Consider the following 461373-nt stretch of genomic DNA (forward strand, 5'->3'; position numbering starts at 1 on the left):
GCGGCGCCACGAGCGCGTCCACGGTGCACTCGGTCGGCCCGTAGAAGTTGAAGCACTCGATCCCGTCCACCGACCGCAGCTGTCGCCACAGCGGATCCGGGATCGCCTCGCCGCCGGCCACGACCACCGAGGGGCGCCGGTCCCGATCCTCGAACAGCCCTCTGGAGAGCAGGAGTTGGAGGTAGGACGGCGTCGCGTCGAGGAGGTCGATCCGCCGGTGGACGAGCCAGTCGGCCAGCAGGTCGGGGTCGGACCAGGTCGCCCGGTCGACCACGTGCAGTTCGTGCCCGGCGAGGAGGCACATCAGCTGGTCCAGCGAGGCGTCGAAGGAGACCGACGCCGTCAGGGCGACCCGCAGCCGGCGGTCCGCGGACCAGAGCGTCCTGCGGTGCTGGGTCACCAGGTTCACCACGCCCGCGTGGCTCGCCACCACCCCCTTGGGCCGGCCGGTCGATCCGGAGGTGTAGATCACGTACGCCGGCTGCCGCGGGCTCAGCCGGATGCCGGGGTTCCCCTCCGGAAGGCCATCCGTCGCCCGGACGGTGTCGAGGTCGTCGATCACCAGTACCGGCCGCGCGTCGTCGAGCATGAACTCGATGCGCTCTCGCGGGTAGTCCGGGTCCAGCGGCAGATACGCCGCTCCGGTCTTCAGCACGGCGAGGACCGCCACCACCAGCTCGGCCGAGCGGGGCAGCGCGAGGGCCACCAGCCGCCCTGCCCCCGCGCCGCGTCGGAGCAGCGCATGGGCCAGCCGGTTCGCCCGGGCGTTCAGCTCGCGGTACGTCAGCGCGGTGTCCTCGGACACCACCGCCACCGCGTCCGGGTGGGCCTCGGCCTGGGCCTCGAACAGCTCGGGGATGCCGGTCGCGGGGACCTCGGCCACGGTCGGGCTCTGCCCGGCGGCCACCTCGCGGTGTTCCTCGTCCGACAGCAGGTCGATCCGGCCGATCCGCCGGCCGGGGTCGGCCGCCACGGCCTCCAGCAGCCGCACCCACCGCGCGGCGAGCGCCTCCACCGTGGCCGGGTCGAACAGGTCGGCGCTGTACTCGACGATGCCCTCCAGCCCGTCGGGAGAGCCGTCCGCCGCCCGCCGCTCGGAGAGGCTGAAGGCCAGGTCGCACTTGGCGGTCCCGATCGGCACCCGGACGTCGCTCACCCGCAGGCCCAGCAGGTCGAACTCGGCCGCCGGGGCGTTCTGCAGCACCAGCATGGTCTGGAACAGCGGGTGCCGGGACAGCGATCGGGCCGGGTTCAGCAGCTCGACCAGGTGCTCGAACGGGACGTCCTGGTGCGCGTACGCGGCCAGCGCCGTCTCCCGTACCCGGTCCAGCAGTTCGGTGAAGGAGGGGTCGCCCGAGGTGTCGGTGCGCAGCACCAGGGTGTTGACGAAGAAGCCGACCAGGTCGTCCAGCGCCCGGTCGGTACGCCCGGCAATCGGGCTGCCGACGGGGATGTCACTGCCGGCGCCGAGTCTGGTCAGCAGCGCCGCGAGAGCGGCCTGCACCACCATGAACAGGCTGCTTCCGCTTCCGAGGGCCAGGTCCGACAGGGCTCGATGGGTGTCGCGGTCCAGCCTCAGCGCCACCTGGCCGCCGGTGCCGGACGCCACGGCGGGACGGGGCCGGTCGAAGGGCAGCTCCAGCTGCTCCGGGATCCCGGCCAGCGCCCCGGTCCAGTACGAACTCTGCTGCGAGAAAAGGCTGTCCGGGTCCGCCTCCTCGCCCAGCAGCTCCCGCTGCCACAGGGTGTAGTCGGCGTACTGCGCCGGCAGCGGCGCCCAGCCGGGCTCCCGGCCGCCGCACCGGGCCGCGTAGGCGGCCGCGAGGTCACTCGCCAGCGGGCCCATCGACCAGCCGTCCCCGGCGATGTGATGGACCGTCAGCAGGAGTACGTGTTCTTCGGCCCCGACCTCGAAGAGCCTGGCCCGCAGCGGTGGTTGTGCCGCCAGGTCGAAGGGCAGCCGCGCCGCCGCTACCAGCTCCTCGGTCAGCCGGGACTCCTCGACGGCGGTGGCCTCCAGGCGGGGCCAGGCCTCCCCGGCGTCCAGCACCCGCTGGCACGGCACACCGTCGACCTCGGGGAAGACCGTCCGCAGGCTCTCGTGCCGCTCCACCACGTCCGCCAGCGCCGCCTCCAGTGCGGACCGGTCGAGCCCGCCCGAGAGCCGCAGCGCCAAGGGGATGGTGTAGGTCGCACCCGCCCCTTCCAGGCGGTCCAGGAACCACAGCCGCCGCTGCGCGAACGACAGCGGCACCGTCTGAGGCCGCGGCCGGGCGCGGAGTGCGGGCCGGGCCCGGCCGGCGGTGCCGAGCCGGGCGGCGAGTCCGGCCGGGGTCGGTGCCTCGAACAGTGCCCGCAGCTCGGTCTCGACTCCCAGCACCGACCGCACCCGGGCGATCAGCCGGGTCGCCAGCAGGGAGTGCCCGCCGAGATCGAAGAAGCTGTCGTCGACCCCGATCCCGGACACCCCGAGCACCTCGCCGAACAGCTGGACCAGCAGCTGCTCCTGGGGCGTCCTCGGTGCCCGTCCCGCGTCCGCCGTGCCGGGCTCCGGGGCCGGCAGTGCCCGGCGGTCCAGCTTCCCGTTCGCCGTCAGCGGCAGGGAGTCCAGCATGACGAACCCCGACGGCACCAGGTACTCCGGCAGCCGCTCCCGCAGGTGGCGGCGCAGCTCCTCCGGCTGCGGGGTGCGGCCGGAGGCGGCCACCACATAGCCGATCAGCCGGGTGTCGTCGGCCCGGACCCGCCGCGCGACCACGGCGACCTGCGCGACGTCCGGGTGGGTGGCGAGGACGGCTTCGATCTCGCCCAGCTCGATCCGGAAGCCGCGGACCTTGACCTGCTCGTCGGCCCGGCCGACGAACTCCAGCTCACCGTCGGCCCGGCGGCGCACCACGTCCCCGGTCCGGTACATCCGGGTGCCCGCCGCCCCGTACGGATCGGCGACGAACCGCCCGGCGGTCAGCCCCGGCCGGTTCAGGTACCCGCGTGCCAGCCCGGCACCGGCCACGTGCAGCTCCCCCGCCACCCCCGGCGGCACCGGCCGCAGCGCGGCGTCCAGCACATAGGCGCACAGGTCCGCGATCGGCAGTCCGATGACGCTGGCGGTGGTCCCGGTGGTGCTCCGCCGGTTCAGCTCGACATGGGTGACGTGCACCGTGGTCTCGGTGATGCCGTACATGTTCACCAGGAGCGGCGCGTCGTCCGGGTGCCGCCGGTACCAGTCCGCCAGCCGGGCGGGCTCCAGCGCCTCGCCGCCGAAGACGACGGTGCGCAGCGCCGAGGGCCGTGCCGCCTCGGGGCTCTCCTTGTCGGCCTGCATCAACTGGTAGAAGGCCGAGGGCGTCTGGTTGAGCACGGTGACCCGCTCGCGGGCCAGCAGCTCGTGGAACCGCCGGGGCGAGCGGCTGGTCTCATGGGAGACGACGACCAGGCGTCCGCCGTGCAGCAGCGCGCCCCAGATCTCCCACACGGAGAAGTCGAACGCGTAGGAGTGGAAGAGCGTCCATACGTCCTCGGAGCCGAACCCGAACAGCTCGCGGGTGCTCTCGAAGAGGCGCACGACGTTGCCGTGCGGGATCAGTACGCCCTTCGGCCGGCCGGTCGATCCCGAGGTGTAGATGACGTAGGCGGTGTGCCGAGGATCGACGGCGATGCCGGGATCGGTGGCGGGGCAGGCCGCCACCAGGGCGGCGTGGGCGGGGTCGTCCAGCAGCAGCCGGTCGGTCCCGTCAAGGCCGCCGCACAGGCCCTTTGCGGTCCTGCTGTCGGTCACCAGCAGCGTGGGCCGCGCGTCACCGAGCATGAACTCGATGCGGGCGGCCGGGTAGTCCGGGTCGACCGGCAGATACGCCGCTCCGGTCTTCAGCACGGCGAGGACCGCCACCACCAGTTCGGCCGAGCGGGGCAGGGCGAGGGCCACCAACCGCTCCGGTCCCGCGCCGCGTCGGAGCAGCGCGTGGGCCAGCCGGTTCGCCCGGGCGTTCAGCTCGCGGTACGTCAGCGCGGTGTCCTCGGACACCACCGCCACCGCGTCCGGGTGGGCCTCGGCCTGGGCCTCGAACAGCTCGGGGATGCCGCTCGCGGGGGCCTCGGCCACGGTGTCCCGGTGGCCGGCGAGCAGTTGACGGCGCTCCTCCTTCGACAGCACGTCGATCCGGCCGATCCGCTGCCCCGGATCGGCGGCCACGGCTTCCAGCAGTCGCAGCCAGCGCGCGACGAGCGCCTCCACCGTGGCCGGGTCGAACAGGTCGACGGCGAAGTCGACGGTGCCGGTCAGACCGCCGGGACCGCCGTTCGCATCGCGGTGCTCGGTCAGCGCGAAGAAGAGGTCGAACTTGGCACTGCCCGTGGACACCGGAACGGGTGACACGCTCAGGCCCGGCAGCTCGAAGGCCCCCGTCGGCGCGTTCTGCAGGGCCAGCATCGTCTGGAACAGCGGGTGGTGGGAGAGCGAGCGGGCCGGATTCACCACCTCGACCAGGTGCTCGAACGGAACGTCCTGGTGCGCGTACGCCGTGAGCGCGCCCTCGCGCACCCGGCCCAGCAGTTCGCTGAAGGTGGGATCGCCCGAGGTGTCGGTGCGCAGCACCAGGGTGTTGACGAAGAAGCCGACCAGCTCGTCCATGGCCTCGTCGGTCCGTCCGGCGACCGGTGTCCCCAAGGGGATGTCACTGCCGGCGCCGAGTCTGCTCAGCAGGGCGGCCAGCCCGGCCTGCAGCACCATGAACAGGCTCGCCCCGCCCGCTCGCGCCAGCTCGCGCAGACCGAGGTGCAGTCGGGGGTCCAGTCGCACCGACACCCGTCCGCCGCGGTTGGAGGCCACCAGCGGGCGGGGCCGGTCGAAGGGCAGCTCCAGCTGCTCCGGAAGTCCGGTCAACGCCGAGGTCCAGTGGGCGAGTTGCTCGGCGAACAGGCTGTCCGTCTGGTCCCGGTCGCCGAGCAGCCGGTGCTGCCACAGCGTGTAGTCGGCGTACTGCACCGGCAGCGGCGCCCAGCCGGGCTCCCGGCCCTGGCACCGCGCGGTGTAGGCGGTCGCCAGGTCGCGCGAGAGCGGCCCCGTCGACCAGCCGTCCCCGGCGATGTGATGGACCACCAGCAGCAACACGTGCTCCTGCGGTCCGACCGTGAACAGCTCGGCCCGTACCGGCGGCTGTGCCGCCAGGTCGAAGCGGTGGGCGGCCGCCTCCGCCAGCCGCGCCGGCAGGTCCGGCTCGAGGACCCGGGTCACCCGCAGCCCGAGGCGCGCGGCCTCCGGGTCGAGCACGCGTTGCCGCGGTACCCCGTCGACGGCCGGGAAGACCGTCCGCAGGGCCTCGTGCCTCGCCACCACGTCCGCCAGCGCCGCCTGGAGCGCCGACCGGTCCAGGCCGCCCGAAAGCCGCAGCGCCATCGGGATGTTGTACATCGCACCGGTGGTCTCCATCTGCTGGAGGAACCACAGCCGGCGCTGCGCGAAGGACAACGGCACCACCTGGGGCCGCTGCCCGGCCCGGAGTGCGGGCCGGGCCCGGCCCGCGTCGCCGAGCCGGGCGGCCAGCTCGGCCACCGTCGGGGCCTCGAACAGACCGCGCAGCCCCAGCTCGACGCCGAAGGTGGCCCGCACCCGGGAGATCAGGCGGGTGCCCAGCAGGGAGTGCCCGCCGAGCTCGAAGAAGTCCGCGTCCAGGCCGACCTCGGGCACCCCCAGCACCTCGGCGAACAGCTCGGCGAGCAGGTGCTCCTGCGGCGTCCTCGGTGCCCGGCCGCTCCCGGCGGCGGGCTCGGGGGACGGCAGCGCACCGCGGTCCAGCTTCCCGTTCGGCGTCAGCGGCAGGGCGTCCAGCAGCACGAACGCCGAGGGCACCAGATGGTCCGGCAGCCGCTCCCGCAGGTGGCGGCGGAGCTCCGCGGGCCGTACCGCACCCTCCCCGGCCGGCACCACGTACCCGACCAGCCGGTCACCGCGCGCCAGCACGACGCTCTGCGCCACCCCGGGGTGGTCGGCGAGCGCCGCCTCGACCTCGCCGGGTTCGATCCGGAAGCCGCGGACCTTGATCTGCTGGTCCGACCGGCCCGCGAACTCCAGGCATCCGTCCGCCCTCCAGCACACCACGTCGCCCGTGCGGTACATCCGGGAGCCGGCCGGCCCGTACGGGTCGGCGACGAACCGCTCGGCGGTCAGCCCCGGCCGGTTCAGATAGCCACGGGCCAGACCGGACCCGGCGACGTACAACTCCCCCGCCGCGCCCGGCGGAACCGGCCGCAGCGCCGGATCGAGCACATACACGCGGGCGTTGACGATGGGCCGGCCGATCGGCGGCACCCGGTCCGACGGTGCGAGCGGGTCGCTCATCGTCGCGCACACCGTCGTCTCGGTCGGGCCGTAGGCGTTGATCATCCGCCGGCCCGTGGACCAGCGCGCCACCAGATCCGCCGGACACGCCTCGCCCGCCACGATCACGGTCGACAGGGCGGGCAGGCCGTCCTCGGCCAGGGTCGCCAGCACCGAGGGAGGCAGGGTCACATGGGTCACCCGCGCTGCGCCGTCGGTCAGCGCGGTGAGCGGCGATCCGTCCGTCGCCAGCACCAGGGTCGCGCCGGACAGCAGCGCCGTGCACAGCTCCGAGACGGAGGCGTCGAAGCTCGGCGAGGCGAACTGCAGGACCCTGCTGCCGGGTTCGATCGCGAAGCGCTCGACCTGGGCGGCGACCAGCCCGGCGATGCCGGCGTGGCTCACCACCACCCCCTTGGGCCGCCCGGTCGACCCGGAGGTGTAGATCACGTAGGCCGCTTGCCGCGGACCCGACCCGACCACCGGATCGGGCCGGTGCGGGCCGACCGCCGACCGGACCTTCTCCGGGTCGTCGACCACCAGCACCGGCCGCGCGTCGGTGAGCATGAACTCGACGCGTGAGGGCGGGTAGTCCGGGTCCACCGGCAGATAGGCGGCCCCCGCCTTCAGCACCCCCAGCGCCGCCACGACGAACTCCACCGAACGCGGCAGCACCAGCGCCACCACCTGCTCCGGGCCCACCCCGCGCTCGATCAACGAGTACGCGAACTGGTTCGCCCGGGCGTTCAACTCCCGGTACGTCAGCGACAGTTCACCCGACACCACCGCCACCGCGTCCGGCGTCCCGGCGACCCGTGCTTCGAACAGCTCCGCCACGGTGCCCGCCGGGACCGCCGCCGCCGTGTCGTTGCGGGCAACCAGCACCTCGTGCCGCTCGGCGGCGGACAGCAGGTCGATCCGGCCGAGCCGCAGGTCCCCTCCGGCGGCCGCGATGGTGTCCAGCAGCCGCAGCAGGCGCAGTTGGTGATCGGCCAGGTCGGCGTCGCCGTGGAGCTCCGGGTCCGCCTTGAGCGCGATTCGCGGTCCGGAGCCGTCCCGCCTGTCCCACGCGGTGACCGAGAGACCGGCCACCGCCCCGTGGGAGACGTTGTGCGCGGTGATGCGGTGCCCGGCGAACCGCACGTCGTAGTCGAACGACATGATGTTGACGACGGGAGAGAAGGCGGTGCCGATGGTGCCCGGCAGGCCGAGATCCCGGTGGAGTTCCTCGCTGCGGTACCGCTGGTGCTCCACCGCGTCACCGACCTCCGCGGCGACCTGCGCCACGAGCTCCGCGAGCGTCAGTTCCGGCCGGACCTCCAGCCGTAGCGGCACCACGTTGGACACCGTACCGGGCACGGATCGCAGTAGCGGATCCGGGCGGGCGGCGACCGCCAGGCCGACCACGACGTCGCGCGCACCCGTGAGCCGGTGCACGTAGAGCGCGGTCGCCGCGATCAGCAGCCGGGTCCAGCGCACGCCGAGCCGCCGGGCCGCCGCCTCCAGCGCCCCCGGTGTCGTCGGCGCCATCGGCCCGGTCCTGCGGACGACACCGGTGCACCGCCCGCCCGGCGACGTTCCGGCGAGTGGGGCCGGCTCCGGGCGGTCGGCGAGGCGCGCCATCCAGTAGGAGCGGTCCGCGGCGAACCGCGGTGCGGCGCGGTAGGCCGATTCGCCGTCCAGGAGGTCCTGGAGGGAGCCGAAGGCGGCCGGTCCCGCGGGCCGGCCCTCCACCAGGGCCGTGTAGGTCTCCGCCACCCGCCGCGCGATGAGGGAGTACCCGAACCCGTCCATCACGATGTGGTGGTAGGAGTGGTACCAGAGGAAGTGCTCGGCCCCCAGCCTGACCAGGGCGAACCCGAACAGCAGGTCGTCGCGGAGGTCCATCGGCCTGGCCATGTCCGCCGCGATCCACTCCTCGGCCGCGGCGCGCGGGTCGGGCTCCGCACCGAGGTCGACGAACGGCAGCCGCCAGTCCCTGACCGACCGCACCTGCACCGGACCGTCGCCCTCGTCCTCGAACCGGACGTGCAGCGCCTCGGCCTCGTCGACGACCTGCCGCAGCGCGTTCTCGAACAGCCCGGGATCGACCGGTCCGTGGATCTCCAGGTACTCGCCGATCCGATAGGCCGCACTCGCCGTTCCCGACCGCTGCTCGGCGAGCCAGATCTCGCGCTGGGCAGCGGTCAGGGGAAAGGCGATACCGTCACGACGGGACAACTGAGGACCTCCACGGGAATTGCACGTCAGATTTCGGCGCGGACGGGTGTCTCCCGCCCGGCCGCACGGCTGGGGAATGAGCTATGAGAGCTGTCCGCTCAGCGGATCAGCCGAACCGCCGCTCGGGTGAATGCCGCGGCGACGTGGAGGTGGGCCGGCGCAGCAGATCTCCGCAGCCGTCACTCAGTGCGTCTTGCCGCCGTCCCCGCTGTCGACCTCCACCTTCTCGGGTCTGACCGCCTCGTTGGTGGCCTTTCTGGGCCTCATCTCGGCGGCCGCCTCGGCAGCGATTCCCTGAAGCTCCTGGCGGGTCTCCTTGGCGCACTTCTTCACGTCCATGACCACTTCCACGGATGTCTTGAGCACGCCCCGTGCCAGTGGCCTGACGATTCTTTTCGCCAGTGGGGACACGACCAGTCCGACGAGAAAGGAGGGAACGGCGGGTGGCACGGTCATCGGTACCTCTCAGGAGAACTAGAGCCAACAACAAGTCCGACCGAGAGATTACTGCCTATGCCCTTGTACCGTAGTGGGTCTCTTGCTGGCGATTCCAATCGGCTTGGAATGCTTCACCCGTTTGGTCTCGCTCAGCCAATCCCGAGCTCCCGGTCCACCCTCCTGCGCAGCGCGGGAAAAGGAAGGGCACCGCCGTCCAGCACCGCTTCGTGGAAGGCGCGTACATCGAACCCGGAGTCCGCGTGTGTCTCGGCTCTCGCCCGCAATCCGCTGAATTCCAGGTAACCGGCGCGGTAGGTGAGTGCCTGCCCGGGAAGGTCACTCGAATAGCGCAGCAGATCCGAGGAGATCTGGACATCGGACTCCGTCGAATTGGCGCGCATGAACGCCCGCGCCTGCTCGAACGTCATCGTCCCGAGGTTGAGCCCGGTGTCGACGACCAGCCGCCCCGCGGTGAACCGTTCCTGGGCGAGGCGCCCGTAGGCGTCCCACGGATCGTCGTAGAGGCCCATCTCCCAGCCGAGGCCGGCCGCGTACTCGGCCCAGCCCTCGTTGAACGCGCCGAATTCGACCACCTCCCGCCGCAGGTCCGGGAGGGTCTCGTCCTCGGCCTGGCGGGCCAGGTGGAAGTGGTGTCCGGGCGCCAGTTCGTGGTAGATCAGCGAGGCCGCCCCGAGCAGTGAACGGTGCGACAGGTCCGAGCCGTTGTAGCGGTACCGCCCGACCTGCCGCGCGGCGGTGGGCTGTTCGTAGTAGCCGAACGTCATGCCCGCTTCCAGCGCCGGATCGAGGCGTGCCACACCGTACGGAGCGCGGGGCAGGGTAGCGAACCACCGGGGCAGCAGCGGCGAGAGCCGGTCGAGGTGCTTCCGGTAGCGGGCTTCGACGTCCTCGGGTGTGCGCGCGTGGAGACGGGGATCGTCGGCGATCCGCCGGTGGAACTCGGCCTCGGTCCCGGAAAAGCCGAGCGCGGAGCGGACCTGTCGCATCCGCTCGGCGAGTTCACGGCAGTGTGCCAGGCCGAGTTCGTGGAGCCGCTCGGGTGGAGTGCCGCTCGTGGTCCAGGACCGGACGAAGGACCGGTAGGCCTCTTCGCCGCCCCGGTAGTGGGCCCACCCGACCGTCTCGGGGGCGTGTTCCCGGTAGGCCGGATCCTCGATGACGGCGAGCAGCCGGTCGAAGGCGGGCTCCAGCTCCGTGGCCACCAGGTGCGCGATCCCGGCCTGCAACCGGCCCCGGCCCGCCCGGTCGAGCCCCTCCAGCCGGTCCCCGTCCACCTCCACGCAGCGCGCGAGGGAGGCACGCAGCGCGGTGATCGTGGCGCGGGCACCTGGCAGGGCGGGGGCCGGGATCCGGAAGCCGCGCGCCGCCTGCTCCGCCGTCTTGTCCCCCACGCTGCCGACGGAGACCGCGAGTTCGTGCAGGACCGTCAGGTACCGCTCCACGCCGTCGCGATCGGCGAGGACGAAGGGGCGGAACACCGCGTCGCCGTACTGCGACAGCCGGAACAGCTGGTAGGGCGTGGCGGTCGGGGTCAGCCAGTGGAACCGGCCCGCCTGTACGTCCTGTTCGGCCAGCGCCGCGAGGAAGCCGGCGGTGTCGGCGTCGGCCCCGGGCAGGTCCGCGATCTCCGCTGCTCCGAGGCCCAGTTCACCGATCCGTTCGAGGACGCCTGCCGCGAACCGGGCGCGATCCTCGGCCTCGGTGGCGGACACGCCCGGCAGCGACTCGACCGGCAGCCCCCGCCGCACCCGCAGGAAGGGATCACGGGAGAGCAGGAACTCCCAGTAACGATCGGCCAGTTCGCCGATCTCCCGACTCGCTTCCCCATCACCTGGATCCGACCTCAGCATCGTCATGAGGCAAGTGTGGTCGCCGAACGCACGGCAACCCACCGTCGCGGCAGCGCCGTTGTGCGAACTCCCCCGAAAGGGCGAAACCAGACGCCACGGCTCCGAGCCGGCCGGCTTCCGGTGGCACGATGGCGGCCATGCGCCGTCGAACCGTCCCGATCCGGATGGCAGCCGTGCTCGCCGCCGTCGCCGCTTCGGCCGGGTGCACCGGCAACGCTCCCACGCCGTCGGCGAGTTCCCCGGTCGTGATCGGCGGGACGGTCAAGGTGGCGGTGAACTCCGAGATCACCAGCTTCGACCCCTACTCCGCCTTCGGCACCAGGGTGGCCCGCTACGCCTACGACTCGCTGATCAACGTGTCGGCCGGCGGGAACCTGGTCTCCGGCCTCGCGACCGGCTGGCAGGCCGACGCCACCTCGGCCACCTTCACCCTCCGTCCGGGCGTGACCTGCTCCGACGGTACCGCGCTCAGGGCCTCCGACGTGGCCCGCTCCCTGACCTACGCGGGCGACCCGGAGCACCAGCTGGCCGGCGCCCAGTCGGCGCTGCCCAGCGTCCCGTTCACCACCGGGGCCGACGACACGGCCGGCACGGTGTCGGTGAGGATGGCCGCTCCGTACAGCTTCATCACCCGGACCATCGGCCTGCTCCCCATCGTCTGCCCGGCCGGCCTGCGGAACCCGAAGTCGCTGGAGCGGGCCAGCCAGGGCACCGGCCCTTACGTGCTGAGCGGCTACGCCCCCGGCGGGCCGTACGTGTTCACCGTGCGCCGGGGTTACGCCTGGGGGCCCGACGGGGCGGGGAGCGGGGCCCCCGGCCAGCCCGCGAAGATCGTCTTCTCGGTGGTGCCGCAGGAGTCCACGGCCGCCAACCTGCTGCTCACCGGCGGGGTGAACATCGCCGCGGTCAACGGACCGGACCGCTCCCGGCTGGCCGGCCGCGGTCTGACGGCGGCCGGGGTGCCGACTGTGGTGGGGCTGACCTTCTTCAACGAGCGCGGCGGCCGTCCGCTGGCCGACCCGGCCGTGCGCCGGGCCCTGGTCGCCGCGCTGGACCGCGCGGGGCTCGCCAACGTCGCGGCCGGGGGCACCGGCACGCCCGCCACCCACTTCACGGCGACCGACGCCGTCTGCCACGCGGATCTGGCCTCGACGGCCCTGCCCGCCGTCGACGCCGCACAGGCGCTGCGGTCCGCGGGCTGGACGCGGACGGCGGGCGGCAGGCTGACCAAGGACGGCCGCCCCCTCCACCTCCGCCTGGTCACCAGCCCCGACCTCGGTTCGACTCTGCCCTCGGTCGCGGAGCTGATGGCGCGGACCTGGACCGCGCTCGGCGCGGAGGTCCGGCTCGTCAGCGAGAACCTCAACGCCCTGGTGAACGCCATGTACCAGGAGGCCGACTTCGACGTCGTGGTCGGCACCTCCCCGGGGTTCCTGCTCCCGGCCTCGTTCATCCCGTTCTTCTCCGGCCCGCCCCCGGCCCGGGGACTGAACTTCGCGGGCGTCGACAATCCGGAGTACAGCCGGCTCGTCGCGCAGGCCCTCCGGGAACCGGACACCGCCGGGTGCGCGACCTGGAACGAGGCGGCCGCGGCACTGTTCCGCTCGGCCGACGCCCTGCCGATCGCGGACGGCACCAGCACGGTCTACGGGTACCGCACGACCTTCTCCGCCGGCTTCGGCGGAGAGGTGGTCCCGACCAGCATCCGGCTCCACGGGGGAGCACGATGACCGCCCCCCTCAGCCGCCTCACCGCGATGGCACGGCGTCACCCGTGGACGGCGTTCTGCGGCCGGCGCCTCCTACGGCTGGCCGTCTCCCTGTGCGCCGTGTTCACCGGCTCGTTCGCGATGATCCACCTGATTCCCGGCGACCCGGTCCGCGCCGCGCTGGGCATCGACGCCGCCCCCGCGCTCGTGGCCGCACGCAGACACCAACTCGGCCTCGACCAGCCGCTGGTGGCGCAGTACCGGCACTATCTGTCCGCTCTCGCGCACGGAGACCTGGGTGCGTCGCTGGTGACCGGCACGCCCGTCGCCGAGCTGCTCGAAACCCGCCTGCCGGCCACCCTGGAGATCGCGCTGCCGGCCTTCCTCGCCACGGTCCTCGTCGCCTTCCCGGCCGGACTGCTCGCCGCGATCCACACCCGCGAGGGCCGGCGTCCCCGTGGCGAGCTGGTGTTCACCGCGGTGACGGCCACCCTGACCGGGCTGCCGGACTTCGTGCTCGCCGCGGGTCTGACGGCGGGGCTGGCGGTGGGCCTGGAGCTGTTCCCGATCGCGGGTGCCACCGGTGCGGCCTCGCTCGTCCTCCCCGTACTCGCCCTGGCGCTCGCGCCAACCGCCTTGCTGGCCAGGATCGTTCGGGTCGAGGCACTCAGGGTGCTCGCGGAGGACTACGTCCGCACCGCCCGGGCGAAACGGCTGCCGTCCGCCGCGCTCTATCTGCGCCATGTGGCACCGAACATGCTGACCGCCTCGCTGACGGTCGCGGGCAGCCTGCTGCCGGCGATGATCGCCGGAACGGTGCTCGTCGAGAAGGTGTTCGCCTGGCCCGGCGTCGGTTCGGCACTCGCGCAGTCCGTCGTCGCCCAGGACTACCCGGTGGTGCAGGCGATGGTGCTGGTCCTGGGCACGACGGTGCTCGTCGCGAACTTCCTGGTCGATCTGCTCCTCGGGCTGCTCGACCCCCGATCGACGATCCGGGAGATGTGACGATGACGGCCTCGCTGCTCCCCCGGGCTCCGCGCGCCGGCGCCGGGCGCCGGCCCGGTACCGCCCGGCGCTCGCCGACGTTCGTCCTCGCCGTCGCCATGGCCGGTTCGCTGGCCTTCCTGGCCGCCGCCGGACCGCTCCTGTGGGGAGCGGCGGCCGAACGCCTCGATCTGTCGGCCGTGTTGCAGGGGCCGTCCTCCGCGCACCCGGTCGGCACCGACAGTCTCGGACGCGACCTGCTCGCCCGGGTCCTCACCGCGACCCGGCTGTCCCTGGCACTGGCGCTCGCGGCGACCCTGCTGGGCGCGGCGGCCGGGGTGGCGCTCGGTTCCCTCACCGCCGTCCTGGGCCCCCGAAGCCGTCGGCTGATCGGGTCGCTGATCAACCTCCTGCTGGCCTTCCCCGGGCTGCTGGTGGCGATGTTCTTCGCGGTGATCTTCGGCGCGGGAGCAGCCGGTGCGGTGTTCGCGCTGGCCATCGGCAGCACCCCGGGATTCGCGCGCCTCACCCAGACCCTCTCCGCCCGCGTCGCGGGCATGGACTTCATGGCGGCGGCCCGCGTCCTGGGCCTGCGCCGCCACCGCCTGCTGTGGCGTCATCTCCTGCCCAACATCGCCGAGCCGCTGCTGCTCAACACCACCATCTCGGCGGGCTCCGCCCTGGTCGCACTGTCCGGGCTGAGCTTCCTCGGGCTGGGCGTGCAGGCCCCCGCCTACGACTGGGGGCAGTTGCTCGACCAGGGACTGGACCGCATCTACGCCCAGCCGCTGCCGGCGATCGCGCCGGGCCTGGCCATCGTCTACGCCGGGTTGACCTTCCAACTGCTCGGTGAGGTGCTGGCCCAGGCCGCCGCCCGACGGCACGCCGGCCCGCCGCGCCTGCCCGAGCAGGCGGTGCGCCCCACCCCGTCGGCGGCCCCGGACGGGAACGGCGCCGTCCTGGAAGTCGAGGACCTCACGGTCCGCATCCCCACCCCCGACGGGGTGATCCACCCGGTCCGCGGCATCAGCCTCACGCTGCGGCGCGGCGAGATCGTCGGTCTGGTCGGTGAGTCCGGCTCCGGCAAGTCACTGACGGCGCTGGCGCTCGCCGACCTGCTGCCGGAGCACGCACGGGCGACCTGGCGGACCAACCGCTTCCTGGGCACCGACGCCGGCGCCCTGACACCGAAGGCCCGGGCCCGACAGCTCGCGACCGGCCTGGCGATGGTCTTCCAGAACCCGGCATCGGCCCTCAACCCGTCGCTTCGGATCGGCACGCAGCTGACCGAGGCGGTACGCGCTCATCTCGGCACCAGCCGGGCGGACGCCGACAGACGGGCCCGAACCGCCCTCACCCGGGTCGCACTGCCGTCGGCGGACCGGCTCACCCGCTCCCGGCCCTTCCAGCTCTCGGGCGGGCAGCGCCAGCGCGTGATGATCGCGACGGGCCTGATGACGGCGCCCGAGCTGATCATCGCCGACGAGCCGACGACGGCGCTCGACGTCACGGTGCAGCGCCAGATCGTGGACCTGCTCGACGGCATCCGGCGCGAGGCGGGCACCGCCGTCCTCTTCATCAGCCACGACGTCGCGCTGGTCGCGGAGGTGTGCGACCGGGTCCTGGTCATGTACGGAGGGCTGATCGTCGAGAGCCTCCCGGCGGCGCACCTCGCCACCGGTTCCCGGCACCCCTACACCCGGGCCCTGGTCGAGTCGGTGCCCGACCTGTCCACCGGCCGCGACCGCCCGCTGCGGACCATCGACGGCGCACCGCCCGATCCGCTCTCACCGGGCCCGGGCTGCCCCTTCCAGCCGCGCTGCGCCCACCGGCAGGACAGGTGCGCGATCCAGAACCCGCCCCTGTCCGATCTCGGCACCGGCCATCAGGCGGCCTGCTGGCATCCGCTGCCGCCGTCGGCGCCCCGACCCGGGCCGGTACTGACATGACCGGCCTGACGCTACGTGACATCACGGTCCGGTACCACGGCCCGGGCGGCCCGGTCACGGCGGTGGACCGGGTCTCGCTGGAGGTGCCCGAGGGCAGCACGGTCGGCCTGGTGGGCGAGTCCGGCTCGGGGAAGTCCAGCCTGGCCCGGGCGATCGTGGGCCTCGCGCCCATCTGTGGCGGCGAGATCCTGGTCGGCGGCCGCGCCGCGCTCAGCCGCACGGTCCGCGACCGGCGCCGGCTGGGCCGGCAGGTCCAGATCGTCTTCCAGGACCCGGACACCGCCCTGGATCCACGGATGACCGTCCGCCGGACGCTGACCGAGGCGGCGACCGCCTTCCGCGGGCTCGACCGCCAGGCCCGCGAGCGTCGTGTCGCCGAACTGCTCGACCTGGTCGGCCTCGACCACCTGCTCGCGAACCGGCTGCCGCGGCAGCTGTCCGGCGGCCAGCGCCAGCGCGTCGCCATCGCCCGTGCGCTCGCCGCCGAGCCCGGCATCCTGATCGCCGACGAGATCACCTCGGCTCTCGACGTCTCGGTCCAGGCCTCGGTCCTCAACCTGATCCGCGAACTGCGGCACCGTCTCGGCCTGTCCGTGCTGTTCATCGGGCACAACCTGGCCGCGGTCCGCTACGTCTGCGATGTCATCGCGGTCATGTACCTCGGCCGGATCGTCGAGATCGCCCCGACCGAGGAACTGCTGCTCGACCCGCGGCATCCCTACACCCGCTCGCTCCTCGCCGCCGTACCCAGCCTGCACACCCCGCCACGAAGGACGGACACGCCATGACGACTCCCGAGGCAGCCGGCGCGGACGCGGTGGTGGTGGGAGCCGGGGTGATCGGCGCCGCCGTCGCGTACGAGCTGGCCAGGACCGGTCGCAGCGTCATCGTCCTCGACAAGGCGGGCGGAGCCGGGCACGGGTCGACCAGCGCCTCCAGCGCCATCATCCGGTTCACCTACTCCACCCGGGACGGCGTCGCCACCTCCTGGGAGTCGCAGCACTACTGGTCCCACTGGGCGGCGTACCTGCGCTGCTCCGACCGGCGCCCCCTCGCCAGGTTCCACCGCACCGGGGCCGTCGCGCTCGACGCGCCTTTCCCCCCGGCCTCGGCCTTCGTCGCCCTGTTCGACGAGGTCGGCGTCCCGTACGAGCGCTGGGACGCCGCGACCTTGCGCGACCGGATGCCCGGCATCGACCCGGGACGGTACTGGCCGCCCAGGCCCGTCCATGACGACGCCTTCTTCGCCGGGCCGACCGGTGAACTCGGTGCCCTGTTCATGCCCGAGGCGGGCTTCGTCGACGACCCGCAGCTCGCGGCGCAGAACCTCGCGGACGCCGCGGCCGGCCTCGGAGTGCGGTTCCTGTTCCACCGCAGGGTGGTCGGCGTCGACCGCCGTGCGGACCGGGTGTCGGGCGTCCGGCTCTCCGACGGCACGCTCGTGACGGCACCGGTGGTGGTCAACGCGGCCGGTCCCTGGTCGGGTGCGCTCAACCGACTGGCGGGCGTCGGCGCCGAGTTCACCGTCGGGGTACGGCCGCTGCGCGAAGAGGTGCACCAGGTCGCCGCTCCCGGCGGCTACGGCACCGACGACACCCCCGGGCCGGTCGTCGCCGACCTCGACCTCGGCACCTATCTGCGCCCGGCCACCGGCGGGAACCTGCTGATCGGCGGGACCGACCCGGAGTGCGATCCCCGGGAGTGGATCGACGATCCCGACACCGCGAAGCCGTATCCGACGGTCCGCCGGTTCCAGGCCCAGGTGACCAGGGCGGCGCGCCGCTTCCCCGGGCTCACCGTGCCGAACCGGCCCACCGGCATCGCCGGTGTCTACGACGTCGCGGACGACTGGACGCCGATCTACGACCGCACCGATCTCGGCGGCTACTACGTCGCCATGGGCACCAGCGGCAACCAGTTCAAGAACGCCCCGCTGGCCGGCCGGTTCCTCGCCGCCCTGGTCGACCGGGTCGAGGCCGGTCACGACCACGATCGCGACCCCGTGCGCTACACCTGTGAGCACACCGGAAACGTCATCGACCTGAGCGCCTTCTCCCGCAGGCGTCCCGTCGACACGGACTCCCCCCGGTCCGTCATGGGCTGACGGACCGGGGGGAGCCTCGGCCTCGGTGCTATGCGTACTGCTTCACGCCGGACTGCAGCCGCCACAGGGAGGCGTACAGCCCATCACGTCTGACCAGGTCGGCATGGGTACCCTCCTCCGCGACCCCGCCCTGGTCCATCGCGTAGATCCAGTCGGCGTGGCGGATGGTGGACAGCCGGTGGGCGATCACGATCAGGGTCCGACCGGCCGCGAAGCTCTTGAGGGCGCGCTGGATCGCGGCCTCGGTCTCGTTGTCCACGGCCGAGGTGGCCTCGTCGAGGATGACGATCGGAGAGCCCTTCAGCATGGCCCGGGCCAGCGCGATCCGCTGCCGCTGCCCGCCCGAGAGGGCGGTGCCGCGCTCCCCGACCAGCGTGTCGTACCTCGACGGAAGCGCGCCGATGTAGCCCTCGGCCTCCGCCATGCGCGCCGAGTCCCGCACGCTCTCGGCGGTGGCGTCGAAGCTGCCGTACCTGATGTTCTCGCCGATCGTGCCGTCGAAGAGGTGGGCGTCCTGGGCGACGAAGCCGACCGCCTTCCGCAGGTCCCCCAGGTTCAGCTCCCGGATGTCCTGGCCGTCGAGCAGGACGCGCCCCGAGTCGGGCTCGTGGAAGCGCATCAGCAGCCTGGCGACGGTCGTCTTCCCGGATCCCGTGGCACCGACGATGCCGGTGACCTGCCCGGGCGCGACACGCAGCGACAGCTCCCGCAGGACGGGCGGGCGCCCCGGGTAGGAGAAGGTCACCGCGTCGAGCACGACCTCGCCCTTGACGCCGCTCACGTCCAGCGGCCTCCCCTCCTCCACCGGCTCGACGGGAAGGCTGCGCAGGTGCTGGACGCGGTCGAAGGCGGCCAGCGTCCGCTGGTACTGGTCGGCGGTGCCGCCGAGCCGGGTCAGCTTCCACAGGACCTGCTGGGGAAGGCCGATCAACGGACTGAACACCTCGAAGGGGAGTGTGCCGTTGAGTACCGCGCGGCCGCCCAGCAGGAGCATGCCCGCCATCGAAGCGGTGGTGCACACCCGGACGTTCTCGATGTACCGGACGACACCGCGGTCGGTCTGCCGGTTGCTCTCCAGGCAGGCCTCACTCAGCCGGTCGACGCGTTCGGCCTCGTAGTCCTCGGTGCAGAAGCTCTTGACCGTCGCGCTCGCCTCCAGGTTGTTGATCAACTGGCTCTGGAGCCGGGCCCGGTGCTCTCCGGAGGCCGCGTAGTCGGCGGACGTGCGGTCGTGGTAGTAGAACGACAGCCAGGCGATGAGCGGAACCGGCAGGAAGGCGATCCAGGCGATCTGCGGCGCCATCAGCAGGAACACCGGCACCAGGACGGCGAAGCTGGTGGCCAGCTGGACCACCTCGTGCAGCGAGTGGCCGACGAAGTCGCCCATCTGGCTGATGTCCCCGCCGAGCACCCCGGCGACCCTGGTCGTCCGCTCGCCCTCCAGCTGCGCGAGTTCCAGGCGCTGCACATGCGGGTACGTCTCGCTGCGCCAGTCGTGCTGGATGGTCTGGCCGAGCCTGCGCCAGGTCACACCGGCGGCGTACGAGAGCGCCGCCACGGCACCGCAGACCACCGCGGCCGCACCGGCCAGTGCCCAGAGCTGGGTGGAGGCGCCGACCAGGCCGAGGCGGACGAGAGCGGCGCTCTCGCCCTTGATCAGCACCAGGGCGATCCAGCCGATGAACAGGCCGAGCGTCATCTCCATGAGCTGGGCGGCCGCCGACAGCGCCGAGGCCAGGCCTAGTCGGCGCTTGTGCGGACCGATGATCTGCAGCAGCGGGTGCCGTTGTCGAGTGGCGGATGCCGAGGCGTCCGGCTCACCGCCGGATCTTCGCCAGGCGCGGCGGACGATGACCGCCGTCGCCGTGACCACGGCCCCCAGGCTCACCAGCGGTCGGACCAGGATCTTCCAGCCTCCCAGGGCCAGCGCCACCCCTCCCCCGGCAAGGGCGAGCCGGGCGGGGGTGGGTCCGCGGTCCCCGGCCGGCCGCTCACCGGGTTCGGCAGGGTCCGGACGGACGGCCCCCGTGAGCCGCTCGACCAGCCGGGAGACGGCCTGCCGGAGAATCCGGCCGACCTCCCCCTGGCCCAGCACGGAGCCGTCGTGGAAGATGAGCACCCGCCCGGTGACCGGATTCGCACGCGCCATCGTGATACCCGGTGATCCCCGAAGTGCGGTCTCCAGGATTTCCGCGGCCCGGGGCCTGCCGAGCACCACCGGGACATCCCACCGCTGCCGGCCCGGCAGAACCGACCGCGGCTGCGGATCCGAATCCACGGGACGACGCTCTGCCACCGCATCCACGACAGACGGCACGGATAACCACCACCGGTTTTCGGAGAAGAAGGAGGAATACTTACCGGAACACGATGACCCGGGCAAAGACCGCGGGCGGGACCACTACGTCCTACTTACTGCCGCTGCCGGCCGGCACGGGCGTCGCCGGGCGCGGCTTCGCGCTCCTGATACCGCCGGCCGAATCGGGGGCGAGGTCCGTACCGCCCATCTCCGCGGTCACCTCGGCGGCCAGGTCCTGAAGCCCTTCGCCCGCCTCCTGGGCGACCTTCCTCACCTCGACGACCAACCCGACCGAGGTCTTGACAATTCCCCGGAGCAGCGGCTTCGCAATTCGCTTTGCCAGCGGGGCAACAATAAGTCCGACCAAAAACGGGGGAACAACAGGCGGCATGATCTCACGTCCCTCTCTTGAACGTTCTGCTCCGACGAACCTACCGCAAGATCAACTGTAGACATGGCAACTCCTGGCCCAATTTCCCTAATAGCAACGCCAGATTTCACCCGTTAGAGTGTTTCAGGGCGCGGGCGGCGCAACATTTGCTAATTAGGCTTAACCACTAATCAGCCGGACGGTTCGACTGCGATCGCAGTTCCACGGCCAGCTCCTCCACCAGGGCCCGTACCACCCCGGCCACGAACTCCGGCACCTCGTGAGGGAAGTTGTGACTGGTGCCCTCCGGCGAGTAGATCCGCCGTGCCCTCGTCGAGGTCGCCAGGAACCGGCTCCTGGTGCTGAGGTAGAAGCGGCGCAGCCGGTCGGCCTCGACCGGCTCGCTGACCGCGTTCAGCACCTCCTCGCCACCGGCCAGGTCCCTGGGGGTGACCAGCAGTACGCGCAGGTCCGCCAGATCGCCGTCGTAGACCACGGTCTGCCATCCCGCCCGGGCCATGCCGGTCGGCAGCAGCTCACCGAAGATGGAGGCGGCGGCACAGTCCGACCTGGTCCTGAACGCATCGACCCGCACAGTGCGCTTGGCCGGTGTCTGCGACTGCCCGGCGTCGGCGGGCCTCGCGCTCACACCCCCGTCGCGGTGCACACCGAACAGGTGGCGCAGCGCGGACCACAGGTGACTCCTCCGGGACCGCGTCAGCAGCGGGTTCGGCAGACCGTAGACGACCACGTCGGGAGGGGTCGGATCAAGCAGCACGAGCCCTGCCACCAAGTCCGGTCGGCGCCTGGCCGCGTTGGCGACCAGCAGCCCCCCGAAGGAGTGCCCCACGAGGACGAAAGGTCCGTTGAGGCCGGCGCCTTCCAGAGCCGCGAACAGCTCCAGGGCCTCGGTCTCCGTCGTCCGCGGGAACGGGCCGGCGTCGCTCCACCCCGACCCTGGACGGTCGACCAGCACCGACCGGGTCTCCTCCCGCAGCATCGTGTGCAGCTGGTGGAACTCCTGTCCGGGCGCGTGCCCGCCGGGCACCCACACGACCGTCGGCTTCGTCGCGGACTCGCCCTCGGCCAGGACGTGCATCCGGTATCCGCCCACATCGACCAGCCGGCCCGGCGGCGGGTACTCGGCGCGCACCCGGGCGACGTGTACCAGATGGCGGACGGACCCCAGCGCCAGCAGTACGGCGGCACCGACCACGATCCCGCCGACCACCCGGGCCCAGGTCGCGCCCAGGGCGACACCCGCCGCGCCCAGGGCTCCCAGCACCAGGGCGACCGGCAGCCCCGCCCAGTCGCGGCTGACCCACGCGAGCAGGCCGTTCACAACACGCCCGTCCCGACGCATCGGACCTCCGTCTCAGGCCTCCGCAACCTCGCTGCCGCCGTCAACCCCTATTGGACACAGTCCGAGGCGGGCCAACCCGGGCAGAGGCGCATTCGGGGGAAATCCCGCGCAACCGGCTCCGGTCCGGCAGCGCCACAGGAAGGGTTCCCGGCTCCACCGCAGGGAACCGCCCGGCCGCCCGCCGATGGGCCGGCGGCGGCCGCCGAGGCTGCCTGGCCGATATCTGACGGTCGATCAGGTAGTGCTGTCCGAGGCCGTTCCGGGTTTCGACTGGAGGATCTCGCGGGCCTGGTCCGCGGGGCGGGAGATGCTCTCGGAGACGAAGTCGACGAAGCGGGCGATGTCCTCCAGGCGGGCGGCGGGTGGGGTGCCGGGGTCGAGTCGGCTCGGTGGACCGGGCCGAGCGGGGTGGACCCGCATGGGCCGGGTCAGCTCTTCGACATCGCACCCCGGGGGCAGAGGCTCCCCGTCCCCGAGGTTGCGAAGAGGCTCACCCGTCAAGACCGGCAGGAACGCGCGCCTCGGCCGTGCGCCCGCAAGCCGAACACCCCCACGCACTTCCCGAGTGCGTGAGGGTGAGCTGGGGCGTCCGGGTAACGGCTGCTACTCGGCGGCGACCCTGGCCTTCTTGGACAGGTGACCGGTCAGCTCGTCCACCTCGTCCGTCATCGGGATGTCCCCCGAGTCCGCCGTCGACGGCTCGTCGATGTCCATGTCGTCGGCGGAGCGCTTCGGCGGGCGAGCCGAGGGTTCAGCCGAGGCGACCGGCGCGACCGGGGTGACCGGGGTGACATCGATGTCCATGGCGTCGTCCGAGGACGCTGGGGTGCCGGGGCGGCGCCGGGGGCCCTCCGGATTGAGCATGTCGACGACGTCGTCCGGGAGCGGAGTCGCGTCGGGACGGCCCGTGAACTCTCCGGACGAGGAGACCGGGATCCTGCCGTAGACGGGCGTGGTGGTGTCCTTCGGCCCAGGGACGCCCAGCTGCGTCCTGACGTTCCCCACACCATCTCCGTTGCCGGGCGAGTTGTGCAGGTCCTCGTGGGTCTTGGGCGCCATCATCTCGCGCAGCGCAGTGGGCACGAGCTGCGCGTTCTCCAGGATCGAGAGCCCGGACAGCACCTGCTGGGTGTGGGGCGTGTACAGGACCTCGGGCGGGAGTTGGCCGTGCGCGACCGCCGTGAGCAGCTGCTCGTCGGGGGTGATCTGCGGGTCCAGGAAGTTCTGGATCCACTTGTTGGTGTCCTCGTCACCGAGCCGGAGGTTGTCGGTGCTGTTGGAAAGCATCGTGGTGATCTCGGCGATCCTGTCAGGGACTTCGTCCTTCGGAGCCCTGAGCGCCTCCTCGAACAGGGTGGCCGGGTGGTTCTTCCCCGGGCCCGCGTGGGCGAACGCCCCGCCGTACTGTGCCCCGACGAGGTTCAGGTCAGCCTCGGCCCGGCCCTTGGCGACCGCTTCCCGTCCCTTGGCGGCCGCTTCCTTCCGCGACAGGCCGGTCAGGCCGGCCAACTCGCGGTCGATCCGGTCGAGTGCGTACTTGTTCGGCTCGTAGGCGCTCTTCTTCTCCTTGAGCATCTCCCGAGCCTCCTCCAGCGACTTGGTCGCCTCGTGCGCGTCCTTCTTCGCCTGGGCCAGTTTCTCGTCCGCCTCGGCGGAATCCTTCGCCAAGTCGTCGGCGCGGGGGGCGCCAGCGGCCTTCGCCTTCTCGGCCTGGTCCTTCAGATCGGCGGCCTCCCGGTCAGCCGTCTTCAGGTCGGCGGCGGTCTTCTTGACCGCGTTCTCCGCATCCGTGACGGCGGTTTCGGCGGTCGCCACGGCTTTTTGGCCGCTGGTCACCAGCTTGGACACATTAGCCCGGGTGAACTTCGACGAATATCCCTTGAGTTCCTCGTCGTTCCTGGCCGTGGCATGGTCGATTTCGGCCGTGTGGAGGCCGTCGCGCTTGGCGTCGAGCGTGTCGGCGAGGTGCCGGAGTTCCTCCTCCTTGGGGACTTCCCCCTTGCGCAGCGCCTCGGCGTGCTTGGTCAGCGAAGCGGCGAGCCCGGGGTCATACCCGACCCGGTTGGCCGTGTCCGCGAGAGCGTCGAGCTTGTCGGCGAGGTGCTTGCGGGTTCCCGGATCGCTCAGGTGCCCCGTCTCCACGTTGTGCAGTACGGGGGAGAGATCGTTCAGCTGGTGACGGCCGACGACTCCGTTGACGAGGGCGAGGTCGTCCAGCGCCTTCTCGTTCACCGTCTTCTCCAACTTCCCGAACTCGCCCTGGATGTGGGCGAGTCCGGCGGCATCACCGGGCTTCAGCGCGGCTGTCTTCCCGTCGAGGTCGTCGAGGTGCTGCTTGACCTCTCCCCCGTCGAGTCCTGCCTTGCCAAGGCTCTCCCGCAGCTTTGTCAGCGCCGCCTGAGCCGTCGCCTGGTCGGTCACGCCCTTCGCGCCCTCAAGCTCCTTCGCCAGGTCGGGGGTGCCGTAGAGGGTTTCCAGGTCAGGCTTTCCGGCCTTTAGGCTCTTCAGGTCATGGGATGCCAGGACGTCCAAGCCGTGCCCCTCGACAAGCCGCTTCTGAGCCTCCCGGCCGAGTTTGTCCAGGACACGGTGGCCGTCGGGCGAGACGGCCTCGGTGAACCTGCCGAATGCCTCCGTCGCCTCGCGCTTGCCCACATCATCCAGAGCGCGAGCCTTGAGGACGGCAGACGTCATGTACTTGTGCAGCATGGTATCGGCGACGATGTGGTTACGGTTGACGGACTCGGCTTGCAGCGGCGGCTTGTCTCCGCTCTTCCTGTCCCAGGCCTGCTCCACGTTCTCCGAGTGCGGATCGGTGCGCAGTCGGCCTCCCGGCGAGTCCTTGAAGTTGTCCTCGTAGACCTTGTCGACCTTCTTTTCCCAGTCGGCGGGAATTTTCCGGGCCTTGTCCCTGAGGCTCGACACCGCCTTGAACTTCTGTTCCAGGATGGCGACTTCCTCCGTCTTCTTTCGGAGAGTCGGCTCCAGACTGGGGTCCGCCTCGGCCCGCACCTCCAGGTCGGCCCTGGCACGCTCGGCGTCGTCCAGCTTGGACTTCGTCTCGGCGGCGGCCTTCTCCAGGTTCGAGGCCTCCCGGCTCAGCAGTTTCAGGGTCATTTTCTTGTACCCCTGATGCTGATCGAGCATCGCGTAGGTATCCCTGTCGATGAGATCAGCGCGCTTGTAAGCCTCCAGTTTGGAACGCAGCTCAGTGAACTCGCCCGAGTCGGGGCCCAGGAACTCGTCGATGGCGTTGAGCGCGTGCTCCGCCTTGATGGTGTGCACGTACTCCCCGTTGGCCCTCGCCTCGGCCGGAGTGGTGCCGAAGTGGGGGGCGTCCGGCTCGAACAGGCTGTGGTCGTGGGTGCCGCCGGAGACGGGTTCCTCGTGGGGGCCGGTGGTGGCGGCCCAGACCTTGTCGTCCTTGCCCATGTGGCCGGGGAGTTCGCCGGGCTTGGCCTCCCAGGTGCGGTGGGTGGTGGGGTCGGCCCAGTGGAGCGTGCCGTCCTTGCCGTGGACCAGGGCGAGGGCGTGGCCCTCCTGCGGGGGCTTCCCGGTGAGGACGGTGGAGAAGCTGCCGGGGCCGGCCTTCTTCACCTGCTCGTGGAGGGCGTCGATGCCGTGCTGGCCCTCGCCGAACAGCGCAGGGGCGCCCTGCTGCTTGAGCACCGACCAGCCGGCGTCGTCCTCGGGACGGCCTTCGAGCGGGCGGTCGGCGGGACGCGGCTTGCCGTAGTGGGTGTCGCGCAGCGCGCCGGTGGCCTCCAGGCAGTTGTGCAGGCTGGTGCCGTCCACACTGGTCTCGTGAGGATTGACGTGCTCCAGCAACTCGGTGGTCAGCTCGGGGAAGCGTCCCTCGCCCGTCCCCCGCAGATGCTCCTTCAGCTTCTCGTGCTGTTCGCGGGTGACGCGTTCCACCCCACGGCCCTGGAGGACCGCGTCGGACCGCTCGTACTCCGGGGTCCGCTGCCGCTTCGCGGGCCCGCTACCGTCCTCGTGCTCGTCCGCCGAACGTCCGTGCTTGTCGCCGGCCTTCGGGTCCGGCTCGTGCCCGGCCCCGGTGGCGTGCTCCTTCGCGGACTCGGAGAAGTGGCCGTCCAGGGTCGGCTTTTCGCCGATCCCACGGGCCTTGCGGATCGGGCGCTCCGGCGCGACCGCGCCCTCGTGTTCCCGGTTGGTGGTGTGTTGGGGGTTCTGGGGGTTCTCCTGCTGAGTCCTGTGCTGCGTTTCGTGCTGGTTCTCGTGCTGCGTCCCGTGCGCGGTCGGGAACGCCTCGTCGTGGGAACGCTTGCCGCCCGTGCCGGGGGTCTCACCCCGGGGCGTCGTGGCGGGCCCACGTCCGCTGCCCGCTGTCTCCCCGGTACGGGCCGGACGGACCGGCCCGAACCGCAGCCCGGCACCGGGCGCGGATGCGAAGTCCGAACCACGAACCGGCTTGGCGGAGGGCGCCGATGACGGCATGTGAGTGGGGACGCTCTGGCGCCCACCACCGCCGCCACCACCACCACCGGACGCAACCGGACCGGGCGTGAATCCGCCGGCCGGCAGGGGAGCGGAGGTCGGCGTCTGCGCCGGCCCCGTACCCGTGGTGTTGTCCGCAGGAGGCACCTGCTCGGTGGTGCCGTCAGGGAAGCCGGGCGCGCGGTCCGGGGAGGTACGGGTCGGAGCCGGACCGCTGGCTAGACGGGTCCCGTCGAGATGGGTGCTGCCCGTACCCGAGGTCGGTACCGCTCCGGGCAGATGGGCGCCGAAGGACGCCGCACCACCCGACGAGACATGAGAACTCGTCCCGCCGACACCGTCGGACGGCCCGGGGCCGGCCTCGTACGCCGGGGGTGCGTCGTGGCTGCTGACCGGCTTCTCCGGGGCCGGCTCATACGCCGGGGGCGCGTCATGGCTGACCGGCCGCTCGGGGGTCGGTTCATACGCCGGGGGCACATCGTGGCTAACCGGCTTCCCCGACATGGGCTCGTACGCCGGAGGCGCATCATGGCTCACCGGCCGCTCCGAGGCCGGCTCATACGCCGGGGGCGCGTCATGCCCAACCGACTTCCCACCAACCGGCTCGTACGCCGGAGGCGCGTCATGGCTCACCGGCCGCTCGGGGGTCGGCTCATACGCCGGAGGCGCGTCATGGCTGACCAGCCGATCCGAGGCCGGCTCATACACCGGGGGCACATCGTGGCTGACCGGCTTCCCACCAACCGGCTCATACGCCGAGGGCGCGTCATGACTGACCGGCCGCTCCGACACCGGCTCATACGCCGGAGGCGCGTCATGCCCAACCGACTTCCCATCAACCGGCTCATACGCCGGGGGCACGTCATGACTGACCGGCCGCTCCGAGGCCGGTTCATACGCCGGGGGCACATCGTGGCTAACCGGCTTCCCCGACATGGGCTCGTACGCCGGAGGCGCGTCACGCCCAACCGACTTCCCACCAACCGGCTGATAAGCCGGCGGCGCGTCATGGCCCGCGCCGCCCACCGCCTCGTACGGTCGCGGCGCGTCGGTGGAGTGGGTCTCCAGGGGGGTCGAGGAGGGGCGGTCGGAGCCGAAGGGGACCAGGCCGGTGGGACGGGGAGCAGGTGCGTCGCCGCCGCCGGGTGTCGGGCGGTCGAACTTGGAGCCGCCACTGCCGGCGCTCTCACTGGAGCCGGTGGGTCCGTGGTAACTGTCGACGCCGGTCGGCTTGTTGACGGGACTGAAGGTCGGCGCGTCGATCGACTTGCCGCCCGCGCCGGGGATCTCGCCGGCCGAGGGGATCTTGGGGACTTCGGAGTGCCCCTTCAGGGCGCTCGCACCCGCGTGCACCCCCACGCCCGCACCGCCGCTGAGGCCCGAGCCGAGCAGGGAACTGCTGTCGACCTTGCCGGTGGTCACGAGCTGGGTGATGGCGTCGGTGCCGACACCGACCGCCGCACCGGTGGCCACCTTGCCCACGGTCGAGCCCATGGCACCCTCGAGGCCGGCCTTTTCGCCGGCCTTGCCGATGCCCTTTCCCAGCAGGTTGCCGGTGGCACCGGCCACCGCGCCACCCAGGGCGTTCTGGCCCACCTCCTTCATGTCGATGCTCTTGCGGTGGCCTTCCGCCAACTCGATGGTCTGGGCGATCAGATTGATCGCCGCCATCTGCACCGCCTGCTTCACCGCGTGCTGCAACGCCTCCATCAGCAGTTTCTTCAGCACCTGCTGGACAGTCTCGCGGGAGATGGTGATGAACACCGGGATCTCCGCCATCGAAGCGCCGAACGTCGGCACGGCCTCGGCCTCAGCGGTGGCGATCTCGAAGGCCAGGATTCCGAGTTGGGCGATGATCTGGATCTTCGCGGTCTCGGCGGAGTTCGCCATCGCCTCCAGCATGTCGCCCATGCCGTTCAGGGCATTGATGACGCCGGGCAGGTAGCCCGGTTCGGTTTCGGTACCCTTGCCGACCGAGTACTCGGCCCAGTACTTGGCCAACCCCTCTGCGGCGACGCCCTGTTGGCCTTCCAGCGCGTTCTTCACCGCGGCGTCCGCAGCGTGCGTGGCGTCCAGCAGATTCGTCGCGGTCTTGCGGCAGTGGTCGGCCATGTCCCGCAGCTGGCCCTCGTCCGCCTCCGGCCAACGAGTGCCGGCGAGAAGCAGAAGGACCCACTGCAGAGGCTCCGGAAGTTCGACAGCCATCGAGTCAGGACCTTCCGTCCGTGTTCACGTGCTCGTAGCTGCTGCGGGGCGTGATCGGGATGTGGAGGGGCGGGGTGTAGCGCGGCGACGAAGCCATGCCCGGCTGCTGCCCCTGACCGTCCTGCTCGTTGAAGTCGGAGGTGATCGATTCGTCCGCGCCCTGGTAGCCCTCGGCCATCGCCTTGAGGCCGTCGGCGATGTGCTTCAGGCCGTCCGGCAGGCGCTTGAGCCCCTTCAGGGTGTCGGCGCTGTACTTCAGGTAGCCCTTCTCACCCTCGGCGAACTGCTTGCCCGACTCGTCCTTGCCCCACGGTTCCTGAGCCTCCAGGCCGGGCAGGTACGCGCTCAGACTCGCGGCCAGTGCCGCGACCTGCTCGGCCGCCGCCAGCATCGGGGAGACCGCCGCGCGGTACTGTTCCGGATTCACGCTGAAGCCCTGCCCCGCGCCACCGCCACCCGAGGAGTCCGAGGCACTCGAAGCGGGGGTCCGCGGGCTGGAGGCCGGCGTGGCCCGCAGGATGTTCGACGCCTGCCGGGCCGGAACCACACCGTCTGACAGCGGGGCTCCCACCGACATCCGCTGAGCAGACACCACACCGTCGGACAACGGGACCCCAACCGACATGGGCTGAGCAGACACCACACCGTCGGACAGAGGCTCTCCCCTCTGCATCGGCTGGGCGGGCACCACGTCCTCAGGCAACGCCTCACCCACGTTCTGCCTGGTGGGCATGGTCTGGGCTGGCGTCGCGGTCTCGAACGGCGAGAACTCCCCCACCCGCGTTCCCTGCCGGAACCTCGGTGTCACCGGCGTCTCGGTGGCACGGAACTCCGCCTGCGCGTCTTCGGTCATGGTGTTCCCTCGTCGAGATGGTCATCGGCCGGTCCGGGGACCGGCCGTTCGGGGCTGGCGTGTGGGCCGTCACCGTCAGGCGCCGGGTTGCGTCAAGCCGGGCGGAAGCCGCACGGCGAACCGGGCCGGGCACCTGGCACCCGCTCCTCCGGCCGGGAGAAGTGTCACGATGTCTGGGCTGCGGCCAGCCGGGTGAGGGCCGCGCGGAGGAAGGGACTGGGCACCTGGTACCCGCCCTCCTCCCGGATGGGTGCCGGAGCCGCCGGAACCGCCGGAGCAGCGGAACCGGCCGAGCCGGCCGAACCGGCCGAGGCGGAGCCGGGCACGGCCGCTGTGGCCGCCGTGGCCGCTTCGTCGGGACGGCCCCTGCGGGCGGCCGCCAGGCGCGCACGGTCCAGGTAGGAGTCTTCCGAGGCCGCCGGACTCCCGGCCCCGTCCGAGCTGTCACCCTTGTCGCTCCTGCCCGACCTGACGGACGGCGCGTCGGAGCCGTTGGCGGCCGCTTCGGTCTCGGTGCCGCCGGCCGGTGCTGCCACCGCGTCCGTCCCGAGGATCGCTCCGGCCAGCTGCGTGAGCAGCGTGTTCTCCTTGGCGGACTGCGACTCGGCCGCTGCGGCCTCCTCGTGCGGGGCCACGCTCTGGACACCGGCCTCCGTACGAGCGTCGTCCATCCAACGCCTGCGCGCCTGCTGCCACTTGCGGTCCCCGGTCTCCATCTCCGCCGCCTGGCCGAGGATCCCGGCCTCGCCGCGCGGAAGCTGCTCGTCTTCCTCGTGCTCGCTGCCGAAACGGGTCGGCCGGAGGAACCGGTTGCCGCTCTTCCGCTCCTTGGACCCACCTCGACCGGCAGCACCGACACCCGGCATGTGCCCCATGCTCGCGCCCTGGATCCCGGTCGCAGCCGAGCCGGCCGCTCCTCGGGAACCGCCCGCGAGGCCGGCGCTGCCGACCGACCGACTCCCGGCTGCTGCGGCCGCACCGCCCAGCGCGGCACCGGACCCGGCCGCTCCGCCGGCGAGTCCACTGCCACCGGCCGACAGGCCACCCGCAAGACCACTGCCACCGGCCGCACCGCCCAGCGCGGCGCCGGCACTGGCCGCGCCACCGGCGAGTGCGCCGAGCCCACCGGCACCGAGCCCGCCCAGCCCGGCGCCACCACCGAGACCCAGCGAACCGCCGCCGCCACCGCCACCGAGGCCCAGCGAACCAGCGCCCCCACCGCCACCGAAGGGCGACAGGCTGCCCGAACCGCCCGGCCCCGTACCGGGATCGAAGCCGGGCAGACCCGCCAGGCTCAGTCCGGGACCCGAAGTCGGGTGGACCGGGAGCGGCTTGAAGACCGGGAGCCCGTTCTGGTCGACCGATCCGATGGACGGCACGATCGGCGCCGGCGGCACGAACGGCTGCAGGCACTGGGGCTTCACACCCCCCTGGCCGCCGTGCATCACCGGCACCTCGGGCATCGCAGGCATATCCGGCGCCTTCGGCATCCCGGGCATCACCGGCGTCCCCGATACCCCGGGCATCCCGGGCATCACCGGCGTCCCCGATACGCCAGGCATCCCGGGCATCACCGGCGTCCCCGATACCCCGGGCATCCCCGGCATCACCGGCGTCCCCGATACCCCAGGCATCCCCGGCATCACCGGCATCCCTGGCGTTCCAGGCATTCCAGGTACCGTCGACACCCTCGGCATCGCCGAGACCCCCGGGGTCACCGGCGCTCCCGGCACCGCTGATACTCCCGGCATCCCGGGCATCCCCGGCGCCGTCGGCACTCCAGGCGGCAGCGGCATGCCGTCGGCACCGACGGCACCACCGCCGACACCGACACCGATCCCGGCGCCGACACCGTAGCCCTCGCTGCCCACTCCCGGTACGCGCGGAAGCGCCACGCTGTCCAGCCCCGTACCGGGCGCGGACATCGTCCCCGCACCGCCGCCGACACCGCCGCCACCGGTACCGCCACCACCTGCGCCCCCGCCCGCTCCCGGCAGCGCACAGCTCTTCCCCGCACCCGCCATGTCCTCGATGTGACCGGCGCTCTGCCGCAGCATCGAGTCGACGTTGGAGCCCACCTCACCGATGTAGGTGTGGTACGTCTGCGCGGCCTGCTTGACCCCCGCGGACTGCGCCACGTCGTCGTGCTTGCCGCCCGGGTGGGTGGCCAGGTACTCCTTCGCGTACTCGAGTTCGCGGATCATCTCGCTCTTGGTGCCGGTCACCGCCTCCACGGCACCGTGGAAGGACTGCGCCACCGTGTGGCCCGCCCTCAGTGTCGTCGCGGCGTGCGAGTCGTCGCGCCCCGAGTACTTCTCCAGGTACTGCTGGAACGTGTCGGCCGCCTGGCCCGACATGTTCTCCATCGCCCGCTGGGCGCTCGCGACGATCCCCTGGATGTGGCTGTCCGCGACCGAGTTCCACTTGTCCCAGGCCGCAGCCAGGTCAGCAAGCAGATCCTCGTTGCCGTTGGGGAAGGCGATGTCCCCGCCGTGTTCGTTGCTCTGGACGGTCTTGAGCACCTCGGCGAGGTCGGGCGGCAGCTCGATCATGACAAATCACTTTCTTGGGCGGACTACCCGGGAATCACACAGCGACTGGGACGGAGGACCGGTGACGCGTCAGATCAGGGACGGCTGACGCCCACCGCCGCCGCGCGGCCCCGGCTCCGGCTTCGGCGCGGGCTTGTCGTAGTCCAGCGTGGGGGCCTGCGGGTTGTGGTAGCTCGTCTCGGCGGCCGGAGCCGGTGCGGAGACCGGTGGAGTGGCCGGCTCGGACGGCATCCGCGACGGCTCGGCGGCACCCGACACCGGAGCGATCGGGCCGGCCGGCGGCGCGGCGCTGCCGGGGTGGACCCGGTTCAGATCCGCGGCGTGCAACTCGTCGTTGGCCCGGTGGCTCTGACACATCGTCAGAAGGTTCTGCGCCATCGCCTCAGAGTTCTGCAGGAACGTCCGGATACCCGCCAGCACCTGCTCCTGGTGCTCCGCGAGGCCGCCCACCGACGAGCTTCCGCCCTGGAGCGCCTTGCCGAGCAGATCCGTGCCGTACACGGTGGCCTTGACCTGCTTGGCCACCGCCTCCAGGTGATTGGCCGGTCCGGTCAGTTCTTCCAGCATCCCCCGGATCGACTTCGCCGCCGCCTCGACCTCGTCCAGGTCGATCCAGACCGAATCGCCAGCCATCTGCCCACGCCCCCTCACGTCAACCACCCGGCCCCGGCTCCGTCGCAGCCCGGACCGGCCTGCACACGGTCTGAGGCGCAGGCGCCTCAGGCCGTGGCCGGGCACCTCGCAAGGACACACCCGGACCGGGTCGGTCACGCCGTAAACCCCCGATTACGGAACAGGACCGGCCCCGGACGCTCGCGCGCGCGACGGCTCCCGCACGGACATGCGGGGCCGAAGGCAGAACTTCACGTCTGCCGTACTCGCCCATGCTCCGGGGGCCCGTTTGCATCCCGCATGCGCCTGGCTAACGCTCCACTGACGGACCACCGTCAGCCATTGACAACCGCCGCCAGCCGCCGATACCGGATCCGCGCAGGTCAACGAGGTGTGAGCAGCTCCGCACAGCGCCGGTAGCCGGCGGAGGCGGCCGGCTGCCCGGCCGCCTCCGCCGCTCGGGCCACCGCCAGCAGCACCTCGGCCGCGCCCTCGTCCTGCCCGACGCGCTCGGCCTCCGCGAAGGCCGCCCGCAGCCGGTCCTCCGCCTCGGCCGGGCGCCCCAGGGTGAGGAGCGCCTCGCCGCAGGTGGTGTGCAGCAGCACCCGTCGGACGGCCGGCACCTCGCCGGTGATCAGCTCCAGCCCGTACAGGGCCCGTTCGAGCGCCTCCTCCGGACGGCCGGTGTCGAGCAGGTAGCGGGAGAGGTGCTGGATCGCGAGCGCCGCCGTGTGCCGGTGGTCGGCGGCGAGGGCCAGTTCGAGGGCCTGCGACAGCCCGGCGCCCACCCCCTCGGTGTCACCCATCGCGGCCTGGACCACCGCCAGGTTGATCAGGGCGATGGACTGCCCGGGCGCGCTCCCGGCCCGCAGGGCCAGTTCCGGGGCCGGGGCCACGCACTCCAGTGCCTCCGGCAGGCGGTCCTCGGCGGTCAGCACCCAGCCGAGCAGCGCGCGCACCCGGCTCTCGGCATCCGCGTCACCGACCTCGACGGACGCCCGCAGCGCCTTCTCCAGCTGGGGAACCCAGCCGTCCCTGACCCGGCGCAGAATGAGCGGCCACTGCAACAGGACCAGACGCCACAGGCGTTCGGGCGTCGTGGTCGAGCTCACGGCCGCGAGCGTCTCCCGCCGGCTCGCGAACCAGGACAGCGCGGCCCCGGGATCCGCGAACTCCGCGACCAGCGGCGGACGGTAGCCGTCCATCGGCGGGTCGCAGCAGAGCCGGCTTCCCGGTTCGGCGGCGGCCGCCGCCGCCAGGGCGGTGTGCAGGTAGTGGTCGGTGAGCCGGTCCAGGGCGCGGCGCCGGTCGGCCGGCGCGGCCTGGCCGACCAACTCCCGGGCGTAGAGCCGTACCAGGTCGTGCAGGGTGTAGCAGTCGTCGTCCGTCTCGGTGACGAGGTGGGTCGCCGCGAGCTGTTCCAGCACCTCGGCGGCCGCGTCCGGGTGGATGTCGCCGAGTGCGGCGGCCGCGTACCGGTCCACCCGGGGGCCGGGGTGCAGGCCGAGCAGCCGGAACAGGTCGGCGGCGGGCTCCGGGAGCTGTTCGACGGAGAACCTGAGCGCGGTCGCGACGCTGACCTCCTCGGCCGCGAGCCGGGCCAGCCTCCGCTGGGCGTGCCCGAGTTGCTCCGCCATGGCGCTGATCCGGCGGCGCGGGTCGGAGGCGATCTTCGCTGCGGCGATCCGCAGTGCCAGCGGCAGGCCGTCGCAGAGTGCGGCCACCGCGCGGGCGGCGTCCGGCTCCGCCGCGACCCGGGCCGCACCGAGCACCCGGGCCAGCAGGGCGGTCGCCTCCTCGGTGTCCAGTGCCCTCAGCGGCAACGGCCGGGCGAGGTCCGAGGCGACGAGTCCGAGCAGACGGTTCCTGCTGGTCACCACGGTCACCGAGGCGGTGCCGCCCGGCAGCAGCGGCCTGACCTGTGCGGACTCGCGCACATTGTCCAGGACGACCAGGATCCGGCGGTCGGCGGTGATGCGGCGGAACAGCGCGGAGCGGGCCGCGAGCGGGCCTGGCAGGTCCTCCGGTGCCACACCGAGGGCGAGCAGGAACTCGCCGACCGTCTCGGCGGGTTCACGGCCCGGCTGGTCGCTGAAGCCGCCCAGGTCGGCGAAGAGCAGGCCGTCCGGGAACCGGGCGGTCTGCCGGTGCGCCCAGTGCAGGACCAGCGCCGTCTTCCCCACCCCGGCCGGACCGGTGACCAGGCATATCGCTCCGTCCTGGCCGGGGGCCGTGTCCTCGGCCAGGGCTTCGAGTTCGTCGGCCCGGCCGAAGAACCCCCGGGGTGCCCGGGGCAGCAGGTCCACGATCGGCTCCGCACCGTGCGGACCGCCGGCCCCTGACGCCGCGGAGCCGGCCGTGGGGCTGACGGCGGGCAGGGAAGGGTGGGCTTCGGGTGCGGACGGAGCGGCGGCGGGCTGTCCGCGCTCCGTCGCCTCGTCCTCGCCGCGCAGGATGCTCGCGTACGCCGCGCTCAGCGCCTGGCCGGGATCGACCCCGAGCTGCTCGGCGAGCAGGCGCCGCGTGTGGTGGTACCAGTCCAGCGCGTCGGACTGCCGGCCCGCCCGGAAGAGGGCGAGTACCAGGGCCGCGACCAGCGTCTCGCGCATCGGGTGGGCGACGGCCTCGCCGCGCAGCAGTTCGGCGGCTCGGGTGTGCTCCCCGAGTGCCTGGTAGCGGGAGGCGAGCTCCTCGACGGCGGTCAGCCGGCGCTCCTCCAGGGTCTGCCGCCAGGCCTCCAGCGTCCGGCTGGCGACCGTGCCGGTGAGGGCGGGCCCCCGCCACAGGGCAAGGGCCCGGTGCAGGACGTCGACGGCTTCGGCGGACCGCTCCTCGCGGCGGGCCGCCGTCACCAGTTCCTCGAACAGGTCGGTGTCGAGCAGTCCGTCGGGGACGCGCAGGACGTAGGCGTCGCCCTCGGTGGCGAGCACCACCCCGTACCGGCCCGCACGCACTTCGGTGAGCAGCGCGCGGAGCCGGGAGACATGGCTCTGCACCACCGAACGGGCGTTGGCGGGCGGTTCGTCGGCCCACATCGCCGCGGTCAGCTGGGCCACCGAGACGGCCCGGTCGCGGCGGAGCAGCAGCAGTGCGAGAAGGCTGCGCCGCTTCTCCGGGCCGAGCGGGAGTTCTCCGGCTTCGCCGTCCACCACGACAGCTCCGAGCAGCCGGAATATCACTGGGCCCTCCCCCTGGGTCGCATGCGCATCCAGTGGGCAAGGCTATCGCGGGCGGTCTCCCCGCCGAGCTCCGGGCCTGGCGTCCGACTCGTCCTCCGATTCTTCGATCACGGCTGTGACTTGGGCGTTCACGGAGGCGAAGCGGGCCGTCCGCCGCGCGTGTCGGACGGCCCGCCCGGTCCTCGCGGCATCCGGCCGGATGCCGGCTCAGACCGTGGTGACCCCGCCGGGGCCCACCACCTGGAGTCCGGCTTCGCCGAAGGCGATGGCGAGCGGAGCCTGCTCGAGCGGAGCCTCGTTCAGCAGCTCACCGCTGGCCAGGTGCCACAGCCGGAGCGTGCCCGCGGTGTCCCCGGTCGCGAGCAGCGCCTCGCCGTCGAACTCGCGGCTGACCACCGACCGCACGGGTGCGCTGCCGCCGGTCAGGGTGGTGATCCGGCTGCCGTCGTGGACGTTCCAGACCGCTACCGTTCCGTCGGCGCCGCCGCTTATCACCACGGATCGGCCGGAGAGTTGCGCGAAGGCCAGTGCCTGTGCGGGTGCCGCCAGACCGTCGCACACCGGTCCGGCCTGGCCGCTGCCGCCGTCCCAGAGCCGTACGGTGCGGTCGGCTCCGCCGGTCGCCAGGATCCGGCGGCCGTCGACCTCGCCGAGCGCCAGTGCGGTGACGCCCTGCTGACCGGTCGTCAGCCGGAGCAGCGGTCCGCCGCCGAGTGCGTCCCGCACCCGTACGGTGCCGTCCCGGCCGGCCGAGACGAGTACCGCCGGGTCGTCCGCGAGGAGGCCGGGGCCGAAGGCGAGACCGACCACCGCCGCGGCGTGCGGGGTGGGCACGGCGAACGGCGTTCCGTCGCGCAGTGCGTGGCAGCGCACCGAACCCGTTGCCGTCCCGCAGACCAGGACCGGTCCCTCGGGCCCCTCCCCGGTGACGGAGAGGGAGGAGACCGGCCCGCCCTCCGCCGCCAGCGTGTACAGCTCGGCGCCCACCGCCGCGTCCCACAGGCGCAGCGTGCCGTCACCGTGGCCGGCCGCGATCACCGGCCGCCCGAGGAGTTCGCCCGCCGCGAGCGCGGAGACCGGCGACGCGGTGGAGTCGGCTGCGCCGAAGACGCCGAGGGGTGCGCCGGTGGCGGCGGCCCAGCGGCTGAGCCGCCCGTCCTCCTGACCGGCCACCAGGACCGCGCCGGCCACCGACGGTACCGCGACGAGGCCGGTCAGCCAGCCTTCTCCGGCCGGCCAGCCGTGCAGGGCCTTCCCCTGGTAGACGTCCCAGGTGCGGACGGTGCCGTCGAGGGCGCAGGAGGCCAGGGTCGGCCTGCCGTCCAGGTCGAGGAAGTCGAGGCCGGTGACGGTCCCGGTGTGTCCGTCCAGTTCGCTCACCGGTTGCCCGGTGGCCAGGTCCCAGAGACGGATCCGCCGGTCGGCACCGCCGCTGGCCAGCACGGCCTGATCGCCGAGGCTCAGCACGGCCAGCGCCCGGACCGGTCCCAGGTGGCCCACCAGCAGGTGCAGTTGCTCGCCGGAGGCGACGTCCCACACCCGGACCGTGCCGTCCTCTCCGCCCGCCGCCAGCAGGTCGAGCTCCGCGCAGCGGGCGGCGCACAGGACGGCCGCGCCCCGGCCGCCCACCGGGAGGGCTCCGAGCACCCGGCCGTTGTCGGCGCGCATCGCGCGCAGATCGCCCTCCCGTCCGGCCGAGAAGACCACCGGCACGCCCCGGGTGACGCTCGCGGCCACCGCCTGCGCGCCCTCCCCGCCGGTGGTGCCGTGCAGCACCTCTCCGGTGGTGGCGTCCCAGGCCTGCACCGAGCCGTCCGTCCCGCCGACCGCGAACAGCGAGCGGCCGCCCGCACTGCCGAGTGCGACGGCGGTCGGCAGCAGACCCGCCTCCGCGTCCGAGCCGCCGAGGGACTCGGCGTTGTCGAGTGCGGCGAGTCCGAACGACCCGTTCCGCCTGGCCAGCGCGTAGGCCGGGCGGCCCGCCACGGTGCCGACGGCGGCCACCGTACGGGCGCCGGCCTCGGCCGGGTCGAGGGTCAGCAGCGCTCCCGGCAGGCCGGCGGGTGCGGTGGGGTCGAGGGCCTGCACGGCCAGCGCGTCGAGCAGCCGCGCGGTCTGGGGCACCGGATGCCCGGTGCCGTCGGTCCAGGAGCGGTCGGCGCCGTCCGGCGGGCCGGTGACGGTCAGTCGGCGCGCCGGGTCGGCCTCGTCCCGGGTGGTCACGGGGGTGCCGGTCGGGCCGAGTCCGCCGAGGATCCGCTGGACCAGCGCGGGATCCACCCGTCCGCTGCGGCTGCCGCCCCCGGCGGTGACCCGGAACGCACCGTCGAAGCCCAGCACCAGTTCGCACCGGCCGCCCGGAGTCTGCTCGGTGCCATGGCTGAGCTGGAGACCGTGCTGCGGCACGGCTTCGGCTGATCCCACTGTTTCCGGCATGTGGCCCACTTCCCTTGTCAACAAGCGTGATTGACCGGAGGTCAGCAGAGGTCCTCCGGAACGAGGGTGGCGTACACCGCGTCGTGCAGCTCGTGGGTACGCGAACTCCGGAACAGGCCCGGCCGGTATCCCGCCCGGCGGAACCCGATGTAAGCCCCCGTCACCTGGCTCGGCATGTTCTCGGCCGCAGCGTAGGCGTCGATTCGCCGCAGGTCCAACCACTCGAAGCCGAAACGGCAGATCAGACGCAGCGCGCTGGTCGCGACCCGCAGGCTGCGCGCGGCGGGCAGCAGCCACACCGAGACCTCGGCGCTGCCCTCCTCGGGCCTGAGGTCGACCAGTTCGGCCCACCCTACCGCCGATCCGCCGCCGTCCACCACGGCGAAGTACGCCGCCCGGTTCTCCGTCCAGAGCATGGGCGGGACCTGTTCGATCCACCGCTCGGCGGCGGCCAGGTCCCGGTGCGGGATGACGGCCTGCATGAACTCGCGTACCAGCGGATCCCTGGTCCCAGCCAGCAGAGTGGCCGCGTCCTCGGTGATCGGACGGCGGATCAGTACGTCCCCGTCGGCGAGTCGAGGCTCTCCCTCGATCAGACTGAGCAGGCGCATCGTGCCCTCCTGACGGCGCCGGGCCGGCTCATCTGATCATTTCTGCGGGCGGCCGACAACTCCAGGGCGAAGTGATCGGCACAACACCGCCGACCCGGCCGGGGTTTCGGGCGGCGCGGCACGGCGGCTCCCGTCCGCGTCATCGAGACGTCAGCCGTACGCAGGCCGGACGCAAGCAGGTCCCGGCAGGGCCGTAGGGCACCGGCGGCACCGCCAACACCCCTTCCACTCGCCGCTCGACGGTCCCCGCGTCCAGCCGGGTCGAGGCCTCGATGACGGCACAGGCACGGCATAGGCACGGCGCAGCGCGGACGGTGAAGCCGTACGTCCGTACCGGCGCCCGCCACCGGCGCCCGAGCCGGACCGTGGATCCCGCAATACCACGGATCACCCCGCTGCGCGGAAAGTTCCCCGGGGGACCCACCTCATGAGCGAATCCGGCCTCGGACTCCGGTGGGACAACCCCGGGGCGGGCAAGCCTGGTGCCGACGCCGGGCCCGGCCTGCGGACCAGGGACGTTGTCCGGACACTTACCAACGGCGTCCGGAATACCCGTGACATTCGATCCGAAAATCATCAAGTCAGCGATAAGGAAGCATATTTGACTCTTTGTCAGATAGTTCGTGAAACCGGCTATGCTACTTCCGGCTCAGCCCACCGCATCGCCGTCGCACCAGGTCATGAGGGTCGCCGCAGGCACCGGGCCGTATGCCGAACACTGCCCCACGCCTCCGGAGCCGGCCACCGCCCGTCCGTCCCCCTAAGTCTTTCGATCCTTTGAGGATGCTGATGCTTCGTGCTGGACCGTCACCAGAAAGCCGGCCCTCCGCGCCTGTTCTCGTGTGGCTCCTGCCCTCGGTCGTGACGGCGGCCGCCGCCGTCCTCGCCGCGTCGCTGGTCTCCGCCGACGCCCGCGCGGCAGTCGCCTGCTGCGGGCTGGCGGCCACCGTGGCGGTGGCCGTGGTGGCCGCCGAGGCCGCACGCCGGGGCCGCGCACTGGCGAGCCTGCGCGAGCGGTACGCGCAGCAGGAGAACGAGCTGCGCCGCCGGCTGGCCCGGCAGGCGGTCGAGACGGCCGAGTTGGCGAAGGCCGCGCTGCCCGACGCGATCGCCCGGCTCAAGCACGGCGAGTTCACCGAGGACGTGCTGAAGACCTACGACTCCCATGACCCCACCGTGGGACCGGAGTTCCTGGCCGCCCGGCATTCGGTGCTGCGCGCCGTCCTGGAGGCGGTCGACAACGAGGAGGGCATGCGCGAGTCCACCCAGCGGGCCTTCGTCAACATCGCCCGCCGTGTGCAGGCGATCGTCCACCGGCAGGCGCAGGACCTGCGCGAGATGGAGGACCGGCACGGCAACGACCCGGCCGTCTTCGACGACCTGCTGCTGCTGGACCACGGCAACGCGCTGATCGGCCGCCTCGCGGACAGCATCGCCGTCCTCGGCGGCGCCCGCCCCGGCCGGCAGTGGAGCAGGTCGGTACCGCTGTACAGCGTGCTCCGCGGCGGCATCTCGCGCATCCTGGACTACCAGCGGGTCGACCTGCACCCGGTGTCCCAGGTCGCCGTGATCGGCCCCGCCGTCGAGCCGCTCATCCACGCGGTCGCCGAACTGCTGGACAACGCCACCCGCTACTCGCCGCCGCAGACCAGAGTCCACCTGACCGCCGTCGAGGTGCAGACCGGCATAGCGATCGAGATCGAGGACGGCGGCCTCAGCCTGAGCGAGGAGGGCCGGGAGCGCGCCGAGCGGATGCTCAGGGAGGCGCAGTCCGGCATCGACCTCAACGACCTCGGCGAGACCCCCCGGCTCGGCCTGGCCGTGGTCGGCCGGCTCGCGCGGGCGTACGAGTTCCAGGTCTCGCTGCGCCCCTCCGCCTACGGCGGTGTGCGCGCCGTGCTGATCGTGCCGCAGAAGCTCATCACCACGGCGCCGGCCACCGGCCGGGCCCACGGCATCGGCGTCGCCTCCGGCCCCCGTCCGATCCCGGCCGCCCGTCCTCGGCCGGGGACCGGGCTGCGGTCACGCGGGTCGGCGACGGCATCCGCCTCCTTCAGGGGGTCGTCCTTCGGATCCTCCCTGGGGGCCCTCGCGGGGTCGGACCCGGCGGGCGGCGAGATTCCGGTGGTCAGCGAGCGGACCCCGAACGGCCTGCCACAGCGCCGCCGCCGCGCCCAGGCTTCCTGGAAGGGCACTCCCGAGGCCCCCTCGGTTCCGGAGTCGGCCCAGGAGCCGGTGCAGCCCGGAATGTGGCTGGCCGCGTTCCACGAGGGGGTGAACGGCCATGCGCCATCCACCGGTGCGGCCGACCACACCAGTGAAGAGTCGGCAGGGAAAGGCGAGCAGTGATTCAGCAGCGGACCAACATGGACTGGATGCTCAAGGAGCTGGCGGACGGCGTCCCGTACACCCGTCACATCGTCGTGCTGTCGGCCGACGGCCTGCGGATGGCCCAGTACGGCACCGACCCCGACACCGCCGACCGCCTCGCCGCCGCCTGTGCCGGCCTGCAGAGCCTGGCCACGGCGGTGGGGCACGAGTTCCCGCACGGCGACGGCCGGATGCGCCTGGTCGTGATCGAGGTGAGCGGCGGCTTCTTCTACCTGATGGCGGCCGGCCCCCGGGCCTACCTCGCGGTGCTGGCCGACGAGGGCGTCGACGCGGGGCTGGTGGGCCAGCGGATGCGGGACCTGGTCGCACGGATCGGCGAGCACCTCAGCACGCCTCCGCGCAACGGCGAGCAGGTCGCATGAGCGAGCGCGGCCCGGGGATCCCCCCGGCAGAAGGCCCGGGCAGAGTCGTCGAGACCTGCGCGTTGTGCCGGGCGGCCGCCGAGCGGAGCGGGGCGGGCGCATGAGTGCGGCCGACCAGGACTGGGACGAAGGCGCCCCCGAGCGTCTCTATGTGATCACGCGCGGCCGCAGCGGTCTGGCCGAGCAGACCACCTTCGACCTGGTCACGCTGGTCGTCTCCCGCTCGGAGCCGACGCCCATGATGCAGCCGGAGCACGCGGCGATCCTGCGTATCTGCGGCTCGCCGCTCTCCGTGGCCGAGATCTCCGCCTATCTGCGGCTGCCGGCGAGCGTGGTCGCCGTACTGCTGGCGGACCTCCTCGCCGAGGGACGGATCGAGGCCCGCGCCCCCGTCCCGCAGGCAGTCCTTCCCGACCGAGCCCTGTTGGAGGCAGTGATCCATGGACTTCAGAGGCTCTGAGACCGTGGTGGGGCCGCAGGCCGCGGACCTGCTCCCGGCCTCGGCCGCCGCGGCGGTCAAGGTGGTGATCGTGGGCGGCTTCGGCGTCGGCAAGACGACCCTGGTCGGTTCCGTGAGCGAGATCCGCCCGCTGACCACCGAGGAGACGATGACGCAGGCCGGCGCGGAGGTCGACGACACCGCCGGGGTCGAGCGCAAGACCTCCACCACGGTCGCGATGGACTTCGGCCGGATCAGCATCAGCGACCAACTGGTGCTGTACGTGTTCGGCACGCCCGGGCAGGAGCGGTTCTGGTTCCTCTGGAACGGCCTGTTCGAGGGAGCCCTCGGCGCGGTCGTGCTGGTCGACACCCGCCGGCTCGAAGTCAGCTTCGACGTGATCGGACGGCTGGAGGACCGCGGCGTGCCCTTCGTCGTCGCGACCAACGACTTCCCCGAGTCCCCGGCCTACCCGACCGAGGAGCTGCGGGCCGCCCTGGACCTGCCGCCCGAGGTGCCGATCATCGCGTGCGACGCCCGGACGCGCGAGTCCAGCCGGGACGTCCTGCTGACCCTGATGCGCTATCTGTACCAGCTCTCGGCCCCGCCCGTGGGGTGATCGCCGCCCCTGGCCAACCGCCGCTTGGCCAGGGCGACTTGGCGCCCGTCGCGCTCCACCCGCTGGCGCCCGGCCGGGACCCGGCCGACCACCGCCCGCCGATGGCGACCAGGCGCCGGCCGCACCGACGACGCCTCGCGACCACCTCCACCGCTCCCCCGACGACTGCCCCGCCCCGACCCCGGAGACACCGTGACCACCCCGTTCCCTGACGACGCCTCCCTCACCCCGCCGCCCGGGTGCCCCGCGCACGGGCTCGGCCCCAACGGCCTGCGGCGCCTGTACGGACCGGAGGCCGAGGCCGACCCGGCGGGCCTGTACGAGAAGCTGCGCGCCGAGCACGGCGAGGTGGCGCCCGTGCTGCTGCACGGCGACCTCCCGGCGTGGCTGGTCCTCGGCCACTCGGCGAACCTCGCCGCCATGCGCACGCCCTCCCGGTTCTCCCGGGACTCCCGCCGCTGGACCGCCTTCCAGAACGGCCTGGTCACACCGGACTCCCCGCTGATGCCGGTGATCGCCTGGCAGCCGCTGTGCGTGTTCGCGGACGGTGAGGAGCACAAGCGCCTGCGCGGGGCGGTCACCGACGGTCTGAACCGCTTCGACCGGCGCGGTGTCCGCCGCTACGTCACCCGCTACGCCGACCAGCTGATCCAGGAGTTCGGGCCCACCGGCCAGGCCGACCTGGTGGCCCAGTTCGCCGAACGCCTGCCGATGCTCGTCATGACGCAGCTGCTCGGGATGCCCGAGGACTACGGGCCACGGCTGGTCGACGCCGCCCGGGACCTGATGAAGGGCACCGAGACGGCCATCGCCAGCAACGACTACGTCGTGGCGACGCTGCGCCGGATGATGGAGCGCAAGCGGGAGGAACCGGGCCACGATCTCGTGACCTGGCTGATGCGGCACGACGCCGGGCTCACCGACGACGAGGTGCTGGAACACCTGCGGGTGGTGCTGCTCGCCGCGAACGAGACGACCGTCAACCTGATCGCGGACACCCTGAAGCTCGTCCTCACCGACCGGCGGTTCCGCGCCCACCTGTCCGGCGGCCACATGACCCTGGCCGACGCCCTGGACCAGGTCCTCTGGGACGCCCCGCCGATGTCGCTGGTAGCGGGCCGCTGGGCCACCGGCGACACCGAACTCGGCGGCCGGCGGATCAGGGCCGGCGACATGCTCCTGCTCGGTCTCGCGGCCGGCAACGTCGATCCGGCCGTCCGTCCCGACCCGTCGAAGCCGCTCTTCGGCAACCGCTCGCACCTGTCCTTCGGCAGCGGCCCGCACGAGTGCCCCGGTCAGGACATCGGCCGGGCCATCGCGGAGACCGGCATCGACATCCTGCTGACGCGCCTGCCCGACCTCCAACTCTCGGTTCCCGAGTACGAGTTGACCAGGACCTCGGCCTGGCTGTCCCGGCATCTGGTCGATATCCCGGTGGACTTCACCCCGCGGACGGCCAAGGCGGAGGCGGTGGTCTCCGAACCTGCCGAACCCGCCGATCCCACGACCGAGCCGGCGACGCCGTCCGCGGCGCCCGCTTCCGCAGCGCCTGCCGCCGCAGCACCCACGGCCGCAGCGCCCGTCGCCGAGCCTGCGGCCGCCGAGTCACCCGAGTCGGCCACCGTCGAGGCGCCCGCTTCCGCAGCGCCCGCCACGGAAGCGCCCGCGCCGGAACCCCCCGTCCCACCTGCCGCCGTCCGCCAGGAGCGACGCAGCTGGTGGGACGTCCTGACCGGGGTATTCCGGTCCTGACGAGGGCGGTCTGCCCCGATCCCCGACGCCGTGCCCGGCCGTTCCCGTGCGCTGCCGCTGCCCGGGAACGCTGCCCGGGAACGAGGGGGGCCGGCTCAGGGGGCGATCGGCAGCTGCCGCTTGTGTTCGGTGAGCCGGTAGCGGCGGACGATGACCTCGAAGGCGGCCTCACCGACCGGCTTGCCCTCCAGCAGGTCGTCGATGTCGTCGTAGGTGACGCCGAGCGCGTCCTCGTCGGGCTTGCCCGGGTCCAGTGTCTCCAGGTCCGCGGTCGGGGTCTTCCAGACCAGCTCGGACGGCGCACCCAGAGCCTGTGCCACGGCCCGTACCCGCCGCTTGGTGAGGCCGGTGAGCGGGACCACGTCGGCCGCGCCGTCACCGAACTTGGTGAAGAAGCCGGAGATCGCCTCGGCGGCGTGGTCGGTGCCCACCACCAGGCCTTCGTGCGCGCCCGCCACCGCGTACTGGGCGATCATGCGCTGCCGGGCCTTGATGTTGCCGTGCACGAAGTCCCGGTGGTGCGCGTCACGGAAGACCGTGCCACCGGCCGACACCGCCTCCATCGCGGCGTCGCCGGCGGGCTTCACATCGACGGTCAGGACCCGGTCGGGCCGGATGAACTCCAGGGCCAGCTGCGCATCCTTCTCGTCGGCCTGCACGCCGTACGGCAGCCGCATCGCGAAGAACGTAGCTTCCCGCCCGGCGGCACGGACCCGCTCGACCGCGAGCTGGCACAGCCGGCCGGCGGTCGTGGAGTCCACACCGCCGCTGATGCCCAGCACCAACGAGCGCAGGCCCGTGGAGGTCAACCGGTCGGCGAGGAAGGCCACTCGGCGTTCGATCTCCTGATGTGCGTCGAAGGACGGGCTCACCTGGAGATCCCGGGCGATCTCCTGCTGCAGGGATATGGACGCCGCGTCGGTCACGGTCGCTCCTCGGTCGGGCCCGTGGGCAGACTGGGCACGCGCCGCCGAGCCGGGGCCACAGACGCGCGTACGGGACGGAAGAACTCTAGAGGACGGCCGCGAAGTCCCATTCAGGGCGGGTGCGGGGGCGGCCGTCGGGCCTGCCGTCGCAGCGCTGGTCCACCGGTGGCAGCTGCCGCACCGGCCGCCTTATGGTGAGAGGGCGCCTCCGGCCGGGTCCGCTTCCCGCCGGTCGGCCGGCGCGTCCGCCCCGAGCCGGTGCTTCCGTCCCCGGGCCGGTGCGGAGCGCCCATCGGACAGGTGCCCGTCCCGGCCGCCTCTCCGTGCCCTGCTCACGACGACTGGGGAGGGGTGTCGCCATGGCCGTACTCTCCCGGGAGCCCGTACCGCAGCCGGTGCTGTCCCCGCTGACGGCGGCGGCGATCTTTCTGGTGGTGACGGTCGATCCCGGCGGTGAGCCGGTCGTACGAGGGCTGCTGTCCGATCTCTCCGGGCTGCAGCGGGCCGTCGGCTTCCGGGCGCCGAACGGGATGCTGAGCTGTGTCACCGGCATCGGGTCACAGGTCTGGGGACGGCTGTTCAGCGGGCCGCGCCCGGCCGAGCTGCACCCGTTCCGCGAGCTGGCGGGGCCTGGACACCGCGCCGTTTCGACGCCCGGTGACCTGCTGTTCCACATCCGGGCCGGACGGATGGACCTGTGCTTCGCGCTGGCCTCCCAGCTCATGGACCGTCTCCGCGGCGCTGTCACGGTATGTGACGAGGTGTATGGATTCAGGTACTTCGACGAGCGCGACCTCCTCGGCTTCGTCGACGGGACGGAGAACCCGGTGGGCCGGGCGGCGAGTGCGGCGGTCCTGATCGGCGACGAGGACCCGCGGTTCGCCGGCGGGAGTTATGTGATCGTGCAGAAGTACCTGCACGACCTCCCCGCCTGGGAAGCCCTTCCGACCGAGGCGCAGGAGCTGGTGATCGGACGTCGGAAGGCGACCGACATCGAGCTGGACGACGAGATCAAGCCGCCCGACTCACATGTCGCGCTGAACACGCTCGTCGATCCGGACGGGACGAAACACGAGATCCTGCGCGACAACATGCCCTTCGGCAGGGTGGGTGAGGAAGAGTTCGGCACGTACTTCATCGGGTACTCCCGATCCCCGGCGGTGACCGAGACGATGCTGACGCGTATGTTCCTGGGCGACCCTCCGGCCTCCCACGACCGCATCCTGGACTTCTCCACCGCGGTCACCGGTTCCCTGTTCTTCGTACCCACGGCCGACTTCCTCGACGGCCTTCCCGATCCGCCCGGCGCGAGCCACCGGGAGCCGGAGGCCGACCCGGCACCCGGTGTCCGGTCGCCGGCCGATGAGTCCCTGGGGATCGGCGACATGAAGAGGTCTCGACAATGAACAATCTGCACCGTGAACTGGCGCCCGTCTCCGCCGCCGCCTGGGACGACCTGGAGAACGAGGCGCGACGCACGTTCGAGCGCCATGTGGCCGCCCGCCGGCTCGTGGACGTCTCCACGTCAGGCGGTCTTCACCTGGCCGGGGTGGGCACCGGGCACCTGGAGGCGGCCGACGCCCCGGCCGACGGGATCATCGCCCACACCCGCCACTTCCAGCCGATCGTGGAGCTGCGCGTTCCGTTCACCGTCGACCGCGAGCAGGTCGACGACGTCGCGCGCGGCGCCAAGGACGCGGACTGGCAGCCGGTGATGGACGCCGCACGGCGGATCGCCTTCGCCGAGGACCGCGCGGTGTTCGAGGGCTACCCGGCCGCGGGCATCACGGGGATCCGTGAGAGCTCGTCAAATCCGCCCGTGAGGCTGCCTGTTGAGACACGCGACTACCCGAACAGCATCAGCCGGGCCGTGACCGAACTGCGGCTGGCCGGCGTTGGCGAACCGTACACGCTGGCGCTGAGCGCCGACGCGTACACCGCGGTCAGCGAGACGTCCGACTACGGCTACCCGGTCATCAAGCACCTCGCCCGGCTCCTGGACGGCGAGATCGTCTGGGCGCCCGCCATCGACGGAGCCTTCCTGCTGTCCACCCGGGGCGGCGACTTCGAACTCTGCATCGGCCAGGACGTGTCGATCGGCTACCTGTCGCACGACGAGCGGACCATCCGGCTGTATCTGGAGGAGACGCTGACGTTCCTGGTCCACACCGCCGAGGCCGCGGTGGCCCTTGTGTCGGGAGCACCGGGAACCGCGTGACGACCGGCGGCGACCGGACAGGTCCGGGTCGCACGCCCCGGGTCCGAGGACCTGGCGAGTCGCGGGCCGCGTCGGGTCAACTCCCCGACGCGGCCCGCGACTCGCCCTGAGTACGCCGTCGGTTCACTACCGTGCGCCGGTGATGTCGAACACATGCGCAGCTGAGCGGGCTTGTGCGCTGGTGATCCCGCCCCCTACGGTGACTGCTGCCGTGGTGTTCGGGAAGACCGGTGTCCTGTGCCTTGTCACAGGAAGTCCGGAGCGGCCCTCGCCACTGTGATCGGGGAGTCTCCGTACCGTCCCGCCGCGAGCCGGCGGGTGGTCACTGGGCGCTGTGCGTCCGGGAAGGCCGGGTGCGGAGGCGTTTGACCCGTCAGCCAGGAGACCGGCCACGGCACCGCTTGAGAACTGTCCACGAGGTGCTGGAGAGGCTGCCCGAAATGACCATGCCCAGAACCGTTGCCCCGGCGCCCGCCGCGGCCACCGCCGCCCCGTCACTGCGCTGGGAACGGAAGGACTGGATCCGCACCGGCGGACTGATGGCGGTGATCCTCGCCATGCACGTCACCGCCTTCGGCATCCTGATAGCGATGGTCGCCCCGCACCACTACGCCGTCGGCAACCAGGTCTTCGGCCTCGGCCTCGGCATCACCGCCTACACCCTGGGCATGCGGCACGCCTTCGACGCCGACCACATCGCCGCCATCGACAACACCACCCGCAAGCTGATGGCCGACGGCAAGCGGCCGGTGTCGGTCGGCTTCTGGTTCGCCCTCGGGCACTCCACCATCGTGGTGGTACTGGCCGGCCTGGTCGCCACCGGTGCCCATGTCGTCACCACGCTGACCAGCGACGACTCCAGCACCAAGCAGGTGCTGGGGGTGGTGTCCACCAGCGTCTCCGGCAGCTTCCTCTACCTGATCGCCGCCCTCAACCTGGTCTCCCTGGCCGGGATCTACCGGGTCTTCAAGGCGATGCGGGCCGGCGAGTTCGACGAGCACGAGCTGGAGAAGCACCTGGACAACCGCGGCTTCATGAACCGCATCCTGGGCCGGCTGACCAAGTCGATCAGCCGCCCCGGCCAGATGTACCCGATCGGCCTGCTGTTCGGCGTCGGCTTCGACACCGCGACCGAGGTCTCCCTGATGGTGATGGCCGGCTCGGGTGCCGCCGCCGGGCTGCCCTGGTACGCGATCCTCTGCCTGCCGCTGCTGTTCGCCTCGGGGATGAGCCTGTTCGACACGCTCGACGGCACCTTCATGAACTTCGCCTACCACTGGGCGTTCTCCAACCCGGCCCGCAAGGTCTACTACAACCTCACCATCACCGGCCTGTCGATCGCGGTCGCCTTCCTGATCGGCACCATCGAGCTCGTCGGTGTGCTGCACGACCAGCTGAACCTCACCGATCCGGTGACCGGCTGGATCTCCGGCATCGACCTGAACAACGTCGGGTTCATCATCGTGGGCCTGTTCGTGGTGGTCTGGGCCTGTGCACTGGCGTACTGGCGCCTGGCCAAGGTCGAGAGCCGCTGGCCCAGCCGCTGAGAAGGCCGTCGGGCCCACCCGTGCGCTCGCGCACGGGTGGGCCCTTCGCGTACCCGCTCCCCCGCCGTCACCGCACCTCGTCGCCGGTCGTCGGGCGGACCGGGTACGGGACGAAGGTGCTGGTGTGCTCGTCCACGGTGAGCGGGCGGCCGATCGGCGGAGCGGCCCGCTGCGGGCAGGCGGGGCGTTCGCAGGTCTTGCAGCCGAGGCCGATCGGGGCGGCGGCGCTCTCCTCGGTGAGGTCGAGGCCCGCGGAGTACACCAGCCGTGCGGCGTGGCGCAGTTCGCAGCCCAGGCCGACGGCGAAGGTCTTGCCGGGCCTGCCCCAGCCGCCGGGTGAGCGGGTGACGGCGCGGGCGGTCCACAGATAGCGCTGCCCGTCCGGCATCGCGGCGATCTGGACGTGGACGCGCCCCGGAGCGGAGAACGCCTCGTAGACGTTCCACAGCGGACAGGTGCCGCCGGCGCGGGAGAAGTGGAAGCCGGTCGCGGACTGCCGTTTGGAGACGTTGCCGGCCCGGTCGACCCGGACGAAGGAGAACGGCACCCCGCGCAGGCGGGGCCGTTGCAGGGTGCTGAGGCGGTGGCAGACGGTCTCGTAGCCGACGCCGAAGTGGTCCGCCAGGCGTTCGATGTCGTAGCGCGTCGCCTCGGCCTCGGCATGGAAGACGCGGTACGGCAGCACCAGGGCGGCGGCGAAGTAGTTGGCCAGGCCGATCCGCGTCAGGGACCAGGCGGTCGAGCCGTCCGGGCCGTCCTGGGCGGCGAGTTGGGACAGCAGGCCGTCGTGTTCCAGATAGGCGAGCTGAGTGGCCATCCGGAAGGCCTGCTGGCCCGGTCGCAGCCGGGAGGACAGGTGCAGCACCCGGGCACCGGCGTCGTAGCGGTGCAGCCGGTCGGGTCCGGTGCGGTCGTCATCGGTGGTGGCCAGGCGTACGCCGTGCCGGGTGGCGAGCCGCTCGGCCAGCACGCTGCGCACCTCACCGCGCCGCAGGCCGATGGCTTCGGCCAACTCTTCGGCCACGGTGTCGAGTTCGTGGATGTAGTTCCTCCGCCGGTAGAAGAACTCGCGGACCTCCTCGTGCGGGGTGCGGGTGCCTTCCGTACCCGGGAGGAGTCCGCGGTCGCCGGCCAGGACCGCCAGCTGTTCGGTGGTCTCCTGCTGGCTGCGCCGGAGGTCCAGCAGCACCCGGGCGACCGAGGGCAGGCGGGCGGCGAGGTCGTCCAGGTCACCGGCGGTCAGGCGACCGGCGGCGAGCTCGCCGCCGAGGCCCTCGCGCAGCTCGGCGGTCAGCCGGGCGGTGTCGGGCGGGGCGAAGTACCCGGCGTCGACGCCGAATGCCTCGGTGAGGCGGAGCAGTACCGGGACGGTGAGCGGGCGGGCGTCGTGCTCCAGCTGGTTGAGGTAGCTCGGTGACAGGTCGAGCATCCGCGCGAGCGCCGCCTGGCTGAGTCCGCGGTCCTCGCGCAGCCGGCGGAGCCTGGCACCGGCGAAGGTCTTGCCCATCGAACGGCCTCCGATCACATCCGGCCCGTATCCGGCCCGTCGGGTGGGTCCGGCCTTCGGGCCGTCCGGTCGTCCCGCAGCATAGCCGGACACCGCCGAGCCGATCATTCGCAACCTTCGCGGATTCACAGCGGAAGGTTCGCAGAAGTTGGCACCCGTCCACCGGTGACCGGACGTCAGGAAGCTGCCAGAGTCGGTGACGCGGCCGGGCGGAGCACCTCCGAAAGGGCCGGGCCGCCGGGCCGGTCATCCCCGGCGGCTCGCCGTCCGGGCGATGACGTCCCGCGGTTTCCCCACCGCCGCCCGGCGTACCCGGCCGCGCACCATCCGCGAGGCGAGTGGCATCACATCCTTCGCAACGAGTCAGCGAGACAACGAGTCAACGAGCATCCCCGGGAGCGGATCATGACGCAGTCGGTTCGGCGGCAGCAGGCGGAGCAGGCGGCACGGCTGGCCGCCCGATGGGCCACGGATCCACGGTGGGCCGGTGTGGAGCGCACCTACACCGCGGCGGAGGTGGTCCGGCTCTCCGGCACGGTCCGCGAGGAGCACACCCTGGCCCGGCGCGGTGCCGAGCGGCTGTGGCGGCAACTGCACGAGCAGGACTACATCCACGCGCTCGGCGCGCTGACCGGTGGTCAGGCCGTGCAGATGGTCAAGGCCGGGCTGCAGGCGGTCTACCTGTCGGGCTGGCAGGTCGCGGCCGACGCCAACCAGTCCGGGCAGACCTACCCGGACCAGAGCCTGTACCCGGCCAACTCGGTTCCGCAGGTGGTGCGCCGGATCAACAACGCGCTGCTGCGGGCGGACGAGATCGACGCCATCGAGGGCAATGACGGCCCCGACTGGCTGGTGCCGATCGTCGCGGACGCGGAGGCCGGGTTCGGCGGCCCGCTGAACGCCTTCGAGCTGACCAAGGGCATGATCGCGGCCGGTGCGGCCGGCATCCACTACGAGGACCAGCTCGCCTCCGAGAAGAAGTGCGGCCACCTCGGCGGCAAGGTGCTCGTCCCCACCGCCCAGCACATCCGCACCCTCAATGCCGCCCGGCTGGCCGCCGACATCGCCGACGTGCCGACCGTGATCGTGGCCCGTACCGACGCGCTCGCGGCCAACCTGCTGACCAGCGACGTGGACGAGCGCGACGCCCGGTTCTGCACCGGTGAGCGCACCGCCGAGGGCTTCTACCGGGTCGAGCCCGGCATGGCGCCGGTGATCTCGCGCGGGCTGGCCTTCGCCCCGTACGCGGACCTGCTGTGGGTGGAGACCGGCACCCCGGACCTCGCCCAGGCCCGCGAGTTCGCCGAGGCGGTCAAGGCCGAGTACCCGGACAAGCTGCTCGCCTACAACTGCTCGCCGTCCTTCAACTGGAAGGCCGCCCTCGACGACGACCAGATCGCCAAGTTCCAGCGGGAGCTGGGCGCGATGGGCTACCGCTTCCAGTTCATCACCCTGGCCGGCTTCCACTCCCTGAACCACTCGATGTTCCAGCTCGCGCGCGGCTACGCCGAGCACGGCATGACCGCCTACGTCGACCTGCAGGAGGCCGAGTTCGCGGCCGCCCCGGACGGCTACACCGCCGTGAAGCACCAGCGCGAGGTCGGTACCGGCTACTTCGACCTGGTCTCCACCGCCCTCAACCCGAACGCCGAGACGCTCGCCCTGGCCGGCTCCACCGAGGCCGAGCAGTTCCACTGACCACACCCGGCGGCCGCCCCGTGAAAGGGGAGCTCCACGGCCGCCGCCACCCGCCCGGGGCCTCGTTGAGGGGCGAGGCCCCGGGCCCCACCCCGAAGGACCGTGATGACACCCACCACCGGCCGTGTCCGGATCACCGGCGAACACGAGCCCCGCTTCGAGGAGATCCTCACCCCCGGGGCGCTGGCCTTCCTCGTCCGCCTGGACGACGCCTTCGCCGGGCGACGCACCGAGTTGCTCGCCGAACGCCGGCGACGAGCCGACGCGCTCGCCGCCGGCGGCACCCTGGACTTCCTCCCCCAGACCCGCGCCGTCCGGGAGGACCCCACCTGGCGGGTGGCCGGCGCGGGCCCGGGGCTGGCCGACCGGCGGGTGGAGATCACCGGCCCGCCCGAACGCCGGATGACCGTCAACGCCCTCAACTCCGGTGCGAAGGTGTGGCTCGCCGACTTCGAGGACGCCACCTCGCCCACCTGGCACAACATCGTCTCCGGCCAGCTCAACCTGCTGGACGCGATCGAGCGCCGGATCGACGACACCACCCCGGAGGGCAAGCGCTACCGCGTCGGCGACACCCCGGCCACCATCGTGGTCCGCCCCCGCGGCTGGCACCTGGACGAGCACCACCTGCTCGTCGACGGCCGCCCGGTCGCCGCCGCGCTGGTCGACTTCGGGCTCTACCTCTTCCACTGCGGCGCACGGCAGATCGAGCGCGGCAGCGGTCCGTACTTCTACCTCCCCAAGCTGGAGAACCACCTCGAAGCCCGGCTGTGGAACGACGTCTTCACCTTCGCGCAGGCCGAGTTGGGCATCGCGCACGGCACCGTCCGTGCCACCGTCCTGATCGAGACCGTCACCGCCGCGTTCGAGATGGACGAGATCCTCCACGAGCTGCGCGAGCACGCCGCCGGGCTCAACGCCGGCCGCTGGGACTACCTGTTCAGCCTGATCAAGAACTTCGCCGCACACGGCCGGAGCTTCGTCCTGCCCGACCGCGCACAGGTCACCATGACCCAGCCGTTCCTGCGCGCCTACACCGAACTGCTGGTGCGGACCTGTCACCGCCGCGGTGCCCACGCCATCGGCGGCATGGCCGCGGCCATCCCCCAGCGCGACCCCGACGCCAACGAGGCCGCCCTCGCCAAGGTGCGGCTCGACAAGGAGCGCGAGGCGGGCGACGGCTTCGACGGCTCCTGGGTCGCCCACCCCGGACTGGTCGCCACCTGCCGCAGCGTGTTCGACGGCGTCCTCGGCGACCGGCCCCACCAACTTGACCGCACCCGCGAGGACGTCGAGGTCACCGCGGCCGATCTGCTCGCCGTGCACCGCACCTTCGGCAATCCGACGCCCACCGGGCTGCGTTCGAACATCGCGGTCGCCCTGCGCTACCTGGTCGCCTGGCTGGGCGGCACCGGGGCGGTCGGCGTCTTCGGGCTGATGGAGGACGTGGCGACCGCCGAGATCGCCCGCTGCCAGCTCTGGCAGTGGCTCCACCACCGCTCCCGGCTGGTCGGCGGCGATCACGTCACCCCCGAACTGGTCCGCGCCCTGATCACCTCGGAGAGCGCGATCCTGCGCCGGCAGGGCAACGACCCCGAACTGGTCGACGCCGCCGTCCGCATCCTTCAGGAGACCGCCCTGGGCGAGCGGCTCCCGGCCTTCCTCACCGTCGACGCCTACGCCCGTTACCTGGTCAGGACCACCACACCGGCCGCCTGACCCGACCCACCGTCAGAAGGGCACGTCCTTGAACGACATCCGCCGTGTCGCCGTCGTCGGCGCCGGACAGATGGGCTCCGGCATCGCCGAGGTCTTCGCCCGCGCCGGCCTGGACACCATCGTCTGCGAAGCGGGACCGGACGCCCTGCGCGCCGCCCGCGGCCGGATCGACCGCTCCCTGCACCGCGCGGTCGACCGCGGCCGGCTCAGCGAGCAGGAGCGCACCGACGCCTGGGCGCACCTGCTGTTCGCCGACGACCTCGAAGCCCTCGCCGACCGCCAACTCGTCGTCGAGGCGGTCGTCGAGGACGAACGGGTCAAGACCGAGGTCCTCACCACGCTGGACAAGATCCTGGCCGACGAGCACGCCGTCCTCGCCACCAACACCTCCGCCATCCCCGTCACCCGCCTCGGCATCGCCACCGGCCGTGCCTCCCACGTCCTGGGCCTGCACTTCTTCAACCCCGCGCCCGTCATGCCGCTGGTCGAGCTGGTGTCCTCGCTGCACACCGACCCCGCCGTGCTGAACCGGGTGGAGAGCTTCGCCTCCACCGCCCTCGGCAAGCACGTCATCCGCTCCCGCGACCGGGCCGGCTTCGTCGTCAACGCGCTGCTGGTCCCCTACCTGCTCTCCGCCATCCGGATGGCCGAGGCCGGCCATGCCGGCCCCGAGGACATCGACGCCGGCATGGTCCACGGCTGCGGCCACCCCATGGGCCCGCTCCGGCTCGCCGACCTGATCGGCCTGGACACCGTCGAGGCGATCGCGAACTCCCTCTACGAGGAGTACAAGGAGCCGCTGTACGCCGCTCCCCCGCTGCTGTCCCGGATGGTCGAGGCCGGCCTGCTGGGACGCAAGACCGGCCAGGGGTTCTACGACCACACCGCGAGCGCCTGACCGGCCGGTTCGCCGGTCAGCCTCCGGTGAGCTGCTGGTGGACGCACTGCTGGTACTGATCGGTCCCGCGGTACTGCTCGCAGCTCTCCGCCTTGTGGGCGATCCAGACGGTGAAGACCACGAGCAGGATCGACACCACGATCGCGATGGACGACGTCACCACGCCCGCGATGGCCATGCCCCGGCCGGCGCCGACCCGCCTGGCCTTCGCCAGGGCGACGATGCCCAGGATCAGGCCGATGACGCCGAGCAGGCCGCCGATGAAGACCATCGAGGTGATCAGGCCGATGATGCCCAGCACCATGGCGGCCACGGCCAGGCCGTTGTTGCCGGCCGGGGGCTGCATGCCGTAGCCGGGGCCCTGAGGGTAGGGGGAATGCGGGTAAGCCCCGTAAGGGACGCCGTCGCCGGGCTGCTGCTGTGCATACGGATCTGACATCAGTGGTCGCCTCGTGATGACCGATGGATAATGTTGTGACAGCCCGGCCAGCATATATGATCACCCGTCATCCACAGCCGTGCCCGTTCCGCCGGATCGCCGACTCGTCCACCGCCTGTCCGGGTACGGTCCGTCGACGATCGATGAAGACGGGTACTTCAAAGAGCGTTCGGCAGCACGGTGCGGCCGGTCCTCAAGTCGGCTGTTTTAGCGGCTAGTTGTCGAGCAGGCCATGGACCTTCCCGCTGAACTCACCGGTGGCACAAGGGCGCTGGAGCCGGGGGCCGGCACGGGGCGCATCGCGCTGCCGCTCGCGTGCCAGGGCGTTTCCGGTTTACCGGAAAGCGGCGGCGGACCAGGCAGAATCATCGGTATGCGGCAGATCATCGTCATCGGCATCGGCGCGGGCGACCCCGACCACCTCACCCTGCAGGCGGTCAAGGCCATCGCCCGCACCGACGTCTTCCTCCTCCTCGACAAGAACGAGCAGCGCCAGGACCTCATCCGGCTGCGCCGGAAAATGATCGAGGACCACGCCCGGCCGGGCCACCGGATCGTCCAGGCCCCGGACCCCGAGCGCGACCGCACCACCGAGGCCTACGCGGAGGCGGTGGACGACTGGCGCCACCGCCGGGCCGGCCTGGTGGAGCGCCTGGTCACCGAGCAGGTCGGCCCCGAGGAGACCTGTGCCCTCCTGGTCTGGGGCGATCCGAGCCTGTACGACAGCGTCATCGCCGTCCTGGACCAGGTCCTGGCCGACGGCCGGACCACGTTCGGCTACGAGGTCGTACCGGGCGTCAGCAGCGTGTCGGCCCTCGCCGCACGCCACCGCACCACCCTCACCCGGGTCGGCCGGCCGCTACACATCACCACCGGCCGCCGCCTGGCCGCCGAGGGCTTCCCCGCCGACTCGCAGGACACGGTGGTGATGCTCGACGGGCAGGCGGCCTTCACCGGGCTCGACCCTGAGGGAGTCCACATCCACTACGGCGCCTACCTCGGCACCCCCGACGAGATCCTGGCCGCCGGCCCGCTGGGCGAGACCGCCCCGCGGATCGCGGAGCTCCGGCGGCAGGCCCGCGCCCGCAAGGGCTGGATCATGGACACCTACCTGCTGCGCCGCACGGACGGCTGACCGCTGACGTTCCGGCACGGTCCGCGGGGCCGTGTCGGAACGTCACGGCAGCCGGGTGGGCAGGCCCAGGACGGCGGGGTCCTCGGCGAGCTCCGCCAGCAGGGCGTCCAGCTTCGTCCGGTCGACCGAGGACATCAGGAAGACGTGCACATAGCTGCGGCGGGTGGACTCGTCGCCCGGGACCATCAGCACGTCCTGGGAGGACAGCGACCACTTCGCCACCAGCTCGGGGCTGGGCTTGCGGAACCGCACCGTGATCGCGCCCGGGGTGCGCGCCGGCCAGAGCTCGACGCCCAGCTCCAGCTCCATGGCCCGCAGGCGCCGTTCCAGGTAGTCGGCCAGTTCCTGGGCGCTGCGGATCCGGTCCACCTGGTCCTGGTAGGAGTGCCGCGACAGGTGGTCCCACAGGACCAGCGGGGAGAACCCGTTCCTGGACCCGGCGAAGGTGGTGTCCGGCGCGCCGATGTAGTCCGGCTGGGACGGCGGCGAGATCTGGTACTTGACCTTCGTCATGTAGATGCCGCACGGCCACGGTGCGCCGGGCCACTTGTGGCCGCTCATCGCGATCGAGGAGACCATGTCGAGGTCGCCGAACTCCCGGGTGGGCAGGGTGAGTCCGAAGTCGTACTCCGGCAGCTCCACTTCGGGCCTCCAGCCGTACGCCGGGTCCTGGGAGGCCATCCGCACGAACGGCGCGTACCCGGCGCCGAGGGCGCCGTCCACGTGGATCCAGAAGCCCCGGCGCAGGTCGACCAGCGGCTCACCGGTGTGCGGGTCCGTGCCGTAGACCACCTCGCGCTGGACCAGGCCGTACTTCTCGAAGATCGGCAACAGGCGTTCGCAGACCTTCCGGACGTCGTCGTGGGCGCCCTTGAAGGTGCTGCCGAGGTTGAGGTTGACGAAGACCGGGTGCCCGTTCGCGGCGAAGAACTCGACCAGCACCGCGAGGGCGTCGACGTCGATCTCGCCCGGGCCGTCCCAGGACCGGCCGGAGGGGCCGGGGCGGGAGGGCACCTCGGTGGGCCACTCGCGGCTCCCCGTGGCGGGGTCGACCAGCGGGCACTGGCCCGGGTACTTCTCCTGGCCGACGGCGTGGAAGGTCTCGACGGCCAGCACCCGGACCGCCTTGGCGAAGGAGTAGTGGGTGTCCTCGGAGTAGAACGCCACCGGGCGGTGGGCGTTGGGGTTGCTCCGGTCGGGCGCGGCCTGGACGTACCGCAGGGCGTCGAACGGGGCCGTCGGCGGCTGTATCAGCGCCTTGCCGCTCAGGTAGTCCCGGGCGTTCCAGAGCGCGTACATGTTGCCCTCGGTCGAGCCCATGGACAGCATGTAGCCCCAGTACGACTCGGGGTCGGCCGCGTCGTAGGGCCGCTCGGCGTTCCACAGTGCCGCGTAGTAGTCGAGTACCGCGCGCTCGACGACCTTGGTGTTCGGCTTGTAGCCGCCGCTCTGGAACGGGTCGCCGAGGTTGTTGATGTTGTTCGGCATGAACCGGGCCAGGTCCAGCGCACAGCCTTGCATGTCCTGGGTGGCCTGGTAGCCGACCAGGTGGCGGCGCTTCCTCGTCAGGTACTCGTCCACCGTGTCGAGGACGCGCAGGCGCCGGGCGTCGTCCAGTCCGCTCGCGGGGAGCGCGAAGTCGCGGCCGTCCAGCTCGGGGCCCGGGTCGACGGTGGGCGCGGCGGCGAAGGTGGCGGTCGGACTCATGGGTGCGGTACTCCGGGGTCACTGGTCGGCCGGTCCGCAGAGCGGGGAACGGCGGAGGGGCGTTCGCCGCTCGCGGCCAGGATGGAACTTCTCGACGGTCTGCGGAAGGCCCTCCGAACAGAATTCGGTGCAGCGGCGTTCCGTCTTGCGAATCGACGGCATCGATGAGGATCATGGGGGACGTGCCGAATAATCCGCAGGCCCGCCGGGGGCCGATCGACGACGTGGACCGGGCGATCATCCGCGCCCTCACCGAGAACGCCCGGGTGCCGAACAACGCCCTCGCCGAGGCGGTGGGCATCGCCCCCTCGACCTGTCTGGCCCGGGTGCGCGCGCTGCAGGAGCGCGGGATCATCCGCGGGTTCCGGGCGGAGGTCGACCCCGCCGCGATCGGACTGCCGCTGCAGGCGATGATCTCGGTCCGGCTCCGGGCGCACACCCGTGAGCAGAACGAGAGCTTCCGGAGTACGGCCCCCGACCTGCCCGGCGTCCTGGCGGTGTTCCACATGGCGGGATCCGACGACTACCTGCTCCACGTCGGCGTCGCCGGCCCCGAGGCCCTTCGCGACTTCGTCGTGGACAACCTCACCACCCATCCGGCAGTGGCGCAGACCCGGACCAACCTGATATTCGAGCAGCTGGTCGGCCGCCGGTATCTGGCGCCGGGGCGGTGACCGCGAGGCGGCCGGCGGCGGTCAGACCGGCGGGAAGGCCTTCCGCATGCGCGCGAGAAGGGCACCGGCCGCCGGGGTGACGGGGCCGTTCGCCGGCCAGGCGAGGGCGATCCGGCCGCGCAGGCGGGGGGCGGTGACGGGGAGGGTGCGAAGGCCCAGCGCGGCCGCCGCCTCGGGCGGAACCTCCGGGAGGACGGCCACCCCCAGGCCGCGGGCGGCAAGGCGTGCCAGCAGGGTCGGCGAGGCCCCTTCGAAGGCGATCCGGGGCCGCAACCCCGCCTGCGCGCAGGCGCGTTCGAGCACCCCGCGCAGGCCGGTGCCGCGCGGAAGGCTGATCAGCGGCCGGCCGGCGAGCTCGGCCAGCGGGATCCCGGTCCGGCCGACGGGTGTGAGCAGCGGGTCGTCCGGGGCCATGGCGGCGACCAGCGGAGTGTCGATGACGACCTGGAGGCTGACACCCGGCGGAGGGTCCTCGTCGGTGAGGCCGACCACGGCGAGGTCGAGTTCGCCCCGGCGCAGGGCGGCGAGCATCCGCTCCGAGGTGTCCTCGGTGAGCGCCGTCTCGACCTGAGGGTGGTCGTCGTGGAAGTCGGCCAGCAGGGCGGCCACGTCGAACTCGTCGGTGGCCGCGCCCGAGACGAGGCCGATGGTGACCTGTCCGCGGACCAGCCCGGCGAACTCGTCCACCGTCTGCCGCAGCCCGTCGACGGCCGCGAGTGCCGCCCGCGCGAAGGGGAGGACCGCCTCGCCCACGGCGGTCGTGGTCACCGTCCGGCCGGAGCGGTCCAGCAGAGGAAGCCCGAGCTCCCGCTCCAGCTGCCGGATCTGGGCGCTCACCCCCGGTTGCGCGAGATGGAGACGGGCGGCGGCGCGGGTGAAGTTGGCCTCCTCGACGACGGTGAGGAAGTACTGCAGCTGACGAAGCTCCATAAGCGGTGATTCTAGTTGTGAGAAGTGCCCGCTGTTGGACTTCTGACGGTCGGCCGGACAGGCTTGGATCATGGATAGTGCGACGGTGGATGTGAGTGCGGCCATCGCGGCCGAGCGGCGGGAACTCGCCGATGTCCTGGACAACTTGACAGAGAGTCAGTGGAATTCGCCGTCCCTGTGCGACGGGTGGCGGGTGCGGGAGGTCGCCGCCCACATGAGCACGGGGTTCCGGTACTCCTTCGGGAGGACCGCGCTGGAGCTCGCCCGGGCGGGCGGCAGCCTCCACCGGATGACCGACCGCCTCGCGCGCCGCGACGCCGCCGCCCTGTCCCCGCGCGAACTCGCCGCGGCGCTGCGGGACAACGCCCGTCACCCCTGGACACCGCCGGTCGGCGGGGTGACGGCGGCGCTCGGGCATGACGTGGTCCACGGCCTGGACATCACCGTCGCGCTCGACCTCGGGCGGCAGGTCCCCGAGGAACACCTGCGGATCGTCCTGCAGGCCGTCCGGCCGCGGACGCTTCGCTTCTTCGGGGCGGACCTCGAAGGCGTCGAGTTGCGGGCCACCGATCTGGAGTGGTCGTACGGCACGGGTACCCCGGTGGTCGGCCCCGCTCAGGAACTTCTGCTGCTCGCGTACGGGCGCAAGCCCCGCCGGGGCGCATAGGCAACCGCCTACAAGGCCGATCCGCTCCCCGCCCCGTGCGGTGTGACGCTCGCGCCGTACGCCCGGTCCGGCTGCCCGGTGCCTCGGACGGCGCCGAACCGTATGAGCCGCCCTCGGCGCTCGCGGGACCGGGTGCCGTCAGTCAGGGCGGGTGGGCAAAGTCAGGTCGGGTCGTCGGTCGCGCTCAAGGGAGTCGGGGCACTCTCCGGTACCCGGCCGGCCGGAGAACCGGTCGGCCACCGCCGCGGTACCGGGCCGGCCGCCCACCCAGGACGAGAACGTCGCACCGGTGAATCCCACGGTCACACAGACGAGCGCCGCCAGGGCGGAGAACGGGCTCTCGGCGGCGTCCTCGCCACCGGTGGACAGTACCTGCGCCATGTCGCGGCCGTTGTCGGCCAGCCAGGCCAGCCCCACCGCGGATGCCACCGACATCAGCAGGAGCCCCAGCCTCAGCAGGCCCGGCGGCACGTCCCACGCACGGCGCCCTATCAGCAGGCTGAGTACTCCCAGGCACCAGACGCCGTACACGGTGAACAAGGCGATGTACCCGAGCAGGATCGGCCGACCCGTGCCGTGCACCGTCACCTCGTCCCCGACCCGGGTGACGCCGGCGGCGAGGTAGGCGACGATCTCCAGCACGACCACGACCCCGAGCAGCACGGCCTGGCGCCGTACCGCGGTCCGCGCGCGCCCGGGAGCGTTCAGGCAGTGCGCCATCATCGCCAGCGAGCCCGCCGAGACCAGCTTCAGCTGGTCGCCGATCAGCGTGAGGAGGTCGGGCAGAGGCGGCAGATGACGCACCGCCACCGCCGTCGCCGGAGCGGTGACCGCCATCGCCGTACCTATGCACAGGCCGAAGACATAGGCGAAGCGCACCGCGGGATCGTTTCCGCGGTGGCGGTCGAGCCGGGCCTTCAACCCGGTCCCGGCGATGGCGAGTCCGCAGGTGAGATAGGCGGCCGCGCTCGCCAGCTGATCACCCATGCCGGGCGCCGCCTCGCCGAGGGGAACGGCCGGGCGCCGTCTGCCACTTCCGCGTCCTCGTCGTGTCGGCGGCGATGGACCGACATCGCTTCCAGACCGTCTCGCCCACGTTCCCTCCCCGGCTCTTCGGTCCTGCTCGCGTGATCCTAGAGGCCGGGAAGAAGGGGCGAAACCCCGTCCGCCCCAGGGGCCCGGGCCGGTGATCGCCGCAACCGCCGCGGAGCCGGTCCGCCGGTGGGCGAGCGTCTGTGTCCGCTCACCGCACACCGCCCCCGCGGTGCGGCCGGGCCGCCCCCGCAGCCGCCGTCAGTCCGGGCGGGCGCACCAGCCGAGCCAGCGCCGGACGGTGACCTGGATGACGGTGCCCTCCGGCGGCAGATCCGCGTACTGCGGGTACTTGGCGGTCAACCAGCCGACGGCGGCGGCGTGTTCGGCCGCCGCCGGGTCGGGCAGCAGCCGGGCCTCGCCGTCGGCGCGGGCCCACCACAGGAGCTGCCAGTCCTCGTCCCAGTGCTCCACCAGCAGGCAGACCTCCGGGTTCGCCGCGATGTTCGCCAGCCGCTTCAGCCGCAGGGTGCGTTTGGGCTTGCGGTCGACGGCGGTCACCACCAGGTCGCCGGCGGCGGCGAAGGTCACCGGTACCAGGTGCGGACGGCCGCCCTGGTCCACGGTGGCCAGCACCGCGAACCGGGCGGCCGTGAACCGCCGCCGGGCCTCCGCCGCCGTCAGCTCGGGCACGGGCGGATCAGCGGCGCGCGGCCGCGAGTTCGGCGAACCGGTCGAGCAGCGGCAGGGTCTGGTCCTCGGGCAGAGTCGGGAGCCCGAACAGCAGCCCGGCGACACCGAGTTTCAGGTACTCGTCGACCTGCCTCTCCTCGGGCGGCACCGCGTACACCATCACCTGCTTGTCGGGCCCGGCCACCCTCCGCATCTCCTCGATCCGCTTCGCCAGTTGCCCGGGCGGGAGGCCGACCGCCAGCCAGCCGGTGCCGTACTCGGCGACCCGCCGGAAGGTGTGCGCGCTGTCACCGCCGATCCAGATCGGCGGGTGCGGCCTCTGCACCGGCTTGGGCCAGCAGTACGACGGTTCGATGTGCACCAGCTCGCCGTCGAAGGAGGCGACCTCCTTGGTCCACAACTCCCGCATGGCGCGGATCCGTTCGTCCATCAGCCTGCCGCGGGTGCGCGGATCGGTGCCGTGGTTGCGCATCTCCTCCAGGTTCCAGCCCGCGCCGACGCCGAACTCCGCCCGCCCGCCGGAGATCAGGTCGAGGGTGGCGACCTCCTTGGCGGTGGTGATCGGGTCGCGTTCGATCACCAGGGCGATCCCGGTGCCCAACCGCAGCCTGCTGGTGACGGCCGCGACCGCGGCCAGGGCCAGGAACGGGTCCAGCGTGCGGTAGTAGACCCGCGGCAGGTCCCCGCCCATGGGGTACGGGGTTTCCCGGCTGACCGGGATGTGCGTGTGCTCGGCCAGGAACAGCGAGTCCAGCCCGCGTTCCTCCAGCGCGCGGCCGAGTGCGACCGGTGCGATGCCCTCGTCGGTGACGAAGGTCGAGACCCCGAAGTGCATCGGCGTCATCCTTTCAGGCCTGGTTCCGGCGCCGGCTCCACGGCGGTCGGCGCGCTCGCCTGCCCGCCACCGCCAGTGTCGGCGGGCTCGCCGTCCGCCGCCAGTAGGCACCCGCCCCGTGCGGCCGACCGGGTTAGGCCGTCGCCGTGCTTCGCCACCGCCCGCCTCCGCGCCGAGACCGCCACGGCGGGGCCGGTTCCCGCACTACCGGCCCCGCCACGGTGGTCAGGCCCATCGGGCGCCGACGGCGGGCGTCTGCCCTGCTTCGCCGTCGGCGCCCGCACCATGACGGTCGCGGCCCTGGAGCCACGCCACCGCCGAACCGCCTCCGGCAGGTCCCGCCGGGTCGGAGGGCGTCGAGGGTTCCCGCCGGAGATCCGGTGCACTGCCCGCTCCGTGGCCGGAGTCAGCCGCGCACGGGCCCGGTCACTTGGCGATGTTGTTGCCCCACAGGCTCTTGTCGTCGACGTTGTCCTTGGTGACCAGGGGTGCCGGGAGCTGGTCCTCCAGGCCGTTGGGCAGGGAGATGATGGTGGAGTTGTGGTCGGTGGGCCCGGTGTGGAAGGACTTGTTCTCGGCGGCGGCCTGTGCGTAGTAGATGGCGTACTTGGCGTACAGGTCGGCGGGCTGGGAGACGGTGGCGTCGATGCTGCCCTTGCGGATCGCGTCGAGCTCCTGCGGGATGCCGTCGTTGGAGACGATGGCGATGTGGCCGGACTGCCCGGCGGGCTTGAGCAGTCCCTTCTTCTGCAGGAGATCGAGGGTGGGCTGCAGGAAGACGCCGCCGGCCTGCATGTATATGCCGTTCAGGTCCGGGTTGGCGGCGAGCGTGCTCGCCAGCTTGGTCGCGGCCACGTCGCCCTTCCACTCGGTGGGGAGCTCGATCACCTGGATGCCGGGGTACTTGCTCTTCATGCAGGCGGCGAAGCCCCGGCTCCGTTCGTAGGCGTTGATCGAGGTGAGTGCGCCCTGGAGTTCGGCGACCTTGCCCTTGCCGCCGAGCTGCTTGCCCAGGAACTCGCAGGCCTTGGTGCCGTACGCGACGTTGTCCGCCCGGACGACCATGTACACCTCGCCGTGCTCGGGCTCGGTGTCGACACTGACCGCGTTGATCCTGTGGGCGAAGAGGTCGAAGAAGATCTCCTCGGTGTGCTGCGTCGACTGCGGCGCGAACACCACGGCCTTGGCGTTGGCCTTCTCGAACTCCCTGAGGTTGGCCCTCATCTGGGCGTCGTCGTTGTGGGACTCGGTGACCTTCACGGTGTTCAGCCCCTGGCTGGCGAGGCCCGCCTTCAGGTACGCGGCGTACGACCGCCAGAAGTCGGAGTCGTCACGCGGGAGGTCGATACCGATGGCCGTCTTCGCGTCTCGGGTTCCGGCGCCGGAGGAATCGTCCGTGCAGCCTGTCAGTGTCCCGGCGATCAGGACGGCTCCTGCTGCCGTACCGGTAACCATAGCCCGGGACTTGCCGTGATGCATTGTTGACCCTTCGTCATGGGAGAGGTGGTGTCGCGGGAGAAGCCGTGGAGGTGCTGCGGTCCAGCCACTCCTCCACGGCTGCGACATGGACGGCTGCCGCGGATGCGGCAAGCTGGGCATCGCGGGCGGCGAGCGCACCCAGGATGGCCTGGTGTTCCCGGCACGTCCTGGCACGGGCGGGGGCGTCGCGGGTGCCGCGCACGATGCGCAGGCGCTGGGTGTGGGTGGACAGAATCCCCAGCAGCGTGGACAGCACCGGATTGCCGACGGAGTCCACGATGATGCGGTGGAACTCGATGTCCAGCTCGACGAACCTCTCGACGCTGATGTCCCCCATCGAGCATTCGAGGATCCTTCCGAGATCGGCCAGTTGATCCGAGGTCAGCTGACCCGCCGCCAGGGCTGTCGCCTGCGGTTCCAACAGCCGTCTTACGTGCAGGAGCTGCCGGGCGCTCTCGCCGTCGGAGACGTCGGAGGCGAAGGCCATCGTTTCCATCAGCAGATGGGGCTCCAGACTGGACACGTAGGTGCCGGCTCCCTGCTTCGGGACCAGGATGTGCATGGCGGTCAGCGCTCGGACCGCCTCCCGGAGGGAACTGCGCGACAGGCCCAACTGCTCGGCCAGGACGGACTCGTTCGGCAGCCGGGAGCCGGGAGCGAGCCTACCGGAGACGATCATATTCTTGATCTTTTCGATCGCCAGATCGGTGACCGCGGTCGGGATCGCCTTCCGGGCACCGGGGTTTGGATGTCCGCTCATGGCAGGAGCTCCTCATCGGCGGGGGTCGGACGACGGACGGTACATACAGGTCTGCGGCGCGCCGCCCGTGGCCAGGGCCTGTCCGACGACTCGCGCGCCTGGCGGGAATCGTCGGACAGGCCCCAGGACCTCGGGCGGCGGCGCCGCGCGGCTGGGAGATTCGAACTCTGGCCCTCGGCCGAGACCGCTACTCCTGCTTCTCGCCGGAGGCGAATCGGGAGACGATCAGCGCGAGGATGATGATCACGCCGTTGAGGAACTGGTTCCACAGCGGCGGCACACCGGCCAGCGTCATCACGTTGACCACCAGTTGGAGGGTCAGGACACCGGTGAGCGCACCGAAGAGGGTGCCCCGCCCGCCGTTGAGGCTGACGCCACCGATCACGGTAGCGGCGAAGACCTGGAAGATCCAACCGCTGCCCTGGTCTGCGGAGATGGAACCGTAGTGGCCGGCGTAGAGGATTCCGGCGAAGGCCGCGAGCACGCTGCCGAGGATGAGCACGGCCCAGGTGATCCGGTCCACCCGGATCCCGGCGGCGCGCGCCGCCTCGGCGTTGCCGCCGATCGCGTACAGCGCCCGGCCGTGCCGCAGCCAGGCCAGCGCGGAGCCCCCGAGCAGGAAGAGCACGGCGCAGATCCAGATGGCCGCGGGAGCGCCCAGCCAGGAGGCGCTGCCCAGGTACCTGAACGATCCGGGGAGATTGATGATCGACTGGCCCTGGGAGATGGCGACCTGCAGACCCCGCAGCAGGGTGAGCCCGCCGAGGGTGACGATGAAGCCGTTGAGGCGCAGCTTGAGGATCAAAAAGCCGTTGACGGCGCCGATGAGAGCGCCCGTCAGCAGGCAGAGCGGGATGGCGGCCCATCCGGGGAAGAGCCCGAGTCCGTTGAACCGGGCGCCGTGGTCGGGTAGGACGAGCCAGACCGCGATGACCGGCGCCACGCCGATGGTGGACTCCAGGGAGAGGTCCATCCGGCCGGCGATCAGGATCATCGCCTCGGCGAGGACCAGCAGGCTGAGTTCGGTCGCCTGCTGGCCGACGCCCAGGAGGTTGTCGGCGGTGAGGAAGGCCGGGGAGACGGCGAAGCCGATGATGCCGAGTACCAGGAGGACCGGCAGCAGGGACAGGTCGCGGTAGCGGGCGAGGTCGAACCGGCGGCCGCCCGGCCCCGCGGTGGCGACGGCGCTGTGCTCGCTGAGTTCAGTGGTGGCCATGGCTTTCCTTCGTGTCAGGTACGTCGGCTCCCTCGGGTGCGTCGGCCACGCCTTCCATGGCGGCGACCAACTGTTCGTCGCTCCAGCCGCGGTCGAACTCCGCGACGACCCGGCCGTGGAACATGGCCACGACCCGGTCGCAGACCCGCAGGTCGTCGAGTTCGTCGGAGACGATCAGGGCGGTCTTCCCCTCGTCCGCGACCTGGCGGACGGTGCCGAGCAGGGACTCCTTGGACTTGATGTCGACGCCGTTGGTCGGACGGATGGCGACCAGGACGTGCGGTCGGGTCGCCAGGGCGCGGGCGATGACGACCTTCTGCTGGTTGCCGCCGGACAGCGCCGATACCGGGGTGGCCGGTCCGGGGGTCTTGATGTCGAGGTCGGCGATCACGCGCTGGGCGAAGGCCCGGGTGCGCGAGGGCAGTACCGTGCCGCACGGGCCGAGCTGGCCGGTGACGGTGAGCGTGGCGTTCTCGGCGACGCTGCGCTGCGGGACCAGGCCCTGGATGTGCCGGTCCTCGGGTACGAAGCCGACGCCGGCGGCGAGTGCGGCCGGGACCCTGCCGGTACGGACGGGCCGGCCCGCGACGGTGATCGTGCCGCCGCGCGGGCGGTGCAGGCCGGCGACGGTCTCACCGAGCTGGACGTTGCCGCTGGCGGTGGCCCCGGCGAGGCCGACGACCTCACCGGCCCGGGCGTTCAGCACCACGTCCTGGTAGACGCCGGGCAGGGTCAGGCCGTCGATCTCCAGCAGCCGGGGGGCGTCGGCGGCCACCGGGGCGGTGGCGGCTTCGGCGGCCCCGGCGGTGCCGGCCCGCTCGCCGGTCATCGCCTCGACCAGGGCGTGCTGGTCGAGTTCGGCCACCGGGGCGGTGACGATGTGCCGGGCGTCGCGGTAGACGGTGACCGTGCTGCAGAGGTCGTAGACCTCCTTGAGGTGGTGCGAGATGAACAGGAAGGCGACGCCCTGCTCCTGGAGTTCCCGGAGCTTGGTGAACAGCCGCTCGATGCCCCTGGCGTCGAGTTTGGCGGTGGGCTCGTCCAGGATGATGAACCGGGCGCCGAAGGACAGTGCCCGGGCGATCTCGACGAACTGCCGCTGTTCGACCGTCAGATCCTCGGCGCGCGCGGTCGGATCGACCTCGACGCCGTACTCGGCGAGCAGGTCGCCGGCGCTGCGGCGCAGCCGCCGCCAGCTGATGGGGCGGAGGCTGCCGCCGCTCTGGCGGTCGAGGAAGAGGTTCTCGGCGACGGTCAGCGCGGGGATGATCGTGGAACGCTGGTAGACGCAGGCGACCTTGGCGCGCCAGGCGTCGGTGTCGCCGTGGGCGGGGGCCGGTTCGCCGTCGAACCTCAGGGTGCCGGTGTCGGCGGCCTGCAGGCCGGTGAGGATGGAGACGAGGGTGGACTTGCCCGCGCCGTTGCGGCCGACCAGGGCGTGCGATTCGCCGGGGGCGACGGAGATGCGGGCGTCGCTCAGCGCGACGGTGGCGCCGAAGCGCTTGCTGATCCCATCGGCCTCGACGACAGGGCTCCTGGGGGGACTGGAGTCCGCCATGGCGGGGGTCCTTTCCGCTGGATGGATCGGCGAGCGGCGGTACGGGCCGCGGACGGCGGCCGGCCGGGGCCGCCGTTCACCGGTCGGTCTGAACTACTTGCCGACGTTGTTGCCCCACAGGCTCTTGTCGTCGACGTTGTCCTTGGTGACCAGGGGTGCCGGGAGCTGGTCCTCCAGGCCGTTGGGCAGGGAGATGATGGTCGAGTTGTGGTCGGTGGGGCCGGCCTGGAACGTCTTGCCGTCGGCGGCGGCCTGCGCGTAGTAGAGGGCGTACTTGGCGTACAGGTCGGCGGGCTGGGAGACGGTGGCGTCGATGTCGCCCTTGCGGATCGCGTCGTACTCCTGCGGGATGCCGTCGTTGGAGACGATGGCGATGTGGCCGGGCTCGCCGGCGGGCTTGAGCAGGCCCTTCTGCTGCAGGAGCGCGATGGTGGGCTGGAGGAAGACGCCGCCGGCCTGCATGTAGACGCCGTTCAGGTCCGGGTTGGCGGCGAGTGTGCTCTGGAGCTTGGCCGAGGCCACGTCGCCCTTCCAGTCGGTGGCGAGCTCGATCACCTGGATGTCGGGGAACTCGCTCTTCATGCAGGCGGCGAAGGCCTCGGAGCGGTCACGGCCGTTGATGGAGTCGAGCGCGCCCTGGAGTTCGGCGACCTTGCCCTTGCCGCCGAGCTGCTTGCCCAGGAACTCGCAGGCCTTGGTGCCGTACGCCTTGTTGTCCGCGCGCACCACCATGTAGACCTTGCCGGTGTCGGGGCGGGTGTCGACGCTGACCACGGGGATCTTCTTCGACGCGAGGGAGTCGAGGGTGGAGGCGATGGCACCGGTGTCCTGCGGGGCCATCACCACGGCCTTGGCGCCGGTGTTCTGGAAGACCTGGACGTTGGCGACCAGCTTGGTCACGTCGTTCTGCGAGTTGCTGACCGGGAGGGTGTTGAGGCCCTCCGAGGAGGCGTCCTGCTTCACGTACTGGGCGTAGGAGTTCCAGAAGTCGGAGTCGGCGCGCGGGAGGTCGATACCGATGGCCGGCTTGCCGCCTGAGGCGGCGTCGGACGAGGACCCGCGGTTGCAAGCGGTGGCGAAGCCCGCCAGCAGGACCACCGAGGCGGCCACTGCCACGGTCTGGGAGGTACGAAGCTTCATGGTGGGATCTCCTTGGATGACATGGCCGAGACGCCCGGCGGGGGGCGGGACATAAGCGTTCGGCACTATGGAAGGGGCGCTCAGCCCCGCCGGGAGGTACGCGGATGCCGACCGCCTCCGTGGGCCCTCGTCCCTGGGGAGGCCGGCACCTGCTCGACGGTCCGGGTCGGGGGTCCCGGTCCGCAAGTCCCGGCCCTCTCCGACTCTTCGAGAGTCATCGGATGGGTTGCGGGCACGAGGAGACTACGAGCCCCGCTGATCACTCGACAAGTGCAGACCTCGGATGAATCCAAACCGTGACATTTGGGTTCTCAGTCCCCTAACTATCCGTTAATGTCCGGCACTCACCACCGAGATACACCCTTTCGCTCCGACTTCCAAGAGCTTCGGAGAAACATCGGAGGACTTGTTGCGCTCGACCCCTGCCACTCGTATGGTTCAAGCCACCTTCAAGTCATCCGATGTATGACGCGAGGGGTTCCACTCCCTCCCGACCGAGAGGCATGAGCATGAAGCTGCTGCGTATCGGCGCCGTCGGCGAGGAGGTGCCGGCCGTCCAGGACGAGAACGGCCGGACCTTCGCCATATCCGGCGTCACCGACGACATCGACGGGGCCTTTCTCGCCGGTGGCGGTGTCGAGCGGGTGCGCCGTGCCCTCGCCGAGGGCACGCTGCCCGAGATCGAGGCCGCGGACCGGCGGGTCGGGGCCCCGGTCGCCCGGCCCGGCAAGGTGGTCTGCATCGGTCTGAACTACCGCGACCACGCGGCGGAGACCGGCGCGCCCGTCCCCGAGCGTCCGGTGGTCTTCATGAAGGACCCGTCCACGGTGGTCGGCCCCTACGACGGGGTGCTGATCCCGCGCGGCTCGGTGAAGACCGACTGGGAGGTCGAACTGGCCGTCGTCATCGGCCGCACCGCCCGCTACCTGACCGACCGGGCGCAGGCGGCGGAGTGCATCGCGGGCTACGCGATCAGCAACGACGTCTCGGAGCGCGAGTTCCAGCTGGAGTACTCGGGCCAGTGGGACCTCGGCAAGTCCTGCGAGACCTTCAACCCGCTCGGGCCATGGCTGGTGACGCCGGATGAGGTCGGCGACCCCCAGTCGCTCGGCCTGCGTCTCGACGTCAACGGAGTGCGGCGCCAGAACGGCAGCACCAAGAACATGATCTTCGATGTAGCCTTTCTGATCCAGTACCTGAGCCGGTACATGGTGCTGAACCCGGGCGACGTCATCAACACGGGCACCCCGGCCGGGGTGGCCCTGGGTCTTCCTGACAACCCGTACCTGCGCGCGGGCGACACCGTCGAGTTGTCGATCGATCGCCTCGGTACGCAGCGACAGATCCTCACCAACGCGTGAAAGGCACCGAGTTGTCCGCAGAGACCGCGCGGATCGTCGCCCTGGACACCTACGACATCCGCTTCCCCACCTCGCGCGAGCTGGACGGCTCCGACGCGATGAACCCCGATCCCGACTACTCCGCCGCCTACCTGGTACTGCGTACCTCTCAGGACGGCCTGGAGGGCCACGGGTTCACCTTCACCATCGGCCGCGGCAACGACGTCCAGGTGGCCGCCATCAACGCACTGCGCGACCACGTCGTCGGGCGCTCCGTCGCCGGGCTCTGCGCGGATCCGGCCTCGCTGCACCGCGATCTGGTCGGTGACAGCCAACTGCGCTGGCTCGGCCCGGAGAAGGGCGTGATGCACATGGCGATCGGCGCCGTGGTCAACGCCGTGTGGGACCTCGCGGCCAAGCGCGAGGGCAAGCCGCTGTGGCAGCTGCTCGCCGACGCCGAACCCGAATGGCTGGTCTCCCAGGTCGACTTCCGCTACATCGCCGACGCGCTCAGCCCGGAGGAGGCCCTCAGCCTGCTGCGGCTCGGCAAGGAGGGTTCCGCCGAGCGGACCCTGGAGCTGCGGCGCCGCGGATACCCGGCCTACACCACCTCGCCGGGCTGGCTCGGCTACTCCGACGAGAAGCTCACCCGGCTCGCCCGCGAGGCGGTCGCGGACGGCTTCCGGCAGATCAAGCTGAAGGTCGGGGCCGACCTGGAGGACGACATCCGCCGCTGCCGGGCCGCCCGCGCCGCCATCGGCCCCGACATCCGGCTGGCGATCGACGCCAACCAGCGCTGGAACGTGGCGGAGGCCATCAGCTGGACCAACGCCCTCGCGGAGTTCGAGCCCTACTGGATCGAGGAGCCCACCAGCCCGGACGACGTGCTGGGGCATGCGACGGTCCGCGAGCGGGTCGCCCCGATCCGGGTCGCCACCGGCGAGCACGTGCAGAACCGGATCATCTTCAAGCAGCTGCTGCAGGCCGGCGCCATCGACGTGCTGCAGCTGGACGCGGCACGGGTCGGCGGTGTGAACGAGAACCTCGCCATCCTGCTGCTCGCGGCCAAGTACGACATCCCGGTCTGCCCCCACGCGGGCGGCGTGGGACTGTGCGAACTGGTCCAGCACCTCTCGATGTTCGACTACGTGGCGCTCTCCGGCACCACCGAGGACCGCGTCATCGAGTTCGTCGACCACCTCCACCAGCACTTCGTGGACCCGGTGGTGATCGACGCCGGCCACTACCGGGTCCCCACCGCGCCGGGGTTCTCGGCGGCCATGCACCGTGCTTCCATCGACACCTACCGCTACCCCCATGGACACTTCTGGGCGGCGGACATGGCACAGCGTCAGAACGAACCGGAGGTCATGGCATGACGAACGATCTCGAAGGCCTGGCAGCGCTGGTCACCGGCGGGGCATCCGGCATCGGCCTCGCCACCGCGCGGCTGCTCACGGAGCGCGGCGCCAAGGTCGCCGTGCTCGACCTGGACCCGGGGCAGGTGGACGCGCCGCTGGCCGGTTTCCTCGCCGACGTCGGCGACGACGCCTCGGTCCGCACCGCCGTCGCCGGGGCGGCCGAGGCCCTGGGCGGCATCGACATCCTGGTCAACAACGCGGGTGTGGGCGCCGCCGGGACGGTCGAGGACAACCCGGACGAGCAGTGGCACCGCGTCCTGGACGTCAATGTGCTCGGCATCGTCCGGACCACCCGCGCCGCCCTGCCCCACCTGCGGCGCTCGGCCCACGCCTCGGTGGTCAACACCTGCTCGATCGCCGCCACCGCCGGGCTGCCGCAGCGCGCGCTGTACTCGGCGAGCAAGGGCGCCGTGCTGTCCCTGACCCTCGCCATGGCGGCCGACCACATCCGCGAGGGCATCCGGGTCAACTGCGTCAACCCCGGTACGGTGGACACCCCCTGGGTCGGCCGCCTGCTCGACGCCGCCGAGGACCCGGCGGCCGAACGCGCCGCGCTCAACGCCCGCCAGCCGCACGGCCGCCTGGTGACCGCCGAGGAGGTGGCCGCCGCCATCGCCTACCTGGCCTCGCCCGCCGCGGCCTCGGTCACCGGCACCGCGCTCGCGGTGGACGGCGGCATGGCCGGCCTGCGGCTTCGGCCGCAGGCCCGGTGAGGAGCGCCGTGCACCAGGTCAGGCTCGGCCGCGGCACCGCCGCCGTCACCCGGCTGTCCTTCGGGGCCGCCGGGATCGGCAACCTCTTCACACCGGTGACGGACGAGGCCGCCGCCCAGGCCGTGGACGCCGCCTGGGCGGCCGGCATCCGCTCCTTCGACACCGCACCCCACTACGGCCTCGGTCTCTCCGAGCGCCGCCTGGGCGCCGCCCTGCGCGGCCGCCCCCGCGCCGAGTACACCGTCGCCACCAAGGTCGGCAGGCTGCTCGACCCCCTCCCGCACCCTGCGGGCGACGACCTCGCGAACGGCTTCGCCGTCCCCGCGACCCACCGCCGGCTGTGGGACTTCACCGCCGACGGCGTCCGGCGCAGCCTGGAGGCCAGCCTGGAACGGCTGGGCCTCGACCGGGTGGACATCGTCCATCTGCACGATCCCGACGACCACTTCGCCGAGGCCGTCGGCCAGGCCTACCCGGCCCTGGAACGGCTGCGCGCCGAAGGCGTGGTGGGCGCGATCGGCGTCGGCATGAACCAGGCCGGGATGCTGGCCCGCTTCGTGCGCGACACGGACATCGACGCCGTACTGCTGGCCGGTCGGTACACCCTGCTCGACCAGGGCGCGCTGGCCGAGCTGCTGCCCGAGGCCGCCCGGCGCGGTGTCTCCGTCATCGTCGGCGGTGTCTTCAACTCCGGTGTGCTGGCCGCTCCCAGACCCGGAGCCACCTTCGACTACGCCGCCGCCGCGCCGGAACTCGTGGAGCGGGCCCTGCGGATGCAGGCCGTCTGTGAACGGTACGGCGTGCCGCTGCGTGCCGCCGCGGTCCGCTTCGCCCTGGCCCCGCAGGCCGTCGCGGGCGTCCTGGTCGGAGCCCGCTCGGCCGAGGAGATCACCGACGCCGCCCGGCTGCTGGACCTGGACATCCCGGACGCGCTCTGGCAGCAGCTGGTGCGCGAAGGCCTGCTCCCCGACCACCTGCCCCTTCCGCAGAGAAGCCATCTTCCATGCGAGTAGCGCTCTTCATCACCTGCTTCAACGACACCCTCTTCCCCGGCACCGGCCGGGCCGTCGTCAGCCTGCTGGAACGGCTCGGCCACACCGTGGAGTTCCCGCCGGAGCAGACCTGCTGCGGCCAGATGCACTTCAACACCGGCTACCGCCCGGACGCCGTACCACTGGTCGCCCGCTTCGCCCGGACCTTCCGGGACTACGACGCCGTGGTCACGCCGTCCGCCTCGTGCGCCGGCATGGTGCGGGAGAACCACCCGGTGCTGGCCGAGCAGTACGGCGACGACGGCCTCCGCCGCCAGGTCGCCGGCCTGGTGCCGCGGGTGTACGAGCTCACCGAGTTCCTCACCGACGTCCTGGAGGTGACCGACGTGGGCGCCTGCTTCCCGCACCGCGTCACCTACCATCCGACCTGCCACTCGCTGCGCGGCCTGCGGCTCGGCGACCGGCCGCTGCGACTGCTGCGCGCGGTACGGGGCATCGAGCTGGTCGACCTCCCCGCCGCCGACTCCTGCTGCGGCTTCGGCGGCACCTTCGCGCTCAAGAACGCGGAGACCTCCGGCGCGATGCTCGACGACAAGGCCGACGGCGTCCTCGCCACCGGTGCCGAGGTGCTGTGCGCCGCCGACAACTCCTGTCTGATGCACATCGGCGGCGGCCTGTCCCGCCGGGGCAGCGGGGTGCGGGTCATGCACCTGGCCGAGATCCTCGCCGCCACGGAAGGAGATCCGCGATGAACGCCCCCGAGGACCGCGGCGTGGTGTGGCTGGGCTCACCGTCCTTCCCCGACGCGGCCCGTACGGCCCTGAAGGACACCCAGCTGCGCGGCAACCTGAAGCGGGCCACCACGACGATCCGGGACAAGCGGATCCACGCGGCCGGCGAGCTGGACGACTGGGAGGACCTGCGCGAGGCCGCCGCCGCCGTCAAACGCCGTACCGCCCGCCATCTGGACCGCTACCTCACCGAGCTGGAACGCTCCGTCACCACCGAGGGCGGGACCGTCCACTGGGCGGCGGACGCCGCCGAGGCCAACCGCATCGTCACCGAGCTGGTGCGGGCCACCGGTGAGCGCGAGGTCGTCAAGGTCAAGTCGATGGCCACCCAGGAGATCGGCCTCAACGAGCACCTCGCCGAGGCCGGGATCACCGCCTACGAGACCGACCTGGCCGAGCTCATCGTCCAGCTCGGCGACGACCGCCCCTCCCACATCCTGGTCCCCGCGATCCATCGCAACCGCGCCGAGATCCGCGACATCTTCGCCACCGCCATGGCCCGCTGGGGCCGCCCCGCCCCCGGGGACCTGAGCGACGACCCGCGCGAACTCGCCGAAGCCGCCCGGCTGCACCTGCGGGACAAGTTCCTGACCGCCAGGGTCGCCGTCTCGGGTGCGAACTTCGCCATCGCCGACACCGGCACCGTCGGTGTGGTCGAGTCCGAGGGCAACGGCCGGATGTGCCTGACCCTCCCGCAGACCCTCATCACCGTGATGGGCATCGAGAAGGTCCTGCCCACCTGGTCCGACCTGGAGGTGTTCCTCCAACTGCTGCCCCGCTCCTCCACCGGCGAGCGGATGAACCCCTACACCTCCACCTGGACCGGTACCACCCCCGGTGACGGACCGCAGGAGTTCCACCTCGTCCTGCTCGACAACGGCCGCACCGACACCCTCGCCGACACCGTCGGCCGCGAGGCGCTGGCCTGCATCCGCTGCTCGGCCTGCCTCAACGTGTGCCCGGTGTACGAGCGCACCGGCGGCCACGCCTACGGCTCGGTCTACCCCGGTCCGATCGGCGCCGTGCTGACTCCGCAGCTGGTCGGCGTCGGCGGTGACGCCAAGAGCGCCGCCGCCTCCCTGCCGTTCGCCTCCACCCTGTGCGGCGCCTGCTACGACGCCTGCCCCGTGAAGATCGACATCCCCCGGCTGCTGGCCCACCTGCGGGCCGAGGTCGTCCAGGCCAGGCAGCGCGAAAGCCGGCTCCCCACCCCCGAGGCCCTGGCGATGAAGGCGGCCGCGAAGGTCCTCGACTCACCCGCGCTGCTCAGCGCGGCCCAGAAGACCGCCGCGCTCGGTGCCAGGCCGCTCTCCAGGCACGGCCGGATCGGCCGCCTGCCCGGCCCGCTGCACGGCTGGTCCGACTCCCGGGACACCCCCGCGCCCCCGCCCGAGTCCTTCCGAAGCTGGTGGCGCAAGAACCGGGAGAGTGCCGAATGAGCAGCCGCGACACCGTCCTGCGCCGTATCCGCGCCGCCCTCGCCGACGTCCCCGCGGCCGAGGAACCCGGTGACGTCCCGGTACCCCGCGCCTACCGCCGCAGCCACACCGCGCCCGGTGAGGACCTGGTGGCGCTCTTCGCCGAGCGCGTCGCCGACTACCGCGCGGGCGTCACCCGCACGACCCCGGACGGCCTGCCCGACGCCATCGCCCGCGCGCTGACCGCACGCGGCGCCCGGACCATCGGGCTCCCGGCCGGATTCCCGGCCGGGTACCTGCCCGCCGGCGACTGGCAGTGGCGGCACGACGACCCCGCGCTGGACCTTGCCGCGCTCGACGCCCTGGACGGCGCGCTCACCCTCGCCGCGGTCGGCATCGCCGTCACCGGCACCGTGGTCCTGGACGCCGGGCCCGGACAGGGCAGGCGTGCCCTCACCCTCGTCCCCGACTACCACCTGTGCGTCATCCATGCGGACCGGATCTGCGACGACGTCCCCGAGGCCCTCTCCCGCCTGGACCCGTCCCGCCCGCTGACCTTCGTCTCCGGGCCGTCCGCCACCAGCGACATCGAACTCGACCGCGTCGAGGGCGTGCACGGCCCGCGCACCCTGGACGTCATCATCGTCACCACGGAGGAGCCGTGAAAGTCGCCCTGCACACCCGCGTCCGAGCCGACCGGATCACCGAGTACGAGGCCGCCCATCGCGAGGTCCCCGCCGAGCTGACAGCCGCCATCCGGTCGGCCGGTGTGTCCTCCTGGACCATCTGGCGCAGCGGCACCGAGCTCTTCCACCTGCTGGAGTGCGAGGACTACGCCCGGCTGCTCGCCGAACTGGAGCACCTCCCGGTCAACATCGCCTGGCAGGCCCGGATGGCTCAGCTGCTCGACGTCGTCCACGACTACTCCGCCGAAGGCGCCGCCGCGGGCCTTCCCAAGGTGTGGGAGCTGTGACCGGGCGTGGGATCATCGACGCCCACCACCACGTCTGGGACCTGACGGTCCGCCCGCAGAGCTGGATCACCGGCGAGGCGCTCGCACCGCTCAACCGCTCCTTCTCCCTGGAGGACCTCGCACCACAGGCCCGCGCGGCCAAGGTCACCGCCACCGTGGTGGTGCAGACCGTCTGTGTACCCGAGGAGACCCCGGAGCTGCTGGCCCTCGCGGCCGAAAGTCCCCTGGTCGCCGGAGTGGTCGGCTGGACCGACCTGACCGACCCCGGCATCGCGGACACCCTCGCCGCGCTGCGCGAGGGACCGGGCGGTGACCGGCTGGTGGGCATCCGGCACCAGGTCCAGGACGAGCCCGACCCGAACTGGCTGCTGCGACCGGACGTGCGACGGGGTCTGCTCGCCGTCGCCGAGGCCGGCCTCGCCTACGACCTCGTGGTCAAGCCGCACCAGCTACCCGCGGCCGTCGCCGTGGCCGAGCGGCTCACCGGGCCGACCTTCGTGCTCGATCATCTGGGCAAGCCGCCGATCGCCTCCGGGCTGCTCGGCCCGTGGGCGGCCGAGGTCCGCCGGTTCGCGGCGCTGCCCAACACCGTGTGCAAGCTCTCCGGCATGGTCACCGAGGCGGCGCCCGGTGCCTGGGGGGTCGGGGACCTCCAGCCCTATGCGGACACGGTCCTGGACGCCTTCGGCCCGCAGCGCGTGCTGTTCGGCTCCGACTGGCCGGTGTCGACGCTGGAGACGACCTATCGGACCACCGTCGAGGTGGCCGAGCGGCTCACCGGCTCGCTGAGTGCGGCCGAGAAGGACGCGGTGTTCCGGCGGAACGCGGCCCGCGTGTACCGCCTGGCGGCGTGAGAGCAGGTCGCGCTGCGCGTCGGAACGACCGTCAGCGCGACCGGCCGGGTGTACGGCGGGTGCCAGGCGGAGCCGTCCGGCAGAGCGCCCGTCAGAGCGCCTGACGGAGCCACTCGGCGACACCGGTGATGTGCACCGTCGCCAGGGCACGGGCGGCCTCCACGTCATGGGCGGCCATCGCCTCGACGATCGCCCGGTGCTCCGCGATGGTCCGCCGGACGGCGTCCTCCTGGGTCAGCCCGCGCCAGACCCTGGCGCGGGCGGTCCGGTTGGAGAGGGATTCGATGAGCGAGGCCAGCACGCTGTTGCCCGCCGCCGCCGCGATCCGGCCGTGGAACTCCAGGTCGTTGGCGACCAGGGCCTCCACCGTCGGGTTCTCACCGAGGCGGTCGAGGGTCTCCCGCAGCTCGGCGAGCTGTTCGTCGGTCATCCGCTGGGCGGCGAGCGCGGCGGCGGCCGACTCCAGGATGGTGCGTACCTGGAACAGCTCCAGCACGGACTCGTCGCGGTGCAGGTCCAGGATGAAGGCGAGCGCCTCCAGCAGCAGGGGAGGCTCCAGGCTGCTCACGTAGGTGCCGTCGCCCTGCCGTACGTCGAGCACGTTCAGCAGCGACAGCGCTTTCACCGCCTCGCGCAGCGAGTTGCGCGAGAGCCCCAGCTCCGCCGCCAGATCGGGTTCCTTGGGCAACCGATCCCCGGGCTTGAGGGCACCAGAGAGGATCATCGCTTTGATCTTCTCGATGGCCTCGTCGGTGACAGCCACGCCAGTACCTCCCACTGATCCGATGTTTGACCAGCCAGTATGCACCTGGACGCACCCAAAAACGCCCCAGGTACCGGCAAAGATCGGCATCGGAACCCGGAACGGCGGGAGCGCCGTTCGAGGCCGGATCGTGAAGTCATCCGATGAGTACTGCGTGGAGTCACCTCATGAGTACGGAGAAGTAGCGAGGAGGCCGGACCTTCCCGTCCGACCGGGCGGCACTCCGCTCCGCCGTGCGTACCGGTGTTCCACCGTCAGGGCGCCGGTCCCTCCGGGAAGTTCGCGGGGGGATCCGGGAAGCCGATTCCGTGCCGCCCGGCCGGGCGCCGGCCCGCCCCGCCGACCAGGCACGCCGCCCCTCCACCCGGCCGCCCGTTCACCTCCGACGGCCGCACCGGCACCGCGCTCCCGGACCCGGTGCATCGCGAACCACCGGCGACACGCCGCTGTGACGATCCTCACCGAGGCGGCCGGGGCAACGGCCTCGACGGCCCGCTCGTCGCGCACCGTCCGCCTCGCCGGCTCTGATCTCCGCCGCTCGGCTCCTTCGGGCGCACTCCGCCGATTGGCGGCCCGTCCCGGCAGCCCTGCCCTTCGTGGGGTCAGTGATGGTGTGCGGCACACCGGATCAGGCCGCCGACGGCCGTCCGCCGCTGCCCGCCGGCGTTCCACCGAAGGGCGTCCTCCCCCGCCGACGCCGGGGAGGACGCCGGAGCAGCGGGCTACGCGGGCAGCGTTTCCCAGCGCTGGGTGGGCAGGTCGCCGTTGGGCTGAACCCGCAGGCCGTTGCCCAGGCCGGTGGTCGTGACGACGTCCTCGTGGTCGGCCTCTCGTGCGATGTAGAACTGCCCCTCCCCTGCCGACAGAATCGCCCATTGCTGGAGCGGGTTCTGCGAGTCACAAGGCTGCATGGTGACCACCCGCCAGTTCACGGCCGGAGCCTGCAGGCATTCCTGCTTCGCGTCATCCCTGAACCGGTATCCCTGGGCGGCGGGTTCGATGTTCCACCGCTGGAAGGGGCCTTCGTTGGTGGGGAAGGTGATGGCGTTCGGCCCGCTCCCGTCGGAGTCAAGGTTTCCGCCGACGGCCAGGTTGAAGATCTGATACACGTTTCCTTCCGCCTGGGCCAGCGAGGCCGGCCCGCTCACCAGGGCCGTTGCCAGTGCTCCGACGAGAGCAGCTCTCTTCAGCTGGGACAAGGTCTTCACCCTCTCGTGAATTTCTTTCGATCCGGGAAAATCCCGCGCGTGAATGTACCCGACGCACCGTCAGTGAAAACTCGAAAGAGAGAGGCCTTGAATGTGATATTTTGCCAACAGGCGATATTATGCCGAATTCATTCGGCCCGGCTCCGCGCTTTCGGCTGTTCCGGTGGCGACGCCATGACTTTCCAATTGTGCCCGACGGCCGGATGGCTGACGGCGGTTATGCCGCACTGCGGAGGGGAACACGGGCGCGGGTCGGCCGGGGCGTGACGGTCACCCGGAAGCCGGTGCCCTGGCCTGGTCGCTCTCGCCGTGTCCGCCAGGCGCCGGCGGCGCGAACGGAGCGCCACCGGATGATGGCCGTGGAGCGGCGTGCCTCCGCCTCCGCCCGCCCCGAGCGCGTCTACGGTGACCAGGGCCGGGCACCGCATCCGGGCTCGACGGAGGCGGGGAAGTCCGCGCCGGGGTACCCGAGACAGGATCAGCGAGGAGTGCACCCATGGCCGAACGCGCCGCGTCCCTGCCCGTGGACCTGCCCGCGCTCAAGCAGCGCCTGGGCCGCACGGGAGTGTGGATCCCCCCGTCGTCCGCGGTGACGGCGGACGAGGAGCGGCGTGCGGTGGCCGAGATCGAGGATCTCGGCTACCGGACGCTGTGGTTCGGCGAGACCTCCACCAGCCGGGAGGCGCTGACCCATGCGGCCCTCCTGCTGTCCGCAAGCCGGCATCTGATGATCGCCACCGGGATCGCCAACATCTACGGACGGGACGCGACGGCGGCGGCCAACGGTGCCAACACACTCGCCGAAGCGTGGCAGAGCCGCTTCGTGCTCGGTCTCGGCGTGAGCCACCTGCCGCTGGTGAGCGGTCGCGGGCACGACTACAGCAGGCCGGTGTCCGCCATGCTGGCCTACCTCGACGCCCTGGACGCCACGTCGTTCGCCGCACCGCTGCCCGAGCCGGTGCCACGCGTACTCGCCGCGCTGCGCCCGAAGATGCTGAGGCTGGCCGCGACCCGGGCCCAGGGGGCCCACACCTACTTCGTCACGCCCGAGCACACCCGGATGGCCCGGGAGACCCTGGGCCCCGGCCCCCTCCTCGCCCCCGAGCAGGCCGTGGTGGTGGACACCGACCCCGGGCGGGCGCGAGCCACCGCCCGCAGGTACGCGGCGCTCTATCTGAGGCTGCCCAACTACCTCAACAGCCTGCGTGAACTGGGCTTCTCCGACTCGGACTTCGAGAACGGAGGCAGCGACGCGCTCATCGACGCGATCGTCCCCTGGGGCGACCCCGAGACGCTGGGCGAGCGCGTCCGGGAGCACCACCGGGCCGGTGCCGACCATGTCGCCGTACAGCCCATCACGGCGACCCCGGAGCAGCAGCTCAAGGACCTGCGCCTGCTTGCCCCCGTCCTGAACCACTGATCCGGGAACGACGACGGTCACGGGCTGCTGGGAGACCGAGCCGGTGGCGGCAGATCAGGCCAGGCCCGCCGGCGGCGGACACACCTGGCATCGAACCGGGTTCCCTGCCGTCCGGTCCGGCGACCGCCTCCACACGCGGCGCCTCGACGGACCGCCTCGCCGCCTTCAGCAGACGCGGCGCTTCACCATGCCGTATCCGCCGGGTGGCCCCACTCCTCCACCGGCCTTGCTTCGGCAGCCGCCCCAGGACTGCAATTCGTAAGATGATTGCACAAGTCTGGCGCTGAGTTTGACGGCCCGCCATCATGGCTGTCGCCGCCGAACGCGGCGATCCCCTGGGCGGACCCACTCGGGCCCGTCCGTTGAACCGTGCAACCGGCCGGGCCGCGGAATGCCGGACCCGGCTGCCCCCACCCTCACGCACTTGCACGGAGAGGACCCCCACAGCATGCCGAAGCTTTTCGGTGCCAGATCTTCGCACCCTGCCAAGGCCGCTTCCCTGGCGGTGATTTCGTCCGCTTCCCCGGTCGACGGGGTCTTGGCCGGCAGCGGTCCGGCCCGGGCACAGGTCGCCCCGGACTCGGCGGCCGGCCACGCCGTCCAGTCCGCCTGGGTCGATGACGGCGCCAGCGGCACGGGCGCCCGCGAGGTCTCCCGCCCGATCCAGTAGCGGGGCCGCCCGAGAGCCGGCCACGGATCACCGACGGCGCAGCCCCAGCTCGGTCCCAGCAGCGGTATCCGTCGCCGGGGTCGGCGCCGGCGGGCGCCATCGCCCGGCGAGGAGGACCGCAGACCGAAAGAGGCTCTGCGGGGCCGACAGCCCAGGTCACCGGCCCGTCACGGGCCGGACACCCGAGAACGGAGCGTCGGCATACGGACGATCATTGCCGTTCCATGGTGCCGTCCTGGTCCACACCCGGGCAAGGGTTTACCACCGCCGCGAACAGCTGTCGACATGTCGTGCATTGTTCACCGAAATGCCGATCCGCCCCATTGACTTGATCGAACATCAGCCCGTACGTTCTGGGCCGGGCAGAACCGAAGGCGCCGACAGAAGTGCGCCGAGCAGGCATGTCGCGTCCTCGCGATGCCGGTGCGGGTCGGTACCCATCCTTCGTCAGGGCGTGCCGGTGGCATACCTCGGCACAGTGGCCATAGGGAGGGCAGCGTGGGCGTGGCAGCACAGACCGGACAGACCGGCGGCGCCAGGTTCACCGTGCTCGGCCTGCTGGCCATCGCGGACCGCCGGGAGACGGCGGTGCTCCAGCCCTCCAAGCCGGCCACGCTGCTCGCCGCACTGCTGGTGCGCCCCAACGCCGTGGTGTCCGTGGAGTCGCTCCAGCGCGTGATCTGGGGCGAGGAGATTCCGGCGACGGCCAAGGCGGCCCTGCACTCCTGTGTGCTGCGGCTGCGGCGGCTCTTCGCCAAGTACGGCATCTCCGGCAGCACCATCGAGGCGCTGCCCGGCGGTTACCGGATGGCCGCCGACGCGCTCACCCTCGACCTGCTGGAGTTCCGCGAGTTACTGGCACGGGCCGACCGCACCGCCGACCCGGTGGCCGAACTCGCCTTGCTGCGCGCGGCGTCGGCGCTGTGGCAGCCGCCGGTGCTCGGCAACGTGCACTCCGAGGCCCTGCACCGCGAGGAGGTGCCGCGGCTGGCGGAGGAGTGGCTGAGAACCGTCGAACGCGTCTATGACATAGAACTCGCCCTCGGGCACTGTCGCGAGGTCCTGGCCGAACTCTGGTCGCTGGCCAGATCGCACCCGGTCCACGAGCGGTTTTGGGAGCAGCTCATCGAGGCGCTGTACCGGACCGGCCGGCGCGCCGAGGCCCTCGCCGAGTACCGCAGGGTCCGTGACCATCTGCACGACGAACTCGGGGTCGAGCCGGGGCCGGCCCTGCAGCGCCTCCAACTCGCGGTCCTGCGCGGCGGACCGCTGACACCGGCCGCCGCCTCGTCGCCGGTCCGGCCACCGGCCGCCGCGGCGACCGTCGTACCGGCCCGCGCCGCAGCGCACGGCGAACTCGCCTCCGCCACCGGCTTCGAACCGGATCCCATCCCGGCCGCGGTGGCGGACCCGATGACCGGACCCGCCACCGGGGAGGTCGTGCTCGCGGGCCTGGTGCAGGCCGGGCTGCTGGAGGAGGGCCCGTGCGGCCACTACCGCATACACGAGCTGCTCCGCTCCTTCACCCGTGCGGCGGCGGGCAGTTGGGCCCGCGCCCCGGGAGGGCCGAGCCCGGCGCAGCCCGCCGCCCGCACCGACCCGCTCCCATCCCCGCGGCAGTCAGCCGCCCCGTTGCGTACCACCGAGGTGTGAGGGACATGGCCCCGTACGAGGAGATCGCCGACAGCCGTCCACGGATCCGCCGTGACGTGCTGTACACCCAGACGCCCAGTGGGGTGCTCTTCCACAACGCCCACGGCGGCTTCAGTCTCACGACCAAGAACGCCTACCGCTTCGCCTCGCTGATCGTGCCGCACCTCAACGGGCGGCACAGCGTCGCGGAGATCTGCCAGGGGTTCGGCGAGCAGCACCGCACGATGGTCGTCGAGCTGGTCCGCGCCCTCTACGGCCGGGGCCTGGCCCGCGACGCCGGGCCCGCGCCCGAGGGCCCTTCGGTACTCGCGCCCGAGGTCACCGCCCGGTTCGGTCCGCAGATCGAGTACATCGACCACTACGTGGGCGAGGCCGAGAAACGCTTCCGCCGCTTCCGGGAGATCCGGGTCGCCGTCCTCGGCGACGACGAACTCGCACGGTGGAGCGTGCTCAGCCTGGTGCGCAACGGCTGCGCCACGATCGGTGTGCTGCCGCGCCTGGCCGAGCGGGCCGGCTTCGCCGAGGTCGAGGCCGAGGCGGCCGCGCTCGCCAAGGCCGGCTGCCCGGTGACGGTCACCACCCTGGCGGCCGGCCCCGTGCACGGTGGTGCCGCCCGGCCCGGACCGGACTGGGCGGAGCTCGACGGGTTCGACGTGGTGCTGGTGACCGGCCCGGACGGCTCGCGGCGGACCGTCAGCCTGCTGGAGGCGGGGATCCCGGCGGGCCGCCGGCTGCTGCCGGCCTGGACGGTCGGCGGCAGTGCGGTGATCGGCCCGCTGATGTCCCGTGACCGCACCGGTTGCTGGGTGTGTGCGGCGCTGCGGCTCGGTGCGAGCGCCCTCCCGGGCGACGCGGCCGCCCTGTGGAGCGGCCTCGCGCCGCTCGCGCCGCTGACCCCGGGCGGGCGGGAGCCCGGCGGGCCGCTCGCCGCGATGCTCGGCAACCTGCTCGGCTACGAGGTCTTCCGGCTCACCACCGGTGCGCTGCGGGCCGAGACCGACGGCCGGCTGCTCGTGCAGGACCTGGACTCGCTGGACGTCGTCAACGAGCCGCTGCTGCCCCACCCGCGCTGCCCGCGCTGTGCCGCGCTGCCGGCCGATGCCGCGGAGCGGGAGGCCGCCGCCACCGTCGAGCTCACCGCGGCCGACCTCGCGGCGGCAGAGACCGGCGGCCGGCTGCCGGCCGATGGCGCGGCCGAGGAGGAGGCGGCCAAGGCGGCCCTGGCCGAGCTGGACGCCCGCGCGGTCCTGGTCGGCCCGTACGCCGGGGTGTTCGCCGGCTACTCCGACGACGCCTGGCAGCAGACCCCGCTGAAGCTCGGCACGGTGAGCCTTGACCTCGGCCCCGGCCTGCGGCGGGAGATATCGGCCGCCGACGTGCACCATGTGGCGGGGGCGCGGCTGCGCGCCCTGTACCGGGCGGCCGAGGTCTACGCCGAGCACGTGGTCCCGCCCGCGCCGGCCGGCCACGGCACGGGCCTGCGCAGGGTGCGCCCGGAAACGCTGAGCACCGCCAGCGGCCTGCCGGTCGACGCGGTGCGGGACTGGAGCCCGGCCACCTCGCTGCTGACCGGCGAGCGGGTGCTGGTGCCCACCGCCGCACTGCGCACGTTCGGCGCGCACAACCGGGACCGGGCGTTCGAGGCCACGGCCGCCGGTACCGGCGCCGGCGGTTCGTCCGCCGAGGCGGCCGCGCGCGGGCTGCGCACCGCGCTCGGGTACGACGCGCTGCGCCGGGCGCTGCGCGGGCACTCCGCACCGGCCGCCGTACCGCTGGATCTGTTCGAGCAGGACGTCGAGCTCGTCTTCCTCGCCCGCTCGGCCGAAAACCTCGGCCTGGAGCCGGAGTTGCTGCGGCTCGACGGCGCCGAAGGGCCGCTGCCGGTGGTGCTGGCCCGGGCTGCCGACCCCGCTACGGACCGGTTCCACTGGACGCTCGGCAGCGGCCTGAGCCTGCGGCAGGCCGTACTGGAGGCGCTCCGCGACCTGCTCGGCGCGGTGCAGCTCGACCGCGACCCGGCTGCCGGCACCGGTCCGGACGCGGGTCGGGCTCCGGACGCCGGTCGGGCTCCGGACGCGGGTCAGGGCCTCGGCGCCGCTCGTGTCGACTCGGGCGACCCGCTGATCGGCGAGCTGGATCCGGCCGTGCTGTCGGCCGCGGCCGACGGCGCACCGGCCGCGCCCGGTGCCGACCTCGACTGGCCGCAGGTGCTGGAACGGCTCCGGGCCGACGGGCGCGACGTCCTGCTGGCTCCGTGCGGCCCGGCCGATCTGCGGGCCGGTCAGATCGAGGTGGTCAAGGTCCTGCTCACGGACGGGACTTCGGATGCCTGACGACGTCCTGAGCCGCCCGCTGGACTCCGGGCGCCGCGCCCCGGTACCGGCGGCCGGGTCACGGCCGCCGGGCCGGGCGGGCACGGCGTACACCGGCCCGTGGGGCGAGTTCTTCGCCACGCTGGCAGATGAGTTGACTGAACGTCAGATTCCTTCGGTCGAACTGGCGATGCTCGGCGCGCGCGACGAGCTCTCGGTGGACGAGGGCACCCGGGGTGCGCGGTGGGCGGTGCCCGTGCACCTCTACAGCCACCACGCGATCGTCGGCCCGGACGGCGCGGCCGCCGACGGCTCGCCCGCTCAGGACGGATCGCCCACCGCTGACGGCACGGCACCGCCCTGTCCGCGCTGTCTCGCCCGGGGCTGGCAGGCGGTCCGCTCGGAACCGCTGCGCGACGCGCTCGAACTGGGCTCCGTCACCAGCGCGGCGGGCAGCCCGCCGTGGGCGGTGCCCTTCCTCACCGACGCGCTCGCCGCACTGCTGGCGGCCCGCGCGGAGCGCGGCCGGCGGCCGGCGGGCGACCGCTCCGGTACGGTCCCCCGCCGCGACCGTTCCGGCCCCGGCGGGGAGCGGCTTCCCCTCGTCCACCTGCTCGACCTGGAGACGCTGCGGGTCAGCGGCTTTCCGCTGCTGCCGGACGCGGAGTGCCCGCGGTGCGGCCGCCGTACCGAGGACAGCGCCGAAGCCGCCCGGATCGAGCCGGCGAGCCGGCCGAAGCGCTCGCGCGAGGACTTCCGGCTACGCGCGATCGAGGAGTACCGGCTGCCGCTGGCGGCGTTCGTCAACCCGGTGGCCGGGATGCTCGGCCCCTCGGTGGTCCCCGATCTGGTCTCCGCCTCGACCTCGTCGACGGTCGGCTGCTTCACCATGCGCTCCGGCGACTACCTGCGGGAGTGCTTCTGGGGCGGCCACACCGGCGCGTACCGGACCAGCACCGAGGTCGGCCTGCTGGAGGGCCTGGAACGGTTCGCCGGGATGCGGGCGCGCGGCAAGCGGACCACGGTGGTCGCGGCCCTCGACGAGCTCGGCGACCGGGCGCTGGACCCCCGGGTCTGCGGCCTCTACCCGGAGGAGTTCCACCGGCGCGAGCCGGGCGTGCGGCCGTTCTCGCCGGGCCGGCCGATCCCCTGGGTCTGGGGCTGGTCGCTGCGTGACCAACGGCCCCTGCTGGTCCCCGAGATACTGGCCTACTACCACGCCCCCGGCGGGATCGAGAACCGCTTCGTCCAGGAGAGCTCCAACGGCTGTGCCTCCGGCGGCTGTCTGGAGGAGGCCGTCTACTTCGGGCTGATGGAGGCGATCGAGCGGGACGCCTTCCTGCTCGCCTGGTACGGCCGGCTCGCCCTGCCCGAGCTGGACGCCGGGACCAGCACCAGGCCGCAGACCCGGGCGATGGTGGACCGGTTGGAGATGTACGGCTACCGGGCCCGCTTCTTCGACACCCGGATCGGCTTCCCGGTCCCGGTGGTGACCGCCGTCGCGGAACGGATCGACGGCGGGCTCGGCCGGCTCTGCTTCGGGGCGGGCGCGAGCCTGGACCCGGAGGCGGCACTCTGGGCCGGCCTGTGCGAGATCGCCACCGACGCGGTCAACCTGCGCCGCCGCACCGCGCGCGAGGAGCGCCGACTGCGGGCGATGGCCGAGGACTTCGACCGGGTGCAGGTGCTGCACGACCATCCGCTGCTGTACGGGCTGCCCGAGATGGCCCGGTACGCCGACTTCCTGCTGCGCGACGACGCCCGCCCCGAGCCGCCGGGTACGAGGGCCCGGAGGCGAGCGGGCGACCACGGCGCGCCGGCCCCGCTGGCGAGCCTCGCCGCCGGATCGCTCGGTCCCTCCGACGACCTCCGGGAGGACCTGAGGCGCTGTGTGGAGGCGGTGGCGGCGGCCGGTTTCGACGTCGTGGTGGTCGACCAGACCATGCCCGAGCAGCGCGCTTCGGGTCTGCACACGGTCGCGGTGCTCGTCCCCGGTCTGCTGCCGATCGACTTCGGCTGGCGCCGCCAGCGGGCGCTCACCATGCCCCGGCTGCGGACCGCGCCGCGCGTGGCCGGGCTGCGCGAGCACGACCTTCGGGCGGAGGAGCTCAACCCCGCCCCGCACCCCTTCCCCTGAGCCCCGCCCGGCCCGAGCACGAGACGTGACCGACAGACGGGACGTGCCGGGCACACGAGAGAGGAACGATCATGGGCTACGCCCGCGAGTACGCGTCCGCGGTGCTGTGGCGGGGCCGGGTCCCGATGGAGCCCGCCGACTTCGTGCCCAACTGGGCCGACCGCCCCAGGAAGGACAGGTACTTCCCCGCAGCACCGCACTTCCCGCTGCCGGACTGTCCGCCCGACCCGGCGGCCGCCGTCCGCCGCGGCCTGTTCGGACCGCGCGGTGAGGGCGGGTTCACCCTGCCGCTGCTCGGCGGGATGCTCAGGGACTCCTACGGGCTGACCGGCCGCCGGCTCGCCGTGCAGGCCAACTCGGACCTCGGCACGCTGCCCCTGTACCCGCACGCCAACTTCTCGCGCGGCACCGCCTCGGGCGGCGGCCTGTACCCGATCGGCATCCACTGGGTCTGCGGGGCGGGCGGCCCGCTCACCCCCGGCGTCTACCACTACGCCACGCCGCACCACTCGATGCGGCGGCTGCTGACGGGCGACGTGACGGCCGACGTGCGGGCGGCGCTGGGCGGCTTCGCCGCCGACTGCGACCAGTTCCTGGTGCTCACGGTCAAGTTCTGGCAGAACACCTTCAAGTACAACAGCTTCGCCTACCACGTGGTCACCATGGACATCGGTGCGCTGCTGGAGACCTGGCGGATCTGGGCCGGTGCGCAGGGCCTGCACCTCGGCGCCGCGCTCTGGTTCGACGAGGAGCGGCTCGGCCGGCTGCTCGGCCTGGGGCCGGAGCAGGAGGGCGTGTTCGCCGTCGTCCCGCTGCGCTGGGCACGGCCGCGGGACGGTCGGCTCCCGGCCGGGCCCACCGAGGCGCGGGTCCGGGCGGCCGACCGGGAGCGCTCTCGGACGGTCATCGCCTTCGAGACCGTCCGGCGCATCCACGAGGCGACCCTGGACGGCGCCGCCGACCGCCCGGCGGCCGGGGCCCTGGACGCGGCGCTGGAGGCCGCCTGGGCCGAGGCGTCGGCCGAGCCGCCGGACCAGGCGGCCGGCGCACCGGTCCCGCTGCCCGCTCCGCAGCCGCTGACCCTGAGTGTGCGGGACGCGCTGCGGGCCAGACGCAGCAGCTTCGGTCGGTTCACCGCGCAGCCGCCGATGACCGCCGCGCAGTTGTCGACCGCACTCGCCGCTGCCGCCTCGGCGGGCCGTCTGGCGGGCTGTGCGGAAGGCCCCGGCGAGGCCTCGCTGACCCGGCTCCACGTGTTCGTCAACCACGTCGCCGGCGTGCCCGCCGGAGCCTACGCGTACGAGCCGTCCGACGGCTCGCTGCGGCCGGTGCGGCCCGGTCCGCAGGGCTGGTTCCTGCAGCGGAACTACTTCCTGACCAACTACAACCTGGAGCAGGCCGGCGCGGTGATCGCGGTCACCGCGCCCACCCCGGCCGTGCTGGACGCCGTCGGCGACCGGGGCCTGCGGCTGGTGAACGCCGCCGTCGGCGCCAGTGCGCAGGCCCTCTACACGGCGGCCCCGGCGGCCGGGCTGGCCTGCGGGGTGGCGCTCGGTTTCGACGCCGTCTCCTACACCGAGCGGCTCGGCCTCACGGACGGTGAGCTGCCGCTGCTGATCATGATGGTCGGACAGGAGCACCGCAGCCCGGCCGACTTCGACCACACGATCGCCTGACCGGGCGGAGGAACGTTGACCACCACGGAATCCCCCGTGACCCGAGAGCCCGGTGCGCCGGGCGCCGAGCACACGGCGCCGCCCGGTACACGGAGCGGATCGCACCCTGGTCTCGGACCGCGCTTCATGCTGCGCGTCGCCGGGCTGCCCGTCGAGGCCGTACACGGCCTGCGCTCGGCCGAGGCCTTCGACTGGGCCGAGGAACTGCTGGCCGAGGAGGAACGCCTCGCCGAACTGGGCGCCCGGCTCAGCGAACCGCTCTCGGCCCTCGTCAAGGCCGCCCCCGACGCCGCCCGCCGGCGCCGGCTGCTCGACCTGCGCCGCCGGGTGTTCAACAACCGGCTGCCCGACGGGCCGGCCGACGCCCTCGCCCTGGTTCGCCAACTGGACGCCGCTGCCGGTGAGTTGCTCGCACAGTGGCTGCCCGCCCGACAGCGCCTCGCACAGCTCGGGGACACCGGGGCCGCCACCTTCGAGCGGGAACTCGGGCGCACCCGGGCCGAGTTGCGCCGCCTCGCCGGCCTGGACGAGCTGCGGCTCGGCCTGCTGCTCGCCTCACCCTCCCTGGAGGGGCGCCTAAGCGGGCTCGGTACGCCGGGCGCGGCCCCGGACAAGCGGACCCGCAAGATGGAGCGGTCGCTGCTGTCGTACCTGTACCGGACGGCCTGCAAGACCAGCCCGTTCAGCACCTTCACCCCGGTCGCGGCCGGGGCCTTCCGCACCGGGGAGGGCCGGGCGGAGCTGCGCCTGGGTGCCGAGCGGGGCAGCCACCCGAGGCTGAACGTCGTGGTGCTCGCCCGGCTGGCCGAGCTGATCGCCGCCGACCCGGAGCGCAGGCGTGATCTGCCGCTCGCCCTCGCCTCCGGCTGGGAGCTGACCGAGGACCGGGTCCGCTATGTGCGGCGCTCGGTGACCGCGGGCGACGACAGCGCCCCGGTGAGCTTCGACGCGGCCCGGGACCGGCTGTTCTTCCTGCGCCTGAGCGGAGTACTGGAGCGCCTGCTGGACCTCTTCCGGCAGCGGCCGCTGATCCGCCACGGCGAGCTCGCGGCCGAGCTCGGCGCCGATTCCGGCCCCGAGGACGCCGAGCGCTACCTCTCCGCCCTGCTGGAGATCGGCATCCTGCAGCTGCCCCTGCTCGCCACCGACGTGCACACCGTCGATCCGCTGCGCTCCTTCCAGCTGGCCCTGCGCTCGCTCGACCGCCCGTGGGCCGAGGCGGTCGCCGACCGGCTCGCCGCACCGCTCGCCGCGATCGAGAGCTATCCGGCGGGCGACGTACCGACCCGCCGGGCACTGCTGGCCGAGATCCGCGGCGGTCTCCTCGCCGTCCAGCGCGACCTGGGAGATCAGCACGCGGCCCTCCCGCAGACCCTGCTCTACGAGGACGTCTCCGCGGGGGAGCTGACCGCCGACGCACGGCTCTGGGCGGAGCTGGCGGCCCGGCCGCTGGCGGCGCTCACCCGGATCCTGCCGGTCTTCGACCTCGCACTGGCCCAACGGCTCACCCTGAAGGGGTTCTTCCTCGCCCGCCACGGCCGGGGCGGGCGCTGCGAGGACCTGCTCCAGCTGGTGCACGACTTCCACGAGGACATCTTCAACCAGTACCTGCAGTTCACCTCGGCCAAGCCGGCCGAGACCGAACACGGCGGCTACCCGCCGGAGGAGAACTGGCTCGGCCTGCCGGAACTCACCGCCCTCGACCGCGCCCGCGCCGAACTGGCCAGGCGGATGCGCGGGTTGTGGGAGCGGCTGCCCGAGGATGCCGAGGAGCTGACGCTCGGCGAGGCCGACCTCGCCGCCGTCGCGGCCGAACTCGCCCCACTGGGCGACACCTTCGCGCCGCACAGCCACTTCCTGCAGCTGGCCCACCGCACCGGCGATCCACTGGTGGTGCTCAACCACTCCTACGGCGGCCTCTGCTTCCCCTTCACCCGCTTCACCCACTGCTTCGAAGATGCCGAGGGCGGCGGTCTGCCCGCCGAGCTGCGCGCGACGCTGCGGGAGATCCAGCCGAAGGGCGCGGTCCTCGCCGAGGTCACCGCGGGCTCGGCGACCACCAACCTCAACCTGCACGCCCGTCTGACCGACCACGAGCTCGTCTGCCCCGGTGAGACCAGCACCGCGCCCGCCACCGCCCGGATCCACCTCGACGACCTGTACGTCGAGCACGATCCGGCCGCCGACCGGCTGGTCCTGCGCTCGCGCCGGCTGGACGCCGAGGTGATCCCGGTCTACCTCGGCTACCTGGTCCCGATGGTGCTGCCCGAGATCCCGCGCAGCCTGCTGCTCTTCTCCCCGACCTCGCGGGTGAGCCCCCAGCTGTGGCGCGGGGTGCCCGCCTCCCCCGCGGCCGACGGCGTCTCGCGCCGTCCGAGGGTCCGGTACGGCAGCCTCGTCCTGCACCGGCGCAGCTGGACCGCCGCCCCCTCGGTGCTGCCCCGACTCCCGCCCGGTATACCCGAGTCCGAGCGGTTCCTGGAGTGGCAGCGCTGGCGCCGCCGGCACGCTCTGCCGATCCGGGTCTTCGCCCGGGTGCACCCCGAGGCCCAGGGAGCCGGCGCCCCGCTCGGAGCCGCCACCCCGCTCGGAGCCGCCACCCCGCTCGGAGCCGGCAAACCGCAGTACGTCGACTTCGCCAGCCCGCTCTCGCTCACCGCGCTGGAGGGGCTGCTGGCCGGCGGGCCCGCGCGGCTCGTGCTGGAGGAGATGCTGCCGGACGAGGAGGCCCTGCACGTGCGCTCCGACCACGGGCACCACGTCGCCGAACTGGCCCTGGAGATCATGCCCCGCGCGGAGGCCACCGCGCCCGAGCCGAGGCAGGGAGAGCCGAACCTTGACTGACCAGCGGATGGACCAGAGTGCGCCCGAGGCCGTCCCCGGAGACTGGCTGGCGCTGCACGTCTTCTACGCCGCCAGCCCGCGCCCGCTGCTGCTCCAGTGCGTCCGGCCACTGGTCGCGGAGCTGACGGAACAGGGCCTGCTCGCCGGGTACTTCTTCATCAACTACTGGCTGGAGGGCCCGCATCTGCGCCTGCGGCTGCGGCCCGCCACACCGCAGGCGTCCGAGCAGGTGCGGATGCGCGCGGAGGCGGCCGTCGCGGAGTTCCTGCGCCGTCGCCCCGCCCTCTACGAGGTGAAGGACAGCTTCTTCGCCGAGCTCTACAACACCCTCTTCGAGCTGGAGTACCGCGAGGAGGACCGCGAGCGCCTGCTCGGCCCGGACGGCCGGATGCGGCTGCGCGAGAACAACACCTTCAGTCTGGAGGTGTACGAGCCCGAGCTGGGCAAGTACGGCGGCCCGGCCGGCGTCGCCCTCGCCGAGTGGCACTTCCAGCGCTCCAGCGATCTGGTCATCGAGGCCACCCGGACGATGAACCTGCATCTGCGCACGGTGGTGCTCGGCCTCGCCGCCCAGCTGATGATGACCATGTCCGCCTGCTTCCTGCCGGAGCAGGAGGACCTGTTGGCCTTCCTCGACCGCTACCACGCCTTCTGGGACGGGGCGTTCGAGGGCACCAACTACACCGCCCGGCAGGGCTACGACCGTGCCTACCGAAGCATGGGCGACACCCTGCCGGAACGGTTCGGGGCGATCCGCTCGGCGGTCGCGGACCAGGAACCACAGCGGCTGCCGAGCCTGCTGCGCGGCTGGGCCGAGCACTGCCTGGAGCTGCGCGAGCGGGCCGGCGACCTGGCCCGCCGCGGCGAGCTGGTCTTCCGCTCCTGGGACGGCAACCGCGACCTGACCGTCACCGACCCGGCGCAGGCCCTGCCGATGCTGCTCTTCCCGTACGCGCACATGACCAACAACCGGCTCTCGGTCACGGTGCGCGACGAGGCGTTCCTCTCCTACGTCCTGGGCCGCGCGCTGCGCGAGCCGGCACCCTCGGCGGCGCCGTGAGCGAGCGTCAACTCCTGGCCCTGCGTCCCAAGGTCCGCTCCGGGCTGCGGTTCGGACGGCCGCTGCGGCGCGGCGCCGCCGAGGTCCACCTGCTGCGGGACCCTGCCGGTGACCGCCGGATGGAGATCGGGGCGAAGGAGCACTTCATCATCGCCCGGCTGGACGGCACCCGGTCGCTGGCGGAGATCGGCGAGGAGTACGCCCTGCGGTTCAGGGCCCGGCTCGGCGAACCGCAGTGGCAGCAGCTGCTGGGCCTGCTGCACGCCCGGGGACTGCTCGACGGCGCCCCGCCGCCTGTGCCCCAGGCGCCGCCCGAGCCCGCCCCCTCGACCGTGCTGGCCGGCCGGGTCCGGCTGGTGGCCGACGCGCCCGCCGTGCTGGACCGGCTGCACCGGGCGAGCGGACTCGCCCGCCGGCGCCTGTTCCTGGTACCGCTGTCGGCGCTGGTGGCGGCGCTGCTGGCCGGTGTCGCCGGCCACCTCGGCACCCTCACCGACGAGACCGCCCGACTCACCCGCCAGCCCGTCGCCCTGCTGGCGGTCGGCACCCTGCTGTGGGCGAGCCTCGCACTGCACGAGCTCGCGCACGGGCTGGTCGGGCGGGCGTTCGGCGGGCGGGTCGGCGAGATCGGCCTGCGCTGGCGGCTGCCGGTGACCTACCTGTACTGCGAGGTGGAGGACGTGCGGTTCTTCGCCCGCCGGCGCGAGCAGATCGCCACCGCCATGGCCGGGGCCCTGATGAACCTGGTCTTCCTGCTGCCGTTCTACCCCGTCTGGGCGCTGCTGCCCGCACACGCCCAGGCCAGGCCCTTTCTGGGCGGCCTGCTGCTGCTGGGCACCGCGCTCGCGCTCGCCAACCTCCTCCCGCTGCCCCCGCTGGACGGCTACAAGGCGCTGGGGTACGCCCTGGACTGCCTCCAACTGGCCACCGAGAGCCGCCGGTTCACCGCACTGCTGGCCGTCGCGGCGCTGCGCCGCGACGCCACCGCGCTGCGCGTCTACCCGGTGCGGCTGCGTCTGGTCTACGGCGGCTACGCGCTCGGCTGCGCGCTCCTGGCCGCCGCGGTGCTCGCCGCCCTCGGCCCGCTGGGCGCCCGGCTGCTGCCGGCCCGGTTCGGCCCGGTCGCCGGGTACGCGCCCGCACTGGCCGCCGCGGCGGCGCTGGTGCTGTGGATGGCGGGCCGGGCACTGCGGGCATACCGCAAGCGGCGGGTGAACTGATGTCAGCAACGGAGAGAGAACACCGATGAGTACAGGTGACAGCCGGTCGAACGCCGCTGTGGCGCTGGACGGCGTGCGCAAGCGGTACGGGAAGGTCCAGGCGCTCGACGGAGTGTCGCTGACGGTGGAGCGAGGCGAGTTCTTCGGCATCCTCGGCCCCAACGGCGCGGGCAAGACCACACTGGTCGAGATCGTGGAGGGTCTGCGGACACCGGACGCCGGCAGCGTCAGCGTGCTGGGCGAGAGCCCCTGGCCCAGGAACACCGCCCTGCTGCGGCGCCTCGGCATCCAGACCCAGAGCTCGGCCTTCTTCACCCGGCTGACCGCCCTCGAACACCTCCGGACGGTCGCCGCGCTCTACCGCCTGGAGGCGGCCGCCGCGCGGCGCGCCCTCGATCTGGTGGACCTCGGGGAGCAGGCCGACAGCCGGGTGGACAACCTCTCCGGCGGCCAGCGCCAGCGTCTGGCTCTGGCCACCGCGCTCATCCACGAGCCGGAGCTGATCTTCCTGGACGAGCCGACCGCCGCCCTCGACCCGGCCGCCCGGCGCTCGCTCTGGGAGGTGCTCCGGGCCCTGAAGGGGGACGGCCGGACCATCGTCTACACCACCCACCACCTGGACGAGGCCGAGGCGCTGTGCGACCGGGTGGCGATCATCGCCCGGGGCTCCGTGCTCGCGGTGGACAGCCCCCACAACCTGGTCAGGTCGCTGGCCGCCCCCACCCGGCTGCTGGTCCCGGCCCACCGGATCACGGTCGAGGACGCGCGGCGCCTGGCCGGTGTCGACCAGGTGACCGTCGAGGCGGGTGAGGTGGTGATCTCCACCAGGACCGTCAACCAGGTGCTGGTCGCGCTCGGCGGTCTGGTCGACCTGGAGGAGATCCAGACCCGCACCGCGACCCTTGAGGACGCCTACCTGGAACTGACCGGAACGGAGCACCACTCGTGACCGCCTACACCGCCATGACCAGGGCCAGCTACCTCGCCTACGTCCGCGACCGCACCTCGGTGATCTTCACCTTCGCCTTCCCCCTGGTCTTCCTGGTGGTCTTCGGGCTGATCTTCCAGGGCCAGTCCGTCAACGGCGGTCTGTCGTACATCAACTACATCGCCCCCGGCGTACTCTCCTGGGGCATCGGCAACGCGGCGCTGTTCGGGGTCGCCTTCACCCTGATGCACTGGCGCCGCGACGACCTGCTGCGGCTCATCTGGCGCACCCCCACCCCGCTGCCCACCGTCCTCGGCGCCCGCTACGCGGTGGCCCTGGGCACCGGTCTGATCCAGGCGCTGCTCTTCACCGCCGTCGCCCTGGCCGCCTTCGGCCTGCACCTCTCGGGCTCCTGGCCGCTCGCGCTGCCGGTGCTGGTGTTCGGCATCACCGCCTTCGCCGCGCTCGGCCTGGTGGTCGGCACCCTGGCCAACACGCCCGAGGCGGTGGCCGCGATCGCCAACTGCGTGATGGTCCCGATGGCCTTCCTCTCCGGCGCGTTCTACCCGATCGACCTGATGCCCGGTTGGCTGAAGAGCCTCTCCCGCGCGCTGCCGCTGCGCTACTTCGACGAAGGGGTCACCGACGCCATCGGCGGGCGCGGCGGGATCGGCCTCCCCGCCCTGGACTGCGCCGCACTGGCCGGCTTCACCCTGCTCTTCGCCCTGCTGGCCACCAAGACCTTCCGCTGGAGCAACCGGTCATGACCACTCCCACCACCGCCGAAGCCTCCTTCGGGGCGGCCGGGGAGCGGCTGGAGCGCCGCCTCGCCGAGCGTGCCGCGGCCTGTGCGGAGCCCCCACCCCTGGTAGCCGTCCTCGGCGGCAGGGATCTGCTGCGTCCCGAGCCGGCCGACAGGGCCCGGCACCGCGCCGGGGCCACCGTCCACCTCACCGCGCAGGCGGTCCTGGTCGGTCCCTGGGGCGGCGGCCCCGACGCCCCGCAGGCCTGTGGCACCTGTCTGGCCATGCGCTGGCAGCGCCTGCGCAGCCGCACCGAACGCGAGGCCCTGGAGACCGGCCTGGCGACCACCCTGGTCGGCCCCGAGCTGCCGCCGCTGCCGGACTACGCCGTCGACGCGGTCTGGGCACTGCACCGGCTGGCCGCTTCGGAGGCGAGTGCCCGAAATACCGCACTTCCCCAGGTCTCCCGGCTCGATCTGGAGACGCTCCGGGTGCAGACCGTACCGCTGCTCGCCGAACCGCTCTGCCCGTCCTGCGCGGCCGCGCGCGGCGACGGGCCCGGGGAGGAGCCGGTGCTGCCGCTCGTCCCCCGGCCCAAGCCGGCCCCGGACACCCGCCGGCTGCGCCCGGCGTCCTCCTATCCGCTGCCCGAAGCCGCGCTGGCCAACCCGGTCTGCGGGGTGCTCGGCGCGGGCACCTGGTCCGACGTCGTCTCGCCGACCACCGCGCCCGTGGCCGGCAGTGTCTTCATGCGCGGCTACGCCGGGCTCACCGACGTCACCTGGAGCGGCCAGGCCAACTCCTTCCGCGCCAGCCGTGCGCTGGCCTTCCTGGAGGGCCTGGAGCGTTACGCCGGCACCCACCGCCGCAGCGGCGCACCGATGCTGACCGACTCCTACACCAACCTGGCCGGCGCCGCGCTCGACCCGCGCGAGTGCGGACTGTACGCACCGCGGACCTACCGCGAGGACCCGATGCTCGGCCCCTTCGACCCCGACCGGCCGATCCCGTGGGTCCGGGGCTACTCGCTGCGGGACGAGCGTCCCATCCTGGTCCCCGCCCGGCTCTGCTACTACAGCGCGGGGGTGACGGCCGACAACTTCGTCTTCGAGTGCTCCAACGGCTGCGCCATCGGCAGCTGTCTGGAGGAGGCGGTCCTCTTCGGCCTGCTCGAACTGATCGAGCGGGACGCCTTCCTGCTCGGCTGGTACGGCAACGCGGCGCTGCCCGAGATCGACCTGGCCTCCAGCGCGGGCCCCGCTCTGCGGGCCATGCTGGACCGGGCCGCCCTGCAGGGCTACGACGTCCATGCCTTCGACAACCGGGTGGACCTGGCCGTCCCGGTGGTGACCGCGCTCGCGGTGCGCCGCGACGGCGGCCCCGGCACGCTGGCCTTCGCGGCGGCCGCGGGCTTCGAGCCGGAGGACACCGTCGAGTCGGCCGTCGCCGAGATCCTCACCTACATCCCGCACCTGCCCGGCCAGGTACGCGAGCGGCCGGCCGAACTGGCCGCGATGGCCGAGGACTTCGACCTGGTGCGCCGACTGCCCGACCACGCGGCACTGTTCGGCCTGCCGCGGATGGCCCGCCACGCCCGCAGCTACCTGGAGCCGACCGCACCCGCCCGGCCCGCCGCCGAGCTCTACGCCGACTGGACCGAGCGGCGCCCGCGCACCCTCGACCTGCTCGACGATCTGCTGTTCTGCCGCGACGAGTTGGTCCGGGCCGGGTTCGACGTGATCGTCGTCGACCAGACCTCGCCCGAGCAGCGGCGCCTGGGCCTGCGCACGGTCTGCACGCTGGTGCCCGGCCTGCTGCCGATCGACTTCGGCTGGCCGCGCCAGCGCGCCCTGCGGATGCCCCGGCTGCGCACCGCGCTGCGGCGGGGCGGTCTGCGCGCGAGGGACCTGACCGAGGACGAACTGCGCCTGGTCCCGCACCCGTTCCCGTGACGGCCGGTGGCCCTGCGCCCCGAGGGCGGAGGGCCACCGGTGAACCGCTCGCCGGATCAGGCGGTGCAGCTGGTGGTGCTGGTGGTGCTGGAGCAGGTGCTGGTGCTGGAGCAGCTGGTGGAGGAGCCCAGCATGACCTCGCTGGTGTCCGAGTAGTCGCTGATCTCGAAGGTCTCCGACTCCAGGTTCAGGATCTCCTCGGCGAGCGAGGCAAGGGAGGTGTCAGCCATGGGAATTCCTTCCGGCGCAGGGGACCGGCCCGGCCACGACGGCCAAACCGGCGGAGCGGAGCGGGCGGCGCTCACGCGAACCCCCGCCCTCCGGACACCAGTTCTATCGCGTGCCGCTGGCGGTTCCGGGTGCGCCGTACTGACAACTCACTGACAACCCGACGGATCCCCGAGGAGCCCCGCCCGATGACCTCCCTCGTCCCCACCGCCGCCGACCTGGCCCGGGCCGCCGAGCTCTACCTGGACCTGCACCGCCATCCGGAGCTCTCCGGCGCCGAGGAGCGCACCGCGGGCCGCTTCGCCGACCGGCTGGCCGCCGTCGGCTACCGGGTGACCAGGGGCATCGGCGGCCACGGCGTGGCCGCGGTGCTGCGCAACGGCGACGGACCGGTGGTGCTGCTGCGCGCTGAGCTGGACGCGCTACCGGTGGCGGAGCGCACCGGTCTGCCCTACGCCAGCACCGCGACGGGCAGGACGGCCGACGGCCGGACCGTCCCGGTGATGCACGCCTGCGGCCACGACGTCCACCTGGCCTGCGCCGCCGGGGCCGCGGCCGCGCTGGCCGAGGCCAGGACCCGGTGGCGCGGCACCGTACTGGTGGTCGGCCAGCCGGCCGAGGAGACCCTGACCGGTGCCAGGGCGATGCTGGCGGACGGGCTCTACCGGCGCTTCGATCCGCCCTCGGTGGTCCTCGCCCAGCACACCGCGCCGCTGCCCGCCGGGATGGTCGCCCACGGGCGGGGTCCGGTGACGGCCGGCAGCCGTACCCTGCGGGTGGTGATCCACGGCCGGGGCGGCCACGCCGGGGCGCCCCAGCTGGCGGTGGACCCGGTGGTGGCCGCCGCCTCGGTCGTCCTTCGGCTCCAGTCGATCGTCTCCCAGGAGACCGGCCCGGCCGAGCAGTTGGTGGTCACCGTGGGTTCCCTGGAGGCGGGTGGCCAGGGCAACGTGATCCCCGACCGGGCCACCCTGAGCGTGACCGTGCGGGGCTTCACCGATCAGATCCTGGAGCGGGCCACGGCGGCCGTGCAGAGGATCGTCCGGGGCGAGGCGGCGGCCTCGGGCTGCCCCCGGGAGCCGGAGATCGAGGAGGTCTCCCGTTCGGGCGTCAACACTCCCGACCCCTTGCTCTCCCAGGCCGTGCGTACGGCGCATGAGGAGCTGTTCGGGGCGGAGCGGGTCGCCGACTGGCCGCCGGCCCTGGCCACCGAGGACTTCGCGCTGTTCGGAGCGGCCGGGGAACAGCTGCACGGGGTGGCCGGCATCAGGACGGCGTACTGGATGCTCGGGATGGTGGGCCCCGACCAGTGGGCGGCGGCTCCCGGTACCGGAGCGGCACAGAAGCTGGCCGCGCTGCCCGCCAACCACTCGCCGGAGTTCCGCCCCCATGTCGGTCTCACCCTCAGGACCGGTATCTCCGCGCTGCTCTCGGCGGCCACCGCCTGCCTCGGACGGGGGTAGGCGGAGGGCGGCGGCCCGTAGTCCGGGGAACCCCGCGCCGGCTGTCCGCGACCGCGCACACGCGTCCTCTCCGCGTTCCGGAATACCTGACTCGGCGTCATGTTCCTTGCAGTGCGGTTGAAGGGGTGACAGAGGCAACCTGGTGTGCGCTACATTGGCATGCGCACGAAATGTGAGCTTAACCTGGCACGCAGTGACACCGGCTATCGTCGCCGGTGAGCCGGAACGCCGCAAGCCCGCACCGGCACCTCCCTGCGTCCTCGGGAGCCGTTTCGCAGCTCAGCCGCTCAGCAGCCCAGCCGCTCAGTAGCCCCGCATCTCAGTAGCCCCGCCGCTCAGTAGCCCCGCCGCTCAGCAGTCCGCAGCTCAGCAGCTCCGGAACGCCATGTCCGGAGTACGGATCGTCCTCGCACGTCCTCTGTTGCTCCGCGACCCCCACCGGAGAGTCCATGCGGCCCACCTCTCAACTTGCCGATCTCATCATCGGGATCACCCCGTTCCAGGAGCCGGACGCCCGTCTCGCCGCGGCGGTGTGCCGTGCGGGCGGGACGGGGGTCCTGGATCTCGGCACCGGCGACCGCCGGTCCCGGGAGGAGCTCGCCCGCCTGCGCGAGTGGGCGCCAGGCCCGTTCGGCATCCGGGTGGGCCAGGACTGCCGGATCTCCCCCGAGGAGCTGGATCTCACCTGCGGCGGCCTTCCGCACACCGTCCTGCTGGCCGCCGCACCTCCCGAGTGGCTGTCCGCCGCCCTGCCGGCCCGCGGCCACCGGGTGCTGGTCGAGGTGACCGACCTGGAGCAGGCCCGGGAGGCCGTCCAGGCGGGGGCCTGCGGACTGATCGCCCGAGGCTGTGAAAGCGGCGGCCGGGTCGGCGAGTTGAGTACGTTCGTGCTGCTGCAGCAGCTGCTGGCCGAACCCGGTCTCGAACTGCCGGTGTGGGCCTGCGGCGGTATCGGCGTCCACACCGCGGTGGCGGCGGTGGCCGGCGGTGCGGTCGGCGTGGTCCTGGACAGCCAGCTCGCACTGCTCGAAGAGTCCTCGGTCGGCGAGCAGGCCGCCGCGGCGGTGCGGGGCATGGACGGCTCCGAGACGGTCCTGGTCGACGGGCGCCGCGTCCTGCGCCGAAGGCAGCCGGGCCCGCTCGGTCCGGCTTCGGATCCCACTTATCTGACTGTAGGTCAGGACGGCTTTCTCGCAGCGGAATTCGCCGACCGATGGGGCACCGCAAGACGCGCCGTGGCCGCCGTACGGGACGCGGTACTCGACGGCCTGCGAGCACTGGCGGCACCGGGTGCCACCACGGCACTGCTCGGAGCGGACGCGCCGCTGAGCAGGACTCTCGGCACCGAACTGCCGGTCGCCCAGGGCCCGATGACCCGGGTCAGCGACCAGCCGGGCTTCGCGGCCGCGGTGGCCGGGGCGGGTGCGCTGCCGTTCGTGGCACTGGCCCTGGCCGGCCCGGAGCAGGCCCGCGAACTGCTCGCCGAGACCGCCGGTGCCCTCGGCGAACGCCCGTGGGGGGTCGGGGTGTTGGGCTTCGCCCCGGAGGAGGTGCGAGGCGCCCAGCTGGCCGAGGTGCTGGCGGCACGGCCCAGCCACGCGGTGATCGCCGGCGGACGCCCCTCCCAGGCCCGCACACTGGAGGAGGCGGGTATCCGCACCTTCCTGCACGTCCCCTCCCCCGGCCTCTTGCGCCAGTTCCTGGCGGACGGCGCGCGCCGGTTCGTCTTCGAGGGCGCCGAGTGCGGCGGCCATGTCGGCCCACGGCACAGCTTTCCGCTGTGGGAGGCGCAGCTGGCGGTGCTGACGGAGTTCCTGGACGGCGCGGCTCCCGGTGCCCGGCCGGAGCTCGAGGTGCTCTTCGCCGGCGGCGTGCACGACGAGCGTTCGGCGGCGATGGTGGCGGCGATGGCCGCGCCGCTGGCCGGGCGCGGGGTGGCCGCGGGCGTCCTGATGGGAACGGCCTACCTGTTCACCGAGGAGGCGGTGGACTGCGGGGCGGTGCAACCGCCGTTCCAGCGGCAGGTGTTGGCGGCGCGCGGGACCGAGCTGCTGCAGACCGCGCCCGGCCACGCCACCCGGTGCGTACCGAGCCCGTTCACCGCCGAGTTCGCCCGGGAGCGGGAGCGGCTGCGGGCCCGGGGTGTGCCGGACCGGGAGAGCTGGGAGCGGCTGGAGCGGCTGAACGTCGGGCGGCTGCGGATCGCGGCCAAGGGCGTGGACCGGGTCGCGGGTGATCTGGTCGGGGTGGACGAGCGGGAGCAGCTGGCCCGGGGGATGTTCATGGCCGGCCAGGTGGCCGTACTGCGCTCGGCCACCACGACGCTGGCCGCGCTGCACACCGCGGTGAGCACCGGTGCCGCCGCCTTCCTCGCCGACCGGGCCGAGGAGGTGAGCGGACGGCTCGACCCGCGGCCCCGCCCGGCACAGGAGCCGGAGCCGCTGGACATCGCGGTGATCGGGATGGCCGGGATGTTCCCGCAGGCGCCCGACCTGCCCGCGTTCTGGGCCAACATCCTGGCCGGGGTGGACGCGGTGACCGAGGTACCGGCCGAGCGCTGGGACCCGGCGCTGTACCACTCGCCGGACGGCGCGCCCGGCACCACACCGTCCAAGTGGGGCGGGTTCCTGCCGCCGATCCCCTTCGATGCGCTGAGCTACGGCATCCCGCCGTCCGCGCTCGGCAGCATCGAGCCGGTGCAGCTGCTGGCGCTGGAGGCGGCGCGCCGGGCCCTGACGGACGCCGGGTACGACGCGGGTGCGGGCGGCCGGCCCTTCGACCGGTCCCGGACGGGCGTGGTGTTCGGCGCGGAGGCGGGCAGTGACCTGTCCAACGCCGGGGTGCTCACGACGGTGCTGCCGTCCTACCTCGGCACGGTGCCCGAGGCGCTCGCCGACCAGCTGCCCCGGCTCACCGAGGACTCCTTTCCCGGCATGCTGGCCAACGTCATCTCGGGCCGGATCGCCAACCGGCTCGACCTCGGCGGCGCCAACTTCACCGTGGACGCGGCCTGCGCCTCCTCGCTGGCCGCGCTGGACGTGGCCTGCAAGGAGCTGGTCCAGGGCTCCGCCGACCTGGTCCTGTGCGGCGGCGCCGACCTGCACAACGGGATCAACGACTTCCTGCTCTTCTCCTCGGTGCACGCACTCTCTCCGACCGGCCGGTCCCGCCCCTTCGACGCCTCGGCGGACGGGATCGCGCTCGGCGAGGGCGTGGCCTGCCTGGTGCTGAAGCGGCTGGCGGACGCGGAACGGGACGGCGACCGGATCTACGCCGTGGTCAAGGGCATCGGCAGCGCCAGTGACGGCCGTTCGCTCGGCCTGGTCGCGCCGCGCCCGGAGGGCCAGCGGGCGGCGCTGGAACGCGCGTACCGAGGCGCCGGGGTCAGCCCGGCCGAGGTCGGGCTGCTGGAGGCGCACGGCACCGGCACGGTGGTCGGCGACCGCACCGAACTGACCACCCTGGTCCAGGTGTTCACCGAGGCCGGGGCGGCGCCGGAGAGCTGCGCACTCGGTTCGGTGAAGTCGCAGATCGGACACACCAAGTGCGCCGCCGGACTGGCCGGGCTGATCAAGACCGCGCTGGCTCTGCACACCGGGGTCAGGCCGCCCACCCTGCACCTCACGCGGCCCAACCCCGCCTGGCAGGAGGGGCGGACGCCGTTCGGCTTCCACACCGAGGCCGGCCCGTGGGCCGTGCCGCCGGCCGAACGAGTCGCCGGGGTGAGCGCGTTCGGCTTCGGCGGCACCAACTTCCATGCGGTGCTGAGCGGTTACGGCGGACCACCGCCGGTGCACGGTCTGCAGGAGTGGCCGGCCGAGCTGTTCACCTTCCACGGCGCCGACCGCGAGCGCGCGCTGCGCGGGGTGGGCGAACTGCTCCGGCTGGCCGAGGCCGAGGACGCGCCCTGGCGGCTGCGCGACCTCGCCCTGGCCGCCTCCCGCCGGGCGGAGTCGGCGCACGGGCCGGTGCAGGTGGCGGTGGTCGCCGCGGACCGGGCGGAGCTGGCCGGGCTGCTGCGCCGCGCGCTGGCCGGGGAGCACGATCCGGCGGCCGGGCTGCACCTGGCCGAGCGGGGCGAGGCGGACCCGGGTGCGGTGGCCTTCCTCTTCCCCGGGCAGGGCAGTCAGCGGCCGGGGATGTTCGCGGAGCTGTTCGCGGCCTTCCCGGGTGTGCAGCGCCATCTGCACCGGGACTACGCGCGGGTGCTCTACCCCCCGGCGGCCTTCACCCCCGAGGCGCGGGAGCGGCGGCGCGAGGCCGTCACCGACACCGTGGTCGCCCAGCCGGTGCTGGGCATGGCCGGGCTGGCCGCGTACGAGCTGCTGGGGCTGGCCGGGGTGCGTCCGCAGCTGGCCGGCGGCCACAGCTACGGCGAACTGGTCGCACTGTGCGTGGCGGGGGCGCTGGCGGCCGAGGACCTTCCGGTGCTCAGCGCCGAGCGGGCGCGGGCGATCGTGGACAGCATCGGTGCGGGTGCCGATCCCGGGGCGATGGCCGCGGTCACGGCGGGCGCCGAGGAGGTGGAGCACGTCCTGCGGGCGGCGGGGCTGTCCGGCCGGGTGGTGGCGGCCAACCGCAACGCGCCCCGGCAGACGGTCGTCTCCGGGCCGACCGGGGAACTGCTCGCCGCCGTCGAGGAGTTGCGCGGGGCCGGGTACGGCGCCAAGCGGCTGCCGGTCGCCTGCGCCTTCCACAGCCCGCTGGTGGCGGGGGCCGGAGAGCGGTTCGCCGCGGCACTGGCGCGCCACACCGTGCGGGCACCGGAGTTCCCCGTCTGGTCGAACCGCACGGCGAGCGCCTACCCGGCGGACGCGGCCGCGGTACGGGCCGGGCTCGCCGCGCAGATCGGCGCACCCGTGCGGTTCGCGGAGCAGATCGAGGCGATGTACCGGGCGGGTGCCCGGGTCTTCGTCGAGGCCGGACCGGGGTCGGTGCTGACGGGGCTGGTGACGTCGGTCCTCGGGGACCGGCCGCACCGGGCCGTACCACTCGAGGGCCGCCGCCGGGGACTGCCCGGATTCCTGGACGCCCTGGCCGAGCTGGCCGTCGCGGGCGTGCCGGTGCGGACCGGCCGGCTGCTGCGCGGCCGGGACGCGGTGGACGCGGGCCGGGCACGGGCGCCGCGCCGGCCCGGCTGGACGGTGGACGGGCAGCTGGTGCGGACCGCTGCCGGAGAACTGCTGCCCGGTGCGCTCGCACCGGCCCGACTCGTACCGGAGACCCTCGTGACCACGCAGGTACCGCAGCCCGACGACGCACAAGCGCTCATCGCCGACTTCCTGCGCAGCAGCCGCGAGCTGATCGCGGCCCAGCGGGACGTCCTGCTCAGCTACTTCGGCGGGCCCGGCGCCGCACCGGCCGCGCCCGCGCAGGCACCCCTGCCCGCACCGGCGTACGCACTGCCGGCGGCCGTGACCGCGCCCGAGCCGGCCGACGCCGCCCCGCAGCCCCCGGCGGCCACAGAGCCGGCCGGGCGTGAACCGGTGGACCTCATGGCCGCCGTGGTGTCCGTGATCAGCGAACGCACCGGCTACCCGGCCGACATGATCGAACCCGGCCTCGACCTGGAGGCCGATCTCTCGATCGACTCCATCAAGCGCACCGAGATCATCGGCCGGCTGGCACGCCGGCTCGGCGAGGCGGACGGCGAGCTCGCCGAGCTCACCGACGAGGAACTGGAAGAGCTCTCCCGGGCCCGCACCGCCGCCGCCATCACCGACTGGCTCTCCACCCGGCTCACCGGCCCCGCTCCGACTCCGACTCCGACTCCGGCACCGGCACCGGCACCGGCCGAGGAGGCGCCGCTCACCGCCGTCCCCGGCCACGAGCCGGTCCGGCTGGTCTTCACCACCACCGAGCTGGCGGAGCCTCCCTCCGCACCCGGCACGCTGGCCGGCCGCCGCTTCGCCCTGCTCGGCGAGGACGGCACCGGGGTCCGCGACGCCCTGGCCGCCCGGCTCGCCTCGGCCGGGGCCGAGCCGCTGACCTTCGGCGCCGGACACGAACTGTCCGATGCGGACGGGCCGTTGGACTCAGTCGTGCTGCTCGACCCGCTCTCCCCACACGGTGCTCCGGTGCTGCCCGATCAGGTTCCCGTGCTGCGGGCGGCGCTGGCGACCGCCCCGGCCCGGCTGCTCGCCGCCCGCACCTCGCCCGAGGCCGACACCTCCCGGGCGGCCGGACTGCGCGGGCTCTTCCGCACCCTGGCCCGGGAGTACCCACGCTGCGTCACCCGGCTGGTGGAGCTCGGCGAGGGCCGATCCGCCGAGGAGGCGGCGGACCTGCTGCTCGCCGAGCTGCGGGCGGACGACCCCGAGCCCGTCGTGCTGCGCGCGGCCGGCCGGGCGGCGCCGGCCCTGACGGAGTCCGGCCTCGGCGTGCTGGGCAGCACCGGTGCGGGCCCGGCCGGGGAGGGTGCGGCGGAGGCGGAGGCGCTCGGGCTCGACCGGGACTCCGTGGTGCTGCTGGTCGGCGGCGCGCGGGGCATCGCCGCCCGGTTCGCGGCGACGCTCGCCTCCGCCGCCCGCTGCCGTCTGGAGCTGCTCGGCCGCACCGCGGTGCCCGAGGGCCCGGAGGACCCTGCGACCGCCGCCGCTTCTGACCGGGCGGCGCTGCGCGCCGTGCTGGCCCGGCAGGGCGTACCGCTGTCGCAGGTCGACCGCACCGCCTCCGGCCTGCTCGCCGCACGTGAAGTCGCCTCCACCCTGGAGGAGTTGTCCGCACTCGGCGCCCAGGCCCGGTACCGCTCGGTGGACGCGGCGGAAGGGGCCGCGCTGCGCCAGGCGGTCAAGGAGACCTACACCGAGTACGGCCGGCTGGACGGCGTGGTGTTCGCGGCCGGCGTGATCGAGGACCGGATCCTCGCCGAGAAGGACCCCGAGTCCTTCCGCCGGGTCTTCGCCACCAAGGCCGACGGTGCCCGGGCGCTGCTGGACGCGCTGGCCGACCTGCCCGGCGGGCCCCGGTTCACCGTCCTGTTCGGCAGTATCGCCGCCGCCCTGGGCAACCGTGGGCAGGCGGACTACGCGGCGGCCAACGACGCACTGGAGGAGCTCGGCGCCCGCTGGGCGGACCGTACCGGCCTGCGGGCACTGACCGTGCACTGGGGGCCCTGGGCACCGTCGGGCCCGCACGGCGGGATGGTCTCGCCCGAACTCGCCGAGGACTACGCCAGGCGCGGCGTCAGGCTGATCGACCCGGAGGCCGGCACGCGGGCCCTGCTGCGTGAACTCGCCTGGGGCGAACCGTCGGTGCAGTCCGTGGTCTACACTGCCTCGGGCTGGTGAGGGACGCGATGCGGGTCGACGGACGGCCGCCGGCGGCCGTGGTCGGCATGGCGGTGCTGCTGCCCGGCGCACCCGACCTGGCAGCCTACTGGCGGAACCTGGTCGAGGGGGTGGACGCGATCACGGACGTCCCCGAGGGGCGCTGGGACGCGGACTACTACGATCCGGCGGCGGCCGCCGGACCGGCCTCGGCGGACCGGCTCTACTGCAGGCGCGGCGGCTTCGTGGACGCCCTGGCGGAGGTGCAGCCGACCAGGTTCGGTCTGATGCCCAGCTCGGTGCCGGGCACCGAGCCCGACCAGCTGATCGCGCTGCAGGTCGCCGCCGAGGCGATCGCCGACGCCGGCGGAGCGGACCGGCTGCCCGACCGCGACCGGGTCGGTGTGGTGCTGGGCCGCGGCGGCTATCTCACTCCGGGCCTGGCCCGGCTCGACCAACGGGTGCGCGGCGCGCACCAGTTGGTGCGCACCCTCGGAGAGCTGATCCCGGAACTGACGCCAGGTCAACTCGACCGGGTGCGCGCCGCGTTCACGGAGCGGCTGGGCCCGGTGAGGCCCGAGTCGGCGATCGGCCTGGTCCCCAACCTCGCCGCCTCCCGGCTGGCCAACCGGCTGGACCTGCGCGGCCCCGCGTACACCGTGGACGCCGCCTGTGCCTCCTCGTTGGTCGCGGTGGACCAGGCGGTCGGTGAACTGGCCAGTGGCCGCTGCGATCTGGTGCTGGCCGGCGGCGTGCACCACTGCCACGACGTCACGCTGTGGAGCGTCTTCGCGCAGCTGCGGGCGCTCTCACCGAGCCAGCGGATCCGGCCCTTCCACCGGGGCGCCGACGGCATCCTGATCGGCGAGGGCACCGGCGTGGTGGTGCTCAAACGGCTCGCCGACGCCGAGCGCGACGGCGACCGTATCTACGCGGTGATCCGTGGCACCGGTGTGGCGAGCGACGGCCGCACGGCGGGCCTCGCCGCCCCCGATCCCGGTGGTCAGAGCCGGGCGGTCAGGGCCGCCTGGCAGGCGGCCGGCCTCGATCCGTCAGCGCCCGGGTCGATCGGCCTGTTGGAGGCGCACGGGACCGCCACCCCGGCCGGTGACACGGCCGAACTGGCCACCCTGGCAGAGGTGTTCGGCCCGACCCCGGCGGGCGGCGGGCGGGCGGTGCTCGGCTCGGTCAAGTCGATGATCGGGCACACCATGCCCGCGGCGGGTGTGGCCGGACTGGTCAAGGCAGCGCTGGCGGTCCACCACGGGATGCTGCTGCCCACCCTGCACTGCGAGGACCCGCACCCCGCGCTGGCGGCCACCCGGTTCCGTACCGTGGACACCGCCCGGCCGTGGGAGACCGTGAACCGGCCGCGCCGGGCGGCCGTCAACGCCTTCGGCTTCGGCGGGATCAACGCCCATGTGGTGCTGGAACAGGCGCCCGGCGGCGGTTCGGCCCCGCCTCCGCCGCCGGGGCCCGTCCGGCGGACCTCCGCCTCGGGCGGCCGGGGAGACTCCCAGGGGATCGGGGCTCCGCTTGACCGAAGCGTACGAGGGCATCTGGGTGACCGGCCGTCCGTCCAGGGACAGCCGGCCCCGTCCGGGGATGCCCTCGCCGCTCCCCGAGCCCCTGCCGAAGAACCCGACCGCCCGCAAGGAGCGGGCCCGACAGGATCGGCCGGCCCGACCCCCGCCACCGTCACCGTCACCGAACCCGAGCGGGTGCTGCGGCTGGCCGCCGACGGCCCTGAGCAGCTGGCCGCCCTGCTGACGGAGGACGACCGGGTCGTGCTGGCGGCCGGCCTGCCGGATCGGGCGGTGCCCGCGCCGCGCTGCCGGCTGGCGATCGTGGACCCGACTCCCAAGCGGCTGGCGCTGGCCCGCCGTGCGGTGGCCCGGGGGCGGGCCTGGCGGGGGCGCGGTGACGTCTGGTTCGCACCCGAGCCGCTGCTGGGCGAGGAAGCGAAGGCGCTGGGCCGGGTGGCGTTCCTCTTCCCGGGCCTGGAGAGCGAGTTCGCGCCGCGCGTGGACGATGTCGCCGAACACTTCGCCCTGCCCCTCCCCGACCTGGCGGCCGGCGGCGCCATGGGATCGGACCCGGCGGGCGGTATCGGGCGGCACGGCGTCGGCGTGGTCGGCGTCGGCCGGCTGCTCGACGCCGCGCTGCGCCGCATGGGCATCGGACCGGACGCGGTCGCGGGGCACAGTGTCGGCGAGTGGACCGCCATGATCGCAGGCGGCCTCTTCTCCGGCGCGGAGGTGGACTCCTTCCTCTCCTCCTTCGACCCCGACGCACTGCGCGTTCCCGGTCTCGCCTTCGCCGCGCTCGGCGCCTCGGCGGAGCGGGTGCTCGAGGCGCTGGCGACCGTGGACGGCCTGGCGGAGATCGTGCTGTCGCACGACAACGCGCCGCAGCAGTCGATCGTCTGCGGGCCCGAGGAACCGGTCGGGCGACTGGTCCGGTGGTTCCGGGCGCGCGGTGTGCTCGGCCAGGTACTGCCGTTCCGGTCCGGATTCCACACCCCGATGCTGAGCCCCTACCTGGAGCCGATCCGACAGTCCGCGGAGCGCTTCACCCTGCACCCAGCGGGCATTCCGGTCTGGTCCGGCACCACGGCCGCGCCGTTCCCGGCCGGGCAGGACGGGATCCGGGCGCTGTTCGTCCGCCATCTGCTGGAGACGGTGCGGTTCCGGCCACTGGTGGAGGCGCTGTACGCGGACGGTTTCCGGGCCTTCGTCCAGGTGGGTACCGGGCAGTTGGGCTCGCTGGTCGGCGACACGCTGCACGGCCGGGACCACCTGGTGGTCGCCGCCAACGTGCCGCACCGCCCGGGGATCTCCCAACTGCGCTGTGTGGCCGCGGCGCTGTGGAGCATCGGCGCGGAGCCCGACCCGGCGGTGCTGCGCGCGCAAGCGCGGGCCGGCGCCTCCGCGGCGGCCCGGTCGCACCCCGCGGTCCCGCTGGACCTGAGCGGCGCGCTGGTGTCGCTGGACACGGCCACGCTGGGCTCACTCCGGGCCGAACTCGCCCGGTCCCGCGGGGCCGTCCCGACGCCGGCCGGCCCGCCCGCTCCCCCGGCTGCTCCCATGCCCGCCGGCCCGGCGGCGGACCTCACGGCGCTCGCCGACCGCTTCCCGCTCGCGGGCGAACTCGACGCCCTGCTGCGGGACACCGCGCGGACCGCCGCCGACCTGATCACCGCCGCGCGGCACGCCGGACGGGCCGCGCCACCGCCGCCATCACTCACGTCCGCGCCACCGTTCCGTGCGTCCACGCCACCATCCGGCCTGTCCGCCCCACCGAACCACGCATACGCGTCGCCGCCCGCGCCCGCCCGCCCCGTCGGTGGCCGCCACACCAGTCGGCTGCGCGTCTGCACCCTCACCATGCCCTACCTGCTCGACCACTGCTTCTTCCAGCAGCGCCCCGGCTGGCCCGACGTGGCCGACCGCTGGCCGGTCGTCCCGGCCACCACGATCGTGCAGCACCTGATGGACGCGGCCGAGCGGGCACGGCCGGGGCAGGTGGCCGTCGCCGTCCACGACCTGCGGTTCGGGCAGTGGGTACCGGCCGCGGAACCACTGGACGTGGAGATCACCCTCCAGGAGCTGGGACCCGACCGTCTCACCGGCAACTTCGGCGAATACGCCCAGGGAACAGTGGAATTGACGGACAGTCACAGCGGCTCCCCAGAACCCTGGCCGATCGACCCGGCGGACGAGCGGAGGCCCGAACTGACCGCCGCCGGGCTGTACCAGGAGCGATGGATGTTCCACGGCCCGGCGTTCCAGGGCCTGACCGAACTGACGGCGATCGGCGACACCCACGTCCGAGGGGTGATCACCGCCCCCGCTGCCCCCGGCGCGCTGCTGGACAACGTCGGCCAGCTGCTCGGCTACTGGATCATGGCCACCCGCACCGAGCGCACCGTCGTCTTCCCCGTCGGCATGCGCCGGCTGCGGTGGTACGGACCTCCTCCGCCGCCCGGCACCGAACTGGACTGCCGGATCCGGATCACCGCCCTCAGCGACACCATCCTCGAAGCCGACGCCCAACTGGTCAGCGAAGGCGCGGTCCTGGCGGAGGTGAGCGGCTGGCAGGACCGCCGTTTCGACAGCGACCCCATCACCCGACCGGTGGAACGCCGCCCCGGACACAACACCCTCTCCACCGCACAGCCCGGCGGATGGACACTGCTGCACGAGCACTGGCCCGACCTGGCCTCCCGTGACCTGATCATGCGCAACCACCTGGGCTCCGCCGAACGGGAGCGCTACCACCGCCAGCCGCCGCGCGGCCGGCGCGGCTGGCTGCTGGGCCGGATCGCCGTCAAGGACGCCGTCCGGCGGTGGCTCTGGGACCACGGCGAGGGCCCGGTGTTCCCCGCCGAGATCCAGGTGTGGAACGAGGCGAGCGGCCGTCCCCGCGTCACCGGGGCGCACGGCCGCGCGCTCCCGGCTCTCGACGTCTCGCTCGCCCATAGCGCCGAGGCGGCCGTCGCGCTGGTCCGGGAGGCCGGGGAAGGCTCGGGCGGAGTGGGCATCGACCTGGAGGAGGTCACCGACAGCGCGCCGAGAGATCTGCGGGTCGCACTCGGCCCGGCCGAACTCGACCTGCTCGCCGCCTGCCGCGCGGCCGATCCGGACGCCGGCTCCGAGGCGCTCTGGTTCACCCGGTTCTGGGCCGCCAAGGAGGCGGTGGCCAAGGCCGAGGGCACCGGACTGCGCGGCCGGCCAAGGGAGTTCGCGATCGTCTCCGCCGGGCCCGGCACCCTGCTGGTCCGAGTCGCCGGGCCGGACGGACCGCGCACCCATCGTGTCCACCACGCCGAGACGGGCAACCTTCCCGGCCTGCCCGAACGCCGGTACGTGGTGGCCTGGACCGTAGCCGACACGCCACAACCACCCACGGGAGCGACGAAATGACGATGCATCAGCAGACTGTCGACCGCCGTCCGCCCACCGGCGAGGAGGTCCTTCGCGAGATCACCGGCATGCTGGCCGCCGTGCTCGACGAGTACGGCCTCGCCGACGTCGAGGTCACCATGGCGACCCGGTTCACCGAGGACCTCGAACTGGAGAGCATCGACCTGGTGACCCTCAGCAGCCGGCTCCAGGAACGCTGGGGCGACCACGTCAACTTCGCCGAGTTCATCGCCGGAATGGAGCTGGACGAGATCATCGGTCTGACGGTCGGCCGACTGGTCGAGTACGTGCTGGACCGGCTGCACGGCGCGGCTCCGGAGCAGAGCGCGGCGCGGAGCTGACCGATGGCCTTCCTCGACCTCGGCGGACTGCGCCGGCACGTGCAGCGCCTCGCCCCGCAGGACGGTGGCCCGCCCTCGGCCACCGTGGTGCTGGTGCACGGCCTGCTCACCGACAGCCTCGCCAGCTACTACTTCACCCTGGGCCCCGCGCTGGCCGCCGCCGGACTCGACGTGCTGATGTACGACCAGCGCGGCCACGGCCGGAGCGCGCGGCCGGCCACCGGCTACCACCTGGAGCACTTCGTCGACGACCTCGCGGCGCTGCTGGACGGGCTCGGCCTGACCGGTCCACTGCACCTGGTGGGCAACTCCTTCGGCGGCACGGTGGCCTTCGGCCTGGCCCTCCGCCGTCCCGCACAGGTGGCGAGCATCCTGGCGATCGAGTCCGAACCGGCCTCCCGGGCCTGGGCGGCCAAACTGGACGGCATCCTGCACCGCGCCGAACACGAGCTGGTCCGGGAGACCACGCTGGCCTGGGTCGCCGAGCGGCGCGGTGCGCACACCGCACGGCTGGCCCGGTCGGCCGGCCGACTGCTCGCCCAGACCTCACTCGCCCGGGAGATCCCGGCCAGCCGGCTGCCCGCCGAGGCCGAACTGCGCTCGATCTCCTGCCCGGTGCTCGCCGTCTACGGAACCGACTCGGATCTGGCCGATCAGGCGGCCTGGCTGGACGGCCTGCTGCCCGACTGCCGCAGCGTCTTCGTGCCCGGGCAGGAGCACTCCGTCCTGGTCGAAGCCCCCGAAACCGTAAGGGCGTTGACCCTGGACTGGCTGCACGGGTGCGGCGTCCGCCTCCGCGAGCCGGCCGTCGCCCCGCTGCCCGCCGGGCGGGAGCTGGAGGGCAGCGCCCGGTGAGCCGCTATCTGTTCGTGGTCCCGCCGCTGGTCGGGCACGTCAACCCGGCGGTGGGCGTGGCGGCCGAGCTGGCGGCTCGCGGGCACGCCACGGCCTGGGCCGGACTGCCCGAGCTGATCGGCCGGCTCGCCGGCCCCGAGGCGGAGGTGTTCCCTTGTGCCGTCGCGCTGGACCCTGACGCCGCTCCGCAACGCCCGCCCGAGCTGCGCGGCCCTGCGGCACTGAAGTTCCTCTGGGAGGACTTCCTGATCCCCCTCGCCCACGCGATGGCCCCCGGCGTGGCAGAGGCCGTCGAGCGGTTCCGACCCGATGTGCTGGTGGTGGACCAGCAGGCGGTGGCCGGCGCGCTGGTCGCCGAGCGCATCGGCCTGCCCTGGGCCACCTCGGCGACCACCTCGGCGGAGCTCACGGGGGCCCTGGACGGCATGCCCCTGGTCGAGGCCTGGGTCCGCGACCGGCTCACCGATCTGCGCGGACGCCTCGGCGGCCCGGACGGTCTGCCGCCAGGCGAGCGGGCTGTTAACAGCGACCCACGTTTTTCCCCATATCTTGTACTCGCCTTCACCACACCGGAGTTGGCCCCCACCGCCAGAACGTCCGGCGGACCGGTCCGCTTCATCGGCCCGTCGCTGGCGGCACGCCCGGGCGGCGACGCCGCGTTCCCCTGGGAGTGGCTGGACCCGGACCGCGCGCTGGTCCTGGTCACCCTCGGAACCGCCAACTCGGATGTCGGGCAAGCTTTTCTGACGCTGAGTCATGACGCACTGCGAGCAAGGCCGAAACTCCTTCAGGCGGTGATCGTCGACCCGGCCGGCCTGCTGGGGCGGCCCGCGCCGGACCCGGACCTACTGGTGCTCCCGCACGTTCCGCAACTGGACCTGCTGGCCCGCGCGTCGGCCGTCGTCTGCCACGCCGGGCACAACACCGTCTGCGAAGCGCTGTGGCACGGAGTGCCGCTGGTGGTCGCCCCGATCCGGGACGATCAGCCCGTGGTGGCCGCACAGGTGGTGGCGGCCGGTGCGGGCGTACGGCTGCGGTTCGGCCGGACCACCGCGGAGCGGCTCGGACAGGCGCTGGACGCCGTCCTCGACGACCCCGCGTACCGCGCCGCCGCCCAGCGCGTCGGCGCCTCCTTCCGGGCCGCCGGCGGCGCCGCCGCGGCCGCCGACCACCTCGAACGGCTGGCAGCGGAGCGGCCGTTGACAGAAGGGAGCCGCCAGTGACCACCGCCGCAAGGCCGGCCGCCGCCGAGGCCGCCTCCCGCACCGCCCGGATCGCCGCCCTGCGCCCCGGCTACCAGGCCGACCTCGCGGAGGGCACCGACCGGTTCTTCGGGGTCCGCCGCACCGACTGCCCGTGGTGCGGCGCCACCGGGCTGCGGGGGCGGCTGCACACCTCGGACCTGCTGCAGCACAAGCCGGGACGGTTCGTCCTCGACGAGTGCCGCGACTGCGGGCACATCTTCCAGAACCCGCAACTGACTCCCGCCGGGCTGGAGTTCTACTATCGCGACTTCTACGACGGGCTGGGCGAGCACCGGCTCGGCGGAGTGTTCGGCACCCGGTCCCGGGTCTACCGCCGGCGCGCCGAGTCCGTTCTTCCGTACGCCGCCGGACCGCTCACCCGCTGGCTCGACGTCGGCACCGGCCACGGGCACTTCTGCGAGAGTGCCCGGGAGGTCTTCCCGGATACCGCCTTCGACGGTCTGGACCTCACCGAGGGCGTCGAGTTCGCCCGGCGGGAGGGCCGGGTGGTCCGGGCCTTCCGCGGCTCCTTCCCCGAGCTGGCGCCCGCCCTGGCCGGGCAGTACGACCTGGTGAGCATGTTCCACTACCTGGAGCACAGCACCGATCCGCACCGGGAGCTGGCCGCCGCGCGCCAGGCGCTGGGCCCCGGCGGTCTGCTGCTGATCGAGGTCCCCGACCCGCGGTCGCGCTACGCCCGCCTGCTGGGCCGCTGGTGGCTGCCCTGGCTCCAGCCGCAGCACCTCCACCTGCTGCCCGCGGCCAACCTGCGCCGCCGCCTGTCCGAGCTGGGTTTCACCGTCCTGCTGGAACAGCACGGCGAACCGCACGACCCGGTGGACCTGCTCGCCGCCTGCTGGCTGCTGCTCGACTCGATCGCCCCGCGCGAGGACTCCCCCTGGCTTCCGGGCTCGTCCCCCGGGCGGTGGCGGCGACTCCTGCGCGGCACGCTCTTCCTCGCCGCCGCACCGGTCCTGCTGGCGGCGGCAGCCCTCGACCGCCTGCTCGCCCCCGTCGCGGGCCGCACCCGCCTGGCCAACGCCTACCGTCTGCTCGCCCGCCTCGACGCGCCGGAGCAGGTCACGGGCGGCCCGTCCTGAAGGATCCCGATTGCACACCTGGTGGTACAGCACCGTGATCCGTCCGCCGGTCTCTTCTCCCCGGCTGCGGGCGAATTGACGGAGGAGCGTCACGGCGGCCACCACCGGCCGTTCGATCCGCCGGCCGCCGACAGTCCGACGCTACGCGGCGAATGTGCCGGCCGGCTGAACAGCCGGCGGACGGCGGATCACGGAGGTGTTCACGCGTGGGCGTCCGCGCACTGCGGGTGTCCCCAGCTGCCGCCCACCTTGGTGATCTTGTCGCCCTTGGCGTAGGGGCGGGCGCACGGGCAGGTGCCGGGGAAGCGCGCGGACAGGGTCCGCGAACCGCCCGAGGAGCTGCGCTTCGTCGCGGACGGGGAGGAGGGGCGCTTGCCGCGCGGCGAGGAACTGGAGACCGGTTCGGGTACGGGGAGGTCGGCGGCGGTCCCGCCGGCTCCCTCCTGGGTGCGGGCGGCGTCACTGGCGGCCTTGTCCGCGATGGCGTTCAGCGGATCACCGTCCACCTGGTGGGCGGGAACGTACACGAAGGTGACGTCCCGCCCCTCCAGGAGCCCGTCGATGCTCTGGATCAGCTCGCGGTTGGCCACCGGCTTGCCGGCGGCGGTCTTCCAGCCGTTGCGCTTCCACCCCACCAGCCACTTCGTCACCGCGTCGCGGGTGTACGTGCTGTCGAGGCGGACCTCCAGCGGCGCGGCGGGATCGGTCGCGAGCAGCAGTTGCTGCAGGGCCGTCAGCTCACCCACGTTGTTGGTGCTGTGCCCGAGGGGACCGGCCTGCCAGCGCTGCGGCACCCCGGCGCCGTCCGCGACCACGTAGGCCCAGGCCGCGGGCCCCGGGTTGCCCTTGGCCGCTCCGTCACAAGCTGCGATGAATCGTTCGATCATGCACCGATCATGCCAGGGTACGGGAGGTGCGAGCCAAAACCGCGATGGGCGAACCTTGGGGACGGCACAACGGTCCTACGTACTCGGACAGTTCGGCGGCGGGGTGGCCGGACGCCGATTCGCCGGACGGCCGTTGCCCAAGGCCGGGCATGCTCACACCAGCCCGGCCGGACGGGTGCCATCATGTGCGGGGCTGCGGCAGCGGTCTCGGAATCTATCGTGGGGAGCAGGCGTGAGCGCAGACGGTACGGTGACCGGTTCACCGCACCAGCAGCCGGTGACGATGGCGGATGAGCGGGTCGGCTTCAACGGCGCCTTAGCGGCCGCGCTGACCCGGGTCGTGGGCTCGATGCCCGCCCTGTACGTCACACTGGCCGTCGTCAGCGGGTGGATGGCGCTGGCGACCTGGGGCCCGCTGCGCCGGGTGGACCCCTACCCCTTCGGGTTCCTGCTGTTCCTGGACAACGTGGTCCAGCTCGTCCTCTGCCTGGTGATCCTGGTCGGCCAGCGTGTGCTGGGCATGGCCGCCGACCGCCGGGCGGTCCAGACGTACGAGAGCGCCGAGGCGATCTTCGAGCGGGTCGCGGACCTGCAGGCGCACCTGGACCGGCACGACCGCGCACTCGGCCGCGGGGTCAGTCTGCTGGAGTCGAGTCCGCACCCGTGGATCGAGCGGCACCGGGTGCAGCCGCCGCCCCAGGCCATCGACCAGGTCACGGGTGTCAACGGCCGGATCGCCGCCTGGCTGACGCAGCGGCTGGGCAGCATGTGGGCCTTCTACATCGCCGCCGGGACGCAGGTGGTCTGGATCGGCATGGCGCTGCTGGGCCTGCAGCGGTTCGACCCGTACCCGTTCGCCTTCATGAGCTTCCTGTCCACGCTGGCCCAGCTGATCTTCATGATCGTGATCATGGTCGGACAGGACGTACTGGGCCAGGCCGGCGACCGCCGCTCGGAGCAGACCCTCCTCGACGCCGAGGCCGTTCTCCACGAGTGCCGCCGGATGAAGGCGCGCCTGGTGGCGCAGGACCGGGTCATCGACAGCCTTGCCGACTACACCAGCGCCCAGGTCACCGAGCACCTGGCACGGGCGATCCACCAGAGCAGGCTGGAGGCCGCCGTCGAGGACGGGCGGCCGGCGCCGCCCCCCTGGAACGAGCTGAAGGACGAGCTGAGGGAGGCCGGCCGGCTCAGGGCGCGGCAGCTCGGCGAGCGGCTGGCCGCGATCGGCTGCCTGATGGTCCCGGCCTCCGCTCCGGCGCTGACCGTGACCTTCACCGATGAGGAGGCCCAGGTGCTGGCCCGGCTGGAGCACGAGCACCGGTTGGGCGAGCAGGAGGACCTCGGCACGAGGACGCCCGGGGCGGCGGACCTGCCCGGCCAGCGAGACGGCCTCAAGTCCGGCATGGCGCCCTGGGAGGAGCTCTCCGAGCGGGCCCGGGCACAGGCCGTGGAGTCGGTCCGGCGCCTTCCCGCCGTACTGGGCGACGTGGGCTTCCAGGTCCTGCGCACCGCCCAGGGCGCCGACGGGCCCGGGGAGTTGGACTTCACCCCCGAGGACTGGGCGACGCTGGGGAGGTCCCTGATGGCCTCGGGTGTGCTGGTGTCACTCGCCGAGGGTGTCGCCGATCCCGAGGAGATCTTCGCGCTGGTGAAGCTGCTGCGGGAGGCCGGAGTCACCCATCCCAGGCGGTTCATCCGCGAGCTCGCGGCGGCGTCCACCTTCGACACCGGTCTCCGGCCGAACACCAGGTACGCCGACTACGAGGGGCCCGCACTGCGGACGATCCGTGCGGCCACCGGTATCGTCGCCCGGACCGCGCCGGATGAACTCGCCGATTTCCGCGCCTTCCTGCTGGACATCGCCGCGACCGTCGCCGACGCCAACAACGAGGGCGGCTTCTTCGGCCTGGGCGCCCGGCCCCGCGTACCCAACGAGGCCGCCGCCATGGAGGCCGTCAGGGCGGCGACGGACCTCGATCGGCCGGAGGCCCCGTCCGCCCCGGTACGCCTGAGGAAGAGGTCGTAGCCGCGCGCGGTTCCGGTGTGCCCGCGTGATCCACCGGACTGAGTGCGGGGCTCGGAGCGGGGAACGCCGCCGCGGCCGCAGTGGCCGGAGAGCGGCGTTCCCGTCGTCACCGCCGGGCGTCCCCGTCCGCATATGACGATTGCGTATAAAGGCCTGCTCCCCTCCTCGAAGCCGAATAGCCTGGGTCGCACCGAACGGGGTTGTGAACAGCGGTCCGGGGAGGCCGGTTTGCCGGTGAGCGTGGCACTGTCGGTGGACGACGGCGGGGACATATCGGACCTGGCCGCCTGGCTGGAGGCGGAGGACATCCTGCGCGGGTGTGTCCGGCGTGAGAGCGGGCCGGTACCGAGGGGAGCGCTGGGAGGCGAACTCTCCCAGCTGGCGGTGAGCCTGGGGTCCGGCGGGGCGGCGACTGCCATGGCCAGCGTGATCGTGGCCTGGCTGCGGCGGCGCAAGAGCACGCTGACGCTGCGCGTCTCGCGTCCGGACGGCTCGATGGTCGAGCTGCGCGCCGAGCAGGTGCGCACGCTGGACGCGGCGGGGATCCGGGAACAGGTCGGCCAGTTGGTGACGGTGGCGTGGCCCGACCGTGGTGAGCCGGGCGCGGTGGAGGGCGGGACACCGGATGCCGGAAACCCCGCCGCCGACGCCCCCGCCGCCGCGACACCGGATACCGTCACGGAAGCCTGACGATGTCGCTACCGGAGCCCGATGACGGGTTCGGCCAGCCGGTGGACCCGGTCGCCCTGGCCCGGCCTGGTTCACGGGTCCTGCTGGTCGGGACCGGCCGGCATCCGGCGGGCTCGCCGCTGCCGGCCGTCGAAGCGGTCGAGGCCTCGCTGAACGACCTGGCCGCCGCGCTGCGCGAGCAGGCCGGCGTGCCGGACGGGAACCTGCGGATCCTCCTGGACCCGGCCAGCCCGCTGGAGTTCGGTCGCACCGCGGCGCAGGTCGCGGCGGAAGCGACGGAAACCCTGGTGATCCACTACGTCGGACACGGTCTGGTCGGGCCGGACGGGGAGTTGTACCTGGCGACCCGCGCCACCGACGACCTGGTGGACGGCCTCTCCTACACCGCGCTGCCCTACCCGGCCCTGCGCCAGGTGATCCGGGACTGCCGCGCCCGTACCGTCGTGGTCGTCCTGGACTGCTGCTTCTCCGGACGTGCGGACACACCGTCAGGGCCACCGGTGCTGGATTCGGTCTTCGAGCAGACCATGGTGCGCGGCGGCTTCCTGCTGACGTCCACCGCTCGTGAGGAGCACGGCCTGGCCGCACCGGGGGCGGCGCACACCGCGTTCACCGGGGCTCTGATCAGGCTGCTGCGGGAGGGCGATCCGGCCGGCCCCGAGCAGCTGACGCTGGATCACGTCCACCGGTACCTGTCCCGGGTCCTTCCGCAGGAGGGCGCGCCGCGGCCGCGGCGGCACAGCAGCGATCAGGCCGGGGAGCTGGTACTGGCCCGGAACCCGGCCTACCTTGTCCGTCCGGTGACGTCGCCCGTGACCGGGGGCCTGGACGACGCGGACGCCTCCGGCGAGCGGGGCGGTGTTCAGGCGCCGTGCCCGTTCCGGGGACTCGCCTCCTTCGGGCCCGAGGACGCCCGCTTCTTCTTCGGACGGGCCGGCGTCGTCTCGCAGGTGACCCGGCGCATCGTCGCCGACGGCGGTCTGGTCGCGGTGGTCGGCGCGTCGGGCTGCGGCAAGACCTCGCTGCTGCGGGCCGGTGTGGTCCCGGCGCTGGAGGGCCTGTCGCACGGCTGGCGGGTGGCCTTCATGACGCCGGGATCCAACCCGGTGGAGACCCTCACCGAGCGGGCGGCGGCCCTGGCCGGCCACGAATCCGCGGTCCTGCTGGTCGACCAGTTCGAGGAGCTGTTCACCTCGGGGGCGTCCGAGGACGAGCGCGAGCGGTTCATCCGGGACCTGACCGCACTCGCCGCCGGTCCGGCCGTGGTCGTGGTCGCGGTACGCGCCGACTTCTACGAGGCGTGCACCCGGTACGCGCCGCTGGTGCGCGCACTGGAAGGCCGCCAGGTGGTCGTGGGGCCGATGGGCCCCGATGAGCTGCGGACGGTGATCGAGCAGCCGGCGCGGGCGGCCGGGCTGCGTCTTGAGGAGGGGCTGACCGAGACGCTGCTGCGCGAGGCCCGGGTACGCCACCGCGGGGAGCAGTCCGCCGTGCTGCCGCTGCTCTCCCATGCCCTGCTGGTCACCTGGCAGCAGCGCTCCGGCGACCTGCTGACCCTGGCCGGGTACCGGTCCGCGGGGGGTGTCGACGAGGCCGTGGCCCGTACGGCCGAGCAGGTGTACGCCGAGGTGGCCGTCGGGGACCGGCCGGCCGTACGGGCCCTGCTGCTGCGGCTGGTCCGTCTCGGCGAGGGGGTCGAGGACACCCGCCGCAGGCTTCCGCTGGCCGACCTGGCCGATCCGGGCCACATGGATCCGGCCGGACGCGTACTCGACGCGCTGGCCGCGGCGCGCCTGGTCACGGTGGACGGTGAGGGCGCCGAGATCACCCACGAGGCACTGCTCTACGCCTGGCCGCGCCTTCGGGCCTGGATCGACGAGGACCGTGCGGCCCTGCTGACGGGGCAGCAGCTGGCCGACGCGGCCCGGGCCTGGGACCAGGCCGGGCGCCTGGATGCCGACCTCTACCGCGGTGTGCGGGTGGAGACCGCCGCCCATATGGTGCGGGAACGGCCCCGGATCGCCGAGGCGCTGGGCCCCCTCGCCCGGGAGTTCCTGGACCGGAGCCTGGAACAGCAGCGGGCCGAACAGCGAGCGGCACTCCGCCGGCGCCGCCGAGGCCGCACCGCCCTCGCCCTGGTCTGCGTACTGGCACTGCTGGCCGCCCTGGTCGGGGGCATCGCGGTACAGCAGCGGCGCGACGCAGCGCGGCAGACCGCCATCGTGCACTCCAACGACCTGGCCGCCGACGCGGAGGCCTACCGGACCCTCGATCCGGGCCTGGCCGGCCAGCTGGCGATCGCCGCGTACCGCTACTCCCCCACCCAGGCCGCCACCACCCAGCTGTACGCCACGCCCGAGGCTCCCCTGCTGGACAGCGTCGTCGGCGACACCGGCAGCCAGGTCATGCGCGTCGCCGTCCAGCAGGACGGGCCGCTGGCCGCCGCCAGCAGCGCGGCTACCGGCGGCCCGGAAGGGACGCTGCGGATCTGGGACCTCACCGATCCCCTCTCCCCGGTCCTGGAGGCGACCGTCAAGGCGGCGACGACGGCGATCGCCTTCGCACCGCACCGCCGCCTGCTGGCCGGTGGATGCGCTGCCGTGAAGGGGCTGTGCCTGTGGAACATCGCCGATCCCCGGCGGCCCTCGGTCGCGGCGCAGCTCCCGCTGCCCGGCGACCTGCCGCAGGACAGGCGCTTCACCGCGATGACCGCCAGCCCGGACGGCACGCTGCTGGCCGCCGCGCTCACCGCCGGGTTCACCCTGGTGTGGTCGATCGCCCAGCCTTCGTCCCCACGGCTGCTCGCCGAGCTGCCGAACCCGAGCAGCCGTGGGACGGACACCGCGCTGGCCGGCGTCGCCTTCGCCCCGCGCGGCGACCTGCTCGCCGACACCGTTCTGGGCGGTGCGACCCGGCTGTGGAACGTCACCGATCCGGCGGCCCCGACCCGGGTGGCCATGATCGACACCGGGTACCAGAGCGTGGCGTTCGGCCCTGACGGGAGTGAGCTGGCCGCGGTCGGGGACACCGACATCGGGCTGTGGAACCTCAAGGACGCCGCCCATCCCGCGCAGGTCAGACTCACCACGGGGATCATCGACCCGCTGATGGCGGTGGCCTTCAGTCCGGACGGCAAGCGGCTCGCCTACGGCACCGCCGAGAACGAGAACAACAAGGGCGAACTGTGCGTACAGAGCCTGCCCCCGGCGGACGCCTCGGGGCAGGCGGAACCGGTCTGCTCCACACTGGGCACCTCCATCTACTCGCTGGCCTATACGGCGAGCGGCGCCCTCCTGACCGGCGGGTACGACGGCCTGGTACGGCTGTGGCGCTCACCGCTGACGCAGATCGGCGAAGCAGCGACTTTCGGCCATTCCTCGTGGGATTTCAGCCCGGACGGACACCTGATGGTCGCGCCGATCGACTCCCGGACCTCCGACCTGCCGTCCACCACCGGACTCTGGGACCTCTCCGCACCCGACGGCCCCGGCCTCGTCTCCACGCTGCCGGTCGCGCCGGACCTCGTCGCGTTCCTCAGTCCGACCGCGCTGGTGATCGTCGTACGCGGAGGTGCGGTCCAGCTCTGGAACATCGGCGATCCGCACCACCCCGTCCGGGCCGCCTCGTTGGGCACCGCCGTCTTCCCCACCTCGGTGGACGGGGGGATCATCAGCTACGGGGTCAGCTGGGACCAGGAGGGCGACCTGGTGGCGGTCCTGGGGAGCGACAAGAGGCTTCATCTGTGGCGGGTCGGCAGCTCGCTCGGTGCGACCGAGGTCGGGTCGATACCCCACCCCGATGCCGCCACCGGCTACGCCGGGGTCCTGCCCGACGGACGCACGGCCCTCCTCTTCACCAAGGACGGACTCGACTGGTGGGACACCAGTGACCCGGCGCATCCGGTCCACGGCGTCCTCTGGCCCGCCAAGGGCGCGATCGGGTGCAGTGCCAGGTCCGCCGGCAACCTCTTCGTCATCACGGCCGGCGACCAGTGCGGCCACCTGTACCTGACCGACGTCTCCGCCGGCAGGATGAAATCCCATGTCCGACTGACCGGCTCCCCCGGTGATGTACTGGGCATCAGCGACGACGGCCGTCTGGTAGCCGTCACGGGATCCGGCAACGACACCGTCGCCCTCTGGGACACCGGCGATCCGCAGCACCCGAACCACCGGGCCTCGATGCATACCGTGCAGAACGTCACGGGCATCTCCTTCGACCGGGCCGACCACCTCATGGCCGTCTGGAGCAGCGACACCGTGCAGCTCTGGGACGTCAGCAGGCCATCCGCTCCGGCACTCCTGGTCTCCTTCAGCCTGCCGAACAAGGCCCTGGTGAATGAGACCGTGTTCTCCCCGTCGGGTTCGACGCTCTTCGTCACCGGCGCCGGCGGCGTCTATCTGATCGACACCGACCCCGCCAGGCTCGCCGACCGGCTGTGCTCCTACACCGGCGGCTCCATCACCGCCGAGCAGTGGCAGGACTACGCGCCGGGAATCCCCTTCCGGCATCCGTGCCCGTCCCGGTGACGGGGCCGGGTGACGACCGGCGGAAGGACGATCACGGTGGCCGGCCGCCGACTTCACAACCGAAGGGGCCCCTCCCGCAGTCATCCCCCTTCTGCCGGGAGGGAGTTGAGAACGTCACCGGCCGCCGCCGTCATCGGTGACGGTCCGGTCGAAACTGCCCTCGATCAGGTGAAGCCCCGGCGCGACTCCCGGGGCCGACGCGCCCGGCCCGGTGGCGCTCTCCGGACGCCCGCGTCCGAGGTTGCTGATGCCGCACTCCCCTGCGCTTGGCGACCCGGCCTCAACGGCCAATACGCTTGACTCGTAGGATTTGTGACGTGTCGTCATAGTTTTTGCTTTTCCGATCAAAGGAGTGGACGTGGATGTCCGGCAGGCGTGGGCGGCCGAACTCGACCCGGACGACCGGAGGACGATCGACGAATCCCTCGCCTTCGTACGCGGCGCGGACACCGAGGGCGTGCTGGCGAGCCTGGTTCCCGGACTGACCGAGCGGCAGCGGGCCTCGGTGGCCGCGCACAGCGCGATGGCGCACGCGGCCGCTCTGGTCTTCCCGGCCTCGCTCGACCGGCTGATCGCGGGCTTCCGCTCAGCGGGCTACTCGGTCGACAGGCCGGTGCCGAGCGTGGTGGTCCGGGACCGGCTCAGCCGTCGGTACGGTGTGCCGGCCGCCGCGCTGGACCTTCGGATCGTGCATGTCCGTCTCCCCTCGACCGACCACGGTCCTGGCGTGGTCGAGCTCTTCGTCCTGGAGGTACCACCGGGTTCGGAGTTCTCCGGGATGGCTGCGCGCGAGCGCGCCGAGCGCAACGAGTCCCATCTGGCGCTGGACGTCGGTGCACCGGACGACGTGGTTCTGGCGGGGCTGCGCACCCTGCTGCTCGGGCCGGGTGGCCTGGCGGTCGACGGCGGCGGCTACAACGCCCTGGAGGACTGCACGGTGCTGTACTTCCGCAGCCCCGCAACGGCGCACCAGGGCCCCGACCACTACCGCAGGCTGGAGCTGCGTGCCCGCGGCCACCACCCCGGCGCGCTGGCCGAGCACGGTCCGACCGCGGCGGATGATCCGGCGAAGCGGCTGCTGGAGCTGATGACCGGGGCCTGGACGACACAGGCGATCGCCGTGGCCGCGGACCTGGGACTGGCCGACCACCTGCCCGGCCCGGGCACACCGGCGGTGCCGGAGCCGATCGGGGAGCTGGCCGACCGGCTCGCCGTCGACCCCGACGGCCTCGCCCGCCTGCTGCGCTACCTGAGCACCAAGGAACTGGTCACCCCCGCCGGGGACTCCTACCGGCTCACCGCGCTGGGCGAACCGCTGCGACGGGATGCCCGGCACTCGCTGCGCCCGCTGGCGCAGCTCTACGGCGGACCGTTCTACCGCTCCTTCGGCGCGCTGGCCCACGCCGTACGCACCGGACAGCAGGCGTTCCCGACCGTCTTCGGCCAGGGCCATTTCGACTACTTCGCCGAACACCCGGCCCTGGCCGAGCTGTTCGACGACGCCATGGCCGCCAGCGCGGAGATGTTCGAGCCGGTGCCCGGGCTCGTCGACCTCTCCGACGCCCGCGTCGTCGTGGATGTCGCGGGCGGCAACGGCGAGTTGCTCAGCCGGTTCCTCACCCACACGCCGCACCTGCGCGGCGTCCTCTTCGAACGCGCCCATGTGCTGGAGCGCGCCCGGCAGCGACTGGCCGACGACGGGCACGCCGACCGCTGCGACCTGGTGGCGGGTGACTTCACCCAGGGAGTGCCGACGGGTGGGGACGTCTACCTGCTCTCCCGGGTCCTGCACGACTGGGACGACGAGCAGTGCCTGGCGATCCTGCGCCGATGCGCGGCCGTCGTCCGGGAGGACGCCCGACTGCTGATCGTGGAACGCCTGGTGCCCACCGACGGGACGCCGTCCCTGACGACGGCCTGGGACCTGCACATGCTCTGCAACGTGGGCGGACGGGAGCGGACCGCCGAGCACTACGCCCGGCTGCTGGCGACAGCGGGCTTCGACCTGGTCGCGATCTCCGGCCTGCCACTGGACGGCAGCCTCCTGCACGCCCGCAGGCGCCGCTCGGACCGGCCCGTCCCGGCCTGAGCCGTGACGTTCCGCCAGCCGGGTTCGGGCCTCAGCGCCGGGAACCCGGGCCGTGGCTTGCACGCCCGCCGCTCGATCCCCCGCTTCCCTTCACAGGGCGCCGACTTGAGCGACCGCACCCGGATGGGCCGGCCCTGTCGGAGCCGCGGCCGACAGCGACAGGGAGCGTCGGAACCTGCAGGATGTACGGGTGGACAAGGTGACCATAAGCGAAGAGGACCGCCGGCTCCTCGGCCTCTGGGCCGCCGACTGCGTCGAGCGGGTGCTCCCGCTGTTCGAGGCTCAGGCTCCCTCCGACACCCGCCCTCGCGAGGCGATCGAGGGCATCCGTGCCTTCACCCTCGACGGGAGGCGGACAGGCCGACTCCGCTCCCTCTCCTGGGCGGCTCACGCGGCCGCACGCGAAGTCGGCGATCCGGCTGCCGCAGCCGCCGCCCGCGCCGCGTGCTACGCGGCGGCGGCCCCCTACATCCACCCGTTGGCCACCCCTCACCAGTCGAAGCACGCCCTCGCGCCCGCGGTCTACCAGGCACGCGCCCGCGAGCTGGCGGCGGGCGATGACGCCGGGGCCGGTGACGAGGAGATCCGGTGGGCGATCGAGCACGTCCCGCCCGCAGTACGCGAGCTCGTACGGCGGTTTCCGGCTCGCAGCCCTGGTCGCAGTCGGCTGGAGACGCTCTACCACCAGCTCGACGCGGCCCTCCGCCGCTGACCGGATCCACACCGTTCACATCCGCCGGAAGTGCGGTCAGGCGGGAAGGCCGACCGCGCGTTCACGGTTGCGGCGTTGCTGGATGATGACGGCGGCGACCAGGAGGGCACCCTGGGCGACGTTCTGCCAGAAGGCGTTGATGCCTTGGACGGTGAGGCCGTTCTGCAGTGCGCCGAGGAGCGCGACGGCGAGGAGGGTGCCGCCGATGCTCCCCTTGCCGCCCTTGAGGGCGCAGCCGCCGAGGGCGGCGGCGGTGATGGATTGGAGTTCGAGGCCTTCGCTGCCGGAGACGGGCTGGCCGCTGCCGGTGCGGGCGGTGAGGAGGACGCCGGCGAGGGCGGCGACGGTGCCGGAGAGGGCGTAGGCGGAGATCAGGTACTTGTTGAGGTTGATGCCGGCGAGGCGGGCGGCGGTGTCGTTGCCTCCGATGGCGTAGATGTTGCGGCCGATGTCGGTGTAGGTGAGCAGGGTGTGGACGGCGGCGGCGGTGAGGATGAGGAGCCAGACCATGGTGGGCAGGCCGGCGATCTTGCCCCGGCTGAGGAAGACGAAGACGGGGTCACCCAGGACGTAGCCCTGGGCGCGGCCGTCGGAGACGAGTTGGGCGACGCCCTTGTAGGCCGCGAGTCCGGCGAGGGTGGCGATGGTGGGGTTGACCCGGCCGTAGATGATGACGGTTCCGTTGAGCAGGCCGATGGCGGCGCCGATGGCGAGGGCGGCTGCGATGCCGAGGTAGGGATTGGCGCCGGTGCTGGTGAAGATCATGGCGCTGGTGACGGAGGCCAGTCCGGCCTGGGAGCCGACGGAGATGTCGAGACCGCCGCAGATGATGACGACGGTCTGGACGACGGCGAGCAGGCCGGAGATGGTGGCGGCTTCGGCGATGACCTGGATGTTGTCCCAGCCGAGGAAGTTGGGGTTGAGGGTGCCGAAGAGGGCGGTGACGGCGATGAGCGCGCCGATGAGGCTGAGGTTCTGTCCGCCGATCGCGGCGAGCAGGGCGCGTAGGCCGCTGGGCCGGCCGGGCTGCGGCTTGGTCTTCGGCAGCTGGGGGCTCGGGGAGGTGGTGGTCATCGGGTCTCTCCGGTCATCGGGTCTCCGGTCGGGGCGGTGGTGGTGCCGGTGGCGAGGTCGTCGGCCATGGCGAGAGCGAGGATGGCTTCTTCTGTCGCCTGGTCGCGGGTGAGTTCGCCGGTGGTGTGGCCGTTCTGCATCACCACGATCCGGTCGGCGAGGCCGAGGACTTCGGGTAGTTCGGAGGAGACGACCAGGATGGCGGTGCCTTCGCGGGCGAGGTCGGCGATGATCTGGTAGATCTCGGCCTTGGCGCCGATGTCCACGCCGCGGGTGGGTTCGTCGAGGATCAGCAGGTCGGGCCTGCGGGCGAGCCAGCGGGCGAGGACGACCTTCTGCTGGTTGCCGCCGGACAGGGTACGGACTTCCGTCTCGATGGAGGGGGCGCGTACGCGCAGCCGGTCGGCGTACTCCTGGGCGAGGGCTTTTTCCTGGCGGTGTCTGACCAGGCGCCAGCGGCGCAGTCGGCTCAGGCTGACGAGGGAGGTGTTGTCGCGGATCGTGCGCTGCAGGAACAGGGCCTGGGCCTTGCGCTCCTCGGGGGCCAGGCCGATGCCGGCCCGGATGGCGTCGCGCGGTGTGCGCAGCCGGACTTGGCGGCCGTCGATCCGGACCGTGCCGGAGCGGATGGGGGCGTCACCGGCGAGGGCGAGGGCGAGTTCGGAGCGCCCGGCGCCGATGAGTCCGGCGAGGGCGACGACCTCGCCCGCGTTGACGCGGAGGCTGATGCCGTGCACGTCGTCGGTGGTGAGGTTCTCCACCTCCAGGACGACGCGGTCGGTGGCGGCCTGCTGGCGTACGAAGAGCGAGGACAGGTCCCGGCCGACCATCAGGCGCACGAGTTCGCTCTCGTCGGTGGCGGCGGCCCGGACGACTCCCGCGACCTTGCCGTCGCGCAGTACGGCGATGTGGTCGGCGAGTTGGAAGATCTCCTTCATCCGGTGGGAGACGTAGATGACGGCGATGCCCTCGTCGCGCAGTCGCCGGATCAGGGTGAACAGGGCCTCGACCTCGTGCTCGGAGAGTGAGGAGGTCGGTTCGTCGAAGGCGATCGCGCGGGGTGGGACCTCTCCGGTCAGGGCTCGCAGGATCTCGACCAGCTGGCGTTGGGCGGCGGTGAGTTCGGAGCCGAGCAGGTCGGGGGCGAGGACCTTGTCGAACCCGAGGCGCTGCAGGTCGGCGGTGATGCGGCGGCGCAGTTCGGCGCGGTCCAGACGGCGCAGTCCGGTGCGGGGCAGGGATCCGGCGTAGACGTTCTCGGCGACCGCGACATGGGGGATGATCTCGGGTTCCTGCGGGATGATGCGGATCCCGGCGCGGCGGGCGTCCTGCGGGGAGTCCAGGTCGAGAACCCGGCCGTCCAGCAGGACGCTGCCCTCGGTGGGGCGGTGGTCTCCGGTGAGGATGCGCAGCAGGGTCGACTTGCCGGCGCCGTTCTCACCCATCAGGGCCGTGACCTGGCCGGGCGGGAAGGTGAGGGTGACGTCCTCCAGCGCCTGGACGGTACCGAAGCGCTTGGAGATGCCCTCTGCGCTCAGGCCGGACGAGGTGTCCGGAGAGCTGCCGGGCGGTGACGATGCGTCAGGTTGCGGAGTGGGTGAGGGCTGGGGTGCGGTCATCGGGGCCTCGTTGACGGTGCGTGCGGTGCGTACGGTCTTCGGTGAACGGAGCCGGTGCGGCAGGTCGGTACCGGTGAGCCGCACCGGTTGCCCGGAGCACCGTCAGCTGCAGGACACGCCCGCGGACTGCCAGGTGGCGGCGTCGACCATCTTGGTCGGGGCGAAGGCCTCCTTGGGGAAGTCCTTGCCGCTCTTGAGCCTGTCGTACATGGTCTGCACCGCCAGGGCGCCGACGTCCTTGCCGTTGATGAACAGGGCGGCCTTCATGCCCGAGGGCTTGCCGGAGGCCCAGTCCTTGCACGCCAGGTAGGCGCCCAGGCCGACGCCGTCGATGTCGTTCGGGCTCACTCCGGCGTTCTGCAGGGCGGTGACGGCGCCCTGGACGTTCTCGTCGTTGCAGCCCCATGCCACCCAGTGCCTGACGCCCGGGTTGGCGGTGATGGTGGCGGCGACCTTGTCCTGCGCGCCGGTGGGGGTGTTGTCGGTCGCGACGTCGATGCTCTGCACCCCCGGCACGGCCTGGTCGAAGGCGTCCTTGGCGGCCTTCACCCGGTCGCCGCAGACGGTGACGTCCTGCTTCCAGGCGGAGATGATCCGGGTGTCCGCCGGGTTCCAGCCCGCCTTCTTGAACTCCTGCGCGGCGCGCTGGCCGACCTGCGCACCCATCTGCTGGCCGGAGAAGCCGATCCGGGGCACCAGGTCGGACGCGGCGCACTGCGCCGGGGACGGGCCGCTCGCGCAGACCTGGTCGTCGGAGGTGAGCAGCGCGGTCTTCGCGTCCCGGGCCATCTGGACCACCTGCGGGCCGACCGCCGGGTCGGGCACCACGATGATCAGGCCGTTGCTCTTCTGCGCGATCGCGGACTGCACCTCGCTGACCGTCTTGTTCGCGTCACTGCCGAGGTCCACGACCTTCAGGTCGGCGCCCAGTGCGGCCGCCTTGGCCTTCGCCCCCGCGGCCTCGTCCACGAAGTACTGCTGGTCCCCCTGCTTCTGCAGGTAGGTGATCGAGATCTTGCCGGACACCGGCGCCACCGACGCCTCGGCGCCGGAGGTGGTCTGCCCGGTGGAACAGGCGGTCAGGCCGAGGACGGTGGCCAGGCCCAACGCGGCGGTCTGGGTCAGGCGGCTACGGAGGGAGGGGTGCATGCTGGGGCTCCTGGGGTGTTGGACGATCTATTAGAAGCAACACAACCGATCAGAAAGCATCGCGATCAAACGCAACGAACCAAAAGGAAACGCCCAGTTCAGACCTCAGTCAAGCTTTGAATCCCAACCAAGCCGTTTCGAAACCGTCTCGTTACGCCCAATCAGCACCCGTCACGGGGACGGGAGTCGGCAGACGGGCGCCCGTGCACACTCGCACAGACTTTGCCTGCGGCCGCCTCGCTCAAACCGTCCCTGACCGGGACCTGCCAGAGACCAGGATCCGCCCGGCCAGGACCCGCACAGCGAAGAACCGCCCCGGGATGCCGTGCACCCAGGGGCGGTTCGCCCGTCCGCCGACCGCGTCCGCCGGCCGACCGTGTCCGATGGAGCGACTGCGCGCTCGGCGGACGTCCGCTCAGAGCTCGTGCGCCATGAGGATCTCCTCGACGGCCTCGCGTGCGCGGGCCGCGTCCTCGGGGACGAGGCCGATGCGGGTGCGGCGGTCGAGGATGTCGGCCAGGTCGAGCGCACCCTCATGGGTGATGGCGTATTCGATCTCCGCGCGGGTGACGTCGATTCCCTCGGCGATCGGCTCCAGCGGGCGGTCGACGCTCGCGGCCTCCACGACGCTCCGGGCCGCACCGCCGTGCCGGGCGACCAGGGAGGCGGACAGGCCGGTGGTCGGTGCGCTCTCCCGGTGCGCGGGGGCGCCGACGAGCGGCAGCCGGTCGGTGCGGCACGGCCCGGCGGCCAGGCCGCGGACCCTTACCGCCTTGTCCACGGCGTCCTGGGCCATCCGCCGGTAGGTGGTGAGCTTGCCGCCGACCACGGTGATCACGCCGGACGGCGCCTCGAGTACGGCGTGGCGGCGGGAGATGTCGGCGGTGTTGCCGCCACCGGTGTCGATCAGCGGCCGCAGCCCGGCGAAGGAGCCGCGGACGTCGTCCCGGGTCAGCCCGACCTTCAGGGCGGTGTTGACGGTCTGCAGCAGGAAGTCGATCTCGTCCTCGGTCGGGCGGGGCTCGTCCGGGATCGGGCCGGGCGCCTCCTCGTCCGTCAGACCCAGCACCACCCGGCCCAGCTGCTGCGGCAGCGCGAAGACGAACCGGCTGGTGGAGCCGGGAACCGGCACGGTCAGCGCGGCGGTCGGGTGGCCGAAGGCGGCGGCGTCGAACACCAGGTGGGTGCCACGGCTGGGCCGGAGCCGGATCGAGGAGTCCACCTCGCCGGCCCAGACACCGGTGGCGTTGACCACCGCACGGGCGGAGACGGTGAAGGACTCGCCGCTGAGCGTGTCGGTGAGCCGGGCCGAGGTCCCGGTGACGTCCTCGGCCCGGACCCTGGTGAGCACCCGGGCGCCGTACTGGGCGGCGGTGCGGGCGATGGCGAGCACCAGGCGGGCGTCGTCGATCAGTTGGCCGTCGTGTGCGACCAGCGCGCCGCCGAGGCCCCCGGTGCGTACCGAGGGCACCAGCCGGGCGGTCTCGGCCGCACCGATCCGCCGCACCCTGGGCAGCAGCCGCGCGGGCGTACCGGCACTGAGGCGCAGCGCGTCGCCGGCCAGGAAGCCGACGTGCACCAGCGCGGCCTGGCTCCGGCTCACCGAGGGCAGCAGCGGCACCAGTTGGGGCAGCGCGCGGATCAGGTGCGGTGCGGTGCGGGTCATCAGGATGCCGCGCTCCACGGCGCTCTCCCTGGCCACCCCGACCCGGCCGGAGGCCAGGTAGCGCAGGCCGCCGTGCACCAGCTTGGAGCTCCAGCGGCTGGTGCCGAAGGCGAGGTCGCGCGCCTCGACCAGGACGGCCTTGAGGCCGCGGGAGGCGGCGTCGAGGGCGACGCCCGCGCCGGTGACGCCGCCGCCGATGACGAGGACGTCGATGTCGGCGCTCTCGGCGAGCGCGGCCAGGTCGGCCGCGCGGCGGCGCGCGTCGAGGGTGGTGCTGGGTGCGGTCATGGCGCGAGGTATCCGTTCAGGGCGGTGGCCAGTTCGCGGCGCCAGGCCTGCTCGGGGAGCAGCTGCGCCACCATGCGGTGGGACTGGACGGTGGACTGGGCGATGAGCAGCACCATCGCGGCCAGCTCGGCCGGCTCGCCGGCCCGGATCGAGCCGTGCCGCTGGCCGGCCTCGATCGCGGTGCGCAGGGCGTCGAGCATCCGGTACTGGCTGGTGCCGAGGCGGTCGAAGACGTACTCGAACAGCGTGTCCGAGTCGGAGTGCAGCAACGCCCCGAGCACCGGGTGGTCGCGCAGCCGGACGGCGACCTCGACCACTCCGGCCACGAAGGACTCCCGATCCTCCCCCGCGGGCTCGACGTGCTGGTAGGTCCCGGCGATCTCGCGGGTGAGCAGTGCGCCGATCACCGCGCGTACGTCGGGCCAGCGCCGGTAGACCGTGGGGCGGCTGACTCCGGCGCGGCGGGCGATCTCGGAGAGCTGGGTGCGCTGGACGCCGAGCTGGACGATCAGGTCGGCGGCGGCGTCCAGGATGGCGTCGTCGGTGCTGCGGGGCTCATCGTTACGACTTGACATGATGCGTAATACTGTAACGCATGGCACCTGAAGCACAGTCAAACCCCGCGATCCTGCCGCCTCCCCCGATGAAGTGGGACGCCTGGGGTGACCCGGCCCGCGCCAAGCCGCTCCCGGACGACATCAAGGGGCTGCTGGCCGCCGCGCTCGGCGTCTCGGGCGACGGTCTGGACGAGGTGACGGTCGATCAGATCAGCCTGCGGCCGTCGGCGTTGACCGAGGACGACCGCATGTCCCTGGCCGGGATCGTCGGCACCCGGTGGCTGAGCACGGCGGACGCAGACCGGCTGCCCCGCTCCGGTGGCAAGTCGACCCTTGACCTGCTGCGCCGCAGGAGCCGCGAGGTGCAGAACGCGCCGGACGCCGTGGTGCTGCCCGGCAGCGAGGACGAGATCGCGGCCGTCCTGGCACTCTGCGCCGAACGCCGGATCGCCGTGGTCCCCTTCGGCGGCGGCACCAGCGTGGTCGGCGGCGTCGACCCGGAGCGCGGCGGCTTCAACGCCGTCATCTCGCTCGACCTGCGCCGCTTCGACCGGTTGCACACCCTGGACGAGGTCTCCGGCGAGGCCGTGCTCGGCGCCGGCCTGACCGGCCCGCAGGCCGAGGAGCTGCTCGCCGCCCGCGGCTTCGAACTCGGCCACTACCCGCAGAGCTTCCGGTACGCGACCATCGGCGGCTTCGCCGCCACCCGCTCCTCCGGCCAGGACTCGGCCGGCTACGGCCGGTTCGACGAGATGGTCCGCGGCCTGCGCGTGGTCACCCCGGCGGGCACCCTGGACCTCGGCCGCGCCCCCGCCTCGGCGGCCGGACCCGACCTGCGCGAGCTGTTCCTCGGCTCGGAGGGCGCCTTCGGTGTGATCACCGCCGTCCGCCTGCGCGTCCACCCGCTGCCCGCCGCCAAGGCCCACGAGGCGTGGAGCTTCCCGGACTTCGCCACCGGCGCGGCCGCGCTGCGCGCCGTCGAGCAGCAGGGCACCGGACCGACCGTGATCCGGCTCTCGGACGAGGCCGAGACCTTCGTCAACCTGGCCATGACCGAGAAGATCGGCGGCGGTCAGGTCACCGGCGGCTGCCTGGCCGTCACGGTCTTCGAGGGCACGGCCGCACAGGTCGCCGCCCGGCACGAGGCCACCCGTACCGCACTGCTGGCCGCGGGCGGCACCTCGCTCGGCGCCGAACCCGCCGAGGCGTGGGAGCACGGCCGGTTCGACGCGCCGTACCTGCGCGACTCGTTGCTCGCCGCCGGCGCGCTGTGCGAGACGCTGGAGACGGCGACGGAGTGGGCGGGCCTCGGCCGGCTCAAGGCCGCGGTGACCGAGGCGCTGCAGAGCGCACTGCGGGCGAGCGGCACCGAGTCGATGGTGATGTGCCACATCTCGCACGTCTACCCGACCGGCGCCTCGCTCTACTTCACCGTCGTCGCCGCCCAGCAGGGCGACGCGATCGAGCAGTGGACCGCCGTCAAGCGCGCCGCCTGCGACGCGATCATGGCCAACGGCGGCACCATCACCCACCACCACGCGGTCGGCGCCGACCACCGCCCGTGGCTGGACCAGGAGATCGGCGAGGTGGGCGTCCGCATCCTGCGGGCCGTCAAGGACGCCGTCGACCCGGCCGGGATCCTCAACCCCGGCAAGCTGATTCCATGAACCCGGGCCGGGGGCCCGTGACTTGGGGGGTGCGCATGAGCGAGCGGATCAGTAGCGGGGCCGCCTGGCGGAGCCACCGGCGAGCGAGGCGAGGGGCGGGGGCATGAGCGAGCGTAGCGAGCGAATCAGAAGCAGGGGCGTCTGGCGAAGCCACCGGCGAGCGAAGCGAGGGGCGGGGGCATGAGCGAGCGTAGCGAGCGAATCAAAAGCAGGGGCGTCTGGCGAAGCCACCGGCGAGCGAAGCGAGGGGCGGGGGCATGAGTCGCCAGGTGGTACTGCTGTCCAACCCGGCCGCCGGCGACGGCCATGCCGAACGGGCGGCGGCCAGGGCCGCCGCCCGCCTGCGCGAGCACGGGATCGGGGTGCTCGGCATCACCGGCGCCGACCCGGCCGACGCGCTCCGCCTGGCCCGCGAGGCGGTCGCCTCCGGGGTGGACGCCCTGGTGGCCGTCGGCGGTGACGGCATGATCCACCTGGCGCTGCAGGTGCTTGCCGGAGGCGATGTGCCGCTCGGCATGGTCCCGGCCGGCACCGGCAACGACCAGGCCCGCGAGTACGGCGTGCCGATCGGCGACCCGGAGGCGGCGGCCGACGTCATAGCCGCCGGGCACGTCGCCCCCGTCGATCTGGGTCTGATCTCCGCCGAGGACGGCACCAGCCGCTACTTCGGCTCGGTGCTCGCCACCGGCTTCGACTCGCTGGTCACCGACCGGGCCAACCGGATGAGGTGGCCGCGCGGCCGGATGCGCTACAGCCTGGCCATGGCGGCCGAGTTGGCGAACCTGCGACCGCTGCCGTTCCGGATCACCCTGGACGACGGCACGGTGATCGAGCGTCCGCTCACCCTGGCCGCCGTCGGCAACACCCGTAGCTACGGCGGCGGCATGCTGGTCTGCCCGGGAGCCGACCACGGCGACGGGCTGTTCGACGCCACCCTGGTGGGCAGCATGCCGCGGCTGAAGCTGGTGCGGTTCTTCCCGAGCGTGTTCAAGGGCACCCACATCGGCCACCGGGAGGTGCACACGGTGCGGAGCTCCACCCTGCGGATCGAGTGCCCGGGCATCAGTGCCTACGCCGACGGGGAGTTCATCGCCCGCCTGCCCGTCGAGGTGAGCATCGCCCCGCGCGCGCTCGGGGTCATCGTCCCCGCCTGAGCGGGGCCGCTCCCGAGCCGGCCGTCCGCCGGTCAGCCCACCGAGTTGCGGTACTTGCGTACCGACAGCCAGGAGAACAGCCCGAGGATCAGCAGCGACCACAGCGCGGACGCCGCGACCGGATGCCGCATCGGCCAGGCGGACGCGCCGTCGGCCCCGGGGTTGCCGAACAGGTTCCGGCAGGCCTGCACCGTGGCGCTGAACGGGTTCCAGTAGGCGATCGCCTGCAGCCAGCCCGGCATGGTGTTCACCGGCACGAAGGCGTTGGAGAGGAAGGTGAGCGGGAAGAGCCAGATCAGGCCGCCCGAGGTGGCCGCCTCCGGACTGCGCACCGACAGGCCGATCAGCGCCCCGATCCAGGAGAAGGCGTAGCCCAGCAGAAGCAGCAGCAGGAAGGCCCCCAGCGCCTCGGGCACCCCGTGGTGCACCCTCCAGCCCACGAGCAGCGCCACGACCGCCAGCACCAGCAGGATGAAGGCGCTCTGCACCGCGTCGGCCAGGGTCCGCCCGGCGAGCACCGCCGAGCGCGCCATGGGCAGCGCGCGGAAGCGGTCCACCAGACCCTTGGTCATGTCCTCGGCGATGCCGGCGGAGGCCCCGGCCACCGCGAAGGTGACCGTCTGGGCGAAGATCCCCGCCATCAGGAACTCCCGGTAGCCGCCGCCCGGTACCTTGATCGCGCCACCCATCACGTACGAGAAGAGCAGCACGAACATCACCGGCTGCAGCAGGCCGAAGACCACGATCTCCGGTATCCGGGTCATACGGCGCAGGTTGCGTTTCGCGACCACCCAGGAGTCGCGCACCATCTGGACCACTCCGCCGCGCGGCTGCGGGATCCCGTGTCCCTGTGCCCCGTTGGTGACGATCGCCATGGTCATGCGTCCTTTCCGAATCCGCTCTCCTCGGCCGCGTGGCCGGTGAGGGAGAGGAAGACGTCGTCGAGGGTGGGCCTGCGCAGGCCGATGTCGTCGATGACGATGCCCCGCCCGTCCAGCTCGCGGATGACGTCGGCGAGCACCCGGGCGCCCCCGCTCACCGGCAGGGTGATCCGCCGGGTGTGCCGCTCCACGCTGAGCCGGCCCCTGCCGTAGGGCGTGAGCGCCGCGACGGCCGCACCGATCAGCCCGCGCTCGTGGACCACCACCTCCACCCGCTCGCCGCCGATCCCGGCCTTGAGGTCGTCGGCACAGCCGCGTGCGATCACCCGGCCGTGGTCGACCACGGCGATGTCGTGCGCCAGCCGGTCGGCCTCCTCCAGGTACTGGGTGGTGAGCAGCAGGGTGGTGCCCTGCGTCACCAGCATCTCGATGACCTCCCACAGCGCCAGCCGGTTGCGCGGGTCCAGCCCGGTGGTGGGTTCGTCGAGGAACATCACCGGGGGCCGCACCACCAGTGCGGCCGCCAGGTCGAGTCGGCGGCGCATACCGCCGGAGTAGGTCCTGGCCAGCCGGTCGGCCGCCTCGGCGAGGTTGAACCAGTCCAGCAGCTCCCGGGCGCGCGCCTTGGCGTCCCTGGTCCGCATCTGGTAGAGCTCGCCGACCATCTGGAGGTTCTCCCGGCCGGTGAGGTACTCGTCGACCGCCGCGTACTGGCCGCACAGGCCCATCAGGCTGCGGACCCGGTCGGGGTGCCTGAGCACGTCCACCCCCGCCACCTCGGCGCTGCCCGCGTCGGGCCGCACCAGGGTGGTGAGCACCCGCACCATGGTGCTCTTGCCGGCTCCGTTGGGGCCGAGCAGACCCAGCACCGTCCCCTCCGGCACGTCCAGGTCGACCCCGTCCAGGGCCCGTACGTCGCCGAAGGTCTTCACCAGGCCCTCGGCCCGGATGGCTGCCCTCATGTGCTTCTCCTCCTCCCGGTGGACCACCTGGCGACCGGCACTGACAGGACCTCTCATTCTGCTTTCCGGCGGGGGAACGGCCCGGTAGCCCACGCGCCCCACGGGCCGCCCGCGTCGGATCACGGCCGGTGCGGCCCGAGCGCGGCCGCGCTCCCCGGCACGGTCCGCGCGCGCCGAGCCCCCCGGAGGCGGAGGCTCCCGGGGTCCGCGCCCGCCCGGATGCGAGCCACCCGGGTGTGATGAAAGTCTGGGAGTGGTGCGCCCCGGCCCCGGGCTGAGCCCCGCGCGCCGGCCGACCGGAGGCCACCCCGTCGGCCCGTCCTCCGCACCGTGGTCAACACCGGATGCGTTCCCTGCCGAATCGAGGCGGTAGCAGTGGATCTCAGGATGTCGGTCGAAGACCGGGAGGAGTTCCTCGCGGGCCCGCACGTGGGGATCCTGGGGGTCGACGATCCTCGCGACGGCGCCGGGCCGTTACTGGTCCCGCTCTGGTACTCCTACCGGCCCGGCGGGCTGGTGACGATCCAGACGGGCCGGGAGACGATCAAGGCCCGGCTCATCCGCGACGCGGGCCGGTTCAGCCTCTGCGCGCAGGACGAGTCGGCGCCCTACCGCTACGTCAGCGTGGAGGGGCCGGTGGTGGCCGTGGAGGACCCGCTGCCGCCGGCCGAACGCGAGGAGCTGGCCCACCGGTACCTGGACGCGGACACGGCGGCGGCGTACCTGGCGGCCAACGAACCGCAACTGGCCGACGACGTCCTCATCCGCATGAGGCCCCAGCGATGGCGGACCGCCGACTTCGCCGCCTTCGCCAAGGAGTTCGAGCAGTAGCCTCCCGCGCCACGTGGACCGTGCGCAGCAGAGAGCGGTACATCCCGATGGACACCCGGACAACGACTCATCAGGCGGCGGCCGAGCACGCCGGAACGGTGCGGTATCCACGCGATCGCTGTCTCCACGACCTGTTCGACGCCTGGGCGGCGCGCCGCCCGCAGGCCACCGCCTCCGTCCAGCACGGCCGCGGCATCAGCTACGGCGAGCTCAGGACCCGTTCCGACGCGCTGGCCGCCCGGCTGCACGAGTCCGGTGTGCGCCACGGCGACAGGGTCGGAGTGTGCGGGGCCCGGTCGCCGGAGGCGCTGGCCGCCTTCCTGGGCATCCTGCGGACCGGTGCGGCGTACGTCCCGCTCGACGACACCTCACCGCCCGCGCGTCTGCAGGCGATGGCCGAGGACGCGGGGGTGCACACCGTCGTCACCCTGCCCGGCAGCGCCCGCCGCATCCGGCGCGTGCGTACCCGCATCGACCTGGGCAGCCTGCCGCCCGCCGCACCGGACGCGGTTCCGCGGGTGCGGGTGCTGCCCACGGACTGCGCCTACGTGATGTTCACCTCCGGCTCGAGCGGCCGTCCCAAACCGGTGGCGATCCCGCACCGCGGAATCGTCCGGCTGGCCGCCTCCGACCTGGTCGGCCAGCGGCCGCGGCCCGGTGAGCGGGTGCTGCACGCCTACGGACTCTCCTCGGATGCCTCCACGATCGAGATCTGGCCCGCGCTGCTCGCCGGTGCCTGCATCGTGATCGCCGACCAGGAGGAGCTGCTGTCCCCGGCCGATCTGGAGGCGCTGCTGCTCTCCGAGCGGGTCGGCATCGCCTATCTGACCACCGGGGTGTTCCACCACATCGCGCGCACTAGGCCGTCGGCGCTGCGGTCCCTGCGGTTCGCCTCGGCCGGCGGTGAGGCGATGGACCCGGAGCTGGCCCGCGCGATACAGGCGGCCTGCCCGGACACCACCGTGGTCAACTTCTACGGTCCGACCGAGAACAGCGTGGTCTCCACCGCCCACCTGGTGCACGACCTGCCACCCGGGACGGCGGCCGTGCCGATCGGCCACCCGTTGGAGAACTCCACCTGCCGGGTGCTGCGTGCGGACGGCACGCCCGCCGACGCCGGCGAGGAGGGTGAACTCCTCGTCGGCGGGGACGGGCTCGCGCTGGGGTACCTCGGCGACCCCGAGCTGACCGCCGAGCGCTTCGTCGACGACCCCGCCGAGCCCGGTACGCGCCTCTACCGCACCGGTGACCGGGTGGTCCGGCGCGCGGACGGCCTGCTGGAGTACCGGTCCCGGATGGACCGGCAGATCAAACTCCGCGGGCACCGCATCGAACCGGACGAGGTGGAGACGCGGCTGCGGGCGGACGACGCGGTGGGCGAGGCGGTCGTCGAACGGGACGGCGAAACCCTGATCGGATACCTGACACCGGCCAGCCCCGGTCGGGCGCTGCCCCTGGACCGCATCCGCGGCACTCTGGCCACCTGGCTGCCCGCGGCCGCGGTGCCCGCGCGGCTGGTGGAGGTCCCGCGGTTCCCGGTGACCTCCGGGGGCAAGGTCGACCGCCACCGGCTGCACAGGCTGGCGGCGACCGAAGCGGCCGCCCAAGCGGCGGACCGCCCCGGGCCCGGTCCGCAGGACACCCTGGCGCGGGTCTGGCAGGTGGTGCTGGGTGTGCACCCGGCACCGGACGACAGCTTCTTCGACATCGGCGGCGACTCCCTGCTGGCGGCCGAGGCCGTCACCCGTACGCTGACCGCCTTCGACCTCGACGCCCGGTACGGCCGCACCCTGGTCCACGGTCTGCTGCGCTCCCCCACCCTGGCGGACTTCACCGCCGCCGTCGCCGCCGTGAGGGACCGGCCGGGCGGGGCGAGGGCCGACACCGGCCCGGTGGACTTCGGCGCCGAAGCGCGGCTGGGCTTCACCCTGCCGCCGCAGCGCGGCCCGGAACCGGACTGGCGGCACCCCGGGGAGGTGCTGCTCACCGGCGCTTCCGGCTTCGTCGGCGCGTTCCTGCTGGCCGCGCTGCTGCGCCGCACCGGCGCCCGGGTGCACTGCCCGGTGCGGAGCCGGGACCGCGCCCACGCCCGGCAGAAGGTGATGCGGACCCTGGACCGGTTCGACCTCGCCACCGCCGAGGCCGCCGACCGCGCCGAGTGCTTCCCCGCCGACCTCGCCGAGCCCGGCCTCGGTCTGGAACCGGGCCGCGCCGGGGAGCTCGCCGACACCCTCGACCTGGTGATCCACTCGGCCGCTCAGGTCAACTTCCTCTATCCGTACGACGCGCTGCGCCGCACCAACGTGGAGGGCACCAGGGAGCTCGTACGGCTGGCGGCCGGGCGTGGCGTGCCGGTGCACTTCCTCTCCACCATCGCGGTGCTGGCCGGCTTCGGAACCGCCGGCGTGCGACACGTCGACGAGGACCTGCCGCTCGACCACGCCGACCGGCTCACCATGGGCTACGCCGAGAGCAAGTGGGTCGCCGAGGAGGTGCTGCGCGACGCCGCGGGCCAGGGCCTGCCGGTGGCGGTCTACCGTCCGTACGAGGTCACCGGCGACCGGCACACCGGCGCCTGCAACACCGACACCGCGATCTGCTCGCTGTTCAAGACGATCAGCGAGACCGGGCTGGCCCCCGACATCCCGCTGCCGCTGGACTTCGTCCCGGTGGACTTCCTCTCCGACGCGTTGGTGCACATCGCCACCACGCACCGCGCCACCCACCGGACCTACCACCTGACCAATCCCCGCGCGGCGAGCCTGCGCGACATGCTCGACCGGATGGACGCGGCCGGCCACCGGATCCGCCGGCTGCCCTACGAGGAGTGGGTGGGCGAACTCGTCCGCCATGTCGCGCAGCACCCCACGAGCCCCACCGCCCCGTTCGTCTCACTGTGCGTGGACCGCTGCAAGCAGGCCGACATGTCGGTCAAGGAGATGTACTTCGAGGGCACCTTCCCGACCGTCGGACGGGCCAACGTCGAACGGGACCTGGCCACTTCGGGCCTCGAGTGCCCTCCGGTCGACGCGGAGCTGCTCGACCGCTACCTGGAGTACTTCTATGCCACCGGCTACATCGAGCGCCCGTAGCCGGAGCGACCCGGAAGGGGCGAGCATGACCGCACAGCCACCCGGTGCGCGACGGGAGGGCCCCGAGGCGGACGTCCTGGACTTCCCGCTCCCGCCGCCGGGCACCATGGGGCCGCCCGAGGAGACCGCGCGGCTGCGCGAGAGCTGCCCCCTGGCCAGGGTCAGGATGCCGATGGACGCGACCGCCTGGTACGCCACGCGGTACGAGGACGTCCGGGTGCTGTTCGCGGACCCCCGGCTGATCAGGCCGACCATCAACGACTGGCCGTCCCGGCCCGGGCAGCCCGCGGACGACGGGCCGCGCCTGGTCACGATCGCCGAGCTCGACGGCCCCCGGCACGCGGCCCTGCGCCGGGCCCTGGCCCAGCCGTTCAGCGCCCGGGCCGTACGGGACCGCCTGCCGCACGTCCGCCGGCTCGCCGAGCGACTGCTGCGGGAGTTCCGCGAGGGCGGCCCGCCCGGCGATCTGGTCGCCGGCTTCACCGACCCCTTCCCCCTGCTGGTGCTGTGCGACCTGGTGGGCATCCCCTTCGAGGACCGGGACCGGTTCCTCCCGGTGCTGGAGGCGGCGCTCGGTGGAATGGTGACCTCGCAGGAGGGGCGCCGGGTCACCGGCCTGCTGCGCGGGTACGTGGCCGAACTGATCGTCCGGAAGCGGATGCGGCCCGGCGACGACGTCCTGACCCTGCTGGTCCGCCAGTGCGACGACGGGGCGCTGACCCATGACGAGGTGATGGCCTTCGGCCTGTCGATGCTCACCGTCGGCTTCGGCATCAGCAGCTTCTTCCTGGCCGACTCGGTGCACACCCTGCTTCACCGGCCGGACCTGTGGGCCCGCCTGCGCGACGACCGGGAGCTGATGCCCGCAGCGGTGGAGGAGTTCCTGCGCTACATGCCGGTGATGAACGGCACGGTGATCCTCCTGGCGACCGAGGACATCGACCTGCACGGGCGGACGATCCGCGAGGGCGACGCCGTCATCCCCGTGCCGGCCTCCGCCAACCGCGACGAGCGGGTCTTCGCCGACCCCGACCGGATCGACCTGGGCCGGACCGACGCGGTCACGGGTCACGGTGGGCATCTCGCCTTCGGCCGGGGCACCCACAACTGCCTCGGCGCCCACCTGGCCCGCGCCGAACTGACCGTGGGACTGGAGGCGTTGCTCGACCTCTTCCCACGGCTGCACCCGGCCGAAGGGCAGGAACCCGCCTGGGACGACGAATCCGTGACCAAGTCACCGCTGACCCTCCCGGTCGGCTGGTGAGGCCCACCCGGCCACCTCGCACGCGACCAGGGAGCACTGCCAGTGGACAGCACACCGCCGAAGCCCGCCACCGACCGGCCCGTCATCGATCTGCCCCTCCCGCCACCGGGGACCATGGGGCCGCCCACCCAGTACGGGTGGCTGCGCCGGAGGTGCCCGCTGGCGGAGGTCAGGCTGCCGATCGGCGCCACCGCCTGGTACGCCACCCGGTACGAGGACGTCCGGGACCTGATCGCGGACCCCCGGCTGATCAGGCCGACCATCAACGACTGGCCGCCCCGGCCCGGGGCGGCCGCCGGCGGCGAGCCGGGACTGGTCACGATGATGGAGCTGAACGGCCCCCGGCACGCGGCCCTGCGCCGCGCCCTGGCCGAGCCGTTCAGCGTCCGCTCCATCCGGGGCCGGCTGCCGCTCCTGCGTCGGTCGGCCGACCGGCTGCTGGACGGGTTCACGGCCGGCGGGCAGCCCGGTGACCTGGTCGGCGGCTTCCTGGAGCCCTTTCCGCTGCTGGCCATGTGCGAACTGGTGGGCATCCCCTACGAGGACCGCGGGTACTTCCTGCCCAGGGCGGACGCCGCCCTCGGGGCGATGCTCACCCTGGACGAGGGCCGCCGGGTCACCTCCCAACTGCGCGGCTACATCGCGTCGTTGCTCGACCGCAAGCGGCGCGAGCCTGCCGACGACATCCTCACCGAGCTGGTCCGGGCGTGCGAGCACGGCACCGTGGACGGGGAGAGCGTGGTGAACTTCGGGCTCTCGATGCTGGTCGCCGGCTACCGGACCAGCACCATGTTCCTGGCCGACGCCGTGGTGGCCCTGCTGACCACCCCCGGCCAGTACGCCCGACTGCGCGACGACCGCGGCCTCATGCCCGGCGCGGTGGAGGAACTCCTGCGCTACGTACCGGTCATGAACGGTGTCGTGGTCCTCCAGGCCGTCGAGGACATCGAGTTGCACGACCACAGGATCCACGCCGGGGACGCCGTACTGCCCGTCCTCGCCTCGGCCAACCGCGACGAGCGGGTGTTCGCCTCCGCCGACCGGCTCGACCTGTGCCGGGCCGACAACCCCCACCTCACCTTCGGCCGGGGTGCCCACAACTGCATCGGCGCGCACCTGGCCCGGGCCCAGATGACCGTGGGGCTGGAGGCGCTCCTCGACCGCTTCCCGCACCTGCGCGTGCCCGAGGGCCGCGGCCCCACCTGGGACGACGAATCCCCGAGCAAGTCACCGCTCGCTCTTCCCGTCAGCTGGTGAGGATGACGAGCTGCCGGGTCGCCCTGGTCATCGCGACATAGCGGTCGACCGCTCCTTCGACCCCCTCGCCGAAGGTCTCCGGGTCGATGAGGACGACCAGGTCGAACTCGAGTCCCTTCGACAGCTCCGGAGTCAGCGAGCGGACCCGGGGCTGTGCCCGGAACGTCTCACCCGCGATGTCACCGGCGCTGATGACACAGGCGGTCCCGTCGGCGTGCTCGGCGAGCCAGGTGTCGAGGATCGGGTCCAGCTCCGAGACGGATCCGCAGACGACGGGGACGCCGCTGCTGCGGATGGAGACCGGCACGTTGGCGTCCGGGAGCGCGGCCCGGATGACCGGTTCGGCTTCCGCCATGACCTCCTCCGGCGTCCGGTAGTTGACGCTCAGGCCGGCCACGCTGATCCGGTCGAGGCCGATCCGCCGGAGCCGTTCCTCCCACGACTCGGTGAACCCGTGCCTGGCCTGGGCCCGGTCCCCGACGATGGTGAGGCTCCGGGACGGGCAGCGGAGCAGCAGCATCTGCCACTCGGCGTCGGTCAGTTCCTGCGCCTCGTCCACGACGATGTGCGCGAACGGTCCGGCGAGCCGGTCCGGGTCGACGGCCGGCAGGGCGGTCTCGTCGATCAGGCTGTCCTGCAGGTCCCGTCCGCGCAGCATCGTCACCGCACCTTCACCGTCGTCGTCGGCCTGGAGCAGATGGTCGATGACGTCGGCCATGCGCTCGCGTTCGGCGGCGACGGCGGCCTTGCGCCGGCGCTCCCGTCGTACCGTCTCCGGGTCGCCGAGCCGCCGCCGTGCCGCGTCCAGGAGCGGCAGGTCGGAGACCGTCCAGGCCTGGGCGTCCTCGCGCTGCAGCTTCCGGACCTCCTCGGGGCCGAGCCAGGGTGCGCACATCCGCAGGTAGGCGGGTACCGACCAGAGGTCCGAGACGAGGTCGGCCGCTTCGAGCAGCGGCCACGCGCGGTTGAGGGTCGTGACCAGCTCTCTGTCCCGCGCCAGCGACCTCCGGAACAGCTCGGGCGGGACCTCGCCGTCGTCCTCGTGCTTGTCCGTCAGGATCGTGACCAGTTCCTCCCAGATCTGCTCACGCGCCTCGTTGTGCGGCGTCCCCGGTTCCACCGCGTCGAACGCGTCGGCCCAGTCGTCGGCACTCAGCCAGACGTCGGACCAGTCGGTCGTGACGGTCATCCCCTCACCGGGCGGCTCCTCGTAGATCCTCACGGCCGCCTCGATCGCTTTCACCATGTCCGCGGACGACTTCAACCGGGCCGCGTCGGGGTCGGTCTCGACCCCCGCCGCGGCGCCCTCGGCGACCAGGTCGCGCAGGGTGCAGGTCTGTACGCCCTCCTCGCCGAGGCTGGGGAGGACGTCGGCGACGTAGGCCAGGTAGGGCTGGTGCGGACCGACGAACAGCACGCCGCCGCGCCGCTGACCGAGGCGGGGATCGGAGTACAGGAGGTACGCGGAGCGGTGGAGGGCGACGACGGTCTTCCCGGTACCCGGACCGCCGTCGACCACCAGGGCGCCGCGGGAGCCGGCCCGGATGACGGTGTCCTGGTCGGCCTGGATGGTGGCGAGCACGTCTCGCATCCGGGCCGAACGGTGGCTGCCCAGAGTGGCGATGAAGGCGGACTGGTCGTCGAGCGCGGCGTGCCCCTCGAACCCGTCGGCGGTGAACACCTCGTCCCAGTAGTCGCTGATCCGGCCCCGGGTCCAGCGGTACCTGCGGCGGCTCGCCAGCCCCATCGGGTTGGCGTGGGTCGCCGCGAAGAACGGCTCGGCCGCGGGAGAGCGCCAGTCGACCAGCAGCCGACGACCCGCGCTGTCGGTGAGGCCGAGCCGGCCGATGTACACGGGCTCGGGGTCGTCCGCACCCACGATGTGTCCGAGGCACAGGTCCAGACCGAAGCGACGCAGGGCCCGCAGGCGACCGGTCAGCCGGTGGATCTCCGCGTCCCGGTCCATCGCCTCCCGGCCGGCACCGCCGGGCGCCCTGCGCGCCGCGTCGAGGCGGTCGGACAGTTCGGCGATCGCCTGCCCAAGGCTCTTCTCGATGGCGGTGAAGTGCCGCTCGTCGGCGGCGATCAGCGCCGGGTCAGCCTTGAGGGAGAGGTGGTCGGGGAGGTGGAACGCACCGGCCGTCTGGGAATTCATGTCATCAGCTCCGTTCCGAGATCGCTGCCGCGAAGTCGGGCGGCGGCGCACACCCGCGCCACCGCGCCGGCTGCCCGCGCCCGCGGCGCGAGTCCCGACCACCCGCCGGACGTCACCGCACGACCGGTGAACCGGCAACACCACACGCACTTCGCGAAGCTTTCGTTTCCGCATGTTCTGGCTTCGGCGAGCGATTCTGCGGCATGACCGGGGCCTTGCCGCAAGGCCCCCGGTGCGCTATAAGTTGAGAGTGGCAAGGAGTGGATTCCCTCCTTGCCTTTGTCATTCGCCCTCTTTCGTCCGCGCCTTGGCCGTCCGCCCCTCTGACGTTCACGGTGGGCAGTGCAATCGTCCGGGAGTTCTCAACCGGTGACTCTGAGCGGCGACTTCGCGGAACCGGGCGATCGACGAGGCTCGCGACCACGACCCGGCATGCCCCCCACTCCCGCCCGGATGACAGGTGAGAACCCCCACCTCGCCGCGGTGTGCGCGGTCGCCTGCGACCTGCACGTGGCCCGGTGACGGCCACGACCGCGGGCCGGCCTGTCCTGCGCTCGGCCGGCCCGCTGTCAGGGCTCGATCAGGCGATCGTCGCGCCGCGCTCCTGCGCCAGAGCCTCCAGACCGTACCGGGCCACGTGCTCCGCGTTGCCCAGGTCGATCGTCCGGATACCCTCGGCGGCCAGCCGCTCGTTGATCTCCTCCAGGTGCTGCTGGACGAGCTTCTTCTCGGCGTCGGTGATACGGCCCTTGTGCGGCTTGCCGGCGTGCTCCAGGCTGGCGTAGTTGACCCGCTCCCTGGCACCGGCCGGCACCGCGGACTGGCCCGGGATGCTCCGCGCGACCCGCTTGGCGCCGCGCAGCACCTCGGCCATCGGCGCCGCCGACGCCAGCCGGTCGAACGCCTCGGCCTCCATGACGACCGTCTCCGGCTCATCCGCGTCCGGGCGGTGAAGCTCGATCGTCACCAGGTCCAGCGCCAGATCCTTCACCTCCGTCAGCTCCCCGGCAAGCGCCTCGATCTCGACCGGACCGCCTTCCAGGTCAGGGTGCTGACGGACCACGATGCGCACCAGGTCGCCGTCGTCCTCCGCGTGCTTACCGGTCAGATCCGAGAACCGGATGATCTTCTGGCCCATGTCTTCCTCTCTTGCCCCTAAACGATCAGCCGAGAGCCTACGCGTGAATTGATCTACGGCTGATGCACTGCCACATCGGTCGGCCTGCCGACCCTCACCGATGGTTGCCCAGGTCGGCCCAACCTCTCACCGCCCTAGGCGAGTTCTGGCACACGATCCGCACCGCCCGGGAACTCGGCGTACGCCCCGAACCCGCCGACCTCAAACTCTGCGGCTGCCCGCACATGCTCGACTTCCGAGGCCACTTCTCCACCAAGACCCGCCAGGGCTCCACCACCCTCGCCGACCTACGACAGGCACGGGCCGACTGGCAGCGCGCGCAGGCTCGAGACCGGTGCGGTGGAGCGGGCTTTGCTCGGTGTCCTGCCCGGGTTGGGGTCGGGCATGGCGAGGCGGGTCGCACGCTGGCCCGGCGACGGGGCAGCTACCTTCCTTCCTGCCCACCCCGGCAGGTTCCCGCGCGCAGCGGCGTCATCCACTGCGGGAGCAGCCGCCACGTACCCTCCACCGTGTAGCTCACGTGGAACAGTCGGCCGATCAGCATCCTCACCCGAGCCAGCGTCTATCGTTGGCCCTCCCATCCGTGGACCAACGGGCCGCGCTCCAACTCCCGCACCAGTCTGGCGATCTGCCCCTCGCTGAGCCTCGACCGTCCCGGCGGCCCCTTGGACAGGACCCGGCCTCGCCGCGCTCGCGCCACTGACAGCGCCACTGCTCCACCGACCACTCGCTGACCCGCAAGGCATCAGCGATCTCCCGGTTTCTCTCCCCGCCCTCGAAGCGTTCCACGGCCTGCAGCCGGACCCGCTCCCACGCAGCCGTCCCAACGCCGGTCAACCCGCCGCCCTGTGCGTATCTCACGACCTCAGGGCCACCGGAACGGACCGGACGCTGTCAGACGAACAACTCGGATATCACCCAATCAAGTTCAGTACCTGGCGCTCACTTCGCTGGCCACGATGATCCGGCCGCCGGCCTTCCTGACGGAGCGGCTGACTCGGGCCTTCTCGTCCGGCAGGACGGAAAGCATCTCGCCGGTAGGGACGATGATGGTGTCGGCCTCGCCGTCAAGGAGCATCTGGAGCGCGTAGGCGAGCCCTCGGCGCTGGTCGGGTTCGGTGGCGCCTTCATCGTCGTGGATCACGCCCGCGAGGTGCAGGCCCGACTCACGAGCGATCCGCTCGCACATCGCTCGCCGGGTGACGATGGGCTCGTCCTTGGCGGTGCACAGGTAGACGACGGCGGTGGGCTGCGCTGGCTTGGTCATCTCTTCGATCCATCTCAGTTCGGTGCGACACAGGACCGTTGGTAAAGCTGTGTCGGTCCGTGCCGTTCGTGCGGCTACTGAGATCGTCGGGCGTCGGCGCCGGGTGGCCCAGGAAAGTGCGGGGTCAGTTCGCCCACCACTCGGTATGGATCTGATGCGTAGTGTCTCTACCGGGCTGGTCAGAGTTCGACGGCGAGAAAGTCGGCGAGTTCGACCAGTTGCGGTGACAGGCCGCGCTTGCGTCGGGTGACGAGGGTGGTGGCGATGTCCCGGGCGTATCGCTGGTAGCGCAGCCACTCGGGTGCGGCCTGCTTGATGCCCATCAGGATCTCGGTGGCCGGGGCGTAGTCGCGCTGTTCGGTGTGCGCGGCAGCGAGGTCGAGCAGGTGGCGGTTACGGTTGTTGGAGGTGGAGCGGGCGGGGGCGGTGACCTGTCCGGAGAGCTGGAGGGCCTTGCCGTACTCGCGGAGGACCATGGCGTTCTCGACCTCCTTCATGACCACCGTGTTGGGGCCGAAGGTCGTCCAGTACTCGTGGTAGTCGATCACGTCCCGGCCGACCAGGATGGCGGCGGCCTTGGCCTGCCGGATCATCTCGTCCGCCTCCGCGGTCCGGCTGTTGCGGACAGCCGCAGCCGATCCCCGCAGCAGCAGCCAGCCCCAGGTGCCGAGGTGGCTGGCGGTTGAGTGCCGGAAGGACGGTTCGATGGCGTCCGCCGTGGCGACGGCCACGTCCTCGGCCTCATCGAAGCGGCGCTGGCGAAGCAGCAGCCAGCACAGCGAGACCACGGCCGACGCACCGAGCACCTGGTTTCCGCTCCGCTCGGCCAGGTCGATGGCCCGGCTCAGCGCCTGGTAGGCGAGATCGTCATGGCGAAGGTGGATCAGAGTGGACCCCGCGAGCTGGTACGCCTGCGCCTGCATCTCCAATGCCGCCAACCTGGCTTCGCCATCCACCAGTTCGGCGACCTGGGCGGCCTCGGTCAGCACACTCGGCAGTGCTCCGAGTGTGGCCGCGTAGTCGTCACCCTGGTAAAGGCGGTTGCCTTCGCGTACCGATGCTCGGACCCCGCTGATGGTCGGGGCATCGTGAACGTCATCAGCATGGGCCACCCGGCCCAGGCCCCTGGCGGGTGTGATCACCCGACGGATCGCCAGAATCCCAGCCGGATCCACCTCCGGGGCAACCGGAGCTTCGATCGGACCGGTCTGCATCAGATCCGTCGTCTTCACACCCAACGCCTGGGCAAGCTGGCGCAACGTACCCATCCGGGCGCTCTCGCGGTCGTTGCGCTCCAGCTTCCGGATGGTCGCCACCGACACCCCGGACGCTTCGGCGAGCTGTTCCTGAGTCATGCCCCGGCGTCGGCGCAACCGCCCGATCCGGTCCCCGATGCTCTCCGCCATGGCCACCCCCGCACCTGACTTCGTTCCTCACCAACGGTACGCCGCCCTGCAAAACCCCAGCGTGAACAGCGGGAGACCGTAGCCGACCGGGTGATCGTGCTCGCTGAGCTCCGGTGGGCACGGGCCGACTGGCAGCGCTTGCAGGCGGGACCCTCGGCCACCGGAGCGGACAACACCTCAACGCTCGTCCTCTCCCACTGGGCGTTCTCCGGCATCGGCCTCACTCCGGAACTCGCATGACTGGCTGCTGCCGTGGCACCGCCGATCGAGCGGACGCGGGTGGCTTCCGATGCGCGACGACGAACTCCTGACCGTTCCCGAGGTCATGGCCCGGCTCAAGATCAGCCGCTCCACCGTCTACGACCTCATCCGCACCGGGCGGCTCACCTCAATCACCATCGGCCGCGCCCGCCGTATCCCCGCCCGGACCCTCACCGACTACATCCACCACTTCGAAGAGGCAGCCTGATGACCACGCCACGCCCCATTACCCGCAAGACCCGTGCCAACGGCAACGGCACCATCTACCAGCACAAGGACGGCCTCTGGGAGGCCGCCGGCTACGTCCTCTCGCCCAGGAACACCCGCAAGCGTGTCCGCGTCTACGGTGCCACCGGCGCCGAGGCCGCCGCCAAACTCACCGAGAAGATCTGCCGCCAGCAACCGCTGCGTGCCCGCCCCCTCCGCGCAGGGCACCGTCGGCGCGTACCTGACGTACTGGCTGGAGAATGTCGCCATCCACCGCCTCCGCGAGACCACCCACACCCGCTACACCTCCTGCAACAACCGCTACCTCATCCCCGGCCTCGGCCGGAAGAGGCTCGCCAAGCTCTCAGCCAAGGATGTCCGCACCTGGCCCGACCAACTCTGCACCACCTGCCTGTGCTGCGCCCGTGGCCTCGATGCCGCCCGCGACCGGCCCCAGTGCTGCGCCGTCGGCAGGTGGTGCGGCAAGCGGCTGTCCCCGCTGACCCTGGCCTACGTCCACTCCGTGCTCAAGTCCGCCCTGGAGCACGCCGTCCGCGAGGAAGAGATCCCGCGCAACGTCGCCCGCAACGCCCGCACCGGCAACCCCCCGGCCCCGCCGCTTCGAACCCCTCACCGCCGACGAGGCCCGCACCCTCCTCACCACCGCCCAGGGCCACCGCCTTGGCGAACTCCTCAGCCTTCGCTGGGAAGGTCGACCACGGCAGCGGCACCGCCAGCATCCGCCGCACCCTCCAGCGCACACGCACCGGCGGCCTGACCACCCTCCCCACCAAGACAGTCAGCTCCGAAACGCCGCATCGCCCTCCCGGCGCCCTGCCTGCTGTCGCTCCGCGCCCACCGGACGCAGCAGACATAGGAGAAGGACAAGGCCGGCGCGGGCTGGGTGGACGGCCGCCACGTCCTCACCCGGCCCGATGGTCACCCCATCGAGCCTGCCACGCTCACCCGCCACTTCAACGCACTCCTCCACCGAACCAGGCTCCGCCGCATCCGCTTCCACGACCTCCGTCACTCGGCGGCGACCCTTCTGCTGGAACAGGGCGTCGAACTCGTCGTGTTCAAGGAGCTCCTCGGACACGCCCACATCGGCGTCACCGCAACGGTGTACGCCCGCCTCCGCCTCCAGCGACAGGCCATCGACACCCTCAGCAACAGACCCCCACCCGCACGCACCACCAGGAGCGCCACACCAGCACTTCCGGACTTCCGGCATCAACATCGTCGCGAGCGAGGCGCCCCGGCCTCAAGGCCGTTCGTCCTCGGCTCCGCCTCCGGGCGCTCCGCCTTGACCCACGGGACGCCTCGCTCGCGGTTGTGCCCGCAACCAGCCGGAGCGCCCGGGAAAGCAGCCTGTGGGGACTTGACCGGCCCCGCCCCTTCAGGGATGACGTTGCCGTCAGCGTTGCCGTCAAGACGCTCAGAAGGGCCTCGCCGAAACGTTCGGCGAGGCCCTTCTCTTGTGACTCACCCCAATTCTAGGGTCCGTCAGTCAATCGGGCGAACCTCTGAAGGAGGAGACGCCCGCGCTCGTTAATGAGCTCCACATCGACAATCGGTTTCATGTGGGGGTCGAAATACTCCAGCATGTTCCGTGATTCGATGAACGAGATTCCAAGCTCCTCCTGGAATACTCTGAGAAACTCAAGCGGAGTAAGGGTCCGAGGGCCTCGTTGAGAAAGGAATTCGAGCACCTCCAAAAAAGTTGCCCCCTCAGCCACAAGGTCTAGCAGCACGACTTCGCCATCCAAGACACTCACCTACCCTGCAGGTCGCGAAAATACGGGTTCAACATTGGTGTAGTTGCCGAACTCACCCACGAGCCTGCTTCTGTCAACCGCCACAGCAGTCATTCCATACTTTCCGGCCATGTGACCAGTGAAGGTATTTGCAGCCGCATCCTCGTAGGACATTCCAGCCCTGAGGTTTGCATTGAAGGCATCAAGGTTACTCGGCATTGCGGGAACCCATTTAGCCTGGAACGACGTGACATTTTCGGGGCCAAAATGATTCATGACATCGGCGAACATTTGCCCACCCGAAACGGAGCTCCCACCCCGCTCCACCGCCATGCTCAACGCACCATTGTTCAGGTCTGCAATAACTCCACCGCCTCCCTCATACATCTGCGCAAAGGAGCCACAGTTGGAATTATGCACCAACACCGGCGTGTTACCAGCCAGCACATAGTACGTGTGGCACGGCGGCCTGCCCTACCTGCTTTTTCGCAGGTCAGCGGCGTTTTGACGGTCCGTCGGTGTCCGTGGTTGTGCGCTGGCGTACGTGGTTGTTGCCGTCACTACTGCCGTCAGAGGTGTAGACCACTTGATCTCAATGGCGCCCGCATGCTGCTCTCGGTGAGGTGCTGGCGGTCGGCGGCCTCACTTCCACTCTCCGGGCTCGGCACGGAGGGTGGCGCGGGTGGTCGCTCGTAGGTTGTGTGGCCGGTCTGGGCGCAGTGTGCGGCGATCCAGCGGGTCAGTTCCTCGGGAGTGTGCGTCTGGTCGGAGGCGGCTCCGCAGTCCTGCTCTTCTCCGGTGACGCAGACCGCCTCGAAGGTCGGCAGTGCCATCGGGTCTACGACGGTGGTGACGGTGTATTCGCGGAACCGGTAGCGGGTGGTCGTGCCCATCAGCGCGCTCCCTGCTCGTCAGAGCCGTCGGCCTCGGCGGTGCCCGGCGGGACGGGGATGCGCTGCCCGCGCGAGTCCGCGACCCTGAGCGCGTCCGACAGGGCCTCGGTCAGCCGGCACGCCAGCCACCGGTACTCAGCGTCCGTCAGCGCCCGCGCTCCGGGAGCCAGGACGCCCCGGGCGTAGTCCAGCAGTTCTTGGCCCATGGTGAGCTGGACCACTTCGATGCCGTCGGCGAGCCTCGCCAGGTAGCCACCGCCGTCGGTGCTCAAGTAGCAGGGAAGCCCATCCGGGTTGGCCCACGGCAGCAGACGCAGTTCCTCCACTGCAAGCTCCACCGTGCTCGCGTCGAACAGACGTGTCGCCTCCTCGGCCATGCTGCTGTCCCTTCCTCGGTCCGGCTCTGTCGATTCAGGGTCTCGTTGGCCTGAACATCTCGGAGTAGCCAGCCTGTCAGCCCTGTTGTCTGCCAAGCTGGCCAGGTGGCAAGGGAATCGGTCGGGGAGCTGGTGCGGCGGCTGCGTCAGGCTCGGGGGTGGAGTCAGCAGCGGCTCGCTGACGCGCTGGCCCAGGCCGCTCCCGGGCGTGTCCCGCCGACGCGCAATGACGTGTCCCGCTGGGAGATCGGCACGCGGTCCCCGCGCGAGTGGCTGCCCTTCCTCGCCCAGGTGCTGGAGGTCCCGCGGGAGATGCTGGAGGCCGCCAAGGCCGTCCGCCCTCCCGAGCCCGCGCCTCGGGTGCTTACCGTCGCGGACTTCCTCCTCAAGGACGACCCCCTGGCCCCGCTGAGTGCGCGTACCGGCCGGCGGATCGGCGCCGGGCAGGTCGCCGACCTGGCCCGGCGGGTGCACGGCCTGCGGCTGGCAGACGACGTGGTGTACGGGAAGGACCTGATCGGCCCGGCCCTGCGGGAACTGCGGGCGGCGGTCACGATCTACCGCGAGGGCACCCACAGCGAGCAGGTGGGCCGCGAACTGCTACGGACGATTGGCGAATTGGCGCAGATTGCCGGTTGGGTCGCCTCCGATGCGGGCGAACATGCCGAGGCGGAGCGGATCTACCGGCTCGGGATCAGTGCCGCCCGTGCCGCCGGGGACGGGGTGCTGTCGGGGAACGTGGCGGGCTCGCTGGCCTACCAGTGGAGCAACACCGGACGCCCCCACGACGCCGTCACCCTCGCCACCGCCGCCGTCCAGGAGGCCGGTCCCGCTGCTCCGGCCAAGGCCCGCGCGCTGTACTTGGACCGGGTGGCCTGGGCGCACACCCGCGCCGGCCAGGACCGCCCGGCGATGGCTGCCCTCGGGGAGGCCGGCGAGGCCCTGGCTCAGGACTCGGCCGCTACCGAGTCACCGTCGTACCTGTATTGGATGGACGCCGGGGAACTGCAGGTTATGGAGGCCCGCGTTTACACCGAGCTGCACCGGCCGCTTCGCGCCGTTCCGCTGCTGACGGACGTCCTGGGTCGTTACGACGCCAGTCACGCGAGGGAGTTGGCGCTGTACCTGTCCTGGCTGGCCGTGGCCTACGCCGATGCGAACGAGCCTGAGGCGGCGGCGGGGATGGCTGGCCGGATGCTCGCCCTGGGGCAGAGCGGCAGCGAGCGCACCACGGAGCGCACGCGGATCGTGCTGGACCGGCTGCGGGCGTTCCGCGACGTCCCTGAGGTCGCCGAGCTGCTGGCGTCCTGACCATCGCGCCCGCACGGGGGTCCACCCGAACTGCTGCGGTCGGTGTCTCGGCGCACAGCGCGGCTCGTGCGTGGGCGGGTCGGCGGGTCGGCGGGGAGCCTCGCTCCGTGCCGGAGGTGACGTTGGCCAAGGAGATCCCTCGCAACGTCGCCCGCAACGTCCGCATGGGCACACCCCGACCCCGCCGCTTCGAACCCCTCACCACCGAGGAGGCCCGCGCGTTCCTCGCCGCCACCCACGGCCACCGTCTGCACGCGCTGTTCGAACTCGCGCTGCGCACCGGGCTCCGCAAGGGCGAACTCCTCGGCCTGCGCTGGGAAGACCTCGACCTGGCCGGCGGCACCGCGAGCATCCGCCGCACCCTCCAGCGCACCAACTCCAGCGGCTTGACCGCCCTGCCGACCAAGACCCGGAGCTCCGAGCGGCGCATCGCCCTGCCGACCCCATGCCTGCGCTCGCTCGCACAACACCGCGACCAGCAGCGCCAGGAACGCGAAGCGGCAGGCACCGGGTGGAAGGACAGCGGCTACGTCTTCACCCGCCCGGACGGTGCCCCGATCGAGGGAGCCACCCTCACCCGGCACTTCACCGCTTTGCTCCGCCGGGCCAGGCTCCGCCGCATCCGCTTCCACGACCTCCGGCACTCGGCGGCCACCCTCCTGCTGGAACAGGGCGTCGAACTCGTTGTCATCAAGGAACTCCTTGGCCACGCCCACATCGGAGTCACCGCCACCGTCTACGCTCACGTTCGCCTCCGCCTCCAGCGCGACGCCATCGACCTCCTCGGCAAGGCCCTTCACAACGCCGACGAGACCGCCACCCGACCCAACGACGGCGACGAACCGCCGCTTTGTGCAGCACCCGTCCGCTGACGTTGCCGTCAACTACTGCCGTCAAGACGGCAAAAAGCCCCGCCGGAGTATCCTCCGGCGGGGCTTCTCCTATCTCGCGAGGCGAGATTCCTTAACGATTCGATCCGCTAATTCAAATCACCAAGGATTCCTCCCGGGCCCCCATTCTCGAAGATTCCTTCGAGGGCCAGGGTCATGGCCGGAATTCCCCCGCCGCGCACGATCACCAGATCCGGACATTGGAAATACTGGCCGCTTTTGTTCTCGCCCGTCCCAACCCATCGATCCATGACACGAGCGATCTCGGAGAGCGTCATGAAAGTTGCGCTCCACCGGGTTCCGTCAGACGCGGTGATCTCAGCATCAACGTTCTCCACCGTCTCGACCCGATCGTCGGCGCCGAGCATGAAGACGGCCTCAAACTGGGCCTTCTTGACGACCGGGAAGGGGCTACTGTCCATAGAGCTGCATCAGCCTTCCGATGACCTTGGATTCGTTACCCTTGTCGGACTTGCCTACGATTTGAATGCCGCCGTCGACATTTCGGAAGAAAAGTCGTCCGCCGTTAGCCCCACGCGCATAGGTCACGTCGGTCCCAGCGAGCGCCTTGCTGCCAATTCCCGGATTCATATTCCCCTGAGACAGCTGATTGAAGAGATTATCCAGGTCTCGCTGGACTGCCTGATTCTTCCCTGCCTGCTGTGCCGCCTTGGTCAGCAGGGGGTCATCCCCGATAGCTGACGACATCGTCAGGCAGTTGGAATTGTGCACGAGTACTGGCGTAGTCCCCGCCAGTACATAGTACGTGTGGAGGCCATCGATTGTCAGGTCATACGTAGTCTTCGCTGCCCGGTAGTGCCGGACTTGTCCGACTGTTACTGTTCGACCATCGGCGGTTTGCAACTTGTCACCAGCGCGGATTGATCCTGCGTCAGCCCATGCTGCGGTTGTAATGCTGTAGAACGGATGGTTGCCCGTAGCCGTGATGACCTGCGGGCCGCTTGCGGTTTCCACAGTTATATCGACGAAGCTCTTGTCGTCGACCGTTATATGCCTGGCGTCGACGCGATGCTTTTCGCTCTTGCTGACTGCAGGCTGAGCATTGGATATCTCGTCACCTACCTCAACATCCTGGATCTTCTTAGCCGATCCATCGGCCATGAGGACTAGAGTGTCGGCTTCGAAGCTGTGAGGATGCAAACAGGCTTTTGCGGCTGCACTGAAGATATCATCTTCCAGGATCTTAAAATCCCTTTGCACAACCCCAAGTTCCCACGAGGACAAGGCTAGTCCGACCGTCTGGCAGTCATCGTCGTTCTTTCCGCCAAAGCCACCTCCAGCCGTGCATTTAATGTTCGGAATAATGACAGTGAGGTCGCTCAGGAATTTCAGGACATTCTTGCCGAATTCTTCGGCGTTATCCCACTGGCGCTGAGTGCGGCAGATCGAATTTCCCCTGCCCTTGCAAATGATCCTGGTGTTATATTCGTCCCACTTGTCTTTGAGGTCTTCGATCTGCTTCTCTAGCTTTTTCCTGCTGACGGGGTGGGCGTAGCCGTCGCCGTCGTCGTAGTCGTAGTCGTCGCTGGAGTTGTAGGCAGGTCCGCCGCCACGGCCGTCGTTGGGGCCGGTGCGGATGGGGTCCCCGGGGCCACGGCAGGTGTCGAGGCACATCTTGGCGAGGCCGGTGGGGTCGCTGAAGGTGAGCGGGTTGTTGCCGCTGTAGGTGTAGCCGGCCAGGGACTGCGGGTCGGAAGGGTTGAGGATCGGGTCGACGCTGATGAAACGGGCGGTTTTAGGGTCGTAGTCTCGGGCCCCGAGGTGGATCAGGCCGGTCGGTTCGCTGGTGCCGCCCAGGAAGCTGCGGTTGCCTGCCCAGGTGGAGGGGTTGGCGCCGCGTACATCGCCGAAGGGCGTGGTCCGGCGCTGGTTGACCGTGCCGGTGGCGGCGTCGATGTTGAGTTCGGCGGTCCCGTGGTGGTCGGCGACCTGGAAGGAGACCTTGTTGTCGTCGGTCCGCACCGCGGTGGCGGCGCCGAGGGGGTAGTAGCGGGTGGCGGCGGCCTTGCCGGCTCCCTTGAGGAGCTTGACCTCGGTGTTCCCGAGGTAGAGCGTCCAGTTCTCCGATGATGGGTCGGCGGTGTCGACAGTGTGGGTGGTGAGGCGGTTGCCGTCGGCGTCGTAGAGGTACTCGGTGGTCTTGCTGGTGGTTGTGGTGGTGCCGCCGGCGGTGTTCTTGACAGTCTCAGTGACCTTGGCCAGGTGGTCCTCGGTGTCCCAGGTGAGGATCTGGTCGCTGGACCGGTTCGCCGCGGGGGTGAGGTGGCGGGCCGTCGTGTTGCCGCTGATGTCGTAGCCGTAGGACTCGACGACCGGGGTGCCGAGTGCGCCGGTGACGCGGCTGATGCTGGTCAGGGTGTGCGGGCGGACGGCGGTGGCTGCGGGATAGGTGTAGGTGGTCTTGCTGTCCTGGGCGCTGTTGCCGGTCGGGTCGTGCTGGGTTTCGCTGGCCCGGGTGCCGTTGGTGTTGTAGGTGTAGCTGGTCCAGTACGGGGCGGGTCCGCCCAGGGCGGTGGCGTCAGGTGTGGCGGGGCAGCTGGCTCCTGCGGGGGTGAAGGCCTCGGTGAGGCGGGCGAGGTAGTCGTACTGGAAGCACTGCCGGTCGGTACCCGACCGGGACGTGTCGGTCACCGAGGTGACGTTGCCTGCCTGGTCGTAGGTGTAGGCCACGCCGCGGGCCGGGGTCGGGACACCGTACTGGTCGGTCCTGCTCGTGGCGAGCCTCTGCGTGCCCCACTCGTAGGTGTTGGTGACGTAGACGTCCTTGCCTGCGGTGCCGTTGGACAGGGTGGCCTGCAGGGGCTTGCCGGTGAGGCTGTACTTCTGGTCGGTCAGGTAGGTGACCTGGCCGCTGGCGGTCACAGCGGTGGCGCGGTGGAGACCGTCGTAGGTGAAGGCCACGACCTCGTTGGACAGGCTCCCGGCGGCTGGGTAGCCCATCGTCCGGGGTTGTCCGTCGTACCGGTAGCTGACGCCGCTGATGTAATCGCCTGCCAGGGCCTCCTGTCCGGGGACGGAGGGCACGGTGGTGGTGGTGCGCTCCGGTCGGCCGAGGTCATCGAAGAACGAGTACGTGGTCTTGTACTGGTAGGTGGCGCCGGAGACCGTGACGTATCGCGTGCTCGAGGAGAGCGCGCCCTTGTCGCCGGCGGGGTCCCAGGTGCGGGAGGTCAGAAGGGTGCCGGTCGGCGAGGTGTCCCGGGTCTCGATGACACGTGAGAGGTTGTCGTAGACGGTGGCGATGGTCTTGCCGCGTCCATCGGTCGTGCTGGCGAGTTCACCACGGTCGTTGTAGGTCTTGGTGGCCGTTCCCGAATCCGGGTCGATGGCCGTGACCTGGCGGCCGAGTTGGTCGTACTTCCAGCTCCACTGGGTGCCCGCCGGGTCGGTCAGCGTGGTGAGGTGTCCAGCCGTGTCGTAGCCGTAGGTGGTGGTGTCGTAGCTACTGAGTGTCCTGTCCTTGTACTGACGCAACTCTGTGGTGCGTCCGGCCGCATCGGTGATCGTGGTGGTGGGGGTTGCGCCGCTGGGTGGGATGACTGTGGCCCGGTCGCCGCTGTAGGTGGTGGTTGTGGTTGCCAGCGGGGTTCCGGTGCCATTGCCGGAGAGCTGGGTGCTTTTGATCACCCGGCCGAGGCCGTCGTAGGTGCTGGCGCTCTGCGTTTCGACGCCGGTGGCGTCCTCGACCTTGAGCAGGGTCGTGGACGGAGCGCCGGTGGAGTAGTAGGGGGCGTATGCGAGAGCGGACTGGCCGCGCTCGTCGTAGAACGTGTCAGTGAGGACGCGGCCACCCTTGTCGCCAGGGGCTTGAGTCTGCCGTACCCGGCCAAGGCCGTCGTACAGGGTGTAGGCGGTGTCCTGGGATCCGTCCTCGTTGAGTGTCTTGGTGGCGACTGCCGCAATCTTCTTGTCGTCGAGGAAGTACTGGTACTCGTTGTTGGGGGTGTCGCCGTTGCCCTTGGAGCGGTTGGGAAGCCAGACCTTGAGGGTGCGTCCCAGGCTGTCGTACAGGACGTCGGTGCGCCGTCCGTTGGTGTCGACCGTGGCCGTGGGAAGGCCGCGCAGCAGGTCGAACTCGGTTGTGACGGTCTGTGCTGTGGCTGCATTGCCGACAGTGGCAGGAGGTCCGGTGACGGTCGACTTCGTCGGCCGGCCGGTCGCTGGGGTGAAGGAGGAGGAGGCGATGCGGGGATTGGCAACCGGGGTGGTCACCGGGGCGGTGGCGTCGGTGACGTCGAAGACCGTGGTGGATGCCAGGTCGGTCGTGGCGGTGGGGCGTCCGTACTTGTCGTAGGCGGCAGTGCTGTCGAGGTAGGTGGCGCTGTTGCCTGTCCGCGACTTGAGGATGTGGGTGACCGATGCGTCGCCCTTGGTCGGGGCCGCGCCGTATTCCTGGCCGTCGAACTGGACGCGGACGTCGGACAGCACGGCAGAGGTTCCGTCAGGCCGGGTGTCGCGGTTGACGGTGGCGGTGCACTTCGCCGCGACGGTCTCGGTGTGGATGGCGCCCTTGAGAATCCATGCGGCGGTGTTGTCGGCGTACGTGGTGGCGGTGCAGGTGTCGTCGGTGTCGAGCGAGACGTCTCCCAGGTTCTCGACCTGGGTTGGGCGGCCGTAGCCGTCGAAGGTGGTGTTGGTTCGGGTCTCGCGCCACTTGGCGCCTGCGCCGTCGTCGAGGGAGGTGAAGGAACGAGCCGTGCTGGTACCAGTCAGATTGGCGGTCGTGGTGCCCCAGTCCATGACCCGCTTGGCGGTCTCCTTCTTCCACGGCGTGTGGACGGTCTTGGCGAGGACCTTGCCGCCCGGCTTGTCGAACTCTTCAGTGCGGTACTCGTAGCCGGCCCAGGCCGGGTCGTCGGTGAGGGTGCCGCCTTCGCCGTCGCTGATGTTGTTGACGACGCGCTTCTTCGTCTTGTCAGTCGGGTCCGTGCGGTCACCGTCCATGCCGCGAAGGAAGAAGTGGTCGGTCTGGGTCGACATTCCGCCGGTGCCGCCGCTCTGTACCCGGGTCTGGGCGTAACCGCGCCACTGGGACCAGGTCTTGAGCTTCTCCTGGGTCAGGCCGTTGTCGTCGTCGTAGTGCCAGGCCGCGTCACCGAGGTAGCTGTAGCGGGTGATCATGTTCGGCGCGCCGCCGGTGCGGTCCGTTGTGGTGACGGAGTTGACGACGTACTTGTTGAACCACTCGGTGGTTACCAGGTCCTTGGAGGACGCTTGGTACATCTGCGGAAAGCAGCGGGTGGTGTTGCTCTGCGGAGTGGGCAGGTTGTTCCAGGCGCACGCCGGTTGGCTGTAGCCGACGTCGACCTGTGCGCCGAGTTGGTCGGTGATGGTGCTGAGGCGCTGCTTGATGAACGGGGCGCGTCCGTCCCCGTCTTTGTCGAGGCGGTTGGCGAGCGGGGTGTAGGCGAATGTGGTCTTGGGCAGAGGGATGGCATCAGCGCCGGTGCCGCCGTCGTGCTCGACCGAGTCGAGCAGAAGCTGGTAGTCGAAGTCGGCGGTGCCCCACTTGTGGCTGAGCTTCCAGGTGTCGGTGGTGCGATAGGCCCCGTCGGCCTGGAGCGTACTGACGGCGACACTGGCAAGACGGGTGCGGGTGAAGAACGCCGGGACGTAGACCGTCTCGCAGTCGGTGTTGTCCTTGCAGTTCAGGTCCCATGGAGTGTCGTACCAGTACTGCCGGTTCGCATCGATCTTCGACGGGTCGCAGCGGCCCGTGGTGGTCTCCAGGCACCGTTCGGCGGGGGTGAAGGTGACCTGGGCCATCGGCTTGATGGTGGTCGAGTAGATGTCCGACTGCTGCTGGCCGTAGTCGATGCGCTCCAGGTAGCCGCCGCGTATGTACTGGGTGTGGTCGGATGCCTTGAGGTTGCGGCCGTAGTTGTTGGTCTCGGGGTGGTACCAGTAGGTGATGTCGTTGCCGTTGGCGTCGATCACCAGGTCGAGGTTCCACCGCCAACCCTGCTGGCACCAGGAGGAGGCGAAGTCCGCCTTGTGGCAGGGCTCGCCGTCGTTGTTGCCGTAGACCGGGACCGTGTAGACGGACTTGGTCTCGGGCTTGCCCGAGCTCCAGTTGGGAAGGCGGTTGTAGCCGAAGTAGTAGCGGGTACCGTCCGGGGTGACGGCGCGGAAGTACTCTCCGTCGTCGTCACCGTTGCCTCGGTTGGTGTCGTGCCCGCGGGTGACCTTGGTGTTGTCGTCGCCCTTGATCCGCCATTCATTCGGGCCGACCGGGATCAGCTCGCCCGAGTGCCCGGCGAAGCTGATCGTGGCGTTGTCGTACGCCCAGCACAGGTCTCCGGGGTCCAGGCCGTTGGTCTTGACCCCCTCATCGACGCAGGGCTTGTACGAGCGCTCGACGAAGCCGGGGCTGAGGTCGAAGCCGTCACCGACCCAGGACGCCTGATTGTTACTGTTCGCGGTTCGCCCGTCGACACTGCCCGAGTCGTAGGAGAGGCTGAGCTTGGGGGATAGGCCTCCCGGCATCGCCGGAACCGGCATCTCGTACGACCAGTTGAAGGAACCGCTGTTCAGTGAGGTCGACCACGTGGAAGCCGCCGAGAGAGGGGTTGCTTTGTAATCTCCGGACGGGCCGGCGGAGGACGCGGTGGCCGCAAGCAGCGTCACGCCGGCCCCTGCACCGATCTCCCCGGGTGAGGGTGCCTGCAAGGAAAGCGTGCTGGGAACCTCAACCGCGACAGCATCGGCGGTGACCGTCTGCTCTTCGGTGTTGTTGTTACCCGCGAGCGGTGTCTGCGTGCGGCACTCGGGCTTCTGAGGAGACGTCAGAGCACAGGCCGGGAGCTGGACCAGGTGGAGGCGTGAGCCGAATCCGCCACCGCCTGCCTGCGCGAAGCTGCTGTAGTCCAGTGTGACCTTGGCCTGCCCAGCGGCCGTGGTGCCGGCCAGGGTGAACAGCATTCCGTTGACACCGGCGTTGCGTGCCGCGTTCTGGTCGAGGACCGAGACCTTTGCCTCATGGATGGGATCAGTGGCCGCTTGGGCAGCGACTGCGCTGCGTGTCTTGGGAGTTGAGGGAGCCGACAGTGCGATGGGCAGGTTCCTGGTCGCGGTGGCCTGAGCTCCGGCGGACCCGAGGGAGACGATCGCGCTGCCCGGCTGCGGCCAAGCCGTGCGGGAGGCCGCCGGATCGCTGACCGTGGCGTCGGCCTTGCGCTGCTTGGTCTTCGCCGGCGAGCCCTTCACCGGCTTCTCCTGTGAGGAGACAGCGGGCTTGTGGTACGGGGCCGCCACTGCCGCCGCGACGGAGATGGTCGGTAGGAGCGAGCCGACCAGGGTTGCCGCGACTACGGCAGCCACTCTGGTCCTTGGCCGTCGTTTCCTTGTGATGGATGAACTCAATGTGATTCCTTCGGGTTCCGTCCCACTAGCAGGGACGGGGGTTCGTGCGGCGCCGAATGTCGGCTGCCGAGGGAAACGAAGATCGAAGGCCGATCTGGCGTCGCCAAGCACCGTGTGGGTCGACCAGAGCACGGTCGACCCCCACGGTGCTTGTCAGACGCCGGGTTGGGTGGGAAGCTCCCCGTCCTTGGCCGCGAGGATCGCAATTTGGGAGCCAGTCAGAACGCCTTGGTATGCCCAGACGTCGTCGAGCTCACCGGAGAAGAACTCTCCCCAGGTCCCTGCGGCCGCCCGCCGGCCGAACTGCAGACCGGAGTACGTGTGCGGCGTGACCGCGTACGACTCGAAGGGACGGACAGCAAAGCCGGTGGCCACCCTGTTGGTGCAGGTGGAATCGCCCTCGGCACAGACGAAGTTCTCGACTCGGCCGTTGACGTACAGGGTCGCCCGGGAGGCGAACGCGTCGTAGACCACCGCAAGGTGGGTCCAGCCCCGCGCCGGTGTGCTGGTCACGCTCGACCTGGTGGATGTGCCGCTGTCGCTGTCGGCAAGTTCCACCTGCCAGCGGCCCTTGGCCGTGTTCCAGCGGACTACGACCGCGCTGTTGCCATTAGCCCCCGCGAGGGAGAGGACGGTCATGTCCCGGGTCGGCGTGGCAGCGGGCTGGACCCAGCCGGCGATCGTGAAGCTCTCACCCGTGCGTAGCGGGGTGTTGCGTGCTTCGGCGTATCCGGTGGTGCCATCCAGGTTGAGGGCTCCGCCGAAGATACCGCCGGTCGCGTTGATGGTCGCGCCGCCGCCAAGGGTGGCGCCGGCGGCGAAGGGGCTCTCGTCCGGGGTGGTCTTGGCGGTGGCGGTGTTCAGCTTCCAGCGGCCGGCGAGCTGGGGGCGCTGGCGGACCATGTCCTTGGCCTCGGTGGAGGTGAGGACGCGGTCGAAGATGCGGACGTCGTCGATGTCGCCGCCGAAGTACTCGCCGTTGGCGCCTTCGCGGTTGACGGCGCCGAGTTGGAGGGGGCCGGGCTTGGCCCAGGGGGCGTTCTGGGTGTAGTCGGACTCGCCGACCAGGTAGCCGTTGATGTAGAGACGGAGCTTCCTGGCGGTGGTGTCGTTGACGGCGGCCAGGTGGGTCCACTGGTTGTCGGTGGGGCCCATGCAGGGCACGCCGTTGATCAGGGTGCCGGGGGCGCAGTCGGGCTGCATCACCCGCACGAGGGTGTCGGCGGAGCTGTCCTCCTTGTAGCGGCTGAAGAGCCAGCGCTTGTAGTAGGCGGAGTAGTAGATGGAGAACTCGCTGTTGTGCTCGCCGATCTGGCTGATCGCGATGTGTGCGGAGGTGTCTCCTTCGGCGAGTTTGGGGAGTTTGACCCAGGCGGAGACGGAGAAGCTTCGGGCGCCGTCGATCTGGGGGCGGTCGGTGCGGGCGTAGCCGGTGGTGCCGTCGAGGTGGAGGGCTTGGCCGGTGACGCCGGTGGTGGTGTTGCCGGCTCCGCCGTTCAGGGTGAGGGGTGAGGTCTCGGGTTTGCCGGTGACGGTGTTGCCGGTCTCGTCGAGTTCCCAGACGGCTTTGGCGCCGGTGCCGGTGGTGGGCATGGTGCCGCCGGCCAGGGCGGCCGCCTCTGTGGTGGTCAAGGCGCGGTCGAAGAGTTTGACCTCGTCGATCTGTCCCTTCCAGGGGTCGGTGTAGTCGCCGCGGTAGCGCAGGCGGCCGAGGTCGAAGGTGTTGCGTGCGGACCATGCCGACGGGGCGGCGACCGGTGCGCTCGGTGTGCCGTTGACGTAGAGGGTGATCGTCTTGGCCTTGTTGTCGTAGACGGCGGCCAGGTGGGTCCACTGGTTGAGTGTGACGGGGGCGGTGGAGGTGGCGATCTGCCAGGCGTAGGTGCTGTCGTCGCGGGTGCTGGTCTGCAGGGCCCACTGGCCGCTGCGGGTGCCGAGGCTGAACGCGCCGATGTACTGGCCGCCTTGGCTGACGGCGGAGCGGTTGCGGCTGTTGTCGGTGAGGTTGACCCAGGCCGAGACCGTGTAGCTGTTCGCGGTTTCCAGTACGCCGCCCTGGACCTGTGCGTAGCCGTCGGCGGTGCCGTCGAACTGCAGGGCGTTGCCCTTGTGGCCGGTGGTGCCGCTCTTGGCGCCGGTGCCGAGGGTGGCGTCGAAGCCGCCCGCGCTGCCGGCCAGGGTGGTGGAGCCGGGTCGGTCGTCCATGGTCCATCCCGCGCGCTGGGGCTGGCCGGTGCGGACGGCGAAGTAGTACGTCTCGTCCTGGGATGAGGCGGTGCCGGCCGCGTTGATCGAGCGCAGGGAGAGCCAGTGCACACCGGGCTTGTCGGGCAGGACGTTGATGGTGCGCGCCGCGCCGCCGGTGGTGGCGGTCTCGTTGGCGGCCGACGGGCTGGTGTCCAGTCCCCACTGGTACTTGACGACGTCCTTGGAGGCCGAGGCGATGGTGAAGGCGCCGTACTTGCCGACGCCGTCGGACCAGGCCAGCGAGTTGGACAGATCCTTCGTCACGGGGTAGTCGGAGGCGCTGACGGTGGGCCCGTCGGGCGTGCTGGTGTTGACCAGGAAGTAGCAGCCGGTCGCGTCGCCGGAGGAGGAGGTCGGGCCCCACTGGGCGCCGTCCCACACCCGCATGTCCCAGGCGATCCTGGTGTTCAGCGGGAGTGAGGAGGGCAGGGTGTAGCTGAAGAGCGAGCCCGAGGCCTTGAAGTCCGTGGGCGTCTCGCTGCCGTTGTTGTTGGTCGACCACCAGCGGCGCTTCCAGCCCGCGCCGTCACCGGCGTCCCAGGCCGCGCTGAACTGGACCGCGACCGGATCACCGTCCGGGTCCGAGGCCAGCGCCGTGATCTGCGGCATCTTATTGACCTGCACGGTCGAGTTCTGGCAGACCGAACCCGGCTGCATCGACAGCTCGCTCATAGCGGCCTGACGCGGCGGCAGGTTGTACTGGATGCGCAAGCCCACATTCGCGCTGAACTTCTGCCATCCGTACAGGTCCGACTCGTTCCCGGCCCGAAGCCCCAGGTTCAGGTAGTCCCAGCCGCCATCCGCAGCCTGCTGGACCATGCTCTTCACCGCGGACGCACCGAACTCCACATCCCCGGAACCGCAGCCCGCCCCCTTGGTGGGGTTGACCGTCTGCAGGAGCCGCTCCCAGAAACCCGACCGCTGAGTGTCGTTCCAGTTCGTCCCGCTGTCGAAGCCGCTCGTCCACCACAACTCCACCGGGTGGTGCGGGTCATCGCAGTTGTCGTAGGAGTGCACCTCCTGCGCGAAGAAGGTCGCCGAGAGGATGCGCTTGCCCGCGAACTGCCCCGTCGGCATCCGGTACAGGACCCGCTGGACATCCCGAGGCGCGCAGCGCGAGGTGTCACCGCAGTACCCGACACCGAACTGCCCGACGTAGTCGCTGTTGTAGGAGAAGTGCCAGTACGACTGGGACGAGTAGTACTGCGACACACCCGCCCACTCCGCCGGATGCGGAGTGTCCCAGGACGGATCGATCATCACCGGAAAGACCGTCGACGGATCCTTCAGCAGCGACTGGTTGGGCGTCAGCACGATGGCGTCCTGCGCCGGAGTGACCGCCACTGCCACCTGCGCGGTGCGCCCGGCGACACCGGGCTGGGCGGGGTCGTCGGCAGCTGCGGAGGCAGCGGCGCGCACGGCGGACCGGGATGCGGCACCGGAAGGCTCGGTCCCCTTGGAGGAGTCCCACATCAGCGGCTTCGGGGCCCGGAAGACCGTCCCGCCCGCGCCCTTGTCGACCGCCGAGAGTGATCCGTTCGTCTCGGTCTTGATCGTCAGCCCGTCCCCCTGGAGGCCGAGGCGGAGCTGATCGAGCTCGGGGTTCTTCGCGGCCTCCGCCGTACGGACCACCACGAGCTGAGTGAACCCGGTGGCGGTCGCCGTCAGCTTGAGGTCCACGTCAGGCAGGATCGACCGGTACTCGGCAGTGGCGCCGTCCAGAACGGGCTTCGGCAGCGCCTTGGGCCACGAGAGCTTCAACTCCCGCCCCGCCCGCGCCATCCGCACCAACGGCTGCCCACTACCGCCACCGGAGAACTCGACCTCCGAAGTCGCCGCACCCGGCGCCACCGCACCACTCGGCAAGGCGTGCAGGGTCGGATCGATGTCCACCCAGGCACCGTTCCGACGGGTGCGCTGCGGCTGCAGATACTCGGTGGCGATCAGCTTCCCGTCCGGCTGCGCGACCACATCGGACGTCTCGGTCCGCATCGCCTCGACCGCGACCGGCTTACCCGTCCGCTTCGCCTCCGCGACCGCCGCGCTCTCCGGCGACTGGGCCGACGACTCCACCGGTGGCTGGGTTACCACGCCGCCGTCCGCCGCCGCTTCGAGGGCCGGGGTCTGCGCTGCGACCGGCACCGCCCCCGCTCCGGCAAACGTCCCGGCGGCCAGGACCACCGCCAGCCATCGGCGCGCGGACCACCCCAGCCTCGATCTCACTTTGACCACTGAACACCTGAGCCTTATTCAAACTTTACGAATATGAGAGCGAAGCTTGCCGTATCCGATGACTACTCAAGACTGTTCGCGATCAAAGCGAGACGAGATTGATTGCCGAACGTGTCGCAACGATGGCCATGCGTGGCGAAATCCGGACAATCCGAACCGCGGACAGGGACTCATTGCCGCAGGATGGCGTCCTCGACATGAACACCGTCAACTCGCCAGCCGCCAGCCTCAGGCTGACGGGCACGGTGATCGCCGACGACATCAAGGGACCCAGATGGCCGCCGATCAGCTGCCGGTCGCCGTCACCCTCGATCCAGCACACACCCAGCCCGGCGACCGGTCTCCGGGCGCGCGTTCACACGCCCGAACCCGGCCCGGCGACCGCCATTGCCCGCAGGCGGCCGGAGTCAGTGTCAAATCTTGTCTGTGTCAGGCCAATCGAGCAGGGTTGGGCTGCACTTCACCGACCCTCACGAAGCGGAGACCTGATGTCCGAAGACATCGCGACCACGGCCGACATCCACCGGCTGCACATACGACGTACCAGGCGCATGCTCCATGCGATGACGGCCGTCGCTCTGCTGATCTCGGCGGCCGTGGGCACCGAGGCGACGGCAGTCTCCCCGGCCGATCAGCCGCAGCCGCCGTCAACCGCCCAGCAGGAGAAGGGCATGCACGCCGGCCTGCCCTTCCACGACCCCGTGGACGCCGACGCCGACAGCGCCTCCCAGCCGGACCTGAGCATCACGCTGGACGCCGACCGGACCCGCTTCGACGTGGCCGGGAAGGAGGTCTACGGCGAGTCGTACACCGGCTCGCTCGTCGCCCCGACCATCCGGGTGCGGCCGGGCCAGAGCGTCACCGTCCATCTGGTCAACCACCTGACGGTCGCCACCAACCTGCACTTCCACGGCCTGCACATCTCCCCTGAGGGCCTGTCGGACGACCCGTTCCTGTGCGTGGACCCGGGCGCCTCCACCACCTACCGGTTAGCCATCCCGGCCGACCACCCGCTGGGCACGTTCTGGTACCACAGCCACGCCATGGGCACCGCCTGCCCCGCGCCCGGCTCGGGCGCCACGGCGGACATGGCGGCGATGGACGACAGCGGCTTCATGCCGGGCGACGTGGAGAACCAGATCTTCGCCGGCCTGTCCGGGGTGCTGATCGTCGGTGACGACCGCACCCTGCTGCCGCCCGCACTGCGCCAGATCACCACGCACACCCTCGCGCTGAAGGACGTTCAGCTCGATGCGAGCGGCCACATCGCGCAGAACACCGCCACCACCTCGATCGACTCCGACAACCCGACGGTGCGCCTGGTCAACGGCCAACTGCGGCCGGTACTCACGATGAGGCCCGACGAGACCCAACTGTGGCGACTGGCCAACATCGGGGCCGACATCTTCTACCAACTCCGCCTGGACGGCCACCACTTCACCGTCATCGGAGAGGACGGCTCCCCCGTCGCGCGGACCAGCGACGCCGACACCCTGCTGCTGCCACCGGGCAAGCGCTACGACGTCCTGGTCACCGCCTGCTCCAGCCCCGGGACCACCGTGCTGCGCACCACCGCGTACAGCAACGGACCGCAGGGCGACGCCTACCCCGACACCCCACTGGCCACCATCGACGTCACCGGCGACGAGGCGCCGCGCCTTCCCGGTGTGAGCGGCCCGATGCCGACCGCCCCGGCCGACCTCTCAGCCGTCCCCGTCGCACAGCACCGCACCCTGGTCCTGTCCGAGAACGCCGACGGCACCGTCTTCTACATCAACGGCAGGCGGTTCTCGATGGACTCCTCCGTCTTCGACACCCCCGCCAGGCTCGGCACCGTCGAGGAGTGGACCATCGTCAACCAGTCCGGTGAAGACCACCCCTTCCACCTGCACACCAACGCCTTCCAGGTGACCTCGATCAACGGCGCGGCGCAGCCCTACACCCACCGCCAGGACATCGTCTCGGTGCCGCACGCGGTGAACGGGACCCCCGGCCGGGTGGTGATCCGGGTCGCCTTCACCGACTACCCCGGCAGGTGGATGTTCCACTGCCACATCGCCGCGCACGAGGACAACGGCATGATGAGCTACCTCAACGTCGTGCGGTAGTCCGAGTGGCACCGTGTCCCACCTGCACAAACGCGGGCGGGACACGGGAAGCGGTTGGGTTCGTGGTGTCCGCAGTCGGCTGCCGACACTTCGCATGGCCGGTGGACGTCCTCAAGTCGGCCGACCGGCACGGCCTGACCTCGCCGTTTTCGGGCCACATACGCCCGTACGGCGAAGTCGGCCTCGGCCTCGGCTCAGGGCAGAGGGAAGCGGTGGTGCAGCCATACCGCGTGGGAGATGATCCCCGCCGGGAACCGGAAACCCCTTGTACGACCCCCTCCCCGGCCCCCACAGCCGATCCCTCCCACAACCCCACGAACGATCCAAACGATCATCCCACGAGCTGGCCAGCACCAATCTGACCATGCCTGATACCTTGCCATCGCCGTGGTGTTCGGGAAACCGGTCGGAGTCCGGTGCGGCCCTCGCCACTGTTGCCGCGGAGTACCGCGGCCCTCGCTGACCGGCTTTCCCAGCGGTCAGGGCCACTGGGCGGGCTGGAAGAGCCGCTCGGGAAGGTCGGCCGCGGCGCGTCGATGCGGAAGCCAGGAGACCGGCCACGGCGCGACATGTTCCACGAGGGTTTTGGAGAACACGTGCCCAGCGGTCTGCCGCATCCGTTCCGATCCATACGTTCCGTACGTCCCGCAGGTCCGATACGTGTCGGCCGCGCGGTCGCGGCCTTGCTGTTCATCGGCGCGCTCGGAGCTTGCACGGGCGCCCCCGCGCCCGTCGCGTCCGGCGGGACGACCGGAAGTGCCGAGCCGGTCAGCGTGGCCAATTGCGGGACCACCGTGACGGTCGGCGCGCCGCCCGACCGGCTGGTGACGCTCAACGAGGGTGCCACCGAGGTGGCCCTGGCCCTTGGCCTGCAGTCCCGCATGGCCGGTACCGCCTACCTCGACGATTCCGTCCCGGAGAAGTGGAAGGCGGCCTACGACTCCGTCCCGGTGCTCTCCAAGGACTACCCGACGAAGGAGAAGCTCCTCGCGGCCCGTCCCGACTTCCTGTACGCCTCCTACTCCAGCGCGTTCACCGACAAGGTCGCGGGCACCCGGGAGGAACTGCGTGGCCAGGGCATCCCGTCGTACCTGTCCCCGTTCGGCTGCTCGGACAAGAGCCAGGTGCCGCCGACGACCTGGCAGGCGGTGTGGGGCGAACTGAACGACGTCGCCAAGGTCTTCGGTGTCACGGAGCGGGCCGCCGCGATCCAGCAGCAGCAGGAGCAGAAGCTGGCCCAGTTCACGGCGACGGCCGCGGGCAAGGGCCTGAAGGTCCTGTGGTACGACTCGGACACCAAGACGCCGTTCGTCGGTGCCGGCCACGGCGGACCTCAACTCGTGCTCGATGCCGTGGGCGCCCGCAACGTCTTCGGGGACCTGCCCGGTGGCTGGCAGAACGTGAGCTGGGAGAAGGTCGTCGCGGCGGACCCGGACGCCATCGTGGTCGCGGACGCCGGCTGGGACACGGCCCAGTCCAAGATCGACTACTTGGAGAACGACCCGGTGCTGAGCAAGCTCACCGCCGTGCAGCACAAGGCTTTCGTGGTGGTGCCGTTCTCGGAGTCGACTCCCGGCGTGCTGCTCGCTGACGGTGCCGCCCGGGTGTCCGCGGGACTGAGCCGACTGCACCCGGGTTCATGACCACCGCACCCCACCCCGCCGTGCGGCCCTCTGGTCCGGGCCACGCGACGGCGGCCCTGGCCATCGGTGTGGCCTTGCTACTGACCACCGTGCTCCTCGGCCTGGCCGTGGGCTCACAACACGAGCCGGTCCGGACGGTGATCGATGTCGTGGTGCGCCGTCTCGGGCTGGGCGGCCCGCACGTGACGCTGCTGGACGACCAGATCGTCTGGCAGTTGCGGCTGCCCCGGGTTCTGGGAGCGGCTGCCACCGGCGCCGGCCTCGCGGTCTGCGGTGCGGTGTTGCAGACGCTGACCGGGAACGACCTGGCCGATCCCTTCCTGCTCGGGATCTCGGACGGAGCCGCCGCCGGCGCGGTCACCGTGATCGTCCTCGGCGTCGGCGTGTCCGGCGCCGTGGGCACCGGCGCGGTGGCGACGGCAGCCTTCACCGGTGCCCTGCTGGCCGCTGTCGTCGTCCTGGCACTGGCCGGCGCGCGCACCCGGTCGCTACCGACCGCCCGGACCGTGCTCGCCGGCATCGCGGTGGGACAGATGTGCGGGGCTTACACCTCGTTCGTCGTGCTGGTCCTCGGGGACCGCAACGCGGCGCGCGGTGTCATGGAGTGGACGCTGGGCTCGGTCGCCGGCGTGCGGTGGCCCACCGCCGTCTTCCTGACCGCGGTCGCGCTGGCCGGTGTCACGGTCCTGGCCTCCTCGGCCCGCGACCTGGACGCCTTCGCCTTCGGCGAGACCGCCGCCCGCTCCCTCGGCGTCCACGTCGAGCGCACCCGCTGGGTCCTCGTCGCCACCGCTGCGCTGGTGACCGCGTGCCTGGTCGCCAACACCGGCGTCATCGGGTTCCTCGGCCTGGTCGTACCGCATGTGGTCCGTCTCGTCTGCGGCCCGCGCCACGCCCTCCTGCTGCCCGTGTCGGCACTGGTGGGCGCGTCCCTCCTGGTGGGCAGCGACATCGTGGCACGCACGGTCCTCCCCGACCGGGAGATCCCCGTCGGCGTCATCACGGCCGGGCTCGGAGCGCCCTTCTTCGCCTGGCTGCTGTGGCGCCAGGGGCGGGCCGAGGGGAGGGGGCAGTGACGGTGACGCCTCCCGTCGAACTGCGCGCGGAGAGACTCCGTGTGCGCATCGGCGGAGCCACGCTGCTGGACGCGGTCTCGCTCGCGTTCAGCCCCGGCCGGATCACGGGCCTGCTCGGGCCCAACGGCGCCGGGAAGACCACCTTGCTGCGCGCGGTCGCCGGACTGACCCGGCCGAGCGCGGGGCGGGTCCTCCTGGACGGAGAGGATCTCCACGCGCTCACGGCCCGCCGACGAGCACGACAGGTGGCCTTCATGGAGCAGCAGGCGGACACCCGGCTGTCGCTGCCGGTCCGTCAGGTCATCGAGCTCGGACGCACGCCGCACCGCAGTCGCTGGCCCGTGCCGACGAACTCCGCCGCCGGCGCCCACGAGCGGTCCGTGTTCGCCGATGCCGTTGCCGCGGCCGACGTCGGCCACCTGCTCGACCGGTCCTGGCCGACGCTGTCGGGTGGCGAGCGGCAGCGGGTCCAGCTCGCGCGGGCGCTGGTGCAGGAGCCCGGCGTGCTCCTGCTCGACGAGCCCACCAACCACCTCGACCTACGCCACCAACTCGGCTTCCTCGGCACCGTACGCGGGCTGGGCATCACCACGGTAGCCGCGCTGCACGACCTCGAACTCGCCGCCGCCTACTGCGACGAGGTCGCCGTCCTGCTCGACGGCCGACTGGTCGCCCACGGGCCCAGCTCCGACGTGCTCACCTCACCCTTGATCGCGCACGTCTACGGCGTCGACGTCACCGTGGAACGACACCCCCAGCACGACAGACCGCACATTCGGTGGAACGGACTGCTCCACGAAAGGACAACGCCATGACCTCCCCCGTCCCGGATGCCCTCGCCCGCCGCAGTGCCATGCTCCTGGTCGGCATGTCGATCGGGGAAGCCGTCCGTCGTGACGAACTCCTCCGGACAGCAGCGTCGCACGGGGCCTCGATCGCGTTTCTGCAGCAGGCGGACCCCTCCCTGTCGGCCGAGCTGACCAGGCTGGCCGACGAGGGCACCGAGACCGTGGTCGTGATCGGCGTCCGCCTCGCGGCTTCCGGCCCGGCCCAGTCCTGGCTACGGCGGATCGCGGCGTACTGGTGGCGCGAGCGCGCGGACCACCGCCCCGAACTCCTCGTCGCGACCCGCCTCGCCGACTCGCCGGACGCGGTCGCCGCCGTGGCCGCGGTGACGAGGGCCATCACCGGCGAGGAGCCCGGCCTCACGTCCGCGGCCTGGGAGGAAGTCACCGGCCACCGGCACCAGGTCCTGGTGTGCCGCGGCCCGCGTTGCGCGGCCAAGGGCGCGGAGGAGGGACTACGCGCCCTGATACAAGAACTGACCGAGCAAGGCCTCGGCGACGACGACGTGCTCGTTACCCAGACGGGGTGCCAGTTCCCCTGCAACCAGGCGCCCGTCGCCAGCGTGCAGCCGGACGACATCTGGTACGGGAAGATCGACCCGGCTGTCGCCGGCCGCATCGTCACCGAGCACCTCGCCGGCGGACGACCGGTCGAGTCCCACCGACTCCCACGCCACAAGAGGGAGCAGGCAGACCACCACGACGACTGATCACGACCACCGGCACGGGAGCGGGGTGAACTCCGGATTCAGCAGGAGGCCGGCCAGTGATGCTCAAGCTCATCGCTGCCCTGCGGGCCAGGCTCTGCCCCCGCTGCGGCTGGTACCACGAAGGCACTGCCACCCCGCCGACCGAACGCGTTCCTGATCGACGAGCACACGAAGGACCCGGCCCGGCAAGGTGCTTGCCGGGCCGGGTCGGAGTTCAGGCGGTGGCGGTGCGCCGTTCGAGGCGGGTCCTCCGCGGGGAGACGGTCAGTACCAGAGCTGGTTGGCCTGCCCGGCGCAGGTGGCCAGGGCCACGCGGGAGCCGTCAACGTTGCCGGGAACGGTCAGGCACAGGGTCCAGTTGGTCTTGCTCCGCAGCATGGCCGACGACGAACCCGCGGGGCGGTCGATGTACCACTGCTGGTCGTCATGGCCGTTGCAGTTCCACTGGATCACACTGCCGTCGGGCGCGTAGATGCCCAGGCACTCGCTATGGCCGTTCTGCAGCTGGTAGTAGCCGCCACCGGTACCGGTCAACTGCCAGTTCTGGTCGGCGTTGCCGTTACAGCCCCAGATGACGGCGGCCGTGCCGTCGTAGGGGACGTCCCCGTAGACACCAAGACACTTGTCCGTGGCCACACTGTGCTGCGGTCCGCTCGCGAGGGCCGAGGCGGAAGGTGCGTTGACGAGCGCGGCGCCGGCCGCGAGCATGAGGCCCGCGGCGGTGGCGGCGATCCGAGTCAGAGCCTTGGTCATTTCGGTGAACCCTTCCGCCGATGCCGGGTCTTGCGAGAAGCGGCGACCCGTGAAACCGCTACGAGTGGATCACCTCGATGCCATGAGGCTATCCATGACCGAACGTTTGCTACACCTTTACGAGTGCACGAGTGGAGGCCAGAAGACCATCACCAGTGCACAGTCCTCCCTGCTGACCTGCTGACCTGGCCGCACAGCCTCACACGCCGCCCTCCTGCACGCGACCCAGAGCAGGTTGGACCCATGAAGCTCCGCTGGTGGCATCGACCGGGGTCTTCTGCCCAGGCGCTGGGGCGATGCCTGCTTGGAGGTCAGGTCGGCGATGTCAAAAAGTGGCAAATATCACCCCATAGAATCTAAAAGTAGAAGTATTCGGATTTTTTGGGGCATGAGCAACAAGCTTTGAGTCATGCATTTCCGAATAATTCGGATTCATGCCGATAGGTTCGGTTGCTTTGTGATCTTTTGGCTTCATACTTGCCCCATTGCCGCACATCTGTGGTGGCGGTGTGCTCGACCACTCCAGCAAGAGGGAAGTCCCATGCTCTCCAAGCGTCTTGTCCGTTCCGCTGTCGTCTGCGTGCTCCTGGCGGTCGGGGCCACCGCCTGTGGCGGCAGCAGCAAGGACAAGTCCGCCGCCCCGCCGACCCCCGCCTCCACCTCCGCCAAGCCGTCCACCAGCGCCGTACCCGCGGCCGACGCCGACGCAGAGCAGCTCCTGGAGAAGGCGAAGGCCGCGATGGCCGGGCTGACCGCGCAGACGCTCGACGGCACCGTGGAGAAAGACGGCGCGAAGGTGACCGTGCACCTTGCGATGGACAAGAAGAAGAACTGCACCGGAACTGTCACTGTGCCCCTCGAGGGGGGCTTCGAGATCCTTCGCAACGAAGCCGGGACCTGGATCAAGCCGGACCGCACCTACTGGAAGACCATCGCCACCAAGAACGGCAGTCCGAAGGCCGGTCCGGTGCTGGCCGAGCTCTTCAGGGGCCGTTACCTGGCGGGTGCGCAGGACGACAAGAGCGTCATGGGAGTGACCGATGAGGTGTGCGGCTGGATGGGCATGTTCACCCAGGTCGCCGGCAAGCCGAGCAGGGTCGTCAAGGGCGACGTCACCACCCTCCTCACCCCGGTCAGGAGCGTCCTTCTCGCGGCCAAGGACGAGAGCGGGAGCAGCTCGTTCTACGTCGCCACTGAGGGCGAGCCGTACATGGTCCGGATGGAGCGCAGCTTCGCGGGCCATCACAGCCGCCTGGACTTCAGTGACTTCAACAAGCCGGTCACCGTGACGGCGCCCCGGGCGGACGAGGTCGTCGACTACTCGGAGTTCCAGGCCAAGCTCAAGAACCCCTGATCACCACCTTGACCGGCGCTCGGTGTGAGCCCCGTCGCCGCTCTCCGTCCGGGAGGGGGGCGGGGCTCACCCACTTGGTGGCTCCAGCCGGCTTGGAGATACGTAACCGGCCGACCGCCGAGGTCCTGCCGAGGTGGCGCCTGGTCACGGAAGTCGGTGGCGAGCCGGCGCTTGGAGACGTTGCCGACCCGGGCGCCCCGAACCAAAGGCCGCCCAGCATGGCTCACTCGTCCTCGTGGAACAACCCGACGTACCGTCAACCTCCTGTTCCCATAGGAGCATCCTTACCGCACCTCCGATTGGGGAACTACTTCGCCCTCTACTACGGGCTGGACCAGTGACCGCCGACCGCCCGTACGCCCAGGAGCGCCGAGGTGACGGCGGACGGTCCCGTGGTGGGGTGAACGCCGCGACGATGACCTCCACCCGCCGGCGTCTGGTGCGGACGGCGGCGGGCTGAGGTCGAAGTACCGTGGATCCCAAGGCAGTCAGGGCATGCAGATAATCAACGCCGCAGGTGCCGATAACTCGACTTTCGACGCTTTCGTTGATCGTCATGTTGGTCACTCAGGCGGGTGGTGTGGCGTCATCTCGCCTCGCGGGCCGGAGAGAGCAAAGAAGCATCGGCGGTACTTGCGTCACCTGCTGTGAGGGACCCGCGGATGCGACCGGATCCGACCGTACCCGCTTCCCTGCTCGCCGTGTTGAAGTTCGTGCGGGGTTGCTTCACCGTCGACGTTCCGCACCTTCGCCACCCTGGTCACCGGGCTGATCGCGCGGACCGGCGGGTACACGACTTCGCCGAGGCGCTGCACCCATGACGACTCACCAAGATCATCACACAGGCCGCCAAGAACCTGACCTTACGGAGTGGTGACGTACCGCGCCCGGCCGGGCCGGGCGACTGCCGACGGCCCTAACGTCGGACGCATGCGCATACTCGTCACCGGAGGAGCGGGCTTTATCGGCTCGCACATCGTTTCCGCCCTACTCGCCCGGGGCCACGACCCCGTCGTCCTCGACGTCCTGCTGCCCGCCGCCCACCCGGTGCGGCCTCCCGTGCCCGAGGGCGTGGCCTGGTACGAGGCCGACGTACGCGATCCCGCTGGTGTCGCGCGGGCGCTGCGTGGTGTCGACGCGGTCTGTCATCAGGCGGCGATGGTCGGTCTGGGCAAGGACTTCGCCGATGCTCCGGCCTACGTGAGCTGCAATGACCACGGTACGGCCGTGCTGCTGGCGGCGATGGCCGCGGCGGGGGTGCGCGGTCTCGTCCTGGCCGGGTCCATGGTGGTCTACGGTGAGGGGCGTTACGACTGCGGGGAGCACGGCCCCGTCCGCCCCGGGCCCCGGCTGGCCGGGGACCTCGAAGCGGGCCGCTTCGAGCCCCTGTGCCCGCGCTGCGGCAGGCAGCTCACCCCGGGGCTCGTAGGCGAGGACGCCGCGGCCGACCCGCGCAACGTGTACGCGACGACGAAGCTCGCCCAGGAGCATCTGGCGTCCTCGTGGGCGCGGATGGCGGGCGGCCGTGCCGTGTCGCTGCGCTACCACAACGTTTACGGGCCGGGGATGCCGCGTGACACCCCGTACGCGGGTGTCGCCTCGATCTTCCGCTCGGCCCTCGCGCGGGGTGAGGCGCCGCGCGTCTTCGAGGACGGGGGCCAGCGCAGGGACTTCGTCCATGTCCGCGATGTGGCCATGGCGAACGTCCTCGTGCTGGAGGGGCTCGGTGCCCGTCCCGCCGGAAGCTCGCGGGCATACAACTGTGGAAGCGACACGCCTCGCACGATCGGTGACATGGCCCGTGCCCTGAGCCGGGCCCACGGCGGGCCGGACCCCGTGGTCACCGGCGAGTTCCGACTCGGGGACGTCCGGCACATCACGGCGACCTCGCACCGACTGCGCGAGGAGTTCGGCTGGTGTCCGCGGGTGGGCTTCGCGGAGGGCATGGCGGAGTTCGCGCACGCCCCGCAGCGGCAGCCGGCGAGCGGGTGACTACGGCGCCGCCGGCAGGACGACCTCGAACCGGCAGCCGCCCCGGACGTTGCGGACCGTTGCGCGTCCCGCGTGGGCCTCCACGATGCCGCGCACGATCGCCAGGCCGAGGCCCGCGCCGGCGGGTGGCGTACGAGCCTCGGAGCCCCGCCAGCCCGTGTCGAAGACACGCGGCAGGTCCTCCTCGGGGATGCCACCGCAGGCGTCGGTGACGGACAGGACGACCGTGCCCGTAGCCTCCTCGTACCGTGCGGCGATCGCGACGGTGCCGTCGGCGGGGGTGTGGTGGATGGAGTTGACGAGGAGGTTGCCCAGGACCCGGGTCATCTCCCGGCCGTCGACCTCGACGGGCACGCCGTCCGCCTCTTCCCCGATGTTCTCCCCGACCAGTCTGACGCCGTGTTCGCGGGCCAGCGGCTCGGCCCCGGCGAGCGCGTCTCCCACCAGGTCGTACACGGACATCCGGCTCGGGCTGAGGGAGAGCGTGCCCGCGTGGATGCGTGAGAGTTCGAAGAGGTCACTCACCATCGCGTTGAGCCGGTCGGTCTCCGTGCGGATCTGCCGGTGGTACCGCGCCGGGTCCTCGACGACGCCGTCCTCCAGTGCCTCCGCCATGGCGCGCAACCCTGCCAGCGGCGTGCGCAGGTCGTGCGAGATCCAGGCCACGAGTTCGCGGCGCGAGGCGTCGAGGGCTCGCTCCCGCTCCCGGGACTGCTCCAGTTTGGCGCTGGTGGCGGCCAGTTCCCGCCCGAGCGCGGCCAGTTCGGCGGTGGCGTTGCCGTCCGGGGCCGCGAAGCTGCCGCTGCGGCCGAAGTCCCGCGCGGCCAGGGTCAGGGCCTTGCTGTGGGCCACGACCCAGCGGCCGAGCAGCAGCGCGGTGCCCAGGGAGATCACGGCGGCCATGGCACACACCGTCGTCACGACGGCCAGGTCGTGCGAGGACAGGAACATCGCCCACGCCACGCTCAGCGTCCCGGCCAGCATCGCCGTCACCGAGACGGCGGCCACGACCAGCAGGGACACGGCGACGGAGCGGTGCCGGAGCAGCCGCAGGGCGAGTGCTCCGAACGCCCCTGCCGTGATCGCTCCAGCGAGGGCGTAGAGGGCGATCAGCACGAGGTCACGCATCGGTCCCGGCCTCCCCGCCCCGCGCGGCGCCGGCGGTCCCGGCGGCAGCGTCGAAGCCGCCCTCGCCTCCGGCCTCGGCGCTGGCATCGGCATCGAAGCGGTAGCCGACGCCCCACACCGTCCGGATGAAACGAGGCCGGGCGGGGTCGTCCTCGATCTTGGCGCGCAGCCGGCGGACGTGCACGGTCACGGTGGACAGGTCCCCGAACTCCCAGCCCCACACCTTGTGCATCAGTTCCTCGCGCCCGTAGGCCCGCCCCGGGTGCCTCAGGAGGAAGGCGAGGAGGTCGAACTCACGGAGGGTCAGGGCGAGCGCCGCCCCGTCCTTGGTGGCCTGCCGCGCCACGGAGTCGAGGACGATCCCGGCGGCGCGCAGCGCCGGGACGGGCGTCGGCGTGTCGGCCCGGGACCGGGCGCGGCGCAGCACGGCCTCCGCGCGCAGCACCAGCTCCCGGGGGCTGAAGGGCTTGGTGACGTAGTCGTCGGCGCCGGTCTCCAGCCCGAGGACGCGGTCCTCCTCGTCGCCCCGTGCCGTCAGCATGATCACGGGTACTGGCCCCTCGGCCCGCAGCCTGCGGCAGACTTCCAGGCCGTCCATGCCCGGCAGCATCAGGTCGAGCAGGACGAGGTCGGGGCGCACGGCGGCGGCGAGCTCCAGCGCCGCCGTGCCGCCCGCGGCCCGGTCGACGGCGAAGCCGGCCCTGCCGAGGTAGCCGGACACGACCTCGGCGACGGTCGGGTCGTCGTCGACGACGAGGACCCGGGCAGGAGATTCGTTGTGCATTTCTCCAGCCTCGCACCGGCCGGGAGGCGGCGGAGCCGAGCGTCCCCGTACGCGGAACGGTGTCCTCGTTTCGTAAGAACCCGACATCCGAAATGTCGGAATTCGATCCGTAGGGTGAGCGGCGTGACTCACTCCACCACTCCCACCGCGGACATCGTGCTGCCCTGTCTCGACGAAGCGGCGGCGCTGCCCTGGGTCCTGGCACGGGTGCCCGTCGGCTGGCGGGCCATCGTCGTCGACAACGGCTCCCTGGACGGCTCGGCGGACCTGGCCCGTTCCCTCGGAGCGACCGTCGTCCATGAAGCACGCCGCGGCTTCGGCGCGGCGTGCCACGCCGGGCTGGCCGCCACCGAGGCCGATCTCGTGTGCTTCTGCGACTGCGACGCCTCACTCGACCCCGGGCTGCTGCCGGGCCTCGCGGCGGCGGTCGGCACCGGCGACGCCGATCTGGTGCTCGGCCGCCGCCGCCCGCAGCTGCGCGGGGCATGGCCGCTCCACGCCCGCCTCGGCAACCTGGCCCTGGCCCGGATGCTCCACCGGCGCACCGGGCTGCGGCTGCACGACCTGGGCCCCATGCGCGTCGCGCGCCGGGAGGCCCTGCTGGGCCTCGGCCTGACCGACCGCCGCAGCGGCTACCCCCTGGAGATGGTGGTGCGTGCCGCCGACGCCGGGTGGCGGGTGACGGAGACCGACGTCCCCTACCTGCCCCGCACCGGTCGCTCGAAGGTGACGGGCACCTGGCGCGGCACGTGGCGCGCGGTGCGGGACATGCGGGCCGTGCTGCGGGCGCCCGCCGCGCCACGGGAGGTGACGGCGTCGCCCGCCGCGCCACGGGAGGTGACGGCCGGGTGAGCGCCACCACCGCGTCCAGCCCGGCGCCGGACGGGCCGACGACCCTGCTCGTCATCGCGAAGGAACCGCTGCCCGGGCGGGTCAAGACGCGCCTCACACCGCCGTACGCGCCTGCCGAGGCCGCTGTGCTGGCCGAAGCGGCGCTGGCGGACACCCTGTGGGCCGTGCAGGCCATGCCCGCCCGCCGCCGGGTCCTCGTCCTGGACGGTCAGCCCGGTCCGTGGCTGCCGCCGGGCTTCGAGGTCCTGCCCCAGTGCGCGGGCGGTCTCGACGAACGGCTCGCCGCTGCCTTCGCCGCCTGCACGGGCCCCGCCCTGCTCGTCGGCATGGACACCCCACAGCTCACGGCGGGCCTGCTGGCCCCGGCCCTGGGCCCGGCGGGCTGGCAGGGCTGCGACGCCTGGTTCGGGCACGCCGCCGACGGCGGCTTCTGGGCCCTGGGGCTGGCCGAACCTCAGCCCCATCTCCTGCGGGGCGTCCCGATGTCCACGGCCGGGACCGGCGCCGCGCAGCGCCGCCGCCTCGTGGCGGCCGGGCTCCGCGTCCGCGACCTCCCGGAACTGCTCGACGTCGACACGGCGGCAGACGCCCTGCGCGTCGCCGCGGCGGCACCCGGCAGCCGCTTCGCGGCGGCGGTGGACCGCCTGGGGCGGCGTACGACGGGGCCGGCCGGATGCTCCGCAGCCGCGGTGTCGGCCTGTGCCCGTTCAGGGGAAGTACCGCCGGTGCCTCGGCAGCAGGCCCCTCGGAAACCGGCGTTGCGGGAACCGGCGGCCGCAGCACGGCCCGCCTCCGCTCCCTCCCCCGGCGGAGGTGGCCGGCCGTGCCGACCCGCGAACTGACGTCCCCGGCCCGGATACCGTCCCCCTGGCACAGCGACCCGTACGCGGACGCGGTCAGCGCCGGACGCGGGCCGCTGTTCCTGCGCCGGGCGGACGGCTGGATGCTGCCCCTCGAAGTCGAACGGTGGTGCGCCGCCGCCGACTCGTCCGACCTCACCGTGCTCGACCGGTGCCGGGGACCCGTCATCGACATCGGCTGCGGCCCCGGCAGACTCGTCACCGCGCTGGCCGCCCGCGGCCATCCGGTTCTCGGCGTGGACGTCAGCCCGGCCGCCGTCGACCGCACCCGGCGCGGCGGCGGCACCGCCCTGTGCCGGTCCGTGTTCGCTCCCCTCCCCGGCGAGGGGCGCTGGGGCACGGCGCTGCTGATCGACGGCAACGTCGGCATCGGCGGCGACCCCACCGCGCTGCTCAGCCGTCTGGCCCGTGTCACTGCGCCCGGGGGGCTCCTCCTCGCCGAGGCCGCGGCCACGGACGTCGACGAGCGCGTGAAGGTACATGTCGACGACGGGCGCGGCCGGACCGGCCCGCCCTTCCCGTGGGCCCGCGTCGGAGTGACCGCCCTGACGCGCCACGCAGGCCGGGCCGGGTGGCGCGCAGCGGAACGGTGGACCGTGTCCGGACGCGAGTTCGTGGCCCTGCGCCGCTGAGAGCGGGGACCGGTAGCGGGTGGGGCTCTCCTCCGGACGGAGAGCCCCACCCTGGCATCAGAAGGTCTGCGGCGCGCCCGCCCACCGTCCCGGACTGTGCTGCGGAAGCACCGGGGCCGCCGGCCGGACGGGAAGCGTCCCGACGAGCCCGGCCGACCGACACCCCACCCTCGTGTCACAAGCCCTGCGGCGACTTCCGTCCGTGGTTCCCCTTCCGTGTCCGCGGCCACCGCGCCCATGCCCGTGCAAGGGCGATCACGGTGGTCGCCGCGGCTGTCAACGCCAGCACGAAGAGCCAGTTGCGGACGTAGTCCAGCGGCAGCACCGACGGATTCCGGGGAACACCCGGCCGGAACAGAACCGGATAGGACACCGCCGCGCACCGCACGCCGCGCCCGCAGCCGTGCCACCACGAGCCCCGCCAGGAGCGTCAGCGGGGCGACGACCCCGTCGTGCACGAGCACCCCGGCGACAAGCCACCGCAGGACCGGCCACGGGTCCTGCGGGTCATCTCCGTGCCGCACGACCCACAGGCCCACCCCCATCAAGGCGACTCCGCACGCACCGGCGACCACGCGGATCACCGGCAGTGCCCGGCTCCCGCGCATCACAGCGCCTCCATCCGCGACACCGGGCCTGTTCGGGGCGATGATCCGGGCCGGGTACCCGTGGTCGGGCGGGAGCTCCTCCCCGTTGAGGCGCAGGGCCAGCAGCGTCAGGGGGTCGCGGGCGTACGTGTGCGGCATGACCATCACCCGGTAGGCACCGTGCCGCTCCAGCGACGTGACCCGGATCAGGGCCCCTCCGGGGCGCCCGCACGGTCCATCAGGTCGCACACCCGTACGCCCGACCAGCGCGCCGACCGGCTCCATCCCTCCACACAGGCGACTCGGCACCGTGGCCTACGGCCTAGCGGGCCTCGCGGTGCTCACAGGGTGGCTGGCCCGGCGCCCCCGGGGCCACAGCCGGTCGCGGTCCACCGCCTCGGCCACGAACCGGTGACCCGCGCTGAGGCGCGAACACCTGTGCGACACCGAATTCGGCCAGGCTGCGGGTGAGCGGGTCGTGCGGACCCGACCTGGCCGGCGGGGCGCATCGACACGGTGACGGCTGCCACGCAACAGTCAGTGCTCCGCTCGCGGCGGTGTTGACAGCCGGCCGCGCCCCGGACTCAGCGTCACCACTGCGGCACTGTACGCGCCGAGCGGAAGAACGCATGGTCATCGCTGCCACGTGCGGAACGCGGTCAACAGCCGGTCCTGGGCTTCGTCGGAGAGGCTGTCCGGGGGTAGTTCGCCGAGTTCCTGAACGGTCTGCCGTATCTGGTCGAGATAGCGGTCGCAGCCGTCGCACGCGGCTATGTGCTCGACGAATCGGGCTTCGGTCGCGGGGTCCAGCGCTCCGTCGAGGAAAGCGGTGACCAGCTCAACGAATTCTTCGCACTTCATCCGGATCATCGCCGCCTGCTCTTCTTCGTCGTCGGGGTGTCCGGGGACGAGGAGAAGTACTCCTCCAGCTTGCCCCGGATGGCGGCGCGTCCGCGGTGCAGCAGCACCCGCTGGTTGCCCGGCGAGATGTCCAGCAGTACGCAGACCTCCTCGGATCCGTATCCCTCCACATCGCGCAGGGTCACCACGAGGCGGTGCCGCTGGGGAAGTTCGGCCAGCGCCGCGGCGACGATCCGGCTGACCTCCCCCGCCAGGACGTGTTCTTCGGGCCCTGGCCACGGCTGTGGCTGCCGGCCCGGCGCCCAGTGGCCGGGGTAAGGGTCGTCGGAGGGCCGGAAGCGGGACGGTGCCACGGTCGGCCCGTCGTCCTCGGGCGGCACACTGCCGAACAGCACTGTGCCGCTGTCCTTGGCGACACGGCGCTTCGCCGTGTTCACCAGGATCCGGTACACCCAGGTCTTCAACGAGGATCTTCCCTCATAGCGGCCCAAGGCGCCCAGCACGGCCAGCCAGGTGTCCTGGACGACATCCTCTGCCGTGGCGTTGGTCGGCACGAAGGCGCGGGCCAGGCGGAGCATCCCCGGGCTCCAAGCGCTCATCACCAGGCGAAAGGCATCCTCGTCCTTGTTGAGGAGCCGTTCCACCAGGACATCGTCGGCAGGCAGCCCGCCGTTCGTCGCCATGATGCCCCCGCCGCTCAGTGCCCCCGGGACCCGTGCGGCCGCGTCGGCCACGGATGCCGCATCGTCCCACAGGCACGAGTCCGGGCACCAGGGGCGGTCCGCGGCCGGAAACAGCGGCACACCGTCAGGCCTCGGACTGCATACAGGGCCTGACGGTGCGCTACGGCGTCGGGGTGCGGCTCAGTCCAGGAACGTCCAGAGCTGGTTCGCCCCGCCGTTGTCCGGGTAGACGCCGACCCAGCGGCCGTCGCCGGTCAGGTTGCGCAGCACGTCCAGATCCCACCCGTAGTAGGCGTTCACCAGGCGCACGCTGCCGTTGGTCCCGGTCGCGAACTCCCAGTTCTGGGTGACCTGACCCGCGCAGTCGTACTGGTCGGCCCAGTCACCCGCGGGCGAGTGGACACCGTCGCGGATGTCCAGGCACTTGCCCGACTCCTCGTTGACGACGGTGAAGGTGCCGGGGCCGCTGGAGTCGAGGTGCCAGCGCTGGTTGGCTCCGCCGTTGTCGGTCTGGGTGATCACGTGGGCGTAGTCGTCCTGCGAGGCGCCCTCGACATCGAGCAGCCGGTTGCCGTTGCTGACGCTGGCGATGGCGGACGACTCCCGGGTGGCGATCTCCCACTGCTGGGCCCGCGAGCCGTCACAGGGCAGGATGCCGGGGATCCCGAACTTGTCGGTGAAACCGATGACGTCGAGGCAGCTGGTGGTGTGGCCGCCGTTCACGAGCACGCCCGTGGCCGAGTCGTCGGGGTTCGGGTGGTAGGACCAGTCCTGGGTCGCCTGGCCCGAGCAGGTGGTCCGATCGACCACGTAGAACTCGCCGTTGCCGTTGTGGACGTCGACGCACTTGCCGGTCCTCTGGTTGACCAGCACGAAGGTCGACTTGCCCAGGAAGGGCTCGAGGCGCCACGTCTGCTCAGGGCCCGCGGCGGGAACCGCGGCCGCTCCGCCGGTGCGGCTGGAGGGGGGATAGGTGATCAGGTCGGTCTGGTCGGCGGTCGATCCGCCCGGGACCGCCAGGCGGTTCCGGTCGTTGCCGTCGCCGCGCAGCTCGATCGGCTCGGCGCCGCCGCGCAGCGCGAGGGGCAGCAGGCCGACGGGAGTGTGGTCACTGCTCATCGCGTTCAGCCGCACCCCCTCGTACAGCGCGGCCGCGGTCAGCGGCCTACCAGTGAAGAAGTAGTCCGCCTCGGACGGGTTGTCGGTGTACAGGCCCACGGTGTACTCGGCGCTGCGGTACTGCACGGCTCCGGCCGGCGCCGTGACCGGCCGCACGTCGGGATCGCGGTTCCAGTCGCCCATCGCCAGCCAGTTGGCGTTGGGCGAAGCCGCCTGGATGGCGTTGAGCGTGGACTCCGCGTTGTTCGGCAGCCCGCCGATGGAGTCCGCGTGCGCGGTCCAGTACGACGAGTTGCCGAGCCGGATCCCGAAGGCGGGACGCGACCCGGCGTTCGGGGCGTACAGGATCTGGTTGGTGAACCACGGGGTGACGATGGCCAGGTTGACCCGGTTACCGCCGAAGTCGGTCCGCAGGTAGTAGATGTAGACGATCTCCTGGCGGCCCTGGCTGCCCGCGTTCCACTGGAAGACCTCCACCGGCTGGGGGCCGCCGGTCGCGATGGTCCCCAGCGACGTCCCCGGCACCGCCTGCCCGGGGCCGGCCTCCTGAATCGCGACCATGTTGTAGTGCAGGGCAAGGAGCTGCGGCAGGTCCTTGGTCCACTTGTTGACGTCGTTGCCGCTGCCCGCACCCTGCAGGTTGTAGGTGGCGGCCTGGACGTCCTCCAGGCTGTTCGGCGGAGGGGGCGCCGCCGTCGCCGGCCCGGCCCCCAGGACCGCCAACCCGATGGCGGTCAACACCACCGCCATCACACCCGCCACGAGGCGGGCCAGCCTGGTCCCTGCGCCCCTCCCTCTGAGACGGCTCCCATCAGCGGAAAACCGCATCCCTGGCCTCCGTTCGGCAAGGCCGCCACATCGCGGCCGACAAGGACGCAGAGTCTCCCGACCCGCTGCGCGTTACACCGGCGCGCATGGACCTTGGCGCGACAGCCCGTGACGGGGTTCGAGCTCGCCGCTCCGGCTGGCGGCGGAACCCGGGCCGCAGCCGAGACGGCTGACGACGCAGTCCTGCTCACTGGCAGCGCTCGCACCGGCCGCTGGTACATCAAGGGCGGGCAGAAGACCGTCCCCGGATGGCCCACCGTGCTGCGAGAGTTCGCCACCGAGCATGAAGCCTGCCAGTACCTTTACCGCGAGCTCACCCGGAGCGACCAGCCCCCGATGGCAGCGGAGAAGGCCGCCTGGGCCGGCGAGGCGGCACACCTGCGCGCCGAGGCCGGGCGGCAGCTCGCCACGGCGAGTCGCCTGGCTGCACCCGGTGTCAGTCCGCGGGTCCGTGGATACGCCCGCTGGTTCGGCCCTACCGGAACGGCCAAACAATGCCTACCGCAAAGTGGTCTTTTTCGCAGGTCAGAGCTGGTTTTTGACCAGTTTTCCAGCCGGGGCCCTCTCATACTCCCGCCGCGCGGGAGAACCGGCGCCCCGTACCCGGCGGCCCTGCGGCTGACACAGGGGCTCTTCCAGCGCATCCGGGCGCCGGCCGGGGTGAGGCAAGCAACTCCCGTTCTGACCTGTGTCATGTTCCAGCGGGTTCGCCGGAGTGGGCACTACTCGGGTCGGGCAACAACTCCTCGCGGTACCAGGCCGCATGGGCCGCCAGGCCTGCGGAAAGGCCGCTCCCGGAGGCGCAGCCGCCCACCGTGCCGAGCCGGGTCGCGTCGAACCAGTGGTCCACGCCGAACAGGTCGAGCAGGTGGCTGTCGCACCCGGCGGCCACCAGTTCCTCCCGAGCCCGCTCGAACGGCTGGTCGCCGCCCACGAGTGGGAAGCCGAGGTGTCGGTGCGTCGCCACCACCAGCTCGCGCAGGCTGACCGGCTCGGACGCACAGGCATGGAAGACGCCGCTCGCCCGCTGCGGCGGCGCGGTCACGGCCATGCGCGCGAGGGACCTGGCGAGGCTGCCGACCTCGGTGAGCGAGAGCATTGCGGCACCGCGCTCGGGCAGCCCCGAGCGCAGGGCGCGCAGCATGCGCAGCAGGGCCGGCATCACCCACCGGTCGCCGCTGCCGTAGACGAGGTACGGGCGCAGGACCGCGCCCCCCGCCCCGAGGACGAACCGCTCGGCGGACAGGCGGCTGCGGCTGGTCGGCGAGACGGGACGCGGCTCCACGGCGTCCTCGGACACCTTCCGGAACGGCCCGTTGCCGTACACGGCGGCGGTGCTCAGCTGCACGAACCTGCCCACGCCTGCGCGGCCGGCCTCTTCCACCAGGCGGCGGGTGCCGTCGACGTTCACGGCGGCGCACCGCTCCTCGTCCTTGCCGATGTACGAGGCGAGGTGCAGCACACCGTCCACATCGCGACAGATGCCGCGCAAGGTAGCGGGGTCCGTCAGATCGCCGTCCACGACCTCCACATGCGGACCCGGCGCCACGGAGCGCTGGTGAGCCAGCACGCGCACCTGGACCCCGGCAGACCTCAGGAGCGGTACCACCGCGCTGCCGACGAATCCGGACCCGCCGGTGACGAGGATGCGGGAGCGGTTCACCGGGGACCTCCCGGGGAGGCCGGCGCGCAGTGGACCGTCAGAGCGCACTCGTAGGCGACCACACCGTTCTGTTCGACAGCCACCAGCACCTCGTACGCGTCGGCGCCACGCGGGGAGTCCGACAGCCGCGCCCGGACGAGGCAGGGTGCGTCGAACTCCACGTACCGGTGGAATCGGTTGACCATCGTGGCCGGCAGCACCACACCGGGTCCCGCGAGGCACTGGGCAGCCTGTCTCGCCGCCTCCAGCAGGAGCATCCCGGGCACGTGGTCGGTGGGGTGGTCGAAGAGGGTCGGGTGCGCCCAGTTGACGCGCAGTGGCCAGACCCCCTCGCGCGGATCCGTCGCGCCCGTGCCGTCCAGCGGCCGGCCGAGCACCACGTCGGCCTCGACAGCCCTGCCCACCTCGTGCGGAGGCAGGGGTGCGGGCTGATCGGGCAGGCTGGCGGGTACCTCGGCGTACGCGCCTCGCAGCCGTCGGTAGATGGAGTTGCGCATGCAGCTGAGCGTCATCCGGCCATGCCCCAGGCTCACCGTGCCCCGGGCGAGCCCCACGTGCATGGTCATCCCCGCGAGCCGGTTCCCACGCACCGTCACATCACTGCAGGAGATGGTCAGTTCGACGTTGACCGGCCAATCGTCGAGGCGGAGAGCATGCGAGTCGAGGGCGATGCTCAGCTCGGTCATCAGGGTCGGGTGATCCCGGGGCAGATCGTAGAAGACGTGACTGACCAGAGAAGATGCCTGCCGGATGCTCTCCGCGGCCAGTAGGGGGTTGTGCCAGCGGTCACCGATCGGGCCGTAGAAGCCGTGCCCGCGCGGCCACTGGGCTCCCACCTTGAAGCGGTGCGGACCGAGGCGTAACCAGTCGTCGGTGAGCAGCACTTCACCTATGGCCCTCCGGTGGACCAGGGCGCGTGGTGCCGTCCGCTCGAAGGCGAGGGTATTCAAAGGCTCCTCGGCAGGCGGAGGAGTACCGGCCTCGGCGGCGAGGACGCAAGGAGGGGAAAGATCGACCGACACGTCACGGCTCCTGTCTGCAGTGCTCTCCAAAGGCGGCACTCGGCCGCCACCGGGCACGGCGTACAGTACTTGACGTACGGTTTGGTTTTGAAGCTATCGATCACACTTATCGAACAGAAACGTCCCTGAAACCAGGAGGTAACACGGTGGCCCAACAGGAACGCGGGATCGAAACACGACGAAAGGTGCTGATAGGGGCGGCCGAAGTCTTCGACGAGCGCGGCTATGCGGCCGCGAGCATCAACGAGATCCACGAGCGCAGTGGCATCACCAAGGGGGCCATGTACTTCCACTTCAAGTCCAAGGAGGAGATCGCGAAGGGCGTCATCGCCGCCCAGACCGAGGTCCCGGTCCAGGTGCGCAGCCACTCCGAGTCACCGTTGCAGGAGGTCGTCGACCACACGCACGAGCTGGCCCATCGGCTGATCACCGACGTTCTGTTCCGTGCGAGTATTCGACTCACCGTGGAGCAGGGGACGTTCCAGGTGAACGACTCCGGCATGTACGACTGGTGGCTGCAAGTCTTCGGCCGTGAGCTGGCGCGCGCCCAGGATGCCGGGGAACTCCGCAAGGAACTGGCCCCCGAGGAGGTGGCGGCGAGCGTGGTGGCCTCCTTCACCGGCATCCAGATGCTCTCCCACGTCACCTGCGGGCGCCGTGACCTCCACCAGCGCCTGGCCTTGTGGTGGCAGCAGATACTCCCCGGCATCGCGACTCCACAAGCCGCAGCCAAGGCCCTGCCTGCCGGGTCACCGGAACTCGGCCTGTCCGACACGGTCTGACCCTGGCCGGGCAGGCCACCAGTCCGTCGGGACACCGAGCGCGCCGGGTGAAGATCGCCGAAGGGTTCACGAGCGAGGATGCCGCGCTCGCGCGCGGCGTGTCCGGGAGGGTCGGTACGCGACGGTTCCGGGAACGTGGTGGCATGCCCTCGATCCGGCTCAGCCCTCCCTCGGGAAGGTATCTCTCCTTCACCGAACGGGAGGAGACCGCCCTGCTGGGAGCCCAGGACGCCGGCACACGGGAGATCGCCCCGCAGGCCGGGGCGATCACCGTCGACGATCCCTCGAGAGCTGCGGCGTAACGCGGCCACGCGGGGCGGCCGGCTCGACCATCGTGCCTCGATCGCGCCGTGGAAGGCCGAGTTGACCGCGCGCCAGCCGAGGACGGCGAAGCTCGCGTCCGACGAGCGGCTGCGTGAGTACGTGCGGGACCGGCCCGCCGACGGGCGATGACGGGCCGGGGATCTGACTTTCGACAGGCCTGACAGCCCGTGCCGCCCGGCATCGCGAGCGGTTGCCCGGGCACCGAATACCGGCACGCACATCATGTGACATGGGTCACACATGACACTCTTCCGCCGAAACCGATCCAACGTTAGGGTTTCAAAAAACAAGCCAAACGTTCGGCTTAGTGCGCTTCCATCGTGGCCCGCCCCACAAGGAGAGAAACCGTGCCCTTACCGATCGTGATCGTGAGCGACGCACTGCCCGGCGCCACCGTTGCCGCCCTGGAGGGCACCTGCGATGTGCGGCATGTCGACGGCCGTGACCGCCCGGCGCTGTTCACGGCGCTGCGCGACGCGGAGGCCCTGATCGTCCGCAGTGGTACCCGGGTCGACACCGAGGTGCTCGATCAGGCGCCACGGCTCCGCGTCATCGCACGCGCCGGCGTCGGTCTGGACAACGTGGACACCGCCACGGCCCGGGCACGCGGCATCACCGTGGTCAACGCCCCCGACTCCAACACTGTGAGCGTCGCCGAACTCACTGTGGGCCTCATCGTCGCCTCGATGCGCCACATCGCGCCCGCGGCACGCTCCCTCGCGGAGGGCGAGTGGCGTCGGTCCGACTTCGTCGGCGTCGAGCTGGCCGGCCGAACGCTGGGCATCATCGGCTACGGCCGTGTCGGCAGGCAGGTGGCGCGCAGACTGGCGGCCTTCGACATGCGCATCCTCGTGCACGACCCGTACGCGGACACCCTCGGCGACGACATCCGCGCCACCGGGCTCGACGAACTGCTCGCCGCCAGCGACGTCGTCACCCTCCACCTGCCGAAGACACCCCGCACCGAAGGACTTGTCGGCGCCCGGGAACTGGCCCTGATGAAGCCGACCGCGCACCTGGTCAACACCTCCCGCGGCGGCATCGTCGACGAGGAGGCTCTGGCCCGCGCACTGGGTGAGGGCCGGCTGGCCGGTGCGGCGCTGGACGTCTTCGCGACCGAACCCCCGGGGCCCTCACCGCTGCTGGCCCTGCCGAACGTGCTCGGCATCCCGCACCTCGGAGCCAGTACGCACGACGCCCAGCTCAGGGCCGGGCAGGAGGCTGTCCGCAAGGTTCTCGCGGAACTGGCACCGCTGCTCGCTCCCGCACCCACCGCCGCCTGAGTGACCGCACCCGCTCACCGGAGACACCCATGTCTGCTGCACCGATAGCCGCGACCGTGCACTCACTGATGTCCAGAGCCCGCGACGATCTCGCCGAACTGGTCGCGCTGCGCACCGTCGTCGGAGCCTCGCCCCCGGACCAGTTCCATCGCGCGGCCCGCCGGATCGCCTCGCTGCTCACCGACGCGGGCCTTCCCGAGATCCGTCTGCTCCGTGCCGAGGACGGCCCGGAGACGGTCTACGCCCGCCGCCCCGGACCGCCCGGAGCGCCCAGGGTGGCGCTCTACGCCCACTACGACGTCGTGTCCGCCCAGGACGAGACGGTCTGGAGCACACCCCCGTTCGAGCTGACCGAACGCGACGGACGCTGGTACGGCCGCGGCAGCGCGGACTGCAAGGGCAACGTCGTCATGCACCTCACCGCTCTGCGCGCGCTCTCGAACGCCCTGCCGGGCGAGCCCTGTCCGGACCTCGACGTCATGGTCCTCGTCGACGGATGCGAGGAGCCCGGCGACGCGGCCCTCGAGAAGCTGTTGCGTGCGCACCCCGATCTCCCCGTACCGGACGTCGTCGTCGTCGCGGACACGGGGAACGCCGCCTCGGGCGCCCCGACCGTCACCACCTCGCTGCGCGGCATGGCCGTCGCGGAAGTCACGGTCTCCACCCTGGACAGGGCGCTGCACTCCGGTCAGTTCGGCGGGCCCGCGCCCGATGCGATGACCACTCTGATCCACCTGCTGGCCACGCTGCACGACAGCCAGGGCACACCGTGCGTACCCGGACCGGAGATCGACGGGGCGTCCGCGCACAGGACCTCCGAGGACCCCGCGGAGTACGCCGAGAAGGATTTCCGCGCCGATGCCGGCGTTCTGGACGGCGTCGGACTCCTGGGCGTGGGCACCATCGCCGACCGGCTGTGGCGCCTGCCCTCCATCACCGTGCTCGCCGTGCAGTCGCCGCCGCTGGACGACGCCGTACCTGCGCTCCTGCCGTCGGCGAAGGCACTGGTCAGCGTCCGCACCCCGCCCGGAGCGGACGTCTCCCGAGCCCACGAGGCGCTCGCCGCCCATCTGCGGGCCCGTGTTCCGTGGGGCGCGCGCCTGGACATCCGACGCGTCACCAGCGGCTCGTCCTTCCTGGCGGACACCGGCGGAACCGCCCACGCCGTGATGCGCGAGGCCATGCGGGACGCCTTCGGGGTCCCCCCTCGCGAGGTGGGGGCCGGCGGCTCCATCGCCGTCTGCTCCGCCTTCCGGACGCTCTACCCCGACGCCGAGATCATCCTGTGCGGCGTCGAGGACCCGCCGTCGAACATCCACGGCACCGACGAAAGCGTGAGCCCGCAGCAGATCGCCTCGCTGGCCCACGCCGAGGCTCTCTTCCTGCACCGTCTTGCCGCCGTCCGGACGGACACGCGCGAAACGGGCAGCGACGGTACCACCCGCACTCCGTCAACCGGACAGTAGAGAGGACCGATGATCTATCAACGCGCCTGCGACATCGTCACCGACGAGGTCTTCCTCGAGCTGGACGGCTTTCTACCGGACAGCCAGCTCTTCCTGAAGCTGGAGGGGATGAACCCGGCCGGGTCGGTGAAGCTCAAGTCCGCGCTGGGCATGGTGGAGGACGCGGAACGCAAGGGCAGGCTCCTGCCCGGCGGCCGGATCGTGGAATCCTCCTCCGGCAGCCTCGGCATAGCCCTGGCCGTCATCGCCGCCGCCCGCAGGTACCACTTCACCTGCGTGACCGACCCGAACATCTCCCCCCAGAGCCTGGTCCTCATCCGGTCCCTCGGAGCCGAAGTCGTCCAGGTCACGCGGCGTGACCACAACGGCGGCTTCCTCGGCACCCGGATCGCCCACATCCACGGGATGCTCGACGCGGACCCGGCCCTGGTATGGCTCAACCAGTACGCCAACCCCGCCAACGCCGAAGCGCACGCGCGGCGGACCGCAACCTCGATCCTGAAGAACATCGGAGAGGTCGACGTCCTGCTCGTTGGCGCCGGCACCACCGGCACGCTCATGGGCTGCACACGGCACTTCCGGGCGTTCTCACCCCGGACGAGGATCATCGCGGTGGACACCACCGGATCGGTCACCTTCGGCGGCCCTCCCGCTCCGCGCTACATCCCCGGTCTCGGCACCAGCAGACGACCCGAACTGTGCCGCCCCGACCGGGTGGACGACATCGTCCTCGTCGACGAGCCCGACGCCGTCCGCATGTGCCGGCGCCTGGCCCGGGAACACGGGCTGCCTGCCGGAGGCTCCACCGGCTCCGTTCTCGCGGCGCTGGAAGCGATCGCGGATCAGATCCCCGCGGGCTCGCGCGTCGTGGCGGTCTCCCCGGACATGGGCGACCGCTACGTCCAGACGATCTACGACGACATGTGGGTGGCCGAGACCCTCGGCACCGACGTCCTCGACGGCTCCCGCACACACCCGGTTGCCGTGTGACCAGCCGTCGGCGATCCCGCTCCAACCAGTAACCGAGAGAAGGGAAACCCACATGTTCGACTTCCACGTGGTGGGTGGAACCGCCCTGCGCTCCCTCATCGACGTCTCCCGCCCGGACATCGTCGAGACGGTCCGCTCCGCCTACCTCACCCACGACGCCGGTGACTCGGTCAACCCGAACAGCTACTTCCTGCGCTTCCCCGGGAAGCCGGACGCCCGCATCATCGCGCTGCCCGCCCACCTCGGCGGAGACCACGGCGTCAGTGGCATCAAGTGGATAGCCAGCTATCCCCGCAACATAGAACGGAACATTCCGCGCGCCTCCGCCACGCTGCTCCTCAACGACTACGAGACGGGCTATCCCTTCGCCTGCCTGGAGGCGTCCCAGATCAGCTCGGCCCGCACCGCCGCGTCCGCCGTCCTGGGCGCCCAGGAGATCACCGGCGGACGTGTGGCGGACCGGATCTGCCTGGTGGGTGCGGGAGTCATCGCGCGCAACATCGCCGAGTTCTTCGCCGCGCAGTCATGGTCCGTGGGCCGTTTCGTCGTCCACGACCAGGAAGCGTCCTACGCCGCCGCCCTCACCCGGCGCATCACCGAACTGGGCTACCGGGCCGAGCAGGAGGACTCCTTCGAACGGGCCACGGCCGACAGCGACATCGTCGTCTTCGCCACCACCGCACCCGAACCCTGGGTCACCCGGACCGACGCCTTCGCCCCCGGGCAGACCGTGCTGAACATCTCCTTGCGGGACCTGGGCCCCGAACTCATCGCCGGCGCGCAGAACATCCTCGACGACATCGACCACTGCCTGACCGCCAACACCTCCCCGCACCTGGCCGAACAGCAGCTCGGCCACCGCGACTTCATCGACGGCACTCTCGCACAGGTGGTGCGCGGCAAGGTCACTCCGGCGGCCGACCGGCCGCGGATCTTCTCGCCCTTCGGGCTCGGCATCCTCGATCTCGCGGTGGGACACCGCCTCTACCAGCAGGCCGTAGAGAAGGGGCTCGCCACCTCCGTGCCGGGCTTCTTCGGCGAGACACAGCGCTGGAGCTGACGCACGCGCTCACCCGCCTGCCCGACGAAAGGCACCCGTCATGCCGCACAGCACCGCCACCACCACCCTGGCCCACGCCCCCGCACGCGAAGCGGCTCTCGCCGCCCTCGCCGCCGGCCACGCCCAGCGCTTCCCCTGGTACCGCGACTTGCTCGTGCACCGCGGCGCCCTGGGCTCCGGAGACCTCTCCGACCTCCCTCTCATCGGCACCGACCTGCTCGGCGCGCACTACTACACCGCGGAGCACCCGCATCTGCCGGACGCCTCCGCCTACCTCACCTCGGGAACCTCCGGCGGACGGCGCAAGCGCATCCTCTACTCCCCCTCAGACGACGACGCCTACGTGGCCCAACGTCGCGAGCTGTTCGCGGAGTTCACCAGGACCGTACCGCGTGGCGCGGTCGCGGTCGCCGACCTCGGTACCGGCCACGCCGCGGCCTCGGCGCGACGCGTCTTCGTGCAACTCGGCTTCGAGGCACACGACATCGACTTCACCCGGCCTGTCGACGAGCACGTGGCGAAGCTCAACGCGTGGCGCCCCGAGGTGTTCTTCACGATGCCGATGATCCTCGACCGGTTGCTGCAGGCCCGTCCCGGCCTCGACATCCGGCCGCGAAAGATCATGGTCGTGGGTGATGTCGCGCCCCCGGCCTGGCGCGCCCATGTCGCCGAACGGTTCGGCCTGCTCCCACAGGACGTCCTGGACGTGTTCGGCTCCATCGAGATAGGCGCCATCGCGTACTCGTGCGCGGACACCGGCCTCTACCACTTCCACGACCACATCCTTCCCGAGGTTCTGCCTCCCGGGGACCTGTCCGGTCTCTCCGCGAACGACCGGGTCCCGGCCCGGCAGGAAGGCAGCGGAGCGCTCCTGCTCACCTCTTTCACCCGCGGCTACTTCCCCGCCGTCCGCTACGTGACCGGCGACTCCATCACCGGACTGCGCCGCATCCGGCACGCCGGCCGCGAGGTGTTCGCGTTCGAACGCATCGACGGACGCCTCTCCGGCGACCTCAAGCACGGCGAACGGATCAGCAACCACGACCTCGCCCAGATCATGGCCGAGGTCTTCCCCGGCCACCCCTTCGAAGCGGCCGATGACGAGGGTCTGGTCATCCGGGTCGTCGCGGACGCGGTCGGCGCCGAGCAACTCGCCGCGGTCCGCGCAGCCGTCGACCGGCAGGCCCCGGACGTCGCGCAGATGATCGCGTCGGGCCTGGTCGGCCCGGTCCGCGTCACCGCCGTCCCACCGGACAGGCTGCGGTCCGGCCACGCCAAGCGCCGCCTCGACCTGAAGGAGGGCTGACCCGTGTGCGGAATCGCCGGATCGGTGTCCCTGGGACACGCTCCCGTGCACGCTCCCTACGCGTCGGCCGCCTGCGCTGCCATGGCGCATCGAGGCCCCGACGAGACGGGCTCCTTCGTCACGACCGAGGCGGCCCTGGCGATGTGCCGGCTGAAGGTCATCGGCCTGCATGACGGCTCCCAACCCGTCTTCAGCGACGACCGCAGTGTCGTGTGCGTCCTCAACGGCGAGATATACAACCACCAGGAGCTGCGCGCCTTCCTCGCCGCCCGGGGCCGCCCGGTGCGGGGCGGCAGCGACGCCCAGGTGCTGCCCCACCTCTACCAGGAGCTGGGTGAGCAGTTCGTCGAGCGGCTCCACGGCATGTTCGCCGTGGCCCTCTACGACACCCGCCTGCGCCGGCTCGTCCTGGCCACCGACCGGGTCGGCAAGAAGCCCCTGTTCTACGCGACGCCGGCCGACGGCGGGGTGGCGTTCGCCTCCGAGCTGCCCGCTCTGATGCTGCACCCCGGCATCAGCCGGGACACCGACCCCGTCGCGATCGACCAGTACCTGAGCTACCGGGTGGTCCCCGCGCCGCACACCGTCTACCGGCAGGTGCGCAGACTGGAGCCGGCGACGACGCTCGTCTTCGAGCCGGGCCGCCCCGAACGCCGCCGCACCTACTGGCAGTTCGCCTTCACCGCCGAGCTGGCCGACATGCCGGAGCAGGAGATCGACGACCGGATCGACGCGCTGCTCCAGCAGGCGGTGCACGACCGGCTGGAGTCGGAGGTGCCGCTCGGCGCCATGCTCAGCGGCGGGCTCGACTCCAGCCTGGTGGTCGCCATAGCCACCCGGCAGCTCGGCCGGCCGATCCACACCTTCTCCGTCGGCTTCGAGCACGCCGCGTTCGACGAGTCCGTGCACGCCCGCGCCGTGGCCGAGCACTGCGGCACCCGGCACCACACGTACCGGATCGGTGCCTCGGACGCGAAGGAAGCCGTCGACACCATCCTCACCCACATGGGAGAGCCCTACGCGTTCCCCTCCGCGATCGCGGCGTCCTGCATGTACAAGCTGGCCAGGCAGCACGTCACCGTGGTGCTGACCGGCGACGGATCCGACGAGATCTTCTGCGGGTACGGACGCTACCAGCGCCTGCGCGACCTGCGGGGCGGTGGCGACCTCGCCGACCGCTACGAGCGCGTCCTCGTGGACGGCGTGCCCCAGGCTCTCAAGAACCGGCTGTACACGGCCGGCTTCGCCGACCGGATCCCGGGGCATCCGCACAACTACCTCCGGGCCCGCTTCGATCGCACGGACCCCTCGGTTCCCGACCTGGACCGAGCGATGCAGGTCGACAGCGGATTCTGGCTGTCCGACGCGCAGTTGGTGAAGATCGACAGGATGTCGATGGCACATTCCGTGGAACCCCGCAGCCCACTGCTCGACCACCGGCTCATCGACTACACCGCCCGCATCCCCGCGGCCCGCAAGCTGATCGGTGCCCAGGAGAAGGCCCCGCTCAAGCGTGTGGCAGCCCGCTACCTGCCCCGCCAGATCCTTCAGCGCCGCAAGCAGGAGCTGGCCGTGCCCCTGGAGAGCTGGCTCGGCACCGAGCTGCGGACCACCATCACCGACACGCTGCTGTCCGAAGCCTCCCTGGAACGCGGCTACTTCCACCCGGACGCGCTGCGCTCCGTGGTCCGGACGTTCCGCCCGGAGCACAGCTACGCGCTCTGGACGCTCTACATGCTGGAGCGCTGGCACCACCTCCAGGAGGACAGCGAGGCCCGTGAGACGGCGGCCGTCGCCCACGCCTGATGAAACGTTGACCGTGTCCGCTGCTCAGGCGGCCCCGCGCACCCCCGCACGCTCGCACCGCGACACCCGCGAAGGAGTGTTTTCATGTCATCACCAGCCTTAGTCCTGAACACCCCGCCCATGCCGGCCGAGGCCGTCCGCCTCAAGCCCGTCTTCGACGCCGACCGCCTCCTGCGCGAGCTCACCTCCGTACGTGAGCACACCTGGGACCAGCAGCGCGTCTACACCGAGGACGGCGTCGGCGCCGCCACCGAGGTCGACTGGCGCTGCCTGGCCCTGCGCAGCCCCGGCGGCGACGGAGACCGCACCGACCCGGGCGGCCCCGGCCCGCAGGACTTCGCGGACACCGTGTGGCTCGACCGCATCCCGTACGTCCGTGAGGTGCTGGAGTCCATCCCGGCCCCGCTGCACGCCGTCCGGTTCATGGCCCTCGGCCCCGACACCGTCGGCATCGACCACACCGACCCCAAGTACGGGCCGCGCTGGGGCGTCGCCCGGCTGCACGTGCCGGTCGTGACCAACCCGGACGCCGTGCTCGTCCTCGACGGCGTGGAGCACCGGTGGCAGCCGGGAGAGTTCTGGTTCGGCGACTTCAGCCGCACCCACCGGGTGCAGAACACCGGGACCGACCCCCGCGTGCACCTGGTCGTCGACGTCCTGGTCACTCCCGGCCTCGCGACCCTGTTCCCGCAGGCCTGGCAGGCGTACTTCCGCGATGGCGAGATCCTCTTCAACCGCCAGGAGTGCCCGCAGACCGCCGGCGAACGGCGCCGGTTCGCCACCCGCTTCCCCGTCCCGGCCACGTTCCACCTGTGGGAGGACGACACACCCCTCTTGGCCGACCTGCCCCGGGAGACGGCGACGCTGGCCGAGGACGGCGACCGGATGACGCTCCGGCTGCCCGGTGACCGCGTCTTCGCACTGGTACACCTCGGTGACAACGAGTACCGCCTCGCCGGCTGGAGCGAGGAGCGCACACTCCAGGTCTTCCCCGACGGGCCCGACCCCAGGGTCGTCCTGCGTACCCGTGAGGGCGGCCGGGTCCACGAGCTGACCGTGGTCGCCGAACGCCTCGCCGCCTGAGCCACCGCCGAGCGGGGCGCGGCAGACCCGCGCCCCGCCCCGACCTAGGGAAACCATGACCGCCTTCCGCGCCAGCAGCGCACCACCCGCGACGGACGCCGCCGAAACCGACCGGCCCGCCGTCATCGTCATCACCGACCTGGTCGTCCTCTCCAAACACCTGCGCCTGCTCGACGCGGCCGAACAGCGCTCAGTGGCACCCCTGTTCGTCTTCGGACCCGAGACACCCGCCGACGAGCTGGCCCGGCACCGCCGCGACCCCAAGCACGCGCTGTCCCGGGTCGCCGACGACGACCTCCGGCACATCGCGGACACCTCACTCGACACCCTCCTGCGCACCGTCGCGCCCTGGCTGCGCGACCGCCCGGTACGCGCCGTCCTGAACGTCGGCGAGGTCTTCGTGGACGCTGCCGGAGCCCTCGCCCAGACCCTCGGGCTGCCCGGCCCCGGCACCCACGCCGCGCGTGTCTGCCGCAACAAGCTGCTGCAGCGGCTGGCCGCCCCCGCCCTGGCACCGCGCTGGACCCTCCTGGACCCGACCCGCGTCACCGGGGCGGAGGACTGGGACGTCTTCCCCGCCGTCCTCAAGCCGGCCTCGCGCATGTCCAGTTCGGGCGTGCGCGCGATCACCGGACCGCACGCCATCCCCCCGCTCCTGCCTCAGTACGGTCCCGACGAACTGCTTCTGCTGGAGGAGCGGATCGCCGGCCGGGAGTTCTCCGTGGAGACGCTGGTACGCGACGGAGCCGTGCTCTGGGCAGGCATCACGGCCAAGGACACCAACGAATCCGACACGTCGTTCTTCACCGAGGTCGGCCACACCTCTCCCGCACCGCACCTCACCCCCGAGCAGGAGAAGCTGCTGCTCGACGCCAACACGGAATTCCTCGAAGCCGTGAGGTTCGGCACCGGCATGAGCCACACGGAGTTCCGGCTGACCGCCGAGAACCGGGTGGTGCTGATGGAGGCCGCCGCGCGTCCGCCCGGGGACGCCATCACCCGCCTGTGGCGCCTGGCCACCGGCATGGACCTGGACGCCGCCCTGCTGGACCTGGCGCTCGGCGCCGAGCCGGCCACCACACGGCCACGGCGCCGGGCCCGGCAGATCTACCTCGACCATCCCCAGGGTCTCCTGGCAGATGTGACGGCCGAGAACACACCGGTCCACTGGGTCAGTGAGCAGGGCCGATGGCCGGACCTGCCGCCGGTCGCGGAGGGCGCCCCGCCCCGGGACCACGCGGTCCTGGTGAGCCGGCACCGGGGCGACCTGCTGGGCGCGCAGTCCGACTCCCAGGGCCGCTCGGTCTCCGTCGTCCTGGACGGCCCCCTCGACACCGACCTCGACAGCGCCGCACAGGACGCCGCCCGGCGGGTGACGATCCACACCACCGTGCGGTCCGCGCCCGCGGGAACCGCCGGGGAGGCCGTACGGTGACCGGGCATCCCACCACGGCGCCCGTCACCGACCGCACCGTGCACGACGCGGCGAACGCTCAGGCCCTGGCGCGCCTCGTCGAGGCCCGTCCCGTGCTGGAGACCGTCGCCCCCGCCGGCAGGGTCGTCCCCGGCATGACGGCCCGGACGATCCTCGTCTCCGGGCCGCCGATGCCGTGGGAGCGGTACGAGGGCGGCCAGCGCCGAGCCGTCATCGGCGCCGCCCTCTACGAAGGACTCGCCCGGAACGAGGCCGAGGCCGAGGCACTGCTCGCGGACGGCACGATCGCGGTGCGTCCCTCGCACGACCACGCGACCGTCGGATCACTCACCGGCGTGTGCACTGCGTCGATGCCGGTGGCCGTCGTCCGGGACGAGGCCTCCGGCCGCCGCGCGTTCTGCCGGATGAACGAAGGTCCCGACCGGGCCTCGCTCACCTTCGGGGTCTGGGACGACGGAGTCGGCGCCCGCCTGCGGCACGTCTGTGACGTCGTGTCGCCCGCCCTCGCCGAGGTCCTGGACCACTTGGGCGGAATCCCGCTGGGCCCGCTCATCCGGCGGGCTCTGGCCATGGGCGACGACCTGCACAGCCGGCACAGGGCCGCCGGTGCGATGTTCCGGACCACGGTGCTGAACGCCGTACTGGACATGTCCCGCAGCGGGGTCGCCGAACACCACCGGGCCCTGGCCGCGTATCTGAGCTCGGCCGAGTACCTCTTCCTGCACTTCGTGATGGCGGCGTCCAAGGCGGCCGCCGACAGCGCCTCCGGGATCACCGGCAGCACGCTCGTCACCGCGATGAACCTCAACGAGAAGGAGTTCGGCCTACGGGTCTCCGGTCTCGGCGACCGCTGGTTCACCGCTCCGCTCCCGCCCGTGTCCACGCTGCGCGGCCGGCTGTACGACGGCTGGACCACCGACGACCTGGCGTACGTCGGCGGCGAGAGCCTGATCACGGAGACGGTCGGCCTCGGCGGCATGGCGGCCGCGGCCGCCATGCCGCTGCAGGACCACTCCGCCGGCACGCCGCAGGAGATGATCCGTCTCACCGAGCGCATGTACCGGATCACGCTGGCCGAGCACCCTGAGTACCGCATCCCCTCCCTCGCCTACCGCGGCGTGCCGTGCGGCATCGACGTGATACGCGTCGCCGAGACCGGGATCGTGCCCGCGATCCATCTCGGCGCGACGCTGCGCGACGGCGGGCACGCCGGCGCCGTCCTCTTCCTACCCCCGCAGGCGCCCTTCCAGGAAGCCGCGCGGCTGTTGACCGCGCCGTCGCCTGCCACCACCACCGACACCCCAGCACGACCCGGAGATCCACTGTGACACCCTCGCCCCCCGCCCCTCAGGACACGAACGCGGCGTCCGCGGTCCCCACCGCGGACGGTACCGACCGGCCCGCCGCATCCGTCGCCCACCTCGGCCCGATACGCAGCTGGCTCGCCGTCATCGCCGTCGGCATGGGCGTCTTCGCCTTCACCACCACCGAGATGGTGCCCATCGGGCTGCTCCCCGCGATGAGCCGCGACCTGAGCGTCTCCGAGGGCACCGTCGGCCTGTCGGTGACCCTGTACGGTGCCATCGCGGGCTTCTTCGCCCCGGTGCTGACGGTGGCGACCCGCCGCCTCGACCGCCGCCTGCTCCTGTTGCTGGTGCTCACGGTCTTCGTCGCGGGCAACGCCTTCACCGCACTGTCGTCCTCATACGCCGTCCTCATGGTCTCGCGGCTGCTGACCGGCTTCGCCCACGGCGTGATGTGGTCGATCGCGGCGAGCATCGCCATCCGTCTGGTGCCGCCGACCCAGACCGTCCGGGCCACGGCGGTCGTTTTCAGCGGCATCTCCATCGCCTCCGTGATCGGCGTGCCGTTCGGCACCTTCATCGGCAGCCTGGCCGGCTGGCGTACCGCGTTCTGGGCGATCGCCGGCAGCGGCGTCCTGATCCTCGCCGCGGCGGCCTTCCTGCTGCCTCCCCTCGCGCCCCGCACGGTGGTGCGCCTGGCCGAACTGCCCAGGTTGCTGCGGGATGGCAATCTCCGCATCGCCACACTCGTCACGGCCGCCATGGTGACCGGCCACTTCGCCGCGTACACCTACGTCGCACCGTTCCTCGAACAGAACGCGGGCATCCCGTCCCACTGGGTCAGCGCACTGCTGCTGCTGTACGGCGTGGCCGGTGTCGTCGGCAACTTCGCCGGCGGCGCCGCCGCGGCGCGTGCGCTGCGCGCGACCACGCTCGCCTGCATCCTCCTGCTCGCCGCAGCCGTCAGCCTGCTGGTGGCCAACGGCCGATGGCACGTCGGCACGGTGATTCTGCTGGTGGTGTGGGGCATCGCGTACACGGCGCTGCCCGTGTGCCTGCAGACCCTCGTCTTCGCCAGCGCCCCCCAGGCTCCCGAGGCCGCGACTTCGCTGTACATCTGCGCCTTCAACGTCTCCATCGCGCTGGGTGCGCTGGCCGGCGGCTGGCTCGTGGACGCGTCCGGCCCGTCCGCGGTGATGTTCCTCGGCGCCGGATTCAGCGTGCTCTCCGCCCTGCTGATGACCCGGTACCGCGTCACGCGGTCTCAGTAGCCGCCGCCCCGGCGAGCGCGGACGTCCCCGCTGCCGGTGGCACCCCCCTTCGGAGGCATCCATGACACCACCCCCGGCCGGACCGCCGGTCGACCTGCGGTCCGACACCGTCACCCGTCCCGACGCGCGGATGCGGGAGGCCATGGCCCGCGCCGAGGTCGGCGACGACGTCCTCGACGGCGACCCCACCATGCGGATGCTGGAGGAGAAGGTCGCCCCGCTCCTGGGCACGGAGGATGCCCTGTGGGTACCCAGCGGCTCCATGGGCAATCTGATCGCGCTCTGTGTACATCTCGAACGCGGCGACCGCTTCCTCGCACCGGACCGCGCACACATCCTCGACCTCGAGGCCGGCACAGCCGCCTGGCTGGCCGGAGGCATGCCCCGTGCGCTGCCCTGGACCGCCGGCCCCGGCGTGCCCAGCCCCTCCGACGTGCCCCGGGCGGTCGCCCGCGGCGGACCGTACTTCGCACTGCGGGACCGGCTGCTGTGCCTGGAGAACACACACGGCGCGGCGGGCGGTACGGTCACCAGGCCGCAGGAGCACCGTCAACTGGTCGGCGCCGCCCACGCCGCCGGGCTGCTCGTGCATCTCGACGGCGCCCGCCTCTGGAACGCCGCGGTCGCCCTTGACGTGCCACCAGCGGATCTGGCCGAGGGCGTCGACTCCGTCCAGGTCTGTCTGAGCAAGGGGCTGGGCGCGCCGGTGGGTTCCGTGCTCGCGGGCAGCGCGGAAGTCGTGAAGGAGGGACGCAGGGTCCGCAAGATGCTCGGGGGCGGAGTCCGGCAGGGCGGAGTCCTGGCGGCGGCCGGTCTTGTCGCCCTGGAGCGCATCGACCGGCTCGCCGAGGATCACGAGCACGCCCGGCTGCTCGCCGCCGGGCTCGCCGACCGCGGATGGAAGACGGACGCCCCGCAGACCAACGTCGTCATGCTGCGGGTCGACGACCCGGCGCACACCGTGGCCGCACTCGCCGGGCGCGGCGTGCTCACCGTGCCCACGGACGACGGCGTCCGCATGATGACGCACTGCGACGTGTCGCGCCGCGACATCATCCGGGTCCTGGAAGCCTTCCCGCCGCCCGGCTGAGACCGACCGGCGACGGGAGCGCGGATCAAGAAGGGAGTCCTCCGGCCGGAGGCTGGGGGACGGGCCCCGGCCGGAGGCGGCGAGGAGGGAGAGAGCCATCGGCACGCACGCAGACACCGGCCGCTGGCGCGGCGGGCGCGGGCCCTGTCGCCGGTCGGTCTCAGCCCCGGACGCCGAGAGTTCCGACACGCCGCCGGCCACCGACCGCGAGCCATCCGTCGATCTTCACCACCGGGAGCCTCATGCTGTCGCGTACATCGCGCACTCGGACCCATGACATTGACGCGGCGCCACCATACCGGCCGCACGACGAGCCCGCGCGCCTTCCGGGTTCGGCCCGATCCGGCGCCCTGCCACTGGCAGGCGCCGTCGCCGGGGGCTCGGCGCTTGCTCTGGAGTCCGTGGTCAACGGCAGGCTCGGTGGACACGCCGGGGCCGTGGCCGCGGCCGCCTGGTCGAACACGCTCAGCCTGTGCGTCGCCGCTGCGGCCGCTCTCTTCCTGACAGGACTGCGGCCGGCGTCCACGGCACTGCTCACCGCGGTGCGGTCCCGCAGGCTGCGGCCGTGGCACTGCCTCGGCGGCGCCGCAGGCGGCAGCATGGTCCTGACGCAGGCGCTGACCGCCGCAGCGCTCGGTCCCGCCCCGTACACGCTGGCACTCGTCTCGGGTCAGACCCTGTCCGGAGTGGTGATGGACCATTTCGGCGTGGGTCCAGGCACGCCGCGCCGGGCCACCCGGCGTCGTCTGGCAGGCGGGCTCCTCGCCGTGTGCGCCGTGGCCACGCCGGCACTGACCGCCCCGAACGCGCGCCATACGCTCGTGCTCGCCGTCCTGCCGTTCCTCGCAGGCTGCGCCCTGTCCTGGCAGATGGCGGTGAACGGCAGGGTGGATGAAGCCGCCGGGAACCACCCGTACCCGGCGGTCCTCCTCAGCTTCGCCACCGGCACCGCCCTGATGGCCGCCGCCGTGGCGGCACTGGCGTCGTTCGACCGGCTGCCCCGGCCCCACTCCGGCCCACCCTGGCACTACATCGGTGGCCTGCTCGGCTGTGTGGTCGTACTGTCCGCCGTGCTGACCGTGCGCCGCATCGGTGTCCTGGCCGCGGGGCTCGGGATGATCACCGGTCAGGTGCTCACCTCACTCGTCCTGGGGCCGCTGACCGGGGAACCACTGACTCATCAGGGAACGGCAGCAGTCGGAGCGGCGCTGCTGATCGCCGCCGCCGTGCTGGCGGCTCCGTCCACTGCCTGAATCGGCCCCCTCCCGTCGGGAGGGGGCGAATCACACGCTTGGCAGAAGGGGAAACCGACCTCCTGTGGTATCGCAAGAACGCGCCATTCGCTCACGTCACTCCATCATCCGGGCCGCGGCCCAAGTGGTCGACCGCCACGGTCTGAGGGCCGCGACGCTTTCCAAGGTGAGCGCTGCGGCCGGCCTCTCCACGGGCGCGGTCTACTTCCACTTCGCCGGCAAGGAGGCGCTGGCCTCCGCACTGGAGCAGGAGGCGGGCCAAGCGCTCGACAGGCTGGCCGCCACCCGGGCACACGAGCCCGGGCCGGCACTGACAGCCCTGGTGGACATGACCCGTGAACTGGCCGAGCTGTTCAACCATGACGTGGTGGTACGGGCAGGGTTCCAGGTCAGCTGCGACCGGGCCGAAGGAGGCGTTCCCGTCCTGCGCCGTCGGCTGACCGCCCTCCTCCGGCGGCTGGTGGAGGATGCGCGGCGCGACGGGAGCCTCGCGCCGGACGTCGCCGTCGACGGCGTCGTCGCCAGCGTTCTCGCTGTCACCATCGGCGTCCAGATACTCGCGCGCCAACCGAGCCCATCACAGGAGACGTCCCACGTCCTGGAGCGCTTCTGGCAGGCCACGCTGCCAGGGCTGACTCCCGGTCTGCCGACGACGACACCCCGCAGCCCCCTGGTGGCCGACGACGGAGCGGGCGACTCGGCAGGATGACCGGCAGCCGCCCACGCGCCGCTCGACGGCACGACGCGTGGGAACGCCGAAGGCCCGGTCCGGGCGTACGACGCGGCTGCGCCCGGGGCGTTCCGCCCTGCGACTACGACGGACCGGCTCCCGCGTCGGAGCGGCCGACCCGGTGAAGCACCCGCTCGATCTGGCGGGCCAGACCCTCGGGGTCCTCCGCGTGCGCGAGGTGCCCCTGCCCCGGCATGGTGACGACGCGGGCACGGGGCAGAGCCGCCGCGAAGCCGGCGAACATGTCGCCGTAGGGCGGTACGCCTTCGTTGTCGCCTCCGAGCAGGAGGGTGACGGGCAGGTCGAGGCTCTCGAACGCCGACAGGTCGACAAGGTGGTCGTTGAGGGCCGCCAGCTCCCTCACCAACGGGGCGGCCAGCAGTCTGAGGACCTCCCAAGCGGCGCTCCGGCGCAACCGCGCCACGTACTCCTCGGAGAATCCCGACACGTCCCGGTTCACGATCTCCACGGCGCGATCCAGGTCGCCCGCCGCGGCAGCCTCCCGCAAGGCGTCCAGCGCTCCACGGCCGAAGGGCCGTGCAACGGGTTCGTAGAGAGTGAGAGAGTGGACGGCCCTCGCGCGTCGCGCCGCGGCCTCCAGCGCGACGAGCCCGCCGAGGCTCCAGCCGAACAGGTCCACCCCCTGCTCCGCGCTCTCATCGGCGACGAGCTCGTCGAGGACGCGGACCAAGTCGTCGATCTCCGTGGACATCGAGTAGTCCGGGCCGAGGGGACTGCTGGGCCGCCGACCACGTCGATTCAGTACATAGACCGGTCCGGCCTCGTCCAGCGCGTTCACAACTGGTTGCCACGCGGCGGCATCGGACATGACCCCCGGCACGATCAGCAACGGTCTGCCCGAACCGTCACGCCGGATGAGTGCGAGCCGGACACCTTCGCGTTCCACGAGTTTCAGCACTGTGCGGCACCTCTTGACGAATCTCCCCGCGAACGGGCATGCATGGCTTGGACAACGACATGGCTCAGCGGAGGAAACGGCAGGTTCCGGCCGTCGCTGTCGCGACGGGCGTGGGCAGGCGGTGAGCCACGATCCCGACCACCGGGGCTGACCAGGCCACCGGGCCGGGGGTCACGCTGCTGGTTTTCGCGACAGGAGGACTTGATGACAGGCAACCAAGGCGTCGGCGGCCAGGACTCCACCGATGCCCCGTCGGCAGCGTCCGCCGTGGCCGCGTCCAGCCGGACGGGGCAGCCGACCGTGGCGCAGTACGCAGTACAACGGCTGGCCGCGCTCGGCATCGAGCACGTCTTCGGCGTGCCCGGCGACTACGCGTTCGACTCCGCCGCTGAGGCCGTCAACGGCAGCGGCCAGGTCTCGTAACGCCAAGTCCGTGACACCGTCGCCACGACTGGTACTCAAGGTCCGCCGGATCTCACCGTGAGAGCTCCGCGCGAGCGAGTACGAGGCCATGCGCGCGATCTCAGCCTGGATCCACCGATGAGCAACGCGGTGCCGTGTTCCGCTGGAACGCCTTCGGGTTCAGCTCTTCTGAAGGGATTGTGAGGAGGAGGGCGGGAACCGAGGGGTTGTGGGGAGGCGTCCGTCTCGGCATGCAAGATCGATACCTCTATCTCGCTCGCCACGGTGAGGCCACACCCGACGAGCGAGAGCTCACCGGGGCTGGGCGACGGCAAGCGGAGCTGCTGGGCAAGCGCCTGCACGGCGTACCACTGACGGCCATCCATCACGGTCCGCTGCCCCGCGCAGCGCAGACAGCGCGGCTGGTCGGAGCGCAGTTGGGTGGGGTGCCGCTCCGCGAGTCCGAGGCGGCCGGCGACTACGTTCCGTACATCCCGGAGCGGCACGAGTTCCCACCGGAGGTCGCTGACGCCCTGTCGGCGCGTTTCGCCTCGGTGTCGGCGGAGGAGAGTGCACGCGGTGCGGAGCTGGCCCGTCAGGCGGTCAGGGACTTCACCGGGCCGACTAACCAGGGGGATGCACCTCGTCACGACCTTGTCGTCACCCACGCGTTTCTCATCGCCTGGCTGGTTCGCGCCGCGATGGACGCCCCGGCCTGGCGCTGGATGGGACTCAACCACGGCAACGCGGCACTCACCGTCATCCGCTACTCCCCAGCCCGGCCGGCGACCGTTCTGGTCTACAACGACATGAGCCATCTCCCAGACGACCTGCGTTGGACCGGGTTCCCCTCCCAGCTCCGCATGCCCTGCTGACGCTGAAGCGGCAATGGGTGCGGTTCGTCTCGTCCGTGCTCAAGTGGTGAGGGCGTAGGTGCGCTGGTCGGGCGCGGGGTAGCGGCGTTCGTGCTCGCGGGCGGCATGGAAGCGCCGGTAGGGGGCGAGGTCGCCGTTGGCTGGACACACCCTCTGACGGCTTCGGCTCCGTGAAGGCCCTGGCGGGCGCCGGTGAGGTCAAGGCGGTCGGCGATCAGGTCGAACTGGTGGCGGGCGCCGTCGACGAGGACGAGGACGAGGGCGAGGGCGACCCAGTCGGCCCACCGGTCCAGGACGGTTCCGCCGGCGGCGGCCAGGTCCCAGCCGCGGTGGGCGACGATGTCACATTCTCCAGCCCTGCCTCGTCTACCCGTTGGGTGCGGCCGTTCCGCTTGTGGGGCCGCAGCCGACGAGCGGGACACCGCGGTGCCCACGCGTCGGCTCGTGGCCCGATCCGACCAGCACTGCCCGGGAATCCTGAAGCGAAAGGGGAACGATCATGAAGGTCGTCATCGTGTGCGCCTCCGTGTCTCACGGCAACACGAAGAGGATCGCCGACGTCATGGGGCAGGTCCTGTCGGCCCCGGTCGTCGAGCCTGAACAGGTTGACCTGGCAGAACTCGCCACCTACGACCTCGTGGGATTCGGCTCGGGGATCTTCTCGGGAAAGTTCCACCCGCGGCTGCGCCACTTCGTCCGGTCGGTCCCCGAGGGGGAGCGGCGAAGGGCGTTCGTGTTCGCCACCAGTGGACTGCCGGAACCGCGGTTCCGGCCCTTCACCCGCCCCCTTGCGCGGCTTCTCGAGCAGAAGGGCTTCGAGGTGGTCGACGCCTTCTCGTGCCGCGGGTTCGACACCTGGCTTCCCTTCAGGCTCGTCGGCGGCATCAACAAGGCACGGCCTGACGCCGGCGATCTGGCGGCTGCGCGCGCGTTCGCCGAAGGGCTACGAGCGCGGGCCGGTGCGGTGTCCTGACCTTTTCGGTCAGCTGCGCCAGGTCATGACCGGGGTGTCGGTCACGTGATTCGGTGGTGGTGTCCGTCGGCGCCTGCCGTTTCGCTGAGGTGACACCGTGTCAGGGGCGGTGTCAGTGCGGTGGCTGTCCTGTGTCAGGACGGCAGGGGATCGTCAACGCATCGAAAGCAACGAGCGAGCACAGGAGAGCATCATGCAGAAGTTCGACACCCCCACCCCGATCTCCGCCGTCCTGGCCGTCCCCGCCGGACGCATCCAGTTCATAGCCGCCGACCGCGCCGACACCACGGTCGAGATCCTGCCCGCCGACCCCTCCAAGAGCCGCGACGTCCAGACCGCCGAGCAGACCACCGTCGCCTACACCGACGGCGTCCTGCGGATCCACACCCCCGAACCCAAGAACGCGCTCCTCGGCAACGGATCCGTGGAGGTCACCGTCCAACTGCCCGCCGGCTCCCGCGTCGAGACCAGGGCCGCCGCCTGCGAGCTGCGCGGCGTCGGCCGCCTGGGCGAGGTCGTCTTCGAAGGCGCGTACCGCCGGATCAGGATCGACGAGGCCGCGAGCGTCCGCCTCACGGCGACCGACGGCGACGTCGAGGTCGGCCGCCTCACCGGCCCCGCCCAGATCAGCACGGCACGGGGCGACATCCGGATCACCGAGGCCGTACGCGGCACGGTCCAGCTCCGCACCCAGTCCGGCGACATCACCATCGGCGCCGCCGCCGGAGTCTCGGCCGCCCTGGACGCCGGCACCGCCCACGGCCGCATCAGCAACGCCCTCAGGAACGACGGCACCACCGAACTCGACATCCACGCCACCACCTCCCACGGCGACATCACCGCCCGCAGCCTCTGACCCACTCCCCCAAAGGAACACCCCTTCAACGACCGGCCATCACTCTCCGCCCACCTCGGCTGCCCGGCCGGCGTGGCCCTCGGCTACACCGACGTCACCACCGCCTACGTCGCCCACCGAAGTCGGGGCCCCGTGGAGTCGGTACGCATCACATCCGGTGGTCCGGGTCGGAGAAAGGCAGGCCGCAGGCCGCGAGCGGGCGACGAGCCGGGGCGGGTACGGGCACGGTCTCGCCGGGCGGCTGGCAGAAGGCCGCGCCCTGCTCGACCGGCAGCAGCCGTCGCCCGCCGGGGCGGGCAGGAAGAGGCGGGTCCGTGGCGGACTCGGGGAAGGCGGGCAGCGAGAGGTGCGGCCCCGGGACAGTCACGACAGACTGCTGCGGCCCGCTGTGACGACGATCCGGTCCGAAAATACAAGATGCCCCCCGCCGGCCCGAAGGCTGACGAGGGGCTTTGGGAGGCAGGTGCTACGAGTCCGTGTCCCAGTTGCACTTGGAGGCGAGCATCTTCTTGAGCTTCGTTTCAGCATCCCCGGTGAGTTCAGGGCGCCAGGTCTCCAGATCCCACGTCGGACCACCGAAGTGCCCACCGCCGGGGTTGGGGTAGGAGAACTCCGCGTGGCACAGCAGCTGTTGGTAGGTCGAGTTCTGCTTGGTCTGCGTGGCGCCGGGGAACATGAGCGTGTTGGACCACACCTGCCTCCAGTCGTCATTCACGTCACTGGCGGCGTCATCGTTGCCTGTGACGGTCTTGAACGCGGCGGCCGTCGGGGTGACGTGGACGGACGTCAAGCGGCTGTCGGTCCAATTGACGTAGACCTCGGTCTTCTTCACCCACTTCGTGTTGGTGATGCCGCCGTAGCCGATGCACGCACTCTGGCAGGCCTCGAAGGCGTCGGCCTGACCACCGCTCCACAAGATGTACTTGCCGGACTGGAAGTCCTGGCGAATGCCCTTGTTGTCATCGACGTTGCCGCCGACGTTTTCGGTGTTGTACTCGTCGCTCGTGGGGTAGCCGTACGACCCCTTTTCGTACCCGTACTGTCCCCACCACCATCCGATGTTGCCGTGTACCGCGTGCGCTCCGGTGTTGGGGGACCAGTAGACCGTAGCGTTCTGGAACTGCTGGCGGACGCCGACCCCGTCGGGGTTCTTCAGCTCGTCGGTGAGCGGGTACCCCATGTAGCCGCCCTCCCAGCCGTGCTGACTCCACTCCTGGCCGATGAGACCCCACACGGCGTGCGCCCCGGTGTTCGGGCTCCAGTAGATCGAGCCGTGGTCGAAGACCTGACGGCGGCCGACCCCGTCGGGAAGGCCGAGTTCATCGCTGGTGGGACAGCCGAGGGACTGCTGCACACCGGGCGTCTGGGTGTACTCGGTCCAGATGGCGCCATCGACCGAGTGGGAGCCGCAGAAGGTTTCCGCGGACGCGGGGGTGGCTTGGACGCCCACCAGCTGGGAGGCACTGGCCGCACATGCGGCGAGTGTGGCGAGGAGCCGTGCAGCCGTTGGTCTGTTCATGACCAGCAGTATCCACGGACGCAGATGGCGCCGTACACCCCGCGCATGCGGCACTCCACCGGCGCGCACTGGTCCTCGCACGCCGACCGGGGGCCGCCGCTGTTCGATCACGGAAGGGGCATGCGAAGGCTCTGTAGAGCCTTGATCATCTGACGTCTGGTCCGTCCTTCGACCCTGTTTGAACATGCGTACGTGCGCCCCGCCTATCCATCACGTCGTGGTTCGTAGGTGACGGTGGGTCGGTAGGATCATCGGCGGTCCGTAGCCTTGATCCCGGCTGCTGCGGCCCGAGACCAAGCGAATAGATCCGGCCCGGCGCCTCGGTAAAACAGCAGGTCAGGGGTCCGCTGGCCGCCAGGTACAACGCCCCGACGACCCGCTCCGACTGGGTCGCCCGCAGGGCCGGCACTCGTCGTCGATGTCGGGGGCGGTACCGGGGGTGAGGGGTGAGGAAGTCGGGCAGCAAGCGGCGCAGACCGACCAGCGCCTGCAGCGGTGACACGGCAAACCTGACCGAGGCCAGGGTCCGGCGCGCTCAGACGGAACCTCAACATTCGGCCCATGCTGAATCTCTGGCCAGCAACGGATCGGTCTGGTGGGCTTGCCTGATGGACATCGCCTCCGGCCGGCTGTCGGCCACCTATGACCGCATCGGGATCGACTACAGCCGCATCCGACGCCCCGACCCTCGCCTGCACGCCCTGATCGGCCAGGCGCTGGAAGGCGCCCACATGGTCGTGAACGTCGGTGCCGGCGCGGGCTCCTACGAGCCCGAACGCTCCGAGGTCACCGCCGTCGATCCGTCCCAGGTCATGCTCGACCAGCACCCGGGCGCCACGAAGGTCAAAGCCGGCGCGGAGGCACTCCCATTCCACGACGCATCCTTTGATGCGGCCATGGCCGTCATGACCGTCCACCACTGGCCCGACCTGCTCCGCGGGCTCCGCGAGCTGCGCCGGGTGGCCCGCAGGCAGGTCGTCTTCACATGGGACCCGACCCACCAGCCTGAGTTGTGGCTGCTTGAGGAGTACCTACCGGAGATCCGCGACCTGGAGCACGCCCGTTTCACGCCCCTCGCCACAGTCGTCGACGCGCTCGACGCGCACACCGTCGTACCCTTCCCGATCCCTCACGACTTCACCGACGGCTTCCAGACCGCCTATTGGCGTCGACCCGAGTTCTACCTCGATCCGGTCATTCGACAGGCCAGCTCCACCTTCGCCCAACTGCCGCCCTCCATCGTGGAGCCGGCGATCACCCGGCTCCACGACGACCTCAGGTCGGGTCTCTGGCACCGCCGCCATGCCGACCTGCTCGACCGGACGAGCATGGACTACGGGTATCGCCTGGTCATCGCGGGAGAACCGGCAGATCACCTATGAGAGGGCGGCATATGACGTGATGTCGCATCTGTCGTCACCGGAACGTGTGGGATCGCCGCATCTCCGCTGCCTGGGAGGCACGGGGGTGCTGGAGTGTCACCTGTGAGCGACCGTCATTCCTACAAGAGCGACCTATCCGACGAGCGCTGGGCCCTGATCGAGCCTGTGATCACCTCATGGAAGGCCCGGCACCCCTCCGTCAGCGGCCGCCAGGGCAACTACGACATGCGGGAGATCGTCAATGCCCTGCTCCACCAGTCCCGTACCGGTTGCCAGTGGGACTACCTCCCCCACGACCTGCCGCCCGCCGGGGCGGTGAAGTACTACTTCTACAAGTGGCGCGACGACGGCACCGACCAGACCATCCACGACCTGCTGCGCTGGCAGGTCCGGGAGAAGAAGGGGCGATTAGCCGACCCCAGCCTGGTGGTGCTGGACACCCAGAGCCTGCACGCCGCCGCCGGGGTCCCGGCCGACACCGCCGGGCGCGACGCGAACAAGAAGGTCCCGGGCCGCAAGCGGGGCCTTGCCGTCGATGTCCTGGGCCTGGTGATCGCGGTGGTGGTGCTGGCCGCCTCCGTCCACGACAACGCCTTCGGCACCGCCCTGCTCGACAAGGTCGCAGCCAGCGCCGGCGGCGCCGTGGCGAAGGCCCTGTGGACCGGGAGTTCAAGAAGACCGTCGTGGACCACGGGCAGCAGGTCGGCATCGAGGTCGAAGTCGTCGAGCGCAACCCGGCCGACACCGGATTCGTCCCCCAGCCCAAGCGGTGGATCGTGGAGCAGACGAACGGGATCTTGATGCTGCACCGCAGGCTGGTGCGCGACTACGAGCACCGGACCGCGTCGGCCGAGTCCCGGGTGCACCGGGCGATGAGCGACCGGATGTCGCGGATGCTGACCGGCACCTCCACTCCCGCATGGCGTGGAGCATGACCGGCGGAGAGCTGACGTTGGGGGCGGTACTGGTTCGATTGGAGGAGCGGGAGCGGGAGCTCGTCGCGCAGGCCGAGACAGCCCGGGAGAAGATCGCGGAGCTGACCGCACTGCTGAAGGGGTTCGACACCGCCGCCGAGGAGATCGGATCACCCGCAAGACGCTGCTGGAGCTGGCCGATCGACCACCATCCGAGCCGTCGGCCGCGAGGCTGCCGGACCATCCTGTCTACCAGCAGATCATGGCGGTGTTCGCCGCAACCGCGGCACCGTTGCGGGCGCGGGCGGTGTGCGAGGCGATGGACGTGGAGATCGGTCCGAGCAATATCAACAACGTCCGTCTGTAGCCCAAGCGGCTCGCCGAGCGCGGGTTCCTGGCCGAGACCGAGCAGGGGCTGTTCACCCTGCCACGGCCGTAACCCCCGTCGCAGACACCGGGCATCAGCTCGCGCGTAGCTCCGCGAGTCAACACACGTACCACCTCTTGGGAGCACAGGTTCGCTTTTGGCTACCTGCTGCGATGGCGTTCGCCGGTGACGATCGACACAACGGCAGCCACGATTACCGAACCGCCGATGATGAGGTTCCGGGTGAGAGGCTCGTGGAGGACGAGGGCGCCGAGAATGACTGCAACGACGGGGTTGATGTAGGCGTAGGTCGACACAACCGACAGAGGCGCCGCTTGCAGCAACCACACGTAGCAGGTGAAGGCGCCGAGGGAGCCAAATACGACGAGGTACGCGAGCGCGGCCCAGGAGCGGCCCGAGACGGCGTGCAGGTGAAAGCTTGACGGCTCATCGTGCAGGATCGCAAGAAGCAGACAACCTATGCCGCCTGTCACCATCTCGTAGGCAGTGGCCACGAACACATCGCCAGGCAGCGAAATTCGGGATGAGAGGACGGATCCGAGCGCCCACAGCAGTGTACCGGCGACCATCACGATGACGCCGGTTACCGCTGTCCGACCACTCAGGCCCGGTGCGGTGAGGACAAGCAGCCCCAACACTCCGAGTCCAACGCCGACGAACGCCATGACGCTGGGCCGGTACCCGCTGCCGACCCGCAACAGGATCATCCACACTGGCGTGAGTGCCACCAGCAGCGCAGTCAGGCCGGAGGGCAGCTGGGTCTCCGCAAGGAAAGCCAGGCCGTTACCGCCGGTCAAGAGCAACAGGCCGATGAGTGCCGCAGAAGCGAGCTGACGCGGCGTCACGTAGAGTGCTGCGGTACCCCGTCGCCACGCCAGCACGGCGATGAGCATGGCGCCCGCAGTGATGAAGCGGGCGGCGGCCGACAGCAGCGGAGGCAGGGTTTCGACGGCGATCCGGATGCCCAAGTAGGTGGAACCCCACACGATGTAGACGACTGCGAGCGCGAGCCAAGCCATCCCCGACATCGATTGTGGTCGACGAGCAGGTCGGTCGAGGCTCGCGGAAGCCTTCGGCCCTACCACCCGTCGCCGTGTGCCCAAACGCACCTTCATGCTCCCTTCGGTCTTCTCCTGCACACGGGGAAAATTAGGGGAGTAAGCAGCAAGAAGCCAAGATTCCTGCCCGATATCGGGCAGGAATCCGCAGATTTGGAAGGTGCTGGCACATCGCAGGCACACCAAGCGCAAGTGCCCAGCCGGCCACAGGAATGCTGACGAGACCAAGTTCGGATTGTTCACCCGGCCGGGGCCGTAACCATCCAGCAAGCCCACGACCGGCTCACTTGCCCAACTGCAACGACAAAACAGACATTTGCTCACTAGGCCGGCCTCAGCTCGCGAACACGATCACGCAGGATCGTCAGTCCGCGCTCCCAGCCGATCCGCTCCGCGATCACGGTCACGGTCACCGGCATCGTTGGGGTCTGCTTCAGCAGCTCGCGGACCGCGGGCTCCACCGCGTCCACCGCCGAGCCCTTCGGCGCCCGCCGGTATTGCGGCGGCCAGTCCGAGGCCAGAGCCCCCGCCACCGTGTTCCGGGAGATCCCCAGCTGCCGGGCCACCGCCCGCGCCGACAGCCCCTCGGTCCGGTGCAGCCGGCGGATCTCAGCCCAGTCCTCCACGTGGATCACCCTCGCTTCAACTCGTCATCATCGGGCTCGGATACGTCGGACTACCCCTCGCGCGCGAGGCCGGCAGGGCCGGACGGCAGGTCACTGGCCTCGACCGCGACCCTGATCCTGTTGCAGAACCACCGCGCCTACGGCCGCGTCCCTACGTCGAGCACTGGCTCATCAACAACCGACCCGTGCGTCGCGCCGACGACCTCCAAGCCGGCCTCGCGAGCGCCGACCTTGTGACCCAGCCCAGGGCTGAATCTGGAGACCGTCGGCAGCACTGACAGCTTCCTGCACACGGCGACATCCGCGGCATCCCATAGTGCTTCGATTCCTCGACGGCGCGGGATGACGCCTCGACTGTCCAGCAGCAGTTGGGCGTTGGCCGCTACCTGATGTGTCGGCCACGGCCGCTCCTTCTACTCCTACATGGTGCCGAGGATGGTGTCGCGCTGGTCGATCCAGCGCAGGGAGTCGCGGATGCCGTCCTCGACGGCGAGTTCGGTCTTCCAGCCGAGGAGGTCGAGGGCGCGAGTGCTGCGGGTGTAGGCGCCGACGGCGTCACCGGGCCGCGGGCCGGTTTCCACGGTTCGCAGGGGCCGGCCGGTGACGGTCTCGAAGGCGGCGACGAGTTCACGCACGGTGGTGCCGGTACCGGTGCCCAGGTTGATGACCTGATAGCCGGCGGCGCCGGTGACGGTGTCGAAGGCGGACAGTGCCTCCAGGTGGGCGTGGGCGAGGTCCCAGACGTGGATGTAGTCGCGGATTCCGGATCCGTCCCGGGTGGGGTAGTCAGTGCCGGTGATGGTGAATGCCTCGCCGCTGTGGTGGCAGTCGATCATCTTGCCGAGAGCGTGAGTGGGCTTGCGGATCTGAAGGCCGGTGCGCAGCTTGGGGTCGGCGCCGATGGGGTTGAAGTAGCGCAGGGAGATGATGTTGAGCTGTCCGGCGGTGGCGATGTCGCTGAGGATGGTTTCGAAGATGGCTTTGGTTCGGGCGTAGGGGCTGAGTGGGTCGATGGCGGAGTTCTCGTCGACGGTGAAGTCGGGGCTGGTCTGGTAGATCGAGGCGGAGCTGGAGAACAGCAGCCGGGTGCAGCGGTTGCGGACGAGGTGGCCGATGAACTGGATGCCGTTGGCGATGTTGGCCTGGTAGTAGCCGAGCGGGTCGGCGACGGAGTCGGGGACGACGATGAGGGCGGCGCAGTCGACGACGGCGTGGATGTCGGGGTGGTCGTTGAAGATCCGGTCGATCAGGTCGCCGTCGGCGATGTCACCTTCGTAGAAGGTGCGGCCGGTGGTGAACTCGCGGCGGCCGGTGACGAGGTTGTCCAGGATGACCGGATGGTGCCCTTCGTCGATGAGGAGGGAGGCGATGGTGCTGCCGATGAATCCGGCTCCGCCGGCGATCAGGACCTTCATGGTGTGTTCCTCCCTGTCGGTGGGTGTGCCCGACGGCGCGAGGCGCGCCGGCCGGGCAGCGACCATCCGTGAGCATATCGAAGCGTGTTGAGGGGTCGCCGCCATTGCGATCGCTCAACCGGGTTGCTGCGCTGGCGCGTTGACTACACCGCGGACTTCGCGGGGGCGAGGTCTACGGCGCAGCGGAATCCGGTGGTGAAGTTGCTGTACTGGGGACCTGCGGCGATTCGTTCCACGGCGCGGATCTGGAAGCGGAAGGCCGTCCAGCCACCTCCGCGGAGGATTTTGTAGATACCGAAGAGGTGGTCGTAGAGCTCGCCGCAGGTTCGGGTCGGGTCGTAGGGCTGGTAGGTGCTGGCGGTCCATTTCTGGACGTTGCCGGCCATGTCGGCGGCGCCGCAGCATGACTCGCCTCCGGCCGGGGTGCCGACTGCCGAGGTGCTGGGCAGCTGCGCGGCGGCGTGGTGTTCGGCCCACCAGGTGCGCCATGTCGGCCCGTTGGTGATCGCGCGGCCGGCCCGGTGCTCGGCGCTGGCGGCCCGGTGCGGGTTCCAGTCGTCGCCCCAGGGCCACAGACGCCCGGCAGGGCCGCGGGCGGCGTACTCCCGCCCCGTCCGCCGCTCAGCTGTCAACGCTCCGCGCGGCAAGTCGCGTGACGGTGATCACACTATGTCAGTACAACCCGCTCAGCGGCAGTGGCGTTGACAAGGGGTGCGGTGGCAATCCGGCACCGCGGGAACATGGAGGAACAGCGTGCGACGGACCGAACGAGAGGCACTGTTCGAGGAATTCGTCGTGACGCGCTCCGCGGCGCTGCTGCGCATGTGTCGCCTGCTCACCAACGACCGCGGTCACGCCGAGGACTTGCTGCAGACCGCACTGGCGAACTGCTACCGGCACTGGGACAGGGCCACGTCCGAAGGACGGGAAGAGGCCTACGTGCGCACCGCGATAGTGAACACCCACATCAGTGCGATGCGCCTGCGCAGGTTCCAGGAGTTCTTCACCCTGCACCCGCCGGAGACCGGTCATGGAGGGGGTTCGGATGCGGTCGACGACCGTGATCTGCTGCGACGCGCGCTGGCCGAGCTCGCCCCTCGTACCCGGGCGGCAGTGGTGCTGCGGCACTACGTCGGGCTCACACTCGAGGAGGCGGCCCAGACCCTCGGCTGCTCGGTAGGCAATGTCAAGAGCCTGGCCTCCCGTGGTCTGAACCAACTGCGCGCCGCGCTGGAACGGCAAAGCGCGGCCACGCCGGCCGTGGACGTTGTGCTGCGACTGGGCCGGGAGGCGACCCGATGAGCGACATGTTCGAACAGCGACTGCAAGCGGGTCTGGAGGCGCTCGCCGCCCAGTCGGAGGCGCCCTCGCCCGACTTCTACCATCAGGTTCGAGTCCGTATCGCCGCGCGGCGCGACCGTCGTCGGGCCGTACTCGCCGCGGGCATCGCGACCTGCGCCGCGGGCTTGTTGGCCACCGCCCTGATCACCGTCTCCACCGGCCCAGCCCACGTGACGGCTCCCGCTGCTGATCGGAGGACAGCAGCGGCCCCCAGCGCCACGCCCTGGTGGCAGTCGACCGCCCCGGCCGCCCCCACCGCGCTGACCGCCTTCTGGAACGCCCAGGGGTCAGGACCGCACACCGAGGTCTACCTCCTGCACCAAGGCGCGGTTGGGACCAAGACCGTCTACCTGCTCGCCGGCCGACAGCCGGACGGTGAACAGCGACTGGCCCTCGTATCCGGCTACCCGCCGGACGCCGCGGGCACCTGGTCCTGGGCCGGGCTCCATCTCATCACCGACCAGCCGGCCCCCACCGCGCCAAGGGCACCGATCGCCTTCTCCACCGACGCCGGAATCGGCACGACACCCGCGCGCATCGTGACCGTCATGGCCCCGCCCTGCACCGGAGAGCGACAGCTGAGCCTCGGCCCGTACGGCCAACCGCTCCGCTGGCAGGAACGGCCCCCCGGCGTGCTGCTCATCAACACGCCGCTCGAGGTCACCGATACGGTCACGGTGGGATGCGACGCACCAGACGACAGCACCACCTACCGACTGGCCACAGACGCGACCGACATCACCAACGGAGGACTCGCCTCACTGCTCACCACCGCGCCGAGTCCGCAAGCCGCGCACGCGTCATGATCCTGGCCGCCACTGCCGCAGCCGCGGTAGGGCGGGCCTGCAGCCACGACAGCGGCATTCGCACCGCCACCGATGCGGGCGAGTACCGAACGAGAAGTGACCCTGACCTTCAGGCATCGCCTGAGACCTCGCCACAGGAGGGGCGACACACAGGCCGAGCACGGTGCCGCTGCCAAAACCTCCACCATCTACACCTTCCCTGAAAGGAGCCTGTCTCCGTGGCATCCCACCGCCGCCCCAAGCCCGCAGGCCGCACACGCGTCTCGGTCGTGACCGCCGCTGCCGCAACCGCGGTCGCCCTCTCCTCCCAGACCGGTGCGCACGCCGACCCGAACCCGACCAAGGACGAGGTCAAGATCCAGCTCGACCAGCTCTACCACCAGGCCGAGGCCGCCACCGAGAAGTACAACGCGGCCACCGAGAAGCAGCAGACCCTGCAGAAGCAGGCGAACGACCTGCAGAACCAGATGGCACGCCAGCAGGCGCGGGTGAGCACCGTCCAGAACGGTCTCGCCGAGATCGCGGCCGACCAGTACCGCAACAACGGCATATCCCCCACCGTTCAGTTCATGCTCTCCAGCAACCCGGACTCCTTCCTCTCCAAGGCCGAGTCGGCCCAGGCCGCCGGCCGGACACAAGCCGATGCGCTCAAGGCACTCAGGAGCGAGCAGAGCAGGCTCGACCAGCAAAGGGCCGAAGCACAGCAGAAACTGACGGACCTGGACGCCACCGCCAGGGACCTGAAAGCGGCCAAGGAGGAGGTCCAGGCAAAACTGGCCAAAGCACAAGCCCTGCTCGACTCCCTGACACAGCAGGAGCGCGACCAACTGGCCCAGGCCGACGCCAAAGCCGCCGCCGATGCCAAAACCAAGGCCGCCGCCGACACCGCCTCCCAAACCCGCGCCTCACGCAGCGACAGCCGCACCGGCCCCAACGGCGGCAGCGAGAACTCCAGGACCACCAAAGGCGCCGGCACCGCCACGGGCTCGTACGCGGCAGCCGCGGTCGCCGCCGCTGAGGCCGAAGAAGGCAAACCCTATGAACGGGGCGGCGTCGGCCCGGATTCATTCGACTGCTCAGGTCTGATGGTATGGGCCTACGCCAAAGCCGGCATCGCCCTGCCGCGCACCTCCGAGGAACAGGCCTCGGCCGGCAACAACATCGGAACCGACATCTCCAACGCCCGCCCCGGCGACCTCATCATCTACTTCAACGACCACAGCCACGTCGGCATGTACGTGGGAGGCGGCCAGATCATCCACGCGCCACGTCCCGGCAAATCCGTCCAGTACCTGGGCGCCACCCTCCTGCCAATCGCAGCGATCATCCGTATCTGACAAGGGCACGCTCCACCGACCACCACCCCTCTACAACCCCACAGTCCACGCCATTACAGGACCGGGTAGCGGAGATTGACGCTGCGTCAGCTGACATCGCCCCACCGCTGCCGACGCCGGGATCAGGATGTCACCCGGGTCAGCCGCGCCAGGAAGGACGGTGCGGGAAGGTCCTTCACCAAGGCGATCGGTACTGACGGGGCGTCCGGTCTGCTGCCGGCCTTCACCGTGCCCACTGTGGTTCCGGCTCTCGCTCCGTGCGACAGGGGTGCGCCCTGGTTGCCGAGCGTGATGTCCAGTTGCTGACCGGGAGTCCCGACCGCGTTGAGGTCTTCGGCCGCCGCGACCGGCGTCCGACCGCCCAACCCGTCGTCGATGTAGCCGACGACCTGGCCCTTTCTGATGACGGTGGCTGACGCGAGGGCGTTGCGGACGGCTTCGATGATCTTCTTGCTGTTGTCCTGAACCAGGACCAGGCTGTTGGAACCGTAGGGGTCTGCTCCTTGGACGTGCTGGTCCAGCATGGTGCCGAGGATCAGCTGGTCCTTCCCTCCCACCGTCTTGTAGGCCGCCCAGGAGAGGGCTCCGCCGGCCGCGGTGTTCGAGCCGGTCTTGATCCCCCGCACGCTCAGGCCGGCCAGGAGCAGGCGGTCGTTGTTGTTGTTGATCCGCTGGGGAAGGCCCGGGATGTCGGCGTTGGGCATGGCGACGACCTGGCGGAAGGCGTCGAACTTCATCACCGCCTCGGCGAGCTTCAGCTGGTCGACCGCGGTGCTGACGGTCCCTTCGTCCAGGCCGCTCGGATCGGTGTAGGTCGTGTTTTCCAGTCCCAGCTCCCGCGCGGCGTCGTTCATCTTGGAGACAAAGGCCGCCTCGGAGTCGGATGCGGTGTCCCATCGTGCGATCAGCCGGGCGATGTTGTTGCCCGAGGGAATCATCAGCATCTTGAGCATGTCCTGCTGGCTGAACTGCTGTCCCGCCGTGAGTCCCTCGATGCGCGACTCGTCCTTGAGGGTGCCGTCCTGTACTGCCTTCGCGTCGATGGTGATCTGCGGCCCGCTGTCGTTCCTGTCATTCAGGGGGTGGTCCCGCAGCAGTACGTAGGCCGTCATGATCTTGGCCACGCTGGCGGTGGGCACGGGCTTCTGCTCGCCGAAGACTCCGACCGCGCCGGATCCGGCGACGGTGACCGCGGCCTGTCCGTGGTCCGGCCACGGCGGGGAGAACGTGCCTCCGGGGAAGGAGAACGACGGCTCCGCGTCGCCTCGTACCAAGGTCAGGGCCGGTAGCGGCCGTGTTTCCTGGACGACACCGAAAACGGTACTCAGCGCCACCGCCGGCACGCCCCAGATCGCGGCCTTCCGCACAAGCCCGCGCCGTGTGGTCCGGCGCGTCGTCCACCCGGGACCCGCCCCGTCTGCCGACACGGCAGGCTTCGCCGAGCCGCGGGAACCGAAAAGGTCGTCCATCATCGTCGCTTACTACTCCTCAGTGCCGGGTCTGGCATGGGCGCCACCCACGGCCGTACGCAGACCGGGTCTCATCGACACGGCTCGGCCGGAATCGAGCCGACTGAGCCGTGTCGGCTTCATACGCTCGTGGCGGTGCGGTTCAGGTGAGCGCTGCGACCAGCAGCTTGGTGGCGTCGGCGACCAGAGGGTTGTCCCAGGGGGTGTCGGCGGTGGCGTCGGGCTTGGTCGTGAGGACGGCCAGGGTGATCGGTGAGCCGTCCGCGGTCCAGACGACACCGACATCGTTGGCAGTGCCGTAGTCGCCGGATCCGGTCTTGTCCGCCGTCCGCCAACCCTCGGGGACTCCGGCACGGAAGCGCTCTCCGCTGGTGGTGCTGTCCAGCAGCCATCCGGTCAGCCGCCGGCGGTCCTGGCGGGTGAGCGCGTCACCGAGGACGAGCCGGGTGTACGTCCGTGCGATCCCTCCTGGGCTGGTGGTGTCCTCCACGCGCCAGGACTCCGCGGAGTTCAGTTCCGGCTCCCACCTGTCGAGGCGGGTCGTCGGATCGCCGAGCGAGCGGCAGAACCGGGTGATCGCCGTCGGGCCGCCGAGTTCCCGCAGCAGGAGGTTCCCGGCGGTCCCGTCGCTGTAGCTGACCGCGGCGGCGCACAGCTCCTCGACCGTCATACCGTTCGCAAGGTGCTCGGCCGTACCCGTGATCGGGGCATACTGCCCTGCGACGTCCGCGTCGGTGTATCGGATGCGCTTGGCGAGGAACTCGCCGTCCCGGTCGAGGTCCCGCAGGACGGCCGCGGCGGCGACGCCCTTGAACACCGAGCACATGGGGAAGCGCTCGCCCGCACAGTACCGCACACATCGACCGGTTGCCGCGTTGTGTGCGAAGACCCCCAACCGCGCGGAATGCGCCCGCTCAAGAGCCCGCAACTGCCCGACGATCCCGTCGCCGACCGTGCCCTGCGCGAAGGCTGTTCCTCCGGTGGGGAGAGCAGCGGTCAGAGCCGCCGCGGCGGCTCCGGCGAGAACCCCACGCCGACTCGGCCGTATATCCATTGAGTGTCTTCCTCTGCTCGTGCAGGCCACCGGGCGTAATACTGCCATTTCGGGACATCCATGCTCATCCATCTCTTATGGGGACGCAGCGCCACACGAATCCGTTCCCAACCGCCAGAAGTCGCCCGACCGTGCGGCCCATCCACCCCCTCCGACATCACTGTACGTAGTCATTGCCAGGGAGACGGCCTCGTCTCAAGACCTACTACGCCTGGCGGGCCAGGGCTCGGGGCCGCGCCGAGCGGTCGGCGGCCGAGGCCGCACTCGTGCACGAGATCCTTCACGGCCGTCCCGGCTCGCCGTTCGGTGATGGCCGCGAAGGTGGCGCTGATCACCGCGACCACGACCGTCCTCGGCGTGGCCTTGGCGCTGATCTCCTTCGGTGCGGCCGGTCCTTCAGGCCTGGCGGCGCATCGGCTACAAGCAGGCCACCACGGCGATATGGCCGTGGACGGCGACCGGCGTCTGCACCGCCCTCGCCGCCTGGGCGCCGGTCGCCACCGTGCTGGCCGTCTTCACCTCGGATCACCGGGAGCAGTAGGTGGCACCGCATCCGTCGAACGGGCGTCCCGGTCAGCCTGGCTGTCCGCCCGCAACGGGCAGCCGGTACCGGCACGCGCTTCGAGGTCGGCCCGCAGGGCGGCCAGCTCGGCCATGCGCGCGTCGATGAGCCGGATCTTCTCTTCGAACAGTGCGGACAATGCCCCGGCGCTGTCCGCCGCGTCGCGTAGTTCCTCACCGTGCCGTGCGATCTCGGCCAGCGAGAAACCGAGTGTCCGCGCGGTACGGACGTAGTGAAGCCAGGTCACTGTCTCCGGCGGAAACTCCCGATAGCCGTTCGCCTGCCGTCGGCCTGCCACAAGGCCGATCTTCTCGTAGAACCGGATGGTGTCCCTGCTGACCCCCGCCTGCCCGGCCAGTTCTCCGATGCGCATGGTCCTCCGTCAGGCTGTGGGCTTGACCTTGGACCATACTCCACTGTTTACCGTGAGGCGTCGCTGCCGTGAGACCAGCAGGAGCCTCGCCATGACCCGTTTTCTCGCCCCTTCCCACCGCGCCTACCTTCGCGTCGTACGCGCGAGTGCCTGGTACGACCTGATCGCCACAGCAGGATTCGCGACGCCGTGGACTTACGCGCTGATGCACGACACGCTCTCGTCACTGGGGAACGCGTTCGGGCTGGGCGTGCTGCCACCCCTCGACCCGGTGCAGGGCCTGTACGCGAATCTGATGGGCTCAGTCGTGGTCGTCTGGGCGCTGCTGCGGATCGTCAGGCCGCTGCCGATGCACGGACTGTTCGACGGCGCGGCGCGCACGCTGTTCGCCGCATGGGAAGCATTCGCGATGGCCCATGGCGCTCCCCGCCTGCTGTGGCCCTTCCTCGCCGTGGAGGTGGCGTTCGGCGTTGCTCAGATCCTGCCGTGGTGGAGGACGCGCACCGCAGTCACGGACGGCCCCGCTGACCGTGGCAGCGGCAGCATCGACGTCACCTACCGTGCCGTCACCAGGCCGTGAGCGGCGACCCGTTGCCGGTCGACCGCTTCCGGCTCACCCGCCCACGCGGACGCCCGCACCGCCGGCCGAGCCCCCCGCCACCCGGCGGGGGCGACACCCCGCCGATCGGGGGTGTCATGGACCTGTGGAGGCGTGTGAGGATTTCGTCGCCTACGGGGGGCGGCCAGACCGGCCTGCGCGAAAACTGACGCTGCGTCAGAAATAACCATGCTGTGGACAGATCGCCTCCTCCTGGGGCAATCGGATCATTCATCCAGGAGATGGCAGCAGCATGCACAGGAGAGTTCCACCCCGGCCCGGCCGGGCGCGCAGGAACCTGGCCAGGGCGTTGTCGCTCACCGCGCTGGTGACGGCGACCTCGCTGACCATGTCGGTGGCCCAGGCTGCACCGACAGCACCGTCCGCCAGGCCGGCGGCCGACCCGGCACCGGCGTCCGGCCCGGTCAACGGCGAACTCGCCCACTACGACTTCCAGTGGAGCGAGCAGGACTACACCCCCAACCTGATCGACAACGGCCCGCGCGGCGTGCACCACAACGGCGCGCACCCCAACCAGGCGACCGACAACGGCACGATCTGGGGCATCACCTCGGGCACCCGCCGGCACCTGGTGCTGGACGGCACCAACCAGTTCATGTCCGTCCCGGTGCCGCTGGCGACCAACCAGTCGTTCAGCGTCGCGGCCTGGGTGCAGCCGAAGAGCATCGGCCGCGCCGAGACGGTGATCAGCCAGGACAGCAGCCGGGTCGGCGGCTTCGCGCTGCGCCTGGACGCCTCCGGGAAGCCGCAGTTCGGTATCCCGGCCAGTGACGCGGACCAGGCCGGCTGGGACACCGTGACCGGCTCGGCGGTGCTCCCGCTGGACGGCCAGACCGACAGCGGCTGGACCCACCTGGAGGGCGTCTTCGACGCGACGGCCGGCGAGATCCGGCTGTACGTGAACGGCACCCTGGCGGGCCGTGCCCCGCACACCTCCGCCTGGCATGCCGGCGGCGACGTCGAGGTCGGCCGGAGCATGGCCGCGGGCGCGCCCGCCGAGTACTTCCCGGGCAACATCGCCGAGGTGCGGGTCTGGCAGCGGGCGCAGTCCGACCTGGAGGCGTCGAACACGGCGATCCCCGACGGGACCGTCCGGGAGGACCGCTGCACGGTCGGCAGCTGGCTGCACGCGGGCGGTCCGAAGGTCAAGGCGCTGACCGCCCAGGCCCTGAACGGCACCCCCGCCGACGTCCGCCGCACCGCGAACACCGTGTGGGGCTACGGCCCGCTCAGCATCGCCCGCCGCGAGGACCAGAGCGACGCCCGGACGGTCGACAACGCCCAGAACGCCCGCCCGGCGGCCTGGGCGGCGGTGACCAAGCCGTTCGGCGACGGCACGTTCGGCGACGACTACAACGCCTTCCTGAACGTGCCGAACTACTTCGACCCGATGCAGAAGTTCCTGCTGGACACGGGTGAGAAGAACTTCGACGGCCCGGGCCCGACCACGCCTTCCCAGGCCGCCCTCAACCAGGCGCTGACCATAGCCCACCAGCACCAGGCCACCGAGCAGAGCAGCTGGGCCACGTACCACTGGTACGCCGGCGACGACGTGGTGAAGAAGTGGTCGGCGTACGAGGTCGCGCGGTTCATCCGGTTCGGCGGCTTCCCGACCCAGGCGCCGGCCAAGGACTCGCTGGAGTTCCGCACGGAGGTCGAGGACCTCAAGACCCAGTGGGCCGCCTGTGACGGCGGCGACCCGCAGGACCCGAACCACGTGCTGGACGACGTGGTCGCCACCGCCAGCGCCGAGTGGCAGGCCGAGCAGGCCTCGATGGCCAAGCAGCGCGCCGACATCGTGGCCGCCGACACCCAGGCGAACCAGGACGTCCGCACCGCCGCCGCGGCGATGAACGAGGCCCAGGGGCAGGCGTACATCGTCGGCCGGATGCTGTTCTTCCAGAAGTACTGGCAGGGCCAGCCGAAGAGCAACATCTTCTACCCGAAGCCGGACAGGTTCGCGCAGGCCACCGCGGCGATGGCGACCGCCAAGAAGGCGATCCAGGCTCAGCTGACGATCGCCCAGAAGGCCGCCGCCTCCGCCAAGGCGCAGGCCGACAAGGCGAACGCCGCGCAGGCCGACGCCGGGAAGACCGCGCTGGCCAACGGCACCCCGTACGGCCGCGGGCTGACCTACGCGCTGCAGTCGGCGCAGGTCACCAGCGCCTCGGCGGCGGCCGCGCAGGCGGCCGCCAAGGCGATCGAGACCACGCTGAACACGGTCTCGGCCGGCCAGGCCGACTCCAGGGCGCTGTACGCCCTGATCGACACCCAGAACCACGCCGCGCAGGCGGAGTTCCAGCGGGCCGCCGCCCAGGCCGCCGCCGACCAGGCGCACAACGCCGCCGCCGCGGCCGCCGCGCAGGCCGACCAGGCCGCGCAGAACGCGGCCAGGGCCAAGGCCGACCGGATCACCGCCGAGCAGGCCGAGGCCACCGCCAAGGCCGCCGCCGCGGACGCGGACGCCAAGCGCAAGATCGCCGACCAGGAGCGCGCCAACGCGGCGGCGGACCGCAGCCAGGCCGACGCCAAGCGGGCCGAGGCCCAGGCGGCCGAGGCCAGGGCCAAGGAGCAGCAGGCGGCGGCCGCCACCGCGATGGGCACGGCGCAGACCGCGGAGCAGACGGCGGCCGACAAGGAGAACGCCGCCAAGACCGCCGAGGCGCAGGCCTACCTGGCCCGGGACGCCGCCGTCGCCGCCGAGAACCAGCGGGACTCGCTGCAGGCCCGGCAGAAGGCCCTGGAGGCCGCCGCGGCTGCCGCACAGGGCACCTCGGACGCGCAGGAGAGCCGGCAGGCGGCCAACGACGCCAAGACCGCAGCCGGTCAGGCGACCGACGCGGCCGGCAGCGCCCGGGCCGCGGCGAACCAGGCGGGGCAGGACGCGGTCGGTGCTCGCGCCGCCGCCACCCAGGCCGCCGGTGCCGCCAAGCGGGCCCGTGCGGCCGCGGACGCGGCCCAGGCGGACGCGGCGACCACCAGTGCCGCCGCCGCGACCGCGCACGCCGCGACCGCGGACGCCATCGCGGCGTCCGCGCAGGCGGCGCAGAACGTCAAGAACGCCGACCAGCAGGCCCACGTCGCGGCCGCCAACGCCGTCAAGGCCCGCCAGGACGCCCTCGCCTCGCGGATCGCGGCCGACCACGCCGCGGCCGACAGCGCCCGCACCGCCGGTCAGGCGTACGCGGCCGCGCAGTACGCCGCCGCCGCCCGGGACGCGGCCTCCGGCGCGATCGCCGCCGGCAACACCGCGGTCTCGCTCGGCACGCCGTACCGGGAGACGGACATCTCGGCCGGTCTCGCCGTGCTCGTCGGCGAGGACAGCAAGACCATCGCCCAGCAGCAGGCGGACGTCGCCAAGGCCCGCTCGGACGAGGCGGCGAAGGCCGCCAAGGACGCGCAGGCCCTGGCCGACAAGGCCAACGCCGACGCCAAGGCGGCGGCCCAGCTCGCCGCGAACGCGGCCGCCGACGCCGCGAAGGCCGCCGCGTCCGTGCAGCGGGCCCGCGACTGGGCCGCGCAGGCCGCGGCCGAAGCCGCCGCGGCGAAGACCGCCGAGGCCGCCACCACCGAGTACGACCGCCAGGCCAACGCCGACGCGCTCGCCTCGACGATGGCCGCCCGTGACGCACAGAGCGACGCCGACGCCGCCAACGCCTCGGCGACCGACGCCGAGAAGGACGCGGCGGCGGCCCACCAGGCGGCCACCAGCGCCGAGAACGACGCCGCCACCGCCCGGGGCGCCGCCTCGAACGCCGACCAGGACGCGACCGCCGCCGAACAGGCCGCGGCCAACGCCCAGACCAGCGCCGCGCAGGCGGACCAGGCCGCGGCGGCGGCCGAGGCCCAGGACCGCAAGGACCAGGCGGACGCCGCGGCCGCCAACGCCTCGAGCGCCGGTCAGGACCCGGGCCCGGACCTGGGCGGTGACGACGAGAAGCTGCTGCTCGCCCAGTGCGGCCAGACCTGTGTGGACGAGTTCCGCCGGGACCGCGCGGAGGCCGGGAAGTCCGTCCTGGACTGGGTGGTCGAGAACGGCGGGCAGATCCTGCTCGACGTGCTCGGCGTGACCGACGCGAAGAAGTGCTTCACCGACCCGGACGTCGAGAGCTGCCTGTGGACGGCCCTCAACATCGCCAGCCTGGTGGCGGTCGCGGGCAAGCTGCCCGCGGTCAGCAAGGCCGTCATCCGGATCAGCGAGGGCATCGGGAAGTTCATCGAGGAGTCGGAGATGGCCAAGCGGGCCCTCGACCGACTGCGTGAGATCATCACGGAGGCCAGGCAGGCCGCCAACGAGGCCTGTGACCTCGCCCCCGTGCCTGCCGTCGCCGGCCGCGCGAACCTGCGCGCCGTCCCGGGCGTCGCGGCGGCTCACCCGATGCTGGCGGCCCCGCGGGCCTCGAAGAAGTTCTGCGGCATCAAGTGGGTCTCCCCGAAGGACCCGGACTGGGTCTCGAAGGGGGCGCACATCAACCTCAAGAACGGCCGGGAGGTCCGGATCTTCCCGTCCGCCGACGGCGGCATCGGTGGCGCCGGCATCCTGACCGAGGCCGGGCTGCCCACCCAGGCCGAGATCAACGCGACCGTCGACGCGGTCCGCTCGGACGCGAAGCTGCGGTCGCGGTTCATCACGATCGCGACCGAGGTCATGGAGCAGATGAACATCCCGCCCGGTCAGCCGGGCAGCTGGGGCGCGGAGAAGAATCGTGCCGTGGAGATGAAGTTCCTGATCGATGCCCTGAAGCGGATGGGATGACGTGATGCGCGGACTCGACGTGATCGCCGAGGTCCTGTCCACCGGCAGGTTCCTCGGGCTGGGCCCGGGATCCACCGCCGACGAGGTGACGAGCCGGTTCGGCGACGGGGTGAGCGAGGTCCACGGCACGCAGCCGGGGACGCGCCTGCTCCGGATCGACTACGGGCTGGTGGAGTTCACCTTCGGCGGCGAGCCCGACTGGGCGTGCCGCTGGTACTCGGTGCAGCTGCACCGGCTGGCCTCGTCACCCGGCCTGGCCGGGCGGGTCGAGCAACGGTTCGGGCTGCGGTTCGACGAGGCCGTCCACTGGGCCGACCTGCCGGCCGAGCTGCGCCGGACCGCCCGGGCCGAGGGCCCGGTGGAGCCGGACGACTGGCCGCGCTTCGCCCGCTACCGGATCGAGCCGTCGAAGGCGACCGTTCACACGGCCGCCTTCGACGAGCTGTCGGAGACGATCGAGAAGATCGTGATCGGCGTCTGACGCTCCGGTGACTGACGGCGTGCGGGCCCCGCCTCGGGCGGTGGCCGGCACGCCGTCAGTGCTTTTCCGTGCCCTCGCGGCACGGGCGACACGGGTCGACGATCCGTCAGATATCGGCCTTGAGCGAGAACGTCCCGCCGAACCGGTCGCGGACCTGCACCGCCGGCGGGGTCTCCCGCCCACCCCGGCACACCGCCCGGATGGCCGCTGCGATCTGCGGATCAGGCTGGGGCCGTCGCCCCAGAACACCCCAACTCGGAGTATGCACAAGGAGCTTGGAACCAGCCACCAGGACCGGGCAGGGGCTATGCCAGGCCGAGGTTCTGCAGTGCGGTGGTCCAGTTGGTGGCGATGGCGTTCTGCGCGTCCGCCAGCTGCACCTGGCCGCCGCACACGGCCCGCTTCAGCTTGTTCTCCACCGAGTCCTTGGTGTACGAGGTCCCGCCGCTCGTGTCGGTCGCATAGTGCGGCTCGGGCCACAGGTTGGCGGGGTCGGTCGGCGAACCGCCCAGCTCCAGCGGGATGAAGTGGTCCTCCTCGTAGTCCGACGGGTTGGTGTCGGAGTAGCCGTACTCGGCTATCTGCTGGATCTTCAGCTTGTTGGTGTACGAGGTCGGCGGGCGGACGGTCGCGGTCCAGCCGGAGACGCAGATCGTCGAGTCGATGGTGTCCTGGGTGACGTCCGGATTGACCGCACCCGGGGTGCAGTTGGGGTCGGGCAGCGGCAGGTAGTCCTGCGAGCAGGAGACGGTGTTCGCACTCGCGGCGGGAGCGAGCGGAGCGGCGCCGGCCGAACCGGTACCGAGGGCGAGACCGCCGGCGGTGAGGGCGAGCGCGGCGACGGACGTGACGATTCGTCTGGCGGAGGACATGTGGGGTGAGCTCCAGAAATATCGGCCCGAACATGACAGCCGGGCGGGTATGTTCATCGCATCATCAACCCGGTGGTCCCGACAGGCCTCCGCCATGGAATTCTTGATTACCAGTCAGTTACGTTCGATCAACGCTGGTAGCGTCGAGGCCCCCGGTGATCCGGCGGGCGGTGCACCCCATCCGGACCGTCCGCGAGCCGGATTGTCCGCTGTCCGGTGCAGAGTTGGGCCTGGACGTCCATGGCATCGGTTGGCCATCGATGGAGTGAGCGTCGATGAAGCCAGAAGTCCAAGCACAGCGGCAACAACGGCAACTGCGTCGAGTGCGCGGGTTTGCCCGGCGAGGTTGCGGCTCATGACCGCAAGGGTCCGGAGGGGGCGGCCCTCAGGTACCGCGAAGACGTCTTCGTCCGTTTCATCGCGGCAGGTGCCACCGACACCCTGACGGAAAGCGCCTTCCTGCTGGGCTGACGGAGGCCTCGGACAAGCCTCATCGTCCCGGCTCAGAAGGCACTTTCGCGTTTCCGATCAGGATCCGGACACCGCGGCAAGTGAAACGCCCGGATCAGTGGGTGAAGTCGACCGGTGCCCTCAGGTTCTGGTTGTAGCCGACGCCGTTGTTCCAGACGGTGACGCTCCAGTACGCCGAGACCTCGCTGCCGGAGTTGGTTCGCGTGCTGTCGAAGCAGGCGAGGCTCTGACCCGGGGCGATGTTGTACTGGCCGGCGTTGTTGCAGTCTCCGTATCCCCACTGGTTCCAGTTGAGTTCCGGGGTCACGTGGGCCTGAACGGCTGTGGTCGAACCGCCACCGGTGACGATCAGAATCGACTGCCAGGAGCTGCCCGAGACCTTCATGCAGGGCAGCACATAGAGACCGTTGATGTTGACGGTGCTACCGGCCTGGCCGCAGTCCCAGGAACTGTCCCTCGTGAATCCCTGCCACGTCAGCGGCGTGGCATAGGCCGATCCGGCTGTACTCAGGGCAAGTGCGGTTCCGAGGACGCCGACCGCAACCGCTCTGATCATCTTCGGGCGCTTGATCTGCATGAAGCCCCACAGTCATCAAGAGGGGCGGACTCTCTGCCTCCCCCCGTGGCGCAAGGAGCGTATCGACGGCTCACCTGGCGCCGCAAGGGTGTTCGCGCTGCCCTTGCCGTGCCCGTTCGACGCCCTACAGGCTGTCGTCGCCGACCGAGTAGCAGCAGAAATGGGCCACCGTGCCTCCGACGAAGACGCGGCGGCAAGGCCGGGCGGAGGCGGCCTGGCCTCCTTCTGGGCCGCCCGCACGCCGCACCCACCCAGGCAGCGAAAGGGCCACTGACCAACGATGTCGGCTGGATGAGGCCCCACAAGGACCACCACCAACGACAGTGTGTGGGCGGCGACTTGAATTCATCGGACATGCGAGGAACTCCAATACTCGTACGGGAGAAGGAGAGAGTCGCCGGTCCGCCGACACCGGAACGGCGTCCGTACTACCCGAGGCGGTCGGATCCTCAGGGCTCCGGCAGGCCGACTCGGTGAGATCCGACCGAGCGACGGCGGGCACGCCGACCGACCGGTCGAGGAGGCGCGGAGGGGTCGAAGACACCGCGATCCCGCCGCGCGGGCCTCGGCGTGTCCACGGCCGGCGCGCCTACGGGACGATGACGACCTTGCCTGCGACGGTGCGCGACTCGGCCAGTGCGAGCGCTGCGGCGGCGTCGGCCAGCGGGAACTCCGCGGCGACCTGTGCGGTGAGCACACCGTCGGCCAGCAGCGTCAGCACCTGGGTGAGGTCCTCGCGCAGCCGGCCCCGGAAGGCGTCCGGGCGTCGCTTGCCCGCCCAGAAGTTGTAGAAGTGTGCGGCCTTGCCGTTGGGCAGGAGGTTCCACAACATCAGCCACGCGAACGACTTCAGTACCGGCAGTCGCGCGTTGCCGTCCTCGTTCTTCGTGGCAGCGGTGCCATAGGACACCAGCACCCCGCCCCGGCGTAGAAGCCGCCACGACTCCTGCAGTCCGGCGCCACCGACATGATCGAACACCGCGTCCACGCCGTCCGGCGCGAGCTCCCGGATCCGCCGGTACATGTCCGGGTCGCGGTAGTCGACCGGGATCGCGCCCAGCTCACGCACCGTGTCGTGGTGCCGTGTCGACGCCGTGCCGATCACCGTGATCCCCGCGTGCCGGGCCAGCTGTACGAGCGTCGACCCGACTCCACCGTTGGCGCCGAGCACCACGATCGTCGCGCCGGCGGTCACCCTGGCGGTCCGGTACAGCATCTGCCAGGCCGTGATCCCGTTGACCACGACGGTCTCCGCGGCAGCCGCCGTCACGCCGTCCGGCACGGCCACCAGATCCGCGGCGTCGAGCAGCAGGAAGCTGGCCCAGGCGCCGGTCTTGGTGACAGCGGCGAACCGGCGCCCGATCATCGCGGCGTCCACATCCGGGCCGACAGCGGCCACCGTGCCGACCACGTCGTACCCGGGCACGAAGGGGAAGGGCGGCTGGTCGTAGTACTTGCCGCGACGCATCTGCTGCTCGGCGAAGGACACGCCGGTGGCGTCCATCCTCAACATGACCTGGCCCGCAGCGGGTTGAGGGATGTCGCGGGTGCGGACCTGCAGGCCGCTCGCGTCGACGCTGCCCGGCAGGACGACCTCGGTAGCCAGGGTGACAGCTGTGCCGTTCATTGCGCACTCCATGTCGGATCACTTGTCGGTGATTGTGGGTACGGCCGTAAAGTTACACACGTAATCTTAGATCGCACAAGAGCTTGCACCTGTAAGTTCTCGTATGTAAAGCTCACGCCATGACCAACACGTCGACCGCAGCACCCGCCCGTCCCCGCAACCGCCGCGGGGAGGGCGCCCGCCTGCACGACGAGATCGTGGCCGCGGCGGTCGAACTGCTCGATGAGACCGGCAACGAAGCCGCCATCACGCTGCGGTCCGTCGCCCGCCGCATCGGGATCGCCGCGCCCTCGATCTACCGGCACTTCGCCGATCAACCGGCCATCATGCTGGCCGTGGTGAAGCAGGCTTTCGCCCAGCTGGAGACGGAACTGCGCACTGCCCTGGACGCCGCCGGCAGCGACCCCCGACAGCGGCTGCTCGCCCTCTGCCACGCCTACCTGCGGTTCGCACAGGAGCATCCCGAGCGGTACCGCACCATGTTCGGCGGCCTCTGGATGCCCGCACTGCACGACACCTCCGTGACGGCGGACGACATGGCGAATCTCGGCGAGGGATGCCTGCGACTGCTAAGCGAGGCACTGAACGACTGCGTCACCGCCGGCCAGGCCACCAGCACCGACCTGGACGCGGACACCGTCGCACTCTGGCTGGGCCTGCACGGACTGGCACACCAACGGGCGGTGACCGTCGCCTTCCCATGGCCGCCGGACATCGCCGACCGCATCATCACCGCACTGGCGCACCTCAACACCCACTGAACCGTTCCTCACGCGAAGTCGACGGTCGCCGCGGAGCCGCCCACCACAACGCGCCGACGCCCCCGACTGCCCCATGGCCCGCCGGGCGCACCGCCGAACGGTCCCGAATTCCCCCGTCGCGGGCCGTGCTCAGCGAGGTCCGCATGCCTCGCATGGACTCCCCCATGGAGATCGACCCGGCGGCACACTCCGCGAGTACCGACCTGCCGCTCGACCAGGCCGGATCAATCGGCACCCGCAGACTCCGGTGCACCGGGCCCGGCAGGACTCAGAACGGCGGTGCGGCCGGGGCCGGGCCGAGGGTGGTGGTGCCCGGCGCGGCCTGGTGGCCCAGTCCGCTGCGGTAGGTGTCCAGTGCCTCCTCCAACCGGCCGGTGCGGCGCAGCAGGTCGCCGAGCAGCCGGCACAGGTCGGCCAGGTCGGCCGCCGCGCCGGCGCCGGCCAGCAGGTCGAGGGCGGCCCGGTAGTGGGCCTCGGCCGCGGCCGGGTCGCCGCACTGCTCGGCGATCCGGCCGAGCAGCCGGTGTGCCGCCCCGGCGTGCACCGCGCCGCGGCCCGGGTGCAGCGCGTCGAGCAGGTCGGTGAGCAGTGCCGCGGCCTCCTCGGGGCGGCCCGCGCGGCGCAGCACATCGGCCAGTTCGACGTCGATCTGCTGGGTGTAGAGGGCGGCCTGACCGCGTGTCAGCAGCTCGCGGGCGAGCCGCAGTTCACGCTCGGCGGCGGGCAGGTCCCCGTCCTGGGCCCGCAGGTAGCCGCGCATCCAGTGGCAGTGGGCGAGTTCGGTACCGATCCGCAGCTGCCGGTAGAGCTCCTCGGCCTTGGCCAGCGAGGCCTCCGCCTCGGCCGCCCGGCCCTCGGCCAGCAGGGTGCGGGCCACCCCGCGGTGCAACCGGGCCACCAGTGCCGGGTCGTCGACCCGGGGGGCCAGCGCCAGCGCGAGGTCGGCGGCCTGGGCGGCGCGGCGGTGCGCTCCGAGGTCCATGTAGGGGGCGATCACCGCGGAGTAGAGCAGCAGCAGGGCGTGCGGGTCGGCCAGGCCGCCGGTGTTGAGCTGGTCGATCGCGCTCTCCAGCAGGTAGCAGCAGTAGCGCAGGTCGCCGGCCAGCAGGTGGGCGACGGCCCGGCCGCGCAGGGCCGGCACCCGTTGCGGCAGCGGCGCCTGCCGCAGCAGGTCCTCGGAGCGCTGGAAGGATTCGATGGCCCGGTCCAACTCCCCGAGGTCCAGGGCGCAGTCACCGAGCCCCAGCAGCGCGGCCGCCTGCTGTTCGGCCAGGCCGTGCCGCTCGGCCTCGGCGGCGAGCTCCCGGTACTCCTCCGCCGCCCGGGCCGGTTCGCCGGCGCAGAGCAGTTGGCGAGCCTCGGCCAGCCGCAGCCCCAGCTCGCCGGCCAGCTGCGGGGGCCGCCCGGTGGTCAGCAGCTCGTAGCTCACCTCGAGCCGGTCGGCCAGGTAGCGCAGCGCGGCCTCGGAGGGGCGCACTTTGCCGGCCTCCAGCGTGGAGATGTACGCGGCGGTGTAGTCAGGCTCGGCCAGGGCGCGCTGGGTCAGGCCGCGCTCGGTGCGCAGCCGGAGCACCCGGCGGCCGATGGCCAGCCGATCGGTCGGCTCGTTCACTGGTGTCACATCCGCAGAGGCTAATGCCGCAGGGGCTATTGCCGGACCGCGCCGGCGCCACTAGCTTAACCGCTTATGTAAGTCAGGCACTTAATCTCACTTACATCAGCGGTTAACTCACCGCTCCCCCACCCATGCACCGGAACGGAACCCCCATGCGCATCCGCCAGGCCCTGGTCAGCGGCGCCACCACGCTCGCCGCCACGCTCAGCCTGCTCGCCGCCGCCCCCGCGGCCCCCGCCACGGCCGACGGCCCCGCCCGCGCGGGACGGGCCGCCGCGCCCGCACCGGCCCCGCTCGGGTCACCGCGCGTGGCCGCCGGCAGCGGCCCGATCTGCTGGTTCGGCGCATGCTACGACTACGTGTCCGGACGTCAGATCACCGACACCGCCGGCGCCACGGTCCGGATGCTCCAGGCGGCACCGGCGATCAAGCCCGGCGACACCGAATCGCACTCGCTGCAGGAGCTGGCCCTGCAGTCCGCCGACAAGAAGTCCACCGTGGAGATCGGCTGGACCGTCGACTACGGGCTCAACGGCGACCTGCTGCCGCACCTGTTCGTCTACCACTGGGTGGACGGCGCGGAGAGCTGCTACAACGGCTGCGGCTTCGTCCAGGTCTCGCGCACCGCCAAGGCCGGCATGGCGCTGCGGCCCGGCACGGCCGCCCGCTTCGCGATCCAGAACGTGGCGGGCGACTGGTGGGTGTTCTACAACGAGCAGGCGGTCGGCTACTTCCCCGGCTCCCTCTGGGGCGGCACCTACACCCGGGCCCAGGTGGTCACCGCCTTCGGCGAAGTGGCCCACGCCGCCGGCAGCACCTGCGAGCAGATGGGCGACGGCCGCTTCGGCGCCAAGGGCGGCTCCGGCTGGATATCCGACTACCGCCTGCTCGGCGCCACCGACCGCTCCCACCTCACGGTCACCGCCACCAGCCCCGCCCTCTACGACGCCGGCCACATCACCCCCACCTCCTTCCGCCTCGGCGGCCCCGGCTCCGGGCCCTGCTGAACGGCCTTCGCCCGGCACGGGGAACGGGAGGACGGGCCTGGCCGCTGACGGCCGACGGCGGCTGCCGGCGGTCATGCGCCTCGGCTCCGGTGAAGATCCCATCCAGTGCGTCCGTGGTCAGCGCCTGCGTCACCCCGTCCCTCACCGGCAGCATCACCGACTCCACCCAAGCCAGCGGCGAGGGCGGCCTCTCCCTCCTGATTCCCTCTCACTCGGCCGAACAGGTCGGGTGCGCGAATCAGCGGTCCGCGAATCAGCGGTCCGCGAATCAGCGGTCCACGGGGAGGCCGCCCTGCTGCTTGATCGGCTTCATGATGATCTGGGAGTTGACGGCGGTGGCCCCGGTCAGCGTGGTCAGTCTTTCGATCCACAGCTTCTCGTAGGCCGCCAGGTCGGCGACGGCGACACGCAGCAGGCACCCGGGGCTGCCCATCAGCCGGTACGCCTCCACCACGTCGGGAATTGCCAGCAGTTCGTCCTCGAAGGCGGCGACCGACCTCGTGTCCCGCTCGACCGACACGAGCACCTCGAAGCCCCGGCCGACCGCGTGCGGGTTGACGATCGCGCGGTAGCCCTCGATCACGCCGTCCTGCTCCAACTGCCTCACGCGCCGCATGCAGGGAGATGCCGTGAGGCCCACCCGCTGGGCGAGTTCCTGGTTGGTCAGCCGCCCGTCCTTCTGGAGCTCACGCAAGATAGCCCTGTCAATCTGATCCATACCGCGATTATCTGCCACGGGGGCGCGCTTGACCTGCAGGGATTGGCAACCCGATTGCGGCGGTTTCACCGTAATCTTGCGCGCGGCGCATTCGCCACTCCCCACACCCCCCTTGGAACGGACACCTCCATGCAGCCTGCCCCTGGAACGCCGAACGGCCTCGGGACCCGAACCGAGCACGACCTGCTCGGCGAACGCGACGTACCGGCCGACGCGTACTACGGCATCCACACCCTCCGGGCGGTGGAGAACTTCCCGATCACCGGGACCCAGGTCTGCGTGTACCCGGATCTGGTGGCCGCGCTGGCCTGCGTCAAGCAGGCGGCGGCGATGGCCAACCGCGACCTCGCCCTGCTGGAGGACGGCAAGGCGGAGGCGATCGTGGCGGCCTGCGAGGAAGTCCGCGCCGGACGGTTCCACGACCAGTTCGTCGTCGACGTGATCCAGGGCGGAGCGGGCACGTCCACCAACATGAACGCCAACGAGGTGGTCGCCAACCGCGCCCTGGAGCTCCTCGGACACGCCAAGGGCGAGTACCGGCTGGTCCACCCGCTGGAGGACGTCAACGCGGGGCAGAGCACCAACGACGTGTACCCGACCGCCGTCAAGATCGCCCTCCACTTCGCGGCCCGTGGTCTGCTGGAGGCCATGGCCGAGCTGCGGGACGCCTTCTCCGCCAAGGCGGCGGAGTTCGCGGACGTCCTGAAGATGGGGCGCACCCAGCTCCAGGACGCCGTGCCCATGACGCTCGGTCAGGAGTTCGCCGCGTTCGCGGTCATGCTGGAGGAGGACCGCGGTCGGCTGGCCGAGGCCTGCGAGCTGATCCGCGAGATCAACCTCGGCGGCACCGCCATCGGCACCGGCCTCAACGCACACCCCGCCTACGCGGCCACCGCCTGCGCCCACCTCGGCACCATCACCGGCATACCCCTGGTGGTCGCGGGCGACCTGGTCGAGGCGACCCAGGACGCCGGAGCGTTCGTCCAGTTGTCCGGCGTGCTCAAGCGGATCGCCGTCAAGCTCTCCAAGACCTGCAACGACCTGCGGCTGCTCTCCTCGGGCCCGCGCACCGGTCTCGGGGAGATCAACCTGCCCGCGGTGCAGGCGGGTTCGAGCATCATGCCGGGCAAGGTCAACCCGGTGATCCCCGAGGTGGTGAACCAGATCGCCTTCGAGGTCATCGGGAACGACCTGACCGTCACCTTCGCGGCGGAGGCGGGCCAGCTCCAGCTCAACGCCTTCGAGCCGGTCATCGCCCACAGCCTGCTGAAGAGCCTCACCCACCTGCGGGCCGGCTGCCTGACCCTCGCCGAGCGCTGCGTCACCGGTATCACCGCCAACCGCGAGCACCTCGCCCATCTGGTCGCGCACTCCATCGGCCTGGTCACCGCCCTCAACCCGCACATCGGCTACGAGAACGCCACCAGCATCGCGCAGGAGGCACTGACCACCGGCGCCTCCGTGCACGACCTGGTGCTCCGCAGAGGACTGCTCACCCAGGCGGAGCTCAGCGAGATCCTCCGCCCCGACAGTCTCGCCCGTCCCCACAGCCGCTGACGGATGGGAGCCGGGCGAGCCGGCACCGGCGCGGGCGCACTCGATGTCCGAGGCGGCCCGCGCCTCCAGCCGATCCCCGTGACGGTGCATGAAGACGGCCGGATGGAGGAATGATCGCCCAGGCGAGTCTGCCGTGAGCATGACGATCACAGGGAGGGGGCGGGATGGCGACGGTGGCGGAGTTCACGGCACTGTCCTCCGCTCTGACCGGCTTCACCCCGGCGGAGCTGCGCGGTACGGGCATGGCCGGGGTCTACCGGTCGCTGGTGGTCCAGCGGGCGGGCTCGGAGCTCCTCGACCGGCTCGCAGCCGCGGTGGCCGGGGCCGCGGCTTCCGCGCTCGGTGACGGTCCGGAACGGGAGCTGGCCCGGGCGATCACCCACCTGTGGTACCTCGGCACATGGCCAGGGCTTCGAGGTTCCGCGTTCCCGGAGGAGGACGCCGCGTTCGTGGTCTCCGCTCGCGCCTACACCGAGGGCCTGGTGTGGCGGACGTTCGGCGGGCACGCCCCGAGCACCGGCTCACCGGGGCACGGCAGTTGGTCGCACGCGCCGGCCGTCCCGCGGGACCGTTCGGCGGGCCCGGCATGAGCGCGTCCGGGACTCGGCGCTGGGACGTGGTCGTGGTCGGTGCCGGTTTCACCGGCAGCCTGGTCGCCAGGGTGCTCGGCGACCGCGGCTGGCGCGTTCTGGTCCTGGAAGCCGGATCGGGCTCCACGGCCACCGGGCCCGACCGCCGGCTGGAGGCGTACCGGACGGCGCTGGTCAAGTCACCGAACTCGCCCTACCCGACGAACACCGCCGCACCCTCGCCGGACGTCACCGACCTCACCGGCCGCCCGGACGGCACGTACGAGGCGCAGGGCTACTTCGTGCAACGCGGCCCGCTGCCGTACGCCAGCGGCTACCTGCGGGCCAACGGCGGTACGGGACTCGCCTGGACGGGCCTGGCGCCGCGCATGCACCCCGAGGACTTCCGGGCGGGCGACTTCGGGCACGGCCGCAACTGGCCGATCGGATACGGGGATCTGGAACCGTACTACCGGGCGGCGGAGTCGGAGCTGGGCGTCGCCGCCGACGCGGAGGAGCAGCGCGAGGCCGTCGGGCTCCCGTTCCCGGACGGCTACCGGTTCCCGATGCGGGCGATCCCGCGCAGCCGGCTCGACCGGGCCATGGCCGAGGCACTGGACGGCCGGTCCGTACGGGACTCCGGCGCCCGGGTCGGGCTCCGCGTCACCACGACACCCCATGCCCGCAACGGCGTACCCCATCCCGGGTACGCCGGCGGCGCCGGATACCGGCCGGACGGCGGACTCTGCGTCGGGCACGCCAGTTGCGTGCCCATCTGCCCGTCGGGCGCGAAGTACACCCCGCTCAGGACCCAGGCCCGCTGGGCGCCGTCCGTCACCCTGATCACCGATGCGGTCGTCACCCGTGTCCGGATCGGCGCCGACGGCCGTGCCACCGGCGTCGACTACGTACCCCACGACGGCGGGGCCACCGGCCGTACGCACGCCGTCGACGCCGACCTGGTGGTGCTGGCCGCGCACGCGATCGAGAACGCCAGGCTCCTGCTGCTCTCCGGCGCGGCCGACACCAGCGGCCAGGTCGGGCGCAACCTCATGGACCACCCCGTCCTGCTCACCTGGGGCCTGATGCCGGACCAGGTCGGGCCGTACCGGGGACCGGGATCGACGTCCGGCCTGGAAGGCTTCCGCTTCGGCCCCGCCCGCGCCCACCGCGCACCGTTCCGCGTCGAGATCGGCAACTGGGGCTGGACCTGGGCGCTCGGCCCACCCGATCTGCGGGTCGCCGAGCTCCTGCGCACCGGCGGCCCGGACGGCCGCGGCCTGTTCGGCGCCGAGCTGCGCCGCACGGTCGGCGACCGCGTGGGGCGGGAGTTCGCGTTCCAGTTCGAGATGGAGCAGGACGCCGACCCCGCCAACCGGGTCACCCTCGACCCTCGCCACCGCGACCGGCTCGGCCTGCCCCGCCCGGTCCTCCACTACGACCTGTCCGACTGGGTCAGACGCGGGATCGCCGCCGCCGGGAACGTCTCCGAGCAGCTCATGGCCATGCTCGGCGCCGAGGACCACACCCGCTTCGAACCCGGTCCCGCCTGGCCCGGCTACTTCGAACACGAGGGCCGGCCGTACGCCTACCGGGCCGCCGGCCACGGCGCCGGCACCCACATCATGGGCGACTCCCCCACCACCTCCGTCGTCGACCAGTGGCAGCGCTGCTGGGACCACACCAACCTCTACACGGTCGGCTGCGGCTCCATGCCCACGGTCGCCACCTCGAACCCCTCGCTCACCATGGCGGCCCTCGCCCTGCGCAGCGCCGACCGCATGCACCAGGACCTGCTCACCCGCCACCGGCCGATCCACGTCAAGCGCGCCTTCGAAGGAGCCGACCACCCGTGAACCCGGACCAGCGCCAGCCCCTGCCACCCGTCCCCGCGCCGTACCTGCTCCCCTTCCACTACGGTGCGCTGCACAACATCGGCCTCGACTACCTGGTCGACCCCGGACCGGCCCGCGACCTGCTCGCCGAACGCCACCCCGGCCTCGTGGTCACCGAGTTCGACGGGCAGGCATGCGTCTCGCTCAACTACCAGCTGTACTTCGCGCAGTACCCGAACGGCGGCGGGATCACCCAGGAGATCGAGGTCAACATCATCGCCCACCCCGCCGCCGAGGCCCACCGCCTGCCCGCCCTCGACTACGACCAGTACGCGCGGGGCTTCGACCAGACCAAGCTCCTCGGCATCGCGCGCATCCACGTCCTGTGCGACAACCCGCTGGCCATCGACGCCGGCCGCCGCCTCTACGCCGAACCCAAGTACCCCGGCTGGTTCGAGACCACCATGCCCTCCCTCAACGGCCCCGCCGACCGGAGGACTTGGTCCATCGCCTGCAAGCGGGCCCGGTTCACCCCCGACGGCGCGGGCATCGAACGCGACGAGCGCACCCTGTTCACGCTCCACGCCGACCTGGACGGCCTCACTTCCGAGCCGGTCAACAACACGCCGATCACCGGCTACGGCACCGATCCCGGGGCGGGCCTGCTCGCCGGCCCGATGAACGTCTACCACCCGTACCAGTACCACGGCATCACCGCCGCCACCGCCCACCGCGTCCGGCTCACCGTCACCGACCCGGCCGGCGACGTCGGCCGTCACCTCGACCGGCTCGTCGGCGACACCCCGGCGGCCGGTGTGTGGACCTACCAGTCCGCCCCGGTGGCCGCCCACAACCGGCCCTACTACCTTCCCGCCAAGGCCTGAGGAGAGCGGCTCGGCTCAGCCGCTCGGTGAGCGAAGGCGCAGGTGGGCGGCGTGGACCGTTGCGGCCACCCGGTGGACCAGCTCCGGAAGTGCCGCCAGGACCGGGGCGCTGAGCCCGGGGCCGAGACCGAAGTCCGCGCCCTGGACCGCGTGGACCACGAGTTCGCGGGGCATCCGGTCGAGCGCGGCGGCCAGGGCGACGGTCTCACCGAGGCCCAGGCCGTGGCTGCTGGCCGGGCCGCTCGCGCACCTGGCGGTCGCCTCGGCGTCCAGGGTGTGCAGCCGCCCGGGGCTGCCCGGGTGCGCGTGCACGGTCTCGGCCACGACCACGGTGTCCTGGGCGTCCCAGAGGCCGAGCATCCGGCCGGGCTCGCCGTCGCTGACGGTGAGCAGCGTGTCCTCGGGCACCTGTCCGCGCAGTGCTTCGACGACGGCCGGCCCTGCTCCGTCGTCCCGGCGGTAGGGGTTCCCGACGCCGATCACGACGACCCGGCCCGTCACGCCCGGTCCACGGTCAGGTCGAGGAAGTGGGTGGAGCAGGAGATGCACGGGTCGTGGTTGCGCACGGCCCGTTCGCACAGGGCGGTCAGCTCCGCGTCGGTGGGCGGGTCGCCGGAGTCGTCCAGGCGGGACTGGACCAATCGCCGCAGGTCCTCCTCGATCGCCGCCTGGTTCTGGGCGGTGGGCGGGATGATCCTGGCGAAGGTGAGGGTGCCGTCCGCGTCCATCGCGTAGCGGTGGTAGAGCAGGCCGCGCGGCGCCTCGGTGGCGGCGCAGCCCTCGGCCGCGCGGGGCGGCACGTCGACGTACGGCCGGGGCGGCGGTTCGTAGGCGTCGATGATCCGCAGGGCCTCCTCCACCGCGTGCACCACTTCGACGGCGCGGACGATGATGCTGCGGAACGGGTTCCGGCACACCGCGCCGGCGGCCGGGTCACCGAGTCCGGCCGCCCGGGCGGCTTCGGCGGCGGTCGGGTGCAGCCAGCGGCCGCTGACGGCGTAGCGGGCCAGTGAGCCGGTGAGGTGGCGTCCGCCGTCCAGGCTCGATCTCAGGGCGGTGGAGTGGGGAACGTGTTCCTCGACCACATGCCGTTCGAACTCACCGACAGCGAACTGGTGTTGTGAGGTCGCCTGGCCCGGAGCGGTGCCGTCGGGCGGGCTCAGAACGGTGGGCGTACCGGAGTCGATGGCGTACCGGCCGCTCTCCCGCATGGCCAGCAGTTCGCAGTCGGTCTCCGCGTCGGGGAAGTCGAAGCCGGCCACCCAGCGCACCGCCTCCAGCGCGTCGTCCCGCGCTCGGCTCAACTGTTCGGCCAGAGGTGAGAGTTCACCTCGCGACGGCACCCGGTAGAACCCGCCGAGCCGGACGTTGACCGGGTGGATGGCGCGGCCGCCGAGCAGCTCCATGACGGCGTTGCCGGCCTGTTTGATCCGCAGTCCCCGCTGGACGGGTTCGCGCTGCTCGCGGGCGAGCTCGACGGCGCTGGGGTGGCCGTGGAAGTCGGGGGCGTGCAGGAGGTGGATGTGCAGGGACTGGCTCTCGATCCATTCGCCGTAGTAGAGCAGGCGGCGCAGCTCGGCGAGTTGGCCGTCGACGGATACCCCGCAGGCGGCCTCGATGGCCTGGCAGGCGGTCATCTGGTAGGCGACGGGGCAGATTCCGCAGATCCGAGAGGTGATGTCGGGTGGTTCGGTGTGTCCTCGGCCGATCAGGAAGGCCTCGAAGAAGCGCGGCGGTTCGTAGATCCGCAGGCGGGTGTCGGTGACTTCGCCGCCGCTGATCGCCAGGTGCAGGGCGCCTTCGCCCTCCACTCTGGCGAGTGCGTCCAGGCGCAGGATCCGCTCTCCCCGGTGGCTCATCAGGCCTCCCTGTCGGTGGGGTCGTCCTGGTCGACGAGGCCGGGTAGTTCGGCGTACTCGGGGGAGGCCGCGTTGAAGGTCCGGAAGACCCTGATGACATCCCGTTCGCTCATGCCGTCGTGCTGGAGCCGGCGCACCATCGCCGGCATGTTCAGGGTGTTGGAGGGGCCGAAGCAGCCGTAGCATCCCCGGTCGTAGGCCGGGCAGATGGCGCCGCAGCCCGCGTGGGTGACGGGGCCGAGGCACGGGGTGCCGTGGGCGACGGTGATGCAGGTGGTGCCACGCCTCTTGCACTCGTAGCAGACGCTGTGCGCCGGGATGTTCGGCTTGCGTTCGGCCAGGTAGGCGGTGATCACCTCCAGTAGCTGGCGGCGGTCGATCGGACAGCCGCGCAGCTCGAAGTCGACCGGTACGTGGGCCGAGATAGGGGTGGAGGTGGCCAGCGTGGCGATGTACTCGGGGTGGGCGTAGACGGCGGCGCGGAACTCCGCCACGTCCGCGAAGTTGCGCAGGGCCTGGACGCCGCCGGCGGTGGCGCAGGCTCCGATGGTGACCAGGCGGCGGGAGATCCGCCGGACGCGGTGGATCCGCCGGACGTCCTCGTCCGTGGTGACGGACCCCTCGACCAGGGAGAGGTCGTACGGCCCCACGCCCTCCAGGGTGGCCGGTCCGTCGCCACCTTGGCCCTCGGCGCCGGACATCTCCGAGCTGGACATCTCCAGGCTGGACATCTCCAAGAAGTGCGAGATCCGCACCCGGTCGGCGAGGCCCAGCAGTTCGTCCTCGCAGTCGAGCAGGGTCAGCTGGCAGCCGTCGCAGGAGGCGAACTTCCAGACCGCCAGGGTGGGAGTCCTGTCGTCCATGTCACAGCTCCCGTACGGCGAGGAGCGGCCCGGACCGGGAGTAGTCGATCACCGGTCCGTCCAGGCACAGCAGGAGCGGTCCGAGCTGGCAGTGGCCGCAGTGGCCCGTGCCGCACTTCATGTTCCGCTCCAGCGAGACCTGGATGCGGCGCGCGGGCACACCTCGGGCGAGCAGCGCGTGCGCGGTGTGACGGAGCATCACCTCCGGCCCGCAGAGCAGTGCCCGCATGTCGTCGCCGAACGGTCGGATGCGGTCGAGCAGTGCGGTGACGACGCCGACGGGCCCCTGCCAGCCGGGGGTGGGGCGGTCGACCGTCACCTCCACCCGGGCCGAGGTGCGCCAGGTCTCCAGCTCGTCCCGGTAGAGGAGGTCCTCGGCGGTGCGGGCGCCCACCAGGACGCTGAGAGTGCCGTACCGGTCCGGGCGGTCCAGCACCCGGTGCACCACCGGGCGCAGCGGAGCCAGTCCGATGCCGCCGGCGATCACCAGGAGGTCGTCTCCGGTCGCCGGGTCCAGCTCCCAGGCGGTTCCGTACGGTCCGCGCAGGCCGACGGCATCGCCGGGGCGCAGTCGGCACAGCGCTCCGGAGACGGCGCCGACCGCGCGGACGGTGAACACCAGGGCGCCGTCCCGGTCCCGGATCGCGCTGACCGAGATCGGCACCTCGCCGATGCCGAAGGCGTAGACCATGGCGAACTGCCCCGGCAGGAAGGCGGGCAACGCGGCCTCGACGGGCAGCAGTTCGAGTGACACGGCGTCCGCCGTCTCCGGCCGGAAGGCGGACACCCGGTACGGGAACGGTGGCGCGACGGTGGTCATGGCGCTCCCGTGCCGGGTGCGTAGAGGTCGAGCAGGCGGATCCGGGTGGCCTGGAGCCGTTCGGCGATCACCTCGGCGCAGCGCAGGGTCAGCTGGTGCCCGAGAACCGGGTCCGCCGTGCACAGCGCCCGGACCTGGTCGGCGGGGAACTCCCAGGCGTCCACCGGCCCGATCGCCTGCGCGCCCAGGTGCCAGCGGTACGGCGGGAAGAGCCAGGACCAGCCGAGGAGTTGGCCCGGTCCGATGGTCTCCACGACCGGCGGCGGGCGGCCCGGTGCGTACAGGTCGAGGGCGACCTCTCCGGAGCGGATCAGCCAGAAGCGGTCGGCCGGCCCGCCTTCGTCGAAGAGCCGCCTGGCCGGAGGGAAGGAGCGCTCCAGGGCGAGGGCGAGCAGCCGGTCCCGGTGCGCCTCGGGGAGGGCTCTGAGCAGGGGTGACGACTCGGTCATGCCGGTGCCTCGCCCTCGTCCGCCGGCCGGTTGGCCCAGTCGTGGAGGGCCGCCGCCTCCTCGGTGATGTCGATGGCGACGGGGCACCAGACGATGCACCGGCCGCATCCGACGCACCCCGAGGAGCCGAACTGGTCGTACCAGGTGCCCAGTTTGTGGGTGAGCCACTGCCGGTAGCGGCTGCGCGAGGAGGCGCGCACCGTACCGCCGTGGAGGTAGGAGTGGTCCAGGTCGAAGCAGGAGTCCCACAGCCGCCAGCGTTCGGCGTGGTCGCCCGTCAGGTCGGTGATGTCCTGGGTGGTGGTGCAGAAGCAGGTCGGGCAGACCATGGTGCAGTTGCCGCAGGTCAGGCAGCGGGATGCGACGTCGTCCCAGCGCGGTGCATCCAGCGTGCCCGCCATCAGCTGGTGCAGGTCGGCCTCGGGCATGGTGCGGCCCATCCGCCCGGCGGCCTGCGAGACCCGCTCGTGGGCGGCCTCGCGGGTGGCGTCGTCGGCACTCCTGCCGGGGAGCTCGGCGAGGACCTCGGCGCCCTCCGGGCTGCCGCTGCGGATCCAGAACCGGTGTCCGCCCTCGTCATCGACCAGTTCGGTGAGTACCAGGTCGTAGCCGGGGCCGGCCGCCGGTCCGGTGCCCATCGAGACGCAGAAGCAGGTGCCGCCGGGCTCGGTGCACTCCACCGAGACCAGGAACGCTCCCGAGCGCCGCCCCTGGTAGGTCGGGTCGGCGTGCCGGCCTCCGGTGAGCACCCGGTCCTGGACGGCGATGGCGCGCAGGTCGCACGGGCGGACACCGAGGAAGGCGTAGCGGGGCGGCGGGGTGTCGTCCGCCTCGAACACCGGCTGTCCGTCGATGCGTTCGGCCCGCCACTGGCGGACCCTGGCGGGGTGCAGGAAGGTCTTCCACGACTGCGGGCCGGCCGCGTTGGCGAAGGCCGCCGTGTCCGTCCGTTCCCGCAGCCGGTACCGCCCCGCCTCGTGCTCGACGCCCCAGCCGTAGGGCAGGCTCGCGGCGGACTCCAGCTCGTCGAGCACGATGGCGCCGCCCCGTACGGTCGGGCCGATCACGGTGAAGCCGCGGGCCCGCAGGACGTCGACCAGGGCCGCCAGACCTTCCCGGTCGATCACGGCCTCGTCGGCCGAGGGAGTCGTCGATCCGTTCATCACGGCAGCCTTCCGTCACTCGGGGTCTCCCGTCCGCCCACGGGCGCCGGGGTTCCACCGGCCGGATCCGAGCCGGGCCACTCCATGGCGGTGTACCTCCCTCTCCAGCCGTTTCGGTGCCGTGGACCTCTGCCGCCTTCCCGGCCGCCACCGGCCCATCTGTTGCACAGAACCGCTCGGATGGGCAGGATTTCGGGCCCGACACAGCGCCGATAGGGCCAACCGGGCAGACCGGGCGGCCCGGTCATGGCCCGAGCGGCGTCAAAGGGGCCGACCAGCCGGGTCGCCGCACCCGCCCGGGGCGGCTCAGCCCCGGCCGCGCGCACGGCCGGACCACAGCGGCTCCACCCGCTCCCAGTCCGACTCCCAGCTCTCCCCCGCCCGGTGGTCGAGTCCGCGGCGGCGCACCGTGTAGAGCGCCCCCGCGCTCAGCGACACTCCGGCCAGCGTCATCAGCCCGAGGGAGACCGCGTCCGCCACGATGTCCGCGCTCGGCCGGGGCGGCGCCGCGAGCAGTCCGAGGTCGTCCACCCAGACCGCCACGGTCCCGCCGACCGGGATGTCGTCCGGGACGACCACCAACCCGCGGTGCCGATCGGAGAGCGGGTAGGTCCAGGTGGCCTCCGCCGTCGAGGCGGTCCCGATGGGCAGCGCCGGACCGACGGTGACCGCGGCGACCTGGTGGCGGTGGCGGGCCGTCCGCAGTGCCGTGCTCTGCCCGTGCTGAGCCGCCAGCAGTCCCACCGCCGTTGCGAGGGCCAGCGCTCCGGCGCAGGCGAGCAGCAGCGCCACGACGAGTCGGCTGCGCGCCCGGTCCACTCGTCGGCACAGCGGGCTGGGATCCCTGCCGAGGGCCCGGCGCAGGTGTCGCCGGAGCGTGGCGAGCGCGATCCGGCAGCTGTGGGGAGCACTGACGGCGGACATGGCACGTCTCCTGGACCCGGAGGGCGGAAGTGTCGGCACCGGCGCCCGCTCGGAGCCGCCGGGCTCGTGCCACCCAGTCTGCTCGGCGGCCGTACGGAGTCCACAGGGCCCTTCGGGCCTCCCCGCGCGCCGGGAGGCCCAGCCTGCCGGTCCCCTCCGGGCCCGTGACCCGGGCCGGGCCGGAGGGGCGGTCGGCCCCCGCCCCGTAGCCGGGTGTGCATCTCTCTCCCAGCGCCCCGTTCTCAGTCGGCAGAGCACTCCAGGCGGTTGGTGACCGACACCACGCCGTCCACCGAACGGCACAGGTGCAGCACGATCGGTACCAGGGAGGGTGCCGCGATCGTGCCGCTGAGCGTCACTCTGCCCTGGTCGACCTCGACACCGACCTCCGCCGGGCTGACGCCCGTCACCTGGGCGAGGACGTCCTCCACGATCTCACTGCGGATGGAGTGGTCGTCGCGCAGGAAGACCCGCAGCAGGTCGCTCCGGCTGACCATGCCCACCAGGCGGCCGTCGTCGTCGACCACCGGAAGCCGCTTGACGTGGTGCCTGTTCATCAGCCGGGCGGCGGCCACCACGCTCGTTCCGGGCGAGGTGCAGATGGCCGGGCTGGTCATCAACTCCCCTGCGGTGACGGCCTGCCGTCCATCGCCGGCCGCGGATGCGAAGGCCAGGCCGGCCGGGTCGGCCTGGGCGGCCTGGATCCGCAGCAGGTCGGCCTCCGAGACGATGCCGACCGGGCGGTCGTCGCCGTCGACCACCGGCACGGCGGTGATGTCGAACTCGGTGAGCAGGGCCAGGATCCCCCGGAAGCCCATCCCGGGCGCCACCCGGACGACCTCGTGGGTCATCACGTCCGCAACGCTGCGGTGCTCCATCACTCGTCACCTCTCCTACGGCCTGCCCCGGCACGCTCGCCACAGTGTGTCGCTTCCACGATGCCCCAGGCCGGGGGACGTCACGAGAGGCTCCGGGACCTTCGTCCGAGGGTCCAAGGTCCCATGGCCGTGGCGACACCCTCGTGCCGTGGGCCGGTGCGGACGCGGGGGGGGCGGCCGCAGGAGGGCGGGTGGACCCGCCGGCCGGCCCGCCGCACCCGTGGACCGGTCCCATGACGCCGGCCGCCCCGCAGCGGGTTCACCGGTGCCGGAAGTTCGGCGGCCGCTTCTCGGCGAAGGCCGTCATCCCCTCCTTCTGGTCGGCGGTGGCGAAGGTGGCGTGGAAGAGCCGGCGCTCGAAGCGGACGCCCTCGGCGAGGGTGGTCTCGAAGGCCCGGTTGACGCTCTCCTTCATCATGATCGCCGCCGGGGCGGACATCGCGGCGATCGTGCCGGCCACCGCCAGGGCCTCGTCGAGGAGGTCGGCGGCCAGCACGATCCGGGAGACCAGACCGGCCCGCTCGGCCTCCTCGGCGTCCATCATCCGACCGGTCAGGCAGAGTTCCATCGCCTTGGCCTTGCCGATCGCCCGGGTGAGCCGCTGCGAGCCGCCGATCCCGGGGATCACGCCGAGCTTGATCTCCGGCTGGCCGAACCGCGCGGTGTCGGCGGCCAGCAGCACGTCGCAGAGCATCGCCAGCTCGCAGCCGCCGCCGAGCGCGTAGCCGGCCACGGCCGCGACCACGGGCTTGCGCAGCGCGCCGAAGCGGTCCCAGGCGGCGAACCAGTCACCGAGGTAGGCGTCGACGAAGGTGAGCGACTGCATCTCCTTGATGTCGGCGCCGGCGGCGAAGGCCTTCTCGGAGCCGGTGATCACCATGGCGCCGACGGCCGGATCCCGGTCGAACTCCTGGGCGGCCGCGACCACTTCGTTCATCAGCCGGGTGTTGAGCGCGTTCAGCGCCTTCGGACGGTCCAGGGTGATCAGGCCCACCCGGTCCCGGCGCTCGACCCGGACGGTCTCATAGGTGTCGGTCATGCGCTCTGCTCTCCCAGGGTGGTGATGATGGCCGAGAAGTCCAGCCCGGCGCCCGTGCCCTGGGCGAACGAGGCGTACAACTCGGCGGCCTTCCGGCCGAGTTCGGCCGGGACGGCGGTGGCGGTGGCCGCGTCCACGGCCAGCCCCAGGTCCTTGGCCATCAGGGCGGCCGCGAACCCGGGGCGGTAGTCGCGGTTGGCGGGGCTGGTCGGCACGGGGCCGGGCACCGGGCAGTTGCTGGTGAGGGCCCAGCACTGCCCGGAGGCGGTGGCGGCGACGTCGAACAGCGCCTGGTGGCTCAGCCCGAGGCTCTCCCCGAGCACGAAGGCCTCGCTGACGGCGATCATGGAAATGCCGAGGATCATGTTGTTGCAGATCTTCGCGGCCTGCCCGGCCCCGGACGGCCCGCAGTGCACCACCCTGCGGCCCATCGCCGAGAGCACCGGCTCCACCGCGGTGAAGTCGGCCTCGTCGGCGCCGACCATGAAGGTCAGGCTGGCGGCCTCGGCTCCGGCCACGCCTCCGGAGACCGGGGCGTCGACGGCGCGGTGCCCCGCGACCCGCGCCAGGTCGCCCGCGACCCGGGCGTCACCGACGGCGATGGTGGAGCAGTCGACGAACAGCGCCCCGGCCGCGGCCGCGGTCAACTCCTCGTACGCCTCCAGGACGTGCCGCCCGGTCGGCAGCATGGTGATCACCAGATCGGCTCCGGTGACGGCCTCGGCCGCCGAGGCCGCCGTCGCCACCCCCTGGCCGGCGGCCCGGTCCCGGGCCGGGGCCGAGAGGTCGTAGCCGGTGACCCGGTGTCCGGCCTTCACGAGGTTGGCGGCCATCGGGCCGCCCATGTTGCCCAGTCCGACGAATCCGATCGTGGCGGTCACCAGCGCTCCATGGGTGTCGTGGCGGCGAGGCCGAGCTCCTGCTCGCCCAGCGGGGCGAAGTGCCGCTCGACCTCGCGGTCGGCGACGTCCGCGAGGCCCGCGGGGGCCCAGCGCGGGTTGCGGTCCTTGTCGATCACCTGCGCGCGGATTCCCTCGGCCAGATCGGCCGTGGAGAGGGCGGCGCAGGAGGTGCGGTACTCCTGGTCGAGCACCGCCTCCAGCGGGCCGAGCCTGCGGGCCCGGCGCAGGGCGGCCAGCGTGACCTTCACCGCGGTCGGCGAGTTGGCGGTGATCCGGTCGGCCGCCTCCTTGGCGGCCGGGTCACCGACGGCCAGCAGCCGCTCGACGATCTCCTCGGCGGTGGGCGCGTCGTAGCACGCGTCGATCCAGGCGCGCCGGCCGTCGAGCGGTGCGGGCGGCGGGTCCGCGACGTGCCGGGCGAGCGCGTGGTGGACGCCCAGCTCGGCGAGGTCGTCCAGCAGCGCCTGGATCCGGTCGGCGGGGACGAAGTGGTCTGCCAGGCCGCAGAGCAGGGCGTCACCCGCGCCGACGGATCCGGCGGTGAGGGCGAGGTGGGTGCCGAGTTCGCCGGGCGCCAGGCCGAGCAGGTAGGTGCCGCCGACGTCGGGGACGAAGCCGATGCCGGTCTCCGGCATGGCGATCCTGGTGCGTTCGGTGACGATCCGGACGCTGCCGTGGGCGGAGACGCCCACACCGCCACCCATGACGATGCCGTCCATCACCGCGACGTACGGCTTGGGGTAGCGGGCGATCCGGGCGTTCAGCCGGTACTCGTCACGCCAGAACTCCTCGGCGGCACGGGGGTCCCCGCCGGTGGCGGCCCGGTGGATGGCGACGATGTCGCCGCCCGCGCACAGGCCGCGCTCACCGGCGCCGGTGATCACCACCGTCGCCACACCGTCGTCGTGCTCCCAGGAGTCCAGTGCCTCGGAGATCCGCAGCACCATCGCGTGGGTGAGGGCGTTGAGCGCCTTCGGCCGGTTCAGGACGATCCGGGCCAGCCGGCCGTTCCGTTCGAGGACGACGTCGTCGGTCCCGGTACTCATCAGGCGGCTCCGGTCAGGCCGCGGGCGACGATGACGCGCATGATCTCGTTGGTCCCTTCCAGGATCTGGTGCACCCGCAGGTCGCGGACGATCTTCTCGATGCCGTACTCGGCCAGGTAGCCGTAGCCGCCGTGCAGTTGGAGGGCCTGGTCGGCCACGGCGAAGCCGGTGTCCGTGGCGTAGCGCTTGGCCATGGCGCACAGTTCCGGCGCTCGGGCGTCGCCGCGGTCCAGCGCGGCGGCGGCCCGCCACACCAGGCCTCGGGCCGCCTCCAGCTCGGTGGCCATGTCGGCCAGCCGGAACTGCAGGGCCTGGGCGTTGCTCAACGGGGCGCCGAACGCCTCGCGTTGGGCGAGGTAGGCCGTGGTGCGCTCCAGTGCGCTCTGGGCGCCGCCGAGCGAGCAGGCGGCGATGCCGAGGCGGCCGCCGTTGAGCCCGCCCATGGCGATCCGGAAGCCGTCTCCCTCCGCTCCGAGCAGCCGGTCGGCGGGCAGCCGCACGCCGTCCAGCAGTACCTGCCGGGTGGGTTGGGCGTTCCAGCCCATCTTCCGCTCGTTCGGCCCGAAGGACAGGCCCGCATCGCCGTGCTCCACCACGAAGGCGGAGATCCCCTCCGAGCCGGGGCCGCCGGTGCGCGCCATCACCACGTAGACCTGCGAGGAGCCGGCCCCCGAGATGAACTGCTTGACTCCCCGCAGGACCCAGTGGTCACCGTCGCGTACGGCACGGGTGGTGATCGCGGCGGCGTCGGAGCCGGCACCCGGTTCGGTCAGGCAGTAGCTGCCGAGGTACTCCGCCGAGCAGAGTCGCGGCAGCCACCGCGCACGCTGCCCGTCGGTGCCGTTCCGGTCGATCATCCAGGCGACCATGTTGTGGATGGACAGGTAGGCCGCGATCGACGGGCAGCCGGTGGCGAGCGCCTCGAACGCCACGACGCCGTCCAGGCGGGTGAGTTCGGAGCCGCCGACGCCCTCGCGGACGTACACGCCGCCCAGGCCGACCTCCGCCGCCTTGCGCAGCACGTCGACCGGGAAGTACTTGGACTGGTCCCACTCCACCGCGTGCGGAGCCAGGTACTCGTCGGCGAAGGCCCGCGTGGTCTGTGCGATGGCGAGTTGATCGTTCGTCAGGTCGTGCACGGTGCTCACTCCATCGTGGGGATGGTGAAGCTCGCGCCCTCCTTGACCCCCGAGGGCCAGCGCGAGGTGACGGTCCGGGTGCGGGTGTAGAAGCGGATCGAGTCCGGGCCGTGCTGGTTCAGGTCGCCGAATCCCGAGCGCTTCCAGCCGCCGAAGGTGTGGTAGGCGATCGGCACCGGGATCGGCACGTTCACTCCGACCATGCCGGTGTTCACCCGGCGGGTGAAGTCGCGCGCGGTGTCGCCGTCCCGGGTGAAGATGGCCACACCGTTGCCGAACTCGTGCTCGCTGGGCAGGCGCAGGGCTTCCTCGTAGTCCGCGGCGCGCACCACGCAGAGCACCGGGCCGAAGATCTCCTCGCGGTGGATCCGCATGCCGGGGGTGACCCGGTCGAACAGCGACGCGCCGAGGAAGTAGCCGTCCTCGTGGCCTTCCAGCCGGAAGTCCCGGCCGTCGACCAGGAGTTCGGCGCCCTCCTGGACCCCGAGCTCGATGTGGTCGCGGACCCGGTCCAGTGCCTCCCGGGTGACCAGCGGGCCGAAGTCGGCGGCCGGGTCGTCCGAGCGGCCGACCTTCAGTGCCGCGATCCGCTCGGTCAGTTTCGCCACCAGGGCGTCGGCGGTCTCCTCACCCACCGGGACGGCCACCGAGATCGCCATGCAGCGCTCGCCGGCCGACCCGTACCCGGCGCCGATCAGAGCGTCGGCGGCCTGGTCGAGGTCGGCGTCCGGCATGATGATCATGTGGTTCTTGGCCCCGCCGAAGCACTGCGCGCGCTTGCCGTGCGCGGCCGCGGTGGCGTAGACGTACTGGGCGACCGGGGTGGAGCCGACGAACCCGAGCGCCTGGACCCGCGGATCCTCCAGCAGGGTGTCGACGGCCTCCTTGTCACCGTTGACGACGTTGAGCACCCCCGGCGGCAGCCCGGCCTCCAGGAAGAGCTCGGCCAGCCGCAGCGGCACCGAGGGGTCGCGCTCGGAGGGCTTGAGGATGAAGGCGTTGCCGCAGGCCAGCGCGGGGGCCGCCTTCCAGAGCGGGATCATCGCCGGGAAGTTGAACGGGGTGATGCCCGCGACCACGCCCAGCGGCTGGCGCATCGAGTACACGTCGACGCCGGTACCGGCGTTGTCGCTGAACTCGCCCTTGAGCAGATGCGGGATCCCGGCGGCGAACTCGACCACCTCCAGGCCGCGTTGCAGGTCACCATGGGCGTCGGCGATGGTCTTGCCGTGCTCGGCGGAGAGCAGCCGGGCGATCTCCTCCCTCTGCTCCTCGACCAGTTGCAGGAAGCGCAGCAGCACCCGGGCACGGCGCTGCGGGTTCCAGGCGGCCCAGCCGGGCTGGGCCTGCTCGGCATCGGCGATCGCGGCCTCGACCTCGGCACGGCTCGCGAGCGGCACCCGGGCCTGCACCCGACCGGTGTTGGGGTCGTAGACGTCGCCGAAGCGCCCGGAGGCGCCGGGGATCCGCTTTCCGGCGACGAAGTGGCTCAGTTCTCGGACCATCGGTTCCTTCTCTCGACAGGGGTGGGAGAGGAGGAATGGAGAGCACCGCCGACGGCCCGGCGCACGGTGGTGCGGCCGCGGACCGGCTCGGCGGTTCAGGCTGACATACCCTCAGGAGCGGTGTGCACCAAGGGTTTTCGGCACAGCACAGCCAGGGTCGGCGAACAGCGGGCGGCCCGGAGTCATGCGTGTCGTCTCCATCCTCGTGGAAAACACGAACCATCCGCGGCCGGTATCCTGACTCCCGGATCACCACCCGCCCTCGGGCCTTCCCGGCTGGCTGCCAGTGGCCGTGACTCCTGCGAGGACGAGCTCCCCGGTCACAGTGGCGGGACCGTGCCGGACTCACACCGGCTTCCCTGACACCGCGGACCTGCCACGACCATATAGTTGGACGTCCTAGTAAGTCCAGGGGTGGCGCCGCCCCGCGCGAGCGTTCCCTCACAGACCTGCTCAATTCCCGGGCGCCCGGCGCTCCAGCGCACCGCGCACCTTCCGACACCACCCGGTGCCCATCCCTCGAACGGGCCTAATCGGTCGTACGGACCGCTCTTCGGCGCTCTGTGTCGATAGAACGGAGGGCAGCACCGGGGTGCCGCCGCGCGCCGTCAGAGTCCCTGACCCGCCCGAGGGCACCCAGCAGATCGTCGCCGAAGCCGCCGCGCCGCTGATCGACGACGCGGCCAACCGCGACCCCCGCCGGTACCGCGCCCCCTAGCAGCTCGACCTGGCCCGCTACCGGCCGGGGCGGACTGAGGACCACGTAGGCCGTGGACGTGGTCGATCAGCTCAGGAGACGACCGACGCAGCCCAGCGGCATCGCGCGCCGGCAACTGGGCGCTCCAGGCACGCCACAGGGGACGGCCGGCTTCGGGCACGCCGATCAGTTCGCACACCACGGCCATCGGCAGCGGATAGGCGAAGTGCGCGATGAGGTCGACGGTCCGCGACTCGCCGGCCTGGACGCGAAGATCCTCCAGCAGGCGTTCGGCGATGCCCTCGATACGGGGCCGCAGGCCGTCCACACGCCGCGCGGTGAACGCCCGCGCCACCAGCCCCCGCATGCGAGCGTGCCTGGGCCGATCCATGTCCAGGAGGGTGTCCGAGAAGTACCGGTGGACGCGGGAGGGCAGGCCCATCGCCTCCATACGCGCGGCCTTCAGATCCGGGCCCGAGTAACCGGCGACCGATTCTGGAGAGTTGACGAACCTGGGGTCGCGCAGCAGGTCCCGGACGTCCTGGTGCCGGGTGACGATCCAGACCGTGGAGCCGTCGGGAAGCCTGCCAGGGCGACCGGGCCCTGCTCGCGCACCCGGCCGTACCCGGTGAAGGGATCGGCCAGCAAGTCCGGAGTGGGAAGACACAACTCCGGTGGGGCGTGTGTCATGTGTCCCCTCTCAGGGGCAGGGTCCGTTCCCGCCGACCCCGGCGGTGGTGGTTCAACGGTGCTCAGCCCCGGAGGTCACGACCGGAAGGCCGGTGGTTCACTTGCCGTCGTCTGATGGTCTGTTCTATAAGTAATAGAGCAGATATACCCGGCGGGAGGCCGTGTGATCCTGAGCATCGACCTGAGCAGCGACGTCCCGATCTACCAGCAGATCAGGAACCAGGTCGTCGAGGCCGTCGCCGCCGGGGATCTGGTCGAGGGGAGCGCCCTGCCTTCGACACGGCAGCTGGCAGGCGACCTCGGCATCAACTTCCACACCGTCAACAAGGCGTACGACCTGCTGCGTCAGGAGGGCCTGCTGCGGCTGAACCGCAAGAGCGGTGCGGTCGTGCAGCGCGACGCGGGCTCCGGGCCGCCACCGCCCGGCTTCGTCGAGGAGTGGTCGGCCCGCCTGCGGACGCTGCTCGCCGAGGCCGTCGCGCAGGGGGCGGAGCGGGCGGCCCTACTGGCGGCGTGCGAGCAGACGATCGGGTCGTTCGGCGTGGACCGACAAGGCCAGGGAGGACCGGCATGACGACCGGAGCAGCAGTGGTTCAAGTGGTCATATCCTCCGTCGTCCTGCTGACGGCGTGGCTGATGCCGTCCCTCACCGGGCCGACCCTCCCCTTCGGCGTGCGGACCCCGCCCGACCGGGTGGACGCCCCGGTGGTGGCGGAACAGCGTCGCGCCTACCGCTGGTGGGTGGGCGGGGCCGGCGGGGTTCTGGTCGGGGCCGAAGTGCTGCTCGCGCTCGCCTCTCCGCGCACGCCGCTGTCCGCCCTCGCCTCGCTCGCGGTCCTCGCGGTGGCCGGGGCCGGGTATCTCCGTGCCCGGCGTGCGATCCAGGCCGTCAAGCGGCGCGAGGACTGGTACGCCGGACTGCGCCAGGCCGTGGTCGCGGACACCTCGCTGCGCACCCGCCCGGAGCGGTTCCCGTGGCCGTGGGCCGTCCCGTCGGTGGCCGTCCTCGCGGCCACCGCGGTGGCGGCCGCCGTCCGCTACCCGTCGATGCCCGACCAGTTGCCGATGCACTACGGGGACGGCGGGGCGGTCGACCGGTACGCCGCGAAGTCCGTCGGCACCGCGTTCACGCCCGTCTTCGTGCAACTCGCGCTCACCGCTCTGCTGGTACTGGTGACCTGGCAGGTCTTCCGCTCCCGTGCGGACCTCGACCCGGCCGGGCCGGCCGCGAGCGCGGCCCGGCACCGCCGGTACATCGTGCGTCTCGCGGCGGCGCTGCTGGTACTGACGGCCTGTGCCGACCTGACGGTCCTGCTCGCGGCCTGGCAGGTCTGGGACGGCGACAGGACCTTCGCACCACTGCCCGTGCTGGCGCCGACCGGGGCCGGCCTGGTCGCCGTCCTCGCGGTCGCGATCCGCACCGGCCAGAACGGCAGCCGGCTGCCGGTGCCGGAGGGCGAGCAGGACGCGGAGGATACCGGGACCGGCGTGGTCCACCGGGACGACGACCGGTACTGGCGCTGCGGTGGCCTGGTCTACGTCAACCGCCAGGACCCGGCGGTCTTCGTCGCCAAGCGGTTCGGCATCGGCTGGACCGTCAACTTCGGCAACCCGCGCAGCCTGCTGCCGTTCGGCGTGTTCATCGGGTTCATCCTGGTGATGCAGCTGATCGGCCGTTGACGGCCACGCGAACGCGGATCCGGCCTCTGATCCGAACTCACTCCCAACCCCCGAACCCGAACCCCAACTCCAAGGAGACAGACATGCGTTGGCGCATCCGGGCAACCGCTGCACTGGTGGCCGCGACCGCGGCGGCGGGATTAGCCGCCCCGGCCGCGAGCGCCGCCGGGCAGAACGCGGCGGTGGTCCCCGCAGCCGACCGCGAGGTGCGGTTCACCGTGGACGGCACCACCGCGTACGGCACCGTGCACGTGCCCGCCCACCGGGCCGGCCACCGACTGGCGGCCGCCCTGCTGCTGCCCGGCAGCGGGACCACGGACCGCGACGGCGACCAGCCGCCCTCGATCACACCGGGCACCCTCGCGCTGTTCGCGGACACCCTCGGCGACGACGGCGTCATGACGCTGCGCTTCGACAAGTACTTCACCGGCCGGACCGGCGCCGGTGCCTACCAGGGCGACCCCGGCCGGGTCGACCTGGCGGCCTTCACCCGCCAGGCCGCGGCGGCCTACGCCACCCTGGGCGCGCAGCCGGAAGCGGACCCGCACGCCCTGCTGATCCTGGGTCACAGCGAGGGCGGAATGCAGGCGCTCCTGCTCGCACGCACCGTACGGCCCGCACCCGCCGGACTGGCCCTGGTCGCACCGCAGGACGAACGCTTCCTGGACCTGCTCGGCTTCCAGCTCGATGCCCTGCTCGACGAGGGCGCGGCAGCCGGCCAGTTCACCGAGGCGGTCGCCCAGGCCGACAAGGCAGGCGTCGCCGCCGCGATCGCGGACTTCCGGGCCGGCCGCCCCGCGGACACCAGCAGCCTGCTGCCGCCGCTCGCCACGCTGCTGAACGCGCTGTTCGGCCCGAACAACGCCCGTTTCGTACGCAGCGACGACGCCGTCTACCCGCCCGACGCCGCCCGCGGGCTGCGCCCCGGCACCAGGGTGACCGTCATGTGCGGCACCGCCGACCACAACGTGCCCTGCGCCACCACACCTCCGCTGCTCGCCGCGCTGGACCAGGCGCACACCACCGGTCCCGGGCTGCGCACCCTGGACGGCCTCGACCACTACCTCCACCCGTCCGGCACCCCGGTCAACGACCGGATGCTCGCCCCGGCCGCCGTCGCGGCACTGCACGAGTTCGCCCGGCCCTGGAAGCGTTGACCTCCTCGCCGCCCCGGGGTGTGGCGATACCGGCGCGCGCCGGTGTGCTGCCGACCGGATTGACAACCCTCTAACGCCGACCGCGGCTGCGATACCGAGACGCTCGACGTTCAGCTGTCGAGGGCACTCATCATGCGGTCGGAGGGGGATGGCATGGCACAGGTCGACGAGCAGGTCGTGGCACCTGCGTACACCGAGCGTGCACTGATCCAGGGCACGGCGTGGGTCCTGGTGCTCCTGGCTCTGGGGCTGGACATGGCCCACCAGTCTTGGCGGGTCCTGGCCATCGCCGCCGGTGTGGTCCTCCTGGCCAGCACCGGCCTGGCGATGCGGCTGAAGAACGTCAACCTGGTCGCGTTCCTGGAGAAGACGGCCATCTGGGCCGCTCTGATACTGCTGGTCCTCCTGGCGGAACTGGGCGTCGAAGCCCACTGGGAGATCACCTCGGTGACCGGCAGGGAGGTCACGACGGCCACCGTCCTCGTCCTGGTCGGTGACCTGGTCGCCGAAGTCCGCGACCACCTCAGCGAGCGCGTCGGCCGGCACCAGGCCCGCGACCAGATCCGGGACTCCGTCAACACCGTCGGGCTGGCGATCTCCTGTCTCCGGCGCTGGAGGGACAAGTTCAAGGCACGCCTGGGGTGAGCTCCCCGAGGAGCGGCTCACCCCAGCGGGCCTGACCGAAGTGGGACCGGTCCTGATGCCGTCTCAGCAAGTGGACTGCGGGGATTCGGTGTTCTCCCCGTCGGCGGTTCCGCTCTAAGCTGGTCGGGCAGCTGGTTCGCCCTGCCCGCCAGGTAGGCGCGTCGTAAGAGGGAACCCGGTGGGAATCCGGGACTGCCCCGCAGCGGTGAGTGGGAACGACCGCCGTCATACGCACTGGGCCCATCCGGGTCCGGGAAGCGACGGCCAGTAGGTGACCGCCTTTCCCGGGCGGCCGTGCCCGCGAGTCCGAAGACCTGCCCGCTGCCCGCGCGCGACCGATCGCGGGCGGCTGTCCCGGTGACCACGAGGGCGGGTCGGCGTACATACCAGGCGGGGCCGCGCGCGTGCGGGTGTCCGTCCGGTTCGTCACCCCTTCGCGCTCCCGTGCCGTCGCCGGGCACTTGAGGAGAAAGACTCGCGAAGGAGAGTCCCTTGACAGCGAAGTCCGCAGCCGTGGCCACCCGGGCCACCGCGCACGGCTACCCGCGGCAGGGCCGCAACCGGGAACTGAAGAAGGCCATCGAGGGGTACTGGAAGGGCACCGTCACCTCGGCCGCCCTGCGGGCCACCGCCGCCGACCTGCGCCGGGAGAACTGGGCGCAGCTCGCCGAGGCCGGCGTCCAGGAGGTCCCCACCGGCGACTTCTCGCTCTACGACCACGTGCTCGACACCACCGTCGCCGTCGGCGCGATCCCCGAGCGGCACCGGGCGGCGGTCGACGCCGATCCGCTCGACGGCTACTTCGCCATGGCCCGCGGCACCCAGGACGTCGCGCCGCTGGAGATGACCAAGTGGTTCGACACCAACTACCACTACCTGGTACCCGAACTCGGTCCCGACACCGCCTTCACGGCGGACCCGGGCAAGCAGGTCGGCGAGCTGCGCGAGGCGCTCGCCCTCGGCCACGCCGCCCGCCCGGTACTGGTCGGCCCGGTCAGCTACCTGCTGCTCGCCAAGCCGGCGCCCGGGGTGGCCGCCGACTTCCAGCCACTCACCCTGCTCGACCGGCTGCTCCCGGTCTACGCCGAGCTGATCGCCGCCCTGCGCGCCGCCGGGGCCGAATGGGTGCAGCTCGACGAGCCCGCCCTGGTGCAGGACCGCACCCCGGCCGAGCTGAACGCCGCCGCCCGCGCCTACCGCGAGCTCGGCGCCCTCACCGGCCGGCCGAAGCTGCTCGTCGCAAGCTACTTCGACCGCCTCGGCGAGGCGCTGCCGGTGCTGGCCAAGGCCCCGATCGACGGCCTCGCGCTGGACTTCACCGGCCCCGCCGCCGGCAACCTGGACGACCTCGCCGCGGCCGGCGGGCTGCCCGGCAAGCGCCTGATCGCCGGGGTGATCGACGGCCGCAACATCTGGATCAACAACCTGGAGGCCTCGCTCGCCACCCTGGCGACCCTGCTCGGCCTGGCCGGCCATGTCGACGTCGCGCCGTCCTGCTCGCTGCTGCACGTGCCGCTGGACGCCACCGCCGAGCGCGACCTCGCCCCGCAGATCGCCCGCTGGCTCGCCTTCGCCCGCCAGAAGGCGACGGAGACCGCGCTGCTGGCCCGCGCCCTGCGCGAGGGCACCGGGGCGATCGCCAGCGACCTGGCCGCCAACCGGGCCGACCTGGCCTCCCGCGCCAACTCGCCGATCACCCACGACCCGGCCGTGCGCGCCCGCACCGCCGCCGTCACCGGGGACGACGCCCGCCGCTCCCAGCCCTACGCCGTTCGCACCGAGGCCCAGCGCGCCCGCCTCGGGCTTCCGCTGCTGCCGACCACCACCATCGGCTCCTTCCCGCAGACGACCGAACTCCGGCTCGCGAGGGCAGACCTGACGGCTGGTCGGATCGACCGGACCGCCTACCGGGGGCGGATCGAGGCCGAGGTGCGCGAGGTGATCGCCTTCCAGGAGAAGGCCGGGCTGGACGTGCTGGTGCACGGCGAGCCCGAACGCAACGACATGGTCCAGTACTTCGCCGAGCAGCTGACCGGCTACCTGGCCACCCGGCACGGCTGGGTGCAGTCCTACGGAACCCGCTACGTACGCCCGCCGGTGCTGGCCGGCGACATCTCCCGTCCGCACCCGATGACGGTCGACTGGTTCCGCTACGCGCAGAGCCTGACCGACCGTCCGGTGAAGGGCATGCTCACCGGTCCGGTCACCATGCTCGCCTGGTCATTCGTCCGCGACGACCAGCCGCTCGCCGAGACCGCCCGCCAGGTGGCCCTCGCCCTGCGCGACGAGGTCACCGACCTGGAGGCCGCCGGCGCCGCCGTCATCCAGGTGGACGAGCCGGCCCTGCGCGAGACCCTGCCGCTGCGCGCCGCCGGCCGCCCCGCCTACCTGGCCTGGGCCACCGAGGCGTTCCGGCTCGCCACCTCCGGCGTCCGCGCCGACACCCAGATCCACACCCACATGTGCTACGCCGAGTTCGGCGCGATCATGACGGCGATCGACGAGCTCGACGCGGACGTCATCTCCCTGGAGGCCACCCGCTCGCACATGCAGGTGGCCGGCGAGCTCGCCGGGACCGGGTACCCCCGCGAGGTCGGCCCGGGCGTCTGGGACATCCACTCACCGCGCGTTCCGAGCACGGACGAGGCCGTGGAACTGCTGCGTGCCGGGCTCGCGGCGATCCCGGCCGAGCGCCTGTGGGTCAACCCCGACTGCGGTCTGAAGACCCGCGGCTGGAGTGAGACCCGCGCTTCGCTGGACAGCCTGGTGGGCGCCGCCCGCCGGCTGCGGGAAGAACTCGCGGGCTGATTCGGCGCGCAGGGCCGAGGGGCGGGCACGGGACCAGGTCGGTGCCCGCCCCTCGCACTCGCGTCCTCCCCGCGCGCACCTGCGGATTTCCGACACTCACGGCGCCATATCCGCGAATTCTGCGAATCCGCTTCGGTGGTACCTTCGCAACCATCCGGGGAAGAGAAGAGGGGTGCGTCGCACCATGGCACGTCCCGCCGGGCGCAAGATCTTCGCCCACGCCAAACTGCGCCGGCTGCGCCGCGAGCACGGTATGAACCAGGTCGAGCTGGCGCAGGAGCTGTCCATCTCGACCAGCTATCTCAACCAGATCGAGCACAGTCAGCGCCCGCTCACCGCCGCCGTGCTGCTGCGGATCACCGAAGTGTTCGGTGTGGACCCGGAGTTCTTCTCCGAGGCCGACGAGGAACGGCTCGCCACCGACCTGCGCGCCGCCCTCGCCGACGAGGCATGCGGATCCCCTGTCGCGGCCCAGGAGATCGCGGAGGTGAGCCGCGACCATCCCGACGTCGCCAGGGCGCTGATCACGCTGCACCGCAGCTATCGGGAGGCGGCCGCCAGGGTCGCCGATCTCGGCGCTCCCGGTGGCCACGCGGCACTGGGTACGGCCGAACCCCACGACGAGGTACGGGACTTCTTCTACGCGCACCACAACCACATAGCCGCCCTGGACGAGGAGGCCGAACGCACCGCGTCCTGCCTCGCGGCGACCACGGCCGGCCGCATCGCCGCCGCACTGGTGACCAGACTCGGTGAGCGGCACGGGGTGCGGGTGGTCGATGCCGACCAACAGCGGGCCGAGATGCGGCGGTTCGAGGCGGCGAGCGGCACGCTCCGGCTCTCCCCGTGGCTGACCGACGGCCAGCGGGCGTTCCAGCTCGCCACCCAGCTGGCCCTGCTGGAGCACCGGCCGCTGCTCGACGCGCTGGTCTTCGCGGCCCAGCTCTCTCTCACCTCCCCCCAGGCGGCGGACCTGGCCAGGATCGGCCTCGCGAACTACTTCGCCGGAGCCCTGCTGATGCCCTACACCGCCTTCCACGCCGCCGCCGAGGAGCTGCGCTACGACATCGAACTCCTCCAGGCCCGCTTCGGCGTCGGCTTCGAGACGGTCTGCCACCGGTTGAGCACCCTGCAGCGGACCGGGCACCGTGGCGTGCCGTTCTCCTTCCTGCGCGCCGACCGGGCGGGCAACATCTCCAAACGGCAGTCCGCGACCGACTTCCACTTCTCCCGCCTCGGCGGCACCTGCCCGCTCTGGACGGTCTACGAGGCGTTCTCCGCCCCCGGGCGGATCCTCACCCAGGTCGCCGAGATGCCGGACGGGAAGCGGTACTTCTGGATCGCCCGCACCGTGACGCACGGCGGCTTCGGCCACCGTGCGCCACGCAGCGAGTTCGCCGTCGCGCTCGGCTGCGAGCTCCGCCACGCCCACCGCCTCGTCTACGCCGAGGGCGTCGCCCTCGACGGCCGGCAGGCGGCCACGCCCATCGGCCTGGGCTGCCGGATCTGCGAGCGCACGGACTGCGCCCAGCGAGCGCGCCCACCGGCCGGCGGGCGGCTCGTCGTGAACCCGGACCGCCGCACCAGGGTGCCCTACCCGGTCCTCGTCGACGGGCGCGAGGCCCGACCGGGAAACCCGCGCTGAGCTGCCGGACGGCCCGGTGCCGGTCCTGCTACGGAGAGGCCGGCACCGGCCGCTGCCCCGGGCCGTCGTACGAGGCCATCGGCCGGATCAGCGCGTTGTGGGCGAGTTGCTCGGTGATGTGGGCGGTCCACCCGGTGATCCGGCTCATCACGAAGATCGGGGTGAACACCGGGGTGTCGAAGCCCATCAGGTGGTAGGCCAGGCCGGCCGGGTAGTCCAGGTTGGGATGGATGCCCTTGCGCTCCAGCATGGCCTCGCGCAGCGCCGTGTGCAGGGCGGCCAACCGGGCCGTCCCGGGATCGGCGGCGCGTGCCACCAGTCCGTCGAGGGCGTCCTGCATGATCGGGACGCGGGAGTCGCCGTGCCTGTAGACGCGGTGGCCGAAGCCCATGATCTTCCGCTTGGCGGCCAGCGCCTCGTCGAGCCAGTCCGTGGCCCGGGCGGGGTCGCCGATCTCCTCCAGCATGTGCATCACCGCCTCGTTGGCGCCGCCGTGCAGCGGGCCCTTCAGTGCCCCGATCGCCGCGGTGACCGCGCTGTACAGGTCGGACAGGGTGGAGGTGACCACCCGGGCGGTGAAGGTGGAGGCGTTGAAGCTGTGCTCGGCGTACAGCACCAGGGAGATCTCGAAGCAGCGCACCACCTCGGGAGCGGGCACCGCGCCGAAGCACATGTGGAAGAAGTTCTCGGCGTAGCCGAGCTCCGGGTCCGGCGGAATGGGGGCCAGCCCCCGTCGGCGGCGCTGGTCCGCCGCGACTACGGTGGGCAGTTTCGCCAGCAGGGTCAGGGACTTGGCGAGGTTGGGGGCCGGCCGGCCGTCGTCCTCGGCGGGGTCCTCGGCGCCGAAGAAGCTGACGGCCGTGCGCAGTACGTCCATCGGGTGGCAGGTCTCGGGCAGCTTGGCGAGCAGCTCGGCGGTGGTGCGGTCGAGCGGGCGCAGGGCGCGCTCCGTGGCCCGGAACTCGCGCAGCTCGGCCTCGTTCGGCAGGTCGCCGTGCCACAGCAGGTAGGCGACCTCCTCGAAGGAGCGGTGGGCGGCGAGGTCCTGCACGGGATAGCCGCGGTAGGTGAGGGAGTTGGTCTCCTGGATGACGGTGGAGATCTCGGTGGTGTCGACGACGACACCGGCGAGTCCGCGGTGGATCTCGGGTCCGGTGGTGGACATGGTGGTGCCTCCGGTGCGTCAGGTGCCGGGCGGGAGGGTGAAGTCGAAGACGGCCGTGTCGAAGGACGAGTACTCCTGGTAGCCGAGGAGTTCGTAGAGCCGGGAGCGGGGCTGCATGCGGGGCAGCAGGGCGGCCTGGGTGCCGTCGGCGGCGAGGGTGCGCAGCCCGTCCTCGACGGCTCCCATGGCCAGGCGCAGCAGGGTGACGGGGTAGAGGGCGATGTCGTAGCCGAGGTCCTGCAGGGTGCGGGCGTCCAGCAGGGGCCCCTTGCCGAACTCGGTCATGTTGGCCAGCAGCGGGACGTCGACGGCCTTGCGGAAGGCCTCGAACTCGGCTTCGTCGGCGAGTGCTTCGGGGAAGATCGCGTCGGCGCCGGCGTCCACGTAGGCCTTGGCACGGTCGATGGCCGCGGCCAGGCCCTCGACGCCGCGGGCGTCGGTGCGGGCCATCAGCAGGAAGTCCGGGTCGCGGCGGGCGTCGACCGCGGCGCGCAGCCGGCGGGTCATCTCCTCGCGCGGCACGACCGACTTGCCGTCGAGGTGGCCGCAGCGCTTGGGGTTGACCTGGTCCTCCAGGTGCAGGCCCGCCAGGCCGGCGTCCTCCATCAGCTGGACGGTGCGGGCGGCGTTCATCGGTTCGCCGAAGCCGGTGTCGGCGTCGATCAGGACGGGCAGGTCGGTGACCCGGGTGGTCTGCTGGGCGCGCGCCGCGACCTCGGTCGCGGTGGTCAGCCCGATGTCGGGCAGCCCGAGATCGGCGGCGAGCACCGCCCCGGACAGGTAGGCGGCCTCGAAGCCGAGGTCCTGGATCAGCCGCGCGGAGAGCGGGTTGAGCGCGCCGGGCATAGCCAGCAGGCGCCCGCTGGCGAGCCGTTCACGCAGTGCGCGGCGGCGCTGGGCGGCGGTGGTACGGGTGTGCAGCATCAGAACAGGCCCTTCGGCAGGTTGGCGTCGTACTCCCGCACCAGTCGGGTGTCGGCCTCCGGAAAGAGCCGGTCCAGGTCCTCGGTGCGCAGCCCGGCCAGGCCCTCGGCGGCATCGAGGAACCGGTCCTGCGCGGCCGGGCTGACGGTACGTTCGGCAAGGGTGCGGAACTTGGCGGCGTAGGCGGGGCGGTCGAACGGGCGGGCCCCGGCGGGGTGGGCGTCAGCGACGGTGAGCTCGTCCTCGATCACCGAGCCGTCGTCCAGGGTGATCACAGCGCGCCCGCCGAAGGCCCGGCGGTCCGGGTCCGGGTCGTGGTAGCGGCGGGTCCACTCCGAGTCCTCGACCGTGCTGATCTTCCGCCACAGCTCGACCGTCGCCGGGCGCTGGGCGCGTTCCGGGGCGTAGGACCGCTCGTGGTGCCAGCCGCCGTCCTCCAGCGCGACCGCGAAGATGTACGGCACCGAGTGGTCGAGCGTCTCGCGGCTGGCGTGCGGGTCGTACTTCTGCGGGTCGTTGGCCCCCGAGCCGATGACGTGATGGGTGTGATGGCTGGTGTGCAGGACGATGGAGCGGACCTTCGCCAGCGGCCCGGTCTTCTCGCGCAGCCGGCGGGCCAGGTCGATGACCGCCTGGGCCTGGTACTCGGCGGAGTGCTCCTTGGTGTAGGTGTCCAGGATCGCCCGCCGGGGCTCGTTCCCGTCCGGCAGCAGCACGGTGTAGTCGGACCGCGGTCCGTCGAGCAGCCAGGCGAGGAAGCCGTCCTCGCCCTCGTAGACCGGCGACGGCGAGCTCTCGCCGCGCATGGCGCGGTCGACCGCCTCGATGGCGGCCTTGCCGGCGAAGGCGGGGGCGAACGCCTTCCAGCTGGAGATCTCACCCTTGCGGGACTGCCGGGTCGCCGTCGTGGTGTGCACCGCCTGCTGGACGGCCTGGTACACGGTCTCGGTCGGCAGCCGCAGCAGCGCGCCGAGGCCGCACGCGGTGGCGGCGCTCAGGTGGGCGACGTGGTCGATCCGGTGGGCGTACAGGCAGATGCCCTTGACCAGGGCGATGTGCACCTCGTAGCCGGCGATGATGCCGCGCAGCAGGTCGGCGCCGGTGCGGCCGGTGTGCTGGGCGACGGCCAGCAGCGGCGGGATGTTGTCGCCGGGGTGCGAGTAGTCGGCGGCCAGGTAGGTGTCGTGGAAGTCCAGTTCGCGTACGGCGGTGCCATTGGCCCAGGCCGCCCACTCGGGTGAGACCTGGGCGGTGGCGCCGAACACCGAGGCGCCGGGGGCGGCCGGCGGGTGTGCCAGGGCCTGGGCGCGGGCGACCGCGACCGGGCGGCGCAGCAGCGAGGCGGTGGCGACGGCGGCGTTGTCGATGACCCGGTTGACGGCCATGGCCGCCGCGGCGGGTTCGAGTTCCCCGGTGCCGGTGGCGACCTGGGCGAGTTTCCAGGCGAGTTGTTCCTCGCGCGGAAGCCGGTCGGCGCTCGGATGGACACGGACGTGGTGCTCGATCACGGGACTCCTCTGGAACGTCGGAGGGTGTTCTGGGGCCTTGTGTGATCAAGACTGCCCCTCCGTCGGTGAACGGGCCAGCCTGCCAATCTGCGGAATCCGTACACGGTCGCTCTGCGAACTCGCGGATCCTGCGAAATGGCGACGGAGGCGCGTCTGGTCCGGACATCCGCTCAGATCGGTATGACAGTTCACTTCGTCGACTTGACGGCGGCAGCATCACCGCAATCCCGCGAGTAATCGCACGCCATTTCGCGAACCTGCCCTTGCGTTCGAGCACGGATCGTTGAGCCAAGGGTCATCCGGGGTCAAACTGGCTATTCTGCCACGGGCTTGTGAAAATCCCCTTTAAGATTCGCTGTCAAGGTGGTTCTCCACCAATCTCTGTGTACTCCCTCACGCTGTCGGGCCGCAGGCCCTTCTGAACGATGAGAGCAGGGGATGACAGCTACGAATGAAGAATCGAGCGGCGCCGCGCGCGTGCCGGATCGACGGCGGCCGGGTGTGCTCGGCCGCCGCGGCGTGGGCCTGGCCGCGGCGCTCGCCATGGGGATCGGCAGTTGCTCGCTGGCGGCGGCGCCGGCAGCGTACTCCCAGGCGGGGGACGGATCGGTGACGGTCCGGGTGATCCGGGCCGTGGACGCCAGCGGGGTGTGGACGCCCGCGCTGGAACCCGGCATCGCGGGCGTCAAGGTGACGCTCACCGACGACGCCGGGGTCGGCATCGAAGGGCTCACGGCGGCCGACGGCACGGTGACCCTGGCCCCGGCCACGAGCAAGGCGACCGGCGGCAAGTACCGGGTCCAGGTGGTGAATCCGAAGCCGGGCGTGCTCTTTCCGGCCTTCGCCTCGCGGCAGGGGCTGGACGGCGCGCCCAACCAGCTCAGCAGCAACGAGGAGTTCGTCGACCTCTCCGGCGGGAAGAACGCGGCGTACACCACCGGGCTGTGGAACCCCGGTGACTACTGCCAGAAGAACGCCCCACTGGTGACGACCTGTCAGTCCGCCTCGCGCGAGGGCGGGTCGCAGCGCACGCTGGTGTCCTTCCCGTACAGCGCGCGCGGCCAGGACGGCGTGGACGTCAACGTCACGAACATCGCCACCGACGCGGAGACCGGCACGCTGTTCGGCATCGCCTGGAACAAGGCCGACAGGCGGGTGTTCTCCTCGGCGGCGGCCAAGCGCACCACGGACTACGGCCCCGGCGGCGCCGGGGGCATCTACGTGACCGACCTCGCGCAGAAGAAGACCACACTGTTCACCGTCGTCCCGGACGCCGGGACGACCGCGCACGGGCCGGGCACCGACGACGCCTTCCTCACCGTGCCGGGCAGGGAGAGCCTGGGCGGCATCAAGATCACCGATGACGGCCGGGACCTGTTCGTCGTCAACCTCAACAACCGCAAGCTGTACCGCTACGACGCCACCAAGCCGACCGTCGCGAGGCCGAAGTCCATCCGTTCGATCCCGGACCCGGGCTGTCCGGCGGCCGGGGACTGGCGCCCCTTCGGCCTCGGCCTGCGGGACGGCACCGGTTACCTCGGCGGGGTGTGCTCCGGCGAGTCCACCGGCAAGGTGTCGGACCTGCGTGCGGTGGTCCTGCCCTTCGACCTCCGCACCGGAGCGTTCCAAAAGCCGGTGCTGGACCAGCCGCTGGACTACCCGCGCCAGTCCACCGTCGGCTCGGACCCGTGCGGCGGCGCGGGCTGGTTCCCCTGGACCGACACCTTCCCCACCTCGCAGAACGGCCAGGTCTGCCAGACGTATCTGGCCCAGCCCGAACCGGAGTTGGGCGAGATCGGCTTCGAGACCGACGGCTCCATGCTGCTGGCCTTCCGTGACCGCTTCGCCGACCGCTCCCCGGCCTCCCCCACCCCCGACTCGACTGCCAGAGTCCTGTCGGGCGGCGACCTGAACAAGGCGTGCCTGGCGGGCGGGGTGTACGTGATGGACACCAACACCGGCTGCGGGCTCTCCCCCCGGGGCACCCGCTTCTTCGACACCAGCCGGATGGGCGTCCACCACAACGCGGCCTACGCGGGCATGGCGCTCTCCAGGGTCGAGAACACCATCGCGGTCTCCAGCTTCGACCCGAACAGCACCGCCTTCGGCTACGGCACCGCCTTCGTCCAGCGCGACGGCAAGCAGGACCCGAAGTTCGGCCTGCGCCTCAACCCGCCAGGGGCCATCGCCCCGTTCGGCAAGGGCGCCTCGATGGGCGACCTGGAGGTGCTGTGCGACCAGGCCCCGCTGCAGATCGGCAACCGGGTCTGGTACGACCCCGAGCGCACGGGCATCCAGAACCCGGGCCAGAGCCCGGTCCCGGGCGCTACCGTCAACCTGTACGACGAGTCGGGGAAACTGGTCGGCACGACGAAGACGACGGCCCGTGGTGAGTACTACTTCGACGACTCCGACGTGACCGGCGGCCTCAAGCCGAGGACGAACTACACGATCCGGCTCGACAACCCGGCCGACTACGCCGAAGGCGGCCCGCTGTACGAGTGGGTGCCCACCGACGCGGACGTCGGCGACAACCCCTTCATCAACTCCAAGGGCATCGTCCCGCCCGGCGCCAAGTTCCCCGAGCGGGCACTGACCACCGGCGGACCGGGCGAGAACAACCACACCTACGACTTCGGCTTCCGCCACTGCAAGAAGCATCACAAGGGTGTGCTGCGCGTGGTCAAGCGCGACCCGCACGGCAGGCCGCTGGCGGGGGCGGAGTTCCAGCTGTGGAAGAAGACCGACGGCACCGACGGCTTGCAGACCACCGGGCCGAATCCGGACACGCCGGTCGGCAAGCCCTGCACGACCGGGGACGACGGCGTCTGCGAGCGCACCGGCACACCGGGGACGTACTACTGGCAGGAGATCAGCCCGCCCCCGGGCTACACCGTCCCGGACGGAGGGGTGTTCGGCCCGCTGGTGCTGACCTTCGCCAACCTCCATCGCGGAGTCTGCATCAGGGTGGTCAACTGGCCGTCGCACAGCCACCCGCCGACGCCCACACCGTCGCCGTCCTCGTCGCCACCGGCACCGTCCTCGTCGCCGCCGGCACCGTCATCGTCACCGACGACACCGGCCGCGCCGAGCACTCCGAGCGCGTCGAGCGCACCTGGCCCCGCACCGGCCGCCGCACGCCTGGCGTACACCGGCGGGGGTCAAGCGGTTCCGACGCTCCTGGCCGGCGGCGCCGTACTCACCGCCCTCGGCGCGACGCTGATCACGCTCCTGCGCAGGCGCGGGGCCCGGCAGCGGTAGCCCCTGAGCGGGGCGGCCGGCACCGGTGACCCTCCGGGCCGGATCGGGCGGGTTCGCGGACCATCGGTCCGGGAACCCGCCCTTGTCCGTGACCGACCGACGAGAGAAGGCGACTGCGATGGCCCGGAAGACGAAGACCGACGGCCGTACGCCGCACCGGACCTTCTGGTTCAGGACACTGATCGCGATCGCGGTGTGCGGCACCGCCGCGGGCGGCCTGGCCGTCTACCGGACCGTCTCCGACGACGCCACCGAGCGGCCGGTGACGGTTGACGAGGCGTCACGACTGGCCCTGTCACGGCTGAACCTGTACCAGGCCAGTCCGGTCGCGGTGACCCTCACCACCACCGAGGGCGGCGGTGAGGTGGTGCGGGTCAGCGGGGTCGTGGACTACCGCACCCACCGGGGTGTGGGGAGCTACCAGGTCACCGGGGCGGCTGGGGCCGCCGGGGCGGGAGCCGGGCAGCTCGATCACGGCCTGGTCGTCTGGGACAGCGGCGGTCTGGGCCTGGCCCCCGCACCGGAGGGCGACGCCGGCCCGCCCTGGCAGCAGGCCGAGCACGTCCCCCGGGCGGGCTGGTCCCCGCGCTCCTACACGGCGGATCCGCTGGACGCCGGGCTCCAGCTACTGGTCCAGCTCGGCGCGGACCGCCCCGACAACCCGCTGCTGCTCGCCCAGTCCGGGGCACGCCGGCTCGGCCGGGACCGCATCGACGGCCGCAGCTACGACCGCTTCGCCGGACCGCGCGCCCAGGGCGCCACCCCCGGTCCGGGGCCCGACGGCGGGCGGTCGCCGCTGACGTACTGGGTCGACGGCGACGGCACGCTGCGGAGGGTCACCATGCGAATGGCAGGCCTGGGCACCCCGACCACCGTGGAGTTCTCCGGGCGCGACGGCGATGCGAGGCTCCCCGACGCGCCCTGGATCACCGGCTGACGTCTTCGCGCCAACGCGGCCTCCCGGCTTCCGTTCCCGGCTGTAGCCAATCTCAACTCACTTGTGAATCTGGACGGTTGAAGTGATGTCCGAGCCCACGGAGCGCGGTACTCATCGCGGCTGCGGCACGGCGTCGGCGTCCGCGGGAAGCGGGTACGCGTCCGTGTCGACGGGCCCCGGCAGGTCGGTCGCCGGGCGGCCCGGGGACTTCGGGTCCGGCATGGACTGCTGGGCGGGCGGGGCCGGCACCCGGCTGAACGGGATGCCGGGCGGCGCCTGCACCGGCGTCGTCTGACCGGGGGGCAGCGCGCCGCGGCCGTGGATGCCGCAGCCCGCGAGGCCCTCCAGGCCGTCCGGGCTCTGGGTGGCGGGCTGGTTGCCGGTGAAGCAGTTGCCCGGGTCGGCCGAGGCCAGCACGAGATCGGTGCCGTTGCCCACGGTGCGGTTGCCCTCGACGCTGTTGCCGCTCGCCGGGTGCCCGGGCGGATCGGTGACGACGACCCCCGCCGCCTGGTTGCCCCGGACCAGGTTGCGCTGGACGCGGTTCCCGGTGCCGCCGCCGATCCCGATGCCGATGCCGAAGCCCCCGTCCGCCTGCTCGGGCGTATCGGCGGCGTTGTTGTCGGCGACCACGTTGCCCGCGATCACCGCGCCGTGCTGCGGGGCGAGGGACTCCAGGTCGTTGGAGTTCACCGTGATGCCGACCCGGTTTCCGGCAACTCGGTTGCCCAGCACCGACAGTCCGTCCGAGGCGTTGGTGAGTTCGATGCCGACGGCGTTGCGTTCGATCGTGTTGCCGCGCACCAGGGTGTCGCAGGGCTTGCACTGGCCGACGTAGATGCCGGAGTCGGCCTGCCCGGAGGTGTAGGAGTCCTCGATCACGCCGCCGCGCGCGTCGAAGGCGTAGATGCCGTACAGGCCGTTGTCGTAGGCGGTGACCCGGGTCGCGCGGAAGCCCTGGACGGCCGGGAAGCGGGCGGTGTCCAGCGGGTTGTACGCCGAGCCGCCGGCGCCGTGCTGCTGCAGCTTCTCGTCGGTGACGCCGGTGAACAGCACACCGTTGGCCAGGTAGTCGTGCACGGTGAGGTTCTCCACCACCGAACCGGGCCCGGTGACGGTGACACCGTTGACCAGCCGCAGCCCGCCGTCGAGGACCACCTTGTTGCGGTCCGTTCCGCGCAGCACGACACGTTCCTTGGTGATGTGCACGCTCTCCCGGTAGGTGCCCGGGCCGACCAGCACCGTCTCGCCCTCACGCGCGACGTCCACGGCCTTCTGGATGGTGGGGAAGTCCTCCGGCACCCGCAGCACGCTCCCGGCGGGATGCTTGGCGTCGTCGGACTTCGAACCCGTCGAGGAGCACCCGGTGGCAACCATCGCGAGCGAGACGAGGAGCAGGGGGAGGCACCGCAGCGCCGCCGCCCCGAGCACCGCCGGTTGATGCGTCACACGAGGAGACAGTCCGTCAGAAGGCAGGATTTGCATGAGAGGTGTTCTATCGTCTCCAATAGCGCGCATGCCTACCGAACCGGAAAATCCGCAGAATCCGGCGCGACCTGCCGCGATCGGTCTCGGGCGGCGCAGGGCACTGCTGGCGGCCGGGGCGGTGCTCGCCGCGGGGATCGGCGCGGCGGCCGACGAACTGGCCGGAGGCGACCGGAAGTCCAGCCGTGGCGCCGGCGCCCCGCCGCCCGTGGCCGCGATCCCCTTCCACGGCGTCCGGCAGGCTGGTGTGACGGCGCCTCAGCAACCGGCCACGCACCTGCTCTCCTTCGACCTCCCGCAGACCTCCGCCGCCGCGGACCGGGAGACCCTGCGCAAGGTCCTCGCCGCACTGACCCGCACCCTCTCCGCCGCGGCCGCCGACGCTCCGCCCGATCCGCGCCTGCAGGGCGGCGCCACGACCCGGCTCACCTCCCTGGTCGGGATCGGCCCCGCACTCGCCGCCCGGCTCGGCCTCAACGTCCCCGCCGGGCTGACCGAGTTGCCGTCCTTCCCCGGCGACCGCCTCGACCCGGCGCGCAGCGACGGCGATCTGCTGGTCCAGCTGTGCGCCGTCGACCGCTGGACCCTGACCGTCGTCGCCGAACTCACCGGCACAGCCGTACACGCGGCCGGCGCCGTCCCACGCTGGGGCCAGTCCGGCTTCCTGCCCCACACGGCCCCGGGCACCACCCCGCGCAACCTGTTCGGCTTCAAGGACGGTACCGCCAACCCCGATGACCAGGCCGCCGAGCAGTGGGTCTGGGGCCCGCCGGGAACCCACCGGAACGGCACCGTCCTCGTCTACCGCAGGATCCGGATGGACGTCGCCGGCTTCGCGGCCCTCCCCGGGGACCGGCGCGAGGGGGTGATCGGCCGCCGCGCCGACGACGGCGCCCCGCTCACCGGCACCGCCGAACACGACGACCCCGACATCTACGCCAAGAACCCCGACGGCTCCTACGTCATCCCCGCCACCGCCCACGTCCGCCTCAGCAGCCCCCGCCTCGACGGCGGCGCCCGCATGCTCCGCCGCGGCTACAGCTACGACGACGGCCCGGACGACCGCGGCCTGCTCTTCTGCGCCTTCATGCGCGACGCGGCCCAGTTCAGCCGCGTCCAGAACCGCCTCGCCACCCGCGACGCCCTCACCCCGTTCATCGAACACCAGGCCTCGGCCGTGGCCTACGTCCTGCCCGGGGCCGCACCCGGCGGAACCCTCGGCGAACAGCTCTGGACCTGAGGCCCCTCCCCCGGTAACCGGCCCACGCGGCACGGACGGTGGGCTCAGCCCCGGCCGGCGGCGGTCGCGGCCATGGGGGTGGTGCCCGGCGGTGCGTGGTCCGATTCGGTGATCAGGGCGCGCAGCGCCATGGCCACGGGGCCGGCCGTTCCCGCATGGCGACGTGGCCGGTGCCGGGCAGGGTGAGGAGGCGGGCCGGTTGACCGGCTTCCTCGCTGCGGGGAACCCGGTGCGGGTTCTGCATGGGTACCGGCGCGCTCCCCAGGGGTGGGGCGCGGGTGGTCCGCTCGAACGCTACGCGGACGTCGGGAGGTTGGCGTCGAAGAAGCCGGCCAGCTTCGCGACCGCGGGGGTGACGTACTCGTCCTTGTCGTAGAGGTCGCAGTGCCCCGCGCCGTCGATCCAGAACAGCTCCTTCGGGCCGGTCGCCCTCCGGAACGCCTCCACGCTCATCCAGGAGGTCACCGCCTCACGCCCGACGACCGTCAGCAGCGGGCGCGGGGCGAGCAGGCCGAGGGAGGCGAAGGCCTCGAAGGCCGCGATGCGGTCGACGCTGGACCAGGTCAGCGCCTTGGCCGACCGGGGGTGCCGGGCGCGCGGGGTGCAGTAGTACTCCCAGCCCTCGTAGACGTGCGGACCGCCACGGCGCGCCTCCTCCTCGGTCTCGGGGAAGAGCGGGAAGGTCAGGACGCCCTCACCCCGGGCCTCGGCGGTGCGGGCCGCCGCGGCCGCGTCGAGCATGCCGCGGAGGACGACGGGGTCCTGGGCGCCGTCGGCGCCGTTGCGGAACTGGCGGGAGATGTCGACGGCGCTGACGGTGGCAACGGCCTTGACGCGCTGGTCGGTCGAGGCGGCGGCCAGGGCGTAGCCGCCGGAGGCGCAGATGCCCAGCGCCCCGATCCGGTCGGGGTCGACCTCGTCGCGGGTGGTGAGGAAGGAGACGGCGGCCTTGAGGTCCTCGATCCGGTGGGCAGGGTCTTCCAGGCCGCGCGGCTCACCCTCGCTCTCGCCCTGGAACGCGGCGTCGAAGGCCAGGGTGACGAAGCCCCGCTCGGCCAGGCGCCGCGCATACAGGCCGGACGCCTGCTCCTTCACGCCGCCGCCGGGGTGGCCCACCACGATCGCCGGGCGTCGACCGTCCGGCGCGCCGTCCGGGGTGTACAGGTGGCCGGCGAGCTTGAGGCCGGCACTGGGAAAGGAGACGTCGGTCCGCATGGGATGCTCCGGGTGCATGAGGGGGACGGGCCCGCAGTTGGGGCGGGCTCCGGTGGCCTCCTGGGGTGGGCCAGGCATCCACGGTGGCCCCGCCGTGCGGCGGCGGCCAGGGAGAGCTCTGCCTATGCAAACCGGTACCAGGCACGAGGCCGCGCCCACGAGGACACTGGGAGCATGCGACCCCAGGACACTCCAGCCGACGACAGCGAACTGGGCGCTTTCCTGCGCGCCCGCCGCGCCGCGCTCGACCCCCGCCGGGCCGGCTTCCTCGACGACGGACGGCTTCGGCGGGTGCCGGGTCTGCGCCGCGAGGAGCTGGCCCAACTCGCCCATGTGAGCGTCGACTACATCGTGCGCCTGGAGCAGGGACGCACCCGCCGGGTCTCCCGGCCGGTCCTCGCCGCACTCGCCGACGCGCTGCACCTGGCCCCGGACGAACGCGGCTACCTGTTCACCCTCGCCGACGTCGCTCCGGCACCCGCCACCCCGCGGCCGGGCCGGCCGCACGTCGACGCCCAACTGCGGCAACTCCTGGCGACCATGCACGACATCCCCGCCATGGTCCTCAACCGGCGCATGGACGTCCTGGCCTGGAACCGCGCGGCCACCGCCCTGCTCACCGACTTCGACGCGCTCGCCGCCGAGGAGCGCAACCTGATCCGGCTCACCTTCCTCGATGACGCCTACCGCGCGCTGTACGCAGACTGGCCCCGGGCGGCACGCGAGTGCGTCGCCGTTCTGCGCATGGAGGCCGGCCGCCATCCCGAGGACAGCGAACTCGTGGCGCTGATCGGCGAGTTGAGCACACGCGATCCGGACTTCCGGACCTGGTGGGCCGACCACCGGGTCCGCGGCCCGCGGCAGCTCACCAAGACCTACCTCCACCCCCTCGCCGGCCCCCTCACCCTCGACGTCCAGCAGTTCACCGTCGACACACAGCCCGACCAGCAACTCGTCGCCTACACCGCACCCGCCGACTCCCCCACCCAGGAGGGCCTGCGCTTCCTCCTGCGGTGGGCGTCGACTCCGCACCCCGGCACCGACGAGCACCCGAACCACCGCCCCACCGCACACGACGTCCACGAACCGCACGGCACCGTCCGCGCCCACCGTGACTGAGGGCTGTCCCGTTTTAGACCGACCGGCAATAGGGAGCGTGGGTGAAGAAGGGGGTCCCCCCGGCCGAAGGCTGGGGGAGGGTCGAGAGCCGAGTCTGGGCGTGCATCGTGAGGAGAGCGCAGCGGCGCTGCGCGCGACGAGGGATGTGCGTCCAGGCGAGAGCTATCGGCACGCGACGCCGCGGGCCCTATTGCCGGTCGGTCTTAGATGGGGAACCGGTCCTCGGGGACGTGGAAGCGGTCGCGGAATGCCTGGCGGCCGGGTTCTGTCAGTGCCAGAGCGCGGCCCGTGCCGATCCTGTTGACCCAGCCCGCGTCCAGGGCGTGGGAGCAGATCGCGGCTCCGACAGCGCCGCCGAGGTGGGGGCGGCGCTCGGTCCAGTCCAGGCACGAGCGCACCGGCGGGCGCCGGGTGACGGTGGGTAGTGCGATGCCGAGCTCGGCGAGGCGGGCCGCTCCTGTCGGGGTGAGCCGTGGTTCCGGTTCCCAGGTGATCAGGCCATCCGCGACCATGGCGTCCGTGACGGCCAGGCCGAGGGTGCCCGCGAGGTGGTCATAGCAGAGTCTGGCGCGGGCCAGGGCGCGGGCCCGGCCGGTGGCGCCCAGTGACGTGGGGCGGATGGGGCGGCGCGGGGCGAGTTCGGCCAGGCTCTCGATCAGTGCCGCCACCTTGGGGCCTGCGAGCCGCAGATAGCGGTGACGGCCGTGCCGTTCCTCGGTCAGGAGATCGCCGCTCACCAGCAGGTTCAGGTGCTCGGTGGCCGTCGAGGGTGCCACCCCGGCGTGCCGGGCCAGCTCGCGCGCCGTCCAGGCCCGGCCGTCCAGCAGGGCCAGGCAGATGTCGGCGCGGGTGTCCTCCGCGAGCAGCCGCGCCACTGCGGCGAGGTCAATGCCGACATCGTTGTGTGCCTTGTCCGACCTGCCCGCGCTGTGAGCCGCCATGCCCCAAGTATTCCGGAGCGTCGGTTCGGCCGGAACCGAATCGGCGGCGTTCTACGCTCCCCGTCCCGAATCGCCCCGTACCGCCCTCCGAAGGAGCACGAACGCCCGATGCTGCGACTCATCAAGCAGTACCTGCGGCACTGCACGGTTCCCGGTGCCCACGCCGCCAGTCCGCTGGCCCCGGTTGCGACCGCCGCTCTCGCCATGGCCCGCACGCCCTCGCACGCACCGGATCTGCCGGGCAGGCCCGCGCCGGAACTCGTCCTCACCGATGCGCCCCGCCCTGCTGACACGGCGGTGATCTCGAACGCCCTGGACCGTTTCAACATCGACATCACCGGCATCGACGACCGTCGTCCCCTGGCCGTCCTGGTTCGCGCCCCGGGCACCCGCCGCATCCTCGGCGGCCTGACCGGCCGGACCTCCCTCGGCCTGTTGTTCATCGACCTCTTCCACCTGCCGCCCGAGCTGCGTGGCTCGGGCCTGGGCAGCGAGATCCTGCGCCGGGCTGAGGAGGAGGGGCGGGCGCGAGGCTGCCGGGCTGCCGTCCTGTACACCATCAGCTTCCAGGCGCCCGGGTTCTATGAGCGCAACGGCTGGCGCCGCATGGGGGAGGTGCCGTGCGTGCCGACCGGCACCAGTCGCGTCTTCATGACCAAGGAGCTCTGAGCCCCTCATGCCGCCGGGGCGCGGTGAACTCATGACCGAAGGCAAGCCCTCCGGCCGGTGGGGACGGGTCTTTGGCGGCGGCACGGTAGCGATGACGATCGACCGCCTGGTCTCGCCGAGGACCAGGCGTTCGGCGAGCTCCGCGTTGCTGAGGCCCCTGGTGAGCAGCCTCAGCACGTCCAGCTCGCGCGGCGTGAGTGCGGACAGGTCACGGTGCGGGGCCTGGCCCGGCTCGCTCCGCTCGGCGAAGCGTTCGACCAGGCGGCGGGTGATGCTGGGCGCGAGCAGCGCGTCACGGGCGCGCACCTGGCGTACGGCGTTGACCAGTTGCTCGGGTGAGACGGGCGGCCTGGTGCTGGCGACGGCCGGGGCACTGCTCCCAGCCGGGCGGGCCGCCCGGATGCCGACCGCGGCCGCACTGCGTACCGAGTAGCGACGACGGTGGGACGCGGACCTGTGGCCGCCGTTCCGCCGCGGCTCTCGGCTCAAGGAGGTGAACTGTCGCTGTCCGGCTGTACGTTGGACGAGGTCCGGTCTCTCGGCGCGACCGGTGCCGCCAAGTCATCCGGATCCAGCTGCCACCACCGTGGCAGGCCGCGCGTCGCAACCGGCCGTTTCACAGCCTTGTCGCCGCGGCCGGCCCACCGAAGACCGCCCGTCCCACCTGGGGGAGACCATGTCCACATCCACCCGCATGCCCGCCGATCCGACGTCGAGCTACCGGGCCATCGAGAACCTGATCGCACGCTACGCCGAGCTCGTGGACGACGGCGACTTCGCGGGCCTCGGCGCCCTTCTCGCCGACGCCACCTTCACCGGCAGCGGCGAACCGGTGAGCGGGCGCGACGCGATCGAGAAGATGTTCCAGGACACTCTGATCGTCTACGCCGACGGCACACCGCGAACCCAGCATGTCACCACCAATGTCGCCATCGAGGTCGACGAACAGGCGGGCACGGCGCTCTCGCGTTCATACGTCACCGTGTTGCAGGCTCTGCCCGACCTGCCGCTGCAACCCATCGCCGGCGGCCGGTACCACGACCGCTTCGAACGCGGTGACGGGCAGTGGCGCTTCGTGGAGCGACGGGTCCACATCAACCTGGTCGGCGATGTGAGCCGCCACCTGCGCCGGGCTGCCGCGAAGCGGTAGTCCTCCCGTCGCGGTTCGCATCGCTGGCGTCGGTCAGGTCGCGGCGGGCGTCTCGACGGCGAGCCTGAACCGGCTCTGGTTGAACGGGCCGAGCTTGGCCGTTATCCGGAGTTCGGGGAGTGATCGGCTCGCGGTGAATCCGGTTCGTCCGAGCCCGAGACGGGCCTTCTTCAGGAATTTGCAGCGGAGTTGAAGTGCTCTCCCGGCTGAAGCCGGGAGATTCCTGCTTACCTTGCGGTAGCGGGCTTGACGCGCTTCGCACGCCTGACGACTGCCCTTCCGGCAGCCGGGATGAGCGCGAGGCCCATCCGGGCGGACACTTCTGGTCCGGTTCCTACTTCGCCGGATCGTGCGGCGGGGCACCCCTGACCGTCGTCAAGCAGTACATCGAGAACCAGCAGCGCCCCGTCTGACCGTCACCACGGAGACGCAGAGCCCTCCGGCGCTTCGCGCCTCCGACCCACGGATGGCCTTCACCCCCGCCCTGAAGAGCGGAGCACTGGCCAAGATCAGACCCCCGCGGCGAGGGACAGACCGGTGAACAGCATCGTCACCGCGACCAGGGCGTCCAGAGCGCGCCAGGAGGAGGCGCGGCGGAAGAAGCCGGTGAGCAGGCGGGCGCCGAAGCCGAGCGCGGCGAACCAGCAGAGGCTGGCCAGGGCGGCGCCGAGTGCGAACTGCCAGCGCAGCGCGCCGTAGGTGGCTGCGACGGCGCCGAGCAGGAGAACCGTGTCGAGGTAGACGTGCGGGTTGAGCCAGGTCATCGCGAGACAGGTGAGCACCGCGCGGCGGCGGGAGCGGACGGCCGCTCCGCCGCCGTCCAGGCTGGAGGCCCGGAAGGCGCGGCGCGCGGCGATCACGGCGTAGCAGAGCAGGAAGGCCGCGCCCACCACGCGTATCGCCGTCAGCGCCGTCGGCCACGCCGCGACCAGCACGCCGAGTCCGCCCACGCCGCAGGCGATCAGCGCCGCGTCGGAGGCCGCGCAGATCGCGACCACCGGCAGTACCGCCTCCCGGCGGACGCCCTGGCGCAGGACGAAGGCGTTCTGCGCCCCGATGGCGACGATGAGTGACAGGCCGGTCCCGAAACCGGCCGCGGTGGCGGTGAGCGTGTTTCCCATGGGTGCCACCGTAGGCAGCGGATTTCACATAAGGCCAGCTAAACATTTTTACGTATCATTAGCGCCTGTGAAGAACGACCTGCCCCACGACCTGGTACGGACCCTGCTCGCGGTCGTCGACGAGGGCACCTTCGACGCCGCCGCGGCGGCCCTGCACGTCACGCCCTCCGCCGTGAGCCAGCGGATCAAGGCACTGGAGCAGCGCACCGGGCGGGTACTGCTGACCCGGACCCGGCCGGTCCGGGCGACAGGGTCCGGGCAGATCGTGGTGCGCTTCGGCCGCCAGCTCGCCCGCCTGGAAGGCGACGCGCGTACCGCCCTCGGGATGGCCGAGGGCGGGGAGGGCACCGAGCCGTCGGAGCCCTCCTGGCTGCCGATCGCGGTCAACGCGGACTCGCTGGCGACCTGGTTCGTGCCCGCGCTGGCCTCGCTCGCGCGGGACGCGCGGATCCACGTCGACCTGCGCCGTGAGGACGAGGCGCACACCACCGCCCTGCTGCGTGCGGGCGAGGTGATGGCGGCCGTCACCTCCACGCCCGATCCGGTGGCGGGCTGCTCGGTGCGCCGGCTCGGCGCGATGACCTATCTCTCGGTCGCCGCACCGCAGTTCGCCGCTCGCTGGCTCGACGGCGACACGGCCCTGCTGCTGCCGGCGGCCCCCGTGGTCTGCTTCGACCGCCGAGACGAGCTGCAGGACGCCTTCACCCGTGAGCTGACGGATGGTCAGAGTGCCAGTCCGCTGAGGCACTACGTCCCCTCCAGTGAGGGATTCGCCGACGCGGTGACGGCCGGCCTCGGCTGGGGTCTGGTCCCGCGCAGCCAGGCCGAGCCCCGGCTGCGCACCGGTGCGCTGGTGCGGTTCCTCTCCGACCGCACGGTCGAGGTCCCGCTCTACTGGCAGCAGTGGCGCCTCGACTCCCCCGCGCTGGCAGCCGTCGCCGCGGCGGTGGCAGCGGAGGCGGCAAGAGCACTGCAGTAGGTGCACCACCCCGGCTCGGAGGCCACCACCTCGGCCGTGCGCGGCGCCCTCCACAGAAGGATGGCGAAATCCTGATGTCATTGGGCCGGGCCACCGTAGCCGGCCGACTTGGTGTTGACGAATGACAGCTCGTGGCGGGCATTCACACCGGCCGGCGTTTCCGGAAAATCGGGTGGATCGCAAGCGGGTCGCGCAAACCCCGGAGACGGGAGCGCGCTCATGGGAATATCCCCATTCCAGGTCGAACATGCCGTTTTTCCCGCCGACCTCGCGGGAGAGTTCAACCTGCTCGCCGATCAGCTGGTTCACGGTTCGGACGATTTCGCCGTCGAGGACATTTTCGACGACGAGGATCCGTCATTCCGGCAACGCGACAGTTGAGCGGAATTGAGCGCGGAATCCTCCGGTCTCACCGGAGTGAGCCGGCGCCTCGTCTTCGGGTCGGCGTACGGGGCCCGCCGCTGAAGCCGGCCTGTTCTGCCGACGGCCGGCCGCCCCTCCCTGGCAGGCGGCCGGCCGTCAACGTCGCGCTCTCGCGCCTACCGGATCAGACGCAGTTCATCGGCGATACGACCATGGAGATGTCGGAACCCACCTGTGCGGCGGGCGCGGCCTGGTCCGCGACCACGCAGTTGCCGGCCGGGCGGCTGGCGGCCTGAGCCGGAGCGGCCGACGCCAGGGCGGCGGCGCTGGCCAGGGAACCCGCGGCGCCGAGCGCCATGGAAGCCGCACCGATTCGCTTTGCAGTAATTCGCATTGCTCTTCCTCCCTAATGAGACTGAGATTGACCGTAACTTTTTTGACAGCTGACTGTCAAGCAGTTCCGCTGCCATCTCGGCCACTTGTTCCTTGACAAAGTGTTCACGTACTGGCTGACCTGGGATTCTGTGCGGCCGCTGCCAGTTGATCAACAACCGGACTGCCTCCCGGAAAGTCCGGCGGCGCCCGCCCCCAAGGGAGGAGGACCGCTGTCGTGCATGCGGCCGAGAGGCGACTGCCATCGGTCGGCCCGGTATGTCTGATGTGTGGGACGTGTGCGGATTGGTCGTCAATCCCGGCCCTTCACAGTATGGTTGACCGTCCCCGGACGGGGAAATATCCTCCACCGAGTGAACTCACAACGTAATTCGAAACTGCTCCGGTATGCGCGCGAGCTGGCCACGGAGTTCGGGGCGGACGAGGCTGTGGCCGGGGTCTACATCGGCGGAAGCGTGACCGCTGGTCTTGGGTCGGCGACCAGTGACGCGGACGTCTTCGTCCTGCTCAGGGACGATGCCCCGGAGCGGCCGAAGATGCAGCAGATCGCCAGGGACGGCATGCGTGCCGACGTCGAGTTCGTACGGATGGCACAGGCGAACGCGATGGTCGCCGAGGTCACCGACTGGCACCATGAGAACACGGGGGCCACCGAGGCCTGGGTGCCCTGGACCACGCTCGACTTCGCGGTGCGCCTGTCCTACGCGGAGATCGTCTGTCCCTCCCCGGCTCTCTCGGAGCTCCACCAGACGGTCAAGAGTCGGAGCGACGCGATCCGCCAGTTGGCCATCCTGCGCTGGGCGTTGGAGGCCAACGGCCACTTCGAGGATTTCCGCGGCCTCTACCAGGACGGCGATCTGGACACCGCCGCCCTCGTCGGTGTGAACGTGCTGATGAGCGCGGGCAAAGCCCTGGCTGCCGGTGCGGGCGATGTCTACATGGGCGAAAAGTGGGTCTACCGCCAACTGGCCAGGTCGGTGACGCGTTTCCCGATCGACTACTTCCGGGAGATGGTGTCCGGTCGCTGGACCGAATCGCCCGACGGGTACCAGGACTTCGTCCATCTGGCGCAGACGATGCTGATCGCGGCCGCGTCCACCGGGTGGTCGCAACCCCATGCCGGGCAGTGGCGTGCCTGGGAACCTCCGAGCGGAATGCGGCGGGATCCGTCCGTCATCCCGCTCCGCTTCAGTAACGGCATCGGCCTCAACCACGAACTGGCCAGGCAGTTCCTGGTCAAGCCCTACATAGGTCTGGCCTGGGGGCTCGCCACGGTCGGTGACGAGGCGGACTTCAGGAAGGCGGTCGCGCTGCACTCGCTCGCCAGCACGGAGTACGCCGGCGTGGCGGAAGAACTCTTCGTGGAAGCCCGGAAGCAGCTCATCGAGCACCGTCTGCTCGGGTAGCGGGGCACCGGGCAAGTGCCCTGTGGTCCGTACGGCTTGGTACCCCGGCACGGGTTCCGGGGCGGCGCATCGCCCCGAGCGGATGCCGGGCCCAGGCCGGCCGGCGCCGGCTTCGCACTGTCCTCCGTTGCCCGCCCACCAGCGGATCCGAATGCAGCCTGTCAGCGACGCCGACGGGGCGTTGAGCCGGGCGGCCTGGCGCGTCAGGTGGTCGCGCTCGGCGAGGTCGGGTGCCTTCCGGGCCGCCTCGGCGTACAGCCGTGCTGCCGTCGCCAGGTCGCCGTCGCGCTCGTGGAGGTACGCCGCCACCGCGGTGTGGCGGGGCAGTGAGGCGTCCAGTGCCGCGAGCGCCGCCAGCCCGGCGCGCGGTCCGTCGGCTTCGCCGACGGCGACTGCGCGGTTGAGCCGGACGACCGGGCTGTCGGTCAGGCACGTGAGCTCGTCATACCACTCGACGATCTGCACCCAGTCGGTCTCCTCGGCGGTGGGCGCGTCCGCGTGGAGTGCCGCGATGGCGGCCTGGGCCTGGAACTCGCCCAGCCGGTCACGGGCGAGGGCCGCCTGCAGGATCTCGACGCTATCGGCACGCGACGCCGCGGGCCCTATTGCCGGTCGGTCTAAGCCTGGGTGCGCCGCCTGCCGTGATGCGTGGGCCCGCCCAGCAGCCCTGTTCCGGCCCGTCCCCGCAGGCGGACCAGGACGGCAGCGACCGCTGCCGCCGCGTCATCGGGACGGAGGTCGGCCGACACCTCGTCAGCTGATCCCCACGTCCCCAAGCGCCCGCTGCCGGGCTGGTGCCGACCTGGTGGGCCAGTAGAGGTGACAGACCACCGGGAGGACGACACCGCCGACCGCATCGGCCCCGGGTTGTAAATCCGTGGGCCGATGCCAGCGCGGATGATCAATCGGTGGGTTGATGCCGCACGGGAGGGGCACGTGACAGCGTTCCCCTGTGCCCACGGACTGGCCGTCGCGGCACGACTGACGATCCGTGACCACGGGAGGGACCGTGACCGCCACGCCGTTCATCGGCCGGAAGGCCATGACGCGCCGCCGCATGCTGGGAGCCGCGCTGGCCGCCGGGGCCGCCGTGCCGCTCGCCGCCGTCGCCAGCCCCGCGTGGGCGGACCCGGGCGACCCGGCCGCTCCGGGCGCGCCCGCCCCCGCCCCGACGCGGCTCACGCTGCCCGAGCCCACCGGGCCGCACCCGGTGGGCACGGTCCAGCTGCACCTCGTCGACCGGTCGCGCCCGGACGGCATCGCGGGCCCCGGGCACTTCCGCGAGCTGATGGCCACCGTCTGGTACCCCGCCCGGGACGTCGAGCGGTACCCGGTGGCGCCCTGGATGCCGGCCGGCGCATTGAAGGCGTTCCTCGCCGACGTGGGGTTCAGCGCCGTGGCCGACCTGGCGCCGCTCACCTCCGGCCACGTGGGCGCTCCGGTGCGGCGGTCGGGCCGGCGGCTCCCCGTCCTCGTGTACTCGCACGGTGCGCACAGCCACCAGGGCGACCACACGATCATGGTCCAGGAGCTCGCCAGCCACGGGTACGCGGTCGTGACGATCGCCCACCAGTACGACACGTACACCGAGTTCCCCGACGGCCGGGTCGCCGTCCCGCTCCACGACCCGAAGGCCCCCGCCGCCCCGGGGGACTACGCCGCGGACCTCCGCTTCGTCCTCGACTGCGTCGAACAGCTGGCCGCCGGGTGCAATCCGGACGTCGAGCAGCGGGAGCTGCCGGCCGGGCTGCTCGGCTCCCTCGACCCCCAGCGCATGGGCGCGTTCGGCTGGTCGAAGGGCGGGACGGCCACCGCCTGCGCCACGCTCGCGGACGAGCGCATCCGCGCCGGGCTGAGCCTCGACGGCCCGATGGTGATGCAGCCGGCCCTGGCCGGCGACCTGGACCGGCCGTTCATGATGATGTCCGCCGTGTTCACCCGGGCCACGGATCCCGAAGCCGCCGCGTTCTGGTCGCACCTGCGCGGGTGGCGGCTGAACATCCAGGCCCAGGGCGCCGTCCACGTGTCGTACGGCGACAACGAGGCGCTGTTCCCGCAGGTGGCGAAGCTGTTTGGATGGACCGGGCAGCAGCTCCAGGGCACGATCGGCACCCTCGATCCCGACCAGGCGGTGAAGATCCAGCAGGCATACCCGCTCGCGTTCTTCGACGAGCACCTGCGCCACCATCGGGGGCACCTGCTCGACGGGCCGTCCCCGGCCTTCCCGGCGGTGACATTCCTCCCGTGAGCACCCGGGGCCGCGGCGCCGCCGTCCGTCGACGGCGCTCGCGGGTGGCCGGGATACCACCAGGATCGGGCAGGGTCGTACGGGTCCTGTACAGGGCGTGAGCGCTGACCTCCGATGCAGCCCTGACATCGAGACGTCGATGTGGGTTCCACCGCGTCAGGGCGCTGCCTTCGCGTCCATGAGCCGTTACGGGCTGGTGTGGGACACCGGCTGTGTCCCACACCAGCCCTGATTCGCTAGGCCGAGGCCTTGGGACTGCTGTCAGTCCGGCCGCGACGGCCGAGCACCGTGCCCACCACTGCGCCGGCCAGGCCGAGGACGATGCCCGCGATGCCGAGGCCGCGGGCGGTGGTGTCGCTGCTCTTCACCGCCGAACTCGCCTGGTCCTTCGGCTGGGCCGGGCTCGCGCTCGCCTCGGTGCTCGCCTTGGCACCCGGGTCGCTCTCCGCGGCGGCCGCGGTCAGGTGGAGGACGGGGGCCGGGTGCTCGGGTTCCGGCTGGCCGTCCTTGGGCTCCTCGATCCAGCGGACCACGCTGCCGTCGCTGTAGGTCTGCAGCGCCTTGAAGACCACCTTGTCGGTGCCGTCGGGGAGCGCGCCGAAGTCGACGGTGAAGTCCTGGAAGTGGCCGGGGGCGATCTGGCCGCCGGTCCAGACGATCTGGGAGACGACGTCGGTGATGTCGCCGTCGTCGGTGTGGATCGGGGTGGCGAGCTTGGTGGTCTGGATCTGGTCGGTCCAGCCCGGCACCGGCGCGACCAGCGCGGAGGGGATCGGGTGGTCAGTGGGGAAGTCGATCTCGACCTTCACCGTGTTGGCGTTGTCCTGCTCGTTGGGCACGCGGAACGCGAAGGTCTGGTCGGTCGCGTCCTTGGCCACACTGGACGGCTGCACGGTGACGTGCGCGGACGCGGGGCCGGCGATCAGCAGTACGGCGGCGCCGCCCAGGGCGGTGGCGGCGGCAAGGCGGTTTCTGGGGGACAGTCTCATAGCTGTCTGTTCTCCGTGTGGGAACGTGCACGCACACGCGTCGGCGGGAGGGCCTGCTTCTGGGCAGGGACGACCGTCCGCCGTGGGTTGGATGACGCGTGCTGGTGTGGTCAGGGGCGCAGGGCTGCCACTGGTCCGGAGGGTGGTGGGGTGCGCTCGTCCGTCCGGTCAGGCAGTGGCGGCTGCCGGTGGGCCTCTCCTGATCACGCAGTGCCGGAGCAGTACCGGTGACGGAAGCCGCCAGCGTCCGCTCGTCCTCGTGAACCATGCGAGCAGCGGCCGCCGCCCTCGCCCGATGTCGCCGGACAGCACGGCGTCGAGCCGGGCGACCGCCTCGCGCAGCCGGGCCGCGCACGCGTGCGCTGTGGCCGAGGCCGCCTCGGCCGTGGTGTGGACCAACGTCCACACGGCCGCCTCGCCACGTCGCAGCCACCACCCCGCCAGCACGGTCGCGGCAAGGTGTCCGGCGAACATCGCGGGACTCAACCCGAGCAGGAAGGCGTGGCACCACACCGCGACGTGCGGCGCAGCCGTCGCCGAGGTGTGGGCGCCGAGGCCCGCCGGCCCGGCCAGGTGGGTGGCCACGGCCCGAGAGTGGGCGTCGTCGGCCGTTCCCGTACGCGCCATGCCGGGCATTCCCGGCATGGCGTCCATCCTGTCCCTGCCGCCCGGGTCGTGCATGGCCCGGGCCGGTGCCGGCATCCGCCCGAAGTGGAAGAGGAGGTGCAGACCGAGCTGGCCGAGGGCCAGTCCCCCGGTGATTGCGGACAGCGACCGCTCCCGCCGTGCGCCGAGCACGGCAACGCCGCAGGTCAGGACCCAGGCCAGAAACACCGTGCCGATCGGGATCCCGGCGCCGGCGGCCAGCGCGTGACCGGCTGCGGCCAGCACGACGCAGACCGTCGCGAACGGCACGGCGCGCAGTACGCGAAAGTCGATTGCGGCGAGACGCGCCGGAGCGGGCACGTTCACGGTTCCGGGGACAGACATGGCGGGCACATCATGACATCCGTGCCGGGACTCCGTGCACGGTGCCGCACATTCGTTACGGCTCAGCAGGCGCACAGCGGGTACGGTTCCAACCAAGCGATCGGGCATCCTGGCTTCGACGCCGACTCCCGTCCCTTCGGTAGGCAGGCCCCACCCCATCACCCAGGGGCACGCTGACGGACGGCCTCAGCCCGCGCCGCCCGGACTCTCCGGTACCGCCCGGGAAGCCACCACGTGTCCGGTGAATGAACCCCGGCACGTCACGGCAGCTGCGCTGCGGTGCAGGTGGCTGCCTGTCCGCAGGGTCAGCGGGGTGCACGCCACGAACGCGGCCAGGGGATGTGCTGCCAGTCGAGGAGGTCCTGCGGAGCCGTCAGAGATGTCGGCTCCCAGCGCGAGGTCGTCGCCCTTGGCGTGGAGGTACCACATCGACGCGACATCGGCAGGCCGCCAGGACCGGTAGCGCTCGATCGCCGACGCACTGCGGATCAGGCCGAACTCCTCTGCCCAATGCAGATGCCGCACGGCAACCACCTCCGCGTGGGCGTTGATCCGAGGAGGAGACGGAATATCGAACGTCGCCTCCTGAAGGGCCGGTTGACGACCGCAGTCCAAGGATCCCGGCTCACGCTCGGCCATCAGACATCCACCCCTCGGTCCAGACAGCGCATCGCGACCGAAGCTACCGGCATCCCGCCGGACCGAGCCGGCCTTTACGCCGGGAGTGACTCGATAACGCGCCCACGGCCAAAAGCCCGCCAGAACGGGCCGCCCGCCCGACCGACCGCCGCTGTGTCAACCCTGGCCTGCCAGGGCGAGCCGTACGGCAGCCGCCGGGCTGTCGGCCACGACAAGGCCCGGGACGGCCTCGCCGCGCGCATCGATGATCTGCCAACCACCGAGAACGACGACCGACTTGACGCCTCGGCGCACCGCCATCGCCATCTCGGAGAGCGTCCCCCACGACCCGCCGACGGCGATGACCGCATCCGCGGAACCGACCAGGATGCTGTTACGGGCCTGGCCCATGCCGGTGGCGACGGCAGCAGTCAGGTGGGCCGAAGCCCCGGACCGGTCGGCCCCCGACAGGATGCCGATGACGAGGCCGCCCGCCCCCGCCGCCCCCTCCGCCGCGGCAGCCATGACGCCGCCATATCCCCCGCAGAGCACAACCGCACCCGCTCGCGCCAACAGAGTGCCGACCTCCCGGGCCAGCGCTTCCTCGGCCGCACCGCACCCTGAGGGCCCGCATACCGCTACCTGGATCACCACTGCTCCTTCCGAGGCGGGTTCCGCATAGGTGAATCCCTGGGAATCCTCCCAGAAGATGTCCAAGACGGAACGCTTCGACTCCGGCGGCAAGTTGAGGACGTCGTCGGCGAATTCGGCGACCCGGGCGCCGTCGCGGATCTCGCCGCCCGGCTCGACGGCTGGCTCGACGGCTGGAATTCAGGCCGGGGCCGGGACCTTCAGAACGGCCTGATGGACCTGGTCGGTGATGGTCGTCCCTACTGAGCAGGAAAGCCACCTGCCATACACGGAAAGCCAGTTCACGAACTCGTGCGTGCCGGCGCCGGAGTCCGTTCGGACCAGGGTCCGCCGTCCGCGCCGGTACTTCTTCGGTGACTGGGCCAGGCCAGACGGGCGGCTTCAATGTGGCCGGCGGCGGTGTTGCCGCCTGCTCTTCCCTGCCGGAGCGCCCCGCCAGCGGCTCCCCGGAACCGCAGGCGCCACGGTCAGCGAACGCGAACAGCGGATGGTACCCGAAGGACTTCTCCCGGGCCGGAGCGGCGTCCTGCTTCTCGGAGTACGAACGAGAAACCCTGTCGTCCCAGCTCAACGGCATTCTCTGCTTTTCCGACCACCCGTCGGACGGCTCCGCTCCATGAAAGCGTGAGGTCAGGGTCTGCATCACGAGCCCGGGCCGATTTCGATCTCTCGGCTGGCCGCACCGCCCCCGACGGCTGGACGAGTTGGTGGAGGCCCGGCTGCTGGAGCGCTTCCCGTACCAGGAGGCCGGCCGGCGCACCCGGTTCGGCTACCGGCTGACCCCGCGCGGCACCGAGCTGTACCCGATCCTGCTCTCACTCAAGGAGTGGAGCGACCGCCACCGGGGAGACCCGGCCGGCCCGGCCACCAGGCACCGGCACGCGGACTGCGGCGCGGACGTCCACCTCACCCTGGTCTGCGAGCGCGGACACCCGGTGACGGGCCTGGCCGAGGTGGAACTGATCCACGGCCCCGGCGCCCGCCCGGTGCCCCGGCCGTAGCACCGGGCCGGTCACCGAACCCCTGTGACCAGCTCGTATATGAGACGTAGATCGCGAGCGGTGAGGATAAGGCCTGAGCACACCGTTTGAACCGACCGGGAGTCTCCTCATGAAGCGATCTGCAGTGTTCCGCCGATTCCGTGCGGCGGTACTCGTCCCGGCCACCGTAGCCGCCGTGCTGGCCGCCGCCGGTACGGTCGCTTCCGCTGTCACCCACGAGGTGTCCACCGGTCACGCCGTCGCCAGCGGCGGCTCGGGGCCGCAGCCGCCGAGCGACGTGACCGAGTGGAACTCCAAGGTCTGATCGGGCCGTTCCCGCTCAGGCCGGCGGGATCGGTCCGTCCGTGGCCTGCGCGAGCGTGAGGGAGCGGGCCCGGCCCGCCAGCGCCGCGGCCTCGGCGGCCTCGGGGAGCCCGATGCCGCCGAGCACCAAGTGCGCCTCGGCCGCGTGGGCCAGCCCTTCCTCGACACGGCCGAGGTCCAGCGATACCTGGGCGAGGATCAGCAGTGCGTGGCCCCGGTCGCGCTCGCTGCCGACCGCGGTGCGGTAGTGGGCCAGGGCCCGCTCCGCCTCCCGGTACGCCTCCGGCAGCCGGCCAAGCGCCCGCAGCGTGGCCGCACCGCGGTAGCGGGCCTGGGCCGCCTGGCCGGGGATGTCCGAGCTCGCGCAGACCTCGAGGCACTCCCGGTACCCGGCGAGCGCCTCCGGGTACCGCCGCAGCTCGTGCAGGGCCAGACTCCGCACGCACAGCGCGTGGGCGGTGCCGTGGTGGTCGGCCACCTCGCGCAGCAACGGCAGTGCGCCGTCACAGGCCGCCACGGCCTCGTCGACCCGGCCACTGCGCAGCCTGGCCATGGCCGCGTTCAGCACGGTGACGAGTTCGCCCGAGCGGTGGCCCATCTGCCGGGCCAGGGCCAGCGCCTGGTCGAAGTAGTGAACGGCTTCGTCGTAGCGCTGCTCGAACTGCGCTATCACACCGAGGTCGTTGAAGGTCTGACGCAGGATGACCGTGTCATCGGCACGGCGGCAGGCCTCGGTCGCCAGCCGGATGTGGGCGCTCGCCGCTGCCAGCCGGGTGGTCTGCAGCGCGGCATTGCCACACACGAAGAGAGCCCGGCCCGCGGCGCGGTCGTTGCCGGTGCGGACGGCCTTCTCGGCCACCGCCCCGGCGGCGGAGGCGAGTTGGCTGTAGGGGATGTCCCGGCCGAACGGACTCAGCGCGATGAGCAGGTCGGCCGCGGTGTCCAGCAGCTCCGGTGTCGCGGTGCCACCCTGCACCGCGAGCTGGATGATGTGGACGGCCAGGTCGAACTCCTCGGCCACCCAGGCGCGGGCGTCCGCCAGGCCGGTGAAGCGCGGTCCGCTCGGGTCTCCCGGGGTGAGCGTGGTGTGCACGGGGTCGCCCGGGACCATCTGCTGGAAGGCCGATCCGGCGGCTCCCAGCAGGAAGTTGAGCAGCCGGTGGGCCACCCCCGTGAGCCCGCCGTCCTGTTCCCGGCCCGCCGGCGCGGGCAGCTGCCGGGCGAAGGCCTGGACCAGCTGGTGGTACCGGTAGCGGCCCGACGACGGCGACTCCAGCAGCGCGGTGTCTACCAGCGACTCCAGCAGCGGCTCCGCCTCGTCCTCGGTGAGGCCCAGGGCGGCCGCCGCCGCGCCGAGGCCGATGCTCCCCCCGGTGACGGGCGCGAGCGTCCGGAAGGCGTGGCACTGGGACTCGGTCAGCTGGTGGTAGCCGAGCTCGAACACGGCGGCCACGGCCAGCTCGCCGGCCTGGAGTTCGGTCAGCCTCCGGCGTTCGTCACCGAGCCTGCGCACCAGGTTCGCCACCGTCCAGCCCGGCCGGGCGGCCAGCCGGGCCGCCACGATCCGCACGGCGAGCGGCAGGTTCGCGCAGGAGGTGACCACCTCGACGGCGTCGGCCCGTTCCGCCGCGACGCGTTCGGTGCCGATGACCCGCTGGAGCAGGGCCAGCGCCTCCTCGGTCTCGAACACGCACAGCCGGACGTGGGCGGTGGCGGGCAGCCCGGCGAGGCGGGCCCGGCTGGTGAGCACGACCGCGCAGTCGGCCGAGCCCGGCAGCAGCGGCCTGACCTGGGCGGCGTCCCTGGCGTCGTCGAGCAGCAGCAGGACGCTCCGGCCGTCCAGCACGGTACGGAAGAGCCGGGTCCGGTCCTCCAGGGAACGGGGGATCTCCTGGCCCGGCACTCCCAGCGCAGACAGGAAGCTTCCCAGCACCACACCGGGTTCGGCCGCGTCCGTCCCGGTACCCCGCAGGTCGGCGTAGAGCTGGCCGTCGGGGTAGCGCTCCTTGACCTGGTGCGCCACCCGCAGCGCCAGGGTGCTCTTGCCGATGCCGCCCATCCCGCTGACCGAGGCGACCGTCAGGGCGGTCCGGTCCGCGCCGAGCAGGGCCTCGCGCAGTTCAGCCACCGCTTCCTCGCGGCCACTGAAGTCCGCGGTGTCCGGCGGGAGTTGAGCGGGGCGGGCAAGGGCGGGCGAGGTCAGGGGCAGGGCGGCCGGGGACGCGGCGGGCCCCGCGCCGATCCGTACCGGCGCGGGCGCCCCGGTGTGTGGCGCCAGGTCGTTGGCCAGGATCCGCCGGTGCAGCTCGCGCAGTTCCGGCCCCGGGTCCACACCGAGCTCGTCGGCCAGCAGCTGCCGCGCCCTGGCGAAGACGGCGAGCGCCTCTCCCTGCCGTCCGCAGCGGTACAGGGCCTCCATCAGGAAGCCGTACGGCCGCTCCCGCAGCGGGTGTTCGCCGGTGAAGGCGGTCAGGTCCGGGATGGTGGACGGGTACCGGCCCAGCAATAGGTCGTGATCGAAGCGCTCCTCCAGCAGCATCAGCCGCAGTTCGGCGAGCCTGGAGCGCTGCTGCTCGGCGAAGGGTCCGGGCACCCCGGCCAGCGGCTCGCCCCGCCACAGCGACACCGCCTCGGCGAGCAGCCGGGCGCACTCCTCGTGCCACCTCGCCGCGCGGGCGCGTGCCGCCTCGGCCGCCAGCTCCTCGGCGCGGTGGGCGTCCACGCCGGCCGGCGCCACCGCCAGCCGGTAGCCGGACCCGGCGGAGAGCAGCAACTGCGGGGTGGCGCGCCCCTGTTCCAATCGCTGCCGCAACCGCCAGACGTAGGTGCGCAGACTCGTCACGGCGGAGTCCGGGGCCTCCTCGCCCCAGACCATGCCGACCAGTTCGTGCAGCGAGGCAGCTCGCCCCGAGCGGAGCAGCAACGCGGCGAGCGTGGCCTGCTGCTGTGGTGGCCCGACCGGGACGTCGGCCCCGTCGAGACGGATCTGCATGGCGCCGAGCACATTGAACCGCACCGCCCCCTCCAAGCCACATTCCCTTCCCCGGCGCGACCGGGCCGGCCTCCGGCCGATCGCGCGGCACATCCGTACGGAAACAGTTCGGTCATATTAATGACGGGTGAGCAGGATGCAACGGTTAGGGCGCATACGATCTGAGTGTCGGCGCCCGTCTTCCGGCGCGCCGGGACCGCGCCCGTCGGCGCGGGCCCGCGCGGACCGGGGCGAGCGGTCCGGCTGGACGGCCGGCTGGTATGGGTGGACGCGATGTCCGCCGCGCTTCCCGGCCACGTGACGGGTCCATCGCTTCACCGCGCACCGACCGCCGTGCGCCCGGTCCACGCAAGTCCGGACGCTGGAACCGCTCATGAGAACATCAGCCGGTGCGCAGACTGACGGTACTGGGGACGTGCGGGGCCTGGCCCGAGGCCGGCCAGGCCGCCAGCGGCTACCTGCTGGAGTACGACGGGTTCCGACTGGTGCTGGACCTGGGCTACGCGGCCTTCCCGCGCTTGCTGGAGCACTGCGCGGACGGGCAGTTGGACGCCGTGGTGATCACCCATGAGCACCCCGACCACTGCGCCGACCTCAGCGCCCTGTGCCGCGCGCGCTACTTCGCGACGGAGCGGGGCGCCCGGCTGCCGCTGTACTGCCCTCCCGGGGTGATCGGACGCGTCCAGGCGATGGAACCGACGGAGGATCTGCTCGACGTCTTCGACGTGCACCCACTCCCGTCGAACCACCGGGTGGGACCGCTCCGGCTCGACTCCGCGCCGCTGCCGCACCATGTCCCGCACGCGGGCGTACGATTGACCGCCCCCGGCCTGACCCTCGCCTACAGCGGCGATGCCGGGCCGGACCCGGCCCTGTCCCAACTGGCTGCAGACGCCGACCTTTTCATCGCCGGAGCCACACTCCAGAGCACATCAGCAAAGAGCGGCGACCCCTATCTGATGAGCGCCGTCGATGCCGGAACCTGGGCCACCCGCGCCGGGGCCAAGCGCTTGATGCTCACCCACTTCTGGCCCGGCAGTGACCGCGCTCGTTCGACCGCCGACGCCCGCAGCAGCTTCTCCGGCGAGGTGATCGCGGCGGAGGAGCACATGGCGTTCACCTTCTGATACTCCGGCGTGACTTCGCGATCCATCCGGTCGCGGCTCCGCACCGATAGCAGCGGCCCGATCGGCGACATGCCGGCCCTGTTCGCAGGCATCTGGAAGTCAACGCCGTTGCGTTTGGCTGTTCGGCGGCTGGTCAAGTCCCTGACGACGAGGAACGGGACCTCTGGTGGATCACTTGTGTCGAGCAAGATGATCAAGAACCAGGGGTCCCGCTGCAGGAGAAGTCTGTCATCACCCGGACGATCACGACAGCCCCGGGGGTGTACGCGCCGGGGCACCTGGGCGAGCTGACCCAGATCGTGGACTTCGACCTGGTGGACCTCGTGCCGCAGGAGACCGGCGCTCGTGAGAAGCGGCTGAGATTGCTGCCCGCCCGCGTCGTGGTCCACTTCACCCGCGCACTCGCCCTCTTCGAGCAGGCGGCGGGCGTAGGGAAGTTCAAGGCGACCATGCTCGACGGCCGCGTCCTGCGCTCGCGAAGCGTCCCGGGCCTGGATCAAGAGGTCTACGCGCTTCTGGCGACCTACCAGGCGCTCATCCGCACCGCGGCCGACGCGGTCACCACCCGGCCGGGTCTGGCCATGGAGCGGATCAGCTTCACCGTTCTGCTGCAGGCCGCCACCGATCAGGTCACCACCGCCACCGGCATACACGCCGCCGGACCCGACCCCTTGCTCGGACCGATCGGCCGGATGGTCCTGGACAACCTGCTGCCCACCGCGCGGCGCCAGCGCGTCAAAGCCCAGCAGCCGCAAGAACCCAACGAGCAAGTACGGGCCGAACGCAGGAAAACACCCGCAAACCACCCAGACCTACGCCCTTTCTGTCGAGATCCACGTCATGGAAGACGGACTTGCATCACGCCGCCGCCGGTAAACACAACGGCGTTGAAGTCCTAGTTGTATTCGAACCAGGTCAGGATGGCCTTCACCCGGCGGTTGTCCTCGCCGGAGGGCATGCCGAGTTTCAGGAAGACGTTCCCCACGTGTTTGGCCACGGCGGCGCCCGAGAGGAACAGCTCTGCCGCGATCTCCGCGTTGGAGCGGCCTTCGGCCATGAGAGCGAGCACCTCCTGTTCGCGGGCCGTGAGCCGGGCGAGCGGGCCCCGCGGCGGGTCGGCGCGGGTGACGTGGCGAACCACCTCGGGGTCGATCACCACTCCGCCGCCGGAGACCGTCTCGACGGCCCGCAGGAAGTCCGCCACTCTGCCCACCTTCTCCTTGAGCAGGTAGCCGACTGCCCCGTCGGCGCCCGGGCCGTTCAGGAGTTCGCGCACGTACGGGCCCGTGACGTAGGCGGAGAGGACCAGTACCGGCAGGTCCTGGTGCCGCGACCGAATGTCGATCGCGGCCCGGAGTCCGTCGTCGGTGTTCCCGGGCGGCATGCGGACATCCGTGATCACCAGGTCGGGGGCGGCTCCGGCGGCGGCGAGGTCGTCGACAGCGGCGACCAGTTCGTCGGCGTCCTCGCATTCGCGGATCACGTCGTGGGCACTGGAAACCAGGATCTCCCGGATTCCGGCGCGTATCAGCATACTGTCGTCCGCCAGAATGATTCTCACAATCGATTTCCCATCGCTTTTCCCTGTCGAATTCCGTCACCACGGGGGTTGGGCCGGGGCGGATGCCACGACCTCCGTTCCGCCGCCCGGCGGGCTGATGATTTCGAGGTTCCCACCGACGCTTCGCATCCGCTCACGCAGCCCGGAGAGTCCGGATCCGGTGCTGATCCGCGCGCCGCCGGCGCCGTCGTCGTCCACCCGGACGCGGACGCCGCTCTCGGTGCACCGCATCTCGATCCGGGCGCTCCCGACGCCCGCGTGCTTGGCGATGTTCGTCAGGGCCTCGGAGACCGTGAAGTACACGGCCGTGGCGATCGGCGAGGAGAGCCAGGCGTCCGTACCGGTGCTGGTCAGTTCGACCTGCAACGGTGATCTGGCCACCAGTTCCCGGACGGCGGCGATGAGACCGAGATCGCTCAGTTCGCTGGGGTGGATGTCGCGCACCGTCTCCCTCAGCCGTTCGAGCGCGCGCTCCGCCTGGGCCTGGGCCTGGCGGGCCAGCTGGACGATCCGTTCCTGGTCGGTGGCCGTCGCTGTGGCTTCCAGGATTCCCAGGCGCATGACGAGGGCGACGAGTTCCTGCTGGGCGCCGTCGTGCAGGTCACGCTCGATGCGCCGGCGCTCGTTCTCGAAAGCCGCCGTCAGCGAGGCCCGGCTGGCGCGGAGTTCCTCCAGTTTCGCGAGCAGGTCGGGGTTCCGGCTCCCCGAGAAGGCCCGCAGGAGCAGGTCGCGGAGCAGGGAGATGCCGGCCAGCGCGCCCACGGTGACCGCACAGAGGGCGATTCCCGCGGGCACCGCCACGAGGGTTTCCCACAGGGCGGCCGGGGTGAACGGGCCGACTTTCGCGGCGATGCCGAAACCCCAGAAGACGGGGGAGAAAACCAGCGCCAGAGCGCCGAAGAATCCGAAGAAGCCCACCAACAGCGAGAGCGCGGACAGGAGCGCGGCGGTGACGAACACGGGGAGGTCGGTCCTCCACACCGACCGTGCCCGCAGCCGACCGGCCACCCACTGCGGCCAGCTGCGGTCGGCGGGTCGCAGCGGCATCGTCCGGACTCCGCACCACTGCGCCCTGGAGCGGTCCAGTTCGGCCACCACCGGAACCGAGACCGGCGCAGCGAGAACGGAAATCAGGAGAATCGGAAAGGCGGTCGCTGCGACGAATTCGGTCAGCAGCCTCCGGGCAACACGAATCTGCGCCATGATCAACATTTTCGCACAGTTCGGATCGGTCGGGCGGTAGACCCAAGTCTACCTCCAATAGCAGTGCAGGCACCCGTGCACTGCACTGCCCGGCCCTGCTTTCCTTGATTCATGCCATTTTCCACTACCGCTCCCGTGCCGTGCATTCGTTTGCGCGGCCTTCGGACGGAATTCCCCATTCCCGGCCGCCGGGGCGAGACGACGCGCGTCCTGCACGACATCGACCTGGAGATTCCCGAAGGCCGGCTGACCGCCGTCGTCGGCCCCTCCGGTTCGGGCAAGTCGACGCTCCTGCTCTGCACGGCCGGGCTGGAGCGGGCGACCGCGGGGTCCGTCGAGATCCTCGGGACGGACGTCCGCTCACTCAGCCCCCGCAAGCAGGCCGCGTTCCGCAGCGAGAACATCGGCTTCGTCTTCCAGGAGTACAACCTCGTCAGCTCGCTGACGGTCGAGGACAACATCGCCCTCCCGGCGCGGCTCGCCGGCCGCCGGGTGCCCAGGGCGCGGGTCGAGGACGCCATGGCGCGGCTCGGCATCGCCAAGCACGCGCGGCGACGCCCCGACCGCCTCTCCGGTGGCGAGCGCCAGCGCGTCGCGGTGGCCCGGGTGGTGGCGAACCAGCCGCGGATCGTCTTCGCCGACGAGCCGACGGGTGCGCTCGACCTCAAGTCGGGGCATGTGGTGCTCGACTGGCTGCAGGCGCTTCCCGCGCAGGGGAGCACGGTGCTCATGGTCACCCACGACCCTCATGCGGCCGCGCGGGCCGATCAGGTCGTGGTGATGGGGTCCGGGCGGGTACACGCCGTCATCCCCGGTGGCGACTCCCGCGCGGTGGGCGACGCCGTCCTCGCGGCGCAGTCGGCGGACGAGGCGGGCGGGGAGGAGTCGTGATCCGGCTCGTGCTGTCGGACATCCGCCTGCAGGCGTCGATGTGGTGGTGGACGCTCCTGTGCGCCACGGTCGGCGCGGCGTGCTCGGCGGGCTCGGCCATCGCGATGTTCACCGCCGTCTCGGCGGCGCGGGCGGCGGGTGACGCGCGGATGGTCTCCGCGTCGATCGCCCTCGGCGGCAACATCGTCTTCTTCACCGTGCTCGCCGCCGTGGGCATCGTCGCCTCCGCGGTCGGTCTGACGCTGACGACCCAGCGGCGCGAGCACGCCCTGTGGGTGATCCTCGGGATTCCGCGCCACCGGGTCAGGTTCATCCTGCGGACGGAGCTGGTGGTGCTGGGCGCGGTGGCCGGCGCGCTGGCCGCACCGCTCGCCCTGCTGGTCGCGGGTGTCACCCTCGCGCAGTGGAAGGGGACGGGTCTCGAACTGCACGGGGCCTCGGTCGGGTTCCGGTTCTGGTACGTCGGCGTGAGCGTGCTGTTCGGACTGGTTCCGTGCCTGATCGGGGGCTGGGGCGTCACCCGGCGGGCCGCCAGGACGCCGGAGATGCGCGCCTTCCGGGACTTCTCCGATCCCCCGGCGCGGCCGGGCGTCGCCCGCGGTGGCCTCGCCCTGTGCCTGCTCGCCGGTGTGGTCGGGATGTGGGTCCCCGGCCTGGGCCTCGAACTCAAGGGCGGGCTCGCCCAGCGGACGGCCTTCGCGTTCGCCGGGAACCTCTTCCTCGTCTGCCTGCTGCTGCTGATGGGGCCGTGGGTGCTCACCCCGCTGATGAAGCTCTGGACGGCGCTGGTGCCCTCGCGCGGCGTCGCCTGGCACCTTGCCGTGCAGTCGTGCCGGGCCCGCGCGACGAGGAGCGTCACCACGGTGCTGCCCTTCGCGCTCTCCCTGTCGTTCGTCGGCCTCTTCATGGTGATGGGGAAGGTCATGCCCGGAGGCAGCGCCGGGCTGGACAACATCCTGGTCGTGCTGGGCTGGGTCTTCGTCGTGTCCTGGGTCGGGGGCCTCGCCGTGATCGCCCTCGTCGGGCGGGAGCGCGCCCGTGACTCCGCCGTCGTGACGGTGGCCGGTGCGCGGCCGGGCGTGGTCACCCGGTCGATGGTCTACGAGGGGGCGATCTACGCGGGGACGGCGATCGTCTTCGGCGCGCTGTTCGTCGCCGTGTCGAGTCTCACCATCGCCCTGGGAGCCCGGATCGACGTCGTCCGGGTCCTGGCGGGCCTCCCCTGGGCCACGCTCGGGGCGCTCGCCGCCGGGACGCTGGTCACCACCTGCCTCGCGCTGGTCCTGCAGGCGGCCCGGGTGTCGCGCACGGTCGCAGTCCGGGCGCTGCGCTCGTGAACCGGGGTGCGGGAATCCACACCACCATGTTCGTTGACGAAGGAAGAATTCGATGGAACTGACCACGCGCACGCTTCTGGCCTTCGGCGGAGCCGCGCTCCTCGGCCTCGCCGCCACGGCCTGCACCACGGACGGCGCATCGGCCGACGCGACCGTGGAATCGAAGTCCTTCGACTTCGCCGGCGGCAGCCTGACCGTCAAGTCCGGTTCCGCCGACCTCGCGCTGGTGGCCGCCGACATCGAGGGCGTTCAGGTGGAACGACGGGTCAGCGGCAGGAAGGTTGGCGGGGAGGTGGGGTCCGGCTGGCAGCTCGAAGGGGGCACGCTCACACTCTCGCTGGACTGCACGGGGATCTCGGTGGACTGCAGCGCGAAGTACACCGTGAAGGTGCCGCGCGCGGTCGCCGTCACCGCCGAGAGCGGCAAGGGGCGCATCGAGGCCACCGGCTTCACCGCGGACTTCTCGGCCAGGACCGCCGGCGGCGACGTCCGGTTGTCGGACCTCCACGGAGCCAAGCTGGCCCTGGAAGGCGGCGACGGAAGCATCGAGGGCGACGGGATCTCCGCCCGGTCCGTCAGCGTCACGTCGCGGAACGGCAACGTCGACCTGGGCCTGGCCGCCGTGCCCGACCTGGTCGACGTGCAGAGCAGGGACGGCAACGTCGAGCTGGGCCTGCCGGAATCGAAGTACGCGGTCCGCACGGCCGCGAAGAAGGGCGACGTCACCGTGAACGTCGCGAAGGACGACGCGAGCGGCCATTCCGTGGCCGTCCGGACCCGCAACGGCAGCATCGCCATCGGCAAGGGCGGGCAGTCCTAGCCGCCGCGCAGCAACCAGGCCGGAAGCGTTCGATCGAGCGCGAAAGTCGAACAGGAAAGAACGAATGTCAAGCAACTCCCTCTCCGGAATCAGGACACCTCGGGTACGGCGGCGTACAGCCCTGGCGCTCGCCGCTTCGATGACGGCTGCCGTGGCGATGACGGCGTGCTCCCACAACTCCGCGGACAACTCAGCCTCTCCGGCACCGGGTGCTACACGGGTAAGCGCCGACCTGCAGAAGCTCATGAGTACCGCGCCGTGGTCGTCGGGCCAGTGGGGCCTGCAGGTCGCCGATCTGCAGACGGGGAAGGTCGTCCAATCCAAGGGCGCCGATTCTCAGTTCATGACCGGTTCGACGGCCAAGACCTTCGCGGTCAGTGCCGCGCTCGATGTCCTGGGTGACGACCATCGCTTCCGTACGCCCGTGGTGCATTCGGGTACGGTCTCCGCGGACGGGCGGCTCTCCGGCGATCTCATCCTGGTCGGGAGCGGCGATCTGGCACTCGGTGGGCGGACCACCGCGTCAGGCGGACTGGACGTCCCCGACTTCGACCACTATGACGCCAACGCCGTACCCGGCATGGCGGCCATCACCGAAGAGGATCCGCTGGCGGGTGTCAACGAGCTGGCTCGACAGGTCGCGGCCAGTGGAGTCCGCCATGTCGACGGCGACGTGGTGATCGACAACCGACTCTGGGACCCGGTGTCGATCGGCGGGGTGCCGGTCACTCCGACCATCGTCAACGACAACCTGATCGACGTGCTCATCACGCCGGGCGCACCCGGCGAGCCGGCCAAGGTCGACTGGCGCCCGAAGACGGCCGCCTTCGGCGTCGACGCGCAGGTGACGACCACGCCCGCCGGAAGCAAGCCGACGGTGACGACCGAAAGCGTGAGTCCTGGTCACATTCGGGTGCGAGGTTCCGTGCCCGCGGACGTGAAGGCTCCCTTCGTGACGACCTACCAGGTTCCCGACCCGGCGGCGTTCGCCCGCACCGTCCTCATCGAGGCACTCGCCAGAAACGGCGTCAGCGTATCCGCCCCCTCGCTGGGAGCGAACCCCGACAGCAAGCTTCCTCCGTCGGCGGAAGTGAGCTCGCTGCCCGTATCGGCGACCTACACTTCTCCGCCCTTCAAGGAGTACGCAAAGCTGATCAACAAGGTCAGCCACAATCTCGGGGCGAACCTTCTGCCGCCGCTGATGGCAGCACACAACGGGCAACGAACCTATGCGGACGGCATGAAGATCGAGAAGGAGTTCCTCGCTCACGCAGGTGTGGATCCGAATTCAGTGAGCCTCGTCGATGCCCAGGGCCTCCCCGGCGACAAGGCGACGCCGACTGCCCAGGTGGCGCTGCTGCGGCACCTGGCACGACAGGACGACTTCGACGTCTTCTACGACTCCATGCCGAGCATGGGCGTCGACGGTTCGCTTGCCGACGTCATCGAGCGCACCGATCCCGCCGCAGGACACATCCGTGCGAAGACTGGCACCCTGGTCAGTTCCTACCAGGGCAAGCTGGCTCTCGGCACGAAGGCACTCGCAGGCTATATCGATGCGAAGGACGGCCGCCGCTACGCCTTCGCGATCTACGTGAACAACATTCCGGTGCCCAGTGACTCCGTGAGCGATGCCATCGACCTCGCGCTCAAGGCCAACAAGCAACTGGGAGCGATGGCCGCCACCATCTACAAGTCACCCAAGGCGTGATGGGCAGCCCGAGCAGGTGATCGATTCAGCAGCCGGAGACCAACGCCGTTGCGTTTACCGGCGGCGGCCTGCAGAGGAGCGCACGAGGAACTGTGCGCCGGTCGCGGTCACCTCGCGCAGGAACTCCACCGCATCGAAGGCGGCGTCCCCGAGTAGCGGCATCGAGTCGTTCAGGCAGCTCAGCAGGCGGCGGGCGTAGGGAAGTTCGCCCTCCAGAGGTCCCGTTCCTCGTCGTCAGGGACTTGACCAGCCGCCGAACAGCCAAACGCAACGGCGTTGATCTGGAAGTTCACTGAAAATCACGGGTTCTGGCCCTGCGTCACTCGGCGTGGGGCCAGACTGCTGGTGTGCGGGGACAGTGGGTGGGGAACTGGTCGGGCTGGATGTCTGGGAGACCTGCCGGGAGCTGATCCCGGTGGGGAGCGTGTTCGCGTTCCTGGCCGAGCACCGGGAGACGCTGTTCCCGGGGTCGATGTTCGCGGACATGTACCCGTCGACGAACGGGCGGCCGCAGGCGCAGCGGCAGCGGGTGCGGCAACCGGTTCGGGCGCAGCAGCAACGGGTGCAGCGGCCTCGGCCGCCGCTGCTTCGCGGGCCTTGGCCTTGGCGCGGTCGACCTTGCTGCGGCACGAGCGGGAGCAGTACTGCTTCGGTCGGCCGGTGGGGCCCTTCGGCGCCGGGTACATCGCCCGGCTGATGCCAAGGTCAGCGGCGAGGTCGTGGACCTCTACCTCGCCGCCGCTCTCGTCACACTCCGCATGCTGATCCGACGCTCAAGGTCATCGCGCACCTCCCTGACGAACTCGCCGTTCCGCTCAGAGAGTTGCGCGATGGCTGCCCGATGACCAGGGCTGCTCCAGGATCCCTGCTGCACCACTCCCCCGGACGCCATCCAGACCTACCGTCCGGGCCGACACCCAGCAGCTCGGCAGCGCTCGGGCCCTCGTCAGTCGGCCGCCGCGGCGCCGTCCACCCGGATCAGGCCGAGATCGGCCATGGCCTCCGCAAAAGCCGGGCCGTCCGTCTTGCTCCAGTCGGGGTCGTAGTAGGGGAACCGCTCGGCATCGTACTCGTGGCCAGCCTGCAGGAAGAGGTCGATGTAGTCGTGGGCGGCCCGCCGCTCGACTTCGGTCTCCGGGACCGCGACGTACGACACACTCCACTGCGTCCGGAGCCTTCCGAACAGGGACGCGTGCCAGAGTCGCACGTCGAACACGATGAGGTCGCCCGGACCGCAGTCCAGGCTCGTCCCCGGCCACCAGTCGGCCTCACCGGCTTCGTCCAGGGGGCTGCCCGCCGGCCAAGCCGCCCGGTAGTCGGCGAGCTGGTCGCTGAACTCGTCGCGATGAGAGCCCGGAATCACTTGGAGCGCGCCGGAGTCCGCGGTCAACGGACTGAAATAGGTGATCATCTTCACCGCGCGCAGCACAGGATCAGCGGCGTCCCGATGCCATGGGGAGGCGTCGTTGTAGAGCATCCCCTTGGCCGGCTTGGGCATGACCGGGCCGTCGAGCAGGGCCTTACCGAGCTCGACCAGACGGGGTCCGGCGACAAGACGCCGGCTCGTGGCGCTGCCCTCCCCCATCAACGGCAGGTAGTACCCCATGGAGCCGGTGACCACGTCGGGGATCTCGGTGGGCAGATCGTAGGCACTGGCGAGTTGCGCCGTCACCTCGGCTTCGAGGGAGGCGACGGTTCCGGCGTCGAAGAAGCCTTCCAGTTTGAGGAAGCCGAACTGCCGGTAGGAGGAGAGCTGGCGGGGGGAGAGAACGTGCTGGGTCACGACGACACCTCTGATGTCACGACCGATGCGGCCGACGTGGATGGGGCGGCCGACGTCGCGTCCGGTACAGGCGATTCCGGCTTTCGGTACTCCGGCGTGGACATGCCGCCCAGCCGGTATCTCAGGGTCGGCGTCTCGGTGCATCCGACGGGGATGTCCAGCCGGCGGATCTGTTCCAGCAGGATGTCATCCTCGCCGACCCGCGCCTGTATCTCCGCTTCGCTCCGGGCGCGCCGGAATGTCAGCAGGCGCAACAGATCGCGGCGCAGCAGCCATGCCCCCATGTCGACCATGCCGTTCAGGCCCGCCGCGGGGATCACGGCGCGGTCCCGGACGATCGGGCTGCCGGGTTCCAGCACCCGGACCGCGGACAGCTGCTCGAACAGCTCGGCGGCGGCCTCAGAGGGCGGCAGCCATGGGAAACGGTCCACGGTGGCGGGCGAGCCGGAATGATCGATCAAGGTCCGCCACGAGTGCGCCGCCGGATAGCCCGCGTCGGCGACGGCCAGCAGGCTGGACAAGTGGTCGGGGTCCCATTCGTTGTCGTCGTCGAGGAAGGCGATGAAGTCCCCGGTACACCCGGCGGCCGCCAGCTCCCGGAGGGCCGCGATCCGCGCGAAGGGCTCGTTCGGCAGCATGCCGTCGGCGCCCAGGGTGACCACGGCACAGCCCGTGTCCGCGACGGCCGCCGGGACCCGGTCCGCGTCCACCCACACCGTCAGCCTGACCTCGGCATCGACATCCTGCTTCGCCACGCCGACCAGGGCTGCTTCCAGGGTGTCCCGATCTCCCCTGGTGACCATGACGACCTCGATGGTCGGACGGTCCCGCGGCAGTGCGGGCCGCAGAGCGGCCGGCTCCCGGTCGAGTCCCCGGAGCGTGGCCGCCAGATGGACCAGCCGGGACTCGTCGGCGAGGAAGGCGTGGTGCGGCACCACCACGTATTCGCGGTGCCAGGTCCGGGAGTGGGGCAGCGGTACTTCGGGGGCCCGCAGGGCGGCGTACTGCTTGATGGTCTCCGGCAGGTACAGCGGCCCTTCGACGACCGGCGGGTACACCGAGTCGAGGATCAGGCCGGTCTGCTCCTCCACGGCCGCTATCACCTCGGCCGGACCACCGACACCGGCCGGGACGCGCACCGCGACGCCGTAGAACGCTCCGCCGGCGACGGCGCTCCGGTCGGCGGCCATCGACCACCGGCTCCCGTCGAGGGCCCCGGCCAGGATCGCGGCTCCCTCCGAACGGCGCCGCGCCTGCCGGTCGAACCTGGCCAGCTGGTCGACGAGCAGCGCCGCGGCGAACTCGGGCGGCGAGTGGTTGGCCCCGTGGAGCAGGTGCGCCGGTTCCAGCTCGTTGGCAGAGGTGCGCGACACCGCATCGGTGCGCCGGCGCGAGTCCATGACCAGCGACTCCAGCCGGGCCGCCGTCTCCGGGTCGTCGGTGAGGACCGCGCCGCCCTCGCCGCTGGTGATGATCTTCGTGGCCTGGAGGCTCAGAATGGAGACGTCGCCGAGCGAGCCGATCCTGCGTCCGTCGGCGGTCGCCCCGAACTGGGCGTGCGAAGCGTCCTCGACCACCGGCACCCCGGGGAACCGCGCCCGGGCCGCATCCACGTCGAAGTGCTGCGCGTACAGATGGATGCCGAGGATCGCCGACGGCGTCTCGGCCAGGGTCGCGACGTCGCCGCACGGCGATTCGGGGGTGGCGTCGAAGAACACGGGCGTGGCTCCGACGCGCAACACCGAGGTGGCGCAGCTGACCCACGTGGTCGCGGTCATGGCCACGGTGTCACCGGGCCCGATACCCAGGGCGTGCAGCGCGGTCACGATCGCGCTCGATCCGCTGGTGACCAGGACACAGTGTCGGCGGCCGGACATCCGCGCCACGGTGGCCGCGGCGGCGACGTTCTGCGACTGCCAGATGCTCTTGCTGCCGCTGACGGCCAGCCGCCCGCTCTGCAGTGCCCTGATCACCGCCCGCTCGGTGTCCTCGTCCGCTTCAGGCCAGCGCGGCCAGCAGGAGACCTTCCGCCCGGACGACGGAGATGGTGCATTGTTCATCGGCGTCAGGTCCTATCCATCTGGATGGTGAATACAGCGCAAGACGTCTGCGTGGGGATGACGATGCGCCGGCCATCGGCGAACTGCCGACCTCGTCGACGTCAATATCGCGATTGACAATCTTCTGCTTGAACTGTGCCGCCGGCCTGCGTCGCAGAGAGTGGCTCCGGCTGGACGGAGCCACTACACCAGCCAGGGATCAACGTCAGATCGACAACGTGTACGCAAGCTGTAGATCCGGAATTGATATTCCATCCATCGGCGGCTGATTGGCTACGGGAAAGCCACCTTCACGACAACAACAGCGGGGACGAAGAGGGATGGACGTACGCCGATACGTGATCGACACCACCGTGTCGACGAGGTCGCGGAGGAATACCAGCGCCTCGCTCCCCGGCCCGCACCGCACGACGGCGTGCCGTGGCCGCGCAATTGCGACCGGCGGCCCGGGAGCGGCGTGCGCTGTCCGGCCGATTCCGACGGCGCCCCGGTCGGCATGCAGCTGGCCTCCCGCCGCGGCGCAACCCTCCGCCTCCGCACAGTCGGCTTCGACCACCGGCGGACCGAGGGCACCTACGCCTGTTTCAACCTCCTCCACGAGCCGGTCATCTGGGGCCTGCGCCACGCCGTCACCCGTTCTGCCTTCGGCAACGGGGCCGGAACCGCTGCACACGGCGGTACGCCGGCCCGCCCCGCTGGCAGAGCACTGCCGGCCGGCGCCGGCCGATCGAACCCGAACGTTCCGAGAAGCTTTGGAGTCCTCACGATGAGCACCCAGACCGGCCGACCCCGCATCGCCGTCGTCGGCGGCGGAAGGATCGGTAGCACCCACGCCCGCAATCTCGTCGAGCTCGGAGCCGACGTCACGGTGGTCGAACCCGACCCGGCACGCGCCGCGGCGCTCTCGGCCGCACTCGGCTGCCGCGTCGTCCCGGATGCGGCCGGACTGCCCGATGCGGACGGGGCCGTGGTGTGCACGCCGACCGATACCCATGCGACCGTGGTCGCCGGCCTGCTGCCACTCGGGATCCCGGTGTTGCTGGAGAAGCCGTGCACGGCACAGCCGGAGGCCAGCGCACGCCTCGGCGCGCTCGCCGAAGAGGCCGGGGTGCCCCTGCGGATCGGCTTCCAACGTCGGTTCTCCCCGGAGTACGCCGTACTGCGACGGGAGTACCGCGCCCAGCCCGACCAGTTCGGGTTCGCCGTGTTCACCAGCTTGGACGGGGCCCCGCCGCCCCAGGGGTACCAGGTCGCCGGCGGCAGCCTCGCCTTCGACCTGCAGATCCACGACATCGACCTGGTCCTGTGGCTCTTCGGGTCCGAGGTCGTCGAGGTCTCGGCGTCCCAGAGCGACGCCAGCGGTGCGGCCGACCTCCTGGTGACCACGTTGACGCTGGCCTCCGGGACGGTCTGCTCCGTGGTGAGCAAGCGGGCCAGTCCGGGCGGCTGCCAGGCCTATGCCGAGCTCATCGGCTCCCGCACGCTGCTGGACACCCGGCCGCTCACCGCCCCGGGCCCGCACCCCGATTTCCGGTCCCGGTTCGCCGCGGCGTACCGCGCCGAGATGGCGGCCTTCCTCGCGTTCGTCGAGGGCGGGCCGGACGAGCTGCCGCACTGGCGGGACGCGGTGGCCGCGGAGACGGTCTGCGCCCGGATCGACGAGGCGCTCAGTCCGGCGGGCGCCCACGCCGGGGCATCCGTTGGCTGAGAGCGGGTCGGGTCGGCGCGCGGCCCCCCGCGGGCGTGCGGCCCGGCTCGTGCCGACCGATCCGCTGCACGCCCGCTCGCAGGCCGGCGCGGGTGTCGGATGACAGCACCGGGTATCGCCACGGAATCCCGCGGCTCCGACGCACGACTGGGACGGGACATGTCCAAGGGCCCCTTCACGTTCGACATCATGGGACCGATCCGCACCGCTCTGAACGGCGCCCCGCTCCCCCTGGGCGGCCCGCAGCAGTGCGCGGTCCTCACGCTGCTGCTGATCCGGGCCGGAGAGTCGGTCCCGCTCCACGAGATCAGCGATCTGCTCTGGCAGGACGACCCGCCGGCCACCGCGGCGAACGTCATACACCACCACATCAGTGCGCTGCGACGCATGCTCGAACCGGATCTGGGCCGGCGCGACGCCGGACGCTGGCTGCTGCGCAGCAGCGTCGGCTACCGGCTGGACGTCGATCCGGGCTCCGTCGACCTGCACGTGTTCCGCGGGCTCGTCGAACGCGGCCGCGACCGCGCCGCCCGATCCGACTGGGAGCAGGCGGCGAGTCTGTACCGCGAGGCACTCACGCTGCGGCGGGGCTCCGTAGGCACCGGCAGCCCGCAGAACGTCGTCAGCACCGCCTTGTTCCAGGCCGCCGAGAGCGAGTACGCCAAGGCGGTGGTGGAGGCCGCGCAGATCCACCACTGGATCGGCCACGGGCACTGGATGCTCCCACTGCTCCGGCTGACCGCGGAGCGCTATCCGCTGGACGAACAGCTCCAAGCCGCCCTGGTCCGCGCACTCGGCGCGGCCGGCCGCCAGGTCGAGGCGCTCGACGTCTACCGGCGGATCCGGACCACGCTCTCGGAGGAGCTGGGCATCGAGCCCGGCGACGCGCTGCGCGCCGCCCAGACCGCGGTGTTGCGGCAGAGCGTTCGCACGGACGCCACCGCGGATCCGGAGGACACCACGCCCGCGCCGACCGCCGCGGCCCCGCACTCGCACCCGGCTGCGGCCCTGGCCCCGGCCCCGGCCCCGGCCCAGCTTCCGCCCGGCCTGCCGGTGTTCGTCGGCCGGGACGAGGAGCTGGCCCGGATCCTGGCCCTCGCGGCCGACGCCTCCGGCCAGGTCATCGCGACGATGAACGGTATGGCCGGGATCGGGAAGACCGCGCTGGCCGTGCACGCGGCCCACCTGCTGGCCGAGCGCTTCCCCGACGGGCAGCTCTTCGTGAACCTGCACGGCTTCGACGACTCGGCCGCGGCCCTCGCGCCCGCCGACGCGCTGCGCTGCCTGCTCGAATGCCTCGGCCTGCCGGCCAGGGACCTGCCCTCGACCCTTCCGGGGCTGACCGGCAAATACCGCAGCCTTCTGGCCGACCGCAAGGTCCTGATCGTGCTCGACAACGCCAGGGACGCGCAGCAGGTCCAGCCGTTGCTGCCGTCGGCACCCGGCTGCATGGCCCTCGTCACGAGCCGCAACGTGCTCGAACAGCTGCTGGTCACCCACAACGCCCATCCGGTGTCCGTGCCGCCGTTCAGCGTGGGAGAGGGCCGTGTCGTCCTCGAGCGGCACATCGGGCCGTCCCGGACGGCCGGCCAGGCGCGGGCCCTTGAGGCGATCGTCGAGTCCTGCCGCGGGGTGCCGATCGCCCTGGCGGTCGCGGCCGCACGCGCGTCGTTGAACCCGGGCCGGCCGCTGGAGTCGATCGCGGGAGAGCTGCGGACCGCGGCGAACAGCCTCGACGCCTTCTTCTCCCCGGATCCCGACCTCGACCTGCGCCGCGCCCTGACCTGCTCGTACCGGGTGCTCGACGACGCAACGGCCCGGCTCTTCCGGCGCCTGGGCGAGGGCGCGGACCGCCGTGTCCGGGTCGAGGCCGCAGCCGCGCTCGCCGGGTTGCCGGTGGTGCGCTGCCGGCAGTTGCTGGTCGGCATGGTCGCCGAGTCCCTGATCTCCGAGCCGTCACCGGGCTGCTTCGAGATGCACCGGTTCGTCGCCGACTACGCGCTCGAAGCCGAGCACCGCGTCGAATCGCCTGCGGCACAGGTCGCGCAGGCGGACTGCACGGGCGGCCGCGCCTGGCACCGCGCCGCGCCCGCCCGCCGCCCGGCCCACCGGCTGGCGGCTCCGTCGTCCGGTTGACGCGCTGCGGCAACCGCCTCTCCCGCGCCTGGCGCCGGCCCGAGCCGGCGCCAGGCGCGGCCGCGCGGAGATCCCCGGGCCGCGCCGGAGCGCTGGGCGGACGAAGCACGTCGCACCGGTCCCCTACACGAGCACCGACGCCGCGCGCTGATACGCCGCCACGTCGGCGACGATCGTGGCCAGGTCGTGGCGCGGCCGGTAACCGATCTGCGCGAAGGCCTTGGCGCAGTCGGGCGCGCGGCTGGGCACCTCCTCGAAGCCTGGGCCGTAGGTCTCGTAGGCCTGCTGGTACTCGATATGCACGATCTCGCTCGACGACTGCGTGACGGCGACGACCCGCCGGGCCAGCTCGGCGATGTCCACCTGTTCGAGGCCGCCCAGGTTGAACGTCCCCCCGTGGGCGGTCTCGTCCTCGAGCAGCGCGACGAGCGCCGGGACGATGTCGAGCACGTGGCAGAAGCAGCGCCGCTGCGCCCCGCCTCCGTAGACCGTCAGCGGATCGCCCGCCAGCGCCTGGCCGACGAACCGCGGGACGACCATGCCGTAGCGTCCGGTCTGCCGCGGCCCCACCGTGTTGAACAGCCGCACCGTGACCGCCCGCAGCGCGTGCTTGGCCACGTAGCCGTAGGTCAGCGACTCCGCGACAGCTTTGGCCTGCGCATACGTCCAGCGGCTCAGCTGGGGCGGGCCCAGGATCTGGTCGTCCTGCTCGGTCAGCCGCGGCTTGCTGTTCTTGCCGTACACCTCGCTGCTCGACGCCATCAGGATCGGCACGTCGTGTTCGTGCGCGGCGGCGAGGACGCTCTCGGCGCCGCGGATGTTGGTCCGCAGTCCGCCGAGCGGGTCCTCGAGGATGTTGAACACCCCGACCAGGGCGCCGAGGTGGAACACCCGGTCAACCGTGGCGACCTCGCGCCGCACCAGTGCCTCGTCGCAGACGGAGCCGGTGACGGTGCGCAGGCGCGGGTGCCTGCGCACCGACGCCAGATTGGCCATGCTCCCGGTGGTCAGGTTGTCGAGGACGACGACGTCGTCCCCGGCCGCCAGCAGGTGTTCGGTCAGATGGGAGCCGATGAATCCGGCTCCTCCGGTCACGAGGCTTCTCATCGCGGAACAAGTTCCTCACCCGCGGGCACGCCCACATCGGTCAGTTCGGTCATCGGCCAGGGAATCGGTGTGCAGCGGAACGCCGCCGGTCCGGAGGTGCCGGCCTCGTCCTCGGTCAGGTCGAACTGGTGCAGTTCCCGGCGGAGCGGTGTGGTGAACTCCCAGTACGGGCGGTCGTACGCCGCCAGCGCCTCGCTCAGTTCGGGGTCCGGCGCGGGCACCGGCGCGGTGCTCACGCCGGACAGGACGAACACCTCCCGGCAGACCCGGTCCATCTCGGCCAGCACGCGGCTGAAGGTGCCGTCCGGGAAGTGGCGCCAGTAGTCGGTGATCACGCCGAGCGCGTAGTGCTTCCCGGCACCCGGGAGCCGGGTCCCGAGCAGCCGCAGGCAGCGTCCCGGGCCGTCGGGCAGGTCGGCCGGGTAGCACACGGCGTCCGGGGCGGGCAGGCCCGCCGGCCAGCCCTGCGGCGCGCCGACCAACAGGACGGGGCCGTCCGCGTCCGTGATCCGGCGGGTCAGCCGGTCCAGGGCGGCCAGGCGGCCGCAGTCCGCGGTCGCGGCGTCCAGGCGGTCGGAGAACCGTTCCAGCGCGGGGATCAGGTCGCGGGAGTGGGCGATGTCGTAGCTGCACACCGCCTCGACGTCCAGGCTCGGGTATTCGCGCACGAGGATGTGTTCGTTGCGCCGGTCGCGCACCACCTCGCGGTTCCGGTCGCGCTCGTGCGGCTGGTGCAGGGTGATCGCCGCGGGGGCGAAGACCGTGGGCAGGCCGGCCCGGGCGAGCCGGTAGCCGAGTTCGATGTCCTCGATGCCCTTGACCTCGAACCGCGTGTCGAATCCGCCGACGAGGTCGAAGAACGACTTGGGCACGGCGGCGTTGAGCGTCCAGAAGAACGCCCAGTCGGCCGGGCGGGGCCGGGCCAGCAGCTCGGTGAGGGGATCGTGCAGCGAGGGGGTCCGGGCCAGCCGTGCGAAGACGGCGTCCGGATCGGAGAAGTCCCAGTCCGCTCCGAGCTTCAGTCGCCATGCCGCCGGGGTCAGTTCGCGCCCGGCGCCGTATCCGCAGACAGCGACCGGGCCACCGGCCTGGGCGTCGAGGTGGGCGCGCAGCAGGTCCGGGTGGCACAGGCAGTCGGCGTCGAGCAGGACCAGCAGCCCGCCGCGCGCCGCCGCCGCGCCCGTGTTGCGGGCCGCGCCCGCGCCCCGGGCGCGCTCGTGCCGCAGCAGCCTGATCCGGTCACCGTCGGCGAACTGCGCGACGGTCTCACCAACCGGCTCGTCGGACCCGTCGTCCACCACGATGATCTCGAAAGCACCCGGGTCCAGGGTCTGGCGCCGCAGGCTGGCCAGGCAGTGCCGCAGGGCTCGCGTCCGGTTGTGGGCGGGGATGACGACGGTGATTTCGGGTTCTGCCATGCCTGGGGTTCCTTCCGGTCGGGGCCGTCGGCTCCTCTCGGAGCCGGTCGGCGTCGGCGGCGCGGGCCGGGCCGTGCGTGTCGGACACGACACCGGCCCGGGCTCGGATCAGGTCGATCCCGTCCGATGGCTACAGGACGGTCCGGTGGACTTCGAACGCCTCCGCGTGCCGCACGCCGATCGCGGCACCACGCAGAGTGGCGAGCGCCGCGATCGACTCCTCGCTGCGGATGTGCGGAGCGGGCCGGTGCTGGGACCGGTAGGCCCGCATCGCCGCCAGCTTGGCGTCCAGACGGCCGGTGATGTCGGCGTACGCGGTGGACAGCGGCAGCGGCTCGGACGCCCACTGGATCTTGGACGACTCGTAGCTCATCACATGCGGGACGAGCCACTTGCCGAACTGGGAGCCGATCGGCCGGGCCGCGGCGAAGCCGGCGGCGAAGGTGGCCGCATGGTCCTGGTCGTAGTCCCGGCCGCTGGGCAGCAGCAGCAGGTCCGGGCGGAGCCGGTCCATCTGCTCCTGGAACAGGTCGACCAGTTCCCTGCGGGGAAGCGTGTCGAGCCGCTCGTTGAGCTGCCGGTCGCCGTGGACGACGGTGTAGCCGAAGCCGAGCAGCGCACTGACCTGTTCGATCTCGTCAAGCCGCGCCTGGTAGGTGACCGGCTCGTCCAGCCCGTAGTGCGCCATCCCGTCCACCGACAGGTACACCACGTGCACCTCGCCGCCTGCCGCGGACACCGAGGACAGCAGCCCTCCGCAGCCGAGCACCTCGTCGTCCGCGTGCGGCGAGAGCACCAGCACGCTATCGAAATTCCTCACGGTTCCGGCTCCTTTCCTTGTCGCTGTCGCCCGGCCACGCCCGCGTTCCGGAGGGGTCGCCGTCAGGGCTCCCGGTGCCGTCGGCGGCGTCGGCGAGCAGCGTTCTGATCGATGTGGTCGACACGAACGGGAGGCCGGCCAGGGCGGCGAGGGGCTCGGGCCCCACGGCGGCGAGCGCGGCCAGGTCCTCGAAGGTCGGCGGCGTGTCCGGCTCGTCGGTCAGCGCGTCCCAGGCGCGCAGCCGGCGCCCGAGCTCGACCACCGGCTCCGGGCCGGGGCCCACCGCCGCGACGGCGTGGGCCCGCAGGGCCGCGGGCGTCTCGGGTGTCCCGGTGGAGAGCGCCCCGACGGCGTGCATGTGGTCGAGCACCGCGACCAGCCGCCGCCGTGACTCCTCGTCGACCCGCGCGTCGCGGGGTCGGCCGAGCAGCGCGGCCACGTCGTACGGCACCGGCAGCGCGGCCGGATCCGGGTCCGGCCGGCGCCGCCAGTACGGCGGGGTGAGGTGGTAGAGCTCTGCGAGGTGCCGGCGCAACCGCGGCCAGGGGTACTCGTCGAGCACGCACCGGACCTCGACGGTGTCACCGGGCGGCTCGGGCCGGTACACCTGGACCCCGTCGCGGGCGGCCAGCACCGTCTGGTCGCTCACCGTGCAGCCGTCGCCGGCCGGCACCCACGCCCGGGGCGACGGCGTGTGCCGGTCGGCGGTGACGGTCAGCACGACGTCGGCGGCGAACGCCGCGGCGCGGGTCCACCACTCCGCCGCGTCCAGGCTCGCGTCACCGTGCCGGTACTCGATCGAGTCGCCGGCCCGGCCGACCGACCTGGCGATCTTGAGCGCCGGGTGCTCCAAGCGGCGCTTGAGGTCGTCCCGCAGCTGTCTGATCCGGGTCGCGTCCACCGGCGGCGGCCCGGGCAGCGGCTGGCAGAACCGCGTGCCCCGGTGCGCCTCGGCCCGGATCGAGGTGCCCAGGCGGAAGTGCAGCCACTGCCGGGCCTGGAAGCGGGCCAGGTGGCCGGCGTGCAGGGCGGTGTCGGTGCCGAAGGGGACCCCGACGTGGACGTGGCCACCGGCCCGGACGCTGGTGTAGCCGCCGCAATCGCGGATGATCGCGCACACCGCGACGAGGTCTTCGTACGCCTGCGGGGTGTCCCGCAGGATCGGCGAGACGACTTCGCCGTCCCCCTCGGCCTCCTCCAGCTCGACCCGCCAGGTACGGCGGTCCTCGCTGTAGGGCTCGGCACCGTCGGGCCCTCGGTCGGCGCCGTGCTGCCGCACCCGGGCGTCACGGGCGAGCCCGCGTGCCCGCAGCAGCGCGGCGATCGCGTCGATCTGCGGGGTGCTGAGCAGCGTTCCGTCCGCCGCCCGGGCACCGCGGCCGGCGTGGAACTCGATCTCCACGCCGCGGGTGACCAGCCTCCCGACGCCGCCGAGCAGCCGCCGGTACTCGGTCTCCAGCGGCGGCAGCCCGGCCCGCAGCCGGCGGGCCACCCGGTGCGCCGCCTCGTCGAACAGCCGGTGGTCGCCCAGGTAGGCGGAGGTCGGCCCGGCGGGCAGCAGCCGGCGCAGCTGATCGCGCACCTCTGCCGTCGTCATCATGGCCGACCGGCCGTCGGCCGGCTCCAGATGCGGCGGCAGGCCGCGGGGCAGCAGCCGGTCCTGGTGATCGGCGAACCTGGGGACGGCGCTGGCGTGCGGCGGGTGGGACCGCCACGCGTCGGCCCGTTCGTCGGCGCCGTCCGCCCACTTGAGCCGGACGCCGCGGCGCAGGTCCGCGACGACGTAGCCAGGCGCGGGCACGTGCACGGATTCGCCCAACCGCGCCGCCAGTTCGGCTGCCCACCCCGGCTCCACACCGGAGGCGGCCAGGCACACCTCGAAGCCCGCGTAGCCGTGCTCACGGAGCAGCGCGGCCACCTCGCCCGGTGCCGGAAGCGGTGCGCCGTCCCGCAGGGTGACCAGGCACAGGCCTTCGGGTCCGGTCACGCCGTGCACCTCGATTCCGGGCACCGGGCCGGCCTGCCCCTGCGCCACGGTCACTCCGATCCGCGCAGCACGCCCCAGGTGTGGTGGACACACCTGACTCCGCCGTGGATCCGGACGGTGAACCCGCGCTCCCGGGCCCCCGTGCACAGCAGCCCGTCCCAGCCCATCGTCTCCTCCCAGTCGAACAACACCGGTGTCTGCGAGACGACGGCGTTGGCCCACACGGTGCAGGCGCCGCCGACGCAGCCCACGTCGAGTGGCTCGTCCGGCAGTTCCTCCCACGGGATCGGCGCGCCCCAGCCGCCCTCGGGCCCTGCCTTGCCGCCGCAGACGTAGCGCCCCTCGACCCGGTCCCAGGCCGCAGAGATCGCCGCGAGCGGCGTGCCGCTCGGGCGCGAGTACTCCTCGACGAGCCGGCGCACGGCGTCGGCCGGCGGGTCGATGTCGTCCTCGAGCGTCAGGATCAGGTCCTCCTTGATCCTCGGCAGGACCGAGGCGTAGAGGCGGGCCACGTGCAGATTCCGCTCCCGCTTCAGGTACCACTCGTCCGGCGACGGCTGGTACACGGTGCCGTCGACGGTGAAGTCGAGGTGCTCGAGCCCACGGGCGGCCTGGATCCCGACGCTTGCGGCCCGCAGCCGCTCGGTGAACTCCGGATCGCGGCTGTTGTCCACCACGTAGAGCGAGGTCCGGGCGGGCAGCTCGGTGTTCAGCAGCACCTCCTCCCACCGGGAGAAGGTGCTCTCGCGCCCGGCGTGCAGCGAGACGATGGCAAGGGAGCGCTTCTGCCAGGCGTCAGCCGTGGCGTCGGCCTCGGACCGCGGCAGCAGCGGTGCCGCGAAGCTGACGGAGCGCCAGCCGGCGGCGGTCAGATCCAGGCAGAGCGCGTGGTCGAGCGACGCGGGCCCGTCGCACCGGTTTGGCCACCATCCCACCAGCTCGGCGGCGGCACGCCGCCAGACCGAGGCCGGCTCGATGCCGTCGGCCACGCGCAGCGCCCAGTAGTCCCGCTCACCGTCCTCGCTGCCGGGTGACAGCACCGCGACGTCGGACGGCGCAGAGCACACGGCCTGCTGGGCGGCCGCGAGCAGACCCGCCGGGACGACCGCGTCGACGAACACCGCCCAGCGGGCGTCCGTCGCGGCCCAGCCCGCGGTGCGGGCCTGCGCCCGGCTCGGCCAGTCACCGGCCAGGACCGTCCAACCTTCGGGCGCCTCGAGGGGGGCCTGAGCGCCGAAGCCGAGCAGGATCCGCTCGGTGGGCGCCGGGACCTGGGCGTCGACCGCGGCCAGCACCGCGCCGAGCCCGCCGGTACCACCGGCGTCCGCCGTGACGATGACGGCGATCTCGGGGGCCGTGGTCACGCCGCGCTCACCGCGAGGTCGGAGAGCACCTTGGCCAGGGCGTCGACGCAGTCCTGGATGTCCTCGGGCTCGGCCGCAGGGTGGACGGGCAGGCAGAACGCCGTGTTCGCGCACAGGTCGGAGTTCGGGCAGGTCTCGTTGGAGGGGTTGCCCGCGAAGATGGGCTGGCGGGTGAGCGGGATCGGGTAGCGGCGCTGCGCGGGGATCCCCGCCTGCTGCAACTCGGAGACCAGCGTGACGACGTCGAGGACGGACGGGTCGGTGGTGAGCCGCAGGGTGTACTTCCACGGCGCGGCCACCCCGCCGGGTACGACCTTCGGCAGCGAGAGGCCGGGCAGCTGCACGAGGCCTTCGTCGAGCAGGGCGCCGTTGCGGCGGCGTGCGGCGACGAAATCGTCGAGCCTGCCCAACTGCACCAGGCCGACGGCCGCCTGCGGCGAGGTCAGCCGGTAGTTGTAGCCGACCACGGCGTGATGGAACAGCCCGGGGCCGGCCGGCACCAGGCCGTGGTCCCGCAGCGTGCGCAGCGAGGCGGCCAGGTCCGCGTCCGCCGTCAGCAGGGCTCCGCCCTCGCCTCCGGTCGTCATCGTCTTGTCCTGCCAGAAGCTGAAGCAGCCGACGTCGCCGACCGAGCCGACACGGCGGCCGTCGACCTCGGCGCCGTGGCCTTGGGCGGTGTCCTCGATGAGCTTGATCCCGTGCCGACGCGCCATCTCCGCCAACTGCCCGACCGGCGCCGGGTAGCCGTTGAGGTGCACGGCGATGACGGCCTTGGTGCGCTCACTGATCTTGGCCTCGGCGTCGGCCGGGTCGATGCAGTAGGTGTCCGGGTCGATGTCCACGAAGACGGGGGTGGCGCCGAGGTAGGCAATGGGAGAGGCGGACCCCACGAAGGTGTAGGCCGGCACCAGGACCTCGTCGCCCGGGCCGATGCCCAGCGCCGCGAGCGCGAGGTGGATGGCGCTGGTGCCGTTGTTCACGGCGATCGCGTGCGGCACCGAATGCCACTGCGCGTAAGCCTCTTCGAACTCGGCGACGTGACGGCCGGAGTTCTGTGACAGCTCGTTGGTCAGCAGGACGGCGGCGGCGGCGTCCACCTCCTGCTTGCCCAGCTGAGGCCACGACGGGAAGTTCTTCGTACGTACGGCGGACACGTCTCTCCCAGCGGGTTCGAAGGTGAGAAGGGAACAGTTCACAACCGGCTCCGTCCCGGCCGCTGAGCTTAGGCACGGGCACTGGCGGAGGAATGAACGCCGTCTGTCGGCGGCGTTCAGAGCGCGGTCAGAGCTTGATCACTGGACTTCCCTAACGTTCTCGCCAAACATCCGAGAGATTGGCGGCTTCGTGGAGCAGGGACTTGCGCCGGTGCCGGAGGGCCCGAGGCGGCCTTACCGGGACCAGTGGGAAGCGGCGGTCGCCGAGGCCTACGCGGACGAGCTCGACGTCGCCGACGTCTCGATCGACACCGCGTTCAGCGCATCCGGCGACGACGAAGCGGCCGACCGCATCGCCGACCGGCTGTTCGAGACGACCCGCGCCCGGCTGCCCCGGGCCGAACTCATCGCCCGCGACACCGTCGAACGGGTCGCCGCGTACCTGCGCGAGCGCGCGCCGTCCGACCGCTGCCTCCAACTGCCGGCCGATTTCGATCCACATGCTCCCTCGCTGTTCTACTTCCACTCCGCTTCCGGCACGGCGATGGCCATCAGGACCCTGCGTTCGGTGCTGCCGGTCCAGTCGGTCGGCGTGCGCGCCGCCGGGCTGGAGGGCGAACGCGAGGTGCCCCGCAGCATCGAGGAGTTCGCCTCGATCTACCTGGAGGAGCTGCTGCGGCTGCCGGCGGAGCAGCCGTATCTGCTGTGCGGCTTCTCGACCGGTGGCGCGATCGCCTTCGAGGTCGCCTGCCGGCTGCTGGCGGAGGGTCGGCGCGTCGCGATGCTCGCCCTCATCGACAGCCAGCCGCCGGACCCCTCGCTCGCCGCGGGGGTGTCCTCGGAGGAGGTGCTGATCGGCGGCAGACTGCAGGAGCTGCTCCGCCGGATCGGCGTCGACGTGCCCTACACCATCACGGTCGGGGACGCGGGCGTCGTCAGCAGCCTGAAGGAGGCCCGCGTGCTCGCGGAGACGGTCGGACCGGAGGTCCTGCGGCGCCAGCTGGAGGTCTTCGCCCGCACCCTGCGCGCCGACCGGTTCTACCACCCCGGCTACTACGCCGGAGACCTGCACTACTTCAACGCCCACATCGCCGACGACCTGGTCGGCAACTGGGAGCCCCACGCCCGGCGCGTCATCCGCCACCGCGTCGAGGCCGACCACCACGAGTACTCGATCTTCCCCGACCCGGGATTCCGCACCGAGTTCGTGGACGCGGTCCGCGACGCCTTGCCAGAAAGGCCGTGACAGGCATGATCGAGAGCACTCCGTCCGCACCGCCCGCGCAGCAGCGTCTGAGCAGCCACGTCGAGTGGACCGAGGCCCGCGTCGAGAACCACGAGCTGAACCTCCGTGAGTTCGAGCAGCGGGCAACGCTCCTGCACAGCCTGCCCCGGGTGCTGTTCGTGGAGCTGACCGAGAACTGCAACCTCTCCTGCCCGATGTGCCGCTCGGCCGGCAAGTTCGACCGCTCCCGCAACATGAGTCAGGAGCTGTTCGACCGGATCGCGCGCGAGTTGTTCCCCACCGCCGAGATCGTGGACCTGCGCGGCTGGGGCGAGAGCACGATTCTGAAGAACTTCCCCCGGTTCGTCGACCAGACCCTCGATTACGGCTGCCGGGTCCGCATGGTGACCAACCTGACGGCGTTCCACGAGGCGACGTGGCGCAAGCTCGTGCGTTCCGGCGCCCTGATCTCGGTGTCCTTCGACGCCGGCGAGCGCGAGACGTTCGGGAAGGTCCGCCGCGGCGCCGACATGAACGTGGTGCTGCGCAACCTGGAGGTGCTGGTCGACGAGGCACACGCCAGCGGAGTGGGCACCGGCAACATCCACCTCAACGTGACCGTGCAGCCCGCGGCACTCGACGAGCTGACCACCATCGCCAAGCATGCTGCACGGCTCGGCGTCGGTATGCACCTCAGCCCGATCACCCTCCCGGACGGGCATCCGGACCAGCTGCTGAACCACCGTCCCGACGTGCTCCGCGCGCTCGCCGAACTGGCGGAGGTGACCGAGTCGACCGAGGTGGACGTTCAGCTCAACACCGCGCTGGACGAGCTGTGGGCCGACGACGACACGGCGAACAAGACCTGCACGCATCCGTGGATGTACCTGTACGTCAACTACCGCGGCGGCGTGGGCTTCTGCGACCACCTGATCGGCTCGCCCGCGGAGCACCATCTGGTCGGCGATCTGAACACCTCCGGCGTGCGCGAGATCTGGAACAACGAGCAGTACCTGTCGTTGCGCGCCCAGCACGGCGCCGGCCGCGAGCACATCGACCCGAAGTTCGAGGACTGCCGTTGGTGCTACCGCAACCGCTACCTGGACTTCGACCACGAGTCGTACCAACCGTACGAGAAGCACCGGACGCGGCTGACCCGCTCCCTGTGCGCGTCCTTCGTGCCCGGTCCGGCGATCGCGCCGCCGGGGAGCCGGCTGCTGCCGTTGTCCGTCCACCCGGCGCCCGCTGCCGAGGGGGACCAGTGACGGCGCCGCGACGGCCCGCGTGGCCGGAGACGGACGAGCGCTCCCACCTGCTTCCGCTGGCCGGCTCCGACTGGGCCGTGTGGCGTGACGTCGTGCTGCGCGGCGCCGGCTTCCCGGTGACCGAGGCGCGCCGGCTCTCGGCGCCCGGCCTGGCGCAGGCCGCCGGTCTTCCGGACCAGGAGTTCGACGAGCTGTGGAAGGCGGAGCTCGAACGGCTGGCCAACTCGCTGCGCGAGGTGGCGGCCGACCCGCGGTTCCGCGAGGCCGTCGCCTGGCAGAACCCCGCCGCGGTGCGCAGCGCCGTGGACAAGGTCGGCCGCCCGGCCGAGCCGGGCCGCACCACAGAGCTCAAGCATCTGCAACTCGTCGCCAACTACCTGCAGCGGTACACGGTCAAGAACGACACCATCGGCTTCTTCGGCCCGGCCGCCTGGGGCCGGTTGACCGAGTCCGACCGGCCCATGGACTGTGCCGGCGGGCCCGGCCTGCTCGCCGAGCGCACGGTCTACTTCGAGAACTGGGCGATCGACACGCTCGCCCGGCGACTGTCCGACCAGCCCGGCATGCGTCCATGGCTGCGGCCGGTGCTCTCCGGCGGGGTGTTCGTGGACGACGACCGGCTCCTGCGTCCTTACCGGGAACCCGTCGAGCTGCCGCCCGGCGTCCTGTCCCTGCTCCGGATGTGCGACGGATCGCGAACCCTCGCCGAGCTGGCGGCGCGGCGGGACACCTCGACGGTCGACTCGATCGTCGAGGAGCTGCGGCCGTGGCTGGACGACGGCGTGGTACGGATGGACCTGAGCGGTCCGATCGAGACGCATCCCGAACGGACGCTGCGGGAACGGCTCGCCCTGGTCGGCGACCGAGAGCCGCGCGAGCGCGCGCTCGCCGCGCTCGACGAGCTGGAGCGCGGCCGGGACGCGGTCGCCGCGGCGGCCGGCCGGCCGGACCAGCTGATGGCCGCCACCGCGGCGCTGGACGAGGCGTTCCTGCGGATCACCGGCAGCGACGCCGTACGCAGGCACGGCGAGATGTACGCCGGGCGGACCCTGGTCTACGAGGACACCAGGCGCGACGTGGGTCTGGAGATCGGACGACCGGTGCAGGCGGCGATCGGCGGGCCGCTCGGCCTGGTGGCCGACAGCGCCCGGTGGTTCGCCGACCGCGCCGGCCGCAACTACCTGGACCTGTTCGGTTCCCTGCTCGACCGGCACAGCCGCGCCACCGGCCGCGACCGCCTTCCGTTGTCCCAGCTGCTGGGGATGGCCACCCGGCAGCTGACGGCCCGCGGCGGGCCGCCGGAGCCGGTGGCAGACGCGGTGTCCCGGCTGCAGGCCAAGTGGGCGCGGATCCTCGAGCTACCGCACGGCGTGCGGCGCCACGAACCGACCGTCGAGTCGATCCGGGACGCGGTCCGCCGGGAGTTCCCCGCGACCGCCCCGTTGTGGTCCGCGGCGCGGCACCACTCCCCCGACCTGATGATCGCCGCGGCCGGGCTGGACGCGGTGCGCCTCGGGCGGTTCACGGCGGTGATGGGCGAGCTGCATCTGGCCACGAACACGCTCGAGGCCCGCCCCTTCGTGGAGCGGCACGCGGACGTCGGCCGGCTGCTCGAAGCCGCGGAGCGCGACCACGCCGGCCGCCGCTGGTATTCGGTGCCCAGCAAGGACTCACCGCTGGTCAACTCCCGCAGCTACCCGGCCGCGCTGCTCTCGCCGCACTTCCGGTACTGGTGCCTGCACGACAGCGACACCGGCGCGCCCGGCCCGGTGTTCCCGTCCGCCGCGTTGGAGGTGTGCCGCGAGGACGGGCGCCTGGTGGTGGTCTCGAAGACCGGCGAGGGACCGTGGGACCTGCTGGAGGTGCTCGCCGAGCAGGTCTCCGCCGCGATCGTGGGCGCTTTCCGCCCGCTGGCGCCGGCCCGGCACCTGCCGCGGATCTCGATCGGCCGCCTGGTGGTCCAACGGGAGGCCTGGAGCTTCGAGCCGGCCGAGCTGGAGTGGGCGTTCGCCAAGACCGCGGCCCGGCGGTTCCGGGAGGCGCAGAAGTTCCGGGAGGCGCACGACATGCCGGTGCGGACTTTCTGCCGCGTGCACACGGAGCGCAAGCCGACCCTGACCGACTTCAGCAGCGTCCTGATGCTCGAGCAGACCGCGCGCGCGGTGCGCCGGGCCGCGGCGGACACCGCCGAACGCCGGAGCGTGACGATCTCGGAGATGCTGCCGGACCTCGGCCAGACCTGGCTGACCGACGCCGCCGGCGCGCCGTACACGGCCGAGCTCCGGATGGTGCTCGTCGACCCGCTCGGCAGCGAGGGAGCCCGGCTGTGACCCCTGCGGCCATCGAGGCGTCCGGGCTCGGCCGGTCGTTTACCGTGGCGGAACGGGACGCCGGGCTGCGCTCGGCGGTCGGCGTCCTGGTCCGCCGGCGCAAGCAACAGGTGCACGCTCTGCAGGACGTGGGCATCCGCGTCGAGCCGGGAGAGATCGTCGGCATCCTCGGCGCGAACGGGGCAGGAAAGACCACCCTGCTCAAGCTGCTCTCCGGCCTGCTCCACCCCTCGGCGGGATCGGTGCGCGTACTCGGCCACGATCCGGCCCGGCGCGAGCCGGCCTACCTGCGCCGCATGGCGCTGGTCATGGGCAACCGGTACCAGTTGCAATGGGATCTGCCCGCCGTCGACTCCTTCGAGCTCAACCGGGCGATCTACCGGATCCCCCGCGAGCGTTTCCGGCAGACCAGGGACGAACTGGTCGAACTGCTGGACCTCGGCGACCTGGTGCGCAAGCCGGTACGCAACCTCTCGCTGGGCGAGCGGATGAAGATGGAGCTGGTCGGCTCGCTGCTGCACCGGCCGGAGATGCTGTTCCTGGACGAGCCGACCCTCGGCCTGGATGTCGCCATGCAGCGGCGGATCCGGACGTTCGTCGCCGAATACAACCGGACCCGATCCGCGACCGTGCTGCTGACCAGCCACTACATGGCCGACATCGAAGCGCTCTGCCAACGGGTCGTGGTGGTCCACTGCGGCCGGGTGCTCTACGACGGAGACCTGTCGCGGCTCGGCGAGCGCTTCGCCGCGCACCGCGACATCGAGGTGACGCCGACCGATCCCGGCGTGGACCTGAGCGGGTTCGGCGAGTGCCGGCCCGCTTCCGCCGGGCGGTTGCGGGTCCGGGTCGAGGCGGCACGGGTGCCGGAGGTGACGACCCGGCTGCTGGCCGGGGGTGGGGTCACGGACCTCACGGTGACGCGGCCCGCGATCGAGGACGTCATCGAGCACATCTTCACCTCGGACGCGGTCGACCTGCGGGTCGACGGCGCCGACCCTGCGGGCCGCGGCGCCCCGGCCACGGCGGAGGCTCCATGACGGCCGGGGGCGCGGCGGGCCGCGTGCGGGCGCTGGGCGCCTTCTACGCGGCCGCGGGCCGGCAGTCGATGACCCAGCAGCTGACCTATCGCGCCAGCAGCCTGCTGCTGATGGTCGGCATGCTCACCGAGCCGGTGATCTACCTGGTCGTGTGGTCGGCGATCGCCCGCTCCCAGGGCGGATCCGTCGACGGATACACGCCGGGCACCCTGGCGGCCTACTACATCACCTGGACCCTGGTGCGGAACATGAACGTCGGCTACGCGCCGGCCGGGTTCGAGCACCGGATCACCACCGGCCGGATGTCGGGCCGGATGCTGCTGCCGATCCATCCGATCCACTACGACCTGGCCGGCTTCGGCGGGGCCAAGATCGTCTGGATCGCCCAGTGGCTTCCCGTCGCCGCCGTGCTCGTCCTGCTGTTCCACCCGACGGTGCATCCGACCCCGGCCGGTGTGCTGGTCTTCCTGGTGTCGATCTGGGCGGCGTTCGTCATCCGCTCGCTGTTCCTGTGGCTGATCGGGCTGGTGACGTTCTGGACCACCAGGGCGAGCGCGCTGTTCGAGCTCTACCTCCTGTTCGAGCTGCTGCTGTCCGGACGGCTGGTGCCGCTCACACTGTTGCCGCAGTGGATGCGGAGCGCGGCCGGGTGGTTCCCGTTCGAGTGGACGTTCAGCTTCCCGATCAACGCACTGATCGCCCCCGGCCCGGCCCCGCGGCTCCTGGCAGGGCTGGGCGTCCAGGCGCTGTGGATCGGCGTGGGAGCGCTGCTCGTGGCGGTGGTCTGGCAGCGCGCCGTGCGCCGGTTCACCGGGGCGGGCGCGTGAACATCCGACTGGCCGCGCTGTACCTGCGCCTGCTGCTGCTCAACGAGATGCAGTACCGGGCGAACTTCCTGCTGCGCATCGTCACCTCCGTGCTGTCCCTGGGCACCGCGGTGATCACACTGGCTCTGGTCTTCCGCCAGGTCCAGCGGCTGGACGGCTGGGACCTGGACCAGCTGGTGGTCCTGGCCGGCGTCTACACCACCCTCAGCGGCTTCACCCAGATGCTGGTGATGCCCAACGCACTGGCCTTGTTGACGGACATTCAGGAGGGCACCCTCGACGCGGTGCTGCTCAAGCCCGCCGGTGCCCTGCTGGCCGTCAGCGTGCGCTCTTCGAAGGTGTGGCAGGGGCTGGACGTGGCGATCGGCCTGGCCACGACGGCGACCGGTGCGGTGCTCTCCGGCGGCGTGGACCTGTCGGCGGTCCCGGTCTTCGCCGTCACGCTGCTGTGCGGGGCCGCGCTGATCTACAGCTTCCTGATGTCGATCGCCATCAGCGCGTTCTGGTTCGTGAAGCTGGACAACGTCGCCGAACTGTTCTCGGGCCTGTTCCAGGCGGCACGCTGGCCGGTCGGCCTCTACCCCGGGTGGATGCGGATCGGGCTCACGGTCCTGATCCCGATCGGCCTGGCCGTCACGCTGCCCGCCGAAGTCCTCACCTCCCGGGCGACCGGGGCGGGCCCGGCCGCGTTGGCCGCATTCGCCGCCGCCGGCCTCGCCTTCACCCGGTTCCTGTGGCGGCGCGGTCTGCGGCGCTACTCGGGTGCCTCAGCCTAAAACCTCGTACGGAGATCCTGTGGACATCAGCCTCTTCTACTTCGCCGACGACGCGTCGCGCACCGACCAGGGACGCTACGACCTGCTGCTCGACGGGGCCCGGCTGGCCGACGACGCGGGTCTGCACGCGGTGTGGACACCGGAGCGGCACTTCCATCCCTTCGGGGGTCTCTACGCCAACCCGGCGGTCACCGGCGCGGCGGTCGCGGCCGTCACCCGCCGGGTCGGGGTGCGGGCCGGGAGCGTCGTGCTGCCGCTGCACGATCCGATCCGCGTCGCGGAGGAGTGGGCCATGGTGGACAACCTGTCGAACGGGCGCGCCGCGCTCGCTTTCGCGTCCGGCTGGCATGCGGTGGACTTCGCCCTGACCCCCGAACCCGAGACCGCCTACCGGGAGCGCAAGACCACGCTGGCGCAGCACATCGAGGTGGTGCGCAGGCTGTGGGCCGGCGAGGAGGTCATCCGGCTGGACGGCGGCGGCGAGCGGGTCGGCGTCCGGATCTATCCCGCACCGGTGCAGCCGGACCTGCCGTTCTGGATCACGAGCTCCGGCCGCCCGGACACGTTCCGGCTGGCCGGTGAACTGGGCGGCAATCTGTTGACCCACCTGCTCGGCCAGCGCCCGGACGTGCTGAAGCGGAACATCGCGCTCTACCGGGAGACCCTGGCCGCCCGGCACGGAAGCTCGGCGCGCGGCCGGGTCACGCTGATGCTGCACACCCTGCTCGGCCGCTCCGACGCCGAGGTGCTGGAGCTGATCCGGGAGCCGTTCAGCGGCTACCTGGCCAGCTCTCTGGACCTGACCGGCACGTCCGGGCCGACCGTCGAAGGCATCGACGAGCTGACCGAGGCGGACCGCGAAGCCCTGCTGCGCCGGGCCTTCGACCGTTACTCGCGCGACAGCGGCCTGTTCGGGTCCCCGGACACCGCGCGCCGCACACTCCGGTCCTTCGAGGACATGGGGGTCGACGAGGTGGCCTGCCTGATCGACTTCGGTGTCGAGCCCGAGGCCGTGCTGAGCGGTCTTCACCGGATCGCCGACCTGGCCCGTGAGCACGCCTGAAGTTCCCGAACGAGAAACGAGAAGACCGATGACACTGCACGAACTCGTCGCCGCGGCGGCCCGGCGCGACCCGCAGGCACCGGCGGTGATCACCTCGCACCGCACGCTCAGCTACACCGAGCTGGACGGCCTGGCCGAGGCCGTGGCCGAACGGCTGCGCGGATCGGTGCGCCCCGAAGAACTGGTCGCCGTGGCCCTGGACAAGGGCTGGGAGCAGATCGTCGCGGTACTGGGCGTCCTGAAGGCGGGGGCGGCCTACCTGCCGCTCTCCGCCGACCTGCCCGAGGCCCGGCTCCGGCAGCTGGTCGAGCTCGGCCGCTGCTCCCATGTGCTCACGCAGGCCTCGCTGCTGACGTCCGCGGCCTGGCCCGCGGACGCGGCCGTCTCCACCCTGGAGGGCATCGACCGCGCGCCGGCCGGACCGGCCGCGGGCACCCGGGACAGCCTGGCCTACGTCATGTTCACGTCGGGCTCGACCGGCACGCCCAAGGGCGTGATGGTGGAGCACGGCGGCGTCGCGGACACCGTGCTGGAGATCAACCGGCGCTTCGGCGTCGGGCCGCGGGACCGCTCCCTCGCGCTGACCTCGCTCAGCTTCGACCTGTCGGTCTACGAGATCTTCGGTCCCCTGGCCGCCGGCGGCGCGGTCGTCGTACCGGACCCGGAGCGTGCGGGCGACCCGGCGCACTGGGCCGAGCTCATGGAGCGGCACGGGGTCAGCCTCTGGCACACGGTGCCGGCGCTGCTGGAGATGCTCGTGTCCTGGCTGGGCGAATCAGGCACGCCGGCTCCCGGGCCGCTGCGCCTCGCAGTGCTCAGCGGTGACTGGATCCCGGTGGGCCTGCCGGACCGGGTGCGCGACCGGTACCCCGCGGCCCGCGTGGTGAGCATGGGCGGCGCGACCGAGACGTCGATCAACTCCCTCATCTACGAGATCGGCGACGTCGACCCGTCCTGGACCAGCATCCCCTACGGCGACCCGCTGCCGGGCGAGGGCTGCCTCCTTCTCGACGACTCGCTCGCGCCGGTCCCGGCCGGGACTGCCGGCGAGCTCTGCATCACCGGCACCGGTCTCGCCCGGGGCTACTGGGACGACCCGCGGCAGACCGAGGCCGCCTTCGTCCGGCACTCCGAGCTCGGCGTGCGCATGTACCGCACCGGTGACCGGGCCCGGGTCCGCCCCGACGGCACGCTGGAGTTCCTCGGGCGAAGCGACCTGCAGGTCAAGATCCACGGATTCCGGGTCGAGCTCGGCGAGATCGAGGCCGCGTTGCGCGGCGCCGCAGATGTCGACCAGGCGGTCGCCGTCGCGCTCGGCCCGAAGACGGCGCGCGACCGCGTCGTCGCCTTCGTCACCCCCGGCCCGCACGCCGTGCCCGACGAGGCGGCGATCACCGCCGAGCTCGCCGCACGGCTGCCCGGCCACCTCGTCCCGCAGCGGATCCACGTGGTCGCGGCACTCCCGCTCACCGCGAACGGGAAGGTCGACCGGGCCGCGCTCGCCGCGACGGCCGCGGCGCGGACCGGCCCGGACGCCGAGCCGCCGCGGCCCGGTACCGAACAGCAGCTCGCGGACATCCTCACCGAACTGCTCGGCCGCCCCGTCGCCGACCGCTCGGCCGACTTCTTCGAGCTCGGCGGCAACTCGCTGCTGTCCGTCCAGTTCGTCACCCGGCTGCGTCGGCGGCTCGGGCTCGACATCCCCCTGGGCCTGCCGCTCCGGCGGCGCACGATCGCCGGGATGGCCGAGGCGCTCGCCGGCCTGCCCGCCGTGCGCGAGGCCGCGGAGCCGAGGCTGGCTCCGCGCGCCGACACCGGGCCGGCACCGGTCTCCTTCGGCCAGGAGCAGGTGATGTTCCTCGACCAGCTGGCCGGGGGCGACCGCGCCTACCACTTCCAATGCGTCGTCCGCTTCCGCGGCGAGCTCCGGCCGGACCTCGTCCAGCGGGCCCTGACCGAGGTCACCCGGCGGCACGAGATCCTGCGCACCACCTTCCACCTCACCGAGAGCGGCCCGATCCAGGTGGTGCACGACCCGGCCGAGGTGCCGCTGCACGAACGCGATCTGCGCGGAGCCGCGGACGCCGACCGCGAAGCGGCGCTGACCGCGGCGCTCCGCGCCGAGTTCGACCGCGACTTCGACCTCGCCACCGGCCCGCTGGCCGTGTGGACCCTGATCCGGCTGGCGCAGGACGACTGGGCCCTGGTCGAGACCGAGCACCATCTGGTGCACGACGGCTGGTCGGTCTCGGTGTTCTGGCGGGAGGTCGGCGAGCTCTACTCGGCGTGGGCGGACGGGCGCGAACCCGAGCTCGCCGACCTGCCGGTCCAGTTCGCCGACTACGCCGCCTGGCAGCGGGGGCGCTACGCCGTCCGGCGTGGGCAGGTGCTTCCGTACTGGACGGATCGGCTGGCCGGCGCGGGCACCTTCGACCTGGCCGTGAGCCGACAGCGCCCGCCCAAACAGACCTTCCGCGGCACGGCTATCCGGGTCGCGGTGCCCGACGACCTCTATGCCCGGCTGCGCGAGTGCGGGCGGGACGAGGGCGTGTCGCTGTTCGTCGTCATGTTCGCCGGGTTCGCCGTGCTGATGAACCGTTACAGCGGGGCCCGCGACCTGACCATCGGCTCCTGGCTGGCCAACCGCGACAGCCCGGAGACCGAGAACCTGCTCGGCATGCTGGTCAACATGGTCGGCATGCGGCTGCGGTTGGACAAGGACCTGTCCTTCCAGGAGCTGCTCGGCCAGACCCGCGACGCCGTGCTGGAGGCGCTGGCGCACGGCGAGGCCCCCTTCGAGGACGTCGTGCGCTCGTTGGACCTGCCGCGCGACCCGAGCCGGAACGCGCTGGTGCAGACCTGCTTCAGCTTCCACGACTCGCCGGTGCCGTCGTTCGACTGGCCGGGGGCGCGGGGCACGCTGGTCGAGCACAACAACGGCAGTGCCAAGTTCGACCTCAACGTCGTCGTCATCCCCCGGGCCGAGCAGCTGCGCCGGGCGGGCGACCCGGGCGAGCGGGAGAAGCTCGCCCTGATGTGGGAATTCAACACCGATCTGATCGACCAGGACGCGGCGCAGCGCATGGTCGACCACTACCTGCGGCTGCTGAGCTCGGCGGTGGACGATCCGAGCGGGGCGGTCGACGCCCTGGACATGCTCGTGCCCGAGGACCGCACGGCCATCGCCGCCTCCAGCGGGACGGCGCGGGACTTCCCGGTCGAGGACGACGTCGTCGCGCTCATCGCGCGCCAGGCCGCCGCGCGCCCCGACGCCCCGGCGGTCACGGCGGGCGGGCGGACGCTGACCTACGCCGAACTCCGGGCCCGGGCCGACGGGCTGGCCGGCCGACTGGCCGCGCTCGGCATCGGCCCCGGCCACCGGGTCGGCCTGTGCGTCGACCGCTCCGTCTCCACCGTGGTCGGACTGGTGGGCGTGCTGCTGACCGGCGCCGCCTTCGTGCCGCTGGACCACCGGCACCCCGCGGCTCGGAACGAGTATGTGCTCGACGACGCCGACGTCAAGGTCATCGTGACCACTCCGGAGATCGGCGGCCGGTTCCCCGGCCGTCACAAGGAGTTCGTCAACGGCAAACCCGGGCCGGCTCCCGAGCACGCCGCCGACCCCGGGAGCGAGGCGTACGTGCTCTACACCTCGGGCTCGACCGGTCGGCCCAAGGGCGTGCGAGTGCCGCGGCGCGCGCTGGCCGGGCTCCTGGCCTCGATACGGGCCCGGATCGGCTTCACCGAGGCCGACACGCTGCTGGCCGTGACCACGCTGGCCTTCGACATCTCGCTGCTGGAACTGCTGCTCCCGCTCGTGTCCGGCGGCCAGGTGGTCATCGCCGACGAGAGGTCGGCCTCGGACGGGGAAGCGCTGGTCGGCCTGCTGGCCCGGCACTCGGCGACGGTCATGCAGGCGACACCGTTGACCTGGCGCATGCTCGTGGCCGCGAAGTGGTGGCCGGCCAACCGGTTCACCGCGCTGTGCGGCGGGGAGGCGATGCCCGCAGACCTGGCGGCGGAGCTGGTCGAACGGGCCGCCGTGTGCTGGAACCTGTACGGCCCCACCGAGACCACCATCTGGTCGACGGCGTACCGGCTCCACGGCGGCGAGTCGCCGGTGCCGATCGGCACGCCGCTGGCCAACACCTTGGCCCGGGTCCTCGACGACCGGCTGCGGCCGGTGCCGCCGGGCCTGCCGGGCCAGCTCTACCTGGGCGGTACCGGAGTCGCCGACGGCTACACCGCCGCCGGACTCACCGAGGAGCGCTTCACCACCCTGCCAGGCGAGGACGGCCGGTTCTACCGGACCGGCGACGTGGTGCGGTTGCGGAGCGACGGCGGGCTCGAGTTCCTGAATCGCGCGGACCGGCAGCTGAAGCTGCGGGGCTACCGGATCGAGCCGACCGAGATCGAGCAGGTGCTGCTCGCCCACCCTGCCGTTGCGGACTGCGCCGTCGAGCCGAAGGGCGACCCGGCCAGACTGATCGGCTACGTCGTCAAGGCCGACGCCGCCGTGACCTCCGCCGAACTGACCGAGCACCTCGCGGCCGCGCTGCCCGCCTACATGGTGCCGCAGGCACTCGTCGACCTGGATCGGCTGCCTCTGTCGCCGAGCGGCAAGCTGGACCGGGCGGCGCTGCCGGAGCCCGGCCCGTCGGCCGGGACCGCGGACCCGGCCGACCGCGCCCCGCTGACCGGGCCCGAGCGGGAGGTGGCCACGCTCTGGTCGGAGGTACTCGGCGGTGTCGCCGTGGGGCCCGACGACGACTTCTTCGAGATCGGCGGGCACTCCCTGCTGGCACTGCGCCTCGTGTCCAGGGTCCGGGCGAAGCTGGGCGGCGCGATCAGCGTGGACACGGTGTTCGACTTCCCGACGGTGCGGTCGATGACGGCCGAGCTGGGCCGGACGGGCCGATGAGCACCCGGCAGGCGTTCGCCCCCACACCGGCCGCCGCGGCCTACGTGGGGGAAAGGTTCGGGCTGGCCGGCACCGCGCTCGGCGCGGAGCCGACGGCCCGCGGGCTCTGCGGCCGGATCTGGGAGCTGACGGCCGCCGGCACCCGGCACGCGCTCAAGGAGCTGTTCTGGGACGACGACCAGGACGAGCAGGAGATCCGCGGCCGGGTCCGGTTCGAGACGGCGGCGCGGGCCACCGGGGTCGCGTGCCCGCAGAGCCTGCCCACCGTGGACGGCGACTACCTCTGCCGGCTTCCCCCCGAACTCGGGAACGTCTACGTCCGGCTCTACAGCTGGATCGACGGCAGGCCCCTGACTCCCGCGGACCATGCCGCCGGGCACGCCGCGGACTGGCTCGGCGACTGCCTGGCCCGGCTGCACCGGCTGGCTCTGCGGGACCCGGGCGCCGGTGCGCCGGACAGCAGGTTCGAGCGCGTGCCGACCGCGGATCACTGGCAGGAGCTGCTCGACGCGCTGCGCGCACAGCGCGTCGAGTGGGCCGACGGGCTCGAACGGCTGATGCCCGCGGTCGGGGAGCTGTCCGAGCTCGTCGTCCCCTTGGACCGGGACGCCCTGGTCATGTGCCACCTCGATCTCACGCCCGCGAACGTGATGCGTGAGCGCACCGGCGGGTTCGTGCTCGTCGACTGGGACAACGCCGGACCGGGCTCGGCCGACCACGAGCTCGCCGCGGCCCTGATGGCCTGGCACGCGCCCGACGGCCGGGCGCGGACGGACCGCGTCGCCGCCACGGCGGCCGCGTACGCACGGGCTGGCGGCCCCGGCCGCGTCAGGGACCTGTCGTGCTTCTCCGGGTACCTGGGCACGGTCCTCAACAACCTGTACACGCAGGCGTCGGTCGCGATCGCGGCGGACGCGCACGAAGAACACCGAGAGCTCGCGCGGACCAAGGTCCGGCAGGTGATGGCGAACCTGCCCAGCCGGTCCGTACTCGAACAAGTCGGCCTGAGCGCCGAGAGCCGATGAGAGGGACACAGCGATGACGATGAAGTACGGGAAGATCGCCGGCGTGGACCGCGAGGTCTCGCGCATCACGCTCGGCACGTCCGGCATGCGGACGTACGAGAAGGCCGCACCCCTGCTGGAGCACTTCTTCGGGCAGGGCGGCAATCTCCTGGACACGGCCTTCGCCTACGGCGGCGGCGTGTGCGAGGAGGTCCTCGGCACGTGGCTGGCCCGCAACACGCCGGACGAGCCGCCGGTAATCATCGCCAAGGGGGCGCACCCGCCGAAGTGCGCGCCCGAGACGATCACCGAAGAGCTCTCGATCTCCTTGGAGCGCCTGGGCGTCCAGTGTGTGGACGTGTACCTGCTGCACCGCGACGACGAGCAGGTCCCGGTCGGCGAATGGGTGGACGCGCTGGAGGCCGAGGTCCGCGCCGGCCGGATCGGCGCCTACGGCGGTTCCAACTGGCGACGGGCCCGCGTCGAGGAGGCCACCGCGTACGCGCGTTCCACGGGCGGGCAGGGCTTCGCCGCGGTGAGCAACCACTTCGCGCTGGCGGAGATGGCCGAGCCGCTGTACCCGGGGTGCATCGCCGCCGATGAGGACGACCTCGCCTGGTTCGCCCGGAATGACGTGGCACTGATCCCCTGGTCCAGTCAGGCGCGCGGGTTCTTCTCCAGCGTCGACCCCGGCCTGCTCGACCCGAACATGGTGCGCTGCTGGGACACGCCGGCCAACCGCGGCCGCCGCGAGCGCGCCCAGCGGCTGGCCGCGCGGCTCGGCGTCGAGACGATCAACGTCGCCCTCGCCTACGTGCTGGCGCACCAGGCGGCCTTCCCCATCATCGGGCCCCGCGACCCGGCCGAGGCCGCGATCGCGCTCGGTGCCCTGAACATCGAGCTCGACGCCGCCGCGCTCGCCGAGCTGAACGGCGACGGGCGGCTGGGCTGAGCCCACCGGCCGGACAGGGAGGAATACGATGACGAGTCGGGAAGTACTGCCGAGCCTGGTCGGCGACGTCTCGGACTTCTACGCGAAACACTGGCGCACCGCTCCGGCGGTGTTCAGGCCGCGGGAGCGGGAGCAGGCGCCCGACTCGACGGGCCCGATCGGGTCGCCGAGCCCGATCAGCCTGCGGGAGGTCGACGACGCGATCGATTCGGGACTGCTGCGCGTGCCCTACGTGGAAATGGTGCGCAAGTCCACGACGATCGACGCAGGCGACTACACGAAGGCTCGCACCGTCAACAACGTGCTCGCCGAGGGCTTCGCGGACGCCGAGGGCATCAGGCGCATGATGGACGACGGCGTGACCCTGCTGCTGCGCAATGTGGAGCACTGGCACATGGCCACCCGCGAGGCCGCCACGCTGCTCGAACGGAAGCTCGGGCACCGCGTCGAGGCGTTCCTGTTCGCGACCCCGCCCGGCGAGCAGGGTCTGCCCGTACACCGCGACGACGCCGACGTGCTGCTGGTGCAGATCCAGGGCGGCAAGCGCTGGAAGGTCTACGACGGACCGCGCAACACCGCCTGGTCGCCGGGCCGGGCCGGCAACGTGGGCCCGGCGCTGCTGACGGAGGTCGTGCGCGAGGGCGAGGTGCTCTACATCCCGCGCGGATACGCACACGAGGCGGTCGGAGAGCAGGACGAGCTGTCCGTGCACCTGTCGTTCACGATCCGGGAGGTCGGCCGGTCCGAGCTGTATTCGGCGTTGGAGCGCCTGTTGCTGGACGGGATGCCGCTCAACCACCGCCCCCGCACCGAGCAGGAGCTGCTGGACGACGCCGAGCACCTGCTGGACCGGTTCCGTGCCGGGGCCGCCCGCCTGACCGCCGCCGATGTCCTCGCCGAGGCACGCCGGGCGGAGGCCATCGGCGGTGAACCCGCCCGATCCGCGCTGGCCAGGCGCACAGTGGAGACGCCTTCGTGACGCTGGCACGAACGGGGAGAACCTGCTTCACGATGCCCGTTGTGCTGGTTCAACTATGTCCGACAAGTACCGGAATTCGTACGCCGGCTCCACTGCCGGCATTTCGACGTGCTGGACGCCACTGCATTTCGTAGCATTACGCCGTCGTCACCAAAGGGCCGTATACGACCATCCTTTCGGAATTCGCAGGTACCTCTCGTCAATGGGTTGACAGCACAGAGGCCCTTCCTTTCGAGTGGAGGCAGTCTCTGTAGTCGCCGCACCGGCGGTGGATCGAATGAATATTGTCCAAGCGTCGCTCTGGGGGGTTGTGCGCACAATGAGCTCCCGTACAAATATTGATCTGGTCGTGGTCGGCCTGGGCTATGTGGGCCTACCGCTGGCCCGTGGGGCCGCTCGGGCGGGCCTGCGGGTGGCAGGCTTGGACCTGAGCCGTCCGGTGGCGGACGGGCTCAACGCGGGGCGCTCCCACGTCGATGACATTTCCGACGCCGACGTGGCGGCGATGCTGGACCACGGGTTCAGGGCCACCACCGAGGCCTCGGTGATCGCCAGCGCGAAGGCGGTGGTGATCTGCGTGCCGACGCCGTTGACCGAGCATGGGGCTCCCGACCTGTCCGCGGTGAACAGCGCGGTCGCCATGGTGGCCGATCACCTGCGAGCCGGGACGCTGGTGGTGCTGGAGTCGACGACCTACCCGGGCACGACCGATGACGTCGTCCGGCCGGCGCTGGAGGCCGGCGGACTGCGCGTCGGGATCGACTTCCACCTCGCTTTCTCCCCCGAGCGCATCGACCCGGGAAATCCCGACTTCGGACTTGAGAACACCCCCAAGGTGGTCGGGGGGTGCACTCCGGACTGCACGAAGTCCGCCCGCCGGCTCTACGAGCGTTTCGTCGGGGAGGTGGTGGAGGCCAAGAGCCCGCGGGAAGCAGAGATGGCGAAACTCCTTGAGAACACCTACCGGCACGTCAACATCGCGCTGGTCAACGAGATGGCCATGTTCTGCCGCGAGATCGACGTCGACCTGTGGGACGCCATCCGCTGCGCCTCGACAAAGCCGTTCGGATTCGCCCCGTTCTATCCCGGGCCCGGCGTGGGCGGCCACTGCATTCCCATCGACCCGAATTACCTCTCCTACAAAGTCCGGTCGCTGGGCATTCCGTTCCGGTTCGTCGAGCTGGCGCAGGAGATCAACCGGCGGATGCCGGTGCACGTCGTCCAGCGGTCGGTCGATCTGCTCAACGGCCGGGGCAAGGCGATGAACGGCTCTCGGGTGCTGCTGCTGGGTGTCACCTACAAGCCCGACATCTCCGACCAGCGCGAGACGCCGGCCACCGCGCTCGTGCTCGAACTGCGACGACGCGGGGCGGACGTCCGGTACTACGATCCCAAGGTCGCGACCTGGGGCGTGGCCGGAACACCGGTGGAGCGGGTGACGGACTACCTGGCCGACGCCGAGACGGCCGACCTCACGATCCTGCTACAGCCCCACAGCGACATCGACGTCATCAAGCTCGCCGATCGCGCAGATCTGCTCTTCGACACGCGGGGGAAGACCCTCGGGCACCCGCGAGCGGTGCAGCTGTGACCATCCCACACGACCAGACGTGTCCCACGTGCTCCTGCGGGGCAACGGTGTGGTTGACCGGTCTGCCGAGCGCCGGCAAGTCCACAATAATCGGCCTCGCCGGGCGCCAGGGGTCCCTCGAAGAGTCGGAACGCGCGTTGGAGCTCGCCGTACAAGACCACGCCCGAGCGAAAGACTCGGTACAAGAGCTGCGGCGCGCACTGAGACGACAAGCCGAAGGCGCACCCACGACACAGGAACAGGGGATCGGCCGGCGTGCCGGGACACGGGCGAACCCCCGACCCGACACCCCGAGCACCGCCTGACAACATCTCACCGACCCTGGACGCCGCGCCCCGACAGGCCGATGGTGAACTGACCCCGCAGGCTGGTGCCGCTCGACCGCCTTGGCCTCCCGATGGACGAGCTTGTCGACGTCGGCCCGGCGGCAGTCGACGGACGCCCCGTCGCTCCAAGCCGTTCGCTCCCGCTGCTCCCACCGCTCGTCCGAAGCCGCCCGGCAACCCCCAAGGATCGCCCCGGGCATGGTCGTTGACCATGTTCGTGGGTTCACTGCCGCAGCTGCTTCGACCAGTCACCCCGAGGGCGATAATCACGGCCATCGCCGACCTGCTTCATCCCGCCGGGAACAACGTCCCCATGGTACGGATACTGTTCCGTCACCGCCGCCAGCAGGAACTCCAGGAAGCCGCCCTCGAACAGGTCCCACTCCCGCATCGAGTCGAACTTGGCGGCGACCGGCCACCGGTCCGGGTCCGGGCCCCGCATCAGCCAGAAGAAGTGGTCGGAGCTCCAGTTGTTGCCCCACTTCAGAAGCCCGCCCTCGGCCGGGAACAACGGATACGGGCACTCCTTGTAATCCCCGTCTCGGTAGGCCTGGGCCAGCATGGCGCAGTATCCGTAGGGGTCCGTCGTGTAGTGCAGGAATCCCTCGAAGCCGAGCGGCTGCTCGCTCTTGGGACTAGGCACTGCCGACGGTGTGCAAATGTGCAGCTCGCCCCTGATACTGACCATCCCGTACCGGTCGACGAACGCCCGGTAGTCCGCGGGCAGTTGGAAACCGATCACCTCACGCCCGAGCTCCCACGGAACCGGCACCACTCCGCCCGCAGGCGGCGGCCCGATCACCGCGCCCAGCCGGTCCAGCATCTCCTCGACGTTCATGTCCACTCCCGTCGGCCGCCCGTTCTCGCCGGAGGCTAGTTTCCCAGGTTCACAAGTCCGGTCGGGCCGTAGCTCGCGTTGTCCACGACCGTCCATGCGATGTCCGTGCTCGCCCCGGTGGTGGCATCCCACGCATAGAGCGCCATATCCCATTTGCTCGGAATGGTGCTGCTGGTGTTGTTGTACTGCGGACGCACGCTGTACAGCACGTAGCCCCGCTTCATGCCGCTCTCGGCTCTGCTCTCGAAGGTCCGCATGCTGTTGGTGATGGTGCCGCCGGTTGCCTGGTTGGTGTTGGCCCCCCGCTGGAAACACGGCGTCAGGTTCCGCTCGTCCGCCGTCCCGCCGGCCATGCGCGGCACGGAGTGGCAGCGGGCGAGGTCGAATGTCGAACTGAATCCAAGGGCGACCACCCGCGCCTGAGCGTCGATCCAGCCCCGGATGTTGCCGGCACTGGTCGCGGACTGCCCCCTCTTGGAGCTGGGCTTCCCTTCGAGACATGCCCTGACTCCCCGGTTACGGCCCTGAGCGTCCGACGGCAGGTAGTCGACCCATCCTCCGCGGTTCAGGTCCGTGGCCCCCGAAGGCTTCCGGTCCTTGCAGGTGGGGACGCTGCGGTTGCCGTTCTCCCCGGAGGGCGGGCTGCTGTGTCCCGCAGCGGGGTCCGCGGAGACGGGAGCTTCCTCGACGGTCGTGACCTCGTCGACGGGGAGTTGTTCGCCATTGCGGTGCACGACCAGCCCGCCGGATCCGACGACCGCCGGGGCCGGGGCAGTGGCGGCGGACGGGGCCTGCACCCGTAGCGCCGTGTAGTGGCCGTTGGGCTTGCGGACCAGCCCGTCGTAGCTGATGGCAGGGCTGCCGAGGGTGGCTGCCTGCGCGGCCGGGAGCCGCCGGATTGCGTCGGGCGTCAGGTACGCCGTGCCCGGGCGCGCGTCGACGGTGGTGCCGTGCTGCTTCGCGTACTGCGTCAGCGCAGCGGCCCGGGGCTGCCGGTAGGGGCTGTCGCCAGTGTCCTCGTCCTGGTCGGCGAGCCGGTTGCCGGCTTGCGGAGGCGGAGCGGGCGCGTCGCCGCCCTGGTCCATGGCGGCCGCCGGGTTCGACGGAACGGAGGAGAAGCTCTGGATCACCTGCGCCATCTGCCCGAGCAGTTGCTGGCGCCGGGACTGGAGCTGCTGTTCCTTCGTCTTGAGATCGGAGGCCTTCGAGTCATTGGTCCTGGAGGCGGCGTCGAGCTGGGAGGACCTGGCGTCGACCTGGGAAGCCTCCTGCCCGATCTGGCTCTCCTCGCCCTGGATCTTGTCCTCCACGGCGTTTTCCTGGTCCTTCTCGGCCTCCAGTTGGCGCGCCTCGGCGTCGAAGGCAGCGGCCGCGCCCGCCTCCGCGGGCAGCTGGAACGTGTTCGGCTTGGCGTTGTGGGCGGCGATCTCACCGTCCACGGCCTTCGCGCGCGCGTTGTGGCTGCTGATCTCCTGGTTCACCTCCGCGACCCTGGCGTTGAGCGCCGCCTTGCTGTCGCGGATGGTGGCGGCCTCCTTGGTGATCCGCTCCGCCTCGGCGACCACCTCCTTCTCCTGCCGCACCTGTTCGGCCGCCTGACGGTTCGCCTCATTGATCTCCGCCATCAGGGTCGCCATGGCGGCGTCGAAACCCCCGGGCGCCACCAGCGGAGCGGGGGCGAGCGTTCCGGCCTGCGCTGTCACCGCCACGGCCTCGGTCGCCGCGATCGTCTGCGCGCCCGCGGCGACGATCGGCGCCAGGAGCGCCATCAGCACGAGGTGCAGGATCCAGGGCAGCGTCCGTCGGCGGCGCGCGGCCGCCGAACGTGAGGGCGCGGTCATCCGGTCACCTTGCCGGTGAGCTCGTCGGCGATCAGGAAGGCGGTGGGCTCGCCGTCACCGGCCTGGCAGACGGAGGCCTGTATCAGGCTGGCGCTCTTCACCCTGGCCTGGTGGTAGCAGGCCCAGTTCGCGGTGTCGCCCTGCGTCGCGGTCCACGCCACCGCGTCCTCGGTGGCGGGGTGCGTCGCGTAGGTCCACTTCGAGGTGCGTCCGGCCTGGTCGGTGAGGGTCGAGGACGGGCACTTGGTGAGGCCGTCGGTGAGCGTGCGGAAGGCCGCGGTCGCCTTCTCGCTGTCCGGGAACACGCCGATCACCTGGTTGACGGTGTAGCTGCCCGACCCTGCGGCGTCCTGGTAGGTCGCCGACAGAAACGCCTTCCACGCCTGCCCGTAGACCGACTGCGTCGTCGGTCCGGCAGCGACGGCACACTCTGACGGGGCCGCGGCGAGCGGGGCATGGGGACGGTCCGACTGGGGTCCGGCCACCACCGTCGTTCCGGCCAGTCTGCTGACGTCGTCGGGGCCGAGCAGGTGCGCCTGGACCGTCCCCTCGGCGATGTGCGGAGGGAGGTTCGTCGGCTGTTGCGGCCAGAACCACCACCCGATGCCGGCCAGCAGGAGGCAAGGCACCACTGCGGCCACCAGCAGCCGCCAGTGGCGCAGCATCCCCGCTCCCCGGCGCGCCGACCGCGCGGCGGGCGGCGTCACCGACGCGGCCGGCGGCTGCGCGGCGGGACCGGCGGCAGTCGGTTGCACGGGCACGGACGGTGCCGCGCCGCCGCCGCGGCCGAGCTGGGGCGGCACCGCTCGTGGCGTCTGCTGCCAGGTGGGTGGTGCCGGTGCGGCCGCGTCCTGGTTCCAGTAGTGCTTCGTCATGAGGTCCTCTTGGTCGCGGTGTTGGGGTCAGCGCCGTTCATCGGTTGCACGAGGCGGCGAGGACGAACAGCAGGAACAGCACGGCGAGGATGCCGAGGCAGCTGAGGCAGCCACCACCCTCCGGGTTCTTGGTGTTGGCCTCGACGATTCCGCCGGGGTGCAGGCCGGGGTGGCGGTCGGTGTAGTGCGCGATCTGCGCCCGCTCGCCCTGGGACTCGGTGCCCCAGGAGGTCTTGAAGCCGCACTCGCCGCACCGGTAGCGGTATGCCATGTCGGATCCTTGAACTCGGTGGAATGGTGGATCGGTCGCCGCGCGGCGGGGTCAGCGCCAGCGCCAGCAGACGGTGTAGCCGAGGTCGGGGAACTCGTTGGAGCGCCAGTAGGTAGAGGCGTCCTGGCCGCAGAACGCGGGGTAGTTCGGCGTGCTGGTGCGTCCCGTGACGTAAACGTTGGATCCACGCCAGTTGTCGCATTTCGTGTGGTTCGGCGGTGCTGCGGTAGACAGCAAGGGCCAGCGAGACGGGCTCTTAGCCATAGAACATGGGTTCACTGCGCCCGCTGCCGCGTGGTGCACACATAGGTGATCCAGTGGCCGCCTCCAGCTTGTGCGATGGCGTTGTCCTCCGCCTTCACCGCTGTGGCACCGAACCCGCCCCAGTACATGTTGGTCTGCGGGTTGTACGCGACCGCGCCGCAGCCGTTGACAAAGCGCGCGAGGATCTTGCAGTTGGAGCGAGGACATTCGTCCAGCGCCTTCTGGTCGGCGGCAGCTTGGGAACCGGCGTCCCAGGACCTGCCGTTGCTGCCGTCCTGCGACACGGCTATGGCCCCGTAGTAGTACGTCGGAGGAGGCGGAGGAGGCGGAGGAGGAGGCGGAGGAGGCGGAGGAGGAGGCGGAGGCGGAGGAGGAGGCGGCGGCGGAGGAGGAGGCGGCGGCGGGGGTGGGGGTGGGGGTGGGGGTGGGGGCGGGGGTGGGGGTGGGGGCGGGGGCACCCGTGTGGTCGGGATCGCGGTCGTCGGCTCGGGGAGAGGTGAGTCGGTCGTGGGATCCGGAGCGGGCGTCCAGGTGTCGGACGGGACGACAACTGGGGAGACCGCCGTCTGACCACCGTCGGCGGTTGTGGTGGCGTCGGGCTGTGAGGAGTGCTGGCTGTTGAAGATCACCAGTAGCAGGACCAGGGCTGCGGCGAGTGTGCCGAGGACCTTGGCGGCTTTGGCCGCGGCGGTGCGGGGCGGCTTCTGTGGCCCGGTGATGGTGGGTGGCCAACCGGCGCTGCCCTGCTGGCTGGGGGGTCGCCTGGTCTGCCGGGGGTGCTTCGGTGCGGTGCTGGTGGACGCGCCGACTGCGGCTTTCGGCCCGCCGCCGGGCTTCAACCTGCCGGACGCCGAGGCCAGTTGCTCGGCCCATGCGGCGGGCGTCGGCCGGGCGACCGGGTCGGGGCCGAGCGAGTCACGGGCCAGGTCGCCGAGGGCCTGGTCGATCGCCGCTAGCGCGGTCGGGTCGGTCGTGCTCTGGTTGCGGGCGAAGAGGCGGACGGCGAGCAGGGCGAGCTTGTAGGTGTCGCTGTGCCGTGTTGCCCGCTCCTCGCCCGCGGGGACCTGCCAGTCCGGGGTCTCGGCCTGCGGCAGCACCGTCGCACCGTCGAGGCGGGCCGCGTCACAGTCGATGAGGAAGCACTCGGGCTGCGGTGCAAGGGCGAAGAGCAGGTTCTTCGGCGAGAGGTCGCCGACGGCGACGCCGAAGCGGTGGAGCCGGTCGAGGGTGGTCGCCAGGTCGGCGAGCAGGAGCAGGCGGTCCCGGTCGGTGACGGTCAGTCCGATCCCGGCGACGTAGGCGTCCTCGTTGAGGAGGTACTCCAGGGTGGCGAGCCGGGGCGAGCCCTGGTTGCCGGCCGCCAGGGTCCGGAGCGTGAAGCGGAAGCGGTCGGGGACGGCCCGCATCAGGAACCCGCACGTCCGTCCGCCGCGCCGGACCACGGCGGCCGGCCAGGCGGTCTTCTCGCACAGCCAGCGCCCCTGTTCGCCGGTCAGCCGCCCGGGCAGCGCGACCGCGGCGGCCAGCGCGGCGGCGTCCACCTGCGGCAGCACCGTGGGGGCGTACTCCTTGTAGACGACCTCCCAACCGCCGTCGGCCGCCGACTCGTTGATGCGCTTGTTGCGCACCCGGTGGACCGATCCCTGGCCTCCTCGGCCGAGTTCCCCGTCCAGGGCCAGCGTGGCGAACTCGACCGGGGCGGCCGGCCGCGCGCTCACCTCGCTCCCTCGGCCCGGGGCCAGATCGCCAGCAGGGTACGGTCGTCGTCGAAGGTCTCCCGGGTGAAGTCCAGCACGTGGCCGAGCCACAACGGCGGAGGCGGCGAAGCGAGTTGACGGGCGAACAGCTCCCCGACCCGGCCGTCGCCCTCGCCGAGCGGGTCGCCGAACCCGTCGGTGGCGACCAGCAGCGTCCACGGCTCGGCCAGCCGTCCGACGGCGGTCTCCGGCCGGTCGGGGACCAGGGGAAGCGGGGAGACCTCGTTGCCGACCAGCGGCGTGCCCGGTACGGCCTTGCCGCCGAACAGCGGGTGATAGCCGCCGCCGGCCCGGTCGAGGAGCCACGCCCCGGAGTCGCCGATCCGGAACACTTCGACCTCCAGGGCGTCGCCCGCGGCACGGACCACCCCCGCCACCAGGGTGGTCGCGTACAGCCGGGCCACCTCGGCCGCCTGCGGCGCGGCGACGCCGAGCCGCCACCGCGCCAGTTCGCACAGCCGTTCCGCGGCGTGGGCCGCGACGTCGGCGCCGTCCAGCCGCTCCGCGCCCCGGTCGAGCAGGTGCAGGATGCGTTCGACGGCGGCCCGGCACGCCTCGACGGCGCCCTGGTGGGACTCGGCGGCGCTGGACACGCCGTCGGCGACCGCGAAGACGATGCTGCCGGTGGCCTCGTGCACGGCGGCGCGCGCCGCGTCCTGGCGCGGCTGCCGGTAGTAGCGGTGCTTGGCGCCGCGGACGGAGGCGAACCGCAGGGTGAGCCGGTCGGTCGACCAGCCCTCGCACTCGCTGTCGGGGAAGTCGAAGGCGTACTGGCTGGGCGGCCGGGCCTCGAACTCCAGGCCCGGCACGTCCACGGTGATCCGCTGCCACGGCACCGGGTCCGGCCCGGTCGCCGGGGGCGGCCCGGCGGGCCTTGGGGGCGCCGCCGGCGGCACGGAGTCCGGGTCGCCCCGGCGGGCGGGCGTCACCGGCCGACCTCGTCGATGGCCATGGTGAACTGGTCGGGCCGATTCACCACCAGCTGCGGGTTGGCCGAGTTCAGGGCGTGTCCGGAGGCCACCAGGCTCATGGTGAGCGAGTGGAAGAACTCCGAGATCGCCCGGCCGACGTCGGTTCCGGACTTGGCGAGGAAGGCGAACTCGGGGCGGGTCGCCACGTCGACCATGGTCTGCGCCCGGGCATCGCCGAGACCGCAGGCGATGATGTTCGGCGCGGTCGGCGTGCGGTCCCGGTCGGTCAGCTCCGCGTGCGGCGCGTGCCAGGACGAGCCGTCGGTGGGCTGACCGTCGCTGAGCAGGAAGACCACCGGGCGGTGCACCCGGTAGCCCTCGCCGCGCAACCACTTCACGTCGCCGGGGATCCGCTGCAGCAGGTCCTCGAAGACGGCCCGGTAGTTGGTCACCCCGCGGATCACCAGCCGGGGCACCGCGGTCTCGGTGCGCATGTCCGCCACCGCGAGCCGGACCTGGACGTCGTCGGAAAAGCCCAGCACGGCCAGCCGGAGCTTGGCCGCAACCATCGGCTCCGCCCGCAGCCCCTCGCACAGCGACGCCACCCCGTCCCCCAGCTCACGCTGGTACGGCGCCATCGAGCCCGACTCGTCTGCCACCACGTAGGCCGGCAGCAGGACGCCCCTCGTCTCCGCCATCGCAAACACCGCCTCCCTCAAGTTCACGCAACTGGTGTCGCGGACGGGGCGGCCCGGGCCACGCAACGGGGTGCGCCACGGGGCCGCGGAACCGTTGTCCGCACCGCCGATGCTGGCGTCGCGTCAGGCAAATGCACAGGTCACAGCGCCGGTCATATATGACCGGTCGTCAGCGGTAGGCTGTATTCGGATCCCCGGGGGAAGGGTGGGGCGTGGCGGAGACGCTCGGAGCACTGGTACGCCAGTTACGGAAGCAGGCCGGTCTGACGCAGTTCCAGCTCGCCGAGCGGGCCGGGCTCGGCGAGAGCACCGTCCGCCGGATCGAGACCGACCGATCCTTCGACCACCGGCTCGGCACCATCAACCGCATCGCGGACGCGCTCGACGCCAGCCCCGAGGACCGGCGCCGGCTGAGCGCCCTCGGCGGCGGCACCGGCCCGGCCGCGCCGGAAGCCCCAGCGCCCCCACCGGAACCACCGCCGCCGCCCCGGGACCATGGCCCGCTCGCCGACGCCGCCGAGGAGTTGGCCCGCGAGAGCCGGCAGCGCTGGCGCCGCGAGGAGGCCCAGCACCGGGTGCACCACCCGTTCGCGCTGCCGGTACGCTGGCAGCAGGTGCCGACGGGGGTGGCCGACCAGTCGGCGAACGCCCACCTGCTTGCCCCCGGGGAGGCCCGCACCGAACCGGACCTCAGCGGCGACCTGCGGCGGGTCGCCGAGATCTACCGGCGCGTGCCATCGGGCCGGCTGGTGGTCCTCGGCCGGGCCGGATCGGGCAAGTCGATCCTGGCGGTCCGGTTCGCCCTCGACCTGCTGGACGCCCGCACCCGCAACGAACGCGTGCCGGTGATCTTCAGCCTCGGCGCCTGGGACCCGACCACCGTGGCCCTGCGCGACTGGCTGATCGGCCGACTGCTGCGCGACTACCCGCACCTGGCCCGCCGGGTCCCCAGCGGCAAGACACTGGCCGCGGACCTGCTCGACGACGACCTCGTCCTTCCCGTCCTCGACGGATTCGACGAACTCGCCGAAGGCCTGCGCGCCCCGGCCCTCGAAGCACTCAACCTCACCCGGCTGCCGCTCGTCCTGACCAGCCGGCACGCCGAGTTCACCGCGGCCGTCCGAACGGCCCACGCCCCACTGGCCGCCGCCGTCGTCCTGGAACTGCGCGACCTCGACATCGACGATCTGCGCGGCTACCTGCCCCGGACCGACCCGGCCTTCCCCGGGCCTGCCGACACCGACGGGCAGGACGCGACCTGGGAGGCCGTCCTCGATCCCGCCCGGACGGCGGAGAGCGCCGGCCGCGCCAACCTCGCCGCCGCGTTGAGCACCCCGCTGATGATCGCCCTCGCCCGCACCATGTACAGCGACCACCCCGAACGGCGGCCGGGTGAACTCCTGGACACCGCCCGCTTCCCCGACCCCGAGGCGATCGAGGAGCACCTGCTGGCCGGGTTCGTACCCGCCGTCTACCGCCCCCGTCCCACCGAGCGGCTCGACACCGCCCACCGCCCGCCCGGATCGTGGGACGCGGAACGCGCCGAACGCTGGCTCGGACACCTCGCCGACCACCTGACCCGGCTCGGCCGCGAACGACAGGACCTCACCTGGTGGGAGGTCGGCACCAGTATGTGCCGCACCTCGCGCACCGTGATCATCGCCGTTCTGGCCGGCGTCGCCTTCGGCGTCACCACCGCGATCGGCAACCTCCCCGTCGACCTTGTCGCCACCACGCACAGCTTCCGGTTCGCCGTCGTCCGCGGCCTGCTGGTCGGCGTCCTTCACGGCCTCGCCGCCGGCACGCTCTTCGGGCTCGTCTACTGGCACGCCTCCGCTCGCGCCGCCCTCAGCCCCTCGCCGGTCCGCATGCGACTCAGCACCGGCACCCCGACAACCCGCCGCAACGCCCGCACCCGGTTCCTGATCGGCCTGTGCGGTGGAGCAGCCGGCATGGCGCTGCTCATCCTGGTCGACGAAGGCCTGGTCACCCCGATCGGACTCGCCGACGGACAGGGCGCCGGAGCCGCCGCCGGGTTACTGTTCATTCCGCCGATCGCCCTCGCGACCGGGCTGGTCTTCGGCCTGATCGCCCTGTTCGAGGCCCCGGTCCGCACCGAATCCGTCGTCAGTCCCGCCGACCTGCTGCACATCGACCGCCGCAACGTCGCCTACCACCTGCTCACCTGGGCACTCGTCCTCGGCATCTGCGTCGGCCTGCTCAACGGCATCGTGTACGGGCCGCTGCGCGGCTTCGAGGTCGGCCTGGTGTTCGGGCTGGAGGGCGCGTTCGGCGCCGGGCTCGGCTACGGACTGAGCCTGACCGCCTGGGGCCAGTGGGTGGCACTGGCCCGCATCTGGCTGCCGCTCACGGGCCAACTGCCCTGGGCACTGATCGCCTTCCTGGACGACGCCCACCAGCGCGGCGTGCTCCGCCAGGTCGGCGCGGTCTACCAGTTCCGCCACGCCTGGATCCAGAGCCACCTGAGCCGCAGCCACCAGCAGCGCCACGGCCGCGGACAGCGCCGACGCAACCACTCGACGGAAGGGGCACGATGAGCGCCGAATCCCGTACGCACCGCCCGAGCAGGCGCACCCGGCGGGCGGCCGTTGCCGCAACCGCAACCGCCCTCGTCGGCGCCCTCGCCACCGCCCCCGCGGCCGCCCGGCCCGCCACCCCCACCTTGCACTACACCTGCGTCTTCCCGACCATCGGCGGACAGGCCATCACCGCCAGGATCTCCGCGGACATCCCGGCCACCCTGCCGGCCGGCGAGTCCAGCCCGGCCTTCGCCATCCAGGCGGCCGCCACCGTCGAGGCCCCCTTCACCCTCGGCCTGCGCTACGTCCTCGGGGTACGCACCATCGAAGGCTCGGTCGACGCCGAAACCCGCGTCCTCGCCCCGCAGGACGAGACCGCCGTCCCCGTCCACCTCACCATCACCCGCACCGCCGTCCCCGCCTCAGGCGCCTTCGAAATCCCCGCCACCGGCAACGCGCCCCGGCTCTCCTTCACCCGCCCCGGCACCGGACGCGTGACCGCCGGCAACTTCACCCTCCACCTCGTACCCAAGGACGCCGACGGCAACCTGGCCGGGCCCGGCCGGGTCGACGTCCCCTGCACCCTGAACGCAGGCCAGGACAACACCGTCGCCCCCTTCGAGGTCACCCCCGCGAAAGCCTCTCCCACTCCGTCCCCCACCGCCCCTCCGTCCCCCACTGCCCCTCCGTCCGCCCCGGCCCCATCCTCCGCAAGCCCGGCCACCACCCCGCCGGGAACAGACGCCTCCGCCGTCGCAAGCACCGCCTCAGCCAGCATGACCCCGCCAGCTCCTCCACCGCGAGTGTCCGCCCCCACCACGTCCGCCCCCACCACAACCGACGCCCCGCGGGCGCCAACCGCCCACCTCCAGGGCGCCGGCCTGGTCACCGCCGCGATCGCCGCAGGCATCGCCGCAGCCCTTGCCGCTGCCGCCGTCCTCCACCGGCGCTCCAAACGCCGTGGAGCATCCGAGCCCCCAGCCTGACCGTCCGCGATACTCGGCCGACCCCGGCCCGACGAATGCTGCCGTTGTCGGAGCGCGCCGATTGCCCATGCGGCATCGACAGAATCAGTGCCCATCGGGCGTGGAATCGCGCGTTCCCACAGGACCCAGTGCCCATCGAAGCGCGGGGCCTACAGCCATCCCGCGCCAGGGTGCGCACGACCCGGCCTCCTCCGAGACATGACAGCCACGACCGGCGGCTCCCGCCCGTAATCCGGCGGAATCGACCTACGAGACGAATGGATCCCCGGCGCGATCCACCGCACCTATCTGCGGGAGCCCGACCGACCCTCGGGGGTGTCGTGCTACCTGACCGACGCCAAGTGACTGCTTGTAGGGTCAACGAGTTGAATCGCAACGCTTCCTGGGGAAACTCATGAATCCCCGCCTGACACGCACTCGTTACGTCGGTGCTGAGCGCGCAATCAGGGCTGCTGAAGCGTCAAAGTGCCGCTGTGAGTGAACACCCCACGCGGCACCACCGCCAGTGCGATGTTCGGCAAACGCGCCCTCAAGGCCCACGGCAAGGCCTTCGCCTGCCTCCAGGGCGACCTGCTCACCCTCCGACACCGATGCTGACCTCGCGGCCCACGAAGGCTCGGGTCTCAGGTCGGGGCCACGCGAGGACCGGGAGACGACGACGCCGGGATGCCGAATGGCACCCCGGCGTGATCTCGAGGGCGAGGAAAGCGAAGGGACTAGTTTCAGAGAGGAATGAGAAGGAAGTCCGTTCATGGCCTCGCCGGGGCCAACGGTAGCAGTCAGCCGGGGATCAGGTCGCGCAGATTTTCTGGAGTGATGGTCAGGGAATCCGGGTGCAGTCCGTCCGGGCGGTCCAGGCCGATGTACGTGACCGGGCCGGCCGGGACCGTCTCGCCGTCCCACAGTGTGGTGGCCGTGGCGCGGTCAGCCATCAAGTCGACGAGGTACCTGACCGTGAGGTAGTCGCGCTCGACGATGCCACGCAGCAGCGTGGCGACCGACACACGGTTTCCCTCGACCCGGTTGGCGTCCGGGTTGCCCTGGAGGTACAGGTGCAACCATTTGGCGCGCCAGCTGCCGTCACGCCCGCGCAGGAACGCCAGCGGCAGCGCGACCCGGCCCGGCCCGCGCAGCTCGGACTTCATACGCACCGTGCGCGGCTCGAAGGGGCGGCCCTGCTGCTCGGCGTCGCGCAGCATGAAGCCGAAGAACGACTCCTCGACCTCTTCGAAGCCCTCCCCCGCGTAGATGTTGACCTGCGGGACGATGAAGGTACGGCGCACGGCGCCCAGACGCAGGTTGATGAACTCCGAGGCGCCGTCGGGCGCGTCGGTGATGTCGCCGGAGTGCTCGCCCTCGACCGACGTGAGGGCGGTGTACGACAGCCAGGTGGGGTTCCGGTACGAGGCGTCCAGCATCAGCGCTGACAGGTCGAAATCGGTTCGCTGGCTCGCCTGCTTCCAGTAGACGAAGAACCGCAGCAGTTCGCCGTCGACCGGGGAGAGCGAGCCACGCGGCAGCACGCCGAGGCCGGCGGCCGTGGCCTTGCCGCTGAGCGGGAGCGCGACATCGAGGATGTCCGGGTCGATCAGCAGATGCCCGGGCTGCTCCGGAAGTCGGCGGCGGGTCTCGGCGTCGAGGGCGGCGATCAGGCGCTTGCGCTCGGCGCCCGGCATGGGTGGGCGGGTGTCGGCGGTGACCCAGGCGCGGGCGCGGCGGTTGACGAAGACGCGGCGCGCACCGCGCCCCTGGGTGCGGTTCTGGAGGTGCTCGCGGGCCGACAGCAGTATTCGGCCGGAGATCTGCGGGGCGACCTGCTCGGCAGCGGCCGAGACCGCGTCGCGCTCGTCCTGGGTGCGGCAGGCGCGCAGCAGGCGGTCCAGAGAACGGAACAGCCTGCCCGGGGCCGTGGTCAGCAGCTTCGTGGCCGCCATGACGTCATTCGCGCCGAGTAGTTCCTCGACCTGGCTGTCGAGGGACCGAGCCTTCTTCTCGCCCCGGGCGACGGCGAACACGTCGCAGGCGTGTGGCCAGCGCGGGTACTCGTGCGGGTGCAGGCGCTCGCCGAGGCGCTTGAAGGCCTCACGGTGCGCGGTGACGTCGGCGAGCTTGGCGGGGGCCGCCGCGACCACCGCGTCGAGGCCGGCGAGCAGGGCGCGGCGGACCGGTCGGGGCAGCACCCGGAACCGGGTCGGTGCCGCGAGGGTCACGTCGCCGCCCGACAGTGCGCAGGCCAGGCGGAGCACATCGGTGACGGTGTCCAGCAGCAGGTCCGCGCCGGCGTGGAGGCGGGCAAGGTTGACGATGGCGCGGTTCTCCCGGACGGGGACTGCCTCGGGCTGGGGACCGTCGACGCAGTGCTCGGCGAGGGAGCCGAGGTCGCGCAGGCCCCCCTCCCCCAGCGGGGTGGGGCTGCCCGCCAGGGCCAGGTACAGGGCGGTGATCTCGTTCTCCGGGGTGCCGCCCAGGTGCAGGACCGTCAGGCGGTCGCCGACGGCACCGATCAGTTCGTCGTGCGCGGCGAGCATCTCGGCGTACGTGTGCTGGTAGTCGCCGTACGAGGGGAGGGCCAGCAGGTCGACCACCCCGGTGCGGAGCCGGGCGAGCGTGCCCTCGCGCGAGGCGTCGTCGGCGAGCGCCTCGGCGATGCACTGTGTCCAGAACTCGAACGTGTCCGGCACGTTGAGCGGGAAGTCGATGAAGTAGACGTTGTGCCGGACATGGTCGCCCACCATCTCGCGGACGGTGCCCAGGGTGCGCGCGGCGATGTCGAGCACCGTCTCCTCCGACAGGCTCGGCAGGTGCTCCAGCAGGGCGGTCGACAGCTTGAAGCCTACAGACATCAGTGCGGCGTCGAACTGCCGCGCTGCGACGCCGCCCTGGCCGGCGGGTCCGGAGGGCACAGGGAGGCGGTGAGCGTGCCGGACGACCAGGGATTCCAGATGGTGAGGCATCCAGGCATGATTCCAGAACCGCCCAAGCCGACGCATTCAGGTTTTCGAACGCGACGCGCACCAGCCAGCGGGCCAATGCGTCGCCGCAGCAGCCGGAACACCAACCGTCCGTCGTGGTCCGCGGCCAGTGCGCACCACGACGCGGATTCGCGCAGTCACTGCGCACAGGTTGTCGACATTGCGCATCAACTCGCGGGCCCTGTAATGCTGGATGACCTGCACAGCCACTCTCGTTCTACCACGGGCATACCGACCTGCGTGCTACTGATCCGAAACACCAGGGGGTTCTGGGTCATTGAGCGTCATGTGAGTGAACTGCCAAGGGATGCAGGGCACTTGTCGCCATCCGCGCAGGAAGCGCTGAGATTGCGGGCTTCTCGCGGTCCGGGTTCCTCTCCCCGCACTCGAAGTGCTCCACGGCCCTGCAGCGGACTCCGCTCCCGGGCGACCCTCTCGACGCCGCTCAGCCCGCGGCCCTGCGCCCCCGCTCCAGCGCTGCCGGCTGCCATCGCCGCCGGCGGAGGAGCGTGTCAGTGGTCACTCGGCGGTCACCACTGTGAACACGCTGGCGTTCCCTTCGAACTCATAACACGATCTTGCTGATCGCCGCTGGTGGGCCGTGACCCATGTGCCGGTTCATCCGAATCATCATGCCCGCCGACTCACCGTCCGTCAGGGCGAGCTCTCCACCACGACCAACCGATCCAGCAGGTACCCGTCCAGATCCGGGTGCAGCCACTCCTCCCCCGGCCGGATCCGGTGGAAGCGGAACGTCCCACTGCTGCCACTGACGCTCGCGATGCACCGCAACGCGACCGGCTCCGGCAGCCCCCGGCCCAGGTCACACAGCTCCCACCCCAGGGTTAGCCCCTGCTGCAGCAGTTCGCGCTGGCAGTGGGCGTCGATCGCCGGCTGCCCGTCCGCCACCCGCACCCGCACCGGCACCAGGTCCTCCAGATGGAAGCAGTTGACCCCGCACTCCCACCCCGTGAGGTCGCCCAGTTGCTGCGGCCCTGGCCGTTCCTGTCGGCCGGCGAACATCACGGCGCCTGCTCGTTGGACGATTCCGCGTCGGGCCAACTGCCTCAGCTCTGGCGCCAAGTCCACCCCGAATGGCGGGCGCAACAGCCCCGCCGCGCGGTCGTTCATTCGTACGGTCAGCATGCAGTCGCCCCCCGGTACCTTCGCTTGCTTCCCAATCGGTCGATGTACCACCGGCCATCGCTCTTGATCACGCGTGGCGACGTGGTGTTCGTATCCTCGCAGGTAAGCAGCGCCCGCTCGATCGTCAGCCGCTCGGCCAGCGGCAGCGCGGCAGCCAGTATCCCCTCGGCAACGGGAGAAGTCCTTCGACCGGAAGAAGGACGCGACGGACTTCGCCATCAAAGTCGAGAACGACAAGCGCGAGAACGTCTATGTCGACCCGACCGCCGGCAAGGTGCCGTTGCACCGTTACGCTGCCGAGTGGCTGAACGCGAAGAGCATGTCCGCCGGCACCACAGAGTCCTACGAGCGCACCATGCGCCTGCACGTGGTTCCGCACCTTGGCCGCAAGAGCCTGTCATCACGGTCACCGTGGACCGATACGGCCACCTCACCCGGGACGGCGGCGACCGCTGCCGCCGGTCGTCGGGACGGCGGTCGGCCGACACCTCGTCAGCTGATCCCCACGTCCCTGAGCGCCCGCTGCTGACCTGGTGTCGACCTGGTGGGCCAGTAGACGTAACAGACGCCTCCCGAACCCCCTGCGACCTGCCCGTTCGCGTCGTAGCGCCTGGTGCGGAGCCAGTTGTTCTCGAACTGGCGGCGCCGGTAGACGCGGCGCACCTGGTCGTCACCCGGTGAGGCGGGGTCGTTGGCGATGACGTCGCCGTCCCCGGTGAAGCCGATCACGGCCATCAGATGGCCTTCGGTGTCGTAACCGGCGCCTTCCAGTTCGGACTTGAGGAAGGACTGGGAGGTGATGACCGGGATCCCGGCGTGGATCAGCCGTTCGAGGTCGGTCAGGGAGGCCAGGCGGGTGATGACGGCCTGGAGGTCGTGGTAGGTCGCGGCGTAGGCGGCGTTGAAGGGCCAGTTGCCGCAGCCCCGGTACTGGTTGTCGTAGGTGGCGCGGGCGGCCTGGCAGACCTGGGGGTCGGGGTAGGCGGGGTCGACCCAGGACAGGTCGGCGACGGTGGGGCGGTGGCCCCAGTACTCGATGACCATCTGGGAGGAGGTGGGGCTGCACCAGGCCTCTCCCCCGTTGTTGTACTGCGGGTACTGCCCCTTGTGGATCTCCTGCGAGTAGCGCGGGACGGCCAGTTCGCGGCCCCGGCCGACGCCCGGCACGGAGGCCGGCACCTCGAAGCGGTCGGGCAGGTCCGAGGCCATCGCGCCCAACCGCCGGACGGTGGGCGTGAGTTCACTACCGGGTCGGCGGTAGAGGGTCAGGCGCAGGGTGTAGGAGACCAGGCGCAGACCGCTGTCCGGGGCGTCGATGGCGAAGGTGTCGGTGGAGATGCGGCTCCGGCCGTCCTGCTGGTGGTCCACGGAGGTGCGGCGAACGTCCTGGTCGGAGGCGGCCCAGCGGCCCATGACGTACCAGGGGGTGGTCCCGCCGTCGCTGTAGCCGCCGCGCAGTTCGACGGCGATCCAGGTGCCGACGGGCGTGTGGGCGTTCCAGGCGGCGACCAGCTCGGTGGCGGGAGTGGCCAACTCCCGTACCGGGGAGGTCCAGGTGGCGTACTCCCAGGGGGAGGAGGTGCCGGTGTGCGGGTCCTGGTAGTCGACGGTGCCGACCGGGGTGGTGATGGCCACGCCCGGACGGTCTCCGTCCATCACTCCGACTCCCGGACCGCCGCCCCGGCACCAGTCGGCGGCGGTGGTCCAGGCGTGGTACTCCACCGGGTACCTGGGGCGTTCGGGCTCGGGCATCGGTGAGCGGGTCATGGTCCTGCCGAGTGCGGGGGCGGCGTGGAGCGCTGGTACGACGGTACCGGCCGCCGAGGCGAGCGCGGCCGTGAACAGTGTCCGCCGTGACGTGAAGCCGTGCACAGTGGTCGCCTCCCAGCTCCCGCAGCGGCGCCCGGGTGCGGGCCAGGCGCGGTGCCGCCGCTCGACCGCGCCTGGGCGGTGGGTCAGTCCAGGCCGGCCCGGCGGCGGGCGACCTCGGCGACCGCCGACCAGTCGCGCTCCGCGTCGCCGTGGGCGATGGCGTCCAGGAACGCGTCGCGCAGCACACTCCCGAAGGGCAGCGGGACGTGCTGCCCGGCGCCGGCCTCAAGCGCGAGGTTGACGTCCTTGAGACCGAGGACGAGGCGGAACCCGGCGGGCTCGTAACGGCGTTCGGCGACCATCGAGCCGTAGCCGGAGTAGACCATGCCGGGGAAGGCGGTGTTGGTGATCAGCTCGATCAGGTCGGCCGGCTTGACACCGTTGGCCTCGCCGAGGCTGGTCGCCTCGGCCATGGACTCGATGGCGCAGGCGAGCAGGAAGTTGGTGCTGATCTTGGCGGCGTTGGCCTGGTGCGGCTCACTGCCGAAGCGCCAGGTGCGCTGCCCCATCGCGGCGAACAGCGGCTCGGCCCGCTCGACCAGCTCGTCCGGGCCGGCCACCAGGATGTTGAGCTTGCCGGCCTCGGCCACGTCGGTGCGCCCCAGGACGGGGGCCGCGAGGTAGCCGATCCCGTGCTCTGCGTGCAGTTCGGCGGCGCGGCGGACCAGCGGGAGCGAGACGGTGGCCATGTTGATGTGCAGCCGGGCCCGGGCGCCTCCGAGCAGTCCCGGGTCGAGCAGGTTCGACTCGACCGCCTTGTCGTCGGCGAGCATCGAGATGACGATCTCGTTGTCGAAGACCTCGGCCAGGTCGGCGGCGGCCCGCGCACCCTGCTCGACCATGACCTTCACCGGCTCCGGCGAGCGGTTCCACACCTGCACGGAGAAGCCCGAGCGGATCAGGTTGGCGGCCATACCGCGCCCCATCCCACCGAGCCCGACAAAACCCACCGTGAGTGCCGTCATGGTCCGTCTCCCTGCCGTCAGCGTGATCGGTACGATCCGACTGTACGTCAGCTGCAGTACGGTACCGCCCTTCCGTCTACCGACCGGTACCACTTTCGGCCTCGCCGTCGGCGGGCCGGTCCGGAAGCGGGGCGCTGTCGGGTGCGGTGATGCCGGTACCGCGGGCGCCGGAGGCGGCGGCTTCGGCCGAGCCCGCGTGGGCGCTGGGTGCCGTCAGCGAGGCGACCACCCCGACGGCGAGGGAGGCGACGGCGAGCATGCTGCGCTTCTTCATGCCCTCCCCAACGAGCGGACCGCGCCGGGGTCACGCGGAAATCCGCTCGGACCTGCGGCGGCCCGGGGGCTACCGTGGCGAACGTGACGAACTATCAGCCGCTCCCTCCGGACGTCTCCGCGCTGCCCAGGGCGTACTTCGCCTTCCCCGGCCCGCTCCGCGACCGCCTGGTCGGCGCGATCCTGGACGGTTCGAAGACCTCCACCACGGGTCTGCTGGCCGACTACGAGCACGAGGACGAGCCACTGCCGCAGGCGGGCCGGCGTTTCGCGGTGGTCGACTCCGCCGACCGCCCGGTGGCCGTGATCGAGGTGACGGACGTGCGGGTGGTACCGCTGGCCGAGGTGGACCTGGCGCACGCGGTGGACGAGGGTGAGGGCCACACCACGGTCGCCGAGTGGCGGGCGGCCCACGAGGAGTACTGGCACAGCGCCGAGCTCAGGGCGGCACTGGACGATCCCGGCTTCACGGTGGACGACACCACTGCGGTGGTCCTGGAACGCTTCCGGCTCGTCGACACGCTCTGACCGGGTGCGGAGCCGCCCCTCACCGCCTGGCCGGCGCCCCCGCACCCGTCGCCCCGTCACACGGCGGTGCCCGCCAGGCGGCGGGTGGCCAGATCGGCCAGCAGCGCGGCCTGCCGGAACAGCACACCGTCGTCGAAGGCGGCGGACGGCGCGTGGTTCCCCGGGGCGGTCCGCAGATCGAGGTCGGGGAGGATGGCGCCGAGGAAGAGCATGGCGCCGGGCACCCGCTCCAGCACGAGGGAGAAGTCCTCCGAGCCGCTGATGGGGTTGGGCGCGAGGGACGCCCCTTCCGGACCGAAGAGTTCGCGCGCGACGTCCAGGGCGAAGCCGGTCTCCTCGGGCGTGTTGACGGTCACCGGGTAGAGCACGTCGTACTCCACCTCGGCGTCCAGACCGTGCGCCCGCGCGATGCCCTCGACCAGCGCCGGCAGTCCGGTGCGCAGCAGTTCCCGGTTCTCCTCCGAGTAGCTGCGGACGGTGGCCGCGAACTCGGCGCTCTCCGGGATGATGTTGCTCTTGACGCCAGCGCTCAGCCGGCCGACCGAGACGACCACCGGGTCGAAGATGTCGAAGGTACGGGTCACATGGGCGTGCAGAGCGGTGACCATCTCGCAGACCGCGGGCACCGGGTCCTTGGTGCGGTGCGGCGAGGACCCGTGGCCGCCGAGCCCGTGGACGGTCACCCGCAGCTCGTCGCAGGCGCTCATCATGGCACCCGGGCGGGCGTAGACCAGGCCGCTCGGGAGCAGGCCCGCGGACACGTGGATCGCGTACGCGGCGTCGAGCTCCTTCCCCGCGGCGTCCAGTACGCCCTCCTCGATCATCAGACCGGCGCCGTTGAAGCCCTCCTCCCCCGGCTGGAACATGAACACCACGTCGCCGCTGAGCTGTTCGCGCCGGTCGCACAGCAGCCTGGCCGCGCCCACCAGTCCCGCGGTGTGCAGGTCGTGGCCGCAGGCGTGCATCCGCCCGTCGGTCCGGGAGGCGTAGTCCAGCCCGGTGGTCTCCTGGATCGGCAGCGCGTCCATGTCGCCGCGCAGCAGTACCGCGCCGCCCGGGCCGCCGGTGCCGCGCAGGACGGCCGTGACCGAGCTGAGCGAGCGTCCGGTGCTGATCTCCAGCGGCAGGCCGTCCAGTGCGGCCAGCACCTTCTCCTGGGTGCGCGGCAGGTGCAGCCCGAGCTCGGGCTCGCGGTGCAGTGCGCGACGCAACTCGGTCAGTTCGTCCTGGAGTTCCCGCGCCCGCTCGACTGTCGACATGCTCGTCCTCCGCTTTCGTTCGCACGTCCGTTCATCTCAAGCCCACCGTGGGAAAGTTGCAACACTTCGGGCACGAGAGGCTCCCCCCGGCGGATCTCTTCCAGGACCGCCTCCGCCGGGGGCCCGGACCTCGGCGGCCTCCCGGCTCGCCGGAGACCGGGCGGGGGTCTGGCCGGATTGACGTGATGTCAGCAGTATCGTGCGGGACACCCGCCCACCGACGGAGGCACCGTGACCGCCCTGCCGCCCACCGAGCGCCGCAACCCGGCCACCACCGAGATCGATCTGCTGCCGACCCTCGATCTGCTGCGCGCCGTCAACGCGGCCGACGCCGGGGTTCCGGCCGCCGTCGCCCGAGCCCTGCCGGTGCTGGCCGAGGCGGTGGACGCGGCGGTGACGGCACTGCTCGGCGGCGGCCGGGTGCACTACGTCGGCGCCGGCTCCTCGGGCCGCTACGCCGTGCTGGACGCCGCCGAGCTCGCGCCGACCTACGGGCTCGAACCGGGCCGCTTCACCGCTCATCTCGCGGGCGGCCCGCAGGCCTTGGCCCGGGCGGTGGAGGGTGCGGAGGACAGTGAGACGGACGGGCGGCGCGCGCTGGCCGGGCTGCGGCCGGGCGACGTGGTCCTCGGGCTGGCGGCGAGCGGGCGGACCCCGTACGTGGCGGGCGCGCTCGCGGCCGCGCGGGAGGCCGGGGCGACGGCCGTGCTGGTGAGCTGCAACCCGCAGGCGCCGCTCGCCGACCTGGCCGACCTCCATGTCTGCACCGACACCGGGCCCGAGGTGGTGACCGGTTCGACCCGGATGAAGGCGGGCAGCGCGCAGAAGCTGGTGCTGCACGGCTTCTCCACCGCGGTGATGGTCCGGCTGGGCCGGACCTGGTCGAACCTGATGACGGAGGTGGCCGCGACCAACGCCAAGCTGGTCGGCCGGAAGCTGACCATCCTGGTCCAGGCCACCGGCGCCGACGACGAGACCTGCCGCGCCGCCCTGCGGGCCGCCGACGGCGAGCTGAAGCCGGCGCTGGTCGGGCTGCTCAGCGGCGCCACCCCGGAGGCCGCCCGCGCCGCGCTGGCCGCCGCCGACGGCGTGGTCAGGGCCGCACTCGACCGGCTCGCTCGGTAACAACCGTACCGGTACGGGGAATTGATGCCCGTCCGGGCTGTGCGAGTGTCCGACCCCCGGTGCAGGATGTGCACGATCGTGGTGAATTCGAGCGCACCGTCGGACAGGAGTCGGGGATGGGGATATTCGGGCGCCGGAAGAAGCGCCAGGAGCAGGAGCGCGGAGCCGCCGAGGGGATCGATCTCGGCGGCGGGACGCGACTGGTCCTGGACGCCTCGCCGGCCGAGATCCGGCAGCTGACGCAGCAGTTCCGGGCCGGGGCCGAGGGTGGTGACGCCGGGAGCATGGAGCGCCTCGCCATGTTCCTGGAGTACCAGGGGAACCTGGCCGAGGCGATCGAGTGGCGGGAGCGGGCGGCGGGCCTCGGAGAGGTCGACGCGGCGACCTGGCTGGCCGACCGGCTGCTGAAGCAGAACAAGCACGCCGAGGCGGTGGAGTACCTGCGGATAGCCGCCCGTGGCGGGCACATCTCGTGTGCCTACAACCTCGGCATGATCCTGGCGACGTCCAACCAGCCCGAGGAGGCCGCCAAGTGGCTGCTGCGGGCCGCCGAGGCGGGCCACGAGGGAGCGGGCAAGGCCCTGAACACCGATGCCGGGCGGATCCGTGCGATGCGGGAGGCCGTGGCTCAGGCGGTGGCGCGGGCCGAACAGGGGGATGCCGCGGCCGCGCACGAGGCGGCGATCGGGTACCTCGAACTGCTGGAGGAGGAGCCGGCCGAGCACTGGATGGCCGTCGGCGCCGAGCGCGGGAACGCCGACTGTGCCTGGGAGTTGGCGCTTCGTGAACGTGAGCGCGGAGCGCGCGCCCGCTCCCTCGAGCTGCTGCGGATCGCGGCCGGGGGCGGGCACGCGCGGGCGGCGGCGATCGAGGGGCTGTGGCTGCTGGCGGACGGCGACGAGGAGGGCGCGGAGGCCTCGCTGCGGCCGCTCGCCGACGCCGGCAACTGGGTGGCCCGGTACAACCTGCTGGCGGTGATCCAGCACCGGGCCGGTGTGCAGCCGGGCGCCCCCTCAGGCATGACCGACGAGATGTGGGAGCTGCTCGACCGCGCCTGGGTCGGCGCGCGGCAGGCCGTCGCACCGCTGATCGAGGCCGGCAACTGGGAGGAGGCCGAGTCCCTGCTGCGGATCCCCGCCGAGGGCGGCGACCCGGCCGCGCAGGAGGCCCTGGCCGAGGTCCTGCTGAGTTCCGGGGATCCGCGGCGGGCGCCGGAGGCCGAGGCGCTGCGCCGGCGGGCCCAGGCGCTGCGGGGAGCCCGGCCCGCCGCGAAGCCTTCGGGGCGGGGGGCGTCCGGGCGGGATGCCGCCCTGCCCATGTTCAGCGCGGAGCAGGGCCGGGACTTCCGGGACCTGGTGCGCGAGTCCTTCGCGTCCTACGACGTGACGGTGACGGTACGCGGCGAGGTCGCCACCGACACCCAGGGGCGGCAGTTCGGCCTCTCCGAGCTGGCCCGGGCGTGCGCGGAGCGGCCCGGCGGGCGCGCGGAGTGGCCGGACGAGGTGAACCTGCAGGTCGGTCAGCTGCTGATGGCGTTCAGCGGCCCGCTGGGCGTCGAGCGGCTCAGCCGTGACGAGCTGCTTCCCGCGCTGTACCCGATGCTGGTCGCGGACGAGACCCTGCCGGAGACGTACGAGCGGGCCGGGGAGGGCATCGGCCCCGAGGTGCTGCCGGGTCTGCGGGAGCAGATCGCGCTCAACTCCCGGGAAGGCGTCCACACGCTCTCGGCGGAGGGCATCGCCGGCCTCGGCGAGATCGGCCAAGTGCGGGCCCGGGCCCGGGCGAACCTGGTCGCGTCGATGGGCGTCGACGAGTACGAGGTCCTGCAGCACCCGGGCGGCGGTGTCTTCCACGTGATCACCGGCTCGACGCCGTTCATCGCGAGTCTGGTACTGGTCCTGGAGGATCTGGTACGGGCCACCACCGGCCAGCCGATTCCGCCGGACGGCGCGCTGGTCGCCATGCCGGCCCGGCACCAGCTGCTGTTCCACCCGATCCGGGATGTCACGGTGCTCACCGCGATGGACGGCATCGCCCGCTACGCGGAGGCGACCCACGCGCGGTCGACCGGTGCGCTGAGCCCGGATGTCCACTGGTGGCGCGACGGCCGGCTCACCACGCTGACGGGGCGGGACGGGGACGGCTTCGTGCTCTGGGACGAGGACGGGGAGTTCACGGCCATGCTGGAGCGCCTCGACCAGGTCAACCGGAAGCCGCGCGGCTGACGGAGCCCCGCCCGGCGGCCGGCTCCGGCACCGACCGCGGAGCCGGCCGCCGGACCGTTCGTGCCATGACGGTAGGTCAACCCGCTGTGAACATTCGGTTTCGCGGGTGCCCGCGCCCCGGTTCCGATATTGACGGGGCAGCAGGTCGGGGCTGGGATGGGGTCCCGTGTCCGGCAGACCGTGCCGGGTTGCGTGTCAGGTCCATGGCGGGCGGTCCGAGCGCACCGCCGGTGGCCTCCGGGGGAAGGGCGGACGATGCTGGAGATCGCGGCGCTGGGGATCGGCGGCACGCCGCCCTCCCGGGACCCGGAGCCCCTTGTGGAAGGACGTCCCCGCCGGAGCGGAGCCGCCCGCTCCCGGGAGCCTTCCGGTCCGGCTGCGGCACCGCCCCCGTACCGGCGGACGGACCCGGAGGAACCGCTCGGCCGGGACGAACTGCTCGCCACCGCCGGGGAGCTGCTCCGCGAACCGGGCTCACTGCTGCTGTACGGCCCGGCCGGGATCGGCAAGTCCGCCGTGGCCACGGCCCTTGCCGCCCGGGCGGCGGCCTGCGGTGCCACCGTGCTGCGCTGCACCCCGGCCGTCCAGGAGACCGGGCTGCCGTTCGTCGGACTGATCGATCTGCTCTCCACCGTCCCGGACTCCCGCCTCGACGTCCTTCCCAGCGGGCCCCGCGCCGTCCTGCGGGCCGCACTGCTGCGCGGCGAAGGACCGGCCGACGACCGCGGCCGACTGGCCCTGCGGGTCGCGGTGGCCGAGGTGCTGCGGTCACTGGCCGGGCGCTCCCCCGTGCTGCTCGTGCTCGACGGACTGCAGTGGCTGGACGGGCCGAGCGCCGTGGTGGTCTCCTTCCTCGCCCGCCGCGCCCGCTCGCTGGGGCTGGCCGTGCTCGCCACCGAACGCACACCCGAGGGCGAGCCACCGCGGCTGCGCGAGCTCTGCCCGCCCGGAGCGGCCGAACTGCAGGTCACACCGCTCCCGCCGCTCACCGTCACCGAGTTGCTCACCCGGGGCGCGAGCGGATCGCTGACCGCCGGCCGGCTCCGGGAGATCCGGCAGGCCGCCGCGGGCAACCCGCTCTACGCCCTCGAACTGGCCAGGACCCGGCCCGCCGCCTCGCCGCGACCGCCGTACGCCCTCTCCCCGCCGGAACTGCCCGAGCGACTGCGGGACCTGCTGCTCGCCCCGGTGCGCGGCCTGTCTCCCGAGGCCACCCGGACCTTGCTGCTGGCCGCCGCGTCCACCCGTCCGACGGTCGGTCGACTGCGTGACGCCGGGGCGCCCGATCCGGTGGCGGCACTGACCGAGGCCCGGGCCGCCGCCGTACTGGACACCGACCCCGACGGCACCGTCCGCTTCCGGCACCCGCTGGTGCGGGTCGCCCTGCTCGGCGCAGCCGCCACCCGTGACCGTCTGGCCGCCCACCGCGCCCTGGCCGCCGCCACCACCGACCCGGTCGAGCGGATCCGCCAACTCGCCCTGGCCTGCCCGGACGCTGACGAGCGGCAGGCCGGGCTGCTGCTCGACGCCGCCGCCACCGCCGCCCGCCGGGGAAGTCCCCGGGCCGCGTACGGACTGGCGGCACTCGCGGTCGACCGCACCCCCGCCAGGGCCGTGTGGACCCGACGTGAACGGCTGCTCGCCGCCGGGGAGTTCGCCTGCGGCGCGGGCCTCTGGGAGGAGGCGCGCCTCGCGGTGCTGCCACTGCTGGCCGAGCCCACGGACCAGCCGTGGCACGGCGGTTCGCCCGGCCGCTGCCGGCCGATCGTCGCCGAGGACTCCCCGCGCGGTGCACGGCCCCTGCCCGAGGTCCGCCGGACCGTCCTGCCCCCGCCGGCCGAACGGGCGGATCGATCGCCCTGCCCCACGTCCCGGGTGCGGACCTTCGGCGCCGCCGTCCGCGACCACCTGGAGTGGCCGCTCGGAGCCGGCGCAGCGGAGCCGCCGCGGCCGGCCGAGGCCACCGACCGGCCCCCGTACCGCACTTCGGCGGCGCGGCAGCGGATCCGGGCCCGCCTGGTCCTGCTGCGCTCGGGCGGCCTGGAGCCCGGTGCCGCGGCGGGGCTGGTCGCGGCCGGGCTGGCCGAGGCGGCGGACGATCCGGTGCTGGAGGCGCCGCTGCGCCTCTGGGCCGCGAGGTGCGAGCTGTTGGGCGGCCGTACCGCCGAGGCCGTCCGGCAGGCCCGCTGGGCGGCCGGACTGGCCGTGCGGACGGGCGACGCCGCCACCCGGGCCGCCTGCCTGGTCCTGCTCGCCGAACTCCACACGCTGCGAGGCGAACCCGGCCTTGCCGAGCGCTCGCTGGACCGCGCTCGGAATCCCGCCGTTACCGCCGCACCGGGGCTCCTGCTCCGCCACCGGGCGCTGCTCGACCTGGCGGCCGACCGCCCCGAGCACGCCCGCCGCGCGATCCCCGAGCTGCTGGCCGCGCTCCGCTCGGCTGCCGCGACCGCCCTGGGCACCCGCCGCCCCGACGGCGGCGACCGGCCCCCGGACTGGTCCGACGCCGACGAGGCCCCGGCCGCGCTGCTGACGCTCGTCCGGCTCTGCACCCGGCTCGGGGACTGCGGGCCGGCCCTGACGGCGGCGCGGGAGACAGCCGCGGCCCTGGCCGCCGCGGCCCCCACCGCCCCCGTGCTGACGGCCCTCGCACTGGCCGAACTCGCCGGCGGTGAACTGCCGAACGCCATGGAGCGGGCCCGGGCGGCGGTGCTCGCCGCGACCCGGTCGGGCGACCGGCTCTCCCTGGTGCACGCCCTGGACGTCCTCGGCCGGGTCCGGCTCCTCACCGGCCAACCCGCCGCGGTGGCCGAGGCGGTGGAGACACTGCAGCGGGCCCGCACGCTGGGGCGGGAGTCGGGCCTCGCCGACCCGGCGACGGTGTGCCGGCTCGGGGCGCTGGCCGAGGGGCTGGTGGCGCTCGGCGAGGGGTCCGAGGCCGCCGCCGTGATCGCCGAGGGTCGGGCCCTGCTCGCCCGCGCGCCCGGACCGGTGGCCGGCCACAGTGCCGCGGCGGTACTGGACCGCGCGGACGGGCTGCTGCTCACCTCGCTGGGCCGGGTCGCCGAAGCCACCCGGCTGTTGCGGACCGCGGCCGAGCGCCTGGAGGGGCTGCGGATGCCGCTGGAGGCCGCCTCGACCCTGGTCGCGCTCGGCGGCGTCGAGCGGCGCTCCCGCCGACGGGCGGCCGCCCGGGCCGTGCTGGGCGAGGCGCGGGAGATCTGCCGCACGCACGGGGCGCGACCGCTGCTGGAGCGTGTCGAGCGGGACCTGGCCCGGCTCGGCGCGAAGGACCTGCCACAACCGGGAACCGGCGCCGGGGACCGGAGCGCTCCGGTTCCCGCCGAACTGACGGCGAGTGAGCACCGGATCGCCGAACTGGTCGCCGGCGGCGCCACCAACCGCGAGGTCGCGGCCACCCTCTTCGTCAGCGTGAAGACCGTGGAAGGCACCCTCTCCCGGGTCTACCGCAAGCTCGGGGTGCGGTCGCGGACCTCACTGGCCCGGGCGCTGACATGAAGGTGACATCCGAGGACACCGCCGGTTTACAGAACTGGCAAGGGCTATCCCCCTTTTGACGACGGATCGACACTCCTACCGTTGAGGTCATCCACTTCGCGGCACCGTCCTCACCGACCCCGGCGGGGACGGTCCGGCGCACCCTCGTCCCAGGAGGACCTCAGTGAAGTCCCGACTCATGCCCCTCATCGGGCTGATCGCCGCACCGCTGCCGATCATCGCGCTCGCCGCCGTGCCGGCCTTCGCGGCGCCGGCCGCCGCCCAGCCGGTCGCGTTGAACGGGAGCGTCGTACCGGCGGTGAGCCACTCGACCCGGATCGGAGACGTCGCGGCGGACCAGCGGATAACCGTCGCGGTCAGCCTCAACCAGCGCGACGCGGCAGGCCTGGACGCCTTCCTGGCGCGGGTGACCGACCCGAAGTCGCCGGACTACCAGCACTATCTGACGGTCGACCAGTTCGCCGACCGGTTCGGCGCGACCCCGCAGACGGTGGCCGAGGTCTCCGCCTACCTGAAGTCCCAGGGCCTCGCCGTCGGCCAGGTCACCGCCAACCACCTCACCCTGGAGGCGACCGGGACCGCCGCGCAGGTGCAGAAGGCGTTCGGTACCAAGCTGGCGAACTTCCACGACGCCAGAAGCGACCGCGACTTCTACGCGAACACCGCCAACCCCGTGCTGCCCCCCGAGATCGCCGCCGCGGTGAGCGACGTCTCCGGGCTCAACAACTACGCCAGGTACCGGCACTTCAGCTCCGGCAAGCTCTCCCCCGAGGCCGCCGGCCACGCCCCGTCCGGCCTGAACCCGACCAAGGCCCGCAGCGCGTACAACCTCACCTCCGCGCTCGGCGCCGGCTACACCGGCAAGGGCCAGACGGTCGCGGTGGCGGAGTTCTCCGCCTTCCAGCAGTCGAACATCACCACCTACGACAAGTACTACGGCCTCACCTCGCCCACCCCGACCGTGGTCAGCGCCGGCGGCGGCACCACCGACCTGTCCGGCCAGGGCGAGGTCGAGCTGGACATCGAGGTGATCCACGCGCTGGCGCCCGGCGCCGCGGTCAAGGTCTACGAGGCGCCGAACAGCGACGCCGGCGAGATCGCCCTCTACTCCAAGCTGGTCAGCGACAAGGTCCCGGTCATCTCGATCAGCTGGGGCACCTACGAGGCGGGTGAGACGCCCGCCAACCGGGTCGCGGTGGACACCGACTTCAAGGAGGCCGCGGCCCAGGGCCAGTCGGTCTACGCCGCCTCCGGTGACAGCGGCTCCGACGACGCCGGCAACGGCGGCACCTCGGTGGACTTCCCGGCCTCCGACCCGTACGTCACGGGCACGGGCGGCAGCACGCTCTCCACCACCTCCTCGGGCGCCTGGAGCAAGGAGACCGCCTGGAGCGGCAGCGGCGGCGGGGTCTCCTCGTACTTCGCCACCCCGAGCTACCAGACCAAGGTGAACACCGGTGCCAAGCGCACGGTGCCGGACGTCGCCGCGGTCGCCGACCCCGCCACCGGCTGGGCGATCTACACCGGGGGCGGCTGGTACACCTACGGCGGCACCAGCGCGGCGGCACCCAACTGGGCCGCGTTCACCGCCGTCTACAACAGCGAGGCCAAGGCCAAGTCGAAGCCCGCCTTCGGCTTCGCCAACAGCACCATCTACTCGCTGGCCTCCTCCGCCAACTACGGCACCGCCTTCCACGACGTCACCAGCGGCTCCAACGGCGCCTACAGCGCGGCCAAGGGCTACGACAAGGTGACCGGCTGGGGCACCTACAACGGCGCGGGCTTCCTCAAGGCCAAGCTCGGCTGACCGGTACACCCACGGCGAAGGGGTCGGGCCACCGCCCGGCCCCTTCGCCGTGTCCGCCCGCGGGTGATCCGCTCCGGCCCGTACGGCCCAGCAGCGGCGGCGCCGCGCCGACTCCACCGCGCATGGTGCTGGGAGGACAGCACCGAACCGAGAGCAGTGAGGAGCCGGTCGCATGGGACCTCCCGAGCCGCCGCGGGCGGGGAAGAGGCGCCGGTTCACCTTTCCGAGCGCGCTCACCGTCCTGGTGCTGGTCACCGTCGCGGTCTGGGCACTGGCCTTCCTGATCCCGCCCGGCGAGTACCGGCGCACCGCGGACGGCACCCCGATCCAGGGGACGTACCACCGGGTCGCCGCGGGGCTGGGCCTCACCGGCCGGGTGAAGCAGCTGTTCCTCTCCCCCGTCAACGGTCTCTACGGCATCCGCGACCCGCACACCGGCCTGGTCGGCCCGACGCTCAGCGGGACGCTCTACGGCAGCGCGGGAGTGTTCCTCTTCGTGCTCGCCATCGGCGCGTTCATCACGGTGGTCTTCGCGACCGGCGCACTGGACCGGGGTATCGAGCGCCTGGCGCACACTCTGCGCGACCGGGGTGCGCTGCTGATCGCCGGGATCATGGTGGTCTTCTCGGTCCTGGGCACGGTCGAGGGCTTCGCGGAGGAGACCCTCGGCTTCTACGGACTGATCGTGCCGCTGATACTGGCCCTCGGCTACGACCGGCTGGTGGCGACCGGCACGATCATCCTCGGAGCGGGCATCGGCGTGCTCTGCTCGACCGTCAACCCGTTCGCCACCGGCGTCGCGTCCTCCGCCGCCGATGTCTCGCTCGGCGACGGGCTCGCCCTGCGCTTCGCGATGTGGCTGGTGCTCACGGCCGTCACGGTCGGGTACGTGATCCGCTACGGCCGCCTGGTGCGCCGGAACCCGGACCGTTCCATCGTCGGGTTCCTGCCCGGCGACCGGGAGCACGCCGCCGTCGCGAGGACCGGCGCGGCCCCGGAACTGACCTCGCTGCACAGGGCGGTGCTGGTACTGGTCGGGCTGGTCTTCGCGTTCATGATCTTCTCGGTGGTGCCCTGGTCCGGCGCGCTCACCGGGAGGGCGGACGCACCCCCCTACCGCTGGGAGCTGGACTGGTCCTTCGCCGAGCTGGCTGCGCTGTTCCTGGTGGCCTCGGTGCTGGTCGGACTGGTCGGACGGATGGGCGAACAGCGGCTCAGCGCCACCGTCGTGCAGGGCGCCGCCGAGTTCATCGCGCCCGCGCTGGTCATCGTGCTGGCTCGCGGGGTCACCGTGATCATGAACAACGCCAGGGTGACCGACACCGTGCTGCACTCCATCGAGGGTGTGATCGCGGGCAGCTCGTCCATCGTGTTCGCGGTCATGGTCTTCGTGGTGAACCTGCCGCTGGCCTTCCTGATCCCCTCGACCTCGGGTCACGCCACGCTGGCCATGCCGATCCTCGCGCCGCTCGCCGACTTCGCCGGGGTCTCGCGCGCGGTGGTCGTCACCGCCTGGCAGTCGGCGAGCGGTCTGATGAACCTGTGGGTGCCGACCACCGCCGTCACCATCGGCGGGGTCTCCCTGGCCAAGGTCCGCTACGACCGGTACCTGCGGTTCGTCTGGCCGCTGCTGGCGCTGCTGTCCGTGCTGATCTGCCTCTTCGTCGGTTTCGGCGCGGCGGTCGGCTGAGACCGGTGCCGGATCCATGCGACTCCCCGGCACACCGCGACCGCACGGGTGGAACGCCCGGCCGCCAAAGTGCGTGCGGACCGAACACCGTTGTGCCCGCGCCATGACCGCTGCTAGCGTTGATCGCATGAAGCGCGCTGCGAACGTCACGACGACGCCGGACACAGTCCCGGCGCGCTGATCCGTGTTCGCATCACGAAGCCCCGGGGCGAGTGCCCCGGGGCTTCGTCGTGTGGCTCCCTTGGTCGCCCGCCCCGCCCGACCGCAGGGAGACCACCCCCATGCACGACCACCGCAGGCTCGGCCGCGAGCTCGACCTCTTCGACACCGACCCGCTGATCGGCTCCGGACTGCCCTACTGGCTGCCCGCGGGCGCCGACGTCCGGCACGGCCTGGAGGAGTACATCCGCGAGGTGGAGCGCCGGGCGGGCTACCGCCACGTCTACTCGCCCGTCCTCGGCAAGCGCGAGCTGTACGAGATCTCGGGCCACTGGTCGCACTACAGCGAGGACATGTTCCCGCCGATGGACCTGGGCGGTGAGCAGCTGGTGCTGCGGCCCAGCCTCTGTCCGCACCACGCGCTGATCTTCCGCTCCAGGTCCCGCAGCTACCGTGAACTCCCCTTGCGGATGGCGGAGTTGGGTGGGATGTACCGCTCGGAGCTGTCGGGGGTGCTGGCCGGGCTGACCCGGGTGCGGGCGATCCAGCTGAACGACGCGCACGTCTTCTGCACCATCGACCAGGTCGCCGACGAGGCGCGGGCCGCCCTGGAGCTGATCCGGCGGGCGTACCGGGCACTGGGGATCACCCCGGCCCGGATCCGGCTGTCGCTGCCGGGCGAGGGCGGGAAGTACGTGGCCGCGCCCGAGCTGTGGGAGCGCTCGACCGCGCTGCTGATCGAGGTACTGGAGAGCTCGGGCCTCGCATACGAGGCGGTGGCGGGCGAGGCCGCCTTCTACGGTCCCAAGATCGACGTGCAGATCGCGGACGGGGCCGGCCGGGAGTCGACCCTCTCCACCATCCAGGTCGACTTCCACCAGCCGGAGCGGTTCGGCCTGGGCTACATCGGCCCGGACGGTTCGCGGCACCGTCCGGTAATGGTCCATCGGGCGATCATCGGCAGTGTCGAACGGGCCGTCGCCCACCTCATCGAGCTGCACGGGGGCGCCTTCCCGGCCTGGCTGGCACCGGTGCAGCTGGTGGCGCTGCCGGTCTCGGCCGACGAGGTTCCGGCGGCCGCGGCCTTCGTGGAGCACTGCCTGGACCGGGGGCTGCGCGCCGAGCTGGCCGATCCCGAGCAGGGCAGCCTGGGCGCCCGGATCCGGTCCGCCCGCCTGGTCCCGTACCAGGCCGTCATCGGCGCCCGTGAGGCCGCCGCGGACCAGGTCGCGCTGCGCCTGCGGGACGGCCGCCGGATCGACCCGCTCGCGGTCGCCGAAGTCCTCGGCCGTATCGGCGAGTTGGTCACCGACCGCAGTCTCGACCTGTGGTGACCGGCCGCCTGCGGTGCGGTGCGGCGGGCCGTCACCGGACGGCCGGTGACGCAGGCCGCCCCCGGGCGGAGTCGCGGAACCCGCCGCCCGGGCAGGCGCCGCTTCGACCGCCCGGTCGACCGCCGCGCCGTCCGCGGGGGCAGCCGGTGCGGTGACGCGCGGTCAGGCCGTCACCGGCCGGCCGTGTCCGGGCGGGCCCGGGCCGGTGCCGGATGAGAGCCTGGGAGCGGAGGTGATCGGTGACCATGACCGGAGCACCCGAGCGCCCGGTCGGGCCCGGCCCCCAGGGCGGCCGGCCGACCGGGGCGAGCGCACTCACCGGGCCCCTGCCCCCGCACGGACGGTTCCGGATCGCGGTCCACCGCGTCTGGCGCCACGGGCGCGAGCTGGAACTGATGCACCGGGCCATGGGCTTCGCGGCGCTCGGCTTCGTCACCCTGGTCCCGCTGCTGATCGTGGTCGCCGCCGCCTCCCCCGTGCACGGTGCGGGGTTCGCCGGCTGGGTGGTGAACGGCCTCGGGCTCTCCGGCCGCTCCGCGCAGGAGGTCCGGGACCTGTTCTCCTCGCCGACCCAGGCGCTCAGCACCACCACCGGGCTCAGCCTCGCGGTCGCCAGCGTCTTCGGCATCTCGTTCATGGCGGCCGTGCAGACCGGCTACGAGCGGGTCTGGCGCCTGCCCCCGGCCGCCTGGCACTCCGTCTGGCGGCAGGCGATCGGGCTGGCCGGACTGGTCGGCTTCCTGCTCGTCGCCTCCTGGTCCAGGGAGCCCTGGCAGTCCAGCCCGGTCCAGCCCGCACTCCGGCTGACGACCGCGCTCGGCGGCGGGGTGCTGTTCTTCTGGTGGACCAAGTGGCTGCTGCTCGGCGGCCGGGTGCCGTGGCGGGCGCTCTTCCCCGGCTCGGCACTGACGGTCCTGGCCCTGGTCGGACTGCGGTTCTTCTCCCAGATGGTCTTCCGTCCGCTGATCATCTCCAACGCGCTCTCCTACGGTGTGATCGGCACCGTGCTGGTGGTGCAGTCCTGGCTGGTCGGGGTCGGCTTCACGGTCTTCGCGGGCGCCCTGGCCGGCCATGCCTTCTGGGAGCACCGGCAGCACCGGAAGGAGCAGACCGAGCCGGAGGAGTGAGCACCGGCCGCCTCGCACCCGAGGAGCTCTACCGCGCGATGAGCTCGCCGCGGGCGACGTAGCCGGCGGCCACCAGCGTGACGGTGGCGGCGCTCATCAGCAGCGGCAGGGCCACCCCGAGGTGCAGGTAGCACCAGGCGCCGACGAAGGCTCCGCCCGCCATCGCGGCCGCCGCACCGGCCCGGCGCCGGGCACGGGCGCCCGTGCCTCCGGCCGGCGGCGAGTCGGCCGCCAGACCCGTGAGCGTCGTGGTGAGCACGGTGGTGGTCAGGTCGGCGACCCCCGTCCGGCGGACCGAGGCGTTGCGGATGCCCATGGCCACCGCGAGTACGGCGATCACCGCAAAGCGGCCTGCCGCGCCCGGGACCAGGGCCGCCACGGTGGCCGCCAGGCCGGTCAGGGCCGCCTCCGCCACCAGCGCTCCGCCGAACCACCGGTGCACGGGGCGGGAGTTCATCGCCACCGCGTACCGTCCCGCCGCCACGGCGCCGGTGAGGAAGCCCGCGAGCGAGGTCAGCGAGGCGGCGGCGGAGAAGCCCGGGGCGCCCGCCGCCGCGAAACCCACCACGACCACGTTGCCGGTCATGTTGGCCGTGAAGACCCTGCCGAGTCCCAGGAAGCTGACCGCGTCGAGGAAGCCGCTGACCACGGTCAGGACCATGAGTACGGCGGGGAGCATCTCCCTGGCACCGGCCGACTCGTCGCTCATCCCGTCATGTTCGCAGCGGCGCTTGTGAGTTGGGCCTCAAGCCGACCCCGGCGTGTCGGCCGCCCGACCGGACCGGCGGCGTCCTGGTCCGCCAGGCGACCGGTCGGGCACGGGAGTTCAGAACCGCACCGGGAGGGCCAGCAGCCCCCGGGCCCGGATCGAGGGCCGTCGGCGCACGGTCTCGCGCGGGATGTCCAGGGCCAGGTCGGGGAAGCGGCGCAGCAGGGTGGCGATGGCGATGCCGGTCTCCATCCGGGCCAGGGGCGCTCCGACGCAGTAGTGGATGCCGTGGCCGAGCGAGAGGTGGGCGCTGTCGCGGCGGTGCAGGTCGAGCCGGTCGGGCTGCTCGTAGTGGCCGGGGTCGCGGTTGGCGGAGCCGAGGGAGAGCAGGACGGTCTCCCCGGCGGGGATGGTGACGTCGCCGATGATGAGGTCCTCCAGCGGGAAGCGGCGGATCGCCAAGGGCGCGGGGGTGTCGTAGCGAGTGAGCTCCTCGACGGCGGCGGGGAGCAGCGCGGGGTCGCGGCGCAGTTCGGCGAGCTGCTCGGGGTGGTCGAGCAGGGCGAGGACGCTGTTGCCGATGAGCTGGACGGTGTTCTCGTAGCCCGCGAAGAGGATCAGGAAGGCGAGCGAGGTGAGCTCGTCCTCGCTCAGGCGGTCGCCCTCGTCCCGGGCGGTGATCATCGCGGAGAGCAGGTCCTCGCCGGGTTCGGCGCGCTTGCGCGCGATGAGCCGGGTGAGGAACTCCAGCATGTCGGCGAGGGCCGCCCTGGCCCGCTCGGGACGGGCGGGGTCGGGGGTGATGACGGCGTCGGTCCAGGCGCGGAAGTCACGCCGGTCCTCGGGGCGGACGCCGAGCAGGTCGCAGATGACGGCGATCGGGAAGGGGCCAGCGTAGTCGGCGACGAGGTCGGCGCGGCCGAGGGGTGCGATCCGGTCGAGCAGGTCGTCGGCGGTCCGCTGGATGGGGGCGCGCAGTCGCTCGACACGCCGGGGTGTGAACGCCTGGGAGACCAGACGGCGGATCCGGGTGTGGTCGGGCGGGTCCATGTTGAGCAGGTTGGCGTCCAGGGTCGGCGGCAGGGCGAGGCCACGGTAGTTGCCGGGGAGGGCGTTGCGCTTGTCGATCGAGAGCCTCGGGTCGGCGAGCAGTTCTCTGACGTCCTGGTACCTGGTGACCAGCCAGAACGGCAGCCCGTCGGGGCCGGTGATCCGCTGCACCGGGGCGGTCGCGCGGAGTGCGGCGTAGCCGCCGTACAGGTCCTGGAGCAGTTCGGTGACACCGACGGTGGCCGGTGCGGGCTCGGGAAGGGTGGTCGCCATGGGGGTCAGCCTAGAGGCCGCGCGGCCGTGTTCCGATCTGACCCGAAGCCACCCCGAGTCGGTCTTATCTCAGATATGAGATATGGTCTGCCGTGTGACCGACGACTACCTCATGCGCATCGGCAAGCTCATCCGTGACGCCCGTCAGCACCGGGGCCTGACACAGGCCCAGCTCGGCGAGGCCCTGGGCACCAGTCAGAGTGCGGTGAACCGGATCGAGCAGGGCAAGCAGAACATCAGCCTGGAGATGATCGCCCGCATCGGCGAGGCCCTGGACAGCGAGATCGTCTCGCTCGGCTACGCGGGTCCGATGCACCTGCGGGTGGCCGGCGGCACCCGGCTGTCGGGTGCCATCGACGTCCGGACCAGCAAGAACGCCTGTGTCGCACTGCTCTGCGCCTCGCTGCTGACCACCGGTCGGACCACCCTCCGACAGGTCGCCAGGATCGAGGAGGTGTATCGCATCCTTGACGTTCTGACCAGCATCGGTGTCAAGGTCCGCTGGCTGAACGACGGCCGCGACCTGGAGCTGACCCCGCCCGCCGAGCTGGACCTGGCCGCGATGGACGTCGCGGCCGCCCGGCGGACCCGCAGCGTGCTGATGTTCCTCGGCCCGCTGATGCACCGCGCCGAGCGCTTCGAGATCCCGTACGCCGGCGGCTGCGAGCTCGGCACCCGTACGGTCGAGCCGCATCTGACCGCACTGCGCCGGTTCGGCCTGGAGGTGGCCACCACGGGCGGCAGCTACCACGCGAGCGTCTCGCCGGACGCCTCGCCGGACCGGCCGATCGTTCTGACCGAGCGCGGCGACACCGTGACCGAGAACGCCCTGCTGGCCGCCGCCCGGCACGACGGGGTCAGTGTGATCCGCAACGCCAGCCCCAACTACATGGTCCAGGACCTGTGCTTCTTCCTGGAGCGGCTGGGTGTGCGGATCGAGGGCATCGGCACCACCACCCTCACCGTGCACGGCAAGCCCGAGATCACCTGTGACGTCGACTACGCCCCCGCCGAGGACCCGGTCGAGGCGATGAGCCTGCTGGCCGCCGCCGTGGTGACCTCCTCCGAGCTGACGATCCGCCGGGTGCCGGTCGAGTTCCTGGAGATCGAACTCGCCGTGCTGGAGCAGATGGGCCTGGACTACGACCGCAGCCCCGAGTACGCCGCGCTCAACGGCCGCACCCGGCTGACGGATCTGACCGTGCGCCCCTCCAAGCTCACCGCGCCGATCGACAAGATCCACCCGATGCCCTTCCCCGGCATCAACATCGACAACATCCCGTTCTTCGCCGTGATCGCCGCCGCCGCCCACGGCACCACGCTGATCCACGACTGGGTCTACGACAACCGCGCCATCTACCTCACCGAGCTGGGCCGCCTCGGCGCCGACGTCAAGCTGCTGGACCCGCACCGGGTGCTGGTCCAGGGGCCGACCCGCTGGCGGGCGGCCGAGATGATGTGCCCGCCCGCACTGCGGCCGGCGGTGGTGATCCTGCTCGCGATGCTGGCGGCCGAGGGCACCTCCGTGCTGCGCAACGTGTACGTCATCAACCGCGGCTACGAGGACCTGGCGGAGCGGCTTAACTCGATCGGCGCCAAGATCGAGACCTTCCGCGACATCTGAGTAGGCAACGCCTGAGTCCGGCGACCGAGCGCGCGACAGCCGAGCCCGCGGCCTCCGGGCGCACGGCGGCTGCCGACGGGGATCCGGCCAGCCGGTCCGGAAATCCGGAAACCGAAACGTCGGCCTTCGCACCCGAATCAACCGGGAGCGAAGGCCGACGTTTGGTTACCGACGCGGGGAGTCGACGTCAGTCTCCGGTGTTGGTGGCCCAGACCGGACGGTTGTTGTGGTCGTAGACGACGACGTTGCCGTCGTCCTGCACGGAGAGGTAGGCGCCCCGGTGCCAGGTGCCCGAAGCCCAGAGCGCGTGGCCGCCCGCGTCGTAGAGCACGAAGTTGCCGTCCTCCTGCATCACCGCGGCGTTGCCGTTCGGCCAGGCGTTGGGGGCCTGCCAGGCCGGCCGGCCGTCCTTGTACAGCACGAAGTTGCCGTCCTCCTGGACACGGAGGACCGTCCGACCGTTCCCGGAGGTCCACGCCTGGTTCTTGTACAGCGTGGCCGGCGGGTAGAAGTGGGAATCGCTCCTGACACTCTTGGTCGCGCTCGCGGTGTGGCCGGTGGTGGCGGAGGGCGCGGCAGCGTACGCACTGCCGGCCAGCACACCGCCGACGGCCAGTGCGGTGCTGGCGAGCGCGACGGAGAAGTAATTCCGGAACTTGGTCACCGTGTTTCCTTCCATGAGAAGCAGGGCGGGACAATTAAATATCCACTCAGATCGACCACGCAATACCTTTTCCGGCATGCCGAAATAGTCTTATTTACATTCGCAAGTAGGTGTTCAATCGGACTGCTATTTGAAGGGGTTCGCCCGTACGTCCGGCCGACCGCTACGCTGACCCGCGATGAGACGCAAGACCAAGGTGCCGCCCGCACCCCTGCCGCAACGGCTGGGCATCGACCCGGTCCGCCTCCGCCTGCCCATGGAACGCGGGTGGGCCACCGTGCGCGACCACCTGGTCGACCGGCTGCCGGTGCCGGCGTCGGTGATCGACGGCATGCTCGGCGAGGGCGCCGTGGTCGGGACGGACGGGCCTATCGCGCCCGATGCACCGTACGTCCCGGGTGCGTTCCTCTGGTACCACCGCGACTTCCCCGACGAGACCCCGGTGCCGTTCCCGATCACGGTGCTGCACCGCGACGAGAACCTGGTGATCGCCGACAAGCCGCACTTCATGGCGATGGCACCGCGCGGGCAGCACGTCACCCAGAGCGCGCTCGCCCGGCTGCGCCGGGAGCTCGACCTGCCCACGCTCAGCCCCGCTCACCGGCTCGACCGGCTGACCGCGGGGCTCGCCATGTTCATCATCCGGCCCGAACACCGGGCCGCGTACCAGGGGCTGTTCCAGGAGCGGCGGGTGCACAAGGAGTACGAGGCCGTCGCACCCTACGAGCCGGCGCTCGACCTGCCCCGCACGGTGAGCAGCCGGATCATCAAGGAGCACGGTGTCCTGGCCGCCCAGGAGGTGCCGGGGCCGCCCAACAGCGAGAGCCGGATCGAACTGGTCGAGACCCGGGGTGCGCTCGGCCGCTACCGGCTCACCCCGGTGACCGGCCGCACCCACCAGCTGCGGGTGCACATGTGCAGCCTCGGTGTGCCGATCCTGTCCGACCCGCTCTACCCGGAAGTCGTCCCCGGCATAGCCCTGGACGACTTCCGGGCCCCGCTGCAACTGCTGGCGCGGACCTTGGAGTTCACCGACCCGCTGACCGGGCGGCAGCACAGCTTCCGCAGTCGGCGCACCCTGGAGAGCTGGCCCGCCCCTCCCGCCGGTCCGGCCGACCGGGTGGCCGGCTGAGCGGGCCGGCGTCGGTGCCGGTGCCCGTGGTCCGGCGCCGGTGACCGCGAGCCGCGGTCAGGAACGCGGCGGCAGGTCCTCGGCGAACTCGGTCAGCAGGGCGGCGAACCTCTCCGATGCCTCCTCCTGCGGCGAGTGGCGGCCCCGCACGGCGCATGTGGCACGGCCGCACGGCAGGCAGCGCACACCCCGGCCGGTACGCGACCGCCCCGGCACCAGGGGTCAGTACCCGGCGACGACGGCCGTGTGAGCCGCCAGGACGGCCAGGTAGCGGCGGTGGACGTCCGCGCGGTCGGCCGGTTCCGTGACGGTCTCCGTGTTCAGCCGGTCGATCATCTCGGCCTGTTCCAGGAGGACCCGGCGCTGCTCCTGGGTGGTGGTCTCCGTCATGATCTGCGCGAGGGCGTCGAGCTGCCGGATCAGCACCGCCGGCATGCCGTGGCCCGCCTGGCGGATCTTCTCGAAGGAGCGCTGGACCAGGCGCTCGTAGCTCACCGGCACCGCCATCACCCTGATGTGCCCGGCCTCGTCCCGGTGCACCGGGTTGGGCTGCCAGCCGGCCGCGATCCGGCACAGGCCCTCACCGAGCCAGTCGACGCAGGTCAGTGCGGTGAAGGTGTCGTTCACCGCGGTCGACAGCGCCCGGATGGCGATCTCGACGAGCTGGTCGACCGCGAAGGATATGTCCTGGGCGAGGGTGCGGGACGGGCCGGTGATGTGGGCCCGGGCGAAGCTGCGGGCCACTTCGGGGGCCGCCTCGGCGGGCCACACCGTGGCCAGCGGGTGCCCCTGCACCAGGAAGTGCCCCGGTCGGTGGTCCAGCCGGATGACGGCGTCGAGCTCGGTGGCGATGCCCACCAGCGTGCGGTGCCGGATGAACTGCAGATAGCCGCTGGCCGGCGCGGGCACCGCAGCTCCCGAGGCGTCCAGCCGGGCGTGCAGCTCGGCCGCCGACGGTCCGCGCTCGACCTCGCCCTCCCACTCCGGCTCACCCGCGCCGGCCTCGATCGCCTCGGACAGCTCGGCCGCGATGCTCGCGATGACGTGCGGGAGCTGGATGGAGGTGGCGATGTGGTGGATGAAGTAGATCAGGACCGCCAGGTCGGCCAGCACCAGCACCATGCACACGGTGATGGACAGGTGCGGCACGAAGTCGCCGTGCGCGCCGGGTCCGATGGCCACCAGCGAGAGGATCGCGTAGACGAACGTCCCGACGAAGGTGCCCAGGGTCAGCTGTGTGGTGCGGTCGCGGATGAAGGTGCGCAGCATCCGCGGTCCGAACTGGGTGGAGGCCAGCGTCAGCGTCACGATCATGATCGAGAACACCACGCCGACCACGGTGATCAGGGCCGCGGCGATGGCGGCGAGGATCTGCCGGGCCGCGTCGGCCGTTCCGCTGATCACCCAGGGCGGCAGGGACAGGGCACCCCGGTACGCCGCCCGGTCCAGGTACCAGGTGCCGAGGAAGAGGCCGCCGGCGAGCACGACCTCCAGTGTCGGCACGACCCACAGATTGGTCCGCAGCGCCTCTCTGCGCCACTGCGACTCCAGGTGGACCCAGCGGATCACATCGCCCACCACCAGTCCCCGACCAGGCCCGGCTGATTGCCTCCACCCTAGCGTCCGGGCCCGGGCGGCGCCGTCCGGGCGCCGGAGCGCCCGGACGGCTCACAGGAGGGGACGGCGGCTCGCCGGGTCAGCCGACGTGGACGCGGGGGCGGCGGTTGCGGTCGGGTTCGGCCTCGCGGAGCACCTCGCGGGTGACCGGGGCCACCTCACCCTGACCGAACAGGAAGAACCGCAGGAACTGGGCGAACGGGTTCCCCTCGGTCCACTCGAAGTACATGTGCGGCTGCTGGCCGGTGAGGTCCCGCACGTGCAGCAGCAGGGCCGCCAGGGCGTTGGGGACGCTGGAGCTCTCCAGGGCCAGCACGCGGTAGCGGTCGTGCAGCACCTCGCCGCGCACCTTCAGTTCGGCCTCGAAGTCGGACGGGTCCCGGACGGTGACCTCCACGAAGACCAGGTCGTCCTCGGCCGGGATGTCGTTGTCCGCGCGGATCTGGCGGAGCTTGTCGCGGTACTCCGCCATGTCGCGGCTGTTGGGCTCGTTGGCGATCAGCCGGATCGTCCGGTGCGAGCAGTCCCGTACGAAGCGCTCCGCGGTGTCGTCGAAGTCGACGTGGGTGACCCGGAGTTCGAAGGCGCGGGCCAGCCGGGAGAGCAGGGAGACCAGTATGATCCCGGCGATGAAGCAGGCGCCGATCTTCACACCGTCGGGGCGCTCGGCGACGTTGATCGCCGTCGTGTAGACGAAGACCAGCGAGATGACCGCGAACGCCACCGTCCAGCCGCGCTGGCCGGCCCGCCTGGCGGCGATGGTCACGGCGATGGCGGCCGAGCTGATCAGTACCAGGACACCGGTGGCGTAGGCGCCGCCCTGGGCGTCCACGTTGGCGTCGAAGATCCAGGTCACCAGGAAGGCGACGGCGGTGAGGACCAGCACCATCGGGCGCACCGCGCGGGCCCAGTGCGGGGCCATGCCGTAGCGCGGCAGGTAGCGGGGCATCAGGTTCAGCAGGCCGGCCATGGCCGAGGCGCCGGCGAACCAGAGGATGGCGATGGTGGAGAGGTCGTAGATGCTGCCGAACGCCCCGCCGAGGTACTGGTGGGCCAGGTAGGCCAGGGCACGCCCGTTGGCCTTGCCGCCGGCCTGGAACTCGTCGGCCGGGATGAGCAGGGTGGTGATGAAGCTGGTGGTGATCAGGAAGACGCTCATGATGACCGCCGCCGTGGTCAGCAGCTTGCGGGCGCCGCGGATCCGCCCGGTGGGCCGGTCCTCGGTGTCGTCGGGATCGCCCTCGATGTGCGGCATGACCGCCACACCGGTCTCGAAGCCGGACAGGCCCAGGGCCAGCTTCGGGAAGACCACCAGGGCCACCCCGACCATGAGCACCGGGTTGCCGTGCTGGGCGGTCAGCGCGTTCGACCAGTCCGTGATCACGTGCGGCGCGGCGATGACGTGGTACAGGCCCACCGCCACGACGACGACGTTCAGGGCGAGGTACGCCCCGACCAGGGCCACCGCCAGCCCGATCGCCTCGGTGAAGCCCTTGAGGAACACTCCGCCGAGCAGGGCGATCAGCAGCACGGTGATGAGCACCTGGTGGCCGTGCAGGGTGCTGGTCAGATGCGGGTTCTCCACCAGGTGGGCGGTGGCGTCGGCGGCCGACAGCGTGATGGTGATCAGGAAGTCGGTCGCGGCGAAGCCGAGCAGCGTCAGGACGAACAGCTTGCCCTTCCAGAACGACAGCAGCCGCTCCAGCATGGCGATGGAACCCTCGCCGTGCGGGCTCTCCTGCGCCACCCGCCGGTACACCGGGAGCGCGCCGAACAGGGTCACCAGTACCAGGACGATGGTCGCCACGGGGGACAGCAGGCCGGCCGCCAGCGCCGCGATGCCCGGCTGGTAGCCGAGCGTCGAGAAGTAGTCCAGGCCGGTCAGGCACATGACCTTCCACCAGCGCTGGCCCTTGTGGGCGGCGGGGGCCTGGGCGTGCGGCCCAGGATGGTGCTTGGCCATGTCGGACAGGCCTTCCAGCAACCACGCGCGCAAGCGCTGCCGCGCCGACGGCGCGGAGTCAGGACCGACCGGGGCTGGGGTGACCACCGTGTACTCCCGTACCTGTTCAAAGATCTTCCCGCCGGACAGACGGTCAGGTCAGAGTATGCGACCACCGATCGGATCCCCGGTAGTCGAAAGCCACTCCGGCTTCCTCGGCGGACGCGCTCCGGGAGCTCCCACGGAAGCGTCGGTACTCGAACGGCCTTTCGTTGTCGCGGCCTTAACGGCAGGACGAACACGACCTGACGACTTGGTCACAATCGCCGGAGCCCACCGCTCCACGGGGCCGCCCGGCCGAGGCTCCGGCCGTCGGCTCAGCCGCCGAGGGAGCCGAGCAGCGCGTCCAGCAGGCCGGGGAAGCGGGCGTCGAGGTCGTCGCGGCGCAGGCGGACGAAGCGGTTGCGGCCGGCGGTCCTGGTGGTGGTGACGCCCGCTTCGCGCAGTACGCGCATGTGGTGCGAGACGGTCGACTTGTGGAGCTGGTCGAGGCCGAGCCCCCGGGGGTCGCAGGTGTGCTCGGCGCCGTCGGCGTAGATGGCGAGCAACTGCAGCCGGACCGGATCGCCCAGGGCGTGCAGCACCCTGACGAGTTCGATGTCCGCGGTCTCGGGCTGCGGCAGCCGCTCGTCCGCCATGGCGCTCCTCCTTCAGGACAACTGTTTGACAATCATCCACCAGTTCATATTGTTTGACGAGTATCAAACGATTGCCCGCACCAACTCCGGGAGGGAACCCGTGCGCTTTCGCCTGCTCCTGCTGGCCCTCGGCACCTTTGCCGTCGGCACCGACTCGATGGTGATGGCCGGGATACTCGGCCGTGTCTCCGACGACCTGGGGGTCTCCGTCTCGGCGGCGGGCCAGCTGGTCACCGTCTTCGCGCTGACCTACGCCCTGCTGGCGCCCGTGCTCGCCACGCTCACCGCCCGCTGGCCGCGCCGCCGGCTGCTGCTCACCGCGCTGACCGTGTTCACCGCGGCCAACGCGCTCAGCGCGCTCGCCCCGACCTACGGACTCCTGCTGGCCACCCGGGTGCTGGCCGCCGCCGGAGCCGCGCTCTACACCCCGACCGCCAACGCCGTCGCCACCGCCATCGTCCCGCCCGAGCGCCGGGGGCGGGCACTGGCCACGGTGCTGGGCGGCATGACGGTCGCCACCGCGCTCGGCGTTCCCCTGGGCACCTGGGTCGGGCGGGGGGACTGGCGGCTGACCATGTGGCTCGTCGTCGCCCTGGGCGTCGCGGCGCTCACCGGGCTCGCACTGATGCTGCGCGGCCTGCCCGCCCCCGCCGCCGCGGCACCCGGCCTCAGGGCCCGGCTCGCGCCGCTCGGCGACCGCCGTGTCCTGGGCGCCGCCGCCACCACCCTGGTCTTCTTCCTCGCCTTCCAGTCCGTCTACATCTACCTCGCCACCGCCGTTCGCCCGGCCACCGGCGGCGATCCGGACCGGCTCAGCCTGATCCTGTTCGCGACGGGCCTGGCGTCGGTCGCCGGCAGCTGGCTCGGCGGCAGGCTGGTGGACCGGCTCGGCGTGCGCCGGGTGCTGCTCACCGGGAGTGCGATCGCCGCCGTCGCCTTCGCGGCGCTGCCCTGGCTCGCCGCCACCATGCCGGGGGCACTGGCCTACGCGGTCGTGACACCGCTCGCGGGCTGGGCGGTCTCGGTCGCCCTCCCCCACCGGCTCGCCTCCGTCGACCCCGCCAACGCTCCCCTGCTCATCTCGCTCAACAGCAGCTCGCTCTACCTCGGTACGGCCGCGGGCGGCGCCGCGGGCAGCGCCTTCATCGCCTTCCTCGGCGAACGCTGGTTCCCGCTCGGGGCCGTCGTCCTGGCCCTCGGCGCCACGGTGACCGCCGCGGCCACCACCAGGACCCGGCCGGCACCGCCCGATTCCACCGAGGCCCCCGCGAGCGAACCGCACAGGATCGCCGCCCGCGCCTGAACCCCGCACCGACCCTCGGGGCCGGCGATGAGGGTGCCACGGCCGCTGTCAAGGGCCGAAGGTCCCTGAGGAAGTCGGCCCAACGGGCCATGGATTCTTGACAGTTGACGTGGAGTTAGGCTCCCGTTCATGAAGATCACCAGGACCGCCGAGTACGACCGACTGCTCGCCCGACACCATGCGATGCGATTGCGTCGGCAGATTCTCAGCCCGGAGAGCTCCTCCCCCGCACGCCCCGCCATCGGCCCTGGTGCGGTCCCGTACGACGGCTACGGCGACCAGCAGCTGATCAGGAGCCACCTGGACCTGGTAGTACCGTTCGACGCTCTCATCGAGCAGCTCTATGAGTTCATGTTCCAGCGCAGGCCCTATCTGCGCGACCTCTTCCCGGAGTCGATGCAGTTCCAACAGGACCATCTGGCACGGATGTTCAGGTATCTGATCGACAACCTGCACCGCCCCGACCATGTGCTCGCGGTGCTGCGCCAGCTCGGCGGCGACCATCGCAAGCTCGGGGTGTGGCCGGCCCACTACCACGCGTTCGAGGAGGCGCTGAGTTACGCGCTGCGCCGGCGGGCCGGCGGCGCGTGGACCATGGAGCTGGAGCAGGCCTGGCTGCGGATGCTCCGGTTCGCGGTCGGTGCGATGGTCGAGGGCGCGGAGTCCGCCATCACCGAACCGCCGTACTGGCAGGGCGAGGTGGTCGGGCACGAGCGCCGCGGGCCGGATGTCGCGGTGCTGCGGATCAGGACGGGAGAGCCGTACCCGTACCGGGCCGGGCAGTACGCGACCATCGAGTCTCCGCTGCTGCCGCACACCTGGCGGCAGTACTCGATGGCCTGCGCCCCGCGGCCGGACGGGGTGCTGGAGTTCCACGTCCGCCGTACGGCCGTCGGCGGGGTGAGCGAGGCCCTGGTGGAACGCACGCGGGCCGGGGACACGGTCCGGATCGGACCGCCACGAGGCGCGATGACGATGGTGGACGGCCTCCGTGACGTGCTGCTGGTGGCCGGCGGCACGGGGCTGGCCCCGCTGAAGGCGATCCTCGGGGAGCTGGTGGAGAAGCGGGGACGGGGGCAGCAGGCACATCTGTTCGTCGGCGCCCGCAGCCGCACCGACCTCTATGACCGGGAGGCACTGGCGAAGCTGTCCGAGCGGTTCCCCTGGCTGGAGGTCGTTCCGGTGCTCGGTGACGGGCCGGGACACGTGGGGGCCGAACCGGGAGCGGGCTCACTGCCGGACGCGGTGGGGCGGGCCGCTGACTGGTCCGAGCACATCGCCTACGTCAGCGGCCCGCCGGGCATGGTCGGCGGCGTCCGGGCCCGGCTGCTCGCCACGGGGATGCCGGCCGACCGGGTCCGCCACGACCCGCTCGTCTCCGCCGCCCGGGACTGACGCTTCAGTGCTGCCGGGAGAGCATCCGCATCAGCAGGCGGCGCAGGGGCCAGTACAGGTGGCGGTTGACCATGGTGGCGTCAGTCCTCTCGGTCCGGATGGCGGTACCACTCTCCGGCCCCTCGCTCGGCGGCGGCAGGCGTCGGAGGTCCCGGTGCGGCGGGCCGGGTGTCGCTGCCGCCGGCGTCCTGCCGGGGGCGAAGGGCTCGGCGGGTAAGGGACGTTCGGCCCTCGGCTCGTGGTTCCCGGTGGGTCAGCCTGGTCGGGAACCTAGGAGGATGAACTCTGATGACCAGTCTGCCGAGCAGGCCCACCGTCGATGTCCAGGTCGAACTCCGCGGCGAGCTGCCACGGGAGGCGGCCGAACACGCCCGACGGCGAATGCTCGGCACGATCGCACGGCTGGGACCGACCGCGCACTCGGTCCGGGTGAAGCTCACCCGGGTCCACGGCGGCGAGGTCGGCCGGACCGCCATGGCCCAGGCCACCGTCGGACTCGGCGAACGGACGCTGCGGGCCCAGGTCGCCGCACCGGGCATGCAGCAGGCCGTGCGGCTGCTCCAGGACCGGCTGCTGGACCGGGCCGCGCGGCTCCGGCCCTACTGGGACGGCCCTTTCTCGCGGGACTCGTGCGCTGAGCGCCCGTCCGAGGAAGGTCCGTACGGCGAGGGTCCGTACGGCGAGGACCCGTGCGATGAGGGCCTGTTCGGGGAGCGGCTCGACACGACGGATCGGCTGGACACGGCGGATCGGCTGGAAACAGCGGAGCTGCTGGACACGGCGGATCGGCTCGACACGGCGGAGCTGGTGGCGGTCGCCGAGCTGTACCGGCCGGGGCGTGAACGGGCACAGCGGCCCGAATACGCCCGCCGGCCCCTGGGCGAGCGGGAGATCGCGCGGCGCAAGTGCGTGGTCCCGGCCCGGCTGACGCCGCGGCAGGCCGTTCTCGCCATGGCCGCCATGGACTTCGACTTCCATCTGTTCAGCGAGGCCGCCACCGGGCGGGACTGCGTGGCCTACTGGCAGCAGCAGGCGGGCGGCTACCGGATCCTCCGCGCCGCCGGCGGCAGCTGTGCGCCGGCCCTCGGCGATCCGCACGCCGCGCCCCGGATCGGCACTCGGGAGGCGGCCCGTCGACTGTGGCTCGGCGGGCGGCCGTTCGTGTTCTTCACCTCCGCCGAGGACGGCCGGGGCCGGCTCCTCTACCGAAGGTACGACGGGCACTACGGGCTGATCGTGCCCAGGCCGCCGGCCGGTAGCGAATAGGGCCGTCCGGCCCTGGCGACGGTATCCGGCTCCGGAGACAATGCAGTGGCCCCCACCAGGGCGGGCACACGCAGGGAACGGAGTTGGGCCATGTCGGACGGCACTGAGCGGACTGGTGCCGAGAGGCCCGTACGGGTCTTTCTGCTCGACGACCACGAGGTGGTGCGCCGAGGCGTACAGGACCTCCTGGACGCCGAGCCGGGACTCACCGTCATCGGGGAGGCCGGCACGGCCGAGCAGGCGCTGGCCAGGGTGCCCGCACTCCGCCCGGACGTCGCGGTACTCGATGTCCGACTGCCCGACAGCGACGGGGTCAGCGTCTGCCGGGAGCTGCGCTCGACCATGCCGGAACTGGCCTGTCTGATGCTCACCTCCTTCGACGACGAGGAGGCCCTGCTGGACGCGATCATGGCTGGAGCCGCCGGCTACGTGCTCAAGCAGATCAGCGGCACCGATCTGGTCTCCGCCGTACGGACCGTGGCCTCGGGCCAGTCCCTGCTCGACCCCGGCGCGGCCACCCGTCTGATGGCCCGGCTGCGCGGCGAGAGCGAGGCGCCCCGACAGCCGGTGCTCCCCGCCCTGACCGACCGGGAGCGGGAGATCCTCGCCCTGGTGGGAGAAGGTCTGACGAACCGTCAGATCGGAGCCCGGCTCTACCTCGCCGAGAAGACCGTCAAGAACCACATCTCCCGGCTGCTCGCCAAACTGGGCGTGGAGCGGCGGGTCCAGGCCGCCGTGATCGCCACCCAGAGCACCCAGCCTCCGTCCTCCGCCGGACGGAGCACCCCCGAACGTCCTTCTCGTCCCGCACCGGCCGGAGGCTTCGCGCGCCGCTGATCCTTCGGACCCGCGCTGGTTCCGTAGGCGAGGCGTTCGGCACCCGTCCGCCGGCGGGACACCCACCGGCCCGCGCGCCCTTCGCCCCAAGGATCGAACCGCATGAAATCCGAACTCCCCTGGCTGGCCGAGCAGCAGTGCCTCGCCCTGCTGGAAAGCGCGTCGGTGGGACGCGTCGTCTACACGGTCGGCGCGCTGCCCGCCGTACTGCCGGCCCGGTTCCGGCTGGACGAGCACGGGGTGGTCCTGCGGACCGACGGGGGCGAGGCGCTGGTACGGGCCGTGGACGGCTCACTGGTCGCCTTCGAGGCGGACGAGGTCAGCGCGGCGGACGGCAGCGGCTGGTCGGTCACCGTCCTCGGACCGGCCCGGGTGATCGCGCCATCGGACAGCGGGTCGGCGGAGCACACGACGCACTCGGGGCAGGTCGTGATCCGCATCCGGCCCGAGCTGGTCACCGGCCGTACCCTGTCCGCCTCGCGAAGCACCTGACCGGCTCTGGGCCCCTCACCGGGCGGGAGCCCTGCGGTCGGCGCGGGCCGTCGAGGCCCGCGCCCGTGCTCACCACGCCCGCAGACGATCGTGCAGGGCGCGGGCCACATGCGCCATCACGGCCTCCGCCGTCGGCTGGACGGCCGCGGGCACGGTGGACTCCGTCAGGGCCGCGACGGCGTACCGCGATCCGTCCTCGTGCTCGACCACCCCGATCTCATGGCGCAGGTTGAGCAGCGTGCCGGTCTTGGACGACCAGTTGGAGGCGTCCGAGCGGAAGTCGGGCGCGAGCCGGTGCAGGATGACGTTCTCGCCCATGAGCGAGCGCACCCGCGCCGCGACGGCGGCCGGGATCCGGGTGGGAACCCACAGGGCCTGGAGCAGATCGACGCAGGCCCTGGCGGTCCCTGAGTTCGCCCGGCTGACGTCCAGTTGGGGTACGGGGTGCCCGCGCCGCGCGGTGCGGGAGCCGATCGCCAGGGCCTGGGCCAGCCGGACGTCACCCGGCTCGAACCGCTCCGCGGGCGTCTCGGTGAGCTCCCGCATCAGGTGGCGGACGGTGATGCCGGTGATACCGGCGTCCGCCAGGGCGTGGTTGACCTCGGCGGGCGGGACGAGGCCGAACAGGGCGTCCGCCGCGGTGTTGTCGCTGAGCGCGGTGCTGAGGTAGAGCAGGTCCTCGACGGCGACCCGGGCCGGGTGGCGGAACCTGCTCAGCCCCACCGGCCCCGGCGAGGTGAGGCGTCCGGGCGGCACGTCGATCATGGCGGCCCCGTCGATCCGCCCGTCCTGGACGCGCTCCAGCACGGCCGTCGCGAGCGGCACCTTGACCAGTGAGGCGAGCGGCAGCTCGACGTCCGGGTCGATGCCGAGCTCGTCACCGGTGGCCAGGTCCCGCACCAGGAACGAGCCGGACAGCCCGGCGTCCCTCAGCATGTCCCGCTGCTCCCGGACGACCCGCTGCGCGTTCACGATTGCTCCCCTCCGTCGGTCGGTACCCCCAGGCAGCGCGCGATCGGCTCCCGGAGCGCCCTGCTGATGTGCCGTACGTCGTCGCCGCTGCCGGCGCGCAGCTGGTACCCGCGGGCAACGGGCGCTCCCGCCAACGCGCGCCAGTACAGCCCCAGTTCGTCCGCCTGCGCAGCCGAGCACAGCAGCAGGTCGCCGGTGCGCAGGGTCTCGGACACGGCCACGGTGAGCGAGGCCGTCACCGAGATCTGCGCGGGCAGCAGGGCGGCGCGGTGGCCGAGCTGCTCCAGCCGGTCCCGGACGTGGGGCAGGTCGTCCTCGGGCTGGATCCAGATCCGCTGGAACGGCCGCCGTGGCTGCCGCTGCCGCAGTGTCTCGATGTGCAGGGGCCGCGTGCCCGTCCTGACCGCGGTGGCCACCCCGAGCGGTACCGCCCAGGTAGCCTCGTGCGGGGGGACGGCGACGAGCGCCAGCCGTACCTCGTGGCCGTTGAGCAGCTCCACCCGCGCGGCGGGGCCCGCGGCGCGCAGGCCGAGGACCATGCCCAGCTCGCGGGCGGCGGCGTCGAGCACGGCCAGCTCCCGGACCGGACAGATGTCGGGGACCGCGAACGCCAGCGGCTTGAGCCTGGCCCGCTCGGCATCGCACTCCATCGCGTCCGCGAGCTCCACCAGCCGCTTCGCGGAGGGCAGCAGGTCCCGCCCGAACGGAGTCAGTGCGGCGCGGCGGCCGGACCGGTCGAACAGGGGGCTGCCCAGGTGCCTCTCCAGAGCGGCGATCCGCCGGCTCGCGACCGGTTGCGGCACTCCGGCCGCCTCGGCGCCCAGGGTGAAGCTCCCCCGCTCACCGACACGCACGAACACACGGCATGCTCCGACCAGGTCCACGACCGCATCGTATGCATAAAACGCATGGAATGTCACAGAACGGTCTTTGCCTGCATAAGACGCCCGGCGGCAGGCTGTCAGCCATGCTCTTCACGAAGACCCGTTCCGCCGTACTCGCCGTCCCGCTGATCGCGGCCGCCCTGCTGACCGGCTGCTCCGCCCACGCCGCCGGCACACCGCCGCAGCCCCGCGCCACCGCTTCCGCCGACCCGGCGGCCGCCTCCTTCACCCAGCTCGAGAAGCGCTTCGGTGCCCGGCTGGGGGTGTACGCGCTGGACACCGGCTCCGGCCGGGAGGTGACCTACCGTGCGGACGAACGCTTCGCGTTCGCCTCGACCTCCAAGGCCCTCACCGTGGGCACCCTGCTGCGCCGCGTCTCCGACGCGGACCTGGACACGGTGGTGACCTACCGCTCCGAGGACCTGCAGAAGTGGGCGCCGATCACCTCGCAGCACGTGGCCACGGGCATGCCGCTGCGCGACCTGGCCGCCGCCGCCATCGACCACAGCGACAACACGGCGGCCAACCTCGTCATGGACCGGCTCGGCGGGCCCGCGTCCGTGCAGCAGGCACTGCGCGACGTCGGCGACTCGACCACCAACGTCAACCGCACCGAGCCGACCCTCAACGAGGCCACCCCCGGCGACACCCGGGACACCAGCACGCCCCGGGTGCTCGCCGGCGACCTGCGCCGCTTCGTCCTCGGCGACCTCCTCACCGAGGACCGGCGCAAGCTGCTCACCGACTGGCTGCTGGGCAACACGACCGGTGGCCCCTACATCCGCGCGGGCGTCCCCACCGGCTGGAAGGTCGGGGACAAGACCGGAAACGGCGGGTACGGCACCCGCAACGACATCGCGATCGCCTGGCCGGAGGGTGGCGGCAGCCCCGTCGTCATCGCCGTCCTGTCCGACCGCGGCAAGGCCGACGCCACCTCCGACGACGCCCTGATCGCAGAGAGCACGAAGGCCGCGCTGAGCGCCCTCCGCTGATCGCTCTCGCCGGCGCCGGGCATCAGCGTGGGTCCTCGGGCGACGTGTACCGCGGGCCGTGAACCGCGCACCGCTGTCGACGAGTTGCCGGTGCGGACCGTCACCGGTCCGCCCGCCGCCGCCCGCCGCCGCCCTCGCCGCACGAGCCGCGGCGCAGGCCCCGATCCGCCACCGCGCCGAGGAGCGCAGGGGGAACCGTCCGGCGCACCGGCACGTCACAGGGACGACCGCGCACCGCAACCGGTATTCCCTGGAGTCGAAATGCCCCGGCCCCTCCGCGCCACCGTCCTCGTGCTCGCCGTCACCGCCCTTGCGGGCTGCGGCAGTTCGACCGTTCCCGGACAACCGCTGCCCTCGCGGAGCGCGGGTGCGCGCCCCTGCCCGACGTGGGCGCAGCAACAGCACGGGCAGCCCACCGCTCCGCCGACCGCCTTCGACGGGACACCCGCGAACACTCCCGAAGCAACGGAGCTGTCCCAGGCGGTCGGTACGCAGGGGCGCGGCGCCTTCGCCGACGTGTGGGGCACGCAGATCACCGACTACCCGGCGGGGCGCGTCGCCCTCTGCGTCACGGACCTGAGTCGCGGTCAGGCCCTGGCGGCCGCAGCCAAGAAGGCCGACCCGAAGATCGACCTGGACCGGCTCGACCTCTATCCGTGCCGGTACTCCCAGCGGACGCTGGACGGTGCGATCAGGCGGATCGTCGCGCTCGGGCCCACGGTGCTCGGCTTCCCGCTCCACACCTACTCACCCGTCGCGGACGCCTCCGGCGTCCAGGTGACCACCACCGCCCAGGGCGCGGCCTCGCAGGCCCTGCACGAGCGGCTGGCCCGGGCGGCGGGGGACGGCATCCCGGTGCTCCTGCAGCAGAGCGGACCGGCCGTCCCCGCCTGACCCGCGTCGGCACCGCCTATCCGGCTCCGCACAGCTCGTCCAGGTGGACGCGCAGCACCGCGGCGCAGGTCTGCGCGCTGAGCAGGTCGGGGTGGAGCACGGCGCTGAGACCGAGTCCGTCCAGGAGCGCGGCCAGACGCTCGGCCTCGATGGCCGGATCGCGGTCGGCGCGCAGGGTTCCGGCCTCGCCGAGCCTGGTCAGAACACGGCGGGTCAGCCCTCTGGTGTCGGCGGCGGTCCGGTGCGACAGGGCCTCGAAGGCCGGATTGGTCCGGGCGGCGGCGCTGAAGTCCAGGAAGACGGTGACCTCTTGGCGCCGCTGTTCGTCCAGGGGCAGCAGCTCGGACAGGAAGTCGGCTGCCAGCCGCAGTTGTTCGGAGCGCCGGTGGCTGCTCAGGTCCCCGATGCGTTCGAGGTGCCGGTTCAGCCGGTGGTCGAGGCGGTCGAGCATCGACTGCATGGCGAAGTCCATCAACTCCTGCTGGCTGGCGAAGTAGTGGCGCAGGGAGCCGATGTTGAGCCCGGCTTCGTCGGCGACCGCGCGCAGCGAGGTCCGCTGCAGTCCGTCCCTGATGACGACCCGGAAGAGGGCGTCGACGACATGGCGGCGGCGGGCTTCGGGATCCACGAGCTTCGGCATGCCCTCGTTGTATCACGCCTGTGATAACTTGCTTGCCATCACGCCTGTGATAAATAAACGACGGGGAGGCTCGGGTGGAGAGGTACCTCAATCTCATGCTCATCAGGTTCGGCCTGGTGGCGGGCGGTCTGGTGGTGTTGGCCCTGGTGGTCTTCACCGTGGCCCTGAGCCTCAGGCGCAGGGGCGGGCTCGATCGGGCGCGCCGTTATGCGGACCCCGCCGTGCGAGCGGCGTTACGTGCTGCCGCCCGGCGGCTGGAGGACGGGCCCTCCCGCGACCGGCGGCGGGACGGTCGCCGATGATCCGCCTCGCACGGGAGTCCTCGCCACTCGTCCACCACCTGCTGGTGGACTACGCCGTCAAGGGCGCCATCGTGGTCACGGCGCTGGTCGTTCTCGGACTCGGGGCAGCGGTGATCTGGTGGCGGGCGGGGCGCGAGAGGGACTGAGGCCGCAAAGCGTAAGGCTGGTGACGGACCGTCAGTCAGCCGTGCCCGGCGTACGCCCGGCCCCCCGAACCCTGCGGAGGCGCCGGTCCCGGCCGGCCGAGGGCGGGTCGAGACGACCGGCGTCGGGCGGCCGGGACCGGCTGGTACCGCGGCCGGGGATCAGGCCCGCGGGGTCGCGCGTAGCGAGTTGCCGTCCCGCCGCACCCGGTGGAAGACCACCGCCAGCGCCACGGCGGTGAGCGCCACCAGGATCCCGGCCTCGACCAGTTGAACCGGCACGAGGTGATCGGCGGGGTGGTACGTGATCCAGCTGTTGGTGGCCCCGGCACAGCGCTGGGAGTCGGCCTGGCAGTAGTCGGTCGAGACCCACCGGCCGTCCGCGAGCACCGCACCGCGGTCGATCAGCCAGGCGTTGACGGGCTGCGCGGCGTTGAGCGGGACCACCTCCTTGACCGCCGGGTAGAGGAAGGGGCGGGCCCACCAGAGCAGGCCGTAGACGACCGCCGCCAGGACACCGGTGACCAGCACCGAGGCCACGGCGCGGCGCAGCAACTGCCCGACCAGCAGGCCGAGCGCGAGCGCGAACAGCGACCAGGCGACCGGCATCACCCCGAGGCCGGGGTAGGTGAGGCCCTGGAACGGCGGATCGAAGGCGACCGGGCCGTGGACGATGTCCACCCACCACACCCAGGTCATCAGCACGGCGAGTACTCCGCTGGCAGCCAGCACCGCCAGCCCGGGCAGGGCGATCCTCGCGGTGAGCCAGCGCAGCGGCCTGACGGACTGGGTCCAGACCAGGCGGACGGTTCCGCGCTCGTACTCCTGGGCGAGCAACGGGGCGCCGAGGAACATGCCGATCAGCAGCGGGACGGCGGCGGTGACGGGCTGGAGCCACAGGGTGTACACGAGGGAGAGGCTGTCGATGGGCTCGATCAGGGACCAGCAGTGGGGGGCGCCCCAGCTGTCGGGGCTGTGACAGCCGGCCCGGCTCAGATCGGCCGTCATCTGCTGGAGGCGGAGGTGGAGCCAGAGCAGGGTGGCCGAGGCGGCGACCAGCAGGCCGGCGATCGTCCACAGCGCGGTGCGGCTCTGGCGCCAGGCCAGCCAGATCAGCCCGCTCGGGCGGCGCCGGGTCTGCCGCTCAGGCGCGGACGGCGCGGTGGCGGCGCGGTCGGGCAGAACGTCAGTACTCATGCGGCGATCCCGTTCTCGGTCGGCTGTGCCTGCACGGCCGGCCCGGCGGTCCCCGGGGTCCGGAGGTAGCCGAGCAGCAGCTCTTCGAGGCTCGGCCTGCCGCCCTCCCACGGGCCGCTCAGCGGCTCCTCGGTGCGGACCAGCACCTCGACCCGGCGGCCGGCGGAGCGCCGCTCGACCACCACGTCCGCGGGGAGCTCGGTGCCCGCCGGGCCGGCGAGCAGCTGGTGCCCGTCCAGCAGGTCCTCCAGGTCGCCGGAGAGCCGGATCCGCCCGGACTGCACCAGCAGCAGGTAGTCGATGACACCGTCCAGCTCGGGGAGGATGTGTGAGGAGAGCACGATGGTGGTGCCGCGGTCGGCGGCCTCGGCCATCAGGGTGCCCATCAGCTGGTGCCGGGCGAGCGGGTCGAGGTCGGCCATCGGCTCGTCGAGCAGCAGCAGGTCGGGGCGCTTGCCGAGGGCGAGTGCGAGGGTGACCCGGGTGCGCTGACCACCGGAGAGCGAGCCGATCTTCGCTTTTGACCTCAACTCGCCCTGGTCGATGATCTGTTGGGCCAGGTCCTGATCCCAGGACGGGTTCAGCTCCTGGCCGATCCGCAGCGTCTCGGCCACCGTGAAGCCGGGGTAGAGCGGCTTGTCCTGGGCCACGTACGCGATCCGGGCGCGCAGTTCCTCGGTGGCGGACGGCTCACCGAGCACCCGCAGCTCACCCTCGGTGGGGGTGAGCAGGCGGGCGGCGATGCCGAGCAGGGTGCTCTTGCCCGCGCCGTTGGGGCCGACCACCCCGCAGATCCGCCCGGCCGGGAGCGTGAAGCTGCAGTCGCGCAGCGCCCAGTCCCCCCGGTACCGCTTGCCCAGGCCGTCGGCCGCGAGCGCCGCCGGTACCGGCGGTGTGTTCGTCGGGTCGTCCACCCGGTCCCCCCGCTGTTCTCAACTCGGTGATGCCGGGGAGACCCCGGTGTCGAATCGCTGCTCCAGGACGGAGGCCATCAGCGCGGCGATGTCCTCACGCTCCAGCCCGGCCTTCCGGGCCTGGTCCACCCAGCCGACCAGCTCCGCGCGCAGCGGCCCGTCGGCGGCCGCCTCCGGCCGGGCGAGCGATCGCCGGACGAAGGTGCCGAGCCCCGGCCGGGGCTCGACCAGGCCCTCGCGTTCCAGCTCGCGGTAGGCCTTCAGCACGGTGTTGGGGTTGATCGCGGTGAGCTCGACCACCTCCCGCGCGGTCGGCAGCTTGTCCCCGGGCTGGAGCAGTCCGAGCCGCAGGGCCTGCTTGGTCTGCTGGACGATCTGCTGGTACGTGGAGACGCCGCTGCGCCGCTCGATGCGGTACTCGATCACACGCGATTCGGCCTTTCACTAGTTCAATAGTGGAATTCTGGCCTGCGGCGGCGCACGGGTCAACCCGGACCAGGGGGTGTCGGGCGATCTCGACGGTCAGGGCCGCCGCAGCAGCAGGAGTGAGTCCCGGTCGAGGATCCGCCGGTAGCCGCGCCGCTCGTACTCGGCCAGCATCCGGGCGGTGGCGGCGGTCGCGCACGGGACCCGCACGCTCGGGTCCGTCCGGTCGACCGCCACCCACTCTGGCCCCGGCCCGGTCGGTTCCTGGCAGACCAGGGTGACGGTGGCCCGGCTGGTCAGCTGTGCGGCGAGCCGGTTGGAGGCGGCCACGGTCGCGCCGTCGGGTATCGAGCCGAGCAGTGCCCGGGTGTGCGTGAGCCGGGGAGAGGTGCGCCACGCCTCGGGCATCACCACCTCGTGCAACGGATAGAGCGGCAGCGTCACGGCCGCCACCAGGGCGCTGACGGCGAGCGCGCGCCGGGCGCGGCGGGCGTCGGTGCGGGTGAGGGCGTCCACCAGGGCCGCGAGCGCGAGCGGCATCAGCACCGCGCTGTAGTGGTAACTGACGCCCCAGTAGTGCGGGTTGGCCGAGAGCAGCCGCCAGCCCAGGGTGGGCACGCAGAGCAGGATCAGCGGCGAGCGCAGCCCGAGGAAGCCGGCCGTCGCGGCGAGCAGGAACAGCAGCAGCCACTTGACCGGGGGCCAGCCGATCCGGGCCGCCAGCGACCAGGCCGAGGGCCGAGGGCCGCCGCCGTCCAGCTGCTGCCAGTAGTCGAAACCGCCGTGCGGGTTGAACCAGGGCAGCACCACGAGCACGGTGAGCGCGGTGGCCGCGACCCCCACGCCCGCGAGTACGAGCCCGGGCAGCGGGCTGTGCCGGTCCTGACGCGCCTGCCAGGCGATCAGTACGCCGAAGGCGGCCACGGTCAGGCCGAGATCCTCCTTGACCAGCAACAGCGGCAGCGACCACAGCGCGGCGGCCAGGTGGCGGCGCCGGCCGAGCGCGGTGGCCGCGAAGGCCAGCAGCGGGACGGCGAAGGCGATCTCGTGGAAGTCGTCGCAGGCGGCCCGGACGATCCCCCAGGACGCCCCGGCGACGCACCCGACCACCAGGGCGACCCGCGGCCCGCCCGCCTCGTGTGCCCACCGGGTGAGCGGCACGACGGCCAGCGCCATCAGCAGCGCCTGCGCGACCAACAGGGTGACCGGCCCCGGAAACACCCGGTAGGCCGGGGCGAGCACGGCGATCAACGGGTGGAAGTGGTCCCCGAGCAGGTTGTACCCGGGCCCCTTGAGCGGCACGATCGGCGCCTGGCCGTGCGCGTACGCGCGGACGGCCTGTTCGAAGATGCCCAGGTCGTAGGCCTTGGTCAGGCCCCGCCGGTGCCGGTTGACGGCGACACAGGTGTAGAGCGCGGCGAATCCCGCGGCCAGGCCCCAGGCCAGGACGGCGGGTCGGCGCGACGGAGGGAACAAGCGCATGGCAAAGTACCCTTTCACTATTAGATTAGTGGAAGGGTGATGGAGAGGAGGATGATCGTCAACTCGGGTCGGCCCCGCACTCGCGGGGATGGCCCCTACGCCTTCCCGAACCGCCTACGCTGCGCCGAGGAGAGGAGACGGCTCGTGAACAACGCCCCCGCCGCGCCTGGTGACTACAGCCGTGTGTCGGATCCGGAACGCGCGCTGAAGTAGCACATCGCCGGTGACCGCGCCGAGATCATCGAGGGAGTCATCACCCTCGTGTCCCCGTCCTGGGCGCACGAGAACGCCACCGACCTGATCCGGGAGCGGATCGGCCCGCGCATGCGCGAACTCGGTCTACGCGCCGGCTCCGGCAACCTCGATCTGCCCGGCAGCGAGAACTGGTACATCCCCGACCTGGCCGTCGTCCCCGCCGAACTCGCCAGGACCGAAGGCGCACTCCTGCCCGACCGGACCGTGCTCGTGGTGGAGGTCACCTCCCCCTCCGACAGCGACACCGACCGTACGGTCAAACGCCGCCGCTACGCGCAGTACGGTGCCCCGCTCTACCTGCTGGTGGACCGACAGGAGAGCTCCTGCACCCTGTTCTCCCAGCCCGCACGGCTCGGCTACACCCGCGTGGAAGGCCCACACCCGTTCGGTGTCCCGGTGCGCCTGCCGGAGCCGTTCGATCTCGTTCTCGACACCGGTGACTTCTGAGGCCGGGCGGCACGATGCCGCCGAACGGCGCGTCAGCCGCCCGAGACCGCGGCTCCGGAGAGCGGGGCCGACCACTGCAGATGGGTGCCGCCGCCGGCGGGAGTGGAGAGGGTGAAGGCGCCACCGAACTGCCGGGCGCGCTCGTGGAGGTTGCGCAGGCCGCTGCGGTGCCCCTCCTGCGCCGGGAGGCCGATGCCGTTGTCGGTGACGGAGAGGACCACCTCACCGCCGGTGGCGTGCAGGGTGACCTCGACCCGGGTGGCGTGCGCGTGCCGGGCGGCGTTGCTCAGCGCCTCGGCCAGCACCGCCGTCACCTGGTCGGCGACGGCCGGCGGCACGTCGGTGTCCAGCAGCCCCTCCATGCTCAGCCGGGGCGCGAAGCCGAGAGTGGCCCTGGCCTCGGCGACGGCTCTGGCCGCCCGGGCCCGCAGGCCGCGGTCCTCACCGTCGCGGGCCCGCAGGCCGAAAATGGTCGAGCGGATGATCTTGATGGTCTCGTCCAGGTCCTGCACCGCCCGCACCACCCGCTCCGACGCGGCGGGCTGCTCGATCAGCCGCGCGGCGCTCTGCAGCGTCATACCGGTCGCGAACAGCCGCTGGATGGCCAGGTCGTGCAGGTCGCGGCCGATCCGGTCGCGGTCCTCGAACAGCGCCAACTGCTCGGCGTCCCGGCGGCGTTCGTCCAGTTCCAGGGCGAGCGCGGCCTGGTCGGCGAAGCCCAGAAGCGCTCCCATCTCCTCGGTGCCGAACGGCAGTTGACCAGCCGTCCGGGCCAGCAGCAGCACGCCCTGGACCTTCCCGGCCGCCGTACTAAGCGGCACCGCCACCGCCGGGCCGAGACCCTCGAAGCGGCTCAGTCCGTCGGAGCGGCGCGGCCCGGCCGCGTACCGGTCGTCACAGGACAGGTCCCCGGTGGTCACCGGCGAGCCCGCCGCGATCGCCGCACCGGAGATCGTCCCGTTCATCGGCACGGTCAGCCCGAGCCGTCCGGCGCTGTCGCCGCCGAGGGCCAGTTCGACCCGCAGCTGATCGCCGTTCCCGACCGAGACCGAGAGGTCCGCCAGCTCCGCGCCGGTGATCTCACGGGCCCGCTCCGCGATCAGTGCCAGCACCTCCTGGCGGGGCACGCCGGAGAGCAGACTGCGGGTGATCTCGCCGCTGGCCCGCAGCCAGCGCTGCTGGCGCTGCGCCTCCTCGTACAGCCGGGCGTTGTCGATCGCCACGCCCGCCGCCATGGCGAGGGCGGAGATCAGCGCCTCGTCGTCGGCGTCGAACTCCTGCCCGCCGCGCTTGTCGGTGAGGTAGAGGTTGCCGAAGACCTCCTCGCGGACCCGGACCGGGACCCCCAGGAAGGTGCGCATCTGCGGATGGTGGGCCGGGCAGCCGTAGGAGGCGGGGTGCGTGGAGAGGTCGGCCAGGCGCAGCAGTTCGGGGTGGCGGATCAGCTCGCCGAGGATGCCCTTGCCGCTCGGGTAGGGACCGATGACGGAGATCTCCTCGTCCGACAGCCCGACCGTCAGGAACTGCGACAGCGTGTGCCCGTCGGGCCCGATCACGCCGAGCGCGGCGTAGCGGGCGTCGGAGAGCACACCGGCCGCCTCCACGATCCGGCGCAGCACCTGGGTGAGGTCCAGCTCCCGCCCGACCGAGAGGACCGCTTCCAGCAGGCCGTGCACCCGGTCCCGGGTACCGCGGACGTCGTCGATCCGGGCGTGCAGCTCCGCCAGCAGTTCGTCCAGTCGAAGCTGCGGAAGCCGCGAGGGCATCCCGTCCCCACCCACGTGGTTCCTCCTGGTTCCGCTTCCGCCGGCGCTGTCGTGCGTACCCGCCCAACGGTACCGGCCGCGTGCCCGCGCGAGTGCGCCGGCCCCCGTTCACCTGCGTGGATGCCCTGGTCACGGCGGGTCAGCCGGCCCGGACGAACGGCACTTCGGCCGTGGACCGGTCGGCTGCGGCCGCCGGGACCATCGGCCCTGTGGGCACCACCCGCCGCCCGCCGAGGATGAATCGCCCGCCCGGGAGCCATCCGGGTGCGCCTGAGCCATGTTCGGTGGATGCGAAGGAGGGCGGCCGGTGGCTGCCATCGAGGTGAAGGAAGAGCCGGCTGCGGCCGCTGCCCCAGGGAGGAGGTCGGGTTCGGCACTGGTGCGACTGCTCACCACCACCGATCACAAGACGATCGGCAGTATGTATCTGGTCACCGCGTTCGGCTTCTTCCTGGTCGGCGGTGTGCTGGCGCTGGTGATGCGTGCGGAGCTGGCGCGGCCGGGGACGCAGATCCTGTCGAACGAGCAGTTCAACCAGGCGTTCACGATGCACGGCTCGATCATGCTGCTGCTGTTCGCCATGCCGCTGTTCACCGGGTTCGCCAACTGGATCATGCCGCTGCAGATCGGTGCCCCCGATGTGGCCTTCCCCCGGCTGAACATGCTGTCCTACTGGCTGTTCCTGTTCGGGGCGCTGATCGCGGCGGGCGGTTTCCTCACCCCGCAGGGCGCCGCCGACTTCGGCTGGTTCGCCTATGCGCCGCTCTCGGACGCCGTCCACTCGCCGGGCGTCGGCGCGGACATGTGGATCATGGGCGTGGCGATGGGTGGCTTCGGCAGCATCTTCGGTGCGGTCAACTTCATCACCACGATCATCTGCATGCGGGCACCGGGTCTGACGATGTTCCGGATGTCCATCTTCTGCTGGAACGTGCTGCTGACCTCGCTGCTGGTGCTGCTGGTCTTCCCGGTGCTGGCCGCCGCGCTGTTCGCGCTGGAGGCGGACCGCAAGTTCGGGGCGCACGTCTTCGACTCCGCCAACGGCGGGGCGATGCTGTGGCAGCACCTGTTCTGGTTCTTCGGCCACCCCGAGGTGTACATCCTGGCCCTGCCGTTCTTCGGCATCGTCTCGGAGATCATCCCGGTCTTCAGCCGCAAGCCGATGTTCGGCTACTCCGGTCTGATCGCGGCCACCATCGCCATCGCGGGCCTGTCCCTGACGGTCTGGGCGCACCACATGTACGTCACTGGGCAGGTGCTGCTGCCGTTCTTCTCCTTCATGACCTTCCTGATCGCGGTCCCGACCGGGGTGAAGTTCTTCAACTGGGTCGGCACCATGTGGAAGGGCTCACTCAGTTTCGAGACCCCGATGCTCTGGACGGTCGGCTTCCTGGTCACCTTCCTGTTCGGCGGTCTGACCGGTGTGCTGCTCGCCGCTCCGGTGCTGGACTTCCACGTCTCGGACTCGTACTTCGTGGTGGCCCACTTCCACTACACCCTGTTCGGCACCGTGGTGTACGCGATGATGGCCGGCTTCCACTTCTGGTGGCCGAAGATGACCGGCAAGATGCTCGACGAGCGCCTCGGCAAGATCACCTTCTGGACGCTCACCATCGGGTTCCACGCCACCTTCCTGGTCCAGCACTGGCTGGGCGCCCAGGGCATGCCGCGACGCTACGCCGACTACCTGGCCTCGGACGGTTTCACCACGCTGAACACCGTCTCCACCATCGGCTCCTTCCTGCTCGGCCTGTCGCTGCTGCCGTTCCTCTACAACGTCTGGAAGACCGCCAAGTACGGCGAGAAGGTCACCGTCGACGACCCGTGGGGCTGGGGCCGTTCGCTGGAGTGGGCGACCTCCTGCCCGCCGCCCCGGCACAACTTCACCTCCCTGCCCCGGATCCGCTCCGAATCCCCGGCCTTCGACCTGCACCACCCGGAGATCGCCGCGATGGACTACCTGCACAACCACGGTGAGCCGGCCAAGCACCTCGCCGGCGTGGTGCCCGCCCAGTCCGGCAGGCCCTCGACGGACTGACAGATTCCGCCTCCCGCCCGGCTCTCTCCCACCGGGCGGGAGGCGGTCCCCTCCGAACCCGTACCGAGCCCTGAAGAGGACAACGGCCATGTCGCACACCGTTCTTGCCATCGGCGCCATCGCACTCACCGCCGCCGGCTGCGTCTGGTACATCCCTGCGGTGGTGGATCTGCGGGCGGGCGACGACCGTCCCCGGTCCGTCCGGCTGTCCGCGATCGCCTGCCTGTCCTGGTGGTTGAGCGTGGCCGCCGCCGGTCTCGTCCTGTTCACCCCCCTCTCCTGGCAGCTGTCCGCCGCGCTCGCCGCCGGCGGCGCGGTGGCGGGTACGGCGCTGCGGCTGACCGCGGCCGTCGACCACCACAGCGAGCAGCGCGAGGAGAACCGGTACTGGGCGGAGGTCCTGCCCGGCGCTCCGTCCTCCGCCAACCGCCAGCGGCCCCAAGTCCTGGTGCTGGCCTGGCTGGTGTCCGGGGTCGCCGCCGCCTCCGTGGCCGCGGTGTCCATCGTGCTGTCGGCGCGCTCCGACACCCCGGCCGGTCCGGCCCTGGCCACGGCGGCCTGCGGCACGGCCGGGTTCTCCCTGGCCATCCTGCTCATCGCGGTCAACCGGGCCCGCTCGTAGCCGAGCCGGCCGGCTCGAACCCGGCGGGGCCGACGGGCTGCCACAACCGGCGGCCGATCGGCCCCGCCGTCGGTTTGGGCGCCGCTTGCCGGCAGGGTACGGCCGTCCGCGACTTCCTCCGCCGGCTGCCCGGGGGCCCGGCTGCGGGGTGTTGACCTGGGGCGCTGACCTGGGGCGCTGATCTGGGGCGCTGACCGGGCGGCCGCGCGCCGGAGTGCCGGGTCGAGCGCCGGGCGCCTGTGCAGAGCGGCGCACGCGAGTTCCTGCCTCGCGGCGGTGGCTCACCCCCGCGCGCGGGTACTGTGCGGAGCCCGGCATTCCTACTCTTCGAAGTGCCGATGACGGCTCCGCCGCGAACTTGGAGGACAGGCGCATGCGCCGACTCACCACCACCCTCGTCGCCACGCTCTCCACCGTCGCACTGGCCGCACCGGCCGCCGCCGCACCCGGCGGCCACCGCGAGCCGAGCCGGTGCCCCGACGGCGCCGTCTGCGGCTGGCGGGAGGCGAACTGGCCGGGTCCCCCCGTGTTCTGGTCTCCCCCGTTCAACAGCGAGACCTGCCTGGTGGAGGACGACCTGGGCCCGTTCCGTTCGCTGTGGAACAACAGCGGCCACACCGTGCGGTTCTACCGTGGCGGTGACTGCGACGGCCACTACTTCGACCTCGCCGCCGGGACCGGCTCCCCCCGGACACCATGGCCGATCGGCTCCGCGCGCGTACTCGGGCCCTGACGGAGCCGCTTCCGCACGACCCGCTGCGGCCCGGCCGAAGGAGGCCGGAGGCAACCGGCCCGCAGGGGTTGCCTCAGGAATCCCTCGCCGGGCGGCGGGGGCGGTGGCCGCGCTCCTGGTGCGGGAACTCCTGCTCGGCACCCGGCAGCCGCGGCGGCGGCAGGGTCGCCACTTCCCGCTTGGCCAGCTCGAGTTGGGCCGCGGTGTCGGGCAGCCGCGGCGGGCGGTGGGCACTCTGGCGGAACTGGAAGGCCGAGGTCAGGTCGCCGAAGGCCTCCCGGCGCCAGTCGGTGATGTTGGCCGCGCGCACCCCGGTGAAGCGCTCCAGGAACTGGAGCACCGAGGTGTGGTCGAACGCCTCCGAGGCGACCCAACCTCCCACGGTCCAGGGTGAGATGACGATGCACGGCACCCGGAAGCCACCGCCGATCGGCAGTCCGTGGATGAACTCGCCGGGCGTGCCGTCCTCCGGCACCGGCGGCGGGACGTGGTCGAACAGGCCGTCGTTCTCGTCGTAGTTGAGGATGAAGGCGGTCTTCGCCCAGACCTTCGGGTTCGACGCGATCGCCTCGATCTTGGAGGCGACGTAGTCGGCACCGGCGGCGGGCAGGTAGGCCGGGTGCTCGGACTGGTAGCTGGTCGGCAAGATCCAGGAGACCGCCGGCAGCCGGTCGTTGCGGGCGTCGTCCTCGAAGGTCCCGGCGGGCCGCGCGGTCATGCCCTTGTCGTAGAGCGGGTCACCCGGCTTCGCCTGCTGGAAGTTGGCGAAGAGCGAGAGCACGTCGGTGCCGTAGTTGTCGGTCTCCTGGTAGACCCGCCAGCTGACGCCCGCCGCCTCCAGCTGCTCGGCGTAGGTGGTCCAGGTCAGCGGCCTCGGGGCGGAGTTCTCGATGATCGGGCCGCCGCCGGTGCCGTCGGGGTCGATCGAACCGGTCATCCAGTAAAGGCGGTTGGGCCAGGTCGGGCCCTGGACGGAGCAGAAGTAGTTGTCGCAGATGGTGAAGGACTCGGCCAGGGCGAACTGGAAGGGGATATCGTCCCGGGTGTAGTAGCCCATCACGTAGGGGCCGTTGACGCCGTCCGCCGCACGGTGCGCGGGCAGCCACTGGTCCATCCTGCCGCCGTTCCAGGCGCGGTGCTGGACGGACCAGGCGTGGCTGGTGGACGGGATCGCCTGCGCGCTGGTGGTACGGGTGTCGAGGTGGAACGGCAGCAGATAACCGTCCGGGTTGACGCTGTCCGGCTGGTAGAAGACCGAGCGGCCGTTGTCGAGCCGCAGCGCGTCCGGGTCACCGAAGCCCCGGACGCCGGCCAGCGTACCGAAGTAGTGATCGAAGGAACGGTTCTCCTGCATCAGCAGGACCACATGTTCGATGTCGCGCAGTGAGCCGCGCCGGGGCACCCCGGCCGCGACCGCACGCTGGACGTTCGGCGGCAGCAGACTCATCGCCGCCGCTCCACCCGCCACCCCGGCCGCCGAACCCAGCAGCCTGCGTCGGGTCATTCCGGACATCAGTTCCTCCCTCTCCGCCACTCGCACAAGAGTGTCCTGAGGTCTGGTGGTGTCAGATCGGATACGACTCTGCCGCACCGGCGCTCCCTTGCGCGGGGGGTGCCAGATGAACAGTCGGCCAATGTCAGGTACCTGACTGCCAGTCAGAGACGACTCGACCCCGGGTGCACTCCAACCGATGGAGTCCTGCTACGACGCGGCCGAGCAGGAGGAGCACATGCGCCGCACGCGACTCGGAGCCACCGGACTTGAGACCCGGGGTCGGCGACCGGCTCCGGGCGGGCTTCAGAGCTGGTCGTAGATGGCGGCGAGTTGCCGCAGGACGTCGGTCGCGGTGCCCAGGGCAGCGGTGTCGTGGTGTGCGAGTGCGGCATCGAGCGCCTGGGTCAAGGCGGCCTGGCGTTCGTGGTGGCGGCGGCGGCCGGCGTCAGTGAGGGTGACCAGGACGGATCTCTTGTCGTCGGCGGGGCGTTCGCGGGTGACGTAGCCGGCCGCGGCCAGGCCGTTGACCAGTTGGGTGGTGGCGGCGCCGGTGGTCTCGGTGGCGGCGGCGAGCCGGCCGATCGGCAGCGGGCCCGCCTCGGCCAGTACCCGCAGGGCGCGGGCGTGGGTGAGGGAGAGCGCGCCGGGAGTGCGGGTGGCGCGTCCGCGCAGGCGGGAGTCGGCGGCACTGAGGCTGTAGGCGGCGCGGGCGAGTTGGTCGAGGGCCGCATCGCGGGTGGGGTCGGGCATCGGTGGATCTCCGTGTCGCCGATCGGTGGGCGGGTTGACAACCAGTCTAGCCTAAGTACTTAATGATTAAGTACTTAGGCATTGCCCGAACGGAATGCCTGACACTCCCCTTCAAGTGAGGACACCTGTCATGACTGTTCGTTCCACCGGTCAGAGCTGGGCCCTGGACATCGCCCTCGCCCAGGGCGGCTTCGACGCCCTGCACCCCCAGGCCAAGGGCACCCTGGAGCAGCTCGGCCACGACCACACCGACTTCGACAAGGTCTTCGACCTGGTGCAGAGCGGCGTGATGCTGCCCAAGGCCTGGGCCACCATCGCCGGACAGGCCGAGGAGCGCGCCGCCCACCACGAGCAGGGCGGCTTCGCGCAGACCGCAGCCGACCTGTACGTGCGCGCCGCCGTGATGTGGGGCCGCGCCCAGTACTCGATCTTCGACGCCACCGACCCGCGCAAGCACGCCTTCCGCGAGCACGCCAACCACTGCGTCGAGCGCCTGGGCGCGCTGCGTGACAACCGGGTGCGCCGCGTCGTCCTCGACTTCGAGGGCAAGCAGATCTTCGCCCTCCTCCACCTGCCGGCCGGCGAGGTCCGCAATGCCCCCGCGGTGATCCTCGGCCCGGGGATGGACATGATCAAGGAGGACTACATCCACGCCGCCGAGCGGTACTACACCTCGCGCGGCATCGTCGCCCTGTCCATCGAGGGTCCGGGCCAGGGCGAGAGCCGGGCCAACGGGCTGACCGTCGACCTCACCAACTACGAGCGCGCCATCAGCCGCTACCTCGACCACCTGGCCTCGCTTCCGGAGGTCGACCCGGCCCGGATCGGTATGTTCGGCATCTCGATGAGCGGCTACTGGGGCTCGCGCGCCGCCGCCACCGACCACCGCCTGGCCGCACTGGCCGCCTTCGAGGCCGTCACCGGCGACTTCACCACCATCTTCGAGCGCGCCCAGCCCACCTTCAAGAACAACTACATGTTCATGGCGGGCTACACCGACGAGGACGCGTTCGACTCCGAGCTGGTCGCCCGGATGCCGCTGGGCGACCTGGTCCGGGAGATCACCTGCCCGGTCCTCTACGGCATCGGCGAGTTCGACGAACTCACCGTGCTGGAGCAGGCGCTGGCCAACTACGAGCGGGTCCGCGCACCCAAGGAGATGCGCGTCTACGAGAACGAGTTCCACCCGCTGGGCGGGGCCGCCGCCGAGGTCTTCCGCTTCGGCGCCGAGTGGGTCGAGCGGGCCCTGAACGGCGAGTTCGCCGAGCCCGGCCGCGACGTACGCCACTACGTCCACAGCGATGGCCGCACCACCGACGGCACCGCCAACCCCACCTGGTGGCTCGGCGCCGTCCCCGCCCAGATCCGCAACGCCCGCCGGGCGTAACGCCCGGGCATCGATGAAACGTTCATCGGCAGGAGAGGGCGCCGACAAGCAGCGGCCGCGCGCCTTCCCTACGGTGAACCGCGGCGACGTGGTGGGGAGGGGTTCCTCATCGGCTTGCGCACTCCGTGCGGGCCGCGCAAGCCGATGCGGATGGGCTGGATTCATTGGCTCCGATTACGGTGGGCGGCGACTCGGACCCGGGTTCCGCAGCGGGTCGAGCAGTAGCGCTGCGGGGCGCGGCGCCCCGTGTCGATGAAGTAGCGGTCACATCCGGGTGCGGCGCAGCGGCCCCATGCGCAGTAGCCGCGTTCGCTGAGCCAGAGGGCCAGGGCGAGCGCGGCGGTGGACAACAGCCATTGGGCGGGCGGTGCGTTGTGGGGAGCCGGGGTGTGGAGCGACCAGCGGCGTTCCGGGAGGCGAACCAGTCGAGGCCGGGCGGGGTACCGGTCGAGCAGGGTGTTGATCGCTTCGGCGGCGCTGCCTTCGTCCTTGATGTCCAGAATGCCGGCGATGACCGCCACGGCCTCCCGTATCTCTTCAGCGGTAGTCTCGGTCAGTCGTAGGGGCGGGCCGCCGTGCGCCTCCACCACGGCTTCGAGTCCCTCCGGCGTGGCTCCGTTCCCGTCCTGCACGGCGTTGACCAGATCGGCCAGGAAGTACAGGCCGCGCGGGTTGTCATCGGCGAACCGCTGGTCCATGGGCTTCTCCCGCTTCAGTGGGCTGCATCACCCCGTCATGGTAACGTCTAAATTAAGGTTAGTCGTTACCTCGTCGACCGTGCAGGTAGAAGGAGGCTCACCGTGTCGCATACGTCCGTGCTGGTGGTCGGAGGCGGCCCCGTCGGTCTGGCTCTGTCCTGTCTGCTGTCGGGCCAGGGCGTGGACCACGTTCTGATCGAGTCCCACCCCGCCACCTCGCGCCACCCCAAGGCCCGGGGCATCTCAGCCCGGTCCATGGAGATCTTCCGGCGCGTCGGACTGGAGAAAGCGGTCCGCGCCGCAGGGCTACCGGCCGAGCAGGTCTACTTCTACCGGGGCCGCGACTTGGTCGACCCCGACTACATCCGCACCGGTCTCGCCCATGAGCCCGGCGAGGGCCCTGAGCACACGCCGTCACCGGGCCTGATCTGTTCCCAGGACATCCTGGAGCCCCTGCTGCTGCGGCGCGCCGAGGAGCTGGCCGACTCCCCGGTCCGGTTCGGCACCCGTCTGGTCTCCTTCGCCGATGACGGCCTCGGCGTACAGGCCGTCATCGAGGAACAGGCGACCGGCCGCCGGTACCGCCTGCGGGCGGACTGGCTCGTCGGCTGCGACGGCGCCGCGAGTACCGTGCGTGCCGGGGCCGGGATCGAGATGGAGGGCCCGACCGGTCTGGGGCGGTACCTGAGCATTCGCTTCGAGGCGCCCCTGGGACAGGTGGTGGCCGACCGGGTCAGCGCCTCCTACTTCCTCACCGTCCCTGGGCGGGGCGGGTTCATGGCCGTCGACAACGACCGTCACTGGATCTACCAGCACCCTCTCGGTACGGACGCGGGTGCGGCAGCGGATCCGACGGACCACGGGCTCCTGGCCGGCCTTATTCGTACGGCAGCCGGCATCCCGGACCTGGACGTGACGGTCCGCGACACGATGACCTGGCGGATGGACGCACAGCTCGCCAACTCCTACAGGCACTCACGCGTCCTGCTGGCAGGCGATGCCGCCCACGTCATCCCGCCGACCGGCGGGCACGGCATGAACACCGGTATCGGCGACGCCGACAACCTCGCATGGAAACTCGCCGCCGTCACCGCCGGATACGCCGGCGAAGCCCTCCTGGACACCTACGAGACCGAGCGGCGCCCCGTCGCACGCCAGATCATCGACATCTCCACGGCCAACGCGGCGAACCGCGCCGGCTACCGCATCGACGACGAACTCCTCCTGACCGCCGCCTACCGCTCCGCCGCCGTCATCCCCGACCCAGAGCATGCCGATCACCCCAGCCCCCTGGATACGTCCGGCTACCGTCCCGGCTGCCGACCGGGAGAGCGCGTACCCCACGTCCGCCTCACCGCAGGCCCCGCAGACGTGACATCCACCCTCGACCTCGTTGGCCCCGGCTTCACCCTGCTCACAACCGACGACGCCCCACAGTGGCAGGTGCAGGCCGAAGCCGTCCGACAGGCGGGGATCCCCCTCACCTTCCGGGCCGTCCGCATCGCCACACAGCGGGAGGCCGAGCCCGGGCAGTGGGCACGCCTGATCGGCGCCGCCCACGCGGACACCGCACTCCTGCTGCGCCCCGACGGGCACATCGCCTGGCGCGGCACCTGCCCCACGGACCTGTCCGCGCTCCCGACCCTCGTTCGGCGCGTACTCGCCGCGCCGTGATTCCCGCCGAAACGGTTCAGTCGACCCGAGTGTCGGCAGTCGACCGGGAGCACGTCGAGTTTCAGTCTGCGGTCGCTTCCGGGTGGGCAGTTGGCGATGAAGCAGTCCGTGCCGACGGTGATGGCGGCGTGGGCGGTGACGGGGACGTGGAGGCCGTCGCCTAGCAGGACGACCTGGTAACCACCGAGGAGTTCCTGGGCGATGCCGGGGCCGCATTTCTCCGGGGCACTGACTCCGGCGATGCGGTCGTGGTTGGTGTAGGAGAAGCCGAGGAAGCGGCCTCTGACGGTGTAGAACTGGATCTTCAGGCCAGGCAGGGGCTCCCCGGTCCGGGCGTCCGTGGCGGTCGCACTGAGGTCTCCAGCTGCAACTGAGTCACGTTCAGGGTGCCCTGGTTCGCCGCGAGGCTGACGGGTACCCTGCCGGGGCAGTCCGCGCCGTCGCACGCCTGTTCCGGAGCGGCGGATGCCGCCACCGCGCCGACGGGCCCGAGGCTCAGCGACGCGAGCGCGACGACAACGGCCGAGACGGCCCTGCCTGCGGGGAGCCTCACGGTGTCTCCAACGGGATGATAGAACGTGGGCGGGTCGACGAAGGACGCGCAGGGCCGGTGTCGGCGGGCGCACTTTCCTGCGGCGAGCCTCCGGCGCTCTCGCGGACGCGGTCGACTTCGGCGGTCAGCTCGTCGATACGGCGGTTGAGGGCCTGGATACACACCAGGGAGACGCCGAGACCGTCGACGACGGGGATGGTGGTGTCGTCCCGGTTGAAGCCGAAGGCGGCGTGCCAGTCCTGGGCCATCGGCCCGAGGTGGCGCACGTCTTCAGGCTCCCACAGGTAGCGCCAGGTACTGACGGGCAGCGCGGCCACGGTCTCCAGGACCGCATAGCCGTTGACCGCACTACCCGGGGCCACCGCGTCACCCTCCCGCGCGCCGGCCGAACGACGGGCCGGGGCACTGTGGTCAGCCGCCCGGGAGCGGCGGCGGAAGACACGCACCTCTAACGGCTCCAGTCGACCGGAACGACACCCTGCTTGAGCCCACGGTCGCTGAAGAGAAGGCTGCCCAGGGGAACGAAATCGTCCCCGACGGTGATCGCCCCATGCGCGCTGGCCGGTGTGTGGACGCCATCACCGAGCAGCACCGCGTCATAGCCGGCCAGCAACTCCTGGGCCGTGCCGGGGCCGAGGTTCTCCGACGCGGCGATCGCGGCGATACCGCTGTGGTTCGTGTAAGCCGCCCCCAGCAGTCGACCTCCGGCGCTGTAGAACTGGACCTGCACACCGCGGACGGGCTCTCCGGAGACGGCGTCGACGACGGTCGCACTGATGTTTTCCAGCTGCATCTGCGTGACGTTCAACGAGCCCTGGCCGGCGGCGATGTTGACCGGCTGGAGGCTGGGGCATTCCGCGCCGCTGCACGGCGAGGCCGGCGGGGTCGCCGCCGACGCGATGGCACCGCTCCCCACACCCAGCGACACCAGAGCCGCTGCCATCACCGTGACAGTCTTACGAGCCAAAGAGGCCATGTTCACTCCAAGTTGAATTGCCCGCACGCGTTCCGAACAGCGCACTGCGGCTGGGGCGAGCGGGACGCGCATGCGGCACGCGACGAGTGCCGCCCTCTCCCGGGCGACGCAAAAGAGCGTATGGGCAGCAGTCCAGCCCGACCTTGTGCCAACCGGGAGTTCGCACAATCTGATGAACCAACAGCAGAGCAATGACGAACGCACTCGACGAGCACAAACGAATGAGCGGCGACATCGGCCACGCGGTGCGCACAGGGACCACCACTGGCACCAGCGACACCCCCATCGGCCGCCCGCTCGAAAGCCCCGCCGCACGGCCGGACGAGGCGATCACGTCGCAGACCTCACTGGCGTCAGCGCATTCGACGCCGCCGTCGCCTCGGCGGTCCTACGCGAACTGACCCGGTAGACGCCACGTACTGCTAGCGTCAGCGCGCCGGGCGGCGAAGTCGGTGTGGATCGCCTCGATGCCCTCTGGGTACACCTGCGCCAACTCGTGTTCGACGAGGGCTCGGTAGACGCAGGCGATGCTGGGAGCTCTGTCCCTTGCCCTTGCCGAAGTGCGGCCCTGTACGTAGGTGACAACAAGACTTGGCAGTCCAGATGCCGTCATATCGAAGAGAATTGACACCAGCCCAGGTCAGAGGGCGCCACGAGTGACATCTATGGAGGGCGGTCGCAGAGCAGCCCAGCGAGCCGAGGTTGCTGACCGCGGTGTAGGGCGCTCGATGGCCTCGCGGATCAACTCCTCGGCCCGTTCAGCCGATTCGGCCGGTTCGACGGTGTGGCCGACGATGTAGCGGCTGAAGATGTCGATGATGACGTAGGCGTGGTACCCGATGCCCTTCCTGGGGCCGGCCGCCTTGGCGATGTCCCAGGTGAACACCTGAGATGGCGCGGTGGCGACCAGTTCGCGCCCTTCTCGCCCTCGGGCGCGGCGTCGTACCCGGCCACGATCCGTAGCTTGTACTCGGGGCTGAACGTGCGGCGCTTCGGCCTGGGGGCCGGGTCGGACGCGGATGGCTTGGCACTGGTCATCAGGGGTGGAACTCCTACTCGGGCCCTCTCAGGCTGACCCGACAAAGCGGGATGTCTCACCCAAGGCCGGCAGAGAGGGGCAGGTCGACATCTGCGTCGCTGATGGAATTCCTGAAGGCCGGGCCTCGGGAAGCGGTCCGATCGCACACCCAGTGATCGGACCGCCAGGCGAGATCGGGGCCGAGAATCGCACCGCGCCAGGTGGGCGACCGCCCGCTCAGCGGTTCGCGGTCCCAAGGCGGTGCCTGGTGAGGCAAACCACCCGGCACCCGACAACCACCGTCTCACTGACCTCAGCGCCATGTGTGCCATCAGATGCAGGCCATCCCCGCCGACTTCGCATGGTATCGATCGAATGATACAAATTGATCCTTGCCAGACCATGCGCGTAGCGCTCCGAGCCCGATCGAGGAAGAGAATGATTATGACGGCTGAGGCACGCCGAGCCAAGATCGTGGAGCTTGTCCGCGAACTCGGGACCGTTCGCGTGGTGGACCTCGCGGAGCGGCTGGGACTTGCCGCCGTCACCGTGCGCCGGGACGTCGCGACGCTGGCTGACAACGGGGCGCTGCACCGCTCGCACGGCGCGGTCTCGATGCCCGCGGGCGGGACCTCGCCGACTGTGCCCGAAGGCCGCGAGCGAGTCGTCGGCATGCTCGTTCCCACGGTCCGTCAGTACTTCGACGAGATCATCGACGGTGCGAGGTCCGCGGCGATCGCGGTCGGCGCGCGCTTGGTGCTCGGGATCGCGCCGTACGAGGCGGGCGACGACCGCGCGCAGGTGGACCAGTTGCTGGAGTCCGGAGTCGACGGTCTATTGGTCACGCCGAACTGGACACCGGAGCGTCCTGACGGGCACAGCTCCTGGATGCGCGAACTCCCAGTTCCCACAGTCCTGGTGGAGCGCCGTGCCCCGGTCGACAGCGTCTGCGTCGCCCTGGACTCGGTAAGCTCCGACCACCGCCACGGTGTCATGCTGGCGCTTCGCCACCTGGCCGAGCTCGGGCACGGCTCAGTGGCGCTGGCAGCCCGCCAGAACAGCTGGACGGCTTTCCAGGTGCGGGCCGGCTACGCCGAGGGCGTCCGGCTGCTCGGTCTCGAGCCACAGCCGGTGATCGACATCGAGCGACCGGGGCGGGAGACGGAAGCCGTCGCGGCACGGATCGCCGAGGGCGTTGCGGCGGGCGTGCGGGCAGTGCTGGTACACAACGACCAAGAGGCCATCCAACTGGTGCCCGTGCTGCGCGCCCGAGGCCTGCACGTGCCTGACGACGTTGCCCTGATCTCGTACGACGACGTGTTCGCGGCCCTGGCCGCCCCGCCGTTGACCGCCGTCGCACCGCCCAAGCGTGCAGTGGGAGCGGCAGCGCTGGAGTTGCTGCTGCGGCGCCTGGGGGGCGGCGAGCTGCCCGTCCACCACGTGGAGCTGCTGCCGGAGCTGAAGGTCCGCGCCTCCTGCGGCGGCGAAGCAGTATGACGTGGCGTCAGGTAGGCCGGGTGAGGTAGTTCGGGCAGCCCGGCTCCAGCAGGGGCGACAGGGGGGCGGCGTCCGGGTGCCACGATGCCTCGTACTCCCAGGAAGCCCAGCAGTCCGGTGGCAGCAACCGCACGCAGTCGGCGATCGGCAGCAGCCCCGCGCCGAGCGGCAGCGGGGCGAGGTCATGAGCCCCGGCGATGCCCTTGACCTGGACGTAGCCGAGGTGGGGGGCGAGCGCGGCGTATGAATCGGTGGGTGATTCGTCGGCCAGGTGGGGTGTGCATCAGGTCCCACAGGGCACCGACGGCCGGATGCGCGACCAGTTGGAGCAGACGGGCGATGTCACGTCCGCCGCGGCTCTGACCCTGCGTGGCGGAGGACGGCAGCCAGCAGGCCGTCAGCAGCCGCCTCCCAGTGCACCCTGGTCCAGCCTGTGCGGGGGCTGAGCGCGTGGTCTTCCGAGAGTAAGTGGATCAGGGACATGGTGAATGCTCCTCGGTCCGGTCGGCGGATCGAACCTAGAGATCCAGAGATCGAAAGTCAAATATGCCGAACGAATGGTCAAGTGACTTGAGAGCCTGGTGTCATCGGCCGGGTATCCCGAGGAAAACTGACGATGCACCGCTGTTCCCGTATGATCGCATGGGATCACTTGATACTTATCCCTTGACTATGATCGAAGCTGGCTGCAAGATGACCGCATCCCTCGCTGGCTGGCTACAGTTCGGCGATCGGTGTTCCCCTCGGGTGCGCTGGCCCCCATTCACGGAAGCCGAGTCATGTCCACCACTCATCGCCGCGGTCGCAGCTGCACCAAGCCGCCTCCGACCAGATCATCACAGCGGCCGGAGTACTGGACACTCACCCAAACCCCCCTGGTCGGCGCCATCGGAAAGGCCGTCCTGGACAGCCTCCTGCCTCCTCGTCACATCCGGCTGAGCGTCCGCAGGGTCAAACGGCCGGTGCCCCGCTTCCGCGCGCCGTCCAACGACCAGCGCCCCTCGAAGAGCCGGCAGACACCCCGCATCGACATCGTGATCGTCGAAGCCCGGCCTGCTACGACATCAGCGGCAAAACTGATGGGAAACATCGCACACAGCCCCCTCACGGAGCTCCGCGGCGAACTTCCGCCTCTTGTCTGCCATGACTCTCAACTTCCCCTGCAGTCACGGCGTCTACGCTGCGAGAGGACGCTCATTGCCGCCCCGGGCTCCCGATCCATCGACATGACAAGACGGAGGTTGGCCACATGGCTGTCGCAGTGACGGGGAGGTCGTCGCCGGCGGAGCGCGCCGCCGAGCCCCCAGCACGGCGCGGCACCTCCTGGCGCACGCGGCTGCGGCGGGACAGGGTCCTGCTGCTGATGATGCTTCCGGGCGTGCTCTACTTCGCGATCTTCCAGTACCTCGCGCAGCTCGGGAACGTCATCGCGTTCAAGGACTACGTGCCGTTCGTCGGCATCAAGGACAGCGCCTGGGTCGGCTTCCAGAACTTCACGGTGCTGTGGCAGGACCCGGCCTTCTGGCGGGCGGTCGTCAACTCCCTGGAACTGGCCGCCCTCCAGCTGCTCTTCTTCTTCCCGGTGCCGCTGGCCCTGGCGCTGCTGCTGCACAGTCTGACCCGCGACTGGGTCCGCAAGCTGGTGGTCAGCTTCGTCTACCTGCCGCACTTCATCTCGTGGGTGATCGTGGTCGGCCTGTTCGTGCAGGTGCTGGGCCCCAACGGGATGGCCAACGGGCTGCTCTCCCGTGACAGCCACCACCACCTGGTCACCCTGTTCACCGACCCGGCGATGTTCAAGCCGATGATGATCATCGAGCTGATCTGGAAGGACTGCGGCTGGGGGACGATCATCTTCCTCGCCGCGCTCTACCAGGTCGACGACGGCCTCTACGAGGCCGCCGCGCTGGACGGTGCGGGCTGGGGCCGGCGGCACTGGCACGTGACGCTGCCGTCGATCCGCCCGGTCATCGTGCTGCTTCTGATCATGCGGGTCGGCGACATCCTCAGCGTCGGCTTCGACCAGGTCATGCAGCAGCGGGACACCTTCGGACCGCAAGCCTCGGAAGTCATGGACACCTACGTCTACTACCACGGCGTACAGGACGGGAACTTCTCCACCGGAGCCGTGGCCGGACTCTTCAAGGGTGTCATCGCCCTGATCCTCGTCATCGGGGCCAACAGGATCGCGCACAGGCTCGGAGAGCAGGGGATCTACCAGTGAGTGCAGCTACCACCGCCCGCCCGGCGTGGCCGGGCAAGCCCAAGCCGGTCGTCAGCGCGGCCAAAGCGGTGGCCGTCGTCGTCATCCTGCTGCTGGTGGCGATCCCCTTCTGGCTGGTCCTCGCGACCAGCATCTCTTCCGACCGGCAGGTGATGGCCGATGGCGGCTGGTCCCTGTGGCCGGACCGGATCGACCTGCACGCCTATGCGGACGTCCTGAACGGCGGGATCATCGGGCACGCGATCCTGGTCTCCGCGATGGTGACGGCGATCGGCACGGTCCTGAGCCTGGCCTCCACCACCCTGCTCGCCTACGCGCTGTCACGGCCGAACGTCCTGGGCGGCAAGCCGGTCCTGCTGGCCATCCTGTTCACCTTCCTGTTCCCCGCCGGCATGATCCCGAGCTTCCTGATCGTCACCGACCTGAAGCTCACGGGCCATCTCGGTGCCCTGTTCCTGCCGGTCATGATCAACGTCTTCAACCTGGTGGTGATGCGCGGCTTCTTCCAGGGCATCCCCGAGGAGCTCTACGAGGCGGCCCGGCTCGACGGCGCGGGCGAACTCAGGACGCTGCTGCGCATCGTGCTGCCACTGTCGAAGGCGATCATCGCCGTCGTCGGCCTCTACTACGCGGTCGCCTACTGGAACGACTACTTCCGCGCGATGCTCTACCTCAACAACAGCAGCGCGGACCAGCTGCCGCTCTCCACGGTCCTGCGCGGGTACCTGACCAGCACCAACGCCCAGTCCGAGACCGGCGAGGCGATGCTGACGCAGGCACCGCAGAAGACCATCGCGGCCATCGTCGTCATGGGTGTGCTGCCCATCGCGGCCGCGTTCCCGTTCCTGCAGCGCTTCTTCGCGAAGGGTGTTCTCACCGGCGCCGTGAAGAGCTGACACCCCGTCGGCACGCACGGCCCAAGACCACCTGCCCGCTGTGACCGGACTCGATGCCAGCCGCTTGGACGCGAGTCGAAGGAATGCGCTGTCCCCACCCCGCAAGGAGCCTTTCGCCATGAACTCCGAATTCTCCCGGAGGAGCCTCCTCCGCACCATCGCCGGCGTGGCGGTCGGTGCGGCAGCCCTGCCGTCCCTGGCGGCGTGCGGCAGCGGCACGTCCGCCACGTCGGCCGGCAACGCCGGTAAGACGCTGGCCCCTTGGCCCACCTACACCCCGGTCAAGGGCCTCCGCCCGGACCTGCCGGCGACGGCGTCCGGTGTGCTGGACACGTTCCTGACCTACCCGTCGAACCTGGTGCAGGCGGTGCCGTCCAAGCCCGGTGACGGTTCGACGGTCAAGGTCATGATGATCACCTACGGCGCCCCGCCCAAGGGGCCGGACAGCAACAGGATGTGGAAGGCCGTCAATGACGCGGCCGGCGTGAACATCGAGCTGACCATGCTGGCAGACGCCGACTTCATGGTGAAGTACTCCACCATGATGGCCAGCGGAGATCTGCCGGACATCATGATGCTCGGCAGGTCTCCGCTGCCCAACGAGGCTCAGTTCCTCCAGGCCAAGTGCGCGGACCTGAGCGAACACCTGTCCGGCGATGCCGGAGCGAGGGACTACCCGAACCTCGCGGCGATCCCGGGCTACGCCTGGGACGCCATGGGCCGGGTCGGCGGACGGATCTACAGCGTGCCGATCCACCGGCCCCTCCTGGGCCACTCGGTCTTCGCCGACTCCGACAGGTTCACCGCGGCCGGTATCTGGCAGCCGACGGTGGGCGGTCTGAAGAAGGACGACCTCACCAAGGGCCTCGTCTCGCTGAACACCCAGGGCCACTACGCGCTCGGCACGTCGACCGCCGCGAACTTCGGCTATCTGACCCACGCCGGAGTGCACGGCGCCCCGAACGTGTGGAGCCTCAACAGCGGTACCTTCACCGCGACCTACGGCACCGAGCAGTTCAAGGCCGCCATCGCCACCATGGCCGAGTGGTACGGCAAGGGCCTGTACGACCCGGCGGCGCTGACCACGTCGCTGGCGCAGGCGAACAACTTCTTCACGAACGGCACGTACCTCAGCATCACCGCCGGCTTCGGCGGGTTCACCACCTACGCCCAGAACATCGGCGACACGTTCAAGGTGGACTTCCTCCGCCCGTACGACGCCGGCACCACGCCGACGCCGTGGTTCGCGCAGAGCTACTTCGGCTACACCGCGCTGAAGCAGGCCTCGCCGGAGCGCATCAAGATGCTGCTGCGCGTCCTGAACTTCTTCGCCTCGCCGTTCGGGTCCAAGGAGTACGAGTTGATCACGTACGGCATCGAAGGCGTGCACTTCACGCGCGGCAAGGACGGCGGCCCGTCGGTCCCGACCGAGCTCGGCAAGGTCGAGAACAGCGTCAACCTGCCCTTCGGGTACATCGCCTCACCGCCGATGGTGAACTACATCCCCGGCCGGCCCGAGGCGGCCAAGCGCTGTTACCAGGCGCAGGTGGACATCGTGCCGAAGGGTGTCGCCGACCCCTCCCTCGGCATCCAGTCCGCGACCCGCAACAAGCAGTGGCCCACCCTGCTGAACATGGTGAACACCGGCATCAACAACATCGTCACCGGCAAGCAACCGATCTCCGCCTGGGACGGCGTGGTGAAGCGCTGGAAGAGCCAGGGCGGCGACGCCATCGCCGCCGAACTCGCCGCCGAGTACGGGAAGTCGCACGGCTGACACGGAGCACCTGGCCGCCCTCGGCGGACCCTGCCGAGTCCCGCGGCCTCGCACGACCTGGTGCGTAGTACTGGCAGGACCACCTACACCCTTGGTGATCGACTGGGTGAAGAGCAGACTTGGGGCATGGGCGACAACGACTTGGGCGACTTCCTGCGGGCCCGCCGTGCCGGACTCACGCCGGATGAGATCGGTCTGCCGGTCGAGTTCGGCGCCGGTCGCCGGGTCGCCGGTCTGCGGCGCGGTGAGGTCGCGCGGCTGGCCGGGGTGAGCACCGAGTACTACACCCGTCTGGAGCAAGGCCGCGCCCGGCAGCCGTCCGAACAGGTACTGCATGCCCTCTGCGACGCGCTGCGGTTCGATGACATCGAGCGGCGGCATCTGTTCGCCCTCGCGGGCACCACAGCCGGGCACAAGGACCGGGCCGAGCACTCGTCACGGCTACGACCGGCGCTGCGACAGGTGCTGGAGTCGATGGATCCGGCTCCTGCTTTCGTCAGCGACCGGAACCTCACTGTCGTCGGCGGGAACACGATGTGGGCGTTGCTGTTTCCCGGTGTGGCCGAGCTGCCGCGCCGGGAACGCAGCATGGCGCGCTGGACGCTGCTGGATCCGCGCGCTCGCCTGGTGTGGTGCGACTGGGAACGCGTCGCCCGCGACTACGTGCACGGGTTGCGGCTGGCCGCCGCCGCCCAGCCGCGAAACCAGCACATCGCCACCCTGATCGGTGAGCTGATGATGCGCTCACCCGAGTTCCCGGCGTGGTGGTCGGAACACCGCGTCCAGGAACGCAGCACCGGCCTCAAACGCCTCCACCACCCTGTCGTCGGTGACCTGGAACTGCAGTACGAGATCTTCACCTCGGTCGCCGACCCGGGCCAATCGCTCGTCGTCTACTGCGCGCCGTCCGGCTCGCCGTCCCAGGAGCGCCTGCGACTGCTGGCCAGCTGGGGCAGCGAACCCGCCACCGCGACTACCCGGGACACCGCCGCCGGGTCCTGACCACCGCCCGAACCGGGCGATCCAGCACCGACACCACCCGGACACGACCCCGCCGAACCCACGGGGTCGATGCCGCCGTGCCCACGCACGCCCGCGGCCTGACACTCATCCACGGAAGGACACCCGTAGTGAGCAAGACATTCCTGATCACCGGCGTCAGCACCGGCCTCGGACTGGCCATCGCCCGGCGGGCCCTGGCGGCCGGGCACCGGGTCGCGGGCACCGTGCGCACCGAGCGGCACGCGGCCGCCTTCCGGGCGCTGGACCCCGACCGCGCCCGGGCCTTCGTCCTCGACCTGTCCGACGCGGACCGGATCGACCCCACGGTGCGGGCCGCCGAAGCGGAACTGGGCCCGATCGAAGTGCTCGTCGCCAACGCGGGCTACGGGCTCGAAGGCACCTTCGAAGAGTCATCGATGGCCGATCTGCGCCGCCAGTTCGAGGTCAACGTATTCGGCACGGTAGCGACCGTGAAGGCGGTCCTGCCCGGCATGCGGGAACGGCGCGGCGGCCACATCTTCGTGATCACCTCGATGGGCGGGCACACCACCTTCCCCGGACTGGCGTTCTACGAAGGCAGCAAGCACGCCCTGGTAGGCATCACCGACACCCTCGCCCAAGAGGTCAACCAGTTCAGCGTGCGGGTCACCGCCGTAGCTCCCGGCGCGTTCAAAACCGACTGGGCAGGTAGGTCACTGGTCCGCGCACCACGCAGCATCGCCGACTACGACGCACTGTTCGACCCGATCCGGACCCGTCGCCAGGCCCTCGCGGGTCAGGGCATCGGTGACCCCGACCGCGCGGGCGACGCCATCCTCACCCTCCTGGACGCGGAGAAGCCTCCCGTGCACATCCTGCTCGGCTCGGACGCGCTGCGCCTGGTCACCGCCGGGCGCCGGCGCGTCCAGGACGACTTCGACGCCTGGGAGGAACTCAGCCGCTCCACCGACTCCACCGAAGGCGGAGTAACGGTCGCCTGACACCGGGCAATTCACCAGGCCCGCGTACCCGGCTGCTCGCCGCCTTGCCTTCATGACGGCGATTCTCTCCTCCGCCGCCCGGCCCGGCATCCGGGTGGATCCCCGACAAATCCCTGATGTCTCAGGGGCGATGGGCGCATCGGCGCGTCAACGCGGCGCCTTGTTCACGCCGATTCGTGGTGGAGGGAGTCCAGGACGGCGAGTTCGTCCTCGGAGAGGCGCAGCGAGCCGGCGGCCACGTTCTGGGCGAGGTGGTCGAGGTCGCCGGTGCCGGGAATGGCCAGGACGTGAGGGCCGCGGTGCAGCGTCCACGCCAGCCGGACCTGGGCCGTGCTCACCCCGCGGGCGCGGGCGATGGCGTGCACCTCGCCGCTGTCGCCGGTACTCGCGCCGGCCGTGCGTCCGCGGCCGGCGATCGAGTAGAACGGCACGAACGCGACCTGCTGTTCGCCGCAGATACGCAGGAACTCCTCCTGCTCGGGCGATGCGCCGATGCCGTACATGTTCTGGACGCAGACCACCGGTGCGATGGTCTGGGCCTCGGCGAGGTGGTGGGGGCGGACGTTGGACAGGCCCAGGTGGCGGATGAGTCCGGCGTCGCGCAGTTCGGCGAGTGCGGCGAAGCGTTCGGCGATGGAGTCGGTGCCGACGATGCGCAGGTTCACGACGTCGAGGTGGTCGCGGCCGAGCTGGCGCAGGTTCTCCTCGACCTGGCCGCGCAGCTGTCCGGGGGTGGCATGGGGCAGCCAGTTCCCCGAGGAGTCGCGGCCCGGTCCGACCTTGGTGGTGATGACGAGGTCGTCCGGGTAGGGGGCCAGTGCCCGGTTGATCAGCTCGTTGGCGGAGCGCAGTGACGAGAAGTAGAACGCGGCGGTGTCGATGTGGTTCACGCCGAGCTCGACCGCGCGACGCAGCACGCCGACCGCCTGGTCGCGGTCGCGCGGGACGGCGTCGGGCGCGAACGCCTCGCCGTGCTGCGTCAGGCGCATCGCCCCGAAACCGATCCGGTTGACCGTGCGCTCGCCCAGCTTCCAACTGCCCGATTCCGCGGCGGAGATCATCTGTGAGGTCATGGCGGGATGATCTACGCACGGTAGGCTGCCCCGCCATTGATTAAGACCGACCGGCAATAGGGAGCGTGGATCAAGGAGCGGGGCGAGAGCCGAGTCTGGGCGTGCATCGTGAGGAGAGCGCAGCGGCGCTGCGCGCGACGAGGGATGTGCGTCCAGGCGAGAGCTATCGGCACGCGACGCCGCGGGCCCTATTGCCGGTCGGTCTAAGACATGGCTGAATCCGTGGAGGGGTGATCGTGGCGGAGCTGGCGTTCTCGGCGAGCGATCTGGCGCAGGTGCGGTTCGCCGTCTCAGCGATGTGGGAGGTCGCGCCCAGCTACCGCCTGCTGACGTCCCACACCGCACATCCGGTCCACCGGCCCTGGGCCGACCAGGTACGGCCGCGCCTGGTGGCCGCCGGGCTGGACCGGGGATGGCTCTCCGAGCTGATCCCGCCCACCGGCTACGTGCCCGACTTCCTCACCCCTCCCCCTGCCGGACCGGCCCCCGCGCCGACCACGGAGTGGGATGCGATCCGGGCCTCGCCCGCCGACCGGGTACGCCAGGACCTCGATCACCTCGCCCGTCACCAGGGGCGCCTCGGCCCCCGGCTGCGGACCCTGCACGCCGACCCGGCCTCCGGCCTGGCCGAGGTCACACAAGAGATCGAAAGGTACTGGGAGTTGGCGCTGGCCCCCTACTGGGCACGGCTCCGGGTGGCGCTGGACGCCGACGTCTTCCACCGGGCCCGCACGGTCGCCGAGCACGGCGCGGGCCGCCTGTTCAACGACCTGCACACCTCGGTGAGTTGGAACGACGACGTATTGAGGCTGGACCGCTGGAAACGGAACCTGCCCCGAGGGTCCACGGGCACGGGACTGCTGCTCATCCCTTCGGCGTTCACCGGACCCGACCTGCGCACCAGGGTGCGACCGCCGGACCCGCCGCAACTCGCCTACCCGGCACGGGGAATCGGCACACTGTGGGAGACACGGCCCGTGACCGGAGCCGCCGTCCTCACCCCCGTCCTCGGCCGTTCGCGGACCCTGCTGCTGACCGAGCTGGCGACCCCGGCCTCCACCACCGAACTGGCCCACCGCACCGGGCTCTCCCCGGCCGGGGTGTCCCAGTACCTCACCGCGCTACGCAACGCGGGTCTGGTCAGCGCCCACCGTGCCGGCCGCTCCGTCCTCTACGCCCGCACCTCTGCCGCCGAAACCCTCCTCGAAGCCGCCTCCGCCTGAGGCTCAGGAAGTCAGGCCCCCGAAGGACTTCCGGACTCGGTGATCGCGGCCCTGGTCGGTGATCGAGACCCGCACACTGCCGATCAGCACATGACGGAATCATCGTTTTCCGGCACTTTCACTGGGCATATGCGACAGCGGTGCGTCAGTTGCGGACATGCGCGGGCGGCTGCGGTCCGGATGTGCTGGGCTGAGCGAAACGCGGTGAACTGCAAGTCAGGGGGCGGCGATGGGAGACACGGCTGATGCGGCGTCCTGGGGCGGAGGCTTCTCCGCCGACCGGATGCCCTGCCACTCAGGGGCGGCATCCCGGGCGGGCAGACCGGGGGCGGCCGAGGAGCGGTTCCGGGGGCTGCTGGAGGCCGCTCCGGACGCCATGGTGATCGTGGACGACACCGGGACCATCACCCTGGTCAACGCCCAGACCGAGGCACTCTTCGGCTACCGGCGAGAGGAACTCCTCGGCCGACCCGTCGAGTTGCTGGTACCGGGCCGCTTCCGCGCACACCACACCGCCCACCGCGACGGCTACGCCGCCAACCGCCAGGTCCGCCCGATGGGCGCCGGACTGGAACTGCACGGACTGCGCAAGGACGGCACCGAGTTCCCCGTCGAAATCAGCCTCAGCCCCCTGGAGACCACCGACGGACTCCTCATCTCCGCCGCCGTCCGCGACGTCAGCGACCGCAAAGCCGCCGAGGAGCGGTTCCGGGGGCTGCTGGAGGCCGCTCCGGACGCCATGGTGATCGTGGACGACACCGGGACCATCACCCTGGTCAACGCCCAGACCGAGGCACTCTTCGGCTACCGGCGCGAGGAACTCCTCGGCCGACCCGTCGAGTTGCTGGTACCAGGCCGCTTCCGCGCACACCACACCGCCCACCGCGACGGCTACGCCGCCAACCGCCAGGTCCGCCCGATGGGCGCCGGACTGGAACTGCACGGACTGCGCAAGGACGGCACCGAGTTCCCTGTCGAGATCAGCCTCAGCCCCCTGGAGACCACCGACGGACTCCTCATCTCCGCCGCCGTCCGCGACGTCAGCGACCGCAAAGCCGCCGAGGAGCGCATCAACGAGCTTGCCGCACTGGTGGAGTCCTCCCAGGACGCGATCCTCGCCAAGACCCTCGACGGCCAGATCACCTACTGGAACGCCGCCGCCCACCGCATGTACGGCTACACGGCCGAGGAGGCCATCGGCCGGCACGTGGCCCTGCTGGCCCCGCCCGACCACCACTCCGAGATCACCGCGCTGCTGGAGCGCCTGCGGAACGGGGAGAAGGTCGAGCACTTCGAGACCCTCCGCGCCACCCGCGCCGGCGAGCTGGTGGACGTGGACGTCACCCTGTGGCCCACCCGCGCCGCCGACGGCACGGTCATCGGAGCCTGCGCCATCGTCCGCGACATCAGCGACCGCAAGCGGGCCGAGGCCGAACTGACCGCTCTCTACGAGCAGCAGCGGCACATCGCGCTCACCCTGCAGCGCAGCCTGATGGGCACCCCGCCCACCATTCCGGGCCTGGCCGCCGCCCACCGCTATCTGCCCGCCACCCAGGGCGCCGGGGTGGGCGGCGACTGGCTCGACCTCATCCCGCTCGGCGCCGGCCGGGTCGGCGTGCTGGTCGGTGACGTGATGGGCCGCGGCCTGGAAGCCGCCGCCCTCATGGGACAGTTGCGCTCCGCCGCCCACGCCCTGGCCAAGACCGGCATGCAGCCGTGCCAGCTCATGCAGGCCCTGGACGCGGTCATAGCCGACCTGGACCTCCCCGACCAGCTGATCACCTGCTGCTATCTGGTCGTCGTCCCGGACACCGGAGAGGTGACCCTCTGCTCGGCCGGGCACCTGCCGGTCTTCGCCGTCACCCCCGACCACGGCGTGCGTACCCTGGCCGCCCCCGTGAACGCGCCGCTGGGCGTCGGCGACATCATCCACCAGCAGGCCTCCACCACCGTCCCGCCCGGCACCACCCTCGCCCTCTACACCGACGGCCTGGTCGAAACCCCCGGCAGCGACATCGAACACCAACTCGACCAGCTCGCCGACGCCCTCACCGACGCCTTCGCCACCACCAGCAGCCTGGAGACCGCCACCGACCACGTACTGGCCGCCGTGCTGCCCGACGTCCACGGCCACAACGACGACGTCACGCTGCTCCTGGCCCAGCTCCCCGCCGACCTGCCGGCCAGCACCGCCGGAACCGAGCTGCCCGCCGTCCCCTCCGCCGTGTCCGAGGCCCGCGCCTTCCTCACCAAGGTCCTGACCTCCTGGGACTGCGCCCACACGGCCGATGACGCCCGGCTGCTGCTCTCCGAGATCCTCACCAACGCCGTCCAGCACGCCCGGGGACCGCTCGGCCTGCACCTGCGCCGCACCGGCACCGAGCTCACCGTCGAACTCAGCGACCAGAGCCCCCGACTGCCCCAGCCGCGACCGGCCGCCGCCGACGACGAATCAGGACGCGGCCTCCTCCTCGTCGACGCCCTCGCCGACAGGTGGGGTGTCCGCCCCGGCAACCAGGGCAAGACGACCTGGTTCACCCTCCGGCTGTGAACCACCGGCCATGCGAAGTGCCGACAGGACCGGAAATCCACCGGCCAGGGCCTTGGACCGGCCGGCAACAGGGCCAGCGGCCTCGCGTGCCGGCCGGTCTTAAGCCGAGAGCTGTTCGGCGCCGTCCTGGCCCTCCGGCGCGCACAGCCGCACCAGGTCGTCCAGGGAGAGACCGAGTGCCCCGGCCAGAGCCGCCACGGTGAAGAAGGCGGGAGTCGGGGCCCGGCCGGTCTCGATCTTGCGGAGGGTCTCGGCCGACAGGCCCGCCGCAGCGGCGATCTGAACCATGCTCCGCTCGCCACGGGCCTGCCGGAGCAGAGCACCGAGGCGTTCGCCGCGTTCGCGCTCGAAGGGAGTGAGAGGGGTGCGCACCATGGACGTGATACTAATACCGGTATAAGAATTGGCACACCGCGGGTCGGCCGCGGGTGCCGTACGGCTCTGCTGGGGAGGCTGCCGGACATGGTGGAGATCAAGACTGACGCGGCGTTGGACGCGATGCGGGAGGCCGGGCGGGTGGTCGCCGACGCGCTCGACGCGGTACGCCGCGCGGCGGCGGTCCGGGTGTCGCTCCGCGAACTGGACCAGGTGGCCAGGGAGGTCCTGCGCGAGGCCGGGGCCGACTCGCCGTTCCTGGGTTACCGTCCCGGCTTCGCCGACACCCCGTTCCCCGCGGTGATCTGCGCCTCGGTCAACGACGCCGTGGTGCACGGCATACCGACCGACTACCGACTGCGCGACGGCGACCTGGTCAGCATCGACTGCGGGGCGAAGCTCGGCGGCTGGGCCGGCGACGCGGCCGTCAGCTTCGTCGTCGGCACGCCCGACCCGGCCGACCTGGCGCTCATCGAGACCACCGAGCGCGCCCTCGCGGCAGGCATCGCGGCGGCCGTGGTCGGCGCCCGGATCGGCGACATCTCCCACGCCGTCGGCAGCGTCGGCCGCGCGGCCGGCTACGGAATCCCCGCCGACTTCGGCGGCCACGGCGTGGGCCGCGGCATGCACGAGGACCCGCACATCCCCAACGACGGGCGCCCCGGACGCGGCATGGTCCTGCGGCACGGCATGGTCCTCGCGATCGAGCCGATGTTCCTCGCCGGCGGCCAGGACCACTACCGCACCGCCCCTGACGGCTGGACCCTGCTCACCCCCGACGGCAGCCGGGCCGCCCACGCCGAGCACACCGTCGCCGTCACGGAGGACGGGCCGCGCATCCTGACCCTGCCGTGACCCGACCGGCCGCACAGCCGCCGCCCGGGATCAGCTCATCCGCTGTTCCAGGTCGAGCAGTTGGGCCTCACCCCGGCCGGCGGACCAGTCCGCCGAACCGTTCTCGGTCAGCACCACCAGAACGTCCTCGGACCGGACTCCGGCCTTGCCCGCCTCCTCGGCGATCCGCCGGTACAGGGCGCGCTTGGTCTCCTCCGGGCGCCCCCGGCGCAGCGTGATCTCCACGCAGACGACATCGCGCCGGTCGACGCCGAGGTACTCGGGATCGAAGAACAGCTGCTCGGCGGGCACGGCCTGGACGATCTGGAAGCGGTCCTGCTCCGGGATACCGACGGCATCGACCAGCGCGCGGTGCACCGCCGCCGCGATCCGTGGCCGCTGCTCGGCGGGCCGGTCGGAGCTGAGGGTGATGCGGACGAGGGGCATGGCACATACCTCCTGACGGCGGCCGGCGCCCGGCCGGACCGATGACCGGCCGTCCACGGGTCGGACGGTCGGGTTCCTGATGGATGGTCAGCAGTCTACGCAGCTGACTTCCAGATCGAAAGCCAGCATCCGCGGGCGGCTACAGTGGACCTGTGGAGTGGGGTGAACAGGACGTCAGCAACTGCGGCATCGGCCGCGCGCTGGAAGTGGTGGGACGACCATGGGCGCTCCTGGTCGTCCGGGAGGTCTCACGCGGCCTGGAGCGTTTCGACGAGATCCAGCGCCATCTGTCAGTCTCGGCCGCGGTGTTGAGCCGGCGGCTGGACGAGTTGGTGGAGGCCCGGCTGCTGGAGCGCTTCCCGTACCAGGAGACAGGCCGGCGCACCCGCTTCGGCTACCGGCTGACCCCGCGCGGCACCGAGCTGTACCCGATCCTGCTCTCACTCAAGGAGTGGGGCGACCGCCACCGGGGAGACCCGGCCGGCCCGGCCACCAGGCACCGGCACGCGGACTGCGGCGCGGACGTCCGTCTCGCCCTGGTCTGCGAGCGCGGACACCCGGTGACGGGCCTGGCCGAGGTGGAACTGGTCCACGGCCCCGGCGCCCGGCCGCTGCCCCGGCCGTAGCGCCGAGGGCAGTCCGGGATAGCGACGAACCCGCCCAGGAGCAGCTGACGCGCTCGTGAGCCCGGGACACGGAATGAGCGTGACCGGGCCACAAGGGGCACTCCCCCGTCGCCCCGGGCCAGCGACATGCCGCAGCCCGGCGCTCCGGCCGGACGGGGTGCGAGCCAGTCAATGCGCCGGACTGGCCGGGGACTTGACCACACTGGGGCTGGGCGCACGGCGACCATGCAGCCCCGGCCAAGTGCTCGGCCGGGGCTGACGCCGCACCTAGGGGATCAGCAGTTGCGGGAGAATTCGAGGGTTCCCTATTTCCGGCTGTAGTCCTTGACGGCGTCGACGATCAGATTCTTGACCGCCTCCGGCTGGGAGACGAGGGACACGTGCGAGGAGTCGATCTCCACCGTCTTGCGGGCATTCGCCCGCTTCGCTTCGAATCGCTCCAGACTCGGATTGATCGCCTGGTCCTTCTTGCCGACAAGGACGTAAACGGGCTTGCTCCGCCACGCGGCACCGGTGAGCTTGTCCGTGAACGCCGACAGCGCGATCGGCCGCTGTGCGGCTGTCAGAATGTCGGTCCGACTCGTGGGCAGGTCCCCGGCGAAGACCAGGTGCAGTCTGTCCGGCTGTACATACACGTCCGTGCCGGTGGTGCCGTCGCCATTGCGGAAGGGCACCTGCTTCAAAGACTTGGTGAGTTCGGGTGGAGCGAACTTCGCCGAGAGGCTGGAGAACGACTCTCCCACATCGGGCATGATCGCGTTGATGTAGACGAGGGCCTTGACGTTGTCGTTTCCAACGGCAGCCTGCGAGATCACCTCTCCGCCGTAGGAATGACCAACCAGAATGATCGGTGCCTTGACGGACTTCAGGAAACTCGCCAGGTAGGTCGAGTCCTGGGGAATGCCACGGAGGGGGTTGGCCGGTGCGACCACCATGTAGCCGTTCTTCTGGAGCCGTTCCATGACGCCGTTCCAGCTGGAGGCGTCGGCGAAGGCACCGTGTACGAGCACGATGGTGGGCTTCTCCCTGCCGGGATCACCGCTCGGACCACCGGCCTGCGCCGTTACGGCCGCCAGGGCCGAGGTGGTTCCCGACAGCGCTATGAATGCCGCAGCCCAACGGACGATGTTCAAGTTGCGGCGCGACTTGCACGATATTCGCATGCCACTCCTTCGGCGCGAGGGCGTCAGGCGACACCCGGGATTCCAGAGTCGAGGACACCGGTCGGCTCGTCCCCGCGTACGGGCCGTCCGAGTGAACGCACCCCGGAGGCCTGAAGTCCTCCACTCTCCAGAGCACCCTCGACCAGGACCGACGCGCACGGTTTGCATCACTCATCCCCCGCACACACCCGGAGTGAGTCCGCCGCGTCGCTCACCAGCATCCGGGCACCTTCCAGGACGGTGCATCCGTCAGGCAGGAAGGCATCATCGAGGAGGCCGAGCAGCTTCGTCACGCCGTCCCGATCAAGGACGTCGACCTCCATGACTACGACGCGGTCTACTACCCGGGAGGCCACGGCCCGATGGAGGACCTCTGGTGAGCATGATCGTAGCCAGGGGGCCGGAGGACGCCGGATTCTGTCCGGTGTACAGGTTGCGGTCAACCACCGCAAGAACCTCTCGTAGCTTCACGCACCGACCCGGATGGGCGGACCGAGCACTCGTCACAGCTGACTGAGTCCGCCGCCGTCCCCACCCCTGCAGACGGAGCACCTACCGACACAGCCGGCTTCAGGTTCGCCTCTGCCGTACCGGCGAACCTGTGCGGTCACAGCACCAGTCGGGAGCGCGGGTCAGTAACGTGGCTCGGTCCAGGCCGGCGCTGGGGTGGAGGGCCTGCGCTGGGGCTCGGTCTGGTTAGGCTGCCGGGCATGAATACGGCCATGACCCGCAGCGGAACCGGTGAGCCCGTCATCCTTGACGCGACCGGGCTGACGTCCGATCCGGACCTTTGGGCCCGGTTTGCGGAGTCGGCCCATCAGATCCTGGCAGACCTGGTCCGTGGAGGTGCCGCACTCGGCTGGGTGGAACCTCCCTCGCCCGTTGAGGTGGCGGAGTTCCTCGACCACGTCCTCTCCTCGGTGCACGCCGGTGATGCGGCTCTGCGTGTCGCATACGTGGACCGTCGGCTGGTCGGGCTGGGGTACTGGCTGCGCTACGCGCGACCGACCCATCGTCCGCACGCCGATCTGGAGAAGATCGCGGTGGATGCTTCCGCTCATGGGCGTGGCATCGGTCGGGCACTCACCGCCGGCTTGATCGCTGACGCCGGGCGGGCGGGAATCGAGGTCCTGACCCTGGACGCCCGTGGCGACAACAGCAATGCCCTGCACCTCTACCGGTCGCTGGGCTTCAGCGAATACGGCCGTCTGCCCGACTTCGTCGCCGTCGGCACCCGCCGCTTCGACAAGGTCTTCTACATGCTGGACCTCCGCCCGGAGCGGCGACCCCACGCATGATCGCCACTCGCCGCGGGTGCCGTCCTCGCCGCGCAGGAGGAGCTGGCGGTCGTTCTGGCAGGTCATGATCTGTCCGAAGACGGGTCCGACGATGGCTTTGCGGCGGCGGTAGGCGGCCCGCCCGCGCTTGGTCCTCAGCTTACGGGCCATCCGTTCTTTCAGCGTGGCGTCGCCTCCATGCTGTTCGCCACCTGCCACAACCTCCACAGAATCTTCCGACACACCGGAACCAGCGCACGACCGACCGATCCCATCGACCACAGCCAGCTGGCCGTTTGCCCGTTACCGACTCACGCTCCTAGGCCGACTCGGCGGGGTCATGGGTGATCAGGTCTCCTGGCTGGCACTGGAGGACATCGCAGATCCTCGACAGGGTCGAGAAGCGGATGGCCTTGGCCCGCCCGTTCTTGAGCACGGACAGATTGACGACGGTGATGCCCACCTGCGCGGACAGTTCGGTGAGCGTCATGCCGCGCTCGGCGAGGAGCCGGTCGAGGTGGATCCGGATCGCATGGAGTTCCTCTTCGGGCATCAGATGGTCCCTTCGAGGTCCTCTCGCATTCGCACGCCGTCGCGCATGATCTTCCCCATTATCACTGCGGCGAGGCCGGCGAGGATGAGCACCTGCGGCCCGGCGACCGTCGGCCCAGAACCCGCGACCGGTGCCATGCTCCCGACGAGCCAGGACTGCGACCAGCCGACGACGAGGCCGGCCAGCGGCGTACCAACGGCGACGAACCAGCCGAGAACGGAGAGCCGTTGCGACACCGCGTCGGTGAACGGCCCCTGCAGCAAGACGGCCTTCAGCACCCGGGAGAAGAGCAGCAGCGCAAGGGAGCCGAACAGCAGCCAGGGCAGTTCGCCCCCGAGGTCGGCGGCGCGCTGGCCCGCGGAAGGGTTGTCCTGGCAAAGGCGCATGGCACTGCTGGACGCCTCCAAACCCTTGCGCATTGGCAGGCTCTCCGGCGCCAGTGTGGCATTGCGCCAGAAGTCCGTCTGCACACAGACCGCCCCGCTGTCGAGCATGTGCGTGCCCGCCTTCCCGATGAAGGCGAGCCCGCAGAGCACCGCCAGTGCAAAAGTCACCGAGGCCAGGATCCTCGTGAGTCGCGTGTTCACCGCATACCTCCCCATCGATTATCGATATGCCTAGACTAGAGGAGCATATCGATAATCGACAAGTCAGTGGCCACCGGTGAGGACGCCCCGGCGGACTGGGAGACCGGCTTCCACCTGGGATCGGCCGCCGTGAGCGCTCGGACCTCCCCGCGACCAAGTGGCCGCGAAGCCCATCCGACGAACGCGCACCGCGAAAGACGGTAGGGAGCGCTCCACCTGATGCCGTAGAATAAGGATCACCGACGCGGGGTGGAGCAGCTCGGTAGCTCGCTGGGCTCATAACCCAGAGGTCGCAGGTTCAAATCCTGTCCCCGCTACGAACGTGAAGGCCCGGCTTCCGCCGGGCCTTCACTGTGTCCGGAGCCGTGCGGCTCACCCCCTGCGCCAGCCCCCGCCACCAGGCCTGCCGGCCCATCGGCCCCACCGGAAGCCGGGCGCCGCGCTTCGACCCCGACCCGCGCCGGCTTCCGGCCGGTCACCGCTGCCGTGATCGCTGAACCGACTGGAAGACCCCCGCTGGCGCGGTAATCGGCAGCGACCCCTGGCCCGGCGCCGCCGGTCACCCCGGGCATGTCAGTTCACTGGGCCCACGGCGGGGGGAAAGTCGCGTCGCCGACCGTGGCCTTCATTCCGGCCGAGGTCACCGCGGTGAGTGTGGCCGGGCTCTCGGTGCAGGTGTTGCGGATCTGCAGCTGCGCACCGGCGGGGACGGTGATCGCGTCACCGTCCCCCGCGTTGACCTCCACTCCTGCGACGGTGGCCGAGACCTTGCCGCTGACGACCACGAAGACTTCTTCGCGGTCCATCGAGTGCGCCTCGCTGGCCGCCCCCGGGGCGATCTCCAGCGCCCAGATCGCGAGTTCCACGCTCCCACGGGAGGGCACGGCCAGTGGGCGGAAGGTGAAGCCGTCGCGGTCGAACACCTTGGCGCCGGCGATGGTCGACAAGGGCATGAATTCCTCCAGAAGTAGTCAACTGGACTGACTTGTTTGACGATAGGTCAGGCCACCAAAAAGGTCAACCAAACTGACTATGATGGTCGAACACGCCTCACCCGCCCAGGAGGGACGCCATGCAGAGCCACACTGCCCCAGCCGCCGGTAGCGCGGACCGCAGACCTGGCGAGGTACCGCTGATGCTCGCGATGACCTTCCGCGCCATGACCGACCATCTGCACGCCCGACTGGCCGAGTCGGGGCGCGAGCCCCTCCGCCCCGCCCACGGCTACGCGTTCCGCTACCTCGCCGACCACCCGGGAGCCACGACGGTCGACCTCGCGTCCCACCTCGGCGTGACCAAACAATCCACATCCAAGACCGTCGCCGAACTCGCCGACTGGGGCTACCTCCAACGCCACCCCCACCCCACCGACCGGCGCGCGCAGATCCTGCAACTGACCGACCGAGGACAGGAATACCTCAGACTCGCCGACCAGCTGTGGAGCGAGACCGAGCAGCGATGGGCCGAACTCATCGGCATCGACCGCCTCGACGCCATCCACCACGACCTACGCACCTACCTGGACCACCTGCCCGGCAGCCACCCCGCCGGCCTCCGGCCGGTCTGGTGAACCACCACGCGACGCCGCAGGCCCTATTGCCGGTCGGTCTCAGTTCGGGAAGGAGGGCTGGACCGCGCCGACGAAGGCACGGACCCGGGCGGTCTCCCCGGACCGGAGCCAGACGAGCCCCCATTCCAGAGTCGGCGCGTCGGCCACCGGGACGTAGACGAGGTCGGGGCGCGGCACGCGGCGGGCCACGTGCTCGGCCACCAGGGCCAGCCCTTGCCCGACCGAAGCGAACGCGAGTGCCTCCAGCAGGGTCTCCGCCGAAGGGCCGTGGGGGATCGGCCGGCCGTCGGGCGTCCTGTCCGGTGAGACGGCGGAGGTCCAGTAGTGCGGCGCCGTGGTGCCCGCGATGCGGATGACGGCGTCGCGGGTCAGGTCCGAAAGCTCCACCGACGGCCGGGCGGCGAGCGGGTGCCGGACCGGGACGGCGACCGTGAGCGACTCCTGGAAAGCCGGTGCGCTCGCGACGAGGTCGGGCTCGCGGACCGGCAGCCAGGAGGCGAGGACGTCCGCCTCTCCCTGACGCAGGAGTGCGAAGGGGTCGGTCACCCCGGAGTTGCGGAACTTCATGAACGAGCCCGGGTTGCGGTTCTGGAAGTCGTGGATGGCGGTGCCGAACAGATGGAACGACGACTCGACGGTGCTGAAGGTCAGCGTTCCCGTCAGTCCGCGCCCGGCCTCGATCGCGCGATCGACAGCGGCCCGGATCCGTTCGTGGGCCGGACGGAGCTCGGCTTCCAGACGTCCACCGATGGACGTGAGCGCGACGCCGCGCCCGGAGCGCTCGAACAGCGGCGCCCCGATCCGGCGCTCCAGCTTCTTGATGACCTGGCTGATCCTCGCGGTCGACAGGTGGAGCCGTTCGGCGGTGCGGCCGAAGTGCAGCTCCTCCGCGAGTATCAGGAATGCGTCGAGTTCGAGACGGTCCATGGCATTCCCCCCTTGGACGAGGCGCGTTAAGCGGGGCTCAACGCGCCTTTCAGGATCGGGCATTGATACGAGTCTCTCCCTGGTGGATCGTGAATTGTCAGGGGTACGACGGCAGTTCACAAGGCCCGAGCGTGCCGCTCATGCCGACAGGGCATGTCCCGCACCCCGATAAGGGAGCCATCCTTGAAGTTCAGGAACCTGATCGCGGCGGCCGCTGCTGCCGCGTCACTCGCGATGGTCGCCGCCCCGGCCGCCGATGCGGCGTCCGTCTCGCCGCACAGCTTCCCGTACGCCTGCGGCTACGGCGGCCCCGCCAGCAGCTATCGCATCGGCCCCGATACGCGGATCGACCCCGGAACGACCTACTGCGTCATCGGCTATGAACTGGCGATGCAGAACGACGGCAACCTCGTCATCTACAGCGAGAGCGGCGCGCTCTGGAGCAGCGGCACCTGGGGGCACAGCGGTGCCTACGCGAAGTTCCAGCTCGACGGCAACCTGGTCGTCTACCAATCCCCCAACGCGCCGCTGTGGAGCACCAAGACCAACGGCCACCAGAACGCGACGCTCGAATTCACCAACAGCTCCGGCGGCGATCTGATCGTCCGGGACGCCAACGGCGGAATGCTCTGGGACCGCTACATGTGAGCGGCTCCCGCCCCGGACGGCGGGAGCGACACCGTCCGGTCCTCCGGCGGCTGATGTCCACCACCTACCGCGTGCCCTGCGGCCGGTGATCGGGAAGCCACACTGCGCGTGTGGTGGAGCCGATCACCGGCCGCCCGTGTTTTCGGCTCTCTCGGTGACGGTTGAACGTCCTGGCGTTGCTCTTCCGCGTTCTCGGCTTCCGGCCTTCTTCACTTCGGCCGGGGCCTGGCGGTACATGGCGGTCTGGTTCGTGGTCACGTTCAGCCCGTTCTGCGGGAGTGCGCGCGCAGCCCACCAGGACGCCGGGCCGCCACCGGGCGGTGGGCCGCGCAGGACCCCAGGCCTGAGCCGCCGGGTTCAGCCGTTCTGGCGCTGCAGCCGGGCCGGCAGCAGCGCGGCCACCGCGGCGGCGGCCAGCACCAGCGAGAGCGCGGACACCAGCATCGAGAGGTGCATGCCGGCGATGAAGCCCGACCCGCCGGCCGCCAGGGCGCCGAAGACCGCCACCCCGATGGCGCCGCCGATCTGCCGGGCGGAGTTGAGGATGCCCGAGGCCAGGCCGGCCCGTTCGTGGTCCACCGCCTCCAGCATCGCGGTGGTCAGCGGCGGCACCGCGAGCCCACCGCCGATGCCCAGCGGCACCAGCAGCAGCAGCACCAGGGCGAGCGCGGTCTGCTTGCCGACCACCAGCAGCGCCAGCAGGCCGGCGGCCTGGATCAGCACGCCGATGAGCATCGGCAGTCGCGGCCCGTACCGGTTGGTCATCCGCCCGGCGGTCACATTGACCACGGTGGTGAAGGCGGTCATCGGCACGAACATCAGGCCGGCGCTCAACGGCGAGGCGCCGCGCAGCTGTTGGAAGTAGAGAGTGAGCACGAAGACGAAGCCGTAGTAGCCGAAGTTGAGCGCGAAGCCGGTGAAGGTGCAGACCGCCACGGAGCGGTCGCGGAACAGGTTGAGCGGTACCGCCGGGCGCTCCTGCCGGCTCTCGATCAGCACGAACGACACCGCACTGACCACGAAGACCGCGAGCGCGACCAGCGTGCCGACGGCACCCCAGCCGTGCGCGCCGCCGTTGATCACCGCGAAGACCAGCGCCGCCAGGGCCGCCACGGCGGTGAACTGGCCGCCGAGGTCAAGGGAGGCGGTGCCGGGACGCGAGCGCGGCGCCTTGACCAGCCCGGCCAGTGCGGCGATCCCGACCGGCAGGTTGATGAAGAAGATCCACCGCCAGCCGAGACCGTCGGTCAGCGCACCGCCGACCACCGGCCCGGCGGCGACCGCGACACCGCCGCCGGCGGTCCACAGCGCGATGCCGCGGGCCCGGCCGGCCGGGTCGCTGTGGGCCTGCCGGACCAGCGAGAGCGAGGCCGGAAGCATCACGGCCGCCGCCGCACCCTGCACCGCACGGGCGGCGATCAGGGTGCCCAGGTTCGGCGCGAAGCCGCAGAACGCGGACATCAGGGTGAACATGGCCAGCCCGCCGCCGAAGGCCCGGGAGGCGCCTATCCGGTCGGACACCGAGCCGGCCGAGAGCAACAGGGCGGCGAAGACCAGCGTGTAGGCGTCCACCACCCACTGCAGCCCGGACACCTGGTTGCCCCACTGCCGGCCGATGGCCGGCAGCGCCACATTGACCACCGTGGTGTCGAGCGTGATGATGAAGAACCCCAGGCAGGCGACCGCGACCACTAACGGGCCGGTGGCACCCGAGGGTTGAGGGGCGGACGGGCCGCTGCCCACCTGGTCGTTCCGCGAGGTTCCTGATTGTGTCGTCCGGTCCATGATGCCCTTTCAGCGGTCGCTCGCCGCTGCTCGTGGTCGTTCGTCCGTCCCGCGTCCGACGCGTGGAGTTCTCCGTCCACTCAGCTGCGGGTTTCCGGTCTCCGTGTTCCAACCAGGCAAGATATCCCAGCACTTCGCGTAACTGACGATCAGTCAGGAATTTTGTCCATGCCTTGACCCAGGGGGTATGGCCGCGGCCTTCCCGACGACCGGTGGCCACGCGATCACCACATCGGCCGGCAGGTTCCCGGGCCGGCGGTGCGAGGAAGACCGACCGTCATCCGGCGGTGACGGTGTGGTGCCAGACGTGCCAGGGGCGCGCGTCGCCGCGGTGCCCGGTGCGGAGGAAGGCCGCGCGCATCGGGTGGTTCTCCACGTCCGTGTCGGACAGCATGCCGCCAAACCCCCGTCGGCGCGCGGCAAGTTGGGCCGCACGCAGCAGGTCGTCGACATAACCGCGGCCCCGGTGCTCCGGCAGGACGCCGATGTGGACGATGGTGGCGATGCCCTCCTCGTCGAAGGCACTGACGGCGACGGCGCCGACCGTCCGCCCCTGCGAGTTCTCGGCCACCAGCCAGGAGGTGCCGTCCTCGGCCGGGTCGTACAGCTCCATCAGCGCGGTGACGTCCTGGCCGTGGGCCCGGTCGGCGCGGTCCAGGGTGCCGGCCTGGCAGGCGGCCAGCACCTCGGCGAAGCGGGTCGCACCCATCTCGGTCAGCGGGCGGGTCGTGAGGTGTTCCGGCGCGGGGAGGGGCTCTCCCTCGTCGGTCCACAGGTACCCCTGCTTCTCCTGGAACAGCGTGAACCCGCACTCCCGGGCGAGGGCGAGGCGCTCCGGGAGGTGCGGGTGGACCTCGGCGTGGGTGCGCAGGTCCAGGGTCTCGCCCGGTGCGAGGGAGCCGACGGCGGCACGCAGTACCGCGCGGGCGGCGTCCAGGCGGTCCGTCTGCCACCACAGGCCCACGAGCACGCGGGCACCCGGGGTGGAGGCGAAGACCTCGGGGACGGTGTCGACGGCGACGCGGCCGACGACCTCCGTCCCCTCCTCCGCGACCCAGCAGGCCGAAGGCGGGTTCTCAAGGTGCGCGTACCCGTTGGTCACGGCGGGGTCGGCGGAGCGGACAATCATGTACGGCGGAGCCTTTCGGGAAGGGGTCGGACCTCGCATCAGCGTACGAGGACGGCTGCACCGGCCCGAAGCCGGTGCTGCTTCCGACACGCGCACCACACGGTGCCTTCCGGCGGCTCCGACCGGATCAGGCCTTGATCAGGAACCAGCCCCCGAGGCCGCTGCACATGCTCGCGATGTAGGTGCCGGTGCGGAATCCGGCCGGCACGGGCTGGTAGGGGCACATGTACTCGCCGGCGCGGGCCAGTTGCTGGAACCACGAACCGATGTTGCCGCAGCCGGAGTTCATGTGCCCGGTGAGCACGTAGCCGGGCGGGATCGGCGAACCCGCACAGGTCCACTGGCCGTTGCGGGCCAGCTGCAGGTACCAGGCGTCGATACCGCTGCAGCCGACGGCGTTGTGGAGGGTGATCACGTAGCCGGGCGGGATCGGCGAGGTGGCGCAGGTCCAGATCCCGTCCCGCACGGGCTGCAGCAGCCAGGAGCCGGCGCCGTTGCACCCGTTCGGCGCACGGCCGGTGACCACGTAACCCGGCGGTATCGGCGTGCCGGGGCAGACCCACCCGGGGGCCGCGTGGGTGGTGGCGGCCGGCGCCGCACTGGCCGCGCCGGCGGCCGTGCCGGTGAGGACGGCCACCAGCAGCGCGATCACACCCACCGCCGCGGCGAGCCGGCTCCGGACCATCGCCGCCAATGAACGGCCGAGCAACTGGCGATACTTGATGTTCACTTCACACCGGTCCAATCGACGGGTCCACGAAGCGCCGGACGACGGCCGTACGGCGCCGGACTGTGGAGCTGGAATGACCCTAGTGGGAACCGATACCTCCGTTCATCACAGAAGGGACACATCACCAACCTGGCCGGAAACCGATATGAGGGACCGTCAGTCGTCGACCGCTCCTGCCGGAGCGTGTCCCTCCGCCTCCCCGGGACGGCTGCTACGGCGGGGGTACTACGGTGTCCGGCATGGATGATCTTCCCAAGGACCGCCGCCCGCCCCTGATGACCCGGCTGTCGGCGCTCGTCGCGGCGGTGCTGACCGTCGTGGCGGGTCTGGGCTGCAGGAGCGTACTGCCGGGAGACACCGCCAAGGTCGCCGGTGACGTGCTCTACACCGTGCTGGTGTACACCCTGGTGGTCCTGGCCGCTCCCCGGGTCAGGCCCGCGAAGGCCGCCGCGGTCGCCCTGGCGGTCAGCTGGGCGGTGGAGTTCTTCCAGGCCACCGGGATCCCCGCCGAGTTGTCCCGGCACAGCGTTCTCGCCCGGCTCGTCCTCGGGACGACCTTCAACGGTCCCGACCTGCTCTGGTACGTCGCGGGTGCCGCGTTCGCCTGGCTGGTTCACCGCGCGTCGGGCGCCCTGCGGCGGCCCGGGGTACACAACGGCGCGTCCGGAGTCTAGGCAACCGGCCGGTAGCCGACCTACCGTCAACTCCCCGTATTCCCAACGGAGGAGCTGGCATGCACCGACGCATCCACACGCTCAGACTCCAGGCCGCGTTACTCACCGCGGCTCTCCTGGCGGCGTTCACCCTGGCCGCCGCACCGGCCGCACCGGCGGCCTCCAAGGCCGCGTCCGCCGTGGCGGGCGACCTCTGCGGCGGCCGCTGTCTGGACATCCTGCCGCCGGGCGAGAACGGCAACGCGACACTGGCCGACATCCTCGCCAACCGGGTCTTCGGCACTCGTCCCGGGCACACCGACGACCAGCTGGGGCCGTACGCCAATCTGGCGGCCGCCTACCCCGGGCTGACCGACAGCACCCTGCACTCCTTCTTCAACGACGCCTCCTTCGGCGTACCGGCCGACCAGGTCGCTTCCACCGCCTCACCCCGCCCGGACGTCACCATCGTGCGTGACAAGGCGACCGGGGTCCCGCACATCACCGGAACCACCCGCTACGGCACCGAGTTCGGCGCGGGCTACGCCGCGGCGCAGGACCGGCTCTGGGTGATGGACCTGTTCCGGCACGTCGGCCGTGGGCAGCTGTCCGGCTTCGCGGGCGGCGCGGCGGCCAACCGGCAGCTGGAGCAGAGCTTCTGGCAGGCCGCCCCCTACACCGAGCAGGAACTCCAGCAGCAGATCGACGCGGTCGCCGCCCAGGGCCCGCGCGCCCAGCAGGCACTCGCCGACGCCCGAGCGTACGTCGACGGGATCAACCAGTACATCAACGAGTCGTACCAGGGACGGTACTTCCCGGGTGAGTACGACCTGACCGGCCATGTGGACGCGATCACCAACGCGGGCGGGATCGAGCCGTTCCAGCTGACCGACCTGGTGGCGCTGGCCTCGGTGATCGGCGCGCTGTTCGGCTCCGGCGGTGGCGGTGAACTGGCCTCCGCCCAGGTGAAGCTGGCCGCCGAGGCACGCTACGGCAAGGCCGCCGGGGACGCGGTGTGGAGCTCGCTGCGCGAGGCCGACGACCCCGAGGCGGTGAAGACGCTGCACGACGGGCAGAGCTTCCCGTACGCGCAGCCGCCGGCCGATCCGCAGGGCGTGGCGATGCCCGATCCCGGGTCGGTGGTGCCGGAGCGGATGATCTACGACGCCACCGGCTCGGCGAACCAGAGCACCACCAAGGCGGCCGGCGTACTGCCTGGCAACCTGCTCACCGCCAAGCACGGGATGTCCAACGCCCTGGTGGTGTCCGGCCGTTACACCGACGACGGGCACCCGGTCGCGGTCTTCGGCCCGCAGACCGGCTACTTCGCCCCGCAGCTGCTGATGCTGGAGGAGCTGCAGGGCCCGGGGATCAGCGCACGCGGCGCGGCCTTCGCCGGGCTGAGCTTCTACGTCGAACTCGGCCGCGGCCAGGACTACGCCTGGAGCGCCACCTCGGCCGGGCAGGACATCACCGACACCTACGCCGTCCCGCTGTGCACCACCGACGGCTCCCCCGTGACCCTGGCCAGCAACTCCTACCTCTGGCACGGCCAGTGCCTGCCCTTCGACCGGCTGGCTCAGCACGACGCCTGGAACCCGACCACGGCCGACTCCACCGCGGCGGGCTCGTACACACTGGTGATGTACCGCTCGAACTACGGTCTGGTGACCGCGCGCGGGACGGTCGGCGGCACGCCGGTGGCCTTCACCTCGCTGCGTTCCACCTACCGGCACGAGGTGGACTCCATCATCGGTTTCCAGATGTTCAACGACCCCGGTGCGGTGCACGATCCGGCGAGCTTCCAGCAGGCCGCGCAGCAGATCGGCTACACCTTCAACTGGTTCTACGCCGACGCTCAGCACACGGCGTACTACAACTCGGGCAGCAACCCGGTCCGCGCTCCCGGTGTGGACCCCGGGCTGCCGGTCACGGCCCAGCCCGCCTACGAGTGGGCCGGCTTCGACCCGGCCACCAACACCGCCCGGTACACCCCGCCCTCCGAGCACCCCCAGTCCGTCGACCAGGACTACTACGTCTCCTGGAACAACAAGCAGGCCGACGACTACGCCTCCGCCGGGTTCGGGGACGGCTCGGTGCACCGGGCAAACCTGCTGGACGCCCGGGTCAAGTCCCTGATCAGCAGCGGTGACAAGGTCTCCAGGGTCACCCTGACCCAGGCGATGGAGAGCGCGGCGCTGACCGACCTGCGGGCGGAGGACGTCCTGCCGGACCTGCTGCGGGTGATCGACAGCGCGCCGGTGACCGACCCCGCGCTGGCGGACGCCGTGCAGAAGCTGGCGAACTGGCGGGCCGACGGCGGGCAGCGGAAGGAGACCTCTCCGGGCAGCCACACCTACGCCGACGCGGACGCCGTCCGCACCATGGACGCCTGGTGGCCGCTGCTGGCCGACGGGGTGTTCCGGCCGGGGCTCGGGGACGGGCTGTTCACCGCGCTGACCGGGGCCCTGCAGATCAACGAGTCCCCCTCGGGCGGGCAGACCGGCCCGACCAGCGGCGGAGTGAGCGCCAACGAGTCCATCCCGCACAAGGGTTCGTCCTTCCAGTACGGGTGGTGGAGCTACCTCGACAAGGACCTGCGCCGTGTCCTCGGCGACCAGGTGGCCGGTCCGCTGGCCCAGCCGTACTGCGGCGGCGGCGACCTGACGGCCTGCCGGACGGTGCTGCTCGACACGCTGGGGAGCGCGCTGGCCCAGACTCCCGCCCAGGTCTACCCCGGTGACGCCAACTGCTCGGCGGGCGACCAGTGGTGTGCCGACACCATCATCCAGCGCCCGCTCGGCGGGGTGACCGACGACAAGATCGGCTGGCAGAACCGGCCGACCTACCAGCAGGTGGTGCAGTTCCCCGGCCACCGCTGACAGGCCCGCTGTCCGGGGGCGCCTCGTCGCGGCGAGGCGCCCCCGGACAGCCCGGGTCAGCCGCGCAGCATGCCGCCGACGATGCCGCCGATACCGGCGCCCTCCGCGCCGGCGACGGCGCCGTCCCTGGCCAGGTACGGCTCGAGGGCGTGCGCGAGGCCGGACAGCGGCATGCTCTGCAGCCAGATCCGGCCCGGGCCGGTGAGCGCGACCAGGAAGAGGCCGTCACCACCGAAGATCTTGTTCGCGATGCCCGGCACCCTGGTGATGGAGAACTGCACGGACTCGTCGAACATCCCGACGTGTCCGGGGTGGACCAGCATGGTCTGGCCCGGCGCGAGGGAGTACTCGGTCAGCTCGCCGGAGAGCTCGATCCAGGCGCGGCCCTGGCCCTGCAGCTTCTGGAGCACGAAGCCCTCGCCGCCCCACAGGCCGCCCCGGAAGGACTGCTGCAGCGCCACCGTCGGGGTGATCCCGGGGGTGCCGCAGATCCAGCCGTGCCGGTGCACCATGACGCTCCGGCCCGGAGTGACGTCCACCGGCAGGATGTGGCCCGGGACCTTGGCCGCGAAGGCCACCATGGCGGGGCCGTTCTGCGCCTCGTACTGCGTCAGGAAGATGCCGCCGCCGCTGACCGCGCGCTTGAGCGTGTTCAGCAGACCGCCGCCGCCGGGACCGCCGGTGTTGGTGGTCTGCGACATGTGCAGGTTCGCCGACATCCAGGACAGTTCGCCGTGGTGGGAGATCACCTTCTCCCCCTGGTTCAGCTGGATCTCCAGTACCGGCATCGTGCTGCCCTTGACCACCGCCTGCATCGCGGTTCCTCCCCCGTTCGCCGGGCGGTCCTGTACCGCCCACCGGGAGGTTAGCGCCAGCCCCTTCAAGGATCGTTAAAACGGTTGAAAAGACCGGTAAAGACCCGAGCGGAGCAGTAGTCGGCGATCGGGTGGCTCGGCGGCCTCGCCGTCCGCTCGGCCCGGTCGCCGGGCGCCGCCGCGTACGGCGGCCGTGAGGGCGCGAAGCCGCCGCCGCTCACGTGAGGTCGCGCAACCACTGCCGCCCGGCTCACGCTGGAAGCGTGAACCGCGTGACCACCCCTCTGCCGCCGGCCGTCCCGGCGGCCGCCGTCGACGTGGTGCTGCCCTGCCTGGACGAGGCCGAGGCGCTGCCCTGGGTGCTCGGCCGGATCCCGTACGGCTGGCGCGCGATCGTGGTGGACAACGGCTCCACGGACGGCTCCGCCGAGCTGGCCCGTTCGCTGGGCGCGACGGTCGTCCACGAGCCGCGTCGGGGCTTCGGCGCGGCCTGCCACGCCGGTCTGCTGGCGGCCGGCGCCGAGCTCGTCTGCTTCCTGGACTGCGACGGCTCGCTGGACCCGGCCCAGCTTCCGCGGGTGACCGGGCCGGTGCTGGCGGGCTCGGCCGACCTGGTGCTCGGATGGCGACGCCCCACCTGTGCCCGGTCCTGGCCGCTGCACGCCCGGCTCGCCAACGCCGAGCTGGCCCGGCGCCTGCGGGCCCGCACCGGGGCGCCGCTGCACGATCTCGGCCCGATGCGCGCGGCCAGGCGTGAGCGCCTGCTGGCACTGGGACTCGGCGACCGGCGCTCCGGCTACCCGCTGGAGATGGTGCTCGCCGCGGCGGCGGCCGGGATGCGGATCAGCGAACGCCCGGTGGCGTACCGTCCGCGCGCGGGCCGCTCCAAGGTGACCGGCACCCTGCGCGGCGCCCGGCAGGCCGTCAGGGACATGCGGGCCGTGCTCGCGGCGCCGCCGCCGACCCTGCTGGTGATCGCGAAGGAGCCGGTGCCCGGCCGGGTCAAGACCAGGCTGACCCCGCCCTGTACACCCGAGCAGGCCGCCGCGCTGGCCGAGGCCGCGCTGGCGGACACCCTGCGCACGCTGTCCACCGTCCCGGCCGGGCGCCGGCTGCTGGTCCTGGACGGCGCCCCGGGCCGCTGGCTGCCGCCCGGCTGGGAGGTGGTCCCGCAGTCCGCGGGCGGTCTGGACGTACGGCTGGCGGCGGCCTTCGCCCACGCCGCGCCCGGTGCGCCCGCGCTGCTGGTCGGCATGGACACCCCGCAGGTCACCGCGCGGATGCTGGCCGAACCGCTGTCCGCCGCACGGCGGGCCGGGGTGGACGCCTGGTTCGGACCCGCGGCCGACGGCGGTTTCTGGGCGCTGGGTCTGGCCCGGCCGACGGCCGCGCTGGCACGCCGGCTGCTGGTGGGTGTGCCGATGTCCTGCGATCGGACCGGGGCGGTGCTGCTGGAACGGCTGAACGGTATGACGGTCGGCCGGCTTCCGCCGCTGACGGACGTGGACGGCGTCCGGGACGCCGTCGAGGTCGCCGCACTCGCACCCGGCGGGCGGTTCGCCCGCTGCTGGCGGTCGGTCACGAGCGGGCGGGCCGCACCGGCTCGGGACGGCGGAGCAGGCCGATGACCGGTGCCCGGCCGTGGGTCGACGACCCGTTCGCCGAGGCGATGCGGTCCGGGCGGGGTCCGCTCTGGCTGCGCCGCGCGGACGGCGGGCGGCTGCGGCTGGACGTCGAGCGCTGGTGCGCGCCCGCCGCCGGGGCCGACCACGAGCTGTTGCGGCGCTGTGTCCGGCTCGGCGCCCCGGTGCTCGACCTGGGCTGCGGTGCCGGCCGTCTGGTCGCGGAACTGCTGGCGCTGGGAGTGCCCGCGATGGGGGTGGACGTGACACTGACGGCTGTGGCCCGGACCCTCGGTCTCGGCGGTCCCGCGCTCTGCCGCTCGGTGTTCGACCCGCTGCCCGCCGAGGGTCGCTGGGGCGTGGTCCTGCTCGCCGACGGCAACCTCGGGATCGGCGGCGACCCGGACGCTCTGCTCCGCCGGGTCGCCGAACTCCTGGCACCCGGCGGCCAATTACTGGTCGAGGTGGAGCCGACGGCGGTGGACGAGCGGCTGACCGTGCGGGTGGAGGGGCCGGACGGCCGGTGCGGCCCGCCCTTCCGGTGGGCGCGGCTCGGCGGTGAGGCGACCGTTCGCAGGGCGGCCCGCGCGGGCCTGGCCGAGCGGGAGCACTGGGCCTCGCACGGCCGGTGCTTCCTGGCGCTCGCCCGGGTTCCGGGTGAGGACGACCGCCCCGGACGGCCGGACTCCCGGCCCGCCGGGCCGCCACCGTCCGCCTGATGGGGGCCGCTCGCCAACGGCCGTGGCCTGGCACGGCACTTGACTCCCGGCGTTGCCGGGCGACACGGCAACGGAGTGCCGTCGGGGTGTGCGGGGCCCGGCTCCGCTCCGCCGGGCGGGCCGCAACGCCCCGGCTTACCCTGAAATGTGGTGGCCGTGCCGACGTCCATCAGCTCCGGTGGGCGACGAAGCCCGGCCTTCGTGTCGCCTTTCGGCGCCGCGCCCGCCCCGGGTCACTCGCCCCACGGTCCGCCCGGGCGGCGGGCGTCCGCGCCGCGGAGAGGAGTCATCGTGGCAGACGCCGACCGAACGGGTACGCAGCCCGCCGCCGCGCCGGTCACCGCCCCCGCCCCGGCTCCCACCACGGGGGATCCGGGACCGCTGGGCCTGGCGGCCTTCGCCATGACCACCTTCGTACTCAGCTGGTTCAACGCCGGACTGATCAACGATGCGGTCGGCTACGTGGTGCTGCCGCTGGCCTTCTTCTACGGCGGCATCGTGCAAGTGCTCGCCGGGATGTGGGAGTTCCGCCGGGGCAACACCTTCGCCGCCACCGCCTTCGGCTCGTTCGGGGCCTTCTGGCTCGCGTACTGGGGGTACGTCGGCGGCGTGGTGCCGCAGCTGATGCAGGAGCCCGAGCTGTACCAGGCGACCGGGCTGTTCCTGCTGGCGTGGACCGTCTTCACCGTCTACATGACGATGGCCGCCCTGCGCACCAACGGCGCCGTGCTCGGTGTCTTCGTGACCCTGAGCCTCACCTTCCTGTTCCTGACCATCGGGGCGTTCGCGCAGTCGCTCACCTGGACCAGGGTCGGCGGGTGGACCGGCCTGGTCACCGCGCTGGTCGCGTGGTACGCCTCCTTCGCCATGGTGGCCAACAGCACCTGGAAGCGGACGGTGCTTCCGGTGTGGCCGCTGCGCTGAGCCGTCGAGTCGGGCCGCCGAAGCGGCTCACGATGAGTTAGGAGACCGCCTCCAGCCCCATCCCCATCCCCCGGAAGCGCCGCTTCCAACCCCGGACGATCCCGCCGCGGTGGCCGAGGCCACCGCGGCGGACGTGTGTGCCGCGTGGGCCGGGTCCGGCCGCGGGCCGCGCCAGGGGTCGGGCCAGGGGTCGGGCCAGGGGTCGGGCCAGGTGTCGGGCCAGGGGTCGGGCCAGGGGTCGGGCCAGGGGTCGGGCCAGGGTCGGGCGGAACGCGGCACCAGGGGCGATGGACGGCCCTTGCATCCCGGGCACCATCGCACCTGACTTCACCGACCCCGGCACCGCCCTCCCGATCGATCGGTCGGGAGGTAAAGAACGCGTCAGGTCCGCGTCGGCTCCGTTGACCCGCCTTCGCCAGCTCTGCTTTGCTTCACGGCAGCGACGGCGCACCACATGTCAGGCAGTCAGACCCCGTGTCAGTTCTCACGGTTAGCTCCACCACCCCCACCGCCGGAGCAGGACGAGAGCCCTACGCGGATCGCTACGCCGTGCCCTGAAACACCTTTACTGCCAGGATCCCCGCTGCGCAGACACTGCGTGACCTTCGCCCTCCCGCCCTGCCGTGCGACAACTCCGGCGTCCGGCCCGCCCACCGGGCCATCGCACCACTGGCGTGCGCCTCGCCGTCTGCCACACGCAGCCCCGACCGCCCGCGCGCCGACCGGCGCCGGGCGACACCTGCAGTCCGAGAGGATTCCCCACACATGGGCAACCCCCACAGCCGCGGCGCGGCCAGAGCCGCGCTGACCGGCTTCGCGGCACTGTCCCTCGTCACCGGCGCCCTGATGACCGCCACCGCATCCCAGGCGGCGGCCGCACCGGCGCAGCAGGCTTCGAAGCACTCGGTCGCCAACCCGTACAGCCCCCAGTACGGGCACAGCTACCGGCACGGTGCGGTGCCGACCATCCAGCAGAACGCCAAGATGAAGTCCTGGGCCGCGGCCCAGGCCACACCGAACGCCGCGACCGGGCCCGAGACGCTGTCCTACGGCGGCGGCACCAACGGCGTCGGCGTCCTGGACGGCCACGCCAAGGTCTACCTGGTGTTCTACGGGAACCAGTGGGGCTCGCAGAGCACCAACAGCAGCGGTGACGCGACCTTCTCCGGCGACCCGGACGGCGCCGCACCGGTCGCCCAGGAGATGTTCAAGGGCATCGGTACCGGCAACGAGCTGTGGTCGGCCGACCTGACCCAGTGGTGCGACGGCCCCAACGTCGCGGCGGGCGCGACCAGTTGCCCCTCCAACGCCAGCTTCGTCCCGTACCAGAGCGGCGGTGTGCTGTCCGGCGTCTGGTACGACAACTCCGGCGCCTCGCCGAGCGCGGCGAGCGGCAACCAGCTGGGCCAGGAGGCCGTCAGCGCGGCCGCCCACTTCGGCAACACCACGGCGGCGTCCAACCGCGACACCTACTACGTGATCCTCTCGCCGACCGGCAGCAACCCGGACAACTACCAGGGCCAGTACTGCGCCTGGCACGACTACACCGGTGACAGCTCGCTGACCGGCGGCGCGGTCAGCTCGCCCTACGGCGACCTGGCGTTCTCCAACCAGCCGTACAACATGGACTCCGGCTCGGGCTGCGGTGTCGGCTTCGTCAACTCGCCCGGAACTCTGGACGGTTGGACGATGACCCTCGGCCACGAGTGGCACGAGACGATGTCCGACCAGTTCCCGGCCGGCGGCTGGACCAACCACGTCAGCAGCAGCAGCTTCAACGGCCAGGAGAACTCCGACGAGTGCGCCTGGCTGAGCCCCGGCACCGCGGGCGGCGCGGCCATGGTGACCATGGGCACCGGCACCTTCGCCGAGCAGGCCAGCTGGTCGAACGACACCAACGCCTGCGCCATCTCGCACCCGATCGTGGGCGGCAGCACCGGCCAGAACACCGTCACGGTGACCAACCCGGGCAGCCAGAGCGGTACCGTCGGCACGGCGGCCAGCCTGCAGATCAACGCGAGCGACTCGGCCTCCGGTCAGACGCTCACCTACTCGGCCAGCGGCCTGCCGGCCGGCCTGTCGATCAGCTCCTCGGGCCTGATCTCCGGCACCCCGACCACCGCGGGCACCTCCTCGGTGACCGTGACGGCGAAGGACTCGACCGGCGCCTCCGGTAGCGCGACCTTCTCCTGGACCGTCTCCGGCTCCGGCGGCGGCAGCTGCACCGGTGGCGGACAGCTGCTCGGCAACCCGGGCTTCGAGACCGGCTCCGCCTCGCCGTGGACCGCGACCTCCGGCGTGATCAACAACTCCTCCTCCGAGCCCGCCCACAGCGGCTCCTGGAAGGCCTGGCTGGACGGCTACGGCACCACCCACACCGACACCCTGTCGCAGACCGTGACCATCCCGGCCGGGTGCAAGGCCAGCTTCTCCTTCTGGCTGCACATCGACACCGCCGAGACCGGCAGCACCGCCTACGACACGCTGGCGGTCACCGCCAACGGCACCAACCTGGCGACGTACTCCAACGTCAACGCCAACTCGGGCTACGTGCAGAAGACCTTCGACCTGTCGAGCTACGCGGGCAAGTCCGTGACCCTGAAGTTCACCGGCACCGAGGACTCCTCGCTGCAGACCAGCTTCGTGATCGACGACACCGCGCTGAACGCCTCCTGACGACAGCTCGGTGACAACCTTGCGGGGGCGAGCCGGGAACCGGCTCGCCCCCGCGGCCGTCCGAGGGGAGACCACGGCCGGCTTCGCCGCACGGCGGCCCGGCAGCGCCCGGATCACCGCCCAGCGGCACAGCTGCGGCGAGGCGCTGCCCGCTGAACCAGGGCGGCTACACCGTCACCGTGGAGGTCACCGGGTAGCGACGTCCCTCGGACAGTGGTGACGGCCACTCGGCTGCCAGGTCACACCGCCACCGGCCGCGCGGCCCGGACGGACAGCAGCACCGCCAGTCCGCCACCCAGCAGGAGCGCCGCGCCGTGGATGTTCTGCGCGGCGGCCAGCACGACGCCCACGGCCGGCACGACCAGCGCCACCCGCCGCTCGATCCCCAGCCCCCGCGCCGCACTCACCCGGATCAGCACCGACGCGAACACGCAGAGCGCGACCGCGGGCAGGAAGGCCCGGGCGCCGAGGGTGCAGGCCACCGCCGCGCACCAGATCACCACGGCGTGCGCGGCCCAGCCGGGCAACCGGGGATCGCCGCGCCACAGCGCCAGCGCGAGGGCGCCGGTCAGCCCGCAGACCGCGATGGAGTTGCCGCCGCCGGTGGGCTGCCAGGCGTAACCGACGAACTCGCCGGCCAGCCCCACCCCGAAGTAGTGCAGCAGCCAGTGCGGCCTCGGCAGCACCCGCTCCGCGAGCGTGCCCACCAGCAGCAGGAAGAGCAGGTTGGACGCCGTCCCGTACACCCCGCCGTCCTGCACGAACAGCGAGGTTCCCGAGCGCCACCAGTCCCCGTGCAGCCCGGCCGGGGTCCGCTGAAGTCCCGTCAGCACACTGGGTACGGCGAACTGCAGGAGGTTCACCGCCGCGGTGAACGTGAACACCACCGCCGTCACCACCGGGAACCGCCGCCCGCCCACCCGTTCAATGATCATCATGACCGGAAGTATCCGGCCTGGCCGGCGCGGCGAACAGTGCACCGGTGTCACCCTTCGGACATGACGGATGTCCCATGGCCGAGCCGGGTCAACGGAACCACCGTCAACTCGGCGCACCGGCCTGCCCGGAGGGTGGCGGCATCGACGCGTGGATCAATCCTCGGATGTACATCCACGGATTGGCGACCGGGGGTGAAGTTCGGCCGAGAGTTCGATGACGGCCGTGAACCACTTGCGGCACCCTGCTCACATGGCAGAAACCAGGAAACCGACGTGGCGTCAGAGGAGCACACCGCTGGGGCGGTTGGCCTCCGGCATGGCCGCGCTGTGCCTCACCTCGGTCACGGCCGCGCTGCTTCCGGCGTCCGCGTCGGCGGCGGCCCCGGACACGGGCTCGCTGCACGACCACGGGTACACGGCGCAGATAGGCAGGACCGAGTACGGCATCCCGCACATCCAGGCCCAGGACTACGGCAGCCTGGGGTACGGGTACGGCTACGCGTTCGCACAGGACAACCTGTGCCAGCTGGCCGACCAGGTGGTGACCCTGCGGGGCGAGCGCTCCCGCTACCTGGACCCGAGCGCCCGGGCCTCGGACGGCACCCCCAACCTCGCGAGCGACACCTACTACCAGGGGCTGCGCCGGGCCGGTACCGTGCAGCGGCTGCTCGACCGCCCGGCACCGCTCGGTCCGACCGCCGAGCTGCGCCGGATGGTCGAGGGCTACGCCGCCGGTTACAACCGCTATCTGCGGGACACCGGCGTGGCGAAGCTGCCGGACCCGACCTGCCGGGGCAAGGCCTGGGTCGGTCCGATCACCGCCCTGGACCTGTGGAGCCTGGTCTACGACATCAACGGGAACGCCGGCGCGGAGGGGTTCAAGCAGTCGATCGCCACCGCGACCCCGCCGGCCGCGGGCGGCCCGGCCGAGCCGTCGGCGCTCACGGCGCCCGCCGCCGGGGCCCCGGCCGTCCCCGCGGCTCCGGTCGCCCCGACCGGTTCGGCCGTACCCGCCAAGGTCGACCTCGGCAGCAACGGCTGGGCGCTCGGCCGCGACGTCACGCGGGGCCACGACTCGATGCTGCTGGCCAATCCGCACCTCCCGTGGATCGGCAGCCACCGTTTCTACCAGGTGCAGTTGACGATCCCCGGGGAGCTGGACGTCTCCGGCGCCGGCCTCTACGGCACGCCCCTGGTCGAGATCGGCCACACCCGGAACCTGGCCTGGACGCACACCACCAGCTACGCCGACCACGCCTCCCTCTACCGGCTCTCGCTGGTGCCCGGCGACCCGACCGGCTACCTGGTCGACGGCAAGGCCGAGCGGATGGGCCGGCAGACCGTGCCGGTCACCGTCCGCGGCGCCGACGGCAGGCTGTCCACGGTCACCCGCACCCTCTACACCTCCCGCTACGGTCCGGTCCTGGCCGACCAGTGGACGGGCACGAACGCCTACGCCATCCGCGACGTCAACGCCGACAACCTGCGCTCGATGAACGAGTGGCTGGCGATGGACCGTTCGCAGAGCCTCGCCCAGCTGCAGCAGGCCCACCGCACCTACCAGGGCGTCCCGTGGACCTACACCATCGCCACCGACACCAGCGGCACGACCTACTTCACCGACTCCTCCACCGTCCCGAACGTCACCGACGCGCAGCTGAAGCGGTGCGCCCTGCCGGCGGTGCACGACGAGCCCGGCATCCTGGACGGCTCGACCTCGGCCTGCGACCTGGGCAGTGACCCGGACGCGATCGTGCCCGGCATCTTCGGCCCCGCCAACCAGCCGAAGCTGACCCGCACCGACTACGTGGCCAACTCCAACAACGACTCGTACCTCGCCAACCTCGACGCGCCGATCACCGGTTACCCGAGCATGTACGACGGCGGGCGGGAGCTCGGGCTGCGGCCCCAGCTCGGCCTCCGGATGATCGCCGAACGCCGGAACGGCACCGACGGGCTCGGCGCCCCCGGCTTCACGCTGCCCACCCTGCAGGCGACCATGCTCGGCGACCGCGACTACGGCGCCGAACTCGGCCGCGACGACGCGGTCGCGATGTGCCGTGCCAACCCCGACCCGACCGCCACCGACGGCACCAGGGTCGACGTACGCAGCGCCTGCGACATCCTCGCGGCCTGGGACACCCGGGTGGACCCCGACAGCCGGGGTGCCGTGCTCTGGCAGCGCTTCCAGCAGGGCCTGTTCGGGATCGGGCACAGCTGGTGGCGGGTGCCGTACGACCCGGCCCAGCCGCTCACCACTCCGCGCGGCATCAACGGCGACGACGCCAAGGTGCAGGGCGCACTGGCCGACGCGGTGCAGGGGCTCACGGCCCAGAAGATCCCGCTCGACGCGGCCATGGGCAGCGTCCAGCGCTGGGCCGGGGTACCGCTGCCCGGCTGCAGCGGCGGCCTCGGCTGCTTCAACGCCGTCCAGGCCACCCCCACCTCGGGCAGCGGCGGCGGAACCCAGGCCGGCCCCGGTGACTCCGCGTACGGCTCCAGCTTCGTCATGGCCACCGAGCTGACGCCGCAGGGCCCCCGTACCCGCACGATCCTCACCTACGGCGAGTCCGCCGACCCCACCTCGCCCCACTACACCGACCAGACCGTCCTCTTCTCCCACAAGCAGTGGGTCACCGAACGGTTCACCGACGCCGAGATCAAGGCCGACCCGCAGCTGCGGACCACCGTCCTGCACGGCTGACCACCACCCGGGCGAACGGCCCGGCAGCAGAGCGGTGGGGAAGGCCCTGCGGCGGCCCGGCCTTCCCCACTCCGCCTCCGGGAGTCACGGACCACCACCGGCCCGTGGCTCCCGGGGCTCCCGGGGCTCCTCCGGATCCGGGTGCCGCCCCGGCATCCGTCGGCCGGTGCGCGCGCCAGGGGCCCGGCGGACCGCGTCCGTCAGGCGGCGTCCGTCAGGCGGCGTCCGTCAGACGGCGTCCGTCAGACGGCGTCCGGCAGGGGCGGGAGCGCGGGTTCGGTGAGCCAGGCCGTGAAGAATCCGTCCAGGGGGCGGCCCGCGCATCGGGTGGCGGCGGCGATGAAGTCGGCGGTGGTGACGGTCGCATGGCGATGGGCGGCGGTCCACTCGCGCAGCAGCCGGAAGAAGACGTCATCGCCGAGGACGCGGCGCAGGGCGTGGACGGTGACACCGCCACGCTGGTAGACGCGGTCGTCGAACATCAGGCGGCGTCCCGGGTCGGCGAGGCACAGATCCTGCGGCAGGGCGGATAGCCGGCGGTGGGCGTCCTGGGCGAGGGCCTGGGCGTCGGGGCCGCCGGAGCGCTCCGACCAGAGCCACTCGGCGTACTTGGCGAAGCCCTCGTTCAGCCAGATGTGCCGCCAGTCCGCGACGGTGACACTGTTGCCGAACCACTGGTGGGCGAGTTCATGGGCGACCAGCCGTTCCCAGCCGCGCTCGCCGTCCAGGTGGTTGGCCCCGAAGGAGGAGAGCCCCTGGGCCTCGACGGGGACGTCCAGTTCCTCGTCGACGACCACCACCGTGTACTCACCGAACGGGTAGGGGCCGAAGAGCTCCCCGAACAGCCGCATCATCTCGGGCTGCCGCCCGAAGTCGGCCTGGAACCGCGGCACCAGGCGGGGCGGGACCCACCCGAGCTGCGGCACCTCGGCACCGCCGTCGTCCAGCCGGACCGACCGGAAGCCGCCGATCGCCAGCCCGACCAGGTAGCTCGGGGTCGGGGCCGGCTGCTCGTACACCCAGGTGGTGGTGGACGCGTGCGGGGTGCGGGCGAGCAGGCGCCCGCCGAGCACCACCGTGTACGCGGTGGGCACGGTCAGCGAGATCAGGTAACTCGCCTTGTCCGAGGGCCGGTCGTTGCACGGGAACCAGGACGGCGCGCCGACCGGCTGGGCGGCCACCAGGGCGCCGTCGGTGGTCTCGTCCCAGCCGATCCCGCCCCACGGGCTGCGGACCGGCTTCGGCTCACCGGACCACTGCACCTCCACGGTGAACTCCGCGCCCGCCGAGAGAGGTTCGGCCGGGCGGATCCGCAGCTTGCCGCCGCGCCAGGTGTGGCGCGAGGCCCGCCCGTCCACCAGCACCCGCCCGACCCTGAACCCGGCCAGGTCCAGCGCGAACTCACCCAGCCGCTCCGGCCCCGAAGCGGCGGTGGCCTCGATCCGGGCCCGGCCCACCAGCCGATTGCCCTCCGGCCGGTAGTCCAGCGTGAGTTCGTAGTGCCGGACCCGGTAGCGGAGGTCGCCGCTGTCCGGGAAGTAGCCGGTGGCCACGGACTGATGGGAGTTCACGGTTCGTCCGCTCTCTGCGAGGGTCCGCCTTCGTACCGTGGCATCACACTACCCGGCCCCGGGACGCCCGCGTGCTCCGTCCGCCCACCGGCCCGCGGGGTTCACTCCTCGTCGGTGTCCGTGTTGAGCGAGCCGCCCAGATCCGGGACGGTCGCCCGCACCGCGCCGGAGATCTCGCCCAACGGGTCCGCGTAGTTGGGGTAGGCACCGGCCGGGACGCTGACCTCGACATAGGTCAGCCGCTGGGTGACGGTGAAACGGTAACCGCCGTGCCCGTCCCGCTCCATGAACCACTGCACGCCGTTGACGTTGGGGTTCTCGGACCGCCGCTTCGCCAGGTCGCGGAGCGCCCCGGGTCGCGGCACCCCGCAACGCAGCACCGTACGCGGGGAACTCTCCCAGGCCGCCACGTAGGACGGCAGGCCGCGGCGGTCCCTGGGGTGTCCGGCGACCGTGTCCGGAAGCGCCTTCAGCAGGTTCCCGCAGTACTCGGCCGACCGGCCCTCCGGGCTGGTCCCGGCCTCCGACGGCTGCCAGGACTGATCGGTGATCACCAGTGCGGCACTGCAGACGAGCAGGACGGCCGGCGGGCAGAGCCACCGCACGGGAGCGGGGAGCCGGGCGGCCTGGCGGAGTAAGGTCACGGGCCGACGCTAGCGGGTGGCACCCCGGGCCCGCGCACGGGGCCGCCGGAACTCGCGCCGCAGCCCCGACCGGCCAAGTGACCGACCAGTAAGGTACTCGTAACGACGGCGGGCGAAGGGGAGTTGGCGAGATGAGCGACGACGGCGCACAGCCGGCCGGGACCGGGTTCTTCACCTCTGTGGACGATGTGTCCGCGAAGCTGGCCGAAGCCGGCTATCTGGCCTCACCGGCCGTCGCCACCACGGTCTTCCTGGCCGACCGGCTCGGCAAGCCGCTGCTGGTGGAGGGCCCGGCCGGGGTCGGCAAGACCGAACTGGCGAAGGCGGTCGCCCGGGTCGGCGGCGCGAGACTGGTCCGGCTGCAGTGCTACGAGGGCATCGACGAGTCCCGCGCCCTGTACGAGTGGAACCACGCCAAGCAGCTGCTGCGGATCAGCGCCGGACGGGACGAGAGCTGGGAGGCGGCCCGTACCGACATCTTCGGCGAGGAGTTCCTGCTCCCCCGGCCGCTGCTCACCGCGATCCGCGGCGGCGAACCGACCGTGCTGCTGATCGACGAGATGGACAAGGCCGATGTCGAGGTCGAGGGTCTGCTGCTGGAGGTACTGAGCGACTTCCAGGTCACCGTGCCCGAGCTGGGGACGATCACCGCCACCCGCCGCCCGTTCGTGCTCCTCACCTCCAACGCGACCCGCGAGCTGTCCGAAGCGCTGCGCCGGCGCTGCCTGTTCCTGCACCTCGACTTCCCCGACGCCCGGCTGGAGCAGCGGATCGTCCGGCTGAAGGTCCCCGGCCTGGACGAGGTGCTCGCCGAGTCCCTGGTCAAGGTGGTCGGCGCGCTGCGGGCGATGGAGCTGCGCAAGTCGCCGTCGGTGGCGGAGACCATCGACTGGGCGCGCACACTGCTCGCGCTCGGCGCCGACACCCTGGACGAGGCGGTGGTCCGCGACAGCCTCGGGGTGGTCCTCAAGCACCAGGACGACATGCTGAAGGCCGCCCGTCAGCTGACGCTGACATGAGCGGGGCTTTCGTGAACGGGGCTGCTGTGAACGGGACTTCCGCGAACGACGCCGCTGTGAGCGGGGCTGCCGTGAACGGGACCTCCGTGAACGAAGCCGGCGCGGCCGAGCCCGTGAACGACGCCCACGCCGCCGAGCCCGTGAACGCCCTGCCCGAGCGGCTGACCGGATTCGTCCAGGCGCTGCGCGGCCACGGCATGCGGATCGGGCCGGGCGAGACCGTGGACGCCGCGGCCGTCCTCAAGGTGCTCGGTCTCACCGACCGCGCGTACATCCGCGAAGGGCTCGCCGCCGCACTGCTGCGCACCGACGGGCAGCGAGCCGTGTTCGACGCGACCTTCGACCTCTACTTCCCGCTCGGTGTCGGCACACCGGAGGCCGCCCGCGAGACCCCGTCCCCCGAACCGACCGGCCCCGCAGACCCGGTCAGCCCCGTCAACCCCGTCGACCGGTCCGTCCTGGCCGACCTGCGGGACCGGCTGGCCGAGGCGCTCGCCGCCGACGACCGCGCGGCCCTCACCCGGCTCGCGGGCGAGGCGGTGAACACCCTCGGCCGGTACGGCTCCGGCCCCGCCACCCAGGGCTGGTCCGCGCACCAGACGCTCGGCCGCCTGCAACCGGAGACCCTGCTGGCCCGCGTACTCGCCGCACTCCGCGCCGGACGGCAGCCCGGGTACACCGACCGGCTCGAACCGGACGAGATCCGCCGCCGGATCCAGGGCTTCCGCGGCCTGGTGGGCACCGAGGCCCGGCGGCGCGCCGCCGAACTGCGCGGCACCGACCAGGTCGCCCGGCGCGCCGTGGCGCCCAGTACCGACCAGGTCGACTTCCTGTTCGCGGGCCGCGAGCAACTCGCCGACCTGCGCCGCACGGTGCAGCCACTGGCCCGCAAGCTCGCCACCCGGCTGGCCGCCCGCCGCCGGAAGGCGAGCGCCGGCCGGATCGACCTGCGCCGCACCCTGCGGCGTTCGCTCTCCACCGGCGGTGTACCGCTGCGCCCGGTCTACCGCCGCCGCCGGCCCGGTCGGCCGGAGATCGTGCTGCTGTGCGACGTGTCCGGCTCGGTGGCGGGCTTCGCGGACTTCACCATGCTGCTGGTGCAGGCGATGCGCGACCAGTTCAGCAAGGTGCGCGTCTTCGCCTTCGTCAACCGCACCGACGAGGTGACCCGGCTGGTCTCCGCGGGCTCCGCCGACCCGGCCGCACTCGGCCGGCGCATCCTCACCGAGGCCAAGGTGATCGGCTTCCACGGCAACAGCGACTACGGCGCCGCGCTGGGCGAGTTCGCCGACCGCTACCGCGACGCACTCGGCCCGCGCTCCTGCGTCCTCATCCTCGGCGACGCCCGCAACAACGGCAGGGACCCCAACCTGCCCGCCCTGCAACGGATCTCCGAGCGCGCCCGCCGGGTCTACTGGCTCAACCCGGAACAGACCGAGCTCTGGTCCTCCGGCGACTCCGCCGCCCATGCGTACGCCGAACTCGTCGAGATGCACTCCTGCCGCAACGCCCGCCGCCTCGGCGAACTCATCGCCCGCCTGCTGCCGGTGTGAGCAACCCCGAAATTCGGATGCGGGTGCCGTACCGGCTGTGGCAGGGTCCCACCCGGCAGATCGGCACCACCTTCACGGCATGCCCGCTCAGCTGAGGAGCGTTCGATGACGACACCACCCCGACTGATCCCGCTGCTACAGCAGTTCGACTTCGCGCGCAAGCGCCTCACCGACCGCATGGCGGGCCCGCTCATGGACAGCGGCAACGGCGTGGACGTCGAGGTCGGCCCCCTGAGCGACGAGGAGTACCGCTGGGAGCCGGTGCCCGGTTGCTGGTCGGTCCGCCGACGCGCGGACGGTCCCGGGCCCGGTGCCACCACGCTGGTCGGCGCCGGCGACTGGGGACGCGACTTCGCACCCTCGCCGCATCCCTCGCCGCCGCCGTTCACCACCATCGCCTGGCGTCTGGTCCACCTCAGCGAGATGCTCGCGCTCCGTGCCGAGCACACCAACGGCGGCCACCGACTGACCCGGGACGACTACCGGGTCGCCGCGGACGCCGCCGGGGCGATCACGGCCTTCGGCTCCGCCGCCGCGGCCTGGCGGGAGGCGCTGCTCAGCGCCGACGACGCCGCGCTCGACACGGTCGGCTACAGCCGGTACCCCTACGGCAGCGACCCGGAGGACCGCTTCATCGAGACGGTCTGGTGGGTCAACCAGGAACTGCTGCACCACGGCGCCGAGATCGCACTGATCCGCGACCTCTACCGCGCACGACAGTACTGATCCGCTCCATCACGGCCGGCTCGCTCCCTCTGCCGCTCTCCTGCGGTCGATGACCAACTCAGTGTTCGCACAAGGACGTTGACCCAGATCGAAACGAGGCACAGCGTAACGGGGGTCGCCCCCGGCCTCGGCCTTCCTCGAAGGCCGAGGCCGACCCGCTCCGAGCGAACGTCAGGAGAAGACCACCGAACGGAGCTTCAGACGATCGGAGGCGTGGCCGGTGAACGGCCGGAGGCTGAAGAAGTCGCCCTTGCAGTCGGCGTCCTCGAAGACCGTGGCGGTGGAGGCCGTATGGTTGCGCGGAGTGTCGGCGGGCTCGGAAGAGCTCCGGTCCGCCACCTCGGGCAGGTCGATGCACTCCCGGCTCGGCGGGTCGATCAGCCTGCCGACCTGCGAGGAACCGTCCGGGCCGATGTACCGGTAGGTGAACTCGCCCTGAGCCGCACTGGCCGAGGCGGGCACGGTCAGCACGAGCATGAGAGCGGCGGCGGCGGCCGTGGCGGCGTTGCGAAGACGCATGATCAGGTGTTCCTTCTCGATGGCAGGGTTTGCCAGGTCGGACTCGTTGGCAGGGTTTGCCAGGTCGACGGGAATCACGCTAGAAGGCCCCTCAACCGGAGAAACGATTCCTCCCGTCATTTCCGAAGTTCATCGAGTTGACGAGACGTCAATCTGTGTTGACCCGACCACGTCGCACGACCGCACCGGTCACCACCACGGCCAGCGCGGCGGCGTACGCGGGCTGCTGGGCGTCCCCCTCGAAGAGATAGAGCGCCTGCCCGGCGGCCGGGACGGCCAGCCACTCCCAGCGGCCGTCCAGCGCCACCAGCGCCACGACCAGCAGGCCGTACCAGGGGTACGCGGGCGCCACCAGCAGCAGCGCGGTGCCGGTCACCAGCAGCGCCCCGCTCCACGGGCGCGCCGGGTCACCCCGCCGCAGGACGTACAGGACGACCACCGCCAGCACCAGAGCCGCCGCGTACGGCGCCGCCTCCGCCGGGAGCAGCAGCCGGAGCAGGCCGAACCGCACGGTGGTGCCGTTGTCCTCGTACCCCTCCTCGCGCAGATAGCCGGGCAGGTAGCCGATCACCCCGATGCCCGAGGCCCGCACATACGGCAGGTACGCGAGCGCGAAGGCGGCCAGCGCGGCGCCGGGCAGGGCGAGGTCGGCGAGGCGCGGGCGGCGGGCGAGCACGCCCGACATCGCACCGGGCAGCGCGAGTCCGGGGAGCAGCTTGGTGGCGATGGCCGCCCCGAGCGCGATCCCGGCGGTGACGGTCCGCCGCCGGGCCACCAGCGCGAGGGCGATGACCAGCAGCAGCACGCCCAGGGTGTCGACATGGGCGTCATTGACGGACCAGATCGCGATACCCGGGAACCAGCCCCAGAGCCCGGCGCGCCAGTCCCGGCGGTCGACCAGCAGCAGCACGCCGGTGGTGGCGATCGCGAGCAGCGCGCCGCCCACCTGGACGGTGCGGACGGTTCCGCCGGCCGTGTGCAGGCCGAGGAACCAGAGCTCCGCGACCGGCGGGTAGATGGTGTGCACGCCCGGCCGGTTGATGTGGGTGCAGACGCCCTTGGCGGCCCGGTGCTCGTTCCACGCCTTGCAGGAGCCCGGCGGGAAGAGCGCGGGGTCCCGGAGCCCGGCGAGCGCCGGATCGGCGGGCGTGTACCGGTACGGCGAGATCCCGGCGGCCTGCACCCGGCCGTCCCAGACGTACCGGTACGCGTCGTCACTGGTGCGGGGCGGGGCCAGCAGACCGGCGGCGGCGACGGCCACGCTGCCCGCCAGGACCAGTCCTGCGATGTGCCGCTCCGGTACCCGCCGCAGCAGGGCCATGGCCACAGCGAACAGGCCGAGGTCGGCGAGGTACCAGCCGTGCAGCGGGTGGGAGTCGCCGAGCGTCCCGCCCCGGGTGACGGTCAGGGCAAGGGCGGCGACCAGGGCGGCCAGGGCGCAGGCGGCGAGTGCGGTGGCGAAGCGGGAGGTCGTCGGTCGGGTGGCGGGCACGGGTTCACCCTGTCACTGCGCAGCGCCGCTCCGGCGTAACGGCGGGCCGCCGTTAGACTTCCGTCAGCACGTCGGACCCCGACTTCGCGCCCCGCAGGCGCTCTCATGGAAGCGTGGAACCGACACCCCCTGACAACGAGCCCGAACGGCCGCACCGGCCCGAGCCCACGCCGCCCTCGGCCGAACCGCCGACGCCGCCGTCCCCGACCGGACCGCCGACGCCGCCGCCTGGACCACCAGCACCCGCGCCATCCGGGCCAGCGGTGCCGCCGCCTGGCAAGCCCGATGCCGCGAGCGGACCCGAACCGCCCGGCAGGCCCGAACCGCCGGGAAGACCCGAACCACCGAGCAGACCCGAGGCCGCGACCAGACCCGAACCATCGACCGAACCCGCGCCGCAGCCCGGAGAGACCGAGGCGGGAGCACGCCCCCGTTACGACTTCCCGCTTCCCACTCCCCCGGGCTTCCTGCGCCAAGGGCCGCTGCGCGAAGGCACGTTCACGTCCGCGCTGCACGAGCCGCGCACCACCGTCGTCGTGGGCCGCTGGCTGGGCGCGGCACTGCTGGTCTGCTTCCTGACCGGACTGCTCAGCCATGTCCTCCAGCAGCCGCCGACCTGGCTGCGCGACCACCTGCCGAGCCACCCGGTGAACGGCTACCGGGTCACCCAGGGGCTGCACGTCATCTCGGGCATCGCCGCGATCCCGCTGCTGGGGGCGAAACTCTGGACCGTCTATCCGAACCTGTTCGAGTGGCCACCCGCGCGCAGCGTGCTGCACGCGCTGGAGCGGCTGGGCATCGCGATCCTGGTCTCCACGATGCTGGTGGAGCTGTTCACCGGGCTGCTCAACATCCTTGAGTGGTACCCATGGCCGTTCCCGTTCCGGCAGACGCACTTCTGGCTGGCCTGGCTGGCCACCGGGGGCCTGCTGCTGCACGTGGCCGCCAAGGGCCCGATGATCGGTCAGCACTGGCGACGTGGCAGTGTCCCGGCGCTGCGCCAACGGCGGGCGTTCCTCGGAGTGGTGACGGTGGCGGCGATCGCCGTCACCGTCACCACCGCCGGTCAGACCGTGCCCTGGCTGCGCCGCCTGACCCTGTTCGCCCCGCGCCGTCCCGACATCGGCGAGCTCGGCCTCCCGATCACCCGTACGGCCGCCCAGGCGAACACCACGGTCACCCCGGCGGACTGGCGACTGCGCGTCGACGGCCCGCAGCCGTACGAACTGACGATGGCCCAGCTGCTGGCGCTCCCCCAGTACGATTCGCATCTGCCGATCTCGTGTGTCGAGGGGTGGAGTGCCTCCGCCCACTGGTCCGGGGTCCGCGTCAGGGACCTGCTGGCCCGTGCAGGTGCCCCGCCCACCGCCCGGGTCCGGGTCACCTCGCTGGAGGCGAACGGTCCGTACCGGATCATGGAGATGCCCGCCGCGTACGCGCAGGACCCTCTGACGCTGCTGGCGCTCCGGGTGAACGGCCGGGTGCTGACGGCCGACCACGGCTACCCGGCGCGGATCATCGCCCCCAACCGGCCGGGCGTGCTGCAGACCAAGTGGGTCGCCCGCCTGGAGGTGATCTGATGCGGACGCTACGAGTGGTGACCGCCCTCGCCGGGGTCGGCCTGATCGGGTACGGGGTCTACGGTCTGCTGCACGACAGCTACATCAAGGACCCGCTCGACGTGCTGGTCTGGCTGGTCGGCTGGCTGTTGATCCACGACGGGCTGTGGGTCCCGCTGCTCTGCGTCCTCGGGGCGAGCTTCGTCCGGGGGCCGGTGCTGCGCGGCTGGCTGATCGTCGTGGCCGCGCTCACGGCGGTGGCCCTGCCACCCATCTTGCGCGACGGGCACAACAACGGCAACGCCTCCCTCCTTCCGCTGCCCTACCTGCGCAACTGGCTGATCGTCCTGGCCGTGACGGCGGTCGCCGCCACGCTGGTGGCCCTTGTCTCGCTCAGGCGCCGCCGCAGGGGCTCCCCCTCTGGGGGCCCCGGAGCGCCGCGCGACAATCACTCCCGTCTACGCGGCGGGTAGCTGCATCGACTGGGGCGGCGGCATCGACAGCAGCACCAATTACCAGATCAACTCGCACTGCGGCTGAACCTGGGGCGCCATCGTGGCGGTTGCCACCGGTCGGGCGGACGGCCGGCGGGCTGCCTCTGCCGTCGGTGATCACGTGGTGCTTCAAGCCCGGCCGAGCACGGTCGACCGGGCTCGGGCCCGTTTGGGGCCGCCGCGACGGGCCTGGTATTGCGAGCCGGGTTCACACCCCCGGCAGGCCGGTCTCCACACCGTCGAGCGCGTGTGAGCAGATGCAGTCCCGCGTGCTCGGCAGACCCTCAAGTGCCTTGAACAGTACGGTCCGCAGCCGGTCCACATTGCGTGCGAAGACGGCCAGCACCTCGGCGTGGGTGACCCCCTCCCCGGTCTCCACACCCGCGTCGAGGTCGGTGACCAGGGCCAACGAGGTGTAGCAGAGGCCGAGTTCGCGGGCGAGCACCGCCTCGGGATGCCCGGTCATGCCGACCACCGACCAGCCGTTGGCGGTGAACCAGCGCGACTCCGCCCTGGTCGAGAAGCGCGGGCCCTCGATCACCACCAGCGTGCCGCCGTCCACCGGTTCCCAGGCGTTGTCCCGGGCGGCGGCCAGCGCGGTGAGCCTGCCATCGGGGCAGTACGGGTCCGCCATCGAGACATGGACCACCTCCGGTACCCCGCCGTCCGGCAGCGGCAGCCCGTCGTAGTAGGTCTGCGCACGGCCGGAGGTGCGGTCCACGAGCTGGTCGGGGACGACCAGGGTGCCGGGACCGTACTCGGGCCGCAGCCCGCCCACCGCGCACGGTCCGAGCACCTGGCGCACGCCCAGCGAGTGCAGCGCCCACAGGTTGGCGCGGTAGTTGATCCGGTGCGGCGGCAGGCTGTGCCCGCGACCGTGCCTGGGCAGGAACGCGACGCTGCGCCCGGCCACTTCACCGATGAAGAGCGAGTCACTCGGGGGTCCGTACGGGGTCTCGACCGCGACCTCGGTCACGTCGTCCAGCAGTGCGTACAGGCCGGAGCCTCCGATCACGCCGATCTCGGCACGCGGAAGCCGGGCGGTTGCTGCGATGGTGTCAGCCACGGTGACTGCCTTTCGGTCTCGTCCTGGCCCCACCTTAGGACTCGCGGGAGCGGGCCACGGGTGCGGGCGGCGGCATCCCGGCACCGGCGCCTCCGGACCCGGCCCTCCTCGAACCCGCCCCCGTGCCCCTTGCTCCCGGGACCGCCCCCGGAACCTGCCAGCGCGGCCCACCGTTCCACCTGCAGTGACCGCTCCGAGGGCGGCGCGGGACCGGACAGAGGTGGAGATGGCAGCGAACGGCCGAGTGGACGGCGGGCACCAGGCGCTGGCCTGGCGGGTGCGACCGGCCGCACCGGTCGCCGCCGTGCTGGTGCTGCACGGCGGCGAGGTGGTGAGCGAGGCCCGCCCGGGGCCGGTGAACCTGCCGGGGCTGCGGATGACCGGGTTCGTACGGGCTGTGGCCAGGGCGACGGCCGGCGAGGGGGTCGCCGTCGGTGTGGTGCGCTACCGGCACCGGGGGTGGAACGGCGAGCGGGCCGACGCCGCGCGGGACACCGAGGCCGCGCTGCACGACCTCGCCGAGGAGCTGGGCCCGGTTCCGACCGTCCTGGTCGGCCACTCGATGGGCGGCCGGGCCGCACTCCGCGCGGCCGGCCACCCCTGCGTCACCGGCGTCGTCGCGCTCGCGCCGTGGTGCCCCGCCGACGACCCCCACGAGCAACTGAAGGGGCGTCAACTGCTCACCCTGCACGGCGACCGCGACCGGATCACCGATCCCGCCGACACCCGCCGCTTCGCCGCGCGCGCCCGTACGGCGGGTGCCAGGGTCGCCGGGTACACCGTCCACGGCTCGGGCCACGCCCTGCTGCGCCGCGCGTCCGACTGGCACCGCGCGACCGCCGGACTGACGGGCGCCCTGCTCGGCCTGCGCCCGCTGCCCGCCACGGCGGCCGACGCGTTCGCACTGGAGCAGGACGCCCCCGGCGGTCTCGAACTCCCCCTGCCCAGGAGGATCTCGGCGCCGCCGCCCTCGCCCTACCGGGTCAGCACGTCGAGTGCGTTGTCGTCGTCGTTGACGAAGTAGACCGCGTCGCCGTCCAGATCCACCGCGAGACCGAAGAGCGCGCCCGCGCCCGGCGGGTTGCCCTCGGAGTTGATCTGCTTGACCGCCACCTGGTCGCCCTTCGGCGTGGTCTCCACGATGTTGCCGTCCCCGCCGTTGACCGTCAGGATGTCGCCGCCGGGTGCGAGGGCCATGCCGAGCGGTCCGTTCAGGTTGCCGCCGGTACTGATCACCCGGCCGATGCCGTCGCTGTTCTTCCGGGTCAGCGCGCGCGGAATCGCGGTGATCCGGCTCCGGACGGCGTCCGCGACGAAGAGCGTCCCCTCGCGGTCGATGGCGACGCCGGTCGGGCCGATCACCAGGGCCACCGGGTCGGTCTTCTCGGGGAAGCCGGAACCGATCACGGTGGTGGCCACCCGGCGCGGCGGGTCGTCGCCCTCGCGGCACAGGGTGATCCGCAGCACGGTGCCCTCGTCCACCTCCTTGCCGCCGGCGGCGACCGTGCCGTTGAGCACGTTGGTCACGAACAGCTCGCTCAGGTCGCCGTGGTTGACGGCGGTCAGGTCCCACGGGCCGTTGATGCCGTCTCCCGCGATGGTCTCGCGCACCGTGCCGTGGCTGTCGAGCACCAGCAGACAGCCCGCCTTGGCGGTGGCCGGGCTGCCGTCGGCGGTGGGCAGGCTGCCCACCACGACCCAGCCTCCGGGGAGGACCGTGAGCGCGGTGGTGAGGCCGACCCCGCCGGGGCACGAGCCGGGAAGGTGCGCCGGGTCGATCTGGGCGAACTGGGTGACCTTCCCACCCGGGCTGATCTGGACCAGCGTGGTGCCCCGGCCCTGCTGGCTGCCGAGCGCCTGCGAGTTGTTGAAGTTACTGACCAGGACGTTGCCCCGGTGGAGGTCACCGACGCTCTCCCGGATCACGAAGGTGCCGTAGGGGTTCTGGTCGCCGTTGGCCGGGACGGTGGACGCCACCGGCAACACGGTGTGCAGCCGGTTCAGGAACGGCTCGTGGCCACCGCCGGCGGGGTCCGCCACGGCCGGCGCGGCCCCGATGACCGGTCCTGCCATCAGCACCGCCGCTACGGCCAGTGCGCTCGAACTTGCCCGAAATCTCATGGACTTCCTCCTGGAGGGCGGGCCGGGCAGCCCGGGTACGGCGCCTTCGGCCCGCAGGAATGACACAGAGTTCTCCCCCCGGGACGCCACGTTAGGTTCGGCGGGCGGCCGCGCGCTCGGCGGCGTCCGCCAAAAGGTGGTCACTCTGCGTCACTGCGGCGGGAGGCGCTGCAGGAGTTCGGCCCGTACGTCAGCACTGCAGCGCTGGACCGCGATCAGGCCCCGATACCGGGAGTAGCGGCCCCGGCGCGCAGCGCCGGATCGCGAGGCCGTCGGCTGCGGTGCCCCGGCGGTCGGCGGAACCGGTTGTTCAGTCGGCTGCGGCCGGCGCCGGTGGCCGCTCGTCCGACGCCGTGGCGATGTGGATCGGGCCGTCGGTCCGGGTGAGCGGCCGACCGGTGCCGCCCCAGTGGGCGGCGATGATCTCGGCGGCTATGGAGACCGCCGTCTCCTGCGGCGTGCGGGCGCCGAGGTCGAGCCCGGCGGGCGCCGACAACCGGTCCAACTCCCATTCCTCCAGGCCTGCTTCGCGCAGACGGGTGAGCCGCTCGCGGTGGGTGCGGCGCGAGCCGAGCGCGCCGACGTACGCGAGTCGCGGCAGCCGCAGCGCGGTCGTCAGCAGCGGCACGTCGAACTTGTGGTCATGGGTCAGGACGGCCACCACCGTACGGTCGTCGATCCGGCCCGCCGAGGCCTCCTCGGCCAGGTACTCGTGCGGCCAGCGCACCACGACCTCGTCGGCGTGCGGGAAGCGGGAGGCGGTGGCGAACACCGGCCGCGCGTCGCACACCGTGACGCGGTAGCCGAGGAACGCCCCCAACTCGGCGACCGCGGCCGCGAAGTCGATCGCACCGAACACCAGCATGCGCGGCGGCGGGACGAACGACCCCACGA

Annotated in this window: 352 protein-coding genes, 1 tRNA gene, 19 pseudogenes and 4 riboswitches (2 of these 376 only partly in view); of the genes and pseudogenes, 203 read left to right on the forward strand and 169 right to left on the reverse strand. The window is 71.7% G+C overall.

Annotated elements, in window-relative coordinates:
- The 3 genes from ACSMTC_RS02945 to ACSMTC_RS02955 form a co-directional block, all read right to left on the reverse strand.
- Positions 1-8533, reverse strand: the 5' portion of a protein-coding gene (locus ACSMTC_RS02945; RefSeq protein ID WP_436558050.1) for a non-ribosomal peptide synthase/polyketide synthase. The gene continues 15329 nt to the left of window position 1, outside the view; the window shows 8533 of its 23862 coding nt (coding positions 1-8533); it begins with the start codon at positions 8531-8533; its stop codon lies off the left edge, out of view.
- 183 nt (positions 8534-8716) lie between these two features.
- Positions 8717-8989, reverse strand: coding sequence for a DUF5132 domain-containing protein (locus ACSMTC_RS02950; RefSeq protein ID WP_436558051.1), 273 nt, complete (start codon positions 8987-8989; stop codon positions 8717-8719).
- 131 nt (positions 8990-9120) lie between these two features.
- On the reverse strand, positions 9121-10848 hold the full coding sequence (locus tag ACSMTC_RS02955) for a DUF885 domain-containing protein (protein ID WP_436558052.1): 1728 nt from the start codon (positions 10846-10848) through the stop codon (positions 9121-9123).
- A gap of 131 nt (positions 10849-10979) precedes the next feature.
- Here ACSMTC_RS02955 and ACSMTC_RS02960 point away from each other — a divergent pair, with 131 nt between their 5' ends.
- The 5 genes from ACSMTC_RS02960 to ACSMTC_RS02980 are packed head-to-tail and all read left to right on the forward strand — an operon-like array spanning position 10980 to position 17587.
- Positions 10980-12572, forward strand: a complete 1593-nt coding sequence (locus tag ACSMTC_RS02960) for an ABC transporter substrate-binding protein (RefSeq protein ID WP_436558053.1) — start codon at positions 10980-10982, stop codon at positions 12570-12572.
- Positions 12569-13555 (forward strand): ABC transporter permease, encoded by a 987-nt coding sequence (locus ACSMTC_RS02965; protein WP_436558054.1) that lies wholly within the window; start codon positions 12569-12571, stop codon positions 13553-13555. The genes ACSMTC_RS02960 and ACSMTC_RS02965 overlap by 4 nt, the downstream gene beginning before the upstream one ends.
- A gap of 2 nt (positions 13556-13557) precedes the next feature.
- Complete coding sequence (locus tag ACSMTC_RS02970; protein WP_436558055.1) at positions 13558-15483, forward strand: dipeptide/oligopeptide/nickel ABC transporter permease/ATP-binding protein; 1926 nt, start codon at positions 13558-13560, stop codon at positions 15481-15483.
- A complete protein-coding gene (locus tag ACSMTC_RS02975) occupies positions 15480-16271 on the forward strand; it encodes an ABC transporter ATP-binding protein (RefSeq protein ID WP_436558056.1) in 792 nt (263 codons plus the stop codon). Before ACSMTC_RS02970 ends, ACSMTC_RS02975 begins: the two co-directional genes overlap by 4 nt.
- Positions 16268-17587: an NAD(P)/FAD-dependent oxidoreductase gene (locus ACSMTC_RS02980; protein WP_436558057.1), complete on the forward strand. Its 1320-nt coding sequence runs from the start codon at positions 16268-16270 to the stop codon at positions 17585-17587. Before ACSMTC_RS02975 ends, ACSMTC_RS02980 begins: the two co-directional genes overlap by 4 nt.
- Positions 17588-17615: 28 nt before the next feature.
- Here the strand turns inward: ACSMTC_RS02980 and ACSMTC_RS02985 are convergent, their stop codons facing one another.
- The 11 genes and pseudogenes from ACSMTC_RS02985 to ACSMTC_RS03035 all read right to left on the reverse strand — a co-directional run bounded on the left by ACSMTC_RS02985 (position 17616) and on the right by ACSMTC_RS03035 (position 38528).
- Positions 17616-19736, reverse strand: a complete 2121-nt coding sequence (locus ACSMTC_RS02985; protein ID WP_436558058.1) for an ABC transporter ATP-binding protein — start codon at positions 19734-19736, stop codon at positions 17616-17618.
- A gap of 259 nt (positions 19737-19995) precedes the next feature.
- Entirely contained in the window at positions 19996-20277 is a 282-nt protein-coding gene (locus tag ACSMTC_RS02990; protein WP_436558059.1) for a DUF5132 domain-containing protein, read from the reverse strand.
- Positions 20278-20443: 166 nt separating this feature from the next.
- On the reverse strand, positions 20444-21619 hold the full coding sequence (locus tag ACSMTC_RS02995; RefSeq protein ID WP_436558060.1) for an alpha/beta fold hydrolase: 1176 nt from the start codon (positions 21617-21619) through the stop codon (positions 20444-20446).
- Between the two features lie 234 nt (positions 21620-21853).
- Positions 21854-22000 (reverse strand): annotated as a pseudogene (locus tag ACSMTC_RS03000) (MarR family transcriptional regulator); the annotation flags it as partial.
- A 222-nt stretch (positions 22001-22222) separates the two neighbouring features.
- On the reverse strand, positions 22223-28285 hold the full coding sequence (locus tag ACSMTC_RS03005; RefSeq protein ID WP_436558061.1) for a WXG100-like domain-containing protein: 6063 nt from the start codon (positions 28283-28285) through the stop codon (positions 22223-22225).
- A 4-nt stretch (positions 28286-28289) separates the two neighbouring features.
- Positions 28290-29138, reverse strand: coding sequence for a hypothetical protein (locus tag ACSMTC_RS03010; RefSeq protein WP_436558062.1), 849 nt, complete (start codon positions 29136-29138; stop codon positions 28290-28292).
- A gap of 164 nt (positions 29139-29302) precedes the next feature.
- A complete protein-coding gene (locus tag ACSMTC_RS03015) occupies positions 29303-31690 on the reverse strand; it encodes a WXG100-like domain-containing protein (protein ID WP_436558063.1) in 2388 nt (795 codons plus the stop codon).
- A gap of 69 nt (positions 31691-31759) precedes the next feature.
- Positions 31760-32323 carry a hypothetical protein gene (locus ACSMTC_RS03020; protein ID WP_436558064.1) on the reverse strand — a complete coding sequence of 188 codons (564 nt, stop codon included), beginning with the start codon at positions 32321-32323 and terminating at the stop codon, positions 31760-31762.
- Positions 32324-32685: 362 nt separating this feature from the next.
- A complete protein-coding gene (locus tag ACSMTC_RS03025) occupies positions 32686-35481 on the reverse strand; it encodes an AfsR/SARP family transcriptional regulator (RefSeq protein WP_436558065.1) in 2796 nt (931 codons plus the stop codon).
- 207 nt (positions 35482-35688) lie between these two features.
- Positions 35689-37917, reverse strand: coding sequence for a WD40 repeat domain-containing protein (locus ACSMTC_RS03030; RefSeq protein ID WP_436558066.1), 2229 nt, complete (start codon positions 37915-37917; stop codon positions 35689-35691).
- Positions 37918-37958: 41 nt separating this feature from the next.
- On the reverse strand, positions 37959-38528 hold the full coding sequence (locus ACSMTC_RS03035; RefSeq protein WP_436558067.1) for a GNAT family N-acetyltransferase: 570 nt from the start codon (positions 38526-38528) through the stop codon (positions 37959-37961).
- Positions 38529-39317: 789 nt separating this feature from the next.
- Here ACSMTC_RS03035 and ACSMTC_RS03040 point away from each other — a divergent pair.
- The 5 genes from ACSMTC_RS03040 (at position 39318) to ACSMTC_RS03060 (ending at position 44091) form a co-directional block, all read left to right on the forward strand.
- Positions 39318-40877, forward strand: a complete 1560-nt coding sequence (locus tag ACSMTC_RS03040; RefSeq protein ID WP_436564580.1) for an ATP-binding protein — start codon at positions 39318-39320, stop codon at positions 40875-40877.
- Positions 40874-41281 (forward strand): roadblock/LC7 domain-containing protein, encoded by a 408-nt coding sequence (locus ACSMTC_RS03045; protein WP_436558068.1) that lies wholly within the window; start codon positions 40874-40876, stop codon positions 41279-41281. The genes ACSMTC_RS03040 and ACSMTC_RS03045 overlap by 4 nt, the downstream gene beginning before the upstream one ends.
- 100 nt (positions 41282-41381) lie before the next feature.
- A complete protein-coding gene (locus tag ACSMTC_RS03050) occupies positions 41382-41741 on the forward strand; it encodes a DUF742 domain-containing protein (protein WP_436558069.1) in 360 nt (119 codons plus the stop codon).
- Positions 41722-42339, forward strand: coding sequence for a GTP-binding protein (locus ACSMTC_RS03055; RefSeq protein ID WP_436558070.1), 618 nt, complete (start codon positions 41722-41724; stop codon positions 42337-42339). The genes ACSMTC_RS03050 and ACSMTC_RS03055 overlap by 20 nt, the downstream gene beginning before the upstream one ends.
- A gap of 192 nt (positions 42340-42531) precedes the next feature.
- A complete protein-coding gene (locus ACSMTC_RS03060; protein WP_436558071.1) occupies positions 42532-44091 on the forward strand; it encodes a cytochrome P450 in 1560 nt (519 codons plus the stop codon).
- A gap of 95 nt (positions 44092-44186) precedes the next feature.
- Here ACSMTC_RS03060 and nadE read toward each other — a convergent pair whose 3' ends face one another.
- Complete coding sequence (gene nadE, locus ACSMTC_RS03065; RefSeq protein WP_436558072.1) at positions 44187-45017, reverse strand: ammonia-dependent NAD(+) synthetase; 831 nt, start codon at positions 45015-45017, stop codon at positions 44187-44189.
- Positions 45018-45376: 359 nt separating this feature from the next.
- Here nadE and ACSMTC_RS03070 point away from each other — a divergent pair, with 359 nt between their 5' ends.
- The 3 genes from ACSMTC_RS03070 to nicT all read left to right on the forward strand — a co-directional run bounded on the left by ACSMTC_RS03070 (position 45377) and on the right by nicT (position 48782).
- Complete coding sequence (locus ACSMTC_RS03070; RefSeq protein WP_436558073.1) at positions 45377-46423, forward strand: Dyp-type peroxidase; 1047 nt, start codon at positions 45377-45379, stop codon at positions 46421-46423.
- Positions 46420-47235, forward strand: coding sequence for a family 1 encapsulin nanocompartment shell protein (locus tag ACSMTC_RS03075; RefSeq protein WP_436558074.1), 816 nt, complete (start codon positions 46420-46422; stop codon positions 47233-47235). The genes ACSMTC_RS03070 and ACSMTC_RS03075 overlap by 4 nt, the downstream gene beginning before the upstream one ends.
- A gap of 195 nt (positions 47236-47430) precedes the next feature.
- Positions 47431-47643: riboswitch (cobalamin riboswitch) on the forward strand.
- A gap of 32 nt (positions 47644-47675) precedes the next feature.
- On the forward strand, positions 47676-48782 hold the full coding sequence (gene nicT, locus ACSMTC_RS03080) for a Nickel transporter NicT (RefSeq protein WP_436558075.1): 1107 nt from the start codon (positions 47676-47678) through the stop codon (positions 48780-48782).
- A 67-nt stretch (positions 48783-48849) separates the two neighbouring features.
- Here nicT and ACSMTC_RS03085 read toward each other — a convergent pair whose 3' ends face one another.
- Positions 48850-50289 (reverse strand): short-chain fatty acyl-CoA regulator family protein, encoded by a 1440-nt coding sequence (locus ACSMTC_RS03085; RefSeq protein ID WP_436558076.1) that lies wholly within the window; start codon positions 50287-50289, stop codon positions 48850-48852.
- 405 nt (positions 50290-50694) lie between these two features.
- On the opposite strand from ACSMTC_RS03085, the gene aceA reads away from it, so the two are divergent.
- The 3 genes from aceA to ACSMTC_RS03100 all read left to right on the forward strand — a co-directional run bounded on the left by aceA (position 50695) and on the right by ACSMTC_RS03100 (position 54604).
- Positions 50695-51987 (forward strand): isocitrate lyase, encoded by a 1293-nt coding sequence (aceA, locus tag ACSMTC_RS03090; protein ID WP_436558077.1) that lies wholly within the window; start codon positions 50695-50697, stop codon positions 51985-51987.
- Positions 51988-52092: 105 nt separating this feature from the next.
- Entirely contained in the window at positions 52093-53706 is a 1614-nt protein-coding gene (aceB, locus tag ACSMTC_RS03095; RefSeq protein ID WP_436558078.1) for a malate synthase A, read from the forward strand.
- 28 nt (positions 53707-53734) lie between these two features.
- Positions 53735-54604, forward strand: a complete 870-nt coding sequence (locus ACSMTC_RS03100; RefSeq protein ID WP_436558079.1) for a 3-hydroxybutyryl-CoA dehydrogenase — start codon at positions 53735-53737, stop codon at positions 54602-54604.
- A gap of 16 nt (positions 54605-54620) precedes the next feature.
- Here the strand turns inward: ACSMTC_RS03100 and ACSMTC_RS03105 are convergent, their stop codons facing one another.
- Entirely contained in the window at positions 54621-55043 is a 423-nt protein-coding gene (locus ACSMTC_RS03105; protein WP_436558080.1) for a DUF4190 domain-containing protein, read from the reverse strand.
- A gap of 373 nt (positions 55044-55416) precedes the next feature.
- Between ACSMTC_RS03105 and cobF the strand changes: the two genes are divergently transcribed.
- Positions 55417-56178, forward strand: a complete 762-nt coding sequence (cobF, locus tag ACSMTC_RS03110) for a precorrin-6A synthase (deacetylating) (RefSeq protein WP_436558081.1) — start codon at positions 55417-55419, stop codon at positions 56176-56178.
- Positions 56179-56220: 42 nt separating this feature from the next.
- Here the strand turns inward: cobF and ACSMTC_RS03115 are convergent, their stop codons facing one another.
- A complete protein-coding gene (locus ACSMTC_RS03115) occupies positions 56221-57885 on the reverse strand; it encodes a PLP-dependent aminotransferase family protein (protein ID WP_436558082.1) in 1665 nt (554 codons plus the stop codon).
- Positions 57886-58058: 173 nt separating this feature from the next.
- On the opposite strand from ACSMTC_RS03115, the gene ACSMTC_RS03120 reads away from it, so the two are divergent.
- A complete protein-coding gene (locus ACSMTC_RS03120) occupies positions 58059-58559 on the forward strand; it encodes an Lrp/AsnC family transcriptional regulator (RefSeq protein WP_436558083.1) in 501 nt (166 codons plus the stop codon).
- 21 nt (positions 58560-58580) lie between these two features.
- Here the strand turns inward: ACSMTC_RS03120 and ACSMTC_RS03125 are convergent, their stop codons facing one another.
- Positions 58581-59489, reverse strand: coding sequence for a LysR family transcriptional regulator (locus tag ACSMTC_RS03125; RefSeq protein WP_436558084.1), 909 nt, complete (start codon positions 59487-59489; stop codon positions 58581-58583).
- Positions 59490-59559: 70 nt separating this feature from the next.
- Here ACSMTC_RS03125 and ACSMTC_RS03130 point away from each other — a divergent pair, with 70 nt between their 5' ends.
- On the forward strand, positions 59560-60156 hold the full coding sequence (locus ACSMTC_RS03130; RefSeq protein ID WP_436558085.1) for a maleylpyruvate isomerase family mycothiol-dependent enzyme: 597 nt from the start codon (positions 59560-59562) through the stop codon (positions 60154-60156).
- 138 nt (positions 60157-60294) lie between these two features.
- Here the strand turns inward: ACSMTC_RS03130 and ACSMTC_RS03135 are convergent, their stop codons facing one another.
- The 8 genes from ACSMTC_RS03135 to ACSMTC_RS03170 all read right to left on the reverse strand — a co-directional run bounded on the left by ACSMTC_RS03135 (position 60295) and on the right by ACSMTC_RS03170 (position 68869).
- A complete protein-coding gene (locus tag ACSMTC_RS03135) occupies positions 60295-61143 on the reverse strand; it encodes a hypothetical protein (protein ID WP_436558086.1) in 849 nt (282 codons plus the stop codon).
- Between the two features lie 306 nt (positions 61144-61449).
- Positions 61450-61881: a TIGR03668 family PPOX class F420-dependent oxidoreductase gene (locus tag ACSMTC_RS03140; protein ID WP_436558087.1), complete on the reverse strand. Its 432-nt coding sequence runs from the start codon at positions 61879-61881 to the stop codon at positions 61450-61452.
- A gap of 7 nt (positions 61882-61888) precedes the next feature.
- The gene (locus ACSMTC_RS03145; RefSeq protein ID WP_436558088.1) at positions 61889-62716 is read right to left on the reverse strand and encodes an LLM class F420-dependent oxidoreductase; all 828 of its coding nucleotides are present in this window, start codon (positions 62714-62716) and stop codon (positions 61889-61891) included.
- A gap of 426 nt (positions 62717-63142) precedes the next feature.
- Entirely contained in the window at positions 63143-64171 is a 1029-nt protein-coding gene (locus ACSMTC_RS03150) for a sugar ABC transporter substrate-binding protein (protein WP_436558089.1), read from the reverse strand.
- A 37-nt stretch (positions 64172-64208) separates the two neighbouring features.
- Positions 64209-64955 (reverse strand): FadR/GntR family transcriptional regulator, encoded by a 747-nt coding sequence (locus tag ACSMTC_RS03155; protein ID WP_436558090.1) that lies wholly within the window; start codon positions 64953-64955, stop codon positions 64209-64211.
- Between the two features lie 187 nt (positions 64956-65142).
- A complete protein-coding gene (locus ACSMTC_RS03160; RefSeq protein WP_436558091.1) occupies positions 65143-66171 on the reverse strand; it encodes an ABC transporter permease in 1029 nt (342 codons plus the stop codon).
- Positions 66158-67729: a sugar ABC transporter ATP-binding protein gene (locus tag ACSMTC_RS03165; RefSeq protein ID WP_436558092.1), complete on the reverse strand. Its 1572-nt coding sequence runs from the start codon at positions 67727-67729 to the stop codon at positions 66158-66160. Before ACSMTC_RS03165 ends, ACSMTC_RS03160 begins: the two co-directional genes overlap by 14 nt.
- Before the next feature lie 93 nt (positions 67730-67822).
- On the reverse strand, positions 67823-68869 hold the full coding sequence (locus ACSMTC_RS03170; RefSeq protein WP_436558093.1) for a sugar ABC transporter substrate-binding protein: 1047 nt from the start codon (positions 68867-68869) through the stop codon (positions 67823-67825).
- Positions 68870-69378: 509 nt separating this feature from the next.
- Between ACSMTC_RS03170 and ACSMTC_RS03175 the strand changes: the two genes are divergently transcribed.
- From ACSMTC_RS03175 to ACSMTC_RS03215, 9 genes are read left to right on the forward strand one after another with little or no spacing between them, the layout of a single operon-like run.
- Entirely contained in the window at positions 69379-70230 is an 852-nt protein-coding gene (locus tag ACSMTC_RS03175; protein ID WP_436558094.1) for a fumarylacetoacetate hydrolase family protein, read from the forward strand.
- Positions 70231-70241: 11 nt separating this feature from the next.
- The gene (locus ACSMTC_RS03180; RefSeq protein WP_436558095.1) at positions 70242-71588 is read left to right on the forward strand and encodes an L-fuconate dehydratase; all 1347 of its coding nucleotides are present in this window, start codon (positions 70242-70244) and stop codon (positions 71586-71588) included.
- Complete coding sequence (locus ACSMTC_RS03185; RefSeq protein WP_436558096.1) at positions 71585-72343, forward strand: SDR family NAD(P)-dependent oxidoreductase; 759 nt, start codon at positions 71585-71587, stop codon at positions 72341-72343. The genes ACSMTC_RS03180 and ACSMTC_RS03185 overlap by 4 nt, the downstream gene beginning before the upstream one ends.
- Before the next feature lie 8 nt (positions 72344-72351).
- On the forward strand, positions 72352-73356 hold the full coding sequence (locus tag ACSMTC_RS03190) for an aldo/keto reductase (RefSeq protein WP_436558097.1): 1005 nt from the start codon (positions 72352-72354) through the stop codon (positions 73354-73356).
- Complete coding sequence (locus ACSMTC_RS03195; RefSeq protein ID WP_436558098.1) at positions 73347-74087, forward strand: (Fe-S)-binding protein; 741 nt, start codon at positions 73347-73349, stop codon at positions 74085-74087. The genes ACSMTC_RS03190 and ACSMTC_RS03195 overlap by 10 nt, the downstream gene beginning before the upstream one ends.
- Positions 74084-75565: a LutB/LldF family L-lactate oxidation iron-sulfur protein gene (locus ACSMTC_RS03200; RefSeq protein WP_436558099.1), complete on the forward strand. Its 1482-nt coding sequence runs from the start codon at positions 74084-74086 to the stop codon at positions 75563-75565. The genes ACSMTC_RS03195 and ACSMTC_RS03200 overlap by 4 nt, the downstream gene beginning before the upstream one ends.
- Complete coding sequence (locus ACSMTC_RS03205; RefSeq protein WP_436558100.1) at positions 75562-76209, forward strand: LutC/YkgG family protein; 648 nt, start codon at positions 75562-75564, stop codon at positions 76207-76209. The genes ACSMTC_RS03200 and ACSMTC_RS03205 overlap by 4 nt, the downstream gene beginning before the upstream one ends.
- Positions 76206-76517 (forward strand): L-rhamnose mutarotase, encoded by a 312-nt coding sequence (locus ACSMTC_RS03210; protein ID WP_436558101.1) that lies wholly within the window; start codon positions 76206-76208, stop codon positions 76515-76517. Before ACSMTC_RS03205 ends, ACSMTC_RS03210 begins: the two co-directional genes overlap by 4 nt.
- Positions 76514-77371, forward strand: coding sequence for an amidohydrolase family protein (locus ACSMTC_RS03215; protein WP_436558102.1), 858 nt, complete (start codon positions 76514-76516; stop codon positions 77369-77371). Before ACSMTC_RS03210 ends, ACSMTC_RS03215 begins: the two co-directional genes overlap by 4 nt.
- A 91-nt stretch (positions 77372-77462) precedes the next feature.
- On the opposite strand, the gene ACSMTC_RS03220 is transcribed toward ACSMTC_RS03215, so the two are convergent.
- Complete coding sequence (locus tag ACSMTC_RS03220) at positions 77463-78134, reverse strand: FadR/GntR family transcriptional regulator (protein ID WP_436558103.1); 672 nt, start codon at positions 78132-78134, stop codon at positions 77463-77465.
- 722 nt (positions 78135-78856) lie between these two features.
- Positions 78857-79333 carry a ricin-type beta-trefoil lectin domain protein gene (locus ACSMTC_RS03225; RefSeq protein ID WP_436558104.1) on the reverse strand — a complete coding sequence of 159 codons (477 nt, stop codon included), beginning with the start codon at positions 79331-79333 and terminating at the stop codon, positions 78857-78859.
- 505 nt (positions 79334-79838) lie between these two features.
- Here ACSMTC_RS03225 and ACSMTC_RS03230 point away from each other — a divergent pair.
- The 12 genes from ACSMTC_RS03230 (at position 79839) to ACSMTC_RS03285 (ending at position 97957) form a co-directional block, all read left to right on the forward strand.
- Complete coding sequence (locus ACSMTC_RS03230) at positions 79839-80762, forward strand: TIGR03620 family F420-dependent LLM class oxidoreductase (RefSeq protein ID WP_436558105.1); 924 nt, start codon at positions 79839-79841, stop codon at positions 80760-80762.
- A 448-nt stretch (positions 80763-81210) separates the two neighbouring features.
- Positions 81211-81432 (forward strand): hypothetical protein, encoded by a 222-nt coding sequence (locus ACSMTC_RS03235; RefSeq protein WP_436558106.1) that lies wholly within the window; start codon positions 81211-81213, stop codon positions 81430-81432.
- A 504-nt stretch (positions 81433-81936) separates the two neighbouring features.
- Positions 81937-83085 (forward strand): AfsR/SARP family transcriptional regulator, encoded by a 1149-nt coding sequence (locus ACSMTC_RS03240; RefSeq protein ID WP_436558107.1) that lies wholly within the window; start codon positions 81937-81939, stop codon positions 83083-83085.
- 5 nt (positions 83086-83090) lie between these two features.
- On the forward strand, positions 83091-85418 hold the full coding sequence (locus ACSMTC_RS03245) for a TOMM precursor leader peptide-binding protein (protein ID WP_436558108.1): 2328 nt from the start codon (positions 83091-83093) through the stop codon (positions 85416-85418).
- Positions 85411-87534 (forward strand): TOMM precursor leader peptide-binding protein, encoded by a 2124-nt coding sequence (locus ACSMTC_RS03250; RefSeq protein WP_436558109.1) that lies wholly within the window; start codon positions 85411-85413, stop codon positions 87532-87534. Before ACSMTC_RS03245 ends, ACSMTC_RS03250 begins: the two co-directional genes overlap by 8 nt.
- Positions 87535-87605: 71 nt before the next feature.
- On the forward strand, positions 87606-89210 hold the full coding sequence (locus tag ACSMTC_RS03255) for a nitroreductase family protein (protein WP_436558110.1): 1605 nt from the start codon (positions 87606-87608) through the stop codon (positions 89208-89210).
- 126 nt (positions 89211-89336) lie between these two features.
- Positions 89337-92054 carry a lantibiotic dehydratase gene (locus ACSMTC_RS03260; RefSeq protein WP_436558111.1) on the forward strand — a complete coding sequence of 906 codons (2718 nt, stop codon included), beginning with the start codon at positions 89337-89339 and terminating at the stop codon, positions 92052-92054.
- Complete coding sequence (locus tag ACSMTC_RS03265; protein WP_436558112.1) at positions 92047-93114, forward strand: lantibiotic dehydratase C-terminal domain-containing protein; 1068 nt, start codon at positions 92047-92049, stop codon at positions 93112-93114. Before ACSMTC_RS03260 ends, ACSMTC_RS03265 begins: the two co-directional genes overlap by 8 nt.
- Entirely contained in the window at positions 93111-94334 is a 1224-nt protein-coding gene (locus ACSMTC_RS03270) for a zinc metalloprotease (protein WP_436558113.1), read from the forward strand. Before ACSMTC_RS03265 ends, ACSMTC_RS03270 begins: the two co-directional genes overlap by 4 nt.
- Before the next feature lie 25 nt (positions 94335-94359).
- Positions 94360-95283: an ABC transporter ATP-binding protein gene (locus ACSMTC_RS03275; protein ID WP_436558114.1), complete on the forward strand. Its 924-nt coding sequence runs from the start codon at positions 94360-94362 to the stop codon at positions 95281-95283.
- Complete coding sequence (locus ACSMTC_RS03280; protein WP_436558115.1) at positions 95280-96029, forward strand: ABC transporter permease; 750 nt, start codon at positions 95280-95282, stop codon at positions 96027-96029. The genes ACSMTC_RS03275 and ACSMTC_RS03280 overlap by 4 nt, the downstream gene beginning before the upstream one ends.
- On the forward strand, positions 96026-97957 hold the full coding sequence (locus tag ACSMTC_RS03285; protein WP_436558116.1) for a TOMM precursor leader peptide-binding protein: 1932 nt from the start codon (positions 96026-96028) through the stop codon (positions 97955-97957). The genes ACSMTC_RS03280 and ACSMTC_RS03285 overlap by 4 nt, the downstream gene beginning before the upstream one ends.
- Before the next feature lie 56 nt (positions 97958-98013).
- On the opposite strand, the gene ACSMTC_RS03290 is transcribed toward ACSMTC_RS03285, so the two are convergent.
- Positions 98014-98187: a thiazolylpeptide-type bacteriocin gene (locus tag ACSMTC_RS03290; protein WP_035858840.1), complete on the reverse strand. Its 174-nt coding sequence runs from the start codon at positions 98185-98187 to the stop codon at positions 98014-98016.
- A 186-nt stretch (positions 98188-98373) separates the two neighbouring features.
- Between ACSMTC_RS03290 and ACSMTC_RS03295 the strand changes: the two genes are divergently transcribed.
- The 7 genes from ACSMTC_RS03295 to ACSMTC_RS03325 all read left to right on the forward strand — a co-directional run bounded on the left by ACSMTC_RS03295 (position 98374) and on the right by ACSMTC_RS03325 (position 115381).
- Positions 98374-99648, forward strand: coding sequence for an amidohydrolase (locus ACSMTC_RS03295; protein ID WP_436558117.1), 1275 nt, complete (start codon positions 98374-98376; stop codon positions 99646-99648).
- A 449-nt stretch (positions 99649-100097) separates the two neighbouring features.
- Positions 100098-106937 carry an SDR family NAD(P)-dependent oxidoreductase gene (locus ACSMTC_RS03300; protein ID WP_436558118.1) on the forward strand — a complete coding sequence of 2280 codons (6840 nt, stop codon included), beginning with the start codon at positions 100098-100100 and terminating at the stop codon, positions 106935-106937.
- 8 nt (positions 106938-106945) lie between these two features.
- Positions 106946-111841: a beta-ketoacyl synthase N-terminal-like domain-containing protein gene (locus ACSMTC_RS03305; protein ID WP_436564581.1), complete on the forward strand. Its 4896-nt coding sequence runs from the start codon at positions 106946-106948 to the stop codon at positions 111839-111841.
- A 2-nt stretch (positions 111842-111843) separates the two neighbouring features.
- Positions 111844-112182: an acyl carrier protein gene (locus ACSMTC_RS03310; protein ID WP_436558119.1), complete on the forward strand. Its 339-nt coding sequence runs from the start codon at positions 111844-111846 to the stop codon at positions 112180-112182.
- Between the two features lie 3 nt (positions 112183-112185).
- Positions 112186-113037 carry an alpha/beta fold hydrolase gene (locus ACSMTC_RS03315; RefSeq protein ID WP_436558120.1) on the forward strand — a complete coding sequence of 284 codons (852 nt, stop codon included), beginning with the start codon at positions 112186-112188 and terminating at the stop codon, positions 113035-113037.
- Positions 113034-114260, forward strand: coding sequence for a glycosyltransferase (locus tag ACSMTC_RS03320; RefSeq protein ID WP_436558121.1), 1227 nt, complete (start codon positions 113034-113036; stop codon positions 114258-114260). The genes ACSMTC_RS03315 and ACSMTC_RS03320 overlap by 4 nt, the downstream gene beginning before the upstream one ends.
- Positions 114257-115381, forward strand: coding sequence for a class I SAM-dependent methyltransferase (locus tag ACSMTC_RS03325; protein ID WP_436558122.1), 1125 nt, complete (start codon positions 114257-114259; stop codon positions 115379-115381). The genes ACSMTC_RS03320 and ACSMTC_RS03325 overlap by 4 nt, the downstream gene beginning before the upstream one ends.
- A gap of 200 nt (positions 115382-115581) precedes the next feature.
- On the opposite strand, the gene ACSMTC_RS03330 is transcribed toward ACSMTC_RS03325, so the two are convergent.
- Positions 115582-116268, reverse strand: coding sequence for a ribonuclease H family protein (locus ACSMTC_RS03330; protein WP_436558123.1), 687 nt, complete (start codon positions 116266-116268; stop codon positions 115582-115584).
- Positions 116269-116500: 232 nt separating this feature from the next.
- Here ACSMTC_RS03330 and ACSMTC_RS03335 point away from each other — a divergent pair, with 232 nt between their 5' ends.
- From ACSMTC_RS03335 to ACSMTC_RS03355, 5 genes are all read left to right on the forward strand, one after another.
- Positions 116501-118297: a DUF1003 domain-containing protein gene (locus tag ACSMTC_RS03335; protein ID WP_436558124.1), complete on the forward strand. Its 1797-nt coding sequence runs from the start codon at positions 116501-116503 to the stop codon at positions 118295-118297.
- Positions 118298-118531: 234 nt separating this feature from the next.
- The gene (locus ACSMTC_RS03340; protein WP_436558125.1) at positions 118532-118987 is read left to right on the forward strand and encodes an effector-associated constant component EACC1; all 456 of its coding nucleotides are present in this window, start codon (positions 118532-118534) and stop codon (positions 118985-118987) included.
- A 2-nt stretch (positions 118988-118989) separates the two neighbouring features.
- Positions 118990-123516 (forward strand): caspase, EACC1-associated type, encoded by a 4527-nt coding sequence (locus ACSMTC_RS03345; RefSeq protein ID WP_436558126.1) that lies wholly within the window; start codon positions 118990-118992, stop codon positions 123514-123516.
- Positions 123517-123874: 358 nt separating this feature from the next.
- Positions 123875-125605 (forward strand): methyltransferase, encoded by a 1731-nt coding sequence (locus tag ACSMTC_RS03350; RefSeq protein WP_436558127.1) that lies wholly within the window; start codon positions 123875-123877, stop codon positions 125603-125605.
- A gap of 199 nt (positions 125606-125804) precedes the next feature.
- On the forward strand, positions 125805-126317 hold the full coding sequence (locus tag ACSMTC_RS03355; RefSeq protein ID WP_436558128.1) for a putative immunity protein: 513 nt from the start codon (positions 125805-125807) through the stop codon (positions 126315-126317).
- Between the two features lie 36 nt (positions 126318-126353).
- Here ACSMTC_RS03355 and ACSMTC_RS03360 read toward each other — a convergent pair whose 3' ends face one another.
- The 5 genes from ACSMTC_RS03360 to ACSMTC_RS03380 all read right to left on the reverse strand — a co-directional run bounded on the left by ACSMTC_RS03360 (position 126354) and on the right by ACSMTC_RS03380 (position 132688).
- Entirely contained in the window at positions 126354-127391 is a 1038-nt protein-coding gene (locus tag ACSMTC_RS03360; RefSeq protein ID WP_436558129.1) for an ABC transporter permease, read from the reverse strand.
- Positions 127388-129010, reverse strand: a complete 1623-nt coding sequence (locus ACSMTC_RS03365) for a sugar ABC transporter ATP-binding protein (protein ID WP_436558130.1) — start codon at positions 129008-129010, stop codon at positions 127388-127390. The genes ACSMTC_RS03360 and ACSMTC_RS03365 overlap by 4 nt, the downstream gene beginning before the upstream one ends.
- Positions 129011-129112: 102 nt before the next feature.
- Positions 129113-130159: a substrate-binding domain-containing protein gene (locus tag ACSMTC_RS03370; protein ID WP_436558131.1), complete on the reverse strand. Its 1047-nt coding sequence runs from the start codon at positions 130157-130159 to the stop codon at positions 129113-129115.
- 415 nt (positions 130160-130574) lie between these two features.
- A complete protein-coding gene (locus tag ACSMTC_RS03375; protein WP_436558132.1) occupies positions 130575-132113 on the reverse strand; it encodes a glycerol-3-phosphate dehydrogenase/oxidase in 1539 nt (512 codons plus the stop codon).
- Positions 132110-132688 carry a TetR/AcrR family transcriptional regulator gene (locus ACSMTC_RS03380; RefSeq protein ID WP_436558133.1) on the reverse strand — a complete coding sequence of 193 codons (579 nt, stop codon included), beginning with the start codon at positions 132686-132688 and terminating at the stop codon, positions 132110-132112. Before ACSMTC_RS03380 ends, ACSMTC_RS03375 begins: the two co-directional genes overlap by 4 nt.
- Before the next feature lie 20 nt (positions 132689-132708).
- Between ACSMTC_RS03380 and ACSMTC_RS03385 the strand changes: the two genes are divergently transcribed.
- Positions 132709-134337, forward strand: coding sequence for an FAD-binding oxidoreductase (locus ACSMTC_RS03385; RefSeq protein WP_436558134.1), 1629 nt, complete (start codon positions 132709-132711; stop codon positions 134335-134337).
- A 257-nt stretch (positions 134338-134594) separates the two neighbouring features.
- Complete coding sequence (locus tag ACSMTC_RS03390; RefSeq protein ID WP_436558135.1) at positions 134595-135491, forward strand: diacylglycerol kinase; 897 nt, start codon at positions 134595-134597, stop codon at positions 135489-135491.
- A gap of 32 nt (positions 135492-135523) precedes the next feature.
- On the opposite strand, the gene ACSMTC_RS03395 is transcribed toward ACSMTC_RS03390, so the two are convergent.
- Together ACSMTC_RS03395 and ACSMTC_RS03400 are read right to left on the reverse strand one after the other, a co-directional pair.
- Positions 135524-136366 carry an ABC transporter permease gene (locus tag ACSMTC_RS03395; RefSeq protein ID WP_436558136.1) on the reverse strand — a complete coding sequence of 281 codons (843 nt, stop codon included), beginning with the start codon at positions 136364-136366 and terminating at the stop codon, positions 135524-135526.
- A gap of 2 nt (positions 136367-136368) precedes the next feature.
- A complete protein-coding gene (locus ACSMTC_RS03400) occupies positions 136369-137334 on the reverse strand; it encodes an ATP-binding cassette domain-containing protein (protein ID WP_436558137.1) in 966 nt (321 codons plus the stop codon).
- Between the two features lie 387 nt (positions 137335-137721).
- On the opposite strand from ACSMTC_RS03400, the gene ACSMTC_RS03405 reads away from it, so the two are divergent.
- From ACSMTC_RS03405 to ACSMTC_RS03420, 4 genes are all read left to right on the forward strand, one after another.
- A complete protein-coding gene (locus ACSMTC_RS03405) occupies positions 137722-138165 on the forward strand; it encodes a pyridoxamine 5'-phosphate oxidase family protein (protein WP_436558138.1) in 444 nt (147 codons plus the stop codon).
- A 98-nt stretch (positions 138166-138263) separates the two neighbouring features.
- On the forward strand, positions 138264-141257 hold the full coding sequence (locus ACSMTC_RS03410; protein ID WP_436558139.1) for an amino acid adenylation domain-containing protein: 2994 nt from the start codon (positions 138264-138266) through the stop codon (positions 141255-141257).
- Between the two features lie 25 nt (positions 141258-141282).
- Positions 141283-142521, forward strand: a complete 1239-nt coding sequence (locus ACSMTC_RS03415) for a cytochrome P450 (RefSeq protein ID WP_436558140.1) — start codon at positions 141283-141285, stop codon at positions 142519-142521.
- Between the two features lie 42 nt (positions 142522-142563).
- The gene (locus tag ACSMTC_RS03420) at positions 142564-143778 is read left to right on the forward strand and encodes a cytochrome P450 (protein ID WP_436558141.1); all 1215 of its coding nucleotides are present in this window, start codon (positions 142564-142566) and stop codon (positions 143776-143778) included.
- Here ACSMTC_RS03420 and helR read toward each other — a convergent pair.
- Positions 143768-145933 carry an RNA polymerase recycling motor ATPase HelR gene (helR, locus tag ACSMTC_RS03425; protein ID WP_436558142.1) on the reverse strand — a complete coding sequence of 722 codons (2166 nt, stop codon included), beginning with the start codon at positions 145931-145933 and terminating at the stop codon, positions 143768-143770. The genes ACSMTC_RS03420 and helR overlap by 11 nt on opposite strands.
- A gap of 580 nt (positions 145934-146513) precedes the next feature.
- Positions 146514-147071 carry a hypothetical protein gene (locus ACSMTC_RS03430; RefSeq protein WP_436558143.1) on the reverse strand — a complete coding sequence of 186 codons (558 nt, stop codon included), beginning with the start codon at positions 147069-147071 and terminating at the stop codon, positions 146514-146516.
- Between the two features lie 155 nt (positions 147072-147226).
- Between ACSMTC_RS03430 and ACSMTC_RS03435 the strand changes: the two are divergent.
- A pseudogene (locus ACSMTC_RS03435) lies at positions 147227-147397 on the forward strand (replication initiator); the annotation flags it as partial.
- Positions 147398-147531: 134 nt separating this feature from the next.
- Here ACSMTC_RS03435 and ACSMTC_RS03440 read toward each other — a convergent pair.
- From ACSMTC_RS03440 to ACSMTC_RS03450, 3 genes and pseudogenes are all read right to left on the reverse strand, one after another.
- Positions 147532-147932, reverse strand: a pseudogene (locus ACSMTC_RS03440) (helix-turn-helix domain-containing protein); the annotation flags it as partial.
- Between the two features lie 67 nt (positions 147933-147999).
- Entirely contained in the window at positions 148000-148338 is a 339-nt protein-coding gene (locus ACSMTC_RS03445) for a hypothetical protein (RefSeq protein WP_436558144.1), read from the reverse strand.
- 179 nt (positions 148339-148517) lie between these two features.
- Positions 148518-149744 (reverse strand): helix-turn-helix domain-containing protein, encoded by a 1227-nt coding sequence (locus ACSMTC_RS03450; protein WP_436558145.1) that lies wholly within the window; start codon positions 149742-149744, stop codon positions 148518-148520.
- A 289-nt stretch (positions 149745-150033) separates the two neighbouring features.
- On the opposite strand from ACSMTC_RS03450, the gene ACSMTC_RS03455 reads away from it, so the two are divergent.
- Entirely contained in the window at positions 150034-150213 is a 180-nt protein-coding gene (locus ACSMTC_RS03455; protein ID WP_436558146.1) for a helix-turn-helix domain-containing protein, read from the forward strand.
- Positions 150213-151386, forward strand: a pseudogene (locus ACSMTC_RS03460) (tyrosine-type recombinase/integrase); the annotation flags it as partial. The gene ACSMTC_RS03455 and the pseudogene ACSMTC_RS03460, both read left to right, overlap by 1 nt.
- Before the next feature lie 604 nt (positions 151387-151990).
- On the opposite strand, the gene ACSMTC_RS03465 reads toward ACSMTC_RS03460, so the two are convergent.
- The 3 genes from ACSMTC_RS03465 to ACSMTC_RS03475 form a co-directional block, all read right to left on the reverse strand.
- Complete coding sequence (locus tag ACSMTC_RS03465) at positions 151991-152416, reverse strand: hypothetical protein (protein WP_436558147.1); 426 nt, start codon at positions 152414-152416, stop codon at positions 151991-151993.
- Between the two features lie 122 nt (positions 152417-152538).
- Positions 152539-152862, reverse strand: a complete 324-nt coding sequence (locus ACSMTC_RS03470) for a DUF7848 domain-containing protein (protein WP_436558148.1) — start codon at positions 152860-152862, stop codon at positions 152539-152541.
- On the reverse strand, positions 152862-153188 hold the full coding sequence (locus tag ACSMTC_RS03475; RefSeq protein WP_436558149.1) for a hypothetical protein: 327 nt from the start codon (positions 153186-153188) through the stop codon (positions 152862-152864). The genes ACSMTC_RS03470 and ACSMTC_RS03475 overlap by 1 nt, the downstream gene beginning before the upstream one ends.
- Before the next feature lie 156 nt (positions 153189-153344).
- Here ACSMTC_RS03475 and ACSMTC_RS03480 point away from each other — a divergent pair, with 156 nt between their 5' ends.
- Both ACSMTC_RS03480 and ACSMTC_RS03485 read left to right on the forward strand, forming a co-directional pair.
- On the forward strand, positions 153345-154550 hold the full coding sequence (locus ACSMTC_RS03480) for a helix-turn-helix domain-containing protein (protein ID WP_436558150.1): 1206 nt from the start codon (positions 153345-153347) through the stop codon (positions 154548-154550).
- 128 nt (positions 154551-154678) lie between these two features.
- Positions 154679-155422, forward strand: a pseudogene (locus tag ACSMTC_RS03485) (tyrosine-type recombinase/integrase); the annotation flags it as partial.
- A gap of 107 nt (positions 155423-155529) precedes the next feature.
- On the opposite strand, the gene ACSMTC_RS03490 reads toward ACSMTC_RS03485, so the two are convergent.
- The 3 genes from ACSMTC_RS03490 to ACSMTC_RS03500 form a co-directional block, all read right to left on the reverse strand.
- Positions 155530-155862, reverse strand: a complete 333-nt coding sequence (locus ACSMTC_RS03490) for a hypothetical protein (protein WP_436558151.1) — start codon at positions 155860-155862, stop codon at positions 155530-155532.
- Positions 155852-162781 carry a polymorphic toxin-type HINT domain-containing protein gene (locus tag ACSMTC_RS03495; protein WP_436558152.1) on the reverse strand — a complete coding sequence of 2310 codons (6930 nt, stop codon included), beginning with the start codon at positions 162779-162781 and terminating at the stop codon, positions 155852-155854. Before ACSMTC_RS03495 ends, ACSMTC_RS03490 begins: the two co-directional genes overlap by 11 nt.
- A gap of 195 nt (positions 162782-162976) precedes the next feature.
- Positions 162977-167212, reverse strand: a complete 4236-nt coding sequence (locus ACSMTC_RS03500; RefSeq protein WP_436558153.1) for a LamG domain-containing protein — start codon at positions 167210-167212, stop codon at positions 162977-162979.
- 578 nt (positions 167213-167790) lie between these two features.
- Between ACSMTC_RS03500 and ACSMTC_RS03505 the strand changes: the two genes are divergently transcribed.
- The 5 genes from ACSMTC_RS03505 (at position 167791) to ACSMTC_RS03525 (ending at position 173684) form a co-directional block, all read left to right on the forward strand.
- Complete coding sequence (locus ACSMTC_RS03505) at positions 167791-169410, forward strand: multicopper oxidase family protein (RefSeq protein ID WP_436558154.1); 1620 nt, start codon at positions 167791-167793, stop codon at positions 169408-169410.
- A gap of 371 nt (positions 169411-169781) precedes the next feature.
- Positions 169782-169986: riboswitch (cobalamin riboswitch) on the forward strand.
- 197 nt (positions 169987-170183) lie between these two features.
- Entirely contained in the window at positions 170184-171053 is an 870-nt protein-coding gene (locus ACSMTC_RS03510; RefSeq protein WP_436558155.1) for an ABC transporter substrate-binding protein, read from the forward strand.
- Complete coding sequence (locus ACSMTC_RS03515) at positions 171050-172129, forward strand: FecCD family ABC transporter permease (RefSeq protein ID WP_436558156.1); 1080 nt, start codon at positions 171050-171052, stop codon at positions 172127-172129. Before ACSMTC_RS03510 ends, ACSMTC_RS03515 begins: the two co-directional genes overlap by 4 nt.
- On the forward strand, positions 172126-172944 hold the full coding sequence (locus ACSMTC_RS03520; protein WP_436558157.1) for an ABC transporter ATP-binding protein: 819 nt from the start codon (positions 172126-172128) through the stop codon (positions 172942-172944). The genes ACSMTC_RS03515 and ACSMTC_RS03520 overlap by 4 nt, the downstream gene beginning before the upstream one ends.
- On the forward strand, positions 172941-173684 hold the full coding sequence (locus tag ACSMTC_RS03525; protein WP_436558158.1) for a (2Fe-2S) ferredoxin domain-containing protein: 744 nt from the start codon (positions 172941-172943) through the stop codon (positions 173682-173684). Before ACSMTC_RS03520 ends, ACSMTC_RS03525 begins: the two co-directional genes overlap by 4 nt.
- Positions 173685-173948: 264 nt before the next feature.
- Here the strand turns inward: ACSMTC_RS03525 and ACSMTC_RS03530 are convergent, their stop codons facing one another.
- Positions 173949-174437 (reverse strand): RICIN domain-containing protein, encoded by a 489-nt coding sequence (locus ACSMTC_RS03530; protein ID WP_436558159.1) that lies wholly within the window; start codon positions 174435-174437, stop codon positions 173949-173951.
- A gap of 541 nt (positions 174438-174978) precedes the next feature.
- Here ACSMTC_RS03530 and ACSMTC_RS03535 point away from each other — a divergent pair.
- Together ACSMTC_RS03535 and ACSMTC_RS03540 are read left to right on the forward strand one after the other, a co-directional pair.
- Positions 174979-175791, forward strand: a complete 813-nt coding sequence (locus ACSMTC_RS03535) for a hypothetical protein (RefSeq protein WP_436558160.1) — start codon at positions 174979-174981, stop codon at positions 175789-175791.
- 930 nt (positions 175792-176721) lie between these two features.
- Positions 176722-177783 carry an NAD-dependent epimerase/dehydratase family protein gene (locus tag ACSMTC_RS03540; RefSeq protein WP_436558161.1) on the forward strand — a complete coding sequence of 354 codons (1062 nt, stop codon included), beginning with the start codon at positions 176722-176724 and terminating at the stop codon, positions 177781-177783.
- Here the strand turns inward: ACSMTC_RS03540 and ACSMTC_RS03545 are convergent, their stop codons facing one another.
- Positions 177784-178911 carry a sensor histidine kinase gene (locus ACSMTC_RS03545; RefSeq protein WP_436558162.1) on the reverse strand — a complete coding sequence of 376 codons (1128 nt, stop codon included), beginning with the start codon at positions 178909-178911 and terminating at the stop codon, positions 177784-177786.
- The gene (locus tag ACSMTC_RS03550) at positions 178904-179695 is read right to left on the reverse strand and encodes a response regulator (RefSeq protein WP_436558163.1); all 792 of its coding nucleotides are present in this window, start codon (positions 179693-179695) and stop codon (positions 178904-178906) included. Before ACSMTC_RS03550 ends, ACSMTC_RS03545 begins: the two co-directional genes overlap by 8 nt.
- Before the next feature lie 114 nt (positions 179696-179809).
- On the opposite strand from ACSMTC_RS03550, the gene ACSMTC_RS03555 reads away from it, so the two are divergent.
- The 3 genes and pseudogenes from ACSMTC_RS03555 (at position 179810) to ACSMTC_RS03565 (ending at position 182039) form a co-directional block, all read left to right on the forward strand.
- A complete protein-coding gene (locus ACSMTC_RS03555) occupies positions 179810-180547 on the forward strand; it encodes a glycosyltransferase family 2 protein (RefSeq protein WP_436558164.1) in 738 nt (245 codons plus the stop codon).
- Positions 180544-181194, forward strand: a pseudogene (locus ACSMTC_RS03560) (TIGR04282 family arsenosugar biosynthesis glycosyltransferase); the annotation flags it as partial. The gene ACSMTC_RS03555 and the pseudogene ACSMTC_RS03560, both read left to right, overlap by 4 nt.
- A 176-nt stretch (positions 181195-181370) precedes the next feature.
- Positions 181371-182039, forward strand: a complete 669-nt coding sequence (locus tag ACSMTC_RS03565; RefSeq protein ID WP_436558165.1) for a methyltransferase domain-containing protein — start codon at positions 181371-181373, stop codon at positions 182037-182039.
- Between the two features lie 626 nt (positions 182040-182665).
- Here the strand turns inward: ACSMTC_RS03565 and ACSMTC_RS03570 are convergent.
- The 6 genes and pseudogenes from ACSMTC_RS03570 to ACSMTC_RS03595 all read right to left on the reverse strand — a co-directional run.
- Positions 182666-182928 (reverse strand): annotated as a pseudogene (locus ACSMTC_RS03570) (molybdopterin-dependent oxidoreductase); the annotation flags it as partial.
- Between the two features lie 331 nt (positions 182929-183259).
- Positions 183260-183496 (reverse strand): anti-sigma factor family protein, encoded by a 237-nt coding sequence (locus ACSMTC_RS03575; RefSeq protein ID WP_436558166.1) that lies wholly within the window; start codon positions 183494-183496, stop codon positions 183260-183262.
- Positions 183493-184170, reverse strand: a complete 678-nt coding sequence (locus ACSMTC_RS03580) for an RNA polymerase sigma factor (protein ID WP_436558167.1) — start codon at positions 184168-184170, stop codon at positions 183493-183495. The genes ACSMTC_RS03575 and ACSMTC_RS03580 overlap by 4 nt, the downstream gene beginning before the upstream one ends.
- A gap of 180 nt (positions 184171-184350) precedes the next feature.
- Positions 184351-186030, reverse strand: a complete 1680-nt coding sequence (locus ACSMTC_RS03585; RefSeq protein ID WP_436558168.1) for an RICIN domain-containing protein — start codon at positions 186028-186030, stop codon at positions 184351-184353.
- 778 nt (positions 186031-186808) lie between these two features.
- The gene (locus ACSMTC_RS03590) at positions 186809-187780 is read right to left on the reverse strand and encodes an NAD-dependent epimerase/dehydratase family protein (RefSeq protein ID WP_436558169.1); all 972 of its coding nucleotides are present in this window, start codon (positions 187778-187780) and stop codon (positions 186809-186811) included.
- Positions 187777-188730 carry a ScbA/BarX family gamma-butyrolactone biosynthesis protein gene (locus tag ACSMTC_RS03595; RefSeq protein WP_436558170.1) on the reverse strand — a complete coding sequence of 318 codons (954 nt, stop codon included), beginning with the start codon at positions 188728-188730 and terminating at the stop codon, positions 187777-187779. The genes ACSMTC_RS03590 and ACSMTC_RS03595 overlap by 4 nt, the downstream gene beginning before the upstream one ends.
- Before the next feature lie 218 nt (positions 188731-188948).
- Between ACSMTC_RS03595 and ACSMTC_RS03600 the strand changes: the two genes are divergently transcribed.
- The 15 genes and pseudogenes from ACSMTC_RS03600 (at position 188949) to ACSMTC_RS03670 (ending at position 205964) form a co-directional block, all read left to right on the forward strand.
- Positions 188949-189584 carry a ScbR family autoregulator-binding transcription factor gene (locus ACSMTC_RS03600; RefSeq protein ID WP_436558171.1) on the forward strand — a complete coding sequence of 212 codons (636 nt, stop codon included), beginning with the start codon at positions 188949-188951 and terminating at the stop codon, positions 189582-189584.
- 6 nt (positions 189585-189590) lie between these two features.
- Positions 189591-190025 (forward strand): annotated as a pseudogene (locus ACSMTC_RS03605) (helix-turn-helix domain-containing protein); the annotation flags it as partial.
- 230 nt (positions 190026-190255) lie between these two features.
- Positions 190256-191191, forward strand: a complete 936-nt coding sequence (locus ACSMTC_RS03610; protein WP_436558172.1) for a hydroxyacid dehydrogenase — start codon at positions 190256-190258, stop codon at positions 191189-191191.
- A 29-nt stretch (positions 191192-191220) separates the two neighbouring features.
- A complete protein-coding gene (locus ACSMTC_RS03615) occupies positions 191221-192657 on the forward strand; it encodes a M20/M25/M40 family metallo-hydrolase (protein WP_436558173.1) in 1437 nt (478 codons plus the stop codon).
- 9 nt (positions 192658-192666) lie between these two features.
- Positions 192667-193647: a 2,3-diaminopropionate biosynthesis protein SbnA gene (sbnA, locus tag ACSMTC_RS03620; RefSeq protein ID WP_436558174.1), complete on the forward strand. Its 981-nt coding sequence runs from the start codon at positions 192667-192669 to the stop codon at positions 193645-193647.
- Positions 193648-193699: 52 nt separating this feature from the next.
- Positions 193700-194707, forward strand: a complete 1008-nt coding sequence (gene sbnB, locus ACSMTC_RS03625; protein WP_436558175.1) for a 2,3-diaminopropionate biosynthesis protein SbnB — start codon at positions 193700-193702, stop codon at positions 194705-194707.
- A gap of 40 nt (positions 194708-194747) precedes the next feature.
- Positions 194748-196013: a phenylacetate--CoA ligase family protein gene (locus tag ACSMTC_RS03630; protein ID WP_436558176.1), complete on the forward strand. Its 1266-nt coding sequence runs from the start codon at positions 194748-194750 to the stop codon at positions 196011-196013.
- 3 nt (positions 196014-196016) lie between these two features.
- The gene (gene asnB / locus ACSMTC_RS03635; protein ID WP_436558177.1) at positions 196017-197819 is read left to right on the forward strand and encodes an asparagine synthase (glutamine-hydrolyzing); all 1803 of its coding nucleotides are present in this window, start codon (positions 196017-196019) and stop codon (positions 197817-197819) included.
- Between the two features lie 120 nt (positions 197820-197939).
- Complete coding sequence (locus ACSMTC_RS03640; protein ID WP_436558178.1) at positions 197940-198902, forward strand: aspartyl/asparaginyl beta-hydroxylase domain-containing protein; 963 nt, start codon at positions 197940-197942, stop codon at positions 198900-198902.
- 55 nt (positions 198903-198957) lie between these two features.
- Complete coding sequence (locus tag ACSMTC_RS03645; protein ID WP_436558179.1) at positions 198958-200337, forward strand: ATP-grasp domain-containing protein; 1380 nt, start codon at positions 198958-198960, stop codon at positions 200335-200337.
- Positions 200334-201665, forward strand: coding sequence for a YlbE family protein (locus ACSMTC_RS03650; protein ID WP_436558180.1), 1332 nt, complete (start codon positions 200334-200336; stop codon positions 201663-201665). Before ACSMTC_RS03645 ends, ACSMTC_RS03650 begins: the two co-directional genes overlap by 4 nt.
- Complete coding sequence (locus tag ACSMTC_RS03655; RefSeq protein WP_436558181.1) at positions 201662-202912, forward strand: MFS transporter; 1251 nt, start codon at positions 201662-201664, stop codon at positions 202910-202912. The genes ACSMTC_RS03650 and ACSMTC_RS03655 overlap by 4 nt, the downstream gene beginning before the upstream one ends.
- Positions 202913-202973: 61 nt before the next feature.
- A complete protein-coding gene (locus ACSMTC_RS03660; RefSeq protein ID WP_436558182.1) occupies positions 202974-204002 on the forward strand; it encodes a threonine aldolase family protein in 1029 nt (342 codons plus the stop codon).
- 242 nt (positions 204003-204244) lie between these two features.
- Positions 204245-205255: a DMT family transporter gene (locus ACSMTC_RS03665; RefSeq protein ID WP_436558183.1), complete on the forward strand. Its 1011-nt coding sequence runs from the start codon at positions 204245-204247 to the stop codon at positions 205253-205255.
- Between the two features lie 64 nt (positions 205256-205319).
- Positions 205320-205964, forward strand: a complete 645-nt coding sequence (locus ACSMTC_RS03670) for a ScbR family autoregulator-binding transcription factor (protein WP_436558184.1) — start codon at positions 205320-205322, stop codon at positions 205962-205964.
- 103 nt (positions 205965-206067) lie between these two features.
- Here the strand turns inward: ACSMTC_RS03670 and ACSMTC_RS03675 are convergent, their stop codons facing one another.
- Positions 206068-206904: an alpha/beta fold hydrolase gene (locus tag ACSMTC_RS03675; RefSeq protein ID WP_436558185.1), complete on the reverse strand. Its 837-nt coding sequence runs from the start codon at positions 206902-206904 to the stop codon at positions 206068-206070.
- Positions 206905-207108: 204 nt separating this feature from the next.
- On the opposite strand from ACSMTC_RS03675, the gene ACSMTC_RS03680 reads away from it, so the two are divergent.
- Both ACSMTC_RS03680 and ACSMTC_RS03685 read left to right on the forward strand, forming a co-directional pair.
- Positions 207109-207327 carry a hypothetical protein gene (locus ACSMTC_RS03680; RefSeq protein ID WP_436558186.1) on the forward strand — a complete coding sequence of 73 codons (219 nt, stop codon included), beginning with the start codon at positions 207109-207111 and terminating at the stop codon, positions 207325-207327.
- Between the two features lie 230 nt (positions 207328-207557).
- Positions 207558-208181 carry a histidine phosphatase family protein gene (locus tag ACSMTC_RS03685; protein WP_436558187.1) on the forward strand — a complete coding sequence of 208 codons (624 nt, stop codon included), beginning with the start codon at positions 207558-207560 and terminating at the stop codon, positions 208179-208181.
- A 39-nt stretch (positions 208182-208220) separates the two neighbouring features.
- Here the strand turns inward: ACSMTC_RS03685 and ACSMTC_RS03690 are convergent.
- Positions 208221-208426: pseudogene (locus ACSMTC_RS03690) on the reverse strand (ISKra4 family transposase); the annotation flags it as partial.
- A gap of 254 nt (positions 208427-208680) precedes the next feature.
- Between ACSMTC_RS03690 and ACSMTC_RS03695 the strand changes: the two are divergent.
- Both ACSMTC_RS03695 and ACSMTC_RS03700 read left to right on the forward strand, forming a co-directional pair.
- The gene (locus ACSMTC_RS03695; protein WP_436558188.1) at positions 208681-209154 is read left to right on the forward strand and encodes a flavodoxin family protein; all 474 of its coding nucleotides are present in this window, start codon (positions 208681-208683) and stop codon (positions 209152-209154) included.
- A 193-nt stretch (positions 209155-209347) separates the two neighbouring features.
- Positions 209348-210010, forward strand: coding sequence for a DUF4097 family beta strand repeat-containing protein (locus ACSMTC_RS03700; RefSeq protein WP_436558189.1), 663 nt, complete (start codon positions 209348-209350; stop codon positions 210008-210010).
- 148 nt (positions 210011-210158) lie between these two features.
- Here ACSMTC_RS03700 and ACSMTC_RS03705 read toward each other — a convergent pair whose 3' ends face one another.
- Entirely contained in the window at positions 210159-210377 is a 219-nt protein-coding gene (locus ACSMTC_RS03705; protein ID WP_436558190.1) for a hypothetical protein, read from the reverse strand.
- Between the two features lie 99 nt (positions 210378-210476).
- Positions 210477-211529: a DUF2599 domain-containing protein gene (locus tag ACSMTC_RS03710; RefSeq protein WP_436558191.1), complete on the reverse strand. Its 1053-nt coding sequence runs from the start codon at positions 211527-211529 to the stop codon at positions 210477-210479.
- Positions 211530-211975: 446 nt separating this feature from the next.
- Here ACSMTC_RS03710 and ACSMTC_RS03715 point away from each other — a divergent pair, with 446 nt between their 5' ends.
- Positions 211976-212911: a class I SAM-dependent methyltransferase gene (locus tag ACSMTC_RS03715; RefSeq protein ID WP_436558192.1), complete on the forward strand. Its 936-nt coding sequence runs from the start codon at positions 211976-211978 to the stop codon at positions 212909-212911.
- A gap of 102 nt (positions 212912-213013) precedes the next feature.
- Positions 213014-213846 (forward strand): annotated as a pseudogene (locus tag ACSMTC_RS03720) (IS5 family transposase).
- A 507-nt stretch (positions 213847-214353) separates the two neighbouring features.
- Here the strand turns inward: ACSMTC_RS03720 and ACSMTC_RS03725 are convergent.
- The 4 genes and pseudogenes from ACSMTC_RS03725 to ACSMTC_RS03740 form a co-directional block, all read right to left on the reverse strand.
- Positions 214354-215352, reverse strand: a complete 999-nt coding sequence (locus ACSMTC_RS03725; protein WP_436558193.1) for an EamA family transporter — start codon at positions 215350-215352, stop codon at positions 214354-214356.
- 248 nt (positions 215353-215600) lie between these two features.
- A pseudogene (locus tag ACSMTC_RS03730) lies at positions 215601-215906 on the reverse strand (helix-turn-helix domain-containing protein); the annotation flags it as partial.
- 410 nt (positions 215907-216316) lie between these two features.
- Positions 216317-217312 (reverse strand): UDP-glucose 4-epimerase GalE, encoded by a 996-nt coding sequence (gene galE, locus ACSMTC_RS03735; protein ID WP_436558194.1) that lies wholly within the window; start codon positions 217310-217312, stop codon positions 216317-216319.
- Between the two features lie 143 nt (positions 217313-217455).
- Positions 217456-217944 (reverse strand): formylglycine-generating enzyme family protein, encoded by a 489-nt coding sequence (locus ACSMTC_RS03740; protein ID WP_436558195.1) that lies wholly within the window; start codon positions 217942-217944, stop codon positions 217456-217458.
- A 121-nt stretch (positions 217945-218065) separates the two neighbouring features.
- Between ACSMTC_RS03740 and ACSMTC_RS03745 the strand changes: the two genes are divergently transcribed.
- The 3 genes from ACSMTC_RS03745 (at position 218066) to ACSMTC_RS03755 (ending at position 220796) form a co-directional block, all read left to right on the forward strand.
- Positions 218066-218614 (forward strand): SigE family RNA polymerase sigma factor, encoded by a 549-nt coding sequence (locus ACSMTC_RS03745; RefSeq protein ID WP_436558196.1) that lies wholly within the window; start codon positions 218066-218068, stop codon positions 218612-218614.
- Positions 218611-219459 carry a hypothetical protein gene (locus ACSMTC_RS03750; RefSeq protein ID WP_436558197.1) on the forward strand — a complete coding sequence of 283 codons (849 nt, stop codon included), beginning with the start codon at positions 218611-218613 and terminating at the stop codon, positions 219457-219459. The genes ACSMTC_RS03745 and ACSMTC_RS03750 overlap by 4 nt, the downstream gene beginning before the upstream one ends.
- 218 nt (positions 219460-219677) lie before the next feature.
- On the forward strand, positions 219678-220796 hold the full coding sequence (locus tag ACSMTC_RS03755) for a C40 family peptidase (RefSeq protein WP_436558198.1): 1119 nt from the start codon (positions 219678-219680) through the stop codon (positions 220794-220796).
- 122 nt (positions 220797-220918) lie between these two features.
- Here the strand turns inward: ACSMTC_RS03755 and ACSMTC_RS03760 are convergent, their stop codons facing one another.
- A complete protein-coding gene (locus ACSMTC_RS03760; protein WP_436558199.1) occupies positions 220919-222070 on the reverse strand; it encodes a D-alanyl-D-alanine carboxypeptidase family protein in 1152 nt (383 codons plus the stop codon).
- Positions 222071-222407: 337 nt separating this feature from the next.
- On the reverse strand, positions 222408-223391 hold the full coding sequence (gene bla, locus ACSMTC_RS03765; RefSeq protein WP_436558200.1) for a class A beta-lactamase: 984 nt from the start codon (positions 223389-223391) through the stop codon (positions 222408-222410).
- A 310-nt stretch (positions 223392-223701) separates the two neighbouring features.
- Between bla (ACSMTC_RS03765) and ACSMTC_RS03770 the strand changes: the two genes are divergently transcribed.
- Positions 223702-223860, forward strand: coding sequence for a hypothetical protein (locus tag ACSMTC_RS03770; protein WP_436558201.1), 159 nt, complete (start codon positions 223702-223704; stop codon positions 223858-223860).
- On the opposite strand, the gene ACSMTC_RS03775 is transcribed toward ACSMTC_RS03770, so the two are convergent.
- Positions 223835-224254 carry a MerR family transcriptional regulator gene (locus tag ACSMTC_RS03775; RefSeq protein WP_436558202.1) on the reverse strand — a complete coding sequence of 140 codons (420 nt, stop codon included), beginning with the start codon at positions 224252-224254 and terminating at the stop codon, positions 223835-223837. The two genes, ACSMTC_RS03770 and ACSMTC_RS03775, sit on opposite strands and share 26 nt — an antisense overlap.
- 91 nt (positions 224255-224345) lie before the next feature.
- Between ACSMTC_RS03775 and ACSMTC_RS03780 the strand changes: the two genes are divergently transcribed.
- The 3 genes from ACSMTC_RS03780 (at position 224346) to ACSMTC_RS03790 (ending at position 230110) form a co-directional block, all read left to right on the forward strand.
- Complete coding sequence (locus ACSMTC_RS03780) at positions 224346-224834, forward strand: hypothetical protein (RefSeq protein ID WP_436558203.1); 489 nt, start codon at positions 224346-224348, stop codon at positions 224832-224834.
- A 271-nt stretch (positions 224835-225105) separates the two neighbouring features.
- Positions 225106-229629 carry a LamG domain-containing protein gene (locus tag ACSMTC_RS03785; protein WP_436558204.1) on the forward strand — a complete coding sequence of 1508 codons (4524 nt, stop codon included), beginning with the start codon at positions 225106-225108 and terminating at the stop codon, positions 229627-229629.
- A 4-nt stretch (positions 229630-229633) separates the two neighbouring features.
- A complete protein-coding gene (locus tag ACSMTC_RS03790; protein WP_436558205.1) occupies positions 229634-230110 on the forward strand; it encodes a hypothetical protein in 477 nt (158 codons plus the stop codon).
- A gap of 305 nt (positions 230111-230415) precedes the next feature.
- Here ACSMTC_RS03790 and ACSMTC_RS03795 read toward each other — a convergent pair whose 3' ends face one another.
- Complete coding sequence (locus ACSMTC_RS03795; RefSeq protein ID WP_436558206.1) at positions 230416-230982, reverse strand: hypothetical protein; 567 nt, start codon at positions 230980-230982, stop codon at positions 230416-230418.
- 294 nt (positions 230983-231276) lie between these two features.
- On the opposite strand from ACSMTC_RS03795, the pseudogene ACSMTC_RS03800 reads away from it, so the two are divergent.
- Positions 231277-231453 (forward strand): annotated as a pseudogene (locus tag ACSMTC_RS03800) (DUF397 domain-containing protein); the annotation flags it as partial.
- Between the two features lie 94 nt (positions 231454-231547).
- Here ACSMTC_RS03800 and ACSMTC_RS03805 read toward each other — a convergent pair.
- On the reverse strand, positions 231548-232030 hold the full coding sequence (locus ACSMTC_RS03805; protein WP_436558207.1) for a hypothetical protein: 483 nt from the start codon (positions 232028-232030) through the stop codon (positions 231548-231550).
- 589 nt (positions 232031-232619) lie between these two features.
- A complete protein-coding gene (locus ACSMTC_RS03810; RefSeq protein WP_436558208.1) occupies positions 232620-233657 on the reverse strand; it encodes a medium chain dehydrogenase/reductase family protein in 1038 nt (345 codons plus the stop codon).
- Between the two features lie 119 nt (positions 233658-233776).
- Between ACSMTC_RS03810 and ACSMTC_RS03815 the strand changes: the two genes are divergently transcribed.
- Positions 233777-234418, forward strand: a complete 642-nt coding sequence (locus ACSMTC_RS03815) for a TetR/AcrR family transcriptional regulator (protein ID WP_436558209.1) — start codon at positions 233777-233779, stop codon at positions 234416-234418.
- Positions 234419-234686: 268 nt separating this feature from the next.
- Here ACSMTC_RS03815 and ACSMTC_RS03820 read toward each other — a convergent pair whose 3' ends face one another.
- The gene (locus tag ACSMTC_RS03820) at positions 234687-236030 is read right to left on the reverse strand and encodes a tetratricopeptide repeat protein (RefSeq protein WP_436564582.1); all 1344 of its coding nucleotides are present in this window, start codon (positions 236028-236030) and stop codon (positions 234687-234689) included.
- A gap of 155 nt (positions 236031-236185) precedes the next feature.
- On the opposite strand from ACSMTC_RS03820, the gene ACSMTC_RS03825 reads away from it, so the two are divergent.
- Entirely contained in the window at positions 236186-237040 is an 855-nt protein-coding gene (locus tag ACSMTC_RS03825; RefSeq protein ID WP_436558210.1) for a neprosin family prolyl endopeptidase, read from the forward strand.
- A gap of 268 nt (positions 237041-237308) precedes the next feature.
- On the opposite strand, the gene ACSMTC_RS03830 is transcribed toward ACSMTC_RS03825, so the two are convergent.
- Positions 237309-237758, reverse strand: coding sequence for an Lrp/AsnC family transcriptional regulator (locus ACSMTC_RS03830; protein ID WP_436558211.1), 450 nt, complete (start codon positions 237756-237758; stop codon positions 237309-237311).
- Between the two features lie 129 nt (positions 237759-237887).
- Here ACSMTC_RS03830 and aspA point away from each other — a divergent pair, with 129 nt between their 5' ends.
- The 4 genes from aspA (at position 237888) to ACSMTC_RS03850 (ending at position 242603) form a co-directional block, all read left to right on the forward strand.
- Positions 237888-239315 carry an aspartate ammonia-lyase gene (aspA, locus tag ACSMTC_RS03835; RefSeq protein WP_436558212.1) on the forward strand — a complete coding sequence of 476 codons (1428 nt, stop codon included), beginning with the start codon at positions 237888-237890 and terminating at the stop codon, positions 239313-239315.
- Positions 239316-239479: 164 nt separating this feature from the next.
- Positions 239480-239905 carry a hypothetical protein gene (locus ACSMTC_RS03840; RefSeq protein WP_436558213.1) on the forward strand — a complete coding sequence of 142 codons (426 nt, stop codon included), beginning with the start codon at positions 239480-239482 and terminating at the stop codon, positions 239903-239905.
- The gene (locus ACSMTC_RS03845; RefSeq protein WP_436558214.1) at positions 239902-241740 is read left to right on the forward strand and encodes a GMC family oxidoreductase; all 1839 of its coding nucleotides are present in this window, start codon (positions 239902-239904) and stop codon (positions 241738-241740) included. The genes ACSMTC_RS03840 and ACSMTC_RS03845 overlap by 4 nt, the downstream gene beginning before the upstream one ends.
- On the forward strand, positions 241737-242603 hold the full coding sequence (locus ACSMTC_RS03850; RefSeq protein WP_436558215.1) for a hypothetical protein: 867 nt from the start codon (positions 241737-241739) through the stop codon (positions 242601-242603). Before ACSMTC_RS03845 ends, ACSMTC_RS03850 begins: the two co-directional genes overlap by 4 nt.
- Before the next feature lie 15 nt (positions 242604-242618).
- On the opposite strand, the gene ACSMTC_RS03855 is transcribed toward ACSMTC_RS03850, so the two are convergent.
- The 13 genes from ACSMTC_RS03855 to ACSMTC_RS03915 all read right to left on the reverse strand — a co-directional run bounded on the left by ACSMTC_RS03855 (position 242619) and on the right by ACSMTC_RS03915 (position 255190).
- Positions 242619-243104, reverse strand: coding sequence for a hydrogenase maturation protease (locus ACSMTC_RS03855; RefSeq protein WP_436558216.1), 486 nt, complete (start codon positions 243102-243104; stop codon positions 242619-242621).
- Positions 243101-244462: a Ni/Fe hydrogenase subunit alpha gene (locus tag ACSMTC_RS03860; protein ID WP_436558217.1), complete on the reverse strand. Its 1362-nt coding sequence runs from the start codon at positions 244460-244462 to the stop codon at positions 243101-243103. The genes ACSMTC_RS03855 and ACSMTC_RS03860 overlap by 4 nt, the downstream gene beginning before the upstream one ends.
- Complete coding sequence (locus tag ACSMTC_RS03865) at positions 244462-245325, reverse strand: NADH-quinone oxidoreductase subunit B family protein (RefSeq protein ID WP_436558218.1); 864 nt, start codon at positions 245323-245325, stop codon at positions 244462-244464. Before ACSMTC_RS03865 ends, ACSMTC_RS03860 begins: the two co-directional genes overlap by 1 nt.
- Before the next feature lies 1 nt (position 245326).
- Positions 245327-246145 (reverse strand): FAD/NAD(P)-binding protein, encoded by an 819-nt coding sequence (locus tag ACSMTC_RS03870; protein ID WP_436558219.1) that lies wholly within the window; start codon positions 246143-246145, stop codon positions 245327-245329.
- A complete protein-coding gene (locus ACSMTC_RS03875) occupies positions 246142-246594 on the reverse strand; it encodes a cyclic nucleotide-binding domain-containing protein (protein ID WP_436558220.1) in 453 nt (150 codons plus the stop codon). Before ACSMTC_RS03875 ends, ACSMTC_RS03870 begins: the two co-directional genes overlap by 4 nt.
- On the reverse strand, positions 246591-247757 hold the full coding sequence (locus tag ACSMTC_RS03880; protein WP_436558221.1) for a 4Fe-4S dicluster domain-containing protein: 1167 nt from the start codon (positions 247755-247757) through the stop codon (positions 246591-246593). The genes ACSMTC_RS03875 and ACSMTC_RS03880 overlap by 4 nt, the downstream gene beginning before the upstream one ends.
- Positions 247758-248063: 306 nt before the next feature.
- On the reverse strand, positions 248064-248681 hold the full coding sequence (locus ACSMTC_RS03885; RefSeq protein WP_436558222.1) for an Rv1733c family protein: 618 nt from the start codon (positions 248679-248681) through the stop codon (positions 248064-248066).
- A gap of 242 nt (positions 248682-248923) precedes the next feature.
- Positions 248924-249559, reverse strand: coding sequence for a CBS domain-containing protein (locus ACSMTC_RS03890; RefSeq protein ID WP_436558223.1), 636 nt, complete (start codon positions 249557-249559; stop codon positions 248924-248926).
- Positions 249560-249818: 259 nt separating this feature from the next.
- The gene (locus tag ACSMTC_RS03895; protein ID WP_436558224.1) at positions 249819-250598 is read right to left on the reverse strand and encodes an enoyl-CoA hydratase; all 780 of its coding nucleotides are present in this window, start codon (positions 250596-250598) and stop codon (positions 249819-249821) included.
- Complete coding sequence (gene mmsB / locus ACSMTC_RS03900; protein ID WP_436558225.1) at positions 250595-251479, reverse strand: 3-hydroxyisobutyrate dehydrogenase; 885 nt, start codon at positions 251477-251479, stop codon at positions 250595-250597. The genes ACSMTC_RS03895 and mmsB overlap by 4 nt, the downstream gene beginning before the upstream one ends.
- Positions 251476-252546, reverse strand: coding sequence for an enoyl-CoA hydratase/isomerase family protein (locus tag ACSMTC_RS03905; protein WP_436558226.1), 1071 nt, complete (start codon positions 252544-252546; stop codon positions 251476-251478). Before ACSMTC_RS03905 ends, mmsB begins: the two co-directional genes overlap by 4 nt.
- Positions 252546-253694, reverse strand: coding sequence for an acyl-CoA dehydrogenase family protein (locus tag ACSMTC_RS03910; RefSeq protein ID WP_436558227.1), 1149 nt, complete (start codon positions 253692-253694; stop codon positions 252546-252548). The genes ACSMTC_RS03905 and ACSMTC_RS03910 overlap by 1 nt, the downstream gene beginning before the upstream one ends.
- On the reverse strand, positions 253691-255190 hold the full coding sequence (locus ACSMTC_RS03915; protein WP_436558228.1) for a CoA-acylating methylmalonate-semialdehyde dehydrogenase: 1500 nt from the start codon (positions 255188-255190) through the stop codon (positions 253691-253693). The genes ACSMTC_RS03910 and ACSMTC_RS03915 overlap by 4 nt, the downstream gene beginning before the upstream one ends.
- A 208-nt stretch (positions 255191-255398) precedes the next feature.
- A riboswitch (cobalamin riboswitch) is annotated at positions 255399-255592 on the reverse strand.
- A gap of 190 nt (positions 255593-255782) precedes the next feature.
- Between ACSMTC_RS03915 and ACSMTC_RS03920 the strand changes: the two genes are divergently transcribed.
- The 7 genes from ACSMTC_RS03920 to ACSMTC_RS03950 all read left to right on the forward strand — a co-directional run bounded on the left by ACSMTC_RS03920 (position 255783) and on the right by ACSMTC_RS03950 (position 264512).
- Positions 255783-255908 (forward strand): hypothetical protein, encoded by a 126-nt coding sequence (locus tag ACSMTC_RS03920; protein ID WP_436558229.1) that lies wholly within the window; start codon positions 255783-255785, stop codon positions 255906-255908.
- 832 nt (positions 255909-256740) lie between these two features.
- Positions 256741-257151, forward strand: a complete 411-nt coding sequence (locus ACSMTC_RS03925; protein WP_436558230.1) for a GntR family transcriptional regulator — start codon at positions 256741-256743, stop codon at positions 257149-257151.
- Positions 257148-258257: a DUF1648 domain-containing protein gene (locus ACSMTC_RS03930; RefSeq protein ID WP_436558231.1), complete on the forward strand. Its 1110-nt coding sequence runs from the start codon at positions 257148-257150 to the stop codon at positions 258255-258257. Before ACSMTC_RS03925 ends, ACSMTC_RS03930 begins: the two co-directional genes overlap by 4 nt.
- A gap of 83 nt (positions 258258-258340) precedes the next feature.
- Complete coding sequence (locus ACSMTC_RS03935; RefSeq protein WP_436558232.1) at positions 258341-259414, forward strand: alpha/beta fold hydrolase; 1074 nt, start codon at positions 258341-258343, stop codon at positions 259412-259414.
- 153 nt (positions 259415-259567) lie between these two features.
- Positions 259568-260059 (forward strand): hypothetical protein, encoded by a 492-nt coding sequence (locus ACSMTC_RS03940; protein ID WP_436558233.1) that lies wholly within the window; start codon positions 259568-259570, stop codon positions 260057-260059.
- 115 nt (positions 260060-260174) lie between these two features.
- Positions 260175-260395, forward strand: a riboswitch (cobalamin riboswitch).
- A 156-nt stretch (positions 260396-260551) separates the two neighbouring features.
- Positions 260552-262867 carry a 5-methyltetrahydropteroyltriglutamate--homocysteine S-methyltransferase gene (gene metE, locus ACSMTC_RS03945; protein WP_436558234.1) on the forward strand — a complete coding sequence of 772 codons (2316 nt, stop codon included), beginning with the start codon at positions 260552-260554 and terminating at the stop codon, positions 262865-262867.
- Positions 262868-263051: 184 nt separating this feature from the next.
- Positions 263052-264512, forward strand: coding sequence for a short-chain fatty acyl-CoA regulator family protein (locus ACSMTC_RS03950; protein WP_436558235.1), 1461 nt, complete (start codon positions 263052-263054; stop codon positions 264510-264512).
- 28 nt (positions 264513-264540) lie between these two features.
- On the opposite strand, the gene ACSMTC_RS03955 is transcribed toward ACSMTC_RS03950, so the two are convergent.
- The 3 genes from ACSMTC_RS03955 to ACSMTC_RS03965 are packed head-to-tail and all read right to left on the reverse strand — an operon-like array spanning position 264541 to position 268109.
- Entirely contained in the window at positions 264541-265677 is a 1137-nt protein-coding gene (locus ACSMTC_RS03955; RefSeq protein WP_436558236.1) for a bifunctional 2-methylcitrate synthase/citrate synthase, read from the reverse strand.
- A gap of 18 nt (positions 265678-265695) precedes the next feature.
- Positions 265696-266601 (reverse strand): methylisocitrate lyase, encoded by a 906-nt coding sequence (gene prpB / locus ACSMTC_RS03960; RefSeq protein WP_436558237.1) that lies wholly within the window; start codon positions 266599-266601, stop codon positions 265696-265698.
- Complete coding sequence (locus ACSMTC_RS03965) at positions 266601-268109, reverse strand: MmgE/PrpD family protein (RefSeq protein ID WP_436558238.1); 1509 nt, start codon at positions 268107-268109, stop codon at positions 266601-266603. The genes prpB and ACSMTC_RS03965 overlap by 1 nt, the downstream gene beginning before the upstream one ends.
- Positions 268110-268547: 438 nt before the next feature.
- Here ACSMTC_RS03965 and ACSMTC_RS03970 point away from each other — a divergent pair, with 438 nt between their 5' ends.
- Positions 268548-271370 (forward strand): SdrD B-like domain-containing protein, encoded by a 2823-nt coding sequence (locus tag ACSMTC_RS03970; protein ID WP_436558239.1) that lies wholly within the window; start codon positions 268548-268550, stop codon positions 271368-271370.
- Positions 271371-271488: 118 nt separating this feature from the next.
- Positions 271489-272307 (forward strand): hypothetical protein, encoded by an 819-nt coding sequence (locus ACSMTC_RS03975; RefSeq protein ID WP_436558240.1) that lies wholly within the window; start codon positions 271489-271491, stop codon positions 272305-272307.
- A 111-nt stretch (positions 272308-272418) separates the two neighbouring features.
- On the opposite strand, the gene ACSMTC_RS03980 is transcribed toward ACSMTC_RS03975, so the two are convergent.
- Positions 272419-273756 carry a right-handed parallel beta-helix repeat-containing protein gene (locus ACSMTC_RS03980; RefSeq protein WP_436558241.1) on the reverse strand — a complete coding sequence of 446 codons (1338 nt, stop codon included), beginning with the start codon at positions 273754-273756 and terminating at the stop codon, positions 272419-272421.
- Between the two features lie 67 nt (positions 273757-273823).
- Here ACSMTC_RS03980 and ACSMTC_RS03985 point away from each other — a divergent pair, with 67 nt between their 5' ends.
- Positions 273824-275032 (forward strand): Dyp-type peroxidase, encoded by a 1209-nt coding sequence (locus ACSMTC_RS03985; protein WP_436558242.1) that lies wholly within the window; start codon positions 273824-273826, stop codon positions 275030-275032.
- 294 nt (positions 275033-275326) lie between these two features.
- On the opposite strand, the gene ACSMTC_RS03990 is transcribed toward ACSMTC_RS03985, so the two are convergent.
- Positions 275327-276247 (reverse strand): alpha/beta hydrolase, encoded by a 921-nt coding sequence (locus ACSMTC_RS03990; protein ID WP_436558243.1) that lies wholly within the window; start codon positions 276245-276247, stop codon positions 275327-275329.
- A gap of 174 nt (positions 276248-276421) precedes the next feature.
- Here ACSMTC_RS03990 and ACSMTC_RS03995 point away from each other — a divergent pair, with 174 nt between their 5' ends.
- A complete protein-coding gene (locus tag ACSMTC_RS03995) occupies positions 276422-277366 on the forward strand; it encodes a helix-turn-helix transcriptional regulator (RefSeq protein WP_436558244.1) in 945 nt (314 codons plus the stop codon).
- A 203-nt stretch (positions 277367-277569) separates the two neighbouring features.
- Here ACSMTC_RS03995 and ACSMTC_RS04000 read toward each other — a convergent pair whose 3' ends face one another.
- Positions 277570-278307, reverse strand: coding sequence for an ArsR/SmtB family transcription factor (locus ACSMTC_RS04000; protein ID WP_436558245.1), 738 nt, complete (start codon positions 278305-278307; stop codon positions 277570-277572).
- Between the two features lie 108 nt (positions 278308-278415).
- On the opposite strand from ACSMTC_RS04000, the gene ACSMTC_RS04005 reads away from it, so the two are divergent.
- The gene (locus ACSMTC_RS04005) at positions 278416-278976 is read left to right on the forward strand and encodes a GNAT family N-acetyltransferase (protein WP_436558246.1); all 561 of its coding nucleotides are present in this window, start codon (positions 278416-278418) and stop codon (positions 278974-278976) included.
- 108 nt (positions 278977-279084) lie between these two features.
- Here the strand turns inward: ACSMTC_RS04005 and ACSMTC_RS04010 are convergent.
- Positions 279085-279360, reverse strand: a pseudogene (locus tag ACSMTC_RS04010) (LuxR C-terminal-related transcriptional regulator); the annotation flags it as partial.
- Positions 279361-279652: 292 nt separating this feature from the next.
- Here ACSMTC_RS04010 and ACSMTC_RS04015 point away from each other — a divergent pair.
- Both ACSMTC_RS04015 and ACSMTC_RS04020 read left to right on the forward strand, forming a co-directional pair.
- Positions 279653-280126 (forward strand): nuclear transport factor 2 family protein, encoded by a 474-nt coding sequence (locus tag ACSMTC_RS04015; protein WP_436558247.1) that lies wholly within the window; start codon positions 279653-279655, stop codon positions 280124-280126.
- A gap of 311 nt (positions 280127-280437) precedes the next feature.
- Positions 280438-280539 (forward strand): annotated as a pseudogene (locus ACSMTC_RS04020) (transposase); the annotation flags it as partial.
- A 96-nt stretch (positions 280540-280635) separates the two neighbouring features.
- Here the strand turns inward: ACSMTC_RS04020 and ACSMTC_RS04025 are convergent.
- Positions 280636-281247 carry a LysE/ArgO family amino acid transporter gene (locus tag ACSMTC_RS04025; protein WP_436558248.1) on the reverse strand — a complete coding sequence of 204 codons (612 nt, stop codon included), beginning with the start codon at positions 281245-281247 and terminating at the stop codon, positions 280636-280638.
- A gap of 67 nt (positions 281248-281314) precedes the next feature.
- Between ACSMTC_RS04025 and ACSMTC_RS04030 the strand changes: the two genes are divergently transcribed.
- Together ACSMTC_RS04030 and ACSMTC_RS04035 are read left to right on the forward strand one after the other, a co-directional pair.
- Entirely contained in the window at positions 281315-282226 is a 912-nt protein-coding gene (locus ACSMTC_RS04030; RefSeq protein WP_436558249.1) for a LysR family transcriptional regulator ArgP, read from the forward strand.
- A 219-nt stretch (positions 282227-282445) separates the two neighbouring features.
- Positions 282446-282607: a hypothetical protein gene (locus tag ACSMTC_RS04035; protein WP_436558250.1), complete on the forward strand. Its 162-nt coding sequence runs from the start codon at positions 282446-282448 to the stop codon at positions 282605-282607.
- Between the two features lie 166 nt (positions 282608-282773).
- Here the strand turns inward: ACSMTC_RS04035 and ACSMTC_RS04040 are convergent, their stop codons facing one another.
- A complete protein-coding gene (locus ACSMTC_RS04040; protein WP_436558251.1) occupies positions 282774-282983 on the reverse strand; it encodes a hypothetical protein in 210 nt (69 codons plus the stop codon).
- 352 nt (positions 282984-283335) lie between these two features.
- Between ACSMTC_RS04040 and ACSMTC_RS04045 the strand changes: the two genes are divergently transcribed.
- Positions 283336-284388, forward strand: coding sequence for a nucleotidyltransferase domain-containing protein (locus ACSMTC_RS04045; RefSeq protein ID WP_436558252.1), 1053 nt, complete (start codon positions 283336-283338; stop codon positions 284386-284388).
- Between the two features lie 177 nt (positions 284389-284565).
- Here the strand turns inward: ACSMTC_RS04045 and ACSMTC_RS04050 are convergent.
- A pseudogene (locus ACSMTC_RS04050) lies at positions 284566-284973 on the reverse strand (RNA polymerase subunit sigma-24); the annotation flags it as partial.
- A gap of 424 nt (positions 284974-285397) precedes the next feature.
- On the opposite strand from ACSMTC_RS04050, the gene ACSMTC_RS04055 reads away from it, so the two are divergent.
- Positions 285398-286636: an alpha/beta hydrolase family protein gene (locus ACSMTC_RS04055; protein ID WP_436558253.1), complete on the forward strand. Its 1239-nt coding sequence runs from the start codon at positions 285398-285400 to the stop codon at positions 286634-286636.
- Positions 286637-286872: 236 nt separating this feature from the next.
- Here ACSMTC_RS04055 and ACSMTC_RS04060 read toward each other — a convergent pair whose 3' ends face one another.
- The 5 genes and pseudogenes from ACSMTC_RS04060 to ACSMTC_RS04080 form a co-directional block, all read right to left on the reverse strand.
- A complete protein-coding gene (locus tag ACSMTC_RS04060) occupies positions 286873-287625 on the reverse strand; it encodes a YcnI family copper-binding membrane protein (RefSeq protein ID WP_436558254.1) in 753 nt (250 codons plus the stop codon).
- Between the two features lie 168 nt (positions 287626-287793).
- Complete coding sequence (locus ACSMTC_RS04065; RefSeq protein WP_436558255.1) at positions 287794-288615, reverse strand: hypothetical protein; 822 nt, start codon at positions 288613-288615, stop codon at positions 287794-287796.
- A 186-nt stretch (positions 288616-288801) separates the two neighbouring features.
- A complete protein-coding gene (locus tag ACSMTC_RS04070; RefSeq protein ID WP_436558256.1) occupies positions 288802-289254 on the reverse strand; it encodes an isoprenoid biosynthesis enzyme family protein in 453 nt (150 codons plus the stop codon).
- A gap of 156 nt (positions 289255-289410) precedes the next feature.
- Positions 289411-289944: a TIGR00725 family protein gene (locus ACSMTC_RS04075; RefSeq protein ID WP_436564583.1), complete on the reverse strand. Its 534-nt coding sequence runs from the start codon at positions 289942-289944 to the stop codon at positions 289411-289413.
- Positions 289945-289947: 3 nt separating this feature from the next.
- Positions 289948-290428, reverse strand: a pseudogene (locus ACSMTC_RS04080) (transposase); the annotation flags it as partial.
- Positions 290429-290579: 151 nt separating this feature from the next.
- On the opposite strand from ACSMTC_RS04080, the gene ACSMTC_RS04085 reads away from it, so the two are divergent.
- A complete protein-coding gene (locus tag ACSMTC_RS04085) occupies positions 290580-290885 on the forward strand; it encodes a winged helix-turn-helix transcriptional regulator (protein WP_436564584.1) in 306 nt (101 codons plus the stop codon).
- Positions 290886-290994: 109 nt separating this feature from the next.
- Entirely contained in the window at positions 290995-291189 is a 195-nt protein-coding gene (locus ACSMTC_RS04090; protein WP_436558257.1) for a hypothetical protein, read from the forward strand.
- Positions 291190-291204: 15 nt separating this feature from the next.
- Here ACSMTC_RS04090 and ACSMTC_RS04095 read toward each other — a convergent pair whose 3' ends face one another.
- Positions 291205-294204, reverse strand: a complete 3000-nt coding sequence (locus tag ACSMTC_RS04095; protein WP_436558258.1) for an AfsR/SARP family transcriptional regulator — start codon at positions 294202-294204, stop codon at positions 291205-291207.
- A 365-nt stretch (positions 294205-294569) separates the two neighbouring features.
- Here ACSMTC_RS04095 and ACSMTC_RS04100 point away from each other — a divergent pair, with 365 nt between their 5' ends.
- Both ACSMTC_RS04100 and ACSMTC_RS04105 read left to right on the forward strand, forming a co-directional pair.
- The gene (locus tag ACSMTC_RS04100) at positions 294570-295307 is read left to right on the forward strand and encodes an MBL fold metallo-hydrolase (protein ID WP_436558259.1); all 738 of its coding nucleotides are present in this window, start codon (positions 294570-294572) and stop codon (positions 295305-295307) included.
- A 260-nt stretch (positions 295308-295567) separates the two neighbouring features.
- Complete coding sequence (locus ACSMTC_RS04105) at positions 295568-296206, forward strand: transposase domain-containing protein (RefSeq protein ID WP_436558260.1); 639 nt, start codon at positions 295568-295570, stop codon at positions 296204-296206.
- On the opposite strand, the gene ACSMTC_RS04110 is transcribed toward ACSMTC_RS04105, so the two are convergent.
- On the reverse strand, positions 296203-296871 hold the full coding sequence (locus tag ACSMTC_RS04110; RefSeq protein ID WP_436564585.1) for a response regulator transcription factor: 669 nt from the start codon (positions 296869-296871) through the stop codon (positions 296203-296205). The genes ACSMTC_RS04105 and ACSMTC_RS04110 overlap by 4 nt on opposite strands.
- A 33-nt stretch (positions 296872-296904) precedes the next feature.
- A complete protein-coding gene (locus tag ACSMTC_RS04115; protein WP_436558261.1) occupies positions 296905-298071 on the reverse strand; it encodes a sensor histidine kinase in 1167 nt (388 codons plus the stop codon).
- A 135-nt stretch (positions 298072-298206) separates the two neighbouring features.
- Here ACSMTC_RS04115 and ACSMTC_RS04120 point away from each other — a divergent pair, with 135 nt between their 5' ends.
- The 4 genes from ACSMTC_RS04120 (at position 298207) to dacB (ending at position 302830) form a co-directional block, all read left to right on the forward strand.
- Positions 298207-298962 (forward strand): ABC transporter ATP-binding protein, encoded by a 756-nt coding sequence (locus tag ACSMTC_RS04120; RefSeq protein WP_242640802.1) that lies wholly within the window; start codon positions 298207-298209, stop codon positions 298960-298962.
- Positions 298959-300299, forward strand: coding sequence for an FtsX-like permease family protein (locus ACSMTC_RS04125; RefSeq protein WP_436558262.1), 1341 nt, complete (start codon positions 298959-298961; stop codon positions 300297-300299). The genes ACSMTC_RS04120 and ACSMTC_RS04125 overlap by 4 nt, the downstream gene beginning before the upstream one ends.
- A gap of 52 nt (positions 300300-300351) precedes the next feature.
- Positions 300352-301119, forward strand: coding sequence for a DUF4097 family beta strand repeat-containing protein (locus ACSMTC_RS04130; protein ID WP_436558263.1), 768 nt, complete (start codon positions 300352-300354; stop codon positions 301117-301119).
- A gap of 157 nt (positions 301120-301276) precedes the next feature.
- Complete coding sequence (gene dacB / locus ACSMTC_RS04135; RefSeq protein ID WP_436564586.1) at positions 301277-302830, forward strand: D-alanyl-D-alanine carboxypeptidase/D-alanyl-D-alanine endopeptidase; 1554 nt, start codon at positions 301277-301279, stop codon at positions 302828-302830.
- Positions 302831-303776: 946 nt separating this feature from the next.
- Here dacB and ACSMTC_RS04140 read toward each other — a convergent pair.
- Both ACSMTC_RS04140 and ACSMTC_RS04145 read right to left on the reverse strand, forming a co-directional pair.
- Positions 303777-304613, reverse strand: coding sequence for a phytanoyl-CoA dioxygenase family protein (locus tag ACSMTC_RS04140; RefSeq protein ID WP_436558264.1), 837 nt, complete (start codon positions 304611-304613; stop codon positions 303777-303779).
- Positions 304610-306673: a DegT/DnrJ/EryC1/StrS family aminotransferase gene (locus ACSMTC_RS04145; protein WP_436558265.1), complete on the reverse strand. Its 2064-nt coding sequence runs from the start codon at positions 306671-306673 to the stop codon at positions 304610-304612. The genes ACSMTC_RS04140 and ACSMTC_RS04145 overlap by 4 nt, the downstream gene beginning before the upstream one ends.
- A gap of 766 nt (positions 306674-307439) precedes the next feature.
- On the opposite strand from ACSMTC_RS04145, the gene ACSMTC_RS04150 reads away from it, so the two are divergent.
- Positions 307440-308381 (forward strand): Gfo/Idh/MocA family protein, encoded by a 942-nt coding sequence (locus ACSMTC_RS04150; protein ID WP_436558266.1) that lies wholly within the window; start codon positions 307440-307442, stop codon positions 308379-308381.
- 159 nt (positions 308382-308540) lie between these two features.
- The gene (locus tag ACSMTC_RS04155) at positions 308541-310517 is read left to right on the forward strand and encodes an AfsR/SARP family transcriptional regulator (protein WP_436558267.1); all 1977 of its coding nucleotides are present in this window, start codon (positions 308541-308543) and stop codon (positions 310515-310517) included.
- Between the two features lie 123 nt (positions 310518-310640).
- On the opposite strand, the gene ACSMTC_RS04160 is transcribed toward ACSMTC_RS04155, so the two are convergent.
- The 6 genes from ACSMTC_RS04160 to ACSMTC_RS04185 form a co-directional block, all read right to left on the reverse strand.
- Positions 310641-311624, reverse strand: a complete 984-nt coding sequence (locus ACSMTC_RS04160; RefSeq protein ID WP_436558268.1) for an NAD-dependent epimerase/dehydratase family protein — start codon at positions 311622-311624, stop codon at positions 310641-310643.
- Positions 311621-313042: a glycosyltransferase gene (locus ACSMTC_RS04165; RefSeq protein ID WP_436558269.1), complete on the reverse strand. Its 1422-nt coding sequence runs from the start codon at positions 313040-313042 to the stop codon at positions 311621-311623. Before ACSMTC_RS04165 ends, ACSMTC_RS04160 begins: the two co-directional genes overlap by 4 nt.
- A gap of 130 nt (positions 313043-313172) precedes the next feature.
- Complete coding sequence (locus ACSMTC_RS04170; protein WP_436558270.1) at positions 313173-313862, reverse strand: PIG-L deacetylase family protein; 690 nt, start codon at positions 313860-313862, stop codon at positions 313173-313175.
- On the reverse strand, positions 313846-315849 hold the full coding sequence (locus ACSMTC_RS04175) for a hypothetical protein (RefSeq protein WP_436558271.1): 2004 nt from the start codon (positions 315847-315849) through the stop codon (positions 313846-313848). The genes ACSMTC_RS04170 and ACSMTC_RS04175 overlap by 17 nt, the downstream gene beginning before the upstream one ends.
- A 50-nt stretch (positions 315850-315899) precedes the next feature.
- The gene (locus ACSMTC_RS04180; RefSeq protein ID WP_436558272.1) at positions 315900-317213 is read right to left on the reverse strand and encodes a hypothetical protein; all 1314 of its coding nucleotides are present in this window, start codon (positions 317211-317213) and stop codon (positions 315900-315902) included.
- Positions 317210-318367: a DegT/DnrJ/EryC1/StrS family aminotransferase gene (locus tag ACSMTC_RS04185; RefSeq protein ID WP_436558273.1), complete on the reverse strand. Its 1158-nt coding sequence runs from the start codon at positions 318365-318367 to the stop codon at positions 317210-317212. Before ACSMTC_RS04185 ends, ACSMTC_RS04180 begins: the two co-directional genes overlap by 4 nt.
- A gap of 190 nt (positions 318368-318557) precedes the next feature.
- Here ACSMTC_RS04185 and ACSMTC_RS04190 point away from each other — a divergent pair, with 190 nt between their 5' ends.
- From ACSMTC_RS04190 to ACSMTC_RS04245, 12 genes are all read left to right on the forward strand, one after another.
- On the forward strand, positions 318558-319613 hold the full coding sequence (locus ACSMTC_RS04190; RefSeq protein ID WP_436558274.1) for a thioesterase domain-containing protein: 1056 nt from the start codon (positions 318558-318560) through the stop codon (positions 319611-319613).
- A 5-nt stretch (positions 319614-319618) separates the two neighbouring features.
- On the forward strand, positions 319619-320857 hold the full coding sequence (locus tag ACSMTC_RS04195; RefSeq protein WP_436558275.1) for a radical SAM protein: 1239 nt from the start codon (positions 319619-319621) through the stop codon (positions 320855-320857).
- Entirely contained in the window at positions 320854-323187 is a 2334-nt protein-coding gene (locus tag ACSMTC_RS04200; protein WP_436558276.1) for a lantibiotic dehydratase, read from the forward strand. Before ACSMTC_RS04195 ends, ACSMTC_RS04200 begins: the two co-directional genes overlap by 4 nt.
- Positions 323184-324227 (forward strand): ABC transporter ATP-binding protein, encoded by a 1044-nt coding sequence (locus tag ACSMTC_RS04205; protein WP_436558277.1) that lies wholly within the window; start codon positions 323184-323186, stop codon positions 324225-324227. Before ACSMTC_RS04200 ends, ACSMTC_RS04205 begins: the two co-directional genes overlap by 4 nt.
- Positions 324224-325054: an ABC transporter permease gene (locus ACSMTC_RS04210; protein WP_436558278.1), complete on the forward strand. Its 831-nt coding sequence runs from the start codon at positions 324224-324226 to the stop codon at positions 325052-325054. The genes ACSMTC_RS04205 and ACSMTC_RS04210 overlap by 4 nt, the downstream gene beginning before the upstream one ends.
- Positions 325051-325830 carry an ABC transporter permease gene (locus tag ACSMTC_RS04215; protein ID WP_436558279.1) on the forward strand — a complete coding sequence of 260 codons (780 nt, stop codon included), beginning with the start codon at positions 325051-325053 and terminating at the stop codon, positions 325828-325830. Before ACSMTC_RS04210 ends, ACSMTC_RS04215 begins: the two co-directional genes overlap by 4 nt.
- 19 nt (positions 325831-325849) lie before the next feature.
- Positions 325850-326893: a MupA/Atu3671 family FMN-dependent luciferase-like monooxygenase gene (locus ACSMTC_RS04220; RefSeq protein WP_436558280.1), complete on the forward strand. Its 1044-nt coding sequence runs from the start codon at positions 325850-325852 to the stop codon at positions 326891-326893.
- Positions 326894-326921: 28 nt separating this feature from the next.
- Positions 326922-331814, forward strand: coding sequence for an amino acid adenylation domain-containing protein (locus ACSMTC_RS04225; protein WP_436558281.1), 4893 nt, complete (start codon positions 326922-326924; stop codon positions 331812-331814).
- A complete protein-coding gene (locus ACSMTC_RS04230; protein WP_436558282.1) occupies positions 331811-332839 on the forward strand; it encodes a phosphotransferase enzyme family protein in 1029 nt (342 codons plus the stop codon). The genes ACSMTC_RS04225 and ACSMTC_RS04230 overlap by 4 nt, the downstream gene beginning before the upstream one ends.
- 13 nt (positions 332840-332852) lie before the next feature.
- Positions 332853-333770 carry an aldo/keto reductase gene (locus ACSMTC_RS04235; protein WP_436558283.1) on the forward strand — a complete coding sequence of 306 codons (918 nt, stop codon included), beginning with the start codon at positions 332853-332855 and terminating at the stop codon, positions 333768-333770.
- A gap of 28 nt (positions 333771-333798) precedes the next feature.
- Entirely contained in the window at positions 333799-334749 is a 951-nt protein-coding gene (locus tag ACSMTC_RS04240) for a JmjC domain-containing protein (protein ID WP_436558284.1), read from the forward strand.
- A 319-nt stretch (positions 334750-335068) separates the two neighbouring features.
- Complete coding sequence (locus tag ACSMTC_RS04245) at positions 335069-336340, forward strand: nucleotide sugar dehydrogenase (RefSeq protein WP_436564587.1); 1272 nt, start codon at positions 335069-335071, stop codon at positions 336338-336340.
- Between the two features lie 549 nt (positions 336341-336889).
- On the opposite strand, the gene ACSMTC_RS04250 is transcribed toward ACSMTC_RS04245, so the two are convergent.
- From ACSMTC_RS04250 to ACSMTC_RS04280, 7 genes are all read right to left on the reverse strand, one after another.
- Positions 336890-337504: a hypothetical protein gene (locus tag ACSMTC_RS04250; protein ID WP_436558285.1), complete on the reverse strand. Its 615-nt coding sequence runs from the start codon at positions 337502-337504 to the stop codon at positions 336890-336892.
- 35 nt (positions 337505-337539) lie between these two features.
- Positions 337540-339345 carry a hypothetical protein gene (locus ACSMTC_RS04255; protein WP_436558286.1) on the reverse strand — a complete coding sequence of 602 codons (1806 nt, stop codon included), beginning with the start codon at positions 339343-339345 and terminating at the stop codon, positions 337540-337542.
- Positions 339342-340220, reverse strand: a complete 879-nt coding sequence (locus ACSMTC_RS04260) for a sensor domain-containing protein (RefSeq protein WP_436558287.1) — start codon at positions 340218-340220, stop codon at positions 339342-339344. Before ACSMTC_RS04260 ends, ACSMTC_RS04255 begins: the two co-directional genes overlap by 4 nt.
- A 37-nt stretch (positions 340221-340257) precedes the next feature.
- Positions 340258-340491 (reverse strand): hypothetical protein, encoded by a 234-nt coding sequence (locus ACSMTC_RS04265; protein WP_436558288.1) that lies wholly within the window; start codon positions 340489-340491, stop codon positions 340258-340260.
- Positions 340492-340766: 275 nt separating this feature from the next.
- The gene (locus ACSMTC_RS04270; protein ID WP_436558289.1) at positions 340767-342473 is read right to left on the reverse strand and encodes a DUF4189 domain-containing protein; all 1707 of its coding nucleotides are present in this window, start codon (positions 342471-342473) and stop codon (positions 340767-340769) included.
- Positions 342470-343441 (reverse strand): protein phosphatase 2C domain-containing protein, encoded by a 972-nt coding sequence (locus ACSMTC_RS04275; protein WP_436558290.1) that lies wholly within the window; start codon positions 343439-343441, stop codon positions 342470-342472. The genes ACSMTC_RS04270 and ACSMTC_RS04275 overlap by 4 nt, the downstream gene beginning before the upstream one ends.
- On the reverse strand, positions 343438-344121 hold the full coding sequence (locus ACSMTC_RS04280; RefSeq protein WP_436558291.1) for a vWA domain-containing protein: 684 nt from the start codon (positions 344119-344121) through the stop codon (positions 343438-343440). Before ACSMTC_RS04280 ends, ACSMTC_RS04275 begins: the two co-directional genes overlap by 4 nt.
- A 212-nt stretch (positions 344122-344333) precedes the next feature.
- Between ACSMTC_RS04280 and ACSMTC_RS04285 the strand changes: the two genes are divergently transcribed.
- Together ACSMTC_RS04285 and ACSMTC_RS04290 are read left to right on the forward strand one after the other, a co-directional pair.
- Positions 344334-346679 (forward strand): helix-turn-helix transcriptional regulator, encoded by a 2346-nt coding sequence (locus ACSMTC_RS04285; protein WP_436558292.1) that lies wholly within the window; start codon positions 344334-344336, stop codon positions 346677-346679.
- Positions 346676-347647 (forward strand): DUF6801 domain-containing protein, encoded by a 972-nt coding sequence (locus ACSMTC_RS04290; protein WP_436558293.1) that lies wholly within the window; start codon positions 346676-346678, stop codon positions 347645-347647. The genes ACSMTC_RS04285 and ACSMTC_RS04290 overlap by 4 nt, the downstream gene beginning before the upstream one ends.
- Before the next feature lie 779 nt (positions 347648-348426).
- Here the strand turns inward: ACSMTC_RS04290 and ACSMTC_RS04295 are convergent.
- The 5 genes from ACSMTC_RS04295 to ACSMTC_RS04315 form a co-directional block, all read right to left on the reverse strand.
- Positions 348427-350601: a TerD family protein gene (locus tag ACSMTC_RS04295; RefSeq protein WP_436558294.1), complete on the reverse strand. Its 2175-nt coding sequence runs from the start codon at positions 350599-350601 to the stop codon at positions 348427-348429.
- Positions 350602-351273: 672 nt separating this feature from the next.
- Positions 351274-351642, reverse strand: coding sequence for a hypothetical protein (locus ACSMTC_RS04300; RefSeq protein ID WP_436558295.1), 369 nt, complete (start codon positions 351640-351642; stop codon positions 351274-351276).
- 615 nt (positions 351643-352257) lie between these two features.
- On the reverse strand, positions 352258-353637 hold the full coding sequence (locus ACSMTC_RS04305; RefSeq protein WP_436558296.1) for a C39 family peptidase: 1380 nt from the start codon (positions 353635-353637) through the stop codon (positions 352258-352260).
- Between the two features lie 83 nt (positions 353638-353720).
- Positions 353721-354602, reverse strand: a complete 882-nt coding sequence (locus ACSMTC_RS04310) for an NAD(P)-dependent oxidoreductase (protein WP_436558297.1) — start codon at positions 354600-354602, stop codon at positions 353721-353723.
- 76 nt (positions 354603-354678) lie between these two features.
- Positions 354679-354876 (reverse strand): hypothetical protein, encoded by a 198-nt coding sequence (locus tag ACSMTC_RS04315; RefSeq protein ID WP_436558298.1) that lies wholly within the window; start codon positions 354874-354876, stop codon positions 354679-354681.
- Between the two features lie 83 nt (positions 354877-354959).
- On the opposite strand from ACSMTC_RS04315, the gene ACSMTC_RS04320 reads away from it, so the two are divergent.
- Positions 354960-355403: an ASCH domain-containing protein gene (locus ACSMTC_RS04320; protein WP_436558299.1), complete on the forward strand. Its 444-nt coding sequence runs from the start codon at positions 354960-354962 to the stop codon at positions 355401-355403.
- Between the two features lie 56 nt (positions 355404-355459).
- Here the strand turns inward: ACSMTC_RS04320 and ACSMTC_RS04325 are convergent, their stop codons facing one another.
- Positions 355460-356662 (reverse strand): M20 metallopeptidase family protein, encoded by a 1203-nt coding sequence (locus ACSMTC_RS04325; protein WP_436558300.1) that lies wholly within the window; start codon positions 356660-356662, stop codon positions 355460-355462.
- Between the two features lie 231 nt (positions 356663-356893).
- Here ACSMTC_RS04325 and ACSMTC_RS04330 point away from each other — a divergent pair, with 231 nt between their 5' ends.
- The 7 genes from ACSMTC_RS04330 to ACSMTC_RS04360 all read left to right on the forward strand — a co-directional run bounded on the left by ACSMTC_RS04330 (position 356894) and on the right by ACSMTC_RS04360 (position 369648).
- Positions 356894-357787: an N-acetylmuramic acid 6-phosphate etherase gene (locus tag ACSMTC_RS04330; RefSeq protein ID WP_436558301.1), complete on the forward strand. Its 894-nt coding sequence runs from the start codon at positions 356894-356896 to the stop codon at positions 357785-357787.
- A 116-nt stretch (positions 357788-357903) separates the two neighbouring features.
- Complete coding sequence (locus ACSMTC_RS04335) at positions 357904-360012, forward strand: tetratricopeptide repeat protein (protein ID WP_436558302.1); 2109 nt, start codon at positions 357904-357906, stop codon at positions 360010-360012.
- Positions 360013-360267: 255 nt separating this feature from the next.
- Positions 360268-363531, forward strand: coding sequence for a helix-turn-helix transcriptional regulator (locus tag ACSMTC_RS04340; protein ID WP_436558303.1), 3264 nt, complete (start codon positions 360268-360270; stop codon positions 363529-363531).
- A 163-nt stretch (positions 363532-363694) separates the two neighbouring features.
- On the forward strand, positions 363695-365338 hold the full coding sequence (locus ACSMTC_RS04345) for a S53 family peptidase (protein WP_436558304.1): 1644 nt from the start codon (positions 363695-363697) through the stop codon (positions 365336-365338).
- 172 nt (positions 365339-365510) lie between these two features.
- Positions 365511-367028, forward strand: coding sequence for a YfcC family protein (locus tag ACSMTC_RS04350; RefSeq protein ID WP_436558305.1), 1518 nt, complete (start codon positions 365511-365513; stop codon positions 367026-367028).
- Positions 367029-367309: 281 nt separating this feature from the next.
- Complete coding sequence (gene thrS / locus ACSMTC_RS04355; RefSeq protein ID WP_436558306.1) at positions 367310-368521, forward strand: threonine--tRNA ligase; 1212 nt, start codon at positions 367310-367312, stop codon at positions 368519-368521.
- 245 nt (positions 368522-368766) lie between these two features.
- Positions 368767-369648 (forward strand): ribonuclease BN, encoded by an 882-nt coding sequence (locus ACSMTC_RS04360; RefSeq protein WP_436558307.1) that lies wholly within the window; start codon positions 368767-368769, stop codon positions 369646-369648.
- Positions 369649-369676: 28 nt separating this feature from the next.
- Here ACSMTC_RS04360 and ACSMTC_RS04365 read toward each other — a convergent pair whose 3' ends face one another.
- Both ACSMTC_RS04365 and ACSMTC_RS04370 read right to left on the reverse strand, forming a co-directional pair.
- Positions 369677-370357 (reverse strand): YoaK family protein, encoded by a 681-nt coding sequence (locus ACSMTC_RS04365; RefSeq protein WP_436558308.1) that lies wholly within the window; start codon positions 370355-370357, stop codon positions 369677-369679.
- A gap of 117 nt (positions 370358-370474) precedes the next feature.
- Positions 370475-371680 (reverse strand): cytochrome P450 family protein, encoded by a 1206-nt coding sequence (locus ACSMTC_RS04370; protein WP_436558309.1) that lies wholly within the window; start codon positions 371678-371680, stop codon positions 370475-370477.
- A gap of 94 nt (positions 371681-371774) precedes the next feature.
- Between ACSMTC_RS04370 and ACSMTC_RS04375 the strand changes: the two genes are divergently transcribed.
- A complete protein-coding gene (locus tag ACSMTC_RS04375) occupies positions 371775-373304 on the forward strand; it encodes a helix-turn-helix domain-containing protein (protein ID WP_436558310.1) in 1530 nt (509 codons plus the stop codon).
- Between the two features lie 187 nt (positions 373305-373491).
- Here the strand turns inward: ACSMTC_RS04375 and ACSMTC_RS04380 are convergent, their stop codons facing one another.
- The gene (locus tag ACSMTC_RS04380) at positions 373492-373968 is read right to left on the reverse strand and encodes a hypothetical protein (RefSeq protein ID WP_436558311.1); all 477 of its coding nucleotides are present in this window, start codon (positions 373966-373968) and stop codon (positions 373492-373494) included.
- Between the two features lie 178 nt (positions 373969-374146).
- On the opposite strand from ACSMTC_RS04380, the gene ACSMTC_RS04385 reads away from it, so the two are divergent.
- The gene (locus tag ACSMTC_RS04385) at positions 374147-375100 is read left to right on the forward strand and encodes a pseudouridine synthase (RefSeq protein WP_436558312.1); all 954 of its coding nucleotides are present in this window, start codon (positions 374147-374149) and stop codon (positions 375098-375100) included.
- 222 nt (positions 375101-375322) lie between these two features.
- Here ACSMTC_RS04385 and ACSMTC_RS04390 read toward each other — a convergent pair whose 3' ends face one another.
- The 3 genes from ACSMTC_RS04390 to ACSMTC_RS04400 form a co-directional block, all read right to left on the reverse strand.
- Positions 375323-376678, reverse strand: coding sequence for a DUF2254 domain-containing protein (locus ACSMTC_RS04390; RefSeq protein ID WP_436558313.1), 1356 nt, complete (start codon positions 376676-376678; stop codon positions 375323-375325).
- A gap of 118 nt (positions 376679-376796) precedes the next feature.
- On the reverse strand, positions 376797-378680 hold the full coding sequence (locus ACSMTC_RS04395; RefSeq protein WP_436558314.1) for an APC family permease: 1884 nt from the start codon (positions 378678-378680) through the stop codon (positions 376797-376799).
- Between the two features lie 356 nt (positions 378681-379036).
- Positions 379037-379357 carry an ArsR/SmtB family transcription factor gene (locus ACSMTC_RS04400; RefSeq protein ID WP_436558315.1) on the reverse strand — a complete coding sequence of 107 codons (321 nt, stop codon included), beginning with the start codon at positions 379355-379357 and terminating at the stop codon, positions 379037-379039.
- Positions 379358-379457: 100 nt separating this feature from the next.
- Between ACSMTC_RS04400 and ACSMTC_RS04405 the strand changes: the two genes are divergently transcribed.
- The 5 genes from ACSMTC_RS04405 (at position 379458) to ACSMTC_RS04425 (ending at position 384650) form a co-directional block, all read left to right on the forward strand.
- A complete protein-coding gene (locus ACSMTC_RS04405; protein ID WP_436558316.1) occupies positions 379458-380660 on the forward strand; it encodes an MFS transporter in 1203 nt (400 codons plus the stop codon).
- Positions 380661-380789: 129 nt separating this feature from the next.
- A complete protein-coding gene (locus tag ACSMTC_RS04410) occupies positions 380790-382055 on the forward strand; it encodes a globin domain-containing protein (protein ID WP_436558317.1) in 1266 nt (421 codons plus the stop codon).
- Positions 382056-382343: 288 nt separating this feature from the next.
- The gene (locus ACSMTC_RS04415; RefSeq protein WP_436558318.1) at positions 382344-383321 is read left to right on the forward strand and encodes a sigma 54 modulation/S30EA ribosomal C-terminal domain-containing protein; all 978 of its coding nucleotides are present in this window, start codon (positions 382344-382346) and stop codon (positions 383319-383321) included.
- A gap of 90 nt (positions 383322-383411) precedes the next feature.
- Positions 383412-384158, forward strand: coding sequence for a response regulator (locus tag ACSMTC_RS04420; protein ID WP_436558319.1), 747 nt, complete (start codon positions 383412-383414; stop codon positions 384156-384158).
- Positions 384159-384260: 102 nt separating this feature from the next.
- Positions 384261-384650 (forward strand): pyridoxamine 5'-phosphate oxidase family protein, encoded by a 390-nt coding sequence (locus ACSMTC_RS04425; RefSeq protein WP_436558320.1) that lies wholly within the window; start codon positions 384261-384263, stop codon positions 384648-384650.
- Positions 384651-384719: 69 nt separating this feature from the next.
- Here the strand turns inward: ACSMTC_RS04425 and ACSMTC_RS04430 are convergent, their stop codons facing one another.
- Positions 384720-385622, reverse strand: coding sequence for a serine hydrolase (locus tag ACSMTC_RS04430; protein ID WP_436558321.1), 903 nt, complete (start codon positions 385620-385622; stop codon positions 384720-384722).
- A complete protein-coding gene (locus ACSMTC_RS04435; RefSeq protein WP_436558322.1) occupies positions 385619-386482 on the reverse strand; it encodes a LysR family transcriptional regulator in 864 nt (287 codons plus the stop codon). The genes ACSMTC_RS04430 and ACSMTC_RS04435 overlap by 4 nt, the downstream gene beginning before the upstream one ends.
- 107 nt (positions 386483-386589) lie before the next feature.
- Between ACSMTC_RS04435 and bla (ACSMTC_RS04440) the strand changes: the two genes are divergently transcribed.
- Entirely contained in the window at positions 386590-387498 is a 909-nt protein-coding gene (bla, locus tag ACSMTC_RS04440; RefSeq protein WP_436558323.1) for a class A beta-lactamase, read from the forward strand.
- A gap of 261 nt (positions 387499-387759) precedes the next feature.
- Entirely contained in the window at positions 387760-388392 is a 633-nt protein-coding gene (locus ACSMTC_RS04445; protein WP_436558324.1) for a hypothetical protein, read from the forward strand.
- 16 nt (positions 388393-388408) lie between these two features.
- Here ACSMTC_RS04445 and ACSMTC_RS04450 read toward each other — a convergent pair whose 3' ends face one another.
- Positions 388409-389032 (reverse strand): TetR/AcrR family transcriptional regulator, encoded by a 624-nt coding sequence (locus ACSMTC_RS04450; RefSeq protein WP_436558325.1) that lies wholly within the window; start codon positions 389030-389032, stop codon positions 388409-388411.
- Between the two features lie 298 nt (positions 389033-389330).
- Between ACSMTC_RS04450 and ACSMTC_RS04455 the strand changes: the two genes are divergently transcribed.
- Positions 389331-389480, forward strand: a complete 150-nt coding sequence (locus ACSMTC_RS04455; protein WP_436558326.1) for a hypothetical protein — start codon at positions 389331-389333, stop codon at positions 389478-389480.
- A gap of 159 nt (positions 389481-389639) precedes the next feature.
- Here ACSMTC_RS04455 and ACSMTC_RS04460 read toward each other — a convergent pair whose 3' ends face one another.
- From ACSMTC_RS04460 to ACSMTC_RS04475, 4 genes are all read right to left on the reverse strand, one after another.
- Complete coding sequence (locus tag ACSMTC_RS04460) at positions 389640-390674, reverse strand: hypothetical protein (RefSeq protein ID WP_436558327.1); 1035 nt, start codon at positions 390672-390674, stop codon at positions 389640-389642.
- Positions 390671-391588 carry an ABC transporter ATP-binding protein gene (locus tag ACSMTC_RS04465; protein WP_436558328.1) on the reverse strand — a complete coding sequence of 306 codons (918 nt, stop codon included), beginning with the start codon at positions 391586-391588 and terminating at the stop codon, positions 390671-390673. The genes ACSMTC_RS04460 and ACSMTC_RS04465 overlap by 4 nt, the downstream gene beginning before the upstream one ends.
- 18 nt (positions 391589-391606) lie before the next feature.
- Positions 391607-392014 (reverse strand): GntR family transcriptional regulator, encoded by a 408-nt coding sequence (locus ACSMTC_RS04470; protein WP_436558329.1) that lies wholly within the window; start codon positions 392012-392014, stop codon positions 391607-391609.
- Positions 392015-392110: 96 nt separating this feature from the next.
- Positions 392111-393496 carry a DUF2079 domain-containing protein gene (locus ACSMTC_RS04475; RefSeq protein WP_436558330.1) on the reverse strand — a complete coding sequence of 462 codons (1386 nt, stop codon included), beginning with the start codon at positions 393494-393496 and terminating at the stop codon, positions 392111-392113.
- Positions 393497-393712: 216 nt separating this feature from the next.
- Between ACSMTC_RS04475 and ACSMTC_RS04480 the strand changes: the two genes are divergently transcribed.
- On the forward strand, positions 393713-394198 hold the full coding sequence (locus ACSMTC_RS04480; protein WP_436564588.1) for a Uma2 family endonuclease: 486 nt from the start codon (positions 393713-393715) through the stop codon (positions 394196-394198).
- A gap of 32 nt (positions 394199-394230) precedes the next feature.
- Here ACSMTC_RS04480 and ACSMTC_RS04485 read toward each other — a convergent pair whose 3' ends face one another.
- Positions 394231-395964, reverse strand: coding sequence for a sensor histidine kinase (locus ACSMTC_RS04485; RefSeq protein ID WP_436564589.1), 1734 nt, complete (start codon positions 395962-395964; stop codon positions 394231-394233).
- Between the two features lie 322 nt (positions 395965-396286).
- Between ACSMTC_RS04485 and ctaD the strand changes: the two genes are divergently transcribed.
- The 3 genes from ctaD to ACSMTC_RS04500 all read left to right on the forward strand — a co-directional run bounded on the left by ctaD (position 396287) and on the right by ACSMTC_RS04500 (position 399357).
- On the forward strand, positions 396287-398002 hold the full coding sequence (gene ctaD / locus ACSMTC_RS04490) for an aa3-type cytochrome oxidase subunit I (protein WP_436564590.1): 1716 nt from the start codon (positions 396287-396289) through the stop codon (positions 398000-398002).
- 88 nt (positions 398003-398090) lie between these two features.
- Positions 398091-398624 carry a hypothetical protein gene (locus ACSMTC_RS04495; protein WP_436558331.1) on the forward strand — a complete coding sequence of 178 codons (534 nt, stop codon included), beginning with the start codon at positions 398091-398093 and terminating at the stop codon, positions 398622-398624.
- Positions 398625-398997: 373 nt separating this feature from the next.
- Positions 398998-399357, forward strand: coding sequence for a peptidase inhibitor family I36 protein (locus tag ACSMTC_RS04500; protein WP_436558332.1), 360 nt, complete (start codon positions 398998-399000; stop codon positions 399355-399357).
- A gap of 73 nt (positions 399358-399430) precedes the next feature.
- Here the strand turns inward: ACSMTC_RS04500 and ACSMTC_RS04505 are convergent, their stop codons facing one another.
- Positions 399431-400870, reverse strand: a complete 1440-nt coding sequence (locus tag ACSMTC_RS04505; RefSeq protein ID WP_436558333.1) for an alkaline phosphatase family protein — start codon at positions 400868-400870, stop codon at positions 399431-399433.
- 285 nt (positions 400871-401155) lie between these two features.
- Positions 401156-401602, reverse strand: coding sequence for a MarR family winged helix-turn-helix transcriptional regulator (locus ACSMTC_RS04510; RefSeq protein WP_436558334.1), 447 nt, complete (start codon positions 401600-401602; stop codon positions 401156-401158).
- 130 nt (positions 401603-401732) lie between these two features.
- On the opposite strand from ACSMTC_RS04510, the gene ACSMTC_RS04515 reads away from it, so the two are divergent.
- The gene (locus tag ACSMTC_RS04515; RefSeq protein ID WP_436558335.1) at positions 401733-402989 is read left to right on the forward strand and encodes an alpha/beta hydrolase; all 1257 of its coding nucleotides are present in this window, start codon (positions 401733-401735) and stop codon (positions 402987-402989) included.
- Between the two features lie 161 nt (positions 402990-403150).
- On the opposite strand, the gene ACSMTC_RS04520 is transcribed toward ACSMTC_RS04515, so the two are convergent.
- Positions 403151-403687: a CGNR zinc finger domain-containing protein gene (locus ACSMTC_RS04520; protein WP_436558336.1), complete on the reverse strand. Its 537-nt coding sequence runs from the start codon at positions 403685-403687 to the stop codon at positions 403151-403153.
- 102 nt (positions 403688-403789) lie between these two features.
- On the opposite strand from ACSMTC_RS04520, the gene ACSMTC_RS04525 reads away from it, so the two are divergent.
- Complete coding sequence (locus tag ACSMTC_RS04525; RefSeq protein ID WP_436558337.1) at positions 403790-405361, forward strand: FAD-dependent monooxygenase; 1572 nt, start codon at positions 403790-403792, stop codon at positions 405359-405361.
- Between the two features lie 549 nt (positions 405362-405910).
- Here ACSMTC_RS04525 and ACSMTC_RS04530 read toward each other — a convergent pair.
- Complete coding sequence (locus ACSMTC_RS04530; RefSeq protein ID WP_436558338.1) at positions 405911-406276, reverse strand: tail fiber domain-containing protein; 366 nt, start codon at positions 406274-406276, stop codon at positions 405911-405913.
- An 86-nt stretch (positions 406277-406362) separates the two neighbouring features.
- The gene (locus ACSMTC_RS04535; protein WP_436558339.1) at positions 406363-406857 is read right to left on the reverse strand and encodes a hypothetical protein; all 495 of its coding nucleotides are present in this window, start codon (positions 406855-406857) and stop codon (positions 406363-406365) included.
- Positions 406858-407081: 224 nt separating this feature from the next.
- Between ACSMTC_RS04535 and ACSMTC_RS04540 the strand changes: the two genes are divergently transcribed.
- Positions 407082-407291: a hypothetical protein gene (locus ACSMTC_RS04540; RefSeq protein ID WP_436558340.1), complete on the forward strand. Its 210-nt coding sequence runs from the start codon at positions 407082-407084 to the stop codon at positions 407289-407291.
- Positions 407292-407530: 239 nt separating this feature from the next.
- Here the strand turns inward: ACSMTC_RS04540 and ACSMTC_RS04545 are convergent, their stop codons facing one another.
- Positions 407531-407776 carry a hypothetical protein gene (locus ACSMTC_RS04545; RefSeq protein WP_436558341.1) on the reverse strand — a complete coding sequence of 82 codons (246 nt, stop codon included), beginning with the start codon at positions 407774-407776 and terminating at the stop codon, positions 407531-407533.
- A 576-nt stretch (positions 407777-408352) separates the two neighbouring features.
- Between ACSMTC_RS04545 and ACSMTC_RS04550 the strand changes: the two genes are divergently transcribed.
- The 6 genes from ACSMTC_RS04550 (at position 408353) to ACSMTC_RS04575 (ending at position 416284) form a co-directional block, all read left to right on the forward strand.
- The gene (locus tag ACSMTC_RS04550; RefSeq protein WP_436558342.1) at positions 408353-409405 is read left to right on the forward strand and encodes a substrate-binding domain-containing protein; all 1053 of its coding nucleotides are present in this window, start codon (positions 408353-408355) and stop codon (positions 409403-409405) included.
- Positions 409406-410654: 1249 nt separating this feature from the next.
- Positions 410655-411629 carry an ABC transporter permease gene (locus tag ACSMTC_RS04555; RefSeq protein WP_436558343.1) on the forward strand — a complete coding sequence of 325 codons (975 nt, stop codon included), beginning with the start codon at positions 410655-410657 and terminating at the stop codon, positions 411627-411629.
- Complete coding sequence (locus ACSMTC_RS04560) at positions 411626-412525, forward strand: carbohydrate ABC transporter permease (protein ID WP_436558344.1); 900 nt, start codon at positions 411626-411628, stop codon at positions 412523-412525. Before ACSMTC_RS04555 ends, ACSMTC_RS04560 begins: the two co-directional genes overlap by 4 nt.
- A gap of 118 nt (positions 412526-412643) precedes the next feature.
- Positions 412644-414302 carry an extracellular solute-binding protein gene (locus ACSMTC_RS04565; RefSeq protein WP_436558345.1) on the forward strand — a complete coding sequence of 553 codons (1659 nt, stop codon included), beginning with the start codon at positions 412644-412646 and terminating at the stop codon, positions 414300-414302.
- A gap of 126 nt (positions 414303-414428) precedes the next feature.
- Complete coding sequence (locus ACSMTC_RS04570; protein ID WP_436558346.1) at positions 414429-415304, forward strand: helix-turn-helix transcriptional regulator; 876 nt, start codon at positions 414429-414431, stop codon at positions 415302-415304.
- A 128-nt stretch (positions 415305-415432) separates the two neighbouring features.
- On the forward strand, positions 415433-416284 hold the full coding sequence (locus ACSMTC_RS04575) for an oxidoreductase (protein WP_436558347.1): 852 nt from the start codon (positions 415433-415435) through the stop codon (positions 416282-416284).
- A 164-nt stretch (positions 416285-416448) separates the two neighbouring features.
- Here ACSMTC_RS04575 and ACSMTC_RS04580 read toward each other — a convergent pair whose 3' ends face one another.
- A complete protein-coding gene (locus tag ACSMTC_RS04580; RefSeq protein WP_436558348.1) occupies positions 416449-417357 on the reverse strand; it encodes an oxidoreductase in 909 nt (302 codons plus the stop codon).
- 233 nt (positions 417358-417590) lie between these two features.
- On the opposite strand from ACSMTC_RS04580, the gene ACSMTC_RS04585 reads away from it, so the two are divergent.
- Positions 417591-418580, forward strand: coding sequence for an ArsR/SmtB family transcription factor (locus ACSMTC_RS04585; RefSeq protein WP_436564591.1), 990 nt, complete (start codon positions 417591-417593; stop codon positions 418578-418580).
- A gap of 283 nt (positions 418581-418863) precedes the next feature.
- Positions 418864-421131 (forward strand): SpoIIE family protein phosphatase, encoded by a 2268-nt coding sequence (locus ACSMTC_RS04590; RefSeq protein WP_436564592.1) that lies wholly within the window; start codon positions 418864-418866, stop codon positions 421129-421131.
- A 99-nt stretch (positions 421132-421230) separates the two neighbouring features.
- Here ACSMTC_RS04590 and ACSMTC_RS04595 read toward each other — a convergent pair whose 3' ends face one another.
- Complete coding sequence (locus tag ACSMTC_RS04595) at positions 421231-421506, reverse strand: helix-turn-helix domain-containing protein (protein WP_436558349.1); 276 nt, start codon at positions 421504-421506, stop codon at positions 421231-421233.
- Positions 421507-421593: 87 nt separating this feature from the next.
- Here ACSMTC_RS04595 and map point away from each other — a divergent pair, with 87 nt between their 5' ends.
- The gene (map, locus tag ACSMTC_RS04600) at positions 421594-422361 is read left to right on the forward strand and encodes a type I methionyl aminopeptidase (RefSeq protein ID WP_436558350.1); all 768 of its coding nucleotides are present in this window, start codon (positions 421594-421596) and stop codon (positions 422359-422361) included.
- Positions 422362-422391: 30 nt separating this feature from the next.
- On the opposite strand, the gene ACSMTC_RS04605 is transcribed toward map, so the two are convergent.
- Positions 422392-422787 carry a tautomerase family protein gene (locus ACSMTC_RS04605; protein WP_436558351.1) on the reverse strand — a complete coding sequence of 132 codons (396 nt, stop codon included), beginning with the start codon at positions 422785-422787 and terminating at the stop codon, positions 422392-422394.
- Positions 422788-422939: 152 nt separating this feature from the next.
- On the opposite strand from ACSMTC_RS04605, the gene ACSMTC_RS04610 reads away from it, so the two are divergent.
- The gene (locus tag ACSMTC_RS04610; RefSeq protein ID WP_436558352.1) at positions 422940-423413 is read left to right on the forward strand and encodes a winged helix-turn-helix transcriptional regulator; all 474 of its coding nucleotides are present in this window, start codon (positions 422940-422942) and stop codon (positions 423411-423413) included.
- Positions 423414-423718: 305 nt separating this feature from the next.
- Here ACSMTC_RS04610 and ACSMTC_RS04615 read toward each other — a convergent pair whose 3' ends face one another.
- Positions 423719-424576: an alpha/beta fold hydrolase gene (locus ACSMTC_RS04615; protein WP_436558353.1), complete on the reverse strand. Its 858-nt coding sequence runs from the start codon at positions 424574-424576 to the stop codon at positions 423719-423721.
- A 167-nt stretch (positions 424577-424743) separates the two neighbouring features.
- Complete coding sequence (locus ACSMTC_RS04620) at positions 424744-424899, reverse strand: hypothetical protein (protein WP_436558354.1); 156 nt, start codon at positions 424897-424899, stop codon at positions 424744-424746.
- A 387-nt stretch (positions 424900-425286) separates the two neighbouring features.
- On the opposite strand from ACSMTC_RS04620, the gene ACSMTC_RS04625 reads away from it, so the two are divergent.
- Positions 425287-425874 carry a GNAT family N-acetyltransferase gene (locus ACSMTC_RS04625; protein WP_436558355.1) on the forward strand — a complete coding sequence of 196 codons (588 nt, stop codon included), beginning with the start codon at positions 425287-425289 and terminating at the stop codon, positions 425872-425874.
- Here the strand turns inward: ACSMTC_RS04625 and ACSMTC_RS04630 are convergent.
- From ACSMTC_RS04630 to ACSMTC_RS04640, 3 genes and pseudogenes are all read right to left on the reverse strand, one after another.
- A pseudogene (locus ACSMTC_RS04630) lies at positions 425875-426045 on the reverse strand (transposase); the annotation flags it as partial.
- A 127-nt stretch (positions 426046-426172) separates the two neighbouring features.
- On the reverse strand, positions 426173-426406 hold the full coding sequence (locus ACSMTC_RS04635; RefSeq protein WP_436558356.1) for a helix-turn-helix domain-containing protein: 234 nt from the start codon (positions 426404-426406) through the stop codon (positions 426173-426175).
- On the reverse strand, positions 426406-426993 hold the full coding sequence (locus tag ACSMTC_RS04640) for a DUF2975 domain-containing protein (protein WP_436558357.1): 588 nt from the start codon (positions 426991-426993) through the stop codon (positions 426406-426408). Before ACSMTC_RS04640 ends, ACSMTC_RS04635 begins: the two co-directional genes overlap by 1 nt.
- 243 nt (positions 426994-427236) lie before the next feature.
- Between ACSMTC_RS04640 and ACSMTC_RS04645 the strand changes: the two genes are divergently transcribed.
- Positions 427237-427310, forward strand: a tRNA-Met gene (locus tag ACSMTC_RS04645).
- A gap of 261 nt (positions 427311-427571) precedes the next feature.
- Here the strand turns inward: ACSMTC_RS04645 and ACSMTC_RS04650 are convergent.
- Positions 427572-427946: a cupin domain-containing protein gene (locus ACSMTC_RS04650; protein WP_436558358.1), complete on the reverse strand. Its 375-nt coding sequence runs from the start codon at positions 427944-427946 to the stop codon at positions 427572-427574.
- A 119-nt stretch (positions 427947-428065) separates the two neighbouring features.
- Between ACSMTC_RS04650 and ACSMTC_RS04655 the strand changes: the two genes are divergently transcribed.
- A complete protein-coding gene (locus tag ACSMTC_RS04655) occupies positions 428066-428563 on the forward strand; it encodes a MarR family winged helix-turn-helix transcriptional regulator (protein ID WP_436558359.1) in 498 nt (165 codons plus the stop codon).
- A 39-nt stretch (positions 428564-428602) separates the two neighbouring features.
- Here the strand turns inward: ACSMTC_RS04655 and ACSMTC_RS04660 are convergent, their stop codons facing one another.
- Positions 428603-429490, reverse strand: coding sequence for a LysR family transcriptional regulator (locus ACSMTC_RS04660; RefSeq protein WP_436558360.1), 888 nt, complete (start codon positions 429488-429490; stop codon positions 428603-428605).
- Between the two features lie 183 nt (positions 429491-429673).
- Between ACSMTC_RS04660 and ACSMTC_RS04665 the strand changes: the two genes are divergently transcribed.
- Complete coding sequence (locus tag ACSMTC_RS04665; protein WP_436558361.1) at positions 429674-430138, forward strand: hypothetical protein; 465 nt, start codon at positions 429674-429676, stop codon at positions 430136-430138.
- 357 nt (positions 430139-430495) lie between these two features.
- Here ACSMTC_RS04665 and ACSMTC_RS04670 read toward each other — a convergent pair whose 3' ends face one another.
- The 3 genes from ACSMTC_RS04670 to ACSMTC_RS04680 all read right to left on the reverse strand — a co-directional run bounded on the left by ACSMTC_RS04670 (position 430496) and on the right by ACSMTC_RS04680 (position 433782).
- A complete protein-coding gene (locus tag ACSMTC_RS04670) occupies positions 430496-431830 on the reverse strand; it encodes an MFS transporter (protein WP_436558362.1) in 1335 nt (444 codons plus the stop codon).
- Between the two features lie 370 nt (positions 431831-432200).
- A complete protein-coding gene (locus tag ACSMTC_RS04675) occupies positions 432201-433052 on the reverse strand; it encodes a GNAT family N-acetyltransferase (RefSeq protein WP_436558363.1) in 852 nt (283 codons plus the stop codon).
- Between the two features lie 127 nt (positions 433053-433179).
- A complete protein-coding gene (locus ACSMTC_RS04680; protein WP_436558364.1) occupies positions 433180-433782 on the reverse strand; it encodes a hypothetical protein in 603 nt (200 codons plus the stop codon).
- A gap of 239 nt (positions 433783-434021) precedes the next feature.
- Between ACSMTC_RS04680 and ACSMTC_RS04685 the strand changes: the two genes are divergently transcribed.
- Positions 434022-434456, forward strand: coding sequence for a ribosomal maturation YjgA family protein (locus ACSMTC_RS04685; RefSeq protein ID WP_436558365.1), 435 nt, complete (start codon positions 434022-434024; stop codon positions 434454-434456).
- A 59-nt stretch (positions 434457-434515) separates the two neighbouring features.
- Positions 434516-437317 carry a penicillin acylase family protein gene (locus ACSMTC_RS04690; RefSeq protein WP_436558366.1) on the forward strand — a complete coding sequence of 934 codons (2802 nt, stop codon included), beginning with the start codon at positions 434516-434518 and terminating at the stop codon, positions 437315-437317.
- Positions 437318-437373: 56 nt separating this feature from the next.
- Here ACSMTC_RS04690 and ACSMTC_RS04695 read toward each other — a convergent pair whose 3' ends face one another.
- Entirely contained in the window at positions 437374-438132 is a 759-nt protein-coding gene (locus ACSMTC_RS04695; RefSeq protein WP_436558367.1) for a TIGR00266 family protein, read from the reverse strand.
- A 263-nt stretch (positions 438133-438395) separates the two neighbouring features.
- Here ACSMTC_RS04695 and ACSMTC_RS04700 point away from each other — a divergent pair.
- The 5 genes and pseudogenes from ACSMTC_RS04700 to ACSMTC_RS04720 all read left to right on the forward strand — a co-directional run.
- Positions 438396-439091: pseudogene (locus tag ACSMTC_RS04700) on the forward strand (glycosyltransferase family 2 protein); the annotation flags it as partial.
- Complete coding sequence (locus ACSMTC_RS04705; RefSeq protein WP_436564593.1) at positions 439065-439760, forward strand: TIGR04282 family arsenosugar biosynthesis glycosyltransferase; 696 nt, start codon at positions 439065-439067, stop codon at positions 439758-439760. The pseudogene ACSMTC_RS04700 and the gene ACSMTC_RS04705, both read left to right, overlap by 27 nt.
- Complete coding sequence (locus tag ACSMTC_RS04710; RefSeq protein ID WP_436558368.1) at positions 439757-440473, forward strand: class I SAM-dependent methyltransferase; 717 nt, start codon at positions 439757-439759, stop codon at positions 440471-440473. Before ACSMTC_RS04705 ends, ACSMTC_RS04710 begins: the two co-directional genes overlap by 4 nt.
- A 291-nt stretch (positions 440474-440764) precedes the next feature.
- Positions 440765-441397: an acetate uptake transporter gene (locus ACSMTC_RS04715; RefSeq protein WP_436558369.1), complete on the forward strand. Its 633-nt coding sequence runs from the start codon at positions 440765-440767 to the stop codon at positions 441395-441397.
- Between the two features lie 765 nt (positions 441398-442162).
- Positions 442163-444073, forward strand: a complete 1911-nt coding sequence (locus ACSMTC_RS04720; RefSeq protein WP_436558370.1) for an Ig domain-containing protein — start codon at positions 442163-442165, stop codon at positions 444071-444073.
- Positions 444074-444312: 239 nt separating this feature from the next.
- On the opposite strand, the gene ACSMTC_RS04725 is transcribed toward ACSMTC_RS04720, so the two are convergent.
- Complete coding sequence (locus ACSMTC_RS04725; RefSeq protein WP_436558371.1) at positions 444313-445011, reverse strand: rhomboid family intramembrane serine protease; 699 nt, start codon at positions 445009-445011, stop codon at positions 444313-444315.
- A 250-nt stretch (positions 445012-445261) separates the two neighbouring features.
- Between ACSMTC_RS04725 and ACSMTC_RS04730 the strand changes: the two genes are divergently transcribed.
- Entirely contained in the window at positions 445262-447715 is a 2454-nt protein-coding gene (locus ACSMTC_RS04730) for a penicillin acylase family protein (protein WP_436558372.1), read from the forward strand.
- A 242-nt stretch (positions 447716-447957) separates the two neighbouring features.
- Here ACSMTC_RS04730 and ACSMTC_RS04735 read toward each other — a convergent pair whose 3' ends face one another.
- Positions 447958-449286, reverse strand: a complete 1329-nt coding sequence (locus tag ACSMTC_RS04735; protein WP_436558373.1) for a M1 family metallopeptidase — start codon at positions 449284-449286, stop codon at positions 447958-447960.
- 101 nt (positions 449287-449387) lie between these two features.
- Entirely contained in the window at positions 449388-449930 is a 543-nt protein-coding gene (locus ACSMTC_RS04740; protein ID WP_436558374.1) for a DUF3515 domain-containing protein, read from the reverse strand.
- 131 nt (positions 449931-450061) lie between these two features.
- On the opposite strand from ACSMTC_RS04740, the gene ACSMTC_RS04745 reads away from it, so the two are divergent.
- From ACSMTC_RS04745 to ACSMTC_RS04755, 3 genes are all read left to right on the forward strand, one after another.
- The gene (locus tag ACSMTC_RS04745; RefSeq protein ID WP_436558375.1) at positions 450062-450949 is read left to right on the forward strand and encodes an AAA family ATPase; all 888 of its coding nucleotides are present in this window, start codon (positions 450062-450064) and stop codon (positions 450947-450949) included.
- Between the two features lie 197 nt (positions 450950-451146).
- Positions 451147-452502, forward strand: coding sequence for a vWA domain-containing protein (locus ACSMTC_RS04750; RefSeq protein ID WP_436564594.1), 1356 nt, complete (start codon positions 451147-451149; stop codon positions 452500-452502).
- A gap of 105 nt (positions 452503-452607) precedes the next feature.
- The gene (locus ACSMTC_RS04755) at positions 452608-453228 is read left to right on the forward strand and encodes a DinB family protein (protein ID WP_436558376.1); all 621 of its coding nucleotides are present in this window, start codon (positions 452608-452610) and stop codon (positions 453226-453228) included.
- Between the two features lie 171 nt (positions 453229-453399).
- Here the strand turns inward: ACSMTC_RS04755 and ACSMTC_RS04760 are convergent, their stop codons facing one another.
- Together ACSMTC_RS04760 and ACSMTC_RS04765 are read right to left on the reverse strand one after the other, a co-directional pair.
- Entirely contained in the window at positions 453400-453747 is a 348-nt protein-coding gene (locus tag ACSMTC_RS04760) for a hypothetical protein (protein ID WP_436558377.1), read from the reverse strand.
- A 148-nt stretch (positions 453748-453895) separates the two neighbouring features.
- Entirely contained in the window at positions 453896-455239 is a 1344-nt protein-coding gene (locus ACSMTC_RS04765; RefSeq protein WP_436558378.1) for a glycosyltransferase 87 family protein, read from the reverse strand.
- 482 nt (positions 455240-455721) lie between these two features.
- Between ACSMTC_RS04765 and ACSMTC_RS04770 the strand changes: the two genes are divergently transcribed.
- Both ACSMTC_RS04770 and ACSMTC_RS04775 read left to right on the forward strand, forming a co-directional pair.
- Positions 455722-456819 carry a molybdopterin-dependent oxidoreductase gene (locus ACSMTC_RS04770; protein WP_436564595.1) on the forward strand — a complete coding sequence of 366 codons (1098 nt, stop codon included), beginning with the start codon at positions 455722-455724 and terminating at the stop codon, positions 456817-456819.
- Positions 456819-457271 (forward strand): hypothetical protein, encoded by a 453-nt coding sequence (locus ACSMTC_RS04775; protein ID WP_436558379.1) that lies wholly within the window; start codon positions 456819-456821, stop codon positions 457269-457271. Before ACSMTC_RS04770 ends, ACSMTC_RS04775 begins: the two co-directional genes overlap by 1 nt.
- A 79-nt stretch (positions 457272-457350) precedes the next feature.
- Here ACSMTC_RS04775 and ACSMTC_RS04780 read toward each other — a convergent pair.
- A pseudogene (locus ACSMTC_RS04780) lies at positions 457351-457464 on the reverse strand (IS5/IS1182 family transposase); the annotation flags it as partial.
- A gap of 36 nt (positions 457465-457500) precedes the next feature.
- Entirely contained in the window at positions 457501-458358 is an 858-nt protein-coding gene (locus ACSMTC_RS04785; protein WP_436558380.1) for an S-methyl-5'-thioadenosine phosphorylase, read from the reverse strand.
- 226 nt (positions 458359-458584) lie between these two features.
- On the opposite strand from ACSMTC_RS04785, the gene ACSMTC_RS04790 reads away from it, so the two are divergent.
- A complete protein-coding gene (locus tag ACSMTC_RS04790) occupies positions 458585-459382 on the forward strand; it encodes an alpha/beta fold hydrolase (RefSeq protein WP_436558381.1) in 798 nt (265 codons plus the stop codon).
- Here the strand turns inward: ACSMTC_RS04790 and ACSMTC_RS04795 are convergent.
- Together ACSMTC_RS04795 and ACSMTC_RS04800 are read right to left on the reverse strand one after the other, a co-directional pair.
- Complete coding sequence (locus tag ACSMTC_RS04795; protein WP_436558382.1) at positions 459334-460479, reverse strand: NHL repeat-containing protein; 1146 nt, start codon at positions 460477-460479, stop codon at positions 459334-459336. The genes ACSMTC_RS04790 and ACSMTC_RS04795 overlap by 49 nt on opposite strands.
- Before the next feature lie 310 nt (positions 460480-460789).
- On the reverse strand, positions 460790-461373 hold the end of the coding sequence (locus tag ACSMTC_RS04800; protein WP_436558383.1) for an XdhC family protein. Its footprint extends 604 nt past the window's final position; only the last 584 of its 1188 coding nucleotides appear in the window; its start codon lies beyond the right edge, outside the window; its stop codon occupies positions 460790-460792.

This window comes from Kitasatospora sp. HPM-01-4 (assembly GCF_051374625.1).
Taxonomy (GTDB): Bacteria; Actinomycetota; Actinomycetes; order Streptomycetales; family Streptomycetaceae; genus Kitasatospora.

What these genes read in the sequence shown, in the direction of transcription:
- ACSMTC_RS04310 (WP_436558297.1), bottom strand. Translation starts at nt 354,602, where the DNA reads ATGACGGCACTCACGGTGGGTTTTGTCGGGCTCGGTGGGATGGGGCGC.
- ACSMTC_RS03010 (WP_436558062.1), bottom strand. Translation starts at nt 29,138, where the DNA reads ATGACCGAAGACGCGCAGGCGGAGTTCCGTGCCACCGAGACGCCGGTG.
- ACSMTC_RS04340 (WP_436558303.1), top strand. Translation starts at nt 360,268, where the DNA reads ATGCTGGAGATCGCGGCGCTGGGGATCGGCGGCACGCCGCCCTCCCGG.
- ACSMTC_RS03700 (WP_436558189.1), top strand. Translation starts at nt 209,348, where the DNA reads ATGCAGAAGTTCGACACCCCCACCCCGATCTCCGCCGTCCTGGCCGTC.
- ACSMTC_RS04000 (WP_436558245.1), bottom strand. Translation starts at nt 278,307, where the DNA reads ATGGCGGCTCACAGCGCGGGCAGGTCGGACAAGGCACACAACGATGTC.
- ACSMTC_RS04605 (WP_436558351.1), bottom strand. Translation starts at nt 422,787, where the DNA reads ATGCCCCTCGTCCGCATCACCCTCAGCTCCGACCGGCCCGCCGAGCAG.
- sbnA (WP_436558174.1), top strand. Translation starts at nt 192,667, where the DNA reads ATGATCTATCAACGCGCCTGCGACATCGTCACCGACGAGGTCTTCCTC.
- ACSMTC_RS03950 (WP_436558235.1), top strand. Translation starts at nt 263,052, where the DNA reads ATGGCACGTCCCGCCGGGCGCAAGATCTTCGCCCACGCCAAACTGCGC.
- ACSMTC_RS03890 (WP_436558223.1), bottom strand. Translation starts at nt 249,559, where the DNA reads ATGGAGCACCGCAGCGTTGCGGACGTGATGACCCACGAGGTCGTCCGG.
- ACSMTC_RS03790 (WP_436558205.1), top strand. Translation starts at nt 229,634, where the DNA reads ATGCGCGGACTCGACGTGATCGCCGAGGTCCTGTCCACCGGCAGGTTC.
- ACSMTC_RS04510 (WP_436558334.1), bottom strand. Translation starts at nt 401,602, where the DNA reads ATGCCCGACCCCACCCGCGATGCGGCCCTCGACCAACTCGCCCGCGCC.
- dacB (WP_436564586.1), top strand. Translation starts at nt 301,277, where the DNA reads ATGACGGCGTGCTCCCACAACTCCGCGGACAACTCAGCCTCTCCGGCA.
- ACSMTC_RS03170 (WP_436558093.1), bottom strand. Translation starts at nt 68,869, where the DNA reads ATGAAGCTTCGTACCTCCCAGACCGTGGCAGTGGCCGCCTCGGTGGTC.
- ACSMTC_RS04410 (WP_436558317.1), top strand. Translation starts at nt 380,790, where the DNA reads ATGAAGATCACCAGGACCGCCGAGTACGACCGACTGCTCGCCCGACAC.
- ACSMTC_RS03285 (WP_436558116.1), top strand. Translation starts at nt 96,026, where the DNA reads ATGACCACTCCCACCACCGCCGAAGCCTCCTTCGGGGCGGCCGGGGAG.
- ACSMTC_RS03470 (WP_436558148.1), bottom strand. Translation starts at nt 152,862, where the DNA reads ATGGGCACGACCACCCGCTACCGGTTCCGCGAATACACCGTCACCACC.
- ACSMTC_RS03375 (WP_436558132.1), bottom strand. Translation starts at nt 132,113, where the DNA reads ATGACCGCACCCAGCACCACCCTCGACGCGCGCCGCCGCGCGGCCGAC.
- ACSMTC_RS03915 (WP_436558228.1), bottom strand. Translation starts at nt 255,190, where the DNA reads ATGGTCCGAGAACTGAGCCACTTCGTCGCCGGAAAGCGGATCCCCGGC.
- ACSMTC_RS03445 (WP_436558144.1), bottom strand. Translation starts at nt 148,338, where the DNA reads ATGACCAAGCCAGCGCAGCCCACCGCCGTCGTCTACCTGTGCACCGCC.
- ACSMTC_RS03260 (WP_436558111.1), top strand. Translation starts at nt 89,337, where the DNA reads ATGCTGCGCGTCGCCGGGCTGCCCGTCGAGGCCGTACACGGCCTGCGC.
- ACSMTC_RS04070 (WP_436558256.1), bottom strand. Translation starts at nt 289,254, where the DNA reads ATGGCCGAGCGTGAGCCGGGATCCTTGGACTGCGGTCGTCAACCGGCC.
- ACSMTC_RS04315 (WP_436558298.1), bottom strand. Translation starts at nt 354,876, where the DNA reads ATGAAGAAGCGCAGCATGCTCGCCGTCGCCTCCCTCGCCGTCGGGGTG.
- ACSMTC_RS03020 (WP_436558064.1), bottom strand. Translation starts at nt 32,323, where the DNA reads ATGGCTGGCGATTCGGTCTGGATCGACCTGGACGAGGTCGAGGCGGCG.
- ACSMTC_RS02990 (WP_436558059.1), bottom strand. Translation starts at nt 20,277, where the DNA reads ATGCCGCCTGTTGTTCCCCCGTTTTTGGTCGGACTTATTGTTGCCCCG.
- ACSMTC_RS03695 (WP_436558188.1), top strand. Translation starts at nt 208,681, where the DNA reads ATGAAGGTCGTCATCGTGTGCGCCTCCGTGTCTCACGGCAACACGAAG.
- ACSMTC_RS02965 (WP_436558054.1), top strand. Translation starts at nt 12,569, where the DNA reads ATGACCGCCCCCCTCAGCCGCCTCACCGCGATGGCACGGCGTCACCCG.
- ACSMTC_RS03195 (WP_436558098.1), top strand. Translation starts at nt 73,347, where the DNA reads ATGCGAGTAGCGCTCTTCATCACCTGCTTCAACGACACCCTCTTCCCC.
- ACSMTC_RS03185 (WP_436558096.1), top strand. Translation starts at nt 71,585, where the DNA reads ATGACGAACGATCTCGAAGGCCTGGCAGCGCTGGTCACCGGCGGGGCA.
- ACSMTC_RS03040 (WP_436564580.1), top strand. Translation starts at nt 39,318, where the DNA reads ATGCTTCGTGCTGGACCGTCACCAGAAAGCCGGCCCTCCGCGCCTGTT.
- ACSMTC_RS03380 (WP_436558133.1), bottom strand. Translation starts at nt 132,688, where the DNA reads ATGTCAAGTCGTAACGATGAGCCCCGCAGCACCGACGACGCCATCCTG.
- thrS (WP_436558306.1), top strand. Translation starts at nt 367,310, where the DNA reads ATGCACGACCACCGCAGGCTCGGCCGCGAGCTCGACCTCTTCGACACC.
- ACSMTC_RS03830 (WP_436558211.1), bottom strand. Translation starts at nt 237,758, where the DNA reads ATGGATCAGATTGACAGGGCTATCTTGCGTGAGCTCCAGAAGGACGGG.
- ACSMTC_RS04555 (WP_436558343.1), top strand. Translation starts at nt 410,655, where the DNA reads ATGGCTGTCGCAGTGACGGGGAGGTCGTCGCCGGCGGAGCGCGCCGCC.
- ACSMTC_RS03105 (WP_436558080.1), bottom strand. Translation starts at nt 55,043, where the DNA reads ATGTCAGATCCGTATGCACAGCAGCAGCCCGGCGACGGCGTCCCTTAC.
- cobF (WP_436558081.1), top strand. Translation starts at nt 55,417, where the DNA reads ATGCGGCAGATCATCGTCATCGGCATCGGCGCGGGCGACCCCGACCAC.
- ACSMTC_RS03005 (WP_436558061.1), bottom strand. Translation starts at nt 28,285, where the DNA reads ATGGCTGTCGAACTTCCGGAGCCTCTGCAGTGGGTCCTTCTGCTTCTC.
- ACSMTC_RS03505 (WP_436558154.1), top strand. Translation starts at nt 167,791, where the DNA reads ATGTCCGAAGACATCGCGACCACGGCCGACATCCACCGGCTGCACATA.
- ACSMTC_RS03085 (WP_436558076.1), bottom strand. Translation starts at nt 50,289, where the DNA reads ATGGGCAAGACCTTCGCCGGTGCCAGGCTCCGCCGGCTGCGCGAGGAC.
- ACSMTC_RS03905 (WP_436558226.1), bottom strand. Translation starts at nt 252,546, where the DNA reads ATGAGTACCGGGACCGACGACGTCGTCCTCGAACGGAACGGCCGGCTG.
- ACSMTC_RS03050 (WP_436558069.1), top strand. Translation starts at nt 41,382, where the DNA reads ATGAGTGCGGCCGACCAGGACTGGGACGAAGGCGCCCCCGAGCGTCTC.
- ACSMTC_RS04230 (WP_436558282.1), top strand. Translation starts at nt 331,811, where the DNA reads ATGAGCACCCGGCAGGCGTTCGCCCCCACACCGGCCGCCGCGGCCTAC.
- ACSMTC_RS04505 (WP_436558333.1), bottom strand. Translation starts at nt 400,870, where the DNA reads ATGTCCGGAATGACCCGACGCAGGCTGCTGGGTTCGGCGGCCGGGGTG.
- ACSMTC_RS03710 (WP_436558191.1), bottom strand. Translation starts at nt 211,529, where the DNA reads ATGAACAGACCAACGGCTGCACGGCTCCTCGCCACACTCGCCGCATGT.
- ACSMTC_RS03075 (WP_436558074.1), top strand. Translation starts at nt 46,420, where the DNA reads ATGAACAATCTGCACCGTGAACTGGCGCCCGTCTCCGCCGCCGCCTGG.
- ACSMTC_RS03540 (WP_436558161.1), top strand. Translation starts at nt 176,722, where the DNA reads ATGCGCATACTCGTCACCGGAGGAGCGGGCTTTATCGGCTCGCACATC.
- ACSMTC_RS02950 (WP_436558051.1), bottom strand. Translation starts at nt 8,989, where the DNA reads ATGACCGTGCCACCCGCCGTTCCCTCCTTTCTCGTCGGACTGGTCGTG.
- ACSMTC_RS03995 (WP_436558244.1), top strand. Translation starts at nt 276,422, where the DNA reads ATGCGACCCCAGGACACTCCAGCCGACGACAGCGAACTGGGCGCTTTC.
- ACSMTC_RS03315 (WP_436558120.1), top strand. Translation starts at nt 112,186, where the DNA reads ATGGCCTTCCTCGACCTCGGCGGACTGCGCCGGCACGTGCAGCGCCTC.
- ACSMTC_RS03070 (WP_436558073.1), top strand. Translation starts at nt 45,377, where the DNA reads ATGGCCGTACTCTCCCGGGAGCCCGTACCGCAGCCGGTGCTGTCCCCG.
- ACSMTC_RS04445 (WP_436558324.1), top strand. Translation starts at nt 387,760, where the DNA reads ATGCCCCGGCCCCTCCGCGCCACCGTCCTCGTGCTCGCCGTCACCGCC.
- ACSMTC_RS03490 (WP_436558151.1), bottom strand. Translation starts at nt 155,862, where the DNA reads ATGGACAGTAGCCCCTTCCCGGTCGTCAAGAAGGCCCAGTTTGAGGCC.
- ACSMTC_RS03840 (WP_436558213.1), top strand. Translation starts at nt 239,480, where the DNA reads ATGGCGACGGTGGCGGAGTTCACGGCACTGTCCTCCGCTCTGACCGGC.
- ACSMTC_RS03415 (WP_436558140.1), top strand. Translation starts at nt 141,283, where the DNA reads ATGACCGCACAGCCACCCGGTGCGCGACGGGAGGGCCCCGAGGCGGAC.
- ACSMTC_RS04775 (WP_436558379.1), top strand. Translation starts at nt 456,819, where the DNA reads ATGCGGACGCTACGAGTGGTGACCGCCCTCGCCGGGGTCGGCCTGATC.
- ACSMTC_RS03680 (WP_436558186.1), top strand. Translation starts at nt 207,109, where the DNA reads ATGACAGGCAACCAAGGCGTCGGCGGCCAGGACTCCACCGATGCCCCG.
- ACSMTC_RS03175 (WP_436558094.1), top strand. Translation starts at nt 69,379, where the DNA reads ATGAAGCTGCTGCGTATCGGCGCCGTCGGCGAGGAGGTGCCGGCCGTC.
- ACSMTC_RS03245 (WP_436558108.1), top strand. Translation starts at nt 83,091, where the DNA reads ATGGCCCCGTACGAGGAGATCGCCGACAGCCGTCCACGGATCCGCCGT.
- ACSMTC_RS04795 (WP_436558382.1), bottom strand. Translation starts at nt 460,479, where the DNA reads ATGAGATTTCGGGCAAGTTCGAGCGCACTGGCCGTAGCGGCGGTGCTG.
- ACSMTC_RS04660 (WP_436558360.1), bottom strand. Translation starts at nt 429,490, where the DNA reads ATGGACCGTCTCGAACTCGACGCATTCCTGATACTCGCGGAGGAGCTG.
- ACSMTC_RS03295 (WP_436558117.1), top strand. Translation starts at nt 98,374, where the DNA reads ATGACCTCCCTCGTCCCCACCGCCGCCGACCTGGCCCGGGCCGCCGAG.
- ACSMTC_RS04565 (WP_436558345.1), top strand. Translation starts at nt 412,644, where the DNA reads ATGAACTCCGAATTCTCCCGGAGGAGCCTCCTCCGCACCATCGCCGGC.
- ACSMTC_RS04760 (WP_436558377.1), bottom strand. Translation starts at nt 453,747, where the DNA reads ATGCGTCTTCGCAACGCCGCCACGGCCGCCGCCGCCGCTCTCATGCTC.
- ACSMTC_RS03530 (WP_436558159.1), bottom strand. Translation starts at nt 174,437, where the DNA reads ATGACCAAGGCTCTGACTCGGATCGCCGCCACCGCCGCGGGCCTCATG.
- ACSMTC_RS03550 (WP_436558163.1), bottom strand. Translation starts at nt 179,695, where the DNA reads ATGCACAACGAATCTCCTGCCCGGGTCCTCGTCGTCGACGACGACCCG.
- ACSMTC_RS03615 (WP_436558173.1), top strand. Translation starts at nt 191,221, where the DNA reads ATGTCTGCTGCACCGATAGCCGCGACCGTGCACTCACTGATGTCCAGA.
- ACSMTC_RS03275 (WP_436558114.1), top strand. Translation starts at nt 94,360, where the DNA reads ATGAGTACAGGTGACAGCCGGTCGAACGCCGCTGTGGCGCTGGACGGC.
- ACSMTC_RS04580 (WP_436558348.1), bottom strand. Translation starts at nt 417,357, where the DNA reads ATGACCTCACAGATGATCTCCGCCGCGGAATCGGGCAGTTGGAAGCTG.
- ACSMTC_RS02995 (WP_436558060.1), bottom strand. Translation starts at nt 21,619, where the DNA reads ATGCGTCGGGACGGGCGTGTTGTGAACGGCCTGCTCGCGTGGGTCAGC.
- ACSMTC_RS03200 (WP_436558099.1), top strand. Translation starts at nt 74,084, where the DNA reads ATGAACGCCCCCGAGGACCGCGGCGTGGTGTGGCTGGGCTCACCGTCC.
- ACSMTC_RS04005 (WP_436558246.1), top strand. Translation starts at nt 278,416, where the DNA reads ATGCTGCGACTCATCAAGCAGTACCTGCGGCACTGCACGGTTCCCGGT.
- ACSMTC_RS04675 (WP_436558363.1), bottom strand. Translation starts at nt 433,052, where the DNA reads ATGATTGTCCGCTCCGCCGACCCCGCCGTGACCAACGGGTACGCGCAC.
- ACSMTC_RS03015 (WP_436558063.1), bottom strand. Translation starts at nt 31,690, where the DNA reads ATGATCGAGCTGCCGCCCGACCTCGCCGAGGTGCTCAAGACCGTCCAG.
- ACSMTC_RS04710 (WP_436558368.1), top strand. Translation starts at nt 439,757, where the DNA reads ATGACCGGTGCCCGGCCGTGGGTCGACGACCCGTTCGCCGAGGCGATG.
- ACSMTC_RS03310 (WP_436558119.1), top strand. Translation starts at nt 111,844, where the DNA reads ATGCATCAGCAGACTGTCGACCGCCGTCCGCCCACCGGCGAGGAGGTC.
- ACSMTC_RS04745 (WP_436558375.1), top strand. Translation starts at nt 450,062, where the DNA reads ATGAGCGACGACGGCGCACAGCCGGCCGGGACCGGGTTCTTCACCTCT.
- ACSMTC_RS04370 (WP_436558309.1), bottom strand. Translation starts at nt 371,680, where the DNA reads ATGGCGACCACCCTTCCCGAGCCCGCACCGGCCACCGTCGGTGTCACC.
- ACSMTC_RS04425 (WP_436558320.1), top strand. Translation starts at nt 384,261, where the DNA reads ATGAAATCCGAACTCCCCTGGCTGGCCGAGCAGCAGTGCCTCGCCCTG.
- ACSMTC_RS03940 (WP_436558233.1), top strand. Translation starts at nt 259,568, where the DNA reads ATGGCACAGGTCGACGAGCAGGTCGTGGCACCTGCGTACACCGAGCGT.
- ACSMTC_RS04625 (WP_436558355.1), top strand. Translation starts at nt 425,287, where the DNA reads ATGAATACGGCCATGACCCGCAGCGGAACCGGTGAGCCCGTCATCCTT.
- ACSMTC_RS04225 (WP_436558281.1), top strand. Translation starts at nt 326,922, where the DNA reads ATGACACTGCACGAACTCGTCGCCGCGGCGGCCCGGCGCGACCCGCAG.
- bla (WP_436558200.1), bottom strand. Translation starts at nt 223,391, where the DNA reads ATGGATGAGCATGGATGTCCCGAAATGGCAGTATTACGCCCGGTGGCC.
- ACSMTC_RS03390 (WP_436558135.1), top strand. Translation starts at nt 134,595, where the DNA reads ATGAGTCGCCAGGTGGTACTGCTGTCCAACCCGGCCGCCGGCGACGGC.
- ACSMTC_RS03955 (WP_436558236.1), bottom strand. Translation starts at nt 265,677, where the DNA reads ATGTCCACCACCGGACCCGAGATCCACCGCGGACTCGCCGGTGTCGTC.
- ACSMTC_RS03290 (WP_035858840.1), bottom strand. Translation starts at nt 98,187, where the DNA reads ATGGCTGACACCTCCCTTGCCTCGCTCGCCGAGGAGATCCTGAACCTG.
- ACSMTC_RS03345 (WP_436558126.1), top strand. Translation starts at nt 118,990, where the DNA reads ATGTCGCTACCGGAGCCCGATGACGGGTTCGGCCAGCCGGTGGACCCG.
- ACSMTC_RS04420 (WP_436558319.1), top strand. Translation starts at nt 383,412, where the DNA reads ATGTCGGACGGCACTGAGCGGACTGGTGCCGAGAGGCCCGTACGGGTC.
- ACSMTC_RS03395 (WP_436558136.1), bottom strand. Translation starts at nt 136,366, where the DNA reads ATGGCGATCGTCACCAACGGGGCACAGGGACACGGGATCCCGCAGCCG.
- ACSMTC_RS03515 (WP_436558156.1), top strand. Translation starts at nt 171,050, where the DNA reads ATGACCACCGCACCCCACCCCGCCGTGCGGCCCTCTGGTCCGGGCCAC.
- ACSMTC_RS03165 (WP_436558092.1), bottom strand. Translation starts at nt 67,729, where the DNA reads ATGGCGGACTCCAGTCCCCCCAGGAGCCCTGTCGTCGAGGCCGATGGG.
- ACSMTC_RS04460 (WP_436558327.1), bottom strand. Translation starts at nt 390,674, where the DNA reads ATGAGTACTGACGTTCTGCCCGACCGCGCCGCCACCGCGCCGTCCGCG.
- ACSMTC_RS03865 (WP_436558218.1), bottom strand. Translation starts at nt 245,325, where the DNA reads ATGGACGACAGGACTCCCACCCTGGCGGTCTGGAAGTTCGCCTCCTGC.
- ACSMTC_RS03135 (WP_436558086.1), bottom strand. Translation starts at nt 61,143, where the DNA reads ATGGGTGATCAGCTGGCGAGCGCGGCCGCCTATCTCACCTGCGGACTC.
- ACSMTC_RS03885 (WP_436558222.1), bottom strand. Translation starts at nt 248,681, where the DNA reads ATGTCCGCCGTCAGTGCTCCCCACAGCTGCCGGATCGCGCTCGCCACG.
- ACSMTC_RS04060 (WP_436558254.1), bottom strand. Translation starts at nt 287,625, where the DNA reads ATGAGACTGTCCCCCAGAAACCGCCTTGCCGCCGCCACCGCCCTGGGC.
- ACSMTC_RS03525 (WP_436558158.1), top strand. Translation starts at nt 172,941, where the DNA reads ATGACCTCCCCCGTCCCGGATGCCCTCGCCCGCCGCAGTGCCATGCTC.
- ACSMTC_RS04090 (WP_436558257.1), top strand. Translation starts at nt 290,995, where the DNA reads ATGAAGCGATCTGCAGTGTTCCGCCGATTCCGTGCGGCGGTACTCGTC.
- ACSMTC_RS03845 (WP_436558214.1), top strand. Translation starts at nt 239,902, where the DNA reads ATGAGCGCGTCCGGGACTCGGCGCTGGGACGTGGTCGTGGTCGGTGCC.
- ACSMTC_RS04635 (WP_436558356.1), bottom strand. Translation starts at nt 426,406, where the DNA reads ATGCCCGAAGAGGAACTCCATGCGATCCGGATCCACCTCGACCGGCTC.
- ACSMTC_RS03115 (WP_436558082.1), bottom strand. Translation starts at nt 57,885, where the DNA reads ATGAGTCCGACCGCCACCTTCGCCGCCGCGCCCACCGTCGACCCGGGC.
- helR (WP_436558142.1), bottom strand. Translation starts at nt 145,933, where the DNA reads ATGAATTCCCAGACGGCCGGTGCGTTCCACCTCCCCGACCACCTCTCC.
- ACSMTC_RS03030 (WP_436558066.1), bottom strand. Translation starts at nt 37,917, where the DNA reads ATGCCGGAAACAGTGGGATCAGCCGAAGCCGTGCCGCAGCACGGTCTC.
- ACSMTC_RS04015 (WP_436558247.1), top strand. Translation starts at nt 279,653, where the DNA reads ATGTCCACATCCACCCGCATGCCCGCCGATCCGACGTCGAGCTACCGG.
- ACSMTC_RS04155 (WP_436558267.1), top strand. Translation starts at nt 308,541, where the DNA reads ATGTCCAAGGGCCCCTTCACGTTCGACATCATGGGACCGATCCGCACC.
- ACSMTC_RS03330 (WP_436558123.1), bottom strand. Translation starts at nt 116,268, where the DNA reads ATGATCGAACGATTCATCGCAGCTTGTGACGGAGCGGCCAAGGGCAAC.
- ACSMTC_RS03645 (WP_436558179.1), top strand. Translation starts at nt 198,958, where the DNA reads ATGACCGCCTTCCGCGCCAGCAGCGCACCACCCGCGACGGACGCCGCC.
- ACSMTC_RS04595 (WP_436558349.1), bottom strand. Translation starts at nt 421,506, where the DNA reads ATGGTGCGCACCCCTCTCACTCCCTTCGAGCGCGAACGCGGCGAACGC.
- ACSMTC_RS03130 (WP_436558085.1), top strand. Translation starts at nt 59,560, where the DNA reads ATGGATAGTGCGACGGTGGATGTGAGTGCGGCCATCGCGGCCGAGCGG.
- ACSMTC_RS03930 (WP_436558231.1), top strand. Translation starts at nt 257,148, where the DNA reads ATGACGACCGGAGCAGCAGTGGTTCAAGTGGTCATATCCTCCGTCGTC.
- ACSMTC_RS03575 (WP_436558166.1), bottom strand. Translation starts at nt 183,496, where the DNA reads ATGATCCGGATGAAGTGCGAAGAATTCGTTGAGCTGGTCACCGCTTTC.
- ACSMTC_RS03580 (WP_436558167.1), bottom strand. Translation starts at nt 184,170, where the DNA reads ATGGCGACGAACGGCGGGCTGCCTGCCGACGATGTCCTGGTGGAACGG.
- ACSMTC_RS04485 (WP_436564589.1), bottom strand. Translation starts at nt 395,964, where the DNA reads ATGCCCTCGCGGCTTCCGCAGCTTCGACTGGACGAACTGCTGGCGGAG.
- ACSMTC_RS04040 (WP_436558251.1), bottom strand. Translation starts at nt 282,983, where the DNA reads ATGCGAATTACTGCAAAGCGAATCGGTGCGGCTTCCATGGCGCTCGGC.
- ACSMTC_RS04540 (WP_436558340.1), top strand. Translation starts at nt 407,082, where the DNA reads ATGACGAACGCACTCGACGAGCACAAACGAATGAGCGGCGACATCGGC.
- ACSMTC_RS03825 (WP_436558210.1), top strand. Translation starts at nt 236,186, where the DNA reads ATGCGCATCCGCCAGGCCCTGGTCAGCGGCGCCACCACGCTCGCCGCC.
- ACSMTC_RS03935 (WP_436558232.1), top strand. Translation starts at nt 258,341, where the DNA reads ATGCGTTGGCGCATCCGGGCAACCGCTGCACTGGTGGCCGCGACCGCG.
- ACSMTC_RS03860 (WP_436558217.1), bottom strand. Translation starts at nt 244,462, where the DNA reads ATGAGCCACCGGGGAGAGCGGATCCTGCGCCTGGACGCACTCGCCAGA.
- ACSMTC_RS04750 (WP_436564594.1), top strand. Translation starts at nt 451,147, where the DNA reads ATGCGGATCGGGCCGGGCGAGACCGTGGACGCCGCGGCCGTCCTCAAG.
- ACSMTC_RS04655 (WP_436558359.1), top strand. Translation starts at nt 428,066, where the DNA reads ATGCAGAGCCACACTGCCCCAGCCGCCGGTAGCGCGGACCGCAGACCT.
- ACSMTC_RS04115 (WP_436558261.1), bottom strand. Translation starts at nt 298,071, where the DNA reads ATGGCGCAGATTCGTGTTGCCCGGAGGCTGCTGACCGAATTCGTCGCA.
- ACSMTC_RS04335 (WP_436558302.1), top strand. Translation starts at nt 357,904, where the DNA reads ATGGGGATATTCGGGCGCCGGAAGAAGCGCCAGGAGCAGGAGCGCGGA.
- ACSMTC_RS04395 (WP_436558314.1), bottom strand. Translation starts at nt 378,680, where the DNA reads ATGGCCAAGCACCATCCTGGGCCGCACGCCCAGGCCCCCGCCGCCCAC.
- ACSMTC_RS04280 (WP_436558291.1), bottom strand. Translation starts at nt 344,121, where the DNA reads ATGGCGGAGACGAGGGGCGTCCTGCTGCCGGCCTACGTGGTGGCAGAC.
- galE (WP_436558194.1), bottom strand. Translation starts at nt 217,312, where the DNA reads ATGAAGGTCCTGATCGCCGGCGGAGCCGGATTCATCGGCAGCACCATC.
- ACSMTC_RS03205 (WP_436558100.1), top strand. Translation starts at nt 75,562, where the DNA reads ATGAGCAGCCGCGACACCGTCCTGCGCCGTATCCGCGCCGCCCTCGCC.
- ACSMTC_RS04065 (WP_436558255.1), bottom strand. Translation starts at nt 288,615, where the DNA reads ATGTCTGTCCCCGGAACCGTGAACGTGCCCGCTCCGGCGCGTCTCGCC.
- ACSMTC_RS03145 (WP_436558088.1), bottom strand. Translation starts at nt 62,716, where the DNA reads ATGCACTTCGGGGTCTCGACCTTCGTCACCGACGAGGGCATCGCACCG.
- ACSMTC_RS03805 (WP_436558207.1), bottom strand. Translation starts at nt 232,030, where the DNA reads ATGCAGATCAAGCGCCCGAAGATGATCAGAGCGGTTGCGGTCGGCGTC.
- ACSMTC_RS04755 (WP_436558376.1), top strand. Translation starts at nt 452,608, where the DNA reads ATGACGACACCACCCCGACTGATCCCGCTGCTACAGCAGTTCGACTTC.
- ACSMTC_RS04295 (WP_436558294.1), bottom strand. Translation starts at nt 350,601, where the DNA reads ATGCCTCACCATCTGGAATCCCTGGTCGTCCGGCACGCTCACCGCCTC.
- ACSMTC_RS03895 (WP_436558224.1), bottom strand. Translation starts at nt 250,598, where the DNA reads ATGACCGACACCTATGAGACCGTCCGGGTCGAGCGCCGGGACCGGGTG.
- ACSMTC_RS04730 (WP_436558372.1), top strand. Translation starts at nt 445,262, where the DNA reads ATGGCAGAAACCAGGAAACCGACGTGGCGTCAGAGGAGCACACCGCTG.
- ACSMTC_RS04360 (WP_436558307.1), top strand. Translation starts at nt 368,767, where the DNA reads ATGACCGGAGCACCCGAGCGCCCGGTCGGGCCCGGCCCCCAGGGCGGC.
- ACSMTC_RS04690 (WP_436558366.1), top strand. Translation starts at nt 434,516, where the DNA reads ATGCACCGACGCATCCACACGCTCAGACTCCAGGCCGCGTTACTCACC.
- ACSMTC_RS03880 (WP_436558221.1), bottom strand. Translation starts at nt 247,757, where the DNA reads ATGAACGGATCGACGACTCCCTCGGCCGACGAGGCCGTGATCGACCGG.
- ACSMTC_RS04590 (WP_436564592.1), top strand. Translation starts at nt 418,864, where the DNA reads ATGCCCTGCCACTCAGGGGCGGCATCCCGGGCGGGCAGACCGGGGGCG.
- ACSMTC_RS03985 (WP_436558242.1), top strand. Translation starts at nt 273,824, where the DNA reads ATGCCTACCGAACCGGAAAATCCGCAGAATCCGGCGCGACCTGCCGCG.
- ACSMTC_RS03300 (WP_436558118.1), top strand. Translation starts at nt 100,098, where the DNA reads ATGCGGCCCACCTCTCAACTTGCCGATCTCATCATCGGGATCACCCCG.
- ACSMTC_RS04500 (WP_436558332.1), top strand. Translation starts at nt 398,998, where the DNA reads ATGCGCCGACTCACCACCACCCTCGTCGCCACGCTCTCCACCGTCGCA.
- ACSMTC_RS04415 (WP_436558318.1), top strand. Translation starts at nt 382,344, where the DNA reads ATGACCAGTCTGCCGAGCAGGCCCACCGTCGATGTCCAGGTCGAACTC.
- ACSMTC_RS04685 (WP_436558365.1), top strand. Translation starts at nt 434,022, where the DNA reads ATGGATGATCTTCCCAAGGACCGCCGCCCGCCCCTGATGACCCGGCTG.
- ACSMTC_RS03305 (WP_436564581.1), top strand. Translation starts at nt 106,946, where the DNA reads ATGCGGGTCGACGGACGGCCGCCGGCGGCCGTGGTCGGCATGGCGGTG.
- ACSMTC_RS03035 (WP_436558067.1), bottom strand. Translation starts at nt 38,528, where the DNA reads ATGCGCCTGCTCAGTCTGATCGAGGGAGAGCCTCGACTCGCCGACGGG.
- ACSMTC_RS04130 (WP_436558263.1), top strand. Translation starts at nt 300,352, where the DNA reads ATGGAACTGACCACGCGCACGCTTCTGGCCTTCGGCGGAGCCGCGCTC.
- ACSMTC_RS04615 (WP_436558353.1), bottom strand. Translation starts at nt 424,576, where the DNA reads ATGCGAATATCGTGCAAGTCGCGCCGCAACTTGAACATCGTCCGTTGG.
- ACSMTC_RS04365 (WP_436558308.1), bottom strand. Translation starts at nt 370,357, where the DNA reads ATGAGCGACGAGTCGGCCGGTGCCAGGGAGATGCTCCCCGCCGTACTC.
- ACSMTC_RS03235 (WP_436558106.1), top strand. Translation starts at nt 81,211, where the DNA reads ATGCCGAAGCTTTTCGGTGCCAGATCTTCGCACCCTGCCAAGGCCGCT.
- ACSMTC_RS03255 (WP_436558110.1), top strand. Translation starts at nt 87,606, where the DNA reads ATGGGCTACGCCCGCGAGTACGCGTCCGCGGTGCTGTGGCGGGGCCGG.
- ACSMTC_RS03360 (WP_436558129.1), bottom strand. Translation starts at nt 127,391, where the DNA reads ATGACCACCACCTCCCCGAGCCCCCAGCTGCCGAAGACCAAGCCGCAG.
- ACSMTC_RS03815 (WP_436558209.1), top strand. Translation starts at nt 233,777, where the DNA reads ATGACCAACACGTCGACCGCAGCACCCGCCCGTCCCCGCAACCGCCGC.
- ACSMTC_RS03975 (WP_436558240.1), top strand. Translation starts at nt 271,489, where the DNA reads ATGGCCCGGAAGACGAAGACCGACGGCCGTACGCCGCACCGGACCTTC.
- ACSMTC_RS04400 (WP_436558315.1), bottom strand. Translation starts at nt 379,357, where the DNA reads ATGGCGGACGAGCGGCTGCCGCAGCCCGAGACCGCGGACATCGAACTC.
- ACSMTC_RS04160 (WP_436558268.1), bottom strand. Translation starts at nt 311,624, where the DNA reads ATGAGAAGCCTCGTGACCGGAGGAGCCGGATTCATCGGCTCCCATCTG.
- ACSMTC_RS03150 (WP_436558089.1), bottom strand. Translation starts at nt 64,171, where the DNA reads ATGGTTACCGGTACGGCAGCAGGAGCCGTCCTGATCGCCGGGACACTG.
- ACSMTC_RS03795 (WP_436558206.1), bottom strand. Translation starts at nt 230,982, where the DNA reads ATGTCCTCCGCCAGACGAATCGTCACGTCCGTCGCCGCGCTCGCCCTC.
- ACSMTC_RS03780 (WP_436558203.1), top strand. Translation starts at nt 224,346, where the DNA reads ATGACCCGTTTTCTCGCCCCTTCCCACCGCGCCTACCTTCGCGTCGTA.
- ACSMTC_RS04705 (WP_436564593.1), top strand. Translation starts at nt 439,065, where the DNA reads ATGCGGGCCGTGCTCGCGGCGCCGCCGCCGACCCTGCTGGTGATCGCG.
- ACSMTC_RS04450 (WP_436558325.1), bottom strand. Translation starts at nt 389,032, where the DNA reads ATGCCGAAGCTCGTGGATCCCGAAGCCCGCCGCCGCCATGTCGTCGAC.
- ACSMTC_RS03810 (WP_436558208.1), bottom strand. Translation starts at nt 233,657, where the DNA reads ATGAACGGCACAGCTGTCACCCTGGCTACCGAGGTCGTCCTGCCGGGC.
- ACSMTC_RS03685 (WP_436558187.1), top strand. Translation starts at nt 207,558, where the DNA reads ATGCAAGATCGATACCTCTATCTCGCTCGCCACGGTGAGGCCACACCC.
- ACSMTC_RS02985 (WP_436558058.1), bottom strand. Translation starts at nt 19,736, where the DNA reads ATGGCGCGTGCGAATCCGGTCACCGGGCGGGTGCTCATCTTCCACGAC.
- ACSMTC_RS02975 (WP_436558056.1), top strand. Translation starts at nt 15,480, where the DNA reads ATGACCGGCCTGACGCTACGTGACATCACGGTCCGGTACCACGGCCCG.
- ACSMTC_RS03775 (WP_436558202.1), bottom strand. Translation starts at nt 224,254, where the DNA reads ATGCGCATCGGAGAACTGGCCGGGCAGGCGGGGGTCAGCAGGGACACC.
- ACSMTC_RS04350 (WP_436558305.1), top strand. Translation starts at nt 365,511, where the DNA reads ATGGGACCTCCCGAGCCGCCGCGGGCGGGGAAGAGGCGCCGGTTCACC.
- ACSMTC_RS04475 (WP_436558330.1), bottom strand. Translation starts at nt 393,496, where the DNA reads ATGCGCTTGTTCCCTCCGTCGCGCCGACCCGCCGTCCTGGCCTGGGGC.
- nicT (WP_436558075.1), top strand. Translation starts at nt 47,676, where the DNA reads ATGACCATGCCCAGAACCGTTGCCCCGGCGCCCGCCGCGGCCACCGCC.
- ACSMTC_RS04255 (WP_436558286.1), bottom strand. Translation starts at nt 339,345, where the DNA reads ATGACCGCGCCCTCACGTTCGGCGGCCGCGCGCCGCCGACGGACGCTG.
- ACSMTC_RS04150 (WP_436558266.1), top strand. Translation starts at nt 307,440, where the DNA reads ATGAGCACCCAGACCGGCCGACCCCGCATCGCCGTCGTCGGCGGCGGA.
- ACSMTC_RS03665 (WP_436558183.1), top strand. Translation starts at nt 204,245, where the DNA reads ATGCTGTCGCGTACATCGCGCACTCGGACCCATGACATTGACGCGGCG.
- ACSMTC_RS04260 (WP_436558287.1), bottom strand. Translation starts at nt 340,220, where the DNA reads ATGACGAAGCACTACTGGAACCAGGACGCGGCCGCACCGGCACCACCC.
- ACSMTC_RS02970 (WP_436558055.1), top strand. Translation starts at nt 13,558, where the DNA reads ATGACGGCCTCGCTGCTCCCCCGGGCTCCGCGCGCCGGCGCCGGGCGC.
- ACSMTC_RS03870 (WP_436558219.1), bottom strand. Translation starts at nt 246,145, where the DNA reads ATGACCACCGTCGCGCCACCGTTCCCGTACCGGGTGTCCGCCTTCCGG.
- ACSMTC_RS03455 (WP_436558146.1), top strand. Translation starts at nt 150,034, where the DNA reads ATGCGCGACGACGAACTCCTGACCGTTCCCGAGGTCATGGCCCGGCTC.
- ACSMTC_RS02980 (WP_436558057.1), top strand. Translation starts at nt 16,268, where the DNA reads ATGACGACTCCCGAGGCAGCCGGCGCGGACGCGGTGGTGGTGGGAGCC.
- ACSMTC_RS04290 (WP_436558293.1), top strand. Translation starts at nt 346,676, where the DNA reads ATGAGCGCCGAATCCCGTACGCACCGCCCGAGCAGGCGCACCCGGCGG.
- ACSMTC_RS03970 (WP_436558239.1), top strand. Translation starts at nt 268,548, where the DNA reads ATGACAGCTACGAATGAAGAATCGAGCGGCGCCGCGCGCGTGCCGGAT.
- sbnB (WP_436558175.1), top strand. Translation starts at nt 193,700, where the DNA reads ATGTTCGACTTCCACGTGGTGGGTGGAACCGCCCTGCGCTCCCTCATC.
- ACSMTC_RS03230 (WP_436558105.1), top strand. Translation starts at nt 79,839, where the DNA reads ATGGCCGAACGCGCCGCGTCCCTGCCCGTGGACCTGCCCGCGCTCAAG.
- ACSMTC_RS04145 (WP_436558265.1), bottom strand. Translation starts at nt 306,673, where the DNA reads ATGAACAATGCACCATCTCCGTCGTCCGGGCGGAAGGTCTCCTGCTGG.
- ACSMTC_RS04720 (WP_436558370.1), top strand. Translation starts at nt 442,163, where the DNA reads ATGGGCAACCCCCACAGCCGCGGCGCGGCCAGAGCCGCGCTGACCGGC.
- aspA (WP_436558212.1), top strand. Translation starts at nt 237,888, where the DNA reads ATGCAGCCTGCCCCTGGAACGCCGAACGGCCTCGGGACCCGAACCGAG.
- ACSMTC_RS03545 (WP_436558162.1), bottom strand. Translation starts at nt 178,911, where the DNA reads ATGCGTGACCTCGTGCTGATCGCCCTCTACGCCCTCGCTGGAGCGATC.
- ACSMTC_RS04300 (WP_436558295.1), bottom strand. Translation starts at nt 351,642, where the DNA reads ATGTTCGCCGGCCGACAGGAACGGCCAGGGCCGCAGCAACTGGGCGAC.
- ACSMTC_RS03750 (WP_436558197.1), top strand. Translation starts at nt 218,611, where the DNA reads ATGAGCGACATGTTCGAACAGCGACTGCAAGCGGGTCTGGAGGCGCTC.
- ACSMTC_RS04620 (WP_436558354.1), bottom strand. Translation starts at nt 424,899, where the DNA reads ATGGAGGTCGACGTCCTTGATCGGGACGGCGTGACGAAGCTGCTCGGC.
- ACSMTC_RS04725 (WP_436558371.1), bottom strand. Translation starts at nt 445,011, where the DNA reads ATGATGATCATTGAACGGGTGGGCGGGCGGCGGTTCCCGGTGGTGACG.
- ACSMTC_RS04195 (WP_436558275.1), top strand. Translation starts at nt 319,619, where the DNA reads ATGATCGAGAGCACTCCGTCCGCACCGCCCGCGCAGCAGCGTCTGAGC.
- ACSMTC_RS04515 (WP_436558335.1), top strand. Translation starts at nt 401,733, where the DNA reads ATGACTGTTCGTTCCACCGGTCAGAGCTGGGCCCTGGACATCGCCCTC.
- ACSMTC_RS03120 (WP_436558083.1), top strand. Translation starts at nt 58,059, where the DNA reads ATGGGGGACGTGCCGAATAATCCGCAGGCCCGCCGGGGGCCGATCGAC.
- ACSMTC_RS04265 (WP_436558288.1), bottom strand. Translation starts at nt 340,491, where the DNA reads ATGGCATACCGCTACCGGTGCGGCGAGTGCGGCTTCAAGACCTCCTGG.
- ACSMTC_RS04250 (WP_436558285.1), bottom strand. Translation starts at nt 337,504, where the DNA reads ATGAACGTCGAGGAGATGCTGGACCGGCTGGGCGCGGTGATCGGGCCG.
- ACSMTC_RS04325 (WP_436558300.1), bottom strand. Translation starts at nt 356,662, where the DNA reads ATGTCGACAGTCGAGCGGGCGCGGGAACTCCAGGACGAACTGACCGAG.
- ACSMTC_RS03250 (WP_436558109.1), top strand. Translation starts at nt 85,411, where the DNA reads ATGCCTGACGACGTCCTGAGCCGCCCGCTGGACTCCGGGCGCCGCGCC.
- ACSMTC_RS03990 (WP_436558243.1), bottom strand. Translation starts at nt 276,247, where the DNA reads ATGCGGACCGACGTCTCCTTTCCCAGTGCCGGCCTCAAGCTCGCCGGC.
- ACSMTC_RS04035 (WP_436558250.1), top strand. Translation starts at nt 282,446, where the DNA reads ATGGGAATATCCCCATTCCAGGTCGAACATGCCGTTTTTCCCGCCGAC.
- ACSMTC_RS02960 (WP_436558053.1), top strand. Translation starts at nt 10,980, where the DNA reads ATGCGCCGTCGAACCGTCCCGATCCGGATGGCAGCCGTGCTCGCCGCC.
- ACSMTC_RS03405 (WP_436558138.1), top strand. Translation starts at nt 137,722, where the DNA reads ATGTCGGTCGAAGACCGGGAGGAGTTCCTCGCGGGCCCGCACGTGGGG.
- ACSMTC_RS04520 (WP_436558336.1), bottom strand. Translation starts at nt 403,687, where the DNA reads ATGGACCAGCGGTTCGCCGATGACAACCCGCGCGGCCTGTACTTCCTG.
- ACSMTC_RS03055 (WP_436558070.1), top strand. Translation starts at nt 41,722, where the DNA reads ATGGACTTCAGAGGCTCTGAGACCGTGGTGGGGCCGCAGGCCGCGGAC.
- ACSMTC_RS04570 (WP_436558346.1), top strand. Translation starts at nt 414,429, where the DNA reads ATGGGCGACAACGACTTGGGCGACTTCCTGCGGGCCCGCCGTGCCGGA.
- ACSMTC_RS04235 (WP_436558283.1), top strand. Translation starts at nt 332,853, where the DNA reads ATGACGATGAAGTACGGGAAGATCGCCGGCGTGGACCGCGAGGTCTCG.
- ACSMTC_RS04495 (WP_436558331.1), top strand. Translation starts at nt 398,091, where the DNA reads ATGTCGCACACCGTTCTTGCCATCGGCGCCATCGCACTCACCGCCGCC.
- ACSMTC_RS03370 (WP_436558131.1), bottom strand. Translation starts at nt 130,159, where the DNA reads ATGCACCCCTCCCTCCGTAGCCGCCTGACCCAGACCGCCGCGTTGGGC.
- ACSMTC_RS04535 (WP_436558339.1), bottom strand. Translation starts at nt 406,857, where the DNA reads ATGGCAGCGGCTCTGGTGTCGCTGGGTGTGGGGAGCGGTGCCATCGCG.
- ACSMTC_RS03400 (WP_436558137.1), bottom strand. Translation starts at nt 137,334, where the DNA reads ATGAGGGCAGCCATCCGGGCCGAGGGCCTGGTGAAGACCTTCGGCGAC.
- ACSMTC_RS04790 (WP_436558381.1), top strand. Translation starts at nt 458,585, where the DNA reads ATGGCAGCGAACGGCCGAGTGGACGGCGGGCACCAGGCGCTGGCCTGG.
- ACSMTC_RS03385 (WP_436558134.1), top strand. Translation starts at nt 132,709, where the DNA reads ATGGCACCTGAAGCACAGTCAAACCCCGCGATCCTGCCGCCTCCCCCG.
- ACSMTC_RS04245 (WP_436564587.1), top strand. Translation starts at nt 335,069, where the DNA reads ATGAGCTCCCGTACAAATATTGATCTGGTCGTGGTCGGCCTGGGCTAT.
- ACSMTC_RS04550 (WP_436558342.1), top strand. Translation starts at nt 408,353, where the DNA reads ATGACGGCTGAGGCACGCCGAGCCAAGATCGTGGAGCTTGTCCGCGAA.
- ACSMTC_RS04695 (WP_436558367.1), bottom strand. Translation starts at nt 438,132, where the DNA reads ATGCAGGCGGTGGTCAAGGGCAGCACGATGCCGGTACTGGAGATCCAG.
- ACSMTC_RS04385 (WP_436558312.1), top strand. Translation starts at nt 374,147, where the DNA reads ATGAGACGCAAGACCAAGGTGCCGCCCGCACCCCTGCCGCAACGGCTG.
- ACSMTC_RS04210 (WP_436558278.1), top strand. Translation starts at nt 324,224, where the DNA reads ATGACGGCCGGGGGCGCGGCGGGCCGCGTGCGGGCGCTGGGCGCCTTC.
- ACSMTC_RS03785 (WP_436558204.1), top strand. Translation starts at nt 225,106, where the DNA reads ATGCACAGGAGAGTTCCACCCCGGCCCGGCCGGGCGCGCAGGAACCTG.
- ACSMTC_RS04455 (WP_436558326.1), top strand. Translation starts at nt 389,331, where the DNA reads ATGATCCGCCTCGCACGGGAGTCCTCGCCACTCGTCCACCACCTGCTG.
- map (WP_436558350.1), top strand. Translation starts at nt 421,594, where the DNA reads ATGGTGGAGATCAAGACTGACGCGGCGTTGGACGCGATGCGGGAGGCC.
- ACSMTC_RS03125 (WP_436558084.1), bottom strand. Translation starts at nt 59,489, where the DNA reads ATGGAGCTTCGTCAGCTGCAGTACTTCCTCACCGTCGTCGAGGAGGCC.
- ACSMTC_RS03630 (WP_436558176.1), top strand. Translation starts at nt 194,748, where the DNA reads ATGCCGCACAGCACCGCCACCACCACCCTGGCCCACGCCCCCGCACGC.
- ACSMTC_RS03875 (WP_436558220.1), bottom strand. Translation starts at nt 246,594, where the DNA reads ATGACCGAGTCGTCACCCCTGCTCAGAGCCCTCCCCGAGGCGCACCGG.
- ACSMTC_RS03430 (WP_436558143.1), bottom strand. Translation starts at nt 147,071, where the DNA reads ATGGGCCAGAAGATCATCCGGTTCTCGGATCTGACCGGTAAGCACGCG.
- ACSMTC_RS03155 (WP_436558090.1), bottom strand. Translation starts at nt 64,955, where the DNA reads ATGAGCGGACATCCAAACCCCGGTGCCCGGAAGGCGATCCCGACCGCG.
- aceA (WP_436558077.1), top strand. Translation starts at nt 50,695, where the DNA reads ATGACGCAGTCGGTTCGGCGGCAGCAGGCGGAGCAGGCGGCACGGCTG.
- ACSMTC_RS04165 (WP_436558269.1), bottom strand. Translation starts at nt 313,042, where the DNA reads ATGGCAGAACCCGAAATCACCGTCGTCATCCCCGCCCACAACCGGACG.
- aceB (WP_436558078.1), top strand. Translation starts at nt 52,093, where the DNA reads ATGACACCCACCACCGGCCGTGTCCGGATCACCGGCGAACACGAGCCC.
- ACSMTC_RS03660 (WP_436558182.1), top strand. Translation starts at nt 202,974, where the DNA reads ATGACACCACCCCCGGCCGGACCGCCGGTCGACCTGCGGTCCGACACC.
- bla (WP_436558323.1), top strand. Translation starts at nt 386,590, where the DNA reads ATGCTCTTCACGAAGACCCGTTCCGCCGTACTCGCCGTCCCGCTGATC.
- prpB (WP_436558237.1), bottom strand. Translation starts at nt 266,601, where the DNA reads ATGCTGCACACCCGTACCACCGCCGCCCAGCGCCGCCGCGCACTGCGT.
- ACSMTC_RS03535 (WP_436558160.1), top strand. Translation starts at nt 174,979, where the DNA reads ATGCTCTCCAAGCGTCTTGTCCGTTCCGCTGTCGTCTGCGTGCTCCTG.
- ACSMTC_RS03365 (WP_436558130.1), bottom strand. Translation starts at nt 129,010, where the DNA reads ATGACCGCACCCCAGCCCTCACCCACTCCGCAACCTGACGCATCGTCA.
- ACSMTC_RS03450 (WP_436558145.1), bottom strand. Translation starts at nt 149,744, where the DNA reads ATGGCGGAGAGCATCGGGGACCGGATCGGGCGGTTGCGCCGACGCCGG.
- ACSMTC_RS04650 (WP_436558358.1), bottom strand. Translation starts at nt 427,946, where the DNA reads ATGCCCTTGTCGACCATCGCCGGCGCCAAGGTGTTCGACCGCGACGGC.
- ACSMTC_RS04025 (WP_436558248.1), bottom strand. Translation starts at nt 281,247, where the DNA reads ATGGGAAACACGCTCACCGCCACCGCGGCCGGTTTCGGGACCGGCCTG.
- ACSMTC_RS03160 (WP_436558091.1), bottom strand. Translation starts at nt 66,171, where the DNA reads ATGGCCACCACTGAACTCAGCGAGCACAGCGCCGTCGCCACCGCGGGG.
- ACSMTC_RS03640 (WP_436558178.1), top strand. Translation starts at nt 197,940, where the DNA reads ATGCCGGCCGAGGCCGTCCGCCTCAAGCCCGTCTTCGACGCCGACCGC.
- ACSMTC_RS02955 (WP_436558052.1), bottom strand. Translation starts at nt 10,848, where the DNA reads ATGACGATGCTGAGGTCGGATCCAGGTGATGGGGAAGCGAGTCGGGAG.
- ACSMTC_RS04240 (WP_436558284.1), top strand. Translation starts at nt 333,799, where the DNA reads ATGACGAGTCGGGAAGTACTGCCGAGCCTGGTCGGCGACGTCTCGGAC.